Source organism: Winogradskyella sp. PG-2, assembly GCF_000828715.1.
In the GTDB taxonomy this organism is placed as follows: Bacteria; Bacteroidota; Bacteroidia; order Flavobacteriales; family Flavobacteriaceae; genus Winogradskyella.
The window spans coordinates 232,501-675,000 of record NZ_AP014583.1; the positions used below are offsets into that span (position 1 = coordinate 232,501).

Sequence of the window (442,500 nt, forward strand, 5' to 3'; positions counted from 1 at the left end):
TCCCAAACAAAAAGAACTTACTGAATATCTCCACTTATTAGAGGAAGCAAAAAAGCGAGATCATAGAAAACTTGGTAAAGAACTTGAACTATTTACTTTTTCTCAAAAAGTAGGGCAAGGTTTACCGTTATGGCTACCTAAAGGAGCAGCTTTACGAGAACGCTTAGAAAATTTCCTTAAAGCTGCCCAAAAGAAGGCTGGTTATGAAATGGTTGTAACACCTCATATTGGCAATAAAGATCTATATGTCACTTCTGGCCACTTTGCTAAATATGGTGAAGACAGTTTTCAACCTATTAATACCCCAGCTGAAGGTGAAGAGTTTTTACTTAAACCTATGAATTGCCCACATCATTGTGAAATATATAATAGTAAACCTTTTTCATATAAAGATTTACCAAAACGTTTTGCAGAATTTGGTACAGTATATAGATATGAACAAAGTGGTGAACTTCATGGTTTAACACGTGTAAGAGGGTTTACTCAGGATGACGCACATATTTTTTGTACGCCAGATCAATTAGATGCAGAATTTAAAGAAGTTATTGATTTAGTCTTATATGTATTTGGCTCATTAGGTTTTGAAGATTTTAAGGCACAAGTATCATTAAGAGACCCTGAAAAACCAGAAAAGTATATAGGTAGTGATGAAAACTGGGATAAAGCAGAGCAAGCTATCTTAAATGCTGCAATTGACAAAGGTTTAAATTATGTTGTAGAAACAGGAGAAGCTGCTTTTTATGGACCAAAGTTAGATTTTATGGTAAATGATGCTCTTGGACGACAATGGCAATTGGGCACAATACAAGTAGATTACAATTTACCAGAGCGTTTTGATTTAACTTATAAAGGTAGTGATAATGAAATGCATAGACCTGTTATGATTCATCGTGCACCCTTTGGTAGTTTAGAACGTTTTGTAGCGATTTTACTAGAACACACGGGCGGAAACTTCCCACTTTGGTTAATGCCAGAACAAGCAATTATTATCTCGATTAGTGAGAAATATGAAAAATACGCGGAAAAAGTTTTAAATTTGATGGAAAATGACGAAATTCGCGCCCTTGCAGACAATAGAAATGAAACTGTAGGTAAGAAAATTCGTGAAGCAGAAATGCAAAAGTTCCCGTTTATGATTATCCTTGGTGAGCAAGAAGAAAAAGATAATACAATAACTGTACGTCAACATGGTGGTGAAGATCTTGGCACAATTACTGTAAATGAATTTATAAATATTGTAAAAGATAGAGTAAATAAAAGCCTAAAAACTTTTAAATAAATAACGTTTAATTTAAATATATAAGTCATAGCAATACGTAGAAGAAGGAATTTTAATAGACGTGTGGTCAAAGAAGATCAACACAATATTAATTCTAAAATTAGAGCTGAAGAAGTTCGACTTGTTGGAGATAATGTTGAAATTGGTGTATATCCTACTAAACAAGCTCTAAACATCGCCGATGAACAAGGTTTAGATCTTGTTGAGATTTCGCCAAATGCGAAACCGCCCGTTTGTAAAGTAATGGATTATAAAAAATTCCTTTACGAACAAAAGAAAAGAGATAAAGCTTTGAAATCTAAAGCTACCAAAGTTGTAGTTAAAGAAATTCGGTTTGGACCTAATACGGATGACCATGACTATGAATTTAAGAAAAAACATGCCGTTAAGTTCTTAAAAGATGGAGCAAAGCTCAAAGCTTTTGTATTTTTTAAAGGACGATCCATTGTCTTTAAAGAGCAAGGTCAAATTTTATTATTAAGATTAGCTCAAGATCTTGAAGAATATGGCAAGGTAGAACAAATGCCAAAGTTAGAAGGTAAGCGAATGATTATGTTCATCGCACCAAAAAAGAAATAAAAGAGCTGTTGATTCAGCAAAACGATAATAAGCGAAACGTAATTAAAAATAGGAGAAAATGCCTAAAATGAAAACAAAATCGAGTGCTAAGAAACGTTTCAAACTAACTGGCACTGGTAAGATTAAAAGAAAGCATGCTTTTAAGAGTCATATATTGACAAAAAAATCTAAAAAGCGTAAGCTTAAGTTAACTCACGATGGTTTAGTACATAAATCAGATGAGGATAACATTAAAACAATGTTACGTTTAAAGTAATACAGTTTTAATAGGTTAAAACAATTTATAAACCCTGGAGTTAGGCAAAATTATTTAGCAAGTACCAAAATTTGGTCGCCTACTACAAAAAACAATTAAAGAAATGCCAAGATCAGTAAATTCAGTTGCAAAAAGAGCTAGAAGAAAAAAAGTTCTTAAGCAAGCAAAAGGTTACTTCGGAAGACGTAAAAACGTTTGGACAGTAGCAAAGAATGCGGTTGACAAAGCGATGCAATATTCGTACAGAGACCGTAGAAATAAAAAGAGAACATTCCGTGCGTTATGGATTATGCGTATTAATGCAGGTGCAAGACAACATGGAATGAGCTATTCAAAGTTCATGGGAAAATTAAAAGCCAATAAAATCGAATTGAATCGTAAGGTTCTTGCAGATTTAGCTATGAATCACCCAGAAGCTTTTGAAGCTATAGTTAACAAAGTAAAATAAGGCTTTTAGCCAAATTAATAACAACATTTCGCTTAATAAATCCGATTCATTAGAATCGGATTTTTTGTTATTCATAGTTTATATTATAATGCGTAAACTTCAACTGTATCTTTCTTTCCTTTAAGCGCAATACCATTAGACAATAATTGGTAATGAGTTTCAGAAATACTCAGATTATTAAGCACACTTTTTGACACTAAAAGAGATTTATTATAGGTATTACATAACTTTTGTAATCTCGCTGCAGTATTAATGACATCTCCATGATAAGCTATTTCTTTTTTTACATAACGAACTTCAGTTACCATTATTTTCCCACAATGTATACCAGCTTTAAACTCTGGTTTATGATTGTATTTTTTAGCATAGTAATCCTCTCTTTTGTTTAATCTCTTTTCAAAAGCGAAAAACATACTAATACAATTATTATTTTTGAAGCCTTTTTTTGGCAACCAACTCAACACGGCTTCATCACCAACATATTGATAAACTTCTGCTTCAAACCTACTAAGGATCCTATTTAAATCTATAAAACAATCTTGAATGAATTTACTATACTCAATATGCCCTAACTTCTCCGCAATTTTAGTCGAATCTTTTAGATCTAAAAACATTAAGATTCTTTCCTCTTCTTGAGGTTTTCTATATTTTCCAATAAGAACATTAATAAAAATACCTCTTCCAAATTTGTCATTAGCAATCCTTATCAAAGAGAAAACAATAGAACTTGTAATAGAGTAAATAACCGTGGTCCAAAAGAATGGATCTCTTCTCCACCAACCTCTTTCATTTGGCAAATCTATATCTATCTGCTCTTCGACTAATAAAGATATGGTACTCAGTAAGACTATAATTAAAACAAAATAAATTATAGATTTTACAAGTATACTAATTCCTAAAGCAAGTCTTTTACTAATAAAAATATCAAATAAAAACTCAATGATAGCATATACAAGACCCAATAAAAAACCAACTATTATAGCAAACTCATAGTAGGCTCTAATAGGCAAGTTTAAAACATCATCTGAAAAAAGACTTAACTCTTCTTCAATACCATTATATCTTATAAGGGAAAAAAGAAAAAAAGCAATTACCCAAAATATAATTGATGTAAATACTAATTCTAATAATACTTTTAATCTTATGTTCATTGACAAGAATCAAGTTTTCTGCTTTTTCTTTTTAGCAGCAGGAAATAAAACATTATTCAAAATCAAACGATAACCCGGTGAAGTTGGGTGTAAATCTAATTCTGTTTTCGGATCTCCAACTCTATGAGTATAATCTTCTGGGTCGTGACCACCATAAAAGGTGAAGAAGCCTTTTCCTTTTATACCATGAATGTATTTAGCTTCACCATTAGTTCTATTTTCTCCCATAACTAATACATTCGACTTTATTTGATCTCTAGAAAAAGACGTTGTTTGCCCCATAAAACCTTTAACTAAAGCTGTATGATTTTGGGTTAACATCGTAGGGATTGGATCCCATTTTGCAGAATACTCCATCAATGAAAAATAATCTGTAGTATATGGTATCTGACGTTTCCGAGTCATATCTATCGAAGAGAATTCATAAACATTTGGGCTTCGTTCTAATACATAATCTTTAAAAGCAAATGTATTAGTGAAATCTATTTTATTTTGGTAACCTGGGTCACTTCCATCTCCATCAAACATAGGCTCACAGATATCTACATTCTCTGCAGAAAGTGCAATATCAAAACTATCCGTCGCAGAACACATTGCAAACATAAAACCACCACCAACTACATAATCTCTTATTTTAAGTGCTACATCTAATTTAGCGTCAGAAACTTTACTATAGCCAAGACGATTTGCCAATTCTTCAGCATTTTTCTTTTCTTCAATATACCAAGCTGCAGAACGATATGATCTATAAAACTTACCATATTGACCCGTAAAATCCTCGTGATGTAAATGTAACCAATCATATAAGAGCAATTCGTCTTTTAAGACCTCTTCATCATAAATAGTTTCATAAGGAATTTCAGCATATGTCAATACCATTGTTACAGCATCATCCCAAGGCTGTTTCCCATAAGGTGTATATACTGCAATTTTTGGTGCTTTTTCTAAAACTACGGCTTCTTGATTTACTGCAGGGCTGGCAATATCTTCTAAGATTTTAGTGGCTTTAGAATCTGAGATAACCTCAAAACTAACCCCTCTAATTTGACATTCACGTTGAATGATTTCTGCGTCTGGTAATAAGAATGAACCACCTCTATAGTTGAGTAACCATTTAACTTTAAGTTCGCGTTCTAGTGTCCAATAGGTTACACCATATGCTTTCAAATGATTCTCTTGAGTCTCAGCATCCATAGGAATAAGTATGTAAGATGCATATGAATTTACACTCAAGAAAAGCGTAATTATAATTAATGCAATTTTTTTCAAGTTCATAGATTTAGAACTAAATATAATTAAATTTTAACCTAACATCATCTATTTTATAATTCTTTTAAGTTATTATTCTATTGAACTTATACTTATAAAGTTTGTATCTTGTATAGCTGTATTCATTATAAGTTAATATCTAAGTACTTTCTTGATTAGTGTGAATAGAAAATTCAAAATATTAGTTTTTAGCATTATTTCAGTGTTCATATCATGTGAAAATGAGCCTTATGAAGGTCCTTTAGATTTCAATACTCAAATTTCTTGTGAAGAGGCAAATGAAAATTTAACATTAGCTGAATCTAATTTTGATGATGTTAATGCAGCTAATTACAATTTATACTGTCAAGAATATAGAGACGCATTAGAAGACTATATCTCGGCTTGTCCAGATGATAATAGTGAAATTTCAATGCTTTTAGATAACTTAGGGGATTGTGAACTTTCCTCTTATTTTCAGGTTGATTTTGATGGCTCAACTTTTTTTGCTGACTCTGCTGAGGCAAGCATAGAGCAAGGTCAAATATCTATAAAAGGTATACGAGGCACAAATGAGGAAACCGTAGAACTAATAGTAAATGCTACAAGTCAAGGAACTTATAGTTTGGGAGTTTCTGCAAATAATAACCAACTAAATATTGGGCTGTATTCACCAGATAGTAATAGTTTAAACGCTTGGCAGTCTGTTAATCCTTCTAACGAGGCACAAGGAGAAATTACTATTACTAAAATTGATTATTTTAACTCCGTTATTTCTGGAACTTTTAATTTTACAGCTTATGATGAAGTTAATGGTACTAAGGAGTTTAGTAATGGCATATTCGAAAACATTCTTTTTACAAAAGCTAATGACTTTTTTGCTAAAGTGGATGGAGTTGAATTTGTAGATGTTCAAATTGTACCAGGTATTAATAATTTTGGATGGATAGGACTTCTTGCGAGAGATCAACAGAATGAAGAAATATTCATATCCGTAAGATATAATGCAACTCCTGGAACATACAGTTTAAGTCAAGATTCTTCATTTACAGGTTTTGATTATTCGCCAAGCTTTCAAGATTTTCATTACGGAGATGGTTCAGTAACTGTATTAATACATAATCCAGAAACTAATTTTCTAATGGGCACATTTAGTTGCACTGCATTGCCTGAGCTTGATGGAGTTGGTACTTATGAAATTACTGAAGGCCGTTTTTGTGTTACCTATCTTGATGGTTCTTTTATAGAGGACTAGAGTTTACTAGGCCGTGTTTCTTTTCCAGATAATAAACTTGCTATAATTTTTGTACTCGGAAATTGCTCTAAAATAATTTTAATGAATACTGTAATTGGTATAGCCATAATTAAGCCTGGAATTCCCCATAGAAAGCCCCAAAACATGAGCATCACTAATACAGCAATAACATTTATAGAAAAAGATTTACCCATAAAAATTGGTTCTAAAATTGCTCCAAATGTTACTTGAACTAAAGTAATAGCTAACATAAAAAAGAAGAGTGTACTTGTTGGATCAAACTCAACAAACGCAAAAATAGATAACAATATTACAGATATAAAAGAGCCTACCATTTGCACAAAGTTTATAGCAAAAGCAAATAATCCCCAAAAAATTGGAAAACTTACATCAAAGAACACACACATTAAACCAGTAAAAATGCCAGTTAATGCACTCACTAAGAACTTAACCTTAATGAACTTAATTAGATCCTTTTCAATCTTCAAAAAGGTTTTTACAGACGTATGTTTTCGTTTAAGCAAAGTGTTATTTAAAAGTTTCTGAACATTTATAGATTCTGCCAACCATAGCACAACAAAAAACACTGTCATTAGTAAGCTTGTTAAAAATGAATTCAAAAAACCTAATGTTGTTCCTAAATTTTCTTTTTCAAAAAACTGTCCAATGAAGTTCTTATCCTGTTCAAATACAATACCAAAACTATCATGAAGATACACTTTAAGATCTGCTAATTTCACTTCAGCTTTTGATAAAAATTCGGTGTTATTTGCTAAAATTTGTTTACTAGATAATTGAATTAATTCAAAACCAATTTTTAAACCTCCTGCTACTAAAAGAAGTACAATAATTATGCTTACAAATTTTGGTACTTTACGTCTTCCCAACCAGCGCATTATTGGTAGAAATAGTAATGCTATAAACATTGAAAATATTAATGGAATAAATATAAAGGATAATATTTTAAGTAAATAAAAAACAAGAGGTACTACTATAATTAACAGTAGGACATTAGTTGTACGTCTTTGATCTAACATGAGGCAAATTTCTTTTTAATAGCAGAAAGTAAAGATAAGTCAAAAAACCGCTTTTAAAACCTTAAAATGCTGTTAAAAAGGAACCCCATCATCCTCAGGTCCATCAAAAGCATCAGATGGAGATGGGAAATTATCTGGCTTAAACGTATCATCGTTTGCAGCCGCATTCATTTTTGAATGGAACTCGCCAAAAGGAGTATCAAAATCATCTAGATTATCAAATTTACCTAAATGACCAATAAACTTTAATCTTATATTCTCCAATCCACCATTTCTGTGTTTAGCAACTATAAATTCACCTTGACCTTCAGTAGGAGAACGTTCTTCATCATCCCATTCGTCAATCTTGTAATACTCAGGTCTATAGATAAACGATACAATATCTGCATCTTGCTCAATTGCTCCAGATTCACGTAAATCTGATAATAAAGGACGTTTACTTCCTCCACGGGTTTCCACAGCACGAGATAACTGAGATAAAGCAATTACAGGAATACTCAATTCTTTCGCCAAAGCCTTAAGGTTACGAGAAATTGTAGAAATCTCCTGTTCACGATTACCTCCTTTTTGACTTCCACCTGCAGTCATTAATTGCAAATAATCAATCATTATCATCTTAATCCCATATTGAGAGGCTAAACGACGAGCTTTTGCTCTTAAATCGAAAATTGAAAGCGATGGTGTATCATCGATAAATAAAGGTGCTTTTTCTAAAGTTTTCACCTTTACATTAAGCTGCTCCCATTCATGTTTTTCAAGCTTACCAGTTCTTAATTTTTCTGAAGACAATCCGGTTTCACTAGAAATTAAACGTGTAATTAACTGTACGGAAGACATTTCTAAAGAAAAGAATGCTACAGGAATATTACTATTTACGGCAACATTACGAGCCATAGTAAGCGTAAATGCAGTTTTACCCATACCTGGTCGAGCAGCCACAATAATTAAATCAGATGGTTGCCAACCAGATGTTAACTTATCGAGTTTATCAAATCCAGAGGGAATTCCACTCATACCCTCTTTATTCGAAATTTCTTCAATCTTTTTCTTAGCTTGTATGACTAAACTTTGTGCCGTTTCTGTAGATTTCTTGACGTTTCCTTGAGTTACTTCATACAATTTCGCTTCTGCATTATCTAACAGGTCAAAAACATCTTTTGTTTCATCATAAGCCTCTTCAATAATTTCACTCGAAATTTTTATCAAACTACGTTGAATATATTTCTGAAGAATAATACGTGCATGAAACTCAATGTGCGCTGAAGAAGATACACGTTGTGTTAAAGAAATGAGGTAAAAATCACCACCAATTAAATCTAATTTTTCATCCTTCTTAAGCTGGCTAGAAACCGTTAATAAGTCAACAGGTTCACTGTTTTCAAATAATTTAAAAATGGCTTCAAAAATGTGTTTATGAGCTTCTTTATAGAAAGCTTCGGCACTCAAAATATCAATAACCTCATCAACCCCTTTCTTATCAATCATCATTGCACCCAATACAACTTCCTCTAAATCAATTGCTTGAGGTGGTATTTTACCTTTTTCTAAATTAATAATTGTGCTTTTATCGACTTTATAGCCTTGTATAGGGTTGGGTTGTTTCATAAGTAACAAAAATAACTAAATACATCGACGAACTGCATAAGTGCTGTTTAGCAATCTCAACAGATCGTTAACAATTTAACTGTTAATAACTAAAATATATTGTTAATAGCGCCAAAAAAAACCGAAGCATAAACTTCAGTTTTTTTTGTTGCCTATGTTTAGTGGATTTAGTCTTTATAGACTCCCATTTGATCATATTTTTCCATACGCTGATTCACTAAATCTTTTGGTGATAAGTTTTTAAGTGCATCATAAGACTTTACAATAGCATCCCTTACAGCCGAAAATGCCTTTTCTCTATCTCTGTGCGCTCCACCAATAGGTTCTTTTATAATTTGATCCACAAGTTTCATGCGCTTCATATCCTTAGCTGTTAACTTTAATGCTTCAGCTGCCTGTTCTTTATATTCCCAACTTCTCCACAAAATTGAAGAACAAGACTCTGGTGAGATAACAGAATACCATGTATTTTCTAACATCATAACTTTATCACCAACACCAATTCCTAAGGCTCCACCTGAAGCTCCTTCACCAATAATAACAGTTATAATTGGCACTTTTAAACGTGCCATTTCTAAAATATTTCTTGCTATTGCTTCACCTTGACCACGCTCTTCAGCTTCTAAACCAGGATAAGCGCCTGGTGTATCTATTAAAGTTACTACAGGTATCCCAAATTTTTCAGCAGATTTCATTAAACGTAAAGCTTTACGATAACCTTCTGGGTTAGACATACCGAAATTACGATACTGTCTAGTTTTAGTATTAAATCCCTTTTGCTGACCTATAAACATATAAGATTGATCATCAATTTTTCCTAAACCGCCAATCATTGCTTTATCATCTTTAACATTTCTGTCTCCATGCAATTCTAAAAAAGAATCACCACTCAGCGCTTTAATATGATCTAATGTATATGGTCTGTTTGGATGACGAGACAACTGAACGCGTTGCCAAGCTGTTAAATTTTTATATATATCTTTTTTAGCTTCAGCTAATTTCTTTTCTATCTGCTTACAAGTTTCAGTGACATCAACATCACTTTCTTTTCCTATAATCTGACATTTATCTAGTTGATCTTCTAGTTCTTTTATGGGTAATTCAAACTCTAAATATTCCATACAATTTGAAGTTATTTTTTGTTTAGTTAGTTAGTTAGTTGGCTACAAATATAAAAACTTTAATCGGTAATATTAGTTGTTTTGCTTTTTCGTCTCTTATAGTTTTTGAATATAGCATCAAATAAAACAGTGACTAAAACAAGACATGCACCTATATAAAACTGAGGTGACATTTTCTCGGTCTCTGGAAATAAAACTAAAGCGATTGCTATGCCATAAATTGGCTCTAAATTATAGCTTAAAATTACAGTAAAAGGACTTATATAACGCATCACTTCAACTGCACCTATAAAAGCATAAGCTGTACAAACTGATGCTAAAATAAAAATGTAAATCCAATCAGAATTAGACAATGAAAAAAATTCTGCATTAAATGTGTTCCCAGCTGCTAGAATAAATATAGTTAAGAATACAACACCACTTATAAATTCATAAAATGAAATAACTGTAGCATTATAACGCTCTATAAATCGTCCATTAATAACAGCGAATAAAGTTGAAAATAAAGCGGATAGTAATCCCAAAATAATTCCATTTATATAACCCATTTCACTGCTCGTAATTAAAACAACACCAACTATTACTATAATACCAAAGAGGATTTCATAAGCTAGTATACGTCGTTTAAAAAAAATAGGCTCTATAAAGGAAGCGAAAAACGCTCCGGACGAAAACATGGCTAATGCAATAGATACATTAGCTTGGTTTATAGCTTCAAAAAAAGTAATCCAATGTAAGGCTATAATAATACCTGCAGCTGAAAATTGCCAAAAACTCTTCTTGGTAACTTTTATATTCAGTTTTATAATTTTAATGTAAATAAACATTAAAATACCAGCAATAGCCATTCTATACCAAACCAATTCTAATGAACCTATAGTTATAAGTTCTCCGAGAATGGCTGTAAAACCAGCAATAAAGACAAGTAGATGTAAATGTAAGTAATGCTTAAGTTTAGCGTTTGGCATTTTGTAGAAGATATACTGCTAAAATACCAAATATTACATTAGGAAACCATACAGCTATAATAGGATTAAAGTTAGATTGCTCAGCCATAACTCCAAAAATTTTATCAAAGAAGACATAAATCATGGCAATTGCAATACCAACAGCTAGATTTGCTCCCATACCACCTCGACGTTTAACCGATGATACAGCAACTGCAATAATGGTAAGAATAAATATTGAAACTGGCAAACTCCATTTCTTCAACTTTACAACTTCATATCTTCCTATATTAGGTGAACCTCTTCGTCTCTCTGCTTCAATAAATTTTAAAAGGTCTCCATAAGATTTGGTTTCAGCTGCATATTCAAGAGGTGTTAAATCTTCGAGTTCAAAAGGAAATTTTATATTAAGATTTCTTTTTGTCTCAACAGTTTCGGTACTATTTTCAAAAGAACGCTTTATATAATTTCTCAATCTATAACTAGAATCTTCTTCAACATATCTTATATTATCAGCAAATATTTTGTATTGAAGTTCATTGCCTTCAAAATGCTCATAAGTAAAATTCATGCCTACTTTTCTATCTGGTATATAGTTGCTTACATAGATATAATCGTAATCATTAATTTGTTGGTAAACATGTAGAGTTTGTTGAATTTTTTTATTCTTCTTTAGATATTTAAATTTAAACTCATTAAATCCTTGACTCGCAATTGGCGCTAAATACATACCCAAAAACAAAGCGAATCCTGCTACAATAGTTGCACCTATTAAATAAGGACGTAAAAATCTAGAAAACGAAACACCAGAACTTAAAAAAGCTACAATCTCAGTATTGTTAGCTAGCTTTGACGTAAACCATATTACAGAGAGAAATAAAAATAAAGGAAATAATAAATTGGCGAAGTATACCGTAAAATCTACATAATACATTGCAGTCTCATCAAAAGGAGCTTTATTTTCCAAAATCTTACCTACTTTCTCTGATAGATCTACGGTTATACCAATAGGTATAAATAGTAGTAACATCATTAGAAATGTAAATAAATACCGCTTCAATATGTACCAATCGAGTATTTTCACTTATTACAACCTCTTATCCATTTGTTTTACCATTTTATCTTTCCAAACACCAAAATCACCTTCAATAATATGTTTTCGGGCTTCTCTAGTCAACCACAAATAGAATCCTAAATTATGTATGGTTGCAATTTGTTTTCCTAATAACTCATTAACGGTGAATAAATGTCTTAAATAGGCTTTACTATATTCCGTATCAACAAATGTTATTCCCATTTCATCAATTGGAGAAAAGTCATCTGCCCACTTTAAATTTTTAATATTTATACTACCATGAGCAGTAAACAGCATTCCATTTCTTGCATTACGAGTAGGCATCACACAGTCAAACATATCCACTCCCAACGCAATATTTTCTAATATATTGATTGGAGTCCCAACTCCCATTAGGTAACGCGGTTTATCTTCGGGTAGAATACTACAAACAACATCAGTCATTGCATACATTTCTTCGGCAGGTTCACCAACTGAGAGTCCACCTATAGCATTTCCTTCTGCGCCTGCATTTGCAATATATTCAGCAGATTGTTTCCTTAAATCTTTATATGTACTTCCTTGTACAATCGGGAAAAACGTCTGTTCATAATCGTATTTTAAAGGTGTTTTCTTTAAATGTGTAAGGCAACGTTCTAGCCAACGATGTGTCATGTGCATAGAACGCTTTGCATAATTATAATCACAAGGATAAGGAGTACACTCATCAAATGCCATTATGATATCTGCACCTATACTTCTTTGCACCTCCATTACATTCTCTGGTGTAAAAACGTGATAGCTTCCATCGATATGCGACTTAAACTTTACTCCTTCTTCTTTTATTTTTCGATTGGCAGATAATGAATAAACCTGATAACCTCCTGAATCAGTAAGAATATTACGATCCCAATTCATAAATTTATGAAGTCCACCTGCTTTTTCAAGAATTGGTGTTTGTGGTCTTAAATATAAATGATAAGTATTCCCTAAAATAATATCTGGATTGATATCATTTTTTAATTCTCTCTGATGCACACCTTTAACAGATGCAACAGTACCAACTGGCATAAAAATAGGAGTCTCAATTACACCATGATCTGTAGTAATTGATCCCGCTCTGGCTTTGGTAGCTTTATCGTTTGCTAATCTCTGAAATTTCATTAATTGTAAGTCTGGTGGCAAATATAATTAACTCCATGTCATTCAATCTTAATTAAAAATAAAAATTGTTAGCAAATCCATAAAATCGTTAATAAGTGACTGCTTTCAACTTTTGAAAGGCTTATGTAAAAGGCTATTTTTGTGGCTTAAATTATAAGCAACATAACATGCCAAACATTCAAGAATTAGAAGATTTAACAACTCAAGTTCGTAGAGATATTTTACGAATGGTACATAAAGTCAATTCTGGTCATCCAGGAGGCTCCTTAGGCTGTGCCGAATTTTTTGTTTCACTGTACCAAGAGATCATGGATAGAAATGATGGTTTTGATATGGACGGAAAAGGTGAGGATTTATTTTTCCTTTCTAACGGTCATATCTCACCTGTCTATTATAGTGTACTGGCAAGGTCTGGTTATTTCTCTGTAGATGAATTAAACACCTTTAGATTAATAGATTCGCGTTTACAAGGACATCCAACAACCCATGAAGGATTACCAGGAATAAGAATTGCTTCAGGTTCATTAGGGCAAGGTATGTCAGTTGCTATAGGCGCAGCACAAGCAAAGAAACTTAATAACGATAAGCACTTAGTTTATAGTCTACATGGTGATGGTGAATTACAAGAGGGCCAAAATTGGGAAGCTATTATGTATGCCTCTGCAAAAAGAGTAGATAACCTTATCGCTACAGTTGATTTAAATGGGAAGCAGATAGATGGAGCTACAGATGATGTTTTACCAATGGGTAGCATTAAAGCTAAGTTTGAAGCTTTTGGTTGGACTGTTCTTGAAATTGAAGAAGGTAATAACTTAGAGGCTGTTTTAAATGGTTTAAAAGAAGCAAAATCATTAACAGGTAATGGAAAACCTATTTGTGTTTTGCTAAAAACTGTAATGGGTAATGGTATTGATTTTATGATGCATACACATGCATGGCATGGTAAAGCACCAAACGATGAACAATTAGCTATAGGATTAGCTCAAAATGCTGAAACTTTAGGAGATTATTAATATGAATAAAATACTAACGTACTTATTAATATTTTGTATAGGTCTCTGCTATTCTCAAGAAAAAAATATTACTATTGATTATACTGTAGATTATCTTGTTCCAAAGAAGAACAAAACTGAAGTTGATACTATTACTATTGGGTTTGACAAAGATGGTAGATACTTATGGACCGATAGCGAATATCTTGCAAAAGATTTAGGGCGTTCTATGTTTAGAGGAAAAGAAGAACTTTTAAAAGATGCTGAAATAGGGATAATTTTAGATACTGAAAAGTTGAAAATCACTTTATTCTTTAGTTCTGGCGACAATGAAATTTATATGAACGTAGCCTTAGACGCTATAGTGCCTATTCGTAATTCTAATAAACCAAGTGAAACGTTTGAACTACAATCTGAAACCACAGGAGATACAATTAAAGTATTAGATCGTGAGACAGAGATGTACATTCTATTTCCTAGCAACAAGCCAGATGATAGCGTATATGTTGGAGTTGATAAAGAACTAAAAGTTGATAACACTAAGTTATTTGATAATTTTCTTTCATTCTTTTTTGCTGCAGAGGAAAACTCAGAAATGAAAGCACTTAATTTTCCAAACGGACTTATACTCAATATTTCTGATGATGGGAAAACCATTATTGAAGCACATAAAATAAATACCAATACTAAAACAATTACTCTTAACCATAGTTACAAAATAACAGAATGAAAACATACACTTACACAGAAAAAAAAGATACAAGAAGCGGTTTTGGAGCTGGTTTAGCAGAATTAGGACGCACCAATCCCAATGTTGTTGCATTATGTGCAGACCTTATTGGATCTTTAAAGATGAATCAATTTATTGATGAAAATCCTGAACGTTTCTTTCAAGTAGGAATAGCTGAAGCAAACATGATGGGAATAGCGGCAGGTTTAACCATTGGAGGGAAAATTCCTTTCACAGGTACATTTGCAAATTTTTCGACAGGTAGAGTTTATGATCAAATTAGACAGTCAATTGCTTATTCTGGCAAAAACGTAAAAATATGTGCTTCTCATGCTGGTTTAACTTTAGGTGAAGATGGAGCAACGCATCAAATATTAGAAGATATTGGTTTAATGAAAATGCTACCAGGAATGGTTGTTATTAATCCTTGTGATTACAATCAAACTAAAGCAGCAACTATTGCTATTGCAGAACATAATGGACCAGTATATTTAAGATTTGGACGTCCTTCTGTACCAATTTTCACTCCAGCCGATCAAAAGTTTGAAATTGGTAAAGCCATTAAATTTACTGAAGGTACAGATGTCACTATTGTAGCTACAGGTCATTTAGTTTGGGAAGCTTTGGAAGCTTCTAAAGCCCTTAATGAAGCAGGAATTTCAGCTGAAGTTATAAATATCCATACTATAAAACCTTTAGATGATAAAGCTATTTTAGATTCGGTTTCTAAAACAGGATGTATAGTAACAGCTGAAGAACATAATCATTTAGGTGGTCTCGGAGAAAGTGTAGCTAGAGTTTTAGCTCTACATAATCCAACTCCACAAGAATTTGTCGCTACTAATGATACATTTGGCGAATCTGGGACACCTGCTCAGCTTATGAATAAGTATGGTTTAAACAGTGATGCGATACAAAAAGCAGTAAAAAAGGTATTAAAAAGAAAATAAATTCGTTTTGGCATCGTTTTTGAAACTGCATACTAATCTTAAAAACGAACATTATGAAAAATTTGAAAAAGTCAGCATTTTTAGCTGCAGTTTTAGCATTTATTAGTTTTAGTTTAAGTGCCCAAAGTGGTAGTGGCTTTGGTTTTAAAGGTGGTTTAAACTATAGTGCAAATGGAGACTATTTTGAAGCTATAGGCGATAATGCCAAAAACCCAGACCGAAACATAGGCTACCATATTGGTGTTTTCGGAAAAATAGGTGAAAAGCTCTATTTTAGACCAGAATTAGTTTATACCGCTACAAAAAGTGATTACGACAGCGATGAATTTTCCGTGAAGAAGATTGATGCTCCACTTTTAGTTGGAATAAGAGTTTTGGGGCCAATCAGTGTTTTTGGAGGGCCATCACTTCAATACATTTTAGACACAGAATTCGAGGGTATTAGTATTGATAATGTTGAAGATGATTTCTCTGTAGGTTTAAATTTTGGTATTGGAATAAATTTCAATAAAGTTGGTATTGATCTGAGATATGAAAGAGGTTTTAATAATAATGAAGCTACATTCTTAGATAACAATCTTGGTTCTGATGTTACTAGTAGAATTGATACTAGACCGGATCAATTAATTTTAAGTTTATCAATAGCACTCTAATAGATAATAATAAGCATATAAAAAAGCCACTAAGTTCTTAATCAGAAATTAGTGGCTTTTTATTTAGGTGAAATTTAGGCTTTCTTTGGAATACTCTTTAGAATTTCTAACACAAATTTCCAATACTTCTGTGCAGAAGAAATCTGTGCACGCTCATCTGGGGAATGTGCCCCTTTAATATTTGGTCCAAAGCTAATCATATCCATATCTGGGTAGTTAGTTCCTAAAATCCCACATTCTAAACCTGCATGGCAAGCAGCAACATGTGGTTTTTCTCCGTTGTTTAAACGTTCATAAATTGGAACCATTACTTTTAAAATATCAGAATCCATATTTGGTGCCCAACCAGGATAATCACCAGAAAATTCAACTTCACAACCTGTTAATTCAAAAGTCGCTCGTAATGTATTTGCTAAATCTAATTTAGAGCTTTCTACAGAACTACGTGTTAAGCAACCTATTTTAATAGTGCCTTCTTTTACAATAACTCTAGCAATATTATTAGATGTTTCAACTAAATCTTTAATATCCGGACTCATACGATATACACCATTACAAGCGGCATATAAAGCTCTAGTAATACCTTCTTGAACTCCTAAGTCCATAATTTTTTCTGGAGTTGTCGTTTTAGAAACTTCAATTTCTAATTCCGGCTCCATAGTTTTAAATTCTGATTTAATAGTTTTTACTAGCTCATTAATTTCAGATTCAAAAGCAGTTTCATGAATAGCATCAATGACAACAATAGCATTACTTTCTCTTGGAATAGCATTTCGTAAACTTCCTCCATCTATTTCAGAAATACGTAATCCGAATTTTTCAAAACCATCAAACAAAAGACGACTCATTATTTTATTAGCATTACCTAAACCTTCATGAATTTGCATACCTGAATGTCCTCCTTGTAAACCTTTTACAACGACTGTATATCCAATCTTAAACTCAGGGGTTTCCTCTTCATTATAGCTACGCGTTGCAGTAACATCTACTCCACCAGCACAACCTACACCTATTTCATCATCTTCTTCAGTATCTAGATTTAATAATATCTCACCTTTTAGAAGACCTCCTTTTAAACCCATTGCTCCTGTCATTCCTGTTTCTTCATCAATAGTAAACAAAGCTTCTAATGCTGGATGCGCAATTGTATCACTTTCTAAAATAGCCATTATAGTCGCCACACCTAAACCATTATCTGCTCCAAGTGTAGTTCCTTTTGCTTTTACCCAATCATCTTCTATAACCATTTCTATACCTTGTGTGTCAAAATCAAAAACAGTATCGTTATTCTTTTGATGAACCATATCCAAATGTGATTGCATCACAATTGGTTTTCGGTCTTCCATTCCTTTTGTTGCTGATTTACGGATAATTACATTGCCAACTTCATCTTCAATAGTTTCTAAACCTAGATTTTCACCAAAATCCTTCATAAATTTAATAACACGCTCTTCTTTTTTTGAAGGTCGAGGAACGGCATTTAAATCTGCGAATTTATTCCATAGTTGTTTAGGTTCTAATGCTCTTATTTCTGAACTCATATATTTAGTTTTATAACTGCAAAATTACAAAATAGCTTGCTTTATTTGTTATCATTATTTACTTGTTTCGGAATCTATTTAAAATTTATATAAATCAATTTTACAACCCTATAAACAAACATCTTTTTCCTATTTTTGATTCATGTTCAAAAACAAAAAATTAGGTTTAGTCATTTTTTTTGGAATTCAAATTCTATTGATTTCTATACTTAAAAACTACCCTGAACTTGTAGAACAATTCTATAGTAATGGACTGTACGTTTTCTTATCCAAACTAATGCGATATGTTTTTGGATGGATTCCTTTTTCTATTGGCGATCTACTCTACACTTTAGCAGGTATTTACTTAATAAGGTGGTTGATTTTAAGTAGAAAAAGACTAGTTAAAGACACCATTAACTGGTTTCTAGACATTGGAGCAACATTATCTATTACTTATTTTACATTTCATATCCTTTGGGCATTTAATTATTATAGACAACCTTTATACAAATCATTAAATATTGAAGCAGAATATACAACTGAACAATTAGTTAATTTTACAGAAAGACTAATTGAAAAGTCAAATGCACTTCACACAAAATTAGAATCCAATGACACTTTAAAAATAATAATTCCTTATAGTAAATCTGAGATATTCGATAATATTCAAAATGGTTACGAAAAACTTTCTAAGACTTATCCGCATCTTAATTACCAACCAAAAAGCATTAAAAAATCTCTCTATAGTATTCCTTTAACTTATATGGGCTTTTCGGGTTATCTTAATCCTTTTACGAATGAAGCGCAAGTTGACGGCTTAATTCCTGTTTATAAATTTCCTACAACTGCATGTCATGAAGCTGCGCATCAATTAGGTTATGCTGCTGAGAACGAAGCAAATTTTATTGGTAGTCTAGCAGCAATTTATAATGATGATGATTATTTTAAATATTCAGGTTATACGTTTGCTTTAAGATATTGTTTGGCAGAATTATCTAGACGAGATTCTGAAACCTACAAAACTATTATTCCGTCAATTAATAAAGGGATTATAAAAAATTATCAAGAAGTTAAAGCCTTTTGGATGGCTTATGAAAATCCTTTAGAGCCTATTTTCGAAAAAACATTTGATAGTTTCCTAAAAGTAAACAATCAATCTGATGGCATGAAAAGTTATAGTTACGTAGTAGCATTGCTTGTAAATTATTATGAGGACAAAGCACTTTAAACGTTAAATTGTTTCATTTCAATCTTCTTTTTTGGCTTTAATGCTTATCTTTAGAAAGTTAATCTAACCATCTATTTTATGTTAAAAATATATTTACGACTGCTCATTTTTATGTGCAGTTTTTCGTTATTTGCTCAAGATTACTTTCCTAGTAATTCTGGAGTAATAGCGAATAATTCTAATTACACTGCATTTACAAATGCTACGATCCATGTTTCACCAACAGAAGTTATAGAGAACGGAACCCTCTTAATTAAAGAAGGTAAAGTTATAAGTGTTGGTAAATCGGTAAATATTCCTAAGAACACAACAACTTTAGATCTTACTGGTAAAACTATTTACCCATCATTTATTGATATGTACACCACATTTGGTGTAAAAAAACCTAAACGAGGTGGTAATGGTCCAAGTTATGGAGCTAGCCGCAGTGGTTTTTATTGGAATGACCACATTATGCCAGAACAAGATGTGATGGCAAGTTTTAAGTACGATGCTAAAACGGCTACTGAAATGCATAAACTAGGTTTTGGTGTTGTGAACACGCATATGCCAGATGGTATTGTTCGTGGTACAGGTGCATTAATTGCGCTAAACAACAATGCTGACAACTCAATGCGTGTTGTAGATGGAGAAACTACACAACATTTCTCCTTTAGTAAAAGTGTTACCTCTAATCAAAGATATCCTTCTTCTATTATGGGAAGCATGGCGTTACTACGCCAAATGTATAATGATGCTAGCTGGTATTCAGGTGGCAATATTGATACTAAAGATTTATCACTAGAAGCCTTAAATGGCAATAAAAACTTATTACAGGTATTTGATGCTGGTAGCAGAGCAAACTTAATGCGCGCAGATAAAGTTGGTGATGCCTTTAATATTCAATATACTATCCTTGGTGGTGGAGACGAATATGAACGTATTAATGAAGTAAAAAGTACAAACGCAACTATCATTTTACCTTTAGATTTTCAATTGGCATATAATGTTAATAATGCTTTTTTAGCTTCAACATTGTCTTTAAGTGATATGCGCTCTTGGAATCAAGAACCTCATAACCCAAGGTTATTGGCTGAGAACGGAATTAGATTTGCTTTAACTACTCATGGTTTAAAATCTAAGAAATCATTTAAGTCTAACTTAATGAAAGCTATCGAAAGTGGACTTTCTAAACAAAAAGCTTTAGAGGCTTTAACGACTATACCTGCTAGTTTATTAGGCAAATCTAATGTATTAGGCACCTTAAAAACTGGTAGTTATGCCAACTTCTTAATTACTTCTGGAGATATATTCGAAAAGAAAACAAAATTATATGAAAACTGGGTTCAAGGCACTCCACATGTAATTTCTAATATGAATGTAAAAGATGTTGATGGTGACTATAATTTTAAATTAGCCGGAAAGGATTACAAACTTTCAATCTCAGGTAGCACTAGTAAACCAAATGGAAAGCTTGTAAGTGAAGATAAAAATTTAGGTACAAAGTTAAGCTATGCAAATGATTGGGTAAGTTTCACTTTTAAAACTGCAGACAGTATTAAAAAAGAGTTTATTAGAGTTGTAGCAAATTCAGCTAGCGGAAATAGTCTAAATGGTAAAGCCATTATGCCTAGTGGCAGTGAATTATCATTCTATGCAAGTAAAGCGCAAAAGGAGGAAGCTAAAAAAGATGGTAATAAAAAGAAGCGTGAAGCTAAGTCTAAAGACACTTATATGAGCCCTATTACCTATCCAAATTTGGCATATGGTTTTAAGGAAAAACCAAAATCTGAAACTTTATTATTCAAAAATGCTACGGTTTGGACAAATGAAAAAGATGGTGTTTTAGAAAATACAGATGTATTAATTAAAAATGGTAAAATTTCTAAAATAGGTAAAAACTTATCAGATGGAAGTGCAAAAACCATCGATGCTACAGGTAAGCATATTACTGCTGGCATTATTGATGAGCACTCACATATTGCCGCAGCATCGATTAATGAAGGCGGTCATAATTCTTCTGCAGAAGTTACTATAGAAGATGTTTTAGATGATGAGGATATTGATATCTATCGCAATTTAGCTGGTGGAGTTACTTCAATTCAAATATTACATGGTTCTGCTAATCCAATTGGTGGTCGCTCAGCTATTATAAAATTAAAATGGGGAGAAAGTGCTGATGATTTAGTTTATGACAACTCCCCAAAGTTTATCAAATTTGCTTTAGGTGAAAATGTAAAACAATCTAGAGCTAGAACTAATTCACGTTTCCCACAATCAAGAATGGGTGTTGAACAAGTCTTCGTTGATTATTTTAGTAGAGCAAAAGCATATGACCAACTTAAAAAAAGTGGAAAGCCCTATAGAAAAGATGCTGAAATGGAAGTTATAGCTGAAATTTTGAATAAAGAACGTTTTATTTCATGCCACTCTTATGTTCAAAGTGAAATTAACATGCTAATGAAAGTTGCAGATAAATTCGACTTTAATATTAATACGTTTACACATATTCTAGAAGGCTACAAAGTAGCAGACAAAATGAAAGATCATGGTGTAGGCGGATCTACATTTAGTGATTGGTGGGCTTATAAATATGAAGTAAATGATGCCATCCCATTCAATGCAGCTATTATGCACAATGCAGGAGTTACGGTTGCTATAAATAGTGATGATGCAGAAATGTCTCGTCGTCTTAATCAGGAAGCTGCTAAATCCGTAAAGTATGGTGGAGTAAGTGAAGAGGATGCTTTAAAATTTGTGACATTGAATCCTGCAAAACTATTGCACTTAGATAATCGTGTTGGTAGTTTAAAGGTTGGTAAAGATGCTGATGTTGTATTGTGGACAGACCATCCTTTATCAATATATGCTAAAGCAGAAAAAACTATTATTGAAGGAGTCACTTATTTTGATTTAGCACGAGATAAAGCAATGCGAGAAGCTATTAAGAAGGAAAAAAGTGAATTGGCAAATTTAATGCTTCAAGATAAAAATAAAGGCTTAAAGACACAGCCAGTAAAAAAGAAAGAGAAAGTATTGTTGCATTGTGACTCTATGGATAACGAAGAATCAATACACAACCACCATTAATACTATTTACACATGAAAAAATTAAATAAAATAAATAGCATATTGTTTCTGTTGTGTATCTCTTTGAGTTTTGCACAACAAACACCTGCACCAAAGCAATCTAAAACTATTGCTATTGTAGGTGCGACGGCTCACATAGGTAATGGCACTGTTATAGATAATAGTATCATTGTGATGGAAGATGGAAAGCTAAAAAATGTTTCAGATGCCACGATGTCTAAAATTGATACTAGCGCAATGGAAGTTATAAAAGCTAATGGTAAGCATGTTTATCCTGGTTTTATAGTCTCTAATGGTACATTAGGATTAGTAGAAGTAGATGCTGTAAAAGCGTCTAATGATCTATCAGAAATGGGAAGCTTTAATCCGCATATTAGAAGTATTATTGCTTATAATGCTGAATCTAAAATAGTAGAATCTATGCGACCTAATGGTGTTTTATTAGGGCAAGTAGTACCAAGAGGTGGTCGTATTACAGGTACCTCATCTATTGTTCAGTATGATGCTTGGAATTGGGAAGATGCAGCTATAAAGATGGATGATGGTATACATGTTAACTGGCCAAGTAGTTTTAGTAGAGGACGTTGGTGGCTTGGTGAAGATCCTGGTCTTAAACCAAATAAAAACTACGGAAAGCAAGTTAAAGAATTAGTAGATTACTTTAATGAATCTAAAAGTTACAACAAAGGCACTAAAGGTGAAAGTCACATACCATATGCTGCTTTAGCAGGTATATTTGATGGTTCAAAACATTTATATATCAATGCTGACGACGAAAAAGGTATTACTGATGCGGTAAATTTTGCAAAATCACAAGGTGTTTCAAATATTACTATTGTTGGTGGATACCAAGCTGGTAATGTCGCAAGTTTTTTAAAGCAAAATAATGTATCTGTGTTCTTACAACGTGTGCACACTAGACCAGAACTAGAAGATGATGATTACGACTATACGTTTAAACAAGCTAAAAAATTAGTTGACACTGGTGTTTTGGTTGCTTTAGAACCAAGCGGACAAATGGAACGTATGAACTCTCGTAACCTTCCTTTTTATGCTGGAACAACAGTAGCTCATGGATTAACTAAAGCGCAAGCACTACAATTAATAACCCAAAATGCAGCAAAAATCATGGGTATTGATGATGCATATGGCACTTTAGAAGTAGGCAAAAGTGCAACACTTTTTATTAGTGAAGGTGATGCCTTAGACATGAGAACTAACATAGTAACAAAAGCATTTATTGATGGTAGAGATATCAGTTTAGAAACACATCAAACTGAACTTTGGAAACGGTATTCTAAAAAGTATAGCAGCCAAGATTAAATAAAAAAAGCGAGCCGAATGGCTCGCTTTTTATTGTAAATTATAATTCAGTGATGTAGCTCTAAATAAGATTATTCTATTAATCTATCACCTTCTTCCATCGTAAACATCTCTTGTTTTGGAGTTTCCTCTGAAACTATAACATCTATAAATTCCACTGTATTACGTAATTCGGTTGGTACATTGTTCTCATATTTATACCAACTAATGTTTTTAGGTAATACTAAGCCATTAATAATTTGCCAATCGTTATAACGTATATATTTAAAATTTTTGCTCTTACCGTCTTTTCCAAATGTAACCGTATAACTCAACCATTCCATTTGCCCTGTTTCGGCATTATATACACCACATATTGGTCATCTGGTGAGGCACCTACACCAGCATCATAAGAGATTAAAACTCCTGGATACGTTTTTCCTTCAAAAACTAAAGGCTCAGCATCTTCATAAATAATTCCATCATCACCAACAATAAAAGGCATCGCATAGAAATACATCATCAAGCCTTTATAAAATTTGGCATTGCCTTTATACTCATTCCCTTCTTTTTCACTGACCCATAAATTTTCACCATCAAAACCCATAGTATAAGTTGGCGTATCGATAAGTTCTGCTCTAGATTTTAAGTTTGTAGTTGTCACTTCCTTTCCATTTTGTTTTTCCATAGTAAATGATAACGTTTTCATTTTATTCCAGTTATCAATCCCTCCATGAGCTTCAAACACTTTGGTAATGGATTCTGGGTAAATACTTGTTGTAATATCTTCTTTAGAGATAGTTTCTATTTCTGTAGATTCAATTTTTGCCTCATTTTTACATGAAGTAAATGCAATTACAAAGAGAAGAATAAATATTAGTTTTTTCATGGTATGATTTTTAAATGCTGTCTTTGACGAAATTAAATAAAACTAATTACAAAAAAGCTTCAGAAATTATCTGAAGCTTTTAATAATCTTAAAGTTGGTATATCTTATTCTATGATAAGCCTTTCTATTTCTACGCTAGAAGTATTTTTTAACTGAACAAAGTATAAGCCTGAGTTCAATTTTGAAGTATCCAATACAAGATTATCTAAGTTAGTTACTTGAGGTACATCTATTTTTTTACCTCGAATATCATAAACGCTAATATTTATATCTTGATTAAAATTGGAATCAAAGTATACAGAAACAGAACTTTGTGCTGGGTTTGGGAATAACTTAAAACTTATTGCATCAAAACCACTTACATTTAACGCAACATCACTCTCTAAATAATCGGGAATAGAATTCGTATTTGTGTCATCATCAGTTGGGTCACCATTATTGTTATAGTCTTCATCTATTGTTAATACATTATCACCATCATCATCGTCGTCTAAATAGTTTTCTATCAAATCGTTATCTGTATCTACAAATGGATGAATGGTATTTCTACTTAAAACAATATTGATTTCTACAATAGTATCTACTCCATCACCATCATCATCATTGTCTAAATAATTTGGCAAACTGTCCCCATCTGTATCATCATCTTCTAGATTTCCATTATTATTAAGATCTTCGTCGCTATCAATAACTCCGTCGTTATCAGCATCAAGACAAGGAATTTCACTAACATTAAAGTTTACAATCGTAAAACAACCAGTAACATCAATAGCTAATCTTGCATATATGGTCTGTGGTGAAAATGAATTAGAAAATTGTGTAGGATCTGAGATACTATTTGATGCTGAAAAAGCATCACTCTCACTAATGTAATAGGTAATAGATTGCCCAGCTTCACCATTCATTATTAATAATTCGTTCTCTGTAAGATCAAAAACTTCTACACCATCACCTGTATTTAATTCATCACAAGCAACTAAATCTGGTATTTGATCACTTGGTGTTGGTGTTGGAATTGGCAAAACGCGTATAGTTAACGTTGTAAAACCTACACAACCAGTATTTGTATCTGTAACCGTAACATATAAAGTCTGTGGATTAGCTGGTAAATCATTTACAGAAGTATTGGTATATTGGGTTGGATTTGGTATTGCATTATTCTGTGCTTGAGCATCAGCATCGGTTTTATAATAGGCTACTGACCAACTGTCATTGCCTGCTGTGATCTCTTGGTATTTTACACTAAGATCAAATGATTCAACCTCATCATAATTATCATCACATAATTCAAGAGGTGTTGGCTGTAATAATACTGGTAATGGGTTGACAATAAGTACTAAACTTGTAATCTTATAACAGCCTCCCGCAGTACTACTGTCTTCAACACGTATCCATATTGTTTGGGTGTTTGGTTCTGTATTGGTATAAGCCGTTGGATTGGCTATTGGATTATTAGCGTCGTTTGCATTTTCTGGCGTCTCATAATAGCTTACAATATAGTCTGTGGCATCTGCACCGTTTAAGACTTCGTCTGCCTTGGTCGTTAAATCAAAGCTTGCAAAACCATCTGCTGAGACATCATCACACTCCTCTAATGGTGTTGGCTCTATAATCTGTGGGCTTGGTTCTACGATTAATTGTAACTCTACTATCGTTGCACAGGCCGTCGCTATTGTTGCGCTTTCTACTCTCGCGTATAGTGTCTGCTCATCAACTACAATATTATTGTAATCTACTGTGGTATCTATGGCATCTACATTATTATCTGCATTGGCGTAAGTCTCATGGTAACTCACGGTGAGTCCTGCTGCACCTCCTGTAATATCATTATCTGCATCTGTTAGCATAAAAACCCCAAAACCATCATTATCCAAATCGCAGTATCTCAAAGGTTGAGGAGTATTGGTTACTGGAGACTGTTCTACTACTAAATCTAAAGTTGTGATACTATTACATCCAGTGTTTACATCTACAACCCTAACAAAAACCGTCTGCGGATTCGTTATGTTAGAATAAATTATTGGTAATTGATTTATTCCAGCGTCACTGTCAGCCTGAGAGCTATAAAAACTTATCGCATAATTGGAATTACTACCTGTAATCTCTGAATTCTTCGAACTTAAATCAAAAATTGTTAAACCATCAGGAATACCGTCATCACATAACGCAAGAGGTGTTGGTTGTGTAGGCATTGGAATAGGATTAACAATTAGCTGCAATGTAGTAATATCATAATTCCCTGTTGCATTTTCTTCTAATCGAATATATATCACTTGCGCATTTGCAGTTACATTTGTATACAGTATCGGTAACGCATTGATACCTGAAATAGCTTCAAATTCAGTTTCGTAATATGAAACCGTAAAATAATTTGGATTCTGACTACCTAAAACCTGAGTCTCAACAATAGTTAAATCAAACTGTATAAACCCATCGTCAGTGATGTCATCACAAGCCTCGAGGGCTGATGGCGGGTTTGCTATTTGAGAAAAAGAGAATAAAAATGAGAGGCTTAAAATAAAGGTGAGTAGTTGTTTTTTCATATTTGAGTTGATTGAATAAAAAAGATTAGTTTTTAATTAGATGTAAAAAAGCAATAATGGTTGCGTGTAATTAAATACTAATGTTATAAAATAGAACCGATTCTTAAAAATAAAGATTTAAATTTGTGAAGTCAAATAGTCTATGTATAAATCAATAAGCAGCACTCAAAATCCTTTTATTAAGCATCTTTTACAATTAAAAGAGAAGTCTCGTTTACGAAAAAAGAGAGGCGAGTTTTTAATTGAAGGTAAACGTGAGCTTTCTCTAGCAATAAAAGGTAGTTTTAAAATTAAATCCGTACTGTTTTTTCCAGATTTGTTTTCAGAAACTGAAGCCAAAGTATTGTCTCAGCACAATATTGAAATTATTGAGATTTCTAAAGACGTGTTTCAAAAATTAGCCCATAGAGATACAACAGAAGGAATTATTGCAGTAGTAGAGGTAAAACATAATAAACTTGAAGATTTAACACTGAAATCTAAAAATCCATTAATTTTAGTAGCTGAAGCGCCTGAAAAGCCAGGTAATATTGGAGCTCTTTTGAGAACTGCAGATGCCGCCAATATAGATGCTGTAATTATTGCGAATCCGAAATCAGATTTATACAATCCAAATATTATTCGCTCTAGTGTTGGGTGTGTGTTTACTACAGAAATTGCAATAGCTAGTTCTAAAGAAGCTATTGATTTCCTTCAAAATTATAATTTCAATATTTTTTCGGCAATATTACAAGAGTCTGAGCCTTATTATACACAAGATTACACCTTGCCTACAGCTATCGTAGTAGGTACAGAAGCAACCGGATTAACTAAAGAATGGCGAGATACTGCAACACAAAATATTAATATACCAATGCAAGGTATTATTGACTCTATGAATGTTTCTGTTGCAGCAGGAATACTCATTTTTGAAGCTAAAAGACAACGTGACTTTAAATAACCTAAAACATCAGTTCGGGTAATTTATAATAACGGAATTGTCGAGAACCAACTAAACTAATACATGAAAGCAGAAACACTTTTTTACATCATCATAGGTATCATTATTATCAACTTTATAAAGGATAAAATATTAGATGCTATTAACGCTAAACATTATAACGATTCAATTCCTGACGAATTAAAAGACGTTTACGACGAAGAGGAGTATAAAAAGTCTCAAGCTTACAAGGCTACTAACTATAAATTTGGAATATGGTCTTCCCTATTCTCTTTAGTGCTGACTTTAGCGTTTCTTTTTTTAGATGGTTTTGAATATATAGATAATATAGCTAGAAGTTATTCTGACAAACCTGTGATTGTGGCTTTAATTTTCTTTGGAATTATAATGATAGCTAGTGATATTATCACCACGCCATTTGCCTATTACAAAACCTTTGTCATAGAAGAAAAATTCGGCTTTAACAAAACCACAAAAAAACTATTTATACTAGATAAGTTAAAAGGTTTGGTAATGATGACTCTTCTTGGTGGAGGTATTATTTCGCTCATTGTTTGGTTTTACCAAATCACAGGAAATCAATTTTGGTTATATGCTTGGGGAATTGTTACGGTTTTCAGTGTTTTTATGAATATGTTCTATTCTAAACTCATTGTTCCATTGTTTAATAAACAAACTCCTCTAGAAGAAGGTGACTTACGTAATAAAATTTCAGATTATGCAAAATCTGTAGGTTTTAGTTTAAATAAAATTTTCATAATTGATGGTTCAAAACGAAGCACAAAAGCTAATGCCTATTTCTCTGGTTTTGGAAGTGAAAAAAGAGTCACACTTTACGACACTTTAGTAAATGATTTAGATGATGAGGAGATTGTTGCAGTTTTAGCGCACGAAGTTGGGCATTACAAACGTAAACATATCATCTTTAATTTGGTTACCTCTATCCTTCTCACTGGATTAACATTATACATCTTATCCATTTTCATTTCTAACCCATTATTATCTAATGCTATTGGAGTAGAAATTCCAAGTTTTCATGTAGGTTTAATTGCTTTTGGGTTACTCTACTCACCTATTTCTGAATTGACTGGCTTAATAATGAATTATGTATCTCGTGTATTTGAATACCAAGCAGATGATTACGCAAAAAACACCTATAAAGCTGAACCTTTGATTACGTCTTTAAAGAAATTATCTAAAAATAGTTTAAGCAATTTAACACCTCATAAAGCGTATGTATTTATGCATTACTCGCATCCAACGCTTTTAGAAAGAATTAGAAATTTAAAGAAATGAAAAAGATTCTTTTTGTTTGTTCAGCAAATAAACAGCGATCAAAAACAGCCTCTGATTATTTCTCAAAGAAATATAATAATATAGAATTTGATTCCGCGGGCACCAATTATAAAATCTGTAACAGATAAGGCACACAAGCCTTAACAGAAGATTTAATGGAATGGGCAGATTTGGTAATTGTAATGGAAGAAAAACACAGGAAAGTTATTGTAGAAAACGGAGGTTCTCACTTTAGAAAAAAGATAACTATTCTATCAATTCCTGATCGCTTTAAATATTATCAAAAAGAATTGATTACACTACTTGAAGAGAAAGCAGAACCACTTTTCCATTAGCTCAGATTAAACTTTCTTATCTACTCAAAGTCTAAACAAGATATAACTAATCTCTGTTTAATGAAATCTCTTTGTTTTAAATTACTTTTAATTTTAGCAACCTTATTTGTCTCTTGTAGTAGTAATAATAATGACGACTATACAGACACAGAAGAAGGTGCATTTTTTGAGTTAAACTTACCAGAAACGTATTTTAATTATGCTAATATTGAATTACCAGAGCATTATACAACAAATGGTTTTCCTTCTGCATTTCAATTTCGAGCTCCTATAGAATACGACAACACTCCTATTGATAATCCAGTAACAGATGCTGGAGCAACATTAGGTAGAGTATTATTTTATGACAAAAAATTGAGCGCTAATAGTACAATTTCTTGCGCATCCTGCCATAAATCTGAACATGGGTTTTCTGACCTAGACACACTCAGTGAAGGCTTTGAAGGTGGGCTCATTAGAAGACACTCTATGAGTATTGTAAATGCTCGCTTTTATGCCGATGGAAGATTCTTTTGGGACGAACGAGCACAAACTCTAGAAGAGCAAGTATTGATGCCTTTTCAAGATGATGTAGAAATGGGGTTAACACTTCAAGAATTAATTCAGATAGCAAATGAGCAATCCTATTATCCTATACTTTTTAAAGACGCTTTTGGTGATTCAAGTATCACTAGCGATAGAATTTCTAGAGCTTTAGCTTAATTTATCAGAAGCATGGTTAGTACTGCATCACTATATGATTTAGCAAGAAGTGAGGTAGATTCACCAATAGCTAATTTTCCAAGTTTCACAGCCCAAGAAAATCAGGGGAAAAATCTTTTCTTTTTACCAAGGACTTTATCAAATGGAGTAAGTGGAAATTGTGTTGGTTGTCACCAAACGGAAGCTTTCGTAGGTCCTTTTCCAATTAATCCAGGGCCACTTACAAGTTTTTCTACAACCAACGGAATAGATGCAACCTCAAGTACTGATTTAGGAGTTAACGAAACTACAGGGAATCCCAATGATATAGGAAAATTCAAAGTCCCTTCACTCAAAAATATTTCCATTCGCCCACCTTACATGCACGATGGTCGTTTTACAACTCTCATTGAAGTTATAGATCATTATAGTTCAGGAATTAAGAACCATCCTAGTCTTATAACGCCTTTAGTGAATGATAATGGAGACGTCGGTCAATTCAATTTTACACAAGAAGAAAAAGATGCGCTCGTAGCATTCTTAAATACACTTACTGACGAACAAATGCTTAGTGATGAGAAATATAGTGACCCATTTGATTAATACTATCGAAATCTATATATAGAATACACTAGTAAAATTTCCCTTAAAAAAACCATTGTCCATTAAATAGCTTTCACTACTTTAGTTCTATGACTCCAGAAGCCATAGAAAAAGAAAATAAAGCCATTACTAAAGCTTACAAAGAGTTACTCAAAGTAAGCTATCAGACTTTAACTGCAGATGATAAAAAATTAATTCGTCATGCTTTTGAAGTTGCTGTTGATGCTCATAAAGACCAACGACGAAAGTCTGGCGAAGCTTATATTTTCCATCCTATTGCAGTAGCTAAAATTGTAGCTCAAGAAATTGGTTTAGATGCTACGTCTATTGCAGCTGCATTACTCCATGATGTGGTTGAGGATAATCCCAATTATACTATTGCAGATATCGAACAACTCTTTGGAGAAACTGTCGCTAGAATTGTAGATGGTTTAACCAAAATCTCATCATTAAAGAAAGACATGGATGTCTCTTTACAAGCTGAGAATTTCAGAAAAATGCTTTTAACGCTTAATGACGATGTCCGTGTTATCATTATAAAAATAGCAGATCGCTTGCATAATATGCAGACTATGGATTCGATGCGAGGAGATAAACAAGTTAAAATTGCATCAGAGACTTTATACATATATGCCCCTCTTGCACATAGAATTGGCTTATATAATATTAAAACTGAACTCGAAGATTTAGGACTTAAATATACCGAACCAGAGGTCTATAATGACATCTTAGGGAAGATGAAAGAAAGTAAGGAAGAACAAGATGTTTACATAAAATCATTTTCAAAAGTTATTGAAAATTCATTAACTAAAGAAGGTTTAAACTACGAAATTAAAGGTCGTCCAAAATCCATATTTAGTATAAGGCGAAAAATGGTAAAGCAAGGTGTTTCTTTTGATGAAGTATATGATAAGTTTGCGGTTCGAATTATTTATAAGTCGGATTTAGCCAACGAGAAATTTTTAGCTTGGAAAATCTATTCTGTTGTTACAGATCATTTTACACCTAATCCTATTCGATTAAGAGATTGGATTTCATCGCCTAAATCTACAGGTTATGAAGCACTTCATATTACAGTAGTCGGTCCAAAAAGTCGTTGGGTTGAAGTTCAGATTCGTAGCGATCGAATGAATGAGATAGCCGAGAAAGGTTATGCTGCTCACTATAAATACAAAAACAAAGACGATAAAGAAGATAATCTAGATCTTTGGATTAATAGACTACAGGAAGCTTTAGAAAATAATGAAGCTGATGCTGTTGATTTTGTAGAACAATTTAAACTCAATTTATATTCTAAAGAAATTTTTGTGTTTTCGCCTAAAGGTGATTTAAAATCCTTACCTAAAGGTGCTACTCCACTTGATTTTGCCTTTAGTATTCATACTGAAGTTGGTATGAAAACAAGAGGCGCAAAAGTGAATGGAAAATTAGTACCTCTAAGCCAGGAGTTAGAAAGCGGAGATCGTATAGAAATAATGACCTCTGAAAGTGCAAAACCAAATGCCAATTGGTTAGATTATGCAACCACTGCTAGAGCTCGAAGCAAAATTAAATCGGCATTAAATGCAGACACTAAACTCATCGCTGAGGAAGGTAAAGAAATTTTGAGACGTAAATTGAAACAACTTAAAATTGGACTTAACGAAAAATCAGTAAATGAATTAGTAAGTTATTTTAAATTAAATACTTCTTTAGATTTATTTTATCGTGTTGGTATAGGTACTATTGACAACACTAAATTAAAAGCCTTTGCTGCCTCAAGAAGTAATGCTTTTGTTAGTTATTTTAAAAATAAAATATACAAACCTACAACACCAAAAGATATTCATAAAGAAGAGATTACCTCTAAATATGACATGTTGGTTTTTGGTAAAGAAGAAGAAAAACTCAACTATACCTTGTCTAATTGTTGTAATCCAATTCCTGGTGATAAAGTGTTTGGATTTGTAACTATTAATGATGGTATAAAAGTTCACAAGAAAAATTGCCCAAATGCATTAAGTCTTCAATCAAATTATGCTTATAGAATAATACAAGCCAAATGGATAGATTCCTCACAACAGGTTTATACGTCGCAAATAAAATTATCTGGTATTGATAATTTAGGCTTAGTAAATGATATTACAAATCTTATATCTCAAAATATGCATGTTAATATGAAGAGCATTAGTTTCTCTAGTGATGACGGAGTGTTTTCTGGTAAGATTACAGTTCAGGTAAAGAACCAAACCATGTTAAAAAAGTTGATTGACAAGCTTAAAGAGATTAATGGAATCGATAAAGTTACCAGAGTATAATACGATTTTCAAAGGTTCTTAACAATCTTAATAAATGTGTTGATTTCTTTCGCTTTTAATGCTGATTTTTATAAGTCATATACTATAAAATTTACTTAAATTTACGCCTTAATTATGAATGCAACTACAGAAGAAAGTAATCAAGAAATTGTAAAGCGCGTTTTTACTCAATTTCTAGAAGAGAAAGGTCACAGAAAAACACCTGAGCGCTACGCTATACTTCAAGAAATATATGATAGTGAAGATCATTTTGATATTGAATCTCTATATATTAAAATGAAAAACAAAAACTATCGTGTAAGTAGAGCAACACTTTATAATACTATAGAATTACTTTTAGATTGTACTTTAGTCCGTAAACATCAATTTGGACAAAGTCAAGCTCATTACGAAAAATCTTATTTCGATAAAAACCACGATCATGTTATTCTAACTGATACTGGAGAAGTTATTGAGTTTTGTGATCCACGTATTCAATCGATTAAAAAGACCATAGAAGAGGTCTTTGATATTCAAATAACTAATCATTCACTATATTTTTACGGTAATCGTAAAAAAGAAGACTAACTAATTTTTAAAAATGGCAGTAGATTTACTACTTGGATTACAATGGGGAGATGAAGGCAAAGGAAAAATTGTCGATGTATTTACCACTAACTACGATATTATTGCACGTTTTCAAGGCGGACCAAATGCTGGGCACACCTTGGTGTTTAATGGTAGAAAGCATGTATTACACACAATTCCTTCTGGTATTTTTCATGATGATACTGTAAACCTTGTTGGAAATGGTGTAGTTATAGATCCTGTTATTTTTAAAAAGGAATTAGATAAGTTAGATGAGCAAGATGTTGATTATAGAAAATCCCTTTGCATATCGCGCAAAGCGCATATTATTTTACCTACGCATCGCTTATTGGATGCGGCAAGTGAAGCTGCAAAGGGCAAAGCAAAAATAGGTTCTACACTAAAAGGTATTGGCCCAACTTACATGGACAAAACTGGTAGAAATGGTATTAGAGTTGGTGATATTGAATTAGCAGATTGGAAAGACAAATACAGGGCTTTAGCTAATAAGCACGAAGCTATGATTGATTTCTATAACGTAGATATACAATACGATTTAAAAGAATTAGAAGCTGATTTTTTCGCTGCTATCGAAACTTTAAAATCTTTAAAGTTTATAGACTCTGAAGAATTTATGCATCAAGCACAAAACTCGGGAAAATCTATTTTAGCAGAAGGTGCACAAGGGTCTTTATTAGATATAGATTTCGGAACCTATCCTTTTGTGACATCCTCTAACACCACAGCAGCTGGAGCTTGCACTGGTTTAGGAGTTGCTCCTAATCAAATCGGTGAAGTCTTTGGAATTTTTAAAGCCTACACTACACGTGTTGGTTCTGGTCCATTTCCAACAGAATTGTTTGATGAAGATGGTGAAACTATGGGACGTGTTGGTAATGAATTTGGCGCAACTACAGGTCGTGCAAGACGTTGCGGATGGTTAGATTTAGTAGCTTTGCGTTATGCTTGTCAAGTTAATGGTGTAACCCAATTAATTATGATGAAAGGCGATGTGCTTTCAGGATTTAAAACCTTAAAAGTTTGTACTGCTTACAAATATAAAGGTGAAGAGATAACACATTTACCATATAATATTGAAGCAGAAAACGTCACTCCAATTTATACAGAGGTAAAAGGTTGGGCTGCAGATTTAACAGGTATGACAGAAGCATCACAGTTACCTGAAAACTTAAATGCTTATGTTGAGTTTTTAGAGAAAGAGCTTAATATTCCCATTACAATAGTTTCTGTAGGACCAGATCGTAAGCAGACAATTGTTCGCAAGACGATATAAGCTTTCGTTTTTAGATTCTGTTAAAAAAACTGTTAACTCATACTAAAGCAGACCTATAAATGTTATTTTGTAAAAAATATATGGCTTTGAATAGTTTTAAGAATCTACTTTTTCTCATCTGTTTTAGTATTGTTTCTTTTTGTTTTGCTCAAGAAAAACAGAAAATTACTATAGAATATGCTGGTACTGGCTATTCTGATCCAGAAATTGAAGATGGTGCTCAAATATTCCTTAGAGATGATATGCAACAGGTGCATTTTATTCACAAAGGTGTAAATATGTGGTGTGATAAAGCCATTTATTATAAAGATCAAGATTTTATCGAAGCCTTCAGCAATGTAGTAATGAAACAAGGTGACTCTATTAATATGGTCGCCAAATATTTAGAATATAGTGGTAAAACCCAACTTGCTTTTGCTAAAGGTGATGTGGTGCTAACGGAACCACAATCTATTTTAACTACAGATAAGTTATATTTTGATAGAAATAGACAACAAGCCTATTATAATACTAGAGGGAAGGTTGTAAGAGATTCTTCAGGAACTATAACTAGCCAAGTTGGTCGTTATTACATGAACTCTCAAAAATATCAATTCACACAAGATGTTGTTCTGGTCAATCCAGAATATACTCTAAATACAGAGCGTCTAGATTTTTTTACAGAAAATGGTCATGCATACCTCTTCGGACCATCTACTATTGAAAGTGAAACAAGTACTATTTATTGTGAGCGTGGCTTTTATAATACCAATAATGATGTAGGTTATTTTCAACGTAATGCTAAAATTGATTATGATAATAGAATCGTAATTGGTGATAGCCTTTATTTTGATAGAAACAAAAGTTTTGCATCAGCTACCAATAATATAACCGTTACTGATTCGATTAACAGAAGTGTGGTTAGAGGGCATTATGCAGAAGTTTGGCGTGATAAAGATTCCCTTTTTATTACAAAAAAAGCACTAGCCATAACAGTACAAGAACAAGATTCTGTTTACATACATGCTGATACTTTATTGGTAACTGGCAAACAAGACCATCGTATTACACGTGCCTTTTTTAATGCAAGAATTTACAAAAGTGATTTAGCGGGAAAATCCGATTCTATACATGTAAACCATAAAACAGGATTGATGCAAATGCTCAACCTAAGTCGTTATAGTTCTAAAGACGCCTTTGCAACAAAACGAAAGCCAGTACTTTGGAATTTAGGAAACCAAATGACTGGAGATACTATACACGTAATTTCTAATGTTGAAACTGAGAAATTAGATTCTCTAAAAGTATTTAATAATGCATTTATAGTAAGAGAAGACACACTGAGTGGTGGATTTAATCAAATAAAAGGCCAGCGACTTATTGGTTTGTTCAGAGATAATGCACTCTACAATGTTGATATTATTAAAAATGCAGAAGTAATATATTATTCTAGAAATGCGGAAAATGAATTAGTTGGTATTAATAAATCTAAATCTGGAAGTATTAATATTCAAATTGAAGATCAAGCCATACAAGAAATTCGACTTATTCAGCAAATTGATGGTGAACTATATCCAGATTCCATGTTTCCTAAAAGTGGTAGAAAATTAAGAGGTTTTGATTGGAGAGGTGAAGAAAGGCCAAGGTCAGTTGATGATTTATTTAAAGATGATCCACCATTGATACTACCTATAATAAAAGGCCTTGAAGATTACGTGCCACCTGAAGCCTTTGTAGATGATAGTGTAAATGAACGTGTCGATAAAGCTGGTAAAGAAACACCTAACAAACCAAATAAAGCAGCACGAAGCTTACCAAAAAAACACACTGTTATGCCTTTAAAACCTAAGGTAAAAGCAGTAGAGGAAGTAAAAGATAAAGACGAAACTAACGGTCAGTAATTGCAAAACGACTTTTTTAAATATCAAGCACAGACTACACCACATCCATTGGCTATGGAAGTTAGTCATGCGAAAGGCACTTATATTTATGACACTAAAGGAAAACCATATTTAGATTTTGTAGCTGGTGTTTCTGCATGCAGTTTAGGACACTCACATCCCAAGGTTGTGAATGCTGTGAAAGACCAGTTAGATCGATATCTCCATGTTATGGTTTATGGAGAATATATACAAAAACCTGCGGTTGAATTGTCTAAATTAATAGCTCAACATTTGCCAAAACCGTTAGAAACGACTTATCTAGTTAATTCTGGTACAGAGGCTATTGAGGGTAGTATAAAATTAGCACGTCGCTACACAGGACGTTCAGAAATTATTGCTGCAAAAAAATCATACCACGGAAATACAATGGGTTCTCTAAGCCTCATGGATTATGAAGAGCGAAAGCAACCTTTTACACCACTAATTCCCGATATAAGACATATTAAATTTAATTGTGATTTGTGTCTTAACGATATCACAGAGAAAACAGCTGCAGTTATTTTAGAGACTATACAAGGTGGTGCAGGTTTTATTGAACCCACAAACGATTACTTACAAAAAGTACAAAAGCGATGTAACGTTGTAGGAGCAGTTTTTATATTAGATGAGATTCAGCCAGGCATTGGGCGTACAGGTAAATTATTCGGATTTGAGAATTATAATTGTAAACCAGATATTGTTGTAACTGGTAAAGGTTTAGGAGGTGGTTTACCTATTGGAGCCTTTACAGCCTCTAAAGAAATGATGCGCTGTTTGAGCGATAATCCGAAGCTAGGTCATATTACAACTTTTGGTGGAAATCCTGTTATTGCCGCAGCAGCTTTAGCGACATTAAAAGAAATTACAGCATCTAATCTAATGGCTGAAGCTATAGAAAAAGAACAATTAATTAGGCAACATCTTCGCCATAAACATATAAAATCTATAAGAGGTCGTGGACTAATGTTAGCTGCAATAACAGATAATGCAGACATTACAAATACTATTATTTTGCGTTGTCAAGACCAAGGATTAATTCTTTTTTGGTTGCTTTTTGAGCCCAAGGCTATCAGAATTACACCTCCATTGACAATCTCTAAAGAAGAAATTATAAAAGGTTGTCAAATAATTACTACAGTTTTAGATTCAATATAACATTAAGACAACTCTCTTAAGTTGTTGATTTTCAATTAATAATTTACCTTAAGTAAGGTAATCATTCAATGTTAATTATTTTGTTAAAAACATTACATCAAAAACAGAAATTGAGCGAATCATAAGAGTAATTTTATTCTAGTGAATGATTAAACCGCTATATGAATTACAGTCACGACGACGAAAATTTTCCGCTTACCAGATTCGAATCCATGCTTAAGACAAATGATATTTTGTTCTTTGATTCTAGTGAATTCGAAAACATTATTCACCACTATCTTGAAAATGGTAAAATTGCCTTAGCAAAACGAGCCATAAAATTAGGTTTAGAACAACATCCGACATCTATTAATCTTAGATTATTTCAGGTTGAAATACTAGTTATAGAAAATAAATTCTCAGAGGCTGATGATGTATTAGATAAACTTCATGATTTAGAACCTGCAAACGAAGAAATTTTTATTCAGAAAGCCAATGTATTGTCAAAACAAGACTTGCATCAACAGGCAATAGACACGCTTCTAATTGCTATAAGCATGTCTAATACACCAGAAACTGATGGAGATCTATATGCTTTAGTTGGTATGGAGTACTTATTCTTAGATCAATTTGATAATGCTATCGTTTATTTTAAGAAGTGTTTAGAAACGGATAGAACAGATTATTCTGCACTACATAATATTGTCTATTGTTACGATTTTTTAAATAAAAATGCCGAAGCTATAACGTATCTTAATGAGTTTTTAGACAACAATCCTTATTGTGAAGTTGCTTGGCATCAATTAGGTAAACAATATTTCACTATAAAAGATTACGGAAAAGCAAATGCAGCTTTTGATTTTGCAATTATATCTGATGATACTTTTGTAGGTGCTTATATAGAAAAAGGCAAGGTTTTAGAGAAATTAAAACTCTATGATGAGGCTATTGAAAACTACAAAATAACATTAGCATTAGATGACCCAACTTCATTCGCATTACTAAGAATTGGGCATTGCTTTGAAAAGCTTGGACAAGAAGATTTAGCAATACAATTTTTCAAAAAAACGGTAGATGAAGATCCGTTATTAGATAAAGGCTGGATTTCTATTACTAAGTTTTATACAAAACGTTTAAACTATCAGAAGGCATTATATTATATAAAAAAAGCTGTAAACATTGATGGAGATAACCCTTTATATTGGAAGTTATATGCCACAGTAAATAAGCGCTTAAATTTCCTTGAAGAAGCTGAGCGCGGTTATAAACGTACTTTAGAATTAGGTAATTACGAACTAGAAACTTGGCTTGATCGTGGAGATATTTTAATTGCTTTGGGAGAATACGAAGCTTCTATTTTCAATTTAATACAAGCAGCTGAGTTTTACCCAGAAAATGCTGAAATAGAATATAGACTTGGTGGTTTACACTTTTCATTACATCAAATCGAAGAAGGTCGTTTTCACCTTAAAAATGCAGTAAGATTAAATATCGATTATAGTTTTATTATTTCAGAGTTATTCCCAAATTTAGGAGATAAGCCAATGGTTAGAGCTATAATTTCAGATTCTAAAAAGACTTCCAACTAAAAAAATCCATACCTTAGCACTTCTTATTTCTTAAAAGAATGCAAAGACGATTTTTAGATTACTTAATTATAACTTTTAAAGGCATTGCTATGGGAGCTGCAGATGTTGTTCCTGGTGTTTCCGGTGGAACAATTGCCTTTATTTCAGGTATTTACGAAGAACTCATAGAAAGCATTGATAAAGTTAGTTTAGGAGTTTTTAAAGTATGGAAAAAAGAGGGCTTTAAAACCGTATGGAACTCTATAAATGGCAACTTTTTATTGGCACTATTCTCTGGTATAACCATAAGTATTTTATCTCTAGCCAAATTAATAAAATGGCTATTACACAATGAACCAATCTTATTATGGTCATTCTTTTTTGGATTAGTTTTAGCGAGCATATTATATATCGCAAAACAAATAAAAGATTGGTCTTTAAAAATTTTATTGGCTATTATTTTGACCTCAGTCCTATCGTATTTTATAACTCTTGCAGAACCATTTGCTTCACCAGATAGCTCAATATATTTATTGTTTTGTGGTTTCATAGCAATAATAGCTATGATTTTACCTGGTGTTTCTGGTGCATTTATTTTATTAATATTAGGCGCATATCAAACTGCAATTGACACCATTAATAATTTAATAGAAGGCTTGACCACGGGAAATATGGATCTTTTTAAAGATGCATTATTAAAATTTTTCCTTTTAGCTATAGGAGCAGTAATTGGGTTAAAAGTTTTTTCGAAAACTTTAAACTGGATGTTTAAACATCTAAAGAATTTGACCTTAGCTATATTGACTGGTTTTATGATTGGGTCACTAAATAAAATATGGCCTTGGAAAGAAGTTTTAAAAACACGAGTAAACTCTGAAGGGGAAACTGTAACCTTACTAGATAAAAGTATTCTTCCATCATCTTACAGCGGAGATAACCAAATACTTATGGCTCTAACATTTATAGTTATAGGTTTTGCAGCAATACTTATTTTAGAAAACTTAGGAAAACAAAAAAGTAAAGCCTAATGCATAGCACAAGAAACCTAAAAGATCGTATATTCTTGGTCATAAAGGGTTTGGCTATGGGAGCTGCAAATAAAGTACCAGGCGTTTCAGGAGGTGTTGTTGCTTTTGTTGCTGGCTTTTACGAAGAATTTATTTATTCTTTACAACGCGTTAATAGAACCGCGTTCAAGCTCTTCTTTAATGGTCGTTTCAAAAGTTTTTATCGTTATATAAATGGTAAATTTTTAGGATTATTATTCTTAGGAATGGTTGTTAGTTACTTCAGTGTTTCTAAAATTCTCAATTACCTTATTGTTAATTACGAACTCTATGTTTGGAGTACTTTTTTCGGAATGATTTTAGGCTCAATTTACTACATCAGTAAAGATTTTAAGGATTGGAATAGAAACACAATTACTGCCATTATATTGGGAGCTGTAGTGGGAATAAGTATTAGTTTTCTAGATCCTGCAATGGAAAATGACAACTTATCATTTGTGTTTTTCTGTGGAATCATAAGTGTATCTGGCATGACATTACCTGGTTTTTCCGGGTCCTTTATTCTTATTTTATTAGGTAATTATGTCTTGCTTCTTGTAGATTCAGTAAATGCGCTTTATGATTCAATTTTTGATGTTTTTAAAGGAGATTTTGAGTTCATTAAGAATGAAGTACGTATGAGAATGCTAAAGGTTTTAGCAGTTTTTACTTTAGGCTCAGTTGCTGGCTTAGTTACCTTTTCTCATATTCTTAACTACATACTAAAACATTATAAAAGTATTACCATGGCGACCATAGTTGGTTTTATTATTGGTTCACTTGGTGTGGTTTGGCCATGGAAAAGAACCGATTTCAAAATTGCGGAAGACGGTTCATTTCTTTTAGATTCTACTGGAAAGCAAATCATTGAAAATTACACACGTTTTTTTCCAGAATTCAACACCCAAACTTATATTGCAATTGCTTATATTGCCCTAGGAATCCTGATAGTTTTAGGATTAGAATGGTATGGACGACAGACAAAACAAATCAAAGCTTAAATTTGGACTGGTAGGAAGAGATATTTCTTATTCTTTTTCTAGAAGCTATTTTGCTAATAAATTTAGATCAGAAAATTTACAACACACCTATGTTAATTTCGATTTAAAATCTATTAATGAGCTTGATAGCATTATTAAAAGCACTCCGAACTTAAAAGGTCTTAATGTTACTATTCCTTATAAAGAGGAAGTTATGCCAATACTTGATGATATAAATAAACGTGCTAAAAAAATTGGGGCTGTTAACACGATTAGAATTACACGCTATCAAAAATTGATTGGTTACAATACAGATTATTATGGGTTTAAAAATTCATTAAAACCGTATTTAAAAAAGCACCATAAAAGAGCACTAATATTAGGAACTGGAGGTGCTTCTAAAGCTATAGCATATGCTCTAAAAAAACTGAAGATTGATTATGATTATGTGTCTCGTTCTGAAAAGGAAGGTGTGAAATTTTTGTATTCAGATTTAACAAACGAGATTATTTCAACATACAACATAATTATTAATTGTACTCCTATTGGCACATTTCCAAATGTAAATGAATGTCCAGATATCCCATATGAAGCCATTACTGACAAGCACATTTTATATGATCTCATTTATAATCCTGAACAAACAAAGTTTCTTAGTTGCGGAGATATGAAAGGAGCTTCTACAATTAATGGGCTAGAAATGCTTCGATTACAGGCAGAAAAATCATGGGAAATTTGGAATAAGTCATAAAATTCTTATAAAAACATAAGTGATAAAGGTATTTCCGAATATATTTCGGCATTTGTTACTATCTTTATATTCGCACAAAAAACATGACATATGTCTGAGAATGATAACCTGCTAGAAGCAGACGGAAAAAACGAAGTAGAATCTAAAGAGACTGCTCCTACACAAGAAACAACTAATGAACTTGAAAATGTAATTGAAGTTAAAGTTGAAAAAACTGAAGCTGAATTGGAAACAACATCTGAACTATTAGATGCTGAAGAAAAACCTGAAACGGAAGCTGAAAAAATAGATCATGTAGATGAGATTGAAGCCTCTAATGCAGAAGATGCAGAAGATGAGTCAAACGCTGAACGTCACGAGCTTGAAGAAAAAGATTACCATGCAATGACTATGGATCAGTTAGTAACTGAATTCAATATGCTTTTAAAGCATCAAAAGGTTCAAACAATTTCTAAGCATATTAATGAAATTAAGGGAGAATTCAATTCTAAATTTAGCGCGCTTCTTGATGAGAAAAAAGAAGAGTTCATCAATGAAGGTGGTAAAGAAATCGATTTTTACTATATCAATGATACTAAGAAGTTATTCAACTCTCTTTATAAAGAATACAAACAATCTATAAATTCATATTACAAGGATCGCGAACAAAATCTAAAGCAAAACCTTGAAAACAGATTACAAATTATAGAGGATATAAAAGGTTTACTTAATGTTGAAGAAAACATGGGTACAACCTATAAAACTTTTAAAGAATTACAAGAAAAATGGCGTAATGCTGGTCCTATACCAAGAGATAAGTATAATAATGCTTGGAATACATATCATCATCATGTAGAACGTTTTTACGACTTCTTGCATCTCAATAATGATTTGCGAGACATGGATTTTAAACACAACTTAGACCAAAAACTAAAAATCATTGAGCGTGCTGAAGAGTTAGCAAAAGATGAGAATACTAATCGTTCATTTAGAGAATTACAAGTCCTACATAAACTTTGGAAAGAAGAACTTGGACCTGTAGGTAAAGCGCATAGAGAAGTCATTTGGGAACGTTTTAGTGCGGCAACTAAAACAATACATGATAAGCGCCAAGCCTATTATGCGGATATGGATAAAGCCCATGAAAAAAACCTTGAACGTAAAGAAGAAATTATAGCACAAATAAATGCTGTAAATGAAGATTCTACAAGTTCTCATAGTATATGGCAGAAAAAAATAAAGACCGTAGAGCAACTTCGTGAAGATTTCTTTAATGCTGGTAAAGTACCTCTTAAAGTTAATGAAGCAACTTGGGCAAAATTCAAAGATTCAGTTAGAACTTTTAATCGTGGTAAAAATAAATTTTATAAAGAGTTAAAAAAAGATCAATACGAAAACCTAAGCAAGAAAAAGGATTTAATAAAAATAGCAGAAGATAATAAAGACAGTGAAGATTTCACAACTGTGACGCCTTTGATGAAGAAAATCCAGAATGAATGGAAAAAAATCGGACACGTCCCAAGACGTGATAGTGATAAAATATGGAAGCAATTTAAAGGAGCTTGTAATCACTATTTTGATAGAATGCATGCTGAACGTAAAGCTAAAGATCAGCACTTATATGATGCATTTGATAAGAAAACAAAACTTCTAGACGGTTTGAAAGCTTTAGAGTTATCCGAAGATCCAAAAGCTGATATACAAATTTTACAAGCTAAAATTTCTGAGTGGAAAGACGTTGGGTATGTACCACAGAACAAACGTTATATTGATGGTAAATTTTACAAAGCCATTGATGATGCTTTTGATAAACTAAAAATGGATAAGTCTAAATTAGAGATGATAAAGTTTGAAAGTAAACTCGAAAACTTAGCCAACTCTGATGATACAAGATTATTGGATAACGAACAAAATTTTATCCGTAAAAAAATTAGTGAAGTAAAAGCTAAGATTAATCAGTTAGAAAATAATTTACAGTTTTTCTCTAATGTAAAAGAAGATAATCCATTAGTAAAAGAGGTACATAAAAATATTGACAACCATAAAAAGCAACTAGACACTTGGAAAGCCAAATTGACTAAGGTTCGTGGGATGTATTCATAAAATAAATCATTTTAAAAATCATGGATAAAAAGTTATTGGGTAACTTTATTATTGCATTTCCAACGGCAGCCTATGTAACTTTTAATATTGTGATGAATAATTACAGTGGTGGATTTGATTGGATTAAGTTTATAATAACAATGCTGATAGTTATGACTAGTTACGCCATTGGCAATCGTATTAAAAATAAAGGAGAAGCTGAATAATATACAAATCAAAACCCACTTGTGCTTTACAAGTGGGTTTTGCCCTAACTAAACTAAATTAACCTTAATTACAACCGCTTAAAATAATAATTAAGATATCCTACTAAGATTATAAAAACGTTTTTGTTTCCATATATATTATCTACGTAGGAAAATTACTTTTGGATGTCTATTATATAATTTTTTGAAAGTTTTAACATTCTAGTATTATTATCATTCCTGCGAAGGCAGTAATCTATAATAACAAAATGATTTTAGTGGATTCCTGCCTTCGCAGGAATAACAGAATTGCTATAGCGATTTAGCCTCTTTCCAAAAAATATCCATTTCAGAAAGTGTCATGTCTTTCAAAGATTTGTTCAAATCTTTGGCTTTATGCTCTAAGTATTGAAAACGTTTAATAAATTTTTTATTAGTACGTTCAAGCGCATTTTCAGGATTTAATTTTAAGAATCGTGCGTAATTAATCATTGAGAATAAAACATCGCCAAATTCACTTTCAATAGCATCTTGGTTCCCATTTGCTATCTCAACTTTTAGTTCAGCTAGCTCCTCCTCTACTTTTTCAAAAACTTGTTCTGGCTCTTCCCAATCAAATCCAACGCCAGATACTTTATCTTGTATACGATTGGCTTTTACCATAGCTGGTAAACTTTTTGGAACACCTTCGAGAACACTTTTCTTACCTTCTTTAAGTTTTAACTGCTCCCAATTACGCTTAACATCTTCTTCGTTTTCTACTTTAACATCGCCATAGATATGTGGATGACGATCAACTAATTTATCACTAATACTATTACAAACATCTGCAATATCAAAGTCATTAGTTTCACTTCCAATTTTAGAATAAAAAACAATATGCAATAATACGTCTCCTAATTCCTTTTTAACCTCATCTAAATCATTGTCTAGAATAGCATCACCTAATTCGTAAACTTCTTCAATAGTTAAATGGCGTAAAGACTCTAGTGTCTGCTTTTTATCCCATGGACATTGCTCTCGCAATTCATCCATAATAATTAACAAACGCTCAAAGGCTTTTAATTGGGCCGCTTTATTAGACATATTTATTCTTCTTCTTCAGAAGAAACAGTTTCTTCTTCTGTTTCTAGTGCACCTAAAAGGTTATTTTTTTGAAGTAAATTATACCATTGCACTACTTTTTTAATATCAGAAGGATATACACGATCTTCATCGTAATCTGGCAATACTTCGAAGAAAAACTCTTCTAAAATATCTTTTCCGTCTTTATGACTTATTGATGTTGGATTGCCATTTTCTTTTTCTTTAATCTTTTTTAGCACCTCTCTTAATGGTACTTCTTCAGTCAACGTATAAATAGCTATTTCACTTAAAATACTAATGTTACTATGTGCTCCAACTGTAATTCTTTTTTTGTCAATTAAAGATTCTACTACTGCACCAGTTCTTGTTTGGGTTACGATTTGGTATAATCCCGGTTTTCCTGAAACGGATAAAATTTTATCTAAACTCATTTATATTGTATTAGCGTTTCCTGCTCATTGCCGGAAAACGCATTCTGTAATCTATTTTTATCTTACCTTTTGAAATATTAGTAAGCTTTCCTTTTATTAAACGCTTTTTGAATGACGATAGTTTGTCTGTAAATAAAATGCCTTCAATATGATCATATTCATGCTGAATCACGCGAGCGATTAATCCATCGTATTCTTCTACATGTGTATTAAAATTTTCATCGTGATATTGAATTTTAATCTTTGGTTGTCTAAATACGTCTTCCCTTACATCTGGAATGCTTAAACAGCCTTCATTAAAAGCCCATTCATCACCTTTCTCTTCTAAAATCTGAGCATTAATAAACGTTTTTTTGAAATTCTTAAGCTGTTCTTGCTCGTCTTCAGAAAAACTTTCATCCTCTGCAAAAGGCTCAGTATCTACTAAAAACAAACGTATTGGTAATCCAATTTGTGGAGCTGCTAAACCAACACCATATGCGCCATACATAGTTTCGTACATATTTTCGATAAGCGTACTTAGCTTTGGATAATCTTTATCAATATCCTTGGCCTTTTTCTTTAAAACAGTATCGCCATATGCAACGATTGGTAAAATCATAGTTTGTTATTTTCGAGTGCAAAAGTACAATTCTTATTTAAAAATTTGAAGCCAAATAACTTTGTAAAATAAGTGTTGCACTAATTTCGTCAATTAAAGCTTTGTTTTGACGTTGCTTTTTCTTCAAACCACTATCTATCATAGTCTGAAATGCCATTTTAGATGTAAAACGCTCATCAATACGTACTACAGGAATATCTGGTATAGACTTAGTTAACTGATCTAAAAATTTCTGAATATACACCTCACTATCCGAAGCTGTATTATCCATTTGTTTGGGTAAGCCTACGACAAATCGTTCTACATTTTCTGTAGCAATATATTTTTTTAGAAACGTAATAAGCTCTTTGGTTTCAACAGTGGTAAGACCAGATGCTATAATCTGCATCTCATCAGTAACTGCAATACCTGTTCGCTTTGTTCCGTAGTCTATGGCTAAAATTCTTCCCATTGCACAAAGATAATGTAATAAAAAACGCCTCTTTACAAAAAGAAGCGTTTTTAAATAATTAGCTATCAATTAAGTTATGATTTTTTACCCTCTATAAATAAATCATCGTTAATTACTTATAAGACACAATACTTTTAGATTGGTCACAAATTATTTTTACAGTTTTATAAAAAAAAGAAAACTCCTCAATCTTAAGGGGAGAGGAGTTTTCGAAATCAGCTATTAATTAAATTCTCAGATAAAGTTATTTAGAAATAAATTATCATCATTTAATTATTAGTAAGACACTGCTTTTTTGAATAGGTCACAATTTTCCACAAATATTTTTTGAAAGGTTGTAATGCCCTTATCTTTACGGCTTAATTTTACAGTTAAATATGACACAATTACAATCTATTATAGAGAACGCTTGGAATGACCGTTCACAACTAAAAAATGAAGAAACTATTAATGCCGTAAGAAGCGTTATTGATCTTATTGATTCTGGGAGCTTAAGAGTCGCAGAACCTATTGAAGGTGGTTGGCAAGTTAACGAATGGGTAAAAAAAGCTGTGGTTTTATACTTTCCTATTCAGAAAATGGAAACCTTTGAAGTTGGTATTTTTGAATATCACGACAAAATTCCTCTAAAACGTAATTATGCCGAAAAAGGAATTAGAGTTGTACCTCATGCAGTAGCAAGACACGGAGCCTATATTTCGCCTGGTACTATTTTAATGCCAAGTTATGTAAATATTGGAGCTTATGTAGATGAAGGTACTATGATAGATACATGGGCTACAGTTGGTAGCTGCGCACAGATTGGTAAAAATGTACATCTTTCTGGTGGAGTTGGTATTGGTGGTGTTTTAGAACCTTTACAAGCAGCTCCAGTTATTATTGAAGATGGTGCATTTATTGGTAGTCGTTGTATTGTTGTTGAAGGAGTTCGTGTTGAGAAAGAAGCTGTTTTAGGTGCTAATGTGGTTTTAACCATGAGTACAAAAATTATTGATATTACTGGTGATGAGCCTGTTGAAACAAAAGGTGTTGTTCCTGCGCGTTCTGTTGTTATTCCAGGAAGTTATACTAAAAAATTCAAAGCAGGTGAATTCCAAGTCCCTTGTGCTTTAATTATAGGAAAACGTAAAGAAAGTACAGATAAAAAAACCTCTCTTAATGATGCTTTACGTGAGTATGATGTAGCGGTTTAATATACTGTTACAAGAAATCTTAAAAACTTTAAATTCTAAATTCCAATATGAATCGCATTCTATTGGAATTTGGTGTTTTTTATTTGTAATTTGAATTTTCAATATGAAAGTATTAATCATTCAACAAAAAATGATAGGTGATGTTTTAGCAACAAGCATTTTGTTTGAAGCTATAAAACACAAGTATCCTGATGCTGAATTACATTATGTACTCAATTCACATACCTATCCTGTTGTTGAAGGTAACCCTTTTATAGATCAGTTTCATTTTTTTACACCTGAATACGAGAATAGTAAACGAAAATTATGGCATTTTGTTAATCAATTGCGAAAGGAAAATTATGATGTAGTTATAGATGTGTATTCACAAATCTCTAGTCATCTTATTTCATTAAGATCTAAAGCCAAAACTAAAATATCTATTGATAAAGGTCACAATGCATTAATTTTTAATCACAGATTTGAGCACAAAATAAAACCAGATACAACTGCAGGATTAGCAATTGAAAATAGAATGCAATTATTACAACCCTTAGATATTGATCCTTCTATAATTGTAAGACCTAAAATTTATTTGACTAATTCTGAAAAAACGAATGCTAAACAGTTTTTAGAAGTTAATGGTATTAATTTAAGTAAACCATTATTTATGATTGGTGTTTTAGGTAGTGGAAATAATAAAACGTATCCTTTTGATTACATGGCTAAAGTGATTGAGAGTGTAGTTTCTAAGCAACCTGAAAGTCAAATCTTATTCAACTATATTCCTAAACAAGAAACCAAAGCAAAAGCAATTTTAGAGTTATGCGCTTCAGAAACAAAAAAGCAAATTTACTTTGAGGTTTTTGGAAAAAGTTTGAGAGATTTTTTAGCGATAACATCACACTGCACTGCTTTAATTGGTAATGAAGGTGGAGCTATAAATATGGCAAAAGCTTTAAGTATTCCAACCTTTACTATTTTCTCTCCTTGGATTAAAAAAGAAGCTTGGAATATGTTTGATGATGGAGTAAAACATGTTTCAGTGCATCTTAGAGATTATGATGACACTAAATATGCAAATATTAAACATCCTAAGGAATTAAAATCTAAAGCTTCAGAATTGTATCAACAATTTAAACCTATCTATTTCAAAGAAGAATTGACTAGATTTTTAAAACAATTTAGCTAGTTTTTTTAATTCCATGCTCAGTCCACTTTAAATTTTCTTTCTTTACCTTGGCTCTAATAGCCAAATTACGGTCTAAAGATTCTTGTGTTTTATAGCCTCTAGCATGATCTAAATGCAAACAAATAGCCTTATATCTAATCTGCTTTGTTTTAATATCATTATTAATTAGACGTTCACCCAACTCTCTATCTGGACCACCATATTGCATACGCTCGTCATAACCATTAATTGCAATTAAATCTGCTTTCCAAGCTGAAGAATTGCAATTATTAAAAGTAGCACCTGTAGGAGTAAGTACATCCAAAAACTTTGCTAAACCATCTTTAACTGATAATTTTAAAGTGTTTTTACTACCTAACTCACCTTTAGACTTTAACCATTTTACATCGAAGCAATTGTGTGTTTTAATATCACCTTCTGAAATAGTTTCACTCAAATCCATATTCAATTTACAATAACCGCCAGATAAGAAATAGCCTTCTTCTGCATGTTTGGCATGAGTTTCCACAAAATCTTTACGAGGAATACAATCACCATCTGTAAATAAGATGTATTCATTTTTTGCCATGACTATAGCTTCATTCAAAATCTTTTGACGTCTATAGCCTTTATCTTCATGCCATGCATGTATAATATTCACAGGATAATCTGCTTTGAATCGATCAATCATTTCCTTAGTCTCACTAGTAGATCCATCATCAGCTATAATAACATCAAAATTTTTATACGTCTGAACACTATAACCATATAAAACCTTTTCTAACCAATCAATTTTATTATATGTGGCAATAATTACTGTAATATTAGGTAATGCCATGGCATATTATTTTTTAATACCAAATTTGGTATATGTTGATTTATTCTTTTTCGTTTCTAATCTTATATCCTTATTTAATGATTCTGACTTATCATTTTTGTAAGGTCTATCGTGGTGCAAATGTAAGCAAATAGTACTGTATCGGACTTGCAAAAATACAACACCATTGTTCTTCATACGTTCACCAACTTCCCTATCTTCTCCTCCATATTTCATACGTTCATCAAAACCATTTACTTCTAAGATATCCGTTTTGTAACAGGATACATTCATCCCATCAAAGGTTGCTTTTGTTGGTGTTAATGCATTTAGAAGATTGGCTTTAAATTTTGACTTGGTTAGCTTATTAAATTTAAAGCTTTTGGGTTGACCTTGTACAATTAACCAATCTTTATCAAAACAGTTTTGCTGTGAAATAATCTCTGTTGAAATTTGGTCGGAAATCGATTTTGTTAATTTAAAATAACCACCTGACAATGCACATTTTCGTTTACTCAAATACTTGTGTGTTGCGACAAAATCTTTACGTGCTATACAATCTCCATCAGTAAAAATAAGATAATGTCCATTTGATGCCAATATTGCTTTATTCAAAATCTTGGTTTTCTGAAAACCATCATCCTCGTGCCAAACATGGATTATACTTATATCAGTTTTTAAAGAGAACTCATCAACAACTTTCTTTGTTCTATCATCTGAACCATCATCTGCAATTATAATTTCAAAACCTTTTATAGTTTGAATACTGTAACTATGTAACACCAACTCCAACCATCTTGGTTGGTTATATGTACTTATAATTACTGAAGTTTGTTGATTAGATTCCATAAGCGCAAAAATACTATTTTTACAGCAGTGAATTTATGTGTATGCTAAAACTATCTGGAGTCATTATTACATTTAACGAAGAACGAAACATTGAGAAATGTTTACAATCTTTAGTTAATGTTGTTGATGAAATTGTAGTAGTAGATTCAAATTCAACAGACAATACCAAAAAGATATGCGAACGCTATAACGTCAACTTCATTACACAAGAATTTTTAGGGTATATAGAACAAAAAAACTTTGCTTTAGACCAAGCTAGCTATAATCATATCATATCTTTAGATGGAGACGAAGCTTTATCTGAAGAACTTCAAAAATCTATACTTACTTTAAAAACCAATTGGAATTTTGATGGTTATTATACAAATCGTTTTAATAATTTTTGTGGTCAATGGATTAAATATTCAGACTGGTATCCTAATAAAAAGCTTCGGGTTTTTGATAGACGAAAGGCTGAATGGAAAGGTCTAAATCCTCATGACAACGTACAACTTTACGATGAGAGCGCACAAATTGGTCATTTAAATGGTGATATTTTACATTGGACGTATCGCACTTATGACGAAATGGATAAAAAGACGGATTATTTTTCTACAATAGCCGCAAAAGCCTACTATGATAATCATAAGACGGCTCCAATAATTAAGTTACTTTGGAACCCTTCATGGGCCTTTTTTAAAGCATTCTTTTTAAGACTTGGATTTTTAGATGGATTAAATGGATTTAGAATTTGCTATCAGACAGGAAAAATCACCTATTTAAAATATCTTAAATTACGTAAGTTATATAGAGCAATTAGTTAACGTCTTTTTTTTCTCCAAAAAAAATACCTCTTTTTAAAAGCTTCTTTCTTCTTAAAACTAGATGAAAATTTTTCCGAAAAGAAATACATCCGCTTTCTTACTTCACCATGTGGCTTATTAATTAGCTTAGCGTATTCATCACTAATAATATCTAGCATATAATCTTTTGGTGATAAACGCGCAAAATTGGCTAATCGTTCATTATAACTAAGCGTTTTAAAATCCATTCTATTGAGATCTACCAAATAAAAATCGTAGCCATTATCCACTTTTTTTATCAATGTATTTCCTGGAGAATGATCTAAAAAATGAATACCATTTTCGTGTAATTGAAATGTAAATTGAGTAAACCTCCTTAATATATTTTCATAGTCTTCACACTGAGGTTCATCTATTAATTTACGGATTGTAAAATCATAGTCTAATTGTTTACTTATATAGTAACTTTTTCCGAATGAGAATAATGATTTAAATTCTATATAAGCCTCAGGTGTAGGAGTTAATATGCCAGATGAGAGTAATTTTTCAGCATATAGAAAAGATCGCTCTGCTTTACTCTTTCTAAAAAAACGATATACTATTTTGTTAACTAAATTAGGGACTTTAAAGCCTTTTATATTATATAAAACACCATCTACATCAATGATTTTAATAACATTTCTGTATCCTGTCCCGATTAGCTCACCTTGATGTCCAAAGCTATTTATTGTAGTTATTAACCTTTCTTTGGTGAGTGAAGAGTTAGAATGTATTTTAATAGTTAAAGACATGAAAGTATTAGTCAACTTAAGCTGCAAAAGTAAGTATTTAAAATGTGCTGTTCAAATCACAAAACATACAGGTATAGGAAATAAATAATTTAGTAAATTTGTCCTTATCTAATCACCATTCATGTTTAAACATTACCTAATTACACGTTTTAACCTAAAGAATAAAAATTGGGATGTAACTAAGAATAATGAATCGCTTTTAACGCGTGAATGGATGACACATCGTATTAGTCTATTCGAAAATTTCTGTTTACCATCTGTGGCAAGTCAAACCAACAAAGAATTTTGTTGGTTATTATTTTTTGATTCCACTACTGACAATGACTTTAAAGAAACGTTCCAATTATTATTAAAACCCTACCCTCATTTTAAAGCATTTTTTATAGACGGCATGGATGCATTTCATTCGTCTATTAAATCTTACATTGATGAGGATGCTAAAGATACCTCTTACATTATTACTTCTAGAATAGATAATGATGATTGTATTCATAAAGACTACATTAAAACGATTCAGCTACAATTTCAGTCGCAAGATTTTATGGCTATTGATATTCTAAAGGGCTATTCTTTACAAGTGTCACCAGATATTATGTTGGGAAAAAAAGAGCATATTTTTAATCCATTTATAAGTTTGATTGAAAAAAATGAAAGTCCAAAAACTGTTTGGTTTAGCGATCATAACATGTGGAAAAAAGAATCACGACGAATCGAAATTGCTAACAAGCGCTTATGGATGTCTATTATTCACGAAAAGAATAAAGTAAATGAATTTGATGGTTATGATAATGTAAATTGGGATAAAGTAAAATCAGACTTTATTGTTTCTAAAGTCATTGATACTAAAGTTTCAAAAGATATCATTCCTCGCAAACAATGGAGCTATTTGAGTTTTAAAAATAAACTCTATGTTAATTATGTTTTGATAAGTAAAAAGTTAAAAAAAGCTCTAGGTTTATATAAAATTAAGTAAGGTTGAAATTCTTACTTTTACACTCACTAAATTTCCTTTGTTAATGCGATTAATACAATTTACAGCTTCCAATGGTTGGAGAGGTCACGAGCAAAAAATCATCTATTTATATGAAGCTTTTAAAACTGAAGGCCACGTTGAGGATCAATGGATTGTTTGCCCTCAAGATTCTGAATTATTTCGCATTGCAACAGATAAAGGAATGCAAGTCATTCCTTTTGAATATAAATCGGAATACAGCTTGTCTTATGCAAAGGCATTTAAAAAATTAGCTGAAAAAAAAAGAGCATCAGTTATTTTTATTCATAGCAGTAAGGCTCATACAATTGCAGTGCTTTCAAAATTTGTTTTTAAATCTAAAGTACCATTAGTACTTTGCCGAACCTTGATAAAACGTGTAGACACTAACTTTTTTAGAAAGTGGAAATACAACTATAAAGGCATTAAAAAAATTATTTGTGTATCACAGCCTGTAGTAGAGTCTTTAAAATTTGCAGTTAAAGACCATAGTAGGTTTACAGTAATTGGCAGCGTAACCGATATTAATAAGTTTAAAAAGCAAGAAGCAACAGGTGTGTTACATAATGAATTTAGTATTCCTAAAGATTATAAACTCATTGGAAACATTGCTGAATTCACAGGCTTCAAAGACCATTATACATGGATAGATACTGTTGAGATTCTTGTGAAAGAGAATAAAATTAAAGCCAAATACATACTTGTTGGTAAAGGAAGTATGGAACAAGATATTAGGGATTATGTTGAAGAAAAAGGGTTGAGTAAGAATATAATTTTTACTGGCTTTAGACGTGATATACCTGAAATTCTGCCAGAATTAGACTTATTTTTATTTACATCTAATAATGAGCCAACTGGAGGTGTTCTTTTAGAATCTTATGCTTGTAAAGTTCCTATAGTTGCTGCAGATGCTGGAGGTATATCTGAAGTTATCGTTGATGGTGAAACTGGTCTTTTAGCAAAAGTGGGCAATGCAAAAGATTTTGCTGCTAAAGTAACTTTATTAATGAATGATAATGCACTACAAAATAAGTTGACTTCTAATGGTTACCAATATCTTTTAGATAATTTTACAAAATCAGTTATCGCCAAAAAGATGTATAATGAATTAGCTAAGCATCAACTTGAATAGGCAATTTTATTAAATTTCCCATTTTTTTATTTAAAGACTCTATGTAGTTACGTTTCATACCGCCTTTATGGAAAAAAGTTAGTTCACCAAAATAAACTTTAGATCCAATCGCATACAAATCAACTCTAATAAAGATAAAGTCTTTAGATAAAATCTTTGATAATCTTACCATCTCTTCAAAATTTTCAGGCTTTTCAATGGTCTGTTTTAAATGATTTTGAGTAATAGCTTCAGGTTCAATTTTTTTCCAATCAATAGTATAATAAGTTTCCTTTATTCTATCATCTTCAAAAGTTTTAACATGAATATATTTGGGTACACCATGAAAGCACATAAATTTATAATCAACGATATGATCATTATCTAACTGATCAAGATATTTTTCAGCTATAATTCTTGGCTTGATATCTTTATATATATATTCTTTGTACTTATTAAAATAATTAGTGTTGATGTATTTTTTCAATTTTAACTTCGCATCATCCCAATTAAGTTGAGCCTTATCCTTGACTATTATATTATAACCTGAACCATGTGTTCCTTTTAATACAAATTTATTTGGCAAATCATTAAGATTAATAGCCTCTACATTATCATACACTTCGATTAAATCATTTAAATACTTTTCGCCTATTTTTTCTTTAATAAAATCTCGAACTTCAAATTTATCAACATATTTTTGATAGTCTTGCTTATAGAGATTCAGCTTCAGCCATTGTATTTTATCAGCAAATTCTTTAGGTTGTTCTAAATTTAAATGTCTCTTATTTTTTAAGTAAAAATGCGTCTTTAAATACGCTTCAACTTGATTTGGTTTATTATTCAAAAATTTAGAAAGTAATTGATAATACTTCCGCTCTAAAAAATTCATATACGTAAAAATGGTTATGAATGTAAATGTAAAAATTAAAGAAATTAATAGTGTCAAATCTTATAATTTTCTCAATAAATAAATAGCGCATTAGATTTTAAAAGATTAACCCCGTATCGTATCTTTGCACAGCTAGAAATCACAGTCTTTTTTCTTTAACATTTATAGAATAACTGTGACTAAAACTCCATATGAATCATAAACGAGCTATAAAGTATAATATCTTTAATATCATTTCTCAATCTGCAGAAGAATTGCAAATAGACTGTTATGTTATTGGTGGTTTTGTTCGTGATTATTTATTAGATCGTGGAGATGCAAAGGATATTGATATTGTAGCTGTTGGTAGTGGTATAGAACTTGCAAAACAAGTTTCTAAAAACATACCTAACCAACCCAAAGTCCAAATCTTTAAAACCTACGGAACAGCGATGTTGCGTTATGATGATATTGAAATTGAATTTGTTGGTGCTCGCAAAGAAAGTTACACAGAAGACAGTAGAAACCCTGTTGTAGAAAATGGAACACTTAAAGATGATCAAAATCGACGTGACTTTACAATTAATGCGCTTGCCTTAAGTTTAAACAAAGTTAATTTCGGTGAACTTCTAGATCCTTTTAGTGGTATTGAAGATTTAGATACAGGTATTATTCGTACGCCTTTAAATCCAGATATCACCTATAGTGATGATCCTTTACGTATGATGCGTGCTATTCGATTTGCGACACAGTTAAACTTTAAAATTGAAGATACTTCTCTTAAAGCCATTGCTGATAATAAAGATCGAATTAAAATCATAACCAAAGAACGCATTGTTGTTGAACTTCATAAAATTTTAGAAAGTAAAACGCCTTCAATTGGTTTTATTCTGCTGGAAAAAACTGGCCTCTTAGAATATATACTTCCAGAATTAACAGCTTTAAAAGGCATTGATGAAATTGAAGGTCAGCGTCATAAAGATAATTTCTACCACACATTAGAAGTTGTAGACAATATTGCTAAAACTACTGATAACCTCTGGTTACGTTGGGCTGCTTTATTACACGATATAGGTAAAGCGCCAACTAAAAAGTTTCATAAAAAAATTGGTTGGACTTTTCATGCCCATGAATTTGTTGGATCTAAAATGGTTTACAAACTATTTAAAAGATTAAAAATGCCATTGAATGACAAAATGAAATTTGTACAGAAAATGGTATTTATGAGCTCGCGACCAATCGTATTAGCATCTGATGTTACAGATTCTGCAGTAAGACGTTTAGTCTTTGATGCTGGTGATTATGTTGATGATTTAATGACTTTATGCGAAGCAGATATTACAACAAAAAATCCTAAAAAGTTCAAGAAGTATCATAACAATTTTCAGAAAGTACGAGATAAAATTATTGAAGTTGAAGAACGTGATCAGATTCGTAATTTTCAACCACCTGTAACTGGTGAAGAGATTATGAAAACCTTCAATTTAAAACCTTCTAAGGAAATAGGTATCATTAAAGAAGCGATTAAAGAAGCCATTTTAGAGGGAGAAATACCGAATGAACATGAAGCTGCTTTTAAATTAATGATAGAAAAAGGAAAAGACCTAGGATTAAAAATAAGTGAAGTATGATAAAGCTGATTAGAACAAATTCTGAAAACGAAGACTTTATTAATCTTGTAAAAGATTTAGACTCTTATTTAAAAATAACTGATGGAGAAGAGCATGATTTTTACAATCAGTTTAATTCCATAAAAACCTTAAAGCATGCAGTAGTTGCTTATTTTAAAAATCAACCTGTCGGTTGCGGAGCATTTAAGAAATTATCTCAGTCTAGCGTAGAGGTAAAGCGGATGTACACTAAAGAAGATGCAAGAGGAATAGGCGTAGCAACAGAAGTTTTAAACGAATTAGAGCATTGGGCTAAGGAGCAAAACTATACGTCTACTGTTTTAGAAACTGGGCTTAGACAAACTGAAGCCGTTCAATTCTACAAAAAGAATGCCTATCAAGTTATTCCTAACTACGGACAATATATCGGTGTTAAAAATAGCTTGTGCTTTGAAAAAAAACTGAAAGATGAAAAAAGATAATAAAAAAGTTATTTACTGGCTACTTATAGGTTGCATCTTAATTTTTATTATGGTAATTGTAGGTGGTATTACTAGGTTAACACATTCTGGTTTATCAATTTCTAATTATAAACTCATCTCTGGTACCATTCCACCAATGAATGAGATTGAATGGAATGAAGCTTTTGACCTCTACAAACAATATCCCGAGTATCAAAAACTGAATTACAATATGAATTTGGAAGAATTCAAAGATATTTATTTTTGGGAATGGATTCATCGTGTTATTGGTCGCTTTATTGGTTTAGTTTTCATTATTCCTTTTCTCTATTTTTTAATTCGAAAACAACTCACTAAATCCACTATTAAAAAAGCGGTTATTCTTTTGGTTATGGGAGGGTTTCAAGGTTTTTTAGGTTGGTACATGGTTAAAAGTGGCTTGGTAGATAGGCCAGATGTTAGTCATTATAGGCTCGCAGCTCATTTAACAACCGCATTCTTAACTTTTGCATATACATTTTGGGTCGCTTTAGATTTAATATTTCCAAATAAAAAAGAGGTTAAAAAGAAGTTTAGGAACTTTATAAGAATTGGCTTAGTTGTTTTAATAATTCAGATTATTTATGGTGCTTTTGTTGCTGGATTAGATGCTGGTTGGATTCATAACCATTGGCCCTTTATGAATGAAGGTAAATTTATTCATGAAACAGTTTACATAGAGCAAAATCCTACATATCTAAACTTTCTCGAAGGAAAGAGCGGTGTACAGTTTGTTCATAGAACACTAGCATATGTTGTTGTGGCGTTTATACTTGCTATTTGGTACAAAGCCAAAAGAATGGCATTAGCTTCGCTGCAGACAAAAGGCATTAATATGCTTTTAATAATGGTTGGTGTGCAATTTTTATTAGGTATTTTAACACTAATATATGCTGTCCCTGTTTGGCTTGGTGTATTACATCAAGTTGGAGCATTTATTTTACTCAGCGCTATGATTTTTACTCTACATCGATTCAGTAAATAATCAAAAAATCATTTAACTTTGCAGTATGATATACAGATTTAGAGTTATCCTAGATAACAATACAGAAGATGATGTGTTTCGCGATTTAGAAATCCGAGAAGGAGACACAATGGAAGATTTACACAATATCATCACACAGTCTTTTGGTTTTGATGGTATGGAAATGGCATCTTTTTATGTTAGTGATGACGAATGGAATCAAGGTGAAGAAATTGCCATGATGGATATGAGTGAAGCTGGCAATCAGGTTAGGATGATGAACGAAACCAATATCAATGATGTTGTTCATGAAGCTGCTACAAAACTTATTTACGTCTATGATTTTATGAACATGTGGACCTTTTATGTTGAGCTAGGTGAAATCGTTGAAGAAGCTCAAGGTACAGATTATCCAAATCTTATGTATGTTCATGGTCAAATACCTGACGAAGCACCTGAAAAGGTTTTTGAAGCTGAAGAAGAAGAGAGTTTTAATGAGTTTGAAGACGATTTAGATGTTGACGATTATTCAGATTTAGACTTTGATGAAAATTGGAATTAAAAAGGTTTTGCATTAACTCCTTCATAATTTCGTTTTACAAAATCTAAGGCATTTTTAACGACTTGTCCCATCGTTTCACTTTTTCTAAATTTTAAATCTAAAGTATAATTGTAGATTTCTTCTTTAAGTTTGTCTATATGTTTCTTTAAAGAAAGCTCATCGTCTTCCATACATGTTAATAATGTATTTATTCGGTTTTGATAACTTATCATTCGCTTTGCAACTATAGAGCGTTCTTCAATTTTATACTGATCTACTGATTCTTTCTGGATTTTATCTTTAACTAACTCCACCATTTTGTAATTTTCCTTAAAAAATTGAGGTCTATAGATTTTCAAATTTCCTTCAAAAGATTGCTGGTCAAAATCTATTGCTCTAATTTTAAATACAACATGGTCAAAATCATGCGTTGGTACAATCACATAGTTATAGGATCGCATATCTCCTAAAAGTCGAATCATACAACGCTCATTAAACTTCACAAATTCTTTAGCAATCTGAGCTTTCTCAGAAGCATTACAATCGTTAAGCATATTCTTAATGAATTCATCTCCAGGAATTCCGGCAATATGTTCCTCTATCAAAGTATCTCTACAAACTAAAAAGTTAAGATTATAAGGAGATAACATATGTTCTAATTCTAATCCATAAACCCTAGAGGCATCTGCCTTTTTTACATAGAAATACGTGTAATTATCGTTAAGAATATTTCTAATTTTTATCCTAAAAGGTTTGGAATTTCCAAAAGTGCAAAAATCTATAGCATCTATATTTAAGTATTTTAAAATGCCTTCACTTCCATCAGAAAGTAAGCTAGAATAGACTTGTTTTAAACTTAAATCAATTTCTTCACGTTCAAATTCATTATAATAAACTCTTACCCAAAGAGTATCTTCCTCGTTCTTATCATATACAATAACGGACCCTTGAAAACGCAATAAATCTTCGTAGAAAATCGGTAGGTTTAGATTCCTATTATAGTTAGATAGGTACGCATCTAAGGCTTCAGAAATTTTATAAGAAGGTTTTTTTTTAGATATTTTTAAATCCTCTTTCATGTTTTAAATTTAAGTGATTTAAGAGTGTTATTCTCAAAAATTTTAAAGTTTATTTTGTATAAAATTTAAATAATTGTAACAAATAAATGCTTGAATCGTCTTACCTTCATAACCAATCAATATCTATGCATCATATAAGCTTTGCTTTTTGTTTATAGATATATAAAATCAATCACTTTGGAGCCAATCCTTACAATCAATAATCTAACGAAGAAGTTCGGCTATCTCACTGCCGTTAAAGATTTAAGTTTTACAATTAACAAAGGCAATGTATATGGCATTTTAGGACCTAATGGTAGTGGTAAATCCACAACTCTTGGTATTGTTCTAAATGTTGTTAACAAAACCAATGGAGACTTTCATTGGTTTAATGGTAACACCTCAACACACGATGCTTTAAAACAAGTTGGTGCTATTATAGAACGACCAAACTTTTATCCATATATGACTGCAGAACAGAACTTAAAATTAGTTTGCAGAATAAAAGATGTGGATCATAGTAAAATTTTAGAAAAACTAGAAGTCGTTGGTTTATTAGATAGAAAAGATCATAAATTCAAAACGTATTCATTAGGTATGAAACAACGTTTAGCTATCGCTTCCGCTCTACTTAATGATCCTGAAATATTAATTTTAGATGAACCAACAAATGGTTTAGACCCTCAAGGTATTCATCAAATACGTCAAATTATAAAAGATATTGCAGCAAATGGTACAACCATTCTTTTAGCTTCTCACCTATTGGATGAAGTTGAGAAAGTTTGTTCTCATGTTGTAGTATTGCGTAAAGGAGAAAAGCTATATTCTGGTCGAGTGGATGAAATGATAAGCAGCCATGGCTTTTTTGAATTAAAGGCTGAAAAGCACGAAGAGTTATTAGACATTTTAGAAGGGTATTCTAATTTTGGAAACATCAAAGTTGAAGATGAATTAATTACCGCATTTTTAAATGAACCTATGTCTGCACCAGATTTCAATAAATTAATGTTCGACAAAGGAATTCTGCTTTCGCATTTAGTAAAACGAAAAGAAAGTCTCGAAGAGCAATTCTTACAATTAACCGACAATTTAGAAACCAATCAAAAAACAGCATAATTCAATATTTAAGAATTAAGCACAACCAATCAACATATGTTAAGTCTTATAAAATTAGAATTACAAAAACTTTGGCTCAATAAAGTGAGTCGCGTTTTAATTTTTGTATCATTTATTTTACCATTTACAGTTCTAGTATTATCGTCTATTAAGATTAATTTCTTTGGCTTCTTTACTTTAGAATTAGGAGAGCTTGGTATATTTAACTTTCCAATAATCTGGCATATAACAACCTTCTTTGCCTCTTATTTTAAATTTTTCTTTGCTATTGTAGTTGTAAGTATGATAGGAAATGAATACAGTAATAAAACTTTAAAACAGAACCTTATCGATGGTTTAAGTAAAAAGGAATTTATATTGTCGAAATTCTATACTATTGTATTCTTTTCTTTGTGTGCAACTGTATTAATTGGGTTGGCAACCTTCTTAATAGGACTATATTATTCAAGTTATACGGAAGCATCCATAATTTTTAGAGAAATTGAATTCTTACTTGCATATTTTGTAAAGTTAGTTGGCTTCTTTAGTTTATGTTTATTCTTTGGTATGTTATTGAAACGTTCTGCCTTTGCATTAGGTTTTCTAGTGATCATGTATATATTCGAGTGGCTTGTTTTCTGGGGGGCATATGAAGCTTTTGGTAGTGCGGATACTGCATTTAAAGTTAAAAACTTTATGCCTTTAGAATCGATGTATAAACTTATAGATCAACCTATTCAACGAATAGTAATGACCAAGTTTCCTGAAAAAACAGATATCGCATACGATTATGCTGTACATTGGTATGAGATTGCTATTGTTCTAGGTTGGACAGCACTTTTCATCTTTTTGTCTTATCGATTATTAAAAAAGAGAGATTTATAATATATTTGGTAGCTATTGCTATGTAGTTTTCAATACTAAAACTAGGACTTTTTAAGTTGTAGTTGTTATATAGTATTGAGTAGTTTACTATACATCAAAGTTACTATGAAAAAGATTGGTCTAATCTTTCTATTACTTGTTACGTGTTTTGTTTCGTTTGGGCAAAACGAAGCATCGTACTGGTATTTTGGGCAAAATGCTGGCTTGCGCTTTGATGCTCAGGCCGGAACTGTAAATGCGGTTACTGATGGACAAATTAATACCTTAGAAGGGTGTACCTCTATTTCTGATGCTGATGGCAATTTATTGTTTTACTCGGATGGAAGTACTGTTTGGAATAGAAATCATCAGATTATGGTAAATGGAACTGGCCTCAAAGGGGATGATTCTAGTACCTCGTCTGGTCTAATTGTACCTAAACCACAAGATTCTGATTTCTATTACATATTTACAGTAGATGAACCTCATCATTTTAACACAGCAAATTTCCCAAATGAGACTGCAAATGATGGCGTGAACGATGGTCTAACTTACTCTAGAATTAATATTCTAGATGATAACGGTTTGGGAGCAGTTGACGCTGTAGAAAAGAATATCCCTTTAGTTACTTATGACACATCTGATCCTCTTCAAGTTGATACAAAATGTTCAGAAAAAATAACAGCTGTTAAAGCAGATGATTGCTCATCATTCTGGCTAATTACTCACTTTGCCGATACTTTTTATGCTTTTAAAATTGATGAAAATGGTGTGGATTCAACACCTGTAACATCAGTAGTTATACCTTACATACCAGTTGAAGGATACAGACGTAATGCCTTAGGATACTTAAAAGCTTCTCCTGATGGTACAAAACTTATATCTGCAAACTTTGGAGAGTCAGCAGCCCTTGGCGAAAACTCAGGTGGTAGTATTAACTTATATGATTTTAATAACGATACAGGTGTCGTTTCTAATAGTTTAGAGCTTTATAGTGCTCAAAACAATAACAGTCCTTATGGCGTAGAATTCTCAGCAGAAAATAGAAAAGTCTATGCCACTGTTGGTGCTGGTGCAGCTGGTGGTGGTCAAAGCCAAATACTACAATGGAATTTGGAAAGCTCAGACATACCTAATTCAATACAGGTTATACACACATCTAATACAATAAGTGCAGGAGCATTGCAATTGGGAATAGATCGACGTATATACAGGGCACAAGTGAGTTTTCAAGATTTTAATAATACTGGACGTTATGTAGGAGTTATAAATAATCCCGAAGCTGATGGTTTAGCTACTAATTATGATGAACAGGGTGTCCTAGTAGACGTAAATGGTTTTGCTCAAAACCTAAGTAAAATTGGTTTACCCCCTTTTATACAATCTTTATTTAATTCTCAAACCGATATTATTAGAAATGGGATTAGTACCACAGAATTAAAACTTTGTACAGGAGATACATACACACTACAAGCTGAAGAGATTACTGGTGCAGATTATGTATGGTCTTTTGAAGGTACACCATTAACAGAAACATCTGATCAATTATTGATAGATACTCCAGGTTTTTACGAAGTATATATAGAACCCAATAATGGCGATTGTCCAATTGAAGGTAGTGCCGTAGTAGGTGTTTATGAAATCCCTGTCGCTAATCCGTTAACTGATATCGAGGTCTGTGATGATGCTAATAATGATGGATTATTCAGTTTTGATTTTACAAACAAAAACGCAGAAGCTTTATTAGCTCAAGATCCAAATAGTAATAATGTACGCTACTTTGAAACACCAGATGATGCTAATGCTGGTGAAAATGAAATTTTATTCCCTTATTCTAATATTAGTAATCCTCAAACGATTCATGTGCGTGTAGACAATGTTAGTAATCCTAATTGTTTTGATATAAATACATTTCAACTCGAAGTCTTCAATACTCCACAAATTGTACAATTAAACACTATTGAGTTTTGTGATAATGTTGGAGACATTATGGATGGTTTTGCTATAATAGAATTAGGAGACCTTATTCCAACGATTCGAGGATCTCAAGATGAAATTGAAACTAGTATAACATTTCATTCTACAGAAGATAATGCAGATACAAATACAAGCCCTCTGCCTTTAAGTTATACAAATAGTACAGCTTTTAATGAAACTATTTTTGTTAGAATTGAAAATACTACGAATACAACATGTTATAGTATTGGAAGCTTTGAGGTTATTATAAATGATGCACCAGAAGCTAACAATATAACCATTTTACAATGTGATGAAGATGGTATACCAGAAGGGTTTACAACCTTTAACATCAATCAAAATTTAGAAGAGATTATTGGTAATAATACGGATAGAAGTGTAGAATTTTATATTTCTCAAACTGATGCCGTAAACCAAGAGGATGCCATTAATGGTGATACTTTTGACAACTTTTTTAATCCTCAAATCATCTATGCAAGAGTTACTAATACACTAACAGGTTGTGTAAACATTAGTGAAGTATCCTTGGAAGTAAGTACAACTGCATCTAACAATGCTAATCTATTCTTATGTGATGATGGCATGGAAGATGGATTTGCAACTTTTAATCTTGCAGATTCTAATGCTGTTGTATTAGCTGGTGCACCTGTTACTTTAGATGTTCAATATTTTGAAACTTATAATGATGCTTTGTTGGAAACTAACCCAATCGCAACATCCTATACAAATACTGCACCTTACAATCAAACTGTATATGCAAGAGTTGAAAACGCTAATGCATGTTTTGGTATTAGCGAAATTGAACTCACTGTTTTTGAATTGCCAAATATTGAAACGCAATTTGAAACGCTCTATTGTTTAAATTCATTTCCGCAAACTATAGTTTTAGATGGAGGTGTTATTAATGATTCACCTAGTAATTATAGTTACCAATGGTCCACTGGTGAAGACACTGCCACAATAGAGGTTGATGCACCTGGATCCTACACGGTAAGAATATTTAATACAAATGGTTGTTTTAAAGATAGAACCATTACTGTTTTGGCTTCTAATATTGCTACAATAACAAATATTGAAGTTATAGATACTTCACAAAATAATTCTATAACCGTTTTTGTGTCTGGAGAAGGTGACTATGAATATGCAATAGATAATAGTAATGGTCCTTATCAAGATAGCAATGTGTTTGAAGATATACAACCAGGACTTTATACCATTTATGTGCGTGATAAAAACAATTGTGGTATCACTGAAGATTTAGTCTCAGTAATTGGATTTCCTAAGTTTTTTACACCAAACAATGACGGTGATTTTGACTTTTGGCAGGTCTATGGCATTAACAATCAATTTCAAGCAAATTCCTCTATTATCATCTTTGATCGCCAAGGCAAACTTTTAGCTGAGCTGGATCCTCTAGGACCAGGTTGGGATGGCACTTATAATGGTGCTAAAATGCCAACAAGCGATTACTGGTTTAAAGTTCAACTCGAAGATGGTAGAACTTTTACGAGTCATTTTACACTCAAACGATGAACATAAACCTAAATCTTTTTTCTAAACCTACTATAGTATTCAATGTCTTACTATGGCTATTTTTATCGGGTTATGCTCAACAACCTTATGACTGTGTAAATGCAGTTACCGTTTGTGGAAATTCTAGTTTTAGCTTAGATGTTAATGGTATAGGTACGCAGGAATTATCAGGTTCTAACACTTGTCAAAGTCAAGAAAATAACAGTATTTGGTTGCAAGTGACTATGGCAACTTCTGGCACTTTAGGTTTCACATTAACACCTGGTAGCACAAGTATTAATGAGGACTATGATTTCTTCGTCTTTGGACCAAATGTAGATTGTGGTAATATTGGGCAAGCCATTCGCTGTTCTACTACAAATCCAGCTGCTGCTGCACAAGGCAATAATTTAACAGGTATGAATTCTACCTCAACAGAAGTTAATGAAGGTCCAGGACCTAATGGTGATAGCTTTGTTAGTGATATTGATGTACTTGCTGGTGAAACCTATTTTATAGTTATTGATAGACCTATTGGTAATAGTCCTTTTTCTTTAGAATGGACTGGTACTGCTTCGTTTCCTGATAATCCTTCCAACCCTTTATTAGGAAACCCCTCTGCTACTACTTTACCTGATTTAGATCTTTGTGACGGATTATTACTATTTAATGACAATATAACTGAAATTGACCTTACAGATTTAACTCAAGCCATCATAAATGATGAAAGTGATGTTGCTGTAACTTATTATGCTTCTGAAAGTGATGCCAATATTAAAGTGAATCCTTTAGGAAATATATTTAATAATACTACACCTTCTCAAACTATCCATGTGAGAATAGAAAATACGACAACAGATTGTTTTATTCTTAACAGATTTGATATTAATGTTACTGCTCTAGAAAATTTTAATATACCAACCGATTATGAAGTTTGTGATGATGATATTGATGGAGATGATCAAAACGGTTTGACAACTTTTGATTTTGATGTTAAAACACAAGAAATTACAAATGGTATTCTTGGAGCAAACTATAATATCTCATACCATATAAGCCAAGCAGATGCAGAAGCAGCTACTGCTCCACTCCCAACAAATTATACAAATACAGCACCAACAACTCCTACAGAGATATTTGTACGTATTGAAGATTTAGATTCAAGTTGTGTTGGTTTTGTATCCTTTAATATTATTGTAGCAACAAAACCAATAGCCAATGATGTTTCTATTTTACAATGCGATGAGGACGGCATACCAGAAGGATTTACAACCTTTAATATTAATCAAATTGTAGATGACATTACGGATAATGACCCAAACTCTACAGTAGAATATTACCTTTCACAAGTAAATGCCGAAAACCAAGAGGATGCCATTAATGGTGATGCTTTTGACAACTTTTTTAATCCTCAAATCATCTATGCAAGAGTTACTAATACACTAACAGGTTGTATAAACATTAGTGAAGTATCCTTGGAAGTAAGTACAACTGCATCTAACAATGCTAATCTATTCTTATGTGATGATGATGGCATGGAAGATGGATTTGCAACTTTTAATCTTGCAGATTCTAATGCTGTTGTATTAGCTGGTGCACCTGTTACTTTAGATGTTCAATATTTTGAAACTTATAATGATGCTTTGGTGGAAACTAACCCAATCGCAACATCCTATACAAATACTGCACCTTACAATCAAACTGTATATGCAAGAGTTGAAAACGCTAATGCATGTTTTGGTATTAGCGAAATTGAACTCACTGTTTTTGAATTGCCAAATATTGAAACGCAATTTGAAACGCTCTATTGTTTAAATTCATTTCCGCAAACTATAGTTTTAGATGGAGGTGTTATTAATGATTCACCTAGTAATTATAGTTACCAATGGTCCACTGGTGAAGACACTGCCACAATAGAGGTTGATGCACCTGGATCCTACACGGTAAGAATATTTAATACAAATGGTTGTTTTAAAGATAGAACCATTACTGTTTTGGCTTCTAATATTGCTACAATAACAAATATTGAAGTTATAGATACTTCACAAAATAATTCTATAACCGTTTTTGTGTCTGGAGAAGGTGACTATGAATATGCAATAGATAATAGTAATGGTCCTTATCAAGATAGCAATGTATTTGAAGATATACAACCAGGACTTTATACCATTTATGTGCGTGATAAAAACAATTGTGGTATCACTGAAGATTTAGTCTCAGTAATTGGATTTCCTAAGTTTTTTACACCAAACAATGACGGTGATTTTGACTTTTGGCAGGTCTATGGCATTAACAATCAATTTCAAGCAAATTCCTCTATTATCATCTTTGATCGCCAAGGCAAACTTTTAGCTGAGCTGGATCCTCTAGGACCAGGTTGGGATGGCACTTATAATGGTGCTAAAATGCCAACAAGCGATTACTGGTTTAAAGTTCAACTCGAAGATGGTAGAACTTTTACGAGTCACTTTACTTTGAAACGCTAAATTAATTTAAGTAACTTAGTTCAATAAATAAACACTATTGAAAAAAGCACTGTACATATTATACATTCTATTGTTTAGTGCAACAATCCCTCTAATTGCGCAAGATGTGTCCTTATTTCAACAATTTAACGGACGTTATGATTATACAGCTATTGGTAATACTCTAAATACAGTTGAAAATGGACCATCTGCCTCATGCGCCATTCTATCCTCATCTTCTTCAGATTTAAATCTTAATGCAAGTCAAAATATAGCTGCTGCTTATCTCTATTGGGCTGGTTCTGGCACTGGCGATTTTGATATTACTTTAAACGGCATCGCAGTATCAGCTGAACGCACTTTTAGTGATGCTTTAGATACGCAACGTGTCTTTTTTGCTGCGTTTGCGGATGTCACTACGATTATCACAAGTCAAGGTAATACTACTTATACAGTTTCAGATTTTGATTTAACTTCTATAATTGGACCTTACTGTGCTAGTGGAACCAACTTTGGAGGTTGGGCAATTACTATTGTGTATGAAGATGATACATTACCACTTAATCAACTCAATGTTTATGATGGTTTACAAAGTGTGCCTTCTTTCTTAAGTATCACACTAGATAATCTAAACGTTCTAGACAACGAAGATGCAAAAATTGGTTTTGTAGCTTGGGAAGGTGATCGCGCTTTAGCTGTTAATGAATCATTGACTATAAACGGAAATGTGATTAGTAATTTTCCTTTAAACCCAGCAAATAATGCCTTTAATGGTACAAATTCGTTTACAGGTGCTACGAATTTATATAATATGGATATTGATGTTTATAATATTCAGGATAATATCAATATAGGTGATACTTCAGCAACCATTACACTCACTTCTGGACAAGATTATGTAATGATTAATAACATAATTACTGTACTTAATAGTCAATTACCAGATGCTACTATCGTAATTGATAATAATATTGTGAATTGTGGTGATAATGACATTGAGCTTTTTTATACTATAAGTAATTTTAATAGTACAGAAATACTTCCTTCAAATACTCCTATAGCATTTTATTTAGATGGTATTTTAATTGGCCAAAGTTTAACTTTAAACACAATTGCTATTGGTAGTAGTGAAAGCAACTCAATTGTAGTTACAGTGCCAGAAACTACAAATCCAAACTTTACTATAGTTGCCAATGTAGATGATGATGGCACTATGAGCGGAATTGTAACAGAAACCAATGAGACTAATAATACAACCTCAGTTGCTATTGAATTACTTGTAATTCCTGATATTGTAGTGCTCCCAAATTTGATAGGTTGTAATGAAGGTTTCGAAAAGTCTACCTATAACTTATATAATGCACTTGAAAGTCTAAATTATAACGAAGATGATATTTCTTTTTTCCTATCTATTGAGGACCTTCAAACACAGTCCAATGAAATTTCAATTCCAACCAGTTACAATAACTCATCTAACCCTGAGACTATTTATGTAAGACTAATAAGTCCTCCTTGTTATGAAATTTTTCAATTCGATTTAACAATAGAAAATTGCCCTCCTTATATACCACGAGGGTTTTCACCAAATGATGACGGTTATAACGATTGGTTTAATATACAAGGTCTTTATGATATTTTTACAGAACATCAATTAAAGATTTATAATCGTTATGGTGATGTTATTTTTGAAGGCAACAACGATAAACGCTGGTATGGTCTTATTAACAGAGGATTAAACAATCATGGGGAATCTGCACCTGTAGGTACTTATTATTACATTCTTAATCTTAATGACCCAAATTATCAGCCATCAGTTGGCTGGGTTTATGTAAATTACTAAAAGTGTTAAAGTTTTAAACCGTTCGTCTTAAATTTTTGCTGATGTATGTGAGTTACCTTAAATTTAATTTCTCACAGTATGTCGCTGTTTATTCCCTCAAAAAAATTAAATAAATTTCCCTCGAACGATATAACAATATTGAGTTTAAGGTTAAGTCGCATTTACTTTAAAAAGTAATGGTCTTAAAAATTCAATTTGAGAAAAAAGGCCTCGTTTGAGATCTTTTTTATTACAAAAAGGTAAATGTTAGCTCCTAAATGTTAACATTTAATGTATTTCATCGTATTTTTTTGTATTTTATCTTATTTAAATCTATTTTTCCACACAAATTAAAGTATGAGTTAGAGTTAGTCCCAAATATACCCTAATTAAAACTTTGTAACTTGACCCTAACTATGAATTGTATTAACCGTTCCCTCCGCCTAATTCTATGTCTAATTTGTAGTATTAGTTTTGCGCAGCAAATTTCTGTAAACAATACAATTTCACCACAAAACCTTATTGAAAATACGCTTATTCAAGGATGTGTAGAAGTATCAAATATTTCTTCCCCGTCAAACGGAAGTGCTATTGGTCTCGGAAGCTTTGGTTATTTTGAACGCAGTACATCTAATTTTCCATTTGAAAATGGTATAGTTTTAACAACAGGTAATGCTGATTCTGCCGGTAATGGACAGAACAATGCAATATTAAATGACGGAGATGATTCCTGGACGACAGATAGTGATTTAGAATCTGCACTAGGCATTACGGGGACATTAAATGCAACATCTATTGAGTTTGATTTTATATCAACCTCAAATCAAATACAATTTAATTACATATTAGCATCAGAAGAATACTTCGGTAATTTTCCATGTGAATACTCGGACGGTTTTGCGTTTTTAATTCGTGAAGCTGGTTCAGGTAATCCTTATACAAATATTGCATTAGTTCCAGGGACAACAATACCTGTTAATACTAATACAGTTCATGATGAAATTGTTGGTTTCTGTGATGCATCCAATGGTGAATATTTTGAAGGTTATAATGTAGGTGACACTAATTACAATGGAAGAACAGCTATTCTATCAGCCACTGCATCTATTCAACCTGATGTATTATATCAAATAAAACTAGTCATTGCAGATCAGACAGATGAAAATTATGATTCTGCTGTTTTTATAGAAGGTAGTAGTTTTAGTGCTTCTGTAGATTTAGGAGAAGATTTATCTACCTGTGCAAGTAACATTCTACTTGATGCTGATATACATAATCCTGATGCTACTTATAGTTGGTATTTTAATAACACACTCATTCCTTCAGTAGATACGGCTACTTTTAACGCTATTCAATCTGGTAACTATAGAGTTGAAATTGATATTTCATTATCTGGAATAGCCTGTATTATTGAAGATGATGTTAACATTACAATAAGTTCTACACAATCATCAGATCCAATTTCTAATTATGAACTATGTGATGACCTAAGTAATGACGGTATAGAAACCTTTGACTTATCTACAAAAGATGGAGAAGTATTAGCTTCAGTACCAAGTTCTACTTATACAATTTCCTATCACCATTCAGATTTAGAAGCACAAAATGGGTTAAATGCAATTACCAACCCAATCCAAAACATAACAAGCCCACAACTTATTTATACAAGAATAGAGGATACAATTAATGGGTGTTTAGCATTTTCTACTATAAGTTTAATCGTAAACCCTTTACCTACAATCATTGACCCTACTCCATTGTTGGTTTGTGATGACCAAGAAGCAGATGGTTTTACAACAATTGATTTAAGTGTTAAGGATGACGAAATAACTAATGGACAAATTAACTTAGTCGTAACTTATCACAGTTCTTCTACTGATGCAGCATCTGGCAGTAATGCTTTACCAATGCCATATGTAAATACAAATATAAACGAACAAGTTTTTGTAAGTGTTAGAAACCCGCAAACTGGATGTATTAGTACAACAACATTAGATATTTCACTTTTAGATAATCCTGTTATAAATACCGGAAATCATTACATAGATGCCTGCGATGTAGATCATGATGGTCTAGCGGAATTTGACCTAACATCAATTATTCCAGAGGTCTTAGAAGGTTTAACAGGTGTGAGTGTGACTTTTCACGAAAGTATTGAAGAAGCTCTATCTGGTGATAACCCTATAGCTGATGATACCAATTATAACAATATTACAAGTAACGAACAAATTGTATTCATTAGAGTAGAAAGTGATGCAACAGGCTGTGCTTCTGTCACACCAATTGAAATCCACACTAACTTATTACTAACAGCTACTAATCTTAGTGATGTTTCTTTATGTGATATTGACAATGATGATGTAGAAGGTTTTGACTTTTTAGCTATTGCTGCTAGTATCGTTCATGAATTAGAAGATATTACTATTGAATTCTATGAAACAGAAGGAGATAGAGATAATCAAACTAATCCTATTGACCAAACGGCGCTTTACAATTTACAAAGTAATCCTCAAACAATTTATATAACATTAGAAAGTCTAACTTGTTTTGACCAAGCAGATATTGAACTATTTCTTTATCCTGTTGAAAACTTTCCGTCTATAGGTAATGTAAGTGTTTGTGACGAAGACCAAGATGGGTTTACCACAACAGATTTATCATCCTTAGATACAGATGTTACTTTTAATGAAGATGGGTTTAGCGTTACTTATTTTTTAACAGAACAAGATGCAATAGATAATACAAATGTGCTTCCAAATCTTTATACTAATGTTTCGAATCCATTCACTCTATTCCCCAGGATTAGTTTTGACGAAACAGGTTGTTCTTCAATAAATTCATTTGAGGTTGAAGTATTGCCTGCACCAGAAAGTCATAATCCAAACGAAATTATAATTTGTGATGCAGATAGAGATGGCTTATTTAATATCAATTTAACGAATTCTATTCCCGAAGTGGTAGCCTCTACAGTGAATAGAACTATCACATTCCACAATACTTTAATTGATGCTGATTTGGATGAAAATTCAATAATAAATCCATCTAATTACGAAGCGCAAACCGAAACTATTTTTATTAGAATTGAAAACAATACAACAGGCTGTCATTCTACCCAAATATTAAATATTATAGTAAACACTTTACCTTATATTGGAGATTTAACCAATAATATGGGTAGTTATAATATTTGCGAAAATGAATCTGACGGTATTGGAGAATTTGTTTTTGAAACTAAAGATGCTGAAGCTTTAGATACGCAAACCGGTAAAGAAGTTTCGTACTATCTCAACCTAAATGATGCTACCAATAAAGTCAATCCTATTAATAAAACAAGTCCTTATCAAAATATTAGTAATCCGCAAACCATCTTTGTTAGAGTAGACAATATTACTGATGAAACATGTTTTACAACATCATCATTTACTATTGAAGTTGGTACAAACCCACAATACAATGAACCTACAGATTGGATTGTTTGTGATGATATTTCTAACGATGGTTCTGAAGTATTTGATTTTTCAACTAAAGTTGAAGAGATATCTGCAGGATTCTCAGATATTCAAAATGTGACATTCTATAGCACTGAAGAAGACGCTATAAATAGCACAAATCCTCTTCCTCTAGAATACGCAAATACAGTTAATCCTCAGGATATATTTGTGCAAGTAGATAATGGAACAATTTGTAATTCAATTACGTCTTTTGTAATTAATGTTATTCAGGTTCCAGAAGTTAATCCTACTGTGCCTATAATTGTTTGTGATGACGATGGTGATGGATTTGTAACTTTTGATTTAACACAAACAGAAATAGACTTTTTAGATGTAAGACAAGATGATATTGTCATTAATTATTATGAAAATTTTGAAGATTCTGAGTTAGACTCTAACCCAATAGTTAATCCAGAGAATTACACAAATACTTCAAGTATACAAACCGTATATATCAAGGTAACCAACACTGCATCTAATTGTTATGTAACACTTCCACTAGAACTGATTGTAAATCTGCCTCCAGTGATAAATGATTTTGTCACTTATGATATTTGTGTTACTGATTCAAACAGTATAGATTTAACAGACATTAATATCGTAGCTGTAGATGTTAATTTTAATGTTATATTTAGCTATTTCACTAATGAAGTGGATGCTATTGCTAATACTAATGCATTAGATTCTAACTACACTTACCAAACTAATTTTGACACTCTATTTGTTAGAGCTGAGTATAGTACAACACATTGTTTTAATTATTATGAATTTAATCTCAATGTAAATCCTTTGCCTATTGCCAATCAACCTACAAATTTAGAAGCTTGTGATGATAATTTCGATGGATTATTGGAATTCGATTTATCTCAACAAAATAGTAGTATTTTGAATGGTCAAAACGCTACACAATTTACTGTAACTTATCACAATTCAGAATTACAAGCTCAAGAAAGTAATTCTGCTATAGAAACAAATTACTTTGCTTTTGATAGTGAAATAATATATGCTCGAGTAGAAAATAATAGTACTGGTTGTTATAATACTACACAATTTTCAGTAGTGATAAACCCTTTACCAGTGATCGATATAGAAGATCAAGTGATTTGCTTAGACAATTTACCATTACTAGTTTCTGCTAATACAAATAATCCAACAGATCAATATCTGTGGTCAACTGGAGAAACAACTCCAGAAATTGAAATTACTGAAATTGGTATTTATAGCGTTACTATAACCTCTGAGTTTGGTTGCACTAACTCTCGAACTTTTGGTGTTTCTGAATCTGAAGCTGCTACAATAGAAGTGACAGAAGTTGTTGATTTTTCAGATCCAAATAATATTACAGTAACTATTAGCGGTATTGGTGATTACCTTTATCAATTAGATGATAACGAACCACAAGAATCTAATGTTTTTGAAAACGTAGCTATGGGTTACCATACGGTTACTATTATAGATTTAAATGGTTGTTCTAATGTAACCAAAGAAGTTTTAGTTATTGATATTCCTAAATTCTTTACGCCAAATAATGATGGCGATTTTGACACATGGCATATTGTTGGTGTAGAAACACTACCTGGAACTATAATTAATATTTTTGATCGTTATGGTAAACACATAACACAAATAGCATCTAATACTCCGGGTTGGGATGGCTTTTATAATGGTCTTAAATTACCAGCTAGCGATTATTGGTTTGTTGCAGACGTAAAACGTGGTAATATTTCTTTTCAAGTTAAAGGTCATTTTACATTACGTCGATAGCATTTGTTTCTTATAGAGAATAATGTTAAAATTATTAATTGTTATCACTTCACGCATGTCATTTTAATAAGCTTTTCGAGGCTTTTTAGTATCTTTATGTCAAAAACAGAGAGCTCCGCTCTCTAGATTGCTGTAATAATTTCTAATTGACTCGATGAAAAAGAAAAGTATATACTTATTTCTCTTCCTTTTCACGCATATATATTTCATATATGCGCAGCAAATCATTACTGACAATTCTTTGCAGCCACAAGAGTTGATAGATAACCTGACTAATGGTAGTTGTGTTATTGCAGAAAATGCTACCTCCAACATTAACGGAACTATAAATGGCATTACCAGCTATGGATTATTTAATAGAGGTACTTCTGATTTTCCATTAGAGAATGGTATTGTATTATCTACAGGAAACATAACCTCCGCAGGTAATACAACTCAATTTTTAAGTTTAAATGATGGAAATATAGATTGGGAAACAGACTCAGATATCGAATCTATTCTTGGTATAAACCAAACACTTAATACCACGTCTTTAGAATTTGATTTTACATCTACAAATAACAGTGTTGGGTTTAAATATATTTTTGCTTCAGATGAATACCAACAACAATATGCATGTAATTTCCGAGATGTATTTGCTATTTTAATAAAAGAAGTAGGTTCTGCAGATCCTTATGTAAATATTGCTTTAATACCAGATACAAACATTCCTGTCACAACGAGTTCTATTCATCCAGAAATTGTTAATGGTTGCGATGCAGAAAACGACTCTTTTTTTGAAGGATATAACCTTCCTGCAACTAATTTCGATGGACAGACAGTAGTTTTAAATGCAAGTACTGATATTACACCAGGTGTTACTTACCACGTTAAATTTATAATAGCAGATCATATTGATCAACGTTTTGATTCTGCCGTATTTATCGAATCTGATAGTTTTGGAAACACAGTAGATTTAGGTCCTGATGTTACAGCCTGTGGTTCTTCTGTAGTTTTAGATGGTACAGTTACAATGCCAAATGCATCTTACACGTGGTTTAAAGACGACATAGAAATAGTTGGAGCAACAAGTCCTTTATTCGATGTCACAGAATCAGGAACTTATGAAATTGTGGTGACCATACAACTTCCAAACGGAACCTGTTCATTTTCTGATTCTGTTATTATTAATACAGTTCCTTTTCAACAAGCTGTGCCAATCTCTGATCTTGTTATTTGCGATGAGCCACCTGCAGATGGCATTGTGTTCTTTGATTTAACAACAAAAAATGACGAAATATATGATGCTTTACCATCAACCGATTATGTTATAAGTTACCATAGATCAGAAGATGATGCTTTTAATAACATCGCTCCAATTATTGGTGATTATCAAAACACAGATTCTTCTGAAACACTATATGTGAGAATAGAAAGTCTAGATGGTAGCTGTTTACAAATTGGTAATTTCAATGTAGAAATAGGTGCTAAACCAAATTTTATAATTATTCCTCCAATAATCCTATGTTCTCAATTTTTAATTGATGGTGTAGGCTATTTAGAACTCTCTTATTACGCTTTTGAAATTGCCAATTATGAATTTAATAGAACCGTTACATATCATACAACAGAACAAGATGCTAACGACGGAGTAGACTCAATCACCTTTGCATCTGAAATGCCTTTTGGATCAACTTATACTTACGTAAGAATCGTAAATGATTTTACAGGTTGCTTTATAGTAGTACCGATACAAATTATCATTCTAGATCGCTTAGATTTCAACCAACGCTTTTTTATTGATTTATGCTTAGATTCAGGTGAATCCACAGCTATATTTGATTTAGAGATTATCGTTAATGAAGTTTTAGAAGAATATCCAGATGCTAATGTTTCTTTTTACACAAGTATCCAAGATGCAGAAGATGAAGCGTTTCCGATTTTCCCAGGATATCTATATCAAAATGAAACTCCGTTTCAACAAACTGTTTACATGAATGTTAAAAATCTAAATCAACCCTGTCCTACATTAGCTGAAGTAGATTTGCATACCAATTTAACACGTAATGTAATTGGAGATCAACCTCTTGTTCAAAAGTGTGATGATATTTCGGGTGATGGAATATTAGATTTTGATTTAATGGAAGTTGCAGAAGAAATAAAAGACGGATACGATATTGATGTTACATTTTTTAACACCGTAGAAGATCGATCTAATGGCATAAATACAATTGATTTAGGCATACCATATACTGTTACTAATTCTGAAGGTATTATTTATGCGACCGTTTCTAGTAATAACTGTGACTACTATACTGAAGTAACCCTAAGAGTTAACCCTCTTCCTATATTAGCTCCACAGGTCATAGACTATTGTGGAAATCCTAATGCAGAAGAAGGTTATACTAGTATCTTAATTGGCCCTTTAAAAAATATAGTATCCGAAGGACTCTCAGATACAAGCATCGCATTTTATGAAAATGAAGCGGATGCCATATCTGATGAAAATGAGTTATTTGTAACTTACAATGCAACGAGTAGTTCGCCTATTCTTTATGCTCGTGTTATAAATGGAAGAACACAATGTTATAGTATTACAACCGTACAAGTCAATATCTCTGATGAGTTAGCTATTGCAACACCAGATCCGATTGTAGTCTGCGAATACGACTATGATGATACTGCAATAGTAAATCTAGAGAGTGTATTACCTCAATTATCTGATGATTTATCTAATGTAACAGTTTCATTTCACGAAAACTTTAGACATGCAGTACTTAGCATAAGTCCTATTACTAATACTCAGAACTATACTACGCAATCTACCGAACTTTATATTAGGGTAGCCTTAGAAAATTTAGATTGTTTTGTTGTAGTTCCTTTAGATATTCAGATTTATGAAGACCCAATACTAAATTCAATTTCAGATTATATTAACTGTGAAACAGAACCAAACTTAACTTCTGAATTTTATTTTATCAACAAAGACATCGAAGTAATTAATGGTCAATCTGGTATGGAAGTCCTTTATTTTGAAACTGAAATAGATGCAAATAATAGAGAATATAGCATCGATAAAAATGCTCCTTATTTGGCATCTTCTAATCCACAAACTATATATGTAAGACTTGAGAATGAAGCAGGAAATAGTTGTTACAAAGTAGCACCTATGCAAATTGAAGTGAGACAAGCACCTCTTTACAACGAACCTACTGATATTTTTGAGTGCGATTATAATGGCAACCAATTAAATACTGTAGATTTTAATGAAAAAATTGATGAAATTACTAATGGTGTTAGTCAAGATTTAAATGTTACGTTTCATCTAACTCCTCTAAATGCAGATATTAGTACCAATGCGTTACCATTAAATTACACCACAACAGTAAATCCACAACTGATATATGCTCGTGTTGAAAATTTAGCTTCTGGTTGTCATAGTGTCGCTACATTTAATATTACAACCTTAGCGTTACCAGAGGTCAATTACGGACAATCACTTATTAATTGTGCTAATAATTATGAATTTGAACAAGAATGGAATTTAACAGACGTTGAACTTCTTATTTTAGAAGGTCGTCAATATGGTGTTGAATTTTCTTATTATGAATCTGTAGAAGATCTTCAAAATAATACCAATGAAATTCTAAATTTTGAAAATTATACCAACACGAGTAATCCTCAAACTATTTTTGCAAAAGTACTTAACGTCAGCACCACGTGCTTTTCTTCAGTACCATTTTCTTTAATATTAAATGGTCCTCCAGTAATTAATGACATTGAAACATTTAATACATGTGATACTTTAGATAATAGCATTAACCTCTTAGATATTAATGATGCTCTCTTCGAAAACACTTTTAATGTACTTATAAGTTATCACACTAGTGAAACTGATGCTGAAGCAAATATAAATCCACTTAACACCAACTATTCGTATACAAATGCTATCGAAACTTTATACGTAAGAGCTGAATACAGTACCACACATTGTTATGCGGTTTATCCATTTACGCTTAATGTAAATCCATTACCAATCGCAAACCAACCTAATGATTTAATAGCATGTGACGATGACTTTGATGGATTTGTACAGTTTGATTTATCACTACAAAACGGAGCCGTCTTAAATGGTCAGAATTCAAATGACTATACTATTACATACCATAATTCTGAGATAGATGCCATTGAAAACAATGAAGCTATTGATAATGAATATTTAGCATATAATAGTGAAACCATTTTTGTAAGACTCACAAATAATGAGACGTCTTGTTATGATTTCACACAATTCTCCGTCGTAATAAATCCATTACCTTTTGTGTCTATTGAAGAACAAGTTGTTTGTTTAAATAATTTACCACTTGTTGTTTCTGCTGATACTAATAACCCTTTAGATAGTTATTTATGGTCTACGAATGCAGCGACCTCAGAAATTGAAATCTTTCAAACTGGCACATATTCTGTAACCATTACTAATGAATTTGGTTGTGAAAGTACCAGTACATTTAACGTTACTGAATCAGAATCAGCAGAAATTGACGTCATTGAAACTATTGATTTTTCAGATCCAAATAACATTACTGTAACTGTTAATGGTATTGGTAATTATCTATACCAATTAAATGATGGACCGCTTCAATCTTCAAATATTTTTGTAAACGTACCTATAGGATACAACACAATTACGATAATAGACCAAAATGGTTGTGATAGAATTACAAGAGACGTTTTAGTTATTGATACCCCAAAACATCTCTCTCCAAATGACGATGGAGATTTTGATACATGGCATATTACTGGAGTTGAAACTCTAACAGGTACAGTTATACATATCTTTGATCGCTATGGTAAACTTCTAAAAGAGTTAGGCCATAACACTTCTGGTTGGGATGGTACTTTTAACGGCAACGAAATGCCAGCAGGTGATTACTGGTATATCGCTAATGTCATTCAAAATGGGGAAAGTTTTCAAGTGAAAGGGCATTTTGCTTTAAGACGTTAGCTACAATCTAATATTAACATCTTTTATATAATCAAACGCTATTTTGATAGTTATCTTTGCTATCCCTAAAGTTATAAATGAAGCATTTTTTAGTATATACCACCTTATTATTAACACTATTTTCTTATTCGCAGAATATTAGTGTAAATAGTCAAACTTATACTCCTCAACAACTCATTGAAGATATTTTAATTGATAGTGATTGTATTACTAATGTCTTAGTAACAAATATTGTAGGTGGAGATTTTGGTGGTATAGAGCAAAGCTATGGTTTTTTTGATGCAACCGGTACTACATTTCCTTTTGAAAGTGGCATTGTCCTTAGTACTGGAAGGTTAGTTAATGTACCTGGACCAAACAATACGCTAAGTGACGATGATGCACCTAACTGGGAAGGAGATTCAGATTTAGAATTTTCCTTAAATGAAACCAATACATTAAATGCAACTCTACTAGAATTTGATTTTACATCTGTGGCATCTCAAGTAAGTTTTAGGTACATTTTTGCTTCAGAAGAATATCAAGAAAATAATCCCAACAGCTGTCAATTCTCTGACTTATTTGGGTTTTTAATCAGACCAACAGTTGGGCAAAATCAATATGAAAATATTGCACTAGTACCTGACACAAACATACCAGTTAAAGCGACAACAGTAACTCCTGGAGTGCCTGGAAGCTGTCCACCTGAAAACGAAACTTATTTTGGAAGTTACAACGGTGTCAATTCACCTATAAACTTTAATGGACAAACTGCTGTTTTAACTGCAACTGCTAACGTAGTTCCTAATCAATCCTACCATGTAAAATTGGTAATTGCAGATGAACAAAACTTTAGGTTTGATTCCGCTGTGTTTTTAGAAGCTGGTAGTTTTCAATTATCAACAGATTTGGGACCAAGCCGACTCATTGCAACAGGAAACGCTTTGTGTGAAGGAGAAACTCTAGATCTCATTGTTGATGAAGCTGGATTACCCTCTATTGATTGGTATAAAGATGATATTCTAATACAATCAACTCCAAGTGGATGTGTAGGTTGTGAGACATTTACTATAATCGAACCAGGAACTTATACTGTTGAAGTAGGTCTTGCAGATGGTTGTATTTCCTTTGGAGAAGTGGTTATTGAATATTCTCCTTTACCTGTCGGACAAGATTCAATTTTAATAGAATGTGATGTAAATCAAGATGGATTAACCACTTTTAATCTCTTTGATGCTACTAATAATTTAACTAACTCTGATGACTCATTAGCAATTCAAAATTTTTATCTAACAGAATCTGATGCTGAAAATAATATAAATCCAGTTTCAAATCCAACCAATTTTCAGAATACAGCACCTTTTCAAACAGTTTTCGCAAGAGTCATAAATGCTGCAAATTGTTTTGATATTGCTGAATTAGAATTACAAACATCTAATAATATAATAAGTATACCAGATTTAGGTGCCTGTGATGGAGACATTAGAGATGGTTTTGCAAATTTTACACTAAATGACATCGCTGCATCAATTATAACTCAGATACCTACGAATGCTGAAGTCACATATTATGAAAACGAATCAGATGCATTAAGTGAGGTTAATGCACTACAAAGTAACTATGAAAATAGTATAGTAGATTCACAAACCATATTCGTGAAAATTAAAAACAATAATCAATGTTTTAGTATTACAACCGTTAACCTCAATGTACTTTATACTCCACTTTTAGAACAGGATGAAACTATCCTTTACTGCCTTAATGCATTCCCAGAAACAATAACGATTTATGGAGGTATCCTCAATGATTTACCTAATAACTATTATTATCAATGGTTCTATAATGGAACGTTGACAGATGTTACAACATTATTTAATGAGATTAACGAGGTTGGTATATATACTGTTATTGTTACAGATCCTAATGGCTGTTCAGCTCGTAGAACAATTACTATAAATCCTTCTGAAATTGCCATAATTGAAAATATCACCATAGAAGGTATTGCCCCAAATAACACTGTAACTATAGATGTTACTGGAAATGGTTTTTATGACTTTGCTGTAGATGATATTGATGGTTTTTATCAAGAAAGCAATGTGTTTACCAATTTATCAGCAGGTTTTCACACCTTTTATATACGAGATAGAAATGGTTGTGGCATTACAGAAGAAATCATTTCTGTTCTTGGTTTTCCAAAATTCTTTACACCAAATGGAGATACTGACAACGAAACATGGAAAGTGAGAGGTACCAATACGCAATTCAGTCAATTAGAATCTATTAATATTTTTAATCGTTACGGAAAACTAATCATACAACTCAATTCAGAACAAACAAGTTGGGATGGCAATCTTAATGGAAATAAACTAGCTAGTGATGATTATTGGTATGTCGCAAAGTTTATAGACGGCAGATCTTATACTGGTCATTTTGCGCTCAAGCGATAATCAAAATTAATATTTCATTTTTAGGACATGTTACATGCGTAACACCCTTTGTTACATAATTACCAGAGTTAACTCATTCATATTTATAATATTGTATATATTAAATTTATCAGTTAATATTATCATGAATTTAAAGTATATCATCATTATCTTAATATTCCCTCTAATTTGTATTGGGCAAAATCAAGAAAAAATTGATTCTTTAAAAGCGCTCATTAAAACATCTAAAAAATTATATAAAAAAGGCCTATTAGATAGTAGCTATAAATATGCAAAAGTTAGTTACAATTTGGCGAAACAACTAAATGCCGATTCCTTACAGGTAGAAATTTGTGGAACTCTGAGTATACTTGAGCCTAATTTAACAAAAGCATTAGCCTATATAGAGGAGTCTGAGCAATTTGCTATAAAAAACAATCAATGGAAACACCTAAAAAACATCTATTATACTAGAGGTGCGCTCTATTACAGAAAAAACATGAATGGCAGTGCTCTCGAGCATTTTCTTAGATTAGATTCTCTTTTAGAAATTAAGCAACGAGACAAATTCTTAACTGCCATGACTAAAGTAAAAATTATCGAAATTCTTTATGAATCGCGTTCTGTCAATGACACCAGTTATTTTCCTCAATTAAATAAAAACATTAATGATGGTCTTAAATTAGTTGAAGACGGATTAAAAATTGAAAAAGATAGTCTAGACTTCTACAATGCAAATTTTCTTAATGTCCCAGCAGCTATTTTTTACGAATATCAAGCCTATTTAGATACGGAAAGAAATCACCCTCAAAAAGCCATTGCTAATTACCAAATAGCACTAACATATACTGTACATAGTGATACTATATTTAAGGAAAATCATCTTAGAAAATCTTTAATCTATAATGGATTAGCAAACTTATATAATAAAAACAATCAACTAGATTCAGCTTTATATTATTTCAAAAAAGAATTAAAAGCAATTAATAAAAGTACTGACACTCTAAAAATGGCAATTACGCATTATAACATTGCCAAATTTTACAATACTAATAAAAAACCAGAAAAGGCATTAGAGCACTTAAATACGTCTCAGGAACTTATGGATAATGCTTATTTTGTTCGTGAAGAAAACGAGTATGACATCCAAGAAATCTTTGCAAGTGTCTATTTTAATCTCGGGAAATTTGATAAAGCATTTGAGGCATCAGAAAAAGCAAGACATCACCTTATGTCAATTCAAACCGAATTTAATAAGAAAAATATATCAGAGCTTGAAACAAAGTACCAGACCTCTAAAAAGGAACAAGAGATTAAATTGCTTAAATCTCAAAATGAAATCATAGAAGAACAAAAAAAGAACGAACGCTATATTTTGTTAGGGAGTATATGTATTCTTTCTATTATTGGTTTTGCTCTATATTTTCTTTTTCGAAATCGTCAAAAAACAAACACCAAATTAAAGGAATTAGACACACTAAAATCTAACTTCTTTGCTAATATTTCGCATGAGTTTCGCACACCTTTAACATTAATAAACAGTCCTATCGATGATATTTTAACAGAAGATTCTATATCTAATCAAAAGCGACAACAATTTACTATAGCCAAGCAAAATTCTGAACGGCTTTTAAAACTTGTTAATCAAGTTCTAGACTTATCTAAAATTGATGAAGGGCAGTTAAAATTAAAGCTACAACAAGGCAATGTGCTTCAACTTATTTTAGCACTAAGTGAAGCTTTCACTTACCAAGCACTACAAAAAAATATTAGCTATATCCTTAATATAAATCATAGTATTGAGGAGGTTTGGTTTGATAAAGATGCTATTGAAAAGATAGCAATTAACCTTTTATCTAATGCCATAAAATATACACCAGAAAATGGATTTATAACAACTGAAGCCTATATAGAAAAAAACAGACTATTTCTAAAAGTAAAAAACTCTGGAAGAGGCTTAACAGCTTTTGAACTCGATAATATTTTTGGGCGTTTTTACCAAACTAATGAGCAAAATCAAGGTTCTGGTATTGGTTTAGCTCTGGTTAAAGAATTGGTAGAATTACATAAAGGAAAAATCGAAGTTCATAGTATACCAAACAAGGAAACACTATTTAGCCTCAGTCTATCTGTGGACGAAAATAACTTCAAAAACAACACTATTTTAGTTAAGTCTAATAACGAAATTACAACCGAGACACATTTACACTCAGACCCTAAAATTGAAGATGATGAGGTCTTTACAAATAGTGACTTACCTATTCTACTAATCGTAGAAGACAATGAAGACTTAAGGCATTTAATAAAACATATTTTTAAAGACAATTATAGTATTATTACTGCACCGAACGGAAAAATTGGAGTTGAACTGGCTTTAGAACATATTCCAGATCTTATTATTTCGGATATTATGATGCCTATCAAAGATGGTATTGCGCTTACTAAAGACATAAAAAATGATGAGCGATCATCGCATATCCCAATAATATTACTGACGGCAAAAGCAGAAGTAGAAAGTCAGTTCTCAGGTATAGATTCTGGTGCCGACGATTATATTACCAAGCCTTTTGACAAAAAATTATTAGCACTTAAAGTCGAAAAACTCATTGCATCGAGGAAACAACTACAATTGCGTTACAGCCAAGAACTGGTATTACTACCAAAAGATATTTCTATTACTAATTTAGATGAACAGTTCTTGGAAAAAGTACAAACTACATTAGACAAAAACCTCATCGAGCCCTCATTTAATGTTACGGAATTCTCAGAAGCTGTTGGCATGAGTCGTATGCAATTACACAGAAAACTCAAAGCATTGACTGGTTTTACAGCATCAGAATTTATTCGTTCTCAACGTCTAAAGCTGGCTGCGCAGTTTCTAAAAACCTCAGATATTAATATCTCGCAAGTTGGGTATTCTGTAGGTTTTAATGACCATTCTTACTTTACCAAATGCTTTAAAGACTTTTACAAATGCACACCAACGGAGTATACAAAACGTAAATAAAACTAACTTCAAAACCCTTAGAACCCTTATTATTAATAGTATGTTACAATAGTTACAACTCTTGTTACATACCTCACAGTCTTCTTATTGGTATGCCTATAGTTTTGTGGTGTATGAAAAAAAAACGTACAACCTACAAAAGCGAAATTGACCATTTTCAGTCAAAAACGATTTACATAAATGTTAATCATCTCACTTCTGGTAAATATGTTTTAAACATCACACATAATAATAAAATCATAAAGAAAACCACTTTTAATAAATAATCTGATAAAACTAAAATCTACAGACACCCATGCAACGATTTAAAGATGACATAACTTAAAGATTAGAGAGATATAAAACATATCTATCTAACAAAAGAAAGCCGCTGTAGGGAGCGGCTTTCTTTAAAATATTAGCTAAAAACAAAAAAATGAAAAATTATCTCACACTCTGTATTATTATGATTTGTATTACTTCTGTGTTAAATTCACAAGTTGGCATTAATACTACAGATCCACAAGCTCAATTAGATATTCGTTCGTCAAATCAAGCCGCACCAATAGCTACGGATGGCATACTCATCCCAAAAGTAGATGTGTTTCCAACTGGAGTCAGTTCAAATCAAGATGCCATGATGGTTTACCTTACGACTACAGTTGGTAGTGACGCACCAGGATTTTATTACTACAGTCATGGAGCGGGATGGTTACCAATTGGCAGTGGAGCAAGAATAATTAATGATTTAATAGATGGTAAATCTGATAATGATGGCTCAGATAATGGTTCTTCAATTTTTTTAGGTATTGATGCAGGTCTTAATGATGATAGTTCCAATAATCATAATATAGGTGTTGGATTTCAATCTCTTCGTTTAAATAGTACAGGCAGTGAAAATACAGCAATTGGACATCAAGCTTTATCTTTAAATACAACAGGTACTCTAAATGTAGCAACAGGATTTAGGGCTCTATTTCTTAATGCAGAAGGAAGTTATAATACAGCCACAGGATATAGGGCTTTGCGATATAATACAGAAGGAAATGGAAATGTAGCAACAGGATATCAATCTTTATACCGTAACATAACAGGGAATTCTAATATTGCAACTGGAAATAACAGCTTACTCTCAAATACTGAAGGGGATTATAATATTGCTACTGGAACTAGAGCCTTAGGTGAGAATTTAATTGGAAGCTTTAATATAGCTAATGGTTATTATGCTTTAAATTTAAATACTGAAGGAAATTCTAATATCGCTATTGGAACTCAAAGTCAATATTCAAATATTACAGGTGATTATAATGTCGCTTATGGTGCTCAATCTTTATATGGTAACTCAACAGGATCTTACAATATTGCTTTAGGTTATCGTGCAGGTTATAATGAAACAGGTTCTAATAGATTATATATAGAAAACAGTAGTTCTGCTTTTCCCTTAATTTACGGTGAATTCGATACTGATCTTTTAAGAATAAATGGCACTTTAGATATCAATAATGCGTATCAATTCCCTACAGCAGATGGAACTGTAAATCAAATCATGCAAACTGATGGCGCAGGAAATGTGACTTGGGCTAATGCGGTAATCAATGAAATAAATGATTTAACAGATGCAAAGTCAGATAATGATGGTTCAGAAAATGGTTCGTCCATTTTTTTAGGTATTGGAGCTGGTATTAATGACGATAGTTCAGATAACCGAAATATAGGAATTGGATATCAGTCTCTTAATTTAACAAATATAGGTGATAATAATGTAGCTTTTGATTATCAATCTTTAATTAATAACTCAACTGGATCTAATAACATCGCAATTGGGTATGAAACTCTAAATAATAATATAACAGGATCTAGTAACATCGCAATTGGTTTTCAAGCAGGTTATAATGAAACAGGATCAAATAGATTATATATAGAAAATTCAGGTACAAATAACGCTCTTATTTATGGCGAATTTGATAATGACTTCATACGTATAAATGGCAGTCTAGATGTTACAGATGATTTAAGTGTTACTGATAATTTGAATGTCACTGGTACAATAGACGTAACTGAAGAAATAAATCGAGTAGCAACAGGTAATGCTAACATCGTTCCTATTGCTTATGGAACAGTTGAGTCTAATGGTAATGTTTTAAGTGGTACAGGTAATTTTACAGCAAGTTTAGCTTCTGGTGTTTTAACCATTAGTGTCAATACTGTAACATTAAGTGTGAATAATACCTCATGTGTAGTAACACCTTATTCAACTGCTTTTAGAACATCTAGCATTATTATAAGTGGTGGAGATATACAAGTTCGTATATTCAATAGTTCTGGCACTTTAACACCAACAACCTTTCAATTTACTATTTATAAATTATAGCATTATTAAATAAACGTCTTAAGTTCACTGCACAATTCTTAAAAACTCAGGTTTGCACTAATGCTTTTTTATAACAATTATATAGTCCAAAACTTATAATTGGAGTTATGAATTTTCTTTCAAAATAATATTACGAATACCTTTAGCAATCAGTAAAATGGAATTGATTTCTGCTAATCTTTGTCGTAACTTTGTGTTATGCGATTTAAAATTGAATCAGATTACAAACCAACAGGAGACCAACCAGAAGCTATAAAACAATTAGTAGGTGGTATTGACAGTAAAGAAAAGTACCAAACTCTTTTAGGTGTAACTGGTTCTGGAAAAACCTTCACGGTTGCTAATGTCATCGAAGAAGTGCAGCGTCCAACATTAGTTTTAGCTCATAATAAAACGTTGGCAGCGCAACTCTATTCTGAATTTAAACAGTTTTTTCCTGATAATGCTGTTGAGTACTTTGTATCCTATTACGATTATTATCAACCAGAGGCTTACATTCCTGTATCTGGTGTATATATAGAGAAAGACTTATCTATTAACGAAGAAATAGAGAAGATGCGATTAAGCACAACCTCTTCTCTACTCTCTGGCCGTCGCGATGTGATTGTTGTAGCTTCCGTATCTTGTTTGTATGGTATTGGTAATCCTGTTGAATTTCAAAAAAATGTAATTACGATTGAACGCGATCAAGTGATTTCTCGTACTAAACTATTACATCAATTGGTACAAAGTTTATACTCTCGTACTGAAGCCGACTTTAAAAATGGAAACTTTAGAATAAAAGGTGATACGGTAGATGTCTTTCCAGGTTATTCTGACAACGCCTTTAGAATTCACTTCTTTGGAGACGAAATTGAAGAGATTGAAGCCTTTGATGCACATACCAACGAAATTATAGAACGTTATGATCGCCTAAATATCTATCCTGCAAATATGTTTGTCACCTCGCCAGATGTTTTGAATGGTGCAATAAAGGATATTCAAGATGATTTAGTAAAACAGCACGATTATTTCAAAGAAATAGGAAAACATCTCGAGGCCAAACGACTTAAAGAGCGCACCGAATTTGATCTAGAAATGATTCGTGAGTTAGGTTATTGCTCAGGAATTGAAAACTACTCAAGATATTTAGATGGAAGAGCTCCAGGAACTCGTCCTTTCTGTTTATTAGATTATTTTCCTGATGATTATTTAATGGTTGTAGATGAAAGTCATGTAACCATTTCTCAAGTCCATGCTATGTATGGTGGTGATAGAAGCCGTAAAGTAAATCTTGTAGATTATGGTTTTCGTTTACCAGCCGCAATGGACAATAGACCTTTAAAGTTTGAAGAGTTTGAAGCATTACAAAACCAAGTAATTTATGTTTCTGCAACTCCAGCGGATTACGAAATGCAAAAAACAGATGGAGTATACGTAGAGCAAGTCATTCGTCCTACGGGATTGTTAGATCCAATTATTGAAGTTAGACCAAGTCTAAACCAAATTGATAATTTAATTGAAGAAATACAAGATCGTGTTGAAAAGGATGAGCGTACTTTGGTGACGACATTAACTAAGCGAATGGCTGAAGAATTAGTTAAATATTTAACTCGTATTTCGATTCGTTGTCGTTTTATCCATAGTGATGTGGATACTTTAGAGCGTGTTGAAATAATGCAAGATTTACGCAAAGGTGTTTTTGATGTACTGGTTGGTGTTAACTTATTACGAGAAGGCTTAGATTTACCAGAAGTCTCTTTAGTTGCAATTTTAGATGCTGATAAAGAAGGTTTTTTAAGATCTACGCGTTCTCTTACACAAACAGTTGGTAGAGCCGCAAGAAACCTCAATGGAAAAGCAATTATGTATGCAGATAAGATGACTAAGAGCATGCAAAAAACAATTGATGAAACTGAATATCGTAGAGAAAAGCAAATAGCTTACAACACCAAACATAATATTAAACCGAAAGCATTAAATAAAAGCTTAGATAGTGCTTTAGCTAAAAATTCTGTGAGTACTTACAGAACGGAATTAGATGCCAAAATTGCTGCAGAACCTGAAAGTGAATATCTAACAAAAGGTGAGCTCGAAAAGAAAATAAGAGAAAAGCGTAAATTAATGGAGCAATCCGCAAAAGCTTTAGACTTTATGGAAGCCGCTCGGTTTAGAGATGAGATTACAGCTTATCAAAATAAACTAGAAAAATTAAAAGTAAAATAGGGTTACCTAATTAATTATACTGTACTTTAAAAATGTCAATTAAAAAATCTGGTGGTACAATTTTGTTTGGGAAACTATCCATTAAATCTAAGACGCGATTAATAGATTCGTGACTTAATCCCATTCGTAAACCAAAATTATGAATCTTCACTAATTGTTTAGGGGCTACTCTATGATCTAAATTCATAAGTAGTACTAATCTGTGAAACTGAACAATACGCTCACTGTGTGTTTTTAGATGCACATAGGTAACAGGATGATCAAATAGGTATTCAAAGTCTTCTTTTGATATATCCAACTGTTTGGCGATACTAAATAAAAAATTATATTCAATCGACTTTATATTTTCATCTGTTTGAGCAAAAGCAATCATTTCGGATAGCAAACTCAATTTTTCAGCTCTGTTAATCATGGGTTAGATAGTATTATTTTATTATTGTAAAGTTAAGTAGGTAGTTTATTTTATTGTCGTTGATATCTTGTATCTTGTCGAAAAGTTAGGTGTACTTTGTCGGAATTATTTAGCGTTTATCAACTCAACTTTGTAGCTAGCATACTACATAAAAATAATTTTGAGGACGTTCATCTATTTTTTTTAGCAATGAACCTTAAAATTTTACATTTAAACTGATTTTGGTATTCAACCTATTGAGGGCAAATGAACCTAATTGGGTAAACCTAAAGAAGAATATAAAAACAAGAAAAGAATTAAATATGACAAATAATGACATATTCAAAAAGTTGAGAGTAGCGCATAAGTTGAGAGATGACGATATGGTAAAAATTTTAGCATTGGTAGATTTTAGGATTTCTAAAAGTGAACTAAATGCTTTCTTTAGAAATGAAGATCACCCAAAGTATATGCCATGTGGAGATCAAATTCTTAGAAACTTCCTTAATGGGTTAATTATTCATTTAAGAGGACCTATGCCTAAAAAACAAAATTCAAATAAGGATAAACAAAAAAAGAGTAACAGTTAATGTTACTCTTTTTATTTAATTTTACATAACCTTATTTAGATTTTACCATCTTAACAGGAACTTTAAATGACTTACTATAACCAACAGCTTTCTTAGAAAGTTTTTTATAGTTTAAGCGGCTCTTAATAAAAGATTCAACAGTCTTATTATCAGTATCTACAGATAATACTACAATTTCATTCTCTTCATTAATAAAAATTTTCACCATTGCGTTAATAGTTTCATCCAATTGAAAATTTGGATTTTGCAATAAATCTCCAATAGATTTAGAGATTGAAGCTGGTTCAGCTTTTTCATTTGGATTTGTGCTCGCTGAAAGTACACTACTAAACGTAACTGCTACGACTAGTACTAACATTTTTAATGTTTTCATAATTATTCGATTTTTAGATTGATACTCTATAGACGATTAATTATTAATGATGTTACACTATTAAGAGTTGAATTAACATAGTTTAACACTGACTAACAATCATTTAACATTAGGGCAAAAAAAATGCGCCTTTTGGCGCATTTTTTTATATAATATGTAGACTATGTTTATGAAAGTACCGCTTGTACTTTATCCGCAGCTTCTTGAAATTCAGTTGCACTCATAACATCTAAACCAGAATTATCAATTAATTCTTTTGCGATGTCAGCATTTGTTCCTTGTAAGCGAACAATAATTGGAACAGAAATGTTGCCCATATTTTTATAAGCATCAATAACACCTTGTGCTACGCGGTCACAACGTACAATACCCCCAAAAATATTGATTAAGATTGCTTTTACAGCAGGATCTTTTAATATAATTTTAAAAGCAGCTTCTACTCTAGCTGCATCTGCAGTACCACCAACATCTAAAAAGTTTGCTGGTTCACCACCAGCTTGCTTAATTAAATCCATTGTTGCCATTGCTAAACCAGCACCATTGACCATACAACCAACGTTTCCGTCTAAATCTACATAGTTTAAACCTAAAGCACCAGCTTCAACTTCTATAGGATTTTCTTCACGTAAATCTCGCATTTCAGCTAAATCTCTATGTCTATATAAAGCGTTATCATCTAAAGTAACTTTAGCATCTACAGCCATAATCTTATCATCACTTGTTTTTAAAACCGGATTGATTTCAAATAAAGACGCGTCAGACTTTACATATGCTGTGTATAATGCAGATACAAATTTTGTCATTTCTTTAAAAGCTGCGCCAGATAAACCTAAATTAAATGCTACACGACGCGCTTGGAAACCTAATAATCCTAACGCAGGATCCACCTCTTCAGTAAAAATTAAGTGTGGTGTTTCTTCAGCAACAGTTTCAATATCCATTCCACCTTCGGTAGAATACATAATCATATTTTTTCCTGTACCTCTATTTAACAGTACAGACATATAATATTCTTCTGGCTCATTATCACCAGGATAATAAACATCTTCAGCAATTAATACTTGGTGCACTCTTTTTCCTTCAGCAGAAGTTTGAGGAGTTACCAAATCCATACCTATAATATTACCAGCAATTTCTTCAACCTCTTGGAGATTTTTAGCGAGTTTAACACCACCACCTTTTCCTCGTCCACCTGCATGAACCTGAGCTTTAATAACATGCCAACCTGTTCCTGTTTCAGCTGTCATTTGTTTAGCTGCATCAACTGCTGCTTTAGCACTTTGAGCTACAATTCCACGTTGAATGCGTACTCCAAAGCTGCTTAGTAATTCTTTTCCTTGATATTCGTGTAAATTCATAATAAATGTTCAATTTATTTTTTCCTTGAAAATGGAAATTCTATGATTTATTGGTGCACAAAAATAAGGATACTAAAACGTTTTTACCAATTGTTTTTAATAAATACTGTATCTTATTTTATCTATTTCAATTATCCTTAATTTTTTCAGTCTTTTAAACGCTTAATTACAGAAAACGCTTTATCTACCAATAAATCCTCAACGACTATTGTAAACTCATTTGTGGTAGAAACAACTTCATACAGAGTAATTCTCTCCCAAGCTAAACGCTTAAAAATTTGATAGTATAAACCCGCAATTTTCGAATTACCTTTTGGTAAGTATATACTAATAGCAGATAGTTTATCTTGTTGTCCTATAAGTACTTCATTTTTAAATGCTTTTGAGATACTTTCTTTCTCTGATGTTGAGATAATGATGTTACTCTCAAACATACCACGAGTAAAGGCATAGAAAATTTGTTGATTCGCACTTATTTTTTCTAATACTTGTGTATGACTATTTATCAATGACTTTGAATTTTGAAATGTAAAGTCACTGAGGTTAGAACGTACTGTAATATCACCTAAGTTTTTAAAAACTCTTTTTAATGGAACTGAATTGTCAAGATTCAAAGGTTGTTGATGTCGTCGTAATGCCATCATAATGGCTCCGTCTTTAACAGGTTTACGTAACATTTGAGAAATCGTATGATTTAAATCTTTTGCTAAAGCTGAAAAATTAATAATATCTCGAGATAAACCTTCTTCTAAAAAAGGACTTGACATTATAATTTCATCTACACAAGAGGCTATTGTCTTCAAATTGTTAATTATTTAACATTATGTGTAAAATTAGCTATATTTTTTCATTTATTATGTTTTAGCTACAAATAACTTCTACTTTTGATTCCCAATTAAATAATTATTAAGATTAAACTAATGAAAAATAATACCTTATTAAAGATTGCAAAAGACTTTGAAAGTCCAGTTTATGTTTATGACTCAGAAACAATCACAACTCAGTATAAACGTTTAACAAAAGCATTTGGTAAGGTTAAGAATTTAAAGCTTAACTATGCAGTTAAAGCACTATCAAACATTTCCATACTCAAATTATTTAATACTTTAGGTTCAGGAATTGATACTGTTTCTATTCAAGAAGTACAATTAGGTTTAAAGGCTGGTTTTAAACCTGAAAATATAATTTTCACTCCAAATGGAGTATCACTTGAAGAGATTGAAAACGTTTCTAAACTCGGAGTACAGATTAATATAGATAATCTTTCAATTTTAGAACAATTCGGAACAAAACATCCTAATATTCCTGTTTGTATTCGTATTAATCCTCATGTAATGGCTGGTGGTAACACTAATATTTCAGTAGGCCATATAGATAGTAAATTCGGAATTTCTATACATCAAATTCCATTAATACTTCGTACTGTTGAAAATACCAAAATGAATATTAATGGTATTCATATGCATACTGGCAGTGATATTTTAGATATTGATGTCTTTTTATATGCTAGTGAAATTCTGTTTGAAACGGCTAAGAATTTCAAAAATCTAGATTTTATAGATTTTGGTTCTGGATTTAAAGTACCGTACAAAGCAGGTGATATTGAAACCAATATTGAAGAATTAGGAGTAAAACTATCTAAGCGTTTTAATGAGTTCTGTAAAGACTATGGTAAAGAATTAACTCTAGCCTTTGAGCCAGGAAAATTTTTAGTTAGTGAAGCCGGAGTATTTTTAGCTAAAGTCAATGTCGTGAAACAAACCACCTCAACAGTTTTTGCTCAGATAGATTCAGGATTTAACCATTTAATTAGACCAATGCTATATGGTTCGCAGCACGATATTTTGAATGTTTCTAACCCAAAAGGAAGAGAACGTTTTTACTCAGTTGTTGGTTATATCTGTGAGACTGATACTTTTGCCAATAACAGACGTATTTCTGAAATAAACGAAGGAGATGTGCTGTGTTTTAAAAATGCAGGAGCGTATTGCTATTCAATGGCAAGTAACTACAACTCTCGTTATAGACCAGCGGAAGTTCTCATCCATAAAGGAAAAGCTCATCTCATAAGAGAGCGAGAAACTTTTGATGATATTTTACATAATCAGGTAGAGATTTCACTCTAAAAGTTAAAGCATTGCAAATTGCAATGCTTTTTTTATACCTTTAAAATCCCCTCAAGTCTTTTCATACTATCACATTTAAAGACAAATGAAATCAATCAAATCAACCCGAATAGAATCTATAGATATTCTAAGAGGTCTCGTTATGGTCATTATGGCTTTGGACCATGTTAGAGACTACTTTCACATCAATGCTTTTGCTGGCAACTATCCAGAAAATTTGGAATCTACTAATATCATTCTTTTTGGAACACGTTTTATCCCTATTACTGTGCTCCAGTTTTTGTGTTTTTAGCTGGTACATCTGCATTTTTATATGGACAAAATAAATCAAAAGGTCAACTATCTAAATTTCTCATCACGCGAGGATTATGGTTAATATTTGCTGAAATATTTATCAATAATTTCTTGTGGTGGTTTGATCCTTCATTCGGCTTCACCAACCTTCAGGTCATTTGGGCATTCGGTATTTGCATGATTACTTTAGGAATCGTTATTCATTTCCCCAAGAAAATTATTCTTTTATTAGGCCTTCTTATCGTCTTTGGACATAATGCTTTAGATGGTATTGTCAAAGAAGGTGATAGCATTGGATCATTAATTTGGTACTTTCTGCATCAAATGAATGGTTTTAGTTATACTGAAGGTCATTTTTTATAGTTCTCATATCCTGTTTTACCATGGATTGGCGTCATTCTTTTAGGCTATTGTTTTGGAGAATTCTATAAAAAAGACGCGTCAATAACAATCAGAAAAAAGTGGCTTTTATATTTAGGTTTATCAGCTACAGTTTTATTCTTTGTGTTTAGAGGTTTTAATTTTTATGCTGATCTAAATCCTTGGGCTTACCAAGAAACTAAAGAAAACTATAATTTCATTCCTTAATGTGAGTAAATATCGACCTTCGTTAGCATATCTATTAATCACTTTAGGGCCAGCACTTTTATTTTTACTTGTTGTAGAAAATATTAAAAACAAAATCACTAACTTTTTATTGGTTTTTGGACGAGTTCCTTTCTTTTATTATGTCTTGCACATCTTTGTTATTCACATTGTTGCAATTATAGGATTATTAATTACAGGAAAAGATTGGAAATTGATGATTTTAGATAATGAAACGATGAGTTCTGGAAGACTTCAAGGATATGGCTATTCTCTTTTTACTGTTTATTTAGTATGGATTTTAATTGTATTACTACTTTATCCAATCTGTAAAAGGTATATGAGATACAAAGCCAATAATAAAGATAAATGGTGGTTAAGCTATTTATAATGAAGTAGAACTAAAAAGCGTTAATGTTTATAAAAGTACACTTAATACATCTTGCTTTTTTATACTTTTAAAATAAATCAACTAAAATGAAATCAGCTAAATCAACCAGAATTGAATCCATCGATATTTTGAGAGGTCTTGTAATGATAATTATGGCTTTAGACCATGTTAGAGATTACACAAATACAGGCTATATGTTTGTTGACCCAACAAATCTTGAAACTACGACACCTATGTTATTCTTTACACGATGGATAACCCATTTTTGTGCACCCGTTTTTGTATTCTTAGCCGGAACTTCAGCTTTTCTATATGGAAGTAAGAAGTCCTCAAAAAATGGTCTTGCAAAATTTTTATTTACCAGAGGTCTATGGTTAGTATTTATAGAATTAACTGTCGTTAACTTTGCTTGGACATTCGATATAACATTAAGTGTACACATATTCCAAGTGATTTGGGCTATTGGTATATGCATGATGCTTTTAGCAGCATTAATTTACTTACCAAAAAAAATACTATTTACCCTAGGATTTTTAATACTACTTGGTCATAATTTCCTTGATGGAATAACACAACAAGGCACAGAACCATTATCGTTATTATGGTATTATGTGCATCAGTTTAATTTTCAAGTTATCAATGAAGGGCAAGGCATGTTAGCCATTGCTTATCCATTTCTACCATGGTTAGGTATTATTATTTTAGGGTATTGTTTTGGGCATTTTTATCAGAAAGAATTTGATGCAACAATTAGAAAGACTTGGTTGCTTCGTATAGGTATTGGAGCTATCCTTCTATTTTTTATTTTACGTTTTGCAAATATTTATGGTGATTCAAAGGCTTGGTCTTCTCAAGATAATTTAACTTATACTCTTTTATCTTTTTTTAATGTTACAAAATATCCACCTTCATTAATCTACACATTAATGACTATTGGACCTGCATTATTATTTTTATATGCTATTGAAACTGTTAAAAATAAAGTCACCAATTGGCTACTCGTATTTGGTCGGGTTCCTTTCTTCTATTACATTTTACACCTGTATCTTATCCATCTTATTGGCCTGATTGGGCTCGTAATTTTAGGTGAGAACTTGCAAGAACTTATAATGACTGTAAATCGTTTTAAAAGTGGTTACCTATTTAATATTGGATTTGATCTCTGGGTCACTTACCTAGTATGGATTCTAGTTATTATTATTCTCTATCCTATTTGTAAAAAATACATGAAATATAAAGCCAATAATAAATACAAATGGTGGCTAAGTTATTTGTAACTTTATAACATCATTCAATCATAAATATTAAAACCAACCGCCAAACATGAAATCACAATTTAAATTTAATAGACTTGTTCTCTCTTTTACTATTTTATTTCTTTTATCAGGTCTTTTAGCTTTTGCTCAAGGTACACGATTACTTCGTCAACCTGATATTAGTAATACACATATCACTTATACTTATGGAAGTGATATATGGGTTTCTGAATTAAATTCTAAAGATGCTAAGCGTATCACATCAACTGCAGCCGTAGAATCTAACCCATACTTTTCACCTGATGGAAATTGGATAGCTTTCAGCTCAAATCGTTCTGGTTCAAATAATGTCTATATCGTTTCAAAAGATGGTGGAGAACCTAAACGCTTAACATGGCACCCAAGTAGTTCTGCTGTAAGAGGGTGGACTAATGATGGTAAACATATTTTGTTTGCAAGTAATAGAGAAACTGCTCCTAGACCATATAACAGGTTATATACCATATCTATTGAAGGTGGAGCGCCTCAATTATTAACTAAACAATGGAGTTACGATGGAGCGTATTCACCAGATGGAAATCAACTCATAATAGATAAAATGGACCGTTGGGATGTAGAGTGGAGAGCCTATCGTGGTGGACAAAACACTCCTCTTATTATTCTCGATTTAGAAAATCAGAGTGAAGTGTTACTTCCTAATGAAAGTACTACAGATATTAAACCAATGTGGTTAGGAGATGAGATTTACTTTCTATCCGATAGGGATTTAGTATCAAACATTTGGTCGTATAATCCGAGAACTAAAGAATTAAATCAAATTACAAAATATAAAGGTTCTGATGTAAAATGGCTAAATGGAAATGGCAACACTTTAGTATACGAACGTGATGGTTATTTACATAAAATGAGCATTTCATCAAGTAAATCCTCACAATTAGAAATTAACGTTGTTGGAGATTTTCCTTGGGCAGAAACTAAATGGAAAGATGTGTCCCGTTCTACTCGCTCTGCATCATTATCACCAAATGGAAAACGTGCCATTATGCAATCTCGTGGTGATATTTTTACAGTCCCTGTTGAATTTGGTGATTCAAGAAATTTAACTGAAAGTTCTGGCACTGCAGATCGAAGACCTATTTGGTCACCTAAAGGTGATAAAATTGCTTGGTTTTCTGATGAAAACAGAAAAGGTTATACATTGATGTTATCAACTCAAGACGGTTTATCGCAACCAGAAGTAATTTCAATAGGTGAATCTAAATTAGGATGGAGTCCAACTTGGTCTCCTGATGGAAAATATATTGCTTTTGTAGACGATGATGTTCGTTTACGTTATGTCAACCTAGAAACTAAAAAAATAAAAACTATTGATGTTGGTGGTAATAATTTAGAACGTGGTGGTATTGAATTAAAATGGTCACCAGATAGTAACTGGATAGCTTATGAAAAATCTGCATCAAATAACTTTAGACAAGTTTATATCTATTCGGTAAAAAATGATGTAACTAAAGCTATTACTGACCCTTTCGCAGATTCATTTTCTCCAGCATGGGACCTAAATAAAAAGCAGCTTTACTTCTTAGCAAGTACAGATGTTGCACTAGGTTCTGGTTGGGCAAATACAAGCTCTATGACTGCTGATCCTGTTTATTCAGCTTATGTTGTGAATTTAGACGCTAATGATGATTCACCGTTTGAACCAAAAAGTGATGAAGAAGAAGTAAAAGAAGATGACGACAAAAAAAATGATGACAAAGAAGAAGACAAAGACTCTAAAGATAAAGAGGACGTTAAGAATAAGACTATGGTTGTAGATTTTGAGGAAATAGGTCGTCGTACTTTGGCGTTACCAATGCCCTCAAGATATTATGGTTACATTATTGCTGGTCCTAAAGGTTCTATTTTTATCTCAGAATATATTCAAAATGGAAGAGGCGCCACCCTTCATAAATTTAGTCTAGAAGATCAGGAAAGTAAAGAGTTTACAACTGGTGCTAGTTCAGTTTCGGTTACTTCTAATGGAAAACATATGCTAGCTAGACTTAATGGAGATTGGAAAGTAATTAAAACTAGTGGAGCAAACGCTAAAAGCGGAAAACGCTTAAAAGTAAATCTTCAAATGAAGTTAGACCGTTCTGCTGAATGGGAACAAATATTTGAAGAAGCTTGGAGATACGAGCGCGATTATTTTTACGATCCTAATATTCATGGTCGTGATTGGAAAGTGGTATATAAAAGATATGCACCGTTAGTTCCATTCATTAAACATAGAGCAGATTTAACCTATATATTAGATCAAATAAATGGCGAATTGTCTGTTGGTCATAGTTTTGTCTTTGGTGGTGATTACCCAAGTACAGATTATTCTAGAACAGGGTTATTAGGTGCTGATATGACCGAAAATAGTGGTCGTTGGCAAATAAAACGTATTTACACTACAGAAAACTGGAATCCAGGATTATCAGGTCCATTGGATGCTCCAGGGTTAAAAATAAAAGAAGGTCATTACATCGTTGGTATTAATGGAAATGAAGTAAAATCTAATGATAATTTTTATAAACATTTAGACGGTACTTCTGGTAAGCAAACCATTCTTCATATTAATGATACACCAGAATTTAAAGGACACTGGACAGAAATTGTAGAACCAATAAGAAGTGAGAATTCTTTAAGACAACGTACTTGGGTTGAAGACAATCGTAGATTAGTTGACAAGTTATCGAATGGGCGCTTAGGTTATATTTGGGTGCCTAATACTGGCGGACCTGGTTTTGTATCCTTCAATCGCTATTATTTTGCTCAACAAGATAAAGAAGGCGCCGTTATTGATGAACGTTTTAATGGAGGTGGATTTTTAGATGACTATATGGTAGATTTAATGACGCGTAGCCTCAGAGCTGGATTAACCAATGAAGTTCCCAACGGAATACCAATGAAACTTCCTGCAGGTATTTTAGGGCCTAAAGTATTATTAATAAATGAGCTTGCTGGTTCTGGAGGAGATTTCTTTCCTTGGGTATTTAGACAACAGAAGGCAGGAAAACTAATTGGAATGCGAACTTGGGGAGGATTGGTAAAATCATCTACACATTATGCTTTAGTCGATGGTGGTGGATTAACTGCACCAGATAATGCCGTGTTTGACCCAATAAACAATAAATGGATTGCAGAAAATATTGGTGTAGCACCAGATATTGAAGTAAGACAAGATGCAAAAGCATTATCCAGTGGAAATGATCCACAACTCGAGATTGCTGTGGCAGAATTAATGAAACAACTTGGTGTTAAAAAAGAAATTAAAGCACCTAAATATTCCCAACCTGCAAAAGGCAATTAAATGACAGGATTAGATTTAGTAATGGTATTTGCCGTAATCCTTTTCGCAAGATTAGGAGTACGGTTAGTATCTCGATATATAAAAATGAAGCGAGAAGATGACGGTGAAAATAAAGAGTAATGATCGTTAGTATTTAAAACTTGTTAACGACTAGAAGCTTTAGTTTGTTTAAGTGGAGAATTAACCCAATATCTATCTAAGTTAAAATTTGGGATATTTACTCGTGTATTTTGAAGTGGCATGGCCTTATTAACAAAAATTAAATCTGAAGGTAGTTTTTTACTTTCAAATATTTCTTGTGTAAATAACTCTCTAAATTGATAACCAACTAAGCGAGATTCTTTGTTAATTACTGTGCCAAATGTATCTTTAATCTTTTTTAATTTATAAGAAAAATCTTCGGACTTTACGGACTGTACATTTGTTGATATGCCCGCTGACCAATCCAAAACCTTTATCCTTACAGTATTAATATCTTCTAGTCTTATTTCTCTGACAATTAATTTTTTATCTTGATACCTTAACTTAAAATTGCTTTTCCTTTTTATAGTTGATTCATCAACTGGTTTATTAAATTTGATATAAAAATATTGATCATTTGGATCAAAATCAAAACTTTCAACTTTAAACGGATTAGGTTCTTTAATTATAAATCGGTTATTAAAAGTCATATAATTGAGAAACATCTTGTTTCCAACTACTTTATATTCTACTGTTACTTCAAATAAAATATTACCCGATTTACGAGATAAGTTTCCAAAAGCATTGTCTTTAGATCTCGCAGAATTATAATTCTTGTTTGAAAAGACACTGTATTCTATTTTGTGAATGGCAAAATTAGATTTAGCTATATAAATTTTACCTGCACCCATATATTTTGAATTAGGGTTTTCTTTAGTTATAAATTCAATTTCATACAAAGGGACATCATCTATATACTTTACACTTAACAATTTAAAACGATGATTATTAACAAAATCGTCTCTAAAAACATATATAAATGAAAAACTACTTTTATTGTAATTTCGAATAGGATTATGAATATTTAAAATTTCTAATTCGTTTTGAATTTCTGTACCGAGTTTAGCACTATTATCATAAACTAAGGTTTTAGATTTTCCATAAATGCTATTTAACAAAAGTGTGTCTTGATAAAATTTATTATTTACATTATAAGAGTAAATTGCAGATGTATTGTCTTTATATAAATATTTACTTGTATTAAAACCAGCATCAAAACTTTCAACTATTGCTTCATTTAAATTATAATAATTATTATTCACCAATTGGTAATCTCTATAATATGACATATAAGAATGAGGCGAGTAAGGATAATTTGTTGGAATTTTCCCAATCGAATTTCTAACTATATCTTCAACACGTATATCTTTTTTATTAGACTTTGTACTACCAGAAATTAAAACTGCACCTAATGCTTCTATCTTTGGTTCTAAATAGATTGTATTAATCGTATTAATCTTTAGCGTGTTCAAATCTATTTTTAGAGTTTCAAACCCTATCGAAGAAATAACAATTTTCTCATACGATTCTTTGTAATTTATTGGCAATCTAAACTCGCCTTCTTCATCAGCAATAACACCATTTGGTGTACCTTCAAACTTTATTGTAGCATATGATACAGGATACTTTGATTCATAGTCTAAAATTTTGCATAATAACTCTTTAGGGGTTTGAGCAAACCCTGAGATAATTACACTGAATAATAAAAACAATGACAGTACGTATTTAAATTTCATATTAATTCAAAATATTTTATAAAGGGCTTATTTATCTCTGTAAAATGTTAATCCATTTTTATATAAATCGTAAAATGCAAACTCTTTAGTTCCCCAAGGAGTTTCTTTTAAAGATGTATTGTCATGAAAAACATCTTGCGTTTTAAATTCTTCATGTAAAGCTTCAATATTATCAACATAAATGCGTAACATTTGTGTATTTAAACCATTATCCAATTCACTACTATCGTGCCATTGTAAATGAATCTCTATTGAATCTCTTCTAACACCTGCATAACCCTGGACACTTGTGGCATCTCTAAATGCAAGTTGAAAACCCAATTTGCTTACATAATAATCTACAGCTTTGGAAACGTCTTTAACTGGTAGAACAGGATGAATTTGTTTAAGGTAACCAGACATTCTTTATTATAAATATTTATAAATGTAACGATTTAATTAAAATGTACAATCGATTAAAATATAGCAATTAATATTTATTTGTGCTTTATGCGTCTTTAAGTTTCATCTAATTATCAGTAGTTTTTAATGGGGAATTAAGCCAGTAATCTTCAGTTTTAAAATCATTTATAAAAGCTTCTTTTAATGATTTACCTTTTTTTACATACTGTAAATTAGTATCTAATGCTTTATTCAAAAATACACGTTGAACAAATAGCTCCCTAAATTGATGACCTTCAACTTTTGATTTCCCCATCTCAAAACCTTGTTCATCTTTAAAGTTTTTAAGTTTCAGAGTAAATAATGCCTTCTCTTCTATATTCTGTTGATTTAAAAAGGATGATGATTCCTTTTTAAGTTTTACCTCAATCGTTTTAGGTTTAACAAATAATATTTCTTTAACACCCAATCTTCTATCCCTATAATAGATTTTGGCATCATTTGTTCGCGGTGCTATAACTGTATCCAATACTCTATTAAATTCTATTGTAAATAAGTTTTTTTCTTTAGTGTATTCCCAGCTTTCAATTTTTAAAGCGCCCTTTGGTGTTATGAAAAAATTATTATTAAAGGTTATATAGTTTAGATACATTTTATCATTTTCTTGCCGTTTATATTCAATATCTATAGTGAAAACTGACTTTTTTAAGCTGTTAGAATATAATTTATAATCAAACCGATGTATTGAAAAATCTTCTTTAGATATATAAATAAACCCATTAGCATTGTAGGTATATCCAGTTATATAGGTTTTTGCTGAAAACTCAATTTTATATAGTTCTTCATCATCTAAAAAAATAGAGCCTTTATTATAAAACTTATGATTTTTAACAAAGTCCTTTTCAAAAACATAAACAAATGAAAAGCTACCACTTTTATAATTTCTTATTGGATTATGAATATCTAATAGCGTTAATTCATTACCTATACTACTACCCATTTTTCCATCTCTAATCAGTTTTGTATCATTATAAACAGAATTACTTAACAATGTGTCTCTAGTAAACTCAGTATTCAATTCATAACTATATAATGCCGTATTATTTAAGGGATCACTTATTTTATGTGTTAAAAAACCTTGATCAAAAACTTGTGCAATACCTTCATTCAAATTAATATATTTTTCATCTACGAATTGATAATCTCTGTAATAGGTTATATATGAAAAAGGGTCTACAGGGTAATTGTCTTTAATGTGTACTATGGCCTTCTTTACAATTTCTTTAGCTGATAATTCTTTGTTGTTTTTACCATTTACAACGACCTCATTAAGTGGTTCGGTCTTAGGAATTATAAATATCGTATGGTAAGGTTGCTCTGTTAAGGAATTAAGAGGAACTATTTTAGTACTGTAACCAATACAACTTATTATTAAGGAATCATTTTCTTTCTTGTATCGAATAGGTATTCTAAAATCTCCTAGAATGTTTGCTACAGTACCGTTTCTATTATTAACAAATCTAATTGTTGCATAAGGAACAGGCTTTTTAGATTCTGTATCTATGACTCTAAATAGCAGTTGTAGCTTTTCTTGAGATGAAGCAAAAAGTATCCCACAACATGCGAAAACTAAAGTGAGATAAAAGGAACGCATAAGTTAGGTTTTACTGCGATTAGTTCAATGTAAAATTAACTGACAAAAGTATTTAAGTTTCTTACTAGGTGTTAAATTATTATTAAAATACAAAGAACGAATTCTGTAATACTTTACTCGCGGACTTTACCCGAAAAATGATTCACTTTTGGGTTTATTGGATTACCTGTGCTACGTCTGTAAATAACCAACTGTCCACAATGCCATATCGCATCTGCAATTGGTCCATTAACCTGATTCCAAAACGGAATTTCTTGCTCACCAAAAATGATTTTATATTGAGACACATTTTCACTAGACCTTAAAATATCTGCAGCAGTTTTGAGATTAGTCAAAGTTTTTGATCTCATATCTGAATATGATAAATTTTCGTTAACTCTAGCGTTCGGTTTCTTTAATGTTGAGTTCACAATAATTTTAGACAAATCATAAATATGCTTAATTGTTTCCTTTGATGATCTTCCGTCTTCATTTGCTTTATAAGCTAAATCTTTTTCTGTTAAACTATCACTTGCCCAATAATATCGAAAACCAAGTGCATCTACCATTCTTGCTACCATAGTACCAGCAGTAAATTTTTCTGAATAGTCTGGCACTTCATAGTAAGGTAGTTCTGTGTTTTCTTGGGCAGCCAATCGACTAAATATAACTAAGGTCACTATAACTATAAATCTTTTCATATCTTATTTTTTTTCTAAATCCAGAGTATCTTTAATTACCTTTTCTTTATTTCTAAATCTGTAAATAGAACAGATTAAAAGTATTAAACCTGTTATACATATAACACCACCACTATCAACTGTTGACTGCAAATATCTAGCATTTATAGCCACCTCTGGTTTGAAAAACAAGAGTTTAATTAAACCTGCAAAAAAAAAACCAAACCTAAACTTAGAATTAACCAATTCAAAAATCTATTTTCCTTACGAATTTCTTTTAACCTATGTTTATTGCCTCTTTTTTTCAATAGCTCTTTAATCCTTTATTTCTTTAGTTTTTGTAATCGTATCTGTACCATACTTATCCATCAAAAACACTAATGCAGTCATCGTAGCTGCACCTAACTCTAATTCGCGTTTATTTACGTGTTCAAATGTATCATTAGCTGCATGATGATGGTCGAAATAACGTTGCGAATCTGGTCTTAATCCAGCCAACACAGTATCATTATTTTTTAATGGGCCTATATCTGCACCACTACCTCCTTTTTCAAAATAGTGAATTAAATAAGGTTTAAATAAAGGTTTCCATGCTTCGACTTTTGAAAACATAAGATCACTGCAATCAAAACTGAAACCTCTTGGTGTAAATCCTCCTGCATCACTTTCTAAAGCGAATACATGCTTTTCATTCTTTTCTTTAGCAACCTCAGCGTACTTTCGCCCTCCTCTTAATCCATTTTCTTCATTCATAAACAATACGACTCTTATACTTCGTTTAGGGGTAATACCGCTCTCTTTTAATAAACGAATAACATCCATAGATTGCACAACTCCTGCACCATCATCATGTGCTCCATCTCCTAAATCCCATGAATCTAGATGACCACCAACTATCATAAATTCATTTGGATATTCGCTTCCTGTAATTTCACCAATAACATTGTATGATTGTACATCCTCAAATTGCTGACAACTTTGCTCAAAATAGAATTCAAGATTGCTATTATTTTTTAAAGCTTCACTTAATTTAACAGCATCATTAGTGCTAATTGCTGCTGAAGGAATACGTTTCTCAACAGGTAAATCTCCATAACTCATACTACCAGTATGTGGATAATCATCTTGTCGAGAACTTAGTGAACGCACTATGGTACCAAGAGCACCAAATTTTGCTGCTTCTGCTGCACCTCTATAGCGTTCAGTAGAACAACCACCATAAGCTTGAAACGTATTAATTAATTCTGTTTGTAAAGCTCTATTAATAAACACAATTTTACCTTTCACTTTTTCTGTGCCCAAGGCTTCTAAATCTTTGTACGTGCTTACTTCTAAAACCTTAGCCTTTATTCCTCCATTTGGTGTAGCAATAGAACCTCCTAAAGCACAAATATTAACTTTACTGATTTCACCAGAAATTTCAAAATATGCCATTTCCTTTTCACCTCTTACCCACTTTGGTACCATAACAGGTTGTAACCAAACTTTATCTAATCCAAGTTTCTCAAGTTCTGTTTTAGTATATTGCACAGCAAGTTCTGCGTTTGTTGATCCAGACAAACGACCACCTATATTATTAGATATATGATCTAACCAATCATAACTTTTACCATTAGTTAGTGATGTAGAATAAATTGTTTTTAAAACAGTTTCATCCGTTTGTGCATAGTTAAAAGTAAATACGCAACATAAAACTAAAGCAAGTAATCTAGTTTTCATTTTCTAATTGTTGTTTATATAAATTAATATTAGCTTTTTCGTCATCTGGTAATACTGGTTCTTCAATATCTGAATATGCGCTTAGTGTGTCATATAGAATTTTAGCAACCAGATAACGCGCCACTGGTTTATCATCTGCAGGAATGTTATACCATGGTGCATGTGGTTTAGAACTTCTATTTAAAACCTCCTCATAACAGTCTTGATATTTATCCCAAAGTTTACGCTCTTTTAAATCGCCTGAAGAAAATTTCCAATTTTTCTCTTGCTTGTTTAAACGCCTCAATAATCTGTATTTCTGCTCACCTTTAGAAAGATTCAAAAAGAATTTAAATATAATAGTACCATTTTCTGCTATGTGTTTTTCAAAATTATTAATCTGCTCATAACGTTTATCCCAAAAGGCATCGTCAATTTTTGAAACATCATCTATGCCTGGAATATTCTCACTCATTATATAATAAGGATGCACACGTGTTACTAAAACATTTTCGTAATGCGTTCTGTTAAAAACACCAAACTTTCCTCGAGCTGGCAAAGCAATATAATGTCTCCATAGATAATCGTGTTTTAATTCTAATTCGGTTGGTACTTTAAAACTGTGCACTTCCACACCTCTTACGTTAAAATCTTTGAACACTTCTCTTATCAAACTATCCTTTCCAGATGTGTCCATACCTTGCAAACATATTAACACGGAGTATTTTCCATGCGCATATAATGTATCTTGTAATTTTCCTAGCTTCTTACGAACCGATTTTAATTCGTCCTTAACCGTATCTTCATCTACATCAACATTAATCTTTGTTGGCTGGTCTTTAAGGTTAATTTTAGATGTAATTTTAAAATCATTAAGATCTATTGATATCATAAAGTCTATTAATTGAAGTAAAGTTTATTGAGCATTAAAGATATGAAAATTGCTATTGTTTTTCTCTTTATGATTATTTAATGTTTCTATTCAGAATTCAATATTTGTATGATGAAAATGTGTTATTTAGTGTTTATTAAATTCTTATGAGTAATACAGTAATTGTACAAGCAAGTTCTAGAAGTGTTGGAGACACAAGTAAAATTGTAAGCTATATAGAGTCAAAATATGGATTTGATGTCATTGATTTACATAAAAAAGAAATTAGTCATTACGATTACGAATTTAAAAATGTTGATGATGACTTCTTACCTACAATTACAAAAATCATAAAAACATATGACATCATTATTTTTGCAACGCCAGTATATTGGTATAACATGAGTGGGATTTTAAAAGTGTTTTTTGATAGAATTTCTGACCTTTTAGTTAATCACAAATCATTAGGAAGACAACTAAGAGGCAAGCAAATGGCAATGATAAGTTGTAGCAATGCGGGTGATTTAAAGGATGGATTTGATATGCCTTTTAGAGAATCAGCTGATTATCTTGGTATGACTTATCTAGGAAGTACGCATTCATGGATAGAAAAAAAAGCTATTAATCCAGAAGCTAAACTTCGGATTAATAACTTTTTTAATAATTTATCTATTACAAAAAGTAAGTAGATACTTCTATATTATTTACTAGCAAAAGCTTTGACATCACTTTCACTAACTTCTTTTCCACCAAGTATAATTAAACGCTCTACTACATTTCGTAATTCTCGAATGTTACCTGTCCAATCATAATTTTGCAGCAACTTAATCGCCTTATCCGAAAAGGACTTTTTTGCGTTGCCTTGCTCTTTAGAAATCTTATCTGTAAAATAATTTATCAATAAAGGAATATCTTCTCTTCTATCATTTAATGCAGGTACTTCAATTAATATCACAGCTAATCTGTGATATAAATCTTCTCTAAATTTCCCGTCCTCAATCTCCTTTTTTAAGTTTTTATTTGTTGCAGCAACAACACGTACATTGACTTTAATATCTTTATCGCTTCCTACACGTTGAATTCTACTTTCTTGCAAAGCACGTAGCACTTTAGCCTGAGCTGATAAGCTCATATCACCTATTTCATCTAAAAAAATAGTGCCTCCATTTGCAGCTTCAAACTTACCTGCTCTATCTTTTGCTGCTGATGTAAAAGCCCCTTTAACATGACCAAACAATTCGCTTTCTATTAATTCACTCGGAATTGCAGCACAATTAACTTCTATCATTGGGCCTTTAGAACGTTCACTTTTTTGGTGTAACCAATGTGCAACTAACTCTTTACCAGTTCCATTTGGACCAGTAACTAAAACACGTGCATCGGTTGGTGCCACTTTATCTATCATATCCTTAATACGGGCAATACCATCACTTTCACCAATCATTTCGTAGTTCTTGCTAACCTTCTTTTTTAGCATTTTGTTCTCAACTACGAGTTCTTTTCTGTCTAAAGCTATACGAACAGTATTTAATAATCGATTCAAATCTGGTGGTTTAGAAATGTAGTCGAAAGCACCTAAACGCATTGTATTTATTGCAGTATCTAAATCTCCATGACCAGAAATCATTACCATAGGTGTTTCTGGCTTTATTTTTTTAACGGCTTCGAGCACCTCAACACCATCCATTTTTGGCATTTTAATATCACACAATACTAAATCGTAGTCCTCTTTTTTTATTTTTTCAATTCCAGCTAAGCCATCTTCTGCCTCTTCAACCTGATAAGCATCACTTTCTTCCGAAAGGATTTTTACTAATACTCTGCGGATAGCCGCTTCATCTTCAATTATTAATATTTTTGACATAATTATATTTTAAATTTTATTCCGCTTCTAAAATAAAAAGCATTTAATTCATTTAATTTAAATACTTCATCTCTATTTTCATTTCTCAGCACATTATTCAGTCTAAAAGTATACCCAATATAAGAATAAGCTACTAAATGTTTTGTAAAACAATATTCATACCCAAGTCCACCTAAAACAATAGAAAGTGAAATATTATTCACAGTTCGCTCATTAATAAGCATCGGTTTTTGAATATTCGCAAAATAACCATCAAGACCAGCAAATACTTGTAACATATTATGTTCGTTAAAAAAGTATTTTAAATTAGATTTTGGTACTCCTACACTAAACGACCATTTGTCATTAACACGTCTATAATAACTTACAAACGGAAGTGGAAATGGAACTCCTGCAGTTGTATTGTATGTTAGACCAAAAATGAAACGATATGGTTTCTCAATATCTTTAGCATCGGTTCTATCTTTAACAGCAAAAATACCTCCATTTAAAAATATATCATCTGAAGTAATCGTACTTGTCAAAGTAGAAGCTATTCTTGGATTTACTTTTAATCCTAAACGCCAATTCTCGTTAGCCTTAAAGGTATACCCTAAATTTAAATCAATAATATTTAACCGATTCAAATTATTTTGATCAAACTGATAGTCATCTTCTAAATTCAGTATTATTCTATTGTATTCTGCTCCAACGATTAAGTAATCTTTATCCTTAATCTTAATAGGATAATTGACCGATGCTCTTAATCTTGTATAATTGTCTTCAGAGTTTCTGTTAGGTATAAATGAATACTCTAAACGAGCTAAATCAGTAAGTTGCGCTTCTGCAAAATGAAAACTACATACTAATATCCACACTAGCAATATATTACAATTTGAGAAGCGTTTAATCATATAATTTTATTTTTGAATAATATGGACATCGCGCTGTGGAAATGGAATCGATATATTATTTTCTCTAAATAAACGATCTATTTCAAATCGAATATCACTTTTAGGGAATGTAGCTTTAAAACTATCGTTTAAGGTAAATATAAGTTGAAAATTTAAAGAACTATCTCCAAAATCAGTAAATACAACTGTAGGCTCTGGAATATCTATAATGTCTTTATTAGCATGAGCAATTTGCAACAATATGTTTTTCACTAAGTGTACATCGCTTCCATAAGCGACACCAACAGAAACGCTCTCTCTAGTAAGTGTGCCGTTTTGAGTCCAGTTATATAACGAATTGGTTAAATATAAATGGTTTGGAATAACTAAAACCTTATTATCTATAGTTACAGCTCTTGTTGTTCTTAGTTTTATTTCTTCTATTCGTCCTACTTTTCCGTCTAACTCAATAATATCGCCAACATGAACCGACTGATCTACTAAAATAAATACACCAGAAATAATATCTTGAAATAAGGTCTGCAGTGCTAGACCAACACCAATTAGTAAAGCTGCTGATGCTGCAAATACAGCAGTCACATTAACTCCTACGCTATGCAGCGTTATTAAAAGAATGATTATATAGACAAGCCACCTAAAATAGCCATAAACAACATTAAACTTACCCTTATCTTCTTTAGGGAGGCTTCTTGTAACTATTCTAAGAATAATTCTTAGAATTATTGTGGTAAAAAATATTGCTGTAATAACAATTAGTACATCCAGGATTGAGATGCTAATTTTATCTCCTAAATCAATATGTTTATTAAGAAAATCACTTATTCGTTCCCAGCCAGAACTATCTTTTATTTTGTCTTCTATTTCATCTAAATCCTGAATCATAAATTAATACTTCAGCCATTTAAATAATTCCTTATAAGTAGGCTTTTTACCATACATTAATATACCTACACGATAAATTTTTGCTGCAAACCAAACAGCGAACATAAAAGTACCAATTAGTAGTAATAAAGAAAGCCCTTGTTGCCATAATGGTACACCAAAAGGAATACGCATTAACATTACTACTGGCGACGTAAATGGAATAAATGAAAATACCGTTGACACAGTACCATGAGGATCATCAATTACTGTAAATACACCTACATAAACAGCCAAGATCAAAGGCATTAAAATAGGCAACATAAATTGCTGAGTATCAGTTTCGTTATCAACAGCTGCACCAATAGCTGCGTACAATGAACTATATAACAAATAGCCACCAATAAAGAAAAATATAAATGCTACAACTAAATTAGCTAGAGGCAAATTATTTATTGCTGTGAGGCCATTTTCAACTATAGTCTGCATTTTGTCAGCTTCCATGGCTTGGTTCATTATCTCTTGTTGTTGCTGTGCCGATGTTTGCGCTATATCAATACCAAAAATCATGGACACAACTGTCATGAGTACACCTCCTAAGATTACCCAAATAGCAAACTGTGTCACTCCAGCTAATGAAGTTCCTATAATTTTACCCATCATTAATTGAATCGGTTTTACAGAAGAAATAATTATTTCAATAATTCGACTTGTTTTTTCCTCGATAACACTTCGCATTATCATATTTCCATAAATAATAATGAACATAAACAATAAGTAACCAGCAATACCACCAAAAGCTAGCTTAACAATATTATCTATTTTAGAACTTTTTTCTCCTTCGAAGCTCTCTTGAGCAATATCTATACTTGTTTTAGAAGCTTCAATCTGCGCGAGCGTTACACCATCTTTCTGAAGTTTCATATCTCGCAAGCGCTTTTCTATCTTTCGTTCTAAACTTGCCATTATAGTTATAGATGGAGACTCTTCAGAATAAAACTTTACATTATCGGTAAAAGCATCTAAAGAATCTACTTTAGAAATATGCAATAGTCCATAATCTTCTTTCTCTTTAACTAAAGTTACGGCATCTTCTACATTCAATCCGTTTAAAATCGTATAATTTGTATTTTGAGTATTTAAAAATACTTTATCTAAATATCCAGATTCATCTAAAACAGAAATGGTTCGAAGTTTATCATTATTAAGTTGAGCCAAATATGATACCACAGCAATAAGTGCAATCATAATTAATGGACTCAAAAAAGTCATTACAATGAAAGACTTGTTCTTAACCTTTGTAAGGTATTCTCTTTTTATAATGAGCGGTAAATGATTCATGCTTAGTTATTTTTTACAGTTTGAATAAAAATATCACTTGCAGAAGGAATAACTTCTACAAAATGGTGCACCTCGGCTTTGGCTGTTAAAAAAGAGAGTAAATCATTAGGTGACGTATTATCATCTATTCTTATATTCAACTTAATATCATCATTTAAATTTTTAAAAGTAGCCGGAAATACCTCAAACGTATTCTGAATTTCCGAAAGCACCCTATCTTTATTAGCAGATTCTAAACCAACTTCAAACGTGTTTGTCCTATATTGACGCTTAATATCATTCAGTTTACCATCTAAAACTTTGTTAGATTTATGAATCAATGCAATGTGATCGCAAAGCTCTTCAACAGATTCCATACGGTGGGTTGAAAATATAACTGTCGCACCTTCATCTCTCAATTGCAATATCTCATCTTTAATAAGATTAGCATTGATTGGATCAAAACCCGAAAAAGGTTCATCAAAAATTAATAGCTTAGGCTTATGCAATACAGTAACCACAAATTGAATCTTCTGAGCTTGACCTTTACTAAGCTCTTGAATTTTCTTATTCCACCAATCACCAATCTCTAACTTGTCGAACCAATATTTTAGTCTACTTTTAGCTTCAGATTTACTTAACCCTTTGAGTTGAGCCAAATACAAACATTGTTCTCCAACCTTCATTGATTTATATAATCCACGTTCTTCAGGCAAATAACCTATATCTCTTATATGTTCAGGTTTTAGAGCCTGTCCATCTAAAAGTACAGAACCTTCATCTGGCATGGTAATTTGATTAATAATACGAATTAGTGTAGTCTTACCTGCACCATTCGGACCTAAAAGCCCAAAAATGCTACCTTTTGGCACAGCAATAGATACTTTATTCAGTGCTCTAAAATTTCCAAAATTCTTAGACACGGAATTAGCAACTAATAAATCATTCATATATAATTAAGTTTTGGTGGTAAGTTAGCTCGTAAATATATTAAATGTTATAGAGTTTTAAAGTATAATTGACACACATTTATCCACTATTTATAAAGCTTAACAAGAAAAAATGTTAGAAAAACAAAACCCACCCTCGTGGTTAGACAAGGATGGGAAAAAATTGCTATGAAAAAGAAAAATTATCGCTAATTAGCATTAGCGATAACTCAAAGATAATATTTTTTCTTTAACAGAAGCTTTTTTATGAAAACATATCTTTTACTTTTTCAAAAAAAGATTTATCAGAGCTTTCTGGTTTAGGATCAAAGTGCTCATCTTCTTTCATGCTTTCAAAAAATTCTTTTTGCTTTTTACTTAAAGTCTTTGGAGTCCAAACATTTACATGCACAAGTAAATCTCCTTTACCATAACCATTAATACTTGGAATACCTTTACCTCTAAGTCTTAATATTTTACCAGATTGTACACCTGTTTCAATCTTAATTCTCACTTTACCAGTAACTGCATCAATTTCTTTAGAGGTCCCTAAAACTGCATCTGGCAAACTCACGTACATATCGTAATGCAAATTATCGCCTTCTCGTTTTAATGTTGGGTGATCCTCCTCGGAGATTACGACTAATAAATCACCAGCAATGCCATTTCCTGGTGCATCATTACCTTTTCCAGTAACTTTTAATTGCATCCCATCTTCAACACCAGCAGGAATCTTAACCGAAACCGTTTCTTCTGAAATTTTTAAACCTTGAGCATCCGCATCAGAAGGCTTTTTATCAATAATTTGACCTGATCCACCACATGTAGGACATGCAGCAGATGTCTGCATACGTCCCAATATTGTATTTGTAACTCTAGTTACTTGGCCAGCACCATTACAAGTATTACAGGTTTTGTATGTTGTACCTTCTGCTTGTATTTTACGTTTTACTTTTATTTTCTTTTCTACACCATTAGCAACCTCTTCGAGCGACAGTTTTACGCGAATACGTAAATTACTTCCTTTCACTACACGCTGTCTTCCGCCTCCGCCAAAACCACTAAACCCGCCTCCACCAAAGCCACCACCGAAAATATCCCCAAATTGACTAAAGATATCATCCATGTTCATTCCGCCTCCGCCGAAACCACCTCCACCATCAAAAGCTTGATGACCAAACTGATCGTAACGTGCTCTTTTGTCTGCATTAGATAAAACTTCATAAGCTTCTGCTGCTTTCTTAAACTTTTCTTCAGCATCTGTATTATCTGGATTTTTATCCGGATGATACTTTAAAGCCATCTTACGATATGCCTTTTTAATTTCAGCATCAGTTGCACCTTTACTTATACCTAATACTTCGTAATAATCTTCTTTCATGTTTACTGCCCACGAAAGTGGGTATCTTTTAATTTATTTCCAAAAAATTAGAAAAACTAGCTTTATTTATTGCCCAATAACAACTTTAGGAAAACGAATGACTTTATCGCCTAATTTATATCCACGTTCTACAACGTCAATAATTTTTCCTTTTAAATCATCACTAGGAGCAGGAATTTGAGTTACAGCTTCATGGTCATCTGCATTAAAAACATCACCTTGTTTTACTTCGATTTTAGATAAGCCCTTTTGCTCTAAAGTATTTATCAATTTATTATAAATTAATAAAACTCCTTTACGCAATTCTTCAGCTTCTTTATCATCTTCAATGTGTGTCAAAGCTCGCTCAAAATCATCTAAAACTGGTAACACAGCTACCATAACATCTTGACTTGCTGTCTTAAATAACTCAATACGCTCTTTAGTCGTTCGTTTTTTATAATTCTCAAATTCTGCGAACAAACGCATAAACTTATCTTTCTCAGCAGCTAGTTGATCTTGTAACTGCTCTTCCGGAGATTTTTGTTCTTCTACTTCAACTTCAGATGTTGCAGTATCTTCTACCTGTGGTTCTTCCACGTCTTTATTTTTATTTTTTTTACTCATTTTGAGTGCTATTTTTTAATCTAAAATTAAATCTTCGATTTAGAGATGGCAAAAGTACTGCCATTATTATAAAAATGTCAAAATGTCATTAACATTTTTTTATAAAGTTTTAGGTAAGTATATTATTAACTTTGCGTCTTAAAAATAAATCAAAACAAACACTAACATGAAAACCTCATTTATTAAAATTTTCGCTTTTATAGCCTTAATTTCATTTACAAACTGTAATGATAAAGCTAAAGAAGCAGAAACGACAAAAGCTGAAGAAGCTGCTGTAGCAGAAATAACTGCTGTATCCTACGAAACGAACACAGACCAATCAATGATTGAATGGAAAGGCTTTAAACCTACTGGATCTCATAATGGAACCATTGGCATTAAAAATGGTAAACTAAAAATTAACAACGGAGCTATTGAGGGTGGAAAGTTTTTAATAGATATGAATACTATCGTCGTTACTGATATCCCAGCTGAAAAAAAAGGGAATGGGAAACTTGTAGGTCATTTAAAAAGTGCTGACTTTTTTGATGTAGAGGCTTTTCCTGTAGCACAATTTGAAATTACAGGTTCTGAAACTGTAGAAGGTAAAACAATCCTTTCTGGTAACTTAAAATTGAAAGATGCTACAAATAACATTAGTTTCCCAGTGACTTCTAGTGTAATTGATGGTAAAGTAACTTTAACTAGTGAAACTTTTACAATTGATCGCTCTAAGTGGAATGTAAAACATGGATCAAAATCTTTCTTTGATAACTTAGGTGATAGTTTTATTAATGATGATATTGAACTGAAAGTTACTTTGGTAGGAGCAAGTAAATAGTCGTTCAATTAAAATATTTAAACTAAAAGCAGCTTTTTCGAGCTGCTTTTTAATTATCTTTTTATTTGAATCTAATAAGGGTATAATATTTATACTTTCAAATAGATTTAGAGTATTAAAGCGGGATAGTTTTGCACTGAAACATTTTCTGATCTAGACTAGTTTTTTTTTAATTAACGTTGTTTCTTATTTGAGCTGAAGTATAGAAGTGCACCATTAATAATTACTAAAACCAAAATTGCATAGAGAAAAATCATAGTGTTCTTTTTTAATAAAACAACTGAGACCTAAAAACTCCTAAAAAATAATTACATAAAAATAAACTTAACTGCAGCTATCATACCTATAAAGCCAATAAAAGCAAGAAGTACCCAAATAGTTCCTTTATAATAGCGCTTATGAAGTTTCAAATCCTTTCGATACTGAAAGGCAATAACGATAGCGAAGATTATAAAGAATAATATTCCAAAAATCAATTGACCAGTACTAAACATTAGCTTATTTTTATGCAAAAATAGGAATTAAGCCACTAATAAACTAACAACAATGCAAGACAAAATCAATGCAGTAAAAACATTTCATACCGCCTTCAAAATAGGACATAGAGAAACACCAAAAGCAGACTTAGGCATAGATAAAAATATGTTACGCTATAAATTAATGCGCGAAGAGAATGAAGAATATTTAGAAGCTGCTAATGAGAATGATTTAGTAGAAGTTGCTGATGCACTTGGTGATATGCTTTACATTTTATGTGGCACAATTATAGAGCATGGTATGCAATACAAAATCGAAGAGGTTTTTGAAGAAATTCAACGTAGTAATATGAGTAAACTTGGAGACGATGGCGAACCAATTTACAGAGAAGACGGTAAAGTTTTAAAAGGACCTAACTACTTCAAGCCTCATATAAAAGAGATTTTAGAAAAATAAATAAATGAAAATATTGTTTACGGAAAATTACAGCTAACACACTTTTACTCTCCAGTTAAAAGGATCGCTTGTTTGGTTGGTTTGTATATCCGTAATACGCTTTTTTAACAGTGTACCATAAGTGTTTTCTAGTACTGGCAACTCATAATCTTTATCCTTAAAACCAAAGCCAGAGATAGGTGAAATTACAGCTGCTGTACCAGCACCAAACAATTCTTTAAGACTACCATTCTCAGAAGCTTCAATAAGTTCCGATACTTTTATTTTCCTCACTTCTGTGGCAATTCCTTCAGCTTCAGCAATTGCTAAAATACTTTTTCGTGTGATTCCATCTAATATACGATCACTTGTTGGAACTGTAAGCAAGGTATCATTAATTCTAATAAATATGTTCATCGCACCAGCTTCTTCAATATATTCGTGAGTGTTGTCATCTGTCCAAATAACTTGCTGATACCCTTTTTCTTTGGCTAATTGAGTTGGATAAAACTGGCCAGCATAGTTACCTCCAGCTTTAGCAAAACCAACACCACCATTAGCCGAACGAGAATATTGCTCTTCTATCAGCACTTTGACTTTACCAGAAAAATAAGGTCCAGAAGGTGCACAAGCAATAATAAATCTATAAGCATCTGCTGGAGAGGCATGAAAACCTTCCCCTGTTGCAAACATAAAAGGACGAATGTAGAAGGAACTTCCATCAGCTTTAGGAATCCAGTTCTTTTCAACCTTAAGCAATTCTTCTAGTCCATTCATAAAATATGCTTCTGGTATTTCTGGCATTGCTAGACGCTTAGCAGAAATATTCATACGCTTTACATTATCCATAGGTCTGAATAAAAACACATTATCCTCAGCATCTTTGTATGCTTTCATCCCTTCAAAAATAGATTGTCCGTAATGAAAAATCTTAGCAGAAGGCTCCAAACTAATTGGCTGAAAAGGCACAATCTTTGGTGTTTGCCATTTTCCATCTTTATAATCACAAACAAACATATGGTCTGAGAATACACGGCCGAAGTCTAAATTATTAAAATCGACATTGGAAATATTAGTCGTTTCAGATTTTTCTATATGAATATCCTCACTGTAATTAATAGTCATAATCCTATGATTTATTTAGCAAAAATACATAATCAATGCCGTTAATAAAAGGCTATATTCCCTTAAATTTTGTAAATTCGCAATTCAATATTTTATCAATAAAAAACTTATTAATAATGAAAAAAATACTCTTATTCATAGCTCTTACTTTAAGTATGCTTTCTTGTAAAGACGAAACAAAAACTGCTGAAACTAAAATACAAGACGTTAAAGAAGAAATTGCTTATGCTTCTATAGGAATGGAAATTAATGATGCAGACGCTTTAACTTCTGAGCGTATGATGGTACATTATAAAAACATGAAAGCTGGAGATACTGTACCAACTAAAATAAAAGGGAAAATCATAGAAGTATGCTCTAAAAAAGGCTGTTGGATGACTTTAGATATGGATGGTGAAAACGAAGTAATGGTAAAATTTAAAGATTATGGCTTTTTTATGCCACTAGATGCTGAGGGAGATGTGGTTGTTAACGGAAAAGCATTTGTTACTGAAACTCCAGTTGATGAATTAAGACACTATGCTGAAGATGCTGGTAAATCTAAAGAAGAGATTGAAGCCATCACTGAACCAAAACTAGAATATCGTTTTGAAGCTGATGGAGTCTTACTTAAAACTGAGTAATTGAATCGTAAAATAATCACCACATCTGATGGTTCTAAAACTATTCAGATAGAAGACTGGGATGAACAATATCATTCCATCCATGGTGCTATACAAGAAGCAAATCATGTGTTTTTAAAACATGGTTTGCTTTTCTTTTGTGCTGAATTTATTTCAGAATCTAGTCCAATTTCAATATTAGAAATAGGTTTTGGCACAGGGCTCAATGCTTTTCTCACATTAATAAAAGCTGAATATCTAAAGCAATCCATTAACTATGTTGGAGTTGAAGCATACCCTGTTTCTTCTGAGGAGATTGAACAACTGAATTACGTTGAACTCATTTCAAAAAATCACGCTGATGAATTTCATAAAATGCATAGTTGTTCTTGGGAAGAGCAACATAAAATAACATCAGCTTTTCAACAAGAAAAACAACAAAAATTCTTCAAAGATATTACCGCTAAAGATAAATTTAATATTATATATTTTGATGCTTTTGGTGCACGTGTTCAACCCAATTTATGGACAGAAGATATTTTTAAAATCATGTTTAATGCCTTGAAAAAAAATGGTGTCCTAGTTACATATTCTGCTAAAGGAAGTGTAAGACGTGCTATGCAAGCTGTGGGATTTGAGGTTGAACGTTTACCTGGACCTCCAGGTAAACGTGAAATGTTACGAGCACGCAAAATGAGATCGTAACAATCGGGAAGCATAATGAGTCAAATGTTGAGAGCAACGAAATGAAAAAAGTTAAATTACATCTTATTAACTCACCAAACGTTAAATCCAATCTAAAAACTACTACAACCGTTTTAACCTTTTGTATCTTTATAAAAAAGAAAAAATGACCGTTTTAATAACAGGGGCGACAGGATTAATTGGACAGGAGATTGTAAAACAATGTCATGCAGAAGGCATTTCTGTGCATTACTTAACGACATCAAAATCTAAACTCAGTACTGATTCTAAATACAAGGGATTTTACTGGAATCCAAAAAAAAACGAGATAGACCATAAATGTTTTGAAGGCGTTTCTGCTATTATTAATATGGTTGGCGCATCTATTTCTAAGCGCTGGTCAACGGATTACAAAAAAGAAATACTCGAAAGTCGAACTATAACCGCTCAACTTATACAAGATACCATAAAAACGCATCAGTATAAGATAGAACATGTCGTTTCTGCTAGTGCCATTGGTATTTATCCAACAAGTGAGACAAATTATTACGAAGAAAATTATACTGAAGTATCTTCATCCTTTTTAGGTAACGTTGTAGGACAATGGGAAGCTGCAGTAGATGGATTTAAAGCTTTAGGTTGTAAAGTTGCTAAAATTAGAATTGGTTTAGTTTTAGCTAAAGACGGAGGTGCTTTACCAGAAATTATGAAACCTATAAAGTTAGGAGCAGGTGCAGCTTTTGGTAATGGCAAACAATGGCAAAGTTGGATTCATATTGAGGATTTAGCTACTTTATTTGTATATACTCTACAAAATAAATTTGAAGGAATTTATAATGGTGTAGCACCAAATGCGGTTAGTAATAGAGAACTCACCAAAGTTGCCGCCAGTGTTTTAAATCGGCCTTTAATTCTGCCCAACATACCTAAATTTGTCATGAAATTAGCTTTAGGTGATATGCATATTCTTTTATATGAAAGCCAACGTGTGAGCTCTAAGAAAATCGAAGTAAAAGGGTTTCATTTTAAGTATGCTAATTTGAGACCTGCTTTAGAAAATCTTTTATCTTAAATACACATTAGTTACCAAACGTGCTACAGTAGGTTGATCATTTCCACCAGCTGGCTCTATTGTTATATTTAAAGATTCAGCAGCATCAATATATGCCATAGTCATAATCGTTTTGTCTTTAGAAATAACTCCCATATCTATCATTTCACCATCTACATCTGCCCACATTTGATAATCGTGATCCGCATCTAATTCTGGTAATCGTTCTGTATTAATTATTACAGATTTGGACTGATGATTGACGTAGCTCACCACTTTTGCTTCTGGTAAAGATGCATTTCCTTTCAAAATATACTGCTCTGTATCAGGGTTTACAATGGCATTGAAGGACGCATTATTTTCTTTCAGTTTTACGTTTAGGACTTCAATAGTAGAGTTGAGTTCTATGTTATTTGTTTCAACAACTTGTAACTGCTGTTTTACCTCATTAAGTTGAGAGTACATCCAAAAACTACCAATCATTAATAAAGCAGCAAAACTTGCTACCATACCTAAATAAAACTTTGAATTATTATTTTTATTAAGTGCTATAACTTTAGACTTTTCGTTAGATTCTGCCATAACACCTTTCAAAAGATTTGACTTTACAAATGCTGGAGGAGTAATAGAATTTTCTAAACCTATTTTTTCAAAAACTTCTTCTAATTGGTCAAAGTAAGATTTTAGTTCAGCATCAGATACAACTAATTGCTCAATCTGCTCACATTGTGTCGCATTGAATTCTCCGAGCAGATTTTGCTCTAATAATCCATTTTCTAACAGCGACTTCTTCTCTATCTTCATAGCGCATTTAGTATTAGTAATATTAGACCTAAGGATTTTGCATACGTCGCTCGAAGCTGTTTTAAAGCTTGACGTATGTAAGACTTAAATGTTCCTAAAGGCACATCCATTTCTTGATGTGCTTCTTGGTGCGTTAAACCTTTAAAGTATACCAATTCAATTGCTTCTTTGTGGTGTTCCTGTAAAGTAGTAACCGCTCCATTGAGTTTTGAATACTCAGGTTCTATACTAATAGCATCTTCTTTATTAGTATGTACACTAAAATCATCGGTTTGGATGAGCAAATCCGTTTTCCGAAGCACATTTAACGTTTTGTTCTTTGCAATACGATATATCCATGTGTAAAAACGGCCTTTATCCTCGTCATAGCTTTCTGCTTTATCCCAAACGGTCATGAACGTATCTTGAAGTAAGTTTTGGGCTTTACCCTCATCATGGATCATTTTCAAAATGACACTATAAATTGCGCCAGAATATTTATCGTAGAGTAAGGCTAATGCACGCTCATCTTTATTTTTTAAATCTTGAATAAGTGTAGTATCGTTCTGCATTAATGTTAAAGATTTCCCAAAAATAAAGTCCTGCTCATCCAGAGCAAACATGCTTGTGTAAATATAAATGAAAGCACTTCAAAAACGAAATAAGTGCATTAATTAGTTTAACCAAAATTTAAAAAAACATGAAAAAATTAGTTTTTATTTTAACAACCTTCGTAGCCTTAACATTTACACAAACCGCAACTGCACAAAAAACAATCGTAGATGTTGCTTTAGGCAATGAAGATTTTTCAACATTAGTAGCTGCACTTAAAGCAGCAGATTTAGTTGGTGCTTTACAAGGTGATGGGCCTTTTACAGTATTTGCACCAACAAACAGTGCGTTTGCTAAAATTGATAAAGAAGCATTAGCAAATTTATTGAAACCAGAAAATAAAGAAGCACTATCAAATATTTTAACCTACCATGTAATTTCTGGGAAATTAATGGCCAGCGATGTTGTTGCTGCTTTGAAAAAAGGAAAAGGGAAAGTTGAAGTTAAAACTTTAAATGGAACAGTTTTAACTGTTGTACAAAAAAAGGGTAAAATCTGGTTAAAAGATGCTGCAGGAAATTATAGCGAAATTACAGCTACTGATGTTGCAGGTAGTAACGGCGTAATTCACGTTATTGACACTGTAGTAATGCCTAAATAGTTTAAGTGTTTAATTAATTTAATAGTCCTTACTACAAAGTTATTAATCGTTTTTTTGATTGATGGTGATTGATTAATAGCAAAGAAAAAGCACTTACAGAAATGTAAGTGCTTTTTTGATTTATTTTATTTAGTCTAAACTTAGTTCACATCAGGAAGATGGTTATAATTTTTACTGTAATTAAGCATCTGCTCTGGATAACCAAGAGGCTGTGTTACTTTAATTGCAATAATTTCGCCTGCATCATTTGTTTCTGGTACTAATACCGGATTCACAAACCCACTGTAAGGTGCAGATGTAAATTGCTTATTACGCTCTAGAACCTCAGCATGTAATATCTGGTCTACTTTAACACCATATCCTTCTACTAAAGCTTCAACAGCTTCAAAATCTCCTTCAGATTTAATACGCTGCGTTTCTCTTAATAACTGCCCAAATAGATCATGTAACTTTTTATAATCATTGATATTATAATACGTTTTACCATCTCTAGTCACTTTTTCAATCACATTATCTGCTTTTCCTTTTTCATAAGCCCAAGCTGAAACCCATTGCCTGTTTCTCATGTGTGCTTCTTCAACATCATCACCAAGATTTAAACGAATTAATTGACTCATCAATCCATTTCTAATATAGCCATCAAAAGCAGCTTTTCCTACTTTTTCCCAATCTTCAACTAAGCCTAACTCTTGTAATTTAGAATCATACAAATAATATAGACCAACCAAATCTGCTCGTCCTTCTTCTAAGGTAGATGCATAATTTTTAAGTGTTTCTTTAGTTTCACCAACACCTTTATTTAACTGTCCAGATGCATGACCAATAACTTCATGTAAAGCCGTATGAAGTTTATCAGCTAATCCACCAAACTCTTCTTCAAGATGTAACTCTTCATCATCATGAACAAATTCTTTTAAACGACCTGAACTCCCTGCATTGGCATAAGCATTAATAATATTACCAAGAGATACAGACTTACTTCCTACTTCTTTTCTTATCCAGTTGGCATTAGGTAAATTAACACCAATTGGTGTACTAGGAGATGCATCACCAGCTTCTCCAGCTACGGTTACTACCTTATAAGTTACACCCACAACACTGTCTTTTTTGTGTTCTTCCATTAATGGTGAATTATCTTCAAACCATTGGGCATTTTCAGATAATACTGCCATTTTTTCAGACATATCAAAGTCATTTATTTGCACAATATTTTCATAAGAACCTCTGTAACCTAATGGATCATTATAAACTTCTATAAAACTATTTATGTAATCTACATTACCTGCTGTTGCGGCTGTCCAAGCAACATTATAATCATCCCAAATCTGCAAATCACCAGTCATGTAATATTTAATTAATAAGTCAATCGCTTTACCTTGTGCTTCGTTTTCGGCTACTCCTCTAGCCTTTCCTAACCACTCAATAATATTATCAATTGCCTCACCATATAAACCATCAGATTTATAAACACGCTCTTTTAGTACACCATCTTCTTTTATTAATTGTGAGTTTAATCCATAAGATAAAGGTCTATCCCCATTTGGAGATTTTTTAGCCTTGTAGAAATTAATCACATCTTCGCTTGTTACATCAGGTCCGTAAAAATTAACAGCAGACAAAGCGACATTATCAACACCTTTAGCCTGATTTACTTTCTTAATATCTTTATCATCAAATATAGCATTGAAAGCTGCACCATCTAATTTTGTATTAGTTGCCTTTAGCAATTCATTTAAATAGTCTTCAGAGAAACCTGGTTTCAATTTATCATTAGAATAATGATGATGAATCCCATTACTAAACCACACACGTTTTAAATAGGTTTCAAAAGCTTTCCAATTATCCGAACTTTTATCATCTGCACTGTATGTTGTGTAAATATTTTCTAAAGCACGTCTAATTTTAAGATTGTGTCTATAATTCTGATCCCACATAATATCACGACCAGCAAGACCCGCTTCTGTTAAATAATAAACTAATTTTTGCTCTTTTAAAGTTAGATTGTCCCAACCAGGAATTTGATAGCGAAGAATCTTAATATCAGCAAATTGCTCTACATTAAAACTAAATTCTGTAGCTGTTTTTTCTAAAGATTCTTCTTTAACATCCTCCTTACAAGCCACTATTAATATAGCAAAAAGGAAAACTTTAAATATTGATTTTAACTTCATAGTATTTGTTTTATTTAGTTGCACACAAATGTAACATATATATAACATATCATAAAATTACTATCTTTGGGAAACTACTAAATTAGATTAAAATGAGATCCCTAAAATTCATTGTTTTACTATTGCTTGTCCTAATTATTGGGTTCTCAATATATATAGCAGTACAACCAAATTCTTTTGACGTTACTAGAACTAAAACTATAAATGCTCCTCAAGCTGTCGTTTATAATAATGTTATTGATTTTAAAAACTGGGAGGCTTGGAACTCTTGGAAAGAAGAAAAACCAGAAACTATAATAACACTCCCTGAGCAAACTTTGGGTATTGGAGGTTCTTACACTTGGGAAGATGAAGATGGAATTGGTAGCATGAAAACTACAGGTACAGAATCTATGAGTTCTATTTCTCAAAAAATGCAATTTGGAGATAACCCAGATTCTGATGTCACATGGAACTTAAAATCAAATGAAGATGGAACAACTGATGTGACTTGGAATATAAAAGGTAAAGATTTAGGATTTGATTTTAAAGTATATACAACCTTAAAGGGTGGCATGGAAAAACTAATTGGCCCTCATTTTGAACGTGGTTTGACTATGCTAGATAGTGTGTTACAAAAAGAGATGAAAGTCTATAATATTGATGTTAAAGGTGTAACCCAACACAGTGGTGGTTATTACCTTTATAAAACAACCTCATGCAAACTAAGTGAATTTGAAAAAAATATGAAGCAAATGTTGCCAGAGGTTGGTGCTTATGCTATGACCCATAATGTAACCATGGCTGGACCACCTTTTATTTCTTATCTTAAATGGGACGAGGAAAACGATGCTACTATATTTTCTACTTGTGTGCCAACAAATTCAAAAATTGTTTCTGATGAAGCTGATATTTTAACAGGTCAACTAGAATCTTTTAGAACCGTTAAAATTGTTTTAAAAGGAGATTACAAAAACCTAAAAGAAGCTTGGGAAGCTGGTATGAAATATATCACAGATAATAATTTAGAAATGATTGAAGGAGGTCCGATGCTAGAAACGTACCTAACAGATCCTATGAGTCATCCAAACCCAGCAGATTGGGTTACTGAAATTTATGTAGCCATAAACTAGATGAAACAACTCATATTGGTTTTTGTAGGTGGTGGTTTTGGAAGCGTAATGCGTTTTATTATTGGAAAATGGTTAAATAACTCTGAAAACGGAATTCCATATGGCACATTTCTTGCTAATATTATAGGTAGTTTGTTAATTGGAGTTATTCTTGGTCTAGCGGCGAAAAATGAAACTTTATCTCAAAGTCAGACTTTACTTTTAGCTACTGGATTTTGTGGTGGTTTTACAACCTTTTCAACATTTGCATATGAAAACCATGTATTTTTAAAATCTGGTGACTTTACTAGTTTTGCTTTATATACTATCGCCAGTTTTGTAATTGGTTTTTTAGCTGTATTCCTTGGCATGTATTTGGTAAAAGCTTAATGCTTTATATAATTTTTTGTGCCTGCTTCTATTTTTATATCTAGGTAATTGCTTCTTGGTACTATTGGGCAAGAATATTTATCATTATAAGCACAATAAGGGTTATAAGACTTATTAAAGTCGAGTTCTATAGTGTTTCCTTGAGGTATTCTTAAATCTATATATCTTCCACCGTCATAACTAGATGTTCCATTTGTATTGTCTAGAAAAGGTAAAAATAAATAATCTTTATAATCTTCTTCTTGTATTACTTCTTCACCTTGGTATACATTAAGTTGAAACTTTCTATCTTTTAATTCAAAATTAAGAATACCATAGATACGTTCCTTTCTTAAAGTTCCAGTGGTAGTTTTCATATTAAACCACTCTGATTCTGGCGTACGATTTAATATAGCCTCTACAGCAAAAATTGAGTCAATAGAGAAAAAATCTAAACGCTTAAATACTTTTAGATCTTTAGCTTTTAAAGGAGATTTTGTAGCATCTTTAAAATCAGCATTCATTTTTTGTTGCCATTCGTTTTCACCACTAAGCTTCTGTTTACCCTGTGTACAACTCACAAAAATCAGAACAAATAAAAAAGTAATTAAAAATCTCATTTATTTAATTTTTAGATTTCAAAAGTACGATTTCTCAAATTTTATCGTAGCTTTGAGTCATTATTTAAGAAAAATAATGTTACAAGTTATTAGATATAAAAAGCAGACCTGTGTGATTTCGTTAGAAAGCATTCGGACGCATTATCTATTGTAGCTATACTCATATACTATTAAACAATATTTAAAAGTTCGACGATAACGTCGGACTTTTTATTTTTATAACAACGACCAAAATGAAAAAACTTTATTTTAATTATATAGAGTCATTCAAAGACCTCTCGAAAGAAATATGGTTCCTCTCACTAATTAGTTTAGTAAATAGAGCAGGCACAATGGTCATACCCTTTTTATCATTATACCTAAAAAAAGATTTAGGTTATAATGAAAATGATATCAGCTGGATTTTAGCATGCTTTGGTATTGGGTCAGTTATTGGGTCCTGGCTAGGTGGTAAGCTTACAGACATTTTTGGATTTTATAAAGTAATGGTTCTAAGCCTGTTCGCAACTGGTCTATGTTTTATAGCCTTACAATACATAAGTTCTTTTTGGGGACTTTGCATAGGAATATTAATAACTATGTCTATTGCAGATAGTTTTAGACCTGCAATTTTTGTTGCTATAAAAGCATATAGTAAACCCGAAAGCAGAACACGATCAATAGGGTTATTAAGACTTGCCATAAATGCTGGAATGGGAATTGGTCCAACACTAGCAGGTATCATAATTGTTGTTAAAGGCTATAGCATTCTATTTTGGATTGATGGTATAACATGTATTGTTGCCATAGTTCTATTTTATTTTTTAGTAAAAGAACCGCTAAAAAAACCTACCGAAAAACTTGAAGAATACAGAAACCTAGATAAAAATAGTGTTTATAAAGATTTTTCATTTTGGATTCATTCTGTGATATGCTTTCTTTTTGGGATGGGGTTTTTTCAATTGATATCTGCACTCCCGTTATATTACAATGAGATATTTAAACTTAATGAGTTTAAAATAGGCATGTTGATGCTTGTAAACATATTGGTCATTGTTATTTTCGAAATGCCCTTACTTAATTATCTTGAAAAAAGAGCGATTCCTGTAACTAAGTTCATATTAATGTCATGTGTTTTATTATGCCTGAGTTATATCGTACTTTATCAAAATTTCTGGATTGGTATTCTACTTATTAGTATGATATTATTAACATTTAGTGAAATGCTTGGATTTCCTTATACCAATAAATTTGTATTATCACGTGCAAAAGAAGGTATAGAAGGGAGTTATATGGCTATGTATGCTATGTCTTTTTCTTTGGCACATATTTTTAGCCCAAAGATTAGTTTAAGTATTATATATAACTATGGCTATCAAGTTAATTGGTTAGTTTCAGCGGGTTATGGTTTATTAGGAATAATTCTATCGTACTGGTTATTTAATAGAATGAAAAAAGAAAAGTTATGAATCTAAATCCAGTTACAATTTCGTCTTTAGATGTTAAAAAATCAACAGAATTTTATAAAACACTAGGTTTAAAGTTAATTGTAGATGCCTTACCTAGATATGTGCGGTTAGAATGTCCAGATGGAGAATCTACGTTTTCAATATCAAAGGTTGAGGAACTTCCTAATAGAAATAAAATCACTTTATATTTTGAGGTCAATAATCTTTCTCAAACAGTAAGTGAACTCAAGGAAAAAGGTATTACTTTTAATACTGAAATTGCTGAACAACCTTGGTTATGGAGGGATATTCATTTAAAAGATCCTGATGGTCATAATCTTATTATTTTTAATGCAGGTGATAATCGTAAGAATCCGCCTTGGAGGATTAATTAATGTTTTGTCATTCTGAACTCGTTTCAACATCAAAGCTTAAAATTTATAAAATGAAAAATATAATATTGCTTCTTCTCATATTATTAATAATGAGTTGTAATAACTCAAATAAAAAAGAAGTATCAGATGAGACCCTGAAACAAGTTCAGAATGATAAACAATTCCCTAAACTAGAACCTAATCGTTATAATGTTGCATTTCTTATTATGGAAGGTACTTATAACACAGAACTTACTGCACCTTATGATATCTTTCAACATACCATCTTCAGAGATAGTATTAAAGCTATGAATGTATTTACGGTTGCTAATACAGATAATCCAATTACCACATTTGAAGGTATGCGCATATTACCAGATTTTAATTATGTGAGTGATTCTTTACCAAAAATTGACATCTTAGTTGTTCCAAGTGCAGAGCATCATTTAGATACTGATTTAGAAGATAAAATCATGTTAGATTTTGTAAAGCAAGTAGATAAAGAAGCACAGTTTATAACTTCACATTGTGATGGAGCATTTGTATTGGCTAAAGCAGGTCTATTAAATAATGTTGTTTCTACGACTTTCCCAAGTGACATTGATAAAATGAGAGCTATGTTTCCTATTTTAGATATCAGAAAAGAAGTGCTTTTTGTTCACGATGGAAAATATATTACTTCTGCGGGTGGCGCAAAATCTTTTGAAGCTGCTTTATACTTGAGCGAGCATCTCTACGGAAAAACAATTGCCAAATCTTTAGCTGATGGTTTGGTAATTGATTGGAATTTAGAAAAAGTACCGCATTTAATAATTAAAGATTAATTTATTTCAGAGGTTTAACCTCACTATGCTTTACAACATGAGATAAAACAATCTGCGTTTTAGTCTCACCATAAATAATCAACTGATCAATAAAATTTTCTAAGTGTTTTTGATTTTTCAAAACGACTTCTATTACTATATTTTCGTATCCAGTGATTCTATAACAATTAACGACCTCATCGTAAGTTTTTACTTTCTCTAAGAATGGTTTTAGCATTCCCATAAACGCATGTAAAGTAATTAAAGCTTTAAGCTGATAACCGACTTCAAAAGGAGAAATAAATGTGGTATAGCCTTCTATGATTTCTGCATCTTCCATCTTCTTAATACGCTCACTAACAGCTGGTGAGCTCACTCCTACACGTCGTCCAATCTCTGCATTAGACATACGTGCATTTTGTTGGAGACACTTTAAAATCTTCCAATTAAGATCATCCATAATCATCTAAATAAATATCGCTATAATAATATAAAATCTAAAGTAAATATACATAAATACTTTAAATATTAAAGTTAAGTATCACAACTAGTGCTTAATTTCGTATGCATTGCTATTGAAAAATGAATTACAACATACCATCTCACCTGTCTGACCTGCCTATATATAGAAAGGCAATGGACATTATTTTGATTTCTCGAAATATATCTACATACCTAAACCATGATTTGGCATGTTTAAGAGATGATGGTTCTGAGGATAATGATATTTATTTTTCAGGTGATATTGTACAACAATCCACCAATCTTGCTCCAGAGATAATTAGTGCAGAACGCGAACGTTATTCAGACAGAAAACACAAACATTTAGAAAGCTTAGATCTTTTAACAGATAGATTATACACTAATTGCAAACGCTTAGAGCGCTCAAATAGTAATGGGAAAGACTATTTAGCTATGTTGCGTTATGAACTACGTAAATTTAGAAAGCTACAACGTAGTTGGATGATGACATTATAATTTCTTATTAACGTCTTCTAATTAACCAATTTTGCATTACTCATAAAAGCATTCTGATAATTCTTAATTTTAGAATTCATTTCTTCTGCAATTATTACATATTGACACTTACTGAGACTTTCTGATAATCGTAGAATGTGGTTATAAGCATTATTTCTACCTAAATAATTTGCATCTTCAATAGCAAATAATTGAATTTCCCCTAAATGAATCCCATTTAAAAAATACAATTTACTTAGTCTTGCTGGAGTTGCTATTACAATATCTTGACCTGGATAAATTTCCGTTTTTTGCTTTTCTATATCATATTCGTCATACAATGCATATAGTCGTAAGTCTGTATTTCTTGTAAAACGTTCAAATTCTTCTTTCAACGCTAAAGCATCTTCTTTATCCTTAACAACAATAATGGCTCTTGGTGAATCCTCAAAAGCAGAAGCTTTTAATTTGTGAACCATAGCAATAATGAGTGCTGTCGTTTTCCCACTTCCTTTTGGTGCAACTATATATGCATCTGATCCACCTTTTAGTGATGGCAAAACTTTTTTCTGAAAAGGATTAGGGGTGTCGAACCCTAAATTCTCGAGTGATTCTTTTAATAAAGGATGAAGTTTTTTGAATGACATATTTTGTATTTGAACAAAGATATCATTAATGGCATACTTTACAATCAGCTTTGTCTTGTATTTCACCTACTAAATAACCATCTTTATTCATTTCAAAGCCACAACAATCCATAAAACCTTGAGCAATCAGTCTTCTAGCAAACTGTATTTGAGATTTCACTGTTGGTAATGGAAGATTCAATCTTTCTGCTACATACTTTTGTTTTAAACCCATAATATCTGATAGAAAAATAGGGTCTCTGTACTTTTTAGGGAGGTTAATTAATATACCTCTTAGACAATCTTTCTCGGTATGTGTAGCAGATTGCGAATCTATTTCGTATTGAAAATCTTTTAGCTCTAATGCTTTCTTTGAAGATTTAAAATAGTCGAGAATGGTATAGCGAGCTACTGAAAAGAGCCATGTTTTTAACTTACTATCATCCTTAAGTGTATGTAGTTTAGTATGCACTTTGATAAATGTATCTTGTAGGATATCATCTGATATACTTTCATCTTTAATTTTACTTAAGATAAAACGTTTTATATCTGCTGAATATATATCCCAAACAGTTTTTGTTGTCATGGTAAAAAATCAATTGAAATCAGCTTGTAACAATTCTAATATTGGACAAGCTTATTATATAGTTAACAACTACAATTTGTACATGTACAGTTTTCACAATTACAATCAGTACATTTTCCGTCATTGCATGGATCGCAATTACATACGCATTCATTTATATTTTTCATCATACAAAGTTTTATATTCATCTAATAGACGATGATGTTATAAAAAAGATGCAAAAAAAATTAGAAATTACATATTACGACGATACTGACCTCCTACTTCAAATAAAGCAGATGTGATTTGTCCAAGAGAACACACTTTACAAACTTCCATCAAAGCCTCAAATATATTTTCGTTATTTACCGCTTTGTTTTGCAAATCTTTTAATAATACACTTGTATCATTTGCACTATGAAGGTTTTCTAAAATCTTAATTTGATACTGTTTTTCTGCTTCAGTGGCTCTAATAACTTCTTTAGGGATTACAGTTGGAGATCCTTTACTACTCAGAAACGTATTTACACCAATAATAGGAAACTGTCCATTGTGCTTTAAAGTTTCATAATACAAACTTTCTTCTTGTATTTTAGAGCGCTGATACATCGTTTCCATTGCTCCTAATACTCCACCTCGTTCAGTAATTCTATCGAACTCAGTAAGAACAGCTTCTTCAACCAAATCCGTTAACTCTTCTATTATAAATGAGCCTTGTATTGGATTTTCATTCTTGGCTAAACCTAATTCTTTATTGATGATTAACTGAATTGCCATCGCACGTCTCACAGACTCTTCCGTTGGTGTCGTAATAGCTTCATCGTAAGCATTGGTATGTAAAGAATTACAATTATCATAAATCGCATATAATGCTTGAAGCGTTGTACGGATATCATTAAAATCAATTTCTTGAGCATGTAAACTACGACCAGACGTTTGAATATGATATTTCAACATCTGCGCTCTAGAATTTGCACCATATTTATGTTTCATTGCTTTCGCCCATATTTTTCGAGCTACACGACCAATAACTGCATATTCTGGATCTATTCCATTTGAGAAGAAGAAAGACAAATTTGGTCCAAATTTGTTAATATCCATTCCTCTACTTAAATAATATTCTACATAAGTAAATCCGTTTGATAAGGTTAATGCTAATTGTGTAATTGGATTTGCACCTGCTTCAGCAATATGATATCCAGAAATTGAAACTGAATAAAAGTTACGCACATTATTTTCTATAAAATATTCCTGTACGTCTCCCATTAAACGTAAAGCAAATTCAGTTGAAAATATACATGTGTTTTGTGCTTGATCTTCTTTTAAAATATCTGCTTGAACTGTACCTCTAACCTGAGCGATAGTTCTAGTCTTAATATCTAAATACACTTCTGCAGGTAATACTTGATCGCCTGTTACACCAAGAAGCATTAATCCTAAACCATTATTCCCTTCAGGTAAATCACCATTATAGGTTGGTCGTTCTTTGCCTTTATAAAGTTTAGCAATCTTTGCTTCTACTTTACCTTCTAAGCTATTTTCTTTTATGTAAATCTCACATTGTTGATCAATCGCAGCATTCATAAAGAACCCTAACAACATTGGTGCTGGCCCATTAATTGTCATACTAACCGACGTCATAACATTTGCTAAATCAAAACCAGAGTAGAGTTTTTTAGCATCATCTAAACAGCAAATAGAAACACCTGCATTACCAATTTTACCGTAAATATCAGGTCTTAAATCTGGATCATTTCCATAAAGTGTCACACTATCAAAAGCAGTAGACAAACGTTTTGCTGGTAAACCCATACTCACGTAATGAAACCTTTTGTTTGTTCGTTCTGGCCCACCTTCACCTGCAAACATACGTGCAGGATCCTCACCTGTTCTTTTAAAAGGATATAATCCTGATGTATAAGGAAATTCACCTGGTACATTTTCTTGTAAACACCATTTTAATATATCTCCCCAAGCTTGGTACTTTGGTAAAGCTACTTTTGGAATTTGAGTATGAGATAAAGACTCAGTATGTGTTTCTATTTTTATTTCTTTATCTCTTACTTTGAAAGCGTAAATTGGGTCTTTGTATTTGTTCACTTTTTCATCCCATCCTGTAATTATTTCCCAATTATATGGATCTAAATTTAGTTTTACACGGTCGAATTCACCAACTAACAACTTAATAAAGTCTTTATTACTATTAGATTCAATAGATTCAGAAGCAATACCAGCTTTGTCTAATTCTGGTTTAATTTCTAGAACTGATTCTATGGTTTTATATATTCCATATAGTTTCTGAGCGACGTCCGTTTGCTCAATAGCCTTTTTATCATAAGCACGATTATTCTCTGCAATTTCAGATAAGTAACGTGTTCTACTTGGCGGGATAACAAAAATCTTTTCACTCATTTCATCAGAAATATGAAAAGTAGATTTTAAATCTGAATCTGCTTTCTCAACCAATTTATCCATAATGGCTTTGTAAAGCGTATTCATTCCTGGATCATTAAATTGCGAAGCTATTGTGCCATAAACTGGTAACTCATCTTGAGGAATATCCCAAAGATTATTATTACGCATATATTGTTTCTTTACATCTCTTAGAGCATCTAAAGAACCTCGTTTATCAAACTTATTTATCGCAACTAAATCTGCAAAGTCTAGCATATCGATTTTTTCCAACTGCGTAGCAGCACCAAATTCTGGTGTCATGACATATAGAGCAACATCGCTATGCTCCATAATCTCTGTATCAGATTGACCAATTCCAGAAGTTTCTAAAATAATTAAATCGTACTCAGCAGCTTTTAAAACCTCAATGGCTTCATTTACATATTTAGACAATGCTAAGTTAGATTGACGTGTCGCCAAACTACGCATATATACTCTTGGTGAGTTGATTGCATTCATTCGGATACGATCTCCTAATAATGCTCCACCAGTTTTTCGTTTAGATGGATCTACAGAAATTAAACCGATTGTTTTCTCAGGAAAGTCAATAAGGAAACGCCTCACTAATTCATCTACCAATGATGACTTACCTGCTCCACCTGTTCCTGTAATTCCAAGAACTGGAGTTTTAGATGTTTTATTCTTATTATGAATAGCTTCTAAAGCCTCTTTGGCAACTTCCGGAAAATTCTCAGCAGCAGAAATAACTCTCGCTATTGCTTTTGAGTTCTTTTCGTGTAATACTTTTGCTTCACCATTTAAAGCATCTCCAATAGCAAAATCGGATTGTTGCACTAAATCATTAATCATGCCCTGAAGACCAAGCTCTCTTCCATCATCTGGAGAGTAGATTCTGGTAATACCATAATCCATTAAATCTTTAATTTCTTCAGGAAGAATTACCCCTCCACCACCACCAAAGATTTTAATATGTTCAGCACCTTTTTCTTTTAACAAGTCATACATGTATTTAAAATACTCATTATGACCACCTTGATAAGAAGTCATTGCGATAGCATTTGCATCTTCTTGGATTGCGGTATTAACTACTTCTTCTACACTTCTGTCATGACCTAAGTGAATCACCTCTACTCCAGTGGATTGAATTATACGACGCATTATATTTATAGCAGCATCGTGACCATCAAAGAGTGATGCAGCAGTTACTATTCGTACTTTATATTTTGGCTTATATGGTGCAACTTGTTCCATTCGTAAAAATCTTGCTTTATAGAGCTGCAAATTTACGGAATATTCAAAAAAATTAAGCAGAATTTGCTAATTATCTAAAACTAGACTTAAGGTATGATGCTATGCTATTTTGACTAAATTTACTGGCTCATTTATCCCAATACTATGAATAAAATTACATTATTAATTCACTGTAAAGATCAACCAAACATTATTGCTACAGTTACTAATTTTATGGCAAATAATAATGGTAATATTGTTTACATAGATCAACATGTTGATAGAGAACAAGATATATTCTTTATGCGTTTGGAATGTGAATTTAAGTCAAGCCTTTTTTCAATTGAAGACTTTAAAATTTTGTTTAGTGAAACCTTAGTTGAAAAATTCAAACTTAAATGGCGTATGTATGCTGCAGATAAAAAGCCACGAATGGCATTGTTTGTTTCTAAATATGACCACTGTTTATATGATATTTTAGGTCGTTATAATTCTGGTGAACTATTTCTTGAAATTCCTTTTATACTCAGTAATCATTTAGACCTAAAACCTATTGCTGATAATTTTAAAATTCCTTTTTACCATGTACCAGTAACAAAGGATACCAAACAGAAAGCAGAACAAAAACAATTTGAACTATTAGAACACCATAATGTAGACTTTGTTGTTCTTGCACGCTATATGCAAATTATCTCTAGGTTGTTGATCGATAAATATCCAAACAAAATTATAAACATACATCATTCCTTCTTACCTGCTTTTGTTGGTGCTAAACCCTATCATTCTGCCTTTAAAAGAGGTGTGAAAATTATTGGAGCAACAAGTCATTATATAACAGAAGAACTAGACGCTGGACCAATTATTGAACAAGATGTAGCACACGTAACTCATTCTTATTCCATTAAGGATTTAATCGCTAAGGGAAGAGATTTAGAAAAAATTGTTTTATCCAATGCAATTAAACTTCATGCCAATAGAAAAGTCATGGTATACAATAATAAGACTGTAATATTTTCTTGATTTATTTTAATTTTAGAATACTTTATAAGCCATAATAACTTATATCATAAATCAAAATTGTCACCTTCTTTAGCAAAACGAAATCCAAGATTCTGAATACTGTCTTTTAAATGATGTTTTTCTTGTAGAGTTGGGTTTGTATGATTAAAATGAATGAAATGTATTTTATTCTTCGTTTCTAGAGTTTCATTTTCAAATAATGTCGTTGTTTCCGTTGTAAAAGGATGTGGTATTTTACTCATATCTCTATCTAACTCTCCATCCCTAAAAAACGATGCATCTACAAAGGCATAATCTACTTTTTTAACTTCTTCTATAATATTTCGATTCCATTTCTGCCATTTATCAATATCCGGAATAAATAGTGCCTTTTTATTTTTACCTTCTATTTTATAACCTACAGTTTCAGAATACTCATCGCGATGAGGTACTAACATTGGAGTTACTTTGAGTGCTTTATTAATACGCAATGTTGAATCATTTTTTAAAGGCTTCAACTCTATATTATTTAATTGAACTAATTGACTCCAAGGCCCATTAGTCTCTATGAATGTTTTCATTTTTGGCATTGCATAAACCGGAATAGCGTTTCCACCTAAAGCTTCTCTTCCAAAATTCATTAAACCAGTGTAATGACCAATATGAGCATGTGTTAAAAACACTCCATCAATTACTTTTTGATTGTCTAAATGTTGCTCCTTTAAAATTTGAGTTTGTTCACATATATCTGGAGTTGCATCGAACAGCCATTTTTGCTTAGTCTTTATATCAACAAGGCCTATACAAGAAATTAGTTTCTTTTTTTCAGTTCCTTCGTAATAGGCATTGCAACACTGTTTTTCACAATTAATTTGAGGATATCCAGCGTCTTGAGCTGTTCCCAAAATTGTGATATACTGATTAAACTGTTTTTGTTTTGCTTTTGGTTTAGAGGTATCACAACCATATACACAGAGAGCTATTATTAGGCATAGTATTTGAACAGTTTTCATTTGTATAAATTATCTTTGTTAAAGATATAAAACCCAAAGTCATGATTAAAAGAATTTTTGCTCTACTTATCATTTTAAACTTAACGGCATGTGCAGAATTGCAGCAGGTTATAGATTCTTTGCCGCAAGCTGGTGGTGTCCTTAGTAATACTGATATTGCTTCTGGACTAAGACAAGCCTTAGATCTGGGTATTGACAAGCAAGTAACTAAATTAACACAAACTGATGGTTTTTTTAAAAATGAATTAGTTAAAATATTATTGCCAGAAGAATTACAAAAAGTAGATAATGCCTTGCGTAAAATAGGATTAAGCAGCTTAGCTGACGAAGGTTTAAAGGTTCTCAACCGAGCAGCCGAAGATGCTGTAAAAGAAGCTACTCCAATTTTTGTGAATGCAGTAAAAGATATCACCTTTGATGATGCCAAAAATATACTACTTGGAGAAGAAAACGCTGCAACGAGTTATTTAACTACAAAAACACAAACCGAATTATATAACAAGTTTAAACCTGTAATTGATAATTCTTTTAGTAAAGTTGGTGCAGATCAAATTTGGGCTAATCTTATAACAAAGTATAATAACCTACCCTTAACTAACAATGTTAATCCCGATTTAACGGATTACGTGACTGGCGAAGCTCTTAAAGGAGTTTACACTATGATAGCAGTTGAGGAAAAGGAGATTAGGAGCAAAGTATCGTCTCGTACCACAGATTTATTGAAGAAGGTGTTTGCATTACAGGATTGATCTGATAAGAGTCTAGAACATTTAATGATATACTAATGTTAGCGTAACATATAGATCAGATAAAGGCTGCATCTTTGTAACATATAAGATTATTGAGATAAGTCTTAGAACAGATTAGATAGTTAGTTAATAAGTCGATATTTTAGTTAGGTATCGACTTTTTTATGATTTAAGAGTTTCAAAATAACTGAAAGACTTTTGCAATCGACTACCATACCAAGAAAACAGTTCCCCATCTACTATTTTAATTGTCTTTTCTGGAAAGTGTGATTTTAATTCTAAAATATGTTTTTCTTTAAAAGGGAATGGCTCACTAGATAAAAAAATGACAGCTGCTTCCTTTAATTGAACATTTGTTATATCGATTTCTGGATAACGTTTTTCTTTCTGAAAAACATTTTCAAACCCAGCTTCAATAATCATCGTATCTATAAACGTATCTGATGCTGCAACCATCCATGGGCTTTTCCAAATGAAATAAGCAACCTTTGACTTTAGCTGCTGCCTTATTTTATTTTGAAATTCTTCGCGCTCATTTTGAATATTGGAAATAATACTTGATGCTTTATCTTCAACTTTAAAAATCTCTCCATACATCTTAATAAGTTCAAAACTATCTTCGAGATTATAGATATCGCTGATATGAACTGGAGCAACTCCGTCTAAGGATTCAATAATAAGTTTTGTGTTTTCCTCTTTGTTACAGAGAATAATATCTGGTTGAAGTGCTTTTATTTTTTCAATATTGATTTGCTTTGTTCCACCTATAACTGCTTTAGACATTCTAAGATGTTTTGGATGGATGCAGAATTTCGTTACACCAACTATTGAAGCTTCTAATCCTAAATCAACAAGCAATTCTGTTTGTGATGGCACTAATGAGACGATTCGCTTTGGAATCTCTTTTAGTTTAAGAATTCTATTGAGTTGATCAGTAAATTTCATATAATTAAGATACTGAATCAAATTCAGTAGGGAAATTATTTAGATAGTATCTCATCCATTTGCATTTGTAACTCTCTAGCATTTTTAGCAGCAGCTTGTGCAAAATCATCTTCTTGGGATGCGTAAATGATTCCACGAGACGAATTTATCAATAAGCCTACTGAATCATTCATTCCGTATTTACAGACCTCGTGAAGATTACCTCCTTGTGCACCAACTCCAGGAACAAGTAAAAAACTATTTGGAATAATTTTACGAATATCCCCTAAGAACTCAGCTTTAGTCGCACCAACCACATACATTAAATTCTCTGAATTCCTCCAAGATTTAGACGTTTCTAAAACCTGTTTATATAACTCTACTCCTTCTACATTTTTAGTCTGAAAATCAAATGCCCCTAGATTAGAAGTTAATGCTAAAAGAATAGTATGCTTATCTTCAAATGCCAAAAAAGGTTCTACAGAATCTTTACCCATATATGGTGCAACTGTTACACTATCAAATCCTAAATCATCGAAAAAAGCTTTAGCATACATGCTACTTGTATTACCAATATCTCCGCGTTTGGCATCTGCAATGGTATATATATCTGGATGGTTTTCATTGAGATAATTAATTGTTTTCTCAAGAGCTCTCCAGCCTTTTAAGCCATAAGCTTCATAAAACGCTGTATTTGGTTTGTATGCCACACAAAGGTGATGTGTTGCATCTATAATTGTTTTATTAAAAGCAAAAATAGGATCATCCTCTTCTAATAAGTGACTTGGAATTTTATTTAAATCTACGTCTAATCCTATGCAGAGAAAAGACTTCTTCCTTTGGATTTGAGAAACTAGTTGTGTAGTTGTCAATTTAAACTATTTTAATTAATTGATAATTCGTGCTTTTATTTTATTGGTAATTTCTTCAACAGTTCCTAATCCATTAAAATCTTCAATCTTCAACATAGTCTTCATATAACTGATTGCAGGTTTAGTTTCACTTTCAAATACTCGAATCCTTTTTAAATGAATTCTTTTATCTTTATCATCCTTTCTATCTGATGTTTCAGCTCTCTTCTCTGCTCGTTTTAGCAATTCAACTTGATTGACTTCTATATTAATTACCTTTCCAATTTTAAGGCTTCTTTCATTAACTAGTTCTAACAAATCATCAACTTGAGTAATAGTTCGAGGATATCCATCTAAAATAACCCCATTTTTATCAGAATTTTCGTCTAATATATTTGCAAAGAGATTTTTCATTATATGATCTGGTACTAAATCACCTTTCTCTTCATATTTAGACATTATTATTCCAATATCAGTTTTATTTAATTTCTCTGCTCTACACCTATCACCTGTTGAAATGTGCTGATAATTTAAAACTTTTTTTAAATATTTGCATTGAGTTCCTTTCCCGCTATAAGGTGGGCCGGTTATAATTATTATTTCCATCTATAAATAAAAAAAGCCTCAAAACGAGGCTTCAATTTAAATTACATCATCGTTAGCTTTTAATAACTCTGTATTTTCAGCTAACATTAACTCGTCTATTATTTTTTGAATATCACCATTAATGATATTTGATAAATCATAAAGTGTCAATCCTATTCTATGATCGGTTACACGTCCTTGAGGATAATTATACGTTCTAATCTTTGCACTTCTGTCACCAGAACTCACCATACTTTTACGTTTTTCAGAATCTGCTGCTTGTTGCTTCGCCAATTCTAAATCATACAAACGTGAGCGTAATACCTTTAAGGCTTTCTCTAAATTTTTATGAGAGGATTTTTGGTCTTGACAACTTACAATCATTCCTGTTGGCTCGTGATGCAATTTAATTGCAGAATATGTTGTATTCACAGACTGCCCTCCAGGACCTGTTGATGTTGTACGTTCTATTCGTACTTCAGTCATGTCTAACTCATAATCAAATTCTTCTGCTTCTGGCAATACCATAACTGTTGCTGCACTTGTATGCACTCGACCTTGAGTTTCCGTTTGTGGCACCCGTTGTACGCGGTGAACACCAGCCTCAAATTTTAAAGTTCCATAGACATCTTCACCAGACACCTCAAAAATCACTTCTTTAAAACCACCTGAGGTTCCATCACTTTGACTTACGACATCAACTTTCCAATTTTTATCACTGGAATATTTTGAATACATTCTAAATAAGTCGCCAGCAAAAATACTAGCTTCATCTCCTCCAGTACCAGCTCTTACCTCAACAACAACATTTTTAGCATCATCTGGATCTTTTGGAATTAATAGAAAGCGGATTTCTTCTTCTAACTTAGAAATAGTTTCTTTTGCTTCATCTAACTGCATTTTTGCCATTTCTACCATCTCGGCATCAGAACCATCAGCTATAATTTCATCAGCTTCAGCTAAATTATCCATAGCTTCTTTATAAACAACGCCTTTATCTACAATAACTTTTAAATCTTTATATTCTTTCATCAGCTTCGTATAACGTTTCTGATCTGATATAATGTCTGGTTGTATAATAAGGTCATTAACCTCATCAAACCGTTGTTTAATTATTTGTAGTTTCTCTAACATCTCTCTTCAAAAAATTGAATTTCAAAAATACGTTTTTTTATGGATTTTTATTGTTCATAAATTTCTTTTGGTTTTAGAAAATAATTTTTTCCATATTAACGTTATTGGTTATATGCGAAGGCAAGTTGCATCCATACTAAACTACTACAAGTCAATGGCATTATATTCCTTTATGGTAACCTTAACGGTTACTATAATTAACCCGGAATTGATTCTCGCCATTAGCACTAAGCTATTCTTGGTTTTTATTCTGTGGTTTATGATTAGCGACAGAAAATTAAGAAGACGCTTAAGATTCTATAAAATTAGTGGAGTCTCAAATTTAAAGTTCTTCAGTGTAATTTTTTTACTAGATGGATTTATTACATGTACTTTTATACACTTAATAAAAGGCTTCATTTAGAAGGTTGTTTAGCTACTAATAATGTTATCTAAATCTAAAACAACACCTACACCTAAAATTTGCTTCCATTGTAATTTAGGACCTTCTATGACAATTTCTTCGTTTGTCATTTCGTTTCTTTGAACGCTAATTTTAATATCATTATCATACCTAAGATGAGAACCTAAAGTTGCCTTGACATACTTGTTAACTTTCATATCTATATTAAGTTCCCATTCAATATCTACATTCCCAAAACTATTAATATAGTCTGTATATAAACGCAATAGACTATTGATTTTTATATTTTCAAATAATTCTTCTTGGTACTGATTAGTTAGTAAAACGCCAAATTCTTGCCTTATCCTTTTTCCTTCCCTAACGATATTGCCTTCCAAATCATATATTGCAGGTGCAACACCAAAGGCTCCTTTATTTGCCAAATTATCGTCTAATACAAATGTGGTTTTTAAAGTTAGTGGTGAGGCGTAAAAAGACATGCGTTCAATATGTCTTCCATATTCCATGCCCAAACCAAAAAACATATATCCTGGAGCTAAAAATTTAGAAATAGGTTCCCCCCTATTTGGATAGTTATATCCATTTGCTAACTGTGTATTAAAGCTAAATCTTCCTGAATAAAACCAGTTACTTTCCGAACTTTTTTCTAAACCAACATTAGATAAGACCTCAATAACATCATCTGTTTTTCTTAAACCTTTATCCTCTTGTTTATTTAATCCATATCTGATATTAAAATCTGAATTCCAAAACATCTTTTCTTGCTTGTACTTGGCAGAAGCCTTTCCAGTTATAATACCAGAAATAGAATTAGTACCACCAGAATTCCAATTAGTAAATGACACTTGATTAAGATATAATCCTACTTCTTTTTTAGTTCTCCATCCTAACTTCACATTTTCATTTCCTTTTTTATTAAAAAACAAAGAATCTGGTTGTGCAAAAACTGGTAAAGAACTAAAAATAAAAATGCTAAGAATAAGGCTATGATAGCTTTTCATAATAAAATTTAATAAGAAAATGTACCGTATTCACTTTTTATAGTAAGCTTCTTATTATTTGATGCTTCTACTCTACCAATTATCTTGGCATCTACATCAAACGATTTTGAAATTGCTATAATATCCTCGGCTACTTCTGGCTTAACATATAGTTCCATTCTATGCCCACAATTGAAAACTTGATACATTTCTTTCCAATCGGTTTGAGATTGCTCTTGTATCAATTTAAATAAAGGAGGTATTACAAACATATTATCCTTTACAATATGAAGGTTATCTATAAAATGAAGTATTTTAGTTTGTGCTCCACCACTGCAATGTACCATACCATGTATGGCATCACTTTTATATTTGTTAAGAATAGCTTTTATAATTGGAGCATAAGTTCTGGTCGGTGAAAGAACTAATTTGCCTGCATCTATAGGTGAATTTTCAATGGTATCTGTAAGTTTTGTTTGACCGGAGTAAACTAAATCTTCTGGTACAGAAGCATCGAAACTTTCAGGGTATTTTTCTGCTAAATATTTAGAAAACACATCGTGTCTTGCAGAAGTTAATCCATTACTTCCCATTCCACCATTGTAACTAGCTTCGTATGACGCTTGCCCAAATGACTCGAAGCCTACAATAACATCACCTACGGATATGTTAGCATTATTAATAACATCCTCACGTTTCATACGAGCTGTTACTGTAGAATCTACAATAATTGTTCTCACCAAATCACCAACATCTGCTGTCTCACCACCTGTTGAATGAATAGTGACTCCAAAAGATTTTAAGTCTTCAATTAATTCTTCTGTCCCATTTATAATTGCAGAGATAACTTCACCAGGTATTAAATTTTTATTTCTACCAATTGTTGAAGACAACATAATATTATCAGTAGCACCAACACAAAGCAAATCATCAATATTCATAATTAAAGCATCCTGTGCTATGCCTTTCCATACAGAAATGTCACCTGTTTCCTTCCAATACATATAAGCTAATGACGATTTTGTACCAGCACCATCAGCATGCATTATTAAACAATAAGCTTCATCATTGGTTAAATAATCTGGAACTATTTTACAAAAAGCTTTAGGAAATAAGCCTTTATCTATATTCTTTATAGCATTATGAACATCCTCTTTAGATGCAGAGACTCCACGTTGCGCATATCTTTTGCTTACTGAATTGCTCATTAGAAATTATTAAGATTGGTTTTGCAAAAGTAATAATTGCACAGCACTATTTCACTAAATTCGATTGAATTACTGTATCAATTCTGCTTAATAGTTTTTGTTTTCTTTTTTTACCTCCGAAATAGAGATTTACGCCAAAACCAATTCTATAGAAAGTATCATCACTGTCACCTGCAATTAAACCATCTAACTCATCTGAAAACGAATAATTATACTCTCCAAAAAGTCTAAAACCTACACCATCCATAACAATATACTCAAAGCCTAATGCGCCTTGTGCCTTTGTAGATGTTGCCTCAAAATAATTATTAGCATTATAACCATAACCTGCCTGTATAAAAGGTGAAAATTTTGTGTATGGACTGAAAAGAAATTCTAGGTTTGCATCAAAAGACATAAAGCCTTCATTATACACATCCTTAAATGCAATATTATATTTATTATAAATAACGTTTATACCTAAATGATTAGTGATATGTCGTTTATAACCGATTCTAAAATAAACTTCAAATTCTGGGTCCGGTAAATCGCCATCAAAGTATGCTGTACCTAATGCAGCATCTATAGCATTTGTACCACGATAATCAAAAAACACTAATCTATTATGGAGTTTTTTATTACGTCCAAAAGTTTTCTTTTGAGCATAAGTTTGACACAAAAAAAGAGCGAAAAATACACTTGTAAAAAGGTACTTAGATTTGGTAATCATACAATCTTTAGATTAAAAAGAAAGTCTAATTCATCAGAGAATATGGAGCGTCGCAATATAGAAAAATATTAATTAAATCATAACTTCTCAAGATAAATTAGTAGAATCAAAAAAAGATAGAAACAAAATTTTGATTCTATCTTTTTTTTGAATGGTAATTGATACCTTATTGTATTATCTTATTTTTTAAGATTCAACTTGTAGCTTAGATTGTATATTTACAACATCATCTTTTGTCACATTATTCAGATCTTCTGAACTGTCTTGAGAAAGAATTAGAGTTGCTCCTACAAGAATTGCTACACTAAGTAGTAACTTCTTCATTTTTACAAATATTGATTAATAGCCTTACAAAAGTACTACATAAACCTCTTTTAAAATTGATTACTCCCTTTTTTTTAACATGAAAGTACCGCCTTTTCGACAACTAGACATTTGTAATCGACAAACGACACAAAAAATGAATTTCAAAATTATTTTTATACGTAATTATACTAATAAATTAACATCAAAAGCCTTGTTTTATTGAATTTACACGAACTATTTCGTAAATAAAAGCTCTCTATATTTAGTTAATGGCCATAACTCATCATCTATCATTAATTCCAACTTATCACAATGGAATCTAATGCTTTCAAACAATGGTTTTACTTTATTACAATACCCTTCAGCTTTATTCTGCAACTCAACTTGCGCATTACATTTTTTACGAGCATCAGTCATTTTAGTTACCAACGAATTTATAGCTTCAATATGCTCTGAAATTTGCTCTATTAATGACAGTTGTTCTTTAGCAAGTCTCTTAAATTTCTCTCCATAAATTGCCTTAAGCCCAGTGACATTTTCTATTAATATATTTTGATAACGAACTGCTGTTGGCACTACATGATTACGCGCAATATCACCTAAAACACGACTCTCAATTTGAATATGAAGACTATACTCTTCCATTTCTATTTCGTAACGCGCTTCAGACTCTACCTTGTTCATTACACCTAAGCTATCAAAAAGTTCTATTGACGCTTTAGATATCTTTACTTTTAGAGCTTCTGGTGTTGTTTTATTATTACTCAGGCCACGCTTTTTAGCTTCTTTTTCCCATGCATCACTGTAACCATTTCCTTCGAAAAGAATTTCTTTTGATGTTTTAATATATTCCCTTAATACATTGAAAATAGCATCATCTTTTTTCATAGCATTTTTATCGATTAGCTCATCAACCTCAATTTTAAAATCAATGAGTTGTTTAGCTACTATTGTATTTAAAACGGTCATTGGATTGGCGCAATTTGCAGTAGAACCAACGGCTCTAAATTCAAACTTATTTCCCGTAAATGCAAAAGGTGATGTTCTATTTCTATCTGTATTATCTAATATTACTTCAGGAATTTTACCTACGACATTAAGCTTTAAATCTGTTTTTTCTTTTGGTGAAAGCTTTCCTTTTGTTACCGTTTCTAATTCTTTTAAAACTTTTGTCAATTGTCCCCCTATAAATACAGATATTATAGCTGGTGGAGCTTCATTTGCACCCAAACGATGATCGTTACTTGCTGAAGCAATTGCTGCTCTCAATAATTCTTCATGACTTTGCACAGCTTTAATAGTATTTATAAAGAAGGTTAAAAACTGAAGGTTGCTCATAGGTGTTTTTCCTGGTGACAACAAATTCACACCTTTATCAGTACTTAAACTCCAATTATTATGTTTACCAGATCCATTCACACCTGCAAATGGTTTTTCATGCATCAACACTTTAAAATTATGACGCTTTGCCACTTTTTGCATCACATCCATTAATAAGGAGTTATGATCGACAGCTAAATTTGCCTCTTCATATATAGGAGCCAATTCAAACTGATTTGGCGCTACTTCATTATGTCTTGTTTTTACTGGAATACCTAATAGCATACATTCATTTTCTAAATCACGCATATAAGCCATTGCTCTTGTAGGTATCGTTCCAAAATAATGATCATCTAACTGTTGACCCTTTGCTGGCGAATGTCCTAATAATGTTCTACCTGTTAAAACGATATCTGGTCTTGAAATAGCCAAACCTAAGTCTATAAGGAAATATTCCTGCTCCCAACCCAAGGAAGCATTTACTTTTCTCACATTCTTATCGAAATACTTACATACAGCTACAGCTGCACTATCAACTGCATTTAAAGCACGTAGCAAAGGAGTTTTATAATCCAGAGCTTCACCTGTATAAGACACAAAAACCGTTGGGACACATAATGTCGTACCATATATAAAAGCTGGTGAAGTAGGATCCCAAGCTGTATAACCTCTTGCTTCAAATGTATTTCTGATGCCACCATTTGGAAAACTTGAAGCATCTGGCTCTTGTTGAACTAACTGCTTACCTTCAAACTTTTCAATAGCCAATCCATTACCAATGGTTTCAAAGAATGCATCATGCTTTTCTGCCGTAGCTCCTGTTAAAGGTTGAAACCAATGTGTATAATGTGTAGCCCCTTTTGAAATAGCCCATTCCTTCATTCCTGTAGCAATATGATCTGCAATTAAGCGATCAATTTTTATTCCTTTTTCAATGGCTGCCATTATACTGGCTAATGCATCTTTAGTTAAATATTGACGCATTGCTGTCTCATTGAATACATTTGTTCCAAATACTTCAGAACGGCGTTGGGTTTCATTAATCTTTAATGGTACTCGTTTTAAAGATTCTTTTACTGCATGAAATCTAAGTGTTGACATATTAATAATATTTTGGTTCAAAAATACGAAATCTTTAAAATTAATAGCACTACCCATCATAAAATAGGGTTGTCAACAATTATTAATAACATTTCACCTAAAAGACCCTATTTTTTTTGACCGAAAGAAAAAAATAACAATATTTGTAACTTTATTTTTAGATATAAACAAAACTTTCATTATGGCAAAAATTAAATTAGAGTACATTTGGCTAGATGGTTACTTCCCAACTCAGAATATGAGAAGTAAAACCAAGGTAGAAGAGCATGAAAACTTTAAAGGAACTATTGAAGAATTAGGAATGTGGTCTTTTGACGGATCATCAACTAGACAAGCTGAAGGTGGATCTTCTGACTGTTTATTAAAACCTGTAGCAATCTATCCTGATCCAGACAGAATCAACGGATATTTAGTTATGACTGAGGTTTTAAATGCTGATGGAACACCTCATGTTTCTAATGGTAGAGCAACTATTGATGATGATGATAATGATTTCTGGTTTGGTTTTGAGCAAGAGTATTTTATTATGGATACTAAAACGCAATTGCCATTAGGATTCCCAGTTGGCGGATATCCTGCACCTCAAGGTATGTATTATTGTTCTGTTGGTGGAAAAAACACTCATGGTAGAAGTTTAGTTGAAGAACATGCCGATATGTGTATTGATGCAGGTTTAAACTTTGAAGGTATTAACCAAGAAGTTGCATCAGGTCAATGGGAATTCCAATTATTTGCTAAAGGCGCTAAAAAAGCAGGAGATGAAATATGGGTTGCTAGATATTTACTAGATCGCTTAACAGAAAAGTATGGTTACTATATTGATTATCACCCAAAACCATTAGGTAAAGATATGGATTGGAATGGTTCTGGTATGCACGCCAATTTCTCTAACGAAGTATTAAGAACTTGCGGCTCTGAAGAAACATACGGGAAAATTTGTGAAGCTTTCCGTCCAGTTGTAAAAGAACATATTGAAGTATATGGTGAGTTTAACGATCAACGTTTAACAGGTGACCATGAAACTGCAGCTATTACAGATTTCTCTTGGGGAGTTTCTGATAGAGGAGCATCAATTCGTATTCCAATTATTACTGTAGAGAAAGGTTGGAAAGGTTGGTTAGAAGATCGTAGACCAGCTTCAAATGGTGACCCATACAAGATTGCAGGTAGAATTATTAAAACTGTGAAAAGTGCTGATATTTCTTAATTTGTAATTTATAAAAGTAAAAAAAGGCTTGTATCAATTACAAGCCTTTTTTTATTTATTCTTATTTTCTATTTAAGTGTTATGTATATAAACACTAAGTATGCGCCAAATAACAACATTCCTTTTAACCTCCCTATTTCAAAACGTTTAGGAATAATCATTAATGGAATTAAAACTGCAGCAAACGCTATCATCCAAAAGATATTAGTAGATAATATTTGCGGTGTTTCTGGATTTACAACTATCGGTTTTACAATTGCTGTCAACCCTAAAACTGAGGCTATATTAAATATGTTAGATCCAATTAAATTACCTAAAGAAATAGCCTTTTCTTTCTTTAATGCTGCAATAACTGAAGCGGCTAACTCAGGTACACTAGTACCAATTGCAATTACAGTAACAGAAATTGCATAATCGCTAATACCAATTGCTTTAGCCAATTGTTTAGCGCCCTCTACTAACCATTCTGACCCAAAGTATAGACCAGCTGCCCCAATAAATAACCAAGCTACAATTTTAAAATCTGAAACCTCAGATAAAGCATCATCTACTTCTTCTAAACTTGCTTTAGTTGACTTTCTAGAGTTTCTTATTAAAATAATTAAGAAAGTAATTAATGTTATAAACATTATTATACCTTCTAACGCAGTGAGGACACCGTCATTTTTTAAGAAAAAGTACAATACAAAAGAAGCCAACATCATCATTGGCCAATTAAATTTATAAAAATCCCTATCTACTGCTAATGGAGAAATTATAGCAGTAATACCCAAAACCAAACCAATATTAGCAATATTAGAACCAATAACATTACCTAAAGCAATATCAGAAATTCCATCCATAGCTGCCTGTAAACTTACCAATAACTCTGGTGCAGATGTTGCAAAAGACACAACTGTCATACCAATAACTAGTTTAGATATTTTAAATCTAAATGACAAGGCAACTGAAGCTCTCACCAAAAAATCTCCACCAACAACCAACAACGCTAAACCTGCTATAACAAGAAATACACTCATTTATTTTTTATTATTTAATCCCCTTTTCTGTTAACGTCGCGAAGATAACATTTCATTTTTAGAGATATTAAAAACTAAAATTTTCGTTAAATAACTATTGTTTTAGTTGTATAACTATAAAAATAGTTATATGTTTGGTCAACTAATTTCTATCATAGTTTATGAAAAATACATTCTTGTTAATTTTATTGTTTTTATCTCTTAATATTTACTCCCAAACTGATGAAAGAGAACAACTAGCAAAAGAAGACTCTAATGACCAATACAACCAAAGTGAAATTACAACACTAGATTTAATTGAAGCTTTGGAATTAGCATCTATAAGAATTCATAAATTCGATATTGGTAAATTTGATAAAGAATATAAATTACAAATCTTTTCAGATGAATATGTGAACGGTAAATTAATTAAAAATGACACGATTGTTGATTATAAAAACGATTATAGTTTTTGGATAGATGGGAAATACAATCAAGGCTTTATTGATCAAATTAAAATTTTCACGAAAACTGATGAAAATAATAGTACCTTAAGTATTAAAACATATGCCTTACATACTCAAAAAGAAATTAACCTTGGTAAAACTGATAATCGTCAATTTTATGTTTGGCGCGAATATGAGGAAACAAAATAGGAATTAGACAAAAAAATTCCGATGCTAATTTTCGCATCATCTTGGCTTGATAAGGAATATAATTTCCATAGATTTTGCGGAGTAGTAAATCTAAAAGATGATGATGAAAAAACCACCGAATTATTAACATCATCCCCAAATTATATAGTAATTAATTATAAAATATCTGAAATAGAAGAATAACCTTATCATAAATGAGGTTAATAAATAAAGACAATAAAATGCAAAAACTAACAAACAAAGAAGAAGAAATTATGCATATTCTATGGAAGCTAGAAAAAGCTTTTGTAAAAGATGTTTTAGCTGAAATTAAATCCGATAAACCTCATTATAACACGCTTTCTACTATAATTAGAAACCTAGAAGAAAAAGGCTACGTAAGTTATAATGCTTATGGGAAAACGCATCAATATTTCCCTATCATATCTAAAGAAAATTATAAAACTAAATTTATGAACACTGCAATTGAGAATTACTTTAATAGTTCTTACAAAAATGTAGTGTCATTTTTTGCTAAAGAAGAAAAGATTAGCGTTGCAGAGCTTAAGGAGATTATTGAGTTAATAGAAAATAAAAATTAATTGTGGAATATCTTTTAAAAGCTAGTGCAGTTATAGTACTATTTTATTTGTGTTTCTACTTCTTTTTAAAGAAAGAAACGTTTTTTAATCACAACAGATGGTTTTTATTGGCAGGAGTAATTATTGCATTAATTTTTCCATTAATCGTAATACCTGTTGAGGTTATAGATGAACCCAACTTAGTACATGAGACCGTGTTTGCGTTCAATGATGTGATACCAGTAGTGGTTGAAAAACCAATAGTTCAATCAAAATTTCAATGGCAAATAATCATACCAATTATATATGGTATTGGATTGACCATATTCTTAATTCAGTTTTTATTTCAATTTGGATCCTTAATCATACTATTACTAAAAAACCCAAAAGATAATGACGGTATTTATACCTACGTTATTGTAAATAATAAAATTTCACCTTTTTCATTTTTTAAATGGATTGTTTATAATCCAGAATCATTTAATAACGAAGAGTTGCAATTAATGCTCACTCACGAAAAAGTACATGCTAGTCAATTACATTCTATAGATATATTAATCATACAGTTGGTTTGCAGCGTATTTTGGTTTAATCCATTAATATGGTTATACCGAAAAGAATTGAGACAAAACTTAGAATATATTGCAGATTACAAAACCCAAGAAAAATCAAATAGTGAGAAAGAATACCAACATTTATTACTAAAAACTAGTGTTGCAAATCTAAATGTTTCACTTTCTAATAATTTTTATAATTCATTAATCAAAGAACGCATAGTTATGTTAAAAAAATCAAGATCAAACAAAAAAAAACAATGGAGATACTTATTAATGCTACCATTACTAGCAGGTTTACTCATGAGTGTAAATACCGAAAATGTCTATAAAGAAACTGAGACTACAGTTGAAGGTAATAATAACACTATTGAGTTTGTTGTGACAAAAAACACTACAGATGCTGAACTTATTGCAATGTCTTCTACTATTGAAAATAAGGGAGGAACATTAGTGTTTAGTGATATCAAAAGAAATACAAACAAGGAACTTATTAACCTTTTTCTGAAACTTAATAATCATAGTTATGGTTATACAGATGGCACTACTCCAATAGATTCTTTTATAATTTATAAAGAGTTATATGGTCGTAGAGGTGGTTTTGTAGGTCGTATTAATGGTGCAACTTTACACTTTGATGATGACACAAATGATAAAGAAATTATTGACTCTCTGGTAAAAAGAGCACATAAAGCTATTACTAAAAAAGGCTTCCAAACTGCTCAAATTAATGAAAAACCCAAAACAGATATTACTCCTATCAAAATCGTTTTTAATAAGGAAATGACTGATGTACAATTAGATGAGATTAAGAAAGAACTAAAATCTAATGGTATTGAGATGAACTTAAAGCACTTAAAACGAAACGCAAAAAAAGAAATTATTGATATTAATATAGATTTTAAAACTAAAAATGGTTCTGCTAATTATAATGTGAAAAATGAAAACGGTATTAAGTCTTTCTATTTTAAATTAGATGAAAACGGGAGTTTCGGTGTTGGAGCTATTAATAAAAATAAATTTGTTTTTGCTGAACAAATTTTAACAGGAAAGTCTAATACAGAATCTGACTCAAAAGCTCGAGTATTTGTCTTTGATGAAAATGACGAAAATGCATTTGAGGTTGATTCAACTCATGCAAATATATTAATCAAAAAACATAATGGTAATGTTAAACATTTTAAAGGCCTTACAGGTCAGGACACTATATATTTTGCAACTATAGATTCATCTAAAGTAAAACGTATAACGAAATTAAAATCAAATATTTATTATCAAGATGATGCACCAGTAACAATCATTCGTTCTGTTGACAATAACCTAAAGAATCCTACAGTAAGAGGCTATTCTACTACTTTTAATAATCAAAATACTAAACCACTTTACATTGTAGATGGAAAAGTAATTAAGAATTATCAAGCGGATGCTCTTGATCCAAATAACATTGAAAAAATCAATGTATTAAAAGGAGATTCAGCTACTCAGATTTACGGTAAAAAAGGAGAAAATGGTGTTTTAGTCATTACAAGTAAAAATCCAAAATCCTTCACTTTTAAAGAAACAAAGACTAAAAGTCCTTGGAGAGTAGAAGTTGGTGGTGTAAGCTATATAGATGAAGATGATCCAAGGAAAAATAGTACGCTTGCTTATTTAACAAAATACACCTCCGATATTGCTCTAGATAATCACAAAGAGAATCTCAAAAAAATTGGGATAACTGTTAAGTTCACGAAACTAAAACGTAATAAAGCAGGTGAAATTACAAGTATAAAAGTGAGTCTTAAAAATAAAAAAGGAGCTCAAAGTAGTGCAACTTGGAAAGTTGACGATGGTATACCTAGTATTGAATTTGGTGAAACAGATGGCTCTCTAATTGCAAGAACAAGTGAAATGAACTAAATGAGTTAATTCTATAATAAAAGCCAAACTAAAATTCTTAGTTTGGCTTTTTTAATTCAGCTAAAGAGCTACTTATTCTATAATTACTTTCTTAATCGTTGAATTTGCATCACTTATTAATTTTAATAGATATAAACCTGATGATAAGTCTAAATCGATAAATGCTGCTACTGATTTAAAATCCTTTAAAAGTTTTCCTTCAATAGAATAGACTTCAATATCTATTTCTGAGTTTAAACCTGTTATATATAGCCTTCCATTTGTTGGATTAGGGTAAATGGAAGCAGTACTAAATTCATCCTCTGTTAAACTCAGTGATTGATTCCAAGGATCACCAACATTAGTTCCCCAAATATACTCTACCATTAATGGTAGATCTATAAATGGATTTCTATTTTTTTGCCAATTATAAACGATATTGTTTCTGTTCATTTCAAAATCATCTGGTGGGTCATTTCTATGCCAATCTAATAAAGTATCTAAATCTCCTAACTGTCCAGTTGTATTAGGAAATCCATCAACAACCTCCAAACCGTTATATCTAATTTCCATATATAAAACACTTCTTGCCACATCACCTCTAAAGCTTCCAAGTGTTGCAGTTGGACCAATATACTGTCCATAATGCTGATTACCTCTAGAACTGTTTTCTGATGCATCTGCAGCTCTTAATGCATGAGCATCTGAATTACCATGACGTAGCGAATCTGCTTTAGTTGTCCAAAACACATCAATGCCATCGGAGATCTCATCTTCTTCAATATCAAAAAACCCTCCTCTAGATCTTGGATACGTATGTTCCCTATTCCATTTTCCTGCATTACTAGATCCTGTCTGTAAATCTAATTTTGGTCGTCCTTCTTCAGAATATACTAACCAAACCTGGTTACTGTTTTCTGGGTTTTGATCTGCTTCTGTTAAAATATCAAAAACATCTGCATACGTTTGTGCTCTCACAGTTGTGGGATCGGCAATAATATCTTGCAAAGCTTGTCTTAATGCAATATCTGCTAATCCATCTGTACTATCATAATAACCTGCTGGCTGAGTACTCTGTACAACTCCTGTAGTTGGATTAACTGGAGTTCCCCATGCTGCCATAGTAAAATCATTATCTACAATTCTTACCTCTACCCTATTATTAGAAGGAATAGTCGGCTCTACCAAATCTGTAAACCTAATTTGCAAAATCTCATCACCTTCATCTAAAGCATCATCAACTAGAGTTATTGTTGTACTCGTTGAATTTTGACCATTAGGAATTGTAAGATTTATATTCCCTGTGTAATCAGAAGTATTAAATCCGTAATTAGTAAGACTTATGCTAAAATCTAGATCAGAAGTTACATTTGTATCTGCTGTAAATGTTATATCAAAAGTATCATCTTCATTATACATAGATTCAGCTACGGAGATTTCTATAGCATTAAAAATAATTCCACTACCGTCATTTAAAGCTCTTGGTGTTGGAGTGCCTGTAAAATAAGTACCATCATTATTACGCTGAATAGAATTGGTATTACCACTAGAACCTTCGTTTATTTGCTGAATACTTGCAAAATTAGGATCATCATCAAAAATATCTATCAAAGTTAAATCATCAGCATCACTTGTATCATAGAGTAATACATCTACCAAGTTAGTAATATTTGCGACTGTTCCTTCAGGAAAATCATTTGGAGATGCTTGATAAATTGCCACAGCATCAGCACCATTCTGTATTAGATTTTGAGCAATTAATAATTGAGGATATGGTGATACTCTTGTACTTCCAATGAGTAATAACCCATTACTGTCAGTTGTAAATCCAGTTAAATCAATTGTTAAATAGCTAGAATCTCCTCCACTTGTAGAGCCGTTGAAAAAGACAAGTACGTAACCATCAGTTGAAAAATTAGGTGTCTGAGATTTTATTTCAACAAATTCTTCAGTATCTGTACTCGGGTTATCACAATCAAGTTCATTAATTACTAAAGTTTGTGACCAACTAAATATTGAAATAAAAACTAATAGTATCGTAAGAATTCTTTTCATACTCTTTTTTTTACAAAGATAACCTTAATATTAGATAGCTATGTTAAGCGCAAATTAAATACAAAAAATAGACTAAATAAACTATGATATTTATCAGGTTTTCAATTAGCAAAAAAGATGAAATCACCAAAAACAGGGCTTTTAATAATGAAACGCCTCTACGATTTTAAAATTAAAGCCAAAAAGGCCCTAGAAACATATATATTTGCAACCGTAAACATTATATTTAATTACTTTTTATAACTTATTTTAAGACAAGTCACAAATTTTAGTAATCATTATCATTTTTTTACTTATAAATATAAATGCAAAATCATCGATTTATATTAAATCGTTTGGAGAATGATTAGTTGTCTATATATATTGAAAACTCAATCAAGAAAACGTAGTAAATTATTAACCTCTAAACCAAAAAAATTATGATGACTTTAGCAAAATTGATTATTGAAATAATATTTTCAATATTCTAAATTAAAACCAAACAACCAATCAAAAAAAAGTAAAACTTAGTTCTAGAATAAGTTTTACTATTTTTGTTTCTCATAGTCATCTTAGTGAAAGAACTGATAGCTTTAGTTACTAATCCTAACCATGAGAACACAATTATTTAAGGCTTTAGCCAAACTAAATAAAGCCATATTACCATCTTACAGTAAAAAACAATTAGATCTTAGCAAAGCTTCTAAACTTCAGCTGGCTATTATTGGCTGGCGTGCTTATATTACAAAAAATGCTCTTAAATAAAAAAAGACTACCTAATGGTAGCCTTTTAAAAACTCAACTTAATCTATCGCTTTCGCGGTAAATTTCTCTTTCTATTCTTAATTTCTTGTTACAGAACCTGTTATCGTTTCTACTGGGCCATCACCCATATCAATCACAGTATGGTTCATAGCTGCAGCAGGTACTACATGAGCTAATGGCTTTAATGTAAAAGGTGCTGTACTATTATCTGGGTAAGGCTCTACAGAGATTACAACGGTTCTTCCTTTTAAATCAGTCGGAAATGTTAAACCTGCAGGAGCATTTTGTAAATAATCCTCACCAGGATAACCAGGTCCATTACCAGAATCCCCTTTAAATACCGAAGATGCAGCATTATCATCTGCACTTTCAGCTGATGAAAAAGCTCCTGTACTTATAGGTGTGCCGTCAAAAACTACCCAACCTTCATATTTCCAACCTGCTGCTAAAGTAGGTAGGTTTAAGCCAGCTACTGCAGGAGGCGCAGAGTTGTCTAAGAACCAAACTCCACTAGCTTCATTTGTATCATCCATGTCAGTAGGTGTTGCTAATATATACTTACCTGTAGCATCTGCTAAAGATGTTAATGTACTTCCTGAATCTACCAAAGTATTATTAGAATTCACATTTGCCGAATTTCCTAAAAAATCTCCAGCTAAAATTTTGGTAGCTGCTGGCGCAGGATCTGGATCTACTGCAGGTTCTATTGATAGTACAAATTTAGTTGCGCTACTTAATTGCGCCGCACTTACAGAAAAAGTTTGTGGAAACACAACATTCGAAAATGTTCCTGTACTTACTGGCTGACCATCTACGATAATCCAACCTTCGTAAACAAAATCGCTACCTAAAGATTCTAAACCTTGTAGATCTAAAGTTAAATCTGCATTTGTTGGTGTGTTGCTATCATCATCACTACTGCAGGATACTGCTAATAATCCTATTGCTAGTAATCCTAAAATTGTTTTTTTAATCATTGCTTTATTGTTTAATAATGTTCAGGTTCAAAATTATAACAAGACAATAGATTAAAATGTTAGATGGCTAACACTAACAACTATTATTCACATTTTTAAACAAAAAAGAATCACTAATAATTTTATTCGTGATTCTTCCAAAACCAATTAATATTTTATGCTTTACATTAGAAAGTAACTGCGATTTTAGCTCGCAAGAAAAACGGAGTACCTGGTGTAAATGTAATTTCTTCCACAGGTTGCGCTTCATTAAATAAACGTGTTTCTGTTGCGAATTGTGTTTCATTCCATTCTACATCAAATAAGTTTTCTACTGCTAAGCCTATCGACCAGTTTTTAGCAATATCATAATTAATATTGAAATCCGTTACAAAATAACCTTCTGCAACAATAGAATCATCCTCATTTGCAGGTCTATCATCAACAAATCTGTAACTCAATCCACCAGAAAATCCTTTTAAACCTTTAACAGAAATACTTCCTGTTGATGTAAAATCTGGTGCTAAAGGAATAAAGTCTTGCCCATCAGGCTCATCTACACTTCGAGCAACTGTATAATTCACATCACTATTAACAAATAACCAATCTGTAATTTGATAGCGAAAACCGAAATCAATTCCATAACGCTTAGATTTCCCACTCGGCTCTACAATACCACCATCACCAACATAAACAAATTCTTGTTCAGAAAACAAAGTCCATAGTGCTGTATTAAAGACCAAACGATCTGCTGGTTTATAAATGGCACCTAAATCTGCACCAAAGGCTGAAGGCAATGTTTCTTCACTAGTATTAGCTGTAACTACACGAGCATCATTAGAATGAAAACCATAACCTAACTTTGCAAATAATTGTAAGTCTGAAGATGCTGCAAAAATAGTATTGAACTTAGGACTTAAAATGGTTTGTGTTTCATTTAAAGTCTCAAAACTATCAGCTAAAAAATCTACATACCCAAACTTAAAATAGTCTAGCCTTAAACCTGGATTTAACGTCCACTTCTTTGTTTTATAGTTTCCACTAAAAAAAGCATATCCATTTAATTCATCAATATCACCAAAAGCAATACGCTCTAATGTTTCTCTTCTATTTTTAGTACACGATAATTCAACATCATTAACATCATCATATCTAAATCCTAAACCAGCATCAAAGCTCAATTGAACATTATGATCTTCGATATGGAATGTTCTATTATAGACACTCTCAGCCCCTAAAATTGTGCGGCTTTCTTTTTGTTTTATTTGATCTCCATTTACAGGATCTTCTAAAAAGAAGGTAAAGTTAGAATACAGCTCAAAATCATATTTAGACAAAAAGGCTTTGGATTTTATACGTTGATGTTCATCAATTTGTTTGGTATGATTCACCCACAGGTTTGACCTACTTGTTGATCCACCTTCGGTATCATCAATAGCACCAAAACGACCTATTAAGCCTTGTTCTACAGCTCTTGTAGGAATTTGACCAGACGCATCCCATCTACTCTGAAAATGAGAAAATGATAAGGTTAATTCTTCATCTTCATAATTATTGAAATTATAACGTCCTAAGACATTTAAACGATTAAAATTTTGTGGTGATTGAAAAACACCATCTGTAAGCACTAATTCTGAAGCTACATAAGCACTGCTATTTTCGCCTTCAGAAATCTTAAATAGATTGACTGCTCGCAAAGTATTGTATTGTCCAGCTTCAATTTTTATAAGATTATCATCTATTGATTTTTTGGTATTCAACTCAATATAACCAGCAGTATTAAAATTGCCTTTATCAGCATAATACGGCCCTTTACCAAAGTCTATATTACCTATAGTTTCTGGAATTACAAAGTGCAAATCAGCATAACCTTGACCGTGAGCATGCGATGGTAAATTTACTGGTAAACCATCTGTAGTAATAGAAATATCAGTACCATGATCTATATCAAATCCTCTTAAGAAGATTTGTTCTGCTTTACCTCCACCTGCATGCTGTCCAATGATTAGACCCGGAACTTTTCTTAATATTTCTTGTGCAGATTTTATTGGATTTGTCTTAATATCTACATTGGCATATTGACTCAATACATTAAGTTTAGATACAAGTACAACCTGATCTAAAGATACTGCAGCATCTTTTAGTACAATATTTACCGTAGTATCTAATTGACTGCTTGTAATCGTAAATTCTTGTTGTTCATAACCTAATCCACTAATTACGATAACATCTCCTTCTGAGATATCATCTAATTCAAAATAACCTGAGACATTTGTATATGCATAGCCTCCTGTATTTTTATTATATATGTTAACACCTTCAATAGGTGTTTTGTTTTCTGTTGTTATTGTACCACTAATTTCGTGAGCAAAAGCAGTACTACATAGTGCCATAAACACTAAAAATAATAAAATGCGTTTCATAGTTTTTTATTTAAAATTGGTTGAATTTATAAGTCTCTCTAAATGAAGCTTATAGTTAAGCATAAGATTCATAGTTCATTTCATTTGGGTAAATTGATAAACTATAATTAAAAATTTAATTAGAATAAAATTGATGATTTAGAAACATCATCTTTTGTTGGCTTAAATTTGTGGAGGTCGATACAAATCTTTAAGATATCCTTTAATAACAAATTGATTTTGTGTGCAATAATTAGGAGTCTCTTTTGTAATTATTTTATTGAATCTTAAGACATACTTGTTGTTATCAATATGTTTATTTATTTTTAATTCGAGATTTGTCGACTCACTTTTTTGATTATTGTCTTTGTTAGATACACCATCAAAAACAGTATTTAAAAAATCTAAAAATCCATGTTGATGATTAAGAGTATAACTACTTGACATCTCGTCTATATTGACTTGGTTTGCAAATTCATAATTCTGAACCTCATTATGTTGCAGCACAAAACTTGGTGCCTTAAAGTTATGAGAAATAGTATGTAATATAATATTTAATTGCATGTGTGCAGGCCCTAAAACATAGCACAAAGTTATCGACACAGCCAAGACTTTGAAGATAAAATGTTTAATACTATTTGATTTATTTGACTGCATTTTTATTCGGCTAACAAACTAATAATGGTTTCTTCTATATATTTTGCATAAGACGCTATAGTAGGATAAATGAAAATTTTGTCTAGTGGGTTTTCCATTTCAAAAGCTTCGTTTAATGCACTAGCAATTCGCATTGCCAATAAGGAATGTCCTCCTAAAGCAATAAAATTATCATGAATTCCAATGACATCTATATCTAAATACTCTGACCAAATGTTTGCTATAATCTCTTCTATTTCATTTGATGGAGCAACATAAGTTACATTAGATTCAAATTGAATATCACTAGACTCACTGAGTTTTTTACGATCTGTTTTTGCATTTTGTGTTAAAGGAAACTCCTTCAAATATTTAAATTGCAATGGCACCATATATTTTGGCAATTGTTTCTCAAGATGTATTCTTAATTCTGAAGTTTCTATTTCAGAATCGCCTCTATAAAAAGCCACTAACTGCCCTATTTTCTTTAAATTATCATCATTTTTTATCACTAAAGAAATCGCTTCTTTTACTGCGTAATGCTGTTCCAAAACACTTTCAATCTCACTTAACTCTATACGATGTCCATTGAGCTTTACCTGACTATCTTTTCTTCCGAAAAATTCGTAATCACCATCAGCATTAATCCTAACTAAATCTCCAGTGTTATATAAAGTATCTGTATTTAAATATGGATTTTCTATAAAGCGCTCTGCTGTAAGTTTAGGACGTTTTACATAGCCTTTTGCAACCCCATAACCACCTAAATACAACATGCCGATAACTCCATCTGGAACAGGATTTAAATACTCATCTAAAACTAAGGCAATGGTATTATATATGGGTAATCCTATTGGTACAGATACTTTCTTATGGTTTTCTAAATTAAATTTTGTTATTATACTACCAATAGTAGCTTCTGTAGGTCCATAGAAATTATAAATAGATAAATTTTTATGATATTCGTTTTGAATTTTTGTTGCTAAATCCGTTTTAAAGTCTTCACCAATGACAATTACATTTTTAAGCTTGGACCCTGAACTGCCTTTACCAATAAATAATAAAAGATGTGAAGGCGTTAATATTATCGAATCTGCTTTATCATCTGAAAGCATTCTAATAACCGAAGTATCTGGTCCTTCTTTATCTTCTTTGTAAACAATAATCTCTCCCCCATGATATAAAGGCAAGAAAATAGCTGTATATGTAATATCAAAACTAATAGATGTACAAAATGCAAACTTTGTATTTTTTCCCCAATAAGCATCACACCAAAATAAATAATTTGATAAGTTTTTATGAGTAACCATAACACCTTTTGGCTTTCCTGTTGAGCCAGAGGTGTATAAAATATAAGCTATTTGGTCAGGTTTACTTTCTGGTAATTGAATATTTACATCAGACTTATTTTGTTGCCAATTATCGGTACTTAGATTTAGTTTAGAGACTGCTATAAGTTCTAAATTATCTTTAAGTATAGAATTTGTAATCACTAAAGAACATTCAGAATTATTAATAATATAAGCTACACGCTCTTTAGGTTGATCGGCTGCAATAGGAACAAAGACAGCATTCAACTTTAAAATAGCAACTAATGAGACTATATAATCTGATGATCTGTATAAATGAACACCTACTTTATCTCCTGAAGTAATACCTTCTGCCTTCAATGAATGAGAAAGCGCATTAGATAAACGACCAAGTTTAGAATAAGTATAGGTGTTAATACCATCTCTAATTGCAATGGTTTCAGAATTACTTTCAATAATATCATTTATCACCTCAAGAAATGGGCGATATGCATTCTTAAAATCAAATGCGCTCAACTTATCTATTAAACTTGACCTATTAGTAATTGCTGGTTCATTAATTAATTGTGAGGTATCATCTAAAAAAGCATCTAAAACGGTCAAAAAATGCTCAGGTATGTATTGCTGTTGACTGGTATTAAAAATAGCTGTATTTAAATCAAAGAATAGTTCAATATCTCCCGTACCATCCATATCATATACAGTAAATCGCATATGGTGTGATGCATCGCAATGATTTGGATGAATCCATTTTGATTTTGTTGGGCTACCATTAAAGTTTGAGAAATTCGCTTTGATATAATTTAATACTACATTAAATCCGCCACTAGCTTCTGTACTTGCCATTCCTGGCTGTGCATGTCGTAGATATTCATTGGTTTCGTTTCTAACTTTGTTATATATAGACAGAAAAGTGTCTTCTTCAGAAAATTCAGCTACTAAAGGAAATAATTCAACAAACATTCCAGCTGTTTTCTTAAATTCATTGGTAACTCTACTATGAGACAATGCACCAATGGCAAACTTTTCTGTATTGCTTACTCTTTTTATGTAAATAAATAATGACGTTAAAAAGATATTGAAATAAGTAAGATCTTTTGTCCAACAACGAATTTCTGCATTTGCAGCTAGGTTTGATAATTTTGTAGCTCTTTCTTCTCCTAACTTAACGGTAATTCTATTTGAAAGCGAAGTCGTTTGATTTGTACTTTCCCCATATAAAACAGGAGGTGCAGTAACTTTTTTAGCACTATCTAACCAATACTTTCTAATATTATCTTTAGCTTTATCTTCTGTAATATGCTTTTCATATTTTAAATAATCTCTATACTTAGGCATCTCTAATGTATTACTATTCTGAGATTCTAAGTTTAACTTGTAAACTTTAGAGAAGTTTTCGAAAATGACAGTTGAGGATGTTGCATCTGTAACTAAGTGATGCATATTTAAAAACCAAACATAATGCGCTTCTCCTAATTTATATAACGTAGAATTAAAAAGAGGTTGAGACACATCGAACAATTGCATAGTTCGTTGTTGTAATAAAACTTCTAAATCAGAAGTTGATGTATTTGAAAGATTTTCAATAGACATATTATAATTGAAATCCTTTAATATATTTTGAAACGGAATCCCTTTTTCTTCACCAAAAGTCATTCTAAAAACATCAGCAGCGTCTATAAGATCTTGAAACGATTTCTTAAAGATTTTCTCATCAATAACACCGTGGATTTCAAATGAATGTGCCATGTTATACATCGGACTCTCAGGATTTAGTTTTTGACCAACCCAAAGCATCAATTGACTTTGCGTCAATGGTATATGAGATTCAATATGTTTTTTTTCAACTGACATTAAAACGTTACTCTGCTTTACTTTTTAAATAATTAGAAATACAGGCTACCGTCATAAAGTTTTCTATTACCATATCTTGAGCTGGTATTTTTAATTCAAATTCTTTTTCGATAAAATTTACTAGTTTCATCATACCTAATGAATCTACTAATCCACCACCCAACAAATCTTCATTAGCATCAATATGAATAGATTCAGAGCCTACTATAAGTTCATTTTTTATATAATCTATAATTTTATTATCCATTATAATTTTCAGCTATTTTTATTTTAATCTTATTTCTATCTACCTTATCTGAAGTAGTTCTTGGAAATTCATTCATGATGTAAATATGCTCAGGAACTGCATATTTCGGTAAATTTTCAGCACAATGAGCTTTCAACACTTTTATTTCAAGCTCACTTGTTTTTAATAGAACAACTGCGGTAATAGTATCTCCTGACTTATGTGTGTATTTTTCTAGATAAGTAATCGCTTCTCTAACATCTTTATGCTTTACAAGCTGTGCTTCTACTTCGTCCAACTCCACGCGATAGCCTCTTATTTTCACTTGTCTATCATTTCTACCAACGAATACTAAATCCCCATTATCATTTTCTTTCACAACATCACCCGTTTTAAAAAACTCAAAATCATAAACCGGTAAAATGGATTCTTTGTATAAAGATTTATCAGTAAGTTCACTATTATTCCAGTAGCCTAACATCATAGTTTCACTTCGTATTGCTAAAACTCCAGATTTCCCTTTTTCTACAGGTAAATCATTATCATTTAGTATTCTGTATTCTGTATTTTCCCAAACTCTACCTAGAGGCAAATCGCTTTCAAGTTTATAATTTTTATCAATATTAAAATACGTACATTGATTAACTTCTGCGGGTCCATACACATTCCCAAACATAGCTTGTGGCCATAATTCTATTAATTGCTTTAAATATTTCCTAGGAAAAACTTCGCCCCCAAATAAGACCCAACGTAAAGCTGATAAATCTTTTTCTTCTAATAACCCATTTAACAATAGTTGTATTAATGCTTGAGGTGCAGAATACCAAATTGTAATTTCTTCATTCTCCAATAATTGAGATAAACTAGCAGGTAACTTAGTATGAGCATCTGATAAAATTACAGTCGTAGCTCCTGAAAAAGGTGCTGTAAAATAAGCAAAGGTTGAAATATCAAAATGCAATGGTGCGTGGCCAGCAACAATATCAGTGGAATTAATATTATAAATTTCTTTAGAACGTTTAACATAAGCTAAACAACTATTATGAGTATGCATTATACCTTTAGGTAAACCTGTGGAACCAGACGTATACATTATATAAGCTAGATCTTTACCTAAGACTCTTGGAAACTCAATCTCATCAGTAAAACTTTTAAACACTTGGGTCCAAGATATAGTTTCAATATCTATATCTTTTTCTAAACCAATTATTACTTTTAAAGGTGTAGACAATTCAATAAGTGATACAATATCTCTGGCTTGCGAAGGTATTGTTACTAAGTGTAAAATATTACAATCTTTAATAAGAAACTTGGTACGCTCTTTCGGTGCAGTAGGATCTAGTGGAACAAATACTCCTCCTGCTCTAGTAATACCATAAACAGCAATAATAGATTCAATAGAACGATTCATATAAATACCTACACGATCTCCCTTTTTAACTTCTAAATCGATTAACAAAGCAGCCAATGCCTTTGCTTTTTGTTGTAAATCATTATAAGTCAAAGATTGAGACATATATTTACAGGCCTCCTTATTAGGGTGCTTTAAAGCTGCATTTTGTAATATTTTTGGGATGGTATAAATCATTGTAGGCTATTTAGAAAATAATAGTTGGGATATTATATTCCTTTGTATGTCTGATGTACCAGCGTAAAGAACTCCACCAATGGCATCTCTTAAATCTCTCTCTACTCCTTGCACTGTTAAATAACCACTTCCCCCATGATTTCGTATCGTATCTATACTAGACGTTATAAAGCTTTCACTCAATTGTAGTTTTAATAATGCTGCATCTAACATAGCTGAATCACCTTGATTTTTTAGCCAGGCTACTTTATATAATAATAGTCTTGATGTTTCCAAACGTAATTTCATATCAGCAATACGATTTGAAACGGATTGAAAGGTACTTATAGGCTTACCAAATTGTTGCCTTTCTTTCACAAAATCTATACTAGTTTCTAATTGGCGCTCCATGGCTCCTAATTGGCTTGCTAAAATGCTACATCTATCATATTCTAATGAGTACGATGTAATTGCCCAACCAGCTCCTTCTTTTCCTAATCTATTCTCTTCTGGCACGAAACAATCTTCAAAAAACAAATCACCAATAGGTACTGTTCTTAGTCCCATTTTAGATTTATTAGGTCCTTGAATAAAACCTTTTGTTCCTCTTTCTACAATGAAACCTGTCACTCCCCATTTTCCAATTTTAGGGTTTACATTTGCAAAAATTAGAGCAATATCTGCTTCTGGTCCAAAGGTTATTAAACGCTTTTGCCCATTTAAAATATAACCACCTTCAACTTTTTTAGCATGTGTTTGCATATTAAATACATCAGATCCAGCTTCTGGTTCCGTAAGTCCATGTGCGCCAATTTTATCACCAGTAACCATAGGTCTTACAAACTTTTCACGTTGCTCCTCAGTACCAAACTCATATAATGGTAGTTGAACAGTCCACATTTGAGCATTTAAAGCAAAAGGCAAACCATTATCTTTAGAACCATAACCAAGACCTTCCATAGCTAATGTTGCAGTCAATAAATCTACATCGTTAAATTTTCCTCCATATTTTTTTGGAACCGACAATCCTTGAATACCAAAATCTGCACATTTTTTCCATAATGATCTAGAGAAATTTAAATGCTGATCTCTATCAATAAGATTATCATTAAGATGCGCTTTTGCGAACTCAATAATTTTATCCTTAAATTCTAGTTGTTCTGAAGTCCAAGAAAAATTCACTATTGTTTGGATTTAAAATAAACGATTAATAAATATTATCTATTGTTACCGATTATCTATAATTAAGCTAAAATAAAGGTATAAGATACAAATAATGAGAAAATAAAGATGTAATGACTTTAAATTCGATTAAGATTCTTTATTTCGTTGTAATACTAAAAAAACAGATATTTACCAGTTATTTATAATTACCTTTAGTATCATCTAAAAGATGAAATCTACTTTATTTACATAAATATACAGTCATCAGTTTTGAAGGCATTTAAAAAATATCTTGTTGAGTTTTGGAATCAAAGAGATACTATTAAACCCAAAAATGGAGTAAAACTTAGTGCCTACTTTTTTGCAGTTATTGTAATTTACTATACTCTAGAAAAAGTTCTTCTTCGCCTAACAACAATACCCTTTAACCTTTATCATAACGATCACCTTTTTATGGCACTTTTTAAAAGATTAATCAGTGTTAATTATATTCCTATAATTTTTATACTAGTAGTAATTTTATTTCACAAAAAGTTACTTATTTCTTGGAGTCATTTTGAAAAAGGGCATACAATAAGAAATCTATTATTTTATATCGCTTGTATTCTAACATGGCTTCATACCACACACGATTTTAATTTTTATTTTGGACAGAATTACACACTAGATAGAATTTTACTTTTACTCTCATTAGGTTTAATTTATTGGAAGCCCGTTGGCACTATTCTATTTCTATTTTTTCTTTTCCCATTAGTAGGACAACTTGAAGTTTTAGAAGGTTTTTCACTTTCCACCACGTTTTTATTAACTCGAATTATCATTTTATTTATTGCTTTTTTGAGTATTCATATAGCCTTCAAAAAATTTAGATTTAATCATTTTATGTTTATGCTCGGTTGCTTTGTAGCTTCAAATTATATAGTTTCTGGAGCTGGTAAAATAATGTTAGGAGAATGGATTTTTAATAACCAAGTAAACTACCTATTACCTGCAACTTATGCTAATGGTTGGCAATCTTATTTAGATATAGAATCTCTCAATTCTCTTACTAGTTTTCTAAATCGTTTTAACTTACCCTCTCGAATATTTTCATTACTTATAGAATGTGGAATGGTCTCACTCTTCTTCAACATTAAATGGGCTAGGATCTTATTTATTGGTTCAATTATTATGCATTTAGGTATTTTCTTTTACTCTGGTATATTCTTTTGGATGTGGATATTGGTGCTCGTTGGTTTGCTTTTTATTTTTTCAAAAAAAATAATTGAACCTTCAACACTATTCAACAAAACATTTTTTCTGATAGCTATTCCCATTATTCTTGCTGGTAAATTTTGGATTAACCCAAGCCCAAAAGTATGGTTTGATTCACCATTAAATTATACTTACAAATTTAAAGCAACATTAGAGAATGGTGAAAAGCATCTGCTACCTCCAGATTTTTTTGCGCCTTATGATGTGCAATTTACATTTAGTAATTTTAAATATTTAAATAAAGAACCGCTTTTAGAAATATTTTGGGGAGCGCATGCCTCAAAAAAGCTTCATAACTATCTTAAAACATTTCATTCTACTAGTGATATTTTCGAATATGAAAAACACCAAGGAAAAGATTATTATGACATAGAAAAAAAAGAATTTCTAAAAACATTTATAAATCAATATATATCTAACTGGAATCAAGTAAAAAAATCCAGAAATACTATTTCTTATCTAAGAGCACCAAGAATATTATGGAATTACCCTCGAAAAAATTTCGACCTTATTGGTAAAACTATCAAAAGCATAGAGGTTATCGAAGTTACTTCATATTATTCTAAACAAAGCGGTTATAAAGAGATTAGAAATAGAACAGTTTTAAATATGTTCATATCAAAAGAAAATTCACTTATTGAAAAAGAGTGATTGATTGATTGTTTAATCTGTTACTTATCAATATCTATAGTTAGTACTTTCTGTTGTCTAATTTTTCTATAGTTCTCACCGTCGAAGAATGTTAGTTTCTGATAGACATTAACTTTAACAATATCGTGCTTACCATTATAAGTATTTGTAGTAGGAAAAACTATACGTTGTGGAGGAGCACCTAAAGCTTTAAACCATTTACTAAGTGTTAGTTCATATTTCTTTTCGTTAATGAACTCATTCATATAACGCTTAAACTCTTTTGTTAATCTTACATTGTAACGAATTTCACCATTCTCCTTCTCAAAAGCAAGAATTTGTTCATCGTCTTTGTAGGTTAATAATTCTTTTACTTCATTACCATCAAAAGATACTCCCCAAATAATATTTAATGTAGGATTCTGATTCAAAAAATGAAACCCATTTGTCCATGCTAGCTCATAATACTTTGGCCAAAAACTATTTATCGGAAGATTAGATGTATTTCCGGCTACATCTTCAACTTCAAAATAATAAGTATAATTCAATGGCGAATCATGCCATACATAAACTGACGGTCTCAACCATTTTGAAGATATAAAAATCAAACAAATAGACAATAAGATATGCCAAATACTAAACGAATTAATTTTAGAAGAAAAGACACCTCTTTTCCATAATATGGCTAGCAATGTAATCTCTAGAGCAATCCATGGCCAAAACAAGATACCTGTCAATACAAACACTAGTGTATGAAATAAAAGAAATCCTAAAAGAAAAAACTTAACAGACCAGTTTTTTCGAACTAAAATAAGAATACATCCAAACTCCATAACCAAACATCCTAACTTAAGAAATAAATTGTATTTAGATAAAAAATGGGTGATCTCAGATAAAGTGTCTTGGCTCAAAAAAATAACCCAACCATCAGCATACATATTGCTTAATAATAGATATATGTGATTATCAGTTAACCATCCCATTCTTATTTTGCCAAATCCAGCAGGAAAATAATTTCCGGCTAAAACCATAAGTAACACAAATACAAATACCCCAATTTTCCATTTTAACTTAGGAAATAATAACCAAACTATCAATTGAGCACTAAACAGTATTAATACTCTCATTGGTAATTCTGCGATGCTCCAATGATTAACCATTAATGGCTCGCCAAAGTGGACTAAAATTGGAAATAAAACATAAAGAATTAAGAAAAAAGGACGCCAAAAAACAAATAATGTTAGAATTAAAACCGTCGTTCTTTCTAACCAAGTGTTCTCTAATAAAAAGTAATTAAACGGATAACTAATATGTGCCCAAGACAAAGCAATAACACAAATACCGACGATGAGCCTTAATTTATTTCCTCCTTCAATTGTTTTCCAATTTACAGATATCAATTCTCGTCGCCATAGCATTAAAATTAGAATTAAAATTACCGGCACTAAAAGCCATAGACTTCCTTCAAAAAACTGAGTAGGCGATACAGACAAAACAACCTCATTAAAATTATTTGGACTTATTTCTGTAAGCGCTTTGTACCATAAATTAAACGCAAAAAATGCTATAAATAAAACACAAATTTGTATTAATGAAGGTATCGCTTCGAGAATCGTATTAGGAATTAATTTCTCTATTCTGTTTATAAAAGTTAATTCTTTTAAACCACTCATAATCCTATTCTGTTTTTAGCAAAATTAATACTCAAAATATTACGTCTACTAAAACCAAATAAATGATTTCATACTACGCAATTTATGTTATGAAAGTTTTTAAATAATTATACAATTAAGCAAAAATTTAATCACATTAATCATTTTATCGACAAAATGACAATAAATAAGAACTAACGAGATACAGTACTAAAAAACTGATTTTTAATCTCAAATTACGAAGAAAAGTAATTTTTAAGCTATTTTATGTAATTATAAATTCAAGGAGATATGACCTTTTAGTTGTTATATCTAATAGAATGACCACTTTATCGAATGTATTACTACAAATGAGGTATATCAACAAATAAACTACTATTTTGAGAAAAAAAGCCCAATAATCTAAAGAATTATGGAGAAGAAAACCCTAATCTTATCAGCTAATGATGTTAATCAAATTTTAGAGACCTATGGTCTTAATAGGTTAATGGATACGCTGATTAAAAGAACAACAGATCATATTAGAAGTTACGACCCAGAAAAAACAGAGATTCCAATTAGATCTGGGTTTAATTATGAAAATAATGATCCTGGTTTAATTGAATGGATGCCAGTTCACAAAAAAGGAGATGAAGTTGTAATTAAAGTTGTAGGTTATCACCCTAGAAATCCACAAAAATATTATTTACCTACAATTCTGTCTTCTATTTCTTCTTATGATACAACAACTGGTCATCTAAAAGGTTTAGCTGATGGTGTACTTCTTACTGCATTACGCACGGGTGCCGCATCAGCAGTAGCGTCACAAGTATTAGCGAAAACACAAAGTTCTACCTTAGGGTTAATCGGTTGTGGTGCGCAAGCTGTTACTCAATTACACGCATTATCTAGAGTATTTGATATTAAAAAAGTAATGCTTTATGATGTGGATGATAAAGCTATGAATACTTTTAGCGATCGTATTACTATGTTAGACCTTAATCTCGAAATTGTATTCTCATCTATCAATGATATTTTAAATACCAGTGATATAGTATGTACAGAAACCTCAATTGATGTTGGTACTGGGCCGCTTTTTTATAATTTAAAAACTAGTGATCATCTTCACATCAATGCCATCGGTTCTGATTTTCCAGGAAAAGTAGAGTTACCTTTAAACTTTTTGAAACAAAGTTTGGTATGCCCAGATTTTTTAGAACAAGCTAAAATAGAAGGTGAATGTCAACAGCTAGAAGATTCTGAGATAGGTCCTGTTTTATCAGATTTGGTAAAGCACAGTGAAGATTATGTTTATGCAAAAAATCAAAGAACTGTCTTTGATTCTACGGGTTGGGCACTCGAAGATCAGATAGTAATGGACCTCTTTTTAGATTTAGCTAAAGAATTTGGTATAGGTCAAGAAATTGCTTTAGAAAATATTTCTGAAGATGCTAAAAACCCTTATAGTTTTATGTTGAAAGCGGTTTCGGTATAACGCTCTAAAACACTTAAAGGATTCTTATCCAATAACTAACACCATCCTAAATGAAAAAGTTACTTCAAAAATCTGTTTTTATACTACTATTCTTATTACCAGCTCTATGCTTAGCTCATTTTCCAAATCAAAGTTATATCTTTTTACGAGTTTACGAAACTAATGGAATCGAAGGTCGATTTGAAATTAATATTAGAGAAATCAATAAGGTATTTAACTTAGACTTAAGAGATAATGTTACTGATGAAGAGATTGCCCCATACGCGGATAAAATCAAAGCTTATGTGCTTCAACATGCGGCATTTTCATCTAAATACGGAAAACACAATATAGCTTTAGGTAAATTAGATTTGTTTCCTTTAGCCCAAGGTGCTATGGTTCAAGTCTTTTTTAAACTTGAAAACATGCAGCAACTCCCAGATTTGTTGAATGTAAAGTATGACCTTGTCTATGAAAAAGATGATACGCATCGTGGTTTTTTAGTTACAGAATATAGTTGGGCAGCTGGCGTTATAAATGAGGAAGCAAACATTTCGTTAAGTTTTTCACCAGACAAAACAGAAGACACTTTAGATCTTACTGATACTTCAAAATGGAAAGGTTTTGTAGCCATGGTAAAACAAGGTATGTGGCATATATGGATTGGTATCGATCATATTCTGTTTTTATTAGCTTTAATATTACCATCTGTCTTACGGCGTATGAGAAAACCAAAAGAAGCAACCGTATCTTCGAATTCTTTTACAATACAATCGTCTACTTGGACTCCTGCCAAAAACTTTAAAGACGCTTTTTTATATGTTATAAAAATTATTACATTTTTTACTATTGCACACACTATAACATTAAGTTTAGCTTCACTTCAAATTGTCAGTTTACCTTCAAGGTTTGTAGAATCTATTATTGCGTTATCAATTGGTTTAGCTGCTTATCATAACATTAGACCAATATTTAAAGGTAAAGACTGGATTATTGCATTTATTTTTGGACTCTTTCATGGCTTTGGATTTGCTAGTGTTTTAGCAGATTTAGGCTTATCATCAGAAAATTTAGGGATTTCCCTCTTTGGATTTAATGTTGGTGTAGAAATAGGTCAGTTACTCATAATTGCAATGATGTTTCCAATTTTATTCCTGCTTAGAAGAAGAAAAATCTACAAGAAAATACTTCTTTATGGTTCTATCTTACTGATTATAATTTCATTATATTGGGCTATAGAGCGCATATTCGATATTAATCTAGGTGTAGAACAACAATTAAGAAAAAGTATCCAAGATATTCTAGTTGCCATAGGATTGTGGTCTTAAATACTCATTTTGAAACTTGTCCCTAATGAAAAATGAAATAGATAAAAAATCGCTTCTTAGCCAGTGGAAAAAACAAAAAGATAAAACTACTCCAACCACACCTAAAATTACAAAGGTACCTGATGGTGAAGCTATCCCGCTGTCTAGAGGGCAAGAACGCCTTTGGTTTCTTCAGCAATTATATCCCGATAATTCGTTTTATAATCATGCGGAATCATTTACAATACTTGGTGATTTAAATGTAGAATACTTATCGAAAAGTTTCGACTTAATTATCGAGCAACATGATGTTCTAAAATCTTATTTCCCTGTAGAAGAAGGAAAAACTACAATTAAAATTAACTCTGATTTTAAGCTAACAATAAATCAGCAAGATTTCAGTGAGTTATCATTACAAGATGCGAAACAGAAAGCAACTAACTTTATTGAAAAGGAAATTGTAACTCCTTTTAATCTAAATACACCTCCACTTATTCGTGTATCTCTTACAAAACTATCTAACTCACATCATATTTTATCGATAAACATTCATCATATTATTATAGACGAATGGTCTATGAAAAATATAAGTAATTTATTATCAAAGTATTACACAACACTTTCTAATAATGAAATAATAGAGACCGCCAAACCACAAATTCAATATCAAGATTTTGCTTATTGGGAACAACATAGAACATTACCATCAAAACAAATTGATTATTGGAAGACGAAATTATCTGGTACAATTCCTGTACTAGAATTACACACTGATTATAGGCGACCTTTACAGCCTACATTCAATGGAGGACATTATACGTCTAATTTGTCTAAAAAAGATTCAGAGGATTTATTAGCATTTGCTAAAATAATGAAAACAACTCCTTTTGTGATTGCGCTTTCGCTTTTCAAAACGTTGCTATATAGATACACTAAACAAAAAGATATTTTAATTGGACTACCGATTACCAATAGAGATCATAAATCCTTGCAAAATTTAATTGGTTTCTTCGTTGATACTGTTGTTTTGCGTACAAAATTTGAAGGTCACAGCACCTTTACACAACTTGTTTCTAAAGTCCGTAAAAATACTTTAGAAGCATTTTCTAACAAAGCAATTCCTTTCGATTATCTTGTTAAGGAGTTGTTACCGAATAGGTCTTTAGCAATGAATCCATTTTTTCAAGTCATGTTTGTTTATAACAATGAAGAACGAGACTCTAATTTTGGTCCAGATATTGAGTTTAAAAAAGAAGAAGATATTCTTTTAAAATCTTCTAAATTCGATTTAACTCTATTTGTAAATGAAAAAGATGGTTTATTGTCTACAACCTTCGAATTTGCAACGGATTTATTTGACACATCCACAATTAAACGTTTTTCAGAGCATTACAATCTTTTAGTGCAGGCTGTGATTTCTAATTCAGATGTTTCAATTTCCGAGTTACCAATGCTTACTAAGCAAGAAAATGATTTATTTACTTCAACTAAAGCAGTAAAAAACAATTCCTTTAGCACCTCCACAGGTATACATCATATTATAGAGGATATAGTAAAAAAGCATCCTTATAATACTGCTGTATCATTTGGTTCAAAATCATTAACCTATGAAGATTTAAATAACAAAGCAATTGCTTTAGCGCATGTTATACTTGCAAATAAAAACGAAGAAGATACTATTATTGGCTTATCAATAGAACGCTCAACAGCAATGATTGTTGGATTATTAGCGATTCTAAAAGCAGGATGCGCATATTTACCGATTGATCCAGACTATCCTGCAGAACGAATTGATTTTATTTTAAAAGATGCAAAAGTAAATTGTATTATTACACAAGATAAGTTAATTCCAATTTTCAATAATTTTAATGCTGATTTGATTTCTATTGATAATCTCAAAAACGTAAATTCTCATAAATTACCTACAGTTTCAAATTCTAATTTAGCTTATGTTATTTATACCTCTGGAAGTACAGGAAATCCTAAAGGAGTTCCTATTACACATAAAAATATTATAAATTCTACTGCTGGTCGTTTAGACTTTTATGATAGCAATCCTACTGCGTTTTTATTAATGTCATCTATTTCTTTTGACAGTTCTAAAGCAGGAATTTTCTGGACACTTTGTACAGGTGGAAATCTAGTAATTTCAGAGATACGATTAGAACAAGATATTGAACAGATTGAAACGGTTATAGAAGAGCAAAAGATAAGTCATACATTGATGTTGCCGTCTTTATACCACTTGATTATTGAGCATTCAGACATACAAAAGCTTAAGACTTTAACTACTGTAATAGTAGCAGGAGAGGTCTGTTCAGTATCCTTAGCTAAAAAGCATTTTTCTTTTTTACCAAGAGTGGATTTATATAATGAATACGGTCCAACTGAGGCAACAGTTTGGTGTATTGCTCACAAGATTTCTGAAGAGGATGTAATACATGGAACTATTCCAATTGGTAATAGCGTTACTCATGCAGATATACAACTTCTAGATTCTGAACTTAGACCAGTTCCTTTTGGTGCTATAGGAGAACTCTTTATTGGAGGCCAAAGCTTGTCTGGTTATTATATAAACAGACCAGATTTAACTAAAGCAACTTATATAAAAAACAATAATGGTAAGTTATTTTATAAAACGGGAGATATAGCTAAATACAATTATAAAGGAACTATTGAATTTTTAGGACGTATAGATCAGCAAGTTAAAATCAGAGGTTATCGTGTAGAGCTTGATGAAATAGAGCATACATTAAATACTAATAAAATGATAAAAAAGGCTGTCGTTGTTATTGAAACCACGGATAAAAACATAAACTTAGATCCTAATGAAATAATAGAAACCTCAAATCTTGCTGAGTTATTGAATATGCATCTAAAAGAGCAAGATATTGATAAATTAATTGGCTCTATAAAAGCATTAGACACCAATGAAAAAGAATACTTATTAAATCAAATCAAATAAGTAAGTGCTATGAAGAGAATAAAAAGAACAGAAGCATTTCAGGTCACTTTAGAAATTAAAGATGATAATTATATTAATCCGCCAAAAGTAGCACAAAGAAACGCTGTAGTTAATAGAGCACTTAAAGAATTTTCTGCTGAATTAAACTCACTACATGAACAAACAAGAAAATTTGTGCCTGGTGAAACTGTTGCAGATGATAATATTGGACTTTCAGAACGAGGGCAAGCACATTTAAGTGCGCAAGAGATTATGGAAGATTGGCAAATTCCTCTTATGGAAGCTATGGCAAAAGCTATTGCAGAAGACGGAGGAGATATCTTGGAGGTTGGTTTTGGTCGTGGTATTTCTGCAGATATGATCCAAAAACATCCTATAAATTCTCATACTATTATAGAATGTAATGACCTTGTAGTAGAACAACATTACAACCCTTGGAAAAATAAATATCCAACAAAAACCATTTATTTAAAGCATTGTCTTTGGCAAGATTGTATTGATAACTTAGGGTTATTTGATGGTATATTTTTTCATACATATCCTCTAAACGAAGATGAATATATGCAATATGTAAATGCAAGTATTACGTTTGCAGAACATTTCTTTCATCATGCAGCAAATCATTTAAAACCTGGAGGACGTTTTACTTATTTCTCTAATGAAATTCAATCTTTAAGTAGAGAGCATCAACATATACTATTAAAACACTTTTCGTCATTTAGTATCCATGTCATTCGTTTAAATATGCCTGTAGATGTAAAAGACACATGGTGGGCAAACTCAATGGTAGTAATAAAGGCTATAAAATGACACAAGAATCTTTAGAACATAGACTAGATGAGTTATCTAAAGCCGATCATCAATTAATTCTTTTAAAATTAAAGGATTTAATTTCTAGTGCTTCATATTCTGACACCACTGAAAAACCAAAACGTTTGGTCGCCTATATTGAAACAGAACAGTCTTTTGAATCTGATAAAATAAACACGTTTCTAAAAAACCGTTTGCCAGAGTACATGGTACCTTCTGCTATACATATAATTCCTAATATGCCGTTGCTTCCTAATGGAAAAGTGGATAGAAAAAACTTAAAACCTGTAAAATTAAAAATTGCTCAAAACGCAAAACCAACTGTAGACTCTAAAATTTCACATTCTGAAGTAGAACAACAACTTATAAAAATATGGGAAGAGGTCTTAAATTTTTCACCTGTACTAACGGAAGATAACTTTTTTGAAATTGGTGGTGATTCAATTTTAAGTATTCAAATTATTGCTAAAGCTAGAAAGTTAGGTGTTCAGCTAACTGCAAACCAATTATTTGAACATCAAACGATTGCAAAACTTTCGCAAACACTATCAACAAAAGAAACTGAGAAAGAAAAAGAAACTTATGAGTTTTTGGTCCCTTTAAGAGAAGAAGGAACTAAAAAACCATTATTCTGCATTCATTCTGGTGGAGGCCATGTCGTATTTTACAATCTACTGGCAAAGTATATGACTTCAGACAGACCTATATATGCTTTAGAACCTTCTGGCCTTTATGGAGAACGAACCATGCACAAAAATGTTGAAAGCATGACCATCGATTATATGAAAGCTATAAGATCAGTGCAATTCGAAGGCCCTTACAATATTTTAGTATACTGTTTTAGTGTTACTGTTGGTAATGAAATGGCAATAGAATTTAATAAACTTGGACATAAAGCTAACATCATTGTAATGGACACTATGGCATCACCATGGACCCTCAATACGCCAATGAGATTAAAAGCTAGAATGAAATCTTTTATTATTCGTTTTGCAAAAAATCCTTTTGCAAGTATTAAACATTTCTTTGAGGACAGACTATGGCATATTAAGCCATTACTTGTTAAATATTTTGGAAATGATGACACAAGAGATTTAGAGAATTTACAAGAAAATTTAAGGCAAATATGTTTGGCTTATGAGTTTAAGGATCACCATAACGACATCTCATTGATATTAACTGAAAAACCGCATCAATCTCTGCAACAAGTTATAATAGATTCTTGGAAAGAAATTACAAAAGGTGATTTTAAACTCTATTACACCGAAGGTAATCATAGAACGCTTTTTATAGAGCCAGACATACAATTTGTATCTAAAAAAATAGAAGAAGCTTTGGTTGAATAAAACATAAATCGAAAGCATGTTTGCATAACATGAAATATTCTGAAACTCATTTTATTCATTTAAAACCTAATACGACACATCTCTGGTCTATTAATTTCGTTGTTGACGGTAATATGTATACCAAGTATCATAATTTGCTATCTGAAGATGAAAAGCTACGTGCCAGCAAGTTTAGATTTTATAAGGATAAAAGGTGTTATGTCGTTACTAAAGGAATTCTTCGATTACTCTCAGGGTTTTACTTAAACAAGGTCCCAAAATCTATTTCATTTGAATATAAAACCTATGGTAAACCTGAATTTAAACATCAAACAGATTTAAACTTTAATGTATCGCACTCAGGTGATATGGCTGTTATTGCATTTGTTTATGACCATGCTATTGGTGTTGATATAGAAAAAATAAAAAACGATTTTGATACGCTTGAGATTGCGAGTAACTTTTTTTCTAAAAAAGAAATATCAGCACTTCAAAAAATTGCTCATGCAAAACAACACATTGCATTCTATCGCTGCTGGACCCGCAAAGAAGCTTTAATTAAAGCAAAAGGAAATGGTTTATCTTTTCCTCTGGATCAATTTTCTATGACTTTAGATTCAGATTTAGAAGCAGAGTTATTAGAAACCAAATGGGATCTTACTGAAAAAAATAATTGGCAACTTTTATCTTTCATTCCAAACCAAGGTTATATAGCTGCTCTTATAGTAGGATCCATTGTGAATAATGTGGATTATTTTAATTGGGACCATAATCTAGTATAAATCTTGTGATAGCATTTTAAAGTGGTTGTAGAGAATGAAAAAATGTATAATTCCTAAAATAAAGGTCTGTAAACCTGAATTTTATTGTTAAAACAATAAAATTCAATAACTTTAAAGCGCTATTAATTCAAATACTTTTATGAGAAAATTACTCCCTTTTATGCTATTAGGCATTTTTGCCTTATCACTTAATGCTCAAGTCAACTCAAAAATTACTGAACTAGAATATCCATTTGCAGCACCAGGAACCGAGGTTTCAAGAGGTGTTTTTGGTAAAGATGATCGTAAAGAAATAAAAGATTCCGAAGGCTTTAAAGACTTTGCTAGAGCAACAGCTGTAATGATTAACAAAGAGAGTGTTTACAATAATGAATTTTATTCGTGGTCACTTAGAGAACGTTTACAAAGACAATTTGGAACTAATAGATTCGACGAAAATGTAAAATTCCTAGATCAGCCGGCATTAGGTTCTTGTACTGGTTTCTTAATTGCAACAGATATTTTGGTTACCGCTGGGCATTGTATCAACTCCATGGAAGACGCCAACAAATTTGTTTGGGTTTTTGATTACACAAGTGATTCCGATTTTATTGATGGGAGACGCTTAAGGTTTAAGGACCAAAACATTTATGAAGTTGAAAGTATAATTACTTCTAAACTAGATGACGATACTGATGATGATTATGCCATATTAAGGCTTAATAGAAAATCAAACATAGCACCTTATCGATTTAGAACAAGTGGCACTGTTTTAGAAGATGGAGCTATCAATACTATTGGAAGTCCAACAGGCTTACCTCTTAAACTAGCAACAAATGCTATAGTTATTGATAATTCACCAAGTAATTGGTTTAAAAGTAATATTGATTCCTTTCCTGGTAATTCTGGCGGTCCAGTATTTGATCAAAACGGATTTATTGAAGGTATTCTTGTAAAAGGTGCTGTTGAATATAGCGGAAGCAGATATACTGGTGATTACAAATACGATTCAAATTGTGATTGTGTAAAAACTGTTCAATGGAACAACGTAAATTATACAGCTGGTTGTCAAGCTCATAAAATTACTGCTGTTCCTCCTTCACCTCTTGTCATGGCTGTATATGAAAATTTAGAATATGCAATAAACAATAATTTAAAAGAGCGATTTAATTCTTGGAATATTTATAGTTGGATTTATAATTATAATTACAGTAACCAAATGGGTCGTCTAGAAAACCTAGCACTTAATAACAATAATCTTTATTTTTTTCAATCTATATTAAGTACTACAGCCGAAACTTTATCTGATGATAATTCGAGAGATTTAATTGATTCAGCTATAGCCGATAATAATTTAAAGGCTCTTAAAATTCTGTTGAATAAAAACCTTTTGGCAGATGCTGGGATTAATTCGAAATACACAGCTTTACAGAGTGCTATAATCAATGGAAAAAACTTAGTAGTAGAAACCTTAATATACTATGGCGCTGACACTAAAATAAGGACGTCTAACGGAGATACATTATTACATATAGCAGCTAGAAATGGAAACCTTAACCTTGTAAAAATACTTCTAAAAAATGGCTTAAATGCTGGCACAAAAAACAATAGTAAAAAACGACCAGAACAGGTCGCTAAAAAAGCTAGACACAAATCTTTGGCAAAGTATTTGAAGAAAGCTAGAAAAGGTAGACTGTAATTTACAGGTTATCATAATTGAAATTTTAAATTAGCTATTAATGTTTCACATCAAAAAATCTATTCAAGAAATACTAAATAAATTTCAGTATATATTAATTGCGTTATGGATTATTTTATTTACACAAAATATGTATGGTCAAAATAATAGTTATATAGAATTACTTGATGAAAATATAGCACTTAGAGATTCATGTTTAACAAATCGAAGCGACTACAGTAAATTAAATTTAGCAAAGATTGAAGCGACAGTTACACTAAATAATTTAAAAATTCAGGTTGAAGCAAATTATAGGAATAAAGAATTTAACACTTTAGAAGGTTTTAATCAATTTGATTTTAAATTTTGGCTACTCTCTAATGATGCTTTTAAAAACCAAGGAGACTTTAAAATTAGACTCACCTACTCTATTAAGAATTTAACTATTGAACAAAATTATATTATATGCATCCGTTATATAAATCCAAATTCAAAAGATAGAGGGAGTGATAATAGTCCAGATTATGTGAAACTAACTGTCTATTTTGGTACAGATAGAAATCATACAAATTCCAAAGATTTAAATGAGGTTTTTGGACCTAAACGATCTAAACTAAGTTATGGTGTTGTGGAAGTAAGTATTCCTCATGATCATAGAATTGGAGAAATAGAGAGTCCATCCATTTGGAAATTTGAATTTTCTGAAGACCCTTCAAAACATGTAATGTTGCAAGAGATTGCGCTTTTAGAAAAGCAGAAATTTTTCAAAAAATTAGCTAAGGATATCCAAAGCTCTAAAAAAAAGAGCACATTCTTATTTGTTCATGGTTATAATACATCATTCAGTGAAGCAGCAAAACGAACAGCACAAATATCGTATGATTTAAAATTTGATGGTAAAGCTGTATTTTATAGCTGGCCATCTCAAGGATCTACATTTAGATATGGCAAGGATGAAGAAAATATAGAATGGTCTCAAATTAATATTAAACGTTTTTTAGAAGATTACCTTTCTAAATCTAAAGCTAAAGAAATTTATTTAGTGGCGCATAGTATGGGTAACAGAGGCTTAACAAATGCCATTGTTGATATTATGGAAGATAAACCAGAATTAAGATCAAAAATCAAGGAGATTATTCTTGCAGCACCAGATATCGATGCTGATGTATTTAAAAATGATATCGCTCCCAAAATGGTCTCTAAAACTAAAAAACCAATTACATTATATGTGTCATCTGACGATTTAGCTTTAAAAGCTTCAAAATTGTTACATGGAAATGCAAGAGCTGGCGATGCAGGTGAAAAAATGGTAATATTAAATGGTATTGAAACTATAGATGCAACGGGTATAGACACAAGTTTTTTAAGTCATTCCTACTTTGCAGATACCAACTCAATTATCTCTGATATATTCGACATTATACAATCCGGGCAGCGCGCATTAAAACGAAAAAGACTATCCGCAATAAAATTAGAAGATTATATATACTGGAAAGTAAAACAGTAATGTAATAAAATCCAAATTAGCTATTATGAAAACAACTTACAATAAAACAATTAAGTTATTAATATTAGGTTTCTTTATCTCTGGAATTTCGATAGCCCAAGAGCGCTATAGAATAACTTACGATTATAAAACCGAAAAAGTCAATTACCTATTGTTAGATAAAAACAGTAATGTCATTGACACTTTAAATAACCCTAAATTAAAAAGAAACAGTTTAGTAGAGCTTAAACTAAGAAACATAAATCCATTTGCTGTGCAAGTGCGAACAGATGTAAAAGAAGAAGATTTAATTTCTTCTGGACAAGGTTTTAATTTCAGCTCATTACTTGGTGGCATCAACTCTTTTACTGGTGATAATATAGATTTAAACACCTCTAATCTACCAGATAGTGGTTTATTTAAATCAGAAGCTGGCACACGAGGAAGTGCATCGGCAACAAGTAATTTTAAAGATTTAAATAATACTATAACTAATGTTTCGGCACTAAAGACCACGCTACTTTCTAATCTTTTAAATCCGAATTTAGACAAAGAAAGTATTCTTAAAAATATAGTTGAAACTGCAGATGCAGAACAAGATGTGAGATTACCGAGCGCCAAAGACAACTTCTATGTGTATATAGCTAAAGTTGAAAAATCAATAAAAGAAAGTCGCTCTGATTTAGAAAGTAATATAAACATAATGTCAAATGCAGTAGAGTTAGAGATTGAAAATGACATTGACCTCTCTCGAGGACAATTAGTCTCAAGAAATATTGCTCTAGGAGACTTACAACGCTTAATGACTAATTTAAATCAGTCAACAAACCAAAGTCTTAAAAGTTTAGAAGAATTAAGATCTTTATATACAGTTTTAGAAGCTTCAAATTTTGAACAAACTTATGATTATGAAATAACCGCAGATAAAGTGAACATTGAATTAAAATTTGTCCAAAGTGATTTTTCTAGCAACATTGAAAATGATGCCTCACCAACAACTCTAAAGACAAGAAATATAAAACTATTTTCAAAAGGCGGTTTTAAAATCAATACAAGTGTTGCCATGACATTAAATAATTTTGGATCAAAATCTAATGATTATTTTATTGATGAAAGCGGAGTTATTGGAGCCGATCAAAATGACTTTTTTGTACCTAACCTTAGTACGATGATTAACTTTTACCCTTTTATGGGAGAGAATTTTAATATCGGAGGGAGTTTTGGTTTATCGATACCTATTTCTGGTAATGATAATGTAAATGGTGTTAATTTTCTATTTGGTCCATCTTTATTCTTTGGTAGTAATAGTCGCTTATCATTATCTGGTGGATTAGCTTATGGTCCTGTACAGAAACTAACCAATGGATTAGAAGCTGGTGACAGCACCTCATTTACAAGTATCGATAATTTTACTAAAAACGTTTACGACTTTGGGTATTATTTTGGTATCTCATTTAGTCTTTTTGATATAAATTAATAATTATGAAAAAACAAATATTCTTTATAATAGCCTTAGTATTTAGCTTAAATGTTATGGCAGATAAATACGGACTCATTATTGCTGTTGGAGATTATCCTGCAAAAACAGGCTGGTCTTCTATAAGCTCTGCTAATGATGTTCCTTTAATAAATAGTACCTTACTAAATCAAGGCTTTAAAGCAGAAAATATCACGATTTTAAAAAATGAGCAAGCCACAAGGCTAGGTATTTTAAAAGCTATTGAAGATTTACAATCTATAATTAAGCCAGGCGATATTGTTGTGATTCACTACTCTGGCCATGGACAACAAATCTTTGATAATAATGGAGATGAAATTGATGATAAAGATGAGTCTATTGTACCTTATGATGCTTTAGTAAGATACACATCTAACTACAAAGGAGAAAACCACATAAGAGATGATGAGTTAGGCAATATTATAGCAAACTTTAGAAACACTCTTGGAAAAAATGGGCAGTTATTAATCTTATTGGACAGCTGTCATTCTGGTTCTGCCACAAGAGGCGGAAAAGCCAGAGGTGGTGAAGCCACATTTGCTCCACCAAATTGGACACCAACTTCAGAAAAAAATACTCCAGGAAGTGGCTTGGTTGAAACTACAAAAGTAAAAGAAGATGCATCCCCTTTTGTGATGCTTTCTGGTGCTTCTGCAGACGAGTTAAATTATGAATACGAGGGTTACGGATCTTTAAGTTTTGCATTTTCTAAAGCTATGAATGAGCTTGGCAGCGATTTTACTTATAGAAAATTATTCTCTGCTATATCTGCAAACATGAATGTGATATCACCTAAGCAAACACCAACCATAGAAGGTGATGCTGATTATAAATTATTTAAAGGTGAATATGTAAAACAACAGCCATATTTTGAAGTTTCAAAAGTAGCGAGACCAGATATTATAAAAATAAACGCTGGTAAATTACAACGCTTATTCGTTGGAACAACGATACATATCTTACCAGCAGGCACATCTAAAGTAGAAGACACAAATATTATCACAAAAGGTACAATCACTCGTGCAACATTTAATGAATCTATTATAAAATTAGACACTCCTCTAAGTTCTGAAAACGAAAAAGAGTTTTGGGTTTTTGTAGACAAACCATCTTACGGTGATTTAGCCTTAAATATTTACTTTGACAAATCCTTAAAATCTAAAGGCATAAAAGAAAACGTAAAAAAATACCTATTAGAGAATAAGTTAGGCGAAATTGTGAAAGATTCTGCTAATGCGGATCTTATTATTGAAGAATTAAAGAAAAGCACCGAACTTTCAATTATAACCAGAAATGGTGGAAACAGTGTTTACTCTCAAACACGAATCGATGGTGGTTATAACCCTAAGTCAGTTACAGAAACAATTTTCAACTATGCACAAGGGAGTTATTTAAAAAAATTGAAACTCGATAATTTAAATTATGAATTCGAATTTAGGCTATTGCCAGCTCAAAAAGATGAATATACTGATGAAGTAACAATGATAGAAGAAACTTCTTTTAACAATGCTTCAGGTAAGTTTCAGGTAAATACGACCTCAGATGCCGTGATTCTTCAAGTTACCAATAAGAGTGATAGACCATTATACTTTAGCATCATTGAGATTAATTCTAAGGGAGAAATTGCACCGTTTATGCCAAACGACAGTTGTACACTAAACAATAACGAGCGCCTTATTGCACCTGGAAAAACCATGACCTTTGATGATTGTATTTACACCTTTGGAGATCCTTACGAAACATTAATTTTAAAAGGGTTTGCAACTACATCGCCTATTAATTTTAGACCAACTGTAAAGTCTCGAGGAGTTGCTGATGGTGCTCGTGGCACTAGTGATCCATTAGAAGGTTTTATAGGGCAAACCTATACACAATCTAGAGGTAGTAGTGGCTCAACAACTACAGGCCCAATTGATGGCTATAGTACTGAGTTTGTTTATGAGATAGTTCGAACAAAGCAATAAGACATGATAAGTCTACTATTTCTTATTTTATTACTAGTAGTTGTTCCAATAATATAATACAAGAAGTCGTTTTATTTAATACTAATAACATTCCGCAATATGGTGTTATTAGAAATGCAAATCATGAAGGTGGGGAGTTTATCTTTTTGAAACGTGATTAATAATACTTAAATTAACATTAATATATAAAATTAGAGGTCATGAGATTGGTAAACATACTTTTATTAGGGTTTTTAGTTCTATTTAATAGTTCTAAAGACAATAAACTAGGAGGAAAGAGAATATCGACAAAGCCCACTGGTGATTTATTCATAATTTCAATAGGTATAAACAAAACTGAGGCTTTTAGCTCTGATTTTAAATTTTGCAGGAAAGATTCTGAAGATTTCATTAAGAAAATAGCTTCTGATATTGAATTAGAAAAAACTACGCTTTCTAGGCTTAAAGAAAATGGAGAAATAGAAAAGCTAAAAAAAATTGCTAAATCTAGAAAAAAATATATACGAAAAGTTTATCCTTATATTCTATTAAATGAAGAAGCAACAGTCGAAAATATAAAAAATGCGTTAAAAAAAGTTATAGCAAAAGCAACAACTAATGACTACTTTATTTTCACATTTAGTGGTGTTTCAATAGAATCAGAATCAGGAAGAACCTATTTATTACCCTATGTTAATTCAAATATGACACCTGTTGGATTTGTTGAAGAACCAAAAACTACTAATAATTTATTTTCATTATTAGAACTAGCTAATTTAATGGATCAAATAGCCTCAAAAGATCAATATGTAATTTCTGAAGCAGGTATGGGAAAAACATTTGGTCAGAACTTAATGTTTCGTTTATTCGAATCAAATCCAGAAATTATAGCAGGTACAGATAGAAATAGAATTATTATAACTACTAATGGCCCTGGTTATGATGGTGGAGATTGTGATAATAGACAAGTTGAGAATGGGAAACTTTTTGATTTCATTATAAACATGCCTAAAAGTCATCAAATTATAACTAATTATAAACGATTTCAATCTAATCTATATAATACTGAGGAAGAATGTAATTCAACACGCATACCTGATTATGTTAAAATTTATAATGAGGCTGATTATAGAGATATGTTATTGAGGTATAATCAAGATTCAAATTCTAGAGGATCAAAGGGTACAAATGCAAAAAAAGATGAAGATTCTAAAAATGAAAAGCCTTCTCAAACTTATGCATTTATAATTGCTTCTAATAACTATAATAATCAACAAAAGAATTGGGCAAACCTTAAAAACCCAATCAATGATGCTGAAAGTTTTTCTAAAGTTCTAGAAGAAAAATATAATACTAAAACTAAAAAAGCTTATAACAAGAATATGGAAGAAATCTTAAAAAGTTTTAATGAATTTAGAAAACAGATTCGAGAAAACGATAAACTCATATTTTTCATTGCAGGTCATGGCTATTATAGTGAGCTTCTTTCCGATGGTTATTTAGTTTTCAAGGATAGTAAATCATTAGATGAAGATTACGCATTAAAAAGTTATTTATCAATGGCCACAATGAATAGATTGTTATATGGTGTAAATGCGAAACAAGTTTTTTCAATATTTGATGTGTGCTATGGTGCCAATTTTGAATTAAATAATGCAGATCTATCTATAGAGAACTATTCTAATACAGAATTTGATAATGGTATTGCAAATTTCATTTCAGAAACTGACAAAAAAGTTTCAAGAATCGTTTTAGCTTCTGGGGAATATGAAGTCCCTGATTATTGGAGTAACTCTTTGAACCACTCCCCTTTTGCTGATAAACTCTTAAAAGCTTTCGAAAACGAAAAAGACTTCATTTCACCTGGGAAAATCTATTCTTATGTGAGAGGTAATACAACCAAACCTATTTTAAAGAAGTTTGGAAAGCATGAACCAACAGGTGATTTTTTACTAAAGGTTTTAAATTAATGTACAGTGAAAAAAAGCATTTTATATATAATTATATGCTTTGTTACCTTACAAAGTTCATTAGCTCAAAATGATAAGGACTTAATTGAACTCCACAAAGAAAATCTTAAAGATCTATATAAGCAAAGAGGTGCTCCAGAAGAATGGGTAACCACTGGTAGAGTAAACGAAGATTATTTAAGCTGGTGCATAGACCATTACAAAAAGAAAACAGCTTTGTTAGTATATTCTTATGACAACGATTCTTTAAGAATAAATTTATTCGATCAAAGCGAAAAGAAACTAGAATCATCAATTGCAGTTTCAAAAGAAACTCTAATCCAACAAATAAATAACAGTAATTTATTTTTCTCCAAAACAAATGGAGGTATTTCTCCGAAAATGAGAGGATCTTCTCCAATTTCAGTACCGAATAAGAAACTAAAAAGTAGTTATGAATATATCAATAAAACACTTTTTCCAGATGAATTTAAGCTAACTTCTTACGAGCACATCATCATAGTGCCAACTTTAAATATTTCAATACTACCTTTTTATGCACTCAAAATTAATGACGACTACATTATTGATTTAATGAGTTATTCTATAGCACCAAGTTTATTTGAGCTGATGGTTTCCAATAAGGTTAATCAGTCCGACTATTCGTCAAAAAAGGTGAGCTACAATTGGAACAATGCTCTCTTTGTAAGTAATCCAAAATTTCCTAATGATAGTATATGGGAATTTCCAAACTTACCAGGTGCGGAGAAAGAAGTAGTACAAATTACTTCAACCTTTAAACCTAATAGTTTTACAATTCTAAATAGAGAGGCAGCTACAAAGAAAAAAGTATTAGAATCTATTTGTGATTATGACCTACTCTACTTTGCTACACATGGAATTTCTAATTCTGAAAACCCAATGGAAAGTAGTTTTTTAGTGTTAGCAGATTCAGAAAACTCTTCCTCTTATTTATCACTCAGCGAGATTATGAATGTGCGTTACGATTGTATGCTAAAGTCTGACCTCGTAGTTTTGAGTGCTTGTCAAACAGGACTTGGAAAGTCGCATGAAGGTGGTATTATTGGTCTTGCGCGTTCATTTCAAATTGCAGGTGCAAACCACGTGTTAATGAGTTTATGGAATATTAGTGATAATGAAACAGCAACGTTAATGAAATTCTTCTTTAATGAATTAAAAATAGTTAACGAATTGATGCCTCATGAAGCGCTTAGAAATGCTATTTTAAAATATAAAAATGAAGTAAATGATGATCCAAAATATTGGGCGGCATTCTCAATTTTTGGTGTTCCATATTAAAATAAAATGCTATGAGACAGCTTTACTTCTTAATATTTCTTTTATTCACTAGTATAAGTTCTGCCCAATCCAAAGAGGTACTTCAGCAACAATTTGACCAACAAATAGCAGAAACAACGCAATTAGCTAAAAATGGTCAACTACAAGAAGCTATTAAAAAATGAGAACTCGCAAAGACCTTTGCTTTTGAGAATTTTAAGGATTCCAACAGAAATCAGCAAAACATTTTAAATAAGCTTAATTTTTATTATAGATTTTTAAATGACTATAAAAACGAATTGGGAACGAATATTGAGCTTTCAAAAATTAGAAATGCGGATTTAAAAAAAGAACAAGAAACCTATACCAATTCCTTTAAGGAACTCTCCGAATATTATCTCAGTTTTGAAAATCCCAGAGCAATTATTCCAATGTTCAAAAGTGTTAATAAAAACCTCTTAAGCGATACTGAACAGGCCTTTCAATACCGTTTTGAAAACGAACGTGCTACATTTCTTCAGAATAACATTCTGCCGTTTATAAATTTATTTCAATCATTTGCTTACAAGACCAATTATAGATATAAAAGCTTTAACCATATAATTACTAATAATGCCTTAGTGGCAAAAGGTGTCTTATTAAATTCTTCAAAGGATATTTTAAAAAATCTTGAAAGCTTAAATGATGACGTCATAAATAAAAAAATAATAGAGTACAGAGACGTAAAAGATTTTACAACTTTTCAGCTAAGTCTTAATGAAAAAGACCGAAGCGAACAGCTAGTAACAATGCAAGGTCGCTTAATAGGTTTAGAGTCTGAGCTGGTATTATATCACAAAAGACATTTTCTTGAAGACTTCACCTTAAAACGCGAATGGAGACGCACTCAACTTAAAGAAAATGAAGTTGCCATTGAGTTTGTACGGTTTAATTATTTTAATAAGAAGTGGACGGATAGTACCTTTTATGTCGCTCATATCATAAAAAAGAACCCTAACTCTTCGCTTGAAGTCATCCCGTTATTTGAAGAAGAGGAACTTCAAAATATTATAAAAGGTACTTCATCAAATAAAATGAATGATTCGAGAGGTTCAAAGGCACGCAGAATCAACAAAATAACTACAGAAGGCTTATATAATCTCATCATTAAACCTCTGGAAGAAAATCTCAATGGAGTTAAGACAATTTATTTATCACCAGATGGTATATTACACCAAATTGCTTTTGCAGCTTTAGCAAATTCTGAAGGTAAATTACTAACAGAACGTTTTAATCTTGTTCAGGTTAATAGCTCTACCTCCATTAAAAGAGTTACTAAAGAACCAAGAACTAAAACTGCACTTTTTATTGGTGGTATCGATTACAGCTATAATGCAGATGGAAAGCCAATAGCGAAACAATCTGCATTACCAGAACTCAGAGTTAGAAATAGTAACAGAGGAGAAAATGAAAATTGGCCATATGTGAAAGGTACCAAAGACGAAATAGAAAATTTGACCACCCTTTTTAATTCAAAAGGAAAAACATCAAATTATTTAACGAATAAGACTGCTAATGAAAAGGCTATAAAAAACTTAAGTGGAGATAGTCCAAATATTCTACATATAGCTACGCATGGTTTCTTCTATGAAAATTCTTCTGATAGCAATAAAGTTAAATCCAATGAATATAAAAGCTCTACCAATCCTCTAGTCCGCTCCGGATTGTTATTTGCAGGTGCTAACTATGCCTGGCAAAATGGTAATAATCCTTATGAAAAAGAAGATGGCATACTTACTGCATTAGAAATATCAAACCTAGACTTGTCAAATACAGATTTAGTAGTACTCAGTGCTTGCGAAACAGGTCTGGGAGATATAAAAGGTAATGAAGGCGTATATGGTTTACAACGAGCTTTTAAAATGGCTGGTGCAAATATGATACTAATGAGTCTTTGGGAAGTACCAGATATTGAAACAGCTGAATTTATGACGAGTTTTTATGAGTTATGGCTAGAGAATAATGCGATTCGGCAAGAATTTATTGAAACACAGAGAAAAATGCATAAATTATATCCAAACAACCCAGATAAATGGGCTGCTTTTGTATTGTATGAATAAAAAATATGAAACACAACTTAACTATTCTCTTATTGCTTTCCCTTTTTATTGGGACAAGTCAAAACACAGATGATTACAACAAATGGTCTCAAAATTTTCAAAATGGCTCATCGTATTATAGCCTGGAATCTTTTAGTCAGGCAGAAGATGAGTTTGAAAAAGCATATAATCTAGCCAAAAAATTATTTGAAACAAACTCTGAGGAATTTATCAATACAGCTTATTCTTATGCTATTGTACTTGTTCAAGCTGAAAAGAATAATGACGCAAGAGAACCCATGGAAAAAGCTATAATTGGCATTAAGAGTCTATATGGAGAAAAAAGTGAACCCTATGGAACCGCCCTAACAATTTTAGCTAATATATATGTAAGTATAAAATCATATAAGTTAGCGAAAGATATATACCTGGAGTCTAATGAAATTATAAAAACTGCATATGGTGAAAATCATTATTTGTATGGAATCGCTTTAACCAATCTTGCAGGATTTTATAGAGAGATTGAAGATTACAAAAATGCTTTAAATAAACTAAACAAAGGACTTGTAATATTAAAAGACAATCCTGATTTCGATCAACAGTACTATAACAACTTAAGATACAACAATCTTCCCGGAATTTATCAAGGTCTGGGCAGGTTAGAAGATGCACTCATAATAGAAAAAGAAAGTCTGAACTTCATAAAATTAAATTATGGAAAAAACACCTCTAATTATGCAAATATTCTCACTAGTATTGGAGGTTTGCACATTAATTTAGGTAATTTTAATAAGGCCGAAAAAGTGTTAGAAGAAGCCGCCTCAATTTTTGAGTATTTAGATAATTATGAAGATGAAGAAGCATTAGGTAATGTATATTTATTTCTAGTCGCTTGTTACTCTCAAACGTCAGATTTTAAAAAAGCATTCCTCTATGCTAGTGAAGGCATACGATTAACCAAATTAGAATCTTCTAACCCTCCTTCAAATGCATTAAATTATTACGAAATTTTAGGAAGTTTAGCTTGGAATCTTGGAACTTATGATATAGCCCGAGACTATATTCTAAAAGTAATTGATGGAACCATTGCATCTATAGGCCAAAATGCACCCCAATTACCTGTTTTAAAGTCTCAACTAGGAATATGCTATATGTACTTGAATGAAAGTGATAAAGCAGAGCAATTAATTATAGAAGCCTTTGAAACAGTAAAAAAATCGAATTATTCTATAAAAGATAAAGAGTATCGTGAATGTTTAGATAACCTAAGTACTATTTTAATAGATCAAAAAAAATACAGGGAAGCTATTAAGAACTTATCTACAACTCTAAAACGAGAAGATAAATCGCATCCTGCATATTGGCTAAAACTATCCGATTTAGCAAATGTGTATTTGTTGAATAATCAATGTAACAAAGCATTAAAATTATTTGAAGAAGCTTTAAGTGGTATTAAACAATTTTATGGTAAAAATGACTCAAACTATATTAATGCATTGAATAAATATATTTCTGCAAAGGCTTGCCAAAAAAAATATGGAGCAATACTAAATGATATTAATGAAGCAGATCAATTAACTAAAAATCAAATTCAAAATAGATTCAGTTTTAGCAATGAAGGTTTAAAACGAATTTTTTTAACCCAATTAGAACATTCATTTGATATTTATGAATCAGTAAATGTAGATTATCAAAACACTGAACTAACAATCCTAAATTTAGAAAACCAGTATTTATTAAAAGGGCTTCTATTAAATCAATCAAAAATCATTACAAGTAAATTAAAAGAATTAAATGATGAAGCTATAAACTCAAAGGTTGATACATATATTAATAATAAGCAATTACTAAATAGATTGGAGGATAAAAAAGAATTTCCCAATGATAAAGACTTAGATGAATTGAAATCCGATATAAGTGCTGCAGAGATAGAATTAGTTCAACTTTATAACGATAGTTTCAAAAAACCTATAAAATTTAATAAAAGTTGGAAAAAAGTTCAAAACAAATTAAAAGGTAACGAAGTTGCTATAGAATTTTCGAGATTCAATTATATCAATAATGCTGAATCAGATAGTATATATTATTTAGCATATATCGTAATGAAAAACTATAATAATCCAATTGTTATTCAACTTTTTGAAGAAAAACAATTAGGTAAAATATTAAAATCTTCAAAGTATCCGAACCAATTATATTTATCAAGAGGGTCTAAAGCTTCAATTGTTGGTAACAAAATAGATTCTAAAGCCCTTTATAACTTAATCTGGAAACCTATAGAGCAATATTTAAAAGGCATTAATACAATTTATTTTTCTCCAGCCGGACTTCTACATAATATTTCTTTTGCATCTATAAAGAGTGAAGGCCATTTTCTTATTAGAGGTTATAACTTAAATCAATTGAGTAGTACCTACGAAATAGTTGATGATTTCGAACAACCCTCGTTTGACAACATTTTAATTATGGGAGGAATTGAATATGACTACCAAGAGAGTCTAAGTGACCAAAAAGAGAACTATAAATACCCTAAAGATTTTATAGGCTTAGAAACTAAACGAAGTGAAGAAAACAAATGGAACTATTTACCAGGAACATTAAAGGAAATTAACAATCTTAATGAGTTATTATCCAATTATAATAAAACCATAACTATTTTAAAAGGTTATGATGCCAAGGAATCTATATTTAAACAATTAGGTGCCAGTAGTCCTAATATATTACATATAGCAACGCATGGTTTTTTCTATGAAAATGAACATAAAGATATTATTAATATTTCTGGCAAAAACAGTAAATTTAAAGTTGCTGACAATCCTTTAAAACGTTCAGGTATACTATTGAGTGGTGCTAATTATGCATGGCTTAACGGCAATAATCCTAATGAAATAGATAACGGTATTCTAACTGCTGAAGAAATTTCAAACTTAGATTTGTCTAATACGGATATGGTTGTTTTATCTGCATGTGAAACTGGACTTGGAGATATTGATGGTAGCGAAGGAGTCTATGGTTTACAACGTGCTTTTAAAATGGCTGGAGTAGACATAATAGTGATGAGTCTTTGGGAAGTACCAGATAAAGAAACAGCTGAATTTATGTACTCTTTTTACTCCAATTGGCTTGAAGGTATGAAAGTTCGAGAAGCCTTTATTACAACACAGAGAACCTTATCGAATAAATACGTTGATAACCCAGAAAAATGGGCTGCTTTTGTATTGTTTGAATAAACTTAAAAAAGTAAAACCTAGAAAATTCGTAATTTGCTAATATCTATTTTAGATATTTAGCATAATACCAAATCATATTATGAAACAATTACTACTATCACTATGCATTTTGTTTTCGTGTATTTCGTATGCCCAGAACGGAGCTCGAGGCTCTAAAGCAAAGGCAACTGAGACAAATAATGATGGTACAAAACGAGCACTGATAATAGGTGTTTCAGATTATAACGAGAAAGAACTTCAATTAAATTACGCAGATAATGATGCGATTCTTTTTAACAATTACCTGAGCAAAGTAGAAGGTCTAACAGATGAAAACATCTCTTTATTAATAAACCAAGATGCAGTGTCTCTTAATATCCTCAAGGAGTTTAAATCATTACTTAAAAAGACATCATCTGGCGATATTATATACATCTATTTTGCTGGGCATGGTGACGTTATTGATGATTTTGGTGAAAAAGAAGGATTTCTTTTAGCATCAGATGCAAATGCTAATCAAGAGTATTATTCCGGAGGTACAATTCCTTTTTCTCTACTAGAAAAAATCTTAAACAGTTTTATATCCAAGGAATCTAAAGTCATTCTTATTTTAGATGCTTGTCAATCTGGTTTCCCATTTAAAGGAACTTCACAGAAAAACATGGGCACCATACAAGCTATGTTTCAAAATTCAACTCGATTTTTGAGTTGTGGTTCAGAAGAGCTTTCCTATGAAAGTAGTGACTTAAAGCATGGCTATTTTACATACTATTTGGTTAAAGGTCTTACAGGAAAAGCGGATAAAGATGCTAACGCTACTTTAACATACAATGAAGTTGATGATTATTTATATGAAAATGTTACTGATATTGTATTAAAAGAGCATAAAGGGAAACAATCACCTGTAATGCACACCGAAAACAAAAGAGCTATTTTAAAAGCCATAACTGCAGCATCTAACACCATCGTTTTTGAAGATATTAATGTAAATATTGAAAGTGACAAACGTATTGCAGCTAGAGGTATAAGTGATACTGATTTAAAGGATAAAACTGGCGGTTCTGAGATTCAGAAATTTAATGAAGCTATAAATAGAAAATCATATTACGGGAAATCTTCTAGTGCTTATGAAATTTATAAATCTATAAGTAACAACCCAACTATTGATGTAAGATTAAAGGAAAAAATGAACAGTACTTTATTAAAGATTCTATCTAATAGTGCACAAAAACTCATAAATGCTTATATCGATGGGAATAAGATATTACCTCCAAGTAGGGCATTTAAAATTCAGGCAAAACATTTAGAGATTTGTTTAGAATTGATGGGTGAAGATGGCTTTCTTAAAGACAGAGTTGAGGCAAGCAAATTATTGTTAGAGTCTTATGTAATTATTAGAAACAGAAACTACGCACGATACAAAGCGGCTAAGTTAATGCTTAAAAACGCATTACAATTAGAACCTAGGGCTGCTTATATTCATAATGCTTTGGGTGAAGTTTACAACAATGAAGAGCAATACGATAGTGCGCATTATCATTATAATAAGGCTAAAAAATTGATTTATTCTTGGTCTAAACCCGTGACAAATATTGGTGACAATTTAATGGACCAGTATAAGTATGACGATGCAAAAACATACCTAAACACTACGCTTGGTACTAAAGGCGCAAATGCCAACCTTAAATTAGGAGAAATAAGTGAAAAAGAAGGTAAATACAGCGAAGCAGAATCTTTTTACATGGCAGTTTTAAAAACTGAGCCTAAAAATGTGAAAGCGCTTCAAAAGATGAGCAATCTTCAAAAATTAAAAGGAAACAGCAAATCTTCTATAGATTGGTATAAAAAGGCAGTAAAAACAGATTCTATAAATTCAGTATTTGGATATGGATTAATTAACTATATAGAAGACAACAAAATTGATGATGCCAAAGCTGAAAAACTTTTACTAAATGCCATTGATTATGCGCCAGAGTCTTCAATTGTATATTCAGAATATGCTGATTTCCTTAGGCTAAAAAAATCAAAATTATCCCGTTTACGTTTAGCAGATTCATTGTATGGAAAAGCCATACAAAATGACCCTTTTAATACATGGGCTTATGCTGGTCGTGGTAGCTTACAAAACAAAATGAGGAAACCTTTAAAAGCAAAACAATCTTTTGAATCTGGTATTGCAAAAAATCGTAATAAACCAGAACCTTATTTTTATTACGCCAACTATAATAATCAATTAAATAAGATTAGTGAAGCTGAAGTATTATACTTAAAGGCTATTGAAAAGAACAACTATTTCATTCCTGCATATGATAAATTAGTTAGCCTTTATAATAATCAAAATCTTCAAGAAAAATCTATTAATTTACTTCATACGGCAATAGCTAATCATCCTAACACCCCAGATTTTAATCATTTGTTAGGTCAAACCTATTTTTCAAAAAAGAATTTCACTGAAGCCATTAAAGCGTACAAATCTGCTACAAAAATTGATGCTTCGTTTGTGAAAAGTTCGAAAAATCTTGGTTATAGTCAGATAGAAACTGATGATATTAATTCTGCGGAACAAAATTTAAAAACTGCTTCAGACAGTGATGCCTTTGGAGATCGACAAAAAGAAATCTCAGCTTATATACGTACAATGGCTAAAGATAAATTAAAATTCGGCAAGTCGTCTGATGCTAAAGCTTTATACAAATTGGCTTTTGAAATTTCAAATTCTGCTGAGAATGCTCACATTTATTCAGAATTCTTGTATTTACAATCTCAACCTATAAAAGCATTAGAAATAGCTTTACCATCTTTAAGTAAACTCAATTCCAAATCACATAACATACAGCTTTTAGAAGTTATGGTAAAAGCAGCAATTGATGCTAATGCATTAGAAAATGCTAATTATTACTATACTAATTTGATTAAACTAGATAAAAATCCAGATATGCTTTTAGCATCAGTCTATGCAAGGTTTATTGGAGATATTACTAGTAGTGAAAATTACAGAAGACGTGTTGATCAGAATCTTTTACGTTCTAATAAACTTAAAACTTTTTATAGCACAGAGACTATAAATAAATATATCCTTAACAACTAATTACCACATTTTAAGTTGAGACTTGGCATTTAATTCTCTTAAATCAGGAGTCTGCTTTCCATTAGTTAAAAGCATAACTCGCTTTAATAATTCTGAAATCGTGTCATCTGTTAATTGTAAAGATTTCTTTAAATCTTTTTCGTTCAGTAAAAAGCCCGAAGAGCTTAATCTCCCTTTTAATGTTTTTATATAAGCACTTGTAAATGCCCCATTTCCTAAGGTCTTATTTTCATAAGCGACATCCTCTCCAGAGGAAGCAGAAATAACGGTGATACCACTTTTAGATAAAAAATCTTCAAACAAATCTGATATAACATCAGATACTTTAAACTCTGACTTAGAATTAACACGTCTAGATTTTGAACCACGTTGATTTGGTTTATTTATATTCTGTTCTGAAATTACTGTTTTAGTATCGATATCTAAAGTATTACCTGAATGACAAGAATCCATTAATAGCATAATATTATTGGAATTAGCTTTTTTTAGATTCTCAATAATTGTATTAAATGAAACCCCTTTTTGCTTCACATCATTAAATACCATATCGTGTGGAGCAAAATAATAATTGAGATCTTCATCTAAAACTCCATGACCTGCTAAGAAAACAATAACTTGATCATTAGGCTTTACGTTCTTAAAAAACCCATTGAGCTCCTTTTTTATATTCTCTGAGGTAGCTTCTGCATTCGTTAAATACTTTATTCTCGTTTTTTTAAATGATGCTGGCTTATTATATGCTAAAAGACTATCTCTTTTAAAGTAATCTTCTTTTACTAATGGATCAGAAGATCTAATCCAGAATAGGTCGTTGTTATATCCTGAAAACCCTTTTACATTAATATCAAAACTATCACTTCTAACTAATTTTCCATCTAAATTATAAGTTAAGATTTCGCGTTCAGAACTGTTTAATGAAGTTCTATATATTGATAATTGTGAAGCATCGTTAGAGATATAAACCATATCATATTTATCAAAATTACTTAGATTCAATTTTAAAGGTACTACAGGAGATGTATTTAAATCTACATAAAATAAATCGCTATCAAAGCTACTATATAGCATATGCCTACCGTTTGCGGATAAGGCTTTTAAGCTAGGTAAATAAATATTTGCAGAGTCTTTCTGTCTTTTTCCACTTTCATTAAGAGACTCAAAATTATCGAGGCTAAATTTTATTTTTCCGTCAATTTCTTTTTTATCTGTTTCACCAAAAACAATTTCAACATAATTATCTAAACCTTCTGTTTTATAAGAAAAATAAGCCCATTTATTATCTATTACTGGTTTTAATGCACTTCTTGAAATTGAGGCATAATCATCAAAAGGTAAATTGATTACTGAGAATTTTTTGCTGGAAAATTTATATTGATAAAAAACATCATCATCAGAAATGATATAAAACCCTGTACCATCTGGGTGAATAGAAATAGCGTTATTATAACTTAAAGTTTCCATTATAAAACCCTTAGGCATTGTTATTGGTTCTATCGTACCTGTTTTATAATTCCATAGATTATACTTTCCATAATCGTGTTCTAACCAAAGTGTACGTTCTTCGTTTAATGCATATAAATCACCTGTTATTGTATACAGTCCTCCATATCTTTTTAATTCATTAACAACTTCACCAGAATTAGCCTCTAAACTATATCTACTACCAAAGAATTTTTTATTGTACGCATACTCATCATCTTTGCTTAGACTTCCATAAATTCGAGAAATATCTAAGGCATCTTTATCTGCAAATGTGAGATTATAATCTGTTTGCAGATAGTCAGACACACCTACAGATAATAAAAATAAATCACCTTTTTCACTGCTTAAAGTGCTTTCATTATCTATATTAACCTCTGTATTATCAAATTGATTTTTTTGTTTTAATGCGAGAGCTTTTTTTAACGTAGATATATACTCCTTGTTTGGCATACCAAAAGATTTAAGTACTTCTTCTGGTTTAAAAAAACGCTCTTCAAAATCTTTTACAGGAGAACTCTTTCCATTTAATGACGCAAGAACAAATTCATCTGGATTAACATTACTGAAATAATTATTATTACTATCCACAAATACATGACTAGATTTGTCTGGATGTAACATTTCTGCAAGTAGTTTTAAGCCTTTAGTTTGATAAATTTTAATTTTACCATTATTAAAACTCGCCATCAATTTTGAACCATCTGAATTTAGAGATACCCTTGTTGGAAACTCTGAAGATGGAAATTTATACAGCTTATCACCTATTGTTAAACCTAGATACTCTATACTCAATACCGTAATATTTTCAACTGAATCAAAATCTAATACATTTAGACATTCTGTCTTCTGACTTGTCACCTTATGGTTTGAATCCATAGAGAAACCAATTGAATTTGTATTACACTTTTCTTTATCAATTTTCCAAAAGGCATTAGAAACTAAGAACTCATTAGATTGATCTGAAAATATCTTATACTTTCCATCAATAAGCGTTTCGGAATGTAAAATTTTCATGGTCTCAACCAATCGAATAGATACCTCATTTAAATTTGAAATTAAAAGGACATATTGACCATCTTCAGAAAATTTCCCAAATTTATACAAGCCCTCTATATTAATAATATCATCATTTTTTAAAAGAGCAAACTCTTGAGGTTCTGTATGACCACCATTGTAATAAGGTCTTTGACTTAAAAGTAAGGTCCGCTTAACTGAATTATAATCTACAACATTACGTTTATTTGTTTCTAAATTACTTATAAGTTGTACTTTATCTTTCATTAAGTCATAAGCATAAAAACCATAATCAGCTTCAAACTCTGATCTATTTTTTGAGCCATAAAATGGATGTATACTCGTATATTTATTAAAATCAAATTCTTTGTTAGAAAAATCTTTTATACCAAATTTAGTCTCCATTAAATTATTATAATCTAGCTTACCAAAACGATTATAAAATGTTCCAGATTCGTAATACTTTAATTGATATTCTTGTTGTCCAATACCGAAATTCCCAGTACTTATTTCGCTTCCTATAACAATCCAACTATCATTCGGTAAAAATGATCCATGATAATAAGGCTTGACCTCCTTTGGTATTGTTTTTACAATTTTTTCAGTTTCATTATCAAAAACTTTAAACCTTATATAACTCGAAAAATTTGGGTTAAAAGACTCAAAAAAGAGATGTTCATTTTTATCCTCTAAATAAACTGATGTAGTGACTCCATCATTAGCATTAGGTCTTTGGTCTTTATAAATATTTCCATTTTTTTTGATGATAAGTGGTTTAGTGCTAAAACCATACTTTTCTGTAATGACGAGTTGTAGTATTTCATTTTTATGCGATATATCAACATTTATTGACGCATTAAAATCAATTGCAACTTTATGCACTGGCTTAGTAAAGTCTTTTACTTTAGATAAGTTATAAATCTCAATTATTTTAGCTTCTTTGTTTTTTGATAATACATATAAGTCATCAGCATGGTAAAAGAGTTTAATAATTTCTAGAGATTCAGGAATGTCTATATTTAATTTTTTCTTGTAATCATTCTTATACAAAAACAAAATATTAAGCTGGGTTAAACCTCTTTTTTGAACCATTACAATTTCACCCGAAACCAGATTATAAGCAGCTTTATCAATACTATTAGAAGCATAAAATCGCGTTATTTTCTCAAAATTCTTATCATAAACATCTATGATATTTAAGCTCTTGTCAGCATTTGTATCTCTAATCAAAATAGCATCATCTTGACTTCCAACAAATTCAATGTTAGCTGCATTTTGCATCAATACTTTTTGGTCGAAAACACTGATACTAAATATTGAATCAGTTTTACCATCGCTAAAATTAAATTTTTGATTAATGGTTAAAACCCTATCGTCATTGGTTAATCGCATACTCTTTACAGGTATACCAGATGCTGGTCTCAATGTCTTTACTACCCGTTTTGATTCTGTACTGTAAGCTAAAATTTTACCAGACTCATCGGCTGTAAAGAAATATGGATATTTTTTTGAAGCGACAGTAGTTGTAATACTTGCAGAATGATAATCTCGTAATGTAATTTTCACTTCATCTTGTTGCCCGAAACTAAACGTATAGACACAACATAATACTAAGCAAAGTAAAATATTTTTCAAGCTTGAATTATTTACAAATTCCATAAGTTTCACAAAGTGAATTTTCAATTTCAGATTCATTAAAGCCCAAAGTCTTTAAATCATTAATTAAGTCTTTATAACTCGTTTTTATTGACTCATACTCTACTCTATCAATTAATGTGAATGAATAAAACGGAATATTCTTAAGATTAGGAAACTCAGATATAGAAACTGACCATTGAAAACTAACTCCTTGGGAAAAAATAGAATGATCTTTATATAATGATAACTCACTTCCGTTTGTAGCAAACTTAAAAATCTCCTCAGTTTCTATATTTTTGATAAAAAGATAGTATTGAGGCGTGTCTTTATCTGTAGTCCATTTAAAGGTTAATTTAGAACTTGCTAGCATAGTACTATCAATTGGAGATTGCATTAATAAATCACCTCTAAATACTCCCCCTATAATAGTCTTACCTGAATTTTTTTTAAGTAATTCGTCCCAAATAAGCTTAAAGTATTTAGACGTTAAACCCTTAGCATTTTTTAGAACATTATGTTCTAAAATCTTATTATAGTTATACTCTCCAGATTTACTGATTTGAAAGGCCTCCCCTTTAGAATTAATTGCAGTTATTTTAGTAGACTCATTAACTAACAATGAAGATTTTTCGTTTATATAAGTGCCTTTTGTCAAGGGCTTAAGCGTATTTGCAATTTTACCGTACGCACTTCCTTTAAGTTTAAAGACACAAAGACTATCTTGAGCACTTAATGCGATAGTAAAACTAAATAACAGTATTATAACAAATGACTTTCCCATTTAAATTTCTTATTAAGATATCTAACTAAGTACTCATAATAGTCTATCATTTCAATTCCTAATAAACATAATAGAATTATAGGTACAACACTTATATAAACGTTAACCTGTAACAATAATAAGGCCAAATATAAAAACACAACAGAAAGCACAAGCTGTACTATTTTTTCTGTAATATCAAAAATAAAACTACTTCGCTTGTATAGTTTCATAGCAAAAAATATGGTAAAAAAACAAAGTATGAAAGCTATTAAATAGGTAGAAAATACAGTAACTCTATATATTAAATTTTGCTTAGAGAGCATATTCAAAATATTTGCATGCACTACAACACCATATGTATCTGGTACTGCTCTACCAACCCATTCTTCATTAAGCGGTGTAAAGTGTCTATCCTCAATATCAAATTCTTCTTTACCGTCACCAAAATATCCTAATATGACTACAGCATCTTTTAATGCAGGAATCTTATCAGAACTAGAAATTTTATCAATATCAAAATTTAGAAATACATCTTGATTACCAATGTAGTTTATTGGTATGGGCTTTTTCAATTCTTTTGACGCGTATTCTTTATCTATATAGCCAGCATTTAAGGCCAATTGAACCGCAAAGGCATATTCTTTATTGTCTTTCCCTTTAACACCTATGAAATCTCTTATAACTGTGTTTTGACCTTTTAAATTTAAGTTGATATAGCCTTTCTTTTCATCTTTTACTTTGAAGTAATTATGATTATAAACAATAGAATCATTTTCGTGATAGTAGGCAGTAACTATATTTTTATTTTCTACTAATAAATGTTTTAAAATCGAATCTGTAAATTCTAATTTACGGTCTTTAAAAATAATATCTACGCCAATAACTTTAGGCTTTTGCTTTTGTATTTCTGTTATAGTCCGTGAGAGTTGAAAACGATCTGCATGCTTAATATTAACAAGAATGATTTTATCATTTAATTGTTCTTTATCTAAACGCTTAGAATAAAATATATCTGTAAATTTAAAATCCTTGAATGCCTTTTCAAATGGGTCTATTATGGAAAGATTAACAAATACAAAATAGAGTAATCCTGCAACAATAAAAGTCATAACAGTGCATAAAAATGCATCTCTATATAACAGCTTATTTGTTGACCACTTCATATAAATTAATTTGTGATTTTCTCAATGACAGACGCTCCATCTGTGATAATAGCATCTTTATTATCACTTAGCATACTTGGTAGTTTATTAATGTATTTACTTTTATTACCTTCATACTCTTCTAACCTAACATTCACTTTAACAACACCATAATTACTATTGTCATCAACTAATGTTGTTGTTGGTATATCATAATACCATGGTGACAAGATTGGTTTATGTATTAAATTATCTGCACCATATTTTAAATCTTTGAAATCATATTCTTGTTCTATGAGTGTTGCACTAATTGGTGTACCATCATCACCTCGCCACTGTCCTTCTATAGCTACTGATACTCTAGCATTTAAATCTTCATCGGTATAAACTTTAGTTTTAGAAAAGAAAACTCGTAGTTCATTAAAGCTTAATCTTGTAATCCCAGGATTCTCAGGATCACTTATAAGCTCAATAACTGCATAAAAATTCAGCATATCATCTTCTTCAATTCTTATCACATCATTAACGCTTAAAGCACCTGTATTGCCTCTAGTTTTAGGTAGCGCATTAAATTCATCCTTTACAATTGTTTTGATTTTATCTTTCTCACCAGTATCATTTGGCTTTGAATATTTCTTAATATGGATTTCTTTATAAGTTTTTTCTACATCACCCAAATCTGTATTATAATAATTATTAATGGAGAGCGATTGAGAATAGGTATTTGATAAGGATTTAGACGTCTTTTCTGCTAAATAAGAAGCACCAAAAAATATACCTTCTAAGGCAGCTTCTATTAATCCGCCACGTGTCTGTGGCTTTTTTAACTCTACTACAAATTCTTCGTTAGATTGAATATTAGACCTTTGATGCACTTTACAAGAGCATAATAGCATTATTAATACCAGTGAAAATATTTTTTTCATATTATATAATTATAGGTTCCCTAAGTTATTAATTAATCTTTAACTAATTAATAATTTTAAATTCTTTAAGTTCTATTAAACAAAAACACTGCCAAATGGTTCGTTTAGAACCTAAATTAAAAATCAAGATAGCTATAAAACAAAGAAAAGTCTACATTAAAAATGTAGACTTTTCTTTTATTAGTGACCTCGACAGGATTCAAACCTGTAACCTCTTGAGCCGTAATCAAGTGCGCTATTCAGTTGCGCCACGAGGCCTTTTAAAGTGGGTGCAAATATAATACAATTATTAAAAAACAACCAAACTATTTATTTCAAAATTGTAATTGTATTTTTGAAGTATGATTTCTAAAGAATTACTTCAACCATTTGAATACTTATTTGATTCAGAAATTATTAATAATATCTTAAATTCCGCTTCTTTAAAGACTTTTAAAAAGCATGAAATCATAATAGATATTGGACAAAACTTAAGTTTTGTCCCATTTCTTATTAGTGGAAATATAAAAGTTTTAAGAGAAGACTCAAATGATCATGAGCTTCTGTTATATATTTTAGAAGCTGGTGACACATGTGCAATGTCATTAACGTGTTGCATGGCAAAATCAACTAGTAAGATAAGAGCTATAGCAGATGAAGATGCAACAGTAGTAATGATACCAATCATAAGTATGAAATCATGGTTTCATGAAAATGAAAGTTGGAGAAACTTTATTTTACAAAGCTATCAAGTCCGTTTTGATGAGATGTTAGAAACTATAGACACACTCGCATTCTTAAAAATGGATGCACGTGTATTTAAATATCTTTCAAACCAAGTAAAGTTATCATCAACAACAACTTTAGAAATAACACATCAAGAAATAGCAGAAGATTTACATACCTCTAGAGTTGTTATCTCTAGACTTTTAAAACAACTCGAAAGAGAATTTAACATTAAACTTGGCAGAAATAAAATAACGGTATTAGAGTTTTAGTAACTTTTGTAACACAAACTAAAATGTATAATTATATTTTTGCATCAAATTAAATCTATGGAATATATTTTACAACCTTGGCCTTGGTATGTTTCTGGACCTTGCATTGCAATCGTAATGTTTCTTCTACTCTATTTTGGTAGATCGTTCGGAATGTCATCTAATCTTAGAACCTTATGTGCTATTGGAGGTGCAGGAAAACGAGTAGAATTCTTTAAGTTCGATTGGAAAAGCCAAAGGTGGAACCTCATCGTTGTACTTGGCGCTATAATTGGTGGGTTTATTGCTCACAATTATTTATCAAACCCTATTCATATAGATTTAAGTGAAAGCACTGTTAAAGATTTAACTAGCCTCGGTTTTTATGAAGCTGATCAAAGTTTATTACCACCAGAATTATTTAGTTGGGATGCTGCATTAAGTGCAAAAGGATTATCAATTTTAATAATTGGTGGCTTTTTAGTTGGATTCGGAACACGTTATGCTGGTGGTTGCACATCTGGTCATGCGATTACAGGATTAAGTAGTTTGCAATTACCATCCTTAATTGCTGTAGTTGGTTTTTTTATAGGAGGTTTAATTATGATTCATTTCATTTATCCAATACTATTTTAATATGGGAAAGTATATAAAGTTTTTATTGGTAGGTATTTTCTTTGGAATTGTTTTGGTAAAATCTGAGGCTGTTTCTTGGTATCGAATTTTTGAAATGTTTAAGTTTCAATCTTTTCATATGTATGGAATTATTGGAACCGCTGTTGGAACTGGTATTATTTTATTATTACTTTCTAATCAGTTAAATTTAAAAACAATTAAAGGAAATGCCATAAAAGTACCTTTGAAGGAAAAAGGATTAGTTCGCTATATTATAGGAGGAACAATTTTTGGATTAGGATGGGCACTGTGTGGTGCCTGCCCAGGACCAATGTATATATTAGTTGGTACTGGTGTATTTACAATTCTAATAGTTATTGCAGCTGCATTATTAGGAACTTATGTTTATGGAGTATTAAAAAACAAACTACCTCATTAAATGGAATTTACTGAAATTTTAGGATACTGTGGTGCTTTAATCGTTGGTCTAGTTTTAGGTCTAATTGGTGGTGGTGGTTCAATACTTACAGTTCCTATTTTGGTGTATTTTTTGGGGTTCAATCCTATTGTCGCTACGGCATACTCACTTTTTGTAGTTGGTAGTACTGCTTTAGTTGGCACATTAAGAAATATTAGACAAAATAAAATTGACTTTAAAACCGCAATTGTATTCGCAATTCCGTCTATAATTACTGTGTTTATGGTACGCAGTTTAGTCATACCAAACTTACCTGAGGTTATATTTTCTATTGGTACTTTTAAACTTACCAATTCACTTTTTATAATGCTATTATTTGCATTTATAATGCTTTTAGCTGGCTGGTCAATGATAAAATCTAAAGTAGCACAAAGTGACGATGCAATTAAAAAATTCGATAACTCACATTATTTCACTATTGGTACACAGGCTATTGGTATTGGAGTTTTAGCCGGATTAGTAGGAGCTGGAGGCGGATTTCTAATCGTACCAGCATTAGTTTTATTGGTAAAGCTTCCTATTAAAAAAGCGATTAGCACATCGTTGTTTATTATTGCTATTCAGTCCTTAATTGGTTTCCTAGGTGATCTAAAAACTTTAACCATTGATTGGGAATTTCTCTTATTATTTACTACGATTTCTATTTTAGGGATTTTTATAGGGTTGATATTATCTAAAAAAATTAGTGCTAAAAGATTAAAAATAGGTTTTGGTTATTTCACAATAATTATGGCTGTTTATATTTTATTTAAAGAGCTCTTTTAAAGCTTTATGATAAATATCACATTTCAAAAAATGAAGTTTTGTAACTTTGTAATACAAAAGAATTAAGAATGAAAATTGAACAATTATATACAGGATGTTTAGCACAAGGTGCTTACTATATTGAGTCTGAGGGTGAAGTTGCTATAATTGATCCTTTACGTGAGATTCAACAATATATCGATAAAGCTGATGCTAATAATGCCAAAATAAAATACATATTAGAAACGCATTTTCATGCAGATTTTGTGTCTGGTCATGTGGATTTAGCTAATAAATCTGGTGCAAAAATAGTTTTTGGACCTGGAGCTTCTACTGACTATGATATCCACTCTGCAATAGATGGTGAAGAACTAAGTATAGGCAAATTAACCCTTAAAGTTCTTCACACACCTGGACACACATTGGAGTCTACAACTTATTTATTAAAAGATAAAAACGGAAAAGATCATGCTATTTTTTCTGGTGACACTTTATTTTTAGGAGACGTTGGACGACCTGATTTAGCAATAAAGTCTGACTTAACTAAAGAAGATTTAGCAGGTATGTTATTTGATTCACTTCGTGAAAAGATTATGCCCTTGGCAAATGATGTTATTATTTATCCTGCTCATGGTGCTGGTTCTGCATGTGGTAAAAATTTAAGTAAAGAAACTGTTGGTGTTTTAGGAGAGCAGAAGAAAACCAATTATGCGCTAAGAGCAGATATGACTAAAGCTGAATTTGTAAAAGAAGTACTTGATGGTATTGCACCACCTCCACAATATTTTGCTAAGAATGCTATGATGAATAAAATGGGTTATGACGCGTTTGACACTGTTTTAAAAACAGGTGATGTTCCACTTAATCCTGAAGAGTTTGAAGCTTTAGCAAATCATGAGTCTGCTTTAGTTTTAGACGTAAGACCACAATCAGATTATATAAAAGGACACATACCTAATTCAATCTTTATAGGTTTAAATGGTGGTTTTGCTCCTTGGGTTGGTGCTTTAATAACAGATCTAAAACAGCCTATTGTATTGGTTGTACCAGAAGGTAAATCAGAAGAAGCTGTCACACGTTTATCTCGCGTTGGTTATGATAATACGCTTGGTTATTTAGAAGGTGGAATTGAAGAATGGAAATCTTCAGGAAAAGATATTGACACATTAGAATCTATATCAGCAGAAGAATTTGCAAATAGAGCGAATACATCTGAAATTAATATTCTCGATGTGCGTAAAGACGGAGAATTTCAATCAATGCATCTGGAAAAAGCTCAGCATTTATCATTAGATTATATAAATGATAAAATGAATGAAGTCAGTAAAGAAAAGACTTATTATATCCATTGTGCAGGTGGTTATCGTTCGGTGATTGCTGCATCAATTTTAAAAGCTAGAGGTTTTGATAAACTTATAGATATTGCTGGTGGTTTTGGTGCTATTAAAAAAACAGATTTGGCAACAACTGATTTTGTGTGTCCAACAACTTTGTAATTATGAAACGTTCAATTAAAATACAAAACCTTAAATGTGGTGGTTGTGCTAATACTATCATTATTCAATTATCTAAATTAGATGGTATTTCTGAAGTTACAGTTAATAATGAAACCGATGAAGTAAGCTTAAATTACAATTCTGAAATAGAATTTGAATCAGCAAAGAAGAAATTATCTGTATTAGGCTATCCAATGATTGGTGAAACGAACTCTCTACCAAAAAAAGCAAAATCTTTTGTTAGTTGTGCAGTAGGAAGAATGAGTAAATAATTTATAAGATCTCAGCACTAAGACCAGCCTCAAGAAGTTTAGAGCATCTTGGTTCTAACTCGTCGTAAGACCCAGTTTTAACAGTACACTTCCCCTTATAATGCACTAAAATTGCACATTGTTCTGCTTGTTCAGAAGTATGTTCGCAAGCATATATCAATGTATCAATGACATGATCAAAGGTATTGACATCATCATTAAACAAGACGATTTCATTTTGCTTTAATTTTTCTTCTTGTAGAAGTAAATCTTCTTGATATTGCTTTTGGGTACTCATTATCAAAATTTTAATCTAATTTATAAATTTTAACGATACCCACTGTCCTTTTTGTATAATTTCGTCCAATTTTAACTTATTCTTACTACATTCAGTTTCAATTAAAGGAATGTCTTCTTTATAAAATCCGCTTAAGAATAAGGTGCCATTTTCATTTAAGCATTTTGAATACTGAGATATATCAGCTAGTAATATATTTCTATTAATGTTAGCAATAATGCTATCATATTTTTTCTCATCTAGTAACTTCACATCACCTTCGTAAACCGAAATATTACTACAATTATTGCGTTCTACATTTTCTAAGCTATTTAAGTAACACCAGTTATCAATATCAATAGCATCCAGTTGTGTGGCACCAACTTTTTCGGCCAAAATTGCCAAAACACCTGTACCACAACCCATATCTAAAACTGATTTACTTTTAAAATCATTTTTTAAAATATGCTGAATCATCATATGAGTCGTTTCATGATGACCCGTACCAAAGCTCATTTTTGGTTCAATGATTAAATCATATTTAGTACTTGGCTTATCATGAAATGGTGCACGAACCGTTACCAAATCGTCTACAACAATAGGATTAAAATTCTTTTCCCATTCTTCGTTCCAATTGGTTTGTTCAATTTCGTTAAAATCGTAGGTGATTTTAAACTCATCTGAACTTAAAATATGGATATCATTTAGAATGGTTTCAGTCCATTCATTTTTTTGAATATAGGCAGTTACACCTTTTTCATTTTCAACAAAACTTTCAAAACCTGCATAACCTAATTCTGCAATTAATATTTCAGTTGCTGGTTGTAACGGTTCTACTTTAAAATTGTAGCCAATATAAATTACATTAGACATTATTAAAACGCAGTGATTATTGCATGAAAATCTTCAGCTTTTAATGAAGCACCACCAATCAAGCCGCCATCTACATCTGCCTTTGAAAAAATTTCTTTAGCGTTTGCTGGTTTTACACTTCCTCCATAAAGAATAGAAACTGAATCAGCTACATCATTTCCATATTTAGCAGATAAGGTCTTTCTTATAAAAGCGTGCATGTCTTGTGCTTGTTCTGGACTTGCAGTTTCACCTGTACCTATTGCCCAAACAGGCTCATAAGCCAAAACAATATTTTTGTAAGCATTAGCATCTAAATGGAATAACGCATTTTTAATCTGGCCTTCAACAACGGCTTCTTCATTACCAGCTTTTCTATCTGCCAACTCTTCACCGAAACAAAATATAACTTCTAGTTTATTTGCTAAAGCAGCATTAACTTTTTCTGCTAAAAGTGCGTCAGTCTCACCAAAATAAGCACGTCTTTCTGAATGACCTAAAATAACCGTTTTTACACCAATACTTTTTAACATATCTGCAGAAATTTCTCCTGTATATGCTCCATTAGTAGCTTGATGCATATTCTGTGCTGCAACTTCTAATTTAGATTTTTTTGAACGCTTTACAGCAGTAGCAAGGTTAACAAATGTAGGTGCAACAATAACTCTAGTGTTATTTAAATCCTCACCTTTTATTGACTTTCTGATTTGTTTAACCAACTTTCTAGTAGCTTTTAAATCATTATTCATTTTCCAGTTACCTGCAACTATATTTTTTCTCATAATGTTATATTTATACTTCTATAGAGGAAGCTATATTATTGATTTAATTGGTATACAAAAATAAGCAAAAACCCAACCTTACCGTATAATAGAAAGAATTTGTTGCGAAATCGTTGTAGAAAAAGTAGTTACAAATATCTATATAATAATCAACTTAATGTAACTCTAAAAATTAAGATAATTTCACTCTAGGATCTAGCCATGCATATATAATATCTACAAAGATATTTATCGTAATGAAAATAATTGCTATGACTAAAACTGCTCCCATGATTACTGGTAGATCTAATGTATTAAGCGCATTAACGATTTCTTTTCCAAGTCCATTCCAACCAAAAATATATTCTACAAAAACAGCACCAGCTAACATAGAGGCAAACCAACCAGATATTGCAGTTATTACAGGGTTTAATGCATTTTTAACCGCATGATTTTTAATCACTTGAAACTCACTCAAACCCTTAGCTCTGGCTGTCCTTATATAATCTTGATTCATAACTTCTAGCAATGAATTACGCATCAACTGAATAACAACTGCCAATGGACGAATACCCAAAACAATAGAAGGCAGAATCAAATTTTTCCATTTAATAGTCATTTTTTCTCCAAAATCATCAAGCTCATACAAACTACCTGTCATTTCTAGATTAGTGTATTTATGCAATACAAAACCAAATAACCATGCAAATAAAATGGCACTAAAAAATGAAGGCACACTCATACCAAACGTACTTAGTATCTGAATTGTTTTATCAATCCAAGTATCTTTATATAGTGCAGAAATGATTCCGAATATAATTCCTAGAATAATTGCTATTATAATTGCAGAAATTGCCAACACAAATGTGTTTGGAATAGTTTCTCCAATCACTTGACTTACTTTTTTTCCTTGTTTTGTAAACGATTCTCGTAGATATGGAGCCTTAATTACGGTTGTTGTATTTCCTATGGTAAATAGTTCTGACGCTGAATATTTATTTGAACTTAGATAAGTATAATCTTCCAATTTATTTGAATGAAAAGAAATTGGAGACAAATCATTTAAGTAATATAAAAACTGAGTTCCAAGGGGTTTATCAAAACCATATTTCTGTTTTACAGCTGCAACTTGGTCTGCTGTTTGATTTTGACCCAACATCATTTTAGCCGGATCACCTGGTAGAATTGTAAATAGAAAGAAAATGACAGTAATAACACCTATTAAGGTGATGAAAGCGTAGAGGAGTTTATTTAAGAGGTATCTTATCAGTTTATTCTTTATTTAATATTACTTTTATAATAGATGAATAATTAGTACCATTTGCGACATTAATTGAATCTATAACATCTCCTTCATATCGTTCTTTCAAAACATATACTTCTTTAATATTGTCCTTTGACAAAGAATCAATTTCTTGCTTTGATGCTATTTTATTATCAACTAAATATAAAGTACCATCATCCTTTTTTACTGCTGGCTTTTTAGGTAATTCTTTCAATTCAATATCTTCAATATCATTCCAATGTGCTTTGTTTAAAACGGTCCCTTTGCTCAAAATAACAATCCCAGGATTAGAACGTACAATTGTTTTGATTACTTTTTCATCGCATAAATAAAAATCAAAACTAAGATCGTAATCTGACTTTAGCTGTTGTATATCTTCAATACCAGATGATGTTAAACCTATAACTTTATAACCCTTCTTTATAGCTTCATCTGTAAAAGCCTTTAGTTTAGCTTTACCATCTGTTTCACCTTTAGCGATATTATACATGGCTATAAGTACAAGATTGTCTTCTTCTAAGAAATACGATGTTAAATCTTCATCATCAGATTCTATAGAAAAATCTTGAATTGGTGGAACATAACCTTCATCTATAACTTTGGTCTCTACACCAACGTAATCTCCTTCTACACTAGGATAACTTCCATTAGTCACAAAATCTTGCTCTTCACCATTCACATTAAAAGTCCATGTGTACTCTAATACTGGTTTTTGAGCATCCTCTGGAATCTCCATACCCTTTTGGATGTTTGCACCAATCTTAAAAGCTCTAAAGTCTACAGATGGTAAATGCATTAATACGTGGTATCCAAACCAAAGTGAAACTACAAAACTTAATAAAGCAATTACTGTAGTTGGTAGCTTTGTGAAAATTGGTTTAATATGTTTTAAACCAAAGAATAATATTACGATTAGTACTAATAGAACAATATCCTTTTTAAAGCTTTCCCAAGGAGTCATTGTTCTGCCAATTAAGTCTTTAAAAGCGTCCCCAAAACATCCACAATCTTTTACTTTATCGAAATAAGCAGAATAAAATGTTAGGAATGTGAAGAATACAATCATAACCAGTAAACTCCAAATTGTAAATTTAGGTTTGTATCCTATTAGTAAAAATACACCTAGAACAACTTCGAAGACCACTACTATTACCGAAATACCAAGCGCATAAGGAATTAAAAATTCGAGATTTAATACATCTTCCCCAAAATATTCTTGAAGCTTATATGAAAACCCAAGTGGATCATTCAATTTTATAAAACCCGAAAAAATGAATAGAACTCCGACTAAAACTCTACTGATATGTACTAAGTATTTCATAAACTTTATGGTTTCCTAAATCTAATGGTATCTCGTTTTTGTGGTTTAGAATTTACTAGCTTTCACCCAAATGAATCATTGCAAAAACGGCATAATTTATCATGTCTTGATAATTGGCATCAATACCTTCACTTACAATAGTCTTACCAGCATTATCTTCAATCTGCTTAACACGCAAAAGCTTTTGTAAAATCAAATCCGTTAATGAACTAACACGCATATCTCTCCAGGCTTCACCATAATCATGATTCTTATCTAACATCAATTGCTTAGTCAATGCTGTTTTTTCATCATAGAGTTCTGTAGCTTCTTCTGTATTTAAATCGGGTTGCTCAACAACACCTTTTTCTAACTGTATCAATGCCATTAAACAATAGTTAATAATGCCAATAAACTCGCTAACTTCTCCTTCATCCACTTTTCTGACAGCATTTTGTTGTAAGCTTCTTATGCGTTGTGCTTTAATAAAAATTTGGTCGGTTAGAGATGGTAATCTTAAAATTCGCCATGCGCTACCATAATCACTCATTTTATTCGCAAAAAGGGCTCTACATTTAGAAATAACCGCATCATATTGTTTTGAAGTATCTTGCATCTAATCCAATTATAATTTCCGTAAATTTCGCTTAAATAGTTTAGAGTTCAAAGTCAGGTGTTCAAAAAAAATACAATTAGATCAAAATCACTTTTATGATTTAATTATTGAATTACTCACAAGAAAAAAAAGTTCTTTTAATATTGAACCAAAAAATGGAATTCTGTTAACTCTTGAAGAATGGATTAAAGAGGAGGGAGATTTTGCTAAAGAAAAATTTATAAAATTAAAGGACGAAATAAAAAAAGAAAAAATTGAATATAGATTATTAGGAGGAAATAGATATGTTGCTGAATATTTCAAGGGAATTTTAATAATAATTGATGATTTATGTTGGGCAAAATCGTATGTAATCTCTATTTAAAATATTTTTGAATATATGACCATAAACTGTAAAGGCAAATTAATAGATTTATCATCCCCAAAAGTCATGGGTATTCTTAATGTTACTCCAGATTCTTTCTTTGATGGTGGGAAATATAAAGATGAAACTTCGATTCTTAATCAAGTAGAAAACATGATAACAGATGGAGCTACATTTATTGATATTGGTGGTTACAGCTCTCGTCCTGGTGCTGAGAATGTTAGTGAGGAAGAAGAATTAAATCGCGTTTTACCTGTTATAGAATTAGTTTTGAAACATTTTCCCGAAACCCTAATTTCTATTGATACCTTTAGAAGTAAAGTTGCTAAAAAAAGTATTGAGGCTGGAGCAGCTTTAATTAATGATATCTCAGGAGGAAAGTTAGACGACAATATGCTTTCTACTATTGGTAATTTAAGCGTGCCTTACATTATAATGCATATGAGAGGTAATCCTAAAACCATGCAGCAGCAAACGGATTATAACGATTTAATTAAAGAAGTTATATCCTATTTTGCAGAACGTATTTCTGCTGCTAATGCTGAAAAAATTAATGATATTATTATTGATCCTGGCTTCGGATTTGCCAAAACATTAGAACAGAATTATGAATTATTGAACCGTTTAGAGTTACTAAACATATTAGACAAGCCAATGTTGGCAGGTGTATCTCGAAAATCTATGATATACAAAACTTTGAATACCACTTCCGAAAATGCTTTAAACGGAACCACAGCTTTACATATGGTAGCTTTACAAAAGGATGCGAAAATTTTACGCGTTCACGATGTAAAAGAAGCCATTGAATGTGTTACGCTTTTTAATCAACTTACTTCTCAATAGACTATGCGCAATATTTGTTTACTTGTACTTTTATTATGTCTGAGTTGTAATAATGAGCGAATATTACAATTACCAGAAATTGAAAATGCAGAAATTATAGAAGTTTTAGATGTATCTCCTGCTTATATATTTTATGACGAAACGCAACCAGATTCCACTTTATTAAATCGAAAAAACTTAATTAGCACCACCAATTGGTTAGTTAATGTAGATAGGCGATTGACTTTAAAACAAGCCATTCCTCATATTAAATTCTTACAAGAAAAAAAGCGAAATGCTGAAATGCATAAAAATGAAAATGCTAAGGATTATTTTACTTGCAATGAAACAAGTATTGGTAATTTAGGGTTTGTAGATTTTACAGATATACATTTTATAACTGATGAGACTCCTATTTCTTTTTATAGTCAGATTTCTCAAATATACGATGACAGAATTTTCATATACCCTAAGATTAAAAATGAGGAATCGCTTCATGGCCAATCGTTAATGGTTGAAATTTCAGCAGGAAGTGGGATTGACCTCAATCTTAAATGGCTTTTCTCATTTCAGTTTGCTCAATATCTTAAATCCTATTACAAAGAAAGTTCAAAAGAATTCTTAGAGGTTTCATTGAGTTTTGATAAAAATTTAAGCTTCCAAGATTATATATCAATCAAATCAGAATTAACTCAACTTATGAATGATAAAATCATTATACATACAAACGAATTCATTTATTAACATAAATTCTTAAATTAGCAAAAAGACTAACCATTTGGAAAACTTACAACTTTGGGATTTTAGATTTATAGACTTCGTTGACGTCTTCCTAGTTGCTATTCTACTCTACTACATTTATAAACTCGTAAAAGGTACTGTAGCGATTAATATATTTATAGGTATTCTTGTGATTTATATTGCATGGCAAATCACTGACTATCTTAACATGAGAATGCTATATGGTATTTTTAATGGCTTTATGAAAGTTGGTATTATCGCTCTAATTGTAGTCTTTCAGCCAGAAATCAGAAAGTTTTTATTGATGGTTGGTTCTACTAACATTGGTGGTAAGAAAAGTTTCTTTAAAAATTTTAAGTTCTTAAAAAACGATGACCAAACCTCTACTGATGTTGATGCGATCATCAATGCCTGTAATAAAATGGGAACTACTAATACAGGAGCTCTAATTGTTATTGAGCGAAATAATAACTTAGATTTTCTAACAAATACTGGAGATGAAATGAATATTCTCGTCTCTCAACCGATTATAGAAAGTATCTTTTTTAAAAATAGCCCTTTACATGATGGAGCTATTATTATTGATAATAATGTAGTAAAAGCAACACGTGTAATACTGCCTGTAAATAATGAGAAAAATATTCCTGAACGATTTGGGTTAAGACATAGAGCTGCGGTTGGTATTACCGAAAAGACAGATGCTCTAGCAATTGCAGTAAGTGAAGAAACTGGTCAGATTTCTTATTTTAAATCTGGTGAGTTTGTAATGTTTAAAGATACTGATGATCTTACCCAGAAAATTAAAAAAGACTTAGGGTAATGAATTGCAAAAATTGTCATAAAACACTCAGTGACACACAAAAATTTTGTGATGATTGCGGAGCTAAAGTGATTCAAAATCGATTGACACCTAAGATTCTTGCTGCTCAAGTTAATGAAGAATTTATATCAATAGATAATAAACTTCTTCGAACATTTATTGCACTTTTTAAGAAACCTGAAGCAGTAATTAACGGATATATTAATGGCACTCGTAAAAAGTATATAGATGTGCTTCAGTTTTTTTGCTATTGCATTGACTATAGCTGGTATTCAATTCTTTCTAATAAAAACTTTTTACGTAGAACAACTCGAAAATCCTTTTCAATTAACAGATCCAAATATAGATAATAGTGAGTTCGCTAAAAATTATGAAAAGGCAATTAACGATATGATGACAGGTGGTAATAATTTTCAAAGCATTATTTATATACTTATGGTGCCTTTTTCAGCTATTGGCACTTGGATAGCTTATTATTATACGGGATTAAAGCGCTTTAATTTCACCGAACATATAATTATAAACCTTTATTATACTGCACAAACCATAATAATTTTATCTCTTTTCACTGTTTTATGTGCTATGTTAGGTGCACCATTAACTATTGCTGCTACCTTAGTTACTATCCTAGGATTTATATATCAATGTTATGCCTTTAAAAAGGTAACTGAAGAAACCTATATAGAAACTTTTGCGAAAATTATATTATCATATATCATTGTAGGCTTACAAGTTTTAATTTTATTAATTCTATTTGCTATAGTAATACTTCTACTAAAAGCCACTAATATCATCTAATAGTGAATTGCAAAAACTGTCATACAGAATTACAAGAGCACGATGATTACTGCAGAAATTGCGGTGGAAAAATCATTAGAAATCGTCTAACATTCAAAAACCTCTTTGAGCATATCAGTGAAACGTTTTTTAACTATGACAATAAGCTCTTAAGAACAGTTATTGATCTTTTCAGAAAACCAGAAGTGGTGATGGGAGGTTATATAGATGGTATGCGAAAACGCTACGTCAACCCAATTAGTTATATAGCATTATCGCTTACAGTTGGCGGTGTTTACATGCTTATTTTAAGCAAATATTTTCCTGATGCAATGACAGAAATGTCGTCCGTTGGTGTTGCTGAAGGACAGGAAGAGATAATGGCTAGATATGGATCATTTATCCAAAAGTATTATTCTTTTATGATGATCTCATTTATCCCACTTTATGCTTTAATTTCTCGTTTAGTTTTTATAAACAGAAAGGAATATAACTTTACTGAGCATTTAGTAATGTCTATGTACATCATGGCACAATTCTCTTTAGTAAGTTCCTTTTTAAATATAATCTTGTTAGTATTTCAGCTTCCAGCTGGTATTCTAGGATCAGCCAGCATCTTTTTACAAATAGCCTATTTCGCCTATTGTTATAAGAGGATGTACAAATTATCATTTTCTGGAATCATCTTACGATCACTTTTCTTTTTTGGAATATTGATAGTTATTATGATTGGCATAGGAATTCTAGGTGTGATTATAGGTATTATATATAAAGATTCAGAAGTTATGCAAAGTTTAATTGAATCTCAGAAAGCAGCAATTGAAGCGCAAAAAGCGCTAAAAGATTCAATTAATTAAACAGCTTCAGCCTTTAAAAACTGAACCTCATAAAGGTTTTTATAGTAACCATTCTCTTTTTCTAAAAGTGATTTGTGCGTACCCATTTCAACAATGTGTCCTGCATCCATAACAATGATTTTATCAGCTTGCTGAATGGTAGCCAATCTATGAGCAATTACAATTGAGGTTCTTCCTTTAGTTATAGTGTCTGTAGCATCTTGTATTAATTGTTCAGAATAGGAATCTACTGAAGATGTTGCTTCATCTAATATTAAAATACTTGGATTTGTTACATATGCTCTTAAGAAAGAAATTAATTGACGTTGACCAGAAGATAACATAACACCACGTTCTTTAACATTATAGTGATAGCCACCAGGAAGACTTGAAATAAAATCATGAATACCAATAGCTTTAGCTGCTGTTACCACATCTTCTTCAGTAATATAATCATTATTAAGTGTAATATTATTTAGAATCGTATCAGCAAAGAGAAATACGTCTTGTAAAACAACTGCGATTTGATTTCGCAACGAACTCAAGGTCATATCTTTTATATCAGTATCGTCTACTTTAATCGCTCCAGAATTGATTTCATAAAAACGATTTAATAGATTGATAATTGTAGATTTCCCTGCTCCTGTAGCACCTACAATAGCAACGGTTTCTCCAGCTTTCACATTAAACGAAATACCTTTTAAAACCTCTTCATCTTCTAAATAAGAAAATCTTACATTTTCAAATTCAATTTCACCTTTAAAATGATTAGCTTCAATAGTTCCTGCATCATCGATATTAGAATCTGTATCTAATACTTTAAACACACGGTCTGCAGCGACCATTCCCATTTGTAACGTATTAAACTTATTCGCTATTTGATATAAAGGTCTAAATAGCATTGGGATAAACATTGTAAATGAAATTAAGTCTCCCAATGTGGTTCCTGGATTTTCAGAAACAGCATCGTAACCTCCAACCAAAATAACCATAGCTAATGTAAGAGAGGATACAAACTCTGCAATAGGAAAGAAAATAGAGTTATACCAAACTGTTTTTAACCAACCTTTTTTATGGCGTTCATTAATGGCTTTAAAGTTTTTATATTCTGTTTCTTCACGAGTAAACAGTTGTAAGATCTTCATGCCTGTGACCCGCTCTTGTACAAAAGAGTTTAAATTAGAAACCTCTGTACGCACATCCTCAAAAGCACGTTTCATATACCTTTGAAAAATCTTAGTTGCAATTATTATAATTGGCATTGTAGCAAAAACAATTAAACTTAGTTTAAAGTTTATAAACGCCATGAATACAGCCACAACGACCATTTTTAGAATATCGCTAAATATCATAAAAAGACCTTGTCCAAAAATATCAGCAATACGTTCCATATCAGTTACTGCTCGTGTGATTAAAACACCAACAGATGATTTATCAAAATAGGTCATTTTAAATTTGAGCATATGACGAAATAGCTTCACACGTATATCTCTAACCACAGACTGTCCAAGCCAACTAGCGTAATAGATAAAAAGAAGTTGAGAAATAACCTCAAAAATCAATAAACCTAGCATAATGGCCATGTAAAAAACAAAACCATCATATTGTTTATTAGCTATCTTAACATCAATGGCTTCTTTTAAAACATAAGGTCTAAAAGCACCAAATAAAGCGAGTCCTATAACGCAGAATAAAGAAATCACAAAAACCATACGATAAGGTTTTATGTATTGAAGTAAACGCTTAAAAAGCGACATATCAAATATTTTCTTTTTCTCTTCTGCCATTATGTATTAAACCTAATTCAGTATTAATTTATTCTTATTGAATCTGGATAAATAATTTCTACCAAATATAAACCATGAGCTGGCACTGAAAATCCAGCTTCTCCCCTATCCTTAGAGGAAATTATTCTATGTAAATCCTCTGGTTTTAGTTTCCCTAAACCAATATTAATCATAGTCCCAACTACAGCTCTAACCATATTACGTAAAAAGCGATCTGCAGTAATTGTAAATATTAGTTGATTAGAATTCTTTGTCCAAAATGCTTCTTTTATATCACAATTATACGTCTTTACATCGGTATTAGTTTTAGAAAAGCATTGAAAGTCTTTATATTTAAATAAGATTTTACAGGCTTGGTTCATTGCATCTACATTTAAAGGCAATTGTACTTGGTAGGCAAAATCGTAATCAAATACATTTTTTGAAGTTGAAACCTTATAATGATACGTTCTACTTTCTGCATAGAATCTAGCATGCGTTTCATGTTTAACTTCAAAAATTGTAATAACTGCTATGTCTTTTGGTAAATACGAATTTAGCTTGTAAACTAAATCATTCAATTCAAAACTACCTTTATAATCAAAATGCGCAAACATTTGAGAAGCATGCACACCTGCATCTGTTCTTCCTGCTCCAATTATTGCAATATCGTTCTTAAGAATAGTGCTTAACGCCTTTTCTATAACTTCTTGTACAGAAATAGCATTAGGCTGGTTCTGCCACCCATGATAGGCTTTGCCATTATATGAAAGTTCAATGAAATATCGCAATAGAAATCTTACTTTTGTAAAGACACAAAGATAACAGTTTTAGTTCCTAAAGAAATGCTAAATTATAAAGATGCAGATTTTCAATTTCTAGGAAAATAAATATGAAAAAAATACTCTTATTATCAGACACACATAGCTATATAGACGATGCCATACTTAAGTATGTTAAACAAGCAGACGAAATTTGGCACGCTGGTGATATTGGCGATTTAAATGTAACGGATAGCATCCAAAAAATTAAGCCTCTAAAAGCAGTTTATGGAAATATCGATGACGCTAAAACTAGAACTGAATTCCCGCTTCATAATAGATTTATGTGTGAAGAAGTAGATATATGGATGACTCATATTGGCGGTTATCCTCCAAAGTATAATAATAGAGTTCGAGAAGAATTAGTTGTTAATCCACCAGATATTTTTATTACAGGCCATTCACACATTCTTAAAGTTATGCCTGATAAAAAACTAAACTTACTACATATGAATCCTGGTGCTGTTGGTAAACACGGGTTCCATAAAACCAGAACCATGTTACGCTTTATAATTGATGGTAAACAAATAAATGACTTAGAAGTTATTGAATTTGAGAAACGATAAAAAATGAAAAACCCAGACGGCAGCGTCTGGGTTTTTCGCACTAATACTACTAAGATTTTAGGTTCATCGTAATCGATCTACAGATTTTACAAGATCTTCATCCTTTTTAATAGCCTTGTTAGCCAAGACTAAACACACAATAGAAAAAATAGGAAGAAGAATCCCAATACCTTTCTCAGAAACGTTAGTTTCTCCAGATATATTTAGAGATTGATAAACAAAGATTCCTAGTAAAATAAAGTTTAATATGATATTAAGTCGTCCCATTACAAATTGAGACTTCCTGTTTTTAAACATAAATATTGAAATTAAAGATAGCAATGCAGAACCTAAAAACAGTCCTAAATACAAGTAATCATCTAAAACAAATACTTTACTACCTGCATTGTTAGTCCACAAATGAAACACAAAAATTAAACCTGCCGAAATTCCAGCAGATAAGATTAGATAAAGTGTTTGTATGCGTTGAATCATATCTTTAATTAAAAAAGCCTTGCAAAATTAGTAGTTTATTTTTTAAAAAGATAGAATTTGTTTTAAAATAAAGTTGTATAATTGCAATAGAAAGTAGTAACATACTGAGTAACATCTTTCTAATCTTCCAAATTAATTTCACTTTTTTTCTTTTTATTTCATTTAGAAAACATTGAATTAATAATATCAAAATTATAATACATTATACACATACGAATGTTTGAAATTTCACAGTTAAAAGCTAAGAAGCTTCCTGAATTACAGGAACTAGCAAAAGAACTAAAGGTACCAAAATACCGTTCACTAAAAAAATTAGACTTGGTTTATCAAATCTTAGATTACCAAGCTGCTAATCCTGATGCTGTTAAAGCTAAGGTTGAAACTGAAACTAAGCCTCAACCAAAACAGAACAAACCACAACAAAAACGTGCAAGGGTACAGAAACCTAAGCCTGCTGAGGATAATAAAGATCAAAAAACTATAGAGTTTTCTGATAAAAAAGAAGAACCTAAACCTCAGGAGCGCAGGCAAAATAATGATAAGTCTAATAACGATAGACAAAATCATAAAAAACAAGATCATAAGTCTAACAATGATCGAAAAGACGATAATCGTCGTTCTAACAATAATCAAAATAACGATAAAAGGCATAATCAAAATCGTTCTAAAGACAATAATAGAGGTAATAACAATAATCAAAAGAATAACGGTAATAAGGATAACAGAAACCGTTACCGCGAACCAGATTTTGAATTTGATGCTATTATTGAAAGTGAAGGTGTTTTAGACATCATGCAAGATGGTTATGGGTTTTTAAGATCTTCTGATTATAATTACCTAACATCTCCTGATGATATATACGTATCGCAATCACAAATACGTTTATTTGGTTTAAAAACTGGTGATACAGTTCTTGGACATGTAAGACCACCTAAAGAAGGTGAAAAATATTTCCCTTTAATTAAGGTAAGTAAAATTAATGGTCAAAATCCAAATGTAGTCAGAGACCGTGTAGCTTTTGAACACTTAACCCCATTATTTCCTCAAGAGAAGTTCAATTTAGCAGAAAAACAAGCCACGATTTCTACTCGTATTATGGATTTGTTTTCACCTATTGGAAAAGGACAACGTGGTATGATTGTATCTCAACCAAAAACAGGTAAAACCATGTTACTTAAAGATGTGGCCAATGCTATTGCTGCAAATCATCCTGAAGTATACCAAATGATATTGTTAATTGATGAACGTCCTGAGGAGGTAACTGACATGCAACGAAATGTGCGTGGTGAAGTTATCGCTTCTACTTTCGATAAGGAAGCGCATGAGCATGTAAAGATTGCAAATATTGTTTTAGAAAAAGCAAAGCGTTTAGTAGAATGTGGACATGATGTAGTCATTCTTTTAGATTCGATAACACGTTTAGCTAGAGCATATAACACTGTGCAACCAGCTTCTGGTAAGATTCTTTCTGGTGGTGTAGATGCTAATGCACTTCACAAGCCAAAACGTTTCTTTGGTGCTGCACGTAATATTGAAAATGGCGGTTCTTTAACTATAATTGCAACAGCACTTACAGAGACAGGTTCTAAAATGGATGAAGTCATCTTTGAAGAATTTAAAGGAACTGGTAATATGGAGCTTCAGTTAGATCGTAAGATTTCTAACCGTCGTATTTTCCCCGCAATTGACCTAACATCATCGAGTACAAGACGTGATGATATTTTATTAGATGCTAATACAATTCAAAGGATGTGGGTAATGCGTAAATATCTTGCAGACATGAATCCGGTTGAAGCAATGGAATTTATTAACGACCGATTTAAACAAACGAGAAACAATGAAGAATTTCTTATTTCCATGAATGGATAAGGACTTTTTGACTAAATAAAAACAAAAGCCTTGAATTAAAAATTCAAGGCTTTTTTGTGTATCGATAGTAAAAGTATTTGAAATAAAAAAAGTCTTTCCATTTTGGAAAGACTTTTTTATTATCTTAGTAATTACTACAATTATAATGCAGCAACATGTTTAGTTAACTGTGATTTTAAATTACCAGCTTTGTTCGAATGAATAACATTTTTCTTTGCTAATTTATCAATCATACCAATTACAGAAGGTAACATTTTTTGTGCTTCTTTACTATCAGTAATTTCACGTAATTTCTTAATAGCATTACGAGTTGTTTTATGCTGATATCTGTTAAGTACACGTCTTTTTTCGTTACTTCTAATTCTTTTTAAAGCTGACTTATGATTTGCCATTATATTCTTCTTATTAAAATTGTAGCCCGTAGGGGAATCGAACCCCTCTTACATGGATGAAAACCATGCGTCCTAGCCGATAGACGAACGGGCCATTTGGTTATTTTACTAATTAAATGTACCTACAATGTTTCCATTGCGGATGCAAAAATACAACTATTTTTAAATGTTGCAACTACTAAGATATATTTTTTGAAAAAAATTTAGTAAGCCTTTGCAAAAAGAACACGTTGTGATGATAGGTTTCCGCTGTAAACGCATTTTCCTTCATCTAACGGATTATTCATTGGAATACATCTGATTGTAGCTTTAGTCAATTCTTTTATCTTCTGTTCAGTCTCTGCCGTACCATCCCAATGTGCAGATACAAAGCCTGTTTTAGTTTCTAACACATTTTTAAAGTCTTCAAAATTATCAACCTCTGTGATATGGGCATCTCTATAATTTAAAGCCTTAGCAAATAGCTCATCTTGAATTTGACTTAACAAATCTTTTATGATATTTGAAACATCGGAAATCTCAACAATAGATTTAGTCAAGGTATCTCTTCTTGCTAATTCAACAGTTTTATTTTCTAAATCCTTAGGACCTATTGCAATTCGCAATGGTACACCTTGCAGTTCATGTTGTGCAAATTTTGCACCTGGTCTATGGGTAGTTCTTTTATCAAACTTACACGAAATACCTAATGCTTTTAACTCCTTTATAATAGATTCTGCTTTTTCGGAAATAGCATCAAATTGTTCATCGTTCTTATATATTGGAACTATCACAACTTGGAATGGTGACAAATTTGGTGGTAATACTAAACCTTTATCATCACTATGCGTCATAATCAAAGCACCCATTAACCTCGTAGAAACTCCCCAAGATGTTGCCCAAACATAATCTTGTTTCCCTTCATTATTAGTGAATTTTACATCAAAAGCTTTTGCGAAATTTTGACCTAAAAAATGTGAAGTTCCAGCTTGTAAAGCTTTTCCATCTTGCATTAAAGCTTCAATACAGAAGGTTTCTTCAGCGCCAGCAAAACGTTCACTTTCAGTTTTAACACCTTTAATAACTGGAATAGCCATAAAGTTTTCTGCAAATTCTGCATAAACATTATTCATAAGCTCTGCTTCCTCTATGGCTTCATTCTTTGTAGCATGTGCTGTATGTCCCTCTTGCCATAAAAATTCTGCTGTACGTAAAAATAAACGTGTACGCATTTCCCAACGCACAACATTTGCCCATTGATTTATTAAAATTGGTAAGTCTCTATAACTTTGAATCCAACCTTTGTAAGTATTCCATATAATAGCTTCACTTGTTGGTCTTACCACAAGCTCTTCCTCTAATCTAGCTTCTGGATCAACTCTAAGTTTACCTTCATTATCAGGATCATTTTGTAATCTATAATGTGTAACAACAGCACATTCTTTCGCAAAACCTTCAGCATTTTTCTCTTCTGCTTCAAACAAGCTTTTTGGAACAAATAATGGGAAGTAAGCATTTTGATGTCCTGTTTCTTTAAACATCCTATCTAATTCAGCTTGCATTTTTTCCCATATAGCGTAGCCATAAGGTTTAATCACCATACATCCTCTAACCGCTGAGTTTTCAGCTAAATCAGCTTTTACAACCAATTCATTGTACCATTTTGAATAATCTTCAGCTCTACTCGTAAGATTTTTACTCATTTTTAGTGTTTTGGCACAGATATTGTGCTTTTGTTAAATAAAAAAATAGTTCAGCAAAACTAACTATTTTTGCATTGTTCAACAATAAAATAAAAGAGATATGCAATTTAAAACTATTACTAAACAAAAATTGCCATTTTTTGTTGCACTCGGTTTAATGGCCGTGTTAACTTCATGTGGATCATTTCAATATGCAGGATACGACAACGATGGTATTTATGCCTCAGATGATAATAACACCGAGGTTGAACAAGACGTTGTAACGACATCTACTAGTGACTCTAATTATTATAAAAATTATTTCGCTGAAAATTCTGCCGAATTAAATGCAATACAAGATGAGAGTGAGATATTTACAGATATAGATTCTTATGAAGGTAATTATGTTGAACAAGCACAAGACACTTTAGAACAAAGAGCTTCTTATGGAGGTTGGGGACAAAACAGCACTGTTACAATAAATGTAATTGATAACGGCTGGTACGGATTTAATGATCCATGGTTATGGAATGGTGGTTTCGGAGTTGCCTCTTTTGGATGGGGACGTCCTTGGGGTTGGAATCGATGGGGTTGGAATAACTGGGGCTGGAACTCTGCATGGAGATGGAACTCAGGTTGGGGATATGGCTGGAATAACTGGGGTTGGAACAATGGATTTGGATGGGGCGGATGGAACGCTTGGTGTCCACCAGGATATAATAATTGGGGTTGGAATAACGGTTATTATAGAAACTCAAGCAGAATTGCTTATGCTAATAGCAGAAGAGGATCAATATTTAATAACAACAATAGTTTAAACCGAAGAGTAAGAAGTAATTCAGCACTTTCTAGACGATACTACTCGACCAGTAGACTTTCAAATGCTGCTAGATCTACTAGAAGTGTAAGAACCAGATCTAATTCACCTTCTAGAAGTATTGGTAATACAAGGAGTACGAGATCAGTTAGAACTTATACTCCGACAAGAACAACACGCTCTAGTACTCCTAGAGCCACTAGACCTACAACGACGAGATCAGTAAGAACAAGATCTAACACACCTACAAGGTCTACAAGAGCAAGTTCTCCAACGAGGTCTTCTGGTGTAAGGTCAACAAGAAGTTCAAGATCTTCTTCTGGAAGTGTGAGATCTTCTTCACGAAGTTCAAGTTCAAGGTCTTCTAGCTCTGTTAGATCATCAAGTAGTTCTAGATCATCTAGTTCATCTAGATCTTCTTCAAGTGGTAGACGAGGTAGAGGATAAACTTTAGTTGAATTTCAAATTTTAAAAAAATTACTTATGAAAAAAATACTTATGCTTTGCATAGGCTTAATAAGCACGTCCCAATTCTTTGCTCAAGATGTAACAGATGCCGTACGATATTCTCAGGATGAAATTCAAGGTACGGCTCGCTTTAGAGCAATGAGCGGTGCTTTTGGAGCCTTAGGTGGTGATATGTCATCTATTAATATTAATCCGGCTGGTTCAGCTATTTTTAATAATAGTCATGCTTCTATATCTCTAGGTCTTTTCGATAAAAATAATGATGTGACTTATAATACAAACAATGCGACAAACTCTTTTTCAAATTCTAATGTAGATTTAAATCAATTAGGAGCCGCTTTTGTATTTCGAAATACAAACATTGATTCTCCTTGGAAAAAATTTACTCTAGGAATTACTTATGATCGTTCTTCAGATTTTAATGATGAGTGGGTTGCAAGTGGAACAAATACAAATTCAATAGACAGCTATTTTCTTTCTTTTACGAATAATTCAGATATTCCTTTTGGAATTTTAAAATTGCAACAGAATGAATTTATAGAAGAAGCTTATGCTGACATTGGAACACTTAATAATGGGTATGATATACAACAAGCATTTTTGGGATATTGGTCTGGCATTATAGATCCGATGAATTTAGATGATAATACTAATGATGATGAAACTAATTATGTTTCAAACATTGCCCCTGGAAATTTTAACCAAGATTATCTATATTCATCAACCGGTTATAATGGTAAATTAGCATTTAATTTTGCTACTGAGTATGATGAGAAAATCTTTTTTGGATTAAATCTGAACGCGCACTTTATTAATTACGAAAAGTTTACAAGGTTTAATGAAACCAATTCTAATACTGGATCTGTAGTTGAAAATCTTGCTTTCGAAAATTTATTGACTACAAACGGTAGCGGTTTTTCATTTCAATTGGGTACAATTGTTAAATTAACTAAGCAATTGAGAGCTGGTGTATCTTATAACTCACCGACGTGGTATAGAGTAAATGAGGAATTAATACAAGGTATCAGCTCTAACAATGCTGATCCAGAAATTAACTTTATAAGTGATGTAATAAATATATATCCAGAATATAAATTGCAAACACCTGGAAAAATTACTGGAAGCTTAGCTTATGTATTTGGCAAGAAAGGTTTATTGAGTTTTGATTATTCAGTTAAAGACTACACTGATGCTAAATTTAGACCTACTACTGATGCCATATTTTCTAGTTTAAATAATGAACTTAGTAATGTCTTAACGACGGCATCGACCTATAAATTTGGTGGCGAATATCGTCATAAACAATTTAGTTTTAGAGGTGGTTATCGTTTTGAAGAAAGTCCATATAAAGATGATACTTTTTATGGTGACTTAACTGGTTATTCACTTGGTTTAGGTTATAGCTTTGGAGATTTTAATCTTGATATAGCATATAGCCAAGCTGAGCGCGATACTAATTATCAGTTATTTTCTTCAGGATTAACAGATACTGCGCTAATTCAGTCAAAGTTTACTGATGTTATTTTAACATTAGGATTTAGAATTTAATACTCGACTAAGAATAAAAAGAAAGCCTTAACAAATGATGTTAAGGCTTTCTTTTTTATAGAATAATGTGAACTATCGTTTCAGGGTAAAATGGGCTTTAAATTCTTTTTGGTTACCATTAATAGGTTCGTTATAAATAACTGTAAACCAGTAATCACTTGTTGGCATTAAACTACCATTAAATGTTCCATCCCAACCCGATCCTGTCGGACTGAGTTGTTTCAGTAATTTTCCATAACGGTCAAATATATAAATTTTTGCACTACTTCCAATACCTTCTATATTCCAAGTATCATGGTTTCCATCTCCATTTGGTGTAAAGTATAATGGATAATCTATTACTTGTACTTCTACACTGACTAATCCACAACCAATCTTATCGCGTGCTGTGATTATACGTATCCCTGAGGATACATTGGTAAACACACCACTATCTTGCCATGGACCATTATCTAAACTGTATTCATAATCACCGATTCCAGTAGCAACTGCTTCTATAACGTTATTATCACCAAATAGTTGTGTTACCACTTCTGCTGTTAAACTTGGTGGTGCACTTTCTATCACTTCTGTGCTATCCATATTAACACAACTTGTAACACTCGATGTACTTATATCTGTAACGATAACACTATATGTTCCACCTTGGGTTGGCGCTAAACTAGATCCTGTTTCTGTTGGAAGGATAGCCCCATTGTAACTCCATTCAAAACTATAATCCGTTTCTGATAAGCCTGTGTCTAATACTGGACTACTTAATACTTCTGTACCATTGGTATCAATACATAAGATATAACTGTCTTCTAAATCAAATTCTGGTAATGGATTTACCTGTAAGGTTAACTCGGCTACTTCAAAACAAATTGATCCATCAACTTGGTTATCAAACACTCCATCATTGGTAATATCTACTGGGTCTCCTTGTCCGTCTCCATCTACATCTACAAAATCTATAAAACCATCAGCATTGGTGTCTATAGCATCTGAGATACCGTCTCCATCGACATCAATCAAATCAAACACCCCATCTGCATCTGCATCATAAGTATCTATAGTGCCATCCCCATCTAAATCTAAGCCTGTTGCCAGACCTGCTAAATCTAAGTTAATCGAGATCACTGTTAACGTGTTATTATCTACTCTTGCATAAATCACCTGTGGATTTACGATATTCTCGTACAGGTTAGGTAATGGGTTTACATTTAAATTCGCATCGTCCTCTGTTGCATAATAAGTGACTATATAATTCGCTGGATCTTGACCGTCTAATACTTCTGGGTCGCGAGTTGCTAAATCAAATTGTACACTGTCATTTGATGGGTTTCCATCAGTCCCCATATTATCATCACACTCCTCATACACAATAGCTTCCATATCTGGATTGGCCTGCGCAGCTTCATCCACTTGGATATTAAAACGTTGTGTACTAATCGAACAACCTGTTACTGTATTGGTTATCGTTACAAAAATCTCTTGTGGATTTGTAAGATTAGTATAAGGGCTTACTAAGGCATTCATCTCTGCTTCTGCATCTAATAAACTCTCATGATAGGTCACTACAAACTCCATTGGGTCTTGACCATTTAAGACTTCTGCATCCTTAGTTGTTAAATCAAAACTATCGATACCATCAGTATTTAATTCACATTGTATAAAGTCTGTTACTGCTATTACTGCTGGTAGTGGATTTACGATGAGCGCAAAATCAACTATGGTATAACAGCCTGTAACATCATTGGTTACTCTTACGTAAATCGTTTGTGGTGTTTGTGTATTGGTATAGTTTATTGGATCTAGTATTGGATTACTACCTGAGTCTGCATCTTCTGGTGTTTCATGATACGTCGGTGTAACTCCAACTTCACCATTTAATAGCAGTATCTCATTTTCTGTTAAGTCAAAGACTTCTTCCCCATCTCCTGTATTGATATCGTCACATAACACTAAATCTGGTAGTATATCCGTTGGAGTTGGATTAGGTAATACTCTAATGGTCATTGTAGTGAAGTCCACACAACCTGTATCTGTATCGGTTACCACTACGTACAAAGTTTGTGGGTTTTGTGGTAAACCTCCTATGGACGTATTTGTATATTGGGTTGGGTCTGGTATCGCATTCATCTGCGACTGAGCATCTGCATCAGTCTCATAATAATCTACAGACCAACTGGCATTACCTCCTGTGATCTCTGCGTCTTTTAACGTCAAATCAAAAGTCGTCATCTCATCTCCTGGGGATTCCCCTAAATCATCACAATCCTCTAATGGTGTTGGTTGCACTGCTACTGGTGGTAATTCTACTTGTAACTCAAACTCTCCTGTATCTTGACAACCTGTTGTTGGATTGAATAACCTCACATAGATAACCTGTGGGTTCATTGTATTGGTATAGTTACCTACATTAATGATTGCACTATTACCTGCTTCTGCTGCGGCTGCGCTCAAATGATAGGTCAATATAACGTCTGTTGCACTTTGAGTGCCTAAAATCTCTGATGCTTTGGTTGTTAAATCAAATTGAGTCATCCCATTAGCATCATCATCACACAACACATAAGGTGCTATATCTGTTGGTACTTCTGGCGATGGAACTACAATTAACTCTAACGTATTTAAGGTGAGACTATAACAACCTGTGATGGTGTTCTCTGATCGTACATAAATCATTTGACTGTTCGCCATAATGTTAGTATATAAGCCTGTGATTGGATTATCACCTAGGTTAGCTTCTTCTTCCGTTTCATGGTAACTAATCACAACATCTAACTCACCATTTATAATTTCTATGGTGCGTTGCTCTAAATCAAATTCTGCAAAACCATCATTATCATCATCACAAACTTCTATAGGGTCTGGATCTGGTTCTGGTGATGGAATTGGATCTACACGTAAGGTTAATGTAATGGTGCTATAACAACCTGTATCATCGTTCTCTGCTCTTACATAAATCGTCTGTGCATTACTCGTATTGGTATATGAACTCCCTATTGGGCTGGTTGCTGCGTCTGCATCTGCCTGTGTTTCATAATATGTTAGGGTAATTCCTGTTTGACCATTGAGTATCTCATCTCTGGCGTCGTCTAGCATAAAGGCTTCTGATTCATCTCCTGGATTGTTAACATCACACTCCTCTAATGGGCTTGGTTGTACTAATACTGGTAATGGATTGACTTTAAGTACTAAACTTGTAACCTTATAACAGCCTCCCGCAGTACTACTGTCTTCAACACGTATCCATATTGTTTGGGTGTTTTCTGTATTGGTATAAGCCGTTGGATTGGCTATTGGATTATTAGCGTCGTTTGCATTTTCTGGCGTCTCGTAATAGCTTACAATATAATCTGTCGCATCTGCACCGTTTAAGACTTCGTCTGCCTTGGTCGTTAAATCAAAACTTGCAAAGCCATCTGCTGAGATATCATCACACTCCTCTAATGGTGTTGGCTCTATAATCTGTGGGCTTGGTTCTACGATTAATTGTAACTCTACTAGTGTTGCACAGGCTGTCGCTATCGTTGCACTTTCTACTCTGGCGTATAGCGTCTGCTCATCAACTACAATATTATTGTAATCTACTGTGGTATCTATGGCATCTACATTATTGTCTGCATTGGCGTAAGTCTCATGGTAACTCACGGTGAGTCCTGCTGCACCTCCTGTAATATCATTATCTGCATCTGTTAGCATAAAAACCCCAAAACCGTCATTGTCTGGATCACAATAGGTCAACGCTGTTGGTATTGGATTAGCGATTGGTGCTTGTTCTACGACTAACTCTAAAGTTGTTGTATCATAACAGCCTGTACCTGTATCTTCTACACGTACATAGATGATTTGTCCGTTACTTGTATTGGTATATAATGTTGGTAGTGGACTTGTCTCTGATTGCGCATCTGACAAGTTCTCATAGTAACTCACTGCATAACTCGGGTTGTTCCCTGTAATCTCGATGTTCTTTAAACTTAAATCCATCTCTGTGAGTCCGTCTGGTGTAGCATCATCACAAACCTCTAAAGCGGTAGGTGCGATTAAGGATGGTAATGGATTAACTACTAAATCAAAGCTAATGTTAGAACTACAATTAGTGAGTGTATTGGTCAGTACTGCAAATACTTCTTGAGGGTTGCTTATCGTATTTGCATATAATGTAGTAATCTCATTAATTCCTAAATCGGCATCCATCTGATTTCCATAGTAAGCTACCGTAACATTAACTTGGCCGTTTATTATTTCTGCATCTTTGGTAGTGAGATTAAATAACTCTTGTCCATCACCTGGATTATTCTCGTCACACAACTCATAATCACCAATCTCTATAGTTGTTGGTAGTGGGTTAACAATTAATTGTAAGGTTGTCGTAGCATAACAACCTGTAACATCATTTTCTATTCGTGCATAGATAACTTGAGATCCTGCTACTATATTACTATAATTGTTTGCTAATGGATTATTACCTGCTATAGCTTCTGCTTCAGTATCATAGTAATTTACCACCATTCCTGTTTGTGTTCCTATAACCTCTACATCACGTAAACTTAAATTGAAAGTGGCTAAACCATCATTATCATCATCACAAACTTCTAAAGGTGTCGTTGGATTGGCTATTGGGTTTTCTAAAACTTCGAGTGGCAATGCAGTGACATTATAACAACTGGTCATTGTATTCTCTAATCTTACATATACAGTGTCGTTATTTGCCGTCGTATTGATATAACCATCAAAAATTTCTGCTGTATCCATCTCTGCCCCTGACATATTCTCATGGAACGATACTTCTATTCCTGTTTGTCCATTTAATAGCTCCGCTTCTTTAGTACTTAATGGGAAGCCTACAAAACCATCCGTGTCGTCATCACATACTTGTAATGGTGTTACTGATGATACTATTGGTAATGGATTGACAATTAAATCAAAACTTGTCGTACCATAACAGTCTGGATGTAAAGGGTCTTCTACTCTTACATAAACAGTCTCAATATTTGGATCTGTATTACTATAAAGCGTCGGTAAGGCTCCTTCATTATTATCCGCATCGTCTTGGGTATCATGAAACGATACATTGTAAATCGATGGGTCTTGACCTGCTAGTATATCTGCTTCTTGGGTCGATAAATCAAATTGCTCTACACCATCGTTACTTACATCATCACAGGTCATCATATTTTCTGGCATATTGCCTATCGCTCGTGTGTTGACTGTTAATGTGAAATCGACTGACCCTGTAACGTTATAACAATTACTGTCACTTACACTCTCTATTCTTACATAGATATCTTGCGAATTACTCGTATTGGTATACAAATCTGGTAAGGCTCCTACACCCATCTCTGCATCTACAATACTCGTGTGATAAGTCACCGTGAAATCAGTCGGACTTTGACTACCTAATATCGTAGCAGTCTGTAAACCTAAATCAAAATCCCCAAAACCATCATTACTAAAATCATCACAAACCATTAAATTATTTACAACGTTAATCGTTGGTTGTATTGAAAAACCTAATGTTACTGTACTTGTTGAAAAACAACTTGTTCCATTGGCCACAACTCTTACATATAAAATTTCTCCATCAGTACCAGAATAAGAATTTGTAACAGTTACGGCTGCATTACCATTTTCAGCATCTGGTTGATTATTATGGAAAGAAACTGTATAATCCATTGTATCTAATGGATTTAAAATATCAGCAACTGCAGCGTCTAAATCAAAATTAGCTATGGTTGTAGCACTACACTCTGTTAATGCTATATCATTTAAAATGAAATCGTCAGCTATTGTAATAACGACTTCGTCTTCAGAAGTACAAGGATCACCAAATACCGCATCACTACCATCAGCAATTAAGGTATAAGTACCAGATTCTGTTACGGTAAGCGTAGAACTTGTCTCACCTGGTATAGTAACTCCGTCTTTTTGCCATTCAAAAGTATTAAAAGCTCCATTGAAAGAAGGATTAATCGTATAATCGGCACTGTTACATAATTCTTGATCATCCCCTAAATCAACTTGACAAATGATATCACAATTTGTTGTGGCATTAGAATTAGGATCTGGGTTTAAAACTAAATTAATAAAACCAGCAGATGTACTATAATTAGTTATTAATAAAACATAATAAGAATTAGCAGGTGCATTAGGTATATCTATCTGTTCTGTAGCAGCTGCAGAGAAACTACAATCTACTTGAGTACTAGCATTTAAATCATCTGCCCCACATTCTGGCTGAGCAAATGGTCCCCATATAATAAAATCTACATCATTTCCACCTCCAGTACCGTTAGGTCCTGAAGTCTGAGTTAAAGTAAAACTTAAATCACCTGCTTCATCACCTGTCTGTAAGAAATACCATCTTGGTCTAGGCTGAGATCCTAAACATCCATAATCGATACCTGCTTCAGCAGCTCCAGTCCCAACTGGAGAAGGTACATCACTAATACCATCACATATTGGTAAAGCACCAGCACAGGTATCATTATCTAAAACATTAACTTGAATTGAACTATCTGTACCTGAACAACCCAAAGGATTCGTATCGGTAACTGTAAGCGTCAATGTATAACTACCTGGATTGGGATAAGCATAGTTTACTGATTCCCCTGTAAGCATATCGCCATTACCAAAATCCCATGTGTAAGTTGCTCCAGTTCCATCTCCTGAAAAAGTAGCACTCCCATCAAAAGTAATTTGTTCACCTGGATCTACTTCAATAATTCCTGAAGCAGCAGGAGGGTTTGTACTATCTATTGAAGCAGTAATTGTTTGACAAGGAGTAAAACATAAAATATCTGCTGCCCAACCCGCTGATGTACCAGAATCATTAGATATAAATTCAATAGTAAGACAACCCGATGTATTAGCAGCTGTAGCAGATATTAGACCTGGATCCGTAGTTGGACCAAAATAACTACCTATTAAGTTAGCCGATGTATCATCACCATCATAAATGTTCATGGTATCCACATTAAGGCCTTGTTGAGTATCAAAAAGTGTAAAATCTAAAGCAACAAAATCCCCAGGAACATCTGAACATATAGTAGTTACAAAATTTTCATCTAGACTATAGTTTCCGAATTCCCCTCCAGAATCATAAAATACATCAGTACATTGGCTAAACGTACCATTTTGCATCAATATATCTTGAGAGAAAACTATACCTGAAGTTAAGAATATGAATAGGAGTAAAATATTTTTCATTATACTGTTTTATCAGTTAATATTAATTTTTAAGATTTTTTCTATACTGAGAAGTAATCTGAATAAAATAATTTGTATTGTCTATGCGATATAAATAAGTTCCATTTGCAAAAAAGTCTAATTTATATTTTAATGGATTAAAATTTGAAAGATCAATTTTAGTATCTCTTGTCAAATCCTCATTGTATGTATTTTGTAATGGCACTTGAGAAAGTAGCTTACATTTTTTCTGAGTTTTGACATTAGAATCTTCATAAATAAGAATTCTATTTCTTAGCAAATGCTTTATATCTTTTAAATACTCTTTTTGGTTGTATACAATTTCTTTTGCGCTAGATTGATAAACTTCATCTATCATTAGTTTCTCCTTTTCTGTTAATGGTGCATCAACATTTTCAGGAAAATGAATTGAACTTCTAATCGCTCCATTATTATTCTGGCTATACACGCTAAAAGTAAAAAGGAAAAATGTAAAGAGTATTAGTATTTTTTTCATGTTTATAGAGGTATTTTTAAAGTTTCGAAAATTAAGAAAATTTTAAAGAAACAGTTGTTAGTTTATCAAGGTAATTGGCATTTTAACGGTTTTAACTATATAACAGCTGTAATATTAAAACTCCTACCTTCTAGATGCTGTTTTTATTGTTTATCTTTGCGACTTGCTTTTAAAAATTTATAAATAAGATTTTACAATGAAAATCGATAGTGATTTTAATGATTTTGATGCTTTAGGTGATGACCATATAGGTACATCTAGCGAAACACCGTTACGAAAAGATGCTTTTAATTTATCTAGTTCAGAGAAAATAGAAATTATTAAAGGTGATGTTAAGCATATTATGGAAACTTTAGGCCTTGATTTAAATGACGATAGTCTAAGTGGAACCCCAAACCGAGTTGCCAAGATGTTTGTTAACGAAATTTTTGGAGGCTTAGATCCTGATAAGAAACCAAAGGCTTCTACATTTGACAATAAATATAAATATGGTGAAATGTTAGTAGAAAAAAACATTACCCTTTATTCTACTTGTGAGCACCACTTATTACCAATAGTAGGTAGAGCACACGTTGCTTATATTTCTAATGGGACAGTAGTTGGCTTATCTAAAATGAATCGTATCGTTGATTATTACGCAAAGCGACCTCAAGTGCAAGAACGCTTAACGATTCAAATTGTAAAAGAACTTCAAACTGTTTTAAATACTGAAGATGTAGCATGCGTTATAGACGCTAAACATCTATGTGTTAATTCTAGAGGTATTAGAGATATTGAAAGTAGCACTGTAACATCAGAATTTGGTGGGAAATTTAAAGAAAATGAAACACGCAGAGAGTTTTTAGACTACATTCAATTAGACACAAAGTTTTAGCTTGTTTTCTCTAAGCTAGTTTTTTAGTTTTGCTTATACATTTTTTCAAATTTGCATCATGCCATTATACGATATCAATCACATAAAAATATATAATACGCTTTCTGGTGAGAAAGAAGTATTTAAACCTATAACCGCTGGTCATATTGGTATGTATGTATGTGGCCCTACAGTGTACAGCAACGTGCATTTAGGTAACGTAAGAACTTTTATGTCTTTTGATATGATCTTTCGTTATTTTAAACATTTAGGTTATAAAGTAAGGTATGTAAGAAATATTACAGATGCTGGTCATTTAGAAAATGATGGTGATATTGGTGAAGATAAAATTACAAAAAAAGCAAGGTTAGAGGCTATTGAGCCCATGGAAATTGTACAACGTTATACTGTAGATTTTCATAATGTTTTAAATACTTTTAATTTTTTACCACCTAGTATTGAACCAACAGCAACTGGTCATATTATTGAGCAAATAGAATTAATTCAATCTATAATAGACAATGGTTTTGCATATGTTGTTAACGGATCAGTCTATTTTGATGTCCATAAGTATAATGAGTCTAATGAATATGGAATTTTAAGTAAGCGTAAACTAGAGGACTTAATTCATAATACAAGAGCACTTGATGGACAAAGTGATAAAAAAAATCCTCAAGATTTTGCGCTTTGGAAAAAAGCAGAACCAACTCACATTATGCGATGGCCATCGCCTTGGAGTGATGGATTTCCAGGTTGGCACCTAGAATGTACAGCAATGAGCACTAAATATCTTGGTGACTTTTTTGATATTCATGGTGGTGGAATGGACTTAAAATTTCCTCATCACGAATGTGAAATTGCACAAAACCAAGCAGCAAAAGGACAAGACCCAGTTAAATATTGGCTGCACGCTAATATGCTAGAGCTTAATGGAGCTCGTATGAGTAAATCTACTGGTAATTATATTAATCCTGCTGAATTACTTTCAGGCGATAATGATAAAATGTCTAAAGGGTATAATCCAAGTGTCATTCGTTTTTTTATGATGCAAGCCTCTTATAAAAGTGTTTTAGATTTGACAGATGACGGCCTACTAGCTGCAGAAAAAGGTTTCAATAGATTAATGGATGCTATTAGTTTAATTGACAATTTAAAAACAAATTCTACATCAACGTTTAATGTTTCAGAATGGAAACTAAAATGTTATGATGCTATGAATGATGATTTTAATACTCCTATTTTAATTGCTAATCTATTTGATGCTGTAAAGTTTATCAATCAGATAAAAGATGGAAGTGCAACTGTGACTGGTGATGATTTAGAAATATTAAAGCACACTATTGAAATTTTTACATTTGAAATTTTAGGCTTAATTAATGTTTCTAAAGAAAGTAAAGGAAGTGATAAACTTGCTGGTGTTGTTGACATTTTAATCAATATGAGGAAAGAAGCAAGGCTAAATAAGGACTTTGCTTTATCTGATAAAATTAGAAATGAATTAGCTGAAGCTGGCATTCAGTTAAATGATAGCAGAGAAGGCACAACTTTTACGACTAATTAATAGTGAAAAAGATTCTTACATACCCTTTTTTATTTCTAATTAAGATATATCAAACTTTAATTTCTCCAATAACACCTGCAACATGTAGATATCAACCTACATGTTCGCATTATGCAAAAGAAGCGCTTGAAGTACATGGCTTTTTTAAAGGTAGTAAGTTAGCTATAAAGCGTATTTTTAGTTGTCATCCTTGGGGAGGAAAAGGTTTTGATCCGGTTCCGCCAAAAGACCATTAATATTCCGTTAATCTCGTTTTCAATCCTTTTCAAAATATTATATTTACAACATAAAGTAAACACCTATGCATTTTTTACAAATTTCTTGGGATCCAATTAAATCTATTGACTTAGGTTTTTTCGAGCTTCATTTTTACAGTGTCATGTGGATAGTAGCCTTTATTCTAGGCTTCTACATCATAAAGCGTATCTGGAAAAAAGAAAATCAATCTGAAGAATCCTTAGATTCCTTGTTCATATATTCAGTGCTAGGTATTATGCTAGGTGCTCGTCTGGGACATGTTATTTTTTATCAATCCGAACTTATTACCGAAGATTTCTTCAGTATTTTTCTCCCTTTTAAATTTAAAGGTGGATTAGAATTTACAGGTTTTCAAGGTTTAGCAAGTCATGGTGCTGCCATTGCAATGATTATCTCTATGTATCTTTTTAATAAAAAGATATTAAAGAAAACAGTGCTCTGGATTTTGGATCGCGTGGTAGTCCCAGTTGCTTTAGGTGCAGTATTTGTTAGGATAGGAAACTTTATTAATTCTGAAATTATTGGTAAATTCACAGAGTCTGATTTTGGGGTAGTTTTTAAACAACTTGGAGAAACGGAACCAAGGCATCCTGCACAATTATATGAGGCCTTCTCATATATTTTTGTATTTCTAATTTTGTTATATTTCTACTGGAAAACTAAAAAATCTGAGCAACAAGGCTTTTTATTTGGGTTGTTTTTAGTTCTTCTTTGGACAGTGCGATTCTTTGTTGAAAATGTAAAAGTTAGTCAAGGAGGGATTGAAAAATATTTTGGCGATTATTTATCTACTGGACAACTTCTTAGTATACCATTCATATTAATTGGTCTTTATTTTATGTTTATATATAAACCTAAAACAAAAATAGTCTAACCATTTTGAAATTTTTTGGTACATATCTCTTGTTTTTCTTATGCCTCGTATTTATTGTTAGCTGTAAAGAAGATAAGCCAACAAAAGCTGAAGACAAAGTTGTTGTTACTTTTAAAAAAGAAGGTGCACTTAATATTCTAAAAGGGGACTCTGATTCTGTGGTAAAGACTATAGCAATAGAAATTGCCGATAATGATTATGAAACTCAAACGGGTTTAATGTATAGAACTAAACTTGAGACCAATCACGGAATGCTTTTTATATTTCCAGATTTGCAACCAAGAAGTTTCTATATGAAAAACACTAAGATCCCTTTAGATATTATCTACATAGACGAAAATAAAACTATAGTAAGTTTTCAAAAAGATGCTAAGCCTTTTGATGAGACTTCGCTTCCATCTAATGCTCCTGCTAAATATGTTTTAGAAATTAATGGAGGACTTTCGGATGAGTGGCAACTTGAGATTGGAGATAGGGTTGATTTCATTTTAATCAATGAGTAATCCTGAAAATTTATGCATTAAAACACCCGTAGGACATAATTTAAGTCTAACCCTTTTTAAGCCTAAAACTTCAATTCATAAAACTATCATTATTTCTTCCGCAACCGGATTTTTGTAGCATTACTATTATAACTTTGCTACTCATTTCTCCGAATTAGGATATACTGTTTATTGCTTTGACTATTTTGGAATTGGTAAATCAAGTAGAAGTATTACTCAACTCAAAAAAAATACAATTACTCTAAAAGCTTGGGGAGAAAATGATCAAGCCTAAGTTATAGATCATGCCAAATCTAAACATCCCAAACACCAAATAATAGTAATTACGCATAGTATTGGTGGACAAATTTTAGCTTTTAATAAATCTATCTGTCATGTAGACACTCTAATTACTATAGTTTCACAAAGTGGTTATTGGAAGTATTGGAAAGGTTACGAGCGTATTAGAATGTTTACATTTTGGTATATATTAATTCCAACACTAACTCCATTATTTAGTTATTTCCCAGCTAAGAAAATTGGTCTGTTCGAAAATTTACCTAAACAAATGGCCTACCAATGGGAACGTTGGGGAAAACATAAAGATTATATTTTAAGCGAATTCGATTTTGAAGACCTTCAATTCAAAAATTATGATAAGCATTTACTTTCATTAAGTTTTCCTAAAGATGAATATGCTTCTAAATCTTCAGTAGATTGGTTGGCAAAACAATTTATCAATGCAAATATTGAAAGACGTCATATAATTCCTGAAAAATTAGGAATTGAAAACATTGGACCTTTTGGATTCTTTAGAAGTAAATTTAAGGATTCATTATGGGAAATGACAAACGAATGGATCGAATCAAATGGTTAAACACCTATTAGTTAAATATTAAATTCTCTTAAAAAGAAAAATGCCTTTCTTTACAGAAAGGCATTTTAGGTTCTGAAACAAATTCAGAACAAAATTATATCAGAAACTTAAGCTTCGTCTTCTTCTTTTACTTTTTTCTTTAATGATTCTGCCGCATCACCTTTCTTAGCAGTATCGTACATTAATGGTGTTGCGATAAACATCGAAGAATATGTACCAACTAAAACACCAACTATTAATGCAAATAATAAACCTCTTAATGAATCTGCACCAAAAGCGAACATTGCTAATAACACAACCAATGTTGTTACAGAGGTATTTAATGTTCTACTCAATGTACTATTTAAAGACGCATTAATTGTTTTTCCGAATTCCCATGAGGTATGTTCATTTAAGAACTCTCTAATTCTATCAAATACAACAACCGTATCATTTAACGAGTAACCAATAACCGTTAAAATTGCCGCAATAAAGGCCTGGTCAATCTCCATACTAAATGGCATAAACTTCCATGTTAATGAGAAGATTCCTAATACAATTAATACATCATGGAATACTGCAGCTACTGCACCTAACGAGAACTGCCATCTCTTAAATCTAAATAAGATATACAAGAATACAACAACTAAAGATCCTAAGACTGCCCATAATGATGATGTCTTAATATCATCAGCTATAGTAGGACTTACTTTACTAGATGACATTTTACCAACTTTGGCATCACCTGACCCATCTAAGAATTCTTGATAAGTCATACCATCTGGAAGATACTTTTGTAAAGCTCCAAATAACTTAGACTGAACTTCTTCATCTACTTCAGTAGAATTCTCATCAACTTTGTATTTTGTAGAAATCTTTAATTGATTATCACCACCTATAGTTTTAACCTCAGCACTATTAAATACAGCATTAAGATCACTCTTCACTTCTTCAATACTCATAGGTTGTTCAAAACGTACTTGGTACGTTCTACCACCTACAAAATCAATTCCTTGATCTAGTTTGTTTGTAAATAAAGATCCTAAACTTGCTAATAATAATACTCCAGAAATCACATAAGCAATCTTACGTTTCTTTAAGAAATTAATATTTATGTTCTTAAATAGACCTTTGGTCATTGCTGTAGAGAAATCTAATTTTCCGCCTCTATTTGCATACCAATCTAGTAATAATCTAGTGATGAATATCGCTGTGAATAATGAGGTTAAAATACCAATGATTAAAGTCGTAGCAAAACCTTTAATTGGCCCAGTACCAAATACAAATAATATTAAAGCAGTTAAACCTGTTGTAATATTCGCATCTAAAATTGATGATAATGCATTTGAAAAACCATCTTTAATTGATTCTTTCTGCGATTTTCCTTTTGCCAGTTCTTCTCGAATACGTTCAAAGATAAGTACGTTTGCATCGACCGAAATACCAATAGTTAATACAATACCTGCAATACCGGGTAAAGTTAATACGGCTCCTAAACTTGCCAATACACCAAATATTAATAAGATATTTAATAGTAAAGCAATATCTGCGAATATACCTGCTTTACCATAGTAAAAAACCATCCAAAGTAAAACAAAAGCTAAGGCGATAATGAATGATTTCATACCACTATCAATCGCCTCTTGTCCTAAAGAAGGTCCAATTTCTTCTGCTTGAACAATCTCAGCAGAAGCAGGTAATTTACCAGCTCTTAATACGTTAGCTAAATCAACCGCTTCAGTTAACGAGAATGATCCTGAAATTTGTGATCTACCACCAGCAATTGCCCCAGAAGATACACTTGGAGCAGAATACACAATATTATCTAAAACAATGGCAATGTACCCTTGTGTCTCGTATGCTTTCTTAGTCATTTCTTCCCAAGTCTTAGAACCTTTCGCATTCATTTGCATACTTACTGCTGGTCTACTTAGTTGATCGTAATCTTGTCTAGCATCAGTAATAACTGCACCACTTAATTCTGGTTGATCGTCTCTATTACTTTTAATAGCATACAATTGTGCAAATTCAGAATCCTTTTCTTGAATTCCCCATACAAACTTTGCATAACGCATCTCAGCAGGTAAAGTTGCTCTATTCTTAGAACTATTTAATTCCGCTAACACTTTTTCCTTATCCTTAGCTAGAAAAGTTCCAATTATTGAACCTCCGTTACCATAACCTTGAATTCCTAATGGATTTACGTCTGCAACATTAGTGCTATCTGATTCTATCTGACCTGTTAAATCATCAATCACATCTGCCGTAGTATCTTCCTCTGTTTGCGCTACATCTTCTGCTACTTCTTCTTCAGTTTCCTCAGCTTTGTTTGCTTCAACTAAAGCTTGGTTAACTTGGAAAAGGTAAGGTGTCATTTCCTGAGATTTGTATGTTTCCCAAAATTGTAACTGTGCTGTTTTTGTAATGATATCTACAACACGCTTTTTATCCTTAGCACCTGGTAATTCTATTAAAATACGACCAGAATTTCCTAAACGTTGAATGTTTGGTGACGAAACACCAAAACCATCAATACGATTTCTTAATACTTCAAATGCAGAAACTATTGATTCATCAATTTTAGTTTCAATGATACCTTTAACTTCATCATCTGACATATCAAATTTAATGACATCACTCAAATCACGATTAGCGAAAATATCTGGAGATGCTAATTTCGTATCCCCTTTTATAGCATCGAAAGCTCTAAAGAAAGACTCTAAATAAGATTCTTGTGCATCTGTCTGTAAGTCTTCAGCATCATCTAATGCTTTGTTAAAAACAGGGTCACTACTATTATTAGCTAACCCTTTTAAAATATCCTTTACAGAAATTTGTATGATGGCATTAATACCACCTTTAAGGTCTAAACCTAATTTCATGGCATTACTCTCAACCTCTGAATAAGTGTATTGAGATACACCTAATAAATTATAAACTTCAATAGGTTCAAATTCATCACCTACTTTAATTTTAGACGTCTTTAATGAATCTATATAGTTAATTTCAGCCTGATTTCTCAAATCCTGATAGCTATTTACAGTTTCATCATACTGTGCTACAGCTGCAGTTTTAGCAGCATCCTCTATTTGATTGGCTTTAAATGTAAATGATAATTGGTAGATACTTACCAAGCCAAATAAAATAGCGAAAAGCTTAATTATTCCTTTGTTTTGCATTGTTATAGTTATTTAGTGTCGAATTTTAGATTAAAATTTATCCGCGCAAATATAGAGTTTACGCTCTAATCCGACAATTGTTTTTTTATGTTATAAATGTGTTTAGCTTTTTGATTGATTTATAAAAGCTATTGAAAATACTTGGGAATTATTTTAGATTCTAAATTCCCTTTTTGAAGGGCCTGCTCTAACTTCAGGAATGATATTAGATATATGATCAAATGCGAGAGCAATAGTAGTATATCTTTTAATTTCGAACTCTACAGTTCTACTTATGTAGTTTGAATTAAGGATTCCGTTTGGAAGATGGTCTGTAGGATTATTAAAGCGATCTGTTTTTTGATTCAACTCTGTGATTTGAATTCCGTCAAAATGCCAGTTTGTATCCGCATCTTTTTGAATTTCAGAAATGTTGAGCTTGTAATCATTTTCATTACTATTCTCTGGATAATCACTAGAACGATTTTCATCAGATTGATATGCAAGCTTTAAACTGCCTTCATTAGAAAGTATATTCTGAATTCGATTTACATCTGCATCGCTATAATATGTGATTTTGAGTTTTCCATCTTCATGTTGCCCAATACTAATATGTAAGACACCAATACTTTGAAGTTTTTCTTTTACATCTTCAATAGTGGTATTTGCGTCTTCAGAAGAAATATTTTCATTAGAAAACTGAATAACAATCTGTTGATTAGGTACTATTGTATTATCTAAATACGTTCCTAAAAACGTAAAAAGAAGAATAATAATTCCTAATTGCAATCTAATTTTCATGCGCCAAATATAGAAAAATTATAGGTTTATCTATAGTATTTAGGCATGTATACTTTAAAATTAAATTTCTGGAATAACAGATTTTGGCACTTTAGGTTCTTTAGCTTTCTTAATTGGTTTTTTACCATAACCAATAAGCATATATGAATGATTAGGAAAAAGCTTATTAAAACCAATCGCAGTAAGCATACTCAAACTAATTAAAAGTAGAATAACAACTATATATAACATTAACGAATAATTTTCAAAACTTATATCGAGGTAGCTTTTTAAAATCATTAAAAATTTTAAAAAATATACATGCAAAAAGTAAATCGCAAAACTGGTATTAGCTAAACTATTGATAAATTTACTTTTTACATGTTCAAAACGATGTAGCCAAATCATAAAAAACAAGCAAAGAAATACCATCTTAAATATTAAAAGATCGACACCATTATAGACTAGAAAGTGAGTTTTATAAAGTCCAACATCGCCCAAATTTGTTTGCAAAAAGATGAAGAATATAACAACTAATAGCAAATAGACATCTTTGCCCTTTAATAATTCATAAATTTTATCTTTATGAATTGCGCATATTATTCCCATTAAATATAATGGTGTAAAATAAATTAAAGATTGAAAGGCTTGAAAAAGAAAAGTACGTTCGTAAGGTCTTTGCACAAAAGACGCAACAATTAAAAGGAAACTAAATATGAATAGTTGCTGCTTTAATTTTAGCTTAATAAACTTCACATGTAATGGCGACAAAACTGCCATAATCATTACGAAGGGAATATACCAATATGCCGTAATGTGAGCACCAGAAATCAAATACTTAAAGGTTGAAATAGAATTCCAAAACAACTTATTCAATTGATTAGACTCTATTAAACCAGAATTATCCCAATAGAATGGCATAGTCATTAAACCCATAAATATTGGTAATATGGATAAAAATAAATAAGGTTTAAAAAAACGATTCACCCTTGCTTTAAAAAAATTAGAATACTCGTATTTTTTGTATAAAACGAGATAAAACAAAAAGCCAGAAATAAACGAAAAATTTAGTGTAGAGCCACTAATAGCATTAAAAAAAAATTTGCTGGTAAACGTATCCAATTTTACATCAGAAACAAATTGCGCATGCACGGCAATAATAAAAATAATTGCTAATGCTCTGTAATGGTTAAGGGAATTTAAATACTTCATGTTTGGGGCATTACAAGTATATATAGTTTAACTCATCTTAATAGGTTTAAATGAGTTGACAAATACTCAGAATAATCCAAATGTATGTTTGAACCAAATATCAGTCAATAAAAATAGATTAAAGCACTAAAATTATCCATAAAAATTTCTTTTTGATAAAAATCATCGATGAAATGACTATAAATGTACATAATCCTAGTGATACGTTATAAATCAAAAAGAGGTCTGAAAAATTCAGACCTCTTCTATTTTTTACGCTTATTATGATTTCTTATAACTCTAACAATCCATTTGTTTTCTTAACACCTTCAGCACTTTCAGCCATATGTGCTTTTTCAGCAGCACTTAATGGAACATCAATAATTTTTTCAATTCCGTTTCTACCTAAAATTACAGGTACACCAATACATAAGTCGTTTAATCCGTATTCACCTTCTAAAAAGGTAGAACATGGAAATATTTTCTTTTGATCGCAAGCAATGGCCTGAACCAAACCACTTACAGCTGCACCTGGCGCATACCAAGCAGAAGTTCCTAATAATTTTGTTAGAGTAGCTCCACCTACTTTGGTATCTGCTGCAACTTGATTTAAACGATCTTCTGATAAAAACTCAGATACTTTAATACTATTTCTTGTTGCATGTGATGTTAAAGGCACCATACCTTTATCACTATGTCCACCAATCACCATACCATCAACATCGCTAATTGGAGCTTCTAAAGCTTCAGCTAATCTATATTTAAAACGTGCAGAATCTAATGCTCCACCCATTCCAATAATTCTATTTTTTGGAAGATCTATTGTTTTATGAGCTAAATAAGTCATTGTATCCATAGGATTACTAACAACTATTAAAATCGTATTTGGTGAGTGTTCTACTAAACTTGCAGAAACTGATTTTACAATCCCAGCATTAATACCAATTAATTCTTCGCGTGTCATACCTGGTTTACGAGGAATACCAGAGGTAATTACACAAATATCACTATTTGTAGTTTTAGAATAATCGCTTGTACTACCTGTAATCTTAGTATCAAAACCATTTAAAGATGCTGTCTGCATAAGATCCATTGCTTTTCCTTCTGCATAACCTTCCTTTATATCCAACAACACAACCTCAGAGGCAAAATCTTTTATGGCAATATATTCTGCACAACTTGCACCAACTGCTCCTGCACCAACTACTGTTACTTTCATTTTCTTTTAAATTTTTTAATGTGAAACTATACGTTTAAAACGATTGCAAAATTACGAATAAAAATGCTGTAAATGAAAAAAGCACAAGAGTAAATCTTGTGCTTTAATGCCATATTAAAACCTTTGAGAAAACTAGGTATTTTCATTATTAAAATATAGTCTCTCCTTCATTTGGATTGTAAACGTAGTCAAAAGTATAATATCTTCCATTTGCAGGATTAGATGGATCTTGATCCAAATAATAGCTAATGATTTCGACTTTAGCGTAACGTCCGTCTCTAGTTCGGAACACGAGAACTTTCCCAGGAATTTTTGTAATGAGATTAGTCATAAAGTTATAGTTATACCAACCATTATCACTTCCTGTTGTAATTGCAAAACCTTCTGTACCATCTTGAGCAAAAGTTAAGCCATCAACAGAGGTTACATTAGCTAATGTACCATCTACTATTACTGCACCAGCATTACCATTACGTTCTGGTTCATCTGCAGTGCCAGTTTGAGCACCACCATTTATTGCAATTGTTGTACCTCTAAAAGCAATATCCCAATCTGTAGCACTAGTTGTCTGCATTCCAGTAGAAAAATCAAATCTAGTGAATTCACCACCAATAGGCTGACCTTGGCCTCCAGTTTGTGGTGCGCTTAGGTTTTCTATGGTTACAGATTCCAGATCGATACGAGATGGACCATTGTCATCATCAGAGCTGCAAGATGCAAACCCTATAAATAAAGCGAGTAATGTGAGTGTTTTAAAAGTGTTCATTGTTTTCATTTGTATTAAATTATTGTGTTAAAAATTATAATTAAGTCTTGTGAATAATTGAATTCCGTTAAGATTTGGAATATTATTATCGGTATGATTTAAAAAATTTCTGGCACCAACTTGTAAATCAAAATGGTCTTCAAATTGTTTTGTAGCTGCAATATTTACAGTTACAAAACCAGCAACAAAGCTATCATCATAAGTATCTAAAATAGCATTGCCATTAGTATCAAACTGACCATATTTACTTCTGTAAATAGTACGTAAATTGAAATTGGTTTTAATTTTAGGAATCGTATAAAATATTTTAAGATTGGCTGTATGACGCGAGCGGTTTACTAAACCAAAGTAATCAGAACGTTCTACTAAAATGGTTCTTCCTGCATCATCTATAGTAAAAACTTCTTCATTTTTTATTTTATCGAGCTGTGCTTTATCGTAAGTGTACAATAATTGATAACCACCGCTAATTCTTAAATTTTCATTCCAATTATAGGTAGCATCTAATTCTACACCAGTAAAAAAGACTTCATCAAAATTGCGATAGCTAAATACGTTTTGCCCATTGACTTTACGCGCAATAACCTGTGTATCTATCAGGTTTTTGAAATCGTTTCTGAAGCCATTTATGCTAACATTCCAATTATCTTTAGTATAGCTCGCACCTAAGTTGATACCAATTGAACTTTCTGCTTTCAACGGATTATTAAATTGATTAATAGGAACAACAACATCGAGAATTTGCCCAGCAGCTTCTAATTCTTGCAACTTATCTAAAGCAACATTATAACCCAAAACGGTATAGCCAACCGCAGAATTGGTGAAATCGAAGAACAGTTGCCTAAAATCTGGTGCTTTAAATCCATAACCAACAGAACTTTTTAGTGCGATGTCATAGGTGATATTATATCTTAAAGCCAGTTTTGGACTAAATTGATTACTGTATTCCGAATGATTATCAAAACGACCACCAACTATAACACTCAAGTCTTGTAGAGGTTTTACATCCCACTGTGCATAGATGTATTGCGAATTGAAATTAACCTGATTATCAAAAAACGAACGGTCCAATTCGTCATATTGGTAGCCTAAACCAGTTGTAATTTCACCCGAATTCTTTAAGTTGTAAACAGCTCTAACTTCTGGCCTTATGAGATATTGATTAAAGTTACTATCAAAAAGGACATCACCAGTTACCGGACTTTGAGAAGATTCGTTCGCTCTATAATTTGTGAAATAGAATTCATATTCAAAACGCAGTTTATCATGCCATTCGTGATTGAGTCGTAAGTGCGAGTTCCATTCTGTTTCTTCGGAGTCTCCCTCAAAAAGATCATCAGCAGATTCAAAACTATTTTCTTGTGTTTGGGTGTAAAAGCGTGTGGAACTAAATAGTTTTAATTGGTCATTAAAATCATAAGTTAATCTGCCGTTTAAAGTGTAATTTTCAAAAGGACTCACTGTTTGTCCTGCAGTTTCTGGTGTTAAATCATAACCTTCGCTAGAAAAGCGATTTATAAAAATACCATAGCCTAATTTTTCAAATTTCTGATTTATATTAACATTCGCGTCCAATTGGGTGAAAGAACCAGCTCTAAAAGAAACATTACCACTAGGTTTGCTAGATTTAGGTTTTTCAGTGATGATATTAACGACGCCACCCATGGCTTCGCTGCCATAAAGTGCACTCGATGGCCCTTTTACCACCTCGATTTGCTTTATGTTACCGACAGTTAATCTGCTCAAATCAAAATTACCAGCACTTCGTCCTACCAAAGGCACACCATCAATCATAATCATTATATAATCTGAATTTATCCCTTGTATTTGTAAACCTTCAAAACCACTTTCGTCTGGTATTACAATTAAACCAGTTTGTTCAGCTAAAATTTCATTCATACGAATAGTGCCTGTCTGTTTTATCTGCTTTTTAGATATTAAAGTCACTGGTAGAGGAAGCGATGATAATTGTCTTGGTGTACGTGTAGCAGTAACAACAACCTCATTTAATTCTTCAATTTTAGTAGAGTCTTTTTCAATCTCTTTATTTTCTTGAGCTTGAGAGTTACTCAGAAAAAAAAGTATAAAAAAAAGAAGAATATTATTTTTATTTAGACTCATTCTATTTAAATTTGTCGCAAATATAAAAGTTATTTTAATTCATTCTAAATAAGAATAGAGAATTTTTTAATTAAATTTTTAATCAACAATAAAATAAAAATGCCATGAGTAAAAAATTAGCAATTTTAACCAGTTTAGTAATAGCATTTTCATTATATGCAAATGCTCAAAAAAAGAAAAAACAAGATAAAGAGGCTATTAAAGAAATGTGTGGTTGCTTTGAGGTGACCTTTAATTTTGCAGAAACCTTTCAGTACAGTGAAGATTCATTGTATAAACCATCTAAGTCAAAAGTGTCTAAAGCTTTAGAGTGGGCACAATTAGTAAAGGATGATAAAAATAAAGTATCTATTCAACATTTATTACAAGTAGGTCGACCAGATAAACCAATGATTGTAAAGCATTGGCGACAAGATTGGTTATATGAGAATACAGTACTATATGAATACAATGGTGATAATAATTGGACGTTTGTTAACAAATCGAAAGATGAAGTCGAAGGACAATGGACGCAAAAAGTATTTCAGGTAGACGATAGTCCACGTTACGAAGGATCAGGAACTTGGGTACATGTTGATGGTAAAAGTTATTGGGAAAATACAACAACAGCACCATTACCAAGACGCGAATATACAAAGCGAAGCGATTACAATATTACTAAAAGAGGTAATCGACAAGAGATTACAAACTTTGGTTGGGTACATGACCAAGACAATGCTAAAGTTATAAGAGAAAGCGGTAAAGACGATGTAATCCTAGCTGAGGAAAAAGGTTACAATACCTATAAAAAAGTAGATGATAGTCGTTGCCAAGCAGCACAAGATTGGTGGACAGAGCACCAAGCTAAATGGACATTGGTAAGAACAAAATGGGAAGTGGTTTATGGTCGTAACGCAGATTTAACGCTTAAAACTAAAGTCGATAATAAAGCATTATACAAGCATCTTTTTGATGATGAAGTGACTTCAAAGGAAGATATAGAACAAGTGATTGAATCTTTTGTAAAGTAAACCATTATGACATTGAGAAATTATATAACCCTTATGATACTTTGTGTGTCATTTTCATCCCTTTTTGCCCAAGAATCTAATATTTTTTTGAGTCGTGACTATTGGAAATCAAATCCATCAATAGCAGATATTGATAAAAAGATGGCCAGTGGCCATTATATCTCAGCACTTAATAACAATGCTTTTGATGCCGTTTCTTATGCGCTGATAGAAAAGGTTGATAACAGTACAATTAAACATCTTTTATCAAAAGAAGGTAACGGAGTCAATAAACTCACACACGACGGGAGAACTTATATTTTCTGGGCAGCTTACAAGAATAATTTAGAGATAATGACTTATTTGGTCAACCAAGGTGCCAAAACTGATATTATAGATAGTCATGGGTATTCGGTTTTAAATTTTGCGGCATCCACTGGGCAAATCAATACAAAGCTTTATGACTTTTTAATATCTCACGGAGCGAATCCTACAATTGAAAAAAACCATAGTGGGGCCAACGCCCTATTATTAGTAGCCCCTTTTCTAAAGGATGAGTCATTAATAAAGTATTTCGTTTCTAACAAGGTAGATATAAAAAGTACAGATAATAAAGGGAATGGAATTTTTGATTATGCTGCAAAAGGCGGTAATAAGATGGTATTACAAATGCTTATTGACAAGGGTATAAATTCTGCATCTGGTAATGCTATGGTTATGGCAAGTCAAGGTACTAGAGGAAAAAAGAACACATTAGAGGTGTATAAATTTTTAGAATCAAAAGGACTTAAGGTTAATGCAATTGGTGATAATGGTAGAAATCCGCTACATGCAATTGCATATAACTCAGAAGATTTAGAAACCTACAAGTATTTTATAAAAAACGGTGTTGATATTAATCAACAAGACCAAGTTGGTGACTCACCTTTTATGAATGCTGCTAATAGCAACACTTTAGAGGTAGTTAAATTTCTTTCGTCCTATGTAAAAGATATTAATGCTAAAGACGAAAACGGACGCTCTGCATTAGCTATGGCGATAAATATAAATGATGTTGAAGTTGCTGAATTTTTAATTGAAAATGATGCTGATATTAGCACAATGGATACAGAAGGCAATTCCTTAGCTTATTATTTGCTAAATACATTTAGAACTAACAAGCCAGAAGTATTTAATGCTAAACTTAATTTGCTAAAAGAAGTAGGTTTAGATTTATCTAAAACACAAGGCAAAGGAAAAACACTATATCACATCGCAGTAGAAAAGAATAATCTAGAGTTATTAAAGCGTATAAATGATTTTAAAATTGATGTCAATGCTAAAAATGATGATGGCTTAACGCCATTACATCTGGCAGCTATGAAGGCAAATAATCAAGATATACTAAGATATTTAATAACTATTGGTGCTGATAAAACGGTTAAAACAGATTTTGAAGAAACTGTTTACGACTTGGCCAAAGAAAATGAATTGCTTCTAAAAAACGATATTAACATCAGTTTTTTAAAATAATAATCTACCACAAGTTCCCTTCTTGGGAAGGGTTAGGGATGGGTTAAAAGAAAAAAATAAACAATGAAAAAAATAAATATACTCAAAATAGCACCTTTACTAGTCTTAACTGTTTTTCTATTATTTGGGTTTACTGTGAAACAACCAACTTCGACATATAAATGTATGATTCAGATGACCAATTATACAGGTGAAGGTGCTTATATTGTTGTATCGCTTCTAAATCCTGAAGGCGAATATGAAAAAACTTTATGCGTACAAGGAGATGATGATGAGTGGTATTTTGATATTACAGAGTGGTGGAAATTCCAAGGAAAAAAGCGCGCAGATATCGATGCGATTACAGGTGCGACTATAAGTGGAGGTGAACGTGCTATTTCTGTAATAGAAATTGAGGATACATATATAGATAAAGGCTACAAAATTAGATTTGAAACTGCCGTAGAAGACCAAGAATACCATGTAGATGATGTACAGTTTGAATTGACTTCAGAAACTCTGAAATCTAAAGTTGAAGGCAAAGGTTTTATTAGATATATCCGATTAATGCCACAATAAATAGTAGTTAAGTATGACGATTTCTATATGGAGATACATTCATTTAGCTTTGGCTCTTGTCTCAGCAATATTCATTTTTTTAGCGACCATAACTGGTATTATTCTAGCGTTTGAGCCGATTTCAAATCAGTTACAACCATTTTCAGCAAACAACGATAGTGCTTTGTCTCTATCAGTAACGCTAGAGACTTTACAAAATGAATACGATGAGATTGTAACGCTCACCAAAGATGACAATGCGTTTTTAATTGCTTCGGTCATTACAAAACAAGGGAAAAGTGATACGTTTTACATCAACCCTTTTACAGGAGAAAAATTAGGTAACCTTATAAAAAAGGCACCAATTTTTGAATTTGCTACAAATCTGCACCGTTCTTTATTTTTAAAATCTACTGGTCGTTTTTTAGTAGGTTTATTTTCATTCTTTTTGTTGTTGATTTCAATAACAGGACTTAAATTAATCTTGAAACGCCAAGGCGGTTTTAGACGTTTCTTTTCTAAAGTTGTTAAAGAAAATTTCAACCAGTATTACCATGTAGTTATTGGGAGATATGCTCTAATTCCGATTATAATAATTACGTTGACTGGTGTTTTTCTATCACTCGAAAAGTTTGACGTTTTACCTTCAAGTCAAATTAAACATAATACTGTTGCGGCTAATTCAAATACGGCAAAAATTAGTATTCAGGACTTTGAATTATTTAAAGTAACCACTTTAAACGAATTTAAATCTATTGAATTCCCATTCTCCGATGAGGAGGAAGATTATTTTATTCTAAAGCTTAATGACCAAGAACTATATGTGAATCAATACTCTGGCGATATTATTAGCAAAGCAGAAATGCCCTTATTAAAAGTACTATCAAATTGGAGTATGGTTTTACATACAGGGCAGGGTACTATCATTTGGTCTGTAGTTTTATTGCTCACGTGTTTTGCGATTTTGTTTTTTATGTATTCTGGTTTTGCAATGAGCTTAAAACGTAAAAATGAAACGTCTAAAATCAACAATATTTTTAATAAAGATGAAGCCGAATATATAGTTTTAGTAGGCTCAGAAACAGGAAGTACCTTAGGTTTAGCAAAACAGTTTTTTGAAGCTCTAATAGCGGATGGGCAATTTGTTTTTATCGATGAACTCAATAGTTATACAACATACAAAAAAGCAAAATGGTTAGTGATTTTTACAGCAACCTACGGCGAAGGTGACGCACCTGCAAATGCTAAAAATTTTGAAAAGCTATTACAAACTGTTAGCCAACAGCAAACGATTAGCTATTCAGTGGTTGGTTTTGGATCATTAATGTATCCAGAGTTTTGTAAATATGCGATTGTAGTAGATTCATTATTGCAAAAACACCCTAATTTTATTCCGAACCTTCCACTATTCAAAATTAATAATCAGTCGTTTAAAGCTCTGAAAACATGGATTTTACAATGGAATGGATCAACACGGCGAAACATAAAAGTTAAAGCCATTCCAACTAAAGCTAATAAAAAGCAACAGATAGATTTTGAAGTCATAAAAAAATCAGCATTAAATATAGATGATACATTTTTGCTACAATTACGACCTAAGTTCATAAAAAAATTTCAATCAGGTGATTTGTTAGGATTTTATCCAGAAGATGATGGTATAGAACGTTTGTACTCTATAGGAAGAGTAAGTGATATTATGGTGTTAAGTATTAAGAAGCACGAGTTCGGGATTTGTTCAAATCAACTCCATAATTTAAAACCAAATATGATGACCAAAGCTAAAATAAAACGAAACTTAGATTTTCATTTTCCTACCTACGCCAAAGAAGTAGTAATGATTGCTAACGGAACGGGTATAGCACCATTTTTAGGTATGATTAACCAAAATAACACTGATATAAAAACACATTTGTTTTGGGGAGGACGCACACAGGATTCACTAAAAATTTATTCAGAATTTATAGATACAGCATTTAAAGATAAAACCCTATCAAGTTTTCATATCGCCTATTCTCAAGAACAAGAAGAGAGAGTTTATGTACAAAACCTCATTGAAGAAAAAGCTGACTTTTTTGCACAAGTTCTAAAAAACGAAGGTGTGATTATGATTTGTGGCGCCATAGCGATGCAAAATAGAGTATTAGAAGTTTTAAATTCGATAACACTAGAAAAATTAAAGCAACCATTGAGTGTTTTTGAAAACAACGAACAACTAAAGATGGATTGCTATTAAACTATAAAAATTATGGGGAATAAAGTCATTTTGCTAGCGCGTGTTAAAAGTGGTGAATTACACTTTTGCCAAGATTGTAAAGCGTTTCATCTTATTTTTAATAATTTATTTTTTGCTTTTACACCGAAAGAATTAGATGAACTTAGGTCTTATGTAAACGGCTTAGAAGTTGATTATTGGGAACATAAATATGGGTGCACTAATCTAGTTCGTAAAATACCCATACCTACGTCTCAAGAAAATCTGGCTTTAATGTTTAATAGGCAGGAGGTTAGTGAACTCAAAACTTTATTAGCTTTTGATAAAAATAGTAAAATGAAGGTTTCTGAGCTTTTAAATATTTGTGATATTGATTATAACTTTATCTTAAATTGAATTAGCGATTTAAGTAAAAAAGCATAAGAGTAAATCTTGTGCTTTTTATTTATAATAAAATCAGAAAATTAATTATTTAAATCCTAGATTAACACCTAAAGAAAATACGTTAAACTCTGACATATGGTATTCTGCATTTAGTCTAAAAAAACCAAGCTTTAGTTTTATACCACCTGTAGCTCTTACTGCAGAAACTTCACTAGAAACAGAAAACGGATCTATAATAGTTTGCGTCGTTAAAACACCATCAGTTACTCTATAATTTCCTAATAAATCTGATTCAGATTTTCCTTTTATATAACCTAAACCACCGTAAAAGTTTATAACAGGTAGTTTGGTAGAGGCTATTAACTGAAATAACCATGTATTCGTTTTGTTCTCCAATCTTTGATTTTCACCGTCAATTCCTGATGAGTCAGTAATATCATATGAACCATCAATATGGTTATATGCTACTAAACCAGAAACTGCAACTGGCCATAGCTTATCCGCAGGTAACCATTGTGTAAATTCTAGTTGTAAACCTGCTCCATACATACTAAGGCTTACCTCATCTGTTTTTATTTATGGAACAAAACGAGCCTTTAACTCAATTCCACCTCCAATACCAACAGCACCTTGTATAAAAGCTGTAGGCAACAAATCATAACTCTCTGAGCCAATTCCTTCTGGCAACTCAATCTGGGTTGTTTGATTACCAAAAATTGGATCATCATACGCTACTTCTACAAATATGGCAGGATTATTTTCACCTAATACGGTTGATACCAACTGCGAACTTGGTCCTTGTACAAACTGTATATTATTATAATCAGTTGTATTAAGATTAAACATTTTGTCTTCGTCTTTGACCGTTGCTGCATTAGCTATTACTGAAATTTCAAAGCCAGCTAAAGGTTTTACTTTTGCAGAATTAAACCAGTTAGCATTCATGCTATGCATTAGTCCATTACTACCTGAAGATAAGTAGTCATTTGCAAATCGCTGGGCATCTTCTACACCAGCAGCAAGTAATACGTCTATATCATTTTGAGCCTTACCAATACATATCGATAAACATAAAATGATAGTAAAAACTAAATTTTTCATAAGGGTTAAGTTTTAAATTTGGTCTTCAAATATAACAAAACACATATAAAAAACGTATTTCACCGTTTTTTATTGCTATTAGTCGTAGATATAACAAAAAAAAGGCAACTACATTATTCATGTAATTGCCTTTTTAAATCGTCCTAATATACAACCTATTTATGCGTCAATATTTGCATAAATAGCGTTCTTTTCGATAAATTCTCTACGTGGCGGAACTTCGTCTCCCATTAGCATTGAGAATACACGGTCCGCCTCTACTCCATTATCTACTTGAATTTGACGCAACGTTCTAAACTCAGGATTCATTGTTGTATCCCATAGCTGTACTGCATTCATCTCACCAAGACCTTTATAACGCTGTATTTTAGCTCCATCACCATATTGCTCCATTAACGCTAAACGTTCTTCATCATTCCATGCATATTCTTTTTTAGCTCCTTTCTTAACTAAATACAATGGCGGAGTTGCTATATATACATGTCCATTTTCAATCAGCTCTTTCATATAGCGGAAGAAGAAGGTTAATATTAGAGTTTCAATGTGAGATCCATCAATATCGGCATCACACATAATTACAATTTTATGATATCTCAATTTTGAAAGATTAAGTGCTTTACTATCTTCTTCTGTTCCAATTGTTACACCTAAAGCTGTAAATATATTTTTGATTTCTTCATTTTCAAATACCTTATGAGACATTGCTTTTTCAACATTAAGAATCTTACCTCTCAATGGCAAAATAGCTTGAAATGCTCTGTCACGACCCATCTTTGCAGTTCCACCTGCAGAATCACCCTCAACGAGATAGATTTCACATTTTTCTGGATCTTGCTCAGAACAATCTGATAGTTTCCCAGGCAAACCTCCAATACTCATTACAGTTTTACGCTGCACCATTTCACGAGCCTTTTGAGCTGCATGACGTGCTTGCGCTGCTAAGATTACTTTCTGAACAATCGTCTTAGCATCATCTGGATGCTCTTCTAAGTAATCAGTTAACATCTCTGAAACTGACTGACTTACTGCCGCAGAAACTTCTCTATTTCCCAGTTTCGTTTTTGTTTGACCTTCAAATTGAGGTTCTTGAACTTTTACAGAAATAATCGCAGTCAATCCTTCTCTAAAATCATCACCAGCAACATCAAACTTTAATTTGTCTAACATCCCAGAACTATCTGCAAACTTCTTAAGTGTATGGGTTAATCCACGACGAAAACCAGATAAATGTGTTCCACCTTCGTGCGTATTAATGTTGTTTACATAAGAATGTAAATTCTCGGCATAAGATGTATTATAAATCATCGCTACCTCAACAGGTACACCATTCTTTTCACCTTCAAAAGCAATAACATCGCTCATTAAAGGATCTCTTGTTGCATCTAAAAATTTGATAAATTCTTTAAGTCCTTCTTTAGAATGAAATGTTTCACCTTCAAAAGTACCATCTTCTTTTGTACGACGCTTATCGACTAAATGTACCGTAATACCCTTATTTAAATACGCTAATTCACGCATTCTACTTGCTAACGTATCGTAATTATACTCTAACGTTTGTGTAAATATTGTTGAATCTGGCTTAAAAGTAACAGTTGTCCCCCTCTTATCTGTATCACCTGTCTGTTTTACAGGGTACATTGCTTTGCCACGCTCGTACTCTTGCTCGTAAACTTTGCCCTCTCTAAAAACGGTTGCTTTTAGATGCTCAGAAAGTGCATTAACACAACTTACACCAACACCATGCAAACCACCAGATACTTTATAAGAATCTTTATCAAATTTACCACCTGCACCAATTTTAGTCATTACAACTTCTAATGCAGAGACACCTTCTTTTTTGTGCAAACCTACAGGAATACCACGACCATCATCTTCAGTAGTAATAGAGTTATCCTCATTGATTGTCACTGTTATATTATCACAATGTCCAGCAAGCGCTTCATCAATAGAGTTATCTACAACCTCATATACCAAATGGTGTAAACCTCTCACACCAACATCACCAATATACATCGATGGACGCATTCTTACATGCTCCATACCTTCTAAGGCCTGAATACTATCTGCCGAATAACCGTGTTCGTTAAAGCTTTCTTTTTTTTCTTCGCTCATTATTTTGAATACATTTTAGTTCGAATTATGGCATAAAAAAATGACACGCTTGTATCATTTTTGAATACTAACAAATATACGAATTAAAGACCCTTTTTAAAAGCATTTTATAGATTGGAACTGATAATTATCAACATTTGTTAATTACTTAAAAGTGGCTTAAAACACTTAAAAACCATCTTAAATCAGACTTTAGAGATTTTGAAGCTTATATATAAATCAAAATATTACAAAAATGTCTTAGAATAAGAAAAATGAATTTTAGTTTACTTACAATTAAGTAAAAACCAAGTCTACTAACGCCCTTTTTACTAAACGGAAAGTCATTCAATTTTTAAATCGCATTAAGTAAAAATTAAATTCTGTGTCACCCAATTATTGACGTGTTAAAGCTACAATTCGCAATGGAGCTCCACTACCGTCTTCTATTTTCATTGGCAAAGCAATAACTTCAAAACCTGTATTAGGTAATTTTTCTAGATTCGCGACATTCTCAAAAGCAGGAATATTCTCTGAAAGCAATATCACATGACTCTTAAAATACTCTGATTGCCCAAAATCTATACTCGGAGTATCTATACCTATTGCACTAATCGATCTATTCTCAATCAACCATGTTGCAGCTTCTGGAGATAATCCAGGAAAATGTAATAATCTAATAGCATCTGCTCCTCGTTGATCTGTACCCAAATATTTTAATTTATCTGGATAATATTTTGAATGCCCCGTTTCTAAAAGCACTATAACCCCGTCTTCTATCTTGCCATTATTAGTTTCCCAATCTTTTAAGTCTTTAACACTCACCAAATAGTCCGGATTATTTAATGCTTTTTCAGAAACATCTATTTTAATCCCATTTCCGATTAATCGTTCTAAAGGAATCTCTTCAACAGATTGTTTGCCCTTTGAAAAATGAATTGGAGCATCTATATGCGTACCGCCATGCTCGGCAGTTTCAAAATTATTTGCAGCATAAAAGAAGCCTTTATCTGTATCGCCTTTTGCTACGACTTCTAAATGAAATTCTTTAGCCGTAACCCAATAAACGGTTTCTTCAGAGAACGTATGTGTAAGATCTATAATAGCGTTAGTCGTTTTTGCTTTTGGTTCGATTTCTGTTTTTGATTCGTTAGTATTATCTACACAAGACCAATTTAAAGCAATTAATATTAATAGGCTGAGGTATTTCTTTTTCATAGTTCGGAAATCAAATTAATAATTGAGCATAATAAACACTTAAATATACCCATTTTTAAACAAAAAAAGCCAGCATAAATGCTGGCTTAAACTATTTACAATTGGCTGTTAATATGCCTCATCATGCACATTGGCAATGGCTCTACCAGATGGATCGTTTATGTTTTTAAAGGCTTCGTCCGATTCTAAAGCAGTTGCAATACAGCATGCTACACTTGCTTCTTGTGGCACATCACTAGGGAAAGTTCTTCAAAAATAGTTCTCTAGTAGTACTCCTCTTTGTTTAAAGAAGTATTAATTGGAATGCTACATTTGCTATTTGCTCGTCAGTCACTTCTTTACCTACTAATTCTTTAAACCTTTCATAATCTCTTCAATTGCCTTATCTAATTGAGGTTGATTACCTGTTAAGCGATCTTTAAAATCTTCTTTGATATAGATATCTGGAACTACACCAGTTTTTTCTAAATTATCACCATTTAAAGCGTAACAGCCCCATGATGGTAGTCTATAGAATGAGCCATCGACTAAACCTGCTCCTGATGTAAAAATAATCCAACGATAGGTTTCTGTTCCTATCACTTTACCTAAGCCTAATTCTTTAAAACCTGCAGATGTCACCTCAGCATCACTAAGTGACTGTTCGTTCACTAGAACAATAATTGGTTTTGCTGCTGGTCCAAAATTTGGTTGTGATGCTAATTTGCCTTCTCTATATTTCCACTGTGCGTATGGTTTTTGAGATAAAAACTGAAGCACATCATCGTGTACATTTCCACCTGTATTATTTCTTAAATCTAAAATGAGTGCGTCTTTGTTGTAGGCTTCAGAAACCATTTCTCGCTTAAAGTTGTTTAACTCGCCACCTCCCATATTTTTCATGTGGACGTAAGCGATTTTACTTCCGCTTTTAGAATCTACATAAGATTGGTTAGAAGCGACCCATTCATCATATAATAATCCTCTTAAATTTCCTGATGAAATTGGGTGAATATTCACAGTATTTGTTTGTCCTTTTCTTTTAAACTGAAGCTGCATTTCTTTATTCATAGATGGTTTAGAAAAATAGATTTCTCTATTCATTTTAGCATCTACAGACTCACCATTAACACTTGAAAGTATGTCACCAGGTCTAATATCTTTTCCTGAAATATCACTAGGACTTTTAGCGACGATATGCTCTACTTTATAAGGGTTATCTTTTGAAAAGATAATCCCTGTTTCTAAAGTTCTACTACCATAGTAAGGATTATCTTCTCGACCACGTGTTCTAAAACCAAAATGTGACGTATTTAATTCTCCCAACATATCATTAAATAACAAACTCAATTGAGAGCGTTTTGTAATATAAGGCAAAAATGATGCGTATTTATCTCTTAGTTTTTGCCAATTCTCTCCATGGAAATTCTCGTCATAGAAATTAGATTCAAAACCTGCCCATGCTTCATGAAACATTTGATTAAACTCGCTTACTAGATTTTTTTGAAACTTAGCATCTACATCAATCTTCTCCATTTTATTAGAAGACGGATTTAGTGTATTAATATTCCCATTTACTAGGATGTAATGAGATCCTTTTACACTCACTATTAAACCTCCTCTAATACGCTGCTTATCTGCTTTTTCAGTTTTATTATCTTCAAAAGGTTTTAATACAGTTCTCCATAAATTAAAATTACCTTCATCGTGATTAGATCCGTAATAAATATAAGACGTCTCATCTTTTGTAATTTCATAAGCATTACTTTGAGAGCCAAATGACGGACTGATAAGCTGTAAACGATCCATTAACCCATCTTCATTGATTGTTATAGCAATAGCTGCTTCTTTGTCCTCATCCGTTTCTTCTTTCTTTTCGTCTTTTTTCTTTTTCTCTTCTTTGAAAAGCGCATCAAATTTATCGGATTCAAAAGGTGCTTCGAACCGATCTAAAGCCATTCTATAAATCTTAGTATCTCCAGGACCTCTAGGAAAACCAGGTTGTGTTAAATTAGAATCAAAATAAATATACTTACCATCCTTAGACCAAATAGGATTACTTTCACTTACACCAGTATTTGTTAGGTTTAATATCTTTTTTGACGGAATGTGATAGGTAAAAATATCTAGTTCAAAATTTCTATATGCATTATAAACTATATAATTACAATCTGGCGAAAAATTTGGTGAAGGCGGATACAAATCCCAAAACTCATCTTTAACTATAGTCGTGCTTTTAAAATCACTTAAATTGATTATTCGCAATTCATTACGACCACTAACATAAGTTGCATGCTCTTGTTTATTATCTAAAGTGAGGTTTACATTGTTTTGTGCTTCGTTGGTTAAACGATTTTCATTACCATTACCATCTGCAGAAATAGTATATAAATTACTATAACCATTTGCTGTTTGATTGTACAATAAAGATTTATTATCCTTTAACCATTTTACTTCTAAAACACGTTCATCTGCGTTAGTATTAATCTTAGAAACAAACTTTCCTTTAACATCTGAAACGAATAACTCACCTCGAGACACAAAGGCCATTTTTTTATTATCCGGTGATACATCAAAATAAGAAATATTACCTTTTACTTTAAAATCCTGTGATTTGGAAAGGGTATTGTTAGTATTTATTGTAATATCTACTTTTTTTGTGTTTTTACTTGCAACATCATATAAAAAGATTTGATAATCTTTTGTAAAGACAAGTTTTTCTCCATTTGCACTTACTTGTGGTCTGCCGATGGAAGATTTAAACTTCGTAAGATTAGTTTTAGTAGTATTGGTAAATGTGTACAGATTGTATTCTCCATTCACCTCATCAGAAGCAAAATAAACTATCCCGTTTTGATCTATGGTTACCCACATATCTTTACCATTATAATCCGTAAATTCTTTATATATTTTAGTCTTTGGATTATATGATTTTACTTCTGGATTATAATCACCTTTGTATCGCTTACGATGTGTAAAATTTTTACTTTCCCAACTCTCGTTAAAGAAAACTTCTCCTGTTTTTGGGTGTTCCATAACATTATGAACATTATTAAAATAGTGCTCAAAAATTCGTGCAGGAGTTCCGCCATTAGCTGTAATTGTATATCCACTAAATCGATTGTAACGTGAGGACGTAAAATGAATTTTCTTAGAATCCCAAGACCAACTATCAACATCATCTGCAGTATCGTGAAACGTGAGTTGTTTAATTTCTCCACCATTCATGGACATGACATAAACATCTCTATTACCATATTGTATAGCGCTAAACGCAATCCAATTACCATCTGGCGATATTCTTGGTAAAGTCTCTTCACCTTTCATTGCTGTAATACGCGATGCTTCACCTCCAGAAGATGCAACTTTCCACAAATCACCATCATAGCTAAATACTATGGTTTCTCCATCTGGTGACAAACTTGGATCCATTTGAAAAAAAGTGTCTTGAGCGCTTATTATTCCACTAAATAAAAATGAAATAAGGATAAAAATTGAATGATACATTTTCATGATACTTGTATATTTTAGATTGATGTATATTATCGGAAAGATTGAATTATAATTGGTGAGGTCTTTAAAGGTAATCTTTTTCAAATAAAAAAGGCTAATGACAACTAACGTTTCAAAGCCTAAACTTGCCATACTTATAAACTCAAAAGAGTATAAATAAAAAGGTTGGCAAATATTGCCAACCCTTAATAATAAACCAATCTCATTAGTCTTTAATACGCTTCATCATGCACATTAGCAATAGCTCTACCAGATGGGTCATTCATGTTTTTAAAGGCCTCGTCCCATTCTAAAGCAGTAGCTGTACTACATGCAACACTTGCTTCTTGTGGCACGCTTGAAGCAGCCGCATCACTAGGGAAATGTCCTTCAAATATAGTTCTATAATAATATTCTTCCTTGTTTAAAGGTGTATTAATTGGAAAACGGAATGCTGCATTTTCCATTTGCTCGTCTGTTATTTCTTTCTCTACTAAATCTTTTAGTGCGTCAATCCAACTATAACCAACTCCATCACTAAACTGTTCTTTTTGTCTCCAGGCTACGCTTTCTGGTATCATGTCCTCAAATGCTTTGCGAACTACCCATTTTTCCATACGTTCTCCGTTAATCATTTTATCTTTTGGGTTGATACGCATCGCAACATCCATAAATTCTTTATCTAAAAATGGCACACGTCCTTCAATTCCCCATGCTGCTAAACTTTTGTTTGCTCTTAGGCAATCATACATATGAAGTTTATCTAATTTACGAACCGTTTCATCATGGAACTCTTTAGCATCTGGTGCCTTATGAAAATACAAATAGCCTCCAAAAATTTCATCAGCTCCTTCACCAGATAATACCATTTTAATTCCCATAGATTTAATAACTCGCGCCATTAAGTACATTGGAGTTGAGGAACGTATCGTCGTAATATCGTAAGTCTCAATGTTGTAAATTACATCTTTAATCGCATCTAAACCTTCTTGGATTGTGAATTTAATTTCGTGATGCACAGTCCCAATATGATCTGCTACTTTTTTAGCGGCAGCCAAATCTGGCGAACCTTCTAGTCCTACCGAGAACGAGTGCAACTGTGGCCACCATGCTTTCTCTTTATCATCAGCTTCAATTCGTCTTTCAGAATATTTTTTAGCAATAGCAGACGTTACGGAAGAATCTAGTCCACCAGAAAGTAATACACCATAAGGCACATCACTCATTAATTGCCTGTGTACTGCGTCTTCTAGTGCTTGTTTTACCTCAGCAATACTCGTTTCATTCTCCTTTACAGCATCATACTCTGTCCAGTCACGCTTGTACCATTTTACAAACTCACCATCTTTACTAGACATATAATGTCCTGGAGGAAATAATTCAATTTTTGTACAAATCCCTTCTAAAGCTTTTAATTCTGAAGCTACGAAGAACGTTCCGTTTTTATCCCAACCAATGTATAAAGGAATAATGCCCATATGATCTCTTGCAATAAAATACTCATCCTTCTCTGTATCATAAATAGCGAAACCAAAAATTCCATTCATATCATCTACAAAGTCCACACCTTTTTCTTGGTATAAAGCTAAAATAACTTCACAATCGCTTTCAGTCTGAAAATCATAATCAGGAAATTGAGCACGTAATTCTCTATGGTTATATATTTCTCCGTTTGCTGCTAAAATTAATTTTTTGTCTGGACTGAATAAAGGTTGTTTTCCTGAAGCAGGATCTACAATTGCTAAACGCTCGTGAGCCAAGATTGCCTTATCATCACTGTAAATACCACTCCAGTCTGGACCACGATGTCTAATGGTTTTTGCCATTTCTAAAACCTGAGGTCTTAAATCATCTGTCTTTTGTTTTATATCGAACGCACATACTATTCCGCACATAACTTTTAGCTTTAATATTAATTACGATACAAATATGATCTTAATGTTTCATTTATTAAACACATAACGGAATAATAGTAACAAATTATAAATATAATTAGGTATTAAACATTAATTTATAATAATTAGGCGTTAATTTTAGTTATTAAACTATCAATTTGTAAATTTTAATATTTCCTTACGACATAATCTTCATATTATATTCTAATTTTATCAAATAAACTTTAAAACTAATTATGAAACGAGCATGTTCGAATTAATGTCATTTACGGATTGATAAATAGCGAACAGCATGTGACGACATAAAAAAACAAACAAAAACACATGAAAACATCAAGACTATTTACAACTATTGCATTTGCATTTATGATGCTTGTATCCTTTAATGTTGAAGCTCAAAAATTCAGAGGTTTAGACAAAAGTCCGTTAGACGCGACTTCTCTAGGAAGAGGCAGTAAACAAGCGGCTATTGTATATTACAGTAGACCACAACTAAAAGGAAGAACAGTTGGTAAAGACATTGCACCTAATAGTAAAGTATGGAGAACCGGAGCCAATGAAGCTACAAAGCTTATCCTTAACGTTGATATGAAACTTAATGGAGCTGCTCTTAAAGCAGGAACTTATTCTATTTTCACAATTCCAGGTGAAAAAGAATGGAAAGTTATGATCAGTACGGACACTAATAATTGGGGTTCATCTGGTTATAAGGAAGATAATATTGTAGCAAGTATTACTGTGCCTGTTACAGAAGGTGATGAATCTCTAGAAGCATTCTCTATGACTTTTGAAGCGAAAGACAATGGAGCTCATTTGCATATGGGTTGGGACAAAGTACGTATTGCTGTGCCTTTTACGAAATAGAACAAAACAATTTATAAAAAAAAACGCCTTATCTCTCAAGGCGTTTTTTTTACACTATAATTAAACCTAATTCATAAAAACCTAGAGTACTAATTCAAAATCATCTTGAATTATAAATCTAATTTCATCGGTAACACCAGTATCCACCAACTGAGCAATATTCTGACCATCTACTAATACAACAGGTTGTCTTTGATAACCTATCTGATTAAAAGTCATACTATATAATGCCCCATTTAAAGTGTATTGAATTTGCGTTACAGCAATTGATCCAGAACCTTCCTGCTCTGTGACTATTTGAATAGCATAGTTTTCGTTAACATCTAAACAATCTGTCGCAATTGGTGTGCCGTTTTCATTTACAAATTCTATTGAAATTGGACTAAGGGTATTCGTATTCGAAGTACTTGTGCTATCATCATCGCTTGAACAATTTGTTACGATAATAAAAAACCCAAATACCATTAATATTGAAAATATTGATTTCATAATTATTCTTTTAAATTGATTATTATCTCTTTATCTATGCCTCCAGCTCTTACGACATAAGTACCAACATTTAGGTTGCTAAAAATGGTCTTACCATTAACAATAGTCTGTGTTGCTATTACAGTTTGGTTAAACAACAATTCTACATTTATTCCTGCTGTATTATACTCTACTTTTATTTCTCCTCCATTATAACATACCGCATCTTTTTTATAGTAGATTAAATCACCTGCACTTGTTGAACTATTCTGAACAGAAACTACCCATTCTTTAACCTGGGATTCATCTTCTGATCTCACCCTACAAACAATTGGGTTAGTAAAATCTAAACTAGTGTTACCAGATATTTGAAGTGTAGAATCGACAAACAACTGAGCGCCTTCACTTGATTGAAATGTGGCGTTAAGTGCTGATATATCAATACCAAAATTAACATAAAGTACAACCTGCTGATTGTTAAAAACTACAGAATTCACCGTAGTGCCATCCAATCCAAAATCTAGTAGTTCTGCTTCATTATTTAAAGCCGGACTCGCAATGCTATAGGCTTGAAACAAATCGCCTCGATGCGCATTTATTTCAAAATTTATAGTTTCTGAAATGTCTACCACTTGATCAGTAGTTGAGTTATATACCTTAAAGTTGACTACTTCGTCATTTGTATTTGAAAAAACAGTTAAATAGGCGTAATATCTACCATTACTAGAGGTATAGGTTAAATTTGACACACCTCTTAGTTCATTGTTCACAAAGGCTCCAACCTTATCGCTTTCATTCGATAAAGTTGTGCCGTCAATATTTACAAATGCCACAAATGACATTGTATATTCAAAATTGTTTTCGTTTACCGACCAATTAGGATCTTGCGCATTGCCTACTGTTACGAACAATAGTATTACAATTAGTATGTTTATTATTTTTTTCATCATTTTAAGATTTTAGTAGTGTCAAGATTAATTTTTAATGACTCTAAAAATTGAGCTATTATTGTTAACATTCACATTTAAAAAATAAGTCCCTAAAGGAAGGTTCGGTACAATCCTTAAATCGTTCTCTCCTTCATCTACACTAATTTCATCCCTAAACACTAACTGTCCTAACATATTATGTAATTGAATGCTTACCATTTGACTTTGTGTTGAATTTATTTTAATATTTAAATGATTACCAAACGGATTTGGAAATACCTTAATTCCGTATACCGCTTCATCTTCTAAAATAACTGGGTCTGCAATTGTTCCAAGAACATCATTGCCCTTAAAAGAAAACACTTTAGTTGTTGGTTTTATCTCTGACGCATTACCTATATGAAAAACTAACTCTTCTGGTAGCTCGCCATATATAGTTATAAAAGTTAAGCTTTTATTTCCAACGACCTGACTTGTTCCTTTTCCTTTTAGAACACTATCTGTGTCGTACACAAACAAATTGTCGTAACCAGATGGCATCAATACCACAGCATTCATGTTTTCTGGATACTGTGTAAACTCTGGCTCAATTGTTCGTTGCGCACCAGAATTATTAAAGTCGTTTGAAGACCTTCCAAAATAGTTTGGATATACCAAAGTCTGATTATCACTAGATTTTAACATATAACCCTGTCCTTCAACTAAATAATTAAGCGTACCGCTCCAACCATTGATGTCATCATAAATCGCAAACAAATTTTGTGACTTAATTACATTTCCTTCTTGTGCGTTAAACGACGCCAATGCTGCATTGACTTGTACATTAGAGCTTACAGGAAATGGTAACCAATTCCAATTTGTTTGAACAGGAAAACTCCACGAATTAATATCTACAGAACTCCCTGTCAAAACTAAAGGTTGTGCATGAGTTGTATTAATCTTATACATAAATTGACTAGACATACCGCCGTTTGCACTTATTGTTCCGTTCCAAGAACTATTAAGTGGTTGCCCTTCATCTTTATAATAGGTCTCCAACAATGATGGTGAATGACTTAAGATACGATCCGATGTTTCTAATTGCATACCTTGAGTTAGCACATTTAAATCCGAGAAATTAGGGTCATTAACATTTGCAGAAACCCAGGTCCAACCTTGATTTAATACAATGTCTTGTTGTACGACATCTGTGTTTTCAAATAACTCTGCATTATTTAATGTTCCCACTACTTCGTTATCCAAAAATTCTATAGAAGTATTTCCGCTCATTGTAGCATATAAAACATTACCCTCTGAAGCATCCCAAATTCTAAACTCAATAGTATCACCAGAAGGAGAATTACTATATACTGTTAAGAACACAAAATACTCTTGGTAGCTTGTTTGATAGATTACATTTGTAACTCCTCTAACTTCTCCATTAGACAAAGCTGCAACCTCATCAAATAAATCATCTGAGAATGTCCCATCCACTCTAATTTTACCAACAATATTCATTGAGTAATCAAAATCATTTGGATTCACTTCCCAACCTGGTCCTTCTCCTAAAACTTTGAGATCTACCTGTATCACTTGATCAAAACCGAAGTCCGTTTCTAAACGAATATTTTCAAGATATTCACCTACCGATAATTGGGAATCTACAGTTGCAGTAACCGTAATTTCACTATTTGGCGCAATAGATCCAGATGTACTGCTTAGATTTAACCAACTTGGTACATCTGTAATATTGTAAGGTTGCGAATTTCCTCCTCTATTTACAATAATCAGGTCAAAACTCTGTGTTTCACCACTGTCCATTATAATATCTACAATCTCATTATAACCATCAGCATACCAATCCACATCATTCTGCTGTATAAAAGCAGTCCATGTAATTGGAGACTCTTGTCTATTGTTAGAACTATCGAGCATATTATTAACCGTAATATCTAATATTTGCCCTTCTAGCTCTGCCCAGTTATTAATAACAGGTTCTATAATCATCTCATCTCCATTGATGACATAACTCACCTGGAGATTAATTAATTGACGTGCTGGTTTAATTGGTGGTACATCATTAGAGTAGTTAACCATTCCACTATTTAAAACAGCAAGACTTGGTATCGTACTTTCGTTTGTAAATGCATGATAATATCTTGGTGGATTACCAGTTGCCGGATCAGGTTCGTTCAATTGAGCATATAGTAATAAACCCGTACTTACAATATCTACCTCGTTATAACGATCTCTATTGATTTGATCTACATTACGAAGCGTATTCCATAAACGGAATTCATCTATTTTACCAGTAAACTCATTATCTACGGTTTCCATGCTTGCTAAGTCAATAGCACCACGCGCTCCTAACCATGCTTTATTACCAGAAAAACCTCCAATATCTGCAATTGGATTAGATGATACTTGGTCACCATCTAAGTAAGTTCTTAAAGACCCTACTCTATTGAAAAGTAGCGCCACATGATGCCAATTGCCATCTGCTACATTCTCTGAAACCAATAAGCTTGAGTTCCCCTCACTTTCTAAAGAGAGTTGACCAGACGAATTAATGTCTATAGCCCACTTATTTGCAAAACCATTAGATTGTACAATATCAGTACCATCTCCTCTACCATTAGAAAATAAAGTTGCTTCTTGCGACGTATTTGTTTTTACCCAAAACGAGATGGTTGCATCCATTTCTGCATTAAGTTGTACAAAACCAACATTGTCTAGCTCTAAATATTGCGAACTTGCAAATTCATATGAGTTGCCTTTTGGTTTTATGTCCCAAGATGTATTTACCGTAGCATGCTTAAAGAATGCTAAATCATAAGCAATATCACCATTACCTTCATTCATTGGCCAAAACCCTAAAAGGTTAGCTTCATTACCAATTATTTGAGTAAAAATATTAGCCGCAGATTCAGATAACGTAAGGGATTTGCTCCATAATCTTAAATCGTGAATATTACCTATAAACGTATTTCCCCCTAAAGTTAAAGTACTACTATTGGTGAATTGTGCATTCGGCGTACCAGATGTTGTAACAATTACCGTAGAATCTTCAATAATTTGAATATCACCTGATGTATTATTATACGTAAAAGTATAATGATGAAATAATCCGTCAGTATTTATTCCTGCACTAGCAGTTGAGCCTCCAATAGTAAATTCAATCTGCCCATTATTTAATGATACATCAATCCCATTTTGTTGCGACAAAATAGTTGCAGAAGTTGCCGTCGTTTCATTTTTTAACCAGAATTCTAATGAGAAGTCTCCCGCAATAATTCTTGGATCTGCTATAGTAGCAGTATTGTTAACTCCATCAAAATATAAAGACACACTATTATTAATTGGTAATTGATTAGTCTCTCCTTTTATTTCAATTGAACTTATAGCATTATTATAAAAAACATTCTCACTAAACGCTACTTTTAAATCTTCACCAGCAGATAGAATACCATCAATTGGTAGTGGTGTTCCAAATCGCTTTGGTGCATTGACATCTATAGAACCTGTAATGACTTCAGAAATATATTCTGGACCATTTAAACACTCAGACTTTGCTCTAAACTCATAGTCACCATCTTGCAACTGCAAGCCAATAATATCGAACGGAAACGTAAGATCTGGTGTATCTATAAGCTCAATCTCTGTTTCACCAGCAGCTAAAGCCGCATCATAAAATTCTTGTGTATTATAATACGTCGATAAACGTGTCCATGTTGGTGACCCAGATTTTCTGTATTGTAAATCAATACTTTTAAAATTATTAAACGCTTGATTAAATCCAGTCATTGTAACATTTAAAGTGTTTGAAGAGCCATCTGTATTAAAGGCCACATCATTGTTAAACACCCAGTTTTCTAATGGCGCACTAATTTCTACTTCTGTACAAGACGGCACAAAATGTGCGGAAACAGCCACTTCGTCAAACACATTAACAGGATCGCAACGCGATCTTACAGCAATTATAACATCCTCATAATCAAATTGTGCTTGGGCAACCTTAGCGAGTGTTAGTGTATATTCTACTGTTTCGCCATAAGGTATGTAAACGAGAGTACCATTGGGATCCACGTTTATCTCTGCACTAAATGGATTTGTACCAGGAACAACAATTAAGTCAAAATAATTAAAAGTAGCAGCATCACTATTTGCATCTGCCAAGTTTTGAAGCGATAAAGTAAATTCTGCATTATTACTTTCAGGTACATTAAACACTTCTGCTACTTCCACTAATATTTGCGGATCTTCTGCAGGTTGTGTTGCAAAACTTAATTGTTCACCCTCGTCACCAAGAATTTCAGGAATAGCATATTCTGGTCTATCTGGACCATACAAATTGTCTGGGTTTGCAATTTCGTACGCTTGTAAGGCAGACAAATAGCCACTGTATGATGCATGATCGTAATAAATTGATAAATCTGCACCTTCGTACGGACATGATGTTCGTCCTCCAATAGTAGAAAATATTGGGCCGTAACCATCAAACATATTAACGACATCTACACTTAATACATTGGCAGGATCACTATCACTTAAGGTATAACTTACTGTAACCGTAGATGTCTCTGACTCTGTTAATTCTTGATTGAAGCCTGAGCTAGTAAATCCTGATGTGCCAACTTTTACACCTACACCATTTAGCTCGGCACCTAATACAACTCCAATTGATTCGTCCAATTCTATATTATAAAATGTTGAGTTATTATTAACAATAATGGTTTCTACTGTTCTTACTATTTCGCCTACACCAGAATCAAAAGATATATTTTCAGCAAAATTAGCGTCAATTAATGCTCTTATATTTGTTGCTGTTGTAAAATTATATTGCGTAATTGGATTGTCTTCATTAAAATCATTAGCAATAGCTTCTTCAATACTTTCTAAATATGTATCAAGACTAGCTAAGGTTTCGGCTTTTAAATTTTCTCTATCATAAAGTGCTCTATATTTACTTTGTTCATTTTTTAAAATTGTTAAACGCCATAAATTAATTTGTTGCACATAGAAATCACGTTCTAGAATACCATCTTCTCCAGGAATTGATATGCCATTATCAATATTAGTAATTACAAGCTCTATATCTGGGATGAGGTTATCGATAATATATTTTTGAGAATAGACAAATAGCGTCGCTCCAGGTTCTTCAACAAAAGACAAGGCCTTTTGAGTGCTTATATTTAAGGCATCACCATTATTATTTGTAAGTGTTATAAAATCCGCATCACCAATTACATTAGCCGACGCTTGTACATTATCGTAAGACCCATAATAGTAATTATTGGATTTTCCTATGTATAAATCCCCTTCAGACCCAACAAATTCTGGGTCACTACTTGTAGAAATCGTTTGAGAGAATGTATAGGTTTTGGTTAACTCATCACCTTTTTTGGATGATGTTGTAACTCCTATTCCTAATATGGCATCAGCTGTAAAATCTGCTTCAAAAACTGGACCAGCAAGACCACCTCCAAAACCAAAATCTACTCCAGCACTAAATGTTGTTTCTCGAAATGCACCTTCTTCTGATGTAAATTGGATACTTTCTGTAAAGGTTATACTCTCTCCTTCTTGAATTGACGCAAAACTATTAGACCCTGGAGGATCGCGTAAAATAATGTCTGGGATTACTGGAGCCGTTGTAATGAATGCTTGTTCACTATCCGATTGTCCACCAAGTACAATACCAGTTCCTATTAAATTCTCAGCTGCTGGATTTTGACCCAAAATATCATAACTAATATTTATTGTATTCGTAAAAGGAGGAAAAATATTAGGCATACCCCCTTTAAACGCATACACTATAATACTTTGGTCCGTTTCACTTCTTACTATGGTTTCACTATTAGGCAATGCTAAATTATTAGTTACCACGAGTTCGCCATCTATTATCGGAACTAAGTCTTCGACATCACTACCCGAATCGTGATTTACATAGCGTTCAAAACTTTGTAAGGTAATTTCATAGGGTAAAAACTGTGTATAAACAGGATGTTCAAACCCGTCAGTTGAAACCGTAACCTCGTCTGGGTCTCCAACATTTAAGACCACGTCCGTATCTGAAGTTTGTTCTATCACTTGCAGTACAGGAGCCGATCGATATGTAAATGGCTTAAAATGATGGTATCCAACTCCTTGTTCTATGTCACCATTAGGATAGGTGAATTCTGGAATTATTAAATCACCAACAACAGCCGCATTTAAAGTTTCATCAGCATCCAAGATGCTAATATTTAACGTATTGTTATTAATATTTACACCTCCTAATTGACTTATGATATAGTTTAATGGTAAAATATCTACGCGATATTCTCCAGTTTCAGCATTGGTCTCAAAAACAAATCGTGTTTCGTTAAATGGTTGGTACTCTAAAGTAATTGTTGCCGTACCAATATTATTTATTGAACTTACTTCGTAGGTTTGATCCATACCGTCAGCATCTGTATATGTTGGTACATAAGTCCCTTCTCCTCCAAATCCTATTGGTTTTTGAGGCTGTACTGAGCCACCAACAACACGACCAACAGCAGTTACTCTGGTGTTATCTATAAATACAACTTGGTTTAAAGCATCTTCAAAAAATTCGTAAAATGTTCCTGTAGCTGCCGGAAATCGTCCATTAAATTCAAACTCATACCCGTCTTTTACTAATCTAATAAAATGTTCTCCTATAGGTACATTTATTTCAAATTCACCATTAGCATCTGTAAGCTCAGGTTGATTGTTTTCATCTAAAACCAATTGACCATCTACAAGAATTTGAACGTCTTGAGATGCTATAGTCGCATATTTGTCTAAATAATCATCTGTAGGATCTGCAGGTGTGCCTGCATCATTTAACCAATATTCTCCCTTATCATAAAATGTACCTAGTATATTATATTGATTATAACCTTCATCAATAATACTACCTTGACCAGGAATGGTATTTCCATTTTCTAAAACTCCACCTGCTGCTTCTGCATATGAAGGGAATACACCACGTGTATCAAACAACACTTTACCTCTAAATACAAATGAGGATTCATCTATAAAATCAATTTGATTCACCACCTCAGAGCCTTGACCTAAAAACACCAATTGCTGTGAAGGGTCAAATTGATGCCCATTAAACAAAGGTGTAATCGTAAAAGATTCTCCTGTACCAGAATAAGGTATGGATGTAATTTCGTAATTACCATTACTATCCGTAACTCCTAGAACACCTAACTGACTTGGGTTTGGCACATTATTTACTGAATTTTCCCATAAAACGGCATTAGTGTCTGTAGCATTTAATCTTAGCCTTCCATTATTTTTATTATAGGTAAATCCACTTCTCGAAAAATCGTAAGCAAAATCACCAGCACCTTCATTAGCACTTAAATACGATATTAATCGCGAATCGTTTCCACTTATATAGCGTTTATAGTCTGTTCTAATATTGTCTTCTATCATAGCATCCCAAACTCTTATCTCATCTATAAAAGCGGTCTTATTTCCTCCGACATGTACACTAGTCCATTCTTCAATATTAGTTAATGTACTTACAACTGTTGGCTCAACAATATTAAATCCTTCATATACAATTTCTTCATCTTCATTTTCAATTAAGAGCATTAACGCACTGTACTCTGCATTTATAGCTCTACCATTTACATATAATACAGGGACTTGCCCATTTACAATTTGTACTGAAAAGTGTGTATAGGTCGTATTAAAATCTGAAACTGGCACTAAAACATCATCGCCTCTTGGATCAATTTCTCCAGACGGAAAATAATTATCTAAAGTGTAAATAGCACCACCAATATTAACTTCTAATGCATTTGAAGCGACTAACAATCTTACATTAACATCTATGGTGTTTGTAGATTCTTTAAGTCTAAACAAACGTATAGGTGCGCCAGCATCGCCTACAAAAGCAGTTTCTGGTTTTAACCAAGCCTGTAAAGTTGTGGCTGTGGTTATTGCTCTACTCATGTCTCTTATATCTAAGAAGCCATTATTAGGAATTTTTAAGGCAGATCCTAGATCCGTTGCTGAACCATCAGATTCTGCAAGTATAGTAACATCTTCAACAGGACTACCACCTGCATAACTTACATTACCTGTTACAATAGCGGTAGGGCTTCTAAACCCTATATCTGTAATAAAATTAGTATATTTTATTTCTGTAGGGTCTATACCTTCGGCTACTATTTTATATTCGTATAGTACACCACCTTCTACATACTGGTCTTCGTATTGTGTCTCATCCCTAGAGACATTACTAACAAAAACAAAGTCATTACTCCCAGTATCTGTGTATTCTCTTCGGTATATTTTTATACTTGAAATAAGATCGTAATTCGCTCTTAGTTCCCAACTTATTAAAATTTTATCTCCAAAATACCCTTTAGACACATCGAAAGATTCATCTGCAAAAGTGCCATAGAGGTATTTTATATCCCAAGGAAATCTAATATCGTAATTATTATTTGAAGGGGCAACAAATGGTAAACCGACTTGAATGGTATAGATATTTCCATTTGCACCTGGCACCCCTTGCAATGCTTGCGATACTGGTACAATTTTAGCACCTTCATCGTTTTGAGCCCAAAGCCCTGTTACCAGAACGCTTAAGCAGCCTAGTATAATTAGTTTTTTCATAATTATATAGGTTTATAGTTTTATGATGTAGTTGACTCCGTAGTTTACAGGTCTGGTTTCGGTATCTTCAGGATTATTATCAGCATTCCCTCCGCTGACGTCAGTATTACCAAATATACTATGTGTATGGTTTCCAGCAATATCAGAATCATTTGTTGCTTGTGGCAAAGAACCAGAAACAAATCCTATCCTAATATTAGTATAAGTCTCACCATACTGAACATTTATCAAAGACTCCGTCTTTAAGTGTTTATGAGCACCATCTGAAGAAGTTACCAAGCTACCAGAATCATGGTTATGGCTTTTATAATCATCATCTTGCGTTTCATTAAGAACAGTTTCAGTACTTGTCATGTTATTTGAACCCGCACCTCTTAAAAACATACCTCCTAAATCTGGTGCATTGTTACCAATCATGGCAATTAGTTTAGTAGCGGTTGTTGGTAAAGTTTGTCCGTTACACAAAGCCCAACCAGCAGGCACATCAGAACTTGTACCAACAAAAGGCATAATAGAACCTGTTGGCACACCATTATTTGCTGCAATAGCATAAGGTACATGGTTTAGTTTTTCATTAGAAATTGTAGTACCACCTTCACTTATTTTTAGATAGGCTTGTTGGTTAGCCATAGTCGCATTGTTTTCTACACCTGCTTCTAAAACATAAGAAAACACCCCAAAATTATCTGTAGTTAAATTAGCGTCTACTGGACTTCCAATAGGCACAATAGTAGTACCATCTAAATAATACAACTCAAATGTGAGCGTAATTGGTGTATTGATCCTTGCTGTATTGTTAGCATCTCTTGCAATACCTTGTATGGCAATACCAGAAGCTTCTGCTGAGGTTTGTGCATAATTAAGTGTTGCTATAAAAAGTAGCACAACTGTTAAGAATAGATTTTTCGTTTTCATTTGGTTATAAGTTTACGGTTATACATAGCTAGTGAAAATGGCAGAGTACCAATTCATTGTGCAATGTACCTTTAGACCTAGAGGCAAACAATACGTAGGTTATGCAACAACTACGTAGGCTTACGTAGAAACTTATAGATTGAAATACAGGCCGACTAAGCCTGAGATGGTTTTAAAGAAACGCGTGTGGCTTAATTTGGTCTACGATTTATATTGAGAATATAAACTCTTTATGGGCTTTTGCCCAATTAGAAAGGGCGTCCATATCTGGTGATAAACCAAGTTTGTTAATAATGTTAGAACGGTGTTTTTCTATAGTTCTGCTTGATACACTGAGTTGTTCGCCAACTTCTTTTGAGGATAAACCTTGGGCTACCAAGCGTACAATAGTACGCTCTGAAGGTGATAAAAACTTAATCTTTTGAAGTTCTGGTACTACCTCTGTCTTAAGTACATTATTAAAAATGGCACTAAAATAAGACTCACCATTACTTATACTTTGTATGCACTTATGGAGTTCTAAAAAAGGTTCATCTTTAATAATATAACCAGAGATATTTAATTTCTTAGCTTTGTAAACAAAGGCCTTCTCCTTGTGTGAGGTTAAAATTATAAACTTAGTTTTTACATCTTTTTCTTTACACTTTTTAATAACCTCAAACCCTGTTAACAATGGCATTTCTTCATCTAAAATCGCTATAGTTGGTTGTAATTGTACAATCTTATTGAGGGCCACAGCACCATTCTCCGCAGAAGCAATTAGATTATAATTATAGGCCTTTAACTGATCTACTAAACCTTTTAATAATAAAGGATGATCGTCTGCAACCACGAGTGTAAGTTTGTTGGTCATTTATAAACTGGTATATGAACTAATAAAGATGTACCCTTGCCTGGTTTACTTTTTATAGATAGGTTTCCTTTTAACATACTTATGCGTTCTGCCATGGTTTTTAAGCCTAAGCTATTTTGTTTAATCATTTCTTTGACTTCAAAGCCTTGTCCATTATCTTTAATTAAGACTTTAATACCGTCTTTTTGCTTATTTATACTTACGATTAAAGTTTTGGCTTTGGCATGTTTTAATACATTATTTACAGATTCTTGAATGAACCTATAAAAATTAAGGGATTCCGTTCTATCAAAATTGGTATTAACGTCGTCAATTTCTACCGATACGAATAGATCTGATTCTTCATCTAAATCTAACAACAATTGCTCGATACTATCCGTTAGACCTAGTTTTGTTAATGTAATGGGATACAAATTCCTAGAAATACTCCGTACTTCTTCTAAAGCATTGTGTGCTAATTCAGATAGTACAACTTGGTCCGTATTCTGAGCTTTCATTTTTAGTAAAGTGATTTGTTGGCCAACACTATCATGAAGTTCTTTTGCAATACGTATTCGATCTTTCTCTTGGGTTTTAATAAGTTCTTGAGAAAATTCTTGATGTGTCTGTTCTCTTTTCTTTGCACTCAGAAAAGAGCGGTATACCATAATGCTACCAAATAAGACTAACAACCCTAAAGAACTAAAAATTAATAGTTGAGTTTTAGTTTTATTCTCAAAATCTAATTGACTAATACTAGCTTTTTGCCTTTCTATCTCCAAATCCCGTTTTTCAGTTTCGTATAGAGTTTGGTAATATGCCAACGATTTTACATTTTGAATATTTGAAATAGAATCTTTTAACTGGTAATGTTTTAAAAGATGTTTATTATAATTCTCAGTATCGCCTTTGACCTCATAGACACTTGCCAAAAATTGTTCTGCCAAGGAAATTTCTTCAATAGAATATACTTTTTTGTTAATTAATATGTTTAGGAACTCATTACCATATTTCACAGCTTCTTCATAATCACCTTTTGTAAAAGACAATATACTTTTTGCCTTTAAATATTTTTCTCTTAGCTCAGGAGACTTTTTTTCTAAATATAAAGTATTTAAGTCTTGAAAATATTTTTCTGCAATAACTAAGCTATCATTTTTGCAATATGCCGCAATTAGTTGCACTAAAAAATATGGCTTTCTTAAAAATGCGTTATTTGTTTTACTATTCGCCAAAAAGGCAGCCTTGATATTAACTAATTGTTTTTCGATATCACCCTTTCTATCATAATCTACTGAGGCATTGTAATATAAATTACTCAAGGTTATGTATCTACTCGTGTTTCCTATCAGTGAAATAGCCTCATTTCGTACTTTTTCGGCCTCATCATAAAAAGCATTTTTACTGTAGAGTATTGCTAGTGAATTTTTAGCCGCAACGCTATTTGAGGTATCTTTTAGTCTTGTGAATATTTGTGAAGCCTCTTTTAAACTTTGAGACGCTTCAGCGAACTTGCCCGTTTCAGATTGATTATAACCCGTATACATTGTCGCCAATCCATATAGTTGTTGGTCTTTTGCTTTTAGAGCGTAGTCTTTGGTGATTGAGTAATAATCATAAGATTTATCGATATTGCCTGTATAGTAATAACTGTCTGCTGCATTTAAATAAATTCTGCCAACAGATTTATAGTCCGCACCATCTTTTAATTTGTCTATATAAGTATTGAATAGTTTAAGTCCTTCTTCTGGTTTACCTAAAAAATTATTATAAAAGTCTATTAAATCCTTTACTTGATTGGCTGCTAAACTCAAAGAATCTAAATCTATTGCCAATTTAATGGTTTGTCGCACTATGGAATCATATTTGTACTCGGGATTGCGATATGTAAGTCTTGTAAGACTATCCATTAATATGAGACGCTCAGCCTTATCAGTTTGTTTGATTTTCGAATTAAAAAAATCAATTTTAGATTGTAGCTCATCACCTTGGTCCTGTACGAATAAATACGAGCCAAATAAAAAGATAATAATAGACAGAAAATATCTCATAAGGATTTTATAAAGATAACCCTTTTAAATAAAACTATAAGTTTGGTTATTCCGACATTAGTACGCAAACTATAAGATATATTCTATAAAATATTTACGGTATATTCAAATATTTATGGGTTTGTAAGGACACTTTCCATTTGGGATTCGCCATCACATAATCTACAATTTGCGGCATCATCTTTTCGCGTTTGCTCCACTCTGGTTGTAAATACAAAATGCAATCTTTATTAACCTTAGCAGCTTGTTCTTCGGCAAACTTAAAGTCATCTTTATTATAGACAATACATTTTAGCTCATGAGCTTCATTATAAACCTCTTCAGTTGGTAATTTCATTTTCTTTGGTGACAAACAAATCCAATCCCATTGACCTGTAAGTTTGTACGCACCAGAGGTTTCTATATGCGTTTGTACTCCTTTAGCCTTTAATTGCTCAGTTAAAGGACCCATATCCCAAGTAAGAGGCTCTCCACCAGTTACAACGATGGTATTGCTATATTTTACCGCATTCTCGACAATTTTAGAAGTCTCTGTTGGTGGATGTAATTCTGCCAACCAACTTTCTTTAACATCGCACCAATGGCAACCTACATCACAACCACCTATTCTTACAAAATATGCTGCAGTTCCTTTATGATATCCTTCACCTTGGATGGTGTAAAATTCTTCCATTAAAGGCAATAAATGACCTTTATCTATAAGGGCTTGTTTTTCTCGTCTTGTCATAGTCTGCAAAGATAGTTTAAAAGTTATTGTTATTTCGCAGCAATGACATCGATTTCTATACTTGCTCCACCTGCTAAACCTGCTGCTGCAAATGTAGTACGTGCAGGTTTTTTTGTAAAGTATTGTGAGTAAACAGAGTTGAATGCTTTAAAATCGTTGATATCCTTCAGAATCACAGTGCATTTCACAACCTGATCTAAAGACAAATTATGATATTTTAATACGTCTATAATATTTTCAATGACTTGTTTGGTTTCTGCTTCAATACCTCCAGGAACTAAAGTCCCTTTTTTATGATCCTTACCAATCTGCCCAGTCAGAAACAATTGATTATCAGTTTCTACGGCATCACTAAATAGAACATTTGCTCTACTTGGTTCATGAGATTGATGAAATATAATTTCTGAATCAGAACCTTCACAAGAATGAAAACCAATAAAAAGTAGGCTCATAAATATTAAAAGTTTTGTCTTCATTTTACTAGGTTTTAAACTTGACTAAAATTACGTTATTTTTATGCAAATATTCTGACTAATGAGTAATTCTGACAAATTCAAAAAAGACATAGCTGACGGTAACACATTTAAAGGTCACTATATCACTTTAGGGGCTGCGATGCTAGATGGTGAAACCATGACTAACTCTTATGTTAATGTACCGCTTAAAACCATGAACAGACATGGTTTAATTGCTGGTGCTACTGGTACAGGTAAAACCAAAACATTACAAGTCTTAGCAGAAAACCTTTCAGAAAAAGGTGTACCCGTTTTATTAATGGATATAAAAGGGGATTTAAGTGGTTTGGCAAAAGCAAGTCCAGGACATCCAAAAATTGATGAACGTCACGAAAAAATTGGTCTACCATTTGATCCAAAATCATTTCCGGTAGAAATTATGACCTTGTCAGAGCAAGATGGTGTTAGATTAAGAGCAACCATTAGTGAATTTGGGCCAGTTTTAATATCTAGAATTCTAGGTGTTACAGAAACACAAGCTGGGATTATATCCGTGATTTTTAAGTATTGTGATGATAATCAACTACCACTTTTAGATCTTAAAGATTTTAAGAAAATCCTTCAATATGCAACTAGTGAAGGAAAAAAAGAATTTGAAGAAGCTTATGGAAGAATCTCTACGGCTTCTACAGGAGCCATATTAAGAAAGCTCGTAGAAATAGAACAACAAGGAGGAGATATCTTCTTTGGTGAAACCTCTTTTGATACTCAAGATTTATTGCGTGTTGACGAGAATGGACGTGGTTATATTAATATCATAAGACTTACGGATATTCAAGATAAACCAAAGCTGTTTTCAACTTTTATGTTGAGTTTATTAGCAGAAATTTATTCTACCTTCCCAGAACAAGGAGATAGTGGGCGACCGGAACTTATTATGTTTATTGACGAAGCCCATTTAATATTTAATGAAGCGTCTGATGCCTTATTAAACCAAATTGAAAGTATTGTAAAACTAATTCGTAGTAAAGGTGTTGGTTTGTATTTTGTAACTCAAAACCCAACAGATGTGCCAGAGGCTGTTCTTGGTCAGTTAGGTTTAAAAGTACAGCATGCACTGCGAGCATTCACTGCTAAAGATAGAAAAGCAATTAAGTTAACTGCACAAAACTATCCCGACACTGATTATTATGATACTGCAGAAGTATTAACTTCTTTAGGAATTGGTGAAGCTTTAGTATCTGCTTTAGATGAAAAAGGAAAACCAACTCCATTAGCAGCAACCATGATGCGTGCTCCTATGAGTCGTATGGATATTTTAACGGAAGCTGAACTAGGTAATTTATTAGCACAATCTAAACTCGCTAGAAAATATAACAAAGAAGTAGATAGAGAAAGTGCTTATGAAATGCTTAATGCAAAAATTAAATTGGCAGAAGCAGAAGAAGCAAAACAAAAAGCTAAAGAAGAACAAGACGCTTTAAAACGTACCGAAAGCAAACGAAAATCTAGTTCTTCTAGAAGACGTAGTTCTAGACAAAACCCTATTGTTAAAGTTTTATCTAGTCCTACGGTAATTCGAAGTGTTTTAGGTATTTTAACTAAAATGCTTAAATAATATAACCCTAAATCTTAGATATGAAGAATACATTTTGTGTGATAATAATATGCGCTTTATTATTATCGAGCTGTGCAAAAGACAGCAAACCTAATCCGTTTTTAATTGAAAAAAATAATATCGGATTACTTACCGATTCTACGCAAGTAAAAGAGTTAGATACTATTTTTAGCAACGACTCTGTAGTAAGATATATTGCTGGTGATGAATTTGCTGGTTCTATAAATAGTATTGAAGTTTATGAAAAAGGTGGTCTTAAACTATTGGACTTATCACCAAAAGAAGCTTTAGATTCTACTTCTGTTATTTCTAGTGTTCGTATTATCGACTCGCGCTATAAAACGGAAAAAAATATTTCTACAATTAGTACGTTTGGAGAATTACAAGCGGCTTATAAAGTTTCAAAAATTGATAATCTCATTAATTCTATTGTTATATCAGTGAATGAAATTAACGCTTCGTTTACTATTGATAAAAAAGAGCTACCTGCAAGTATGCGTTTTGATATGGATATGACTATTGATGCAATTCAAATTCCAGAAAAAGCAAAAATTAAATTTTTTATGGTACACTGGTAATCATATATTAAAATATTAGCTTACAAGTAAGTAGCAAAATATGAAAGAGGGAAAAAAATATACACTACAGACGACTCCATTTGTTGTACCTACAACTGATGGAAAAGTTATTAAAGAGCATTTTGGTTTGGCAAGTGATGGTAATTCTAACCTTAGTATTGCGCACATGATAGCGCCTGCTGGCTGGAGTGAACCCTTTCAGACACCAGAATTTGATGAATATACCTTTATCATTAAAGGAAAAAAACAATTTATTATTGAAGACGAAACTATAGTTCTAGAAGCTGGACAATCCATAAAAGTAGAAAAACAAACAAGATTGCAATACTCTAATCCATTTGCAGAACCTTGTGAATATATTGCTATATGCTTGCCAGCATTTTCAATAGATTCTGTAAATAGAGAGTAAATTATATGAGTAGTTTCCTTATAAAATCAATAGGCAATGTGTTAAATGCTACAAGTCTAATTTCTTCAAAGTATGCCTCTGAAAAAGCAATAGATTTATTTGCTTCTCCACGAAAAGGACGTTATACTGACGATCAGCGTAAGATTATTCATTCTGCATTTTTTCAAGAGTTTCAATATGATAATTTAGATATCGCAACATATCGATGGGTAGGCAAAGGAAAAAAAATATTACTAGCGCATGGTTGGGAAAGTAATACGTCACGTTGGGAATATATTTTAGAGGATTTAAAAGCTCAAGATTACCACGTTCTAGCATTAGACGCACCTGCTCATGGTCGTTCTGGAGGCAAACAATTTAATGCGGTTCTTTACTCTGAATTTATAAATGTCGTCGCTCAAAATTTTCAGCCCGAAATCATAATAGGGCATTCTGTAGGTGGTATGGCAAGTGTTTTTTGTATGCATAATCATCAATTAACTTCCGTAAATAAAATGGTATTACTTGGTGCACCAGCACATTTTATAGGGGTATTTTCTAGATATAAAACAATGATGGGTTTCAATAATAGGATTTCTAATGGCTTAGATCATATTGTTTTAGAACGCTTTGGTAAACCTGTAGACTATTTTTCTGCAGCTACTTTTACCGAATCTATTGAAGCCAAAGGTTTGATTATTCACGATAAAAAAGACATAATCATCCCTTATGAAGATGCACAATTATTTGCAAGTCATTATAAAAACTCTGAATTGATAACTACTAAAGGTTTTGGACACGGGTTAAAACATACTTCGCTGACTCCACGAATAGTTGAGTTTATAAATAGTTAATCTTTATTGTACTTTTACGACATGTTTGAAGATTTGAAACGCCTTAATAAATACCTCAGTGAAGCAGGTTACTGCTCACGTCGCGAAGCAGATCGTTTAATAGATGCTGGTCGAGTAACCATCAACGATTTGGTACCAGAAATGGGAACTAAGGTGTCTCTTGGAGATATCGTCAAAGTGGATGGAGAAATTATTGGAGGACGTAAAGATGATTTCGTTTATTTAGCCTTTAACAAGCCAATTGGTATTGTTTGTACAACAGATACAAGAGTTGAAAAAGATAATATCATTGACTATATCAATTATCCTAAACGTATATTCCCAATAGGTAGATTAGATAAGCCAAGTGAAGGGTTAATTCTACTGACTGATGATGGAGATATCGTTAATAAAATTCTTAGAGCTAGTAACAATCACGAAAAAGAATACGTAGTTACTGTAGACAAACCTATTTCTCAAACATTTATTGAGCGTATGGCTGGTGGTATTTATATTGAAGACTTAGGCAAACGCACTAAAAAATGCGAGGTTAAAAAAATAGACAAGTTCACCTTTAGTATTATCCTTACCCAAGGTCTAAATAGACAAATTCGTAGAATGTGTGAATATCTTAATTACGAAGTTCAAACATTAAAACGTATTAGAATTATGAATATTAAACTCGATATGCCTCTTGGGAAATATCGTGAACTCACAAAAGAAGAGTTCAAAACTCTAAGTGAATTGATAATTGAATCTAAAAAGACATTCGAGGCAAAACAACAGGTTCAAAGAAGAAACAGACGTTAATTAAATCTTAATTAACAATTGATTTAGATCGATGATCTCTAACTTTAGAACTGATTATTTAATCAATCATTATCAAAATGAAGTCAGTCCTGTCAATAGTGTTTCTAATCACTTTTACGGCTTATTCTCAAAATAATTATTCTGTTTCTGCTACTAACCTTTTTGGATTACCAAATCCTGAAGCCCCAGAACAAATTAAAGATTACCAATCCTTAATAGGAAAGTGCAATTGTAAATCGGTATCTAGAAATCCAGACCAAACTTGGGCTGATTCTGTTGACATGACCTGGGAATGGAAATACATAATGAATGGCATGGCTGTGCAAGATGAAACTATAAAAGCAGATGGCAAACATTCTGGGAGCATACATCAGTTTATTACAGATAGTAGTAAATGGTATGTTCATTATTACGCTTCTGGCTCACCATCAACTAAATTACCGACTTGGGAAGGCAGTAAAACTGAGGATGGTAAAATTGTATTATATCGCAATCAAAAAGCACCAAACGGAATGGAAGGCTGGTTTCGCTTAACGTTCTATGATATTAGTGATCTAGGTTACAAATGGATTGGTGAATGGACGGATAAAACTGAAACTACCACTTTTGCTACATGGAAAATTGATTGCACTAGAGATGCTAAAAACAATTCTGATTTAGATGCCATTAAAAATAATATCAAAGCTTTTTCAAAAGCTTATATGAATAGTGATGTTGAAGCCTTAGCAAATATGTACACAAATGATGGGAAAATTTTTCCAAACAATAGGCAAATTATGTCTGGTAAAACGGATTTAAAAAACTACTGGACTGTTCCTAAGGGTGTGAAAATCCTCCATCACAAAGTAACTCCTTCAGAAATATATATTGAACATAATACAGCCTACGATTACGGTTATTACGAAGGCAAAACTTTCACTAAAGAAAAAAAAGAAGTGTCTTGGCAAGGCCAAGACATAATAGTATGAAAAAAAATAGATGGCGACTGGAAAATATATTTAGACATTTGGAATAACGTTTCAAGTCCGCCAAACTAAATTTAGTAACAGATAATAAAAACAAAAAGATTAATTTTATTGTAGTTGATAATGGTTAAATCAATTTGTTTATAGCTCACTATAACTTAAAGTTTAGTGAGCTTTTTTTTGTTTTATCTTAAAAAGATTATAATAAATAAGTTGTCTGATACGATATTATTAAATGACAAATTGCCAATTAGATCAATCACTTTTTAGTAAATATTTATAATACTAAACCTTAATAACTGGTATTTACTTACTTTAGTTTTAAGCATGCAACAAACACCTTCTTTTGACACTTTGACATCGGTATTTCTATTTGCTGTCGCAATGGGATTTTTTTTGTTTGGCATTTTAATGGTTAATAAGAATAAACGCAATTATCCTATTGCATTTTTAGTATTGTCATTTTCTGCTATTCTATTTTCATATGTATTATATTGGACAAAGTACAATACCATAATCTCTTATTTTAATTCATTTCAATTTATCGGCTATTATTCTACAGGGCCACTTCTGTATTTATACATCCATAAACTATATAATATAAAAATGAAATATTTTGCTCTTCATTTTATACTTACAGTGCTATGGGTTTTTCTAACTTTAGTTATTTGGTGTCGCTACATTTTTGATTACCAGTTTGGATTTAGTCCAATATTTACATTCTTTGCCAATTACATTTTAATTATAAGCCATTTAATGATTTACTTTTTTTTGATTTTAAGGCTCATCAAAAAAAATAATAAAACCGAAACAGAGTTTGAAAAAATTCGCTATTAATGGATAAAAGTTTTACTTACGCTTTACTCAATTTTCTTGGCTTCTTATATCTCATACTATGTATTAGTAAATTTTTCATTTTTTAATAAACAATGGGATTATATGATTTCAATCTCAATGACCATTGCTATTTATACTATAGGTTATTTTGTTTACAAAGAGCCAGAAATTTTTAATGGAGAATTTTTTGCTAATATATTTCTTCCAATAAAGTATAAAAACGAAACTTTTGAAGACCACCTAATTAATGAATTTTACAATAATTTGGTTAATTATATTGAGAATGAAAAACCATTCACTAATAATGAACTCAGACTAGCAAACCTTGCAGATAAAGTTGGTTATTCTGCGCACTTATTATCTAAAGTTATTAATAAAAAATCTGGTAAAAACTTCAATAATTTTATAAATGACTATCGTCTAATAGAAGCTGAAAAATTATTAATAGCTGATAAGAACCACAGTATTAAAACCATTTACTTTAATGTTGGTTTTAACAACAAAGTCACCTTTTATAAGTCCTTTAAAGAAAAACACAACTGTACACCTTCAGAATTTAAAAAAAGTAAACATTTATAATTACAAACTTATTAATTCATATTTTCATGTTACTTAGAGTAGATTTTAAAACTCATCATCATGAAAAAAACGTTAACAGTAATCTTAATATTATTTTTAGTTCTAGGCTCGTTTGCTCAAAACAGTAATCCTTATCAACCAGACTTTAGAAATAAAAAATATAAGAAGGTTATAGAGACGGCTAAAAAACAGCTAAAAACTAATCCAAAAAGACTCAATGGCTAATTACTATATGGGTTATAGTTATGCCAATTTAAATCAGCATAAAAAAGCTATTAAGAATTTTAAAACTGCAAAAATCAATGGCTTAAAAGGGCCTTTTGTAGTATTAAGACTAGCACAAAGCTATACTGCAGATAAACAAACAGAAAAAGCTTTCTCACAACTAAAGATATTAGATAGTTTAAACGTAGGGTTTTATAATCAACTAGACCAACCTGCTTTCGACCCGTTAAAAGATGATTCTCGGTTTAAAAAAATTAAAAACAATATGTACAAACGTGCTAACCCTTGCAAGTTTGATAATAATTATAGAAAATTTGATTTTTGGTTAGGTGAATGGGATGTCTATTCTCAAAATCAAAAAATTGCAGAAAGTAGTATCACAATAACCAATGGAGATTGTGGCATCTTAGAAAACTGGAGACCAAATGGGAGTAATGGAGGTAACTCAATTAGTTATTATGATTCCTCTAACAAAAAATGGAAACAAAATTGGGTTGCCGGTGGAGGTGTAAGCCATTATGAAGAACCAAAACAATATAGTACTGGAGACATGCAATTGATTGCTAAAGGCAACGGTCCTTGGTATCGAATGGTTTATACTTTTAATGAAACTGAAGATACTGTTAGGCAAACACAAGAAGTCAGTAATGACAAAGGAAAAACATGGACTTTAGCTTTTGATGGCTTATATAAAAGAAAACAAAAAGATTAATTTTATTGTAGTTGATAATGGTTATATCGATTTTTTTATAGCTTACTAAAACCTAGTGTTTTGGTAAGTTTTTTTATTTTATCTTTAAACTCTAAATGAACCAAATATTATGACCAATTTATCGCCCTTTCATTTAGCTATTCCTGTAGACAATTTATCTAAATGCAGAAATTTCTATACTAACACTTTAAACCTAGATGAAGGTAGAAGTAGTGACCATTGGGTAGATTATGATTTTTTCGGTCATCAATTAGTTATTCATTATAAATCTAAAACAAAGGAAGATTCACACACTAATGCTGTAGATGGGAAAGCTGTTCCTGTACCTCATTTTGGAGTTGTGCTCGACTGGGATGTATTTCATCAATTTGCTGAGGAATTAAAATCTAAAGACATTCAATTTATTATTGAACCCTATATTAGATTTGAAGGACAATTGGGAGAACAAGCAACGATGTTTTTTAATGATCCATCTGGTAATGCATTAGAATTTAAGGCTTTTAAAGATAAGGGTCAGTTATTTGCTAAATAATTTTCGTCTTTTTTCTGAAAGATAGAATGATAAATAAATAATTAGAAATAATGGAATTATTATTAATTGCACTACTAATATATAGTAAGGCCATTCACCAAAATAATCTAAAACTGATGCTGATTTAGGCTTTTTTCTTAAATAAAAATAATTGGCATCTAAAAGATAATTTAGCCCTATCATAAGCACCACATATAACTGAAGTGCTAAAAAAGATTTAAAGACACTTTTTAAAACGGGTTTCATTTTAAAAACAAAAATGAAGTAAAAGATGCTGAAAACTACCAATCGCAACAGAATTTTGAGCGATATTAAGTAGTTGCATAACCAAAATATAGATTATCTATTATGCTTTCTATGTTGCTCTCTTGCCAAAAGCGTATTCTTTAATAACATAGCAATTGTCATAGGTCCTACTCCACCAGGCACTGGTGTAATAAAGCTTGCTTTCTTACTTACGTTTTCAAAATCTACATCACCAGTAATATAATAGCCCTTCTCTGAGTCATTTGGTACACGAGTAATACCAACATCGATAATAACAACCTCATCTTTAACCATTTCTACTTTTAAAAATTTCGGAATTCCTAATGCAGAAATTATAATATCTGCTTGAGAGGTAATTTGAGTAATATTCTTGGTATGACTATGAGTTAACGTCACCGTTGAATTTCCAGGAAATCCTTTACGACCCATTAAAATACTCATTGGACGACCAACAATATGCGATCTACCAATAACAACTGTATGTTTCCCTTTTGTTTCAACTCCATAACGATCTAAAAGCTCTAAAATCCCAAAAGGAGTAGCAGGAATAAATGTTGACATATCTAATGCCATTTTCCCAAAATTCATGGGATGAAAACCATCAACATCTTTATCTGGATTCACAGCCATTAATACTTTCTGCGTATTAATCTGTGGTGGAAGTGGTAACTGAATAATAAAACCATCTATATCGTCATTATTATTCAATTCTTCAATTTTATCTAATAGTTCTATTTCACTAGTAGTATTAGATAACCGAACCATAGTAGATTCAAATCCTATACGCTCACAGGCTCTAACTTTACTTCCAACATAGGTTAAACTAGCACCATCATTACCAACAATAACTGCAGCTAAATGGGGTACTTTCTCACCATTAGCTTTCATTAGTTTAACTTCTTCAGCAATTTCATTTTTAATGTCATTACTTACTTTTTTTCCGTCTAAAATTGTCATCTATTGGTAGTATTTATTAAATCTTATGTGTCTATCTTGGCATATTTTTCATGGCCTGCATCATACGTTTTCCGCCTCCACCTTGCATCATTTTCATCATTTTACTCATTTGTGTAAACTGTTTCAATAATTGATTTACTTCTTGTACTGATGTACCAGAGCCTTTACCTATTCGCTTTTTACGACTAGAATTAATAATTGAAGGATTAGAACGCTCAGCTGGAGTCATAGAATGTATTATGGCTTCAATACCTTTAAAAGCATCATCGTCTATATCAACACCTTTCATCATTTTTCCTGCGCCTGGTATCATACCAATTAAATCTTTCATGTTACCCATCTTCTTGATTTGCTGAATCTGTTTCAGAAAATCATCGAATCCAAATTGATTTTTAGCAATCTTCTTTTGTAGTTTCCTTGCTTCTTCTTCATCAAACTGCTCTTGCGCACGTTCAACAAGAGATACAACGTCACCCATTCCTAAAATACGATCTGCCATACGTGATGGATAGAACACATCAATAGCCTCCATCTTTTCACCAGTTCCAATAAACTTAATAGGTTTATTAACTATCGACTTAATAGAAATAGCAGCACCACCTCTAGTATCACCATCTAATTTGGTTAGAATTACACCATCAAAATTTAATATATCATTAAAAGCTTTAGCTGTATTGACTGCATCTTGTCCTGTCATAGAGTCTACAACAAACAATGTCTCTTGTGGTTGAATAGCTTTATGAATGTTTGATATTTCAGTCATCATGGCTTCATCTACAGCTAAACGACCAGCAGTATCAATAATGACTACATTATGACCATTAGCTTTAGCATGAGCAATACCAGCTTGTGAAATTGCAACAGGATCATTATTTCCTCTGTCACTAAAAACCTCAACACCGATTTGGTCACCAACAACATGTAACTGATCAATCGCAGCCGGACGATATACATCACAAGCAACTAATAAAGGTTTCTTTGTTTTCTTATTTTTAAGATAATTAGCCAATTTACCTGAAAAGGTGGTCTTACCAGAACCTTGTAAACCAGACATTAAAATAATACTTGGAGTTGAAGCGAGGTTAAGACCTTCTGCATCACCACCCATAAGTTCGGTCAACTCATCTTTAACGATTTTAACCATTAATTGACCTGGTTGTAGTGTCGTTAATACATTTTGACCTAAAGCTTTTTCTTTAACTCTATTAGTAAATTCTTTTGCAATTTTAAAGTTAACATCGGCATCTAAAAGCGCACGTCTTACTTCTTTTAATGTCTCTGCCACATTTACTTCCGTAATGCTCCCATGACCTTTTAAAACATGTAACGCTTTATCTAACTTATCACTTAAATTATTGAACATAATCTCATCTCTTTTAGAAGTTGCAAATTTATGAAATTACAAGAGATAAACGAATTGGATATTTATAAATATCTGGCCTATTATATTTGAATATAATAAAAAGAAAAGAGTCGCATTACGGTAAGCGACTCTTTTCATCAACTAAACTTACTAAAATTACTAACTTTCAGCGGGTTTTCTTCTTATTCACAATTTCTTTCTAATACTAAAATATCATCTCCTCTATGAAGTTCTAAGCGATCTGTTTCACATTCAACCACTAACCATTCTCCGGTTATTGCTTGAATATTTGGTCCAGCAACATTTGAAAATGATACTACAACACCAACACTAGATTGAGATGTTGACCAAGTGGCATCTATTGTTTGAGAATCAGTATATATTACTACGATTTGGCTATTAGCTTCGAAATGAAAATTCCACTCCATTAGATTGTCACTTCCATTGTAGTTTACAGCATTCCAGATACATTCTAACAAGAAGGCATCTACATCCTCTTCAGAACACTCTGCTTGACTACAATCTTCTAACAATAATAGAATGGGAAATACTTGGAATTGATTATCTATTTCAACTTTTACATAAATGGTCTGCTCAATAGCAATGTTTGTATATGCTTCTGGATTTGCAATAGGATTTGCACCATCCTCAGCATCTGCTAGAGTTTCGTGATACGTTACAACATTAGCACTAGGTGTACAATTTGCAAATGCAATGGTTAAATTAAATATTTCAAATCCATCATTTCCTTCATCACACAATTCAATGACGGCATCAAAGCTTTCAAAACACTCAAACATATTACATTCAAAGGCATTAAGGTAAATACTAAATACTTCGAAATTTCCACTCTCTGCTTCTATTCTTAGATAGACTTGCCCACTTGTAGATACGTAAGATTCTGTATTTGATATCGCACCAACATTTGCTTCTGCATCTGGTAAAGAGATATGAAACGATGGTATATAACTCTCTATACAATCGGTTAAACCTATTGTATTTGCACTTATATTAAACTCGGCTTCTTCTGCATCATTAGCACATTCTACCAATTCATAATCACTAAAACAATTAAACACATCTTCATCATTTTGGCAATATTGTTCTAAAACAATTACTGTATTCTCTTTAACTATCGTTATATAATCATCATTACACTCTACAATTAACCAATCTCCTTCAAGGTCTTCTTGAAAAGCCGTTAATTCAGATATTGTAAGAATGATTCCTTCATTATTAGCGGTTAAGCTCCAGTAACCACCTATTGCTGATACTGCCAATCCTTCAGGAAGTAATAATTCTCCATTGGCATTAAAAACCATTTGGTAATTATCATAAGCATCCATCTCATTAGAGAAATCCCAAGGACACTCTTGTAAAATACTACTAATATCTGTAATTGAACAATCTAAATCATCTTCACAATCTTGTTCAAAAAACAATCCTGTCCCTTCTACTGTAAGATGCTCAAACTTTAATTCATTATCATCACATTCTATGACTAACCAATTTCCATATTGTTGCTCATAATAATAAAATGAAGCAATATTAAGTTCTAGCCCATTATCTGTTTCAGAAAGCTCCCAAGTTGTTGTATTCGGCTGATCAGTAATTCCGTCTATAACTAAAATCCCATCATCACTAAAAGTGAAAATATATGGTCCATCCAAATCGTCTAGGTTATCATTTATATATAAAAATACTTCCCAAGGGCATTCTACAAGATTCAATGTGATTTCTTCTTCTTCACAACCCTCCTCTTCATCATCATCGCAATCATCTTCTGCAGATGCTATTGCTTCAGCTAATGCTTCGTTAGAATCCACTTCAAGAGTTTCCCCATCTGCAAATTCTAGTATTACTGGATAATTTAAACTTACTATCAATACATTTTCGTCTTCTTCTAAATCTTCGAAAAACTCATAAAGTGCTTCGTCATTTTCAATAATTATAGTATCTATTAGGTTAAATTCTGAATTAAATACTGAAAAATAAATAGGATATACAAAGTCAACACATTCAATAAAATCATCTTCTTCTTCACATGTATTAATGTAGCTAGCAAGTTGATCTTCATTTTCAATTACTAACTCTGTATAATCACTAAATATTAAAGTAATTGGGAAAACAAAATCTAAAAAATCATCGTCATCGTTTAAATCGTTAAACAAATCTTCTAATTGCTCTAAATCATCTTCGGTCTCTATGACTATTGTAATATCACTTATAACAATTGTTACTGGTAATTCAACTGAAAAGCAACTAGACCCATCTAATATATTATCTGCAGCTCCATAATTTGCTGTTGTATTACTAATTAACATTCCTAAAGTAGAATTAGGATCAATAGTTTCTTGTAGATCTGGATTATTGATTTCCGTAGCTTCATCTTGACAGGCTGTAAAGCTTAAAAGGGCAAAAAGGAAGAAAACTAGTAGGTAATTATTTTTCGTTTTCATGATTCTGTTGATTCAATTGATTTATTATAAAACAGCCTTCCCTTTTAATTTCCTACCTAATTCTTAAAAAAATTATTTATAATTTGTAGCGCTTATAAAAAGCCATGAGTAAAAACTTGCAAGAAAATATTTGTGAATCAAAATTATTTGAGCGCTTGTATAAAAAACATGCGAAAAATCTTCATGACTTTCTGTATTATAAGTTTGGCGAACATTTAAACCCTCAAGACAAAGTCCAAGAAGCCTTTATTAAACTTTGGCAAAATTGTGGTAAAATTGCACCTTCAAAAGCAAAAAGTTATCTATTTACCACAGCAAATAACTTAATGCTAAATGCAGTAGCACATCAAAAAGTTGTTTTAAAATATCATAAACAACCACAAAAGCATGCTACAAATGAATCACCCGAATTTGTGTTGCAAGAAAAAGAATATTACGAAAAACTTCAAAATGCAATTGCAAATTTAACTGAAGCACAACGTGTTGCCTTTTTGCTAAATAGAGTTGAAGGAAAACGATTTAAAGAGATAGCTGAGTTATTAAATATTTCTACCAAAGCCGTAGAAAAACGTATTTACGGAGCTTTAAAAAAATTACGACAAGAGATTAATGAACTATAACATATATAGAAAAGGTAGGAGAAATTACAATAGAGCTGTTATATAGATGAAGTTATATTATGAATAGAGAGGAACTTATAAAAAAATGGTTAGATCATAACCTAAATACTGAAGAGCAAAAAGCTTTTGAACAATTAGAAGATTATAAAGAATTAATCTTAATGGATACCGCTTTTAAAGATTTTAAAGCTCCAGACTTTTCTATTGAGGGTAATTTTACAACCTTAAAACCTCAACTTAAAAATAAATCAACGCAATGGTTAAAGCCTTTAATGAGAATAGCAGTAGTATTAGCTTTAGGTTTTAGCATTTACTACTATACAACAACTTTAAATACAGAGTTTAACACCAACATTGCACATCAAACAACCATTACTCTACCAGATGCATCAACGATTGATCTCAATTCTAATTCGTTTTTAACATTCAATAAAAATAAATGGAGCTCTAGCAGAGAAGTAAAATTAAATGGAGAAGCTTTTTTTAAAGTTGCTAAAGGGCAAAAATTCGATGTGATTACTAAAGATGGAATTATAACTGTTTTAGGTACACAGTTTAATGTAAAGCAACGAAAATCTTACTTTGAAGTCAATTGCTATGAAGGCTTAGTGGCAGTTACTCATAATAATAAAACCGTAAAATTATACCCAGGATTTACATTCAGAATTATAGATGGGAAACTACTTGCTCAAGAAAAAGAAAACGCTGCGCAACCAAGTTGGTTGCGTGGTGAAAGTAGCTTTAAGAGTGTACCTCTAAAATATGTCATTTCAGAATTTGAAAATCAATATAGTTTAAAAATAGATTCTGATAATATTGATACATCTCGTCTGTTCACCGGAAGTTTTACGCACAAAAATTTAGATTTAGCATTGCAGTCTGTTACAATACCTTTAAATTTAAGCTACAGCAAATCAGAAAAATCTATCTTACTAAAGCGTGAATAAACGATTACGAAGTTTAGTTTTCTATATTCTAATTATTGCCTTTTGTAACCTAACTTTTAGTCAGAACCAAGAGGAAAAACAACCAATTGCCCAAATTTTAAGTCAATTAGAAACTCGTTATAATATTAAGTTTTCTTTTGAGACTAAAACCATTGAGAATATTTCCATTGCACCATTATACCCGGAGTTGTCCTTGGAACAAGCTCTCAATCAATTGAAACTTGTGACTCAACTTAATTTTGAAGTTTTAAGCGATCGTTTTATAACGATTACTCCAAAGCAAATATCCAATACTAGTGACACAATTCAACAACTTGAAGAAGTCGTGGTTAACAACTACCTTACAAAAGGAATTTCTAAAACGAACAACGGAACTATTGAAGTTAACACGAAAACATTCAATATTTTACCAGGACTAATTGAACCAGATGTTCTACAGATTGTACAAAACTTACCAGGTATTACTAGTGTAGATGAACGTATTTCTAATATTAATGTTAGAGGAGGTACTAATGATCAAAATCTAATTCTATATGAAGGCATAAGAATGTACCAAACTGGTCATTTCTTTGGGTTAATTTCTGCCTTTAATCCTTATTTATCTGAAAATATTAGTGCTTCAAAAAATGGCACAAGTGCTAAGTACGGAAACGGCGTCTCTAGCACTATATCAATAAAACATCAAGATGATTTAGATCAAAAATTTAATGCAGGAATAGGTGGTAATCTTTTAAGTACAGATGGTTTTACTAAAATCCCATTATCACCAAAAACAGAATTACAATTGTCTGCCAGACGTTCGTATACAGATATCCTGGCTTCAACTACATACGACTCATATTTTGATCGTATTTTCAATGATTCAGAATTAAATGCATCAAACAATATTAATACGCAATTGTCTTTAGATGAACGCTTTTTATTTTACGATTTTAACGCTAAATTTTTATACGATATAGATAAAACATCAAAGCTACGTATCAATCTTCTTAATATTTATAATAATTTAGATTACAATCAGGTATTTGTTAATTCAGATAACAATTTTCAATCTACAAGAAGTGATTTAAAACAAGTGAGCTATGGAATAAGTAGCACCTATTCTAAGTTATGGAACAATAAGGTTAATACTGCAGTTCAAGTTTATTATTCTAACTACGACTTAGATGCGGAGAATAATAATATTACCAATTTTCAACGTCTAATTCAGGAAAATAAAGTTGAAGATTATGGTATTAGGCTAGATATTTCTAATGTGTTTAGCGATAATGCTAAATTCAACGGAGGTTATCAATTTAATGAAGTTGGTGTTACCAATATTGAAGATGTTATTAACCCTGATTTTACAAGTTTAATAAAAGAAATAATAAGAACTCATGCCATTTTTGGTGAAATTGAATGGTACTCAAATACACGAAACACATATATTAGGTTTGGGTCTAGAATTAATTATTTTGGAAAACTAGCAGAGTTTTTAATAGAGCCAAGATTTACTATCAATCAAAAATTTTGGGACCATTTTAGGCTAGAGATTCTAGGAGAACTAAAGAGTCAATCTATTATACAAATCATTGATTTACAACAAGACTTTTTTGGCATAGAAAAACGACGTTGGCAATTAGCAAACGCTGATGATGTTCCTTTGATAACTAGTGAACAAGTTTCTATAGGTTTAAGCTACAACCAAAATAATTTATTAGTGTCTTTAGAAGGATATTATAAAGGTGTAAATGGTATTACCGCTCGTAGCCAAGGTTTTCAAAATCAGTTTCAATTCACCAATGATATTGGTTCATATACAGTAAAAGGTATTGACTTTTTAATCAATAAACGCTTTAATAATTTTAGTACATGGTTGAGTTATTCTTTTAGTAAAAATGATTACCAATTTGAGGTTTTAAATAATGGTAATGCTTTTCCTAACACATTAGATTTAAGACATGTTGCAAATGCGTCTTTAACTTACAATTTAGATAATTTCAAAGTTGGCTTTGGTGTGAACTGGCATTCTGGAAGACCTTATACTAATCCTTCTGACACGCAAACCACAACTAATTCAAATATAGAATATGAGTCGCCCAATAGCTCTAGACTTAATGATTATTTTAGAGCTGATATCTCGGCCATCTACAATTTTAAATTTTCTAAAAAAATAAAGGCGGAAGTAGGAGCTTCAATTTGGAATATTTTTAACCAAAAGAACTTTATTAATAGGTATTATACGTTCGATTCGGATGATTCTATTATTGAAATTGATAATCGCTCGTTAAAATTTACACCAAATTTAAGTTTTAGAATAAGCTTCTAATCCAAAGATTTATTGTTTCATTGTAATGTTTTAAACATAAAGTAATAATGACAGAACAAAAGCTATATAAACTCAGGTTTCCGATCGGAGAATTTGAAAAACCTAATACGATTTCCTCACAACAAATTAAACAATGGATTAATGATATTGAAAATTTACCAAAGGCAATAGAAGCTGTAACAAATAACCTAAGTGAAGAGGAACTTAATTATAAATACAGGCCAGAAGGTTGGACAATTAAACAGGTAGTGCACCATTGTGCTGATAGTCATATTAACAGTATTATTAGATTTAAGTTGGCATTAACTGAAGACACTCCAACTATTAGGCCTTATTTTGAAGATCGTTTTGCTCAACTAATTGACTATTCAGAACCTATTGATATTCCGCTTTCCATTTTAAAAGGCATACACAAAAAGCTAGGTATACTTTTAAAGAATTTTGACCAAAAGGATTTAAAACGCGAATTTGTTCATCCTGAACATGGTAAACATTTTTCCCTAGAAGAAACTATTGGCACATATGCATGGCATAGCAATCATCATTTAGCGCATATTAAACAAGCCTTAAAATACAAGGGAAGTTTTAATTAAAAAAACTAAATCCTTATTTGTAACATAACAAATAAGGATTTAGAATATAACGGTTCTACTTAATTAAAAGTCATTAGGGTTTACCGTTTTCTAGGTTTGCTTTTTCTCTTTGCTTCTGCTTTTCAATACTCTTCCTTATCTTATTTATAGCAGATTCTATAGATTTATCAGGCTCAATCAAATTGTATTCTCCCCAAAAATTTGGATCTGAAAATCCTGAAATTGCATCCGTAATAATTACAGATGGTCTAAGTCTATCTCTATTTCTAATGGTCTTATCCGCTCCATTAATCTCCCAATCCGTTACTGCCATCTCACTAGTTAATGTGTAGACTTTATTAAATAATTCACGCTTTTTATTTATTTTAAATTTCAAACTTAAGTTAGAATAGCTGTAATACCATTTTCCACCTTTAGCTTTGTAGTCAACTCTATAATTTGCATCTAATGGATATACCACAATACTACTCGGTTTCTTTTTAACTAACAGGTTCTTTGTCTTATTCTTATTGCTAACATCTAGAGCATATTTAGCACTAACTAGGGCTAACGATTCCACGTCTATAAACAACTTTCCGATGTAATTAATATTTAAACCATTATTCTTAGGACTAAAATTTACCACATAAACATTTCTATTATTTATGGTTGAAGGCTCATCAAAAGAAAAATTGTAACTTCTTATGGTCTCATCGGTAAAAATATATTCTGGATATTTCATAATATCAAGAAAAATGGTAGAAAATGGACCACCTTGAAGTTTTACTGATACTGTATCTAAACGTTTATAATCTGTACTTTTTCTTGCTTTACCTAATTGTATAGCATCTCTTTGTGAACTTGTAGATGGTTGTTTTAAAATATTAACAACCGCTTCTGTTAAGGACACATTTCTATTACGTCGCTTAATGGTTTCTCTATAAAAAGCGGTCATATAAACAGACTCTTTTTGAACATTTTTACTTTTTTCAGAAAACACTTTCTTAACTAAATTCTCTGCGTTCTTAAAAGCAGATATACTTACAGCCGATAATGCAGTTACTGCCTTATATAGCTTTATTTTATTTTCTTTAGAAGATAATTCAGACAATGGTAAAACCCGAGTATTGTAGCCTAACAAAGAAATAACCACTTTAGAATCTAAAAATTTATTAGGCACCTTAATGGTAAATTCACCTTCAGAATTCGCTATGGTACTAATATTAGTTTCATTAATATTAAAACTAACTGCTTCTAATGCTCTTTTAGAATCTCCATCAATGACCTTCCCACTATATTCGGTAAAATCATTTTGTGCTAATAAGGTTGTTGAAAAAAGTAGTACAAAGAATAGAAAAAAAGTACTAGCCTTTTGTTTAAATATAAATCGTTCCATCATTACCTATTTAAGATTAAACTACAGTAGGAATTAAGACCCACACCTAGTAAAGATAAGGATAAGTGTAAAACTTATCATCCAAAATTTAGTTAAAATTCTAGTGTTGTAAGAGAAGTAATATTAAAATAAAATTACATGCGCTCTGGTACATCAATCCCTAAAACTCTAAATGCATTTTTAATAGTTTGACTCACAGATTTAGATAAGGCGATTCTAAAGTTCTTCTCTTTATCATTATCAGCTCCAAGGATAGATACATTTTGATAGAATGAACTAAAATCCTTTACCAAGTCATATGTATAATTAGCAATTAAAGCAGGACTATGTTGAGCTGCTGCATTTTGAATTGCTTCTGGAAACAATTCTAACTGTTTAATAAGTTGTTTTTCCTTTTCGTGTAATATCAATTCACTAAGTTCAACTTCTGTACCTTCAGCTTTTCTTAGAATAGATTGAATTCTAGCATAAGCCATTTGAATATATGGCGCAGCATTCCCTTGAAAATCGATTGATTCTTTTGGATCGAATAAAATTCGTTTTTTAGGATCTACTTTTAGGATATAATACTTTAATGCTCCTAAACCTATGGTTTTATAAAGGGCTTTCTTCTCGTCTTCTGAGTAATCTTCAAGTTTACCAAGCTCTTTAGAAATCTCCTCAGCTGTATCTGCCATTTCTTTAATTAAATCATCTGCATCTACAACAGTTCCTTCTCTACTCTTCATTCTTCCGCTTGGTAAATCCACCATTCCATAGCTTAAATGAAATAAGTTTTTCGCCCAATCAAAACCTAGTTTTTTGAGGATTAAGAATAATACTTTAAAATGATAATCTTGCTCATTACCAACCGTATAGACCATGCCACCAACATCAGGATAATCTTTAATACGTTGTATGGCTGTACCAATATCTTGAGTCATATAAACAGCTGTACCATCACTACGAAGTACAATTTTACGATCTAGTCCTTCATCTGTTAAATCACACCATACAGAACCATCAGCATCTTTTTCAAAAACACTTGTTTTTAAGCCTTCGGCAATGAATTCTTTTCCTAGTAAATAAGTTTGGCTTTCATAGTAGTATTCATCAAAGTCAACACCAATATTTTTATAGGTTACTTCAAAGCCATCATAAACCCAGCCGTTCATCTTTTTCCAAAGTGCAACAATAGCTTCATCTCCTGCTTCCCATTTTATGAGCATTTCTTGAGCTTCTAATAATATTGGGGCATTTTTTTTAGCATTTTCTTCAGTCTTACCATCTCTAATTAATTCGGCTATCTCTGCTTTATAGGCCTGATCAAACTTTACATAATAATTACCAACCAATTTATCTCCTTTTAATGCAGTAGATTCAGGTGTTTCTCCATTTCCAAAACGTTTCCATGCCAACATACTCTTACAAATATGAATACCTCGATCGTTAATGATCTGCGTTTTGTATACTTTTTTTCCAGATGCTTTTAAAATTTCAGCAACACTATAGCCTAACAATACATTTCTTACATGTCCTAAATGCAAAGGCTTGTTAGTGTTTGGTGAAGAATATTCTACCATTACAGCTTTATCATCCTTTAATTTAGAAAAACCATAATTGGCTTCGTCTTTTATAGAGTAAAAGAAATTGAGATAATAACTATCGCTAATTTCAATATTTAAAAAACCTTTAACAACATTAAACCCTTTTACTAATTCTACATTATCTAGTAAATACTGACCAATTTGCTCTCCAATCACAGCAGGATTACCTTTCACAATACGTAACATCGGAAACACAACAACCGTAATATCTCCAGCAAACTCTTTTCGAGTAGCTTGAAATTCTACAGATTCTAATTCCGACTGAAACAACGTTTTTATTGCTGCTTTTACATGTAATTCTAAAGTCTCTTGAAGATTCATTCTCTCTGCTGTTTTCGTATTTTAAAATGCTTGCAAAGATAGAAGTTTTATTAAGAAATATGATTAAATTTGGACAAGAACAGAATGGTTAATAAATGAAATTAGCAACTAAAATAATTTTAGCTCTAGTCTTAATTGTGTCTTGCACAGATTCTGAAAGTAATAACGATGGTCAAATTAATGAATCGATATTCTATAAAGGCATGGATTTATCGTTTCAAAGCGAATTAGAAGATTATAATATAGACTATAAAGATTCTGATGGTAATTCTGTAGAACTTCTTGATTTTGTAAAATCTAAAGGCACCAATTTAGTACGATTAAAGTTATGGCACACACCTCAGAATGGTGAAAATGGTTTATCAGATATAAAAGCTTATGCGCAACGTGTAAAAGAAAAAAGAATGGGCTTTTTACTCAACTTGCATTATAGTGATTATTGGGCTGATCCTGGCACACAAACACCACCTCTAGCATGGCAAAACATGACAATAGATGAGGTAAAAGTAGAGATCTATAATTACACAAAAGATGTGGTTCTGCAATTACAAACTCAGAATACAATGCCCGAAATTATTCAGATTGGAAACGAAACTGATAGTGGTTTTTTATGGAATTATGGTAAAGTATGGAATGAGTTTAGTGACAATTGGGTTAATTATGCTGGTTTGGTATCTGAAGCTATACGAGCTGTAAGAGAAATTGATACAGCAAATGAATCACAAATTATGCTTCATATTGCTGGTATACAGACTGCAGTTCCGTTTTTCTCAGAACTACTCCCTTATAATCTCGATTTTGACATTATCGGTTTGTCCTATTACCCGCAATTTCAAACTAAAGATTTAGACCTAATTACATCAACACTAAATACTGTTGCAACTACTTTTGACCAACCTATTTTAATGGTAGAAGTTGCATATCCTTTTACCTTACTATGGAATGATAATCAGAATAATTTTATAGGAAATATCAATCAAATAATCCCAGAGTTTGCACCAACTCCTCAAGGTCAAAAAGCCTATTTTGAATGGTTAATCACAACTATAAAAAATATACCAAATAATAAAGGTATTGGATTCTGTTATTGGGCACCAGATTGGGTGGCCTTTTCTGGAAATGAAAATACATCTACAAATGGTACATCTTGGGAGAATCAGTGCCTTTTCGATTTTGATTTAAAAGCCTTACCAGCTTTAGATTCATTTTACGATAACTAATTGATTTTTAGACTAATAAAAAAGTAATGCATTTCATCGATGATTAGGTAGTTCTACTATGTTTTTTGCCGTTTATCGGTTCGTCGATTTTTTTTAAAATTTGAGTTGTCACTTCATCTAATTTATTGGTATTAAATCCTATTAATTAGTGTATTCAAGGACATTATGGCATTTTTGAGTAGCTATTAATCAATGTCCCAATCATTAATGGAGCTTAATAATCAAACATTAACTAGATTGTTTCTGTTTTGTGTTAACGTACTTTTTTCATCCCTCTATAAAAGTTTTTCGCACCAAAACAGTGCAATTCATTTTAACGTCATTCGAAGATGAAGCAGTTACTGACATTAGCTGTTTGTCTATCGTCGTTATTTATTTTTTCACAGAATGAAAGAATAGATGATTTGACTGTACAATTGACATTCCAGAATCAAGATTCTACAAAAGTGGATATGTCGCTAATGCTCATTAACGAACTTTACGCAATCAAGGACTATAAGATGGCTCTGCGTTATGTTAACCTTACTACTAAACTTTCAGAAAAATTAAATTACACAAAAGGGCTTGCGGAAAGTAGTTATTTTAGAGCCTTAATATATACAAAACGTAATGATTACTTTAATGCAATAGATAACTATAACAGGTCTAAAAAATATTATCTGCAACTTAATGATACTTTAGGCGTTGCAAAAGTGAGTAACAGTATTGGTCTTCTAGAAATAAAGCGTGGTAATTATACAATAGGATTACAAAACTCATTGTCTGCCATTGATATTTTTGAAAAACAAGATCTTAATAATGAATTAAGCTCTGCGTACAACAATCTTGCTGAAGCCTATTTTAAAACTAATCAAATTGATAAGGCAATTGAATTTAACTTTAAGGCCCTAGCAGTAAGGCAGCAAATAAATGATACTAATGGCATAAATGAATCTACTAAAAATATTGCTGATTTATATTCCATCAGAAAAGAACATCGAAAAGCTATTGAATATTACGAAAAAGTCTTAGAGCTTATAAATCCTGATACGGATAAAGATTTGCGCGGTGAAATATTACCAAAATTAGGTAGTGAGTATTTAGAGTTTAATGAGTATGATAAAGCATCTATGTATTTATCGGAAGGTTTAAAGTATAATAGAAACCAAGGTAATGACGAAGGGCTTTTAAGAGCATTAAATGCTAATGGCAATTTAAATCTTCAAAAGCGCAAAGTAAAATTAGCAGAGTTACAATTAAATGAAGCATATGTTATTGCACAAAAAATTGATAATAAAGCAGAGCTTCTTAAGAACTACAAACTCCATATTGCTTTAGATTCTACACGTGGTTATTTTCAAAATGCTTTCTTTTGGCAAAACAAATATTACGATTTAAAAGACTTAATCGCAAAAGAAGAACAGCCTATATTTTCAACTGATATTGAACCTGTAGATTTAAATGAAGGTAAAAATACCATCATAGATGATCTCAATACTGATGATAACAGAACTAATGGCAAAGCATCTTGGTTTAACAACCCACTTATATTGTACGGAGCCATTGCTGCATTAGCAATTTTATTAACACTTTTATTGGTAAATTGGTTAAAAACAAAAAAACACAAAGACACCATAGTCGAGCAAAACAATAAACTAGCTCAAGAGCAAAACTTGAATAAAAAGCTTACAGAACAAACACTTCATTTAGAAGAGGAAATTGAAGTAAAAGACAAACTATTCTCTATAGTTTCTCATGACTTAAAAGATTCTATTTCTTCAATAAAAGCCTTTTTAGATTTATTAAAAGAAGATAGTATTACTAAAGAAGAGTTTAGAGAATTGATACCTGAATTAAGTGAAAATGCAAACAATGCCTCATCTCTTTTATTTAATTTATTAAACTGGTCTAAATCTCAGATGCAGAATTTAGAACCTAAACCAGAGTTGTTTAATATACAAGAAGTGTTTCACAATAAAATGGCACTAGTTGAACAGAAGGTTGAAGATAAACGCATTGTACTTATTGATGAGTCACAGCGCGATTTTATATATGCTGACAAAAGCATGGTAGAGATTGTAATTCAAAATTTAATCACAAATGCCGTTAAATTTAGTAGAACTGGTGATGTTATCACGGTTTCTAACCAAGATTTTAATGGTAAAGCCTTAATCTGTGTTGAAGATACTGGTGTAGGCATTTCTAGAGAGAATATCGATAAACTTTTTAATGCCAACAAAAACTTCACTACTGTAGGTACTAAAAATGAAAAAGGAACTGGTTTGGGCTTATCAATTGCTAAAGACCTTGTAGAACTAAATAGTGGTAAGATTTGGGTAGAAAGCACTCAAAATGTTGGTAGTAAATTCTTTATTGAATTGCCAAAAGTTGCACCACAAGCCTAATTTATTTTATCTATATTTATCTCATAAAATATAGGTTTATGAAACGTTTACTTCCCTTTCTAATTATATTAATTTCAACATACAGTTGCAACAACAAAACAAAAGCTGAAGTCATAGTTGAGTCTGATGGCGATACAGAACTCAAAGAATTATTTGCAATTATGCAAGGTTCTTTTAATTCAGAAATACAATCTAAAGTAGATTCATCCTATTATAATATTTCCTTACATATGTATCCTATTTGGGAAGATAAGGGCCATTTTCTATATGTAGAGCAGGCTTTAAGCAGTAGGCAAAACAAACCATATCTTCAACGTATTTATGAAGTTACCCGAAATTCAGATAATACGTTTAGTTCTGCAGTGTATAAATTAAATGCAGATTCACTTTGGATTGGAAAATGGAAAGACCCAAAAGCATTTGATTCTATTACTATTAAAGAAATTGCTCTAAAGGAAGGTTGTGATGTTATTCTCAGTCGCGTTTCTAAAAACCATTTTTCCGGAAAAACAGGTGATACCACTTGTGTAAGTACAATGCGAGGTGCTTCTTTCGCCAGAAGTGAAGTTGAAATCCTAGAAGATAAAATTATGTCTTGGGATCGTGGCTTTGATGCTGAAGGCAATTATGTTTGGGGAGCTGAAAAAGGTGCTTACATTTTTAATAAACTAGATTAAGCTTTAGGTAAAAATACCTCAGCCATCATACAACGTGCACTTCCACCTCCACAAGTTTCAATAGTCTCTAATGAACTAGATAGAATTAGGCAATGCTTTTCTATATTTTTGATTTGATTTGCAGTTAAACTCTCATGAGCAGCTCCACTCATTACTAAATAACGTTGGTTATTATCACCTCTTAATTGTAACATATTACCAGCAAATTGGTGCATTTGTGTCTCAGAAATAGAAATAATTTCTTTTCCATCTTGTTTTAAATGCTTTACTACATTTTTACGTTCTTTTTTATCGTCAATTGTATCTAAACAAATAACAGCAAAGTTTTCTGCTAAACACATCATAACGTTAGTGTGATAAATAGCTAAACGTTGTCCCTTTACAGTTTGGTTAGCGGTAAAAATTACAGGAGTATATTCAAAATCTTCACAGAACTCTATAAACAAATCTTCATCTGCTCTTGGTGATAAGGCGCAATACGCTTTTCTATTCACTCGATCTAAAGCAACACTTCCTGTACCTTCCAAAAAAACACCTTCAAGTTCAGCTGAAGAATAGTCTACAATATTTTCAATTTTAAAACCCTCTTCTTCCAATCGAATAAAGACTTCATCTCTACGTTCGCGTCTTCTATTTTCTGCAAACATTGGATATTTTGCCACATCACCATTACTATGAAAACTCACCCAATTATTCGGAAATATAGAGTCTGGAGTATCCATTTCTTCATCGTCATGCTCAACAATTACATTAATTCCAACAGCGCTTAGCTTTTTAACAAAATCATCAAACTCTTCTTGTGCTTTTAAATTAATTTCAGCATTCTTTAATTTTAAATCTTCTTGAAAATAGTTGTTGACAGCAGTCTGCTCATTCATTCTGAAATTTACAGGGCGAATCATTAAAATAGTATCTGTTGTTTGTTGCATTTAAATAAATTTGAAAGTATTGCAAAATTAGTCTTTTTTCCAATCTGAAAATTACGTTATTGATAATTATTATGAGTTAAAATCTGTAAGTTTGAAGTACAATCTCATTCATAATGAAAAAACTCATAATTCTTCTTTTAATATTTACCTCTTGCTCAGATAAAAAGGAACAAAAAAAGAATACCCAATCAAATATTGACTTTACAACTGTTTTTGAGAAAAGTGATGGACTAGAAAGCGCTACTTATAATCAAACTATTCAATATTATTCAGATTTAGCTAACACCTATTCTGATATTTCAATTCAAGAAATTGGAGAAACAGATTCCGGAAAACCATTACATATTGTCACTCTAAACATGAGTGGTTCTGGTGATGATTTTGAAAATCTAAGAAGCAACAATAGAATTCTACTTATAAATAATGGTATACATCCTGGCGAATCCGATGGTATTGATGCGACAATGATGCTATATAGAGATATAGTCCAAGGTAAAATAGATAGTCCAAAAAACACTATTTTAGTCACGATTCCTATTTATAATGTTGGTGGAAGTCTCAATAGAAACTCTGGAACACGTACCAATCAAAATGGACCGAAAGCATATGGTTTTAGAGGGAATGCTCGTAACTATGATTTAAACAGAGATTTCATTAAATCTGACACAAAAAATGCCAGAAGTTTTGCTAAACTATTTCATTTAGTTCAGCCAGATGTATTCATAGATAATCATGTTAGTAATGGTGCTGATTATCAATATACATTGACACATTTATTTACACAACACAATAAACTAGGTGGACAACTTGGCAACTATCTACACAATGAAATGATGCCAAAGCTTGAAGAAAAACTAGAAGCAAAGTCATGGGATATCACACCATATGTTAATGTATTTAATCGTACACCAGAATCTGGCTTCTCTCAATTTATGGATTTACCACGCTATTCTACAGGTTATACTACATTATTTAATACATTAGGTATGATGGTAGAAACACACATGTTAAAACCATATAAGCAACGCGTTGAAGGCACTTATGAGCTTATGAAAAGTATGATAGAAATTACCGAAGAACAAGGTGATAAAATATCAGAACTTAGAAAAACACAATACCAAATATGGTCTGCTGGTAAAATCTACCCTTTAGCTTGGACCATTGACACCACGCAATCTTCAACTCTAAAATTTAAGGGTTATGAAGGTGAAATGATTCCAAGTGAATTAACAGGTGCGCAACGTTTAAAGTACGATAGAACTCAACCATTTACTAAAGATGTAACGTATCAAAACTATTTTAAAGCAACAGATTCAGTGACTATTCCTAAGGCTTACGTTATTCCACAAGGTTGGCATAATGTAATGGATTTATTAAAACTAAATAAAGTTGAGATTTCTAAAATTAAAAAAGATACAACCTTAACAGTTGAATCATACCGAATTGGAGATTATCAAACAAGAAAATCAGCATATGAAGGTCATTATCTACATTATAACACTAAAGTAAAATCAGCAGAAATAAAGCTGACTTTTAAAGAAGGTGATTATATAGTTGAAACTAACCAAAAAGCGATGCGTTACTTATTAGAAACTCTAGAGCCAACTGCACCAGATTCTTTTTTTAATTGGAATTTCTTCGATACCATCTTACAGCAAAAAGAAGGCTTCTCACCTTATGTCTGGGAAGACAAAGCAAAGCTATTTTTAAGAGCTAATCCAAAATTACAAATTGAGTATAATGTAAAAATTAGTTACGATGAAGATTTTGCTAATAACTGGTATGCTCAATTAGATTGGATACATAAACAGAGTGGTAATTATGAAAAAGCGCATTTGCAGTATCCTGTTTATCGCTTAAAGTAATTAGTCATGGAAGAAATTGGCATTGCTAGTTTATTAATAATTATTACAAATCTTATCGTGTCTTACAAAGGATTAAATAATAGTATCTTCTTTTAAGATTATAAATTTAATGTTGATAAAATTTTAATTTATAAAGAATATCTAAGGTTAGTATCATCAGGTTTTTTTACATGCAGATTGGATACATTTAATATTCAATATGGTCAGTTTGTTTTTATTTAGTTCTTTAATTGAAAACGAAATTGGACCTTTATTCTTTCTTATTATATACTTTATAAGCTTAATATGTGGAAATCTATTTGCATTATACATTCACAGAAATCATGGTGACTATAGTTCTATTGGTGCTTCAGGAGCAGTTTCCGGAATTATATTTGCCCGTATTGCTTTATATCCTAATCTTGGTATTGGATTTATCATATTGCCATTTTCAATTCCAAGTTGGATTTATGGAGTTCTGTTTGTAGCATATTCTATTTATGGAATAAAGACTAAACGTGATAATATTGGTCACGAAGCCCATCTAGGTGGAGCTATTATTGGTTTAATAACTGCATTACTGATTCAGCCAAGTGCAATAACAACAAACTATGTTACTATTATTTTGGTTTTAATTCCAACATTCGTTTTTATATACTTTATAATAGCAAAACCTCATATTTTAATGGCAAATAATTTTAGTTTAAAAAAGAAGAATCCACCTCTAAATTTTGAACACAAGCACAATATTAAAAAGGTCGATAAACAAAAAGAACTTGATAAGCTTTTAGATAAAATAAGTAAAAGAGGAATTGATAGTTTATCTAAGAAAGAAAAGAAACGACTTGAAGAATTTTCTAGTTAAAATTAAACTAACAATTTAATATTTGAATAGCTATTCTCTAAAGCTTTTTGAGCAGCTTTATTATCCAACCACTTTACTTGAGTAATACCTTCATTTTCTTGCGGTAAAAGCTTACCGTTAAAATCAGTTTTCATCTCAAACCAATACGTCACTTTAATTTTATGCTTTCCGTTGCGCTTAAAGATATGATATGTAGTTGGTAATGGTTTTGTAATCTTAAGACCTGTAACACCTGTTTCCTCTTCCACTTCTCTGATAGCAGCTTCTTCAATAGATTCTTTACCTTCTACTTTACCTTTAGGCAAATCCCATTTATTATTTCTGTAAATAAAAAGAATTTCGTTTTTAGTATTGTAGGCTTTTCCACCTCCTGCAACAACATTTGGTAAAAGTTTTAGAAAGTGTTTTAATAACTTATCTCGATTCTTACCAATTAAGTGAACAGCTTTTAAATCTGTATTTGCTAAGATTTTTATAACCTTTCCTATATTAACAGACTTAAGGAGAAAAGACTTAAAGTCGGTTTCTTGCTCTACTTTTGTTGTTAAAATTATAGGTTTATCACCTACAAAAACGGTGTACATTATATAGTTAAATTTACTTTACTCTTGTAAATTTATTATTTTTTATGACATAAAATTTAAAATGAAAATTAATTTAAATTTAAATTTAAATTTTAGTACCTACAATTTTCATTAATTTTGCATCATGATTTTTAATAAAGATACCGCTAAAAAAACAGCAGAAGTTTTATTGCAAATTAATGCTATAAAACTAAAACCAAATGATCCATTTACATGGGCATCAGGTTGGAAATCACCAATATACTGTGACAATAGGATTGTATTATCTTATCCTCTAATTAGAAATTACATCAGAGAAACTATGGCCAAGCACATAGAAGATCTTTATGGTAAACCAGATGTAATTGCTGGAGTAGCAACTGGTGCAATAGGAATAGGAGCTTTGGTTGCAGAATATCTTAATCTTCCGTTTGTTTATGTAAGACCAGAAGCTAAAAAGCATGGTCGCCAAAATCAAGTTGAAGGTTATATTGAAAAAGGGCAAACTGTGGTCGTTGTAGAAGATCTAATAAGTACAGGAAAAAGTAGCTTAAATGCAGTAAAAGCTTTAAAGGAAGCTGAAGTGACAGTCAAAGGTATGGTAGCAATTTTCTCATATGGATTTGATGTTGCTTCAAAGAATTTTGAAAAAGCTGATATAGAACTACACACGCTTGGTAACTACGAAAACTTATTAGAACAAGCTTTAGACACACATTACATTACAGAAAAACAACAAGACATTTTAGCACAATGGAATGCCAATCCTAGCGAATGGAACGCTAATTGATATAAACATTCTAAAAAAACTCATAACATGAATTTAGAATCATCAAAGGTAACTTTAGATAAATCAGCAGAAGACACATTTAATTTTTTATCTGATGTCAAAAATTTTGAAAATTTAATGCCAGAAAACATTAGCAAGTTCGAAGTTTTAGAAAACGATAAGTTTCTATTTGCACTCAAAGGAATGCCAGAAATTATACTAAAGAAAAAAGAAGCAGTACCAAATAGTAAAATTGTTTTAGGTGCCGCTGGAGGTAAATTAGATTTTGCTTTAATAGGTAATATAACTGAAGTTGAAGCCAATAAAACGGATGTTCAACTTTCGTTTGAGGGTGAATTTAATGCTATGATGGCTATGATGATTAAAGGGCCAATTAGTAAGTTTATTGAAACTTTAGTTACAAATATGAAGACAGCTGTTTAATACAATAGTTTAAGGTCTTTAAGGTCAAATGTTTTAATAATTTCGTCTTCAGTCCAAACCTTTAACTTTCCAGATTTTTTTACACCTTTTATAATTCCGGAGAAGGTTTCCCCTTCTTTAGTTTGAAACGTTGATGGTTTATCTTTTCTAAATAAAATTGATTCGTATTCTAATTTTAACTCAGACAATTTATGAGTTTCTAGAATTTCGAAATAGTATTGAAGTTGTTTTAAAATCTCTGATAATACCTCATCTTTATTATAAATAATTCCTGAGACTAAACTCATTGAAGATGCTTGTGGTAAATTTTCGAAATATTTCTGGTTTATATTCATACCAATACCAATTACAGAACCTTCTAATTGGTTATGTTTAATAACGTTTTCTATTAAAATTCCACATATTTTCTTATCCTCTGACAAAATGTCGTTAGGCCATTTTATACTTAATTTAGGAATATTAAATGCTGTTAGTGCTTTACATATGGCTAATGAAACTACCATACTGATATAAAATTGTTTTTCAATTTCAAAGCTAGGTAAAGCCTTAAACACACTAGCTGTGAGGTTTTTACCTTCTTCGGCTTCCCAATTAGTACCCATTTGCCCTCGTCCTTCTGTCTGCAAATCTGCAGAAACTACTGTATAATCCTTAGGTAAAGTCTTAGCTGCCATAAGCTTTAGGAAAGCATTTGTAGAGTCAATGGCATTAAGTTTGATTATATACATTAAAAGAGTAGTTTTATTTTATAGTTTTCTTATGACAAATAGAGCTTACAAGAACTAAAAAAATAATAACTTTGCATAAATTTAATTTAATTTAATGACGAAAGCAAAAACCAATGCAGACCAACTCATTACAACAATCATAGGAGGTATAGAAGAGGTTAAAGGAAAAGAGATTACAATTTTAGATTTAAGAGAAATAGAAAATACGGTTTGTGATTATTTTATTGTTTGTGAAGGTACTTCTAATACACAAGTAAACGCAATCGTCAATTCCATACAAAAACAAGTTAGTAAAACACTTAAAGATAAACCTTGGCATATTGAAGGTACAGATAATGCTGAATGGATTTTAATGGATTATGTTAATGTTGTTGTGCATGTTTTTCAGAAACATATTAGAGAATATTACGATATAGAGAGTCTTTGGGGAGACGCTAAAACCACCCAAATAGAAACGAGTTACTAAAAAGACAAACGCTACTAATGGCTAAGGACAATAAAAATTTAAACAAAAAACCAAAAGTAAATCCGTATTGGATATATGGAGTTATTATCGCAGCATTTCTTGCTATTCAAATATTCTCAGGTGGCTTTGGAGATTCTTCAGGAAGTAAAACTACACCAACAGAGTTCTTTAGTTATCTAAAAAATGGTGATGTTGAAAAGGTAGAAATAATCAATAATCGCATTGCGAAAGTTTATTTAACAAAAGAAGCACAAGAACAAGAGGTTCACAAGAAATCAAAACCTACATCTTTATTACCTTCTGTTTCTGCTATACCAAACTATAAGTTTGAATTTGGTGATTTAAAATTATTTCAAGAAGAAATAAATAAAATAAAAGCTGAAAACAATTTAACTACTGAAATAGGCTTTGATACAGAACAAAATGTTTGGGGAGATTTATTACTCACTTTATTACCATTTATTCTCATCATTGGTGTATGGATATTTATAATGAGACGTATGTCCTCTGGAGGAGGAGGAGGAGCTGGTGGACAGATTTTTAACATAGGAAAATCTAAAGCCAAACTCTTCGATGAAAATACAGATACTAAAACGTCCTTTAAAGATGTCGCTGGTTTAGAAGGGGCAAAAGAAGAAGTACAAGAAATTGTAGATTTCTTGAAATTCCCTGAAAAATATACAGCTTTAGGTGGCAAGATACCTAAAGGAGCCTTACTTGTAGGACCTCCTGGAACTGGTAAAACCTTATTAGCAAAAGCTGTTGCAGGTGAAGCTAAAGTACCTTTCTTTTCATTGTCAGGATCAGATTTTGTTGAAATGTTTGTTGGTGTTGGTGCCTCTCGTGTAAGAGACTTATTTAAACAAGCTAAGGAGAAATCTCCTTCAATTATATTCATCGATGAGATTGATGCTATTGGTAGAGCAAGGGGTAAGAACAACTTCTCTGGATCTAATGATGAACGTGAAAACACATTAAATCAGTTATTAACTGAAATGGATGGCTTTGGAACGAATACAAACGTTATTGTATTAGCTGCTACCAACAGAGCTGATGTATTAGATAGTGCATTAATGCGTGCTGGTCGTTTTGACAGACAGATTTATGTAGATCTTCCAGACGTTAGAGAACGTAAAGAAATTTTTGAAGTACACTTGCGTCCTCTTAAAAAAGAAGAAACATTAGATGTAGATTTCCTTGCAAAACAAACACCTGGTTTCTCAGGTGCTGATATTGCCAATGTATGTAATGAATCCGCTTTAATTGCTGCAAGAAAAGGCAAGAAAGCAGTAAATAAACAAGATTTTTTAGATGCAGTCGATAGAATTGTTGGTGGTTTAGAAAAGAAAAATAAAATTATAACCCCATCAGAAAAAAGAGCTGTCGCTTTCCATGAAGCTGGGCATGCCACTGTAAGTTGGATGTTAGAACATGCTGCTCCACTAGTTAAGGTAACTATTGTACCCAGAGGTCAGTCTTTAGGTGCTGCATGGTATTTACCAGAAGAGCGTTTAATTGTTAGACCTGAACAGATGCTAGATGAAATGTGTGCTGCATTAGGTGGTAGAGCGGCCGAAAAAGTTATTTTCGATAAAATTTCTACTGGTGCTTTAAGCGATTTAGAAAAAGTTACTAAACAAGCAAGAGCTATGGTTACTGTTTATGGCCTTAGTGATAAAGTTGGAAACTTAACGTATTATGATTCTTCTGGTCAATCTGCAAATGGGTTTACAAAACCTTACAGTGAACAAACCGCAGAACTAATTGACAAGGAAATATCTGAGATTATTGAGAAGCAATATGATCGTGCCTTAAAGCTATTAGAAAAACATAAAGATAAGTTGACTGAACTTGCTGAAGTTCTACTAGATAAAGAAGTTATTTTCAAAGATAATTTAGAGAAAATTTTTGGAAAACGTCCTTTTGAGAAACCAGAAACTATTTCTGAAATTATAGCTGAAGAAGAAGAGTAAATCTTAATAGCATCATATAAAAAACTTAAATTGGCTAAATGTTAATTTAAGTTTTTTTATATTTACGACACGCACTAATATTAGGATTAACAGCAACAATTGAATGAGCTTATTTCGTAAACTCTTCGGTAAAAAAGACCAAAACGAAGAACAAATACCAAATCAAGAGCGTGGCAAATATATGCCAGAAGTTAAGTTGCCTGTAGATGAGCGTTTTACAATAAATTTTAAGGCCAATGGAGGAAAGTTTTTGTACTGTGAAAACATGGAAGAAGTAAAAGATAGTTTCAATTCTATACTACTTGAAAACAAATGGCACGAAGATAAAGTCTTCATAATTGACGAACGTTTGTCTCTACTTTTTAATGATTTTCACCTAAATAGTACTAGAAAAATTTCTGAAAGTTCATATTTTTTATCAACATGTGAGTATTTAATTTCTGATGATGGCTCATTATTAATTTCATCTAATCAAATTGCTGAAAAGAAATTAGGAGAATTGCCGGAACACTTTATCGTCTATGCTACTACTAGCCAACTAGTGGAAAATATTGGTGAAGGTTTAAAAGGTATAAAAGAGAAAAGTAAAGCCACAATTCCTACAAATATTACTACGATTAAGCATTTTAAAGCTGATGATGACAAAGACTTCCTTACTTATGGAAGTAGTGCGAAAAACTTATATCTACTTCTATTAGAAGATTTATAATGAAAGAGTTATTCGTAAGAACCATTTCTGGTATTATATATGTATTGTTGCTTATTGGTTCTTTATATACTCAAGAATCAACAATAATCCTCTTAGTAGTTTTTGGTATCCTAAGTATAGCAGAGTTTAGTAATCTTATTAAACTTAAGTCTTTTATTCAGTATATAATTTTTAGTATTCTTTTTGCCGTATTTTGGTGTATAGTACTTTGGAAAAAAAATCTTACAGGTAGTGATGAAGCAATACAAATCTTATTAGTCATTACCATTTTTGTAAATTTAATTTTAATAAAAGATTTATTTACGACTAAAAAAATACCCTTATTTAAATCTAAACGTTTCATAACCACAACCTTCTATTTGTCTAGTGGATTTGTTTTTATGTTACTAATTGCAAACTATCAAAATAGTTTTACTCCATTATTTCTTTTAGGAGCATTTATTTTAGTTTGGGTTAATGATAGTGCAGCTTATTTAGTGGGTAAAAACTTTGGAAGCCAAAAATTATTTCCTAGTATATCTCCTAAAAAAACAGTTGAAGGTTTTTTAGGTGGTCTTTTTTTTGCTTGCATATCTAGTTATTTTATTGCGACATATACAGAAACACTTGGATTTACTAGTTGGTTAATTCTTGCTATTATAGTGAGTGTATTAGGTACATTGGGTGATTTAATAGAGTCAAAATTTAAACGTCAAGCTGGTGTTAAGGATAGTGGTGTGATTATGCCAGGTCATGGTGGATTATTAGATAGGCTAGATAGTATTATCTTTGCAGCACCATTTATATATTTATTTTTAAGAATAATAACATATGTTTCATAAAGAAGGTCATAAAATCATATTCATAACACTTGTCATAGTAGTTGGCTCGTTTTTTTTAATTGATGGATTTATAACTAATGAATGGATAAGAAAAGGTCTTATGATCGCTGTTCTTATTTTCTTTATTTTAATCTTGCAATTTTTCAGAAATCCTAAAAGACATACACACGCTAATGATAAACAAGCATTATCACCTGTAGATGGTAAAGTTGTTGTTATTGAAGAGGTAATGGAAAACGAAGTTTTTAAAGATAAACGCATACAAGTTTCTGTATTTATGTCTCCAATAAATGTACACGTAACACGTTTTCCTATTGGTGGTAATATTAGCTATAGCAAATATCATCCTGGTAAATATTTAGTAGCATGGCATCCAAAAGCTAGTGAAGAGAATGAACGTACAACAGTAGTTGTAGAAAATGAAAGTTTTGGTAAAGTCTTGTATCGTCAGATTGCTGGCGCCCTTGCAAAACGTATTGTCAATTATGCAAAGCCTGATAATTCTGCGACTCAAGGTGCTGATTCTGGATTTATAAAATTTGGTTCGCGAGTAGATTTATTTCTACCTTTGGATGCAGATATTAAAGTAGTACTCAATCAAAAAGTACGTGGTGGTGAAAGTATTATCGCAGAAATGAAATGACATCTGAAGAATTAGATATAGAATTTAATACTGCTGTGGAACGTGTAAACGACCACTCTGAACCTTTCCCTGCTGACTTTTTACTCCGTTTATATGCTTATTATAAGAAAGCCACTAATAATTACGGTCGGCCAAGTAGTAAAAAGCCCATTATAAATGCTTTTAAAACTAATGCTCTTTTTCAGGTACAAGATATTAGTGAAGATGAAGCAAAGCAAGAATATATAAATCTTGTGAATAATTATTTTTTATACCGTAAGTAATTAATCACGTATCAAAGGCATTGTAGAACAACGCAATAAACCTTCCTGTTTAGCAATCTCTGAATAAGGTACTTCTTCAACAGTAAAACCGTTAATTCTTAACCAAGTATTAAGTCTTGTGAAATTTTGTTCTGAAATAATAACATCTTCAGATATTGAAAATACATTACTATTCATATTGTACATTTCTTCTTTTGAAATTTCGAATATGTTATCTTTTCCAAAGAAATCTACTAACCATTCATACTCTTTTTCTAACAAAAAACCATTTTTATGAAGTATAGCCTTGTTTTTTCCTATAGGCTGAAAACAACAATCTAAATGCAATGCATTATCCTTAGGTTCTGTATTAGATTTTCTTAATTCGAAAGACTTAACAGTCTTATGCGGAAATAACTCTTGAATAGCTATTACAGCATCCATATTTGTACGAGCTGTAATATAATCTTGGTAGTCTTCACCAGAATAGGTCCCAATAAAAATATGATCATTCCAAGGCATTACATCTCCACCTTCAACATGACATTCATCTGGAAGAATGATAATATTATCTTCACCGACTTGCTCAATAACATGATGAATAGCTTCGTACTCTCTTTCTCTATCTGGTAATATATTTGCCTTGATCAACTTGTCTTCTATAACAAAAGCAATATCTCTAGAAAATATCTGATTATAATCCTTTATAACTTTAGGTCTATAAACAGTAACATCATATTTCTTAAACACGTTAGCAACCGCATCCATCTCCTTAACCATATCCTCATCTTTTGGATAGGTACCAGCTTTTATATGCTCAATGGATTTAGGATCATAAGCTTCTTCAATAGATGGAATAGGGCCATTACTTTCAGCCGAGCCTAGTACAACTGCTCTAAGTCTAGAAGTTTCGTTTTTTATGTTTAGCTTCATATATGTACAAAATACAAAAAGCTCCATAGAATTTATGAAGCTTTTTAATACTTATTTCCAGGTATTATCTTTTATCTATTGTCTTAAATGCTCTGTAAGTTTCACCAGTATATAATTGTCTTGGTCTACCTATAGGCTCTTTACGTAAGCGCATTTCTCTCCATTGAGCAATCCAACCTGGTAAACGCCCTAAAGCAAACATCACTGTAAACATTTCTACAGGAATTCCCATTGCTCTATAAATAATACCAGAGTAAAAATCTACGTTTGGATATAATTTTCTATCTACAAAATACTGATCTTCTAAAGCCTCCTTTTCTAGTCCTCTTGCAATGTCTAAAATTGGGTCTTCTACTCCTAAATCTCCTAATACTTCGTTTGCCGCAACTTTAATAATCTTAGCTCTTGGATCAAAGTTCTTATATACACGATGACCAAAGCCCATTAAACGAAAAGGGTCACTTTTATCTTTCGCTTTAGCCATATACTTTTTAGTATCTCCTCCATCCTCTTTGATTGCTTCAAGCATTTCTAATACGGCTTGATTCGCTCCACCATGTAATGGTCCCCAAAGTGCAGAAATTCCTGCAGAAAGTGATACAAATAAACCTGCATGAGAAGAACCTGTTATTCTTACTGTAGATGTAGAACAGTTTTGCTCATGGTCTGCATGAAGAATTAATAATTTATCTAAAGCATTGATTAAAATTGGATTTTGCTCGTAATCACTATTTGGACTTTTAAACATCATCTTCAATACATTCTCTACATAACCTAATTTGTTATCACCATAATCTAAAGGTAAACCATGCTTCTTACGCATTGTCCAAGCAACAAGTACTGGAAATTTTCCTAAAATTCTAACAATAGAATTATACATATCTTCTTCAGAATCTACATCAACCGAAGATGGGTTAAATGCAGTAAGAGCACTAGTTAGAGAAGATAAAACACCCATTGGATGAGCAGATTTTGGAAACGCGTCTAAAATCTTCTTGATATCGTCGTCTACAACCGCATGAGATTTTATATCTTCATGAAACTTATCTAACTGTTCTTTATTAGGTAATTCACCAAAAATTAATAAATAGGCTACTTCTAAAAAGTCTGCTTTTTCAGCAAGCTCTTCAATCGAATAACCTCTATATCTTAAGATACCCTTTTCACCATCAAGAAAGGTAATGGCACTTTCACAACTTCCAGTATTTTTATAACCTGGATCTATGGTTATAACTCCTCCTGTGGCGCCACGTAACTTTTTTATATCAATCGCAACTTCATTTTCTGTGCCTATAACTACAGGAAATTCATACTTATCACCATTAATCTCTAGGGTAGCTTTATCTGACATACTATAACGTTTGATTTTTAATTTAAAAGGATTACAAAATTACGAAATATCAAACGATTTAGGAAGCGTATTTATAATCGTTTTAACAATTATACTAACCATTTATTAAACAAAAAAGCGATTACTTAAAGTAATCGCTTTACAATTTTATATCAACTTAAATTTATTTCAATTTAAAGGCATTCTCTTGAGGAAAATAAGCAACGTTGCCTAATTCTTCTTCTATACGCAATAACTGATTGTATTTTGCCATACGATCACTTCTTGAAGCAGAACCTGTTTTAATTTGACCTGTATTTAATGCTACTGCTAAATCTGCTATAGTATTATCCTCAGTTTCTCCAGATCTGTGCGACATTACAGAAGTATAACCAGCATTATGTGCCATATTTACAGCTGCAATAGTTTCGGTTAACGTTCCTATTTGATTTACTTTAACTAAAATAGAGTTAGCGATACCATTGTCAATTCCTCGTGATAAACGCTCTACATTTGTTACGAATAAATCATCGCCTACTAATTGAACTTTATCTCCAATCTTCTCTGTTAAATATTCCCAACCATCCCAATCATTTTCATCCATACCATCTTCAATAGAGATAATTGGATACTTGTCTGCTAATTCAGCTAAATAATCAGCTTGTTCTTTACTTGAACGTACTTTCCCTGAATCTCCTTCAAAGATTGTATAATCATACTTACCATCTTTATAGAACTCAGCTGCTGCACAATCTAAAGCAATCATAACATCATCACCTAGTTTATAACCAGCATTTGCTACAGCCTTTCCGATGGTATCTAAAGCATCTTCAGTTCCACCTGCAAGATTTGGTGCAAAACCACCTTCATCACCAACAGCAGTACTTAAACCTCTATCGTGTAATACTTTTTTAAGGTTATGAAAAATCTCAGTTCCCATTTGCATTGCATGTGTAAAGTTTTTCGCTTTTACTGGCATTACCATAAACTCTTGAAATGCAATTGGCGCATCACTATGAGAGCCACCATTAATGATATTCATCATTGGTACTGGTAAGGTATTTGCCGAAACACCGCCAACATATCTATATAGTGGCATACCTAATTCATTTGCTGCTGCTTTAGCACAAGCTAAAGACACACCTAAAATAGCATTAGCACCTAATTTTGATTTATTTGGAGTTCCGTCTAATTCTATCATTAATTGATCTATGGCATTTTGTTCAAAAACAGAAACACCTAATAACTCTTCAGCTATTATTGCATTTACATTCTCAACAGCTTTTAATACACCTTTACCCATATAAGTATCACCTCCATCTCTTAACTCTACAGCTTCATGCTCACCAGTTGATGCACCTGACGGTACAGCTGCTCTACCCATTATTCCATTTTCTGTTGTCACATCTACTTCTACTGTTGGATTTCCTCTTGAGTCTAAAATTTGTCTTGCGTGTACATTAATTATAATGCTCATTATGTTTGGTTTTAGTTGACTTTGGATTATATAACCTGAAGATTGAGGTACTGAAATAAATTCAGCATGACTAACCTTATAGTTTAGTCAAAATTACAAAAATCTATAGCTTAAAACGGAACAATAATCATATTTATGATTAATCCTTGCTATAATGTTTTCGTAATTAAAAAAACGCAATAAAAGATGTCTTTTATTGCGTTTTTGATATTTAATTATTTCTAATATTCTCAATAAACTGGTCAAACAAATAGACTGAATCATTTGGTCCAGGACTAGCTTCTGGATGGTATTGTACTGAGAAGCAGTTTTTATCTTTAATTTTAATACCAGCGACAGTATTATCATTTAAATGCACATGTGTTATTTCTACATTATCATGAGCTTCTGTTTCTTCTCTATTGATAGCAAATCCATGATTTTGAGAAGTGATTTCTCCTTTGCCTGTAATTAAATTCTTTACAGGGTGATTAATACCTCTGTGACCATTATGCATTTTATAAGTTGATATTCCATTTGCTAATGCAATAACTTGGTGACCTAAACAAATACCAAATAAAGGTTTGTTCTTCTCTATAATCTCTTTTGCAACAGCTTGAGCTTCTACTAATGGTTCAGGATCACCTGGTCCATTAGAAAGAAAATAACCATCTGGATTAAACGCTTCTAAATCTTCGAATTTAGAATTATATGGGAATACTTTAATGTAAGCATCTCGTTTAGCCAAATTTCTAAGAATCTTCTTTTTTATACCAATATCTAAAGCTGCTATTTTATGTGTAGCGCTTTCATCACCATAGTAGTATGGTTCCTTAGTAGAAACTTTTGATGCTAATTCTAAACCATTCATTTCTGGTTGCTCAGCTAATTGTTTCTTTAAACCTTCAATATTATCTACTTCTGTTGAAATAACCGCATTCATAGCTCCATGATCTCTAATGTAGCTCACTAACGCTCTGGTATCTACATCTGCAATAGCTAATGTATTGTGCTTTTCAAAAAATTCTTCTAAAGAAGCATCACCAGCAGGTCTAGAATATTCAAAACTAAAATTTTTACAAATTAATCCAGCGATTTTAACATCATTAGATTCTATTTCATCTTCTTTTGTTCCGTAATTTCCAATGTGTGCATTAGTAGTCACCATCAATTGACCATAATATGATGGATCTGTAAAAATTTCCTGATAACCAGTAGTACCAGTATTAAAACAAACTTCACCAAAAGCAGATCCCTCCTTACCAATGGACTTACCATGGAAAATTGTTCCGTCTGCTAATAAAATAAGTGCTTTTTTACGTGATTTGTATTTCATGTGTATATGCTATTTGTTTTTTATAAAATTTACTTTTTAAAAACTTATGTTTTATAACGAGTTATAATATGCCATAATTTTCCTTAAATCCTTATCTTCTTTTACTGATAATTTATTTTCTTTCATAAACTTTTTTACATCATTCACTTTTTCTTTTGCAATAAGTTTCAGAATATTTTTTTTACTTATTCTTATTTCTTTGAGGGCATCATTATCATTAAGAAAGTATTTACTTTTTATAACATACTTGTCTTCACTAATTTTAGATTTAGATATAGGATCTATAGCCCCTTTTATAAGACTTAGGAAATATTCCTTGTAAACATTCAATTTACCTTTAGATACATTTTCATAATACTTATCGTTTAGTATCTCAAAAGATTTAGAGTTAAACTCAATAGATTTAACTTTAGTTTTATCTAATGTAAACAAACTGTCTTCAGCTACTTTTACAACAAAAGTTTTAAGTTCAACATTAAAATTAATAGCTTTTGGTAAATATGTCTTACTATCAACTGTATGTACTATAGCATCCAAAACCCAATAATTGCTTAATAAAACAGTACCCGTAATCATATCTTCACTCGTATCTTTATCTGCAATAAAACCAGACTCACTAATAATGCTTGTTGCTGGAAGATTTTGTGCATCCATGGAGCAACTAATGAATATTAGAATTAGTATAATTGAGTGTTTCATAAATTATGTTTTGCAAAATTCCATAAAAAAAGGATAAACTGAAACAGTTTATCCTTGATATTTATTAATGCTTATTAACATTTATTCTTCTTCGTTTGAAGCTTTAGTCTCCACTGGTGGAGTTATAGTAGCTTTCTTACCACCTCTTCTACTTCTACGTGTTGTTTTCTTTTCTGGCTTACCAGCATTATAAAGCTCATTATAATCAACTAACTCTATCATTGCCATATCAGCGTTATCACCTAATCTGTTTCCTAATTTAATGATACGTGTATAACCTCCTGGACGATCACCAATCTTAGGTGCAACATCTCTAAACAATTCTGCAACAGCATCTTTTTGTCTTAGTTTAGCCATAACAATACGTCTGTTATGTGTTGTATCTGACTTAGATTTTGTAATCATTGGCTCAACAAATTGTTTTAAAGCTTTAGCCTTCGCAACTGTTGTATTAATACGCTTATGCTCTATTAAAGAACATGCCATATTAGCTAACATCGCCTTTCTATGCGCTGTTTGTCTTCCTAAGTGATTGAATTTTTTTCCGTGTCTCATGACCTTTGTTTTATCATCTTGCTACTAAACTCGAAAATCGAGGAGCAAAATATGATTAGTTTTAATTATTAGTCTTTGTCTAATTTATATTTACTTAAATCCATTCCGAAATTTAAACCTTTTACATTCACTAGTTCTTCTAGCTCAGTTAAAGACTTCTTACCGAAGTTTCTGAATTTCATTAAATCGTTTTTATTGAATGATACCAAGTCACCTAGAGTATCAACTTCTGCAGCCTTTAAACAGTTCAATGCACGAACAGAAAGATCCATATCAACTAACTTAGTTTTCAATAGTTGTCTCATGTGAAGTGATTCTTCATCATAAGTTTCAGTCTGTGCAATTTCATCAGCTTCAAGAGTGATACGCTCATCAGAGAATAACATGAAGTGGTGAATTAATATTTTAGCAGCTTCAGTTAAAGCATCTTTAGGATTGATTGATCCATCAGTTCTGATTTCGAAAACTAATTTTTCGTAATCTGTCTTTTGCTCAACACGGAAGTTTTCGATACTATATTTTACATTCTTTATTGGAGTGTAAATTGAATCTGTAAAAATTGTTCCGATTGGTGCAGATGCTTTTTTGTTTTCTTCAGCAGGAACATAACCTCTACCTTTTTCGATAGTCAATTCCATGTTAATATTTACTTTAGGATCTAAGTTACAGATCACTAAATCTGTATTTAACACTTGGAAACCAGAGATAAATTTCTGAAAATCACCTGCAGTAATTTGCTCTTGTCCTGAAATAGAAATAGTAACAGTTTCGTTATCAATTTCATCAATTTGACGCTTAAAGTTTACTTGCTTTAAGTTCAAAATCATTTCAGTAACATCTTCAACTACACCAGAAATTGTAGAAAACTCATGATCTACACCTTCAATTCGAACTGAAGTGATTGCGAAACCTTCTAAAGAAGATAATAATACTCTTCTTAAAGCATTACCTACTGTTAACCCGTATCCTGGCTCTAAAGGTCTGAATTCAAACTTACCTTCGAAATCAGTAGAATCAATCATGATTACTTTATCGGGCTTCTGAAAATTTAATATTGCCATTTTTTTCTTCGTTTTAATTGTTATTTAGTTGCGCGATCTATAAATGAAGAATACCTATAAACCCTTTGGCTAAACACCAATGTGATTAATTATTTATTATTTAGAGTAAAGTTCAACGATGAATTGCTCGTTGATTTGTTCTGGAATCTGAATTCTCGCAGGAACAGCTACATAGGTACCTTCCATTGTGTCATTATTCCAAGTAATCCATTCGTAAACATTGCTAGAATTAGCTAATGAGTTTTGAATAGCTTCTAATGATTTAGATTTTTCTCTAACACCTACAACATCACCAGCTTTTAATTGGTAAGAAGGTACATTTACCTTTTGACCGTTAACCGTAATGTGTCTGTGAGAAACTAATTGTCTAGCACCGCTTCTTGTTGGAGATACACCCATTCTGAAAACCACGTTATCTAAACGAGATTCACATAATTGTAGTAATACTTCACCAGTAATACCTTGGGCAGCAGTTGCTTTTTTAAACATATTTCTGAATTGCTTTTCTAATACACCATAAGTATATTTTGCTTTTTGCTTCTCCATTAATTGGATTGCATATTCAGATTTTTTACCTCTTCTCTTGTTAGCTCCGTGCTGTCCAGGAGGGTAATTTCTTTTTTCGAAGGCTTTATCATCTCCGAATATAGCTTGTCCGAATTTACGAGCTATTTTAGTTTTAGGACCAGTATATCTTGCCATTTTAAAATTTGTTTTGAGAGTGATTAAAGAATTAAGGTCTTAATCTTATCCTTCTATAACCGTTTGCCTCTCGTTGATACTTGTTATTATTTTTCAGTTTGCAAATTTACATATAAAAATTAATATCAACTGCATAAACAATTGATATTAAAATTTAAGTACATAAATTATACTCTACGTCTTTTTGGTGGACGGCAACCGTTGTGAGGCTGTGGAGTAACATCAATGATTTCTGATACTTCAATACCTGCGTTATGTATAGATCTAATAGCAGATTCTCTACCATTTCCGGGACCTTTCACATAAACTTTAACTTTCTTTAATCCAGCTTCTTTAGCAACACCTGCAGCATCTTCTGCAGCTAATTGAGCAGCATAAGGAGTATTCTTTTTAGAACCTCTAAATCCCATTTTTCCAGCTGATGACCACGAAATTACGTCACCTTTTTTATTTGTTAAAGAGATGATGATGTTGTTAAAAGATGCTGTGATATGTGCTTCTCCTATTGCATCAACAATTACTTTACGTTTTTTAGTACTTGACTTTGCCATATATATTTTTAGTTTTTAGTAATAGTCGCTAGAATCCTAAACCGTTAAATTTCAAACAGATTCTTTCCAACGTCTAAAGACTAATTATTATTTAGTTACTTTTTTCTTGTTAGCAACCGTTTTTCTTCTACCTTTTCTTGTACGAGAGTTGTTCTTAGTACGTTGTCCTCTTAAAGGAAGACCAGCTCTATGACGAATACCTCTGTAACATCCGATATCCATTAATCGCTTAATGTTTAACTGAGTTTCAGAACGTAATTCACCTTCAATTTTAAAAGTTCCAACTGCATCACGGATTGCTCCAATTTCGCCGTCAGTCCAATCTTGAACTTTAGTACTCTCATCAACTTTAGCAGTAGCTAAAATTTCTTTTGCTCTACTTCTACCTACTCCGTAGATATAAGTTAAAGAGATCACTCCTCTTTTGTTTTTTGGTATGTCTACACCTGCAATTCTTGCCATAATTACCCTTGTCTTTGTTTGAATCTAGGATTCTTTTTGTTAATGACGTAAAGTCTACCTTTTCTGCGCACTAATTTACAATCTGCGCTTCTTTTTTTTACTGATGCTCTTACTTTCATCTTGTATTGTTTATTACTTTACTAAAGTAAACGGAACCTTACGGTTACATATTACTTAATATCTATAAGTTATACGAGCCTTAGTTAAATCGTAAGGACTCATTTCTAATTTTACTTTATCACCTGGTAACAACTTAATATAATGCATACGCATTTTACCAGAGATGTGTGCAGTCACAATGTGACCATTTTCTAATTCAACACGGAACATCGCATTTGATAATGCTTCTATAATTGTTCCATCTTGTTCTATTGCTGCTTGTTTTGCCATAATATATTTTTAGTTTCAATCATCATCTTGCAAATATCTTGCCTAAATTTTAGATTGAGATCTAAACATGCTTTACTTTATTACGAAGCTGATTTTCTATTTTTACCTGTTTTCATCAAACCATCATAATGCTTATTTAATAAATAAGAATTAATCTGTTGCATAGTATCAATAGCTACACCAACCATAATTAATAGTGATGTACCACCAAAAAATAGTGCCCAACCAGCTTGTACCTTCATTAACTGAACTATGAATGCAGGAAACACTGCAACTAAAGCTAGGAAAATTGAACCTGGTAAAGTTATTTGCGACATAATCTTATCTAAATATTCTGATGTTTCCGATCCTGGACGTATTCCTGGAATAAATCCACCGCTACGTTTAAGATCATCCGCCATTTTATTTGTTGGTACTGTAATTGCCGTGTAGAAATAAGTAAATATTATAATTAACAAAGCAAAAACTAAATTATACCAAAAGCCAAATATATCCGCAAAATTAGTTTGCATCCACTGACCAGCTGCAGAATCTTTCATAAGTGAAGATCCTCCAATAAGACTAGGGACAAACATAATCGCTTGTGCAAAGATAATTGGCATTACACCAGAAGCATTTAATTTTAATGGTAAAAACTGACGTGATCCAAATACATTCTTTTCATAACCACCAGATGCAGTTCTTCTTGCATACTGCACTGCAATTTTTCGCACAGCCATGACCAAAAATACAGATGCCATAATAATTAAGAACCATACTACTAACTCAATTAATATCATCATAAAGCCACCATTACTACCCTCTAATCTAGAATACATATTCTGAACAAAAGATTGTGGTAAAGTAGCAATAATACCTACCATAATTAATAGAGAAATACCATTACCTATTCCTTTATCTGTAATTTTCTCACCTAACCACATTGCGAACACACAACCTGTTACTAAAATAATTACTGATGAAAAGTAGAAAATATTCTCGTCAAAACCTGGTAACAACATAGAACCCATCGAAGGTGCCCCAGATAAAGAAGGTACACTTGCTAAATAACCTGGTGCTTGCACTAAACAAATACCAATAGTTAACCAACGTGTAATTTGAGTAATCTTCTTTTGACCACTAGCCCCTTCTTTTTGAAGCTTTTGTAAATAAGGAATCGCAATACCCATTAACTGAACAACAATGGATGCAGATATATAAGGCATAATACCTAATGCAAATACTGATGCGTTAGCAAAAGCTCCACCCGTAAATGCGTTTAATAATCCTAATAATCCGTTTGCCGTTCCATCTTGTAAACCACCTAAAGCATCGATATTAATACCTGGTAATACTACCTGAGCACCAAATCGATACACTAATAACAAACCTAAGGTTAGAATGATTCTATCCTTAAGCTCTGTGATTTTCCAAACGTTTTTTAATGTTTCTATTATCTTCATCCTTGAAATCTTATAAAGTTACAGCTTCACCACCAGCAGCTTCAATAGCAGCCTTTGCTGTAGCAGTAAATTTATGAGCAGTTACAGTTAATTTTGCTTTTAATTCACCTCTACCTAAAATCTTTACTAGCTCATTTTTGCCAGCTAATCCCATAGATACAAGTGATTCAAAATCAACACTACCTTTTATCTTTTTCTCATCTACTAACTTCTGTAAAGTATCTAAGTTTACACCTTGATATTCTAATCTGTTAATATTTGTAAAACCAAATTTAGGAACGCGTCTTTGTAATGGCATTTGACCACCTTCAAATCCTAATTTCTTAGAATAACCAGAACGTGATTTTGCACCTTTGTGTCCTCTTGTCGCAGTACCACCTTTTCCAGATCCTTGACCACGTCCAACACGCTTTCCTTGATTTTTTACTGAACCCTCTGCAGGTTTTAAATTACTTAAATCCATTTAAGTTATATTTTTAAGCTTCTTCAACAGAAACTAAATGTTCAACTTTCTTAACCATACCAAGGATGTTTGGTGTGGCATCGTGCTCTACTACTTGACCAATCTTTTTTAAACCCAAAGCTTCTAATGTTAGCTTTTGTCTTTTAGTACGATTGATTGCACTTTTTACTTTCTTTACTTTAATCTTTGCCATCTTATCCTATCGATTATCCGTTAAATACTTTTTCAAGTGAAATTCCACGCTCTCTAGCTACAGACTTAGCATCTCTCAATTGTAATAAAGCATCAAATGTTGCTTTTACTACATTGTGAGGGTTAGATGAACCTTGAGACTTAGATAATACATCATGTACACCTACTGCTTCAAGAACTGTTCTAACAGCACCTCCTGCAATAACACCTGTACCAGGTGCAGCTGGAATAATGTTAACTCTAGCACCACCATACTTACCTTTTTGCTCGTGTGGTAATGTTCCTTTAATGATAGGAATTCTTACTAAATTCTTCTTAGCATCTTCTACAGCCTTAGCTATTGCAGTAGCAACGTCTTTAGATTTACCTAAACCTTGTCCTACTACTCCTTCTTCGTCACCTACAACAACAATTGCAGAAAAACCAAATGCTCTACCACCTTTTGTTACTTTAGTTACACGCTGTACACCTACTAGACGATCTTTAAGATCTAATCCTCCTGGTTTTACTAATTCTGCGTTTTTATATTTTTGATACATAATGTCTTAAAATTTAAGTCCTGCTTCTCTAGCTCCTTCAGCTAATGATTTTACTCTTCCATGATATAAATAACCACCTCTATCAAAAGAAATAGTTTCAACACCAGCTTTCATAGCTTTTTCAGCAACAGATTTACCTACTAAGGCTGCAGTCTCTGTTTTGTTTCCTTTAGACTTTGCAATGTCTTTATCTCTTGAAGATGCTGCAGCAATAGTTTTACCAGTTACATCATCTACGACTTGAGCATAAATTTCTTTATTACTTCTAAAAACAGCTAATCTTGGTCTTGTTTCAGTACCAGATACTACCTTGCGGATTCTGCTTTTAATTCTTATTCTTCTTTCGTTCTTTGTCAATGCCATAACTTAATGATTAAGCTGATTTACCTGCTTTTCTTCTAATTTCTTCACCAACAAACTTAATACCTTTTCCTTTGTAAGGTTCTGGTTTTCTAAAGCCACGAATTTTCGCTGCTACTTGCCCAACCAATTGCTTGTCATGAGATGTTAATTTAACTATTGGGTTTTTTCCTTTTTCAGAAATTGTCTCAACTTTTACTTCTGGAGCAATATCCAAAATGATATTGTGAGAGAATCCTACAGCTAAATCTAATTTTTGTCCTTGATTAGATGCTCTGTAACCTACACCAACTAATTCTAATTCTTTGGTCCAGCCTTTAGAAACACCTTCTATCATATTAGCAATTAATGCTCTATATAGACCATGTTTTGCTCTTTGATCTTTCTTTTCAGAAGAACGCTCTAATGTAATAGTACCGTCTTCTTGTTTTATAGTAATATCTGAATACGCTTGAGTTAACTCACCTAATTTACCTTTAGCGGTAATTGTGTTGTCTTTAATCTCAAGTGTTACACCTTCAGGAACTGCTATTGGGTTTTTACCTATTCTTGACATAATTTCCTGTTTTTAGTAAACGTAACATAATACTTCGCCACCAACGTTCTCTCTTTGCGCTTGTTTACCTGTCATTACTCCATGAGAAGTTGAAACAATTGCAATACCTAAACCATTTAAGATTCTTGGCATTTCGTTAGAGCCAGCATACTTACGTAAACCTGGTTTACTGATTCTTTGAATTTTTTTAATCACAGACTCTTTAGTGTCTTTGTTATATTTCAAAGCGATTTTAATCGTACCTTGAACTGAAGAGTCATCAAACTTATAACTTAAAATAAAGCCCTGATCGAACAATATTTTAGTTATTTCTTTTTTTAAGTTAGATGCAGGAATCTCAACCACTCTGTGATTTGCCTTAACTGCATTTCTAACTCGCGTTAAATAATCCGCTATTGGATCTGTATACATAGTTATTAATTTGCGGTAGCGGTTTTTGACACTATTGTCAAACCTGAAACCAATTTATAATTTTACCAACTTGCCTTCTTAACACCAGGAATTAATCCTTTGTTAGCCATTTCTCTAAACATTACACGAGAAATTCCAAATTGTCTCATATAACCTTTTGGTCTTCCTGTAAGTTTACAACGGTTGTGCTGACGTATAGGAGAAGCATTTTTTGGTAATTTTTGTAATGCTTCATAGTCTCCAGCTTCTTTCAAAGCTTTTCTCTTTTCTGCATATTTAGCTACCGTTTTAGAACGCTTAACCTCACGGGCTTTCATTGATTCTTTAGCCATAATTAATTCTTTTTAAAAGGTAATCCTAATTCTGTTAATAAAGACTTCGCTTCTTTATCTGTGTCAGCAGAAGTCACAAATGTGATATCCATACCAGATATTTTATTGATTTTATCAATATCAATCTCTGGAAAAATAATTTGTTCTACAACACCTAAGTTATAATTTCCACGTCCATCAAAACCTGTAGCTTTGATTCCGTTAAAATCTCTAACTCGCGGTAAAGCTGAAGTTACTAAACGATCTAAGAACTCATACATTTGTTCACCTCTTAAAGTTACTTTGGCGCCAATTGGCATACCTTTACGTAACTTAAAAGAAGCAACATCCTTCTTAGACATTGTATGTATAGCTTTCTGTCCAGTTATTTTTGTAAGCTCTTCTACCGCGTGATCAATTAATTTCTTGTCAGCAACGGCAGCACCAACTCCTTTAGATAAAACTATCTTTTTAAGTTTAGGTACTTGCATTACATTTTTGTAACCAAATTCTTCCGTAAGAGCAGGAACTACTTTGTCCTTGTACTCTTGTTTTAATCTTGCAACGTAAGCCATAATTAAATTACTTCATTAGATTTTTTAGAAAATCTTACTTTGTTATCGCCATCCATTCTATAACCAACTCTAGTTGTCTCGCCTTTAGACGTTAACAACGATAAGTTTGAAATATGAATTGATGCTTCTTTCTCTACAATTCCACCTTGAGGACTTTGTGCACTTGGTTTAGTATGTTTCTTAACCATATTCACACCTTCTACGATGGCTTTGTTCTTATCTATTAATACTTTAAGCACTTTACCTTCTGAACCTTTATGGTCTCCAGCAATTACTTGTACTGTATCTCCTGATTTTATTTTAAGCTTTGTCATCTTATTTATCAATTAAAGCACTTCTGGTGCTAATGATACAATTTTCATGAATTGTTTATCACGAAGTTCTCTAGCTACAGGACCAAAAACACGAGTTCCTCTCATTTCCCCTTGAGGTCCTAAAAGCACACATGCATTGTCGTCAAATCTAATATAAGAGCCATCAGGACGTCTTACTTCTTTAGATGTACGTACAACAACCGCTGTAGAAACAGCACCTTTTTTGATACTTCCATTTGGAGTTGCATCCTTGACAGATACTACAATTTTATCTCCTACAGAAGCGTACCTTCTTTTCGTTCCACCTAATACACGGATAGTTAAAACTTCCTTTGCACCAGTGTTATCAGCTACTTTTAATCTTGATTCTTGTTGTAACATAATTACTTCGCTCTTTCAATTATTTCTACTAATCTCCAACATTTAGATTTACTCATAGGTCGTGTTTCCATGATCTTAACAGTATCACCTTCGTTGCAGTCGTTTGTCTCATCGTGTGCGACATATTTCTTAGTCTTTAACACGAATTTTCCATACATAGGGTGTTTTACTTTTTTTACTTCAGCAACAACAATAGATTTCTCCATTTTATTACTAGTTACTATCCCTATACGTTCTTTTCTTAAGTTTCTTTTTTCCATCTTTCAGCAGAATACAATTATTGTACTTCTCTATTAGTTAATTCTGTTGCCACTCTAGCTACTGTGCGACGTGCAACTCGTAACTGAATTGGGTTCTCTAAAGGAGATATAGCATGAGCCATTTTAAGGTCTGTATAACTCTTTTTAGTTTCACTAAGTTTCTCTTGTAACTCAGCTGTTGAAAGCTGTTTAATTTCTGATTGCTTCATAATACCTTTTTATTAAGCTTCGTAATCTCTAGCTATGATAAACTTAGTCTTTACAGGAAGTTTTTGAGCTGCTAAACGTAAAGCTTCTTGAGCTACGTCTAATGGCACTCCACTGATTTCAAATAACATACGTCCTGGCTTTACAACAGCTGCCCAATATTCAACGGCACCTTTACCTTTACCCATACGTACTTCAAGAGGTTTCTTTGTGATAGGCTTGTCTGGGAATATCTTAATCCATAACGCTCCTTCTCTTTTCATGTAACGAGTAGCTGCAATACGCGCTGCTTCTATTTGACGTGCAGTTATAAAAGAATAATCTAATGACTTAATACCGAAAGTACCATTTGATAACAAATGACCTCTTCCTGCATTACCTTTCATACGACCTTTCTGCTGCTTACGAAATTTTGTTCTTTTAGGCTGTAACATTTTTTCTTTTGTTTAAAAAATTACTTTCTACGACGAGATTGGTTCTTATTTCCACCACGTCCACCTTTTCCTTTTTGTTTAGATAGACCAACTAATGGAGAAAGTTCTCTTTTTCCATATACTTCGCCTTTCATAATCCAAACTTTGATACCCAATCTACCATAAGTAGTATGCGCTTCAACTAAAGCATAATCAATATCAGCTCTAAAAGTAGATAAAGGAATACGCCCTTCTTTATAGTGCTCTGAACGCGCCATTTCAGCACCATTCAAACGACCACTAATCTGAATTTTAATTCCTTCTGCATTCATACGAATAGCTGCAGCGATAGCCATTTTAATTGCACGTCTGTAAGAAATTCGGCTTTCTATCTGACGAGCGACACTTGCTGCTACTAAATGTGCATCTAGTTCAGGTCTTTTAATTTCAAAGATGTTCAATTGAACTTCTTTACCAGTAATTTTTTTAAGCTCTTCTTTTAACTTATCTACCTCTTGCCCACCTTTTCCAATAATAATACCAGGTCTAGCAGTAGTGATAGTAACGGTTACAAGTTTAAGTGTACGCTCAATTATTACTCTACTTACACTAGCTTTAGATAAACGTGCATGGATATACTTTCGGATTTTATCATCCTCAGCAAGTTTGTCTCCGTAATCGTTTCCTCCGTACCAGTTAGATTCCCATCCTCTGATAATTCCTAAGCGATTTCCGATTGGATTTGTCTTTTGTCCCATATCTCTATCTTAGCTTTGTGTTTTATTTAATGCATCTACAACCACAGTTACGTGATTAGAACGCTTTCTAATTCTGTGTGCTCTACCTTGAGGAGCTGGACGTAATCTCTTTAACATAGTTCCGCCATCTACTCTAATCTCTTTAATGTAAAGCTTTGCTTCTTCAACGTCTGCATCTTCGTTTTTAGCTTGCCAGTTTGCAATTGCAGACATTACAAGTTTCTCTAAACGACGAGACGCTTCCTTAGGACTAAATCTAAGAATCTGAAGCGCTTGTTCTGCCTTTTTCCCTCTAACTAAATCCGCTACTAAACGCATTTTTCTTGGAGATGTAGGACAGTTATTTAGCTTAGCAAAAGCAACTTGCTTTTTCTCAGCCTTAATAGCTTCCGCCATTTGTTTTTTACGACTTCCCATGATTCTTATTTTTTACCTTTATTCTTAGCACCTGCATGACCTCTAAATGATCGTGTTGGTGAAAATTCTCCTAATTTGTGACCTACCATATTCTCAGTAACATATACTGGAACAAACTGACGACCATTGTGAACTGCTATAGTCTGACCAACGAAATCTGGAGAAATCATTGATGCTCTCGACCAAGTTTTAATTACCGTCTTTTTATTCGAAGCTACATTTTCTGCAACTTTCTTTTCTAATTTATAGTGGATATAAGGTCCCTTTTTTAATGAACGTGCCATACTATCTTAATTATTTCTTTCTACGTTCTACAATATATTTGTTACTCGCTTTAGTCTTAGAACGTGTTCTGAAACCTTTAGCAGGAATACCGTTTCTAGATCTTGGATGACCACCTGAAGATTTACCTTCACCACCACCCATTGGGTGATCGACTGGATTCATAACTACTGGTCTTACTCTTGGACGTCTACCTAACCATCTGCTTCTACCAGCTTTACCAGACACCAACAATTGGTGATCTGAGTTAGATACAACTCCAATAGTTGCCATACATGTTACTAAAATCATTCTTGTTTCACCTGAAGGTAACTTCACTGTTGCAAATCTACCATCTCTTGCCATTAACTGAGCAAATGCTCCAGCACTACGAGCCATTACAGCACCTTGCCCTGGACGTAACTCTATACAAGAGATAATTGTACCTAAAGGTATTTCACTTAATGGCATTGCATTTCCAATTTCTGGAGCAATTCCACTTTCACCAGAAACTATCTTTTGTCCTACTTGTAAACCATTCTGAGCGATAACATAACGCTTCTCGCCATCTTGGTAATTTAATAGTGCTATAAATGCAGTTCTGTTTGGATCATACTCGATTGTCTTAACTTCCGCCGGAACACCAGTTTTGTTACGTTTGAAATCGATAATACGATACTTCTTCTTGTGACCACCACCTAAATGGCGCATGGTCATTTTTCCTTGACTGTTTCTACCACCAGATCTTTTTTTCGGAACAAGCAAGCTTTTTTCCGGCTTATCAGTAGTTATGGCGTCAAATCCATTTACTACTCTAAATCGCTGAGCTGATGTGATCGGTTTTAATTTTCTTACTGACATAAGTCTAATTACATGTTAGCGTATAAATCTATTGTTTCACCTTCCGCCAGTTGTACAATTGCCTTTTTTACAGCATTTGTTTTACCATGTTGAACACCAGTTTTTGTAAACTTGGTCTTACGATCTGGACGGACATTTATTGTACGAACTTTTTCTACAGAAACTCCATAAGCAGCTTCAACTGCCTTTTTGATTTCTACCTTGTTCGCCTTTGTATTCACTTGAAATGCATAAGCATTTAACAACTCACTTTGCATGGTTGCCTTTTCTGTGATTATAGGTTTTATTAAGATACTCATCTTGTTCTATTTACTTAAGTTCGATTCAATTCCTTCTAATGCACTTTCAATCAGAATAACTTTATTAGCATTCATAATTTTATAAGTACTTAATTCTGAAGCTGTTACAACCTCAGAGCCTTTAAAATTGCGTGATGACAAATATACATTATTATTTGAGCCACCCAACACAATAAGAGATTTTTTGTTTTCAACCTCTAAAGCCTTTAAAACATTGACAAAGTTTTTAGTTTTTGGAGCATCAAAACTGAAGTCTTCCATTACTAAAATTGATTTATCGTTTGCCTTAATACTTAATGCAGATTTACGTGCTAATCGCTTTACGTTTTTGTTTAATTTAAAACCGTAATTTCTTGGTCTAGGACCAAACATACGACCACCACCTTTAAATACACCAGACTTAATAGAACCTGCACGAGCTGTACCAGTTCCTTTTTGTTTTTTAATCTTACGTGTACTTCCAGTAATTTCTGCTCTTTCTTTTGCCTTATGCGTTCCTTGTCTTTGATTTGCTAAGTATTGCTTAACATCTAAATAGACTGCATGATTATTAGGCTCTATAGCATATACGTTTTTAGAAAGCTCAGCTTTTCTACCCGTATCTTTTCCGTTTATATCTAAAACTGCTACCTTCATTACTTCTCAATGATTACATAAGAATTTTTGTGACCAGGAACACATCCTTTCACTACTAGTAAGTTCTTTTCTGGAACTACCTTGTAAACTCTTAAATTTTGAACTTTTACTGTTTCACCACCCATTCTTCCGGCCATCTTCATTCCTTTGAATACTCTCGCAGGATAAGAAGCTGCACCAATAGAACCTGGAGCTCTTAAACGGTTATGTTGACCGTGTGTTGCTTGACCTACACCAGCAAATCCATGACGTTTTACAACACCTTGGAATCCTTTACCTTTTGAAGTTCCTGCAACATCTACAAACTCACCTTCAATGAATTGCTCTACTGTGATTGAATCACCTAACTTGTACTCCGCATCAAAACCTTTGAATTCAACGACTTTGCGTTTTACAGAAGTACCCGCTTTTTTAGCATGACCAATGTCAGCTTTTGTAGCGTTCTTTTCTGTCGCGTCATCGAAACCTAATTGAAGGGCCGAATAACCGTCCACTTCTTCAGTTCTGACTTGGGTAACGATACATGGTCCAGCTTCGATTACTGTACAAGGAATATTCTTCCCATTTTCATCGAAAATGCTGGTCATACCGATTTTTTTTCCAATTAACCCAGACATATTTATTATTTATTAATTATTACTCTTTATTTAAAACTCAAGGCTGAAAATACGTTTCAGCCTTGAATTGTATTTTTAACCGTTTTTCCCTCGACCGCATCGGTGGGACATGTTTTGTATTACTTACACCTTAATCTCAACTTCAACGCCACTTGGTAATTCAAGTTTCATTAAAGCATCAATAGTCTTAGAAGATGAAGAATAAATATCCAATAATCTCTTGTATGAGCTTAATTGAAATTGTTCTCTCGACTTCTTGTTTACGTGTGGTGAACGTAATACAGTAAATATCTTCTTGTGAGTAGGTAATGGAATTGGACCCGTTACCACAGCACCTGTACTTTTCACTGTTTTTACAATCTTGTCAGCAGACTTGTCTACTAAGTTGTGATCGTAAGATTTTAATTTTATTCTGATTTTTTGACTCATTTTATTAAGATTTACGATTCAACTCCTTTAGCTGCTGCAATTACTTCCTCAGAAATATTCTTAGGAGTTTCAGCATAGTGAGAAAATTCCATTGTTGATGTTGCTCTACCTGAAGATAACGTTCTTAATGTTGTAACATATCCAAACATTTCAGATAATGGAACAGTAGCTTTTACAGTTTTTGCACCAGCTCTATCTCCCATATCACTTACCTGACCTCTTCTTCTGTTTAAATCACCAACAATATCACCCATGTTTTCCTCAGGTGTAATAACCTCAAGTTTCATAATAGGCTCCATAATTACGGCTTTAGCTGCTTTTGCAACATTCTTAAAACCTAATTTAGCTGCTAATTCGAAAGATAATTGATCAGAATCTACATCGTGATAAGAACCGTCTCTCAAAGTAATTTTCATAGCGTCAACTTCGAAACCAGCAAGTGGTCCATTTATCATCGCCATTTTAAATCCTTTTTCTATTGAAGGGATAAATTCCTTAGGAACATTACCACCTTTAATAATAGACTCAAATTGAAGTCCTACTTGACCTTCATCAGCAGGCTCAATAGTAAATACTATATCTGCAAATTTACCACGACCACCAGATTGCTTTTTATAAACTTCTCTATGATCTGCTGAAGCTGTTATTGCTTCTTTATATTCAACTTGTGGTTGACCTTGGTTAACCTCAACTTTAAATTCTCTTTTAAGACGATCAACAATTACATCTAAGTGTAACTCACCCATACCAGATATAATAGTCTGGCCTGAAGCTTCGTCTGAACGTACAGTAAATGTAGGATCTTCTTCAGCTAATTTAGCTAAGCCCATTCCTAATCTATCAACATCTGCTTTAGTCTTAGGTTCAACCGCAATACCAATTACTGGATCAGGGAAGTCCATAGATTCTAAAACTATAGGATGCTTTTCTGCTGTTAATGTATCTCCTGTTTTAATAGATTTAAATCCAACAGCAGCACCAATATCACCAGCTTCGATAAAATCAATTGCATTTTGCTTATTAGCATGCATTTGGTAAATACGAGAAATACGTTCTTTTTTACCAGAACGATTATTCAACACGTACGAACCTGCATCTAAACGACCAGAATAAGCTCTAAAGAATGCTAAACGCCCTACGAAAGGATCAGTAGCAATCTTAAATGCTAAAGCAGCGAAAGGCTCCTTTACATCTGGCTTACGAATTTCTTCTTGTTCTGTATCTGGATTAACACCTACGATACCTTCCTTATCTACTGGAGAAGGTAAATAACGACATACAGCATCTAATAAAAATTGTACACCTTTATTTTTAAAAGCAGAACCACAAATCATAGGAATGATTGCCATATCCATTACAGCAGCTCTAAGTGCAGCATGCACTTCTTCTTCTGTAATAGAATCTTCATCTTCCATGAACTTCTCTAGTAAGTTCTCATCGTAGCTAGCTACTTCTTCTATTAATAAAGCTCTATACTTTCTAGCTTCTTCTTTAAGCTCTTCTGGAATTTCAACAACATCAAAAGTTGCCCCTTGAGTTTCATCATGCCATACAATAGCTCTATTCTTAACTAAATCTATAATACCTTTAAAATCTATCTCATCACCAATGTTTAAAACAATTGGCACTGCATTAGACTTTAACATATCTTTTACTTGTTGACAAACACCTAAAAAGTTAGATCCTTGACGGTCCATTTTATTAACGAAACCAATTCTAGGTACTTTATAATTGTCAGCTAGTCTCCAGTTAGTTTCAGATTGTGGCTCAACACCATCAACTGCACTAAATAAGAATACTAAACCATCTAGCACACGTAATGAACGATTTACCTCAACGGTAAAATCAACGTGACCAGGAGTATCAATAATATTAAAGTGATATCCTTTAGTACCTTCAGTTGGTTTTCCATTTTCAATTGGAAACTCCCATGTACAAGTTGTAGCAGCAGAAGTAATTGTAATACCTCTTTCTTGCTCTTGCTCCATCCAATCCATTGTTGCAGCACCATCATGTACTTCACCAATTTTGTGAGAAACACCTGTATAATAAAGAATACGTTCTGTAGTAGTGGTTTTTCCTGCATCAATGTGAGCAGCAATACCTATATTTCTTGTGAATTTTAAATCTCTTGCCATTTCTTATTAAAATCTAAAGTGAGAGAATGCTTTGTTTGCTTCGGCCATTTTGTGAGTATCAACTCTTTTCTTAACAGCTGCACCTTCTTCTTTAGCAGCAGCTAATACTTCTGAAGCTAAACGCTGTGCCATAGATTTTTCATTTCTTTTACGAGAATAGCTAATTAACCATTTCATCGCAGTAGAAACTTTACGATCTGGACGAATTTGCATTGGTATTTGAAATGTTGCACCACCAACACGACGACTTCGCACTTCTACGTGAGGCATCACATTAGATAGAGCATCTTTCCATACTTCTAACGCTGTTTTTTCTTCGTCATTCTTTTTCTCTTCAACAATATCAATTGCATCATAGAATACTTTAAAAGCTACAGACTTCTTACCATCCCACATCATCATGTTAACAAAACGTGTTACTAACTGATCATTAAATTTTGGGTCTGGTAAAAGTGGTCTTTTTTTTGCTGCTCTTTTTCTCATGTCTTCTTCTTAAAGTTTTAAATTACTTTTTAGGGCGTTTTGCACCATACTTAGATCTACGTTGTGTGCGACCAGCAACACCTGCTGTATCTAATGCACCACGAACGATGTGATATCTAACACCTGGCAAATCTTTTACCCTTCCACCTCTAACCAATACTATCGAGTGCTCTTGTAAATTGTGACCCTCACCACCAATGTATGCATTTACCTCGTTTCCGTTTGTTAAACGAACCCTTGCTACCTTACGCATTGCTGAGTTAGGTTTTTTAGGTGTCGTTGTATAAACACGAGTACATACACCACGTCTCTGAGGACACGAATCTAAAGCAGCCGATTTACTCTTCTTGGTTATTTTGGCTCTTCCTTTTCGTACTAATTGTGAAATTGTTGGCATATATTTCTATATAAAATTTTATTTACCCTCACTTTTGAGGGCTGCAAAGGTAGGAATTAATCTTAATTATTCAAATAGTTGAGAATTTATTTTTCAAAGAAATATAACTATTGATTTTATACATATATATAAAGGCCTATTTTTACGTTATCATCTGAGTTATTCTATTCTGATTTAATGATATTTTTAAAACGTTTTTTTATAATCTCACTTTTGATTTTTACAAATCAGATTACTGGGCAATCTATAAGCCTAAAAGTTGAAGGTGAAAGTGAATCAAAAACTAAAATCGCTGATTCTATTGGTTATTCAAAGCTATTTGATAATTATATAAATCTTGAAATTGAATTAAAAACTGTGAAAAAAAAACTTGTAAGACTTGGCTATATTGACACTAGTATTGAAAGTATTATAAAACAAAATGACACCTTATTTAAAGCCCAATTAAATTTGGGTCATAAAATCAATACGATACGTATTATATATGATTCTAGTTTCAATATTGAATTACTAAATTTTATTAATCATATTAAAGGTGATGATTTCTTTGATTTAGATATCACTCAACTAGAAATTTCTTTAAACGAATTGAATTCAAAAATTGCTGAACAAGGTGACCCTTTTTCAACCATACAATTAGTTAATATTTCTAAGACGAATCCCAATTTAATTTCAGCTAATCTCAAAATTGTTTTCAACCAAAAAAGACGTATTGACAAAATTATTATAAAAGGTTATGAAAAGTTTCCGCAGTCTTATATAAAAAGGTTTCTGAAATTGAGAACTGGGAAATCCTTTAATCTAAATGGGATTAAAGAAAAAGTTGAATCCTTAGAAGATTTACGTTTTGCAAATCAGATTAAAGACCCTGAAGTTCTATTTACAAAAGACTCTACTACACTTTATTTATATATAGAAAAAACCAGAACCAATAATTTTGATGGCTTCTTAGGTTTTGGAACTAATGAAGCAACTAATAAAATTGAGTTTGACGGTTATCTAGATTTAAGACTTATTAATAACCTAAACTTTGGTGAAACACTTAACTTATTCTATAAAAGTGATGAGATTGATCAGCAGACCATTAAAGTTGATGCAGATTTACCTTATTTATTTGGTTCACCATTGGGATTACAAGTTGGCTTAAATATCTTTAGAAAAGATTCAACATTCTCAAATGCTAAACAGTATGCGAAAATCAATTATCAGATCAATGCCCAACACAGAATTGGAATTGGTATTAACTCAACTAGTTCAACAAATCTTTTAGAGAATGACACTGCTAATTTAGATGATTACAAATCTGACTATTATACACTAAATTACAACTATACAAAGGCACAATTTTACGACCCATTATTCCCCATAAACTTTCAATTTGATTTATCTGCTGGTTTTGGAGACAGAAAAAATGACATTAATAACCTAAAACAAAGTGTCCTTAATATTAATACCTACAAGATTTTTAAGCTTAACCCAAAAAATAGCATTTATACCAGATTGAATGGAGCTATTTTAACTTCAGACAACTATTTAGACAACGAACTCTTTCGTTTTGGAGGCATAAATTCAATTCGAGGCTTTGAAGAAAATAGTCTGGTTGCCAACCTTTATGGAGTCATTAACACCGAATATCGCTATCGACTTAGTAATAGTATATTTGTACATTCTGTAATTGATGCTGCTTACTTTGAAAACCAACTCAATGACCAGAAAGAGAAATTATTTGGTTTCGGATTTGGCTTAGGACTACTTACAAATTCTGGTTTGTTTAGATTAAACTATTCTAGCGGAAAAACAGAAAATCGTCAATTTAAATTATCCAACTCAAAAGTTCATGTGAGTTTAACTGCTACTTTTTAGAAAATAAAAATTATGCTTAATTAGGTGCATTTCTAAAATTAGAGAGACAACGATTAAAATCACTTATAAATTCTTACAAACAACTAAAGAACAAGGGCTAAACAAGCAATTTAAGTAATTATATTTTTTTCATTATTTATGTTAATTTAACCTAAAAAAATAGTTTATTTTCAATGATTTTTTAAAAAAATTGATATATTCTTGGTTTGCTGACATTTTATTATGATTTTTACATTAACTAATTATCAACTATAATAAATTATGAAAATTAAATTAAAAGGAATGCTAACGCTATTCCTAGCGTTAGCGGTGCAGCTATCTTTTGCACAAGAAAAAACAGTTTCTGGTACTGTTTCTGATGAATCAGGACTTCCCTTACCAGGCGTAAACATCCTTGTAAAAGGAACAACAAATGGAGTACAAACCGATTTAGACGGTAAATATTCTATTAACACCAATGTGGGAGACGTTTTAGTTTTCTCTTACATTAGTTTTGTAAGCCAATCTATTACTGTAGGTACTTCTAATACGATTAACGTATCGTTAGCAGAAGACGTTTCAGTATTAGATGAGGTTGTTATTAATGCTTTAGGTCTAGAAAAAAAGAAAGACGATGATTTGAGTTCCACGTCCATCGTAAAGGTTGACCAATTGCAAAAATCTGGTGAAGCTGGCGTACTGCAAGCACTATCCGGTAAAACTTCTGGTGTAAACATTACAAGAAACTCTGGTGATCCTGGAGCTGGTGCTTACATCCAAATTCGTGGACAAAATACTATCTTAGGTGATAGTAGTCCACTTATCGTAATTGATGGGGCTATCATATCTAACAACTCTATTGGTGGCGGTACAGCTGGTGTTGTACAGCAATCTCGTTTGAATGATATTAACCAAGAAGACATCGAATCTATTTCAGTATTAAAAGGTGCTTCTGCAGCTGCCGTATATGGAACAGGTGCTGCAAATGGAGTAATTGTTATCAAAACAAAAAGAGGCACTAGAGGCGGAAAAAAATGGAAAATAGATTACAAGAACAGTTTTTCATTTGACCAAGTAAACGTAGAATGGGATAAGCAAGGTATTTATGGACAAGGCTTTAATGGTGTAGATCACTTATCTGGTTCTGGATTATCTAATACTGGTTTCTCTTATGGAGGCAGAATAGATGCAAGATCTGGAGGACCAGACACAGTAGATACAACTGGTGCTTATTTTCAATCAGCAACTGGTAATGTAATTTACCCTATAACACAGAAAAACTCAAGAGAAGTTTTTAACCAATCAAATAGAGATGCTGTATTTAAGACTGGTGTTACTAACGAGAACAATATTAGCTTTAGTCACTCTGGAGAAGACTCTCGCACATTTGTAAGTCTTTCTAACTGGGATCAAGATGGTATCTATAATGGTGCATCTGATTACAGAAGAACAAGTGTAAGATTAAATAGTGATATTGATTTCTCTGATAGATTTACTTTAAAGTTATCGTCTACTTATATAGATATAGAATCTAATAGAGTGCAGACTGGCTCTAACCTTAATGGTTTATACTTAGGATATTTAAGAACGTCCCCAGATTTTGATATTAGAGATTATGTAGGTACACATTTTGATGCGGGCGGAATTCCAACACCTAACTCTCATAGAGGTTATAGACAACATTTAGGGTCTGCAAGGACGTTTAATGCCAATGATGGAACATTTAGTTACAATTCACCATCATACAATAATCCATTATGGACAACAAATAAACAAAAAAACTTAAATGATGTAAGTCGTTTTATAATTGCGCCTGAAGCGAATTTTAAAATCAATGATAATCTATTATTAACTGGACGTTATAGTATGGATTACTATCAGGATAACCGTTTGGGTTATGAACCAGCAGGTTCTGCAGGAGATGGTACTAATGGTGAATATGAAGAAGACAGAATTACGGAATCTAATCAAAACATCAATGTATTTTTAACTGGTAATTATGACTTAATGGATGATTTGAGAATGGACTTTACAGTAGGTACTCAATTTTTTCAGAGAAAATACAAACGTTTGTCTTCTGAGGAAGCGAACTTCACTAATCCTGATGAAATCTTCTTAAATGGAGGAAATGCAATTTCAGCAAACTCTAATTTTGATGACTACATTCTTAAAACTAGAAAATCTGGTGGATTTGCATTATTGAACTTTGATTATAAAAATGAGTTTTTATTAGAATTAACTGCAAGAGGCGAATATTTATCTGAATTACCTAATGCAGGTTTAATATTCTATTCAAGTATATCAGCAGGATGGAACTTTACAAAATACCTTGAAAACTCAGATGTATTATCATTTGGTAAGCTTAGAGCTTCATATGGTGAAGTTGGTATTGGCCCAGACCCATACTTAACAGATAACTATATTACTACTGGAGGTGTATTTTCTGGTTGGGGAGATGGTTATGATGGTGCACAATATGGTAATCCATTAACACGCTCATCTCTTCGAGGAAATCCAGATTTAAAAGAAGAACGTGTTAAAGAATTTGAAATTGGTTTTGATACGCGTTTCATAAATAATAGAATAAGCTTATCAGCTACATATTACAATAGAACAACTGATGATGCTTTATTAGAATTACCAATTCCAAATTCTACTGGTTTTGATAGACAAGCTGTTAATGCTGCAAAGATTTCAAACAAAGGGATTGAAATAGATTTATCTGGTAGAATTATCAGTAATGAAGATTTACAGTGGAATATGAATATCAGTTATACAAAAAATACAAGTTTAGTTGAAGATATGGCCGGTAGCGCATTCTTTGGTTTAAATGGATTTACGTCTAATGAATCTGGTGTTGCAGAAGGTCAACCATTCGGAATTATAAGAAGTACACGTTATGCAAGAGATGATAATGGTGATTATATTCTTAACGCTAATGGTTTCCCTACAGCGTCGCCAACAACGGATTTTATAAGTGATCCAAATCCAACTTGGAGAGGTGGTTTAGGAACATCTGTATCTTATAAAGGATTTACATTATCAGCTCAATTTGAAACTTCTCAAGGCAATCAAGTATGGAATGGTACTAGAGGTGTATTATACTTCTTTGGTATCCATCCAGATACGGCAGTTGAATCTGTCGCATCACAAGATTTGGTTACTGCTGGAGGTAGTACAATTCCTGCAGGAGCTACATTTAGAGGTTGGGAACAAGACTTTGGTGCTGGACCTGTAGCTGTTAACCAAGATTGGTGGACAGGAAATGGTGGTGGATTTGGTGATGTTGGAGAGCCTTTCCATGAAGATGCATCTTGGACGCGATTAAGAGAACTCTCTTTATTTTATTCTATTCCAAGAGATCTTATTTCTAAATTAGGTATGACTAATGCAGAGATTGGTATAACAGGTCGTAATTTATTATTATGGACAGATATTGAAGGGTTTGATCCTGATAATAACTTAACAGGTGCATCTAAAGGTCGTGGATTAGAGTATTTTAGTAATCCTGGAACAAAATCATTCTTAACAACGATAAGATTATCATTCTAATCAAATAAAATTATTATAAAATGAAAAAAATAACATATTTATTCTCGTTTATAGTATTGGCTTTGGCATTAGCTTGCGAGTCTTATACTGAAGATTTAAATACTGACCCTAACCAGTTTAGTAGTGCACCGCCAGAACTTATTATTGGGCAAGCACAATTAGGATGGGCGCAATTAGCAACTAGCAATAGTGCTAGATACGCAGGTATCTTTATGAACCATTTTACTGGTGAAGACAGACAATATATTGCTGTTAACCAATACTCAACTACAGCTGGTGATTATGATGACACTTGGGATGATTCTTATGTAGATGGTATAGCAGCAGCACAATTAACCAAACAATTAGCTGAAGAAAGTGGAGCTACTCTACTTGTAGGTATAGCACAAATATGTGAAGCAGCAATTTTTGGAGAAATGACAGCACTTTTTGGAGATATTCCATTTACAGAAGCTAATGACGTAGAAAATTTTCCTGAGCCTGCTTATGATGCTCAGTCTACTGTTTTAGCTGGTGTTCAAACCTTACTAGATAATGCAATATCTAATATAGGTTCTACTACAGGTACACCTTATACAGGTAACAGAATGTCTAGTTCTGCTTCATGGATAGAAATTGCTTGGTCATTAAAAGCGCGTTATTATTTAATTGCTAAAGACTATCCAAATGCATTAACAAGTGCTCGTAATGGCATAGATACACCAGAGAAAAGTTTAGTAACTTTACATACGACTTCTACTAATACAGAAAATTTATACTATCAGTTTATGGTAGATGAACGTGATGGTTACTTAGGAGCAACTGATTCTCATTTAGTTAATTTATTAAGTGGCGTAACAGCAAGACTTATTGCAACCCCAGGTGACGCGGAAAGATTTGATTTTTACTTTACACCTTATAGTGATGGAACTGGTCATGCACCGAATGTATCATCTACAGGAGTATTTGCTGAGACAGCATCTATGAATATAATATCGTACGAAGAAGTGAAATTAATTGAAGCTGAAGCTGCTAACCGTACAGGTGATGCAGGTGATGTGGCAGCATTTAATGAAATAAGAGGATATTTAGCAACACAATATGGTGGAAGTTTCCCAGATACAGCATCTGCTTCAGGTAGTGCTGATTTATTAATGGAAATTTTAGAAGAAAAGTACATCACACTAATTGGTGAACTTCAACCTTACCATGATGTAAGACGTACAGCTAATATGCTTAACGTACCACCTAAAACAGGTGCAACTATACCACAACGTTTTATATATCCACAAGTAGAAATAGATGCGAACTCAAATGTTCCTTCTCCTCTACCAGGATTATTTGACCCAACACCAATAAATTAAATTTTAACGAGTTAGTTTCTTAAAATTTACAAAAGGCCACCTATAGATTATAGGTGGCCTTTATATATTAAAAAATCTATATTAATTATCACCCGATAACAAATACTTAGATAGGTTTCTATACCTTTACACTATGAGTAATGAAACCACTATTTTTGGAATAAGAGCTATTATTGAAGCTATTAAATCTGGTAAAACCATTGATAAGGTATTTATGCAGAAAGGACTTAGAGGTGAACTTTTTCAAGAATTAGAAGCACTTATACGTTCAGAAGGCATTAACTCATCTTATGTTCCTATTGAAAAACTAAATAGATTAACCAGAGGTAATCATCAAGGTGCTGTTGCACAGATTTCCCCTATTGAGTTTCATAATATTGATGACTTGGTTATGCAAGTTATTGAATCAGGTAAAACTCCTTTGTTTTTACTCTTAGATCAATTAAGTGATGTAAGAAATTTTGGTGCTATTGTTCGTACCGCAGAATGTACTGGTGTTAATGGTATTATTATTCAGAAAAAAGGTGGAGCTCCTATAAATGGTGATACGATAAAGACAAGTGCAGGTGCAATTTTTAAAATGCCAATTTGTAAAGTCGATCATATTAAGGATGCCGTATTTCATATGCAAGCTTCTGGAATTAAAGTGATAGCCGCTACTGAAAAAGCTAAAGACTTTGTCTATGAAGTCTCTTTTAAAGAACCATGTGCTATCATCATGGGCTCTGAAGGTAGAGGTATTAATCCATCTGTACTGAAAGTATCCGACAATCAAGCTAAACTTCCCATTTTAGGTGAAATAGAATCTTTGAATGTTTCTGTTGCTTGTGGAGCATTTTTGTATGAAGCTGTAAGGCAACGTAGTTAATCCTCTCTTTTTCTAAAAATATATCTGACTTTCGGTGATGAATCTTTTTCTTGTTCAGCTTCGGAATCAAGTTCAATTTCTGGTTCTAATTCTATAAAATTTCCGTTTTCATCAAATTGACGCATAAAGGGATCATCTTCCTCATTATAATCAGGTTGCTCCCATTTATAACGTTCTGGTTTCGCAACTTGTTTTCTAAAGATTAAAGCGAAGACTAGCCCAGTTATTAGCCCTCCTAAATGTCCTTCCCATGACATTCCCATTTTTATAGGAAACACATACCAAATCATACTTCCGTACAAAAATATGACCATTAATGATAGTGCAATCAACCTATAATGTTTCGCAAAAATGCCTTTAAAGAAAATAAAACTTACTAATACATAAATTAACCCACTTGCACCAATATGATTTCCTGAACTAGCTATGAGCCAAGTTAAAAATCCTGATAAGAGTATACCATAAAGAATCACTTTCCATGCTATATTTTTATAGAAATAAAAGAGCGCTAAAGACAATACAAAAAGTGGAATAGAATTATTATAAATATGACTTATGTCCCCATGTAAAAAGGGACTTGTAAAAATCCCAAAAAGCCCTTCTAACTTTTGAGGCCTAATACCAAAAGATTTAATTCCATAGTCAACACGTACTTGATACCAGAATACAAGCCATATAGTAAAAACAATCATCAAAGGATACAAGATGACGCTATTAGAATATTTAAATTGTTGCGAAGACATATTACTACTTGCGAATGTTACTTCAAATTTATAACCAAAATCCTTTTACATGAAATATTGTCATAACTGTTAATAAAAATTCCAATCTTTTCCATTCACGTTTTGTAATTTTAGAGCATGAATATTCCTTTAGCTGAGCGGCTACGTCCAAAAACATTGAACGATTACTTAAGTCAACAACATTTAGTTGGAAAGGAAGGTATGCTCTATCAGCAGATTAAAAGTGGAGTTATTCCTTCACTTATACTTTGGGGACCACCAGGTATTGGAAAAACAACTTTGGCAAATATCATAGCTCATGAATCTGAGCGTCCATTTTTTAAATTGAGTGCTATCAATTCTGGTGTAAAAGATATTAGGGAGGTTATAGACAAAGCCAAAAAAAGTGGAGGGCTCTTTACTGCAAAAAACCCGATTTTATTTATTGATGAAATACATCGTTTTAGTAAATCACAACAAGATTCCCTTTTAGAAGCCGTAGAAAAAGGTTGGGTTACACTAATTGGCGCAACTACAGAGAATCCTAGTTTTGAGGTTATTTCAGCATTGCTATCAAGATGTCAAGTATATACCTTAAACGCCTTTAGTAAAGCTGATTTAGAAGCTTTATTAAAACGTGCTTTAATTGAAGATAAATCAATTTCAAAATTAAATATAGACTTAAAAGAAACTGAAGCTTTGCTTCGCTTCTCAGGAGGAGACGCAAGAAAACTTTTAAATATTTTTGAATTACTTGTTACTTCTTTTGATAATGAACCTATGGTCATAACCAATGATTTAGTAACAAAACAGGTTCAAAACAAAGCAGCTCGTTACGATAAAACTGGTGAACAGCACTATGATATTATTTCGGCCTTCATAAAATCGATTAGAGGTAGTGACCCAAATGCTGCGGTTTATTATTTAGCTCGTATGATTGAAGGAGGAGAAGACGTAAAATTTATTGCCAGAAGGCTTTTAATACTTGCTAGTGAAGACATCGGTAATGCAAACCCAACAGCTCTTGTTATTGCTAATAATACATTTCAGGCAGTTTCTGTTATTGGCAACCCTGAATCTCGAATTATCCTTAGCCAATGTGCAACATATTTAGCAAGTTCTCCAAAAAGTAATGCGGCTTATGAAGCTATAAACAAAGCACAACAATTAGTAAAGCAAACTGGTGATTTATCTGTACCACTAGCTATAAGAAATGCTCCTACAAAATTAATGAAAGAATTGGGTTATGGTGATAAATACAAATATTCTCATAGTTATGAAAACAACTTTGCTGAACAGGAGTTTATGCCAGAAGACATAAAGAATACTAAGTTATATGAGCCAGGACAAAACGCAAGAGAGCAATCTCAGCGTAATTACTTAAAATCCCTTTGGAAAGAAAAATATGGGTATTAAAACTTAATATTTAGATTCTTTGTATTTGATGTAGTTCCATTGTTTTCTGAATACTTCCAGGTATTATTATCTTTAAAAACTATAGCGCTCTTACCTTTAACTATAAATACGTTTTTTGCTGCTGTATTCAATAACACCATGACTATCTTTTTATCTTCATCCCTCACCTCATAACCATTTGTAATCGGATTAGGGTATAACACATTACTTACTGTTTTTTCTGACGCCTTTTCCTTTTTCACTTCAGACTTAACCGTTTTTACTACTGCTATATCATTTACAACTTCTTCTGCCTCCTCTGCTTCTTTAGTTACTTTTACTTCTTTTACTTCTTTTACTTCTTTTACTTCTTTTACTTCTTTTACTTCTTTTACTTCTTTAATCTTTTCAATATTTTGAACATCTTCAACTTTATCTATTTTATTTTCAATCTGATTCTCTTGTTCAGTTACAACAGTAGTTTCTGTATCTGATTTTGGTTTATACTTGTAGTTTAACGCCTTTATACTTTTAAATGCCTCTGTTAGTGCCTTTTGATGTCTTTTTTCATGATTATTTTCGCCAGATTGACCGTATTCAGATTTCATAATTAATTCACCGTAACAATCTTTTAAGCTTACCTCTAATCTTGTTTTACGGAATCCACCTCTTACTTTATGAACATCTGCATACATAGCTAAACATCTGTCTTCAAATAAATCCTGAGGCAGCTCTGACTTTTCAAAATAAGCATCGAAACCATGCTGCTTAAATAAAAGCTTTGTGACCGTATTTAATCGATATGCATTTTGCCCTTTTAAAAACTCGTATTGTAAAGGAATAATCACATATTTATAATCATTTATTGTACTTTGAGACCATCCACTAAAACAGCTACATACAATTAGACATAGAATAAGAATCTTTTTCATAACCTATATTTTACTAAAACTTTATATTAATAACTCTTTTTGAAATTGCACCATTATTTTCATAATAAACCCAATCTTCATTGTCTTTATAAACAATAGCATTTTTATCTTTTACCATAAAGACATCCTTAGCACTCGTGCTCAACAAAATCATAATTATTTTTGGTTCGGAATCCACTAATTGATATCCATCTTCTATCGCTTGAGCATAATAAATTTCCTCTTTAATAATTAAATCTTTTACACCTTCATCCACTACTTTAGTTTCTGATATTTCAATCTTCTCTGTTTCAATTACTGGTTCGTCTTTTATTTCAGTTTTGGGTACTTTAACCTCAACTAATTTTTCTTTTAGCTCATATTTATACCCAATATTTTGAAACGTTACAAAAGCACTCCTTAAAGCCTCAGTGTATGCTCTATCGTATTTTTTCAAAAGCGATTCACCAATTTCAGATGTCATTATTACTTTACCAAAACAATCCTTTAAAATGATCTCTAGCTTTGTTTTAAACATTCCACTTTTATCATCAGATACTTCTGATGTTAAAGCCATACATCTATCATTTTTTAAATCATCTGGAAGATCCTCATCTGAAAGATAAGCTTCAAAGCCATATTTATTAAATAAAAACTTGGTTAACGAATTCAGCTGATATTTATCTTCAGTTTTTAAGAAATCATATGTTTTAGGGACAATAATATATTTGTAATCATTAAGTTCGTTTTGAGCAGTTCCGCTAAAACTTATGAAGACTACTAAAACAGTAAAAATTATTTTCTTAAGCATGTTACACTATATTAGAGAAGATTTTCAATAGCTTTCAAGGTAGTAATTCTTTTGAAATTATGAGCATTATGAATGTCTTTGTAATCGAAATGTATCGTATCCATACCTATATGATATGCACCTTCTATGTCTGCCTCTAAGCTATCACCAATCATAATGCTTTCTGTTGCTTTTGCATTTGCAATGTTTAAAGCGAAATTAAAAACTTTTGGGTTTGGTTTTTTAACTCCTACCATTTCTGAATTGGTGACAGTTTCAAAATAATGCCTAATTCCTGAACCTTTCATTTTCTTTTCCTGAACTTCTTCAAAGCCATTTGTAATAATGTGCAAAACATATTTATTCCTTAGGTAATCAAGAATCTCAATTGCACCTTCAAATAAGTGGTTAAAGCTCGATAAATGCTCTATATAAGCTTCAGACAATCGATTAATCAAATCATCTTCTACATTTATATTTACAGCATCAAAAGCCTGCTTCAATCGTCCATAGCGCAAACTAGCTTTGGTTACTTTTTCCTCGCGATATAGTTTCCAAAACTTAAGGTTTATAGGTTCATATACTTTTAAAAAATCGTTAAGCTTTATATCGATTTGATTTAGCTTAAAAATTTTATCAAAAGTCAATCCCGAATTTTTATCAAAATCCCAAAGCGTATGATCTAAATCGAAAAATACATGTTTTATTTGATTGCTCATTCTATTGATTCTAGTATCATATTAAATAGTGTTCTGTAGCCTTTCCAACGATCTAAATCACTAAATGTATAATTATGAAATATTGGTGTAAATGTTCCATTAACTGCTTTTACCTCATCTATCAGTTTTTGTAAATGCTCAGTTTTATCTAACTCTGAGTCATATTTCAATAAGGCAAAATCCATACAATGATATGGATTGATTTGTAATGGAGTTTGTACTTCGTAATCTAAATCGTAAAACTGAAATGGTGTACATGTACCTGCTCTAAAACCTAGAGTGTCTATATAACCCATAGTAAAATCTTGATTGATTTCTAACTCCACCAAATTACGATAAGACGTAGGTAGATTTAACTTTGAAAACGAATGCCTTACCGCCTTTAAATTGGTATTTACAATAGCTTCCATTTTAAGCTTTTCTTTTTTCAGAATTGAAACATCATCTAATGCAAAATAGGATGCTTTTATGCCTACATCGCAATAATCAGCAATGGATTTTATGAGTGAAACAAATTGTTTTTTATTTGTATTTATATTTTTATCATAGGTTGAATAATCACCAATTAAAAACAGTACAATGAATTTAAATTTACTTTGCTTTTGCTTCGTAATAACCCACTTAAATGTATCGTAAGGGTCGCGTTTAAAACCCATCAAAACAGAATAGCGTTGATACAGTTGTCTTAATTTAAAACGCACCAAATCATTTAATGTACCTCCAACAGTTCGCAACAATCCTTTTTGACGAAAATAATAAGCAGTTGGAACATCTATAACGGGTTGTATTCTATAACTTCGTTTTTGAAATTCGTAATCGGGAAATCGTTTTTTTAAAACCTTTTGAAGCTTGTATGCCCAAATATCAACTACAGGTTGATTTAAAAAGCGATGAATATAAGCCAGACTTTCTTTGGCCATAAACCTACCATAATCATCTTTTACGTGTGGCATATATTCTTCATAACGACTCAATAAGTAAAAAGACGCTGCAAAAATATCAAAAGGCAAATCACTACGCTCACCTGTTGCAAAAAAACCTTTTGTATTATCCCACTGCTGTACATTGATATCTATATCTGACAATCCATTCTCAAACAGTAGTTCATTACTTCGCACAAACAATTCATTACTCAATGGTTGTTTTGTATAGGACATTTTAAGACTGTTATGCGCAATAAAATCTTCAACTTTAGAAGTGAAACTCACCTCTAAGCCTAAAATACGTTTACCAATATGTTTAAACGTATATATTAAACGTGGAGTGATTTTATGAGTATAAACTAATAACATTATATAATTTCTTGGTCTGCAAAACTAAAATACGCTTTCTCAGTTACAATGAGGTGATCTAGAACTTTAATATCTAAACTCTGTGCGGCTACTTTTAACTTTTGGGTAATATCTTTATCAGCTTGACTAGGCTTTAGAGTTCCGGATGGATGATTATGACAAAGAATTAACGCAGTTGCTCCTACTTCAAGTGCATTCTTTAAAACTAAACGGACATCCACTAGAGTACCAGTGATTCCTCCTTTACTCAATTGATTCTTTTGAATCACCTTATTAGAATTATTAAGATATAATATCCAGAATTCTTCGTGTGGTAATTCACCTAGTATGGGCTGCATAATATTGTAAACCGAACGGCTAGAGGTAATCTTCTCTAATTGTAATCCTTCTTCTAATCGACGACGTCTTCCTAGTTCTAAAGCAGCAGTAATTGTTATAGCTTTGGCTTCCCCAATCCCTTTAAATTCTATTAATTGTTTAATCGATAATTTCCCTAAAGCATTAAGGTTGTTATCTACACTTGCCAAAATACGTTTACATAAATCAACCGCACTTTCATCTCTGCTTCCCGAACCTATAAGAATTGCTACCAGTTCAGCATCACTTAAAACGATTTTACCTTTGTCCCGTAATTTTTCTCTTGGTTGGTCATCTTGAGACCAATTTTTAATTGAAAATGAAGTCGTTTTTTCTGACATGCCCTAAAGATAAAAAATTGTAAATTTAAGCATCAATTAAAACAAAGAATTATGCAATCATTTTTTGAGGAAGGAGTCTATGATGAATTAACATCGCGTCTCAACAAATTAAATAAAGATACCTTAGCTACTTGGGGAAAAATGAACGTTGGCCAGATGTTATATCATTGCCAAATGCCACTAAATATTATATTAGAAAAAGAAGACTATGGCGTAAAACCTAATTGGTTGATTAATTTATTATTTAAAAAATCAATGTATAGCGACAAGCTTTGGAAAAAGAATCTACCAACAGCTAAAGGCTTTGCAATTAAAGATGAAAAGGGTTTTGATACAGAAAAACAAGCCATTACAGGTCTTATTAATGAGTTAAACTCACAACGCAATCGAAATGATTGGCAACCACATCCTGCTTTTGGAAAATTAACAAAAGAACAATGGGGGAAAATGCAATACAAGCATTTAGACCATCGCTTTAGACAGTTTGGGGTGTAATGAATTATCCACCAAAAAAACATCAAGATGACGATATCAATCATATGATTGAGGTTATAGAAACTTATCCTTTAGCCACAGTAATCTCTGTAAAAGATGATGAGCCGTTAATAACACATTTACCATTGATTTATGAGGATGGAAAATTGATTGGTCATATAGATATTTATAATCCTCAAGCCAAATTATTAAAAGACAATAGTAGCGTTACCATAATTTTTGCCGGACCAGAATGTTACATTTCACCTAGCGTATATTCTACAACACAGTTACCAACTTGGAACTATATTAAAGTACACCTCAAAGGAAACGTAAAAGCTATTGAAAGCAAAGTTGCTCTTAAACAATCTCTAATTACAATGACTGAGTTTTTAGAAGCTCCAGACCATAAATATGTTTTGGAACCAGAAAATCCTCGATTAGATAGTAATCTTAAATACATTGAAATGTTTGAAATTACCATAACCGATTGGGAAGGAAAATTTAAGCTTTCGCAAGACAAAAAACCAAAAGACATTAAATTAGCTCGTGAGGAATTAGTTAGAGCTAATCAAGAAAGTATTAAAGTCTTTTTGGATAAGGTTTTTGAATGAAAATTATATTAATTATACATATTGTTACAACTATATTTATGACAGGCTTGTGTTGGTTTTTGTCTAAGTTGTTCATTATCATCTCTTTAGAGTTATAAAAAGTAATAAGTTTCCTGCCTACGAGAGAAAAAATGCAATTACAGGTTTTATAATAGTACCAATTATGACTATTGAGCTTATAACACGACTTATTTTATTGTATAATTATCAAGATGGTTTACACTTATTGAATATAGTTTTATTAACCTTTATTTGGTTAAGCACACTTATTTTTCAAGTTCCAACGCACCTAAAACTTATGCAAGAAGAATCTGAAGAACTAATTACAAAAGTGATTAGAACAAACTGGGTTAGAACGTTGAGTTGGACTGTAAGAGCCTTATTATTATCATATTTTTTATGGACATACCTTCAATTTTGATAAATTGTTTAAACTAAATAAACTGATAAAAATTCATAGAGTTAAAAAAAATATCTAAATTAAACTCAGTTAAATAAGCCATTTACAATTTTATCATCTACTAAACGAAAGATTATGAGTAGAATAAAATCAATTAAATTAATATACTTCATACTAATCATTTCTTTTTCTTGTAGTTATGATATGGACGATCGTGTACCTCAACAAATGTTCCCAGAAGAAGAGACTATTGAAGAAGGACAGTTTGTAGATGAACAAGGCTCTGTATATATAACGGGTTCTACAGATTGCACAGGAACAGGCAGTTATATATTAGATAGTAATAACCTTTTAGAAGATTTAGAAATACCTGATGACTTACCAATAGAAATGGATTTATCGGAATATCTTCCGCCAATTGGTAATCAAGGACGACAAGGCTCTTGCGTATCATGGTCTACAACATACTATCTTAAATCGCTTCAAAAAAGACAATCAACCGAACCACCCTATGACGAGGCAACCATTATGAGTCCTGCTTATACTTATAACCAAATAACTGAAGGTATTTGTGAGAGTACAGGAATTACTAGTGCTTTATCTGTTCTAAAATCAAAGGGCACAGTTACACTAGAAGAGTTTCCTTATTTCGATGACTCATGCAGTATTCAACCTACTGAAGTGCAAGATATTTTAGCGGAAGAAAATAAAATACTCGATTTTAAAGCGCTTAGTAGAGAAAATATGGTCAATGAAATAAAAACATTGATTAATGACGGCAAACCTATACTAATTTCAGTTTTTCTAGATTCGGAATTTGCTAAAACTGATGACTTAGGACTTACAGCTTACAGAGATCATATTGTAGATTTTTCAATTGAAGGTGGTTGTCACGCCATGTTAATAGTTGGTTATGATAATGAAAATAATGCTTTTAAAGTTGTCAATTCATGGGGTGAAAATTGGGGAGATGATGGATTTGTATGGATAGATTATATTGCATTTGATAACGTGGCTGATGAAACAGCAGATTTTCGAGTTATATCTAGTGCCTATGTCGCCTTCAATGAATAGTTAAATCGAATTTTAGAATCATTATTAAAACTAGAAATTCAGATTAAGCATCAAGTTTTTAATTATATTGTCTAATAAAATTCATAGTATGAAAGACTTAAAAAAAGAAGATATCAATCAAGACGTATTCGATCTTTATGACGATTACGCACACAACAAACTCAATAGAAAACAATTTGTTGAAAAACTAGGTTTATACGCTGTGGGTGGCTTAACCGTATCTTCATTATTGAGTTTTATATCACCTAATTATGTGGATAGTTTATTAGTTCAACCAAATGATCCAACTATAGATTCCGGCTATATTAACTATGAATCACCAAAAGGTGGTGGTACTATAAAAGGTCTATTATCGCATCCAAAAGATAATAAACTAAAATTACCTGGAGTTATTGTAGTTCATGAAAACAGAGGTCTAAATCCATATATAGAAGATGTTGGTCGACGCACTGCAAAAGCTAATTTTATCTCTTTAGCGCCAGATGCTCTAAGTCCTCTTGGTGGTTATCCTGGTAATGATGATGATGGCAGAACTATGCAGAAAAAAAGAGATAGAAATGAAATGCTAGAAGATTTTATCGCGGCATATCATCATCTTAAAAATCATGAAAATTGTGACGGTAATGTTGGAGTCGTTGGTTTTTGTTTTGGTGGTTGGATTTCTAATATGATGGCTGTTCGTTTACCAGACTTAGGAGCAGCAGTGCCTTATTATGGTAGACAACCAGAAGCTGAAGACGCCGTGAAAATTAAAGCTCCTCTATTACTTCAATATGGTGAATTAGACAAACGTGTTAATGCAGGTTGGCCAGCATTTGAAAAGATTCTAAAAAAGAATAAGATTGAACACCAAGCCTATATTTATCCTGAAGTGAATCATGGTTTTCACAACAACACAACTCCACGTTACGATAAAAAGGCGGCTAATTTATCTTGGGAGCGTACTATTGCATTTTTTAAGAAACATTTGAAATAAAAATAGATTCCTAAAACGTCTTGTAAGGTTTTAAAGAAGCTGCAACTAATGTATCTTTACAATCTATTAGTACATAAATAAGATGCAAGACCAAAAACTACTCAATTATATAAAAGCTGTATTAGAAAATATGCCAGAAGACTGGCTTAATCTAACTACTCATAGACTAGACATTTATAATGAGTCATTGGCAAAAACACAATTCATTGATAAGTTTGAAAGCTTATTTGAGAATAACAATTCACAGTCATCAGCACTTAAAGCGTTACCAACAGCTTACGATTATATTAGATTAGGTCATCCATTATCTTGTGTATTAGAATGGGTAATTGCCAAATTACATGGTCTAAAATCAGAAAATATCATTAGTTTTTCTTCTCAAACAGTACCAGTTTTGGCAGTTTTAAGGACGAATCTATTGGCAAATAAAAAGACACGAATTGTTTTTACTGATGAATTACCAGAGTATTTCGATACAGAACTCATAAAACACATTTATGGTTATAATTTTGAGTTTAGGAAAGCTGGGAATGAAGACACTATTTCAGAATTCAAAGGCACTACCATTTTCATTTCTCAAGAAAATCAATTTAGCACTAATAACCTTAACCCAGCTATTGATTTTTATGTCAATCTTTATGATGGTCTTGGAAGTGTTCTTATAGTCAATGGTGTAGAAAGCAATAAATACATCTCAGACATACAGCATGTGCGACGCAGAGAAACAATTGCCATGACTCCTGCAAACTGTATTTTGGCTTTAAAGTCTTTGGTAAAACAATCTTCTTTTAAAACTCAAAATAATAAGATTAAAGCTAATAAAGCTAGTGTTTTAGACGCTATTAAAACCATTACTGATGTTAAAACAAAACCATTGGTTGGTTCCAGTGGATTATCTGTGCAATATGCAATTATGATGGGATTAATCGATGATGCCCAAGAGAACTACAGCCAAAAAGCGATTAAATTTATTGTACCTACAAATTGTTATGGTGGCACCAACGACCAAGCGAGACGAGTTGCTGCATGTTTAAGCAATGTTGAAGTTGTAGATTTAGCCGTTGATGGCGACAATGATATGGTAGCAAGCTTGGAAACGGTTTTAGATAAAGTTGCTAAAGAAGATGCTATTCCTTACATCATTGCCGAAATCCCAACCAACCCAAGGGTTGAAGTTCCGGATTTAGAACAATTAAAAGCGGTTTTGAGTAAAGAACCAAGAACAGCATCTGGTAATATTGCTATTGACCCTGTTTTTGTTTTAGACCAAACCTTCTGCCCTAACATTCACTTTTTAGGTGAAGGTGAAATACTTTCAACCGTAAGAACAATTTCTTATGCTAGTGGTTCTAAGTTTCCTAGTGGTGGTAAATGTACAGCTGGTTATTGTGTAGGTAATAAAAAAGCGGAAAGCTTAATATCTAAAATAGAGGAGCACTTATTACTATGCGATAATGAAGCAACTGCTTTACAGTATGAGATTTTAGCAACCCAAATGCCTTCCATGAATCAAAGGATCGCTAATGCTTATACCAATACAAGGGCGTTTGTCAACTATATAAAAGAGACTTTACCAAAAGCTAAAATCAATTTTGTTTCAGAGAAACTTGCAGCACAAGGGTTTACACCTTCAGTATTTTCATTAGATCTGCCAACAAAAGGAAATACTGCTGAAGAAAAGGAAGCTTACAAGCGCGCTTTAAATCATAAGCTTATTACCTTAATGATTACAGAAATTCCAAATGAAAGTAAATACTGTGTCAGTTATGGTCAATTACAAGGTTGTTATTGGACCATACCTGCAACCTCAACTCAAGGAACGACTAAAGAAGGTGATAAAGATTATATTGCTAGAGTTGCGCTTTCGGCTAATATGGATTTGGAACTACATAAAAAGGTCTTTAACGATTTTGTTCAAAGTATTTAATTGCTTTATACAAACAGATCCGCAATTATATTAAACACTACAAATGGAAATTTTAGAATGGATACAAAATTGGTTTAAAACCAATTGTGATGGAGACTGGGAAAAAGGTGATGCCATACAAATTACCAATATGGACAGTCCTGCTGGTTGGGACGTGGAAATTGATATCTCTAAAACATCTATTGCTAACCTAGAAATAAAATGGGTTCTCAACGAAAACGGAAAACAAGATTGGTATGGAGTGAAAATTCAAAACCAAAGGTTTAGAGCTGCAGGTGATGCTACAAAACTGACGTTTCTATTAAATTTATTTAGAGAAATGATTGAGAAAATTGAGAATGAATAAACTCACTCAAATCGTTCGGTAATACGAAATGGATACCTTTCTCTCAAACGATCTCTTTCTTTATTTAGTTCTTCGTCACGACTAAATTGATTTCTATAAATGGACTCTACTATTTCACTATAAACCTCTGCACCTCTCAATTCCCAAACTGCCATTTTATGCGCTGATAAAACATTGATATAATCTTGGTAGGTTACATTATCATCATAAATATATTCAATAACAGATGATTCATTGATATGACCCTTTAATACTTTAGATAGTTTATTTAATGGAACCATCTTGTTTTCAATTTCTATTCTATTGGAAACTTTCAACCTTAATGTATCTTGTATTTTGAGGTTTTTCTTAAAATCCCATATCGGAATTCTAGGCGGCTCCCCTTCCAAAACAGGAAACTCATGTTGAAGTGATGATGAAATTCTATGTCTCAATTGATTATTATAAAATTTAACGTGAGTTCATCATTGTTAGCTATTTCATAAATGATTTGCCATTTATTAAATTGCATCAACTCTAATTCTAGCTCTTTTATATATTTAATTGGTATGTTTTTATCTGCCCTCAGTCTTGGTGAAAATTTTGGCTTAAGCTCATCATTCAGTTGCCCCTCTCAGTCTCTAATTTCATTATAAACATCATATAATTGAATAGGCTCATTTTCAGAATTAAAAAGACAAGGTTCATTTTTAGAATTAAAATATATCTTAAAAACAGGATTATCGTAATAACGTCTTTGATTATTGCTATTATTAAATGAGCTTGCTGGTACTTCTATTGTTGGATGGGCTTTAAACGCTGACTCATCTATAGATTTGTAATCTATAACATTAAGTCTACTTAGACCAAATGTTAGAAGTAGAAATAAGACAAAATGAAATATTTTAATCTTACATTTATTCTTTTTATATACAAGACTAAGTGCCTTCCATGTATCTAAATAAAGCACAAGAATCAATAATGCTGATGGTAACAAGAAATTCATAATAAATTTTGAACCCATAAATTGCGAAGAAAAAGCAGCGAATAAAAACCAAACTTTCGCAAACCAATGAATAAAATTAAATCCTAAAAAAACTTGATCATTTAAGATTTTAATACGTTTATTATTTCTTCTTGAAAATACCTTTTGGGGTCTAGAAAATAAGAAGCTAATAGCTATAGAATTACTTAAAATCAGTGAAATAGCCGCAAAGAAAAGATTGAATAATTGTCTATCTATTTCAGATACAACAATAGGTCTCTCCTCAAAGTCAAGAAAAAACATTCTATCAGTTTCTCTTAACACATAAAACAAGCTATAAATTAATACTGCTGAAGATAGCCCAAGTAAGACAGACAAAACAATTCTCTTCGTAGAAATTGATTTGAAGTTTACTCGTGAATCATAAAAGAGATGATTGAAATTCATATGCGATGGTATGTAACAAATTAGTCTAAAATTTCAAACTTTTGTTACCAAATCACAATAAATCAACTCATAAAACAGTTATCAATCACTAGTTTTATATAAACCTCAAACACAGTATGCTAAAACATCTCCTTATCTTTTTTATGTTAGTATCTATTCATCTAGCGATAGGTCAATCAACTACTAAAACTGTGATTGCTAAATCTGGAGATGGTATTTATTCGCTTTTAAGGGATAACAATATTGCTCTAACATATATTGATAAGTTTATAGAACTTAATAAAGAAAAAATAACTTCTGGTAATCAATTAATTGTTGGTAAAAGTTATGCCCTACCTATTATAGAAAAGGATTCTATTTCCGATTTAAAAGTGTCTAAATTAGATAGTATTTCCAATAAGCCAATAGTTAAAACAGAACCTTTATTCGGCAAAGAATACAGCAAGATTATTGTTGAAAATAATACGCTTAAAAATACAGTGTACTATTTAATCTCAGGACATGGTGGTCCTGATCCTGGAGCAGTAACAACATACAATTCTAAATTAATTACTGAAGATGAATATGCTTATGATGTCACGCTAAGACTCGCTAAAAAATTATTGGCTGACGGAGCTACGGTTTACATTATTGTACAAGATAAAAATGATGGTATAAGAGATGAGCGTATTTTAGAGGTCGATTATGATGAAGTTTGTTATCCCAATAAAAAAATTCCAAGAAGTCAAAAATTGCGACTACGACAACGCTCAAAAGCGGTCAATAATTTATATTTAAAACATAAAGGAGCTTACCAAAGACTAATTGTCACTCATGTAGATAGTAGAAGTGTTGGCAAAAATATTGATGTATTCTTTTACCATCATAAGAATAGTAAAAACGGAAAACGTTTGGCTGAGCAAATACATACGACTTTTAAACAAAAATATGCGAAGCATCAACCCAATCGCATCTATTCTGGAACTGTTACTTCTATGAGTGGTTTGTACTTAGTTAAGAATACCTTACCTCCAATGGTGTATATAGAATTAGGAAATATAAGAAATAGTAAAGATCAAAAACGCATATTAAATTATGAAAACAGAGAAGCTTTAGCGAATTGGATTCACTTAGGACTTTTAACGGATTATCAAAATCGTAATTGATATATTATCAATTTTTAATAATAAAACTTTATTTAAAAAGTTCCTTCACCTCATCAAAATCTAAACCACCATAATTCCCAGAACTCATTAAGAGTAAAGACTTGTTGTCAAAATTTTGAGAAAACAAGAAGCTTTTAAAGTCTTCTGGATTGGTATAAATAATTAAATCATCACGCTCAAAAGCAGTAGCGATTTGTTCGTGTGATACTTCTTCCAATTTTTTAATTTCTACAGCATGTGAAGAATAAAAAACCACTGCTGTGTCAGCAGCATCTAAAGCACCTTTGTATTCTTTAAGAAATTCGGCATTAAGGCTACTATATGTATGTAATTCGAGACAAGCGACTAAAGTTCTGTCGCTGTATTGTTCTTTTACGGCTTTTGTTGTGGCTTCTACCTTACTTGGTGAATGGGCAAAATCTTTATACGCTACACTTTTAGAATTTTCGGCAATTTTCTCTAATCTTTTACTTGCACCTTTAAAAGTAGAAATAGCTTCGTAGTAATCATCTTCATCAATTCCCATATGTTGGCAAATCCATTTAGCACCAGCTAAATTATTTAAGTTATGTGCACCAAAGACTTCAATTGGCATTGGACCCTCTGGAGTTTCTAAAAGGGTTTCTCCGTTTTCAACTGTATATTCTGGAGTTTGATATGCTATTTTTCTAATTTGATTTTCAGATGCTTCTACAACACGTTTTACTTCTAAATCTTCTTCATTGTAATTGATGCTTCCACCTGTGACAATAGAATCTACAAAAATGCTAAACTGCTCAACGTAATTATCATAGGTCGGAAACACATTAATATGATCCCAAGCAATTCCACTCAACAAGGCAATATTAGGTTTGTATAGATGAAATTTTGGGCGCATATCTATTGGCGAACTCAAATACTCATCACCTTCTAAAACCATAAAATCATTATACTCAGTGAGTTTTACCATCACGTCAAAGCCTTCAAGCTGTGCTCCTACCATATAATCTACATCACGATCGTGGTAATGCATTACATGCAGAATCATAGAGGTAATCGTTGTCTTTCCATGGCTTCCACCAATAACAACTCGTGTTTTATTTTTAGCTTGCTCGTATAAAAATTCAGGATAACTGTAAATTTTTAGACCTAAGTCTTGGGCTTTAATTAATTCAGGATTATCAGCTTTTGCATGCATACCTAAAACGATAGCATCTAAATCTGTAGTGATTTTCTCAGGATACCATCCAACGGTTTCTGGTAATAAACCTTTCGCTTTTAATCTTGATTTTGAAGGATCGAAAATAGTGTCATCACTTCCTGTAACTTTATAACCTTTATTGTGAAGTGCTATGGCTAAATTGTGCATTGCTGCACCTCCAATAGCAATAAAATGTACATTCATAGTATCCTAAAATAAGTGTTGTAAAAATACTATTTATAATTCAGGATTCACAGCCAAGCTATTAAACAATTTTGCTTTGGTACTAAAAAATTTATTCTGAATTTCAATCGCTTTTAATTGGCCATCAATTAGTTTAGACTCACGAGAATTCACTAAAAACAAAGAGCTTTCACCAAGTTCAAATTTACGTTCTTCGGCTTGTAACATACGCTCGTAATCTGAGACCATTTGTGCAGTAATTTCATTTTGTGAAACGTAAGACTCCAATTCTTGCTTTAAAGCGCTAATCTTATTTTGAAGATTAACACGAGTGGCATCCATTTCAAATTCTGTGTCTTGCATTTTTAACTGTGCCAACTTAACATCACCACGTTCTTTTCTTAGAAACAAAGGAAAACTAACATTTAAGCCTCCTTTATATTCTGCAGTATTTAAGCTTCGTGCAATTTCTGGTACTTCGGTTAAAAAATTGTATTCAACATCAATTCTTGGCAATAATCTATTGGCTTTTAACTTTGTATCAACCTCCAATCCTTCAAGTTTATATCCTAAAGATTGCATTTTCGAATGTTCGTCTAAAACCACCTCATCACTTCGTAATTGGTAAATATTAAACGTAGCGTCTACAATAGGCTCAGTATTTACATCTGGAATAATATTAGGCTGCAGTTCCACAGGCACATTGTTTTCTAACCATAAGAAATTAGATAATTCTAAAGCCGCTTTAATCAGCTTCACCTTGGATTGCTCTAAACCTAATTTTCTATTGTTAACTGCAATACGCGCTTCAGTTTCATCAATTTCGGCATTTTCTCCAACTTCAACTCCCTTCTACACTCCTGTAAAACGTTGTTCTGCATTCACTAAAATATTCTCAAATAGTTTTAATTCATTATAAGCTTTTAACCATTCAAAGTAAACCAAAGATGCTTCATACAAAATGTTATTGATGTAAATATCGCGATCTGCTTTAGCTTGCTCTCTAAATAATTTGGCTTGCTTTAAAGCGGCCATTCTATTGTTTATCATTAAGCCTTGACCTAATGGCACTGAAATACCTGCACTATACAAACCGTCTTCTGGTACAAAAGCTTCAGGGTTTAAAAAATCACCAGTATTTTCTTCGAATGTCGCCTTTAATTCGACACCAAACCAAGTCGGGATTTTAAATGTTCCCTTAAGTCTATCGAAATATTCCGTACCCTTAAATTTCTTTCGATCATAATCGACTTCAATTTTAGGATCAAAAGCGCCACGAGATTTCATGAGTTTTGCCTGACTTTCATCTATTATCAACTCTGCCTGCTTTACAATAGGGTGAAATTTCTTTACAAATCCTAAGTATTCATCAAAACGAAGAATGTTAGATAAGTTCTCTGCTTGAGAAAATCCCATATAACTAAATCCAATAAGAACTACTAAAAGTATGTTTCTCATCTTTATTTCTTTTTAGTATTTGCTGCGCCTTCTGGCTTATAATAATTAGGTGGAAAACCGTTGAGTTTTCTCCATAACTCGAACCAAATTGGTACATCATCTAATAATGCCATAGTTAAAGCTCCTGATCCCGCTCTAATAGCCTCTGGCCATTTATGATCTTCCTCATCTGGTGCTAAAAGCACTCTAAACTTTCCATTATCGCTTATAAAATTTTCAACAGCTACGACTTTTGCACCATAAGTTCCATAGGATACATTTGGCCATCCTGTAAATACTATTGCAGGCCAACCATCAAATTGTACTCTAACTTTTTCACCAATATGAAGTAATGGTAAATCGATTGGCTCAACATAAGTTTCTACTGCCAAATCTACTTGTGCAGGCATAATACCGACTAAAGCTTCACCTTCTTTAAATGTTTGTCCTACTCCACCTCTTATAGCTTTATTAATGTAACCGTCGTATGGTGCTTTAATGAAACGTAAATCGTTTCGCATTTGATAATTTGAATATGCATTATCTAATTTAGAGACTTGTGCTTCAGTATCAAACTGACTAGATTGCGCTGTAAATTTATCACTCTGCGCTTTTGATATTTTATCAGCATAGGTTGCATTTACTCGAGAAATTTCTACCTGAGCATTTATCACTTCATTCCTACTTGCTAATAACTTATTTTCTTGAGAAATGAGTTTCGCTTCAGTTTCTTGAAGCTTTAGTCTGGCATCTTCAACATCTTTGGTGGCTTTAAAACCTTCTTCTTTTAGAGTCGCTGTTCGATCGTATTTTGATTGTGCAATTCTAATATTCGTTTTCGCTGCTTCAAAATCTATACTATCACTTTTTACTTTCAATTTAGATTGTAAAAATTTGTTTCTAGCCTGCTCTAGTTTCAAGTTTCGCTCCTGAGATAAAGCTCCAATCTGTCGATTCAGAGCTTTTACTTTTTCACCATAAGATCCAACAGACTGTGCTCTTGCATCCCGTTGTTGCGCTGTACGCTCTACCAAATTAGGATCAAAATACTCGCTCTTAATTTCAGAGATTTGCATAATCGTATCTCCTTTGGATACAAAATTGCCTTCGCGAACAAACCATTGTTCTATACGACCAGGAATTGGCGACTGAATGGTTTGTGGTCTCTGATCTGGTGTTAGGGTTGTTACTTGTCCTCTGCCTGTTATATTCTGTGTCCAAGGCAAAAACAAAATAATGATACCAACAATAGCAAACGCTCCTAAAAAACGATTGAAATACTTATAATATCTAGCATGAAAAACACGCTTACCTGATTTAGACGTTGTAATATCTACAGATTTATTAAGCTGATTATGAGATATATTTAGCATGGTTGATTTCTTTAAATAATTTCACCTTTTTTAAGGGTTATAACTTGTGTGCAATTTTGAGACCAGTCATTATTACTAATACTTACTACTACCAAAGCCCAAGGATTAGTTTCATCTGTTAAAAACTTGATAATCCTATTGACTTCGTCTAGCTCAAAATGCTCTAGTGGATCTTCTAGAATTAAAATTTTAGGTTGACTTACAATAGCTCTAGCCAATACAATTTTCTTAGCAATTGTAAAGGACGTTTGTTTCCCTTCAGGGTTTAAAATCGTATTTAAGCCTTGAGGACTTTCTTTAATAAATTGTTTTAAGCCTACTTTATCTATTGCCCATTGTAGTTGGTCTTCGGAAATATTCTCATTACCAAAAGTGATATTTTCTCTAATGGTGCCTTCAAACGGAGTTTCGTCTGCTAAGGATAATCCTAAATGCGATCTATAATGGTTTAGATTGATGTTTTTTAGTGAATACTCATCGATATACACACTACCTTTAGTTGGTTCAATGACACCAGCAATTAATCTTAATAAACTCGATTTACCTGAGCCACTTTCACCTTTAATCAATATTCTGCTTTTTGGTTTAATCTTTAACGAAATTTGATTAAGAATACTCTGATCTCTTTGCGGTACATTATAAGTTACATTCTCTAACTCTAAACTAAAGTTGTCTTTAAAATCTGGTTTAACACCATCTTGCATTTCTAGTTCTTTATCAACGACTTGACCCATTTTTTCAAGTGAAGTAAGAACATCATAAAACGCTTCTAAACCGAGTATTAATTTCTCAACAGATGCTATGACCAATAAAATGATAATTTCAGCAGCAACAAACTGACCAATATTCATCTCTTGATTTAAGACTAATAATCCACCTATAAGTAATAGTCCTGCGGTAACGATAACTTTGAAGCCAATCATCTGAACAAACTGAATAACTAGAATTCTGAAATGACTTTCTCTAGCTTTTAAGTAGTCATTAACTAAGTCGTCATTTTTATTAACTGCTAAACTTGTTTGTCCTGATAATTTAAAACTCACTACAGCACGAGCAACTTCTTGTATCCAATGCGCAACTTTATACTTATGCTTAGACTCTAATAGACTTGTATCCATTCCCTTTTGAGCCGTAAACTTGAAGACAATATATATTAACAAGAGTAATAAGATGCCAAATGCTATAAAAAATGGATGATAAAAAGATAACAGTATTAAAGCAAAAATAATCTGCAACATAGCCGTTGGAATATCAACCAAAATCTTGGCTAATCCTTTTTGAATATTCAACGTATCGAAGAAACGATTAGCTAACTCTGGCGGATAGTAGTTTCGTAATTCATTCATTTTTATCTTCGGAAAACGATACGTAAATTCAAAAGAGGCTCTTGTAAAAATACGTTGCTGAATGGTTTCAATAATTCGCATTTGCATGAGTTGAAGTACACCAACAAAAGCAACTCCTAACGTTACTAAAATTACTAAAACAACCCAAGATGTGCTGACTTGTGCACCTTGAATTAAGTTAATTATTGCCTGAATTCCTAATGGCAATGTCAAGGCTAAAAGTCCTGAAAAAATCGCGTAATATATAACTTGCAACAAATCCCTTCGCTCTAATTTTAGCAGGCCGACAAGCCTCTCCCATGGAGACATAATTTCTTTAGTATTCATAATGATTTTACTTACTAATAGCGTTAATAGTGAGCTCTTTGAAAAAGTCTGTTGGTGTAACTTTATTGCTACAATCCGTAATCGAACTAAAATGTTCCTTTAAAAAATGTTGATGAAGTGCTCCTTCGACAATAGTACTTGCCAAACTAGAAGCGAATTTATATTTTGGATTGATGTTGATAATCATATCTCGTAAACGCTTAATCATACGCTTGTAGACTACAAAATAGCCTTCTTTGTTTTCACTATCTACTTCCTTAGTTAAGTAAGATTTAGAGTATTCGTTTATGATAATTCTATTCAAAACCACCTCATTAATATGAGAGAAGGTTAAATCTTCTTCTATAGTTTTGGTCACCACTTCTATGGCTTTAAACAATTGTGCCTTTGGATCTGGCATGTTAAAGGTAGCAAACACCATTTGATACTCGATCCAAGCCCAATACCAAGATGTTAAATACAGAAGTAATTTGTGCTTACTTTCAAAATAACGATAGATAGAACTTTCGTTAGAACCAATTTTAACACCCAACTTTTTAAAGGTGAAACTATCAAAGCCAATTTCATCTATTAATAAGATACTATGCTCTATAATTCTTTTACCTAAATCGGAAGATTCTGGATCCTTAATATAGATTTTATCTGGTACTGAAATTTTTAAATTTGATAGTAAGTTTAACATATTTAATTAATTTGATTGCAAATATAATAGTATTACTATTAATTTAAAATAATTAACATATATTTAGTAGCACAAAAAACGTGATGAATACTATAAATAAAATTTGTGATTAATTCCCTAAAGCTTATTAATACGAGCCTTTTCTTCTTGGAAGACTTTAATTTTAGGTAAACCTGTAATCGCCTTTTCAATCCATTTTAAAGCTTCAGTTTTGTCTTTTTTGTGATTATAAATTTGTGCTAAACGATAATATGCCCAAGCTTTTGGGACTCCATCTTTAGAGGAATAATGAGATAAATAAGCTTTTAAACACTTCTCTCCTTTATCTAATTGAATGTTGTAATCTGCACATACTTTTCCTATTTGGTAATGCATGGCATTACGTTGTAATTTATTTTGAGCCTCCTCTAAATTACCAATTGCTTTCTCTGGTTGATTTTGTCCTTCATAAAAATTTGTTAGCTTTTCATAGCACGTTACTGAACCACCAACCTTTATAGCTAGCCGATAGTATTTTTCTGCTAGCTCTGGCTCATCATCATATTCATAAACATAACCCTTAGCTAAGTAACCATCAACCTTTGACAACTTCTGTAATTCATTAGCATACTTCAGTGCTTTAGAATTACTACCACCAATAATTCCTGGAAGCGAAACATAAAGTTCTACTAAAGCCCATCTTGCATCGATATGCTTTGGATCTAATTCCGCAGCTTTTAAAAACGCACGTTTTACATCACCTATAATTCCTAAAGCTTTCAGTTTACTAATACTAAGTGCCTTCATTCCTAAGGCACCTCCATATTTGTACTGGTAATTAGCATCATTTGGTTGCTTATCAGTTAAGGTTTTATACTGCTCAATGGCTTCATCCCATTTTTTCTGATGGCCATAAGCATCACCCAATAACTCAATAGCTTCTTTATCTTCAGGATTTTCCTTAAGAAAAACAACCATTTCATTTTGAGCACTTTTAAAGGATTTTTCGGCTATAAAAGCTTCAGCTTTCTCTTTTGAAGTCTGAGAAAAGCAAATAGAAGACAATAAAATTATCCATAAAAATCTATACATAGAAATGGGCTTTATTTTGCAAAAATACAATGAACTCGTTTAAAGTTTTTCAATTTGCTAAAAAATTGATCTTTTGTAACCTATTTTTATCATTTTTATTCTTCCGTAACGATGCTATGCAAGAAAAAAATAACTTCTACATATCACAAATCTCTAATTTTCGCTTAAATCCAAAAAAAATTAAACGCGTTAAGTTTAATAACGTTTAGTTTAACTTACAAATTGCTTAACTTCACTCATCGAAACTACCGTTTCACTGTTTACTACTGTTTTTGGAATACCTTTTGAAGGTATTTTGTAGAAAATGATATCAAAATGAAAAACTATATCTCAATACTAATGCTAATTTGCTTCGCTTCTTTTTCTAATGCACAAGACAACTTTGAAAGTCAATGGAACAAGGTTATAAAATTTGAAAAAGAAGGACTTACAAAAAGTGCTTCAGATTCGGTAGACGAAATTTATAAAGATGCACTACAAAGCAAAAATGAGCAACAGCAAATTAAAGCTTTGTTGCACAAGAGCAAATACATGCTAACGCTTGAAGAGGAAGCGCAACTAAATATCATAAACCGCTTCAAGTCTGAAATTGAAAGTTCTAAGAACCTTATCATCAAACATCTTTTAGAAAATATGCTAGCAACGATGTATTGGCAATATTTTCAACAAAATAGATATCAATTTTACAATAGAACAAAAACATCAGAAAAAATAAGTGATGATTTTAGAACATGGGATTTAGAGACGCTTTTCAACGAGATTCATATTTATTACCAAAAGTCTTTAGAAAATGGTTTGATGCTTCAGCAAGAACCTTTAAGTAATTACAGCACTTTATTAACTGAAGCTGAAAACTCTAAAGATTTTCGTCCTACATTATTTGATTTACTAAGTCATAATGCTTTAACCTTTTATAAAACAGATGAGAACTCTATAACTCAACCTGCTTATAAGTTTATAATCGATGATGAAGCTCTTATAAGTGATAGTGAATTATTCATCAATTTAGATTTAAAATCTAAGGATGAAAATTCATTACAGTTTAACGCTTTAAAGATATATCAGAGTCTATTAAAATTTCATCGAAAAGCTGAACCAACTAAAGCATTTGTAAGTAATGATATTGAGCGCTTAAAGTTTGTTTCTCAGCATGCTACTTATACAAATAAACAAGACTTACTTTTAGAAACCTTAAAGACCAGAGCTGTAGCTTTTAAAGCATTGGATTTATCGGCTTCATATAATTTTGAAATTGCCTCAATTTACAAACAACAAGGCAATACAAATAGCAATATTAAAAACGAAGACTTAACAAATCGCTGGAGAATCAAAGAAGCTTTTGATTTATGTAATGCTGTAATTTCCAATTACCCAAAAAGTGATGGCGCAAAACAATGTGACATTTTAAAACAACAGATTCTTCAACCTTATATAAAATTGCAAGCTGAGGAATATACTCCTATAAATTCAGCATCAAGGATTTTAGTTAATTATAAAAATCTTACTTCGCTAGACTTTAAGATTTATAAGGTAAATAATAGTCAATTAGATACTTATAACAAAATCTACAATGCATCAGACAAAGCAAAGTTCTTTAATAAACTTTCTGTTTTTAAATCTTATACAAGCTCATTAAAAACTGAAGGTGATTACCAACTTCATAGTACTGAAATCATAGTACCCAAACTACAAAATGGCTTATACCTCATTAAAGCCGATACTAATACTGAAGCTAATGTTTTTGGAGCTACACATATGCAGGTTACTAATATGGCATTAGTAGAAAGTGTACAAAATGACATTGTTCACTATCAATTGATCAACAGAATTAATGGAGACCCTATTATTGATGCCGTTATTAACATCACCTATAGAAGCAATAGAAATAAGACCTTCTCTAAAATGTTATCTACAGACCGCTTTGGAAAGTTCAAATTCAATAAGGATCAAAGTTATTATAGAGCTGTTGAAATAAGAGCAGACTATAAGGACGATATTGGAATTTTTGGAGACTATCATATTGGCAGAACATACGAGATTCAAGAAAATAACAATACTAAATACAATGTCTTCTTATTCACAGACCGAAGTATATATAGACCAGGACAGGTAGTCTATTTTAAAGGGATAGCCACAGCTACTAAAGATAATAAAACGGAAGTGTTTGCCAATAATATAGCTAAAGCAAAACTTAAAAATGTAAATGGAGAAATCATCAGTGAGTTAGAATTAAAAACTAATGAATTTGGTTCTGTAAATGGCGAGTTTATATTACCTAATGATGGCTTAACAGGTAATTATACGCTAGAGCTATTTTGTGGTAATACAACTTACACCTATTTTTCTGTTGAAGAGTATAAACGTCCAAAGTTTAAAGCAGAATTTCAACCTATTACAGAAACCTATAAAGTTAACGATAGTATTACTGTAAAAGGAACAGCCTTAGCTTTTGCTGGTAGTAATATAACAGATGCAAAAGTAATCTATCGTGTAAAACGGCAAGTGCAATATCCTGGCTGGTATTACTGGAGACGTCCATCCTATAATTCTGAACCTCAAGAAATCACCTATGGTGAATCTAAAACAAATGATAAAGGTGAATTTGATATTACGTTTATGGCAATTCCAGATGAAAGCGTAACAAAAGACAATTTACCTATATTTAGATATGAAGTTACGGCTGATATTACAGATATAAATGGTGAGACCAGAACAGCTACAACAATTGTAAATGTTGGTTATCATGCTATGACACTTAAAATTGTAGCACCAGACGCTATTGATAAAACAAAAAAGGTTATAGAGGTTTCTTTAATATCTCAAAACTTAAATAGCGAGGAAATATCTGTAAAAGGAACACTTAAAATTTACAAGCTCAATGCACCTAATAAAGTTTTAAGAGCTAGACCTTGGAGTGCGCCAGATTACCAAGTGATAACCCAAAAAGAGTTTAAAACTTTGTTCCCTAATGATCCTTATGATAATGAAGATTTATTAACCAATTGGGATAAAGGTGATTTAGTTTTTAAAGCTGACTTTGATACCGAAAAAGAAAAAATCATCACTTTAAAGAAATTGAAGAAATGGGATTCTGGTAAGTATATTATTGTGGCCCAGAGTAAAGATAAATTTGGGCAAGATGTAAAAGATGAAATGTTTACATCGCTCTACAGCAAATCGGATAAAACCATTGCAGACCATCAATTATTTGAAGCTTCTCTAGATAAAATAAGTTATAAAACAGGAGACGTTGCTAAGCTAACTTTGGGTTCTGCAGCAAATAGCATTATTGTTACTGTAGAGGTTGAAAAAGACCGTAAAATTATCTCAACACAATTAGTAACCTTAAATAACTCAAAACAAACCATTAGCATTCCTGTTTTAGGTAATGATTTTGGTGGTTTTGAAGTGCATTGTAGTTTAGCGGCTTTCAACTCATATATACCACAAAGTTTTAGTATCAATGTACCTTACCCTAAAACGGATTTAGAAATTGAAACAAAAACGTTTAGAGATAAATTACAACCAGGACAAGATGAAACTTGGAGTTTTAAAATTAAAGGCCCAAAAGGTGAAAAAGTATCAGCGGAATTACTAGCAAGTATGTATGATGCTTCTCTAGATGAATTTAGAGATCATAACTGGAATTTTAATCCAATCAGTCGTCCAAATTATTATGGAAGTATTAATAAAAATGCAAGACAAAGTTTTGGTACAACTAATTTTAGATTGTTTAATCGTTTTAAACATGCTAGTGGTTACACAAGTCAAAACTATGACCAATTGAATTGGTTTGGGTTTTATTTTGGGAATAACTATAAGAATGAGTTGAGAAGAAAAGGTGTCGTATATTCTTCAGATAATATAAGAGGTGTTCAGGAATTAGTTGAAATGAAAGATGATGCTGTAGCAGTAGGTGGTGCACCTGAGGCAGAAGCAAATATAAATAGTTTACTAAATCTCGTAAATGAGAGTCCTGATGCAATATACACAGAAAAAGAAGAAGTTGATTCAGGAAACATCCAAATTCGAAAAAACCTCAACGAAACTGCATTTTTCTTCCCAGAATTACAAACAGATGCAGAAGGTAATGTAAGTTTCAATTTTACAGCACCAGAAGCTTTAACCTCATGGAAATTGCAATTATTGACTCATACTAAAACTTTGGAAAGTGCAGTAACTCAATTAGAAGCGGTAACTCAGAAAGAGTTGATGGTAATACCAAATGCACCTCGTTTTTTACGAGAAGGAGATATAATTGTAATTAGTACTAAAATTGCTAACCTTACTGATACAGAAGTTTCTGGGAAAGCACAATTAATTCTTATAAACCCATTAACGAATGAGGAAGTTTCTAGTTCACTTATAATAAATTCTAAAATTCGTGGTCAAAAAAGTATCGATATAAATAACGATAGAGAACAGTCTTTTACTGTTGATTCTAAAGGTAATACTCAAGTATCATGGATACTTATGATTCCAGAGGGTATACAAGCTGTACAATACAAAATTATTGCAAAAGCTGGAGACTTTAGTGATGGTGAACAAAATACTTTACCTGTATTATCTAATAGAATGTTAGTGACAGAGACTATGCCAATGTGGATACGTTCTAACCAAACGAAGACCTTTACATTAGATAAGTTGAAGAATCAGACTTCCACTACACTTAGTCACCATAAGTTGACTTTAGAAATGACGTCAAATCCGGCTTGGTATGCTGTACAAGCCTTACCATACTTAATGGAATATCCTTATGATTGTAATGAGCAAACCTTTTCTAGATATTATGCCAATGCATTAGCACAGCATATTGTAAAGTCAAATCCAAAGATTGAGGCGGTTTTTAACCAATGGAAATCATCAGATGCGTTGTTAAGTAACTTAGAAAAAAACCAAGACTTAAAATCTCTCTTAATTCAAGAAACACCTTGGTTGAGAGATGCACAGTCTGAAACTGAGCAGAAAAAACGTATTGGTTTACTGTTCGATTTAAATAAAATGAATCATGAGTTACAATCTGCGCAACGAAAATTAAAACAAAACCAATTGCCTTCTGGAGCTTGGGCTTGGTTTAATAGTGGATACGAAAATCGTTATATCACGCAACATATCATTGCTGGCTTTGGACATCTAAAGCAACTCAACGTTAAACAAAATGGTAGTTATAAATCAATGGTGCAAAGTGCATTAGGATATTTAGATTCAGAATTTGTAAAAGAATACAACAACTTAAAGAAGTACAATAAAGATGCAGACATGAATGAAGACCATTTATCATATATGCAATTACATTATTTATATGTTCGAAGCTTTTACCCTGAACAAAAACCTAGCTCAGAAGTTGAAAAAATTATGGAGTATTACCAAGGTCAGATTAAGAAGTATTGGCTAAAGCGTTCACTATATGCTAAGGGTTTAATGGCTTTAATTATGCACAGAATGGATGATAACTCAACTTCTGGTAAGATTTTAAAATCATTAAAGGAGAATAGTATTACTTCTGAAGAATTAGGCATGTACTGGAAAGCTAATACCAATTCTTGGTACTGGCACCAAGCGCCTATTGAAACACAAGCTCTATTGATTGAAGCATTTTCTGAGGCTGGTAGTACCATTCAGAGCGAAGCAAATAATCTAAATGATATCGATAATTTGAAAATTTGGTTATTAAAGAATAAGCAAACTAATCAATGGAAAACGACTAAAGCAACTACAGAAGCCGTTTATGCTTTATTATTACAAGGTAGCGAATGGTTAGACGTTACAGAAATTGTCGATGTAACGGTTGGTAATCAATCTATTACTCGCGAAACATTGAAGGGTTCAAAAATTGAGGCTGGTACAGGCTATTATAAAACATCATGGACTGACTCAGAAATAAAACCTAAACAGGCAGATGTTACCATAAGTAAAAAAGGAGATGGCATTGCTTGGGGAGCTTTATACTGGCAATATTTTGAAGACTTAGACAAAATAACTGTGGCAGAAACACCTTTGAAGTTAAGTAAGAAACTCTTCTTAAAAACCAATACAGATATAGGTGAAAAAATCTCGGAGATTACGAAAGAAACAAAATTAAACGTTGGTGATTTAGTTAGAGTAAGAATAGAGTTAAGAACAGATCGTTCTATGGAATTTGTTCATCTTAAAGACATGCGCGCTGCAGGTTTTGAGCCTATTAATGTCTTATCTCAATACAAGTGGCAAGATGGTTTGGGTTATTATGAAAGTACTAAAGATGCAGCTACTAACTTCTTTATAGACTACTTACCAAAAGGCGTTTATGTATTTGAGTACGACTTAAGAATCAACAACGCTGGTGATATGAGTAATGGTATTAGCATTATACAAAGCATGTATGCACCAGAATTTAGTAGTCATAGCGAAGGATTACGAATTACTGTAGAATAACAATCCTTTTTATTAGTTAAGATAATTAGGGAATATTAAATTTGAAGAGATTCATATTGTACTCTAAGAATCAATAACGCATAAAAATATCTTAGATGAGCGCAACAATATTTATGATTCTAAGATTAATCCTTGGAATTTTAAGTTTAGTTTTTGGAATAAATAAATTCGCTGATTTTTTACCAATACCAGAAACAACTGGTGATGCTGCTAATTACTTTTCTGCATTAACTAGTGCTAAAACTATGGAGCTTGTAGGAATAACATTAATCTTAGCTGGATTATCATTAATATTCAATAAATATAGTGCTCTAATGACTGTTATGTTAATGAGTATTTCTATAAACGCCTTTTTATTTCATGCTGTTTTAGACCCAAGTGGTATTGCACGAACTGCTCTATTTCTTTTACTCAATATTACACTATTAATTGGTTATAAGGATAAATATAAAGTCTTGTTGAACTAATCAAAATATGTTAGTTAAATGTTTCCTTAACGACAAACAAGTACAAGTGTAAAAAATATTTTTTATACCTTGAAGATTACTAACTAACAAAATTATAAGATTATGAATTCAAAAGTTTTTATGGTTCTAAGATTTTTACTTGGAATCTTTGTATTCGTTTTCGGAGTAAACAAATTCGGAGATTTTTTGCCAATGCCAGAGCTAAATGCCGAAGCTGGAGCCTATTTTGGTGCTTTAACCGGTACTAAAACATTGGTACTTGTAGGTATTGTAGAAATCATTGCTGGCTTAGCTTTAACTCTAGACAAATTCGGTGCTTTATTAGCGTTAATTTTAATGAGTATTTCTGTTAACGCCGTTTTATTTCATGCGACCTTAGATCCTGGTGGAATTGGAGGAGCTGCTGTTTTACTCATACTTAACATTGTTGTACTTTTCGGCTATAAAGATAAATACAAAGATTTATTGAGTTAACAATTAAATATCAAGTAAAAAAGAGAGGTCTTTAGCTTCTCTTTTTTACTTGATACGTTTAGTAATTAGTGCTAATTGTCCCATATGGTTAGCTTGGTGTTCCATGACATGAAACCAAGCACAATGTATGCTCATATTACCTATCGCCTTTTTAAACCAAGCATCATCTTTGTTCTTTAATAATTTTTTGGTCTTAGCTCTTACTTTATCATAAATATCCATATAATATTCTATAGGCTTATTTTTAAATTCATTTCTAGCTTTTTCACCTAAATTTAAAGCAGTTTCCCATTTCTCTCTTTCCTCAGATTGAAACCTCTTCCTTCAAAAGTGTAAACTTGATAATAAGCTTCTGTTGCAGCTAAATGATATATTATAGCACCAGGACTATTCGCATTTTCATCTAAAAGAAAATCAGTGCCTTATTGCTCTAAATTTCTAACATTACGTTCTACACGACCTTTTAAATTGTCGAGCATAGAAATCATATTTCCGATGTCATTTGAGTAGCCTTTTGGAGCTTTTATTTCGGTTTGTGAGAAAGACACCGAAGTACTTAAAAGTAAAAATACGAGAATTGATAGCGTGGTTGTTTTCATTTGATTGAAGGTTTTAGTTTACTAAAAACAAAACCTAATCATCTTGAAACCTGAGTATTAACAGGTGATTAACTTATTTTTTAGGTGGATAACCAGAAAATATTTTCTCAACTAATTTAGCAAAAGTTTCTTCTCGTTTTTCTGGAGATGCATTTTGCTTATATGAACTTTCACTTACAGCTTGCCAAAACAGTTTTTCATTTTGGTTTTTATCTACAAAATCAATAACTATTTCTCTAGTATTTTGGCTACCTCCTAAAGGAATACCCACCGAAACTCCACCAAAGCCACCTCGACCTCCACCACCAGCTCCTACTCCAACACTGGAGTTATTTCTATTCATTACATCTTGGCTTTGAATATCAATATAGAAATCTGGGTTTTCAGAACGCGCTAATCCCATAGTTTGAAGCTTAGCATCAATGGCTCTTATTAAGCGTTTATTATCTAACTGGCTTAATCCAGTTTTCATATCACCAAAATAATTATACGTTTTGTATTGTGTAAAATCAGTTGATTTCTCATAGTCATAGTTGACTATTGTTCCACAAGATGTAATTAATAAGGCTATTAAAATAAATTTGAAGGTCTTCATGCTTTTTGTTTTAAATATATTAAAAAATAAAAGGCTAAGAAAAACTTTAACTATACCTGTTTATCTCTTGAATCCACAGCTTTTGTTATAGACGAGAAAATAATACCTGTCGGAATAACTACAATCCCTAAACCAATCAATAGAATGAAAAAAGTAAAGATAGGACCACCAACAATTATTGAATATACATCATTAAGACCAACTGTTGTTAGTGTCACAATGGATCACCAAAGACTATCAAAGATTGAAGAAAAGTGCTCTAAATGTGCCTGATTTTAAAAATAATATATACCAACAGCAGTAAAGTAATTATGATGAATAGAATAAAGAATTAATTATTCAACATTTGCCAAAGCTTATCTTTTAACTCTGTTAAGCCTTGTTGTGCAACTGAGGAAATAAATAAATATTTACATTCTAAATCTTTATCCAAAATAGTAGACATTTCGGATTTTAATTCATCATCTAGCATATCAGATTTTGACACTACCACAAAACGTTCCTTATCTAACATCTCAGGATTGTAGCGTCTTAATTCATCTACTAAAATCTCATACTGCTCTACAATGTCTTTAGCATCTGCAGGAATCATAAATAACAAAATTGAATTTCGCTCAATATGCCTTAAGAAATAATACCCTAAACCTTTACCTTCGGCAGCTCCTTCAATAATACCAGGAATATCTGCCATTACAAACGATTGATAATCGCGATACTCTACGATACCAAGATTAGGTTTAAGCGTTGTAAACTCATAATCGGCTATTTTGGGTTTTGCCGAGGTTAAAACAGATAATAATGTAGATTTTCCTGCATTAGGAAATCCTACCAAACCAACATCAGCAAGTATTTTAAGTTCTAAAGTAATATGTCGCTCCTCTAAAGGAATGCCTGGTTGTGCATAGCGTGGTGTTTGATTCACTGAACTTTTAAAGTGCCAATTACCTCGACCACCCATACCACCTTCTGCTACAACCTTTTCTTCACCATCTTCAGTAATCTCAAATAAGATGTTGTCGGATTCTGAATCTCTGATGACAGTTCCTAATGGCACTTCTAAATAAACATCTTCTCCATCAGCACCCGTACTTCTCCCTGAGCTACCATGAGCACCATGACCAGCTCTAATATGTCGCTTAAATTTTAAATGAATTAAAGTCCAAAGGTTAGAGTTTCCTTTAAGAATTACATGTCCTCCACGACCACCATCGCCTCCATCTGGTCCGCCTTTTTGTATATACTTTTCACGATGTAAATGAGAAGAACCCTTACCTCCATTTCCAGAAGACACATGCATTTTTACGTAATCAACAAAATTTCCTTCAGTCATGTTTACTTCCCATGAAAATGGGAATTTGTTTTAATTAATAAGAAAAATAAATTCTTGTCTTAACAGCAATTATAAACTTAAAGTTTATCTATTACAGTACTTAAACGCAATGTAATATCTTCAATACTTCCTACTCCATCAACACCAAAATATTTATTTTGATCAGAATAGTAATCTTTCAAAATTGCAGTTTTAGTGTAGTATTCTTTAATTCGATTTCTAATAATACTCTCATCAGCATCATCAGCTCTTCCACTAGTTTCTCCACGTTTCAATAAACGCTGTACTAAAATTTCATCATCAACCTCTAAAGCAACCATAGCATTGATTTGAGAATCTTTACTATTCATAAGTTCATCTAAAGCTTTTGCTTGCGCATTAGTTCTTGGAAAACCATCAAAAATGAAGCCGTTAGCATCTGCATTTTTCTCTACCTCTTTATTCAACATATCAATAGTAACTTGGTCTGGCACCAAATCCCCTTTATCCATGTACGACTTCGCTAACATACCTAAAGCAGTTTCATTTTTTATATTATATCTAAATACATCACCTGTTGAGATGTGCACTAAATCATACTTTTCTTTTAAGAAATTAGCTTGTGTTCCTTTTCCTGCACCTGGAGGGCCAAATAGCACTAGGTTAGTCATGTGTTGTGTTGTTTTTAATTGGTATACGTTTGGTAAGTCTCGTCCTAATCCATCATAATCTAAACCATAGCCTACAATAAATTTATTAGGAATCTCCATACCAACATAATGAAGTTTAAAATCTTTGTCATAAGCTTCAGGCTTATAAAATAAAGTTGCGATAAGTAATTGCTTTACATTGTCATTTTCAAAAATGCGATGCACTTCTTCCAATGTGTTACCTGAATCTATGATATCTTCTAAAATAACAACAGTTCTTCCTGTCAAATCTTGGGTTAAGCCAATTAAACGTTGAATATCCTCAGTAGATTTAACCCCTTCATAAGACGCTAGTTTAATAAACGTAACTTCACATGGCTTCGGATACTTTTTTACAAAGTCACTGACAAACATAAATGACCCATTAAGTATACCAACAAATACAGGCATTTCATCTTCTAATTCTTTAGAAATTGCATCCACCATATTTTGTACAGTTGCATCAATTTCTTGCTCTGAAATAAAAGGTTTAAAGTATAAGTCGTGAAGCTTTATCACTATGTTATTATTTTAGAAATGCAAAGATAATCAAATGATTATCGATAGACGATTTTTGGTTTCTAATTTTAGAATTTTGTTCTATAATTAGTTTATTTTTGTAATAGATATTGTTGAATTTTTTAACAGGTTCCCTCTATAAAGGGAAATGAACATGAATTATTTCTCTTCAAATTTTAAACTCGGCATTCTTGGTGGTGGTCAACTAGGCAAAATGATGCTTTATGATACACGTAAATTTGATATTTACACATGTGTCATAGATCCTAGTAAAGAAGCACCATCTCGATTGGCTTGTGATGAGTTTACCGTTGGTGACTTATTAGATTACGATACAGTAGTTAATTTTGGAAGGAAGGTAGATGTTTTAACTTTTGAAATAGAAAACGTAAACGTTGATGCACTTGAAACTCTTGAGAATGAAGGCATAAAAGTATTTCCTTCTTCCAAAACATTACGAACTATTCAGAATAAAGCAACTCAGAAGTTATTTTATCGCGATCAGAATATTCCAACGGCAAGCTTCAGTCATTTTGCACACCCTTCAGAAATTAAAGATGCTATAGCTAATGGTGGATTAAAATACCCTTTTGTATGGAAAAGTGCTCGATTTGGTTATGATGGAACTGGTGTAAAAGTAGTAAGGCGTAATGAAGATTTAGTAGATTTACCAAATGCAGAATGTATTGCAGAAGATCTAATTCCTTTTAAAAACGAATTAGCTGTTATTGTTGCTAGAAATGAAGCTGGAGATTTAAAAACATACCCAGTTGTTGAGATGGAATTTCATCCAGAAGCAAACCAAGTAGAATATGTAATTTGTCCTGCTAGAATTCCTGACGATATTGCAAAAAAAGCAGAATCTGTAGCGCTTAAAACGTCAGCTGCATTTAAACATGTTGGATTATTAGCTGTAGAAATGTTTCAAACAGAAAACGATAATATTATTGTTAATGAGGTTGCTCCAAGACCTCACAACTCTGGCCATTACAGTATTGAGGCTAGTTATACATCTCAATTTGAACAACACATAAGATGTATTTTAGGGTTACCATTAGGTAACACAGAAAGTAAAGTTGCTGGTGTGATGGTGAATTTAGTTGGTGCAGAAAATCATACAGGTAATGTATGTTATAAAAACATTGACAATATACTTGCTATGGATGGAGTAACACCACATATATATGGTAAGAAACAAACAAGGCCTTTTAGAAAAATGGGGCATGTCACTATTGTGAATAAAGACATTACTGTAGCTCGTAAAGTTGCAGAAAAAGTAAAACATACAATTGAAGTAATTAGTGAATAAATTATGAGTAAAGTTGGCGTAATAATGGGAAGTAAAAGCGATTTGCCAGTAATGCAAGACGCTATAGATATCTTAAAAGGATTTGATATAGAGATAGAAGTTGATATTGTTTCTGCACATCGTACACCAGATAAATTATTTGATTATAGTAAAAATGCTCATACTAGAGGTATTAAAGTTATAATAGCTGGTGCTGGTGGTGCAGCTCATCTTCCAGGAATGGTTGCATCCTTATCGCCACTTCCTATAATTGGTGTTCCAGTAAAGAGTAGTAATTCTATTGATGGCTGGGATTCTGTATTATCAATTTTACAAATGCCTGGTGGAGTTCCTGTGGCTACCGTTGCATTAAATGGAGCAAAAAACGCTGGCATTTTAGCTGCACAAATTATCGGAAGTTCAGATCAGTGTGTTTTAGATAAAATTATGATTTATAAGGAAGGATTAAAGGCGAAAGTGATTGATTCTGCAAAAGACCTCTAAAAAGCCTCAACTTTCGTTAAGGCTTTTAGCTATTAACCATTTTCTTTCAAGTATAATTACATACTAAAAAGATTCTGCAAAAGTAATCAAACTAATATGAGTTTTTAAATTTTAAGCTCTTAAAAATGAGTTAAAATTCACATTACCAATAAAATACGTAAGAATAATTAGACAACATAGACAATGACAATTCTTAAATCATACTTTAACACACCATACAATACTGCCCCTTTTTCTAAAATAAAAACTGAGGATTATTTACCAGCTTTCAAAACAGCCATTAAAAAAGCAAAATCAGAAATAGATGACATTGTAAAAAATAGTGAAAGTCCTACGTTTAAAAATACAATAGAAGCTTTGGACTATTCTGGTGAGGAGCTAGATCGCCTATCTAGTATTTTTTTTAATTTGAATTCTGCAGAAACTAATGATGCTATTCAAAATATTGCACAAGAAGTATCCCCTTTATTATCAGAGTTTAGTAATGACATAACTTTAAATAAAGATTTATTTAAGCGTGTAAAAGCTGTTTACAATTCAAAATCTGATTTAGATTTAAGTACGGAACAAGAAACACTTCTCGATAAAAAGTATAAAGGGTTTTCTAGAAATGGTGCTAATCTATCTGAAGATAAAAAAGAAAGACTTAGAGCTATTGATAAAGAGTCCAGTCAATTAAAATTAAAGTTTGGCGAACATATTTTAGCTGAAACCAACAAATATAAACTGCACCTTACTAACCCAACTCAGGTATCTGGCTTACCTGAAGGAGCAAAAGAAGCAGCTAAGCAATTAGCTGAAAGTAAAGGCAAAAAGGGTTGGTTAATTACATTAGATTATCCAAGTTATATTCCCTTTATGACCTATGGAGATAATCGTGAATTACGAGAGAAATTATCAAAAGCATTCGGAAGTAAAGGTTTTAATAATGACGATTTAGATAACCAAGATATAGTTTTAAAAATAGCCAAATTACGTTTTGAACGTGCACAACTTTTAGGTTACAAAACTCACGCCCACTTTGTACTAGAAGAGCGTATGGCAGAAACACCTGAGAAAGTCAATACATTCTTAAACGAATTATTAGATAAAGCAAAGCCTGCAGCTAAGGACGAATTCAATAATCTTGAAAACTTTGCAAAAGACTTAGATGGAATTGAGCAACTGCAAAAATGGGATTCTGCTTACTATTCTGAAAAATTGAAGCAAAAATTATTCAGCTTAGATGACGAGCAACTGAAACCCTATTTTAAACTAGAAAATGTTATCGATGGTGCATTTATTGTGGCCGAAAAATTATTTGGCTTAAAATTTGAAGAAATCGATACCATTGATAAATATCATGATGATGTTTTAACATACAAAGTGACAGATACCGATGATGAATTGGTTTCTGTATTCTATGCTGACTTTTTCCCTAGAGCCGGAAAACGTAATGGTGCTTGGATGACTTCTTACAAACCTCAAATGATTAAAAATGGTGACAATCATCGCCCACATGTTTCAATAGTTTGTAATTTCACTAAACCGACAAAAAGCAAACCTTCTCTATTGACTTTTAATGAGGTGACAACCTTATTTCATGAGTTTGGACATGCACTGCATGGCATGTTAGCCAATACAACATATCCTAGTTTATCTGGTACAAGTGTGTTTTGGGACTTTGTAGAATTACCAAGTCAGATTTTAGAAAACTGGTGCTACGAAGAAGAAACCTTAAAACTATTTGCGACGCATTATGAAACAGGTGAAGTTATTCCAATGGAATTAATTGAAAAAATAAAAGCATCTGCAACGTTTCATGAAGGTATGCAGACTTTACGTCAATTAAGTTTTGGGTTATTAGATATGTCTTGGCATGGTGTTGACCCATCAAATATTAGTAACGTTAAATCATATGAAACTAAAGCTTTTGGAAACACAAGCTTATATCCTGATGTGAAAGAAAATTGTATGAGTACAGCTTTTGCACATATTTTTCAAGGTGGTTATTCTTCTGGTTATTACAGCTATAAATGGGCTGAAGTTTTAGATGCTGATGCCTTTGAATACTTTAAAGAAGAAGGTATTTTTAATAAAACAGTTGCAGATAAATTCAAGGCCTACGTCTTATCCCAAGGTGGTACAGAAAACCCAATGACCTTATATAAAAAATTTAGAGGGCAAAAACCAAAACCAGAAGCTTTGTTGAGACGTGCTGGTTTATTAAAATAAGTTAAGGAGTTTATTCGTTTAATGTCTATGTGGTTTCTAAAACTTCTTGGACATCTAATACTAATAACATTTTTAACAGCATTAACTCAAGTTGGTGGGTTAATCTGGTTAATAACAGTTTTTCTTTCGATTAAAACTAAGTGTAAAAAGCGCGTTATTTTCCCAGTATTCTATTTATTATTCAATTTAGTTTTAGTACCTCCAATTGCTTCATACTTTGGAAGAGAAAAATTACCATGGTTTGATGTTAATTTAAAACCCAAAAATTGGTTTTACCCATTAGCTTTTAGAAACTATGTAAAACCGGAATTGAAAAACTTATTATATAGTTCTTCTAAGGCAAGTAAAACACAAATCACATATTTACATGGCAATTTTCCGTTTTTTGATAAGTTTCCACTTCTACCTCACTTAAGTCATAATGATGGCAAAAAAATTGATCTTAGCTTTAATTATCTAAATAAAAATGGAAATAAAACAAATAAAAAACCTTCACTATCAGGTTATGGTACCTATGTGAAACCAAATAATTTAACAACAGAAAACTGCATTGAAAAAGGTAATTGGCAGTATGATTTTACTAAATATATCACTTTTGAAATAGTTAACGATTTAAAATTTGATTCAAATTCAACTAAAACGATAATAGAAACACTTCTTTCTCATTCTGAAACACAAAAGGTATTTATTGAGCCTTATCTCAAAACGAGATTAGGTTTAAATGATAGGTCTAAAATTTCTTTTCATGGATGCAAAGCTGTTCGGCACGACGATCACATTCATCTTCAAATAAAATAGTTAATATTTCAACATCTTGACGGTTCGGGAGTTAATACCATCACTAATTTTAACCAAATAAATCCCATTACTCTGTAATTGAAAATTATGAGTTAAGCTATTGCTAATATTTAATTGTTGATTAACAACATTCTTTCCTAAAATATCATAAACAGAAATATCGTATTGTGCCGGAGACTTAAATGTTATTTCACCATTGCCTACTTTGATATTGTCAATTAAATCATAATTCTCTACCGAAAGAATCGCAGAACCAAACCCATAATCACTTCCCATTAAATCAGCTGATTGCCTAGATTGATCACCAACTGTTACTAAAAAGTACCAATCAAAAACCTCAGTACCTTGGGTAATTGTAGTAGAATTTAACATTGGCTCTTCAAGATAAGTTCGTGTTGCTGGGTTAAAAGTTGCAACATAATAGCCTAAAATAGCATCATAAGTGAGGGGAATCATTGTATTAACATCTGTAAAATCATCATGATAATCCCAAGTTAGAGGGTCAACATCAGTTTGCAAACCTGTGTAAAGGTACAAATTTGGGTCACTCATTGGATCAAAAATTGAGTAATCTCCAGACTCACCATATTTAAAGGTAATTGTTCCAGAATTGATATCACAAGGATTAGGAACGAGCTCTATTTGGGCTTGGCATATTCCAAACATAAGTAAAGAAAGACAAAGTAGTTTTATTTTCATAGTAAGTCAATTTATCAACTAAAATAAGAAAAATTAAAAAACAAACTTTCAATAATTATTGAAAGTTTAATAATTATTGTACATTTGCTATATGGAATACCAACAAGCAAAAGAAAAGTTTATTAGTACATGGGGTAGTTTAGGCACACTTTGGGGTATAAATAAAGCCATGGCTCAAATACAAGCCTTGCTTTTCATCTCTACAAAACCATTGTCTATGGAGGATGTTATGGAAGAACTTAAAATCTCTCGTGGAAATACGAGTATGAATTTAAGACAACTTATGGATTGGGGAATTGTGACTAAGGTATTAGTGACTGGAGAACGAAAAGAATTTTTTACAACAGAAAAAGATGTTCAAGAATTAGCAAGAATAGTGGCTAAAGAACGTAGTCGAAGAGAAATAAAACCAGTAATTAAAGTTTTAGACGAAGTCTCTTCTATTAAAGATGATGGTACCGAAAAAACAAAAGAATTAATTAAACAGACCAAAGCATTAAAAGAATTAACCGATGACTTAGACACCTTAATGAATAAGTTAGTAAATCAAAAACAAAACTGGTTAACTAAGTCTGTTTTTAAACTGATGAAATAACCAATATATTTTTTAATTCTAACTTTCATTTTTTTCTGAAAGTTTAAAATTATATTATTATGCACCCGATACTTAAAAAGCACAAATATCTTGTCATTACATTAGTAATCATTTTTCTTACGGCACTTTGGTTTTCACTTTTAGAAAATGGAAATTATGGTACAACTCTATTTTTTACTATTCCAGGTACAATAGCTTTTTTAATTGGGTATTCTAGATCATTTAATGGAGGATTAACTAAGACAATCAAAAAAGGTTTAAAAGGGTTTATACTCATAATGCTTCTTTTTGCTGTTTTCTGCGGGTTTTTAATTGCAATTGGCTTAGAAGGTGCAATTTGTGTCTTAATGGCTTATCCTTTTTTAGTCATCCCAATGACAATAACTTATACAATCGGTTTAGGTATTGGCAATGCTGATAAGAATTTAAAACGTAACTCAATAATCTTAATTGTTTTAATGAATCCTACAACGTATATCTATGATAGCTATACAGAACCAATAAAGGAAGAAGTAATAACAGAATTAATAGTTAATGTTTCGAAAGAAAAAATATGGAATGATCTTTCTAATGAAATTGTTTTTGAGAAAACACCGATGTTACTTTTTGAAAAAGGTATTTCTTATCCTAAATCAATTCAATTAGATGATAATAAACATAGTTACTTATGTATTACTAATAACGACACTATAAATTTAGACATTATAAACTTTAAGGCTAATTCTCAAGTGACTTTTAAACCTAGAGAGCAGACAATCCCGATGCGCGAATTAACTCCTTACGATTCAATAGACGCTGAACATTTACATAACTACTTTTTTGTAAACTATGGGCAAATTACTTTAAAACCTTTAGATATAAATACAACCAAGATTATTGCTAAAACATCATATAATTACAAAATTGCACCTAAATGGTATTGGAAGCTTTGGTCCAATTACACAATTAATGAAATGCAGCTACATGTATTAAATTCAATAAACGATAAGTATGACTACTAGCTCTAATCTTATAGAATACTTTGACGGTTTAAGCAAAACTTATATCACTAACGAGTATGCATCATTATTTGTGACTAACTATATGAGAAGAAAGCTTATAAAAAAGGTCGAAAGTTTTGAAAATAAATCTGTTTTAGACATTATGAGTGGAAAAGGAGAAAACCTTAAATACATTGATCAACAAAATAACACCTCTATTACAACTGTAGATTTTGCAACTCAAATGAATAAAGCTGCTCTGTTAAATTATAAGACTAAAACAATTCATCAAATTGAGAGTGATTTTTTTGAGATTAATCATAAACCAGAATCCTACGATATTATATTATGTTCATTTGGAATTAAAACTATTAAATCAGAACAACTTAGTGTATTTGTAGAGAAGATAAATCATTTACTTAAACCTAATGGGGAAGTGCTTTTACTAGAGCTCGTAAAGCCAAAGAATTATTTGAATTTAAAATTTATTAAATTTTATTTAGATGTATTTGTGTCTAATATGTTCGGTAAACAGTTTAAAGCACTTTTCCCTTACATTAATAATCATAAAAACATGAATAGATTAAAATCGAATTTAATAAACACAAAAATAAGCGTTATTGAGCATCAAAGAGTTTTTGATTTGTTTGAAATTATTCATGCAAAAAAGCTTTAATTTTTTTAAATGAAACTTTCAATTTTTTCTGAAAATTTAAAAACAAATTTTATTTTGAAAAGCACGCACTACACTAATATTTTATTTTACCTCACTGTAATTGGACTTTACATATACGAGCCTCTTTTGGGAGCTCTCCGCCAAATGGGACTTGGCATATTTCAATTTGTAATTGGTGTAAAATTAATTGATGATATTCAAAAAAATAATTCCGTTGGTCATAAAGCACTCAAAGCATACTGGTTTTTAGTCTTAACTTGGTTTATATTATTCCTTACTTTCCTATTTACTAAAATTCTTAAAGGTTATGACATTGCCACACTATATGTAATTCTTATGCTTATTGGCTTTTATTTCACTGTAGTTACTTATTTAATTTACAAAAATCAAAAATCATGAAAACACAGACCTTAGATTATCAAAATTACTCAGAACAAAACAAAATAGAAATGATCGATTTCTATAACGAAGCTTCTGAAGATTACGAATTTTGGAGCAATGATTTCAATATGCATTTTGGGTATTTCATTCCATTTAAAACTAATCCGTTTAAAAGAGATTCAATGCTTAACCAAATGAATGCTCAAGTAATTAAATGTCTTAACATAAAAGACACTAAAAATCGTCTTGTTGATTTAGGTTGTGGAATGGGAGGTACTATGCGTTATGCTTTAAAGCAATTTAAAAATATAATAGCTTATGGTGTAACCTTATCTGATTTCCAAGTGCAACAAGGCAATAATTTACTAAAAGGAAAGAATGGAATCATTCTGAAAGAAAACTACAATAACACTTCTTTTAAATCTAATTCATTTGATTCTGCGGTTGCGGTAGAGAGCTTTTGTCATTCTGGTCACGGTGAAAATTCACTAAAAGAAGCACATCGTATTTTAAAACCGGCAGGACGATTAGTAATTGCTGATGCCTTCTTAAAAAAGGACGCAACAGAACTTTGCAAAGGAGCTCATTATTCTTACAAAAGTCTATGCGATCATTGGAGTCTCGAAAAATTAGAAACTCATTCGTTTATAAAAGAAAAGTTAGAAACTCTTGGTTTTAAAAATATTAAAGTCGAGGACGTATCATTTAGAGTGGCACCTTCAGTCTTACACGTACCATTTGCAATAGCTGGTTTTATACTAAAAAAACTATTAAGTTTTAAATCTATAAAAAGAGAAAGTTTGCATAATCTAAAAGGTTCTTTTTATGCGTTAATAACTGGTTTACACATGAAAAGTTTTGGATACTATATCATCAGTGCTACTAAATAACTTATCATATGAAAACAAATACAATCACCATAGCTGGAGGAAGTGGGTTTCTAGGTCAAGTCCTAGAAAACTACTTTAAAGAACAAGGACACACTATCTATATCCTAACTAGAAACCCTAAACGGGATAATGATATGTATTGGAATGCGAAAGATTTAGACAATTGGACTACTATATTAAATAAAACAGACATCTTAATAAATCTAACAGGGAAATCTGTAGATTGTAGATATACTGAAGCTAATAAAAAACTAATTCACGATTCTCGTATCAACTCTACTCTCATTTTGGGGAAAGCTGTAAACAACTGTAATAATCCTCCAAAAATTTGGTTAAACATGTCTACATCTACTATTTATGAAGATTCTTATAACAAAGAAATGACAGAAACAAACGGAGATATTGGTGATGATTTCTCAATGAATATTGCTAAATCTTGGGAAATCGCTTTTAATAATATAGAAACAACTAAAACAAAAAAAGTAATTTTAAGAACGTCTATTGTTCTTGGTAAAAATGGTGGAGCACTTGTTCCATTAAAACGATTAACACAATTCGGTTTAGGAGGAAAACAATGGCATGGAAAGCAGAAAGTAAGTTGGATTCATGAGCTCGATTTTGCTAAAGCAATTGATTTTATAGTGACACAAAATCTAGAAGGTACATTTAATATCGTTTCTCCAAAACCTACTACAAACATTCACTTGATGAAAGCATTAAGAAAAGCTTTGAATGTTCCATTTGGTATTCCTCAAACAAAATGGTTATTAAAGTTAGGTGCTAGAGTTATTGGTACAGAATCAGAATTGGTTCTAAAAAGTAGAAATGTACTTCCAGAAAACCTTATAAATAATGGCTTCAAATTCACATATACAAATATTGATAATGCATTAAGTTCACTTGTAAAATCATAATTCAGTTCTCATTTTTTTACACTATTTTTGGTTCAGCAATGAAAAACAAAAATGATTAATCATCAAATAAAACCTAATAATTGGATAAAACTCTATTCTGACTACCTCTTTAACTACACCATAACACGTGTTAGTAGCAGAGAAATGGCTCAGGATTTAGTATCTGAAACCTTTTTGGCCGGTTTAAAATCTATGGCTAATTTTAAAGGTGAAGCTAGTGAGCGCACATGGTTAATATCTATTCTTAAAAGAAAGATAATTGATCATTACAGAAAAATAAATTCTAATAAAGGTAAAGCTGAAGTTAGAATGAGTTATAATAGTGATACAGATTCTGAGGGAGATTGGCTTGAAGAACGTGTAGCTGATCCGTTTGATAAAACTGCGGAGGATAAATTAGAAAATTCAGAATTAGGTGACGCCATCTATGATTGCTTAGATAAGCTACCTGAAAAACAAGCTGAAGTTTTTAAGATGAAAACTATTTTAGGATATGACACAGAAACCATTTGTAATGAATTGAATATAACTGCGTCTAACCTCTGGGTAATCATCCATAGAGCAAGAACAGCTCTGGCTGGTTGCATGGAAAAAAATTGGTTTGAATAAAAAAAGATAGTCCGGTCATACGGAAAACAAAAGATGAAAAAAAGTTTTTTATTTGTTAGTTGCGAAGAAGCACAACATATTTGTGATAAAAGACAATATGGTGAAGCTACAGGATGGGAACGTGTCAAATTAGGGCTCAGACTTTCTTGGTGTCGAATCACAAAGGCTTATTCTAAAAATAATAATAAGCTCAGCCAAGTTGTTGAAAAAGCTGAAGTAAACTGCATGAAGAAAGATGAACGCAAAAAACTACAGGAACAGTTTGAAAAAGAATTAGCTAAGCATCAATAAAATTACTAGCCAAACTATTGGCACACTTTCTACCCAAAATGCGCTGTAATATTTAGATTGATTTTTATTTGAAAAAATTAATAATAGAAATGTTACCAAAAATGTAATCAACATGACAAGAATCGCATTACCAGTTAACTCATCCTTAAAATATTCTAAGAAAAAAAATACAATTAAGAGTAAAACACCTATTGTTTTAGTATTCTTAATTCCAATTTTCTGTGGTATGGTAGCTAATTTTACACTATCGTAATTAAGGTCTCTAATTTCAAAAGGTAACATTAGTATAATTACAAAAACAAAACGTTGAATACTTGTAATAACTACATCGGTATTCAAAAGCACTTCATTATCTAACAATGGTAATAATACAGTTGTAAATGTCCAAACTAAAGCGATAACATAAATCTTTAATCCACCTATTTCTCTCAAGTTTTTCTGACTATCTCTGAAGTAATGCATAGGAACCAAAGGAATGGCATAAAGAAAAGTTATGAGACCAAATACAGAGAGCAATAAAAGGGTTTTCATCTCTAACTGAGAGGCGTAATAAGTCATCGCAATAAATGCAACGAAAGAAAAAAGCTGAATCACTTTAAGCCAAACTGCCAGACTACGATGGTGAAATTTGGCCACACCAAAATATTTGATAAAATTATAACCTGTAATCGTCGCAAAAAACACAAAATATAGAACGTTTTCATCATAATCCAAACCAAATTCAATCAACGTTATCCATGTTAAAGCATAAACTGCAAGTGCCACATGAATACTACTATTTAAATAGAAATTGAATATACGTTTTAGAACAGTCATCAAACAAAAATAAGCAATGTGTTAATAACCCTTTATTATGGTTAAAAACTTTAGTTTTCATTAACTAAATAAAAAGGCTAATTCCGTATTTTTGCATATCAAAAAAATTGCTAAATAAAGAATGAATACAACCTCTTTTGCACTCAGACATATTGGCCCAAATTCTTTGGAACAAAAAGCCATGTTAAACACTATTGGTGTTACTAGTATAGAACAACTAGTATCCGAAACTGTACCTTCAGATATTCGTCTAAAGACCGACTTAAATTTAGAGCCAGCGATGAGTGAGCAAGAGTATTTAAGTCATATTTATGAGCTCTCAAAACTTAATAAAGTATTTAAATCTTATATAGGTTTAGGGTATCATCCCTCAAACTTACCTGCAGTAATTCAGCGAAATATATTAGAGAATCCAGGTTGGTATACTGCTTATACTCCATATCAGGCCGAAATCGCTCAAGGCCGTTTAGAAGCCTTGTTAAATTTTCAAACTATGGTTATAGACCTAACCGGAATGGAAATTGCAAACGCATCACTCTTAGACGAAAGTACAGCTGCAGCTGAAGCTATGAGTTTACTTTTTGCAGTAAGAGAACGTGATCAAAAGAAAGCAGGTGTTAATAAATTCTTTGTTTCAGATTTAGTTTTACCTCAAACTATTTCCTTATTAGAAACCAGAGCAAACCCTATAGGTATAGAATTAGTTATTGGCAATGAAGCAGAGTTTAATCTTTCTGAAGAATTCTTTGGTGCATTATTACAGTATCCAGGAAAAAACGGACAGATTACAGATATCAAAGGTTTTATAGAAAAGGCTAATGCATCTCGAATAAAAGTTGCAGTAGCAGCTGATATTTTAAGCTTAGTAAAGCTTGAAGCACCAGGTAAATTTGGTGCTGATGTTGTTGTGGGAACGACACAACGTTTTGGAATCCCAATGGGCTATGGTGGTCCACATGCTGCTTATTTTGCTACTAAAGAAGCTTACAAACGTGATGTACCGGGTCGTATAATTGGAGTTACAAAAGACACTAATGGCAACAGAGCTTTACGTATGGCCCTACAAACACGAGAGCAACATATTAAAAGAGCAAAAGCCACGTCTAATATCTGTACAGCACAAGTGTTATTAGCTGTAATGGCTGGTATGTTTGCCGTTTATCATGGCCCAAAAGGTTTAGAATTCATTGCTAATAAAGTATGTGACTCTACCTCAACTCTTGCTAATGCTTTAAAAGATTTAAACTTAGAACAAGTAAACTCACATTATTTTGATACGCTGCAAATAAAAGTGGATGCTGTTAAAGTAAAATATGAAGCAGAGAAAAGTGAAGTGAACTTTCATTATCCAGATACAAATACAGTTACGATTTCAATTAATGAAACTACAACAATTTCAGACTTAAATGAGATTATTTCAATTTTTGAACGTGCAACAGGTAACACAACTGATAAAATTGTATCCATTACAAATATTGAAACCATTCCTAATCATTTACAACGTCAATCAGATTTTCTAACATTTGATGTATTCAATTCTTATCATTCTGAAACTGAATTAATGCGTTACATTAAACGCTTAGAGCGTAAAGATTTAGCTTTAAATCATTCTATGATTTCACTTGGTTCTTGTACTATGAAGCTAAATGCTGCCGCTGAAATGTTGCCTCTAAGCTGGAGCAGTTGGGGAAATATGCATCCTTTTGTGCCCGAAGATCAACCTATCGGCTACAAATTAATGTTGAATGCTTTAGAAAATCAATTAACAGAAATTACTGGTTTTGCAGCAACATCTTTACAACCAAATTCTGGTGCTCAAGGAGAATTTGCTGGTCTTATGGTTATTAAAGCTTATCATGAATCTCGCGGAGATCATCATAGAAATATCTGTTTAATTCCATCTTCTGCACATGGAACAAATCCTGCAAGTGCCGTTATGGCTGGCATGAAAGTCGTAGTCACTAAAGCCTCGGAAAACGGAAATATTGATGTTGATGATTTAAGAGATAAAGCTGAATTACATAAAGATAATTTATCTGCTTTGATGATTACCTACCCATCAACTCATGGAGTTTACGAATCTGCCATTAAGGAAATTACGCAGCTTATTCATGATAATGGTGGACAGGTTTACATGGACGGAGCTAATATGAATGCGCAAGTTGGATTAACAAATCCTGGAAGTATAGGTGCTGATGTTTGTCACTTAAACTTACACAAAACGTTTGCAATACCTCATGGAGGTGGTGGACCAGGAGTAGGACCTATTTGTGTTGCAGAACAACTAGTTCCTTTTTTACCTGGAAACCCAATTGTAAAAACTGGTGGGCACCAAGCAATTTCTGCAATTTCTGCCGCACCTTTTGGGTCATCCTTAGCTTGTATTATTTCTTATGGATACATAAAAATGCTAGGTGCTAAAGGTTTAAAGGAAGCTACAGAAACTGCAATCTTAAATGCTAATTATATCAAAGAACGCTTAGAAGGTTATTACCCAACATTATATACAGGTGAAAACGGAAGAGCAGCTCATGAGATGATTATAGATTGTCGTGATTTTAAAACGAATGGTATTGAGGTCGTTGATATTGCCAAACGTCTTATGGATTATGGTTTTCATGCTCCAACGGTTTCTTTCCCAGTTGCTGGCACTATGATGATAGAGCCAACCGAGAGTGAAAACAAAGCAGAAATGGATCGTTTTTGTGATGCAATGATTTCTATTAGAAAAGAAATTGATAACGTTTCTAAAGATGAACCAAATAATGTTCTGAAAAATGCACCACATACAATGACGATGTTAACTTCTGACGAATGGTTATTACCATATACAAGAGAAGTTGCTGCTTTTCCTTTAGAATATGTTAGAGATAATAAATTTTGGCCTAGTGTAAGACGTGTTGATGATGCTTATGGAGATCGAAATTTAATTTGTAGTTGTGCGCCAATTGAGGCGTATGCAGACGCATAGAGACTATTTAAATTTATTGAAGAGTCTTATATTTTGCAGTTTGAACGTCGTAAAACAAAACCTCTTTTTCTATTTGTTAATTTAAATATAGTTACATTGCCGTATTAGATTAAAATACAACTACAGACATCATATTTATGAACGTTAAAATAACTGGAACAGGTAGTTATATTCCGAGTATTATTGAAAAAAATCAAGACTTCTATAATCATGAATTTTTAAATTCTGATGGATCATCTATAAATAGTGCTAACGAGGTTATTATAGAAAAGTTTAAAGCAATAACTGGAATACAAGAACGTCGCTATATAAAAGAAGAGCTATTAAACTCTGATATAGCTTTTTTTGCGTCTCAAAAAGCAATAGAAGATGCTAAAGTTGATAAAGAAAGTATCGATTATATCATTGTTGCTCATAATTATGGTGATGTAAAACATAATACAGAACAAAGTGATACTGTACCAAGTATTGCATCTCGTGTAAAACACCTATTAAAAGTTGAAAATCCAAAATGTGTTGGATATGACTTACTTTTTGGTTGTCCTGGTTGGATTGAAGGCGTTATACAGGCTAAAGCGTTTATCGCTTCTGGTTTAGCAAAACGATGTTTAGTTATTGGCACAGAAACTTTATCACGTGTTATTGATAAACACGATCGTGATTCTATGATTTATAGTGATGGTGCTGCTGCAGTTATCGTTGAAGAATCTGATGAAGATGGTGGAATAATAGGCCATGATTCTGCTACCTATGCCTTAGATGAAGCACATTTTATATTCTTTGGAGAAACCAATAAATTAGACGTTGTTGACCAACGTAGATACATTAAAATGTATGGTCGCAAAATTTATGAATTTGCCCTTACTAATGTACCTAAAGCTTTAAAATCCTGCCTAGATAAAAGTGGTATTTCAATTAAAGATGTCAAAAAAATATTGATTCATCAGGCTAATGAAAAAATGGATGAAGCTATAGTTAAACGCTTCTACAAATCTTATGGTATGAAAATGCCAGAAGGTATTATGCCTATGACCATTAATATGCTGGGGAATTCTAGTGTTGCGACTGTACCTACATTATATGATATGATTTTAAAAGGGCAACTTAAGAATCAAGAGATTAATAAAGGAGATGTCATTATATTTGCGAGTGTTGGTGCAGGCATGAACATTAATGCTATTGTATACAAACATTAACGAGTTTACCGCTTTCGCGACAAGTAACATGTACGAAAAAACTTTTCCAAATAAACGCTTCAAACATTCTTTAGAGTTTTTAAAGGCTCATATCTCTTCTTCAGAAACAATTTTAGATTTAGGCATAAAGAATCCTTTTTCTGAGATTATGATTTCTGAAGGATATTCAGTTGAAAATACTACTGGTGAAGATTTAGATGAGGACCATTCTACAATTAAAAATTCATCTGCAACTGTAGTTACGGCTCTCGAAATCTTTGAACATTTATTGTCACCTTATGAAGTTCTAAAAGCTATTAAAGCAGATAAATTAGTCATCAGTATCCCATTACGATTATGGTTTTCTTGTGCTTACAGAAGTAAGACTGATAAATGGGATAGACATTATCATGAATTCGAAGACTGGCAACTCGATTGGCTTTTAGAAAAAACAGGCTGGACAATTAAAGCACGAGATAAATGGACTAATCCGGTGAAAAAAATTGGAATAAGACCATTACTTAGACAGTTTACACCAAGATATTATATTGTTTATGCAGAAAGAGTTTAACTTTGAAAAAATAGTTTTTCAATTTTGAATATTTACATTATCATTTCTGCTCACAACGAAGACATGTACATTGGTAAAACTTTAGAGTCTATAGTTGAGCAAACTCTATTACCTAAACAATTGGTTGTAGTCAATGATAATTCTACTGATAACACTAAGACTATTGTTGAAAATTATGCTTCAAAATATCCTTGGATAAATATTATAAGCACAACATCCTCAGAAAAACATCTTCCAGGTTCTAAGATTATAAATGCCTTTAACAAAGGTTTAAAAGCTCTGGATAATAACTACGATATCATCTGCAAATTCGATGCAGACCTTATTTTTCCAAAAAGCTATTTAGAAACTATTTCTAATCATTTTAAAGCAAATAAAAAACTAGGTATGGCTTCTGGGTTTTGTTATATCGAAAAACATAATCAATGGGTTTTAGAAAGTCTAACTCGAAAAGATCATATACGTGGTGCACTAAAAGCCTATAGAAAAGAGTGCTTTAATCAAATTGGCAAATTAAAGCCGTCAATGGGTTGGGATACTGTTGATGAGATTTTAGCAAAATATAATGGTTGGGTAATTCTTACTGATGAATCCCTTCATGTAAAACATCTAAAACCTACTGGTCAATCCTATAATAAAGCCTCCAAATATTTACAAGGAGAAGCGATGTACAAAATGCGATATGGCTTTTGGATTACTCTTATTTCGGCTATGAAATTAGCCTATAAAAAAGGGAATATTAAATTGTTTAGAGATTACATGTCTGGTTATTTTAAGGCTAAATCGGCCAACTCTGAATTCCTTGTTTCTGCTGACGAAGGTAAATTTATAAGAAATCTACGTTGGAAAGGGATTAGAGGTAAATTTATTTAATCACAAATCCTAAAACACAACCAGTTGAACCATTAGGAAAACTAATCCCTAACAAAGCAGAAATTGTTGGTGCAATATCTGGTATCACTGTTTTATTATATGTTTCACCTTGCTTTATCCCATTTCCCAAAAACAACAACGGCACATGTGTATCATAATTTAATCCACTACCATGTGTAGACCCTTTTTTACTGTATGCAATATGCGCAATATCGTCTATAATTATAACATCACCAGAACGTTTTTGGTTAAACCCGTTTTGTAAAAGCACTTCAATACCAGTTGTAAAGTTGGTACTATTCATTGTTGTTGCAGTATATACCTTAGCTATGTTTTCGTAGCTTATTTGCTCATCTACCAATGCCTGTTCAACATTATGAAGGTTTAAACCCAATTCTTTAAGTTTAGATTTACTCAAAAAGACTTGATTATTACTTACCTTTTCAACAATATCAGTTGTACCGAAAGTATCTTTTAAAAATGCTTGGAATTTTTCTTTCCTTGAGTCGTAATCTAAATAACCAGCTGGGACTTTTACAGATTGTAAATAGGCAGGCACATTTACTGCTCCATGATCTGCAGTTAAGAAAACTGTATACTCACCTTCACCAACAGTTTCATCTAAATACTTAAAGAAACGTTCTATATCTTTGTCTAAACGTATATAAGTGTCCTCTACTTCTTTAGAGTTCACACCAAAATTATGGCCAACATAATCCGTACTACTATAACTGACGGTCAAAACATCTGTAATCTCATCCATACCCAATTGCTCACCTTCTATGGCAGCAATGGCAAAATCAGTCGTTAAGCTATTTCCGTAAGGTGTTGCTTTTAAAATATCAAAACCATTATTATCTTTGCTTAAGGTTTTTAAATCATACGGGAAAATAGCTTTATCTTTTCCCATAAACCCTCTTTCAAAGTTATTATCATCTGTTCCACTTTCTATATATGTAGAAATATCATAAACCGTATTCCATTCTTTTAAATAAGATTTCGCAACTTCGGCTGTATTAAAATCAGTCACCCAATTTGGAAGAGTATTCATATAAAATGAGCTTGTTATCCAAGTACCTTCTTCTTTTCCATGAAACCAATAAGCAGCATTCGCTGTATGACCTGCAGGTAGAATAGCTCCTCTATCCTTTAATGAAATTCCAATTGTTTTTCCTCGCATTTGTGTAAACAATCTATTCTCATCAGAAAAGGTAGTAGTTAACATAAGATGTGGAGACATTTTACCAGCTTTATCTTCTGTACCAATGGACTTAACATTTTCATCACCTGCACAATACACTGTTTCTTTCGTTTCTTTATCATACCAATTATTACTTATAATACCATGATATTTTGGAGTAGTCCCAGTATATACTGATGCATGTCCAGGACCTGTATATGTTGGTATGTAATTAAAATGATTGTTTTTACAGTTAAAACCTTCACGCATCATACGTTTAAAACCTCCTTCGCCATACTTGGATTCAAAACGAGTTAAATAATCGTAACGCATTTGGTCCACAACAATTCCAATAACTAGCTTAGGCTTAGAATTTGTTTCAATGGTATTAGTTTGTTCTGTTGCTAGGATTGTTTCATTTTGTGAACCACAAGCCGAAAATAATAGCAAAAACGTAATTAATGTGTAGCATTTCTTCATGAGATATAATGTCTATTAATTAAAGTTCAAAAATAGGGTTTTTAGATTATCTTAATTTTAATTTAAGGTAAATTCATTTGTTTATACTTATTATTTTTCATTTGTTACATACTCTTCGCAATTAATCATTTTCATGAGTGAAAAAAAATTGAATATGCTCGTTTCATAATCATTTTTTATACTTTAGCACCTATGAAGTATCTTCATAATATTGGCACTTACTTTATAATGATTAAAGATATTTTTCGCAAGCCTACTAAATGGTCTGTGATGAAAACATTAATCCTTAAAGATATTGATGACCTTATCATTGGCTCATTAGGTATTGTGGCTTTTATTGCCTTTTTTGTTGGAGGTGTTGTAGCTATACAAACATCTTTAAATATTAATAACCCTCTAATACCTAAATACTTAGTAGGCTTTGCTACAAGACAGTCTATTATTTTAGAGTTTGCACCAACATTTATTTCTATAATTATGGCTGGTAAAGTAGGTTCTTTTATAACTTCAAGTATCGGTACTATGCGAGTAACAGAACAGATTGACGCTTTAGAAGTAATGGGAATTAACGCTATTAATTATTTAGTATTCCCAAAATTTGTTGCTTTAACCTTATACCCTTTTTTAATATCAATAGCAATGTTCCTTGGAGTTCTAGGTGGAATGGCTGCATGTGTATATGGTGGCTATGGGACTTTAGAAGATTATATAGAAGGTATTCAAACAGATTTTATACCGTTTCATATTGTATACGCCTTTATTAAGACTTTCGTCTTTGCTTTTATACTAGCAACAATTCCGTCATTTTACGGATACTTTATGAAAGGTGGAGCACTCGAAGTTGGTAAAGCAAGTACAACGTCTTTTGTTTGGACCAGTGTTGTGATTATTCTTTTAAACTTTTTACTAACCAGTTTACTCTTAGGCTAATGATAGAAGTTAAAGATTTACAGAAGTCGTTTGGTGATGCACACATCCTAAAAGGAATCACAACAATTTTCGATAAAGGAAAAACTAACCTCATTATTGGGCAAAGTGGCTCCGGTAAAACCGTGTTTTTAAAATGTTTACTCGGTTTATTTGAATATGAAGAAGGATCAATTTCTTATGACGGAAAAATATTTAGCCAATTAAGCTCTGATGAAAAAAGAGATTTACGTGCAGATATCGGCATGGTATTTCAAGGAAGTGCTTTATTTGATTCTATGACTATAGTAGAAAACGTTATGTTTCCATTGCGTATGTTTACTAAAATGAATAAAAGTGAAATGGAAGATAGAGCCGATACTGTTTTAAAACGTGTTAATTTACCTGAAGCACATCATAAAATGCCAAGTGAAGCTTCTGGAGGTATGCAAAAACGTGTTGCTATTGCAAGGGCTATAGTAAACAATCCTAAGTATTTATTTTGTGATGAACCTAATTCTGGTTTAGACCCAAAAACGGCTATAGTTATTGATAACCTAATTCAAGAAATTACAGATGAATACCAAATAACAACAGTTATTAACTCTCACGATATGAATTCTGTTATGGAGATAGGTGAGAAAATTGTTTTCCTTAAAGATGGATTAAAAGCTTGGGAAGGTTCTAATGAAACCATTTTTAGAACTGACAATGAAGTTGTGACCGACTTTGTTTACTCTTCTAATTTATTTAAAAAAGTGCGTAAAATGTATTTAGAAGAGAACCTGTAATTAGTTTCTTCTAACAAAAACGGTATCTACTTTCAATTCTTCTTTTAACCATTTTTGAAGTGATCGCTCTCGAACTAAGACAACACTATCAGACAGAGATACTTTCCATCTAATATTTGCAACGTTTACAGTATCAATATTAATAAAATCTTTAGACTCCAACATTTTCGCATATCCGAAAAATTCTAAATCATTAAACCTAACCTTGGCATCTCTTGATAAAGAACTAAAAGACACTGTATTCTTGTCGGAATTTTTAGATTCAATTACTTTATTGAGACTAGATATATTTGTCTCTAATTGTATTATTTGCTTTTGAAGACCATCTATTACATTATCTTTTCTATCTAAATCAGAATAAGCTCTATCCAAGGATTGTACTAGACGATCAGCACTTCTTGTTTTATTAGCATTAATGATTAACTCAAAATCTTTTATATACTCAAATTTCTTTTTATCATTTTCTAATGCTGAAATCATTTCTTCACTTACATCTCCATTGAAATGTAAGCTAATAGTTTTTTCACTTGGCTTTAAGTCATCATCCCTTTTCTGGTACCAAAGGTTGGGATTACTCTCTATATCTTTATCAACAAAATTCCTAAAATCAATTGCTATTCGTGTCTCCTCAACAAATCTAATAAAGCTAATTGTAGGCCATATCATTACAGCGACAGCAACAAGAGATGCTAATTGAGCAATTCGCTTTCTCCTTTTAGAATTTGCATATTTAAGCATTGGAAAACGCAACAATTTTAATACAATAAATGTTGCTAATGCTATAAATATAGTGTTGATAGTAAATAAATTCATGGCTCCTAGGAAAAATTCCCAATTGTGCGCCAATCCATAGCCAGCTACACAAAGAGGTGGCATTAAGGCTGTAGCAATAGCAACACCAAATATGACAGAAGCTATGGTTCCTTTTTTAGTCCGTGCAATAATTAAGGCTAAACCACCAAAAAACGCAATAAGAACATCTCTAAAATCTGGTTTGGTACGTCCAAAAATTTCATTATTACCAAAATCTGCACCAGGAAAGAATTTAAAAAATAAAAAGGCCGTAAGTAAACTTAACACAATCATCGTAGCTAAGTTGATTAAAGACTTTTTTAATGTATCAATATCATTTAATGCAATAGACATTCCAATACCTAGAATTGGACCCATAAGAGGAGAAATAAGCATGGCACCAATAACAACAGCAGTTGAATCAGCATTTAAACCTATAGAAGCTACAAAAATAGAACAGATTAAGATCCAGGCTGTTGCTCCTTTAAATGGAATGTCTGCTTTTATAGCAGTTATAGTAGCATCTCTATCAGTATCGTCTCTAAAATCTAAAAGCTCACTTAAAAATTTAGAAACACTAGCAAAAAGTCCTTTAGCGTCTTTTTTTACTGCTTCCTTTCTCTCCTCAACTGCCTTATCCTTCTCTATCTGTTGTTTTTGCTCTTCTTCAGAAAAATTAAATTTACTTTCATCACTCATAATTAACCATATTCTTCTCCAAAATTAGCTTTCACTTTTTGGAGTACTTTTTTAATATCTTGCTCTTTCGTTTTAGGAAAGATAAGTAAAACTTCGTCTTTATCTACAATGATGTAGTCATTTAGTCCATCTAACACTACGATTTTGTCGCCTTTAGTACGGATCATATTACCTGAAGCATCCTCAGTCAATGTTCTTGCATTGACAACTGCATTACCATCATCATCTTTGTCTAATTTATCATAAAGACTTCCCCAAGTACCAAGGTCATTCCAATCGAATATTGCAGGTATTACAAATACATTATCACTTTTTTCCATTAAAGCATAATCTACAGAGATATTTTCTGCCTTTCCATAATTGTCTCTAATAAAATCTTCTTCAAACTCAGTATTATAAACCTGATATCCGTTTACGAATAATCGGAATAACTCAGGTTGATTATTTTTAAATGCGGCAATTACACTTTTAGCACTCCACATAAATATACCAGCATTCCACAGAAAATTTCCTTGACTTATAAAAGACCTAGCTGTTTCATAATCTGGCTTTTCTCTAAACTGATTCACAGACTTTATTTCAGCATTTGCCGATTTATCATATTCTATATAACCATAACCCGTGTTTGGAAATGAAGGAGTTATACCTAAGGTCATTAAAGCATCATTAGATGCACAATAATCAAATGCTGTTTTAACATTATCAGAAAATGCTTGCTCATCTTCGATCCAATGATCGCTTGGAGCAACAATCATAACTGCATCCTCATTTTCTTTCTGAATTTTTAAAGATGCATACAAAATACATGGTGCCGTATTTCGCATAGCAGGCTCTAAAACTACTTGACGTTTTGTAACCATTGGTAATTGCTCAAATACCAAATCATTGTAGCGTTCATTTGTTAAAATAAATATGTTTTCTTCTGGAATTAAATTTGCCAGACGATTAAATGTTTTTTGAATTAAAGTACTTCCTGTACCAAGCATATCGTGAAACTGCTTAGGAAAATCTTGTGTACTTACTGGCCAAAATCTTGATCCTACTCCACCAGCCATTAATATGGCGTAATAATTTTTGTTTTTCATAAATCTACTAGTTCTACTTCTGCATTAGGATTAAACAAATATAACTTACCTGACTTAACCTCAACACACTCATATCGTTTTCTTCTTTTACTCCCTCTTTTAAAAACTCTTCCATTATAAAGTTTAAAGGTTTTGTTCATAGGTACTTCAAACACATAAGTCTTATCATTATTATTATCAAATTGCTTTAATGCTATGGCGAGTTGCGTATCTGTATCGCTAGATGCTTTTGGGTTTTTAAAATGTTTTGCAAGAAGCGGTAATAATTCTAAAGGAAATACTTCTGGACGTAAAAATGGCAACATTAAATGCTGAAACGTTTGTTTCCATTCTTTCCCATGAGGTTTTATGAAACGATTGTATTTTCTACAAGCTTCAAAATGAGCAATTTCATGAATTAAGGTGATTAAAAAGCGATACTGATTTAAGTTAGAATTTATAGTTATTTGATGTTTACCATTGGGTAATTGTCTATAATCACCATGCTTTGTTTTGCGTTCATTCTTAATTTTCACTATTAGTTTATCATTCGTTAATATGGTATTTACCATAGCTTGCGCTTGATTAGGTATAGAGTCTAAAAGTGTTGTTTGCATCGCCGTAAAAATACAATTTTTACAAAAACAAAAACAAAAACACCTTTAGTCTTCACTAAAAGTGTTTTTATATCATATATATCATCACTTATTTCGAAAGTAACGCTGATGTCTCTATCATGTCTATAAACTCTTGTCTATAACCATTACTATCTATTCCTTTGGCACTTTTAGCAAGATTCTCTATCATCGTAAATGACGCATCACCTTTATATTTTGAATCCCTTAATAAAAGTCCTAGACCAGCAACTGCACAGGAAAATCTAAAATTATTTGATGTTAAATCTAATGCTATCCCTTTATCAATAATTGCGTGAGTAATTAATTTACTTTTATCTTCTTTAGGTTTTTTATACCTGAATTTTATAGTTAATAATTCGTCATTATCTGAAGCGTTTGCAATCATAGTCTTTTGATATTTTAAGGCGTCATGTTTTGAAATTACTTCATCAGAATTGGAAGGTATAACTTCATACAAAGCTGTTACTGTATGACCTGCCCCTAACTCACCAGCATCCTTTTTATCATTATTAAAATCTTCAGCATTCATGACTCTATTTTCGTAACCAATAAAACGATAAGCCTTTACTTGGTTTGGATTAAATTCAATCTGAATTTTCACATCTTTAGCTATAGTAAACATGTTCGCTCTCATATCTGTTGAAAACACTTTCTTGGCTTCTTTAATATTGTCAATATAAAAATAATTGCCATTACCAGCATTGCTTATTTGTTCCATTCTTCCATCTTTGTAATTTCCCATTCCAAAACCACAAATCGTTAAATAAATATCATCTTTTCGTTTCTCTTCGATTACTCTTACCAATTCTGAACTCGAAGACACACCAACATTAAAATCTCCATCAGTTGCTAAAATCACTCTGTTATTGCCACCTTTAATTAGATTCTCCTTTGCTATTTTATAAGCTAATTGTATGCCCTGTCCACCAGCTGTTGAACCTCCAGATTCAATAGCATCTAAAGCAACGATTATCTTTTCTTTACTTGATGCTTTTGTTGATGGCAAAACCAAACCCGCAGAACCTGTGTAAGCTACTATGGCAATTCTATCGTTATCGTTTACTTCTTCTAACAATAATTTTAAACCCTTTTTTAGCAATGGCAATTTATTATGAGATGACATAGACCCAGAAGCGTCTATTAAAAAAACCAAATTACTTGCCTTTAAATCATTGTTATTTATTGATTTTCCTTGTATGCCAATATGCACAAGTTTATTTTTACTACTCCATGGGCAATCAGCTACTTCATTTATAAAGGCAAAAGGATGTTCATCGGTTGGTTGCGGATAATCATAATCAAAATAATTAATCATTTCTTCTATAAGCACCGCATCTTTTGGTGGCATTTGATTGCCAGTTAAAAATCGTCTCACATTACTATATGAAGCATTATCAACATCTATAGAAAATGTAGACAATGGATTTTGAAGCACATCTTTAAATGTGTTTTCATAAATTATATCGTACTCTTCAGTATTATGTTCTATCATCACCTCATCATCTGTAGCGACTTCATATACATCTACACTTAGAACTTCATAAAGCGTATTTTTAGAATTACCATTTGGAGGATAGCACCCATTTACTAAAAGTGAGACTACTAATAGAGCAGAAAATTTAATTCTGGATTTAAACTGTTTTACTTGCATAATTTTATATTTTTAAACGTTATACAAACAAACTTAATTGACATACATTTTTCTCATTTGAAAAATAGTTGTAAACCAGTTGTAAATAGTTTACAAGAACTACACAATTGAATATCAATAACTTACCCTACTATTGAACTTAGAAGAAAAGCACATATTTTCAAAGCTAAAACTAGCCATAACGCAAAAGTTATTGGAAAGTAATAGTGCACCTCAAACTATTGAGGATTGGAAAGGAGACGATATTATTGCTTTTCAAGAAGACTTGTTCAGTAATGTAAAAGGCCGTGTAAGTGAAAAATGGTTTTACACCTACATAAAACATGAAGCTGAAAAATTACCACGCATAGACATACTTAATCTATTAAGCAAATATGTAGGCTATCAAAACTGGACAGCTTTTAAAGCTGAATATACAATTGAAAACAAAACACATAAATCTAAAAAATCAAATAAAAATCTGATATGGCTTATAGTTATAGCACCTTGTATTTTATTGGCGTTTTCTATGCTAAACTCTAAGAATGATTATCAATTCTGTTTTTACGACTCTATAAAAAATGAGCCTATTGGCAGCGTTATTTTAAATATAAAGATTTTAAAAGATGGGCAATCTCCAATACATAAAACAACAGACTCTTTAGGCTGCTTTAATTATGTAACAAAAGACAAAGAATTGAAGTTTATAGTAGAATCCCCTTATTATAAAACAGATACAATTGTAAGACAATTTAATTCTGAGAAAAATAAAATTGTAAAGTTAGTAGCAGACGATTATGCATTAATGCTCAATTATTATACAAACAAGAATATTAGTGAATGGAAAACACATAGAGAAAAACTGAATACAATTTTTAATGATAATGCAGAAATCTATCAGTTATTTAAAAATAGTAATACCATTGAATTGTATACTAAAAGAGAGTTTATTCAGAAATTAACTATACCTACTCGGAGTTTAAGAGGTATGGAAATTTTGGATAAAACTATTGTTGATGGTAAAATTGTAAAACTAAAATTTATAATTCATTAACATGAATTTAAAGGTAAAACATATCATACTTATACTTGCTAGTATTTTACTTTCAGCTTGTGCTATGGAAAATAGAAGTGTAAAAAGCTCAGAAGAAGCTTATGAAGTGGCAACTGAAGAGCTAGACGCAGAAGATATAGATGATTACGAAATTGCACCTTCTTTCAATGCGCCATTAGTTAGTCAAAAACTACAAGATTTCTATGATCTATTAGCTTTACAAAATCAGCATCCAGAATTTACAAATGAGGTTGTTAAACAATTAAAAAGTTACACAAACGATAACATTAATAGTTTTAAAGTTAATGAAGCAATTATCATAAATAACATAAAACAATTGGGTGAAATGATTAGAGTTAATGATAGTACTCAGAAAATAAAACTTGAATATTCTAAGATGGTAAATAATTTAATAACTGTGGATACTATCTATGCTATTCTCACTACCAAAGCTATAATGATCGATAATGAAACATTAGTCTCTAATAAAGTACATTTTTCTAAAGATTAACTCCTAAATTAATCCTTAACAACAATCATTGCTGAAGTACTATTAACTCTTATTATATATAAACCTGCAGCAGTAGTCTCTAACTTTATTAAAGTTGTCTGACTTAGCTCATTATAGCTTCTGCTATTTATAGCAATCTTTCTGCCTCTTATATCAAAAACTTCTATAGTTTCATTTAAACTTGTGTTGGTAATAAAGAGCTCTCTGTTAGTTGTTGGATTAGGATAAATCATACTTTTTTCATCTTCATCGTCAACGCCTAATTCTTCAAGTTCAAAATACGGTACAGCAAAACTAAAAGTATCTTCTGCTACTACCTGTCCTATAAAACGACCAGGAATATCATCAGCTGGTGGATGAATTCCGCCCCAAATTCGACTTAAACTCGTCTGATCTGAAGCATCTCTGTAGGTTGCCCATTGAAGCACAATATCCTCTGAAGGTCCTTCCTCAAAGACTAAAAATTCATTCTTTTTAGCTACAAACTCACCTAATCCACCAGGAAAGAATTCACTTCCTGTCATCATGGTCATTAACTCCGCTGCCGCTCTAGAATAAGTTGAATGGCCAGACACATAACCTGCAAAAGGAGGAGTTACAAAGGTTGGCCTCTGATAAGGATACCAATTTTCTGCCAGTATCCAACCAACACCTGCCTGATCTGTTTCAGTATCAGATATAAAATCATGACCTTTCCATGTATATAATTTTATCTTTCCTACATGCTGATTCACAAAACCTGCTAATGGATCTCCTATTTCTACTACTTCTATATAATCTTCAATTAATGGGATACCTGAAATATCATAATTATCTAAAGACATATCTGTACTCTGACCACGCTCTGCCATAGATCTAATCGCAGAAATTGGTCTAATATAATCATACCATCCTTTTACACTCCAAGCTGATATTGCAGAATCATGCATACCACCTCCCATTATAAAATAAGACTTAACATCCCATTCTAACGACTCTAATATATCACCTTCACCTTGAAACCGTTTTTCAAATTCTGGATGATCACTAACATAATTCAATAAAGTAAACCAATGACCTGGTGGTGTTTCGGAATCTGGTCCATCAGCCCAGAACTCTGCTAACACGCGACCATAATCGCCTCTTGCAACCAGATTAGTTTCATAAGGGTTTTCAGTTACTGGATTCATTGTATGTCCATTACTATTAGCTCCACCTTCAAAAAAGTCATAGAAGTTTGGATAGTCTGCATAGTTTGTTGGAAATGTACTTATATCTACATTACCTATGGCATTAGGAGAGATATCTATCAAAACACCATCACTTGGATCTAAATGCGATTGCCAAACAGACACCATTGAAAACCCCCATTTATAGGCATCACTATCAGTATTATTTTCTGTTAAACTTATATAAGGTGGATCTGAGGGATCATGAAATACATGAAAATCGTTTCCATCTCTCTGATAAGTCACTTTATCTTCTTCTTTTAGTGCAAACGAATACACATTTCCCCATTCTGGACTCAAAAACGGAGGTGTGTCGGCATCGACAATTGTTCCTCCTTGATCTATAAAAATATCTAAAGCTAGTGGCTGCCAACGATTCGGATCATTAATCGGTGGATTAACACCTGCATTAGCATCTAGCGCATAAGGTAAATTAACAGGTTCGTAATAAGCGTTATCATATCCTGTAGCTTCACGAGAACCATCTTGTAGCCCATAATCAATAAGTGTTTGGGCAATATAATTCCCTAAAGCGGCTGCGTTACCAAATTCATATAATAATGATGTATAAGTGGTTTCGTAGCCTAATTTATACATCAACAAATCAAATCTTGCTTGTGTTGCATCAACACCTGGGGAATTTTGAAAACGATGTGATAACAATCTGTACATTCCATAACTTATGGATCGTTTTAATGATTCTTCTTCACTCTCTATAAGCACAAAATCTTCAAGCTCGCTAGTAAAACCATTTACGGTATTCCCTATGAGGTATGGTCTAGCATTGTCATCATAGATGGCCCATATATCATACATGACTACACTAGAATGAAACAAATTTCTAGCATGTACAGTTGGTCTTGCAAAATCATTTCGGATAGCATCTAATAAGGCCTCATTCCATAATCTAGCAATAGAAATATCTTCAGGCAAATTATCTGTACCCAATTCTACATCTATTGACGCTTGCAAACTTGAACACAGATCATCAGATTCAGTCACTGATACACTACCAGATTCTTCTATTTCCCATTTTACAGTAATGGTATTAGAGCCTTGACCACTTAAAATTTCACCACCAGAAACTTGCCAAGCTGCAATTGAACCTGAAGAAATATTATAAGAATAAGTTTCTGTTCTTAAAAATGAAGACATTGTATTACCAACAATAGACTGTGCTTCCAAATAAGTACAAGAGCCATCATCTAAGGTTGCATCTGGATTGTAACTACAAGATATAGGATCTGTACAACCATATATTTTTTGACTTGGAGCGATTTCTAATACTTCAAAACCTTGTCCTTCTGTGGCTTTAATTGTGATATCTACATCTAAATTATTAAAGGTTTCTACCAGGCCCATTGGCCACCTTATTTCTAGGCTTATTATTTCAGTCTCATTATTTAGTCCAAAATGAACAGATTGTAAGCTCTGACTTAAAAATTCCTTACCACTATAATAGCGTTTAAAAGTTTTGGTTGGTGTTGTTAATGTAACTATTGTACCTATGGCATCTCGGTTAGATGTAGTACCTTCTAAATCTAATTTAAACCAATGCAAAGTACTCTCAGCATCGTCAAAATTTAGTAGTTTATTTTCATAAAAAAATGAACTTCTATCATTATTGGTAACTAATAAATCAAGATCTCCATCATTATCATAATCAAAATCTAAAGCTGTCACACTAATAGCCTCTTCATTAAGTCCGAGTTCTGCAGATGCATCTTCAAATGTATCTTGACCTTGTTCAATTAAGTTTCTATAATAGTAATTAGGTTCTGGGCCTCTTTGCTCAAAATCATAACCATTAACTATAAAAAGATCTTCATCACCATCTAAATCAAAATCTGAAAACAAAGTTCCCCATGACCAGCCTGTATTATCGACATTTTTTTCAATAGATAAATCTGTAAATGTATTGTCACCATTGTTAGTTAGCAATATATTTTTGTCTATTGCGGTAACAAAAAAATCGAAGAAACCATCATTATTATAATCACCAACTGTAATGCCCATGTCATCAAACATAGTATCCACTCCATAAGTTTCTGCTTGATCTGTAAATGAGTTACCTAAATTATTTATGTACAAATTATTGGGGTCATCAAGGTCATTAGAGACATACAAATCCATAAACCCATCTTCATTAAAATCAAAAGGCATAGACATATAACTAAAGAAGTTATCACTTCCTTCTATTCCTGTAGTTGTGGTAACATTTGTAAACGTAGAATTTCCTTCATTTCTATATAGTTGATTAGTGCCGCATTCATCCCAATCACTTATATAAATATCCAACAAACTATCGTTATTATAATCAAACCAAGTAGCGCCAGTATTACGGCATTCATTAATACCATCGAAACCGGAAAATTCTGTGACATCAGCGAATGTTCCATTTCCCAAATTACGCCATAATTGTACTTTAAACGAATAGGTTAAAAACAAATCCGGAAATCCATCATTATTATAATCCCCCCAAGATGCTGCACTTTTATTTCCGTTTAAACCTAAGTAAATATCACCAGCTTCATCATCACTTAAAAAGTTATTTAAACCGGCTTGTTCAGTAACATCAGTAAAAGAACCATCATTATTGTTTCTAAATAATTTACTAAGCGTTTTTGGGCTATTTGGATCATCATTAGATTTTGCAACCACAAAAATATCTAGATCATTATCGCCATCGTAGTCTGCAACTGCTGCTCCATTATTCTCTTCTAATATTCCAAGTCCGACGACAGATTCTACATGTTCAAAAGTTTGACTATGTATTGCATCATTAAAACATAGTAATAAGGTAATGGCTAAAAGGAAAGATTTACAATATTGTAATTCTTTAATCATAAATCATTTTTTTATAAATATAAAAAATCGAACTAACATTATAAGAGCTTTGGTAAGTTTATCATGCTATCAAAAGTACTCGTCGCATTTTGTTTTAACTCATCGCGATAATCATGAGCTGTAAAACCACATACATCAAAACCGCCAGCAATTGCTGCATTAACTCCAATAGGACTATCTTCAATAACCACACAATCTTTAGGCTGAAAACCCATAGTTTCTGCTGCCCATAAAAAAACTGCTGGATCTGGTTTCCATTTTTGAATAGCATAACAACTAAAGATGTTAGATTCAAAATAAGACAATAAACCTGTTAGCTCTAAATTAAGTTTTATTTTGTTTTCTGGACCACTTGAAGCTACACAGAATGGTATGCTTAAATTTTTGATCACATCAAGAATTCCTTCAACAGGCTGGATCTCTTTTTTGAATTTCACAAACGAACGTTCTCGATATTCCTCTTGAAAACTTGAAGGTATATCTCCGTTAATCAATTGGTCAATTTGTGAAATACAATTTTCCAGTGAATTACCTTTGAAGTGCTGGTATGCATAGTCTAAGTCAATATTTGCACCTAGCTCATTGGTCATATCAACCATAACTTGATTACTTAGTGGTTCGCTATCCACTAAAACACCATCGCAATCAAAAATAACACACTTGTATTTTGACATTTTATGGAGTGGAGTTTGAAACTTGTAATACTTTACCGTTATAATATTTATTTCCAGTCAATGCAAAATCATTGATATATGATGCCATTTCTAGAGCCGTAGTTGGAGCCTCATAATCTGGAAATGCTTCTTTGAGCATTTCTGTCTGTACAGCACCTAAGGCTAATATATTAAATTGTGGACCTGATTCCTTATACTCTTCAGCTAACAACTCAGTTAGTGTAATAACTGCCCCTTTACTAGAACTGTAAGCCGATAATCCAGGGAATTTCATACTTCCTTGAATACCTCCCATACTACTTATTGTAATTACATGACTATTAGATTTCATGAATGGTAAAACAGTTCGTGTCATTTCAGAAACACCAAAAACATTAGTTTGATAAACATGTTGAAAATCTTCAAATGTTGTTTCAGAGAATGGCTTATTTAATAAAGTACCTGCATTGTTTATCAGAATATCTACGTCTTTCCATTCTTCTTCAATAAAACTTTCAACCTTTTTATAGTCTTCTTGACTACATAAATCAAAAGCTAAGGAGGTGATGTTTTCAAAATGTAAGTTGTTTACAGGTTGTGCATTTCGTGATAATGCTAATACATTATGGCCTTGATTTGCAAACAAATGTACCAATTCAAAACCTATACCTCTACTCGTTCCTGTAATTATTATGTTCTTACTCATCATTTAAGACCACTTCTTTTGTTGGTGCATTCATCATACCTTCTAAAGCTGGGATCATCTTATTCATAAAGCTTACCATATGTTCATAATCCATTTTATCTGCTTCATCGTCTACATGATGGTAATAGTCAAAATTTGTGAAATCGAAAGTAGAAATAGCATGAGCTGGTATGTTTAACTCCTTAAAAAAAGGAAAGTTATCTGACCTCATAAATAAATTAAACTCTTTTGCTTTTGGAAAGAAACCAACAACTTCCTCCCCTCCATATTTATTTAAAGTTTCTGCAAAATTTGAACGTTCATAACCGCTCATATAAGCCATTGACTTATCTTCAGCTCTTGGCACTCCAATCATTTCAAAATTAATCATGGTATAAGCATTTATCCCTTCTTTACTTAAACGCTCAGCTAAATGGCCAGAACCTTTCAATCCCATTTCTTCCGCTGAATATAATGTTATAAGAATACTACGCTTATTAGTTTTTGACTTTGCAAAATACTTACCAAACTCCATTGCGGCTATAGTACCGGAAGCATCGTCATTTGCACCATTTGCAATTTTGTCTCCATTAACTTCTTTACCTAATCCTATATGGTCGTAATGACCTCCGAGAATAATAAATTCATTTTTTAATTTAGGATCATTTCCTTCTATAAGTCCAATAATATTAAATCCCTTTATGACTGCATCTGGTGTAGCGCTTCTTGAGTTTTTAAATTCAAAATCATCTCTGTAGGAGTCAAAATATTGCTTAATATTATTTGCTTTAAAATAGCTCTCAATAAACACTGCTGCTTTTTCTATACCTTCACTACCTGTAGCTCTACCTTGTAATTCATCCGAAGCCAAATACTCCATACTTCTTTTAATATCTGATACAGAAATTGGTCTTACAGGTAAAGCAGATTCAACATTTGCCTGAGCTGCTTGAACCATTTCAGCCTTACTATCATTTCCTGGTTTACCATCTTTACCATCAGCAGCTTTCTGTTTAACTGCGCATGAACTTAACAGCATAATAAAGACTAAAAAAAATATCTTTTTCATCATAAATTTATTTGTGTCTAAAGATAAAGAACTAATACTAGCTTTAAAATTAATTATTCTTTAATATACTTTTTCGTTTAAAACACTATCTTTAAAGCAATCAAAGCTCTCCCATAATCTATACAGGTTATTTAATCATAGTTTTCAATGGATTAATCGCCCTATATGAACTAAGAACTATTAAATTCTAAATCAAATGCTTTTTAAATCAATCAAAACAATCTTAATCCTTTTTATTACCATTCAACTTAATGCTCAAGATAGCTTTAATGTTTCTGGTTTAATTACTGATATTGATGGTAATAGTATTCCATTTACTAATGTCGTTTTATTGAGATCTACTGATTCTACATTAGTAAAAGGAACTATAACTCAAGATAACGGTAGATATACAATTGAAAATATTGCTAGCGGTAACTATTTTGTCATGGGTAGTTACGTAGGATTTAAAAAAAGTTATTCTAAGCTATTTAACTTAAATGCATCTTACACTGTAGAAACTTTAGTTTTAAAGGAAGGAAATCAACTAGATGAGGTTTTAGTTAAGGCACAAAAGCCTTTGTATCAACAAAAAGTTGATCGTATGGTTATAAATGTAGAAAACAGTATCGTTTCTGCTGGCGGCACAGCATTAGAAGTTTTAGAACGCTCTCCGGGAATTAATATTAATAGACAAAGCAATAGTATTTCTATAGTTGGCAAGGAAGGCGTTGTTGTAATGATAAACGATAAAATTAGTTACATGCCAACATCTGGCTTGGTTCAGATGTTAGAAGGAATGAGTGCTGATAATATTGAGTCTATTGAATTAATAACTACTCCACCAGCAAACTTTGATGCAGAAGGAAACGCTGGTTACATAAATATTGTTCTAAAAAAACGTACTGATCTAGGTCTCAATGGATCTTATTCTGTTGCCTTAGGTTATGGAAAAGGAATAACAAATAATGATAATATAAACTTTAACTATCGTAAAAAAAGTATCAATTTTTATGGCAGTTATGGTTTTTCTCTCGACAAGAGAGCTCAGCAATTTAAAACCAGTAGAGAATTTACAGAAAGTGAGAATCTATTGACATCTAACACAGTAACGGATAGAGAACCTAGTCAACGCAATCATAATTTAAGATTAGGATTAGATATAAGCACATCAGAAAAAACTATTATGGGTTTTCTAGTAAATGCTTTTGATAATAGATGGTCTATGGACGCTGTTAACAATAATGTAAATTCTGAAAATGGTAACCCAACATCATTTGTTGTACTAGATAATGATGAAATAAATCGATTGAAACATATTGGCCTTAATTATAATGTCAAGCATAATTTTACTGAAGATAAATTCTTAAGCTTTGATATTGATTATCTGAATTATAATTTTGATAACCCAACGAACTATCGCAATTCTTTTTTTGATGAAAATAACTCATTTACAAATAGCGAATTACTTAGAAGTGGAAAAGAAACACCATTAAAAACTTGGGTTAGTAAGATAGACTATAGTAATAGGATAAGCGAAAACTTAAAAATTGAAGCAGGCATTATAAGGTGTAAAAAATGATTTTGAAAATGATGTATCCGTAGATAACTTTGAAAATAACATTTGGGTTTCTGATCCAACCCTCACAAACAGAAGTGTTTTAGATGAAACCATATATGCTGGTTATGGGTCCATTGAATATGGAATCGATGATAAAACAAGCTTTAAAGCTGGTCTCAGATATGAACATACTGATTCTAAATTAGACACAGATACTCAAGGTACCGTTGTAGATAGAAATTATCGGATTTGGTTTCCTAGTGTTTTTATTAATCGGCAAATTAATGACACATTAAGTGTTAATCTAGCATATTCTAAACGCATAACAAGACCTACTTTCAACGATTTAGCTCCCTTTGTAATATTCTTTGACCCGAATACTTTTCTGTCTGGTAATGCATCATTACAACCTGCAATTTCTAATGCTTTTAAAGTTGATGTGAATTATAAATCTTATTTTTTATCATTGCAGTATACAAATGAAGATGCTTCTATAGCTAACTTTCAAAAACGCATAGATGAAGCAACAGGAAGGTTGATTTTTGAAGCTGCTAACCTAGACTATACAAGGACTTTTGGTGCAACTCTTGGCTTACCAATTAAACTTTTTGATTGGTGGAGAACCCAAAATAATTTTACATTCGTTAGGCAAAAAGTTAGGACATTCTATAATGACGAACCTATAGAGCTAAGCTTGGGTAATTTCTCAGCAAATAGCACACACTCATTCAAAATATCAGGTAATTTTTCTGCAGAACTTTCTGGTTTTTATAACGGTCCAAGTTTTTTTGGTTCAGCTAAATACAATGAAGTTTATGGTCTTAACATTGGATTTCAGCAAAACTTTGGTGAAAAATGGGGAACATTAAAATTTTCAATTAATGACTTATTAGACAGTGTTAAATTCACTGGAGGTACTGACTTACCAGAACAAAACATAAAAACTAATAATACATTCGATTTTTCGAATAGAACCTTTGCAGTAACATATTCTAGAAACTTTGGTAACAGCAAACTAAAATCATCTCGTAACCGTGAAACAGGTTCTGAAGAAGAACGACGCAGGGTTAATTAAAAAAACCTGTTTCAAACTATAATGAAACAGGTTTTTAATATTACGAATTCTGAATCAAGTTCAGAATTTCAATACTGATTTATACTAACATTGTCACTGGATTCTCAATATAACCTTTCAAAGTTTGAAGGAATTGCGCTCCAGTAGCACCATCAACTGTTCTGTGATCACAAGCTAAAGTTAACTTCATAGTGTTACCCGGAACAACTGCTCCATTTTTAACCACTGGTTTTGAAACTATTGCTCCTACAGATAAAATCGCAGAGTTAGGCTGGTTTATAATAGAAGTGAAACTTTCTATACCAAACATTCCTAAATTAGATATAGTGAATGTACTTCCTTCCATTTCATCTAGAGCTAATTTCTTATTTCTAGCTTTTCCAGCGTATTCTTTTACTGCAGCACCGATTTGAGTTAAGCTTTGTTCATTTGCAAACTTTACCACAGGTACTAATAATCCATCTGGTACAGCAACTGCCACACCAATATGCACATGATTATTTAATTGCATTCTATCATCAAACCATTGTGAATTAACTTGCGGATGCTGACGTAATGCTAATGCACAAGCTTTTACAATCATATCATTATATGAAATCTTAGTGTCTGGTATTGAATTATATTGTGCTCTAAATGCCATAGCATTTTCCATATCAAACTCCACATTAAGGTAGTAATGTGGTGCACTAAACTTAGATTTTGCTAAATTCTTGGCAATTGCTTTACGCATATTTGAATTTGGTACTTCGTCAAAATCTTCTTGACCAGATGGTATAAATTTCCCTACTGACACAGATTGCGCAGATGGTGTAAAGCCTTCTATATCCTTTTTAACAATTCTACCATTTTCACCAGAACCATTGACTTGAGATAAATTAATTCCTTTTTCCTCAGCCATTTTCTTGGCTAATGGTGATGCGAATATTCTTCCGCCAGAATTTGTAGTTGCAACCGAGCTTAACACTTTTGGTGTTTCTTTTTTAGTTTCAATAGCTTTTGGAGAATCTACTTTCTTTTCTTCCTTTTTAGTTTCAACTTTTGCTTCAGATCCACCTATTTTAAAGTTTTTAGCAACTTCTGTAACATCTGTACCTGCAGGTCCAATAATGGCTAAGAGCGAATCTACCTTAGCAGAATCTCCTTCGTCTAATCCTATATGCAATAAAGTTCCTGATTGAAAAGATTCAAATTCCATCGTCGCTTTATCGGTTTCTATTTCCGCTAAAATGTCTCCTTCTTCAACTTCTTCTCCAACTTTCTTTAACCATGTTGCTACAGTTCCTTCTTCCATGGTATCACTAAGTCGTGGCATAGTAACTACTATAACTCCTTCAGGAACATCAGCACTTGCATCAAAATCAACATCAGACAGGTCTGACTTGGTATCTTTACCTTCTGGAATTGCATCAGATTCTTCAACCTCAGTACTTCCATTTAACAAACCAGAAATATCCTCTCCTTCATCACCAATAATAGCCAAAAGCGTGTCTACTTTCGCTGTTTCACCTTCTGGAATACCGATATGAAGTAAAGTTCCCTCATTAAAAGATTCAAACTCCATGGTAGCTTTATCCGTCTCGATTTCTGCCAAAATATCACCTTCCTCTACCTTATCTCCAACTTTTTTTAACCAGGAAGCAACTGTTCCTTCTTCCATTGTATCGCTTAAACGCGGCATGTTAATTACTTCTGCCATAGCTTACTTTATTTTATGATCTATAAATGGATAATCTTCTTGCTCATAAACTGCATCGTACATCACACTCTTTTCTGGGTATGGAGATTCTTCCGCAAACTTTTCGCATTCAGCAACTCTAGCTTTTACAGCTTTATCAATAGTTTTTAAGTCGTCTTCAGTTGCATATTTATTCTCTAAAATAATATCTTTTACTTGTGTAATAGGATCGATTTTCTTGTACTCCTCAACCTCGTCTTTAGTTCTATAATGTTGTGCATCCGACATAGAGTGTCCTCTGTAACGATATGTTTTTACTTCAAGAAATGAAGGACCTCCTCCACTTCTTGCGCGCTTAATAGCTTCATCAAAAGCTTCTGCAACTTTAATAGGATTCATTCCATCTACTGGACCTGAAGGCATTTCATAACCTAATCCTAATTTCCAAATTTCCGTATGATTTGCTGTACGTTCAACAGAAGTTCCCATTGCGTAACCATTATTTTCACAAACAAATACCACTGGTAAATTCCATAGCATTGCTAGGTTAAAAGTTTCGTGTAAAGATCCTTGTCTTGCAGCACCATCTCCAAAACAACATATGGTTACACCATCAACATCATGATATTTATCTCCAAATGCAATACCAGCACCTAAAGGGATTTGACCACCAACGATTCCATGACCACCATAAAAACGATGCTCTTTTGAAAAAATATGCATCGAACCACCTAAACCTTGTGAAGTTCCAGTCGCTTTTCCATATAATTCTGCCATTACACGTTTAGGATCAACACCCATTCCTATAGGTTGAACGTGATTACGATACGCTGTAATCATTTTATCCTTTGTTAAATCCATAGCATGTAAAGCACCAGCTAAAACAGCTTCTTGACCATTATATAAGTGAAGAAAACCTCTAACTTTTTGTTGAATGTAAACTGCAGCAAGTTTGTCTTCAAACTTTCTCCAGAAATACATGTCCTCATACCATTTTAGGTAAACCTCTTTTGTTATTTTTTGCATTATTTAATGAATTCTTTAAAAACGAATAACAAAAATAACACTTTAGAAAATAATGAAGAAACAGTATATCGTAAAAAAACAAAGGATTATTGAATTTAATTCAACAAAATCATTATAACACTGAACTTTCAAAAAGTAAAGGCAATAAATTGGCTAAAGAACTTGATTTTACAACTTTACCTTTTGCTCCCATAAAATAAATTTCAATGGGTTGATCTTGTTTTATTTCATACTCGGCTATAGATTGCCTACACGCACCACAAGGTGGAATTGGTTTATCAGTAACTTGATTTTGGGAAGATGCAGTTATAGCAAGCTTTAAAATATTAGCATTTGGAAATCGAGCTCCTGCATAATAAATAGCTGTTCGTTCTGCACATAAGCCAGATGGGAAACAAGCATTTTCTTGATTATTACCTATAACAACTTCGCCATTATCTAACAAAATTGCAGCACCTACATTAAATTTTGAATATGGCGCATAAGCATTATTACGAGCGTCTATTGCAGAACCCATAAGTTTCTGAATAGCCTTTGGAAGTTCACTTATGTCTTCATAGACCTCTAGTGTTGTTTCTATTTTTACTTCCCTCATAATTCTATTATTTACTTTAGACAAAAAAACTATTGCTTTAAATAAAACAATAGTTCTTTTATATCTGTTTAATTCTTTATTCTAATATTCATCATACTCACCATCACCAAAATTAAATGTTAGTGAAAAACGTAATGTGTTTTCTAATGGACTCTGAACTTTTGATGCTGAAAACAAATATGATAAATCTATATTTATAGTTGTGTATTTAAAACCAGCTCCTAAGGCAAAAAACTTACGTGCACCTTTATCTTCTGCTTCATTAAAATATCCCATTCTAAAAGAAAAGTTCTCTTGATATGTATATTCTGCACCCAAAGAATAGGTGAATTCTCTTAACTCTTCGCTAAAACCACCTGGAGCATCACCGAAAGATTGAAAAATTCCATTTATAAAACTTACATTATTGTCTTGGCCAGAGGTAATGATTGTCGGCTCATTAGCATCTTGTGTTCCATTTGGCTCAGTATCCCCATCTTGTATTGTATCAACAAAACCTAATAATGGAGGTGTTGGTACTAAAAGTTTTGAAACCTCAGCTGTGATTCCTAACTTATTATATTCATCAAAAATAAAATCAAAACCAGCTCCTAATCTTAAATTAGTAGGTTGAAAATTCTCTCTTCCTCCATCGTCGTACTTAAATTTTGGTCCTAAATTTTGGATAGCGAATCCTGCTCTCCATCGTCCGTTAAAATCATTATAAGCTTCTTCCTCACTTTGATAATACCCAGTAATGTCTACACCAAATGTACTAGCTGCATCAGCATTAGGATCTACTTGGTTTATTCTTAAGTCAGATCTCATGTAACGCATAGCCACTGCCATAGAAAATTGATCTGCTAGACGCAATGTATACGCCACATCAGCAGTAAACTCATTTGGTTTTACATTAATACCTGGATCATCTTCAGACTGCGTTAATGTAATTTCACCTAGACTAAAATATTTGAAACTTGCAGATACTGCACTGTATTCGCTTAGTCTATTAAAATAAGTCGCATAACTAATAGAGATATCATTTACCAATTTACTTAAATAGGGAGTATAACTTAAACTCACCCCAGATTTAGCCTCTGAAAACACATACTTTGCTGGATTCCATTGTTGTGAAAATCCATCTACAGAAGTCGCTACTCCCATATCACCTAATGCAGCAGATCTTGCATCTGGAGCTATAAGCATAAAAGGAACCCCCGTTGTTATAACGGATGATTGGTCTGGAAATGTAATAGTCTCTTGTGCAAATGTTAGATTTAACGATGCAAAAGCGATAAGGATTATTGCGTATTTCTTCATGTTCAATTTTGGTTATTAATACTTATACATTCGTATTAATTCGTTAACAAATATAATTTTTTATTTAACAAGTGATTTAAACTTTTAAGTTTTACTACTAAAATTAAATCCACTTTACAATATAACAAGCTTCTGAATCTTTTCAACCTGTTTATTTAAACGGTCAGATCTTACTTTTAGTTTATATACATACACTCCTTTTCCTATTTTATCACCAAAATCATCTCTTCCATCCCAAATAATATCTTTGGATAAGGAACTTACATCTTTACTTCCACCTGTAGTTTGTCCATTCAATGTTCTCACTAATTTACCAGAAACTGTAAATATTTGTACCGAGACATCTAAAGGTTCTACACTATTATGATTGAACCAAAATTCTGTATAACTCACAAATGGGTTTGGATAATTAAGAACATTTTCTACAACGAGTTCTTCATCTTTATCAAAAACAGTAAATTGAATTTCTGCAGTGGACGAATTATTATAAACATCCCAAGCTTTTATCGTTAATGTATGTATACCTGGTTCTAAATCTCTAAAAGGATAAGATAATGATCCATTGGTATAATCATCTATATTAGCTTGATAATAATCATTTAATACAATTGGATTTGTTTCATCACCATCTATAATAGCAGTAATATCATGCCCAATACCACTTGCCGTATTTATACCATTCTCATCTTGAAGTTTAGCTAATAGATTAGGGGACTCATTTGTTATTCCACCTGAAACAAAATTTTCATCATTCATAAATAAATTAATGACTGGCCCAATATTATCTTCTGGAGCATTCTCATTAATGCCTCCAATTTTAACATCAAAATTTGCACCTGCCTGGTCTGAAAGAGGATTAGATGTTTGGGCATAAAAACTCACTTTACCATTACCAACAGGAATTCCAATATCTCTTGGTACAATAAAATCAAATTCGAAAAGGCCATTTTCTACTGTTGCCTGACCTTTAAAAATGACTTCACCAAGTGTCGTAAAATCTAAAATTATCTGCCCATTATCATCTGTAATACCATCGTTAGCTAAAGTTTGACGAGCAATGGACTTATCGAAAATTGTGGCAGTTAAGGTACCATTATAGTTAGAAAGCAAATCACCATTTGTATCCACTACTTCGCCTGCCATTTTAGTGTAGCTTAGTGCCTTTAGTGTATCAACAGGTTGTGTTATATCTACATCATTAACTTTAGTCAATCTTATATCTGGTTTAGGAAAAGCTAATTTCATCGCAGGATCACCTATAAGAAATACTAATCGTTTTTGAGAAGAACCTGCAATATTATTATCTATCTTAGATAATCTTAAAACCTCTCCTATAGAAGGATAATCGTTAGAGCCAAATGCAAATAAATAATCATCTATAACTTCATTAAAAGATTCCCCAACTGTAACAAAGATTTGTCGCGTTGTTGTAAAGAGTGCAATAGCACCACCATTGATATTCCAAAAGGTAAATTCTCCGGCAGTATCTCTATTAGGATCATCGAACTTGGTATACTCACATGTCACTGTAATAAAAAGGTTGAACTTACAAACATTATTTATGTCTTGTGCGTCAAATTTATCGAAGATACGTTCTTTAGCTAAACCATCTTCACCCCCATGACCGAAATAATTTACTACTAAAGCCCCAACCTCTATAGCGTCTTTAATTGCCTTATTTACTTTAGGATAACGATTACCAGCAGCAGATGACTCTTGTTCAAAAGCATCTGTATGAATCTTCCTAACATTAAAAAATGGTTTTTCAGTTTCTAAGGTAGTCCCCAAATCATCTGTTGTCTGTTGTAATGTTCTTTCCCAAGCTATATCTACATCATCAGAAATTAATAACACATTATTTCTCCAACTCCCATAAGCTTCTGACTGATAATATGCGTTAACCTTATCAACCATTTCTTTAGCACGTTGAGCATCTTCTGCTAATATCCTTCCTACAGCAACATCCATTCTATCTCCATTATTCATGGAACCCTCAGTATTATCAAGCATTGCAAAAAAATCATCAGAAACAAATGAGTTTGTAAGACTAAAACTACTTAAAGAATACCAAGCCGGCACTAGATTTGTGTTGTTCTGTATTCTATCTTTATAATCATAAGAGCCTTCTCCAAAAAGACATACATATTTCAATCTATTATTAGGAGTGCTAGCATTAGCATAAACGTACTTAATAAAATTTCTTAATGCAGCTATATCCTGACTACCAGTACTAAACTCATTATATATGGTTTGCAAATCAACCACTTTTACATTTAAATTATACTGAGTCTTATTAATTTGCGCTAAACGTTCAGCTTGAGTTACAAGTTGAGTTGGTGATAATATAAGATAATCAATATCTTGAAATTCACCTAGTGAATTATTAAATATGGTACCCTTTAGATCTTGGTTTGCAACTGTCGAAATAGTATCTTTGAAAGGCTGAAAAAAATCAGCATTTGAAAATGCTAAATAGTGACGTTCTTCACCAGACTGAACCTTAAAAGACATACTACTTTGATCATCTGTATTTAAAGTATTGGTTACATTAAAACGATCAGTAATATCCCAAATTTCTTGTACTGCTGATGCATTAGATATAGTATATTCTGCAATGCCTGGTGTATTGACTACATCATTATTTTTAAATCGTAATTGATCACCTTCAAACATTAAACGCCTAGTCGCTTCAATATTAATGTAATCCAAATAGCCATCAGCAGATGGATTACCACTATTATTATAATCTAATGTTACTGTAATATTATCTCCTGAAACATTAAGAAAATCATTATAACTTGCAGAACTACCTAAAACTGAACCAGCATTAATTGCATTTAGGTTACGACTAGCAACAAGGCTTCCATTCACAGAAATATCCATAGATGTATCAACCTCAGAAACAGCGCCTAAACCAATTCTAAAACTAACAAGTTCATCAGTTACTAGATTAGGAAACTCAAAATCATATGATCTTTGGTTTTCAATATCAAATTTATCTCCAAACCATCGACGACCTAATTTAGCTAAGTTATACTCATCAATTTCGTAAAATTGATAATCTTGAAATATATCTATTTGAATATCAGCAATACCATCAACAAGAGGCATCGACTGAATTCGCTTTCCATTTCCCGAACCTATATTAATGTAGTAATAGGTTTTATCTGAGTATAAATTTATATTTGTTTCGCTTTCTTGGCTATATGTTGTAGGACCTTCACCATAGAATAATATATAATCACCACTGTCAAAACTTCCATCTTCTTCACCAACGAATTTAACGGCATTCTCAACAACATCAAAAGGGTAGTTTTCAGAATTTAATAATGGTAACATTCTTCCCCCATTACCATAAATCTTAATAGTTCTTGGATCTACACTATTAGTATTTATACCTAAACTATTAAGAAAACTCTTTGTTAACTGAAAAACTCCAGATTTATCAATATAAAAACGATACCAGTCCCCGGTACTTAAAACAGAATTGATAATGTCATTTTCATCCCTTGAAGCATTGGAAGTAAAATTTCCCTGTGTGTTATATTGAACATTAAAAGTCTTTACCTTTTTGTAAACTCCTCTATCTTTAATTATTGGGCTTAACTCTATATAATGCCCTTTCTTTCCTCTTGCATTAGTATTGAAGAAATCATACTTGAGAGTTTCAGGAATAAGTTTAGTATCCAAACCCTTTAAATCATTATGCGAAATGGATTCATAAGTTACATTAACTAATATCACTGAATCTTTATTAATAGATTCCCCATCACTATCCCACTGGGCAAAATAGATTAATCCTTTGTCAGCATCATAATTAAAATGGTCAGCATCAAAAGCAGGAACTTCTATTTTTCCAAATTCGGTTTCGAGTGTCTTAGCACTTTCCCATTGAATATTAAATTGCTTTTGTTGTCCAAAACATAGCATTGTGAAAAAAAGAAAAAAGAATCTAGAGCAATTTTTCATTAATTCAAATTGTGTTAAAGTCATAAATAATTGGGCAAAAGAATATCACTAACCTGAGAATCCTTTAAATTTACAGTAAAATAACGCCAGTTAAAGCGTGTTATTATGACCTTTGAATTTTAATTTCAAAAATACAACAATAATTTATTTTTAGAGGCGTTATAAAAGAGCAAAATACATCGGTAAAATTGACAAAAATCCGTTCTTCTGTTCAAAAAAAAGGATGAAATGCATATTTTTTTGCATTTTGACGCAAAAAAAAGTTGTCAGTTTACCTTTAATTGTTATATTGCGACTCTAAAATTAAACGAGCTTACTTAAACAAATGGATATGAAAAATGTCTCAAACCTAAAATTTTTAATAGCAATTGTGCTCTGTGCGTCGATTGTTAGCTGTAAACGTTCTTCAAATTCTGGTAATGTAGATAGTGCTACAGGCTGGAAAATTAATGACAAAAATGGAGGTTTTCAGTATAATACCCAATATAAAGAACAAGAAACTCCACCAGGAACTGCGTTTGTGGAAGGAGGAACTTTTACAATGGGTAAAGTACAAGATGACCCAATGCATGATTGGAATAATACTCCAAATCAGCAACACATTCAATCCTTCTATATGGATGAAAATGAGGTAACTAATCTAAATTATCTTATATACTTAGATTATATAAAGAATGTATATCCACCGGATGACCCAAATTATACTTTAATATACAAAGGAGCGCTTCCTGATACTTTAGTATGGAGAAATCGTTTAGGATATAATGAAATGATGACTGAAAACTATTTACGCCATCCTGGTTATGCAAATTATCCAGTTGTAGGTGTTAGTTGGATTCAAGCCGTAGAATATGCAAATTGGAGAACTGACCGTGTTGCGGAAATGGCTTTACAAGAAGCAGGCTATATTAAAAGAGATGCACAATATACAGATGTAAGCGCAGAAAGTACGTTTAGTACAGACACATATATAAATGCTCCTTCACAAACTTATGGAGGTAACACTGATGTATTAGAAGGTGGAAGAAGAAGACAACAAACTGATGCAGAAGGTAATCCTATTAATGTCTATGCAAATAGAGAATCTGGATTAATCCCAGTGAAATATAGACTGCCAACAGAAGCTGAGTGGGAATATGCTGCATTAGGAATGAGTGAATTACGTAGCTATAATGTATATAGAGGACGTAAAAAATATCCTTGGGATGGTCAATACACTAGATCTGGCAAACGTGTTAATCGTGGTGATCAGTTAGCTAACTTTAAGCAAGGTAAAGGTGACTATGGTGGAATTGCAGGTTGGTCTGACGATGGAGCAGATATTACTGCAGAAGTAAGAACATATCAACCTAACGATTATGGATTATATGATATGGCTGGTAACGTAGCTGAATGGGTTGCAGATGTTTACAGACCTATAGTTGATGATGAGTTTAATGATTTTAATTATTATAGAGGTAACGTTTATACCAAAAATGCACTAAATGCTGATGGAACAGTAAAAGTGGTTACCGTTGATGAAATTGTATATGATACTTTAAGTAATGGTAAAATAGTTGCTAGAAATTTACCTGGTGAAATTGCAAAAATTCCTATTAATGAGGATGAAACTTATTTAAGAACAAATTTCGATCAAAGTGATAACAGAAACTTCAGAGATGGCGACAAACGTTCTTCTCGTTATTATAGAGAGAGTTTTGATGAGGGTAATTCAGATAAATCGAAGGAAACAGGTAAAATGTATAACTCACCAAAACATAAAGTTGATACAACTACAGTAGATGGAGAGTTAAAAATGCTTAGAGAATATGATAAATCTAACTCTAGAACATCTTTAATAAATGATGAAGTAAGAGTTTATAAAGGTGGATCTTGGAGAGACAGAGCATACTGGATTGATCCGGCTCAACGTCGATATTTCCCACAAGATATGGCTACTGATTACATTGGATTTAGATGTGCAGTATCCAGAGTAGGCTCTAAATCTGAAAAAGGTGGAAAGAAGCGTAATTAAAAAACGTTAAATAATATTTAAAAAAGTCCTGATAGATTTATCAGGACTTTTTTATTTTTAAGCCTATGGAAATTGAATCGTTATATCTCAAGTTTAAGGAAAGTAATGGAGTATCTACTGATACCAGAAAATTACATAAAAACTGTATCTACTTTGCTATAAAAGGCGACAATTTTGATGGTAATAAATTTGTAACTCAAGCATTAAAAGGAGGAGCAAAATACTGTGTTGTTGATGATAAGAAAGCTTTATTAAATAAGGATTGTATTTTAGTTGATGATGTTTTAACCACATTGCAGAGTTTAGCAACGTACCATAGAAATAGAATTGATATTCCCGTTATAGCATTAACAGGCAGTAATGGAAAAACAACTACAAAAGAGCTTATCTATTCCGTTTTATCCTCTCAATACAAAGTGAAAGCGACAATAGGTAATTTAAACAATCATATTGGAGTTCCTTTAACTTTACTTCGCTTTACTAAAGATTTGGATTATGGTATTGTGGAAATGGGAGCTAATCATAAAAAGGAAATCGAATTCTTATCAAATTTGGCTCAACCAGATTATGGCTTAATTACTAACTTCGGAAAAGCACATTTAGAAGGATTTGGTGGAATTGAAGGAGTCATAAAAGGAAAATCAGAATTGTACAATTATATAAAGGTAAATGGTAAGATTGCATTTATAAATAACAATGATGCCAAACAAGTTAAGCAAATTAGTAAATACGAAAACATAGTTACGTTTGGATCAAACACAAAAAATGACTGTAACATAGAGTTTATGAGTGCCAACCCGCATGTCACTTTAAATTATGATAATACTATTATAAATAGTCAACTTATTGGAGATTACAATTACGGAAACATAGCTGTAGCTGTTGCTATAGGAAAATATTTTAAAGTCTCTACTAACAATATTAAAAAAGCCATAGAAAGCTATCAGCCAAATAATAATCGTTCTGAAATTATTGAAACTCAAACAACCCAGATTATACTAGATGCTTACAATGCAAATCCTACAAGCATGATGGCTGCCTTAAAAAATTTAAAACAGCTTAGTTCTAAAAATAAGTACTTATTTATTGGTGATATGTTTGAATTAGGTGATGAAGCCAAAAAGGAACATCAATCTATTACAGACTTCATTGAAGCTAATTTTAATAAGAATATTTATTTAATTGGTGAAAATTTCTTTAAAACTAGAACTAAAAAAACAACTCATAAATTTTCAAGTTTTGAAGACTTAAAACCTGAATTAAAAACACTTAAAATTAAAGATGCTATCCTTTTAATTAAAGGATCTCGTGGTATGGCTTTGGAGCGTATTGTAGATTTAATTAATTAAACTGTGAGTCATACTGGATTCGAACCAGTGACTTCTACCCTGTCAAGGTAACACTCTGAACCAACTGAGCTAATGACCCTTTTTTATAAACAAAAAAAGTTCACATTTCTGTGAACTTTTGTGGGCGCGAAGGGATTCGAACCCCTGACCCCTTGGGTGTAAACCAAGTGCTCTGAACCAACTGAGCTACGCGCCCTAATTATTAGGACTGCAAATATAGACTAGTTTTTAAAACCTCAAAAGGTTTTTTATAAAAAAATCAAATTATTTCAGCAACCACAAAAGTGCTACCTCCTACATATATTAAATCTTCTTTTTCAGCATTTAATTTTGCCATATCAAGCGCTTCATTTACACTATTATAGGATTGACCGATTAATTGATTCTCATTAAAAATGGATCTTAACTTATTGGAATCTAATCCTCGTTGCACATTTGGTTTACAAAAATAATATACTGCATTCCTAGGTAGTAAAGGTATTATTGAGTTTAAGTCTTTATCGTTAACTACTCCAAAGACTATACGAAGTTGATTAAAATTCTCTGACTGCAATTGTTCTATTACATAAGTTAGGCCTTCTTTATTGTGGGCAGTATCACAAATAATTTTTGGTTCCGTAGCTAAAGTTTGCCATCTACCTTTTAAACTAGTATTCTTACTTATATTAAGAAGTCCATTTTTTAGTTGTGATTGAGAGATTTTAAATCCAGATTCTTTTAATATTTCAACTGATTTCATGACAGTCTTTATATTATTTATTTGATATAATCCTTTTAAATCGCTTTCCAAAACCTCGTTTATTAATTGGTCTGCAAAATAGATTTCTGTATTTACTGATTTTGCCTTCCCTAAAAAAATAGATTCAGTTTCATGATGAGTTTCACCTATTACTATAGGAATTTCTTTTTTTATAATTCCGGCTTTTTCACTTGCAATCTCTTGACGTGTATTTCCTAAAACATTCATGTGATCAAAACCTATGTTTGTAATCACTGATAATTCTGGTGTTATAATATTTGTAGAGTCTAATCTTCCACCTAATCCGACTTCAATAACAGCAATATCAACTTTTTTCTTGTTAAAATAATCGAAGGCCATACCAACAGTCATTTCAAAAAACGATAAATTGTTAGCTTCGAAAAAAGCTTTATTTCGTTTTATAAAACCAATAACAAATTGTTTACTTACTACTTTACCGTTTATCCGAATACGCTCTCTAAAATCTTTTAAATGTGGTGATGTATATAAACCAACTTTGTAACCAGATTCTTGAAGTATTGAAGCCAACATATGGCTTGTTGAACCTTTTCCATTAGTTCCACCTACATGAATTGATTTAAACCCATCTTGTGGTTCATTTAAATGTTTGGAAAGTTTTAATGTATTAGATAAATCTTTTTTGAATGCAGACTTGCCTTTATTTTGATACATTGGTAGTTGCTGAAACATCCAATTGACCGTATCTTGATAATTCATAAGTTATTGACCAACATCAAAATTAATACTTACGAAACCTATTTGTCTAGCAGGTGCGTCACTATCAGCTGGCCATTTATGGGAAAGTGCAATTTTCTTAGCAGGTTCTAATAAACAAGGATGCGTGTTTGTAGTCCCTCTAATTCCTGGTTCCGCTTTAATAACTTTTCCCGCTCTATTTACTTCAATTTTTACTACGACTAATCCATATTCATTACAATCTTGCTTGTAAATTCTTTTTGATGGTCTTCCTCTTCCTCCTAAACCAAATCCAACTCCACCTTTTCCAGGTCCTGAGCCACCAAAATAACTTGGCGCATATGGATCTCCGTCTAATTGCCCTTTATTTCCACCTTGGTTATCAGGTCCCTCACCTCCATCAGTATTACCATCTGAATTTTTAACACCACCTATAAGATTATCTAGTCTTTTCTTTTTTTCTTCCTCTTCTCTCCGTTTCTTTTCTTCTGCTTCACGCTTTATACGCTCAATACGTTCTGCTTCAGCCTTAGCTTTAGCCTCAGCCTCTTTTTGCTTTTTAATAGCAATAGCCTCAGCATTCTCTTCAGTCATCACCTCTTCAGTCTTTGTGGTCGTCTCTGTAGGTTCAACCTTTGATTCTTCTGGTTCTGATTCTTCAACAACTTTTTCTTCTACTGCTTTTCTAGGCTCGCTAAGTGGTTTATTTCCACTTCCAAAATCTGTAGTACCAAAGTTAACTGCAACACCATATTCTTCTGGTGGATCTAAATATTGAGGGCCTACAACAAATAACAACAACAAAAGTATCAATGCTATTAATGCAGTGATTCTTGCTGAATTACGTTCATGTTTAGTCTCTAAATATTTCAATTTCCTATACTTTACTTAATTAAGTCCAAAAACAATGCCATTTAGTTTGGCTTTACTGCTAATATCACTTTAAACTTATTACGGTTTGCGATATCCATTACCTTTACAACATTCTCCACAGGAACAGATTTTTCAGCTCTTAAAACAATTGTAGGTGACTCTTGAGAAGCCATTATAGATTTCAGTTGACTTTCTAAAACACTTACACCTACACGTTTCTGATCGATATAATAGGTCAAATCTTTTTTAATACTCACTGCAATAGATTTTTTATTCTCAGTTTTCCCACTTGCTTTTGGGAGAATGATATCAATCGCATTCGTCGTTACTAAAGTTGACGCAATCATAAAGAAGATTAATAACAAGAATACAATATCGGTCATAGAAGCCATATTGAATTCTGGAGTTACTTTATTTCGTCCTCTAATGTTCATATTAGATAGGTTCGTTTAAATGATCTAAAAATTCAACAGAATTAGCTTCCATTTGGTAAACTACCTTATTAGTTTTTACAACAATATGGTTATAGGCTACATAGGCAATAATACCAACAATAAGGCCACCAACTGTAGTTGTCATTGCTGTATATAAACCACTAGCCAAAACGTCCATTTGTATGGTTCCGCCTGCATTAGCCAACTCAAAGATTGAAAGTATCATACCTACTACTGTACCTAAGAAACCAATCATCGGTGCAACACCAGAGATTGTTGCTAATACGCTTACATTTTTTTCTAAGCTATAAACTTCGAGTTTTCCTGCATTTTCAATTGCTGTATTAATATCCTCAAGAGGCTTACCTATTCTTGTAATTCCTTTACCAATTAATCTTGAAACTGGTGAATTAACTTGAGCACATAACATTTGAGCTGAATCAATTTTACCATTACTTACATGATCTTTAATTTGATTCATAAAATTAGAATCAACCTTAGATGCAGCTTTAATAGCAAATATGCGTTCAAAATAAATATAGGTTGCGACTATTAAAAGAAGGAATAGAATAAGTATAATCACCATACCTGAGGTTCCTCCACTTGTGATCAATTCAATTATAGATAAAGTTTTTTCAACTGATTCTCCATCAGTTAATGCCTCTGCTCCATCTTGAATATTACTTAGTAATATCATAAAATAAGTTTTAAGTTTAGTTGTTTCTGTTAGTTATAACGTTAAGTTTTTAGCTTAAGTATATTATAGTATTCCTCTCATTATCATAAAAGCAATAGCTCCAGCTAAAAACCCAACTAATGCTAACCAAGATATTTTCTTTAGATACCAGAAAAAATCTATTTTCTCCATTCCCATAGCCACTACACCTGCAGCAGAGCCAATGATTAACATACTACCACCTGTACCAGCAGAATAGGCAATAAAATGCCAAAGCTGGTCATCTAATGGTTGTGAAAACATGCCTAAACTCGCAGCTACTAATGGTACATTATCAATTACAGCTGAACCAACACCTAATAATAATACAACTAAGTCTGAAACTGCTGTTCCTGCAGGTTCTGTGCTTAACATAGGCATGGTTTCTTGTAAAGAACCAGCAAAACCAAAAAGAATTCCTAAAGACTCTAATGCAGCAACTGCCATTAAAATACCTAAGAAAAATAAAATACTTGGTAATTCAATTTTAGATAAGGAATGATGCACAGGACTATGGCTTGCATGTTCATTATGTTCTTCTGATGTTACGGTAGAAATTGCAAACTTAGAATTACTATAAATTTCAGCAAATATGGCCACAACACCGAGTGATAACATCATACCAACATAAGGTGGTAAATGTGTGATTACTTTAAAAATTGGCACAAAAACAATAGCACCAAGTCCTAAAAACAACATTGTAGAACTAAACTTATTCTTAGGTTTATCATCAGCTGCTTGTAGTTCTAAAGTGCCTTTAAAAGGCTTGAGCATTGATGCAATAAATGTTGGCACCACCATACATAATAATGAAGGTATAAATAAGTACATAAACAAATAACCTGTAGATACTCTATCTCCAATCCATAACATAGTAGTAGTTACATCACCAATTGGTGACCAAGCACCACCAGCATTTGCTGCAATAATTATAAGACCTGCATACCATATTCTAATACTTCTATCTTTTACGATCTTCTGAAGTATAGAAATTAAGACAATTGTTGCGGTTAAATTGTCAATAATTGCAGAAAGAATAAATGCTAAAATTGAAAACATCCATAACAACTTTTTTCTACTATTAAAGTTTACAGCATTTTTGATTGTTGAAAATCCATCAAAGTAATCTATAATCTCTACTATTGTCATTGCCCCTAAAAGAAAAACAAGTATCTCAGCAGTCTTACCCAAATGATGGAGCAAGGTTTCTTCCATCAAATGCATTTTCTCTTCATGTGGAAGTAGTCCAAAATTATCCATTAAGCTATGCTTGGCAGAATCAAACCATTGAGAAAAATCATCAATACCTAAAGAAATTAAAGCCCAACTAATAGCCATCATTACTAAGGCTGGAATTAATTTATCTATTTTAATATTGTGTTCTAATGTGATAGCTAGGTAGCCAAAAACAAAAACGAGAATTATAACTGTTTCCATAGTATATAAGAGATATTTATATTAATTGTTTTAGTGCTGTCTCAAAGGCTGTTTCACTAATACCAATTTTTGTTGAATTATTTTTATCTACTTCTTTTAATGCTTTTCTAATTACCCGAGAGGTGTCATTGAAAATAGCTTCATCCGTCATTTGTACTTTGCGCTCCATAAAATACGCAAAAACTCTTGCCATACCACAATTTGAAATAAAATCTGGTATTAAACTAACTTTCTGATCTGTGTGTTCCATTATTGGTCCAAAGAAAATTTCTTTATCGGCAAAAGGAACATTTGCTCCGCATGTAATAACCTCTAAACCTGTGTCAATCATCTGATCTATTTGATTTTGAGTTATCAATCTCGACGCAGCACATGGTGCAAAAACTTCTGTCTGTAGAGACCAAATTCTATTATTTATCTCATCAAATGGAATTAGGTTATCAGCTACAAGTGTATTTCCATTTTTATTGAGATATAAATCTGTAATCTCATTAAATGAAAATCCTTCTTCGTTTATCAATCCACCAACACGATCAATTATACCAACGACTTTAGCGCCCATTTGAGCAAAATAAAAAGCAGCAGCAGCACCAACGTTACCAAAACCTTGTACAACAGCACGCTTACCTTTTATTGAATCGGCATTAATATCGTAAAAATGTTTAGCAGCTACAGCGACACCAAAACCAGTAATCATATCTGCAACAGTATATTTTTTATTAACATCTGGCGAATATTTTGGGTTTTCAATTACTTTAATTACTCCATGTCTCAACTGTCCAATTCTATTAATCTTATCAGCTTGTGTTGGTTTAAAATGACCTTCAAAAACACCTTCTTGTGGATGCCAAACACCACTTTCTTCTGTAATTGGAATTACTTCGTGTATTTCATCTACATTTAAATCTCCACCAGTACCATAATAACTTTTTAGTAGTGGAGAGACAGCTGCATACCAACGTTCTAATACTCCTGTTTTTCTTGGATCTTGAGGATCAAAATTAATACCCGATTTAGCACCTCCTATTGCAGGTCCTGAAACCGTGAATTTTACTTCCATAGTTTTTGCTAAGGATAAAACTTCATTTTTATCTAAGCCTTTTCGCATTCTCGTTCCTCCACCAGCAGCTCCACCTCTGAGTGAATTTATAACCGTCCAGCCTTCTGCATCTGTTTCTGGATCATTCCAATGAAACACAATTTCTGGTGCCTTATTTTCGTACGTTTGAAGTAATTTCTTAATCAATTGATATTGTTTAGTTAGTTATAACAAATATAAAAAACAATAAAGGCTTAAGGTAAATTAAATATGATTTTTAGGAATTAATATTTTACCAGATGAATGATCTTTTTTCGCTCCAGTTACACTCATAAGACAATTCACCTCGTTCCTTTCTTTTAAAATTCCTAAAAGTCCAAAAATCAAAGCTTCTTTAAATTCGAGAATTTTATTTTTTGGAATTATAATTTTAGAATTTGAAAGCTCATTGATCCGACGCATTAAAAAATCGCTATATGCTCCACCACCAGTCACTAAAACATTACTTTCGTTTTGATTTAGATTTTTTGAAATCTGAATAGCAATATGCTCAACAATTGTTCTAAGAGTATCTTCAGTTTCTAGGTTTAATGATTCTATAATAGGAAAAACATTGGTTTCAACCCATTCTAAACCTAATGATTTTGGTGGTTTTTCATCATAAAAAGTTAGGCTATTTAACCTTAGTAACAACACTTCATTAATATTTCCTTTGGAAGCTATTTGTCCTTTATCATCAAATTCTAAATTCAATTTTGAAGCATAATGATTTAACACAATATTCACAGGACAAATATCATAAGCTATACGGTTAGAATTATTTTCAAATGAAATATTCGCAAAACCACCCAAATTTAGACAATAGTCATAATTACTAAATAATAATCGATCACCGATTGGTACTAATGGAGCGCCTTGCCCACCAAGTTCAAGATCTTTTACTCTAAAATCACAAATAACTTTCAATTTTAATATATCAGCTAAAATTTGTTGATTACCAATTTGAAGAGTTAACCCATCCTTTGGTTGATGTAATGCTGTATGTCCATGAGATGAAATAAAATCGATAGTCTCAAGTTCATTTCTTTTTATAAAATCCAAAATTACAGTTGCTAAATATTCGGAATATACATTATCAATTTCATACAACTCATCCAAAGATTTATGCACTAATTGACTTAAAATGAATTTCCAATACTCTGAATATTTAACCGTTTCTGAATGTTTAATTTCAAACTCCCATTCGCCATCATACAGATAAGATGTATATATGATATCGATACCATCTAAAGACGTTCCTGACATTACTCCTACGACATTATAATTGGATTTTATCATATTAGTAAAAATAGTATTACTTATTGAAAATACCACAAGAAAACTTTATCTTAGCATGAATTTTTTATCAAATCAAAAATTAGATTTTATATGGACTTTAACTTAACAGAAGAACATTTAATGATTCGTGATGCTGCAAGAGATTTTGCTCAAACCGAATTACTTCCTGGTGTAATAGAACGTGATAATGCGCAAACATTTCCTGATGAATTAGTCCGTAAAATGGGAGAGTTAGGATTTATGGGGATTATGGTAGACCCAAAATATGGTGGAAGTGGAATGGATGCCATTTCTTATGTTTTAATTATGGAAGAATTATCTAAAATTGACGCTTCTGCTTCAGTTATGGTTTCCGTAAATAATTCATTAGTTTGCTATGGACTTGAAGCTTACGGAACTGAAGAACAAAAACAAAAATATCTTACCAAGTTAGCAACTGGAGAAAGTATAGGTGCATTTTGTTTAAGTGAACCAGAAGCAGGCAGTGATGCAACCTCTCAAAGGACAACTGCGATAGATAAGGGTGACCATTATATATTAAATGGTACCAAAAACTGGATTACAAACGGAGGACGTTCCGATGTTTACTTAGTAATTGCTCAAACAGATAAACATAAAGGTTCTCACGGTATTAATGCTTTTATTGTTGAAAAAGGAATGAAAGGTTTTGATATAGGACCAAAAGAAGATAAACTTGGCATTAGAGGAAGTGATACGCATACATTACAATTTAATGATGTAAAAGTTCCTAAAGAAAATAGAATTGGAGCTAATGGATCTGGATTTAGATTCGCAATGAAAACACTTTCTGGTGGAAGAATCGGTATTGCAGCACAAGCATTAGGTATTGCGGCGGGAGCTTATGAATTAGCATTGAAATATTCTAAAGAACGTAAGGCTTTTGGTACTGAAATATGTAACCATCAAGCCATTGCATTTAAGTTAGCTGACATGTATACCGAGATTGAAGCTGCTAGAATGTTAGTGATGAAAGCGGCTTGGGATAAAGATCAAGGTAATAATTATGATATGTCTAGTGCTATGGCAAAACTTTATGCTAGTAAAGTAGCAATGGAGCATACTGTTGAAGCAGTACAAATTCATGGTGGAAATGGATTTGTAAAAGAATATCATGTAGAACGTTTGATGCGTGATGCTAAAATTACACAGATATACGAAGGGACATCAGAAATTCAGAAGATTGTGATATCTCGCAACTTAATAAAAGGATAATTTTATTTGAACATATATCATAAGCTTCAGAATTTAATTTTGAAGCTTTGTTAATTCTTAGAAAGTTCATTCATAACTAATCTTAATTCTCTATAAGAAAATTTATTATCTATTTGATGCTTTAAATCTGACAGATTTTCAAAGATTTTAGTAGGAATGAGTTCTTTTAATTCTAAATAATGAGTTTTAGGCATTAAGTCTGTAATTTTCACTTCTCCTGAAGATATAAAACCTGCCAAGTGACCAAATATAGTATTTGAATTTAACTCACGCTCTAATGCTATTTGATCTATGGATTTTCCAGCTTTAAATAATTCTAAAGATATTTTATTAGTATCTCCTTTTTTGCGTTTAGGCTTTAGTTCTTCAAAAACTGAATTATCATTAGAGGTTTCAATATCATTTTCATCACAATAGTTTAATATGACTTGTAATATTTCTGCTCCATACTTTTCAATACGCTTTTTACCCAAACCATGAATTGCTTTTAGTTCTTCTTTAGAAGTAGGCAATATTTCGCAGATAGCATATAAAGACTTTTGTGTAAAAATTTGAAAGTGTACTAAATCTTCTCTTTTTGCAATTTGATTTCTAAGTTCTCTAAGTAATGCGAAGAGTTCAACATTTGTTGTTCCATCAATAATAGTTTTTCGTTGTTTCTTAGGTTTATCTTTTCCTAAGAATACAGATTTGGCTCTTAAATCTAAAAACTTTTCCACATTGAATCCCTCTTTGAGTCCTTCAAAATATGACAACTTAGCCGCTAATAATTCTTCGAATGTATCATACTGCTTATTTATATCTTTTTCAATTGCTCTATTATCTGTTGCATAAGCAAAAGTTTTTAATGAGACTTCTATTATTGATTTAGTTTGGTCATTAAAATAAAATATCGCTTTTCTAAATCGTTTCTGCAGAATTTCATTAAACTCAGGAATATCTGATGATTCTCCAATTGATTTTAATTGAGCATTGAAAGACGTACTTACTTTCAATAAATTAGTTACACTATCTTTTATTCGATTCATAGAATCTTCAATATTACCTTCTATACTACCTCTATTTTTATAATACATATCTAGAATCCTATTTACTGGATATAGAAATTTATAAAAATTAAATACTTCTGAAATTAAATCCAATTGAAATATTCTCTTAGATTCTTGCAAAATCTCATCATTAGGCTGATTGGCTTCTGCATCTTTATTAAAAGAAATAACATTACTATCACTTATGATTTGATTTGGTCTAATCCTACTTTTTAAAACTAAACCTTCTAGTGATTTACATCGACTAAGCGCGACATAAGTTTGCCCATGAGCGAAAGCCCCTGCTGCATCTATTATGGCTTTTTTAAAAGTCAATCCTTGGCTTTTATGAATAGTAATAGACCAAGCTAAACGTAAAGGTATTTGCGTATAACTACCAATCTTATCTTCAGAAATAGCTTTTGTTTCCGAATTGACAGTATATTTTATGTTTTCCCATACCTCTGGCTTTGTAATAATATTAAAATCATCATCTGGGCAGTTAACTACTACTTCATCTTCATCTAGTAAAATTACTTTTCCTATCTTACCATTAAAATACCGTTTTTCTTCAGAACTATCATTTTTAATAAACATTACTTGAGCCCCAACTTTTAATTTCAACTCTTCTTTATTAGGGTAAGAATGTTCTGGAAAGTTACCTTCTATAATTGCATTGTAACTTATTGATTTACTTTTAAGTTTTTCAAGCTCTTGCCTATTGGTTTGGTTTGCCTTGTTATTATGAGTTGTTAAAGAAATATAACCATCCTTTTCATTTGGAGTAAAATCAGGGTGGTACCTTTCATTAAGTTGTTTTGCAGAAGTTTGACTTAATCTATTATTTCTAACTTCATTTAAAATATCAATAAATAATGGATTCTCTTGCCTATAAATATGTTTTAACTCAATTGTAATTGGGTTTGAATTTTGATATGCTTGACTACTGAAGAAAAAAGCATTCTTATAAAAAGGACTCAATAATCTCCATTCGTTTTCCTTCACTACTGGGGATAATTGTTGGAGGTCTCCTATCATAAGTAATTGCACCCCACCAAAAATTAGATTTTTGTTTTTAAAACGTCTTAAGGTCTTATCAATCCCATCTAATAAATCAGCTCTAACCATACTAATCTCATCAATAACTAATAAATCCAAAGACCTAATTATATTAATCTTTGTTCTACTAAACTTTCTAATAAAACCCGATGAAGAATTTAAATTAGTATCAGGCAGAATAGGACCAAAAGGCATTTGGAAAAAAGAATGAATTGTAACACCCTTAGCATTAATAGCCGCAACACCAGTTGGTGCAACAACAACCATTCTTTTTTGAGATTGCATCTTTAACTTATGCAAAAAGGTAGTCTTTCCTGTTCCAGCCTTGCCTGTTAAGAAAATATTTCTATTTGTATTATTGACAAATTTCCAGACAAGATCAATTTCTTTATTTAATTTCATAAATTATTTAGAGATTAATCTCAAGGTAATAAAATTGATGATTTTAATAAAACTATACTGACCAAAACCAAAAAAAACCCTTACTAAATAAATAGTAAGGGTTTAAATAAATATCAACTTTTTGTTGACACAAAAAAGGCGGCGACCTACTCTTCCACAAATAGCAGTACCATCGGCGCAAACGGGCTTAACTTCTCTGTTCGGAATGGTAAGAGGTGAGCCCCGTCGCTATAACCACCTTAAATCTTTATCCTTAAGCTTAGCTTAAAGACTTTATGATGTGTAGTTAAAAACACTAATATCTTAACATATTGAAAAATGATTCATGAATAAATAATATGTACTCTAAAAAAACTGCCGTACAATAAGCCTATGGGTTATTAGTACTACTTGGCTATGACATTACTGCCTTTACACCTATAGCCTATCAACGTGGTCATCTTCCACGACCCTTTAAAGAAATCTCATCTTGTGGTGGGTTTCGCGCTTATATGCTTTCAGCGCTTATCCCTTCCCAACGTAGCTACCCAGCAATGCTCCTGGCGGAACAACTGGTACACCAGAGGTTAGTCCAACTCGGTCCTCTCGTACTAGAGTCAGATCCACTCAAATTTCTAACGCCCACAGTAGATAGAGACCGAACTGTCTCACGACGTTCTGAACCCAGCTCGCGTGCCACTTTAATGGGCGAACAGCCCAACCCTTGGGACCTTCTCCAGCCCCAGGATGTGACGAGCCGACATCGAGGTGCCAAACCCCCCCGTCGATGTGAGCTCTTGGGGGAGATCAGCCTGTTATCCCCGGAGTACCTTTTATCCTTTGAGCGATGGCCCTTCCATACGGAACCACCGGATCACTATGCTCTACTTTCGTACCTGATCGACCTGTATGTCTCTCAGTCAAGCTCCCTTATGCCATTGCACTCTACGCACGGTTACCAAGCGTGCTGAGGGAACCTTTAGAAGCCTCCGTTACTCTTTTGGAGGCGACCACCCCAGTCAAACTACCCACCAAGCACTGTCCCTGATTAGAGGTTAGACTCTAGATAAGCAAAGGGTGGTATTTCAACAATGACTCCACAACGCCTAGCGACGCCACTTCAAAGTCTCCCACCTATCCTACACATTACTTATCCAAAGCCAATACTAAGCTATAGTAAAGGTTCACGGGGTCTTTTCGTCCCACTGCGGGTAATCGGCATCTTCACCGATACTACAATTTCACCGAGCTCATGGCTGAGACAGTATCCAAATCGTTACACCATTCGTGCAGGTCGGAACTTACCCGACAAGGAATTT

General features: G+C 32.2%; 381 protein-coding genes, 4 tRNA genes, 2 rRNA genes and 4 pseudogenes (2 of these 391 cut by a window edge). 190 read left to right on the forward strand and 201 right to left on the reverse strand.

What is annotated here, in order from left to right; all coding sequences use genetic code 11:
- The 4 genes from thrS to rplT all read left to right on the forward strand — a co-directional run.
- On the forward strand, nucleotides 1-1,279 hold the 3' portion of the coding sequence (gene thrS, locus WPG_RS01200) for a threonine--tRNA ligase (protein ID WP_045468307.1). Its footprint begins 662 nt before the window's first position; 1,279 of the gene's 1,941 nt are visible here — the last part of the coding sequence; its start codon lies beyond the left edge, outside the window; its stop codon occupies nucleotides 1,277-1,279.
- Nucleotides 1,280-1,342: 63 nt separating this feature from the next.
- Complete coding sequence (gene infC, locus WPG_RS01205; RefSeq protein WP_231850234.1) at nucleotides 1,343-1,858, forward strand: translation initiation factor IF-3; 516 nt, start codon at nucleotides 1,343-1,345, stop codon at nucleotides 1,856-1,858.
- 58 nt (nucleotides 1,859-1,916) lie between these two features.
- Nucleotides 1,917-2,114 (forward strand): 50S ribosomal protein L35, encoded by a 198-nt coding sequence (gene rpmI / locus WPG_RS01210; RefSeq protein WP_045468309.1) that lies wholly within the window; start codon nucleotides 1,917-1,919, stop codon nucleotides 2,112-2,114.
- A 103-nt stretch (nucleotides 2,115-2,217) separates the two neighbouring features.
- Nucleotides 2,218-2,562: a 50S ribosomal protein L20 gene (gene rplT / locus WPG_RS01215; RefSeq protein ID WP_045468311.1), complete on the forward strand. Its 345-nt coding sequence runs from the start codon at nucleotides 2,218-2,220 to the stop codon at nucleotides 2,560-2,562.
- An 83-nt stretch (nucleotides 2,563-2,645) separates the two neighbouring features.
- Here rplT and WPG_RS01220 read toward each other — a convergent pair whose 3' ends face one another.
- On the reverse strand, nucleotides 2,646-3,713 hold the full coding sequence (locus WPG_RS01220) for an adenylate/guanylate cyclase domain-containing protein (protein WP_045468313.1): 1,068 nt from the start codon (nucleotides 3,711-3,713) through the stop codon (nucleotides 2,646-2,648).
- Nucleotides 3,714-3,722: 9 nt separating this feature from the next.
- Entirely contained in the window at nucleotides 3,723-4,907 is a 1,185-nt protein-coding gene (locus WPG_RS01225) for a hypothetical protein (RefSeq protein WP_045475027.1), read from the reverse strand.
- Between the two features lie 277 nt (nucleotides 4,908-5,184).
- Between WPG_RS01225 and WPG_RS01230 the strand changes: the two genes are divergently transcribed.
- Nucleotides 5,185-6,216, forward strand: coding sequence for a DUF6252 family protein (locus tag WPG_RS01230; protein WP_045468316.1), 1,032 nt, complete (start codon nucleotides 5,185-5,187; stop codon nucleotides 6,214-6,216).
- Here WPG_RS01230 and WPG_RS01235 read toward each other — a convergent pair.
- The 6 genes from WPG_RS01235 to tgt form a co-directional block, all read right to left on the reverse strand.
- Nucleotides 6,213-7,253 carry an AI-2E family transporter gene (locus WPG_RS01235; protein WP_045468319.1) on the reverse strand — a complete coding sequence of 347 codons (1,041 nt, stop codon included), beginning with the start codon at nucleotides 7,251-7,253 and terminating at the stop codon, nucleotides 6,213-6,215. The genes WPG_RS01230 and WPG_RS01235 overlap by 4 nt on opposite strands.
- A gap of 72 nt (nucleotides 7,254-7,325) precedes the next feature.
- Nucleotides 7,326-8,858, reverse strand: a complete 1,533-nt coding sequence (gene dnaB / locus WPG_RS01240; protein ID WP_045468321.1) for a replicative DNA helicase — start codon at nucleotides 8,856-8,858, stop codon at nucleotides 7,326-7,328.
- A 167-nt stretch (nucleotides 8,859-9,025) separates the two neighbouring features.
- Complete coding sequence (locus WPG_RS01245; protein ID WP_045468324.1) at nucleotides 9,026-9,979, reverse strand: acetyl-CoA carboxylase carboxyltransferase subunit alpha; 954 nt, start codon at nucleotides 9,977-9,979, stop codon at nucleotides 9,026-9,028.
- 59 nt (nucleotides 9,980-10,038) lie between these two features.
- Nucleotides 10,039-10,947 carry a DMT family transporter gene (locus WPG_RS01250; RefSeq protein WP_045468327.1) on the reverse strand — a complete coding sequence of 303 codons (909 nt, stop codon included), beginning with the start codon at nucleotides 10,945-10,947 and terminating at the stop codon, nucleotides 10,039-10,041.
- On the reverse strand, nucleotides 10,934-12,010 hold the full coding sequence (locus WPG_RS01255; RefSeq protein ID WP_084221494.1) for an LptF/LptG family permease: 1,077 nt from the start codon (nucleotides 12,008-12,010) through the stop codon (nucleotides 10,934-10,936). The genes WPG_RS01250 and WPG_RS01255 overlap by 14 nt, the downstream gene beginning before the upstream one ends.
- A gap of 3 nt (nucleotides 12,011-12,013) precedes the next feature.
- A complete protein-coding gene (gene tgt, locus WPG_RS01260; RefSeq protein WP_045468333.1) occupies nucleotides 12,014-13,144 on the reverse strand; it encodes a tRNA guanosine(34) transglycosylase Tgt in 1,131 nt (376 codons plus the stop codon).
- 167 nt (nucleotides 13,145-13,311) lie between these two features.
- Here tgt and WPG_RS01265 point away from each other — a divergent pair, with 167 nt between their 5' ends.
- The 4 genes from WPG_RS01265 to WPG_RS01280 are packed head-to-tail and all read left to right on the forward strand — an operon-like array spanning nucleotide 13,312 to nucleotide 16,469.
- Nucleotides 13,312-14,157 carry a transketolase gene (locus WPG_RS01265; RefSeq protein WP_045468336.1) on the forward strand — a complete coding sequence of 282 codons (846 nt, stop codon included), beginning with the start codon at nucleotides 13,312-13,314 and terminating at the stop codon, nucleotides 14,155-14,157.
- A 1-nt stretch (nucleotide 14,158) separates the two neighbouring features.
- Nucleotides 14,159-14,866, forward strand: a complete 708-nt coding sequence (locus tag WPG_RS01270) for a hypothetical protein (RefSeq protein ID WP_045468340.1) — start codon at nucleotides 14,159-14,161, stop codon at nucleotides 14,864-14,866.
- A complete protein-coding gene (locus WPG_RS01275) occupies nucleotides 14,863-15,816 on the forward strand; it encodes a transketolase family protein (protein WP_045468343.1) in 954 nt (317 codons plus the stop codon). Before WPG_RS01270 ends, WPG_RS01275 begins: the two co-directional genes overlap by 4 nt.
- A 53-nt stretch (nucleotides 15,817-15,869) precedes the next feature.
- On the forward strand, nucleotides 15,870-16,469 hold the full coding sequence (locus tag WPG_RS01280; protein ID WP_045468347.1) for an outer membrane beta-barrel protein: 600 nt from the start codon (nucleotides 15,870-15,872) through the stop codon (nucleotides 16,467-16,469).
- Nucleotides 16,470-16,543: 74 nt separating this feature from the next.
- Here the strand turns inward: WPG_RS01280 and WPG_RS01285 are convergent, their stop codons facing one another.
- Nucleotides 16,544-18,010, reverse strand: a complete 1,467-nt coding sequence (locus WPG_RS01285) for an aminoacyl-histidine dipeptidase (protein WP_045468350.1) — start codon at nucleotides 18,008-18,010, stop codon at nucleotides 16,544-16,546.
- 142 nt (nucleotides 18,011-18,152) lie between these two features.
- Between WPG_RS01285 and WPG_RS01290 the strand changes: the two genes are divergently transcribed.
- The 3 genes from WPG_RS01290 (at nucleotide 18,153) to WPG_RS01300 (ending at nucleotide 23,612) form a co-directional block, all read left to right on the forward strand.
- The gene (locus WPG_RS01290; RefSeq protein ID WP_045468353.1) at nucleotides 18,153-19,220 is read left to right on the forward strand and encodes a DUF3810 domain-containing protein; all 1,068 of its coding nucleotides are present in this window, start codon (nucleotides 18,153-18,155) and stop codon (nucleotides 19,218-19,220) included.
- A gap of 78 nt (nucleotides 19,221-19,298) precedes the next feature.
- Entirely contained in the window at nucleotides 19,299-22,289 is a 2,991-nt protein-coding gene (locus WPG_RS01295; protein ID WP_045468355.1) for an amidohydrolase family protein, read from the forward strand.
- 12 nt (nucleotides 22,290-22,301) lie between these two features.
- Entirely contained in the window at nucleotides 22,302-23,612 is a 1,311-nt protein-coding gene (locus WPG_RS01300; protein WP_045468357.1) for an amidohydrolase family protein, read from the forward strand.
- A 71-nt stretch (nucleotides 23,613-23,683) separates the two neighbouring features.
- Here the strand turns inward: WPG_RS01300 and WPG_RS18470 are convergent, their stop codons facing one another.
- The 3 genes from WPG_RS18470 to WPG_RS17165 form a co-directional block, all read right to left on the reverse strand.
- Nucleotides 23,684-23,935, reverse strand: coding sequence for a hypothetical protein (locus tag WPG_RS18470; RefSeq protein ID WP_231850235.1), 252 nt, complete (start codon nucleotides 23,933-23,935; stop codon nucleotides 23,684-23,686).
- Complete coding sequence (locus tag WPG_RS01305; RefSeq protein WP_231850236.1) at nucleotides 23,923-24,480, reverse strand: hypothetical protein; 558 nt, start codon at nucleotides 24,478-24,480, stop codon at nucleotides 23,923-23,925. The genes WPG_RS18470 and WPG_RS01305 overlap by 13 nt, the downstream gene beginning before the upstream one ends.
- Nucleotides 24,481-24,584: 104 nt before the next feature.
- Nucleotides 24,585-27,023, reverse strand: a complete 2,439-nt coding sequence (locus WPG_RS17165) for a T9SS type A sorting domain-containing protein (protein WP_052471110.1) — start codon at nucleotides 27,021-27,023, stop codon at nucleotides 24,585-24,587.
- Between the two features lie 142 nt (nucleotides 27,024-27,165).
- On the opposite strand from WPG_RS17165, the gene WPG_RS01315 reads away from it, so the two are divergent.
- The 16 genes from WPG_RS01315 (at nucleotide 27,166) to WPG_RS01385 (ending at nucleotide 44,704) form a co-directional block, all read left to right on the forward strand.
- The gene (locus WPG_RS01315; protein WP_045468360.1) at nucleotides 27,166-27,963 is read left to right on the forward strand and encodes a TrmH family RNA methyltransferase; all 798 of its coding nucleotides are present in this window, start codon (nucleotides 27,166-27,168) and stop codon (nucleotides 27,961-27,963) included.
- Between the two features lie 63 nt (nucleotides 27,964-28,026).
- Nucleotides 28,027-29,259: a M48 family metallopeptidase gene (locus WPG_RS01320; protein WP_045468362.1), complete on the forward strand. Its 1,233-nt coding sequence runs from the start codon at nucleotides 28,027-28,029 to the stop codon at nucleotides 29,257-29,259.
- A gap of 155 nt (nucleotides 29,260-29,414) precedes the next feature.
- Complete coding sequence (locus WPG_RS18300; protein ID WP_197539927.1) at nucleotides 29,415-29,594, forward strand: hypothetical protein; 180 nt, start codon at nucleotides 29,415-29,417, stop codon at nucleotides 29,592-29,594.
- Nucleotides 29,595-29,654: 60 nt separating this feature from the next.
- Nucleotides 29,655-30,296 carry a cytochrome-c peroxidase gene (locus tag WPG_RS18305; RefSeq protein ID WP_197539928.1) on the forward strand — a complete coding sequence of 214 codons (642 nt, stop codon included), beginning with the start codon at nucleotides 29,655-29,657 and terminating at the stop codon, nucleotides 30,294-30,296.
- A gap of 12 nt (nucleotides 30,297-30,308) precedes the next feature.
- Nucleotides 30,309-30,878, forward strand: a complete 570-nt coding sequence (locus WPG_RS18310) for a cytochrome-c peroxidase (protein WP_197539929.1) — start codon at nucleotides 30,309-30,311, stop codon at nucleotides 30,876-30,878.
- A gap of 89 nt (nucleotides 30,879-30,967) precedes the next feature.
- Complete coding sequence (locus WPG_RS01335; protein ID WP_045468364.1) at nucleotides 30,968-33,175, forward strand: RelA/SpoT family protein; 2,208 nt, start codon at nucleotides 30,968-30,970, stop codon at nucleotides 33,173-33,175.
- A gap of 114 nt (nucleotides 33,176-33,289) precedes the next feature.
- On the forward strand, nucleotides 33,290-33,742 hold the full coding sequence (locus WPG_RS01340; protein WP_045468366.1) for a Fur family transcriptional regulator: 453 nt from the start codon (nucleotides 33,290-33,292) through the stop codon (nucleotides 33,740-33,742).
- Between the two features lie 13 nt (nucleotides 33,743-33,755).
- Nucleotides 33,756-35,036, forward strand: coding sequence for an adenylosuccinate synthase (locus tag WPG_RS01345; RefSeq protein ID WP_045468369.1), 1,281 nt, complete (start codon nucleotides 33,756-33,758; stop codon nucleotides 35,034-35,036).
- An 80-nt stretch (nucleotides 35,037-35,116) separates the two neighbouring features.
- Nucleotides 35,117-36,916, forward strand: a complete 1,800-nt coding sequence (locus WPG_RS01350) for an OstA-like protein (protein WP_045468373.1) — start codon at nucleotides 35,117-35,119, stop codon at nucleotides 36,914-36,916.
- A complete protein-coding gene (locus tag WPG_RS01355) occupies nucleotides 36,917-38,092 on the forward strand; it encodes an aspartate aminotransferase family protein (protein WP_045468376.1) in 1,176 nt (391 codons plus the stop codon).
- Between the two features lie 161 nt (nucleotides 38,093-38,253).
- A complete protein-coding gene (locus WPG_RS01360) occupies nucleotides 38,254-39,660 on the forward strand; it encodes a tetratricopeptide repeat protein (protein WP_045468380.1) in 1,407 nt (468 codons plus the stop codon).
- A gap of 38 nt (nucleotides 39,661-39,698) precedes the next feature.
- Nucleotides 39,699-40,667: a DUF368 domain-containing protein gene (locus WPG_RS01365; RefSeq protein WP_045468384.1), complete on the forward strand. Its 969-nt coding sequence runs from the start codon at nucleotides 39,699-39,701 to the stop codon at nucleotides 40,665-40,667.
- Nucleotides 40,667-41,686: a DUF368 domain-containing protein gene (locus tag WPG_RS01370; RefSeq protein ID WP_045468387.1), complete on the forward strand. Its 1,020-nt coding sequence runs from the start codon at nucleotides 40,667-40,669 to the stop codon at nucleotides 41,684-41,686. Before WPG_RS01365 ends, WPG_RS01370 begins: the two co-directional genes overlap by 1 nt.
- A complete protein-coding gene (locus tag WPG_RS01375) occupies nucleotides 41,655-42,416 on the forward strand; it encodes a shikimate dehydrogenase family protein (RefSeq protein WP_045468390.1) in 762 nt (253 codons plus the stop codon). The genes WPG_RS01370 and WPG_RS01375 overlap by 32 nt, the downstream gene beginning before the upstream one ends.
- A gap of 90 nt (nucleotides 42,417-42,506) precedes the next feature.
- Nucleotides 42,507-44,498 carry a DUF349 domain-containing protein gene (locus tag WPG_RS01380; protein ID WP_045468393.1) on the forward strand — a complete coding sequence of 664 codons (1,992 nt, stop codon included), beginning with the start codon at nucleotides 42,507-42,509 and terminating at the stop codon, nucleotides 44,496-44,498.
- 20 nt (nucleotides 44,499-44,518) lie between these two features.
- Nucleotides 44,519-44,704 (forward strand): hypothetical protein, encoded by a 186-nt coding sequence (locus WPG_RS01385; RefSeq protein ID WP_045468395.1) that lies wholly within the window; start codon nucleotides 44,519-44,521, stop codon nucleotides 44,702-44,704.
- Between the two features lie 291 nt (nucleotides 44,705-44,995).
- Here WPG_RS01385 and mazG read toward each other — a convergent pair whose 3' ends face one another.
- The 4 genes from mazG to ruvX are packed head-to-tail and all read right to left on the reverse strand — an operon-like array spanning nucleotide 44,996 to nucleotide 47,252.
- Nucleotides 44,996-45,769 (reverse strand): nucleoside triphosphate pyrophosphohydrolase, encoded by a 774-nt coding sequence (gene mazG, locus WPG_RS01390; protein WP_045468398.1) that lies wholly within the window; start codon nucleotides 45,767-45,769, stop codon nucleotides 44,996-44,998.
- Between the two features lie 2 nt (nucleotides 45,770-45,771).
- Nucleotides 45,772-46,200, reverse strand: coding sequence for a DUF5606 domain-containing protein (locus WPG_RS01395; protein WP_045468403.1), 429 nt, complete (start codon nucleotides 46,198-46,200; stop codon nucleotides 45,772-45,774).
- A gap of 10 nt (nucleotides 46,201-46,210) precedes the next feature.
- Complete coding sequence (gene def / locus WPG_RS01400) at nucleotides 46,211-46,801, reverse strand: peptide deformylase (protein ID WP_045468406.1); 591 nt, start codon at nucleotides 46,799-46,801, stop codon at nucleotides 46,211-46,213.
- 37 nt (nucleotides 46,802-46,838) lie between these two features.
- Nucleotides 46,839-47,252, reverse strand: coding sequence for a Holliday junction resolvase RuvX (ruvX, locus tag WPG_RS01405; RefSeq protein WP_045468410.1), 414 nt, complete (start codon nucleotides 47,250-47,252; stop codon nucleotides 46,839-46,841).
- 377 nt (nucleotides 47,253-47,629) lie between these two features.
- Between ruvX and WPG_RS01410 the strand changes: the two genes are divergently transcribed.
- A complete protein-coding gene (locus WPG_RS01410; RefSeq protein ID WP_045468412.1) occupies nucleotides 47,630-48,445 on the forward strand; it encodes a 2,3,4,5-tetrahydropyridine-2,6-dicarboxylate N-succinyltransferase in 816 nt (271 codons plus the stop codon).
- Between the two features lie 103 nt (nucleotides 48,446-48,548).
- Nucleotides 48,549-49,616 (forward strand): glycosyltransferase family 9 protein, encoded by a 1,068-nt coding sequence (locus WPG_RS01415; protein WP_045468418.1) that lies wholly within the window; start codon nucleotides 48,549-48,551, stop codon nucleotides 49,614-49,616.
- Here WPG_RS01415 and WPG_RS01420 read toward each other — a convergent pair.
- A complete protein-coding gene (locus WPG_RS01420; RefSeq protein ID WP_045468422.1) occupies nucleotides 49,609-50,433 on the reverse strand; it encodes a glycosyltransferase family 2 protein in 825 nt (274 codons plus the stop codon). The two genes, WPG_RS01415 and WPG_RS01420, sit on opposite strands and share 8 nt — an antisense overlap.
- 6 nt (nucleotides 50,434-50,439) lie before the next feature.
- Nucleotides 50,440-51,261, reverse strand: a complete 822-nt coding sequence (locus WPG_RS01425) for a glycosyltransferase family 2 protein (RefSeq protein ID WP_045468425.1) — start codon at nucleotides 51,259-51,261, stop codon at nucleotides 50,440-50,442.
- A 41-nt stretch (nucleotides 51,262-51,302) separates the two neighbouring features.
- Between WPG_RS01425 and WPG_RS01430 the strand changes: the two genes are divergently transcribed.
- Nucleotides 51,303-52,064 (forward strand): glycosyltransferase family 2 protein, encoded by a 762-nt coding sequence (locus WPG_RS01430; protein WP_045468428.1) that lies wholly within the window; start codon nucleotides 51,303-51,305, stop codon nucleotides 52,062-52,064.
- On the opposite strand, the gene WPG_RS01435 is transcribed toward WPG_RS01430, so the two are convergent.
- The gene (locus tag WPG_RS01435) at nucleotides 52,061-52,834 is read right to left on the reverse strand and encodes a hypothetical protein (RefSeq protein WP_052471112.1); all 774 of its coding nucleotides are present in this window, start codon (nucleotides 52,832-52,834) and stop codon (nucleotides 52,061-52,063) included. The two genes, WPG_RS01430 and WPG_RS01435, sit on opposite strands and share 4 nt — an antisense overlap.
- Nucleotides 52,835-52,955: 121 nt before the next feature.
- On the opposite strand from WPG_RS01435, the gene WPG_RS01440 reads away from it, so the two are divergent.
- Both WPG_RS01440 and WPG_RS01445 read left to right on the forward strand, forming a co-directional pair.
- Nucleotides 52,956-53,807 carry a glycosyltransferase gene (locus WPG_RS01440; protein ID WP_045468431.1) on the forward strand — a complete coding sequence of 284 codons (852 nt, stop codon included), beginning with the start codon at nucleotides 52,956-52,958 and terminating at the stop codon, nucleotides 53,805-53,807.
- A 43-nt stretch (nucleotides 53,808-53,850) separates the two neighbouring features.
- Nucleotides 53,851-54,957 carry a glycosyltransferase family 4 protein gene (locus WPG_RS01445; protein ID WP_045468434.1) on the forward strand — a complete coding sequence of 369 codons (1,107 nt, stop codon included), beginning with the start codon at nucleotides 53,851-53,853 and terminating at the stop codon, nucleotides 54,955-54,957.
- Here WPG_RS01445 and WPG_RS01450 read toward each other — a convergent pair.
- On the reverse strand, nucleotides 54,938-55,828 hold the full coding sequence (locus WPG_RS01450; protein ID WP_052471113.1) for an ATP-grasp fold amidoligase family protein: 891 nt from the start codon (nucleotides 55,826-55,828) through the stop codon (nucleotides 54,938-54,940). The two genes, WPG_RS01445 and WPG_RS01450, sit on opposite strands and share 20 nt — an antisense overlap.
- A gap of 191 nt (nucleotides 55,829-56,019) precedes the next feature.
- Between WPG_RS01450 and WPG_RS01455 the strand changes: the two genes are divergently transcribed.
- Genes WPG_RS01455 through WPG_RS01470 form a run of 4 tightly spaced genes read left to right on the forward strand, consistent with a single transcriptional unit; the run spans nucleotide 56,020 to nucleotide 59,443 of the window.
- Nucleotides 56,020-57,438: a CCA tRNA nucleotidyltransferase gene (locus WPG_RS01455; RefSeq protein ID WP_045468437.1), complete on the forward strand. Its 1,419-nt coding sequence runs from the start codon at nucleotides 56,020-56,022 to the stop codon at nucleotides 57,436-57,438.
- Nucleotides 57,435-57,899 (forward strand): GNAT family N-acetyltransferase, encoded by a 465-nt coding sequence (locus WPG_RS01460; RefSeq protein ID WP_045468440.1) that lies wholly within the window; start codon nucleotides 57,435-57,437, stop codon nucleotides 57,897-57,899. The genes WPG_RS01455 and WPG_RS01460 overlap by 4 nt, the downstream gene beginning before the upstream one ends.
- Nucleotides 57,886-58,902: a COX15/CtaA family protein gene (locus tag WPG_RS01465; protein WP_045468443.1), complete on the forward strand. Its 1,017-nt coding sequence runs from the start codon at nucleotides 57,886-57,888 to the stop codon at nucleotides 58,900-58,902. Before WPG_RS01460 ends, WPG_RS01465 begins: the two co-directional genes overlap by 14 nt.
- Nucleotides 58,903-58,927: 25 nt before the next feature.
- On the forward strand, nucleotides 58,928-59,443 hold the full coding sequence (locus tag WPG_RS01470; RefSeq protein ID WP_045468447.1) for an IS1096 element passenger TnpR family protein: 516 nt from the start codon (nucleotides 58,928-58,930) through the stop codon (nucleotides 59,441-59,443).
- On the opposite strand, the gene WPG_RS01475 is transcribed toward WPG_RS01470, so the two are convergent.
- Nucleotides 59,440-60,501 carry a hypothetical protein gene (locus WPG_RS01475; RefSeq protein WP_045468450.1) on the reverse strand — a complete coding sequence of 354 codons (1,062 nt, stop codon included), beginning with the start codon at nucleotides 60,499-60,501 and terminating at the stop codon, nucleotides 59,440-59,442. The genes WPG_RS01470 and WPG_RS01475 overlap by 4 nt on opposite strands.
- A 177-nt stretch (nucleotides 60,502-60,678) precedes the next feature.
- Between WPG_RS01475 and WPG_RS01480 the strand changes: the two genes are divergently transcribed.
- The 11 genes from WPG_RS01480 (at nucleotide 60,679) to uvrB (ending at nucleotide 90,418) form a co-directional block, all read left to right on the forward strand.
- Nucleotides 60,679-61,596, forward strand: a complete 918-nt coding sequence (locus WPG_RS01480; protein WP_045468453.1) for an ABC transporter ATP-binding protein — start codon at nucleotides 60,679-60,681, stop codon at nucleotides 61,594-61,596.
- A gap of 36 nt (nucleotides 61,597-61,632) precedes the next feature.
- Nucleotides 61,633-62,460 carry an ABC transporter permease gene (locus WPG_RS01485; RefSeq protein WP_045468456.1) on the forward strand — a complete coding sequence of 276 codons (828 nt, stop codon included), beginning with the start codon at nucleotides 61,633-61,635 and terminating at the stop codon, nucleotides 62,458-62,460.
- Between the two features lie 105 nt (nucleotides 62,461-62,565).
- Nucleotides 62,566-65,949: a T9SS type B sorting domain-containing protein gene (locus tag WPG_RS01490; RefSeq protein WP_045468458.1), complete on the forward strand. Its 3,384-nt coding sequence runs from the start codon at nucleotides 62,566-62,568 to the stop codon at nucleotides 65,947-65,949.
- Nucleotides 65,946-68,414, forward strand: coding sequence for a T9SS type B sorting domain-containing protein (locus WPG_RS01495; protein ID WP_084221496.1), 2,469 nt, complete (start codon nucleotides 65,946-65,948; stop codon nucleotides 68,412-68,414). The genes WPG_RS01490 and WPG_RS01495 overlap by 4 nt, the downstream gene beginning before the upstream one ends.
- Nucleotides 68,415-68,451: 37 nt before the next feature.
- Complete coding sequence (locus WPG_RS01500) at nucleotides 68,452-70,233, forward strand: T9SS C-terminal target domain-containing protein (protein ID WP_045468461.1); 1,782 nt, start codon at nucleotides 68,452-68,454, stop codon at nucleotides 70,231-70,233.
- Nucleotides 70,234-70,628: 395 nt separating this feature from the next.
- Nucleotides 70,629-75,467 carry a T9SS type B sorting domain-containing protein gene (locus tag WPG_RS01505; RefSeq protein ID WP_045468464.1) on the forward strand — a complete coding sequence of 1,613 codons (4,839 nt, stop codon included), beginning with the start codon at nucleotides 70,629-70,631 and terminating at the stop codon, nucleotides 75,465-75,467.
- 256 nt (nucleotides 75,468-75,723) lie between these two features.
- A complete protein-coding gene (locus tag WPG_RS01510; protein WP_052471115.1) occupies nucleotides 75,724-80,451 on the forward strand; it encodes a T9SS type B sorting domain-containing protein in 4,728 nt (1,575 codons plus the stop codon).
- Nucleotides 80,452-80,528: 77 nt separating this feature from the next.
- Entirely contained in the window at nucleotides 80,529-82,877 is a 2,349-nt protein-coding gene (locus tag WPG_RS01515; protein ID WP_045468470.1) for a T9SS type B sorting domain-containing protein, read from the forward strand.
- A 124-nt stretch (nucleotides 82,878-83,001) separates the two neighbouring features.
- Nucleotides 83,002-85,863: a response regulator gene (locus WPG_RS17170; RefSeq protein ID WP_052471116.1), complete on the forward strand. Its 2,862-nt coding sequence runs from the start codon at nucleotides 83,002-83,004 to the stop codon at nucleotides 85,861-85,863.
- Nucleotides 85,864-86,278: 415 nt separating this feature from the next.
- Entirely contained in the window at nucleotides 86,279-88,213 is a 1,935-nt protein-coding gene (locus tag WPG_RS01525; protein ID WP_144374397.1) for a beta strand repeat-containing protein, read from the forward strand.
- 198 nt (nucleotides 88,214-88,411) lie between these two features.
- Nucleotides 88,412-90,418, forward strand: a complete 2,007-nt coding sequence (gene uvrB, locus WPG_RS01530) for an excinuclease ABC subunit UvrB (protein ID WP_045468476.1) — start codon at nucleotides 88,412-88,414, stop codon at nucleotides 90,416-90,418.
- Between the two features lie 10 nt (nucleotides 90,419-90,428).
- Here uvrB and WPG_RS01535 read toward each other — a convergent pair whose 3' ends face one another.
- Entirely contained in the window at nucleotides 90,429-90,830 is a 402-nt protein-coding gene (locus tag WPG_RS01535) for a hypothetical protein (protein WP_045468479.1), read from the reverse strand.
- A 236-nt stretch (nucleotides 90,831-91,066) separates the two neighbouring features.
- On the opposite strand from WPG_RS01535, the gene WPG_RS01540 reads away from it, so the two are divergent.
- A complete protein-coding gene (locus tag WPG_RS01540; protein ID WP_410529692.1) occupies nucleotides 91,067-91,399 on the forward strand; it encodes a DUF1456 family protein in 333 nt (110 codons plus the stop codon).
- Nucleotides 91,400-91,430: 31 nt separating this feature from the next.
- Here WPG_RS01540 and WPG_RS01545 read toward each other — a convergent pair whose 3' ends face one another.
- The 3 genes from WPG_RS01545 to WPG_RS01555 all read right to left on the reverse strand — a co-directional run bounded on the left by WPG_RS01545 (nucleotide 91,431) and on the right by WPG_RS01555 (nucleotide 93,933).
- Nucleotides 91,431-91,772, reverse strand: a complete 342-nt coding sequence (locus WPG_RS01545; protein ID WP_045468482.1) for a hypothetical protein — start codon at nucleotides 91,770-91,772, stop codon at nucleotides 91,431-91,433.
- Nucleotides 91,773-91,939: 167 nt separating this feature from the next.
- Nucleotides 91,940-93,130, reverse strand: coding sequence for an ADP-forming succinate--CoA ligase subunit beta (gene sucC, locus WPG_RS01550; protein ID WP_045468484.1), 1,191 nt, complete (start codon nucleotides 93,128-93,130; stop codon nucleotides 91,940-91,942).
- 146 nt (nucleotides 93,131-93,276) lie between these two features.
- Entirely contained in the window at nucleotides 93,277-93,933 is a 657-nt protein-coding gene (locus tag WPG_RS01555) for a hypothetical protein (RefSeq protein WP_045468486.1), read from the reverse strand.
- Between the two features lie 117 nt (nucleotides 93,934-94,050).
- Between WPG_RS01555 and lysA the strand changes: the two genes are divergently transcribed.
- The 6 genes from lysA (at nucleotide 94,051) to WPG_RS01575 (ending at nucleotide 101,119) form a co-directional block, all read left to right on the forward strand.
- Nucleotides 94,051-95,256: a diaminopimelate decarboxylase gene (lysA, locus tag WPG_RS01560; protein WP_045468489.1), complete on the forward strand. Its 1,206-nt coding sequence runs from the start codon at nucleotides 94,051-94,053 to the stop codon at nucleotides 95,254-95,256.
- A gap of 85 nt (nucleotides 95,257-95,341) precedes the next feature.
- Entirely contained in the window at nucleotides 95,342-95,548 is a 207-nt protein-coding gene (locus WPG_RS18475; protein ID WP_231850237.1) for a hypothetical protein, read from the forward strand.
- Complete coding sequence (locus WPG_RS18480; protein ID WP_231850238.1) at nucleotides 95,539-95,913, forward strand: hypothetical protein; 375 nt, start codon at nucleotides 95,539-95,541, stop codon at nucleotides 95,911-95,913. The genes WPG_RS18475 and WPG_RS18480 overlap by 10 nt, the downstream gene beginning before the upstream one ends.
- 226 nt (nucleotides 95,914-96,139) lie before the next feature.
- A complete protein-coding gene (locus tag WPG_RS18485) occupies nucleotides 96,140-96,526 on the forward strand; it encodes a hypothetical protein (RefSeq protein ID WP_231850239.1) in 387 nt (128 codons plus the stop codon).
- An 86-nt stretch (nucleotides 96,527-96,612) separates the two neighbouring features.
- Nucleotides 96,613-97,803 carry a DUF1624 domain-containing protein gene (locus WPG_RS01570; protein WP_045468495.1) on the forward strand — a complete coding sequence of 397 codons (1,191 nt, stop codon included), beginning with the start codon at nucleotides 96,613-96,615 and terminating at the stop codon, nucleotides 97,801-97,803.
- A 46-nt stretch (nucleotides 97,804-97,849) separates the two neighbouring features.
- Complete coding sequence (locus WPG_RS01575) at nucleotides 97,850-101,119, forward strand: S41 family peptidase (protein WP_045468498.1); 3,270 nt, start codon at nucleotides 97,850-97,852, stop codon at nucleotides 101,117-101,119.
- 143 nt (nucleotides 101,120-101,262) lie between these two features.
- Here the strand turns inward: WPG_RS01575 and WPG_RS01580 are convergent, their stop codons facing one another.
- The 6 genes from WPG_RS01580 to WPG_RS01610 all read right to left on the reverse strand — a co-directional run bounded on the left by WPG_RS01580 (nucleotide 101,263) and on the right by WPG_RS01610 (nucleotide 108,160).
- Nucleotides 101,263-102,876: a carboxypeptidase-like regulatory domain-containing protein gene (locus WPG_RS01580; RefSeq protein ID WP_084221498.1), complete on the reverse strand. Its 1,614-nt coding sequence runs from the start codon at nucleotides 102,874-102,876 to the stop codon at nucleotides 101,263-101,265.
- Nucleotides 102,877-102,903: 27 nt separating this feature from the next.
- Nucleotides 102,904-103,278, reverse strand: coding sequence for a glyoxalase superfamily protein (locus WPG_RS01585; RefSeq protein ID WP_045468504.1), 375 nt, complete (start codon nucleotides 103,276-103,278; stop codon nucleotides 102,904-102,906).
- A gap of 106 nt (nucleotides 103,279-103,384) precedes the next feature.
- Nucleotides 103,385-104,911, reverse strand: a complete 1,527-nt coding sequence (locus WPG_RS01590) for a carboxypeptidase-like regulatory domain-containing protein (RefSeq protein ID WP_045468507.1) — start codon at nucleotides 104,909-104,911, stop codon at nucleotides 103,385-103,387.
- A 113-nt stretch (nucleotides 104,912-105,024) separates the two neighbouring features.
- Nucleotides 105,025-105,591, reverse strand: coding sequence for a hypothetical protein (locus WPG_RS01595; RefSeq protein ID WP_045468510.1), 567 nt, complete (start codon nucleotides 105,589-105,591; stop codon nucleotides 105,025-105,027).
- Nucleotides 105,592-105,885: 294 nt separating this feature from the next.
- Entirely contained in the window at nucleotides 105,886-107,289 is a 1,404-nt protein-coding gene (locus WPG_RS01605; RefSeq protein ID WP_045468516.1) for a M20/M25/M40 family metallo-hydrolase, read from the reverse strand.
- Nucleotides 107,279-108,160 (reverse strand): PPK2 family polyphosphate kinase, encoded by an 882-nt coding sequence (locus WPG_RS01610; RefSeq protein ID WP_045468519.1) that lies wholly within the window; start codon nucleotides 108,158-108,160, stop codon nucleotides 107,279-107,281. Before WPG_RS01610 ends, WPG_RS01605 begins: the two co-directional genes overlap by 11 nt.
- Nucleotides 108,161-108,306: 146 nt before the next feature.
- On the opposite strand from WPG_RS01610, the gene WPG_RS01615 reads away from it, so the two are divergent.
- Nucleotides 108,307-108,828: a flavodoxin family protein gene (locus WPG_RS01615; RefSeq protein WP_045468522.1), complete on the forward strand. Its 522-nt coding sequence runs from the start codon at nucleotides 108,307-108,309 to the stop codon at nucleotides 108,826-108,828.
- Between the two features lie 11 nt (nucleotides 108,829-108,839).
- Here the strand turns inward: WPG_RS01615 and WPG_RS01620 are convergent, their stop codons facing one another.
- The 7 genes from WPG_RS01620 to WPG_RS01650 all read right to left on the reverse strand — a co-directional run bounded on the left by WPG_RS01620 (nucleotide 108,840) and on the right by WPG_RS01650 (nucleotide 115,993).
- Nucleotides 108,840-110,003, reverse strand: a complete 1,164-nt coding sequence (locus tag WPG_RS01620) for a sigma-54-dependent transcriptional regulator (RefSeq protein WP_045468525.1) — start codon at nucleotides 110,001-110,003, stop codon at nucleotides 108,840-108,842.
- A gap of 2 nt (nucleotides 110,004-110,005) precedes the next feature.
- Nucleotides 110,006-110,896, reverse strand: coding sequence for a DUF6268 family outer membrane beta-barrel protein (locus WPG_RS01625; RefSeq protein WP_045468527.1), 891 nt, complete (start codon nucleotides 110,894-110,896; stop codon nucleotides 110,006-110,008).
- A 6-nt stretch (nucleotides 110,897-110,902) separates the two neighbouring features.
- Entirely contained in the window at nucleotides 110,903-111,778 is an 876-nt protein-coding gene (locus tag WPG_RS01630) for a mechanosensitive ion channel family protein (protein WP_052471117.1), read from the reverse strand.
- 3 nt (nucleotides 111,779-111,781) lie between these two features.
- The gene (locus WPG_RS01635; protein WP_045468529.1) at nucleotides 111,782-113,098 is read right to left on the reverse strand and encodes an ABC transporter permease; all 1,317 of its coding nucleotides are present in this window, start codon (nucleotides 113,096-113,098) and stop codon (nucleotides 111,782-111,784) included.
- A 2-nt stretch (nucleotides 113,099-113,100) separates the two neighbouring features.
- Nucleotides 113,101-114,027, reverse strand: a complete 927-nt coding sequence (locus WPG_RS01640; protein WP_045468532.1) for an ABC transporter ATP-binding protein — start codon at nucleotides 114,025-114,027, stop codon at nucleotides 113,101-113,103.
- Nucleotides 114,028-114,271: 244 nt separating this feature from the next.
- Entirely contained in the window at nucleotides 114,272-115,387 is a 1,116-nt protein-coding gene (dnaJ, locus tag WPG_RS01645) for a molecular chaperone DnaJ (RefSeq protein WP_045468535.1), read from the reverse strand.
- Nucleotides 115,388-115,453: 66 nt separating this feature from the next.
- The gene (locus WPG_RS01650; protein ID WP_045468537.1) at nucleotides 115,454-115,993 is read right to left on the reverse strand and encodes a nucleotide exchange factor GrpE; all 540 of its coding nucleotides are present in this window, start codon (nucleotides 115,991-115,993) and stop codon (nucleotides 115,454-115,456) included.
- 166 nt (nucleotides 115,994-116,159) lie between these two features.
- On the opposite strand from WPG_RS01650, the gene WPG_RS01655 reads away from it, so the two are divergent.
- The gene (locus WPG_RS01655; protein WP_045468539.1) at nucleotides 116,160-116,813 is read left to right on the forward strand and encodes a YceI family protein; all 654 of its coding nucleotides are present in this window, start codon (nucleotides 116,160-116,162) and stop codon (nucleotides 116,811-116,813) included.
- 308 nt (nucleotides 116,814-117,121) lie between these two features.
- Here the strand turns inward: WPG_RS01655 and WPG_RS01660 are convergent, their stop codons facing one another.
- On the reverse strand, nucleotides 117,122-117,307 hold the full coding sequence (locus WPG_RS01660) for a hypothetical protein (protein WP_045468541.1): 186 nt from the start codon (nucleotides 117,305-117,307) through the stop codon (nucleotides 117,122-117,124).
- A 52-nt stretch (nucleotides 117,308-117,359) separates the two neighbouring features.
- Between WPG_RS01660 and WPG_RS01665 the strand changes: the two genes are divergently transcribed.
- The gene (locus WPG_RS01665) at nucleotides 117,360-117,746 is read left to right on the forward strand and encodes a nucleoside triphosphate pyrophosphohydrolase family protein (RefSeq protein ID WP_045468543.1); all 387 of its coding nucleotides are present in this window, start codon (nucleotides 117,360-117,362) and stop codon (nucleotides 117,744-117,746) included.
- A 33-nt stretch (nucleotides 117,747-117,779) separates the two neighbouring features.
- Here the strand turns inward: WPG_RS01665 and WPG_RS01670 are convergent, their stop codons facing one another.
- Nucleotides 117,780-118,850, reverse strand: a complete 1,071-nt coding sequence (locus WPG_RS01670) for a branched-chain amino acid aminotransferase (RefSeq protein WP_045468545.1) — start codon at nucleotides 118,848-118,850, stop codon at nucleotides 117,780-117,782.
- 116 nt (nucleotides 118,851-118,966) lie between these two features.
- Here WPG_RS01670 and WPG_RS01675 point away from each other — a divergent pair, with 116 nt between their 5' ends.
- The 3 genes from WPG_RS01675 (at nucleotide 118,967) to WPG_RS01685 (ending at nucleotide 121,208) form a co-directional block, all read left to right on the forward strand.
- Nucleotides 118,967-119,473 carry a DUF4920 domain-containing protein gene (locus WPG_RS01675; protein ID WP_045475045.1) on the forward strand — a complete coding sequence of 169 codons (507 nt, stop codon included), beginning with the start codon at nucleotides 118,967-118,969 and terminating at the stop codon, nucleotides 119,471-119,473.
- Nucleotides 119,474-120,157: a tRNA (5-methylaminomethyl-2-thiouridine)(34)-methyltransferase MnmD gene (mnmD, locus tag WPG_RS01680; protein WP_045468547.1), complete on the forward strand. Its 684-nt coding sequence runs from the start codon at nucleotides 119,474-119,476 to the stop codon at nucleotides 120,155-120,157.
- Nucleotides 120,158-120,302: 145 nt separating this feature from the next.
- Nucleotides 120,303-121,208, forward strand: a complete 906-nt coding sequence (locus WPG_RS01685) for a TIGR01777 family oxidoreductase (RefSeq protein WP_045468548.1) — start codon at nucleotides 120,303-120,305, stop codon at nucleotides 121,206-121,208.
- Here WPG_RS01685 and WPG_RS17175 read toward each other — a convergent pair.
- Nucleotides 121,200-121,991, reverse strand: coding sequence for an anti-sigma factor domain-containing protein (locus WPG_RS17175; RefSeq protein WP_052471118.1), 792 nt, complete (start codon nucleotides 121,989-121,991; stop codon nucleotides 121,200-121,202). The two genes, WPG_RS01685 and WPG_RS17175, sit on opposite strands and share 9 nt — an antisense overlap.
- Nucleotides 121,988-122,542 carry an RNA polymerase sigma factor gene (locus tag WPG_RS01695; protein WP_045475049.1) on the reverse strand — a complete coding sequence of 185 codons (555 nt, stop codon included), beginning with the start codon at nucleotides 122,540-122,542 and terminating at the stop codon, nucleotides 121,988-121,990. Before WPG_RS01695 ends, WPG_RS17175 begins: the two co-directional genes overlap by 4 nt.
- Before the next feature lie 128 nt (nucleotides 122,543-122,670).
- On the opposite strand from WPG_RS01695, the gene WPG_RS01700 reads away from it, so the two are divergent.
- The gene (locus WPG_RS01700; protein WP_045468551.1) at nucleotides 122,671-123,183 is read left to right on the forward strand and encodes a fasciclin domain-containing protein; all 513 of its coding nucleotides are present in this window, start codon (nucleotides 122,671-122,673) and stop codon (nucleotides 123,181-123,183) included.
- Between the two features lie 140 nt (nucleotides 123,184-123,323).
- On the opposite strand, the gene WPG_RS01705 is transcribed toward WPG_RS01700, so the two are convergent.
- Nucleotides 123,324-125,354: a dipeptidyl-peptidase 3 family protein gene (locus WPG_RS01705; protein WP_045468554.1), complete on the reverse strand. Its 2,031-nt coding sequence runs from the start codon at nucleotides 125,352-125,354 to the stop codon at nucleotides 123,324-123,326.
- Between the two features lie 92 nt (nucleotides 125,355-125,446).
- Here WPG_RS01705 and WPG_RS01710 point away from each other — a divergent pair, with 92 nt between their 5' ends.
- Together WPG_RS01710 and crcB are read left to right on the forward strand one after the other, a co-directional pair.
- Nucleotides 125,447-126,466 carry an SRPBCC family protein gene (locus WPG_RS01710; protein WP_045468555.1) on the forward strand — a complete coding sequence of 340 codons (1,020 nt, stop codon included), beginning with the start codon at nucleotides 125,447-125,449 and terminating at the stop codon, nucleotides 126,464-126,466.
- Nucleotides 126,467-126,835: a fluoride efflux transporter CrcB gene (crcB, locus tag WPG_RS01715; RefSeq protein WP_045468556.1), complete on the forward strand. Its 369-nt coding sequence runs from the start codon at nucleotides 126,467-126,469 to the stop codon at nucleotides 126,833-126,835.
- Here the strand turns inward: crcB and WPG_RS01720 are convergent.
- The gene (locus tag WPG_RS01720) at nucleotides 126,832-127,434 is read right to left on the reverse strand and encodes a DUF1684 domain-containing protein (protein ID WP_045468557.1); all 603 of its coding nucleotides are present in this window, start codon (nucleotides 127,432-127,434) and stop codon (nucleotides 126,832-126,834) included. The genes crcB and WPG_RS01720 overlap by 4 nt on opposite strands.
- Nucleotides 127,435-127,667: 233 nt before the next feature.
- On the opposite strand from WPG_RS01720, the gene WPG_RS01725 reads away from it, so the two are divergent.
- Genes WPG_RS01725 through WPG_RS01735 form a run of 3 tightly spaced genes read left to right on the forward strand, consistent with a single transcriptional unit; the run spans nucleotide 127,668 to nucleotide 130,059 of the window.
- A complete protein-coding gene (locus WPG_RS01725) occupies nucleotides 127,668-128,882 on the forward strand; it encodes an MDR family MFS transporter (protein WP_045468558.1) in 1,215 nt (404 codons plus the stop codon).
- Complete coding sequence (locus tag WPG_RS01730; protein WP_045468559.1) at nucleotides 128,879-129,256, forward strand: VOC family protein; 378 nt, start codon at nucleotides 128,879-128,881, stop codon at nucleotides 129,254-129,256. Before WPG_RS01725 ends, WPG_RS01730 begins: the two co-directional genes overlap by 4 nt.
- Before the next feature lie 50 nt (nucleotides 129,257-129,306).
- Entirely contained in the window at nucleotides 129,307-130,059 is a 753-nt protein-coding gene (locus tag WPG_RS01735; RefSeq protein ID WP_045468562.1) for a DJ-1/PfpI family protein, read from the forward strand.
- A gap of 1 nt (nucleotide 130,060) precedes the next feature.
- On the opposite strand, the gene WPG_RS01740 is transcribed toward WPG_RS01735, so the two are convergent.
- Entirely contained in the window at nucleotides 130,061-130,504 is a 444-nt protein-coding gene (locus WPG_RS01740) for an Lrp/AsnC family transcriptional regulator (protein ID WP_045468565.1), read from the reverse strand.
- Nucleotides 130,505-130,620: 116 nt separating this feature from the next.
- On the opposite strand from WPG_RS01740, the gene WPG_RS01745 reads away from it, so the two are divergent.
- On the forward strand, nucleotides 130,621-131,016 hold the full coding sequence (locus tag WPG_RS01745) for a hypothetical protein (RefSeq protein WP_045468573.1): 396 nt from the start codon (nucleotides 130,621-130,623) through the stop codon (nucleotides 131,014-131,016).
- A gap of 17 nt (nucleotides 131,017-131,033) precedes the next feature.
- Here the strand turns inward: WPG_RS01745 and WPG_RS01750 are convergent, their stop codons facing one another.
- The 3 genes from WPG_RS01750 to WPG_RS01760 form a co-directional block, all read right to left on the reverse strand.
- The gene (locus WPG_RS01750; RefSeq protein ID WP_045468576.1) at nucleotides 131,034-131,642 is read right to left on the reverse strand and encodes a DEAD/DEAH box helicase; all 609 of its coding nucleotides are present in this window, start codon (nucleotides 131,640-131,642) and stop codon (nucleotides 131,034-131,036) included.
- A gap of 25 nt (nucleotides 131,643-131,667) precedes the next feature.
- Nucleotides 131,668-132,207 (reverse strand): sigma-70 family RNA polymerase sigma factor, encoded by a 540-nt coding sequence (locus WPG_RS01755; RefSeq protein WP_045468579.1) that lies wholly within the window; start codon nucleotides 132,205-132,207, stop codon nucleotides 131,668-131,670.
- Nucleotides 132,208-132,441: 234 nt separating this feature from the next.
- The gene (locus WPG_RS01760) at nucleotides 132,442-135,852 is read right to left on the reverse strand and encodes a methylmalonyl-CoA mutase family protein (RefSeq protein WP_045468582.1); all 3,411 of its coding nucleotides are present in this window, start codon (nucleotides 135,850-135,852) and stop codon (nucleotides 132,442-132,444) included.
- Nucleotides 135,853-135,996: 144 nt separating this feature from the next.
- Here WPG_RS01760 and purU point away from each other — a divergent pair, with 144 nt between their 5' ends.
- A complete protein-coding gene (gene purU / locus WPG_RS01765) occupies nucleotides 135,997-136,851 on the forward strand; it encodes a formyltetrahydrofolate deformylase (RefSeq protein WP_045468585.1) in 855 nt (284 codons plus the stop codon).
- Between the two features lie 44 nt (nucleotides 136,852-136,895).
- Here the strand turns inward: purU and WPG_RS01770 are convergent, their stop codons facing one another.
- Nucleotides 136,896-137,843, reverse strand: a complete 948-nt coding sequence (locus WPG_RS01770; protein ID WP_045468588.1) for an MBL fold metallo-hydrolase — start codon at nucleotides 137,841-137,843, stop codon at nucleotides 136,896-136,898.
- Between the two features lie 41 nt (nucleotides 137,844-137,884).
- Here WPG_RS01770 and WPG_RS01775 point away from each other — a divergent pair, with 41 nt between their 5' ends.
- Nucleotides 137,885-138,592, forward strand: a complete 708-nt coding sequence (locus WPG_RS01775; RefSeq protein ID WP_045468591.1) for a DUF4197 domain-containing protein — start codon at nucleotides 137,885-137,887, stop codon at nucleotides 138,590-138,592.
- 162 nt (nucleotides 138,593-138,754) lie between these two features.
- Here WPG_RS01775 and WPG_RS01780 read toward each other — a convergent pair whose 3' ends face one another.
- The 9 genes from WPG_RS01780 to WPG_RS01815 all read right to left on the reverse strand — a co-directional run bounded on the left by WPG_RS01780 (nucleotide 138,755) and on the right by WPG_RS01815 (nucleotide 148,113).
- Entirely contained in the window at nucleotides 138,755-139,537 is a 783-nt protein-coding gene (locus WPG_RS01780) for an ABC transporter substrate-binding protein (RefSeq protein WP_045468595.1), read from the reverse strand.
- 35 nt (nucleotides 139,538-139,572) lie between these two features.
- On the reverse strand, nucleotides 139,573-140,388 hold the full coding sequence (gene pyrF, locus WPG_RS01785) for an orotidine-5'-phosphate decarboxylase (RefSeq protein ID WP_045468598.1): 816 nt from the start codon (nucleotides 140,386-140,388) through the stop codon (nucleotides 139,573-139,575).
- Between the two features lie 15 nt (nucleotides 140,389-140,403).
- On the reverse strand, nucleotides 140,404-140,973 hold the full coding sequence (locus WPG_RS01790) for an adenylate kinase family protein (protein WP_045468601.1): 570 nt from the start codon (nucleotides 140,971-140,973) through the stop codon (nucleotides 140,404-140,406).
- A gap of 36 nt (nucleotides 140,974-141,009) precedes the next feature.
- Nucleotides 141,010-142,086 carry a peptide chain release factor 1 gene (gene prfA / locus WPG_RS01795; RefSeq protein WP_045468604.1) on the reverse strand — a complete coding sequence of 359 codons (1,077 nt, stop codon included), beginning with the start codon at nucleotides 142,084-142,086 and terminating at the stop codon, nucleotides 141,010-141,012.
- A 411-nt stretch (nucleotides 142,087-142,497) separates the two neighbouring features.
- Nucleotides 142,498-143,490: a DUF3078 domain-containing protein gene (locus tag WPG_RS01800; RefSeq protein WP_045468607.1), complete on the reverse strand. Its 993-nt coding sequence runs from the start codon at nucleotides 143,488-143,490 to the stop codon at nucleotides 142,498-142,500.
- A gap of 8 nt (nucleotides 143,491-143,498) precedes the next feature.
- Nucleotides 143,499-144,677 carry an AIR synthase related protein gene (locus WPG_RS01805; protein ID WP_045468610.1) on the reverse strand — a complete coding sequence of 393 codons (1,179 nt, stop codon included), beginning with the start codon at nucleotides 144,675-144,677 and terminating at the stop codon, nucleotides 143,499-143,501.
- Nucleotides 144,678-144,723: 46 nt separating this feature from the next.
- Nucleotides 144,724-145,386 carry a curli production assembly/transport component CsgG gene (locus WPG_RS01810; protein ID WP_052471119.1) on the reverse strand — a complete coding sequence of 221 codons (663 nt, stop codon included), beginning with the start codon at nucleotides 145,384-145,386 and terminating at the stop codon, nucleotides 144,724-144,726.
- Between the two features lie 186 nt (nucleotides 145,387-145,572).
- The gene (locus WPG_RS18135; protein WP_171817143.1) at nucleotides 145,573-145,710 is read right to left on the reverse strand and encodes a hypothetical protein; all 138 of its coding nucleotides are present in this window, start codon (nucleotides 145,708-145,710) and stop codon (nucleotides 145,573-145,575) included.
- A gap of 216 nt (nucleotides 145,711-145,926) precedes the next feature.
- On the reverse strand, nucleotides 145,927-148,113 hold the full coding sequence (locus WPG_RS01815; protein WP_045475054.1) for a glutamine synthetase III: 2,187 nt from the start codon (nucleotides 148,111-148,113) through the stop codon (nucleotides 145,927-145,929).
- Between the two features lie 181 nt (nucleotides 148,114-148,294).
- Here WPG_RS01815 and WPG_RS01820 point away from each other — a divergent pair, with 181 nt between their 5' ends.
- Nucleotides 148,295-149,320: a glutamine synthetase beta-grasp domain-containing protein gene (locus tag WPG_RS01820; protein WP_045468613.1), complete on the forward strand. Its 1,026-nt coding sequence runs from the start codon at nucleotides 148,295-148,297 to the stop codon at nucleotides 149,318-149,320.
- A 68-nt stretch (nucleotides 149,321-149,388) separates the two neighbouring features.
- On the opposite strand, the gene WPG_RS01825 is transcribed toward WPG_RS01820, so the two are convergent.
- On the reverse strand, nucleotides 149,389-150,339 hold the full coding sequence (locus WPG_RS01825) for a calcium/sodium antiporter (RefSeq protein ID WP_045468616.1): 951 nt from the start codon (nucleotides 150,337-150,339) through the stop codon (nucleotides 149,389-149,391).
- 161 nt (nucleotides 150,340-150,500) lie between these two features.
- Here WPG_RS01825 and WPG_RS01830 point away from each other — a divergent pair, with 161 nt between their 5' ends.
- The 4 genes from WPG_RS01830 to WPG_RS17180 are packed head-to-tail and all read left to right on the forward strand — an operon-like array spanning nucleotide 150,501 to nucleotide 153,987.
- Entirely contained in the window at nucleotides 150,501-150,974 is a 474-nt protein-coding gene (locus WPG_RS01830) for a hypothetical protein (protein ID WP_045468619.1), read from the forward strand.
- Nucleotides 150,975-150,995: 21 nt separating this feature from the next.
- The gene (locus tag WPG_RS18930) at nucleotides 150,996-151,157 is read left to right on the forward strand and encodes a DUF5041 domain-containing protein (RefSeq protein WP_084221500.1); all 162 of its coding nucleotides are present in this window, start codon (nucleotides 150,996-150,998) and stop codon (nucleotides 151,155-151,157) included.
- Nucleotides 151,158-151,195: 38 nt separating this feature from the next.
- Nucleotides 151,196-151,555: a BlaI/MecI/CopY family transcriptional regulator gene (locus WPG_RS01835; RefSeq protein ID WP_045475056.1), complete on the forward strand. Its 360-nt coding sequence runs from the start codon at nucleotides 151,196-151,198 to the stop codon at nucleotides 151,553-151,555.
- 2 nt (nucleotides 151,556-151,557) lie between these two features.
- Entirely contained in the window at nucleotides 151,558-153,987 is a 2,430-nt protein-coding gene (locus WPG_RS17180; RefSeq protein WP_144374398.1) for a M56 family metallopeptidase, read from the forward strand.
- A gap of 72 nt (nucleotides 153,988-154,059) precedes the next feature.
- On the opposite strand, the gene WPG_RS01845 is transcribed toward WPG_RS17180, so the two are convergent.
- The gene (locus WPG_RS01845) at nucleotides 154,060-156,021 is read right to left on the reverse strand and encodes an endonuclease (RefSeq protein WP_045468622.1); all 1,962 of its coding nucleotides are present in this window, start codon (nucleotides 156,019-156,021) and stop codon (nucleotides 154,060-154,062) included.
- Nucleotides 156,022-156,612: 591 nt separating this feature from the next.
- Between WPG_RS01845 and WPG_RS01850 the strand changes: the two genes are divergently transcribed.
- Nucleotides 156,613-156,765: a hypothetical protein gene (locus WPG_RS01850; RefSeq protein ID WP_045468625.1), complete on the forward strand. Its 153-nt coding sequence runs from the start codon at nucleotides 156,613-156,615 to the stop codon at nucleotides 156,763-156,765.
- 77 nt (nucleotides 156,766-156,842) lie between these two features.
- Here WPG_RS01850 and WPG_RS01855 read toward each other — a convergent pair whose 3' ends face one another.
- The 7 genes from WPG_RS01855 to WPG_RS01885 all read right to left on the reverse strand — a co-directional run bounded on the left by WPG_RS01855 (nucleotide 156,843) and on the right by WPG_RS01885 (nucleotide 166,898).
- Nucleotides 156,843-157,742 carry an anti-sigma factor gene (locus tag WPG_RS01855; protein ID WP_045468628.1) on the reverse strand — a complete coding sequence of 300 codons (900 nt, stop codon included), beginning with the start codon at nucleotides 157,740-157,742 and terminating at the stop codon, nucleotides 156,843-156,845.
- Nucleotides 157,743-157,909: 167 nt separating this feature from the next.
- Nucleotides 157,910-160,144 (reverse strand): TonB-dependent receptor, encoded by a 2,235-nt coding sequence (locus WPG_RS01860; RefSeq protein ID WP_045468631.1) that lies wholly within the window; start codon nucleotides 160,142-160,144, stop codon nucleotides 157,910-157,912.
- A 162-nt stretch (nucleotides 160,145-160,306) separates the two neighbouring features.
- A complete protein-coding gene (locus tag WPG_RS01865; RefSeq protein ID WP_144374399.1) occupies nucleotides 160,307-160,780 on the reverse strand; it encodes a hypothetical protein in 474 nt (157 codons plus the stop codon).
- Between the two features lie 2 nt (nucleotides 160,781-160,782).
- Nucleotides 160,783-163,923, reverse strand: a complete 3,141-nt coding sequence (locus WPG_RS01870; RefSeq protein ID WP_045468637.1) for a non-ribosomal peptide synthetase — start codon at nucleotides 163,921-163,923, stop codon at nucleotides 160,783-160,785.
- 7 nt (nucleotides 163,924-163,930) lie between these two features.
- Entirely contained in the window at nucleotides 163,931-164,170 is a 240-nt protein-coding gene (locus WPG_RS01875) for an acyl carrier protein (protein ID WP_045468640.1), read from the reverse strand.
- Nucleotides 164,163-165,737 carry an amino acid adenylation domain-containing protein gene (locus WPG_RS01880; RefSeq protein ID WP_045468643.1) on the reverse strand — a complete coding sequence of 525 codons (1,575 nt, stop codon included), beginning with the start codon at nucleotides 165,735-165,737 and terminating at the stop codon, nucleotides 164,163-164,165. The genes WPG_RS01875 and WPG_RS01880 overlap by 8 nt, the downstream gene beginning before the upstream one ends.
- 6 nt (nucleotides 165,738-165,743) lie before the next feature.
- The gene (locus WPG_RS01885; RefSeq protein WP_045468646.1) at nucleotides 165,744-166,898 is read right to left on the reverse strand and encodes an acyl-CoA dehydrogenase family protein; all 1,155 of its coding nucleotides are present in this window, start codon (nucleotides 166,896-166,898) and stop codon (nucleotides 165,744-165,746) included.
- A 252-nt stretch (nucleotides 166,899-167,150) separates the two neighbouring features.
- Between WPG_RS01885 and WPG_RS01890 the strand changes: the two genes are divergently transcribed.
- Nucleotides 167,151-168,785: a hypothetical protein gene (locus WPG_RS01890; RefSeq protein ID WP_045468649.1), complete on the forward strand. Its 1,635-nt coding sequence runs from the start codon at nucleotides 167,151-167,153 to the stop codon at nucleotides 168,783-168,785.
- A gap of 20 nt (nucleotides 168,786-168,805) precedes the next feature.
- Here WPG_RS01890 and WPG_RS01895 read toward each other — a convergent pair whose 3' ends face one another.
- Nucleotides 168,806-170,437, reverse strand: coding sequence for a hypothetical protein (locus WPG_RS01895; RefSeq protein WP_045468652.1), 1,632 nt, complete (start codon nucleotides 170,435-170,437; stop codon nucleotides 168,806-168,808).
- Between the two features lie 391 nt (nucleotides 170,438-170,828).
- Between WPG_RS01895 and WPG_RS01900 the strand changes: the two genes are divergently transcribed.
- The 16 genes from WPG_RS01900 (at nucleotide 170,829) to WPG_RS01970 (ending at nucleotide 197,265) form a co-directional block, all read left to right on the forward strand.
- Nucleotides 170,829-171,890, forward strand: a complete 1,062-nt coding sequence (locus tag WPG_RS01900) for an ornithine cyclodeaminase family protein (protein ID WP_045468655.1) — start codon at nucleotides 170,829-170,831, stop codon at nucleotides 171,888-171,890.
- A 50-nt stretch (nucleotides 171,891-171,940) separates the two neighbouring features.
- Nucleotides 171,941-173,197, forward strand: coding sequence for a HupE/UreJ family protein (locus WPG_RS17185; protein WP_052471121.1), 1,257 nt, complete (start codon nucleotides 171,941-171,943; stop codon nucleotides 173,195-173,197).
- Nucleotides 173,198-173,222: 25 nt separating this feature from the next.
- A complete protein-coding gene (locus tag WPG_RS01910; protein ID WP_045468659.1) occupies nucleotides 173,223-176,141 on the forward strand; it encodes a non-ribosomal peptide synthetase in 2,919 nt (972 codons plus the stop codon).
- A gap of 9 nt (nucleotides 176,142-176,150) precedes the next feature.
- Entirely contained in the window at nucleotides 176,151-176,951 is an 801-nt protein-coding gene (locus WPG_RS01915; RefSeq protein WP_045468663.1) for an SAM-dependent methyltransferase, read from the forward strand.
- Nucleotides 176,909-178,297, forward strand: a complete 1,389-nt coding sequence (locus WPG_RS01920) for a phosphopantetheine-binding protein (RefSeq protein ID WP_045468666.1) — start codon at nucleotides 176,909-176,911, stop codon at nucleotides 178,295-178,297. The genes WPG_RS01915 and WPG_RS01920 overlap by 43 nt, the downstream gene beginning before the upstream one ends.
- A 29-nt stretch (nucleotides 178,298-178,326) precedes the next feature.
- Nucleotides 178,327-179,058 (forward strand): 4'-phosphopantetheinyl transferase family protein, encoded by a 732-nt coding sequence (locus WPG_RS01925; RefSeq protein WP_045468669.1) that lies wholly within the window; start codon nucleotides 178,327-178,329, stop codon nucleotides 179,056-179,058.
- A 139-nt stretch (nucleotides 179,059-179,197) separates the two neighbouring features.
- Nucleotides 179,198-180,736 carry a trypsin-like peptidase domain-containing protein gene (locus WPG_RS01930; protein ID WP_045468672.1) on the forward strand — a complete coding sequence of 513 codons (1,539 nt, stop codon included), beginning with the start codon at nucleotides 179,198-179,200 and terminating at the stop codon, nucleotides 180,734-180,736.
- A gap of 40 nt (nucleotides 180,737-180,776) precedes the next feature.
- Nucleotides 180,777-182,222, forward strand: coding sequence for an alpha/beta hydrolase (locus tag WPG_RS01935; RefSeq protein WP_052471122.1), 1,446 nt, complete (start codon nucleotides 180,777-180,779; stop codon nucleotides 182,220-182,222).
- 25 nt (nucleotides 182,223-182,247) lie between these two features.
- Entirely contained in the window at nucleotides 182,248-183,678 is a 1,431-nt protein-coding gene (locus tag WPG_RS01940; protein ID WP_045468675.1) for a hypothetical protein, read from the forward strand.
- A 5-nt stretch (nucleotides 183,679-183,683) separates the two neighbouring features.
- Complete coding sequence (locus WPG_RS01945) at nucleotides 183,684-185,663, forward strand: caspase family protein (protein ID WP_045468678.1); 1,980 nt, start codon at nucleotides 183,684-183,686, stop codon at nucleotides 185,661-185,663.
- A gap of 200 nt (nucleotides 185,664-185,863) precedes the next feature.
- Nucleotides 185,864-187,612: a caspase domain-containing protein gene (locus tag WPG_RS01950; protein WP_045468681.1), complete on the forward strand. Its 1,749-nt coding sequence runs from the start codon at nucleotides 185,864-185,866 to the stop codon at nucleotides 187,610-187,612.
- A gap of 6 nt (nucleotides 187,613-187,618) precedes the next feature.
- Entirely contained in the window at nucleotides 187,619-188,911 is a 1,293-nt protein-coding gene (locus WPG_RS01955) for a CHAT domain-containing protein (protein WP_045468684.1), read from the forward strand.
- 11 nt (nucleotides 188,912-188,922) lie between these two features.
- Entirely contained in the window at nucleotides 188,923-189,075 is a 153-nt protein-coding gene (locus WPG_RS18140) for a hypothetical protein (RefSeq protein ID WP_171817144.1), read from the forward strand.
- A gap of 114 nt (nucleotides 189,076-189,189) precedes the next feature.
- Entirely contained in the window at nucleotides 189,190-190,989 is a 1,800-nt protein-coding gene (locus WPG_RS01960) for a CHAT domain-containing protein (protein WP_045468687.1), read from the forward strand.
- 5 nt (nucleotides 190,990-190,994) lie between these two features.
- On the forward strand, nucleotides 190,995-194,198 hold the full coding sequence (locus tag WPG_RS01965; protein WP_045468690.1) for a CHAT domain-containing protein: 3,204 nt from the start codon (nucleotides 190,995-190,997) through the stop codon (nucleotides 194,196-194,198).
- A gap of 79 nt (nucleotides 194,199-194,277) precedes the next feature.
- Nucleotides 194,278-197,265 (forward strand): caspase family protein, encoded by a 2,988-nt coding sequence (locus WPG_RS01970; RefSeq protein ID WP_045468693.1) that lies wholly within the window; start codon nucleotides 194,278-194,280, stop codon nucleotides 197,263-197,265.
- On the opposite strand, the gene WPG_RS01975 is transcribed toward WPG_RS01970, so the two are convergent.
- From WPG_RS01975 to WPG_RS01995, 5 genes are all read right to left on the reverse strand, one after another.
- Nucleotides 197,266-201,396 carry a caspase domain-containing protein gene (locus WPG_RS01975; RefSeq protein ID WP_144374400.1) on the reverse strand — a complete coding sequence of 1,377 codons (4,131 nt, stop codon included), beginning with the start codon at nucleotides 201,394-201,396 and terminating at the stop codon, nucleotides 197,266-197,268.
- A gap of 7 nt (nucleotides 201,397-201,403) precedes the next feature.
- Nucleotides 201,404-202,180: a hypothetical protein gene (locus WPG_RS01980; protein WP_045468701.1), complete on the reverse strand. Its 777-nt coding sequence runs from the start codon at nucleotides 202,178-202,180 to the stop codon at nucleotides 201,404-201,406.
- Entirely contained in the window at nucleotides 202,159-203,325 is a 1,167-nt protein-coding gene (locus tag WPG_RS01985) for a CHASE2 domain-containing protein (RefSeq protein ID WP_084221501.1), read from the reverse strand. Before WPG_RS01985 ends, WPG_RS01980 begins: the two co-directional genes overlap by 22 nt.
- Before the next feature lie 5 nt (nucleotides 203,326-203,330).
- Nucleotides 203,331-204,230, reverse strand: coding sequence for a hypothetical protein (locus WPG_RS01990; protein ID WP_045468706.1), 900 nt, complete (start codon nucleotides 204,228-204,230; stop codon nucleotides 203,331-203,333).
- A 184-nt stretch (nucleotides 204,231-204,414) separates the two neighbouring features.
- Nucleotides 204,415-204,488: transfer RNA gene (locus WPG_RS01995), tRNA-Arg, on the reverse strand.
- An 83-nt stretch (nucleotides 204,489-204,571) separates the two neighbouring features.
- Between WPG_RS01995 and WPG_RS02000 the strand changes: the two genes are divergently transcribed.
- From WPG_RS02000 to WPG_RS02025, 6 genes are all read left to right on the forward strand, one after another.
- Nucleotides 204,572-205,207 (forward strand): Crp/Fnr family transcriptional regulator, encoded by a 636-nt coding sequence (locus WPG_RS02000; RefSeq protein WP_045468709.1) that lies wholly within the window; start codon nucleotides 204,572-204,574, stop codon nucleotides 205,205-205,207.
- A gap of 57 nt (nucleotides 205,208-205,264) precedes the next feature.
- The gene (locus WPG_RS02005; RefSeq protein WP_045468712.1) at nucleotides 205,265-205,822 is read left to right on the forward strand and encodes a YeeE/YedE family protein; all 558 of its coding nucleotides are present in this window, start codon (nucleotides 205,265-205,267) and stop codon (nucleotides 205,820-205,822) included.
- Between the two features lies 1 nt (nucleotide 205,823).
- Nucleotides 205,824-206,240 carry a DUF6691 family protein gene (locus tag WPG_RS02010; RefSeq protein WP_045468714.1) on the forward strand — a complete coding sequence of 139 codons (417 nt, stop codon included), beginning with the start codon at nucleotides 205,824-205,826 and terminating at the stop codon, nucleotides 206,238-206,240.
- Nucleotides 206,241-207,044, forward strand: coding sequence for a sulfite exporter TauE/SafE family protein (locus WPG_RS02015; protein ID WP_045468718.1), 804 nt, complete (start codon nucleotides 206,241-206,243; stop codon nucleotides 207,042-207,044).
- A 68-nt stretch (nucleotides 207,045-207,112) separates the two neighbouring features.
- On the forward strand, nucleotides 207,113-208,519 hold the full coding sequence (locus WPG_RS02020; RefSeq protein ID WP_045468721.1) for an MBL fold metallo-hydrolase: 1,407 nt from the start codon (nucleotides 207,113-207,115) through the stop codon (nucleotides 208,517-208,519).
- Between the two features lie 2 nt (nucleotides 208,520-208,521).
- Nucleotides 208,522-208,791: a heavy-metal-associated domain-containing protein gene (locus WPG_RS02025; protein WP_045468725.1), complete on the forward strand. Its 270-nt coding sequence runs from the start codon at nucleotides 208,522-208,524 to the stop codon at nucleotides 208,789-208,791.
- Nucleotide 208,792: 1 nt separating this feature from the next.
- On the opposite strand, the gene WPG_RS02030 is transcribed toward WPG_RS02025, so the two are convergent.
- The 6 genes from WPG_RS02030 to WPG_RS02055 form a co-directional block, all read right to left on the reverse strand.
- Nucleotides 208,793-209,068 carry an ATP-dependent Clp protease adaptor ClpS gene (locus WPG_RS02030; protein ID WP_045468728.1) on the reverse strand — a complete coding sequence of 92 codons (276 nt, stop codon included), beginning with the start codon at nucleotides 209,066-209,068 and terminating at the stop codon, nucleotides 208,793-208,795.
- A 15-nt stretch (nucleotides 209,069-209,083) separates the two neighbouring features.
- Nucleotides 209,084-209,920 (reverse strand): 50S ribosomal protein L11 methyltransferase, encoded by an 837-nt coding sequence (prmA, locus tag WPG_RS02035; protein WP_045468730.1) that lies wholly within the window; start codon nucleotides 209,918-209,920, stop codon nucleotides 209,084-209,086.
- 2 nt (nucleotides 209,921-209,922) lie between these two features.
- Entirely contained in the window at nucleotides 209,923-210,681 is a 759-nt protein-coding gene (gene tpiA, locus WPG_RS02040; RefSeq protein ID WP_045468733.1) for a triose-phosphate isomerase, read from the reverse strand.
- 172 nt (nucleotides 210,682-210,853) lie between these two features.
- Entirely contained in the window at nucleotides 210,854-211,930 is a 1,077-nt protein-coding gene (locus WPG_RS02045) for an ABC transporter permease (protein WP_045468736.1), read from the reverse strand.
- A 1-nt stretch (nucleotide 211,931) separates the two neighbouring features.
- The gene (locus WPG_RS02050; protein WP_045468738.1) at nucleotides 211,932-213,266 is read right to left on the reverse strand and encodes a BT_3928 family protein; all 1,335 of its coding nucleotides are present in this window, start codon (nucleotides 213,264-213,266) and stop codon (nucleotides 211,932-211,934) included.
- A 55-nt stretch (nucleotides 213,267-213,321) separates the two neighbouring features.
- Nucleotides 213,322-213,861, reverse strand: coding sequence for a DUF1599 domain-containing protein (locus WPG_RS02055; protein ID WP_045468741.1), 540 nt, complete (start codon nucleotides 213,859-213,861; stop codon nucleotides 213,322-213,324).
- Nucleotides 213,862-214,240: 379 nt separating this feature from the next.
- On the opposite strand from WPG_RS02055, the gene folP reads away from it, so the two are divergent.
- From folP to WPG_RS02080, 6 genes and pseudogenes are all read left to right on the forward strand, one after another.
- Complete coding sequence (gene folP / locus WPG_RS02060) at nucleotides 214,241-215,068, forward strand: dihydropteroate synthase (RefSeq protein ID WP_045468744.1); 828 nt, start codon at nucleotides 214,241-214,243, stop codon at nucleotides 215,066-215,068.
- A 3-nt stretch (nucleotides 215,069-215,071) separates the two neighbouring features.
- Complete coding sequence (locus WPG_RS17190) at nucleotides 215,072-215,791, forward strand: hypothetical protein (RefSeq protein WP_052471123.1); 720 nt, start codon at nucleotides 215,072-215,074, stop codon at nucleotides 215,789-215,791.
- A gap of 34 nt (nucleotides 215,792-215,825) precedes the next feature.
- The gene (cdaA, locus tag WPG_RS02070; protein WP_045468747.1) at nucleotides 215,826-216,608 is read left to right on the forward strand and encodes a diadenylate cyclase CdaA; all 783 of its coding nucleotides are present in this window, start codon (nucleotides 215,826-215,828) and stop codon (nucleotides 216,606-216,608) included.
- A pseudogene (locus tag WPG_RS18935) lies at nucleotides 216,608-216,793 on the forward strand (zinc-ribbon domain-containing protein); the annotation flags it as partial. The gene cdaA and the pseudogene WPG_RS18935, both read left to right, overlap by 1 nt.
- A 43-nt stretch (nucleotides 216,794-216,836) precedes the next feature.
- A complete protein-coding gene (locus tag WPG_RS18490; RefSeq protein ID WP_045468750.1) occupies nucleotides 216,837-217,406 on the forward strand; it encodes a hypothetical protein in 570 nt (189 codons plus the stop codon).
- 2 nt (nucleotides 217,407-217,408) lie between these two features.
- The gene (locus tag WPG_RS02080) at nucleotides 217,409-218,242 is read left to right on the forward strand and encodes a DUF3667 domain-containing protein (RefSeq protein ID WP_045468754.1); all 834 of its coding nucleotides are present in this window, start codon (nucleotides 217,409-217,411) and stop codon (nucleotides 218,240-218,242) included.
- On the opposite strand, the gene WPG_RS02085 is transcribed toward WPG_RS02080, so the two are convergent.
- Together WPG_RS02085 and truA are read right to left on the reverse strand one after the other, a co-directional pair.
- Nucleotides 218,239-220,008: an ABC transporter ATP-binding protein gene (locus tag WPG_RS02085; RefSeq protein WP_045468757.1), complete on the reverse strand. Its 1,770-nt coding sequence runs from the start codon at nucleotides 220,006-220,008 to the stop codon at nucleotides 218,239-218,241. The two genes, WPG_RS02080 and WPG_RS02085, sit on opposite strands and share 4 nt — an antisense overlap.
- 23 nt (nucleotides 220,009-220,031) lie before the next feature.
- Complete coding sequence (gene truA / locus WPG_RS02090) at nucleotides 220,032-220,778, reverse strand: tRNA pseudouridine(38-40) synthase TruA (RefSeq protein WP_045468760.1); 747 nt, start codon at nucleotides 220,776-220,778, stop codon at nucleotides 220,032-220,034.
- 101 nt (nucleotides 220,779-220,879) lie between these two features.
- Between truA and WPG_RS02095 the strand changes: the two genes are divergently transcribed.
- A complete protein-coding gene (locus WPG_RS02095; RefSeq protein WP_045468763.1) occupies nucleotides 220,880-221,374 on the forward strand; it encodes a metallophosphoesterase family protein in 495 nt (164 codons plus the stop codon).
- Between the two features lie 63 nt (nucleotides 221,375-221,437).
- On the opposite strand, the gene WPG_RS02100 is transcribed toward WPG_RS02095, so the two are convergent.
- Nucleotides 221,438-221,848, reverse strand: a complete 411-nt coding sequence (locus tag WPG_RS02100) for a DUF4293 domain-containing protein (RefSeq protein ID WP_045468766.1) — start codon at nucleotides 221,846-221,848, stop codon at nucleotides 221,438-221,440.
- Between the two features lie 216 nt (nucleotides 221,849-222,064).
- Between WPG_RS02100 and rho the strand changes: the two genes are divergently transcribed.
- Entirely contained in the window at nucleotides 222,065-223,717 is a 1,653-nt protein-coding gene (gene rho, locus WPG_RS02105; protein ID WP_045468769.1) for a transcription termination factor Rho, read from the forward strand.
- Between the two features lie 140 nt (nucleotides 223,718-223,857).
- Here the strand turns inward: rho and rpsT are convergent, their stop codons facing one another.
- The 3 genes from rpsT to proS form a co-directional block, all read right to left on the reverse strand.
- Nucleotides 223,858-224,109 (reverse strand): 30S ribosomal protein S20, encoded by a 252-nt coding sequence (rpsT, locus tag WPG_RS02110; RefSeq protein WP_045468772.1) that lies wholly within the window; start codon nucleotides 224,107-224,109, stop codon nucleotides 223,858-223,860.
- 22 nt (nucleotides 224,110-224,131) lie between these two features.
- A tRNA-Glu gene (locus WPG_RS02115) sits at nucleotides 224,132-224,203 on the reverse strand.
- 109 nt (nucleotides 224,204-224,312) lie between these two features.
- Entirely contained in the window at nucleotides 224,313-225,791 is a 1,479-nt protein-coding gene (gene proS, locus WPG_RS02120) for a proline--tRNA ligase (RefSeq protein WP_045468775.1), read from the reverse strand.
- A gap of 100 nt (nucleotides 225,792-225,891) precedes the next feature.
- On the opposite strand from proS, the gene WPG_RS17195 reads away from it, so the two are divergent.
- Both WPG_RS17195 and WPG_RS02130 read left to right on the forward strand, forming a co-directional pair.
- Complete coding sequence (locus WPG_RS17195) at nucleotides 225,892-227,034, forward strand: hypothetical protein (protein WP_052471124.1); 1,143 nt, start codon at nucleotides 225,892-225,894, stop codon at nucleotides 227,032-227,034.
- Between the two features lie 36 nt (nucleotides 227,035-227,070).
- The gene (locus WPG_RS02130; protein WP_045468778.1) at nucleotides 227,071-228,603 is read left to right on the forward strand and encodes an OmpP1/FadL family transporter; all 1,533 of its coding nucleotides are present in this window, start codon (nucleotides 227,071-227,073) and stop codon (nucleotides 228,601-228,603) included.
- A 72-nt stretch (nucleotides 228,604-228,675) separates the two neighbouring features.
- Here WPG_RS02130 and WPG_RS02135 read toward each other — a convergent pair whose 3' ends face one another.
- Both WPG_RS02135 and WPG_RS02140 read right to left on the reverse strand, forming a co-directional pair.
- Nucleotides 228,676-235,797, reverse strand: coding sequence for a T9SS type B sorting domain-containing protein (locus WPG_RS02135; protein ID WP_231850240.1), 7,122 nt, complete (start codon nucleotides 235,795-235,797; stop codon nucleotides 228,676-228,678).
- A gap of 22 nt (nucleotides 235,798-235,819) precedes the next feature.
- Nucleotides 235,820-236,293 carry a hypothetical protein gene (locus WPG_RS02140; protein WP_144374401.1) on the reverse strand — a complete coding sequence of 158 codons (474 nt, stop codon included), beginning with the start codon at nucleotides 236,291-236,293 and terminating at the stop codon, nucleotides 235,820-235,822.
- Nucleotides 236,294-236,489: 196 nt separating this feature from the next.
- On the opposite strand from WPG_RS02140, the gene folE reads away from it, so the two are divergent.
- The 6 genes from folE to WPG_RS18495 all read left to right on the forward strand — a co-directional run bounded on the left by folE (nucleotide 236,490) and on the right by WPG_RS18495 (nucleotide 241,198).
- Entirely contained in the window at nucleotides 236,490-237,167 is a 678-nt protein-coding gene (gene folE, locus WPG_RS02145; protein WP_045468787.1) for a GTP cyclohydrolase I FolE, read from the forward strand.
- A gap of 58 nt (nucleotides 237,168-237,225) precedes the next feature.
- Entirely contained in the window at nucleotides 237,226-238,707 is a 1,482-nt protein-coding gene (cysS, locus tag WPG_RS02150; protein WP_045468789.1) for a cysteine--tRNA ligase, read from the forward strand.
- A 2-nt stretch (nucleotides 238,708-238,709) separates the two neighbouring features.
- Nucleotides 238,710-238,943, forward strand: a complete 234-nt coding sequence (gene yidD / locus WPG_RS02155; protein WP_045468792.1) for a membrane protein insertion efficiency factor YidD — start codon at nucleotides 238,710-238,712, stop codon at nucleotides 238,941-238,943.
- A gap of 65 nt (nucleotides 238,944-239,008) precedes the next feature.
- Nucleotides 239,009-239,839, forward strand: coding sequence for a prolipoprotein diacylglyceryl transferase (gene lgt, locus WPG_RS02160; protein ID WP_045468795.1), 831 nt, complete (start codon nucleotides 239,009-239,011; stop codon nucleotides 239,837-239,839).
- 5 nt (nucleotides 239,840-239,844) lie between these two features.
- A complete protein-coding gene (locus tag WPG_RS02165) occupies nucleotides 239,845-240,342 on the forward strand; it encodes a DUF192 domain-containing protein (protein ID WP_045468798.1) in 498 nt (165 codons plus the stop codon).
- A gap of 448 nt (nucleotides 240,343-240,790) precedes the next feature.
- Nucleotides 240,791-241,198: a hypothetical protein gene (locus tag WPG_RS18495; RefSeq protein WP_231850241.1), complete on the forward strand. Its 408-nt coding sequence runs from the start codon at nucleotides 240,791-240,793 to the stop codon at nucleotides 241,196-241,198.
- Nucleotides 241,199-241,305: 107 nt separating this feature from the next.
- Here WPG_RS18495 and secDF read toward each other — a convergent pair whose 3' ends face one another.
- The 6 genes from secDF to WPG_RS02200 form a co-directional block, all read right to left on the reverse strand.
- Nucleotides 241,306-244,356, reverse strand: a complete 3,051-nt coding sequence (secDF, locus tag WPG_RS02175) for a protein translocase subunit SecDF (protein WP_045468801.1) — start codon at nucleotides 244,354-244,356, stop codon at nucleotides 241,306-241,308.
- Between the two features lie 153 nt (nucleotides 244,357-244,509).
- Nucleotides 244,510-245,136 (reverse strand): hypothetical protein, encoded by a 627-nt coding sequence (locus tag WPG_RS02180; RefSeq protein ID WP_045468803.1) that lies wholly within the window; start codon nucleotides 245,134-245,136, stop codon nucleotides 244,510-244,512.
- 60 nt (nucleotides 245,137-245,196) lie between these two features.
- Complete coding sequence (locus WPG_RS02185; RefSeq protein WP_045468806.1) at nucleotides 245,197-246,327, reverse strand: acyltransferase family protein; 1,131 nt, start codon at nucleotides 246,325-246,327, stop codon at nucleotides 245,197-245,199.
- A 271-nt stretch (nucleotides 246,328-246,598) separates the two neighbouring features.
- Nucleotides 246,599-247,525, reverse strand: coding sequence for a malate dehydrogenase (locus WPG_RS02190; protein ID WP_045468808.1), 927 nt, complete (start codon nucleotides 247,523-247,525; stop codon nucleotides 246,599-246,601).
- Between the two features lie 148 nt (nucleotides 247,526-247,673).
- Entirely contained in the window at nucleotides 247,674-248,300 is a 627-nt protein-coding gene (locus WPG_RS02195; protein ID WP_052471125.1) for an HmuY family protein, read from the reverse strand.
- An 18-nt stretch (nucleotides 248,301-248,318) separates the two neighbouring features.
- Nucleotides 248,319-250,412 (reverse strand): TonB-dependent receptor plug domain-containing protein, encoded by a 2,094-nt coding sequence (locus WPG_RS02200; protein WP_045468810.1) that lies wholly within the window; start codon nucleotides 250,410-250,412, stop codon nucleotides 248,319-248,321.
- A gap of 104 nt (nucleotides 250,413-250,516) precedes the next feature.
- On the opposite strand from WPG_RS02200, the gene WPG_RS02205 reads away from it, so the two are divergent.
- From WPG_RS02205 to WPG_RS02225, 5 genes are all read left to right on the forward strand, one after another.
- Complete coding sequence (locus WPG_RS02205) at nucleotides 250,517-251,422, forward strand: DUF6607 family protein (RefSeq protein ID WP_045468812.1); 906 nt, start codon at nucleotides 250,517-250,519, stop codon at nucleotides 251,420-251,422.
- 6 nt (nucleotides 251,423-251,428) lie between these two features.
- Nucleotides 251,429-252,913: an ankyrin repeat domain-containing protein gene (locus WPG_RS02210; RefSeq protein ID WP_045468813.1), complete on the forward strand. Its 1,485-nt coding sequence runs from the start codon at nucleotides 251,429-251,431 to the stop codon at nucleotides 252,911-252,913.
- 63 nt (nucleotides 252,914-252,976) lie between these two features.
- Nucleotides 252,977-253,471: a DUF2271 domain-containing protein gene (locus WPG_RS02215; protein WP_045468815.1), complete on the forward strand. Its 495-nt coding sequence runs from the start codon at nucleotides 252,977-252,979 to the stop codon at nucleotides 253,469-253,471.
- Between the two features lie 13 nt (nucleotides 253,472-253,484).
- The gene (locus WPG_RS02220) at nucleotides 253,485-255,683 is read left to right on the forward strand and encodes a PepSY domain-containing protein (protein ID WP_052471126.1); all 2,199 of its coding nucleotides are present in this window, start codon (nucleotides 253,485-253,487) and stop codon (nucleotides 255,681-255,683) included.
- A gap of 12 nt (nucleotides 255,684-255,695) precedes the next feature.
- Nucleotides 255,696-256,058 carry a DUF6686 family protein gene (locus tag WPG_RS02225; RefSeq protein WP_052471127.1) on the forward strand — a complete coding sequence of 121 codons (363 nt, stop codon included), beginning with the start codon at nucleotides 255,696-255,698 and terminating at the stop codon, nucleotides 256,056-256,058.
- A gap of 72 nt (nucleotides 256,059-256,130) precedes the next feature.
- Here WPG_RS02225 and WPG_RS02230 read toward each other — a convergent pair.
- From WPG_RS02230 to asnB (WPG_RS02250), 6 genes and pseudogenes are all read right to left on the reverse strand, one after another.
- Nucleotides 256,131-257,147 (reverse strand): annotated as a pseudogene (locus WPG_RS02230) (DUF6588 family protein).
- A 159-nt stretch (nucleotides 257,148-257,306) separates the two neighbouring features.
- Nucleotides 257,307-259,259: a DNA topoisomerase (ATP-hydrolyzing) subunit B gene (gene gyrB, locus WPG_RS02235; protein WP_045468817.1), complete on the reverse strand. Its 1,953-nt coding sequence runs from the start codon at nucleotides 259,257-259,259 to the stop codon at nucleotides 257,307-257,309.
- A 375-nt stretch (nucleotides 259,260-259,634) separates the two neighbouring features.
- Complete coding sequence (locus WPG_RS02240; RefSeq protein WP_045468820.1) at nucleotides 259,635-260,456, reverse strand: cyclase family protein; 822 nt, start codon at nucleotides 260,454-260,456, stop codon at nucleotides 259,635-259,637.
- 108 nt (nucleotides 260,457-260,564) lie between these two features.
- A pseudogene (asnB, locus tag WPG_RS18150) lies at nucleotides 260,565-260,820 on the reverse strand (asparagine synthase B); the annotation flags it as partial.
- Nucleotides 260,802-263,948, reverse strand: a complete 3,147-nt coding sequence (locus tag WPG_RS02245; protein WP_084221620.1) for a S41 family peptidase — start codon at nucleotides 263,946-263,948, stop codon at nucleotides 260,802-260,804. The gene WPG_RS02245 and the pseudogene asnB (WPG_RS18150), both read right to left, overlap by 19 nt.
- A gap of 212 nt (nucleotides 263,949-264,160) precedes the next feature.
- Nucleotides 264,161-265,822: an asparagine synthase B gene (gene asnB / locus WPG_RS02250; protein WP_045468823.1), complete on the reverse strand. Its 1,662-nt coding sequence runs from the start codon at nucleotides 265,820-265,822 to the stop codon at nucleotides 264,161-264,163.
- Between the two features lie 324 nt (nucleotides 265,823-266,146).
- On the opposite strand from asnB (WPG_RS02250), the gene WPG_RS02255 reads away from it, so the two are divergent.
- The gene (locus WPG_RS02255) at nucleotides 266,147-266,686 is read left to right on the forward strand and encodes a DUF2911 domain-containing protein (protein WP_045468827.1); all 540 of its coding nucleotides are present in this window, start codon (nucleotides 266,147-266,149) and stop codon (nucleotides 266,684-266,686) included.
- Nucleotides 266,687-266,767: 81 nt separating this feature from the next.
- On the opposite strand, the gene WPG_RS02260 is transcribed toward WPG_RS02255, so the two are convergent.
- The 8 genes from WPG_RS02260 to WPG_RS02295 form a co-directional block, all read right to left on the reverse strand.
- Complete coding sequence (locus tag WPG_RS02260) at nucleotides 266,768-267,175, reverse strand: hypothetical protein (RefSeq protein ID WP_045468830.1); 408 nt, start codon at nucleotides 267,173-267,175, stop codon at nucleotides 266,768-266,770.
- 2 nt (nucleotides 267,176-267,177) lie between these two features.
- A complete protein-coding gene (locus WPG_RS02265; RefSeq protein WP_197539930.1) occupies nucleotides 267,178-268,104 on the reverse strand; it encodes a hypothetical protein in 927 nt (308 codons plus the stop codon).
- Nucleotides 268,105-268,128: 24 nt separating this feature from the next.
- Nucleotides 268,129-276,705: a LamG-like jellyroll fold domain-containing protein gene (locus tag WPG_RS02270; protein ID WP_045468836.1), complete on the reverse strand. Its 8,577-nt coding sequence runs from the start codon at nucleotides 276,703-276,705 to the stop codon at nucleotides 268,129-268,131.
- 12 nt (nucleotides 276,706-276,717) lie between these two features.
- Nucleotides 276,718-277,620: a tail fiber protein gene (locus WPG_RS02275; RefSeq protein ID WP_045468839.1), complete on the reverse strand. Its 903-nt coding sequence runs from the start codon at nucleotides 277,618-277,620 to the stop codon at nucleotides 276,718-276,720.
- A 208-nt stretch (nucleotides 277,621-277,828) separates the two neighbouring features.
- Nucleotides 277,829-278,473, reverse strand: coding sequence for a response regulator (locus tag WPG_RS02280; protein WP_045468842.1), 645 nt, complete (start codon nucleotides 278,471-278,473; stop codon nucleotides 277,829-277,831).
- Nucleotides 278,470-280,503, reverse strand: coding sequence for a sensor histidine kinase (locus WPG_RS02285; protein WP_045468845.1), 2,034 nt, complete (start codon nucleotides 280,501-280,503; stop codon nucleotides 278,470-278,472). Before WPG_RS02285 ends, WPG_RS02280 begins: the two co-directional genes overlap by 4 nt.
- Before the next feature lie 94 nt (nucleotides 280,504-280,597).
- Nucleotides 280,598-281,230, reverse strand: coding sequence for a 7-carboxy-7-deazaguanine synthase QueE (locus WPG_RS02290; RefSeq protein WP_045468848.1), 633 nt, complete (start codon nucleotides 281,228-281,230; stop codon nucleotides 280,598-280,600).
- Nucleotides 281,231-281,259: 29 nt separating this feature from the next.
- On the reverse strand, nucleotides 281,260-281,706 hold the full coding sequence (locus WPG_RS02295; protein ID WP_045468851.1) for a Rid family detoxifying hydrolase: 447 nt from the start codon (nucleotides 281,704-281,706) through the stop codon (nucleotides 281,260-281,262).
- 58 nt (nucleotides 281,707-281,764) lie between these two features.
- Between WPG_RS02295 and WPG_RS02300 the strand changes: the two genes are divergently transcribed.
- The 10 genes from WPG_RS02300 to WPG_RS02350 all read left to right on the forward strand — a co-directional run bounded on the left by WPG_RS02300 (nucleotide 281,765) and on the right by WPG_RS02350 (nucleotide 289,762).
- Nucleotides 281,765-283,303, forward strand: a complete 1,539-nt coding sequence (locus WPG_RS02300; protein ID WP_045468854.1) for a helicase HerA-like domain-containing protein — start codon at nucleotides 281,765-281,767, stop codon at nucleotides 283,301-283,303.
- A gap of 20 nt (nucleotides 283,304-283,323) precedes the next feature.
- The gene (locus WPG_RS02305) at nucleotides 283,324-283,881 is read left to right on the forward strand and encodes a hypothetical protein (protein WP_045468857.1); all 558 of its coding nucleotides are present in this window, start codon (nucleotides 283,324-283,326) and stop codon (nucleotides 283,879-283,881) included.
- 40 nt (nucleotides 283,882-283,921) lie between these two features.
- The gene (locus WPG_RS02310; protein WP_045468860.1) at nucleotides 283,922-284,290 is read left to right on the forward strand and encodes a cupin domain-containing protein; all 369 of its coding nucleotides are present in this window, start codon (nucleotides 283,922-283,924) and stop codon (nucleotides 284,288-284,290) included.
- Nucleotides 284,291-284,295: 5 nt separating this feature from the next.
- Nucleotides 284,296-285,123 carry an alpha/beta hydrolase gene (locus WPG_RS02315; protein WP_045468862.1) on the forward strand — a complete coding sequence of 276 codons (828 nt, stop codon included), beginning with the start codon at nucleotides 284,296-284,298 and terminating at the stop codon, nucleotides 285,121-285,123.
- Nucleotides 285,124-285,144: 21 nt separating this feature from the next.
- The gene (gene rluF, locus WPG_RS02320; RefSeq protein ID WP_045468864.1) at nucleotides 285,145-285,912 is read left to right on the forward strand and encodes a 23S rRNA pseudouridine(2604) synthase RluF; all 768 of its coding nucleotides are present in this window, start codon (nucleotides 285,145-285,147) and stop codon (nucleotides 285,910-285,912) included.
- Between the two features lie 77 nt (nucleotides 285,913-285,989).
- Nucleotides 285,990-286,880 (forward strand): YybH family protein, encoded by an 891-nt coding sequence (locus tag WPG_RS18315; protein WP_197539931.1) that lies wholly within the window; start codon nucleotides 285,990-285,992, stop codon nucleotides 286,878-286,880.
- A 936-nt stretch (nucleotides 286,881-287,816) separates the two neighbouring features.
- Nucleotides 287,817-288,293, forward strand: coding sequence for a helix-turn-helix domain-containing protein (locus tag WPG_RS02340; RefSeq protein ID WP_144374402.1), 477 nt, complete (start codon nucleotides 287,817-287,819; stop codon nucleotides 288,291-288,293).
- A 60-nt stretch (nucleotides 288,294-288,353) separates the two neighbouring features.
- The gene (locus WPG_RS18155; RefSeq protein WP_171817145.1) at nucleotides 288,354-288,518 is read left to right on the forward strand and encodes a hypothetical protein; all 165 of its coding nucleotides are present in this window, start codon (nucleotides 288,354-288,356) and stop codon (nucleotides 288,516-288,518) included.
- Nucleotides 288,511-289,230, forward strand: coding sequence for a tetratricopeptide repeat protein (locus tag WPG_RS02345; protein ID WP_144374403.1), 720 nt, complete (start codon nucleotides 288,511-288,513; stop codon nucleotides 289,228-289,230). Before WPG_RS18155 ends, WPG_RS02345 begins: the two co-directional genes overlap by 8 nt.
- Nucleotides 289,231-289,339: 109 nt before the next feature.
- Nucleotides 289,340-289,762 carry a VOC family protein gene (locus tag WPG_RS02350; protein ID WP_045468873.1) on the forward strand — a complete coding sequence of 141 codons (423 nt, stop codon included), beginning with the start codon at nucleotides 289,340-289,342 and terminating at the stop codon, nucleotides 289,760-289,762.
- A 339-nt stretch (nucleotides 289,763-290,101) separates the two neighbouring features.
- On the opposite strand, the gene WPG_RS02360 is transcribed toward WPG_RS02350, so the two are convergent.
- The 3 genes from WPG_RS02360 to WPG_RS02370 all read right to left on the reverse strand — a co-directional run bounded on the left by WPG_RS02360 (nucleotide 290,102) and on the right by WPG_RS02370 (nucleotide 294,808).
- A complete protein-coding gene (locus WPG_RS02360) occupies nucleotides 290,102-290,986 on the reverse strand; it encodes a bifunctional 5,10-methylenetetrahydrofolate dehydrogenase/5,10-methenyltetrahydrofolate cyclohydrolase (RefSeq protein ID WP_045468878.1) in 885 nt (294 codons plus the stop codon).
- 31 nt (nucleotides 290,987-291,017) lie between these two features.
- Complete coding sequence (gene ffh / locus WPG_RS02365) at nucleotides 291,018-292,349, reverse strand: signal recognition particle protein (protein WP_045468880.1); 1,332 nt, start codon at nucleotides 292,347-292,349, stop codon at nucleotides 291,018-291,020.
- Nucleotides 292,350-292,531: 182 nt separating this feature from the next.
- Entirely contained in the window at nucleotides 292,532-294,808 is a 2,277-nt protein-coding gene (locus WPG_RS02370) for a hypothetical protein (protein WP_045468882.1), read from the reverse strand.
- Nucleotides 294,809-294,912: 104 nt separating this feature from the next.
- Between WPG_RS02370 and WPG_RS02375 the strand changes: the two genes are divergently transcribed.
- Genes WPG_RS02375 through WPG_RS02390 form a run of 4 tightly spaced genes read left to right on the forward strand, consistent with a single transcriptional unit; the run spans nucleotide 294,913 to nucleotide 299,276 of the window.
- Complete coding sequence (locus tag WPG_RS02375; protein WP_045468884.1) at nucleotides 294,913-295,428, forward strand: RNA polymerase sigma factor; 516 nt, start codon at nucleotides 294,913-294,915, stop codon at nucleotides 295,426-295,428.
- A 59-nt stretch (nucleotides 295,429-295,487) separates the two neighbouring features.
- The gene (locus tag WPG_RS02380; RefSeq protein WP_045468887.1) at nucleotides 295,488-296,375 is read left to right on the forward strand and encodes a FecR family protein; all 888 of its coding nucleotides are present in this window, start codon (nucleotides 295,488-295,490) and stop codon (nucleotides 296,373-296,375) included.
- Nucleotides 296,368-298,683, forward strand: a complete 2,316-nt coding sequence (locus WPG_RS02385) for a TonB-dependent receptor domain-containing protein (protein ID WP_052471128.1) — start codon at nucleotides 296,368-296,370, stop codon at nucleotides 298,681-298,683. The genes WPG_RS02380 and WPG_RS02385 overlap by 8 nt, the downstream gene beginning before the upstream one ends.
- A 47-nt stretch (nucleotides 298,684-298,730) precedes the next feature.
- The gene (locus WPG_RS02390) at nucleotides 298,731-299,276 is read left to right on the forward strand and encodes a YfiT family bacillithiol transferase (protein ID WP_045468889.1); all 546 of its coding nucleotides are present in this window, start codon (nucleotides 298,731-298,733) and stop codon (nucleotides 299,274-299,276) included.
- A 73-nt stretch (nucleotides 299,277-299,349) separates the two neighbouring features.
- Here the strand turns inward: WPG_RS02390 and WPG_RS02395 are convergent, their stop codons facing one another.
- Together WPG_RS02395 and argS are read right to left on the reverse strand one after the other, a co-directional pair.
- Nucleotides 299,350-300,651, reverse strand: a complete 1,302-nt coding sequence (locus WPG_RS02395) for a carboxypeptidase-like regulatory domain-containing protein (protein WP_045468892.1) — start codon at nucleotides 300,649-300,651, stop codon at nucleotides 299,350-299,352.
- A 134-nt stretch (nucleotides 300,652-300,785) separates the two neighbouring features.
- Nucleotides 300,786-302,558: an arginine--tRNA ligase gene (gene argS, locus WPG_RS02400; protein ID WP_045468895.1), complete on the reverse strand. Its 1,773-nt coding sequence runs from the start codon at nucleotides 302,556-302,558 to the stop codon at nucleotides 300,786-300,788.
- Nucleotides 302,559-302,653: 95 nt separating this feature from the next.
- Here argS and WPG_RS02405 point away from each other — a divergent pair, with 95 nt between their 5' ends.
- The 3 genes from WPG_RS02405 (at nucleotide 302,654) to WPG_RS02415 (ending at nucleotide 306,839) form a co-directional block, all read left to right on the forward strand.
- Nucleotides 302,654-303,778, forward strand: coding sequence for an arabinogalactan endo-beta-1,4-galactanase (locus WPG_RS02405; protein ID WP_045468898.1), 1,125 nt, complete (start codon nucleotides 302,654-302,656; stop codon nucleotides 303,776-303,778).
- Between the two features lie 329 nt (nucleotides 303,779-304,107).
- Nucleotides 304,108-306,162 carry an ATP-binding protein gene (locus WPG_RS02410; RefSeq protein WP_045468901.1) on the forward strand — a complete coding sequence of 685 codons (2,055 nt, stop codon included), beginning with the start codon at nucleotides 304,108-304,110 and terminating at the stop codon, nucleotides 306,160-306,162.
- Between the two features lie 38 nt (nucleotides 306,163-306,200).
- On the forward strand, nucleotides 306,201-306,839 hold the full coding sequence (locus WPG_RS02415) for a chromophore lyase CpcT/CpeT (RefSeq protein ID WP_045468904.1): 639 nt from the start codon (nucleotides 306,201-306,203) through the stop codon (nucleotides 306,837-306,839).
- On the opposite strand, the gene ctlX is transcribed toward WPG_RS02415, so the two are convergent.
- Nucleotides 306,836-307,768, reverse strand: a complete 933-nt coding sequence (gene ctlX / locus WPG_RS02420; RefSeq protein WP_045468907.1) for a citrulline utilization hydrolase CtlX — start codon at nucleotides 307,766-307,768, stop codon at nucleotides 306,836-306,838. The two genes, WPG_RS02415 and ctlX, sit on opposite strands and share 4 nt — an antisense overlap.
- Nucleotides 307,769-307,881: 113 nt before the next feature.
- Between ctlX and WPG_RS02425 the strand changes: the two genes are divergently transcribed.
- The 3 genes and pseudogenes from WPG_RS02425 to WPG_RS18825 all read left to right on the forward strand — a co-directional run bounded on the left by WPG_RS02425 (nucleotide 307,882) and on the right by WPG_RS18825 (nucleotide 310,477).
- Nucleotides 307,882-309,633, forward strand: coding sequence for a M14 family metallopeptidase (locus WPG_RS02425; RefSeq protein WP_045468909.1), 1,752 nt, complete (start codon nucleotides 307,882-307,884; stop codon nucleotides 309,631-309,633).
- 172 nt (nucleotides 309,634-309,805) lie between these two features.
- Nucleotides 309,806-310,186, forward strand: a pseudogene (locus WPG_RS18820) (rhomboid family intramembrane serine protease); the annotation flags it as partial.
- A 111-nt stretch (nucleotides 310,187-310,297) separates the two neighbouring features.
- A complete protein-coding gene (locus WPG_RS18825; RefSeq protein WP_316929987.1) occupies nucleotides 310,298-310,477 on the forward strand; it encodes a DUF6576 domain-containing protein in 180 nt (59 codons plus the stop codon).
- 2 nt (nucleotides 310,478-310,479) lie between these two features.
- Here the strand turns inward: WPG_RS18825 and WPG_RS02435 are convergent, their stop codons facing one another.
- A complete protein-coding gene (locus tag WPG_RS02435; RefSeq protein WP_045468912.1) occupies nucleotides 310,480-311,061 on the reverse strand; it encodes an NUDIX hydrolase in 582 nt (193 codons plus the stop codon).
- A gap of 124 nt (nucleotides 311,062-311,185) precedes the next feature.
- On the opposite strand from WPG_RS02435, the gene pyrE reads away from it, so the two are divergent.
- Nucleotides 311,186-311,830, forward strand: coding sequence for an orotate phosphoribosyltransferase (pyrE, locus tag WPG_RS02440; RefSeq protein WP_045468915.1), 645 nt, complete (start codon nucleotides 311,186-311,188; stop codon nucleotides 311,828-311,830).
- Between the two features lie 27 nt (nucleotides 311,831-311,857).
- Nucleotides 311,858-312,253, forward strand: a complete 396-nt coding sequence (locus WPG_RS02445) for a hypothetical protein (protein ID WP_045468918.1) — start codon at nucleotides 311,858-311,860, stop codon at nucleotides 312,251-312,253.
- On the opposite strand, the gene WPG_RS02450 is transcribed toward WPG_RS02445, so the two are convergent.
- Nucleotides 312,250-312,981, reverse strand: coding sequence for a biotin--[acetyl-CoA-carboxylase] ligase (locus WPG_RS02450; RefSeq protein WP_045468921.1), 732 nt, complete (start codon nucleotides 312,979-312,981; stop codon nucleotides 312,250-312,252). The genes WPG_RS02445 and WPG_RS02450 overlap by 4 nt on opposite strands.
- A gap of 94 nt (nucleotides 312,982-313,075) precedes the next feature.
- Here WPG_RS02450 and rsfS point away from each other — a divergent pair, with 94 nt between their 5' ends.
- From rsfS to WPG_RS02480, 6 genes are all read left to right on the forward strand, one after another.
- Nucleotides 313,076-313,447: a ribosome silencing factor gene (gene rsfS, locus WPG_RS02455; protein ID WP_045468923.1), complete on the forward strand. Its 372-nt coding sequence runs from the start codon at nucleotides 313,076-313,078 to the stop codon at nucleotides 313,445-313,447.
- 17 nt (nucleotides 313,448-313,464) lie between these two features.
- Complete coding sequence (gene ftsH / locus WPG_RS02460) at nucleotides 313,465-315,420, forward strand: ATP-dependent zinc metalloprotease FtsH (RefSeq protein ID WP_045468926.1); 1,956 nt, start codon at nucleotides 313,465-313,467, stop codon at nucleotides 315,418-315,420.
- Between the two features lie 103 nt (nucleotides 315,421-315,523).
- On the forward strand, nucleotides 315,524-316,129 hold the full coding sequence (locus WPG_RS02465; protein ID WP_045468929.1) for an LUD domain-containing protein: 606 nt from the start codon (nucleotides 315,524-315,526) through the stop codon (nucleotides 316,127-316,129).
- On the forward strand, nucleotides 316,129-316,950 hold the full coding sequence (locus WPG_RS02470) for a phosphatidate cytidylyltransferase (RefSeq protein ID WP_045468932.1): 822 nt from the start codon (nucleotides 316,129-316,131) through the stop codon (nucleotides 316,948-316,950). Before WPG_RS02465 ends, WPG_RS02470 begins: the two co-directional genes overlap by 1 nt.
- A complete protein-coding gene (locus tag WPG_RS02475; RefSeq protein ID WP_045468935.1) occupies nucleotides 316,940-317,593 on the forward strand; it encodes a phosphatidylserine decarboxylase family protein in 654 nt (217 codons plus the stop codon). The genes WPG_RS02470 and WPG_RS02475 overlap by 11 nt, the downstream gene beginning before the upstream one ends.
- Nucleotides 317,590-317,856 (forward strand): acyl-CoA-binding protein, encoded by a 267-nt coding sequence (locus tag WPG_RS02480; protein ID WP_045468937.1) that lies wholly within the window; start codon nucleotides 317,590-317,592, stop codon nucleotides 317,854-317,856. The genes WPG_RS02475 and WPG_RS02480 overlap by 4 nt, the downstream gene beginning before the upstream one ends.
- Here WPG_RS02480 and WPG_RS02485 read toward each other — a convergent pair whose 3' ends face one another.
- From WPG_RS02485 to rpsL, 37 genes are all read right to left on the reverse strand, one after another.
- Nucleotides 317,857-318,768 carry a dimethylarginine dimethylaminohydrolase family protein gene (locus tag WPG_RS02485; protein ID WP_144374404.1) on the reverse strand — a complete coding sequence of 304 codons (912 nt, stop codon included), beginning with the start codon at nucleotides 318,766-318,768 and terminating at the stop codon, nucleotides 317,857-317,859. It abuts the gene before it with no gap.
- A gap of 64 nt (nucleotides 318,769-318,832) precedes the next feature.
- Nucleotides 318,833-320,119: a citrate synthase gene (locus WPG_RS02490; RefSeq protein WP_045468943.1), complete on the reverse strand. Its 1,287-nt coding sequence runs from the start codon at nucleotides 320,117-320,119 to the stop codon at nucleotides 318,833-318,835.
- Between the two features lie 163 nt (nucleotides 320,120-320,282).
- Entirely contained in the window at nucleotides 320,283-321,575 is a 1,293-nt protein-coding gene (gene eno / locus WPG_RS02495) for a phosphopyruvate hydratase (RefSeq protein ID WP_045468945.1), read from the reverse strand.
- A gap of 211 nt (nucleotides 321,576-321,786) precedes the next feature.
- On the reverse strand, nucleotides 321,787-322,890 hold the full coding sequence (gene carA / locus WPG_RS02500) for a glutamine-hydrolyzing carbamoyl-phosphate synthase small subunit (RefSeq protein ID WP_045468947.1): 1,104 nt from the start codon (nucleotides 322,888-322,890) through the stop codon (nucleotides 321,787-321,789).
- A gap of 51 nt (nucleotides 322,891-322,941) precedes the next feature.
- Nucleotides 322,942-323,589 (reverse strand): hypothetical protein, encoded by a 648-nt coding sequence (locus WPG_RS02505; RefSeq protein ID WP_144374405.1) that lies wholly within the window; start codon nucleotides 323,587-323,589, stop codon nucleotides 322,942-322,944.
- 81 nt (nucleotides 323,590-323,670) lie between these two features.
- A complete protein-coding gene (gene rplQ, locus WPG_RS02510; protein ID WP_045468951.1) occupies nucleotides 323,671-324,144 on the reverse strand; it encodes a 50S ribosomal protein L17 in 474 nt (157 codons plus the stop codon).
- A gap of 68 nt (nucleotides 324,145-324,212) precedes the next feature.
- Nucleotides 324,213-325,205 (reverse strand): DNA-directed RNA polymerase subunit alpha, encoded by a 993-nt coding sequence (locus WPG_RS02515; RefSeq protein WP_045468953.1) that lies wholly within the window; start codon nucleotides 325,203-325,205, stop codon nucleotides 324,213-324,215.
- A gap of 96 nt (nucleotides 325,206-325,301) precedes the next feature.
- The gene (gene rpsD, locus WPG_RS02520) at nucleotides 325,302-325,907 is read right to left on the reverse strand and encodes a 30S ribosomal protein S4 (RefSeq protein ID WP_045468956.1); all 606 of its coding nucleotides are present in this window, start codon (nucleotides 325,905-325,907) and stop codon (nucleotides 325,302-325,304) included.
- Nucleotides 325,908-326,074: 167 nt separating this feature from the next.
- Nucleotides 326,075-326,458 (reverse strand): 30S ribosomal protein S11, encoded by a 384-nt coding sequence (gene rpsK, locus WPG_RS02525; protein ID WP_008269156.1) that lies wholly within the window; start codon nucleotides 326,456-326,458, stop codon nucleotides 326,075-326,077.
- Nucleotides 326,459-326,545: 87 nt separating this feature from the next.
- The gene (rpsM, locus tag WPG_RS02530) at nucleotides 326,546-326,920 is read right to left on the reverse strand and encodes a 30S ribosomal protein S13 (protein WP_045468960.1); all 375 of its coding nucleotides are present in this window, start codon (nucleotides 326,918-326,920) and stop codon (nucleotides 326,546-326,548) included.
- A gap of 2 nt (nucleotides 326,921-326,922) precedes the next feature.
- Nucleotides 326,923-327,039 (reverse strand): type B 50S ribosomal protein L36, encoded by a 117-nt coding sequence (gene ykgO / locus WPG_RS17680; RefSeq protein WP_008269159.1) that lies wholly within the window; start codon nucleotides 327,037-327,039, stop codon nucleotides 326,923-326,925.
- A 55-nt stretch (nucleotides 327,040-327,094) separates the two neighbouring features.
- The gene (gene infA / locus WPG_RS02535) at nucleotides 327,095-327,310 is read right to left on the reverse strand and encodes a translation initiation factor IF-1 (protein ID WP_007094967.1); all 216 of its coding nucleotides are present in this window, start codon (nucleotides 327,308-327,310) and stop codon (nucleotides 327,095-327,097) included.
- Nucleotides 327,311-327,390: 80 nt separating this feature from the next.
- Complete coding sequence (gene secY / locus WPG_RS02540) at nucleotides 327,391-328,752, reverse strand: preprotein translocase subunit SecY (RefSeq protein ID WP_045468964.1); 1,362 nt, start codon at nucleotides 328,750-328,752, stop codon at nucleotides 327,391-327,393.
- Nucleotides 328,753-328,762: 10 nt separating this feature from the next.
- Entirely contained in the window at nucleotides 328,763-329,215 is a 453-nt protein-coding gene (gene rplO, locus WPG_RS02545) for a 50S ribosomal protein L15 (RefSeq protein ID WP_045468966.1), read from the reverse strand.
- Between the two features lie 13 nt (nucleotides 329,216-329,228).
- Complete coding sequence (gene rpmD / locus WPG_RS02550; protein ID WP_045468968.1) at nucleotides 329,229-329,408, reverse strand: 50S ribosomal protein L30; 180 nt, start codon at nucleotides 329,406-329,408, stop codon at nucleotides 329,229-329,231.
- Nucleotides 329,409-329,421: 13 nt separating this feature from the next.
- Nucleotides 329,422-329,946, reverse strand: coding sequence for a 30S ribosomal protein S5 (rpsE, locus tag WPG_RS02555; RefSeq protein WP_045468970.1), 525 nt, complete (start codon nucleotides 329,944-329,946; stop codon nucleotides 329,422-329,424).
- Nucleotides 329,947-329,952: 6 nt separating this feature from the next.
- Nucleotides 329,953-330,309 (reverse strand): 50S ribosomal protein L18, encoded by a 357-nt coding sequence (gene rplR / locus WPG_RS02560; protein ID WP_045468972.1) that lies wholly within the window; start codon nucleotides 330,307-330,309, stop codon nucleotides 329,953-329,955.
- 10 nt (nucleotides 330,310-330,319) lie between these two features.
- Nucleotides 330,320-330,862 (reverse strand): 50S ribosomal protein L6, encoded by a 543-nt coding sequence (gene rplF, locus WPG_RS02565; RefSeq protein WP_045468973.1) that lies wholly within the window; start codon nucleotides 330,860-330,862, stop codon nucleotides 330,320-330,322.
- Nucleotides 330,863-330,874: 12 nt separating this feature from the next.
- Entirely contained in the window at nucleotides 330,875-331,273 is a 399-nt protein-coding gene (rpsH, locus tag WPG_RS02570) for a 30S ribosomal protein S8 (RefSeq protein WP_045468975.1), read from the reverse strand.
- Nucleotides 331,274-331,335: 62 nt separating this feature from the next.
- Nucleotides 331,336-331,605: a 30S ribosomal protein S14 gene (gene rpsN, locus WPG_RS02575; RefSeq protein ID WP_045468978.1), complete on the reverse strand. Its 270-nt coding sequence runs from the start codon at nucleotides 331,603-331,605 to the stop codon at nucleotides 331,336-331,338.
- Nucleotides 331,606-331,607: 2 nt separating this feature from the next.
- Complete coding sequence (gene rplE, locus WPG_RS02580; RefSeq protein ID WP_045468980.1) at nucleotides 331,608-332,159, reverse strand: 50S ribosomal protein L5; 552 nt, start codon at nucleotides 332,157-332,159, stop codon at nucleotides 331,608-331,610.
- Nucleotides 332,160-332,161: 2 nt separating this feature from the next.
- Entirely contained in the window at nucleotides 332,162-332,473 is a 312-nt protein-coding gene (rplX, locus tag WPG_RS02585) for a 50S ribosomal protein L24 (RefSeq protein WP_045468982.1), read from the reverse strand.
- A gap of 12 nt (nucleotides 332,474-332,485) precedes the next feature.
- On the reverse strand, nucleotides 332,486-332,854 hold the full coding sequence (rplN, locus tag WPG_RS02590) for a 50S ribosomal protein L14 (RefSeq protein ID WP_045468984.1): 369 nt from the start codon (nucleotides 332,852-332,854) through the stop codon (nucleotides 332,486-332,488).
- A gap of 2 nt (nucleotides 332,855-332,856) precedes the next feature.
- On the reverse strand, nucleotides 332,857-333,114 hold the full coding sequence (gene rpsQ, locus WPG_RS02595) for a 30S ribosomal protein S17 (RefSeq protein WP_008269174.1): 258 nt from the start codon (nucleotides 333,112-333,114) through the stop codon (nucleotides 332,857-332,859).
- Nucleotides 333,115-333,131: 17 nt separating this feature from the next.
- On the reverse strand, nucleotides 333,132-333,323 hold the full coding sequence (gene rpmC / locus WPG_RS02600; protein WP_045468987.1) for a 50S ribosomal protein L29: 192 nt from the start codon (nucleotides 333,321-333,323) through the stop codon (nucleotides 333,132-333,134).
- Nucleotides 333,324-333,335: 12 nt separating this feature from the next.
- Entirely contained in the window at nucleotides 333,336-333,755 is a 420-nt protein-coding gene (gene rplP, locus WPG_RS02605) for a 50S ribosomal protein L16 (RefSeq protein ID WP_045468990.1), read from the reverse strand.
- A 20-nt stretch (nucleotides 333,756-333,775) separates the two neighbouring features.
- Nucleotides 333,776-334,492, reverse strand: coding sequence for a 30S ribosomal protein S3 (rpsC, locus tag WPG_RS02610; protein ID WP_045468993.1), 717 nt, complete (start codon nucleotides 334,490-334,492; stop codon nucleotides 333,776-333,778).
- Nucleotides 334,493-334,501: 9 nt separating this feature from the next.
- Nucleotides 334,502-334,909 (reverse strand): 50S ribosomal protein L22, encoded by a 408-nt coding sequence (gene rplV, locus WPG_RS02615; RefSeq protein ID WP_045468995.1) that lies wholly within the window; start codon nucleotides 334,907-334,909, stop codon nucleotides 334,502-334,504.
- Nucleotides 334,910-334,914: 5 nt separating this feature from the next.
- Nucleotides 334,915-335,193, reverse strand: a complete 279-nt coding sequence (gene rpsS / locus WPG_RS02620) for a 30S ribosomal protein S19 (RefSeq protein ID WP_008269180.1) — start codon at nucleotides 335,191-335,193, stop codon at nucleotides 334,915-334,917.
- Nucleotides 335,194-335,203: 10 nt separating this feature from the next.
- Nucleotides 335,204-336,031 carry a 50S ribosomal protein L2 gene (rplB, locus tag WPG_RS02625; RefSeq protein ID WP_045469000.1) on the reverse strand — a complete coding sequence of 276 codons (828 nt, stop codon included), beginning with the start codon at nucleotides 336,029-336,031 and terminating at the stop codon, nucleotides 335,204-335,206.
- 8 nt (nucleotides 336,032-336,039) lie between these two features.
- Nucleotides 336,040-336,330 carry a 50S ribosomal protein L23 gene (gene rplW / locus WPG_RS02630; protein WP_045469003.1) on the reverse strand — a complete coding sequence of 97 codons (291 nt, stop codon included), beginning with the start codon at nucleotides 336,328-336,330 and terminating at the stop codon, nucleotides 336,040-336,042.
- A gap of 6 nt (nucleotides 336,331-336,336) precedes the next feature.
- Nucleotides 336,337-336,966, reverse strand: a complete 630-nt coding sequence (gene rplD / locus WPG_RS02635; protein ID WP_045469008.1) for a 50S ribosomal protein L4 — start codon at nucleotides 336,964-336,966, stop codon at nucleotides 336,337-336,339.
- A complete protein-coding gene (gene rplC / locus WPG_RS02640; RefSeq protein ID WP_045469011.1) occupies nucleotides 336,966-337,583 on the reverse strand; it encodes a 50S ribosomal protein L3 in 618 nt (205 codons plus the stop codon). Before rplC ends, rplD begins: the two co-directional genes overlap by 1 nt.
- Before the next feature lie 123 nt (nucleotides 337,584-337,706).
- Complete coding sequence (gene rpsJ, locus WPG_RS02645; RefSeq protein ID WP_007650482.1) at nucleotides 337,707-338,012, reverse strand: 30S ribosomal protein S10; 306 nt, start codon at nucleotides 338,010-338,012, stop codon at nucleotides 337,707-337,709.
- 11 nt (nucleotides 338,013-338,023) lie between these two features.
- A complete protein-coding gene (fusA, locus tag WPG_RS02650) occupies nucleotides 338,024-340,150 on the reverse strand; it encodes an elongation factor G (protein ID WP_045469018.1) in 2,127 nt (708 codons plus the stop codon).
- A 6-nt stretch (nucleotides 340,151-340,156) separates the two neighbouring features.
- Nucleotides 340,157-340,633: a 30S ribosomal protein S7 gene (rpsG, locus tag WPG_RS02655; RefSeq protein ID WP_045469020.1), complete on the reverse strand. Its 477-nt coding sequence runs from the start codon at nucleotides 340,631-340,633 to the stop codon at nucleotides 340,157-340,159.
- A 22-nt stretch (nucleotides 340,634-340,655) separates the two neighbouring features.
- Nucleotides 340,656-341,030, reverse strand: coding sequence for a 30S ribosomal protein S12 (gene rpsL / locus WPG_RS02660; RefSeq protein ID WP_008269190.1), 375 nt, complete (start codon nucleotides 341,028-341,030; stop codon nucleotides 340,656-340,658).
- A gap of 213 nt (nucleotides 341,031-341,243) precedes the next feature.
- On the opposite strand from rpsL, the gene WPG_RS02665 reads away from it, so the two are divergent.
- The 4 genes from WPG_RS02665 (at nucleotide 341,244) to rlmB (ending at nucleotide 348,635) form a co-directional block, all read left to right on the forward strand.
- Nucleotides 341,244-342,893, forward strand: a complete 1,650-nt coding sequence (locus tag WPG_RS02665) for a BamA/TamA family outer membrane protein (RefSeq protein WP_231850242.1) — start codon at nucleotides 341,244-341,246, stop codon at nucleotides 342,891-342,893.
- A 261-nt stretch (nucleotides 342,894-343,154) separates the two neighbouring features.
- Nucleotides 343,155-346,424, forward strand: coding sequence for a SusC/RagA family TonB-linked outer membrane protein (locus WPG_RS02670; protein ID WP_045469026.1), 3,270 nt, complete (start codon nucleotides 343,155-343,157; stop codon nucleotides 346,422-346,424).
- A gap of 20 nt (nucleotides 346,425-346,444) precedes the next feature.
- The gene (locus tag WPG_RS02675; protein ID WP_045469030.1) at nucleotides 346,445-347,767 is read left to right on the forward strand and encodes a SusD/RagB family nutrient-binding outer membrane lipoprotein; all 1,323 of its coding nucleotides are present in this window, start codon (nucleotides 346,445-346,447) and stop codon (nucleotides 347,765-347,767) included.
- A gap of 133 nt (nucleotides 347,768-347,900) precedes the next feature.
- On the forward strand, nucleotides 347,901-348,635 hold the full coding sequence (rlmB, locus tag WPG_RS02680) for a 23S rRNA (guanosine(2251)-2'-O)-methyltransferase RlmB (protein WP_045469033.1): 735 nt from the start codon (nucleotides 347,901-347,903) through the stop codon (nucleotides 348,633-348,635).
- Here the strand turns inward: rlmB and WPG_RS02685 are convergent.
- Nucleotides 348,632-349,378, reverse strand: a complete 747-nt coding sequence (locus WPG_RS02685; protein WP_045469036.1) for a rhomboid family intramembrane serine protease — start codon at nucleotides 349,376-349,378, stop codon at nucleotides 348,632-348,634. The genes rlmB and WPG_RS02685 overlap by 4 nt on opposite strands.
- 117 nt (nucleotides 349,379-349,495) lie before the next feature.
- Here WPG_RS02685 and WPG_RS02690 point away from each other — a divergent pair, with 117 nt between their 5' ends.
- Nucleotides 349,496-350,773, forward strand: coding sequence for a replication-associated recombination protein A (locus WPG_RS02690; protein WP_045469039.1), 1,278 nt, complete (start codon nucleotides 349,496-349,498; stop codon nucleotides 350,771-350,773).
- Here the strand turns inward: WPG_RS02690 and WPG_RS18160 are convergent.
- Genes WPG_RS18160 through radC form a run of 5 tightly spaced genes read right to left on the reverse strand, consistent with a single transcriptional unit; the run spans nucleotide 350,770 to nucleotide 355,162 of the window.
- Nucleotides 350,770-351,684 (reverse strand): hypothetical protein, encoded by a 915-nt coding sequence (locus WPG_RS18160; protein ID WP_052471129.1) that lies wholly within the window; start codon nucleotides 351,682-351,684, stop codon nucleotides 350,770-350,772. The two genes, WPG_RS02690 and WPG_RS18160, sit on opposite strands and share 4 nt — an antisense overlap.
- A 13-nt stretch (nucleotides 351,685-351,697) precedes the next feature.
- On the reverse strand, nucleotides 351,698-352,474 hold the full coding sequence (locus tag WPG_RS02700; RefSeq protein WP_045469042.1) for a hypothetical protein: 777 nt from the start codon (nucleotides 352,472-352,474) through the stop codon (nucleotides 351,698-351,700).
- An 11-nt stretch (nucleotides 352,475-352,485) separates the two neighbouring features.
- On the reverse strand, nucleotides 352,486-353,172 hold the full coding sequence (locus WPG_RS02705) for a YjjG family noncanonical pyrimidine nucleotidase (RefSeq protein ID WP_045469045.1): 687 nt from the start codon (nucleotides 353,170-353,172) through the stop codon (nucleotides 352,486-352,488).
- On the reverse strand, nucleotides 353,169-354,464 hold the full coding sequence (locus WPG_RS02710; protein WP_045469048.1) for a polysaccharide deacetylase family protein: 1,296 nt from the start codon (nucleotides 354,462-354,464) through the stop codon (nucleotides 353,169-353,171). The genes WPG_RS02705 and WPG_RS02710 overlap by 4 nt, the downstream gene beginning before the upstream one ends.
- Entirely contained in the window at nucleotides 354,464-355,162 is a 699-nt protein-coding gene (gene radC / locus WPG_RS02715; protein WP_045469051.1) for a RadC family protein, read from the reverse strand. The genes WPG_RS02710 and radC overlap by 1 nt, the downstream gene beginning before the upstream one ends.
- Nucleotides 355,163-355,213: 51 nt before the next feature.
- Between radC and WPG_RS02720 the strand changes: the two genes are divergently transcribed.
- The 7 genes from WPG_RS02720 to WPG_RS02750 all read left to right on the forward strand — a co-directional run bounded on the left by WPG_RS02720 (nucleotide 355,214) and on the right by WPG_RS02750 (nucleotide 360,973).
- Nucleotides 355,214-355,657 (forward strand): DUF1569 domain-containing protein, encoded by a 444-nt coding sequence (locus tag WPG_RS02720; protein ID WP_045469054.1) that lies wholly within the window; start codon nucleotides 355,214-355,216, stop codon nucleotides 355,655-355,657.
- On the forward strand, nucleotides 355,657-356,250 hold the full coding sequence (locus WPG_RS02725) for an FMN-binding negative transcriptional regulator (RefSeq protein WP_045469057.1): 594 nt from the start codon (nucleotides 355,657-355,659) through the stop codon (nucleotides 356,248-356,250). Before WPG_RS02720 ends, WPG_RS02725 begins: the two co-directional genes overlap by 1 nt.
- 163 nt (nucleotides 356,251-356,413) lie before the next feature.
- Nucleotides 356,414-356,671, forward strand: coding sequence for a hypothetical protein (locus WPG_RS02730; protein WP_045469059.1), 258 nt, complete (start codon nucleotides 356,414-356,416; stop codon nucleotides 356,669-356,671).
- 114 nt (nucleotides 356,672-356,785) lie between these two features.
- Complete coding sequence (locus tag WPG_RS02735; protein WP_045469062.1) at nucleotides 356,786-357,724, forward strand: C1 family peptidase; 939 nt, start codon at nucleotides 356,786-356,788, stop codon at nucleotides 357,722-357,724.
- A gap of 88 nt (nucleotides 357,725-357,812) precedes the next feature.
- A complete protein-coding gene (locus tag WPG_RS02740) occupies nucleotides 357,813-358,700 on the forward strand; it encodes a dienelactone hydrolase family protein (protein ID WP_045469065.1) in 888 nt (295 codons plus the stop codon).
- Nucleotides 358,701-358,782: 82 nt separating this feature from the next.
- Nucleotides 358,783-360,627, forward strand: coding sequence for a PLP-dependent transferase (locus WPG_RS02745; RefSeq protein ID WP_045469068.1), 1,845 nt, complete (start codon nucleotides 358,783-358,785; stop codon nucleotides 360,625-360,627).
- A 43-nt stretch (nucleotides 360,628-360,670) separates the two neighbouring features.
- On the forward strand, nucleotides 360,671-360,973 hold the full coding sequence (locus tag WPG_RS02750) for an immunity 53 family protein (RefSeq protein ID WP_045469072.1): 303 nt from the start codon (nucleotides 360,671-360,673) through the stop codon (nucleotides 360,971-360,973).
- A gap of 2 nt (nucleotides 360,974-360,975) precedes the next feature.
- Here the strand turns inward: WPG_RS02750 and WPG_RS02755 are convergent, their stop codons facing one another.
- Both WPG_RS02755 and WPG_RS02760 read right to left on the reverse strand, forming a co-directional pair.
- The gene (locus tag WPG_RS02755; protein WP_045469075.1) at nucleotides 360,976-361,407 is read right to left on the reverse strand and encodes a hypothetical protein; all 432 of its coding nucleotides are present in this window, start codon (nucleotides 361,405-361,407) and stop codon (nucleotides 360,976-360,978) included.
- A 179-nt stretch (nucleotides 361,408-361,586) separates the two neighbouring features.
- Nucleotides 361,587-362,315, reverse strand: a complete 729-nt coding sequence (locus WPG_RS02760; protein WP_171817146.1) for a hypothetical protein — start codon at nucleotides 362,313-362,315, stop codon at nucleotides 361,587-361,589.
- Nucleotides 362,316-362,500: 185 nt separating this feature from the next.
- On the opposite strand from WPG_RS02760, the gene WPG_RS02765 reads away from it, so the two are divergent.
- Nucleotides 362,501-363,529, forward strand: coding sequence for an N-acetylmuramoyl-L-alanine amidase (locus WPG_RS02765; RefSeq protein ID WP_144374407.1), 1,029 nt, complete (start codon nucleotides 362,501-362,503; stop codon nucleotides 363,527-363,529).
- A 28-nt stretch (nucleotides 363,530-363,557) separates the two neighbouring features.
- On the opposite strand, the gene WPG_RS02770 is transcribed toward WPG_RS02765, so the two are convergent.
- The 7 genes from WPG_RS02770 to WPG_RS02795 form a co-directional block, all read right to left on the reverse strand.
- Nucleotides 363,558-364,913, reverse strand: coding sequence for a UDP-N-acetylmuramate--L-alanine ligase (locus WPG_RS02770; protein WP_045469082.1), 1,356 nt, complete (start codon nucleotides 364,911-364,913; stop codon nucleotides 363,558-363,560).
- A gap of 33 nt (nucleotides 364,914-364,946) precedes the next feature.
- Entirely contained in the window at nucleotides 364,947-365,651 is a 705-nt protein-coding gene (locus tag WPG_RS18830; protein ID WP_316929972.1) for a TolC family protein, read from the reverse strand.
- Between the two features lie 93 nt (nucleotides 365,652-365,744).
- Nucleotides 365,745-366,350 carry a TolC family protein gene (locus WPG_RS18835; protein WP_316929973.1) on the reverse strand — a complete coding sequence of 202 codons (606 nt, stop codon included), beginning with the start codon at nucleotides 366,348-366,350 and terminating at the stop codon, nucleotides 365,745-365,747.
- Between the two features lie 2 nt (nucleotides 366,351-366,352).
- Nucleotides 366,353-367,702, reverse strand: coding sequence for an HlyD family secretion protein (locus tag WPG_RS02780; RefSeq protein ID WP_045469085.1), 1,350 nt, complete (start codon nucleotides 367,700-367,702; stop codon nucleotides 366,353-366,355).
- Between the two features lie 11 nt (nucleotides 367,703-367,713).
- On the reverse strand, nucleotides 367,714-369,375 hold the full coding sequence (locus tag WPG_RS02785) for a peptidase domain-containing ABC transporter (RefSeq protein ID WP_045469088.1): 1,662 nt from the start codon (nucleotides 369,373-369,375) through the stop codon (nucleotides 367,714-367,716).
- A gap of 7 nt (nucleotides 369,376-369,382) precedes the next feature.
- The gene (locus WPG_RS02790; protein WP_045469091.1) at nucleotides 369,383-370,057 is read right to left on the reverse strand and encodes a TetR/AcrR family transcriptional regulator; all 675 of its coding nucleotides are present in this window, start codon (nucleotides 370,055-370,057) and stop codon (nucleotides 369,383-369,385) included.
- 117 nt (nucleotides 370,058-370,174) lie between these two features.
- Nucleotides 370,175-371,128, reverse strand: coding sequence for a tetratricopeptide repeat protein (locus WPG_RS02795; protein ID WP_045469094.1), 954 nt, complete (start codon nucleotides 371,126-371,128; stop codon nucleotides 370,175-370,177).
- Nucleotides 371,129-371,443: 315 nt separating this feature from the next.
- Here WPG_RS02795 and WPG_RS02800 point away from each other — a divergent pair, with 315 nt between their 5' ends.
- The 3 genes from WPG_RS02800 to WPG_RS02810 all read left to right on the forward strand — a co-directional run bounded on the left by WPG_RS02800 (nucleotide 371,444) and on the right by WPG_RS02810 (nucleotide 378,483).
- Nucleotides 371,444-377,542, forward strand: a complete 6,099-nt coding sequence (locus WPG_RS02800; protein WP_045469097.1) for an alpha-2-macroglobulin family protein — start codon at nucleotides 371,444-371,446, stop codon at nucleotides 377,540-377,542.
- Between the two features lie 95 nt (nucleotides 377,543-377,637).
- A complete protein-coding gene (locus WPG_RS02805) occupies nucleotides 377,638-378,009 on the forward strand; it encodes a hypothetical protein (RefSeq protein WP_045469100.1) in 372 nt (123 codons plus the stop codon).
- A gap of 102 nt (nucleotides 378,010-378,111) precedes the next feature.
- Nucleotides 378,112-378,483: a DoxX family membrane protein gene (locus tag WPG_RS02810; protein WP_045469103.1), complete on the forward strand. Its 372-nt coding sequence runs from the start codon at nucleotides 378,112-378,114 to the stop codon at nucleotides 378,481-378,483.
- A 45-nt stretch (nucleotides 378,484-378,528) separates the two neighbouring features.
- Here WPG_RS02810 and WPG_RS18320 read toward each other — a convergent pair whose 3' ends face one another.
- The 6 genes from WPG_RS18320 to WPG_RS17685 all read right to left on the reverse strand — a co-directional run bounded on the left by WPG_RS18320 (nucleotide 378,529) and on the right by WPG_RS17685 (nucleotide 382,194).
- Nucleotides 378,529-378,705, reverse strand: coding sequence for a DUF664 domain-containing protein (locus WPG_RS18320; protein WP_197539933.1), 177 nt, complete (start codon nucleotides 378,703-378,705; stop codon nucleotides 378,529-378,531).
- Nucleotides 378,706-378,905: 200 nt separating this feature from the next.
- A complete protein-coding gene (locus WPG_RS18325; protein WP_197539934.1) occupies nucleotides 378,906-379,082 on the reverse strand; it encodes a hypothetical protein in 177 nt (58 codons plus the stop codon).
- A gap of 73 nt (nucleotides 379,083-379,155) precedes the next feature.
- Nucleotides 379,156-379,677 (reverse strand): DUF4136 domain-containing protein, encoded by a 522-nt coding sequence (locus tag WPG_RS02820; protein WP_045469106.1) that lies wholly within the window; start codon nucleotides 379,675-379,677, stop codon nucleotides 379,156-379,158.
- A 50-nt stretch (nucleotides 379,678-379,727) separates the two neighbouring features.
- Nucleotides 379,728-379,895, reverse strand: a complete 168-nt coding sequence (locus tag WPG_RS18165; protein ID WP_171817147.1) for a hypothetical protein — start codon at nucleotides 379,893-379,895, stop codon at nucleotides 379,728-379,730.
- A 113-nt stretch (nucleotides 379,896-380,008) separates the two neighbouring features.
- Nucleotides 380,009-381,007 (reverse strand): GTPase ObgE, encoded by a 999-nt coding sequence (obgE, locus tag WPG_RS02830; protein ID WP_045469109.1) that lies wholly within the window; start codon nucleotides 381,005-381,007, stop codon nucleotides 380,009-380,011.
- A 77-nt stretch (nucleotides 381,008-381,084) separates the two neighbouring features.
- On the reverse strand, nucleotides 381,085-382,194 hold the full coding sequence (locus tag WPG_RS17685) for an adenylate kinase (RefSeq protein WP_084221507.1): 1,110 nt from the start codon (nucleotides 382,192-382,194) through the stop codon (nucleotides 381,085-381,087).
- A 154-nt stretch (nucleotides 382,195-382,348) separates the two neighbouring features.
- Here WPG_RS17685 and WPG_RS02840 point away from each other — a divergent pair, with 154 nt between their 5' ends.
- From WPG_RS02840 to WPG_RS02855, 4 genes are all read left to right on the forward strand, one after another.
- A complete protein-coding gene (locus tag WPG_RS02840) occupies nucleotides 382,349-383,503 on the forward strand; it encodes a 5-(carboxyamino)imidazole ribonucleotide synthase (RefSeq protein WP_045469112.1) in 1,155 nt (384 codons plus the stop codon).
- A gap of 3 nt (nucleotides 383,504-383,506) precedes the next feature.
- Nucleotides 383,507-383,986, forward strand: coding sequence for a 5-(carboxyamino)imidazole ribonucleotide mutase (gene purE, locus WPG_RS02845; RefSeq protein WP_045469113.1), 480 nt, complete (start codon nucleotides 383,507-383,509; stop codon nucleotides 383,984-383,986).
- Between the two features lie 183 nt (nucleotides 383,987-384,169).
- Complete coding sequence (locus tag WPG_RS02850) at nucleotides 384,170-386,200, forward strand: M3 family metallopeptidase (protein ID WP_045469116.1); 2,031 nt, start codon at nucleotides 384,170-384,172, stop codon at nucleotides 386,198-386,200.
- A 27-nt stretch (nucleotides 386,201-386,227) separates the two neighbouring features.
- Complete coding sequence (locus tag WPG_RS02855) at nucleotides 386,228-386,998, forward strand: hypothetical protein (RefSeq protein WP_045475094.1); 771 nt, start codon at nucleotides 386,228-386,230, stop codon at nucleotides 386,996-386,998.
- On the opposite strand, the gene WPG_RS02860 is transcribed toward WPG_RS02855, so the two are convergent.
- Complete coding sequence (locus tag WPG_RS02860) at nucleotides 386,999-387,697, reverse strand: T9SS type A sorting domain-containing protein (RefSeq protein WP_045469119.1); 699 nt, start codon at nucleotides 387,695-387,697, stop codon at nucleotides 386,999-387,001.
- 91 nt (nucleotides 387,698-387,788) lie between these two features.
- Here WPG_RS02860 and WPG_RS02865 point away from each other — a divergent pair, with 91 nt between their 5' ends.
- Genes WPG_RS02865 through WPG_RS02900 form a run of 8 tightly spaced genes read left to right on the forward strand, consistent with a single transcriptional unit; the run spans nucleotide 387,789 to nucleotide 393,033 of the window.
- Entirely contained in the window at nucleotides 387,789-388,292 is a 504-nt protein-coding gene (locus WPG_RS02865; RefSeq protein ID WP_045469122.1) for a GbsR/MarR family transcriptional regulator, read from the forward strand.
- A gap of 59 nt (nucleotides 388,293-388,351) precedes the next feature.
- Entirely contained in the window at nucleotides 388,352-389,293 is a 942-nt protein-coding gene (locus WPG_RS02870) for a hypothetical protein (protein ID WP_045469125.1), read from the forward strand.
- The gene (locus tag WPG_RS02875; protein WP_045469127.1) at nucleotides 389,283-389,948 is read left to right on the forward strand and encodes a class I SAM-dependent methyltransferase; all 666 of its coding nucleotides are present in this window, start codon (nucleotides 389,283-389,285) and stop codon (nucleotides 389,946-389,948) included. Before WPG_RS02870 ends, WPG_RS02875 begins: the two co-directional genes overlap by 11 nt.
- A gap of 9 nt (nucleotides 389,949-389,957) precedes the next feature.
- A complete protein-coding gene (locus WPG_RS02880) occupies nucleotides 389,958-390,347 on the forward strand; it encodes a hypothetical protein (RefSeq protein WP_045469130.1) in 390 nt (129 codons plus the stop codon).
- Nucleotides 390,344-391,219 carry a methyltransferase domain-containing protein gene (locus WPG_RS02885; RefSeq protein WP_045469133.1) on the forward strand — a complete coding sequence of 292 codons (876 nt, stop codon included), beginning with the start codon at nucleotides 390,344-390,346 and terminating at the stop codon, nucleotides 391,217-391,219. The genes WPG_RS02880 and WPG_RS02885 overlap by 4 nt, the downstream gene beginning before the upstream one ends.
- Before the next feature lie 8 nt (nucleotides 391,220-391,227).
- Entirely contained in the window at nucleotides 391,228-392,133 is a 906-nt protein-coding gene (locus WPG_RS02890) for a TIGR01777 family oxidoreductase (protein WP_045469136.1), read from the forward strand.
- A 51-nt stretch (nucleotides 392,134-392,184) separates the two neighbouring features.
- On the forward strand, nucleotides 392,185-392,742 hold the full coding sequence (locus WPG_RS02895; RefSeq protein ID WP_045469140.1) for a sigma-70 family RNA polymerase sigma factor: 558 nt from the start codon (nucleotides 392,185-392,187) through the stop codon (nucleotides 392,740-392,742).
- A gap of 33 nt (nucleotides 392,743-392,775) precedes the next feature.
- Nucleotides 392,776-393,033, forward strand: a complete 258-nt coding sequence (locus WPG_RS02900) for a hypothetical protein (RefSeq protein ID WP_045469143.1) — start codon at nucleotides 392,776-392,778, stop codon at nucleotides 393,031-393,033.
- On the opposite strand, the gene WPG_RS02905 is transcribed toward WPG_RS02900, so the two are convergent.
- The gene (locus tag WPG_RS02905) at nucleotides 393,016-393,849 is read right to left on the reverse strand and encodes a membrane protein (protein WP_045469146.1); all 834 of its coding nucleotides are present in this window, start codon (nucleotides 393,847-393,849) and stop codon (nucleotides 393,016-393,018) included. The two genes, WPG_RS02900 and WPG_RS02905, sit on opposite strands and share 18 nt — an antisense overlap.
- Nucleotides 393,850-393,970: 121 nt before the next feature.
- Here WPG_RS02905 and gcvP point away from each other — a divergent pair, with 121 nt between their 5' ends.
- The 4 genes from gcvP (at nucleotide 393,971) to WPG_RS02925 (ending at nucleotide 399,439) form a co-directional block, all read left to right on the forward strand.
- Nucleotides 393,971-396,820: an aminomethyl-transferring glycine dehydrogenase gene (gene gcvP, locus WPG_RS02910; RefSeq protein WP_045469150.1), complete on the forward strand. Its 2,850-nt coding sequence runs from the start codon at nucleotides 393,971-393,973 to the stop codon at nucleotides 396,818-396,820.
- A gap of 137 nt (nucleotides 396,821-396,957) precedes the next feature.
- A complete protein-coding gene (locus WPG_RS02915) occupies nucleotides 396,958-398,016 on the forward strand; it encodes a 3-oxoacyl-ACP synthase III family protein (RefSeq protein WP_045469153.1) in 1,059 nt (352 codons plus the stop codon).
- A 28-nt stretch (nucleotides 398,017-398,044) separates the two neighbouring features.
- On the forward strand, nucleotides 398,045-398,566 hold the full coding sequence (locus WPG_RS02920; protein WP_045475096.1) for a methyltransferase: 522 nt from the start codon (nucleotides 398,045-398,047) through the stop codon (nucleotides 398,564-398,566).
- 24 nt (nucleotides 398,567-398,590) lie between these two features.
- The gene (locus WPG_RS02925) at nucleotides 398,591-399,439 is read left to right on the forward strand and encodes a glycosyltransferase family 2 protein (RefSeq protein WP_045469156.1); all 849 of its coding nucleotides are present in this window, start codon (nucleotides 398,591-398,593) and stop codon (nucleotides 399,437-399,439) included.
- Here WPG_RS02925 and pafA read toward each other — a convergent pair.
- The gene (gene pafA / locus WPG_RS02930; protein WP_045469159.1) at nucleotides 399,432-401,099 is read right to left on the reverse strand and encodes an alkaline phosphatase PafA; all 1,668 of its coding nucleotides are present in this window, start codon (nucleotides 401,097-401,099) and stop codon (nucleotides 399,432-399,434) included. The genes WPG_RS02925 and pafA overlap by 8 nt on opposite strands.
- A 192-nt stretch (nucleotides 401,100-401,291) precedes the next feature.
- Here pafA and WPG_RS02935 point away from each other — a divergent pair, with 192 nt between their 5' ends.
- Both WPG_RS02935 and WPG_RS02940 read left to right on the forward strand, forming a co-directional pair.
- Nucleotides 401,292-402,029, forward strand: a complete 738-nt coding sequence (locus tag WPG_RS02935; protein ID WP_045469162.1) for an MlaE family ABC transporter permease — start codon at nucleotides 401,292-401,294, stop codon at nucleotides 402,027-402,029.
- On the forward strand, nucleotides 402,029-402,796 hold the full coding sequence (locus WPG_RS02940) for an ABC transporter ATP-binding protein (protein ID WP_045469165.1): 768 nt from the start codon (nucleotides 402,029-402,031) through the stop codon (nucleotides 402,794-402,796). Before WPG_RS02935 ends, WPG_RS02940 begins: the two co-directional genes overlap by 1 nt.
- Here WPG_RS02940 and WPG_RS02945 read toward each other — a convergent pair whose 3' ends face one another.
- The 4 genes from WPG_RS02945 to WPG_RS02960 form a co-directional block, all read right to left on the reverse strand.
- Nucleotides 402,797-404,287: a DUF389 domain-containing protein gene (locus WPG_RS02945; RefSeq protein ID WP_045469168.1), complete on the reverse strand. Its 1,491-nt coding sequence runs from the start codon at nucleotides 404,285-404,287 to the stop codon at nucleotides 402,797-402,799.
- Nucleotides 404,288-404,289: 2 nt separating this feature from the next.
- Nucleotides 404,290-405,372: a mannose-1-phosphate guanylyltransferase gene (locus tag WPG_RS02950; protein WP_045469171.1), complete on the reverse strand. Its 1,083-nt coding sequence runs from the start codon at nucleotides 405,370-405,372 to the stop codon at nucleotides 404,290-404,292.
- Nucleotides 405,369-405,968, reverse strand: a complete 600-nt coding sequence (locus WPG_RS02955; RefSeq protein WP_045469174.1) for a SprT-like domain-containing protein — start codon at nucleotides 405,966-405,968, stop codon at nucleotides 405,369-405,371. The genes WPG_RS02950 and WPG_RS02955 overlap by 4 nt, the downstream gene beginning before the upstream one ends.
- 88 nt (nucleotides 405,969-406,056) lie before the next feature.
- Complete coding sequence (locus WPG_RS02960) at nucleotides 406,057-407,640, reverse strand: vWA domain-containing protein (RefSeq protein WP_052471130.1); 1,584 nt, start codon at nucleotides 407,638-407,640, stop codon at nucleotides 406,057-406,059.
- 133 nt (nucleotides 407,641-407,773) lie between these two features.
- Here WPG_RS02960 and WPG_RS02965 point away from each other — a divergent pair, with 133 nt between their 5' ends.
- Both WPG_RS02965 and WPG_RS02970 read left to right on the forward strand, forming a co-directional pair.
- The gene (locus WPG_RS02965) at nucleotides 407,774-408,673 is read left to right on the forward strand and encodes a hypothetical protein (RefSeq protein ID WP_045469177.1); all 900 of its coding nucleotides are present in this window, start codon (nucleotides 407,774-407,776) and stop codon (nucleotides 408,671-408,673) included.
- A gap of 1 nt (nucleotide 408,674) precedes the next feature.
- A complete protein-coding gene (locus tag WPG_RS02970; protein ID WP_045469179.1) occupies nucleotides 408,675-409,184 on the forward strand; it encodes a hypothetical protein in 510 nt (169 codons plus the stop codon).
- Between the two features lie 8 nt (nucleotides 409,185-409,192).
- Here WPG_RS02970 and WPG_RS02975 read toward each other — a convergent pair whose 3' ends face one another.
- The 4 genes from WPG_RS02975 to WPG_RS02990 are packed head-to-tail and all read right to left on the reverse strand — an operon-like array spanning nucleotide 409,193 to nucleotide 415,646.
- Nucleotides 409,193-413,239 carry an FG-GAP-like repeat-containing protein gene (locus WPG_RS02975; protein WP_045469181.1) on the reverse strand — a complete coding sequence of 1,349 codons (4,047 nt, stop codon included), beginning with the start codon at nucleotides 413,237-413,239 and terminating at the stop codon, nucleotides 409,193-409,195.
- Between the two features lie 38 nt (nucleotides 413,240-413,277).
- Complete coding sequence (locus WPG_RS02980; RefSeq protein WP_045469183.1) at nucleotides 413,278-413,913, reverse strand: HAD family hydrolase; 636 nt, start codon at nucleotides 413,911-413,913, stop codon at nucleotides 413,278-413,280.
- Between the two features lies 1 nt (nucleotide 413,914).
- Complete coding sequence (locus WPG_RS02985; protein ID WP_045469185.1) at nucleotides 413,915-414,601, reverse strand: SDR family NAD(P)-dependent oxidoreductase; 687 nt, start codon at nucleotides 414,599-414,601, stop codon at nucleotides 413,915-413,917.
- Nucleotides 414,591-415,646 (reverse strand): M28 family metallopeptidase, encoded by a 1,056-nt coding sequence (locus tag WPG_RS02990; protein WP_045475102.1) that lies wholly within the window; start codon nucleotides 415,644-415,646, stop codon nucleotides 414,591-414,593. The genes WPG_RS02985 and WPG_RS02990 overlap by 11 nt, the downstream gene beginning before the upstream one ends.
- A gap of 196 nt (nucleotides 415,647-415,842) precedes the next feature.
- Here WPG_RS02990 and WPG_RS18750 point away from each other — a divergent pair, with 196 nt between their 5' ends.
- A complete protein-coding gene (locus WPG_RS18750; protein WP_045469187.1) occupies nucleotides 415,843-417,207 on the forward strand; it encodes a TonB-dependent receptor in 1,365 nt (454 codons plus the stop codon).
- A 40-nt stretch (nucleotides 417,208-417,247) separates the two neighbouring features.
- Entirely contained in the window at nucleotides 417,248-418,261 is a 1,014-nt protein-coding gene (locus WPG_RS18755; RefSeq protein ID WP_084221508.1) for an outer membrane beta-barrel family protein, read from the forward strand.
- A gap of 79 nt (nucleotides 418,262-418,340) precedes the next feature.
- Here the strand turns inward: WPG_RS18755 and WPG_RS03005 are convergent, their stop codons facing one another.
- The 5 genes from WPG_RS03005 to porU all read right to left on the reverse strand — a co-directional run bounded on the left by WPG_RS03005 (nucleotide 418,341) and on the right by porU (nucleotide 426,825).
- Nucleotides 418,341-419,957 (reverse strand): pyruvate dehydrogenase complex dihydrolipoamide acetyltransferase, encoded by a 1,617-nt coding sequence (locus WPG_RS03005; protein WP_045469192.1) that lies wholly within the window; start codon nucleotides 419,955-419,957, stop codon nucleotides 418,341-418,343.
- Between the two features lie 3 nt (nucleotides 419,958-419,960).
- Nucleotides 419,961-420,962: a pyruvate dehydrogenase (acetyl-transferring) E1 component subunit alpha gene (gene pdhA, locus WPG_RS03010; RefSeq protein WP_045469195.1), complete on the reverse strand. Its 1,002-nt coding sequence runs from the start codon at nucleotides 420,960-420,962 to the stop codon at nucleotides 419,961-419,963.
- A 112-nt stretch (nucleotides 420,963-421,074) separates the two neighbouring features.
- Nucleotides 421,075-421,557, reverse strand: coding sequence for a cytidine deaminase (gene cdd / locus WPG_RS03015; RefSeq protein ID WP_045469198.1), 483 nt, complete (start codon nucleotides 421,555-421,557; stop codon nucleotides 421,075-421,077).
- A gap of 81 nt (nucleotides 421,558-421,638) precedes the next feature.
- Complete coding sequence (gene porV, locus WPG_RS03020) at nucleotides 421,639-422,856, reverse strand: type IX secretion system outer membrane channel protein PorV (RefSeq protein WP_045469201.1); 1,218 nt, start codon at nucleotides 422,854-422,856, stop codon at nucleotides 421,639-421,641.
- A 114-nt stretch (nucleotides 422,857-422,970) separates the two neighbouring features.
- Nucleotides 422,971-426,825 carry a type IX secretion system sortase PorU gene (porU, locus tag WPG_RS03025; RefSeq protein WP_045475104.1) on the reverse strand — a complete coding sequence of 1,285 codons (3,855 nt, stop codon included), beginning with the start codon at nucleotides 426,823-426,825 and terminating at the stop codon, nucleotides 422,971-422,973.
- A gap of 325 nt (nucleotides 426,826-427,150) precedes the next feature.
- On the opposite strand from porU, the gene gldJ reads away from it, so the two are divergent.
- Complete coding sequence (gene gldJ, locus WPG_RS03030) at nucleotides 427,151-428,839, forward strand: gliding motility lipoprotein GldJ (protein ID WP_144374408.1); 1,689 nt, start codon at nucleotides 427,151-427,153, stop codon at nucleotides 428,837-428,839.
- Between the two features lie 65 nt (nucleotides 428,840-428,904).
- Nucleotides 428,905-430,188 (forward strand): UDP-N-acetylmuramoyl-tripeptide--D-alanyl-D-alanine ligase, encoded by a 1,284-nt coding sequence (locus tag WPG_RS03035; RefSeq protein ID WP_045469204.1) that lies wholly within the window; start codon nucleotides 428,905-428,907, stop codon nucleotides 430,186-430,188.
- A gap of 4 nt (nucleotides 430,189-430,192) precedes the next feature.
- Here the strand turns inward: WPG_RS03035 and WPG_RS03040 are convergent.
- The 9 genes from WPG_RS03040 to WPG_RS03080 form a co-directional block, all read right to left on the reverse strand.
- Nucleotides 430,193-430,267, reverse strand: a tRNA-Val gene (locus WPG_RS03040).
- Between the two features lie 42 nt (nucleotides 430,268-430,309).
- Nucleotides 430,310-430,384, reverse strand: a tRNA-Val gene (locus WPG_RS03045).
- Between the two features lie 63 nt (nucleotides 430,385-430,447).
- Complete coding sequence (locus WPG_RS03050; protein ID WP_045469207.1) at nucleotides 430,448-431,665, reverse strand: bifunctional folylpolyglutamate synthase/dihydrofolate synthase; 1,218 nt, start codon at nucleotides 431,663-431,665, stop codon at nucleotides 430,448-430,450.
- Between the two features lie 3 nt (nucleotides 431,666-431,668).
- Complete coding sequence (locus tag WPG_RS03055) at nucleotides 431,669-432,517, reverse strand: hypothetical protein (RefSeq protein ID WP_045469210.1); 849 nt, start codon at nucleotides 432,515-432,517, stop codon at nucleotides 431,669-431,671.
- Nucleotides 432,518-432,558: 41 nt separating this feature from the next.
- Complete coding sequence (locus WPG_RS03060; RefSeq protein WP_045469212.1) at nucleotides 432,559-432,951, reverse strand: ExbD/TolR family protein; 393 nt, start codon at nucleotides 432,949-432,951, stop codon at nucleotides 432,559-432,561.
- Nucleotide 432,952: 1 nt separating this feature from the next.
- Nucleotides 432,953-433,648 (reverse strand): MotA/TolQ/ExbB proton channel family protein, encoded by a 696-nt coding sequence (locus WPG_RS03065; protein ID WP_045469214.1) that lies wholly within the window; start codon nucleotides 433,646-433,648, stop codon nucleotides 432,953-432,955.
- Nucleotides 433,649-433,711: 63 nt separating this feature from the next.
- Complete coding sequence (gene nhaD, locus WPG_RS03070) at nucleotides 433,712-435,103, reverse strand: sodium:proton antiporter NhaD (RefSeq protein WP_045469217.1); 1,392 nt, start codon at nucleotides 435,101-435,103, stop codon at nucleotides 433,712-433,714.
- 16 nt (nucleotides 435,104-435,119) lie between these two features.
- The gene (locus tag WPG_RS03075) at nucleotides 435,120-436,346 is read right to left on the reverse strand and encodes a Glu/Leu/Phe/Val dehydrogenase dimerization domain-containing protein (RefSeq protein WP_045475108.1); all 1,227 of its coding nucleotides are present in this window, start codon (nucleotides 436,344-436,346) and stop codon (nucleotides 435,120-435,122) included.
- A gap of 60 nt (nucleotides 436,347-436,406) precedes the next feature.
- Nucleotides 436,407-437,480: an anhydro-N-acetylmuramic acid kinase gene (locus WPG_RS03080; RefSeq protein ID WP_045469220.1), complete on the reverse strand. Its 1,074-nt coding sequence runs from the start codon at nucleotides 437,478-437,480 to the stop codon at nucleotides 436,407-436,409.
- Nucleotides 437,481-437,570: 90 nt separating this feature from the next.
- On the opposite strand from WPG_RS03080, the gene WPG_RS03085 reads away from it, so the two are divergent.
- A complete protein-coding gene (locus tag WPG_RS03085) occupies nucleotides 437,571-438,713 on the forward strand; it encodes an acyl-CoA dehydrogenase (RefSeq protein ID WP_045469223.1) in 1,143 nt (380 codons plus the stop codon).
- 50 nt (nucleotides 438,714-438,763) lie between these two features.
- Here the strand turns inward: WPG_RS03085 and WPG_RS03090 are convergent, their stop codons facing one another.
- From WPG_RS03090 to WPG_RS03100, 3 genes are all read right to left on the reverse strand, one after another.
- Nucleotides 438,764-441,202, reverse strand: coding sequence for an HRDC domain-containing protein (locus tag WPG_RS03090; protein WP_045469227.1), 2,439 nt, complete (start codon nucleotides 441,200-441,202; stop codon nucleotides 438,764-438,766).
- A gap of 133 nt (nucleotides 441,203-441,335) precedes the next feature.
- Nucleotides 441,336-441,444 (reverse strand): 5S ribosomal RNA (rrf, locus tag WPG_RS03095).
- A gap of 118 nt (nucleotides 441,445-441,562) precedes the next feature.
- Nucleotides 441,563-442,500, reverse strand: a 23S ribosomal RNA gene (locus WPG_RS03100) (it continues 1,886 nt past the right edge of the window).

What these genes read in the sequence shown, in the direction of transcription:
- prmA (WP_045468730.1), bottom strand. Translation starts at nt 209,920, where the DNA reads ATGTCTAATGTAATTTATATTGGCTACAATTTTAAAGTAGAACCGTTA.
- WPG_RS03050 (WP_045469207.1), bottom strand. Translation starts at nt 431,665, where the DNA reads ATGAATTATCAAGATACGGTCAATTGGATGTTTCAGCAACTACCAATG.
- WPG_RS02985 (WP_045469185.1), bottom strand. Translation starts at nt 414,601, where the DNA reads ATGATGAGTAAGAACATAATAATTACAGGAACGAGTAGAGGTATAGGT.
- WPG_RS01465 (WP_045468443.1), top strand. Translation starts at nt 57,886, where the DNA reads ATGAAAAAAGATAATAAAAAAGTTATTTACTGGCTACTTATAGGTTGC.
- WPG_RS02750 (WP_045469072.1), top strand. Translation starts at nt 360,671, where the DNA reads ATGGAAATTTTAGAATGGATACAAAATTGGTTTAAAACCAATTGTGAT.
- WPG_RS02220 (WP_052471126.1), top strand. Translation starts at nt 253,485, where the DNA reads ATGACGATTTCTATATGGAGATACATTCATTTAGCTTTGGCTCTTGTC.
- WPG_RS02435 (WP_045468912.1), bottom strand. Translation starts at nt 311,061, where the DNA reads ATGTACACCGTTTTTGTAGGTGATAAACCTATAATTTTAACAACAAAA.
- rpsD (WP_045468956.1), bottom strand. Translation starts at nt 325,907, where the DNA reads ATGGCAAGATATACTGGTCCTAAAACTAAAATAGCTCGTAAATTCGGA.
- WPG_RS02280 (WP_045468842.1), bottom strand. Translation starts at nt 278,473, where the DNA reads ATGACCAACAAACTTACACTCGTGGTTGCAGACGATCATCCTTTATTA.
- rplN (WP_045468984.1), bottom strand. Translation starts at nt 332,854, where the DNA reads ATGTTACAACAAGAATCAAGATTAAAAGTAGCTGATAACACTGGTGCA.
- WPG_RS17185 (WP_052471121.1), top strand. Translation starts at nt 171,941, where the DNA reads ATGAAAAAGTTACTTCAAAAATCTGTTTTTATACTACTATTCTTATTA.
- WPG_RS02315 (WP_045468862.1), top strand. Translation starts at nt 284,296, where the DNA reads ATGAGTAGTTTCCTTATAAAATCAATAGGCAATGTGTTAAATGCTACA.
- WPG_RS01825 (WP_045468616.1), bottom strand. Translation starts at nt 150,339, where the DNA reads ATGAGTGTATTTCTTGTTATAGCAGGTTTAGCGTTGTTGGTTGTTGGT.
- WPG_RS01585 (WP_045468504.1), bottom strand. Translation starts at nt 103,278, where the DNA reads ATGTCTGGTTACCTTAAACAAATTCATCCTGTTCTACCAGTTAAAGAC.
- WPG_RS01615 (WP_045468522.1), top strand. Translation starts at nt 108,307, where the DNA reads ATGAGTAATACAGTAATTGTACAAGCAAGTTCTAGAAGTGTTGGAGAC.
- pdhA (WP_045469195.1), bottom strand. Translation starts at nt 420,962, where the DNA reads ATGCAAAAAATAACAAAAGAGGTTTACCTAAAATGGTATGAGGACATG.
- WPG_RS01635 (WP_045468529.1), bottom strand. Translation starts at nt 113,098, where the DNA reads ATGAATCATTTACCGCTCATTATAAAAAGAGAATACCTTACAAAGGTT.
- WPG_RS01475 (WP_045468450.1), bottom strand. Translation starts at nt 60,501, where the DNA reads ATGAAAGAGGATTTAAAAATATCTAAAAAAAAACCTTCTTATAAAATT.
- WPG_RS01395 (WP_045468403.1), bottom strand. Translation starts at nt 46,200, where the DNA reads ATGAGTTTAGATAAAATTTTATCCGTTTCAGGAAAACCGGGATTATAC.
- WPG_RS02015 (WP_045468718.1), top strand. Translation starts at nt 206,241, where the DNA reads ATGGAATTTACTGAAATTTTAGGATACTGTGGTGCTTTAATCGTTGGT.
- WPG_RS01770 (WP_045468588.1), bottom strand. Translation starts at nt 137,843, where the DNA reads ATGAAAACTGTTCAAATACTATGCCTAATAATAGCTCTCTGTGTATAT.
- WPG_RS01865 (WP_144374399.1), bottom strand. Translation starts at nt 160,780, where the DNA reads ATGCAGTCAAATAAATCAAATAGTATTAAACATTTTATCTTCAAAGTC.
- WPG_RS01470 (WP_045468447.1), top strand. Translation starts at nt 58,928, where the DNA reads ATGATATACAGATTTAGAGTTATCCTAGATAACAATACAGAAGATGAT.
- purU (WP_045468585.1), top strand. Translation starts at nt 135,997, where the DNA reads ATGAATAAAATTACATTATTAATTCACTGTAAAGATCAACCAAACATT.
- ftsH (WP_045468926.1), top strand. Translation starts at nt 313,465, where the DNA reads ATGGCTAAGGACAATAAAAATTTAAACAAAAAACCAAAAGTAAATCCG.
- WPG_RS02895 (WP_045469140.1), top strand. Translation starts at nt 392,185, where the DNA reads ATGATTAATCATCAAATAAAACCTAATAATTGGATAAAACTCTATTCT.
- eno (WP_045468945.1), bottom strand. Translation starts at nt 321,575, where the DNA reads ATGAGCATTATAATTAATGTACACGCAAGACAAATTTTAGACTCAAGA.
- WPG_RS02745 (WP_045469068.1), top strand. Translation starts at nt 358,783, where the DNA reads ATGCAAGACCAAAAACTACTCAATTATATAAAAGCTGTATTAGAAAAT.
- WPG_RS01545 (WP_045468482.1), bottom strand. Translation starts at nt 91,772, where the DNA reads ATGAAAACATTAAAAATGTTAGTACTAGTCGTAGCAGTTACGTTTAGT.
- rpsL (WP_008269190.1), bottom strand. Translation starts at nt 341,030, where the DNA reads ATGCCAACAATTTCACAATTAGTACGAAAAGGAAGAGCCAAAATAACC.
- WPG_RS02240 (WP_045468820.1), bottom strand. Translation starts at nt 260,456, where the DNA reads ATGAAAAAGAAATACCTCAGCCTATTAATATTAATTGCTTTAAATTGG.
- WPG_RS17195 (WP_052471124.1), top strand. Translation starts at nt 225,892, where the DNA reads ATGCAATTTAAAACTATTACTAAACAAAAATTGCCATTTTTTGTTGCA.
- WPG_RS02735 (WP_045469062.1), top strand. Translation starts at nt 356,786, where the DNA reads ATGAGTAGAATAAAATCAATTAAATTAATATACTTCATACTAATCATT.
- WPG_RS01300 (WP_045468357.1), top strand. Translation starts at nt 22,302, where the DNA reads ATGAAAAAATTAAATAAAATAAATAGCATATTGTTTCTGTTGTGTATC.
- WPG_RS02305 (WP_045468857.1), top strand. Translation starts at nt 283,324, where the DNA reads ATGAAGAATACATTTTGTGTGATAATAATATGCGCTTTATTATTATCG.
- WPG_RS02490 (WP_045468943.1), bottom strand. Translation starts at nt 320,119, where the DNA reads ATGTCAGATAAAGCTACCCTAGAGATTAATGGTGATAAGTATGAATTT.
- WPG_RS02380 (WP_045468887.1), top strand. Translation starts at nt 295,488, where the DNA reads ATGAATAGAGAGGAACTTATAAAAAAATGGTTAGATCATAACCTAAAT.
- asnB (WP_045468823.1), bottom strand. Translation starts at nt 265,822, where the DNA reads ATGTGCGGAATAGTATGTGCGTTCGATATAAAACAAAAGACAGATGAT.
- WPG_RS01630 (WP_052471117.1), bottom strand. Translation starts at nt 111,778, where the DNA reads ATGATTCAGGATTTAGATGAAATAGAAGACAAAATAAAAGATAGTTCT.
- def (WP_045468406.1), bottom strand. Translation starts at nt 46,801, where the DNA reads ATGATTTTACCAATCGTTGCATATGGCGATACTGTTTTAAAGAAAAAG.
- WPG_RS01290 (WP_045468353.1), top strand. Translation starts at nt 18,153, where the DNA reads ATGTTCAAAAACAAAAAATTAGGTTTAGTCATTTTTTTTGGAATTCAA.
- WPG_RS01935 (WP_052471122.1), top strand. Translation starts at nt 180,777, where the DNA reads ATGTTTCACATCAAAAAATCTATTCAAGAAATACTAAATAAATTTCAG.
- WPG_RS18750 (WP_045469187.1), top strand. Translation starts at nt 415,843, where the DNA reads ATGCTTTTTAAATCAATCAAAACAATCTTAATCCTTTTTATTACCATT.
- WPG_RS01515 (WP_045468470.1), top strand. Translation starts at nt 80,529, where the DNA reads ATGAAGCATTTTTTAGTATATACCACCTTATTATTAACACTATTTTCT.
- WPG_RS02450 (WP_045468921.1), bottom strand. Translation starts at nt 312,981, where the DNA reads ATGTATATAATCAAACTTAATGCCATTGACTCTACAAATGCTTTCCTA.
- WPG_RS01800 (WP_045468607.1), bottom strand. Translation starts at nt 143,490, where the DNA reads ATGAAAAGCTATCATAGCCTTATTCTTAGCATTTTTATTTTTAGTTCT.
- WPG_RS01450 (WP_052471113.1), bottom strand. Translation starts at nt 55,828, where the DNA reads ATGAATTTTTTAGAGCGGAAGTATTATCAATTACTTTCTAAATTTTTG.
- WPG_RS01235 (WP_045468319.1), bottom strand. Translation starts at nt 7,253, where the DNA reads ATGTTAGATCAAAGACGTACAACTAATGTCCTACTGTTAATTATAGTA.
- WPG_RS02425 (WP_045468909.1), top strand. Translation starts at nt 307,882, where the DNA reads ATGAAAAAACTCATAATTCTTCTTTTAATATTTACCTCTTGCTCAGAT.
- WPG_RS02885 (WP_045469133.1), top strand. Translation starts at nt 390,344, where the DNA reads ATGAAAACACAGACCTTAGATTATCAAAATTACTCAGAACAAAACAAA.
- WPG_RS02025 (WP_045468725.1), top strand. Translation starts at nt 208,522, where the DNA reads ATGAAACGTTCAATTAAAATACAAAACCTTAAATGTGGTGGTTGTGCT.
- rplF (WP_045468973.1), bottom strand. Translation starts at nt 330,862, where the DNA reads ATGTCAAGAATAGGTAAAAACCCAATAGCAGTTCCTGAAGGTGTAACA.
- WPG_RS02800 (WP_045469097.1), top strand. Translation starts at nt 371,444, where the DNA reads ATGAAAAACTATATCTCAATACTAATGCTAATTTGCTTCGCTTCTTTT.
- WPG_RS01835 (WP_045475056.1), top strand. Translation starts at nt 151,196, where the DNA reads ATGCAAAAACTAACAAACAAAGAAGAAGAAATTATGCATATTCTATGG.
- WPG_RS01965 (WP_045468690.1), top strand. Translation starts at nt 190,995, where the DNA reads ATGAAACACAACTTAACTATTCTCTTATTGCTTTCCCTTTTTATTGGG.
- WPG_RS02785 (WP_045469088.1), bottom strand. Translation starts at nt 369,375, where the DNA reads ATGAATACTAAAGAAATTATGTCTCCATGGGAGAGGCTTGTCGGCCTG.
- WPG_RS02980 (WP_045469183.1), bottom strand. Translation starts at nt 413,913, where the DNA reads ATGTCAAAATACAAGTGTGTTATTTTTGATTGCGATGGTGTTTTAGTG.
- WPG_RS01985 (WP_084221501.1), bottom strand. Translation starts at nt 203,325, where the DNA reads ATGAAGTGGTCAACAAATAAGCTGTTATATAGAGATGCATTTTTATGC.
- WPG_RS01675 (WP_045475045.1), top strand. Translation starts at nt 118,967, where the DNA reads ATGAAAAAAATACTCTTATTCATAGCTCTTACTTTAAGTATGCTTTCT.
- pafA (WP_045469159.1), bottom strand. Translation starts at nt 401,099, where the DNA reads ATGAAGAAATGCTACACATTAATTACGTTTTTGCTATTATTTTCGGCT.
- WPG_RS01665 (WP_045468543.1), top strand. Translation starts at nt 117,360, where the DNA reads ATGCAAGACAAAATCAATGCAGTAAAAACATTTCATACCGCCTTCAAA.
- WPG_RS02970 (WP_045469179.1), top strand. Translation starts at nt 408,675, where the DNA reads ATGAATTTAAAGGTAAAACATATCATACTTATACTTGCTAGTATTTTA.
- WPG_RS02890 (WP_045469136.1), top strand. Translation starts at nt 391,228, where the DNA reads ATGAAAACAAATACAATCACCATAGCTGGAGGAAGTGGGTTTCTAGGT.
- WPG_RS01760 (WP_045468582.1), bottom strand. Translation starts at nt 135,852, where the DNA reads ATGGAACAAGTTGCACCATATAAGCCAAAATATAAAGTACGAATAGTA.
- WPG_RS02185 (WP_045468806.1), bottom strand. Translation starts at nt 246,327, where the DNA reads ATGAAGTATTTAAATTCCCTTAACCATTACAGAGCATTAGCAATTATT.
- WPG_RS01950 (WP_045468681.1), top strand. Translation starts at nt 185,864, where the DNA reads ATGAGATTGGTAAACATACTTTTATTAGGGTTTTTAGTTCTATTTAAT.
- ctlX (WP_045468907.1), bottom strand. Translation starts at nt 307,768, where the DNA reads ATGCAACAAACAACAGATACTATTTTAATGATTCGCCCTGTAAATTTC.
- WPG_RS02135 (WP_231850240.1), bottom strand. Translation starts at nt 235,797, where the DNA reads ATGAAAAATATTTTACTCCTATTCATATTCTTAACTTCAGGTATAGTT.
- WPG_RS17165 (WP_052471110.1), bottom strand. Translation starts at nt 27,023, where the DNA reads ATGAAAAAACAACTACTCACCTTTATTTTAAGCCTCTCATTTTTATTC.
- WPG_RS17175 (WP_052471118.1), bottom strand. Translation starts at nt 121,991, where the DNA reads ATGAAGATAGAGAAGAAGTCGCTGTTAGAAAATGGATTATTAGAGCAA.
- WPG_RS18155 (WP_171817145.1), top strand. Translation starts at nt 288,354, where the DNA reads ATGAAAAAAACGTTAACAGTAATCTTAATATTATTTTTAGTTCTAGGC.
- WPG_RS01805 (WP_045468610.1), bottom strand. Translation starts at nt 144,677, where the DNA reads ATGAGCAATTCAGTAAGCAAAAGATATGCGCAACGTGGAGTCTCTGCA.
- WPG_RS02705 (WP_045469045.1), bottom strand. Translation starts at nt 353,172, where the DNA reads ATGAGCAATCAAATAAAACATGTATTTTTCGATTTAGATCATACGCTT.
- WPG_RS01650 (WP_045468537.1), bottom strand. Translation starts at nt 115,993, where the DNA reads ATGAGTAAAAAAAATAAAAATAAAGACGTGGAAGAACCACAGGTAGAA.
- WPG_RS01820 (WP_045468613.1), top strand. Translation starts at nt 148,295, where the DNA reads ATGGCAAAAATTAAATTAGAGTACATTTGGCTAGATGGTTACTTCCCA.
- WPG_RS03060 (WP_045469212.1), bottom strand. Translation starts at nt 432,951, where the DNA reads ATGAACATTAGAGGACGAAATAAAGTAACTCCAGAATTCAATATGGCT.
- WPG_RS01915 (WP_045468663.1), top strand. Translation starts at nt 176,151, where the DNA reads ATGAAGAGAATAAAAAGAACAGAAGCATTTCAGGTCACTTTAGAAATT.
- porU (WP_045475104.1), bottom strand. Translation starts at nt 426,825, where the DNA reads ATGAAAAATTGCTCTAGATTCTTTTTTCTTTTTTTCACAATGCTATGT.
- WPG_RS01970 (WP_045468693.1), top strand. Translation starts at nt 194,278, where the DNA reads ATGAAACAATTACTACTATCACTATGCATTTTGTTTTCGTGTATTTCG.
- WPG_RS18320 (WP_197539933.1), bottom strand. Translation starts at nt 378,705, where the DNA reads ATGGATATTTATGATAAAGTAAGAGCTAAGACCAAAAAATTATTAAAG.
- cysS (WP_045468789.1), top strand. Translation starts at nt 237,226, where the DNA reads ATGCCATTATACGATATCAATCACATAAAAATATATAATACGCTTTCT.
- WPG_RS02445 (WP_045468918.1), top strand. Translation starts at nt 311,858, where the DNA reads ATGAATTTAGAATCATCAAAGGTAACTTTAGATAAATCAGCAGAAGAC.
- WPG_RS01685 (WP_045468548.1), top strand. Translation starts at nt 120,303, where the DNA reads ATGACCGTTTTAATAACAGGGGCGACAGGATTAATTGGACAGGAGATT.
- WPG_RS02030 (WP_045468728.1), bottom strand. Translation starts at nt 209,068, where the DNA reads ATGAGTACCCAAAAGCAATATCAAGAAGATTTACTTCTACAAGAAGAA.
- WPG_RS01535 (WP_045468479.1), bottom strand. Translation starts at nt 90,830, where the DNA reads ATGATTAACAGAGCTGAAAAATTGAGTTTGCTATCCGAAATGATTGCT.
- WPG_RS02285 (WP_045468845.1), bottom strand. Translation starts at nt 280,503, where the DNA reads ATGAGATATTTTCTGTCTATTATTATCTTTTTATTTGGCTCGTATTTA.
- tgt (WP_045468333.1), bottom strand. Translation starts at nt 13,144, where the DNA reads ATGAAATTTCAGAGATTAGCAAACGATAAAGCTACCAAAGCCAGAGCG.
- WPG_RS01895 (WP_045468652.1), bottom strand. Translation starts at nt 170,437, where the DNA reads ATGAGTGGTTTAAAAGAATTAACTTTTATAAACAGAATAGAGAAATTA.
- WPG_RS02820 (WP_045469106.1), bottom strand. Translation starts at nt 379,677, where the DNA reads ATGAAGACCTTCAAATTTATTTTAATAGCCTTATTAATTACATCTTGT.
- WPG_RS02940 (WP_045469165.1), top strand. Translation starts at nt 402,029, where the DNA reads ATGATAGAAGTTAAAGATTTACAGAAGTCGTTTGGTGATGCACACATC.
- WPG_RS01430 (WP_045468428.1), top strand. Translation starts at nt 51,303, where the DNA reads ATGCTAAAACTATCTGGAGTCATTATTACATTTAACGAAGAACGAAAC.
- WPG_RS02050 (WP_045468738.1), bottom strand. Translation starts at nt 213,266, where the DNA reads ATGAAATACTTAGTACATATCAGTAGAGTTTTAGTCGGAGTTCTATTC.
- WPG_RS01830 (WP_045468619.1), top strand. Translation starts at nt 150,501, where the DNA reads ATGAAAAATACATTCTTGTTAATTTTATTGTTTTTATCTCTTAATATT.
- WPG_RS02975 (WP_045469181.1), bottom strand. Translation starts at nt 413,239, where the DNA reads ATGATTAAAGAATTACAATATTGTAAATCTTTCCTTTTAGCCATTACC.
- WPG_RS01570 (WP_045468495.1), top strand. Translation starts at nt 96,613, where the DNA reads ATGAAATCAGCTAAATCAACCAGAATTGAATCCATCGATATTTTGAGA.
- WPG_RS02130 (WP_045468778.1), top strand. Translation starts at nt 227,071, where the DNA reads ATGAAAAAAATACTTATGCTTTGCATAGGCTTAATAAGCACGTCCCAA.
- rplV (WP_045468995.1), bottom strand. Translation starts at nt 334,909, where the DNA reads ATGGGAAGTCGTAAAAAACAAATGGCGGAAGCTATTAAGGCTGAGAAA.
- WPG_RS01730 (WP_045468559.1), top strand. Translation starts at nt 128,879, where the DNA reads ATGAATCTAAATCCAGTTACAATTTCGTCTTTAGATGTTAAAAAATCA.
- rpmI (WP_045468309.1), top strand. Translation starts at nt 1,917, where the DNA reads ATGCCTAAAATGAAAACAAAATCGAGTGCTAAGAAACGTTTCAAACTA.
- WPG_RS02920 (WP_045475096.1), top strand. Translation starts at nt 398,045, where the DNA reads ATGTACGAAAAAACTTTTCCAAATAAACGCTTCAAACATTCTTTAGAG.
- rsfS (WP_045468923.1), top strand. Translation starts at nt 313,076, where the DNA reads ATGACGAAAGCAAAAACCAATGCAGACCAACTCATTACAACAATCATA.
- rplE (WP_045468980.1), bottom strand. Translation starts at nt 332,159, where the DNA reads ATGGCTTACGTTGCAAGATTAAAACAAGAGTACAAGGACAAAGTAGTT.
- WPG_RS02700 (WP_045469042.1), bottom strand. Translation starts at nt 352,474, where the DNA reads ATGCTTAAGAAAATAATTTTTACTGTTTTAGTAGTCTTCATAAGTTTT.
- WPG_RS01340 (WP_045468366.1), top strand. Translation starts at nt 33,290, where the DNA reads ATGAATGCAACTACAGAAGAAAGTAATCAAGAAATTGTAAAGCGCGTT.
- WPG_RS01370 (WP_045468387.1), top strand. Translation starts at nt 40,667, where the DNA reads ATGCATAGCACAAGAAACCTAAAAGATCGTATATTCTTGGTCATAAAG.
- rplW (WP_045469003.1), bottom strand. Translation starts at nt 336,330, where the DNA reads ATGAGTATCTTAATAAAACCTATAATCACAGAAAAGGCAACCATGCAA.
- WPG_RS01495 (WP_084221496.1), top strand. Translation starts at nt 65,946, where the DNA reads ATGAACATAAACCTAAATCTTTTTTCTAAACCTACTATAGTATTCAAT.
- WPG_RS01420 (WP_045468422.1), bottom strand. Translation starts at nt 50,433, where the DNA reads ATGGCATTACCTAATATTACAGTAATTATTGCCACATATAATAAAATT.
- porV (WP_045469201.1), bottom strand. Translation starts at nt 422,856, where the DNA reads ATGAAGAAATACGCAATAATCCTTATCGCTTTTGCATCGTTAAATCTA.
- WPG_RS02290 (WP_045468848.1), bottom strand. Translation starts at nt 281,230, where the DNA reads ATGACAAGACGAGAAAAACAAGCCCTTATAGATAAAGGTCATTTATTG.
- WPG_RS01605 (WP_045468516.1), bottom strand. Translation starts at nt 107,289, where the DNA reads ATGAAAACTAGATTACTTGCTTTAGTTTTATGTTGCGTATTTACTTTT.
- WPG_RS02375 (WP_045468884.1), top strand. Translation starts at nt 294,913, where the DNA reads ATGAGTAAAAACTTGCAAGAAAATATTTGTGAATCAAAATTATTTGAG.
- WPG_RS01590 (WP_045468507.1), bottom strand. Translation starts at nt 104,911, where the DNA reads ATGCGTTCCTTTTATCTCACTTTAGTTTTCGCATGTTGTGGGATACTT.
- gldJ (WP_144374408.1), top strand. Translation starts at nt 427,151, where the DNA reads ATGGATATGAAAAATGTCTCAAACCTAAAATTTTTAATAGCAATTGTG.
- WPG_RS01250 (WP_045468327.1), bottom strand. Translation starts at nt 10,947, where the DNA reads ATGCCAAACGCTAAACTTAAGCATTACTTACATTTACATCTACTTGTC.
- rplR (WP_045468972.1), bottom strand. Translation starts at nt 330,309, where the DNA reads ATGGCATTGACAAAGAACGAAAGAAGAATAAGAATTAAAAGCAGAATC.
- WPG_RS01920 (WP_045468666.1), top strand. Translation starts at nt 176,909, where the DNA reads ATGGTGGGCAAACTCAATGGTAGTAATAAAGGCTATAAAATGACACAA.
- uvrB (WP_045468476.1), top strand. Translation starts at nt 88,412, where the DNA reads ATGCGATTTAAAATTGAATCAGATTACAAACCAACAGGAGACCAACCA.
- WPG_RS02310 (WP_045468860.1), top strand. Translation starts at nt 283,922, where the DNA reads ATGAAAGAGGGAAAAAAATATACACTACAGACGACTCCATTTGTTGTA.
- WPG_RS02265 (WP_197539930.1), bottom strand. Translation starts at nt 268,104, where the DNA reads ATGATGAAAAAAATAATAAACATACTAATTGTAATACTATTGTTCGTA.
- WPG_RS01375 (WP_045468390.1), top strand. Translation starts at nt 41,655, where the DNA reads ATGGACGACAGACAAAACAAATCAAAGCTTAAATTTGGACTGGTAGGA.
- dnaJ (WP_045468535.1), bottom strand. Translation starts at nt 115,387, where the DNA reads ATGAAAGAAGATTATTACGAAGTATTAGGTATAAGTAAAGGTGCAACT.
- WPG_RS01880 (WP_045468643.1), bottom strand. Translation starts at nt 165,737, where the DNA reads ATGATTTATACCATCCCAAAAATATTACAAAATGCAGCTTTAAAGCAC.
- rplP (WP_045468990.1), bottom strand. Translation starts at nt 333,755, where the DNA reads ATGTTACAGCCTAAAAGAACAAAATTTCGTAAGCAGCAGAAAGGTCGT.
- WPG_RS01385 (WP_045468395.1), top strand. Translation starts at nt 44,519, where the DNA reads ATGGATAAAAAGTTATTGGGTAACTTTATTATTGCATTTCCAACGGCA.
- rpmC (WP_045468987.1), bottom strand. Translation starts at nt 333,323, where the DNA reads ATGAAGCAATCAGAAATTAAACAGCTTTCAACAGCTGAGTTACAAGAG.
- WPG_RS02465 (WP_045468929.1), top strand. Translation starts at nt 315,524, where the DNA reads ATGAGCTTATTTCGTAAACTCTTCGGTAAAAAAGACCAAAACGAAGAA.
- rpsE (WP_045468970.1), bottom strand. Translation starts at nt 329,946, where the DNA reads ATGTATCAAAAATATAAAAACGCAGAATTAGTAAAACCAGGAGGATTA.
- WPG_RS01345 (WP_045468369.1), top strand. Translation starts at nt 33,756, where the DNA reads ATGGCAGTAGATTTACTACTTGGATTACAATGGGGAGATGAAGGCAAA.
- WPG_RS02840 (WP_045469112.1), top strand. Translation starts at nt 382,349, where the DNA reads ATGAATTATTTCTCTTCAAATTTTAAACTCGGCATTCTTGGTGGTGGT.
- secY (WP_045468964.1), bottom strand. Translation starts at nt 328,752, where the DNA reads ATGAAGATAATAGAAACATTAAAAAACGTTTGGAAAATCACAGAGCTT.
- WPG_RS02410 (WP_045468901.1), top strand. Translation starts at nt 304,108, where the DNA reads ATGAAGCAGTTACTGACATTAGCTGTTTGTCTATCGTCGTTATTTATT.
- WPG_RS02480 (WP_045468937.1), top strand. Translation starts at nt 317,590, where the DNA reads ATGACATCTGAAGAATTAGATATAGAATTTAATACTGCTGTGGAACGT.
- WPG_RS01790 (WP_045468601.1), bottom strand. Translation starts at nt 140,973, where the DNA reads ATGGAAATAATAATTATAACCGGCCCACCTTATAGCGGGAAAGGAACT.
- WPG_RS02725 (WP_045469057.1), top strand. Translation starts at nt 355,657, where the DNA reads ATGAATTATCCACCAAAAAAACATCAAGATGACGATATCAATCATATG.
- WPG_RS02690 (WP_045469039.1), top strand. Translation starts at nt 349,496, where the DNA reads ATGAATATTCCTTTAGCTGAGCGGCTACGTCCAAAAACATTGAACGAT.
- WPG_RS18835 (WP_316929973.1), bottom strand. Translation starts at nt 366,350, where the DNA reads ATGAGAAACATACTTTTAGTAGTTCTTATTGGATTTAGTTATATGGGA.
- WPG_RS18490 (WP_045468750.1), top strand. Translation starts at nt 216,837, where the DNA reads ATGTGCTTCAGTTTTTTTGCTATTGCATTGACTATAGCTGGTATTCAA.
- rlmB (WP_045469033.1), top strand. Translation starts at nt 347,901, where the DNA reads ATGAGTAATGAAACCACTATTTTTGGAATAAGAGCTATTATTGAAGCT.
- WPG_RS02095 (WP_045468763.1), top strand. Translation starts at nt 220,880, where the DNA reads ATGAAAAAAATACTCTTATTATCAGACACACATAGCTATATAGACGAT.
- WPG_RS18305 (WP_197539928.1), top strand. Translation starts at nt 29,655, where the DNA reads ATGAAATCTCTTTGTTTTAAATTACTTTTAATTTTAGCAACCTTATTT.
- WPG_RS02515 (WP_045468953.1), bottom strand. Translation starts at nt 325,205, where the DNA reads ATGGCAATATTAAATTTTCAGAAGCCCGATAAAGTAATCATGATTGAT.
- rpsM (WP_045468960.1), bottom strand. Translation starts at nt 326,920, where the DNA reads ATGGCAAGAATTGCAGGTGTAGACATACCAAAAAACAAAAGAGGAGTG.
- WPG_RS01245 (WP_045468324.1), bottom strand. Translation starts at nt 9,979, where the DNA reads ATGGAATATTTAGAGTTTGAATTACCCATAAAAGAACTAGAAGATCAA.
- WPG_RS03090 (WP_045469227.1), bottom strand. Translation starts at nt 441,202, where the DNA reads ATGAAATTAAATAAAGAAATTGATCTTGTCTGGAAATTTGTCAATAAT.
- WPG_RS01485 (WP_045468456.1), top strand. Translation starts at nt 61,633, where the DNA reads ATGTTAAGTCTTATAAAATTAGAATTACAAAAACTTTGGCTCAATAAA.
- WPG_RS01435 (WP_052471112.1), bottom strand. Translation starts at nt 52,834, where the DNA reads ATGTCTTTAACTATTAAAATACATTCTAACTCTTCACTCACCAAAGAA.
- tpiA (WP_045468733.1), bottom strand. Translation starts at nt 210,681, where the DNA reads ATGAGAAAAAATATAGTTGCAGGTAACTGGAAAATGAATAATGATTTA.
- WPG_RS02205 (WP_045468812.1), top strand. Translation starts at nt 250,517, where the DNA reads ATGAGTAAAAAATTAGCAATTTTAACCAGTTTAGTAATAGCATTTTCA.
- WPG_RS18495 (WP_231850241.1), top strand. Translation starts at nt 240,791, where the DNA reads ATGTTTACATTTTGGTATATATTAATTCCAACACTAACTCCATTATTT.
- WPG_RS01750 (WP_045468576.1), bottom strand. Translation starts at nt 131,642, where the DNA reads ATGTCATTCAAAAAACTTCATCCTTTATTAAAAGAATCACTCGAGAAT.
- WPG_RS02475 (WP_045468935.1), top strand. Translation starts at nt 316,940, where the DNA reads ATGTTTCATAAAGAAGGTCATAAAATCATATTCATAACACTTGTCATA.
- WPG_RS01990 (WP_045468706.1), bottom strand. Translation starts at nt 204,230, where the DNA reads ATGAAAAAAATATTTTCACTGGTATTAATAATGCTATTATGCTCTTGT.
- WPG_RS02360 (WP_045468878.1), bottom strand. Translation starts at nt 290,986, where the DNA reads ATGACAATTTTAGACGGAAAAAAAGTAAGTAATGACATTAAAAATGAA.
- WPG_RS02795 (WP_045469094.1), bottom strand. Translation starts at nt 371,128, where the DNA reads ATGTATAGATTTTTATGGATAATTTTATTGTCTTCTATTTGCTTTTCT.
- obgE (WP_045469109.1), bottom strand. Translation starts at nt 381,007, where the DNA reads ATGACTGAAGGAAATTTTGTTGATTACGTAAAAATGCATGTGTCTTCT.
- WPG_RS18315 (WP_197539931.1), top strand. Translation starts at nt 285,990, where the DNA reads ATGAAGTCAGTCCTGTCAATAGTGTTTCTAATCACTTTTACGGCTTAT.
- carA (WP_045468947.1), bottom strand. Translation starts at nt 322,890, where the DNA reads ATGAAATACAAATCACGTAAAAAAGCACTTATTTTATTAGCAGACGGA.
- WPG_RS01740 (WP_045468565.1), bottom strand. Translation starts at nt 130,504, where the DNA reads ATGATTATGGATGATCTTAATTGGAAGATTTTAAAGTGTCTCCAACAA.
- WPG_RS02295 (WP_045468851.1), bottom strand. Translation starts at nt 281,706, where the DNA reads ATGAAGACAAAACTTTTAATATTTATGAGCCTACTTTTTATTGGTTTT.
- WPG_RS01700 (WP_045468551.1), top strand. Translation starts at nt 122,671, where the DNA reads ATGAAAAAATTAGTTTTTATTTTAACAACCTTCGTAGCCTTAACATTT.
- pyrE (WP_045468915.1), top strand. Translation starts at nt 311,186, where the DNA reads ATGATTTTTAATAAAGATACCGCTAAAAAAACAGCAGAAGTTTTATTG.
- WPG_RS01945 (WP_045468678.1), top strand. Translation starts at nt 183,684, where the DNA reads ATGAAAAAACAAATATTCTTTATAATAGCCTTAGTATTTAGCTTAAAT.
- lgt (WP_045468795.1), top strand. Translation starts at nt 239,009, where the DNA reads ATGCATTTTTTACAAATTTCTTGGGATCCAATTAAATCTATTGACTTA.
- WPG_RS01280 (WP_045468347.1), top strand. Translation starts at nt 15,870, where the DNA reads ATGAAAAATTTGAAAAAGTCAGCATTTTTAGCTGCAGTTTTAGCATTT.
- WPG_RS01940 (WP_045468675.1), top strand. Translation starts at nt 182,248, where the DNA reads ATGAAAACAACTTACAATAAAACAATTAAGTTATTAATATTAGGTTTC.
- WPG_RS02005 (WP_045468712.1), top strand. Translation starts at nt 205,265, where the DNA reads ATGGAATATATTTTACAACCTTGGCCTTGGTATGTTTCTGGACCTTGC.
- rpmD (WP_045468968.1), bottom strand. Translation starts at nt 329,408, where the DNA reads ATGGCAAAGATTAAAGTAAAGAAAGTAAAAAGTGCAATCAATCGTACT.
- WPG_RS17190 (WP_052471123.1), top strand. Translation starts at nt 215,072, where the DNA reads ATGCGCAATATTTGTTTACTTGTACTTTTATTATGTCTGAGTTGTAAT.
- WPG_RS01660 (WP_045468541.1), bottom strand. Translation starts at nt 117,307, where the DNA reads ATGTTTAGTACTGGTCAATTGATTTTTGGAATATTATTCTTTATAATC.
- WPG_RS02875 (WP_045469127.1), top strand. Translation starts at nt 389,283, where the DNA reads ATGACTACTAGCTCTAATCTTATAGAATACTTTGACGGTTTAAGCAAA.
- WPG_RS01625 (WP_045468527.1), bottom strand. Translation starts at nt 110,896, where the DNA reads ATGATTAAACGCTTCTCAAATTGTAATATATTGCTAGTGTGGATATTA.
- WPG_RS02765 (WP_144374407.1), top strand. Translation starts at nt 362,501, where the DNA reads ATGCTAAAACATCTCCTTATCTTTTTTATGTTAGTATCTATTCATCTA.
- WPG_RS01440 (WP_045468431.1), top strand. Translation starts at nt 52,956, where the DNA reads ATGTTTAAACATTACCTAATTACACGTTTTAACCTAAAGAATAAAAAT.
- WPG_RS02865 (WP_045469122.1), top strand. Translation starts at nt 387,789, where the DNA reads ATGGAATACCAACAAGCAAAAGAAAAGTTTATTAGTACATGGGGTAGT.
- WPG_RS02200 (WP_045468810.1), bottom strand. Translation starts at nt 250,412, where the DNA reads ATGAGTCTAAATAAAAATAATATTCTTCTTTTTTTTATACTTTTTTTT.
- WPG_RS02055 (WP_045468741.1), bottom strand. Translation starts at nt 213,861, where the DNA reads ATGCAAGATACTTCAAAACAATATGATGCGGTTATTTCTAAATGTAGA.
- WPG_RS01930 (WP_045468672.1), top strand. Translation starts at nt 179,198, where the DNA reads ATGAGAAAATTACTCCCTTTTATGCTATTAGGCATTTTTGCCTTATCA.
- WPG_RS02245 (WP_084221620.1), bottom strand. Translation starts at nt 263,948, where the DNA reads ATGAAAATGTATCATTCAATTTTTATCCTTATTTCATTTTTATTTAGT.
- WPG_RS01670 (WP_045468545.1), bottom strand. Translation starts at nt 118,850, where the DNA reads ATGACTATTAATTACAGTGAGGATATTCATATAGAAAAATCTGAAACG.
- WPG_RS01900 (WP_045468655.1), top strand. Translation starts at nt 170,829, where the DNA reads ATGGAGAAGAAAACCCTAATCTTATCAGCTAATGATGTTAATCAAATT.
- WPG_RS02945 (WP_045469168.1), bottom strand. Translation starts at nt 404,287, where the DNA reads ATGAGTGATGAAAGTAAATTTAATTTTTCTGAAGAAGAGCAAAAACAA.
- WPG_RS02990 (WP_045475102.1), bottom strand. Translation starts at nt 415,646, where the DNA reads ATGAAAAAGATATTTTTTTTAGTCTTTATTATGCTGTTAAGTTCATGC.
- WPG_RS01695 (WP_045475049.1), bottom strand. Translation starts at nt 122,542, where the DNA reads ATGCAGAACGATACTACACTTATTCAAGATTTAAAAAATAAAGATGAG.
- WPG_RS01775 (WP_045468591.1), top strand. Translation starts at nt 137,885, where the DNA reads ATGATTAAAAGAATTTTTGCTCTACTTATCATTTTAAACTTAACGGCA.
- rplD (WP_045469008.1), bottom strand. Translation starts at nt 336,966, where the DNA reads ATGAAGGTAGCAGTTTTAGATATAAACGGAAAAGATACGGGTAGAAAA.
- WPG_RS01580 (WP_084221498.1), bottom strand. Translation starts at nt 102,876, where the DNA reads ATGAAATTTAAATACGTACTGTCATTGTTTTTATTATTCAGTGTAATT.
- WPG_RS01455 (WP_045468437.1), top strand. Translation starts at nt 56,020, where the DNA reads ATGAATCATAAACGAGCTATAAAGTATAATATCTTTAATATCATTTCT.
- WPG_RS02960 (WP_052471130.1), bottom strand. Translation starts at nt 407,640, where the DNA reads ATGCAAGTAAAACAGTTTAAATCCAGAATTAAATTTTCTGCTCTATTA.
- WPG_RS02805 (WP_045469100.1), top strand. Translation starts at nt 377,638, where the DNA reads ATGAGCGCAACAATATTTATGATTCTAAGATTAATCCTTGGAATTTTA.
- ffh (WP_045468880.1), bottom strand. Translation starts at nt 292,349, where the DNA reads ATGTTCAATAATTTAAGTGATAAGTTAGATAAAGCGTTACATGTTTTA.
- WPG_RS02935 (WP_045469162.1), top strand. Translation starts at nt 401,292, where the DNA reads ATGAAGTATCTTCATAATATTGGCACTTACTTTATAATGATTAAAGAT.
- crcB (WP_045468556.1), top strand. Translation starts at nt 126,467, where the DNA reads ATGAAACAACTCATATTGGTTTTTGTAGGTGGTGGTTTTGGAAGCGTA.
- WPG_RS01925 (WP_045468669.1), top strand. Translation starts at nt 178,327, where the DNA reads ATGAAATATTCTGAAACTCATTTTATTCATTTAAAACCTAATACGACA.
- WPG_RS01810 (WP_052471119.1), bottom strand. Translation starts at nt 145,386, where the DNA reads ATGATTACCAAATCTAAGTACCTTTTTACAAGTGTATTTTTCGCTCTT.
- WPG_RS02000 (WP_045468709.1), top strand. Translation starts at nt 204,572, where the DNA reads ATGATTTCTAAAGAATTACTTCAACCATTTGAATACTTATTTGATTCA.
- WPG_RS01445 (WP_045468434.1), top strand. Translation starts at nt 53,851, where the DNA reads ATGCGATTAATACAATTTACAGCTTCCAATGGTTGGAGAGGTCACGAG.
- folE (WP_045468787.1), top strand. Translation starts at nt 236,490, where the DNA reads ATGAAAATCGATAGTGATTTTAATGATTTTGATGCTTTAGGTGATGAC.
- WPG_RS02190 (WP_045468808.1), bottom strand. Translation starts at nt 247,525, where the DNA reads ATGAAAGTAACAGTAGTTGGTGCAGGAGCAGTTGGTGCAAGTTGTGCA.
- WPG_RS03035 (WP_045469204.1), top strand. Translation starts at nt 428,905, where the DNA reads ATGGAAATTGAATCGTTATATCTCAAGTTTAAGGAAAGTAATGGAGTA.
- WPG_RS02395 (WP_045468892.1), bottom strand. Translation starts at nt 300,651, where the DNA reads ATGGAACGATTTATATTTAAACAAAAGGCTAGTACTTTTTTTCTATTC.
- rho (WP_045468769.1), top strand. Translation starts at nt 222,065, where the DNA reads ATGTTTGAAATTTCACAGTTAAAAGCTAAGAAGCTTCCTGAATTACAG.
- WPG_RS01320 (WP_045468362.1), top strand. Translation starts at nt 28,027, where the DNA reads ATGAAAGCAGAAACACTTTTTTACATCATCATAGGTATCATTATTATC.
- WPG_RS01270 (WP_045468340.1), top strand. Translation starts at nt 14,159, where the DNA reads ATGAATAAAATACTAACGTACTTATTAATATTTTGTATAGGTCTCTGC.
- WPG_RS01315 (WP_045468360.1), top strand. Translation starts at nt 27,166, where the DNA reads ATGTATAAATCAATAAGCAGCACTCAAAATCCTTTTATTAAGCATCTT.
- sucC (WP_045468484.1), bottom strand. Translation starts at nt 93,130, where the DNA reads ATGAATTTACACGAATATCAAGGAAAAGAATTACTAAGCAGCTTTGGA.
- ruvX (WP_045468410.1), bottom strand. Translation starts at nt 47,252, where the DNA reads ATGGGAAGAATTTTAGCCATAGACTACGGAACAAAGCGAACAGGTATT.
- WPG_RS02390 (WP_045468889.1), top strand. Translation starts at nt 298,731, where the DNA reads ATGACAGAACAAAAGCTATATAAACTCAGGTTTCCGATCGGAGAATTT.
- rplB (WP_045469000.1), bottom strand. Translation starts at nt 336,031, where the DNA reads ATGTCAGTAAGAAAATTAAAACCGATCACATCAGCTCAGCGATTTAGA.
- radC (WP_045469051.1), bottom strand. Translation starts at nt 355,162, where the DNA reads ATGTCAGAAAAAACGACTTCATTTTCAATTAAAAATTGGTCTCAAGAT.
- WPG_RS01860 (WP_045468631.1), bottom strand. Translation starts at nt 160,144, where the DNA reads ATGAAACGCATTTTATTATTTTTAGTGTTTATGGCACTATGTAGTACT.
- WPG_RS01980 (WP_045468701.1), bottom strand. Translation starts at nt 202,180, where the DNA reads ATGGGAAAGTCATTTGTTATAATACTGTTATTTAGTTTTACTATCGCA.
- WPG_RS02850 (WP_045469116.1), top strand. Translation starts at nt 384,170, where the DNA reads ATGACAATTCTTAAATCATACTTTAACACACCATACAATACTGCCCCT.
- WPG_RS02225 (WP_052471127.1), top strand. Translation starts at nt 255,696, where the DNA reads ATGGGGAATAAAGTCATTTTGCTAGCGCGTGTTAAAAGTGGTGAATTA.
- rplQ (WP_045468951.1), bottom strand. Translation starts at nt 324,144, where the DNA reads ATGAGACACGGAAAAAAATTCAATCACTTAGGAAGACAAACAGCGCAT.
- WPG_RS01735 (WP_045468562.1), top strand. Translation starts at nt 129,307, where the DNA reads ATGAAAAATATAATATTGCTTCTTCTCATATTATTAATAATGAGTTGT.
- WPG_RS02670 (WP_045469026.1), top strand. Translation starts at nt 343,155, where the DNA reads ATGAAAATTAAATTAAAAGGAATGCTAACGCTATTCCTAGCGTTAGCG.
- WPG_RS02340 (WP_144374402.1), top strand. Translation starts at nt 287,817, where the DNA reads ATGATTTCAATCTCAATGACCATTGCTATTTATACTATAGGTTATTTT.
- WPG_RS01845 (WP_045468622.1), bottom strand. Translation starts at nt 156,021, where the DNA reads ATGAAAAGAATTCTTACGATACTATTAGTTTTTATTTCAATATTTAGT.
- gyrB (WP_045468817.1), bottom strand. Translation starts at nt 259,259, where the DNA reads ATGAGCGAAGAAAAAAAAGAAAGCTTTAACGAACACGGTTATTCGGCA.
- WPG_RS02710 (WP_045469048.1), bottom strand. Translation starts at nt 354,464, where the DNA reads ATGTTATTAGTTTATACTCATAAAATCACTCCACGTTTAATATATACG.
- WPG_RS02485 (WP_144374404.1), bottom strand. Translation starts at nt 318,768, where the DNA reads ATGAAGCTAAACATAAAAAACGAAACTTCTAGACTTAGAGCAGTTGTA.
- WPG_RS18300 (WP_197539927.1), top strand. Translation starts at nt 29,415, where the DNA reads ATGGAATGGGCAGATTTGGTAATTGTAATGGAAGAAAAACACAGGAAA.
- WPG_RS01285 (WP_045468350.1), bottom strand. Translation starts at nt 18,010, where the DNA reads ATGAGTTCAGAAATAAGAGCATTAGAACCTAAACAACTATGGAATAAA.
- rpsH (WP_045468975.1), bottom strand. Translation starts at nt 331,273, where the DNA reads ATGTATACAGATCCAATAGCGGATTATTTAACGCGAGTTAGAAATGCA.
- WPG_RS01910 (WP_045468659.1), top strand. Translation starts at nt 173,223, where the DNA reads ATGAAAAATGAAATAGATAAAAAATCGCTTCTTAGCCAGTGGAAAAAA.
- rpsK (WP_008269156.1), bottom strand. Translation starts at nt 326,458, where the DNA reads ATGGCAAAGTCAAGTACTAAAAAACGTAAAGTAATTGTTGATGCAATA.
- rplO (WP_045468966.1), bottom strand. Translation starts at nt 329,215, where the DNA reads ATGGATTTAAGTAATTTAAAACCTGCAGAGGGTTCAGTAAAAAATCAA.
- WPG_RS02210 (WP_045468813.1), top strand. Translation starts at nt 251,429, where the DNA reads ATGACATTGAGAAATTATATAACCCTTATGATACTTTGTGTGTCATTT.
- WPG_RS01460 (WP_045468440.1), top strand. Translation starts at nt 57,435, where the DNA reads ATGATAAAGCTGATTAGAACAAATTCTGAAAACGAAGACTTTATTAAT.
- WPG_RS03065 (WP_045469214.1), bottom strand. Translation starts at nt 433,648, where the DNA reads ATGATATTACTAAGTAATATTCAAGATGGAGCAGAGGCATTAACTGAT.
- WPG_RS01720 (WP_045468557.1), bottom strand. Translation starts at nt 127,434, where the DNA reads ATGAGATTTTTAATTACTTTTTTATTTGTTCTGATTTTTGTGAGTTGT.
- WPG_RS01350 (WP_045468373.1), top strand. Translation starts at nt 35,117, where the DNA reads ATGGCTTTGAATAGTTTTAAGAATCTACTTTTTCTCATCTGTTTTAGT.
- WPG_RS03005 (WP_045469192.1), bottom strand. Translation starts at nt 419,957, where the DNA reads ATGGCAGAAGTAATTAACATGCCGCGTTTAAGCGATACAATGGAAGAA.
- WPG_RS01265 (WP_045468336.1), top strand. Translation starts at nt 13,312, where the DNA reads ATGCCAAACATTCAAGAATTAGAAGATTTAACAACTCAAGTTCGTAGA.
- WPG_RS02770 (WP_045469082.1), bottom strand. Translation starts at nt 364,913, where the DNA reads ATGAATGTACATTTTATTGCTATTGGAGGTGCAGCAATGCACAATTTA.
- WPG_RS01380 (WP_045468393.1), top strand. Translation starts at nt 42,507, where the DNA reads ATGTCTGAGAATGATAACCTGCTAGAAGCAGACGGAAAAAACGAAGTA.
- WPG_RS01365 (WP_045468384.1), top strand. Translation starts at nt 39,699, where the DNA reads ATGCAAAGACGATTTTTAGATTACTTAATTATAACTTTTAAAGGCATT.
- WPG_RS18310 (WP_197539929.1), top strand. Translation starts at nt 30,309, where the DNA reads ATGGTTAGTACTGCATCACTATATGATTTAGCAAGAAGTGAGGTAGAT.
- WPG_RS02730 (WP_045469059.1), top strand. Translation starts at nt 356,414, where the DNA reads ATGACTATTGAGCTTATAACACGACTTATTTTATTGTATAATTATCAA.
- WPG_RS18475 (WP_231850237.1), top strand. Translation starts at nt 95,342, where the DNA reads ATGAAATCAATCAAATCAACCCGAATAGAATCTATAGATATTCTAAGA.
- WPG_RS03085 (WP_045469223.1), top strand. Translation starts at nt 437,571, where the DNA reads ATGGACTTTAACTTAACAGAAGAACATTTAATGATTCGTGATGCTGCA.
- WPG_RS01525 (WP_144374397.1), top strand. Translation starts at nt 86,279, where the DNA reads ATGAAAAATTATCTCACACTCTGTATTATTATGATTTGTATTACTTCT.
- dnaB (WP_045468321.1), bottom strand. Translation starts at nt 8,858, where the DNA reads ATGAAACAACCCAACCCTATACAAGGCTATAAAGTCGATAAAAGCACA.
- WPG_RS01875 (WP_045468640.1), bottom strand. Translation starts at nt 164,170, where the DNA reads ATGGATAATAAAATTATAGATTATATAAAAAATGAACTTATAGTAGGC.
- WPG_RS01490 (WP_045468458.1), top strand. Translation starts at nt 62,566, where the DNA reads ATGAAAAAGATTGGTCTAATCTTTCTATTACTTGTTACGTGTTTTGTT.
- WPG_RS02195 (WP_052471125.1), bottom strand. Translation starts at nt 248,300, where the DNA reads ATGAAAACAATGAACACTTTTAAAACACTCACATTACTCGCTTTATTT.
- WPG_RS02215 (WP_045468815.1), top strand. Translation starts at nt 252,977, where the DNA reads ATGAAAAAAATAAATATACTCAAAATAGCACCTTTACTAGTCTTAACT.
- WPG_RS18325 (WP_197539934.1), bottom strand. Translation starts at nt 379,082, where the DNA reads ATGAAAACAACCACGCTATCAATTCTCGTATTTTTACTTTTAAGTACT.
- WPG_RS01705 (WP_045468554.1), bottom strand. Translation starts at nt 125,354, where the DNA reads ATGAAGTTAAAATCAATATTTAAAGTTTTCCTTTTTGCTATATTAATA.
- purE (WP_045469113.1), top strand. Translation starts at nt 383,507, where the DNA reads ATGAGTAAAGTTGGCGTAATAATGGGAAGTAAAAGCGATTTGCCAGTA.
- WPG_RS02275 (WP_045468839.1), bottom strand. Translation starts at nt 277,620, where the DNA reads ATGAAAACGAAAAATCTATTCTTAACAGTTGTGCTACTTTTTATAGCA.
- WPG_RS03080 (WP_045469220.1), bottom strand. Translation starts at nt 437,480, where the DNA reads ATGATAAAATCCAATTATAATGTCGTAGGAGTAATGTCAGGAACGTCT.
- WPG_RS02675 (WP_045469030.1), top strand. Translation starts at nt 346,445, where the DNA reads ATGAAAAAAATAACATATTTATTCTCGTTTATAGTATTGGCTTTGGCA.
- rluF (WP_045468864.1), top strand. Translation starts at nt 285,145, where the DNA reads ATGTTTGAAGATTTGAAACGCCTTAATAAATACCTCAGTGAAGCAGGT.
- infA (WP_007094967.1), bottom strand. Translation starts at nt 327,310, where the DNA reads ATGGCAAAACAAGCAGCAATAGAACAAGATGGAACAATTATAGAAGCA.
- folP (WP_045468744.1), top strand. Translation starts at nt 214,241, where the DNA reads ATGACCATAAACTGTAAAGGCAAATTAATAGATTTATCATCCCCAAAA.
- WPG_RS18825 (WP_316929987.1), top strand. Translation starts at nt 310,298, where the DNA reads ATGGCAAATAATTTTAGTTTAAAAAAGAAGAATCCACCTCTAAATTTT.
- WPG_RS01415 (WP_045468418.1), top strand. Translation starts at nt 48,549, where the DNA reads ATGAAAGTATTAATCATTCAACAAAAAATGATAGGTGATGTTTTAGCA.
- rpsG (WP_045469020.1), bottom strand. Translation starts at nt 340,633, where the DNA reads ATGAGAAAAAGAGCAGCAAAAAAAAGACCACTTTTACCAGACCCAAAA.
- WPG_RS01710 (WP_045468555.1), top strand. Translation starts at nt 125,447, where the DNA reads ATGAGATCCCTAAAATTCATTGTTTTACTATTGCTTGTCCTAATTATT.
- WPG_RS18135 (WP_171817143.1), bottom strand. Translation starts at nt 145,710, where the DNA reads ATGAAGAAGTTACTACTTAGTGTAGCAATTCTTGTAGGAGCAACTCTA.
- proS (WP_045468775.1), bottom strand. Translation starts at nt 225,791, where the DNA reads ATGAGTAAAAATCTTACGAGTAGAGCTGAAGATTATTCAAAATGGTAC.
- rpsN (WP_045468978.1), bottom strand. Translation starts at nt 331,605, where the DNA reads ATGGCTAAAGAATCAATGAAAGCCCGTGAGGTTAAGCGTTCTAAAACG.
- rpsJ (WP_007650482.1), bottom strand. Translation starts at nt 338,012, where the DNA reads ATGAGTCAAAAAATCAGAATAAAATTAAAATCTTACGATCACAACTTA.
- WPG_RS02415 (WP_045468904.1), top strand. Translation starts at nt 306,201, where the DNA reads ATGAAACGTTTACTTCCCTTTCTAATTATATTAATTTCAACATACAGT.
- secDF (WP_045468801.1), bottom strand. Translation starts at nt 244,356, where the DNA reads ATGCAAAACAAAGGAATAATTAAGCTTTTCGCTATTTTATTTGGCTTG.
- WPG_RS02950 (WP_045469171.1), bottom strand. Translation starts at nt 405,372, where the DNA reads ATGAAAAACAAAAATTATTACGCCATATTAATGGCTGGTGGAGTAGGA.
- WPG_RS02860 (WP_045469119.1), bottom strand. Translation starts at nt 387,697, where the DNA reads ATGAAAATAAAACTACTTTGTCTTTCTTTACTTATGTTTGGAATATGC.
- WPG_RS02720 (WP_045469054.1), top strand. Translation starts at nt 355,214, where the DNA reads ATGCAATCATTTTTTGAGGAAGGAGTCTATGATGAATTAACATCGCGT.
- WPG_RS02350 (WP_045468873.1), top strand. Translation starts at nt 289,340, where the DNA reads ATGACCAATTTATCGCCCTTTCATTTAGCTATTCCTGTAGACAATTTA.
- nhaD (WP_045469217.1), bottom strand. Translation starts at nt 435,103, where the DNA reads ATGGAAACAGTTATAATTCTCGTTTTTGTTTTTGGCTACCTAGCTATC.
- rpsS (WP_008269180.1), bottom strand. Translation starts at nt 335,193, where the DNA reads ATGGCACGTTCATTAAAAAAGGGACCTTATATCCACTATAAATTAGAA.
- WPG_RS01850 (WP_045468625.1), top strand. Translation starts at nt 156,613, where the DNA reads ATGAGAACACAATTATTTAAGGCTTTAGCCAAACTAAATAAAGCCATA.
- WPG_RS01610 (WP_045468519.1), bottom strand. Translation starts at nt 108,160, where the DNA reads ATGATATCAATAGATCTTAATGATTTTAAAATTACATCTAAAATTAAC.
- WPG_RS01295 (WP_045468355.1), top strand. Translation starts at nt 19,299, where the DNA reads ATGTTAAAAATATATTTACGACTGCTCATTTTTATGTGCAGTTTTTCG.
- WPG_RS02020 (WP_045468721.1), top strand. Translation starts at nt 207,113, where the DNA reads ATGAAAATTGAACAATTATATACAGGATGTTTAGCACAAGGTGCTTAC.
- WPG_RS01275 (WP_045468343.1), top strand. Translation starts at nt 14,863, where the DNA reads ATGAAAACATACACTTACACAGAAAAAAAAGATACAAGAAGCGGTTTT.
- WPG_RS02505 (WP_144374405.1), bottom strand. Translation starts at nt 323,589, where the DNA reads ATGAAACACTCAATTATACTAATTCTAATATTCATTAGTTGCTCCATG.
- WPG_RS02470 (WP_045468932.1), top strand. Translation starts at nt 316,129, where the DNA reads ATGAAAGAGTTATTCGTAAGAACCATTTCTGGTATTATATATGTATTG.
- WPG_RS02100 (WP_045468766.1), bottom strand. Translation starts at nt 221,848, where the DNA reads ATGATTCAACGCATACAAACACTTTATCTAATCTTATCTGCTGGAATT.
- WPG_RS01425 (WP_045468425.1), bottom strand. Translation starts at nt 51,261, where the DNA reads ATGGAATCTAATCAACAAACTTCAGTAATTATAAGTACATATAACCAA.
- WPG_RS02900 (WP_045469143.1), top strand. Translation starts at nt 392,776, where the DNA reads ATGAAAAAAAGTTTTTTATTTGTTAGTTGCGAAGAAGCACAACATATT.
- WPG_RS02790 (WP_045469091.1), bottom strand. Translation starts at nt 370,057, where the DNA reads ATGTTAAACTTACTATCAAATTTAAAAATTTCAGTACCAGATAAAATC.
- cdd (WP_045469198.1), bottom strand. Translation starts at nt 421,557, where the DNA reads ATGAGGGAAGTAAAAATAGAAACAACACTAGAGGTCTATGAAGACATA.
- WPG_RS02300 (WP_045468854.1), top strand. Translation starts at nt 281,765, where the DNA reads ATGAGTAATTCTGACAAATTCAAAAAAGACATAGCTGACGGTAACACA.
- WPG_RS01725 (WP_045468558.1), top strand. Translation starts at nt 127,668, where the DNA reads ATGAAAAAACTTTATTTTAATTATATAGAGTCATTCAAAGACCTCTCG.
- WPG_RS02140 (WP_144374401.1), bottom strand. Translation starts at nt 236,293, where the DNA reads ATGAAAAAAATACTAATACTCTTTACATTTTTCCTTTTTACTTTTAGC.
- WPG_RS01575 (WP_045468498.1), top strand. Translation starts at nt 97,850, where the DNA reads ATGAAATCACAATTTAAATTTAATAGACTTGTTCTCTCTTTTACTATT.
- WPG_RS02260 (WP_045468830.1), bottom strand. Translation starts at nt 267,175, where the DNA reads ATGAAATCAATATTTTCAATATTAATGGTATTTGGGTTTTTTATTATC.
- rplX (WP_045468982.1), bottom strand. Translation starts at nt 332,473, where the DNA reads ATGACAAAGCTTAAAATAAAATCAGGAGATACAGTACAAGTAATTGCT.
- mazG (WP_045468398.1), bottom strand. Translation starts at nt 45,769, where the DNA reads ATGTCTAATAAAGCGGCCCAATTAAAAGCCTTTGAGCGTTTGTTAATT.
- fusA (WP_045469018.1), bottom strand. Translation starts at nt 340,150, where the DNA reads ATGGCAAGAGATTTAAAATTCACAAGAAATATAGGTATTGCTGCTCAC.
- WPG_RS02085 (WP_045468757.1), bottom strand. Translation starts at nt 220,008, where the DNA reads ATGGCAGAAGAGAAAAAGAAAATATTTGATATGTCGCTTTTTAAGCGT.
- WPG_RS01745 (WP_045468573.1), top strand. Translation starts at nt 130,621, where the DNA reads ATGAATTACAACATACCATCTCACCTGTCTGACCTGCCTATATATAGA.
- WPG_RS01755 (WP_045468579.1), bottom strand. Translation starts at nt 132,207, where the DNA reads ATGACAACAAAAACTGTTTGGGATATATATTCAGCAGATATAAAACGT.
- rplT (WP_045468311.1), top strand. Translation starts at nt 2,218, where the DNA reads ATGCCAAGATCAGTAAATTCAGTTGCAAAAAGAGCTAGAAGAAAAAAA.
- WPG_RS01225 (WP_045475027.1), bottom strand. Translation starts at nt 4,907, where the DNA reads ATGGATGCTGAGACTCAAGAGAATCATTTGAAAGCATATGGTGTAACC.
- WPG_RS01360 (WP_045468380.1), top strand. Translation starts at nt 38,254, where the DNA reads ATGAATTACAGTCACGACGACGAAAATTTTCCGCTTACCAGATTCGAA.
- WPG_RS18470 (WP_231850235.1), bottom strand. Translation starts at nt 23,935, where the DNA reads ATGGAATGGTTGAGTTATACGGTTACATTTGGAAAAGACGGTAAGAGC.
- WPG_RS18930 (WP_084221500.1), top strand. Translation starts at nt 150,996, where the DNA reads ATGCTAATTTTCGCATCATCTTGGCTTGATAAGGAATATAATTTCCAT.
- WPG_RS01220 (WP_045468313.1), bottom strand. Translation starts at nt 3,713, where the DNA reads ATGAACATAAGATTAAAAGTATTATTAGAATTAGTATTTACATCAATT.
- rpsC (WP_045468993.1), bottom strand. Translation starts at nt 334,492, where the DNA reads ATGGGACAAAAGACAAATCCAATCGGAAATCGCTTAGGAATTATCAGA.
- WPG_RS02955 (WP_045469174.1), bottom strand. Translation starts at nt 405,968, where the DNA reads ATGCAAACAACACTTTTAGACTCTATACCTAATCAAGCGCAAGCTATG.
- lysA (WP_045468489.1), top strand. Translation starts at nt 94,051, where the DNA reads ATGAAAAATAATACCTTATTAAAGATTGCAAAAGACTTTGAAAGTCCA.
- WPG_RS02180 (WP_045468803.1), bottom strand. Translation starts at nt 245,136, where the DNA reads ATGAAAATTAGATTGCAATTAGGAATTATTATTCTTCTTTTTACGTTT.
- WPG_RS02855 (WP_045475094.1), top strand. Translation starts at nt 386,228, where the DNA reads ATGTGGTTTCTAAAACTTCTTGGACATCTAATACTAATAACATTTTTA.
- WPG_RS02370 (WP_045468882.1), bottom strand. Translation starts at nt 294,808, where the DNA reads ATGAAAACGAAAAATAATTACCTACTAGTTTTCTTCCTTTTTGCCCTT.
- gcvP (WP_045469150.1), top strand. Translation starts at nt 393,971, where the DNA reads ATGAATACAACCTCTTTTGCACTCAGACATATTGGCCCAAATTCTTTG.
- WPG_RS02685 (WP_045469036.1), bottom strand. Translation starts at nt 349,378, where the DNA reads ATGTCTTCGCAACAATTTAAATATTCTAATAGCGTCATCTTGTATCCT.
- WPG_RS02255 (WP_045468827.1), top strand. Translation starts at nt 266,147, where the DNA reads ATGAAAACATCAAGACTATTTACAACTATTGCATTTGCATTTATGATG.
- WPG_RS18140 (WP_171817144.1), top strand. Translation starts at nt 188,923, where the DNA reads ATGAGACAGCTTTACTTCTTAATATTTCTTTTATTCACTAGTATAAGT.
- WPG_RS02740 (WP_045469065.1), top strand. Translation starts at nt 357,813, where the DNA reads ATGAAAGACTTAAAAAAAGAAGATATCAATCAAGACGTATTCGATCTT.
- WPG_RS18160 (WP_052471129.1), bottom strand. Translation starts at nt 351,684, where the DNA reads ATGAAAAAGATTCTTATTCTATGTCTAATTGTATGTAGCTGTTTTAGT.
- WPG_RS01780 (WP_045468595.1), bottom strand. Translation starts at nt 139,537, where the DNA reads ATGAAATTTACTGATCAACTCAATAGAATTCTTAAACTAAAAGAGATT.
- WPG_RS01505 (WP_045468464.1), top strand. Translation starts at nt 70,629, where the DNA reads ATGAATTGTATTAACCGTTCCCTCCGCCTAATTCTATGTCTAATTTGT.
- WPG_RS01815 (WP_045475054.1), bottom strand. Translation starts at nt 148,113, where the DNA reads ATGTCAACACTTAGATTTCATGCAGTAAAAGAATCTTTAAAACGAGTA.
- WPG_RS02270 (WP_045468836.1), bottom strand. Translation starts at nt 276,705, where the DNA reads ATGAAAAAACTAATTATACTAGGCTGCTTAAGCGTTCTGGTAACAGGG.
- WPG_RS02905 (WP_045469146.1), bottom strand. Translation starts at nt 393,849, where the DNA reads ATGACTGTTCTAAAACGTATATTCAATTTCTATTTAAATAGTAGTATT.
- WPG_RS02810 (WP_045469103.1), top strand. Translation starts at nt 378,112, where the DNA reads ATGAATTCAAAAGTTTTTATGGTTCTAAGATTTTTACTTGGAATCTTT.
- WPG_RS02010 (WP_045468714.1), top strand. Translation starts at nt 205,824, where the DNA reads ATGGGAAAGTATATAAAGTTTTTATTGGTAGGTATTTTCTTTGGAATT.
- WPG_RS01655 (WP_045468539.1), top strand. Translation starts at nt 116,160, where the DNA reads ATGAAAACCTCATTTATTAAAATTTTCGCTTTTATAGCCTTAATTTCA.
- rplC (WP_045469011.1), bottom strand. Translation starts at nt 337,583, where the DNA reads ATGTCTGGGTTAATTGGAAAAAAAATCGGTATGACCAGCATTTTCGAT.
- prfA (WP_045468604.1), bottom strand. Translation starts at nt 142,086, where the DNA reads ATGTTAGAGAAACTACAAATAATTAAACAACGGTTTGATGAGGTTAAT.
- WPG_RS01870 (WP_045468637.1), bottom strand. Translation starts at nt 163,923, where the DNA reads ATGTCAGTTGAAAAAAAACATATTGAATCTCATATACCATTGACGCAA.
- WPG_RS02780 (WP_045469085.1), bottom strand. Translation starts at nt 367,702, where the DNA reads ATGCTAAATATATCTCATAATCAGCTTAATAAATCTGTAGATATTACA.
- ykgO (WP_008269159.1), bottom strand. Translation starts at nt 327,039, where the DNA reads ATGAAAGTAAGAGCATCAGTAAAAAAAAGAAGCGCAGATTGTAAATTA.
- rpsQ (WP_008269174.1), bottom strand. Translation starts at nt 333,114, where the DNA reads ATGGAAAAAAGAAACTTAAGAAAAGAACGTATAGGGATAGTAACTAGT.
- WPG_RS01640 (WP_045468532.1), bottom strand. Translation starts at nt 114,027, where the DNA reads ATGAATGATTTATTAGTTGCTAATTCCGTGTCTAAGAATTTTGGAAAT.
- WPG_RS17170 (WP_052471116.1), top strand. Translation starts at nt 83,002, where the DNA reads ATGAATTTAAAGTATATCATCATTATCTTAATATTCCCTCTAATTTGT.
- WPG_RS02915 (WP_045469153.1), top strand. Translation starts at nt 396,958, where the DNA reads ATGAACGTTAAAATAACTGGAACAGGTAGTTATATTCCGAGTATTATT.
- WPG_RS01620 (WP_045468525.1), bottom strand. Translation starts at nt 110,003, where the DNA reads ATGTCAAAAATATTAATAATTGAAGATGAAGCGGCTATCCGCAGAGTA.
- WPG_RS02870 (WP_045469125.1), top strand. Translation starts at nt 388,352, where the DNA reads ATGCACCCGATACTTAAAAAGCACAAATATCTTGTCATTACATTAGTA.
- WPG_RS02405 (WP_045468898.1), top strand. Translation starts at nt 302,654, where the DNA reads ATGAAATTAGCAACTAAAATAATTTTAGCTCTAGTCTTAATTGTGTCT.
- WPG_RS01335 (WP_045468364.1), top strand. Translation starts at nt 30,968, where the DNA reads ATGACTCCAGAAGCCATAGAAAAAGAAAATAAAGCCATTACTAAAGCT.
- WPG_RS02345 (WP_144374403.1), top strand. Translation starts at nt 288,511, where the DNA reads ATGGCTAATTACTATATGGGTTATAGTTATGCCAATTTAAATCAGCAT.
- WPG_RS02880 (WP_045469130.1), top strand. Translation starts at nt 389,958, where the DNA reads ATGAAACTTTCAATTTTTTCTGAAAATTTAAAAACAAATTTTATTTTG.
- argS (WP_045468895.1), bottom strand. Translation starts at nt 302,558, where the DNA reads ATGAATCTTCAAGAGACTTTAGAATTACATGTAAAAGCAGCAATAAAA.
- WPG_RS01410 (WP_045468412.1), top strand. Translation starts at nt 47,630, where the DNA reads ATGACACAATTACAATCTATTATAGAGAACGCTTGGAATGACCGTTCA.
- rpsT (WP_045468772.1), bottom strand. Translation starts at nt 224,109, where the DNA reads ATGGCAAATCATAAGTCAGCTTTAAAAAGAATTAGAAGTAACGAAAAA.
- WPG_RS01855 (WP_045468628.1), bottom strand. Translation starts at nt 157,742, where the DNA reads ATGATTAAAAAAACAATTTTAGGATTACTAGCAATAGGATTATTAGCA.
- WPG_RS01595 (WP_045468510.1), bottom strand. Translation starts at nt 105,591, where the DNA reads ATGAAAAGATTTATAGTTATAGTGACCTTAGTTATATTTAGTCGATTG.
- WPG_RS01305 (WP_231850236.1), bottom strand. Translation starts at nt 24,480, where the DNA reads ATGAAAAAACTAATATTTATTCTTCTCTTTGTAATTGCATTTACTTCA.